Here is a 455216-nt window from a genome sequence, read left to right on the forward strand (position 1 = left end):
GTAGCCATCGTCGTCGTTTCCATAGCAGGCCGTGATATCGGCGCTCGGCTCGATCACGCGGTAATTGCTGGGGCCGGCGGTGATATCGGGGGCCTTCGCGACGAGCGGTGCTGAACAGGATGCCGAAACAGCATCCGAATTTTGGCCGGCGTGGGCGACTTCTGGTGCCACCCGCAGAAGTTCGGTGAGGGTCGGATCGGCGAACACGACGGTCGCCGCGAGTCCGGTTGCTGCGGCTACCTGGTCTTCGCTGAGGTACGCCTCAAAGTTAGTGAAGAACAGCGTGCTGTCGTCGGAGGAGTCGAGCGCCGCGCGAGTGTCATCGAGCGTCGTCGTAACCACCACGTCGACGCCCTGATCGCGCAATACTTCGGCGAGCGCCTGCGTTCCTGCTTCATAGGCACTGGTGGGGTCGAGCGGTGGGCCTTCGACTGCTGTCCCGGCGAGATTGAGACTCGCGATCGCGACGAGAACCACGAGAATCGAGCCGGCAACCCAGTAGAGGGCGCGCTTGGCTGTGGTGCCGACGCGGGGGGTGAGCACCGTTGTTTCTGTCGTGGTTGCTTGTGTGGCGCTCACAGGGTTGCCTCGGCAAGATCAGGTTTGGCCGCGCGCACGCGTGCTTCCAGCGTGCGCAGTTCGTCGTACTGTTCTCGCGTTGCTGGTTTGCGCATGTAGCGCACGAGGTCGAAGACGTCGGCACTGTGGCCTAGCTCGCGGGCGAGCTCGGGCAGCGCGCGACTAGCGCGACTGGCGAAGCCGTGACCCGTGGTGCCTGGCGTCATGCTCACGAGAGTGCGTTCCGAGAGCCCGCGGGCGATCGAACGGAACATGTCAGCGATCGCTTCAGCAAAGTCTTCGCGCGCAGCAGCTTGCTCTGCGGATGCCCGCAATTGGGCCGCCGTGCGGTAGTCGGCCTCACCGAAGATGCCCTCTTCGTGGCGGCTCTTGCGGTTGAGGCGGGGGAGTCCGTAGACCACGATTGCAGCAATAATGGCGATCGCGACAAGAGCCAGCAGCACGATCAACACAATGGTCGGGATGCCCGTTCCTTCACCGATGGTGAGGCTCGCTAGCCAATCGCTAAACGCCTTCGAGACTCGGTCGAAGAGTGTGGGGCGGGCTGCCTGATACGGAGCCTTCGAAAGCTCGTCGATCAACCAATTCGTGGCCTGCTCCGAGTCGGGATCGACCGGAACCTCGCCAGAAACCGCGCGCGCCGAGCTGGATGACAGCAAGGCGGGCACGGTGACCGAGAGCGTCGTTAGCGTCATGAAGCCGTGTAAGGAGACGCGTCAGGTGCGCGTCGAGGCGAGCTGTCGAGGGTGAGGTACGGGTCGGGCACCGAGAAGTCACCAGCGTTCCGAGCCTCGACGAAACGAGTGAGTTCCAGGTCGAACCCTTCTTTTCGCATCCGCATGTCGATGTACAACAGGGCGGGGGCTGCTGATTGGATGACGATCGTGACGGCGCTGATCACGATTGAAACGACGATCGTCACGATGTAGAGCGCGATGAAAGCGACAACGCCGGCATCTTCGTCGCCGGTTGGATTGAGGAGGCCAACGCCGAGACCGCCGATGAAGCTCAGCGGGGCGGTAACCACACTCGACACCGTGTTCACGATGACCATGATGAGCAGCAAGATGCCGAAGGTGCGCCAGAAGCTTCCCTTGACGAGCGACCATGAGCGACGAATCGCTTGGCCGAGCGGCAAGCGCTCGATCATGAGCGCACTCGGAACGAACGCGAAGAAGGTACCGAGCCAGGCTGCGAGGAAGACACTCGCGGCGATGCCGAACAGCGTCACGAGCACTCCAATGACGATGCCAGCCGTGTCACCCCACGTGAACAGCAGCACGGCAATGCCAGCGATGAGAGCGATTCCGATAATGGCGGCGGCAGCAACAAGGGCTGACCAGCCAACGAGAGCCCAAATGCGGCCCTTCGCGGCTGCCCACAGCCCGCGCAGGCGCAGTCGTTCACCGACAGCGCCGCGTGCCACCTCGAGCGAGACGATTCCCTGAAAGAGTGCGCCGCCGATCAGGGAGAGTACGACGGCAAAGAGTGCCGACAAAATTGTTCCGGCGGTGGCGCCAGCTTCGATGGCAGCGGCATCCGCATCGCTCGCGCTGAGCGTGCGTTCGACGCCGGCAAAGGTCACGACGCCCACGAGTACGAGCGAAGCGATCATGACGATGCTCATGATCAGCAGGGCGAACCCAAATGTGGGGCGGGGGTTGCGGCGCAGCACCATGAGCGATGCCGAAAGAATGGCGCCGAGTCCCAGGGGGGCCAAGGGGATAAGCCCGGGCTTGGGTGGTGGGGTCCACGAGGGAGCTGGAGCACCATACTGGGGCGCTCCCGGCGCGCCGTGAGGGGCTCCGGATGTCGTTCCCGGTGCGTACGCCGCAGACGGGGCAGGGGGTGCAAGCGGCTGGGAACCGTCGACAGGGTTACTGCTATCTGGCGATTGCCACGGACTGTTATCGCTCACGTCTCACCCTCGAATGTTGAACTGCATCTATTCAATCTCACTCATGTTTTCACACTCGACTACTCTTATGCGAAAGCTTCTCACTCTGTTAGCCCGAGAGCTAGAAAGTATCGAGGACACGTGAACCCGCGAATTCTTGTAGTCGATGACGACACTGCCCTGGCAGAAATGATCGGAATCGTTCTACGCACTGAAGGTTATGAACCATTTTTCTGCCAAGACGGCGCCCTAGCGTACGACGCCTTCAAGTCAGCAGCGCCCGATTTAGTGCTGCTTGACCTGATGCTGCCCGGAATGGACGGCATCGAAATTTGTGCCCGCATCCGTGAAGAATCTGGCGTGCCGATCATCATGCTCACGGCCAAGAGCGACACGGCGGATGTCGTGAAGGGGCTCGAGAGCGGTGCCGACGACTATGTCGTCAAACCTTTCAACCCCAAAGAGCTCGTTGCGCGGGTGCGCACCCGGTTGCGCCCAGCCAGCGACGCTGCCACCGGCACGCTGACCGTCGGCGACCTTGAGCTGGATGTCACGGGCCACGAGGTTCGCCGCGGCGACACCAAAATCAACCTGACGCCGCTCGAATTTGAGCTCCTGTTGGCGCTAGCGATGAAGCCTGAGCAGGTCTTCACTCGCGAGATGCTGTTGGAGCAAGTGTGGGGCTACCACTACAAAGCAGACACCCGGCTCGTGAATGTTCACGTGCAGCGGTTGCGCGCCAAGGTTGAAGAAGATCCTGACAACCCGAAGATCGTGATGACGGTTCGCGGGGTTGGCTACCGCGCCGGCGCCAGCGCCTAACTTTCATGCTCGAATTCGACTGGCGCGGCTGGATGCAGCGTATTGCTGCTCTGTGGCGCTCGTCGCTTCAAGTGCGCACTGTGGCGATCACAGTGTTGCTGTCGTCGGTCGTTGTCGCGGTGATCGCGGGCTATATGTCGCTCAGCGTTGGCGCGAATCTTTTTGATGCGAGTCGGGATCAGCTGACGCGCACGTCTTCGAATGCGACGCTTGCGGGTCAGCAGGTGTTCGATGCCGCTGATGAAGACCTGGGCCTTGAAGATCTCGATGACATGATGCGGGATGTTGCTGGCGTGATTGAGAGCGTCGCCTCGAGCACGGGTGGCACGAGTTACGCGATCTTGCGCACGCCTGGTCAAGACGGCCCGCGGGTTCCCGCTGACGTGCAGACTCAGGGGTTGTCGTCGGAGTCACTTATTTCTCAAGAGCTGCGCGACGTGGTGGCGGAATCCACCGAGCAGCGCACCTACTGGCAGTCGGTGGCACTCGAGCAGTCCGAAGATGGGGCCGTGCATCCTGGCCTCATCGTGGGGTCGACCCTCGACATTCGGGGCACGCAGTACGAGCTCTATCTGGTGTACGACATCCAAGACACTCAAGACACTCTCGTTGTAGTGCAGCAAACGCTTGGGCTTGGTGGATTTGCCCTCTTGGCGCTCATCGGCATTGTCACGTTCGTCGTGGTGCGCCTTGTAGTCGGGCCAGTGAAGTTGGCGGCTGAGACCAGCCAACGCCTTGCCGCCGGTGAACTTGAAGTGCGCATTCCGGTTCAGGGCAACGATGTCATCGCAACGCTGGCGCGTTCGTTCAACGGTATGGCCACGAGCATGCAGCAGCAGATCACCCGGCTGGCTGCTCTCTCGCAGGTGCAGCAACGCTTTGTGTCGGATGTCTCGCACGAGCTTCGTACGCCGCTCACGACTATCCGGCTCGCCGGCGACGTTCTCTACGACCAGCGTGAGTCGTTCCCACCCGCAACGGCCCGCACGGCTGAACTGCTTCACACTCAAGTGGAACGATTCGAGTTGCTGCTCGCCGACCTGCTCGAAATGAGTCGTTACGACGCAGGTGCCGTCGATATGGAAACCGAGCCAACCAACCTCGTGCGTCTCGTCGAAGACGCCATCGAGAGCCTCACGTCGCTGGCGGCAAGCAAGGGTTCCGAACTGCGACTTGTGGCACCCGGTGGCTACTTTGAAGCGGATGTCGACCCGCGTCGCATCCGTCGTATCCTTCAGAATCTGCTCAGTAACGCCATCGACCACGGCGATGGATTGCCGATTGTGGTGTGGATTGACAGCGACCAAGACGCGGTCGCTATTGCGGTGCGTGATTATGGCGTCGGCATGAGTCAGGGAGCCCTTGAGCGAGTGTTCGACCGCTTTTGGCGCGCCGACCCTTCGCGCCAGCGCACCACAGGCGGCACCGGTCTCGGCCTTGCCATTGCCCTTGAGGATGCTGCACTTCACGGTGGCTGGTTGGAAGTGTGGTCGGATGGGGACAACGGCTCGTGCTTCCGCTTGACCATTCCGAGAGCTCGCGGTTCTGAGTTGCGCTCGTCGCCTCTTGAACTGCCGCCGAATGATGACGTACCGAGTTTGGAGGGACCACATGCCTAAGGTCTCTCTCGCCTACCTCGCCCTTCTGGCTGCCGTTTCGGTGGCGCTCACGGGCTGTGTGGGCGTTCCGCTCTCGAGCGACGTCCAGTCGGGGCCGCTCATCGATGAACAAGACGATACTCAGTACGAAATTGTGGCATCGGGCCCTGTTGCGGGCTCAACCCAGGAGCAAATTCTTACCGACTTCATGAGCGCCGTGCGGTCGCCATCGCGTGACTATTCGGTGGCTCGCGAGTTCCTCACGAGTTCGATGAACGAGACGTGGGCTCCCGCGGCAAGCGCAACTGTCCGCGAGCGTGACAAGCTGCCGACAATCGCTCCGGCGCTCGAGGGCGATTCGCTCACCTACTCGTTCTCCGCGCAAGCAGTGATCGATGAGCGGGGGGTGTATTCCGAGCTGCGATCTCCCGTCTCGCAAACCCTCGCGTTCGAGTTCGAGCAGGTGGCTGGCGAGTGGCGGATATCTAGCGCTCCACCGGGAATCGTGCTCTCCGACCGTGGTTTCGAAGTGAGTTTCGAAGAACAGGTTTTGTACTATTTCGATCCCAGTTTCGCCTACTTGATTCCGGATGTTCGTTGGTTTGCTGTGCGGCAGTCCTCCCAATCGCGTGCCATCCAGGCGCTGTTGGCCGCAGATTCTGCCTGGGTGCAGCAGGGCGTGCTGCTGACGGCGTTCCCGCCATCCACAACGCTCGGCGCTACCAGCAGCCTGACCTCGGGGCGGGCCGTTGTCGACCTGAGTTCCGAAGCGCTCGCCGCGAATACTGTTGCTCGCGAGCGCATGCAGCAGCAATTGTCGGCCACGCTGCACACGCCCATTGTGGTGTTGACGGTCGACGGTCGCGATCTCCAGAGCACCAGCTCAGGGCAGAGTGCTGCTGTGATTGAGCCGGGTTCTGCAGGGCCGCTCGTGGTAGGAACCGGCAGCGAGTTCGGGTTCAGCACGAGCGATGGACTCAGCGAAATCAACGAACTGAGCGCATTTGTGGTCGAGGCAGGCGCGACAACCGCGGCGCTGTCGGCCGACCGGCTTTCTGTGACCTATCGGGCTGCCGACGGAGGTGCCTACTTTGCAACGGTGGGAGTCGCTCCGCGACTGATTGACGAACGGCCCGGCCTGGTTGCGCCGTCGCTTGATCCGTTCCGATTCGTGTGGTCAGCGCAAGAGGCCAGTGCGACGTCGCTCTCCACGTTCGAGGTCGACGGCACCGAGCATCCGCTGCAAACGACGCTGCCAGCGGATTCCACAATCGTGTCGCTGGATGTCTCGCGTGACGGTGCGCGACTGCTCGTGTATCTCTCCACGCCGTCTGGGCCGCAGTTGCTGGTGTACGGAATCGTGCGCCAGCAGGGAAATGTGCCCGTGCAACTCGTGGAGCCGGTATCGCTGCCGGTTCGCGCCGGGGAAGCCGTTGACGCCGCCTGGGTCGGTTCCAGTACGGTCGCGACGCTCTCGGGAACCGCTGACTCCACCGAGGTGACTGCCTACGAAATTGGTGGCCCTTCTCGTGAGCTCGGCGATGTTGACGGGGCGACGCAGCTGGTCAGCACGGGAGCGAACACTGATGGGCTGCGGGTGCTGGCTGACGGCGAAGTATGGCGGCCGCAAGGCAGCCAGGCGTGGGTGCTCGCGGGGCTCGACGCCTCCTTCATGGCGTCGCAGCAGTAACAGCTATCCACTGATCACCCGCGATCGTCGTCGTGGGGTGACGCCTCCGGGCACGCTCGACTCATGACGCCTTCCGAGCAGCCTCCCGACCAACCTTCCGGCGGTCGTGAGCCCATCGGGTGGAGTGTGCTGGTGCGCGAGGCACTGCGCGACGCTCTCGCACTCATCCTTCCCGTGGAGTGTGCCGGATGCCAACGCCCCGACCGAGCGCTGTGCGACGAATGCGCGCGCAGTCTCGTCTCGCACACGAGCATCCACTCGACACCGCAGCACCTGCGCGTGTACGCCGCGCTGAGGTACGAGGATCGTGTTCGGCGGGTTCTCCTCGCCTTCAAGAACCATCACCGCACCGACCTTGCGCGACCGCTCTCCGTTGCCCTTCTCTCGGCCCTCAGGCGCGCGCTCAGCGAGTCAACGGCGCCCGGGGGAGCATCGGGCCCTATCGAGATCATTGCGGTCCCCAGCAGCAAGACGGCGATGCGCACGCGGGGCTACCATCCCGTCGGGCTCGTGCTGAAAACCGCCGGCGTCCGCCACGCCCGGGCGCTTCGCGTCGCTCAAAAAACTCGAAGCCAGAAAATGCTGAGCGCCGAGGAGCGCGCCGTCAACGTGAAAGGGGCGTTCATTTCGGTGCGTTCGCTCGCCGGCAGCCGCGTAATCATTGTGGATGACGTGCTCACCACAGGAGCGACCCTCGACGAAGCCGCGAGAGCGATTTCAGCCGCGGGCGGAACAGTTATCGCGGCCGCAACCATGGGGTTCACTCCAAGAACGCTGGCGGTTCGTGACATTGCCAGCGGCGAGGGCTACGGTATGGAAAAGGGCGCGAAATAGAAGCTGCCTCACGGGGCAGCCGCGCATTATGGCTAGGAGGTCGCCGTGGAAATCACCGTCAACGGACGAAATGTAGGAGTCACGGATCGTTTCCGTGAGTACGCGATCGAAAAGTCTGAGAAGGTTTCTCACTTGGCCGAGAAGGCAATCGCCTTCGAAGTCAAGGTAACCCGACACCACGAAACCAAAGGTTCCAGTGGAGACGACCGCGTTGAGTTGACGTTGATTGGACCAGGTCCGCTTGTTCGAGCGGAAGCTGCTGGTTCAGATAAGTATGTTGCTTTCGATTTGGCTATGGCCAAGCTCGTCGAGCGAATCCGCCAGTCGAAGGATCGCAAAAAGATTCACCGCGGAAACCACCGCCCCACTTCGCTTCGTGAAGCGAGCGCTGGCGGTTTTGCGGTTGTTGATATCACCCCCGCAAGTCCCGACGTGATCGAAAAGGTCGCGACCGGAGCAATTCCTATTCAGGGGGAAGAGGCGGAACCAGGGGACGAGGACTACTCGCCCGTAGTTATTCGCCGCAAGGTGTTCCCGTCCAGCCACATGACGGTGGAGGAAGCTCTCGATCACATGGAATTGGTCGGCCACGACTTCTTCCTGTTCGTCGATAGCCAGACCGATCGTCCGAGTGTGGTCTACCGCCGCAAGGGCTGGGATTACGGCGTTATTGCTCTCGAAGAAGAGGCAGAAGACGCAGTTCCCAGCGGCCGCTCGCGCAAGCGCAAGGTCGCTAACGGCTAAGTACACCAAGTTTTTGGCTTGGAGTTGATACGATTACGAACCGGTAACGCGGCTGTGCGCTGATCGCACACACCGCGTTACCGTGACGTAAGCGTCTAAAAGACTGCGCTTCGTCGAGCAGTGCCAGCGTCGGACCCGTCCGACAAGAATGGGAGTATTCGGTGGCGAATGTTTTAGAACGCGCTCTTCGCGTAGGTGAGGGTCGACTTCTTCGACGCTTGAAAGGCTACGCGGCGGCCGTTAACCATCTCGAGGATGACTTCAACACCCTCACTGATGATGAGTTGAAGAACGAGACTGTAGAACTGCGCGAACGCTATGCCGGTGGAGAGTCGCTCGACGACTTGCTCCCCGAGGCTTTCGCTGCGGTCCGCGAAGCGGCAAAGCGCACTCTGGGCATGCGTCACTTCGACGTTCAGCTCATGGGTGGTGCAGCACTGCACTTGGGCAACATTGCTGAGATGAAGACCGGTGAGGGCAAGACCCTCGTGGCAACGCTCGCTGCCTACCTCAACGCCATCGCGGCGCAGGGTGTGCACGTCATCACGGTCAACGACTACTTGGCCAGCTACCAATCTGAACTTATGGGCCGCGTTTTCCGCGCCCTCGGCATGACAACTGGATGTATCGTCTCCGGTCAAGCGCCTCCTGAGCGTCGCGAACAGTACGCGGCTGACATCACGTATGGAACCAACAATGAGTTTGGCTTCGACTACCTGCGCGACAACATGGCGTGGCAGGCGAGCGACATGGTTCAGCGCGGGCACTATTTCGCTGTCGTTGACGAGGTCGACTCGATCCTCATCGACGAGGCACGTACCCCGCTCATCATCTCGGGTCCGTCGTCGGGGGAGGCGAACCGGTGGTTCACCGAGTTTGCGAACCTCTCCAAGAAGCTCATCCCTGAAGTTGACTTTGAGGTCGACGAGAAGAAGCGCACCGTTGGTGTGCTCGAGCCCGGTATCGAAAAGGTCGAGGACTACCTCGGCATCGACAACCTGTACGAATCGGCGAACACTCCGCTGATTTCGTTCTTGAACAACTCGATCAAGGCTCGTGCGCTGTTCAAGAAAGACAAGGACTACGTCGTCATGAACGGCGAAGTGCTGATCGTTGATGAGCACACCGGCCGTATTCTTCAGGGCCGTCGGTACAACGAAGGTATTCACCAGGCGATTGAGGCCAAAGAGGGCGTTGCGGTTAAGGCCGAGAACCAGACTCTTGCGACCGTCACTCTGCAGAACTACTTCCGTTTGTATAACAAGCTGTCGGGCATGACCGGTACCGCCGAGACTGAGGCGGCAGAGTTCATGTCGACCTACAAGCTTGGCGTGGTCGCTATCCCCACTAACCGTCCGATGCAGCGCATCGACCAGTCCGACCTGATTTACAAGAACGAGCAGTCCAAGTTCGAGCAGGTTGTCGCTGATATCGCGAAGCGCCACGAGCAGGGTCAGCCGGTTCTGGTGGGTACGACAAGTGTTGAGAAGAGCGAACTGCTCTCGCGCATGCTCGCCAAGAAGGGCGTCAAGCACGAGGTGCTGAACGCTAAGAACCACGCTCGCGAAGCAGCAATCGTTGCTCAAGCGGGTCGTCTCGGCTCTGTCACCGTCGCCACAAACATGGCTGGTCGAGGCACCGACGTCATGCTCGGCGGAAACGCCGAGTTCTTGGCCGTCGCTGAGATGAATGCTCGTGGCCTTAACCCCTCGGAAACTCCTGACGAGTACGAAGCCGCCTGGGATGACGTCTTCGCTGAGGTCAAGTCGGGTGTCGAAAAGGAAGCTAAGAAGGTCATCGATGTTGGTGGGCTTTACGTGCTTGGCACCGAGCGCCACGAATCTCGTCGTATCGACAACCAGCTGCGCGGTCGTTCCGGTCGTCAGGGCGACCCGGGCGAGAGCCGTTTCTACCTGTCGTTGCAAGACGACCTCATGCGCTTGTTCAACAGTGGTGCCGCTGAGGCGCTCATGGGGCGTTCGTCGGTTCCCGACGATCTCGCTATTGAGTCCAAGGTCGTCAGCCGCGCCATCCGCAGCGCGCAGTCGCAGGTTGAATCTCGTAACGCGGAGATCCGCAAGAACGTTCTCAAGTACGACGATGTTCTCAACCGTCAGCGTGAAGCAATTTACAGCGACCGCCGTCACATCCTCGAGGGCGATGATCTGAAGGACCGCGTTCAGCGCTTCCTGAAAGACGTCGTGACTGAGGTTGTTGACGTTCACACTGCCGAGGGCCACTCCGAGGAGTGGGACTTCGATGCGCTGTGGGTCGAGCTCAAGACGATGTACCCGGTCGGTATTACTGTCGACGAGGTGCTCACCGAGGGCGGTGCGCGCGGCAAACTGACGAGCGCCTTCGTTGCCAAGGAAGTTCACTCGGATGCCGTTATCGCTTACGAGCGTCGCGAACAGCAGCTGGGCGAGACCGCCATGCGCGAGCTTGAGCGTCGCGTTGTTCTCAGCGTGATCGACCGCCGCTGGCGTGATCACCTCTACGAGATGGACTACCTGAAAGACGGTATTGGTCTGCGGGCTATGGCTCAGCGTGACCCGCTCGTCGAGTACCAGCGTGAAGGTTTCGCTCTCTTCCAGAGCATGATGGGTCAGATTCGCGAAGAAACCGTTGGCTTCCTCTTCAACCTTGATGTCGAAGTCAATGGCGGCGGCGAAGCGACTACGGTTCAGGCGCGTGGTTTGGATGCCCCGGCTGCACCGGCAACTCAACTCAGCTATTCGGCGCCAAGCGCTGATGCGTCGGGTGAGGTTGAGGTTCGCAACGATCGCGGCCAGGTTGAGCGCGCGGCAACGGCTCAGGCGCAGCAGTCGAAGGTTGCTCCTCAGCAGCAGGCGCAGCCCCAGGGCAACGATCGTGGCGCGTTCGGTCAGCGTGCCGAGGGCGCTGCCCCGGAGGCTCCGTTGAACCGTTCCCAGCGCCGAGCGCAGGAGAAGCGTAAGAAGTAGTGAGATCTCACGCCGGCGATTGAACGCCGGCTGCACACAACGAATGCCCCACTCGAGTTTCGAGTGGGGCATTCGTTGTGTGCGCTGTAGGGGTGTGAAACTACAGCACGTTGATGGCGGTCGCTCGCCAGCGCTTGTCGAGGCCTTCGAGGCGCACGGCGACAGCGCGGGTGCGGGCGCGACCGCGCACGATAACGACGGCTTCGATAGCGCCATCGCGGGGCTCACACAGCCTGATTGAGCCCATGCTGAAGCTGGGGCGAGTGACGGGCTGGCCTTTGGCTCGACGGGCGCGTGCGGAGAGCACGGTGCGCTTGAGCAGATGGCGGTAGACGTCGTCGGTGACCCACCGCGCAATCTGTTCTAGGTCGCGTGCGCCGGCGAGTACTTCGATCACGCAGCGAGTGAGGTTCTCGACGAGGGGAGCGGGGTCAGGCAGCTCGGCGCTCGGAGTGGGCTGGTGGCCAAAGAACTCGTCGGGAACGAAGCGAGGCCGGATGACCTTCGACGGAAGGGTTCCAGTGCGCTGGCGCGCCTGTCGGGGTATTTCCACACTCGGTAAGGAGGCGGGAAGGGGCTCGGTACTCATGATCTCCCGGGTAAAAGGTCAAGACGGCGATGTTTACCCCCATAAGGGGGTAGACCACACTTAAGCAGGAAGTAGACCAGTTGTCTATGACCAATCTTCAATTGTGGATAACAATTTGGAGCCGAGAGCCACCGTCAGTACCGTCAACGCATGCGCTGGGACAACCTCTTTGACGACCTCGAGAGCCAGCTCGAGCGCGAAATCACCGCCGATGACCTTGAGATCGATGCAGAAGAGGAACGGTTGCGGTTGGGCCGGCTCAGCATCCGCGACCGCATTGTGGCGCTGCACACCCGCAGCACTTCCGAGTCCCCGCTGACTCTTTCGGTGCTTTTGATCACCGGCACGCGCGTGATCCTTCGCCCCGTCATCATTGGTCGAGATTGGATGTCGGCTGACCTCGTCGACGACAGCGGCCGTCCGGGTCAGTGCATCGTTCCTTTCGCGGCGTTAGCCGGCATTTCGATGGGGGCGGCTCACATCACGCCGAGCCTCGCGACCACGCCTTCCAACGGACATCCGAGTCTCTCGCAGCGGTTGAGCCTCAGTTATGTATTGCGGGATCTGTGTCGGAGACGCCGGGCTGTTTCGCTTGTACTGGTTGCGGGGGAGGTGCACGGCACGATTGACCGCGTTGGCCGTGACCATCTGGATGTTGCGGTGCACGAGCGTGGGGCGGTGCGCCGCGAGACTGCGGTATCGGAGTACCGCTTGGTGCCGTTCACGAGCGTCGTACTCGTTCGGCCGTAACTTTCGTTAGCGCGTGCGTTGCTCGCTGAAGTTAACTTCGGTGACCGTGGCGATGTCGGACTGGTTCCACAGACTCATGCGACGAGTCTCTTCGTAGAGGGCTTCAATATATGACTCGAGAACGGAATTCTCGATGCGCCATTGACCCTTGCTGCCCACTTTGATCGCGGGTAGTTCGCCGGAACGCACGAGTTCAAGAACCTCATGCGGAGAGACGCTGAGCACTTCGGCAGTGTCAGCCAGGGTGAGAAATCGCCCGAGGCCCTCTGCTGGGTTGATCGCGTTCATGCATCGATTATGCGGCCATGAAGCTGGGAATGGGGTTGATGTGGATAACTATCGCGCCACTTCCGGGCGGTAACGAACCATGGTGCCATGATCAAGACCCGACGTGGAGAGTGCGCGCTATGAGCCGTCGCTCCGGCAGAACTCAGTCCCAAGCGCGTGCGCGAGCGTTCGCTCTCGACCCGCGGTTAGCGATCGGTGTCGTGCTCGTCGTTGCCTCCGTGGCTGGTGTCGTTGCGATCGTTGCTGCGGCTGACGATTCCACTGAGGTCTACGCCGCAGCGTCGTCGTTGACGCCGGGTGATCGAGTCATGAGCTCCGATCTGGTGATCCGCAGCGTCAAGCTCAACGAAGCGACCAACCACTACATCGCTCGGGGAGAGCTGCCGGCTGAAGGCTTTATTGCGACCAGGCCAATTGAGGCAGGGGAGCTGGTGCCCACATCCTCGCTTGGCAGTCATGATGGGCTCTCGCTGACCTCGGTTGTGGTGTCCCCTCAGGGAGGCTTAGCCACCTCGGTGACCACGGGAGCGGCGGTCGACGTCTGGGCTAGCGCTGAGGCGGAAGAGGGCGGCTATGGTGCCCCAGGCGTCATTATCGCGGGAGCCGTCGTCGTGCGCTTGGTCGAGGATGATTCGCTCGTGTCGTCGGCTCAGGGGAGTGCCATTGAGTTACTGGTGCCGCGCTCGCGTGTAGCCCGCTTGCTTGAGGCGATGGCCAACGGCGATGTTCTGTCGGTCATCCCGGCGAACTTGCCCGCGGAGGGCTGAGATGACCGCGTTCGCTCTCGCAATGCCCGTGAATCTTGAGGATCAGTTCGCGTTCGAGGTAGGGCATCATGGCCACGAGATTGTGCTGCGCGCGGTGAGTGCGCCCGAGCTCGCCTCACGAGTGGCCGGCGCCCACGCTGATATCGCGCTTGTCGCGGCAGAAGCGCGGTACCTCACCGATCGACTTATTGCGTCCTGCGATCAGAGCGGGGTGCGCCTCGTCGCGATCGCCAGTAGCGAGCGTGAACAGCGTTACGCGAGCGACCTCGGGCTCTACGACATCGTGGATGCTGCCGAGGGGTGGGCGGGGCTCGACGCTCTGCTCTCTCAGTCCCCATGGGGTTCAGAGCCTCCGCCTCGCGAGCGCAGCGCGCTCGGGCAAGTGATCGCAGTGTGGGGCCCCGGCGGGGCTCCCGGCCGAACATCCATTGCTATTTCCGTTGCAGCCGAACTGGCAGCGCTCGGGTACAGCGTGGCGCTCGCCGATGTGGACACTCACGGGGCATCGGTGGCGCCGGCGCTCGGCATGCTCGATGAAGCTCCGGGCTTTGCGGCAGCTTGTCGGTTGGCAGGCACCGAGACTCTCACCACCGAAGAGCTGGGGCGTATCGGGCAGCGGTATGAGTCGCCGCTCGGGGCTTTTTGGGTACTCACGGGCATCGGGCGACCGAGCCGTTGGCCCGAGCTCTCCTCGGAGCGGGTGGGAACCACGATCGCCCAGTGCCGCCAATGGGTCGATTACACCGTGCTCGATACGAGTTCCAGTTTGGAGAATGACGAAGAAATTACCAGCGACCTTTTCGCCCCGCGTCGCAATGCTGCGGCGGTCACGGCGGTGCGTGCGGCAGATCACGTCATTGCGGTCGGCTCAGCAGATCCTGTGGGCCTGTCGCGGTTTTTGCGCGCCCATGTCGATCTTCTTGAGACCGTGACTACCCGCAGCGTGAGCGTCGTCATGAACAAGGTTCGCGTGAGCGCCAGTGGCATGAATCCGCACGGCCAGGTCACCCAAACCCTCTCGCGATTCGGAGGTATCGAGCATCCAATACTGGTTCCTCACGACCTCTCGGGCTTCGATGGGGCCGTGCTCAGTGGCAAGACTCTGGTGGATGCGGCACCGCGATCGCCAGCGCGTGCCGCGATTCGTGACCTCGTGACATCGAGACTCGTGCCCGAGGAGACAGAGTCAGTTCCCCCACGGTCATTGTTCAGCAGGATGGTGGCGCGCAGGTAACCTGTAGGGGTGTCGACTCTCAGTGATCTAGTCCAAGAGCAGGGCCATTCGAGCGAAGCAGATATCGAATGGCTGCACATGCTTGTCGGCGACTGGCAGCTTCTTGCCGATCTTGCGTTCGCGGATATCGTGCTCTGGGTGCCCAGCGACGATGACCAGTTCGTCGCTGTTGCCCACGCTCGCCCCAGCAGTTCAGCCACGCTTTTCTACCGTGACTTCGTTGGTCAGAAGATCAAACCGGAGTGGCATGCGCAGGTCACCGAGGCCTTCGAGACCGCTCGCATCGTCGATACCGCGGCCCCCGCGTGGTACGAAGAGACTCCGACCCGCGTGCGCGCGGTGCCCGTCATGCGTCGGCTCACGGCCACGGGCAATGAGACAACGGCAACGCCGATTGCCGTCATCACGCGGCACACCAATTTGGGCGACGCTCGCACTCCCTCACGTCAAGAGCTCACCTTCAACGGATGTGCGAACGACCTTTTTGCGATGATTGCGGCAGGTGACTTTCCCGATATGGGCGCTCCGGCGGCACCGCGTCGAGGCGCTCCCCGCGCATCCGATGGTCTGATCCGTTTGGATGTCGACGGTCTCGTGACATTTGCAAGCCCCAATGCGCTCTCCGCGTTCAACCGCATCGGTTTCTCTGGGGAGCTTGAGGCGGAATCGCTCGCCGAAGTAACGACCACTTTGATCGCAGGCCAGCCCGAAGTGGATGAGTCGCTTCCGCTGGTCGTGACCGGTCGAGCTCCGTGGCGTACCGACATCGAAGCGCGAGGAGTGACGGTGTCGTTGCGGACGATCCCGATTCGCGACCGCGGTGAACGCGTTGGCGCCATCGTGTTGTGCCGCGATGTGACAGAGGTTCGTCACCAAGAGCGTGAACTCATCACGAAGGATGCGACGATCCGGGAGATTCACCACCGGGTGAAGAACAACCTGCAGACGGTCGCATCACTGCTGCGCATTCAGGCGCGTCGAACCCACAGCGAAGTTGCGCGCGAAGCGCTTGGCCAAGCTATGCGCCGGGTAGCGGCAATCGCCGTGGTGCACGACACCCTGTCGGAGGGGCTCAACCAGAACGTCGACTTCGACGTCGTGTTCCACCGGGTATTGAAGCTCATCGCCGAAGTCGCATCGAGTCACAACACGACAGTGCACCCAACATCCGTGGGAAGTTTTGGAGCTCTCCCGAGCGAGTACGCGACACCGTTGGCGCTCGCGCTTACCGAGCTCGTCACCAATGCCGTCGAACACGGTCTAGCCGGTCGGGCTGATGGAACGGTCGAAATTGATGCTCGTCGCACGGCAGACAAGCTCACCGTGCAGGTGCGCGACAACGGTGTGGGGCTGGCCGAAGGGCGCGTCGGTGAAGGCCTCGGCACCCAGATTGTGCGCACGCTCATTCAGGGAGAGCTCAGCGGAACCATCGACTGGCACACGATCGTGGGCAGTGGCACGGAAGTGACGATCGACATCCCGCTGACCTGGCTGACGCGCGCCAAGTAGGGCAGAAAATCGCCGACTAAAGCGGTGCCTAGCCGAGCGAGGCGGCGGCCTACTCAGGCGCGACGAATAGCGCAGATTATAATCTGCAGAGTTGGTCGCGTCGGTAGGCCTCACGGCCTGCGGCGAAGAGTGTTGCTTAGGAAGCGCGGCGTGCGCGTGCGGCGCGACGCTTGAGAGCGCGACGCTCGTCTTCGCTGAGTCCGCCCCAGACGCCTGAGTCTTGGTTGGTTTCGAGTGCGTACTGGAGGCACATTTCAGTTACTGAGCAGCGACCGCAGACGGCTTTTGCTTTTTCAATCTGATCAACGGCCGGACCAGTGTTTCCGACCGGGAAGAATAGCTCCGGGTCAGCAGTGAGGCATGCAGCGTTATCGCGCCAGTCCATGTGTAGCTCCTTACAGTGTGTTGCGATGCTCGAGCGCACAAAAAAATTACGCCCTGATCGGCGTCGAGCTTGAGAAATTATGTGGGTCTCGCTCGCAACACTGGGAGCCAGAAATCAACCTCAACTAGAATCGCATATCGTCAAAGGCAAAGCAATGGTCTTTCAGCGATTTAACGGGGAGCGAATGGTAGACGAACTTGTCCCAGAAGAGAAAACGTCACGTCATCATCCGTATTTGATAGCGCTGGCCGTAGTCATCTTCCTTGAGAGCGCCGTACTGTTTGCCGCTCTGGCGTACTTGATCTTCGAGCTGGGAGCAGAAACTCCGCAGTCGTATCCGAGTGCAATTGCGCTGACTGTTCTGACCGCAATCGCGGCAGTGTGGGTAGCGATAATTGGTATCAATGCCCTGCGGCAACAGCCCTGGATCCGCGGCGCCGCCGTCGTCTGGCAGGTACTACAGATCTCGGTGGCGATCGGCAGTTTCCAAGGGGTGTTTGCGCGGCAAGATATCGGATGGTTGCTGCTGACTCCGGCAATCGTGGTGTTGGTGCTGCTCTTCACGAAACCGGTGCTTGCGGCAACCACCCGCCACGAGGGTTAGTCGAGCCCGAGCTTCTTGCGCAACGACGCAACGTGACCGGTCGCCTTCACGGCGTAGAGGGGGAGTGTGATGGCTCCCTGCTCATCGAGCACAAAAGTGGATCGGATGACGCCAACAACCTGCTTGCCGTACAGGTTCTTTTCGCCCCAGGCTCCATACGCCTCGTGCACCGCGTGGTCGGGGTCGCTGAGGAGGGGAAAAGTGAGTGCTTCCTGCTCGCGAAACTTCGTGAGCTTCTCGGGAGTATCGCGAGAAACGCCCAGCACGACATAGCCCTCCGACTGCAGCGAGCCGAGCTGATCACGGAAGTCACAGGCTTGCTTCGTGCATCCGGGAGTCATGGCCGCAGGATAAAAATAAAGAATCACTTTCTTGCCAGAAAAGTCGCTCAAAGACACCGAATTTCCGTCCTGATCAGGCAGTGTGAAGCTCGGTGCGGGGGTGCCGGCGGCAAGTCGTGAGGATTCAGTGGTCATTGTGCTCCTTAGTCGCTTTAACTCATGGTAACGTTGTTCCTCGGTTGCCCTGAGAGGGAAAACCAAGCCACGCACCTCTAGCTCAATTGGCAGAGCAACTGACTCTTAATCAGTGGGTTCCCGGTTCAAGTCCGGGGGGGTGCACAGCAAGAGAAGCCCCGTGATCCTAACGATCACGGGGTTTTTCGTTTAAGGCTCGCGTGCGCTCCCGCACACTTATTGCTCGCCGATTTCTGTCTGCAGTGCGCGGCTACCAAGCCCACTCGACATCGCCCGCAGCATGCTGGCTCAGAGCCCACAGGCGATCGCGTGCAGCGCTATTGCTGGCCGTTCGCGGGAGAGGAGCAGCGCGGTCATTTTTGTCGCTATGGACGGCATCCAGCGGTTCGGATCTCGTGGCGGCACGCACGTGGGCGGCGGCGAGCGATTCGAGGGTCGGAGATTCTCGAGGCTAAGGAGGGATTGGCTCACCCTGCGAAGTGGTATCGCACAATTTTGGCCAACAAACACGTCTACTGTCCACCGAATGGGGGGCGTGCTAACTTGTTGGGCACACCAGACCGGCCCGCTCCGGTCACCCCCGATGGTGACGAAGAAGGTGATACCCGAATCACTCCCCAGCGGCGCAGTTCACCCCCGTGAATGCGCTCGCACTCCCTGTCGTGAGCCAATGGCGGCTCCGATTCTGCAGTTGCGTGCGGATGCGCCGAAACGCATTCCCCCTGCAGAAAGCTGCCACACATGTTCATCAAGAAACTGCTGGCGACAGTTGCCAGCATTACCCTCATGACTGGTGCACTTCTCGGTGTATCCTCACCCGCATTTGCTGACGATGCAGTACCCGCCCACGACCCACCGGTGACCGAAACCATCACCGACACCCCTGCGGCCGCCCAAGAATCTCCGGCCCCCGCATCCTCTCTCGAACCCGCCGTGGCCGTCCAACCTCAGCCTGTGGTGGCGGTTGTGCCAGAAACCCCTGCTCCCGAGCCCTCGGCCGCGGCCCCTGTCGAGAACCCTGCGGCCGCGGAACCAGCGGCAGCAGCGGCTCGTTCCTCTCAGCCCGAACAGCAGTCCCGGCCGCAGAACAACGCAAAGGTCTGGGTGTGCAAGTTTGTGTCGAGCGACAACTCGCCGTCGGGCTACCAACTCAAATCAGGCAAACAGCCCATTCAAATGAGCATCAATGCGCTCGGCGATGACGTCAACGACACGGGCAGTTTCAATGATCGCCACCCCTCATTCGTTGTTGCAAGCGACGATGTGAGTCTGTGCTCGCGCACAGAGGTAATCGTTGATGAGGAGGTCACGTGCCCGACGTACCAGTACGGCGGAATCGTGAACGTCACGACCTCAACGAAGTTCTTCTATGGCAGCGCTCAGGTGGACTTCACTCAGACGCAGTCCACACGCCCTCTCACCGCGGGCGAATTGCGCGCCTGCGACCCTCCGTCCGCTGAGGTGTACGTGTGCCAGTTCGTGCCGAGCGAGAGTCATCCAAGCGGTTGGGTCGTGCAGGAAGGGGCACAACCTGTACTCCTAGCGGAGGGCGATCTCGGGCCGGACGTCAACGATACGGGCGACTTTGACCCGCAGGCTCCCTCGTTTATCGTGGCCAGCGACGATAGTTCGTTGTGCGCATCGAAGACGGTTGAGCGCTCCACGGAGATCATGTGTCCCACGGTGAGTTCTGACGGCTATGCGACGATCACGACCGTGCGCTCGTTCTTCTATGGCTCGATCAAGGTCAAAGAACGCACTACCGAGAACATTCGTGCGCTGACGGCACAAGAGAGCTCTCAGTGCCCACCAGTGGTTGAACCGCTCGTGGCGACCGCGCAAGCGGACTTCGCTGCGGCAACGTGCAATGCTCCGGAACGGTTGGTTCTTGGGCCAATCGTGAATGCCACCTGGGGTGAGATCACCGACCCCGAGGGCCCGAACGATTACAGCGTGACAGCAACGGCACATGCGGGGGCGCTCTTTGCTCCACCAGCAGGTCCAGGGCTGCGTGCGGTTGGAGGACTGACGACGCTCACCTTCAGCGGAATACTCAACCCACAACTCGATCCGTTCGACCCTGAGTGTGACCTCGTGACGCTGGGCCTCGTAATGCCGGCAGTGACGTTCTCGCAAGCAAGTTGTGACGTCGGGGGCAGCTACACGCTTGGTGTGGCCGCAGGGTATGACCCCGCATTGGTGACGTTCACGGTGAACGGTGTCTCTGGCATCGTGGCCGGAACGTACCCGGTAGCAGCATCCGGTTCGGTCCTCGTGACTGTCCAAGTTGTCGAGCCGAACGGTCTTGAATTCGACTGGAGTGACCCCCCTGCTTTCGAGTTCCAGACCCCGAGCAGTGACGACTGCGTGGCTCCCGAAGTTGTTACCGCACAGCTACCCACTCTTGCCTACACCGGCGGAAGCGGTAGTGCTGGCGCCTGGTGGCTGTTGCCTCTGAGCATGATTGTGCTCGGTGGCGCCGCCATCGTCGTCAGACGCCGAATGGATGCTGAGCTCCACTAATCAGCGCAGTCCTGCCCCGGCGCGAATTCGCGTCGGGGTTAGGGCAACCACGGTGTCGGATCGACGCGGGTGTCGAACACGTAGACCTCGAAGTGGAGGTGGGGGAACGTCGAGTAGCCGGTGTTTCCGACTGATCCCAGAACGGTGCCCGCTGCTACCCACTGGCCGGCAGTGACGACCTGCGAACCTTCGATCATGTGAGCGTAGAGAGTCTTGATTCCGTTGCCGTGATCGATGATGACATGTCGACCCCAGCCGCCACCGTCGGTGACGCTTTCCACGGTGCCTGGGGATGCGGCGATGATGTCGGATCCTTCGGGCGCCATGATGTCGATGCCGCCATGGAATTCGTTGCCATCCCGGTAGCCGAAGCCGTCGTTGACATCACCGTTGGCGGGGAAAAGTTCGAGGGTGCCGGTAAGGCCGGCGGCCGTGACGACGACTTGCTGCTGCACTTGTTCGACGTCGTAGCTGTCGCGCACGACAGGGGCAGGAAGCCCGGTTGCGGGCGAGGCGAAGGTTTGCACGTCGTCAACGGTTGTTGTGCTCGTCGCGGAGGCGGGCGGGGCGGCGAGAGTTGCGGCGTCCGCAAGGAACACGTCGTTGTCGTGCGTCGGGAAGACTGCCGCGGGAACTGTGCCGCCGACGAGGATCGCCCCTACGGCGAGCATGGTAATTGTTCGTTTCAACAGCGTTCCTTAGTTGGGTTCAGAAAGGTGTGGCTGCGTCGGGGAAGGCACAATCTGATTGAGCCTGCCGCTCTCGTTGGTGAGACGTGAGTTAGAGCGAGACAGAGGCTCGATTGGTGCGAACTGCAGCACACTCGCCGAAAGCGCTTCGATGCGGTTAGACAGGCGAGTAAGTCAGCAAAAATACGGGACGAACCTGAGAACGACACTCAGGGAGCAACAATTCATTGCGATCGCCCTATATCCTTTGGGTACAAACGTTCTATTTCTTCGATGGGGAGGAGCCGCATGGGCACCAGTTCGCGACCGATTATTGGTCTCACGTCGTACCTTGAACAGGCACAGACCGGTGTCTGGGATCTCCCCGCATCCTTCCTTCCGAAGATCTACTTTGAAGCGGTGACGGATGCCGGTGGCATCGCAGTCCTGCTCCCTCCTCAGCCTGTCGACGACGACATCGCCGCATCCATCGTGCAGGGGCTCGATGGTTTGATCCTCACCGGCGGCAAAGACGTCGACCCGGCGCGCTACGGCCAGGAACCGCATCCGACAACGGACGTTCCCCGCAAGGACCGCGACGCCTTTGAAGACGCGCTCGTACGCGCCGCTATTAAACAGAACGTGCCATTTCTCGGAATCTGCCGCGGGGCGCAAATTCTGAATGTTGCGCTGGGCGGCACGATCATCCAGCATCTGCCCGACGTTATTGGCTCGACGCGCTACAGCGCAGGTGGGGGAGTATTCTTGGTCAACGATGTTGCTGTTGAACCTGACACAACTCTCGCGGCTCTACTGGGTGGCGATGATTCGGTAGCGGTGAAGTCGTACCATCACCAAGCGATCGACACCCTCGCTGACGGCCTCGTCGTCACCGGGCGTGGTGACGACGGCGTGATTCAGGCAGTCGAATTGCCGAGTGTTGACTTTTGTGTCGCTGTGCAGTGGCATCCCGAAGAGGATGCCAAAGAAGACGCCCGCTTGTTCCGTGGCATTGTCGAAGCGGCAGCCCGGCATCGCGATAAGCGTTCACGGGCTTAGCACTAGCCTGACGGGCTGATGCGCGAGGCCGACGAGCTGATGCCCGACGCCTTTGCCGACGCTCAGGCGCCGCTGCGACGTCGCTAGTTTTCGAGCTCGTAGGAGTCGCTGGCTTCTTTGGCGATCGTTCCGACGGCGATTGCGACGGTGATTCCCCAGCTGATCCACATAAGGATGAGGCGCCAGTCGCGCGGGCCCTGCTTGGTGGTCTGGTAGATGCTCCAGCCGCCGGCGACTGCACTGAGGAGACTGCCGTTGAACAGGTACTTGCGCATGTTTTCCTCCGCGGGTTGGTGTTCTCCCACGCTAGCGCGTGAATCTGGTGGAGGCTACTCGGCAGCCTGTGCAGCACAGAAGATCGCCGTGGCGCTGAATTTTCACTGAGAAAGCACTCCCGATGTGACTCCTGACCGATCGGTCAGTTAGGCTCTTCGGGTGTCCAGTCAAGAACAGCTTCAACGCATCGCGCTCGCCGAGTTCTCTATTGCCGGCTATACCGGCACGTCGATCAATCGTATCGCCGAGCTCGCCGGCCTCTCCAAATCGAGCGTTCTCTACCACTTCACCTCCAAAGAGGCGCTCCTCGAAGCGGCCGTCTCGCCCGCCATCGACCGACTCGAATCTCTCGTCTCTGACCTTGAAAAGAGCGGGATGGAGCCAGAAAAAAGGCAAGCTTTTCTTGCTCAATTCGTCGATTTTCTCTTTGACTGTCGCCAAGAAGTGCACATGTTCATCAACCAGGGGCCATCGCTCGTGGGAGTTCCGGTGCTCGATCGTGCGAACGACATTGTGCGTCGGCTCGCCCAAGTCTTCGCCGCGACCGCGTCGAACCCGCACGACGCCATGCGCTTTGGGATCGCGCTCGGTGGCTCTGCGTACATGCTCTGCACGTCAGCGAACCTCTCCCTGCCCATCGAATCTGACGACGACACCCGCCAAGCCCTCATCGCGATCATGAGCGATTTACTCGCTCCCGTTCGCAACAACTAACTCAATGGCGCCGAGCCTCACCACTCGCCGCCCCTAGACCTCACTCGCGCAGTCCACAAGAACCGGAGCACCCGTGGCCACTCTTCTCTACCGACTCGGTCGATTCTCGTATCGGCATCCGTGGCGTGTGCTCGTGGTGTGGTTTCTTCTCGTAGTGGGCACTCTGGGCGGCGGAATCGCTCTCGGCGGGCAAACCGAGGAGTCGTTCGAGATTCCGGGAACTGAGTCGCAAGTTGCGCTCGACCGGCTGGAAGCCGTCTTCCCTTCGGTGGCCGGGGCATCCGCCACCGCCGTGGTTGTCGCCGAAGACGGATCGCGCATCGAGAGTTCCGAAGCCGTCATCGAACGCATTACAGCCGCCATCGATCGCATCGACGGCATAGATTCGGCCGTGAGCCCTTTCGATGAGTACGCCGGAAAAGCCATCTCGGACGACCACAGCATGGCGATCATCCGGGTGCAATTTGATGGGCCAGTTACCGACGTCACCGAAGCAACAGTTGAGGCGCTCGTGGATACCGCCGACATCGGTGAAGATTCCGGGCTGCGCGTCGAATATGGCGGGCTCGTGTTTCAAGACACCACCTTTGGCATCACCGTTACTGAAGTGGTCGGTGTCGTGTTCGCGGCTCTCGTGCTCGTGATTACCTTTGGGTCGTTGCTGGCGGCGGGGATGCCGCTGCTGAGCGCCCTGATCGGCGTTGGCATCGTGATGGGCCTCATCACGACTCTCTCCGCGTTCACGACGGTGTCGAGTTCTGCACCCCTGCTTGCCCTCATGATTGGGCTCGCCGTCGGCATCGACTACGCCCTCTTCATCGTGTCGCGCCATCGAGCCCAACTGGCGCACGGAGAAGAACCAGAGGAATCGGCCGCGATGGCCGTTGGCACCGCCGGAAGTGCGGTCGTATTTGCCGGCGTCACCGTGATTATTGCCCTGCTTGGCCTTCTCGTGGTAGGCATCCCCTTCTTGAGCGTGATGGGTATCGGTGCGGCGGTCGCGGTGTTCATCGCTATGGGAGTGGCCACAACGTTGCTGCCCGCGCTGCTGGGCTTTGCGGGCCCGCGGATGATCCCCAAGAGCGGATCGCGAGCGCAGCGTCGATTCACGGCATCCGCCGACGAAAGCAAGAGCATGGGCGCCCGCTGGGTGCGCGGCGTCACGAAATACCCATGGTTAGCGGCGATTGCCGTCGTGGCCATTTTGGGTACCCTTGCGATTCCCGCCGCCAGCCTGCAGCTGAGCCTGCCAGACGGCGGTTCGGAGCCGACCGGCTCGACTCAGCGCGAAGCCTTCGACCTTGTCACCGAAGGCTTCGGCCCCGGCTATAACGGGCCGCTCGTTGTTGCCCTCGACATCACTCAGACCATTGATATTCAGGATGACCTCGAATCGATCGCAGCAGACCTCGAGAAGCTCGACGATGTCGACTTCGTATCGCAAGGTTTTCCCGATGAGGGGCTCGACACCGCGATCATCCAAGTGACGCCATCAAGCGCGCCGGACTCCGCGGAGACCAAAGCGTTGGTGCAGACCATTCGGGATCTTGCTCCGGAGCTGGAACGTCAGTACGACATTCAGAGCTTCGTGACGGGAACCACCGCAATCGGTATCGACATCTCGAACCGACTGAGTAATGCGCTGGTCCCGTTTGGGCTCATTGTGGTCGGACTCTCGGTTGTGCTTCTCATGATGGTCTTCCGCTCCGTGTTGGTGCCGCTCAAGGCCGCCGCCGGATTCTTGCTCTCTGTCGTGGCCTCGTTCGGTGTCGTCGTCGCGGTGTTCCAGTGGGGCTGGTTCGCCGACGTGATCGGTGTTGAGAATCCCGGCCCCATCCTGAGCTTCATGCCCATCCTGCTGATGGCGGTCCTGTTTGGGCTCGCGATGGACTACGAAGTGTTCCTCGTGTCGGGAATGCGCGAGGAGTACGTGAAAACTCGCGACGCGATGGGCTCAGTTCGTCACGGTTTTGCGAGCAGCGCCCGCGTGGTCACCGCCGCCGCGCTCATCATGTTCTTCGTCTTCTTCGCCTTCGTGCCGGAAGGCAGCGGAACCATCAAGCCCATCGCCCTCGGGCTCGCTGTGGGAATCGCCTTCGATGCTTTCCTCGTGCGCATGACCCTTGTGCCCGCCCTGATGGCGCTGTTCGGCAACGCCGCGTGGTGGCTGCCCGCCTGGCTCAACAAGCTCCTTCCCGACGTGGATATCGAAGGGGAGCAGCTGCGTGAGCACCGCCACGAGCTCGAATGGGCATCCACTCAAACTGAACTCGCTATGAGCGCCGAGTACCTCGTCGCCGGTGACGACCGCCAGCGGCTCGGCCCTATCTCGCTTGCTGTGCCACGCGGTTCTCTCGTCATCGCGTCAGGAGACCGCCACGACCGGCGCATCATGGGTGCAACCCTTTCTGGCATCCTGCCGCCCCTCTCCGGAATGGTGCAGGTTGCCGGTTATCCGCTTCCCTCTCATGCCGACCAGGTGAATAAGAGGGTTGCGCTCGCCGAGGTGGCAGGGACGCCCTATAGCGAAGACGCCGCCTCTCTGGGGGCAACTCTGCGCGAGCGTCTCGAAATGACACAACGCTGGCAGGATACCCCTCGCACTGCGGCGAAAGTGCGCGACTGGATCGCGCGTGTAAACGACGTTCTTGGTGACGTCACCGCTCGTCGCACCGTTCGGGTAACTGCTGACACCAACGTCAACGCCCTACCGCAACTCGAGCGATCAGTAGCGCTCGCGGCAGTGGGGCTCTCCGAGGGCACCGAGATTGTGTTCTTCGACCGCTTCGATCAATTTGCGGAAGCAGAAGATGAAGCGGCGTTCTTGACCGCGGTAACGCGCCTTGCTGACGCGAGCACCACCCTCCTCTTCGGAACCGGCAGACCCGTTACCCTCGCCAGCTCGATTGACCGCGGAGAACGCAACGTGATCGTCGTCGACCTTTATCTGCTTGCACCGGAAGGACTCCTTCGATGAGCACCTCACAGACTCCAACAATGCCCCGCCAGCGGTGGTTGACCGTCATCGGTTTCGCCGCCGTCGCCCTGCTACCACTCGCCTTCACTGGGCTGTTCGTGGCCGCGGCGGGAGACGGAGACAACGCGATCGACAACATCCCTGTCGCTCTCGTGAACAATGACGAACTGCAAACAACGACGACCACCGATGGCGACGAACAGATTGTCTTTGCCGGTCGCCAACTGGTCACCGAGCTCACCGGTGCCGACGGTTTCGAGTGGACAATTACGAACTCTGACGACGCAAAGGATGCTCTTGCCCGTGGAGACGTCTACGCGATCCTCACCGTGCCCGCCGAGTTCTCTGAATCGATCCTGTCGCTGTCGACAGAGGACCCCACTCAGGCACAGATATCGATCCACACCGACGACTCCCACAGTTATCTCACCGGATCTGTGGCCCAGGTCGTTGGCCAATCCATGACAGATACCTTCGGTCGCGCGATTACATCGCAATACATCGATGGCATTTATGCCAGCGTCGGCGAGCTGGGGGGAGCACTTGCCGAGGCTGCTGACGGAGCAACCGAACTTTCGGATGGTGCCAGCGACTTCTCACGCGGCCTCGGCAGCTATACGGCAGGGGTCGACTCGCTCTCGTCGGGTCTCGCAGACCTCAACTATGGGGCGGGCAATCTCTCGGGTCTGACCACCGGCGTTAGCGACTACACCTCGGGTGTCTCGCAGCTCGCCTCCACCCTCGCGGCGATCAACCCCGCTATTCAGGCGCAACTCACCGACCCACAACTCAAGGGCACGCTTCAAGCCGTTGTCGACGGGCTCAACGAGGCGGCCGCAGGCGGGGGAACCCTGAGAACCCAGACCGCGGATGCCGTTGGCGGCATCCAATACGGAATCTCTCAGAGCGCTGCGGGGGCTTCCGATCTCTCTGACGGATCTGGCGCACTCACCGAGGGAGCCGAAGGCCTAGCTTCGGGTGCCGGCGACCTCGCAACCGGGTTGAGCGAGGGTGCAGCTCTCGTTCCGAGCGCCGATGAGACTACTGACACGACGACCAATGCTGATATCGCTGCCGAGCCGATCACGCTCTCTGTCACCACCGACAACGAGGTAACCGAACCGGCCCAGGCAATCGCGACCTTCTTCATCCCCTTGGGTCTGTGGTTGGGAGCGCTTGCGGTGTTCCTGGTGTTGAGCCTGCCCTCGTATCGCTCGCTGTCGTCGACGGCCCGCGACGGCCGAATCGTTGCTTCAACGCTGATTCGGGCATCCATCGTGACGGTTATTCAGGCGGTGCTGCTCGTGTTGCTTCTGCATGTGGTGGTGGGAGTCGATTGGGCTTTGGCGCCGGCAACGGCTGGCTTCGCACTTCTGATGGCGCTCTCGTTCGCTGCTTTCCACTACTTCTTGATCGCGGCGCTCGGCAAGGGAGGGCTCGTGATCTCTCTGTTCCTGCTGGCGATTCAATTGGTATCGACGGGTGGGGTGTATCCGATTGAGGCCCTGGCCGCGCCGTTCCAGGCGGTGAGCCCGTTCCTGCCGCTGACTTATGCGGTTGAGGGAATGTACTCGATTCTTTCGGGGGGAAGCGCGCAATCTGCGGTAGCGGCGGCGTTCGCGTTACTCGCTTTGGGAGTGGTCAGCGTTGCGCTGTCAGTGCTCTCGGTGAAGCGGATACGAAAATCGACCGCGACAGGAGCGATCCTGTCGGCGGCCGATTCTCGAGCGCTCTAGCGAGAGAGCAAATGCTGCATTCGCGTGGTGACTAGCTGAAGAGACCCTCACGAATGGTGTCGCGTAGCTCAACGAGCTCGGGGTAGTCCTCGAAGAAGCGAAGCTTCTGCTCGACGATGCTGTCGCCGGCAGGAAGGTCGTCAGCGAGTACCCACTCGGCGAAAACCTCGGCAGCATCTTCGCTCGGGATGGTGGCGGCGTAGTCGGTCACAAATTCTTCGGGCGTGTAGCGCTCTTCTTTGTCGTCCTCAGTTTCAGTTTCGAGGTCGTCGAGGCTGAAATCGGGCCAGAACTCGGTGTAGTACGCGAAGAGGTAGGAGTCGTCGAACGGGCATCCGTCAATTTCGGAGTAGACGGGGCAGGCGTCGACCGTGGACTCGTCCTGGGGAATCTGGTCTTCGCGCAGCGTGATCAGGTGGGCAAATTCGTGAATCATGGTGCGGTCGAGCACATCGGCATCGACTCCTCCGGTGGTGTCGAGCGCGAGATACGTTTCGCCTTCCCGAACGCCGTTGGGCTGCATCGCACCATCGGTACCGCCGGACTGCTCAACATCGATCGCCACGAACATCGTGATCTCGGGGTGGAGCTCTGCGGGGAAGAGTTCGTTGAAGCGATCCCACACGGCGGCCTGATCGGCGGGAACGTCACCCAGAATTTCGTCACCGTCAACGTCGTAGGTTCCCAGAACGAACAGGGTGTCGTCGTTGACCGCGTCGAGGTCAATCGCTGCGCTGGCGTTCTCGTCATCGGTGACGTCAGCGGTGGGCTCTGCTGCGGTGCACCCGCTGAGGGCTAAAGCGAACAGGGCGGCCGCGCTCACCAACAGGGTGGTGGGAGTCGCGCGGGCGGAAGATAGGAAGGTCACGAGGGGCCTCTTTCGATTCGGGTTATTCGCGCACAGTCTGGCGTGGGCGTACGCACCCGCGGAGCCGTGGGCAAGAAGGAGCCTAGCGGGGGCCGACATCCGGTCCGCGGCGGAACATGTCTCGGTTTTGTCACAAGAAAGAATTGGTTCGGAAACGTCATCTCCAGCCACTCTCCAAGCCTCGCTGGTAACGTAACTACATGATGGAAGCCAAGAATGATACTTCCCCGTCCGAGTACGACTTCGTTGTCGTTTCGAACCGACTTCCAGTGGATTGCACTGTTGAAGAGGATGGGTCACTGAGCTGGAAGCGTTCTCCAGGTGGTCTCGTTACGGCTCTCGAGCCGATGATGCAGAAGGCCGACGGCGCCTGGGTGGGGTGGGCTGGTCGCCCCGATCTTGAGATCGAACCGTTCCATCAAGACGGCATCCAGATCATTCCCGTGCCTCTGAGCTCCCAAGATATTGAGGAGTATTACGAGGGCTTTAGCAACGACACTCTGTGGCCGCTTTACCACGACGTGATTGCGCCACCGGCCTACCACCGCGAGTGGTGGGATGACTACGTAACGGTCAATAAGCGATTTGCGGATGCCGCAGCAGCCATCAGCGCCGAGGGTGCTGTCGTGTGGGTGCAGGACTACCAACTCCAACTCGTGCCGCGCATGCTGCGCGAGATGCGCCCCGATCTGACCATTGGTTTCTTCAATCACATCCCGTTCCCGCCCTACGGGATCTTTGCGCAGCTTCCGTGGCGTACTCAGATCATTGAGGGCATGCTCGGAGCCGACGTCGTCGGTTTTCAGCGCTCCGCTGACGCTTCGAATTTCTCTTCAGCCGTTCGCCGTCTTACGAATCATCCGACCAAGAATCCGGCGATTGAGGTCACGATTGAGGGGCAGCCGACTCGTCGCGTCGTAGCGAAAGCCTTCCCGATTTCGATTGACTCTCGCAGTTTTGAACAACTGGCGCGCGACCCCGCGATTCAGCAACGTGCTCGCGACATTCGCAAGGGGCTCGGCAACCCTAAGACGGTGATGTTCGGTGTTGACCGTCTCGACTACACCAAGGGCATCCGTCACCGTCTGAAGGCCTATGGCGAACTGTTGCGCGATGGCTCGATCGAGGTGGGCGATGTTGCGCTCATTCAAGTGGCAAGCCCGAGTCGTGAACGCGTTGAGGCCTACATGCACCTGCGCGACGAGATTGAGCTGACCGTTGGCCGCATCAACGGTGAATTCAGCACGCTGAGCCATGCACCCATCAACTATTTGCATCAGGGTTTCCCTCGCGAAGAGATGGTTGCGCTGTATCTCGCCGCAGACGTGCTGCTCGTGACGGCGCTTCGTGATGGCATGAACCTGGTGGCCAAGGAGTACGTGGCAGCCAGATTCGATAACGATGGTGTGCTCATTCTGAGCGAGTTTGCGGGAGCGTCAGAGGAGCTTCGCAAGGCACTCCTTGTTAATCCGCACGACATCGACGGTTTGAAAGACGCGATGATGAAGGCCATCACTATGCCCAAGGCTGATCGAGCACTGCGGATGCGTTCCATGCGCAAGCGTGTGCTCGAACACGATGTGGAGCGCTGGTCGAATGCGTTCTTGAAGAACTTGGCGGCGACGCGCTCTGATCGTCACCGCCGCATTGCCCCACTCGAAATGGCCGAAGAGGTCGAGTGGACCATCGAACGAAAGCGAGTGAAACGCCCGTGAACTACTCGACTGCCTCCGAAATAGAGGCGGCCATTGACCAACTCGTTTCGGCGCAAACACTCCTGATTGCTCTCGACTTTGACGGCACTTTGGCACCAGAAGTCGATGACCCGCTGGATTCACGCGCCATCCCGGCTGCCCAAGAGCAGTTGGTGCGGATGCTCGACCTCGCCGACACCCGCTTGGCTCTCGTGTCTGGTCGCGCGCTCGACAGCCTCGAGCACGTCGCGCATCTGGGCGATCGCGTGCTGTTCGGTGGCTCGCACGGGTTGGAGTACCGCCTCGACGAGGGCGACTCGCACTTGCCGATGAGCGCAGAGAACACGGCCGCTCTTGAGCGCCTTGATGCGCTTACGCACGAGTTGGCCGATAGCGCTGAGGGCGCGTGGGTGGAAATTAAGCCAGCCGGGCGGGCTCTACACGTTCGGATGACGTCGGCAGAAGACGCGGAACGGCTCACGGCCGAGTCGGTGGCGCGGGTCGAAGCAGAGATCCCGGGCCTCACCACGCGCTTCGGCAAGAACATCATCGAGTTTGCTATCCACGATGCCAACAAGGGCGATGCCATTACGCGCCTGCGGGACTACGTGGGGGCGGATGCCGTCTTCTTTGCCGGTGATGACACGACTGACGAGGATGCGCTGGTGGTTCTCGGGCCAGATGACCTCGGAGTGCGCGTCGGTGACGCGCCATCCGTCGCCAGACTGCGGGTGGCCGGAACAGCCGAAATCGCACAACTTTTGGCTGTCTTGGCAGACAAGCGTCACGCCGTGGTATCGGCGCGCGCAAACTGATGTAGCGGTACGCCCTAAACTCGAAGCATGTCTGAGAGTGATTCGATCGATATCAAACCACGTTCCCGCACAGTCACCGACGGGATTGAAGCCACTACATCGCGCGGAATGCTTCGCGCTGTCGGCATGGGTGATGCCGACTGGGATAAGCCCCAAATTGGTATTGCGAGCTCGTGGAACGAGATCACGCCGTGCAACCTCTCGCTCGACCGTCTTGCTCAGGGCGCCAAGGAAGGCGTTCATGCTGCAGGGGGATACCCACTGCAGTTCGGCACGATCAGTGTCTCTGACGGCATCTCGATGGGCCACGAGGGAATGCACTTCTCGCTCGTGAGCCGCGAGGTCATTGCTGACTCCGTTGAGGTAGTCATGGAGGCCGAGCGCCTGGATGGCTCTGTCACGCTCGCGGGTTGCGATAAGTCGCTGCCCGGAATGCTGATGGCTGCGGCACGCCTCAACCTCGCGTCTGTCTTCCTGTACGCAGGCTCGATCGCTCCGGGCTGGGTCAAGCTCAGCGACGGCACCGAAAAAGACATCACGATCATTGACTCCTTTGAGGCGGTCGGCGCCGTGAAAGCGGGCCGGATGAGCGAGGCTGACGCCAAGCGCATCGAGTGTGCCTTCGCTCCTGGCGAGGGTGCTTGTGGCGGTATGTACACCGCCAACACGATGGCGAGCGTCGCGGAAGCGCTGGGAATGAGCCTTCCCGGCTCAGCAAGCCCCGCATCCGCTGACCGTCGTCGCGACTACTTCGCGCACCGTTCGGGCGAGGCCGTCGTCAACTTGCTGCGCAAGGGCATCACCTCGCGCGACATCATGACGAAGAAGGCGTTCGAAAACGCCATCACCGTAGCCATGGCTCTCGGTGGTTCCACCAACGTTGTGCTGCACATTCTGGCGATCGCCAGCGAGGCCGAAGTTGAGCTCACGCTCGACGACTTCAACCGCATCGGTGACAAGGTTCCGCACCTTGCCGACCTCAAGCCGTTCGGCCAGTACGTCATGAACGACGTCGACCGTCACGGCGGACTTCCCGTGCTCATGAAGGCGCTCCTTGAGGAGGGCCTCCTTCACGGAGACGCTTTGACCGTGACCGGCAAGACCGTTGCCGAGAACCTCGCTGAGATGGACATTGATCCACTCGATGGCAAGGTGTTGCGCACCTTCGATAACCCGATTCACCCCACCGGTGGCCTCACGATCCTCAAGGGCTCGTTGGCTCCCGAGGGCGCTGTCGTCAAGACGGCCGGCTTCGACCTCTCAGAGTTTGAGGGTCCTGCGCGGGTCTTCGAACGCGAGCGTGAAGCTCTGGATGCTCTCACTGCCGGCACTATCGAGGCTGGCTCGGTTGTCGTCATCCGCTACGAAGGTCCCAAGGGTGGGCCGGGTATGCGCGAGATGCTCGCGATCACTGCAGCCATCAAGGGTGCTGGACTCGGTAAAGATGTACTACTCTTGACGGACGGACGATTCTCAGGCGGCACAACCGGGCTGTGCATCGGCCACATAGCTCCCGAAGCAGTAGACGCAGGTCCTATTGCCTTCGTGCGCGATGGTGATCTGATACGGGTCAATATCGCAGCTCGCTCGCTCGACTTACTTGTCGAATCCGCTGAGCTCGAAGCCCGCCGAAAAGGCTGGGCCCCTCTCCCTCCGCGTTACACGCGAGGCGTTCTTGCCAAGTATTCGAAGCTTGTGCAGTCCGCCGCTCGCGGTGCGGTCACCAGTTAGCGCCAGCTCACCATTCAACTAAAAGGATTTACACATGTCCTCTGAACCCGCACCGCGGCCGAAGAGCACGACACCGGACATCTTGACCGGTTCAGGTGCCATTCTGCGCAGTCTGGAAAAGCTGGGCGTGAAAGACGTTTTCGGCTTGCCCGGCGGCGCCATCATGCCCTTCTACGACGAACTCATGGCATCCACTGCTATCCGTCACATTTTGGTTCGCCACGAGCAGGGTGCTGGTCACGCTGCTGAGGGCTACGCCTCGTCATCCGGAAAGCTCGGTGTCTGCATTGCGACGTCGGGTCCGGGAGCCACGAACCTCGTCACGGCAATCGCGGATGCCCACATGGACTCTGTGCCAATGCTGGCGATCACCGGCCAGGTGTTCTCGACCTCGATGGGAACCGACGCGTTCCAAGAGGTTGATATCTCTGGAATCACGATGCCGATCACGAAGCACTCCTTCCTCGTCACGAAGCCGGAAGACATTCCGGCAACCATCGCGGCGGCGTACCACATTGCGACAACGGGCCGCCCTGGTCCGGTGCTCGTTGATGTCACGAAGGACTGCCAGCAGGCATCCGCCCCCTTCATTTGGCCACCCAAGGTTGACCTGCCCGGTTACCGTCCGGTCATGAAGGCGCACGGCAAGCAGGTTCAGGCTGCAGCGCAAATGCTGGCCGAGGCCGAGCGCCCCGTGTTCTATGTCGGTGGCGGCGTTGTTCGCTCCGGCGCTTCTGCAGAGCTGCTCGAGCTGGCAACCCTCGTGGGTGCGCCCATCGTGACCACCTTGATGGCTCGCGGTGCGTTCCCCGACTCCAACGAATTGAACCTCGGGATGCCGGGAATGCACGGCTCTGTGCCTGCTGTTCTCGCGATCCAAGAGTCCGACCTCCTCATCTCGCTCGGCGCTCGTTTCGACGACCGCGTCACGGGCAAGCCGAGTGAGTTTGCGCCTCTCGCGAAGGTTATTCACGTTGATATCGACCCGGCTGAGATCGGCAAGATTCGCGCGGCCGAGGTTCCTATCGTTGGCGATGCAAAAGACGTCATCATCGACCTCACGGCAGCGTTTACTGACGCGAGCGTGTCGACGAAGCCTGACTACACCGCGTGGTGGGAGCGACTCAACTCGCTTCGCAACCAGTTCCCGCTTGGGTTCACCGAACCTGACGACGGTCTGCTGTCGCCGCAATATGTGATCCAGCGCATCGGTGAAATCACCGGGCCGGAAGGCATTTTCGCCGCCGGTGTTGGCCAGCACCAAATGTGGTCTGCACAGTTCATCAAGCATGAACGCCCCAACTCGTGGCTCAACTCTGGTGGTGCCGGAACGATGGGTTACGGCGTGCCCGCTGCCATGGGCGCGAAGGTAGCGAACCCCGATCGTCCCGTGTGGGCGATTGATGGCGATGGATGCTTCCAAATGACCAATCAGGAGCTTGCCACCTGCACGATCAACAAGATTCCGATCAAGGTCGCGATCATCAACAACTCGAGCCTTGGCATGGTTCGTCAGTGGCAGACGCTGTTCTATGACGGACGCCACTCCTTCACCGACCTCAATACCGGGCACGACACGGTGATGATTCCGGACTTCGTGAAGCTGGCGGATGCCTACGGGTGCCTCGCTATCCGCGTCACGAAGAAGGAAGAAATCGATGCAGCCATCCAACTCGCGCTCGACACGAATGATCGCCCCGTGGTGATCGACTTCGTCGTCAGTCGTGACGCGATGGTGTGGCCGATGGTGCCGCAGGGCGTCGGAAACTCAAGCGTGCAATATGCCCGCGATCACGCCCCCGAGTGGGAAGAGGAGTAGAGCGATGGGTCACGTACTTTCCCTGCTGGTAGAAGACAAACCAGGTCTGCTCACTCGCGTCGCTGGGCTTTTTGCCCGTCGCGGGTTCAACATCCAGTCGCTGGCTGTTGGCTCGAGCGAAATCGAAGGACTCTCGCGCATCACCGTTGTGGTGGATGTCGACGAGCTTCCCCTCGAGCAGGTCACGAAGCAGCTCAACAAGCTCATCAACGTGATCAAGATCGTGGAACTCGACCCTGACCAGTCGGTTACGCGCGAGCACTTGCTCATCAAGGTGCGTGTAGACAACACGACGCGCTCACAAATTCTCGAAGCGGTAAACCTGTTCCGTGCCCGTGTGGTCGATGTCGCATCCGATGCGCTCATCATCGAAACCACGGGGGACTCGGGCAAAATTCAAGCATTCCTCCGAGTGCTCGAGCCCTACGGGATCAAAGAAATTGCTCAGAGCGGACTGCTGGCCATGGGCCGCGGTTCGAAGAGCATCACCGACCGAGTTTTCAAGAACTAACAGAACAACAACAAAGGAGAATCACTACTGTGACCGAGATCTTTTACGACAAAGACGCTGACCTCGCCCTCATCCAGAGCAAGAAGGTTGCCGTTATTGGTTATGGCTCGCAGGGCCACGCCCACGCGCTGAACCTGCGCGACTCAGGCGTTCAGGTCAAGATTGGCCTCAAGGAGGGCTCGAAGAGCATCCAGAAGGCAACCGACGCCGGCTTTGACGTGCTCACCAGCGCCGAAGCAGCCAAGTGGGCTGACGTTGTTGTCATCCTCGCTCCCGACCAGCACCAGCGTGGCCTCTACGCCGCCGACATCAAGGACAACCTTGTTGCGGGCGACACCCTCGTCTTCGGACACGGCTTCAACATCCGTTTCGGTTACATCGACGCTCCTGCTGACGTCGACGTCATCCTCGTTGCTCCCAAGGGACCGGGTCACACCGTTCGCCGCGAGTACGAAGCAGGCCGTGGCGTTCCCGTCATCGTTGCTGTGGAGAACGACGCCACCGGTACCGCCTGGGACATGGCCTGGTCGTACTCCAAGGCAATCGGTGGACTTCGCGCCGGTGGCATCAAGACCACATTCACCGAAGAGACTGAGACCGACCTGTTCGGTGAGCAGGCTGTTCTCTGTGGTGGAACCTCGCAGCTCGTTCAGTACGGCTTCGAAACCCTCATCGAGGCTGGCTACCAGCCGCAAATCGCCTACTTCGAGGTACTTCACGAGCTCAAGCTCATCGTTGACCTCATGTGGGAGGGCGGCATCGCTAAGCAGCGTTGGAGCGTTTCTGACACCGCTGAATACGGCGACTACGTTTCGGGCCCCCGCGTCATCGACGAGTCGGTCAAGGAAAACATGAAGGCTGTTCTCGCAGATATTCAGTCGGGTGCCTTCGCAGACCGCTTCATCAAGGACCAGGACGCTGGCGGAGCCGAGTTCCTCGCCCTGCGTGAAAAGGGCCAGAACCACCCCATCGAAGCAACTGGCAAGGAGCTTCGTGCTCTCTTCGCTTGGAAGCAGCAAGACTCCGACTACACCGACGGTTCAGCTGCACGCTAACTTTCGCTCGTCACACCACCGGCCGTTCCGCATTCGCGGGGCGGCCGTTGGTCGTTAACGCTGCGAACTGCCGATGGCGGAGTTTGTCGCCGGGACCAGCAGCGTAATTAAGCGGGCGGCAGCGTCGTGCCGTGGTCGGGCCAGCGCAGGGTCGGCTCGGCCTTGGGGGCGGGGCCGGGAGTGCCTGTTCCGACCCAGATGACGGTCGCGAGCAGCTGTTCCAAGCGAGAACCAATGAACGCGGCCGCAACGAGGGGCGCGTACAACGCACCCAAATAGGTCGACGCAAGAACGAGATCCGCGTTCTTACCCCAGACCAGCGCCAGCGCCGCGGGGGCAGCTGCGAGCAGCAACCAGAGCGGCTGAAAGAGAACACCAAGAGCGACCGCCGCGATGAGCGCCAGAATGCCCAGCGCGAGTTGAGCGACGATGAGCCAGCCGAGCACACCGCCATGGTGAACGTAGCGTTCGATGCCCACTGCAGCCCACATGACGCGGGCACGCAATTGGTGAACCCCACTATCAGCGAGGGCTACCCTGAACGTTTCATCAGCTACCCGACGGAGCGCGAGACGGTCGTCGGTGGGAGCGAGCCGGGTTTGGTGCGTGAGGTGGTCGTGCAGAATCGCGGCGAGAGTTTGCTTGCCGTAGCTAGCAATAAGCCCCCAGAGAAACGGCGGCACGGAGGCGAAGTCTGTGCTGTTGCCTTCTGTGGGTGGCAGAGCGGGGTCGTGTGCAGGCACTTCGATAACGCCGCCGCCGGGGCGAGGGTCTTGCCAACAAAACGGCTCCGCGACCTGAAAATCGCGATCCAGTCGGTAGATCAGAGGCAGGCTGCGCAGTTCATTCCCGTGGCAATCGGTGAACGGCATGCTGAACTCCTCTGTCGGACTGGCGTCTGCAGACTAGTCTGTCGGAGTGACGACGAATGTGCAGCGCAAGTTCCCCCGATCCCGCGACTTCGCCTTCGTTGGCGGCCCGCCGAAAGTGCTGCGGCTTGTCGGCGCGCTGCGGCTCATTGCGGCGGCGCTGGTTCTCGCAAGTATCGCCACCCAGGTGATCGACGAGTCGATTCACAATGACTTCGTGGCGGTGGAGTACTTCAGCTACTTCACTATCCAGTCGAGCCTGATCAACGTTGTGATTCTTGCGCTGAGCGGGCTGGTGGCTGTGCGCCGCCAAAGCGAGTCGAACCTGTTGGGCGTGCTTCGGGCATCCGTCGTCTCGTATGCGGTCGTCACCGCCGTTGTCTACAACGTGCTGCTGCGCGGGCTACCCGACGAAGGCTATGTGGGCATTCAGTGGCCCAACGAAGTCATTCACGTGTGGGTGCCGCTGTTCTTACTGCTCGACTGGTTGTTCTCGCCGTCACGCCCAGTGTTGCGGATGCGCGACGTGCGCATTGTGGTCATCTACCCGGTCGCGTGGTTGGCCTTCACGATCGTGCGCGGGTTGCTCGACGGCTGGTTTCCGTACCCCTTCTTGGAGCCCAATGGCCCCGACGGCTGGGGCGGAGTGTTCGTCTACGTGCTCGGAATCGCCGCGTTTATCATCGCGATCGCGGTGGGGCTGATTGCGATCAGTCGGGCTCGGTGGGCGCGCTGGGCGATCAGCGATCGCGTCACTGCGTCAGACCGGTAGCCCAGAGCGTTAGCTAGTGGGCCACTCGTCAACGGGGGAGTAGGCGAAGAGGTGGCGGTAGTCCGCGAGTTCAGTAATAGGTGCCGCGTCGGGAGCACGCTCGAATGGCACTTCGCAAAATTCGCCAGAGAGAGCATCGTAGTTCGTGGCCCGGTTGAGTAGCGTCGTGCCAACCTGAGCCGCAATCTTGATCGCTTCGCTCGTGACGATTGATGCGACGACGCTCACGGCGCCAGGGAAGATGCCATGCATCACGTTGGTGTCCACCGTCGCGGCTTCGGGCGGCAGCGGGTAGAGGTCGCGGAAGCCCGCGCCTCGAGCCGGCCACGAGACTCCGGCCTGGGCCCAGAACTCGCAGGCGACACCCCACACCAGCGGAATTCCGGTGATCTCGGCGGCATCCGCTGCAAGGTAGTGGGTCGCGTAGTTGTCGCTGCCGTCGACCACGAGGTCGTACTCGGCAAAAAGCTCGAGAGCGTTGTGCGGAGTCAACTTGGCATCGATCGCAATAACGGTTGTCGCGGGGCTGAGATCAGCCACCCGCTCAACAGCAGAGACAACTTTTTTGTAGCCGACATCCAATAGCCGGTGGATGTGTTGGCGGTGCAAATTGCTGAGCTCAACACGGTCATCATCAATGACGCCAACGGTGCCGACGCCGGCCGCAGCGAGCGACGGAATGACCGTGCTGCCGACGCCACCCGCGCCAATCACGAGCACGCGAGAGCGCGCCAAATTCTTTTGCGCCGTCTCGCCAAAGTGGGTTAGCGCGAGCTGGCGGCTAAACCGCTGATCCATAGTGTGATTGTTCCACCGGGAGGGTGAGATTCGGATGAGAAACCGTCGTGGGCGACTTGTTTAGCCGCGAACTGGGGGTTCTGGGAGCGTGCACTCTGCCCTGTTCGGGGTGGTTATGGGCCCGGTGCTAACCCGGATTCCACTCGGTGCAGGTGCAGGTGCAGGTGCAGGTGCAGGTGCGAGGTGCGGGTGCGAGGGCAGCGCTAGCCGAGCGGCAGCGACGACGACGGCAAGAAGTTGAGATTCACGCCGTTGCCCTGCAACACGAGGCTGCCACCAGTGGGGATGGCTGTTGTCGTAGCGGCGAGCGCAGCGAAGTAACGCGACTCGAAGTCCATGAGCGCAGCGTCGGTGCAGGCGCGTTTAGTCGAAGCGATGGGGCCAACGGTGAGGTCACTCGGTTCGCCAGTGAACGTGGCGTTGTAGTTGTTGCAGGCCGATTCGCCGGCGATTTCGATGCCGGCGATGGTGAGCGTCACGGTCACCGCCTCGTCGAGGGTCAGGGCGCCCGAGGGGTCGCTGCCGTCTGCATAGATCCAGGTGCCGTCGATGCCTTCGATGGGAATCGCGTCTCCCGGAGTTTCTTCGACTCCGAGCCCGGGACTGCTGTCGATCGGGGGTTCGTCAGAGCCGACCGGCGTTGCGGGGCCGGCGCACGCTGCTAGGGCGAGCACGCTAACAGCGAGCAGCGGGGTGAGCTTTGCGAGAACTGATTGTGTGGGCATTATTTCCTCCTACCTCAGTAGACGAAGGGCGGTGCGGTTTCGTTGGGGCAGACCCAAAACTTTTACAGCGCAGCCAGCACGACTAACACGATCAGCACCAGTTGACCGGCGAATCGTGGCCAGAACGGTAGGGCTGCTTTGCCAAAGCGATCAGGGTCTTTGGCCGCGTACGCATTGGCCGGGAACACGGCAACCAGAAACAGTACAAGCGCGATCCCGGCGATGAATCGCACCGGTTCCCACAAAAGCCCCAGACCGCCAGCGATCTCACAGAGTCCGGTGATGGTCACGAGCGCGCTGGGGGAGGGCATCCATTTCTGGCGCAGAGCTGGTGGGATCATGGCCCGCATCGTGCGCGCCGGGGCGGCCACAAAGTGGCTAACGCCCATCGCGATAAAAGCCAGCGCGAGGACAATTCGCAACGCCCACTGGGCGATCTCAACGGCATCCATGATGGCTCTATCGTCGCACTGAGTTGTCACATGGCAACGGGGGCTTCCCGTCGCCGCTAAAGTTGCAGTAGTTGTCTACTCAAGCAGCCTTCGTTGTGTTAGCGCGAAGTCCCCGCGAATTGAAGGATCAGATCTGTGGCTAAGCCGATCGTTGTGATCGCCGAAGAACTTTCCCCCGCAACAGTTGACGCCCTCGGGCCCGACTTTGAGATTCGAAACGTTGACGGCACTGACCGTGACGCGTTGAAGTCTGCGCTCTCTGACGCGCAGGCCGTTCTCATCCGTTCAGCAACCCAAATGGATGCCGATGCTCTCGCTGCCGCGCCTGGCCTGAAGGTCATCGCGCGCGCCGGTGTTGGCCTCGACAACGTGGACATCAAGGCGGCTACCGCTGCTGGTGTCATGGTTGTGAACGCCCCTACTTCCAACATCATCTCGGCTGCCGAGCTGACCGTCGGGCACATTCTGAGCCTCGCGCGTCACATTCCGGCTGCCTCCAGCGCTCTCGCGCAGGGGCAGTGGAAGCGCTCGCAGTACTCGGGTACCGAACTGTTTGAGAAGACGATCGGCATCATCGGCCTCGGCCGTATCGGTGGTCTCATCACCGAGCGAATGCAGGCCTTCGGCACCAGCATCATCGCGTATGACCCCTACGTCACGGCCGCTCGCGCGCAGCAGATGGGCGTCACGCTCGTCTCGCTCGACGAGCTGCTTGAGCGTTCGGACTTCATCACGATCCACATGCCCAAGACTCCTGAGACCACGGGCATGATCTCGACTGAGCAGTTTGCTCGCATGAAGTCGAGCGCGTACATCGTGAACGTGGCCCGTGGTGGCCTCATCGACGAAGACGCTCTCTACACGGCACTCAAGTCGCGTCGCATTGCCGGCGCCGGTCTTGACGTGTTCGTCAGCGAGCCGCCCACAGGGTCGCCGCTGTTGTCGCTCGAGAACGTCATTGTCACCCCTCACCTGGGTGCTTCGACTTCAGAAGCGCAAGAGAAGGCTGGCGTTTCGGTAGCCAAGTCGGTTCGACTTGCCCTCGGTGGCGAGCTGGTGCCTGACGCAGTGAACGTTGCTGGTGGCGTTATCGACCAGAGCGTGCGCCCCGGCATCCCGCTCATGGAAAAGCTTGGCCAGGTCTTCTCTGGTCTGTCCGACAGCCCGCTCACCAGTGTCGATATTGAGGTTCGCGGCGAGATCGTCGAATTCGATGTCAACGTACTCAAGCTTGCTGCTCTCAAGGGCATCTTCACGAACGTTGTCTCCGAGACGGTCAGCTACGTCAACGCTCCGGTTCTTGCCGAGCAGCGTGGCCTCACGGTTCGTTTGATTACGGATGTCGTGAGCTCCGAATACCGCAACCTGCTGACCATTCGTGGTTCGCTTGCTGACGGCTCGCAGGTTTCTGTTTCGGGAACCCTGGTCGGAAACAAGCAGCTCGAGAAGATCGTCGAGATCAACGGCTACGACATCGAGGTTCCGCTCGCGGATCACCTCATCGTCATGATGTACGAAGACCGCACCGGAATCGTTGCCGTCTTCGGCAAGGAATTCGGCGAGGCCAACATCAACATCGCTGGCATGCAGATCGCGCGCGAAAGCGAAGGCGGCAACGCACTCTCCGTGCTCACGGTTGACTCGCAGGCATCCGCCGATGTGCTCGCCACGGTTGCCGAGCGCATTGACGCTCGCTACGTGCACGCGATCGACATCGTCGACGCTTAGTCACTTCGTTCGCGCCCTCGTGGTGTGAGCAACACAAAAGGCGCGCCCCGACTTTCGGGACGCGCCTTTTGTGTGTGTTGAACGTGGTGGTCGTTAGATGGTTTCGTCGGGGGTTGTGGTGGTGCGGCGCTCGCTGACCGAGCCATTTGCGCCGTCTGTTCCGTTGTGCACGGTGGTAACAGAGGTGCGCTTACGCATCATTAGTACAAGCCCGATGATGAAAGTTACAGCTCCCGCGGCCATCAGGATGTAGCCGATGAGGTCAATGTTGACGCCTTCGACTTGGAAATCGAGCGCGAAAGTAAGAATCGCGCCGATCACGACAAGGACAATTCCGGTTCCAATACTCATGAGCCCAATTTTAGCGCGCCTGATCCAGCGCGCAATCAGGTTACGTTCAGGAAAGGCATAGCGAGCCCGCATCCGGCCCTCCAAAGCTGCTGCCTCGACGCCGCGAGTAGCCCCGCAGCGGTACTGTATTTACATGCCTTCTCAGATCAAGCTTGCAGTCATTCCCGGTGATGGTATTGGGCCAGAAGTTGTGGCCGAGGCCCTCAAGGTTCTGAAGGCAACCGGTGTGGATGTCGCACCCACCGAGTTTCCCTTTGGTGCGGCTCACTACCTTGAGTCGGGCACCATTCTTGAAGACTCCGACATTGCTGAGCTCGCGAAGCACGATGCGATCCTTCTGGGCGCTGTCGGGGGAGACCCGCGCGATCCTCGCCTCACGGGCGGCATCATCGAGCGCGGCCTGTTGCTGAAGCTGCGTTTTGCGCTTGATCACCACGTGAACCTCCGCCCAACCAAGATTTTCCCTGGCGTGACGTCACCGCTGGCCAACCCCGGCGAGGTCGACTTTGTTGTCGTGCGGGAGGGCACCGAGGGCCCCTACGTGGGCAATGGTGGGCGCATCCGCACCGGCACACCGCACGAGATTGCCACTGAGGTGTCGATTAATACGACGTTCGGTGTTGAGCGCGTTGTTCGGTTCGCTTTCGCGCAGGCGATGGGTCGCGACCGCAAGAAGGTCACGCTCGTGCACAAGACCAATGTGCTCGTGCACGCGGGTGGTTTGTGGCAGACGACGGTTGACCGGGTGGCGGCCGAGTTCCCCGAGGTTGACGTCGATTACATGCATGTCGACGCGGCGACGATTTACCTGGTCACAAATCCGAGTAGATTTGACGTTATCGTCACCGACAACCTTTTCGGCGACATCCTTACAGACCTCGCAGCAGCCATCAGCGGCGGCATTGGTTTGGCCGCCTCCGGCAATCTGAACCCGAGCGGGGAATTCCCCTCCATGTTCGAGCCGGTTCATGGCTCAGCGCCCGACATTGCGGGCAAACAACTCGCTGATCCCACGGCGGCAATCCTGTCGATTGCATTGCTGCTGTCACAGTTCGGCGAATCGGATGCCGCGGCCCGCGTCACTGCGGCCGTTGAAGCCGATCTCAGCACCCGTGGCGACACGGCACGGTCCACGTCTGAGATTGGCAGTGCAATTGCCGACGCTGTAGCGCAGAATTAACCCACCGCCATTATGGCTGTACGTCATTAAGGACATTTGATGAAGAATCTGCTGGCTGATCGCCCCCTCACTTTCATGGTGAAGAAGAACCAAGAACCTCGCTCGGTCGAAGAGCGCGACGCGATTCTGGCTAACCCCGGCTTCGGCGTGAACTTCACCGACCACATGGTCGACGTGTGTTGGTCAGAGATGGGCGGGTGGCACCGGCCGCGCGTGCAGCCGTATGGCCCCATCCAGCTCGACCCTTCTGCAGCGGTCTTGCACTACGGTCAAGAGATTTTCGAAGGCCTTAAGGCGTTCCGGCACGAAGATGGTTCCATTTGGTCGTTCCGCCCCGAGGCGAACGGTGCGCGCTTGCAGCGTTCCGCGCGCCGCATGGCGCTGCCCGAACTGCCTATTCCCGCCTTTATCGACTCGCTCAAGCAGCTCATCGCGGTTGATGCTGACTGGGTGCCGAGCGCTCCGGAGACGAGCCTTTACTTGCGCCCCTTCATGTTCGCGAAAGAAGCATTCCTCGGTGTGCGCGCGGCCAAGAAGGTCAACTACTACGTGATCGCGAGCCCTGCTGGCGCCTACTTCACCGGTGGCGTCGCTCCGGTGTCGATCTGGATTTCCACGAACTTCACGCGCGCAGGCAAGGGCGGTACCGGGGCGGCCAAGACGGGCGGCAACTACGCCTCGTCGCTCATCGCGCAGCAAGAAGCTGCAGATCAGGGCTGCGCCCAGGTTTTGTTCCTGGATGCCGAAGAGGGCAAGTACATCGAAGAGCTCGGTGGCATGAACGTTGTTCTCGTCAAGAAAGACGGAACCCTCGTTACGCCGCACTCCGAGTCAATTCTTGAGGGCATCACGCGTGACTCGGTGCTTCAGCTTGCCGAAGACCGCGGTCACAAGGTTGAGCGTCGCCGCGTCACTCTCGAAGAGTGGCGCGAAGGCGTTGCCTCGGGTGATATCACCGAGGTGTTCGCGTGTGGCACCGCCGCAGTGATCACGCCTATTGCTCTGCTCAAGGGTGACGGTATTGAGATTGGGTCGGCGGATGCTCCCGCCGGCGAACTGACGATGTCGCTGCGCGAAGAGCTCACCGACATCCAATATGGCCGTCGCGAAGACAAGCACGGCTGGATGATGAGGCTTGACGCATGAAGGTAGCTCGGTTCAGTGCTGGCACGGGAGCCCGCTACGGGATCATCGATGGCGACGACATTGTTGTGCTGACGGGTGACCCGATGTTCAACGGTTTCGAGACCACCGATGAGCGTTTGCCGCTCGCGGACATCAAGCTGCTGGCACCGGTTATCCCGCGCTCGAAGGTGGTGGCGTTCGGTCGCAACTATGCCGAGCACGCGAAGGAACTCGGCAACGAGGTTCCGGATGCTCCCATGATGTTCATCAAGCCGAACACGTCTGTCGTGGGCCCCGGCGATGCGATCATGTTGCCTCCGCAGTCGGACGAGGTCGCGTTCGAGGGTGAGCTTGCCGTCATCATCGGCAGCATTGCCAAGAACGTCGCTGAAGCCGATGTCGACAGTGTGATCTTCGGCTACACGATTGCCAACGACGTCACGGCTCGCGACCTGCAGAAGTCTGATGGCCAGTGGTCACGCGCCAAGGGCTTCGACACGTTCTGCCCGCTTGGGCCGGTAATTGAGACCGAGTTCGAGGTGGGCTCGCAGAGCATCCGCACCACGGTGAATGGTGACCTCAAGCAAGACGGCACCGTCGACCAGATGATTCATTCTGTTGCTGCGCAGATCGTCTACGCTTCGGCCGCATTCACGCTGTTGCCCGGTGACATTATTCTCACGGGCACGCCTGCCGGTGTTGGCCCGCTCGTGCACGGCGACACTGTCGACATCACGATCGAGGGCATTGGCACGCTGAGCAACCCGGTTCGTTCTATCGCCAAGTAGGCGCTGCCGCAGAACCGCCTGCAGAGGGCGGTTCTGCGGCTTAGAATGGTGGCAATGTCTGCTCCATTTTCTACTGCAACCGCTTCCGACGTTCGCGTTCGGTTTTGTCCGTCACCTACCGGTACGCCCCACGTTGGGCTGATCCGCACTGCCCTGTTCAACTGGGCCTATGCGCGTCACACCGGCGGCAAGATGGTGTTCCGTATTGAAGATACGGATGCCGCTCGCGACAGCGAAGAGAGCTATCTGCAGCTTCTCGACGCCATGCGCTGGTTGGGGCTTGACTGGGATGAGGGCGTGGAGACCGGTGGGCCGAACGAGCCTTACCGTCAGTCGCAGCGCACCGATATCTACCTTGAGGTCATCGAGAAGCTGAAGGCGTCCGGTCACCTCTACGAGTCATTTGCGACGGGTGAAGAGATCGAGGCCCGCAACGTGGCGAACGGTCGCGACCCCAAGCAGGGCTACGACAACTTTGAGCGCGACCTCACCGCTGAGCAGATCGCCGCATTCAAAGAAGAGGGCCGCAAGCCGGCTTTGCGTTTGCGCGTGCCCGACTCTGACCTCAGCTTCGACGACCTAGTTCGTGGCGACATCACGTTCCCCGCTGGTTCGTTCTCTGACTTCGTTGTGGTGCGCCCGAACGGTGCTCCGCTCTACACGTTCGTGAACCCGGTGGATGACGCGCTCATGGGCATCACGCACGTGCTGCGCGGTGAAGACCTGCTCTCGAGCACACCTCGCCAGATCGCCCTCTACACGGCACTCATCGAGATCGGCCTCACCGACGCCATCCCGCGCTTCGGTCACCTTCCTTACGTGATGGGTGAGGGCAACAAGAAGCTCTCCAAGCGCGACCCCGAGTCGAACCTGTTCTTGCACCGCGACCGCGGTTTCATCCCCGAGGGGCTCATCAACTACCTCTCGCTGCTGGGCTGGTCGCTTGCTCCCGACCGCGACGTGTTCTCGATCGACGAGCTCATCGCCGCCTTCGACGTAGAGAACGTGAACCCGAACCCGGCCCGTTTCGACGTGAAGAAGGCAGAGTCGCTGAATGGCGACCACATCCGTCTGCTTTCGGCGGAAGAGTTCGCCGGCCGTCTCGTGCCGTACCTCGTTGCCGCTGACGTCATTTCGGCTGAGCCGACCGAGGCTGAGCTCGCGACACTGGCTGCTGCCGCACCTCTCGTGCAGGAGCGCATGCAGTTGCTGGGCGATGCTCCCGCACTGTTGCAGTTCTTGTTCACGGCGGATGCCGATCTCACCGTCGACGCCGATGCGATGCCGAAGGCCGAAGGCCCCGAAGTTCTGGATGCCGCGATCGCCGTGCTGACTGATCTTGAGACGTGGACGCACGATGCCATCGAGGCCGCCCTGCGCGCCGAGCTCATCGAAGTGAAAGAGATGAAGCCGCGTATCGCGTTTGGCCCGTTGCGTAGTGCGATCGCTGGTCGCCGCATCAGCCCGCCGCTCTTCGAGTCGATGGAACTGTTGGGCAAGGAATCGTCACTGGTTCGCCTGAAGGCGTTGCGCGCCCAGCTATGAGTGAGCAGTTCGACTGGGATGTTGTCATTGTCGGCGGCGGACCGGCCGGACTGAGTGCTGCCCTGAATCTGGCGCGGGCACGTCGTCGCACTCTCGTGCTCGATAGCAATCGCCCCCGCAATTCGGCGACGTTCCACTCTCACGGCTTTTTGAGCCGCGATGGTATTTCTCCTCTCGAGCTTCGCAAGATGGGCCGGGAGGAGCTTGAGCAGTATCCGAACGTGTCGTTCGAGCGCACGATTGTGGAGGGTATCGAGCCTCTGGTCGCTGCTGATGGTGCGGATGCCGCTAGCGCTCCTGGGGCCGCCCCTGCGACCGTCGGCGCCGGCTTCACGGTGACGTATCGCGGGGGAGCGGTCACGACCCGCACCGTGCTGATCGCGACCGGGTTGCGCGAGGTTCTGCCGAAGTTGCCAATGCTGCGCGCGTTCTATGGCACGAGCATCCATTCGTGCATGGAGTGTGACGGTTACGAGTATGCGGATAAGCCGATTGCCTTGATCGGACACACGGATGACCTGGCGGAGCGGGCGCTGCTGCTTTCGCAGTGGAGCCGCGATCTGATTGTCTTCACGCAGGGCATTGGTCAGGTGAGTGACGCTGATGAGGCGATGCTCGCGGAGCGTGGTGTTCGCGTGGATCGTCGTGAGGTGGCGGATGTCGCGGGTGACCGTGATGGCCTGAACGGTGTTGTGCTTGCCGACGGCGAGACGATCCCGCGTGAAGCGGCATTTGTGCGCCCCGACTATGAGACGGTGCTCGACTTTGCGGCGGGCCTGCAGCTCGCACTCGACGCGGAGGGCCTGATCGTCGTGGACGCTGCCGGCCGCACCAGCACGGCGGGAGCCTATGCGATTGGTGACGCCACCCCGCCCGGCCCCCAGCAACTCATCGTGGCCGCGGGCGACGGCGCTGAGGTTGCCGCGGTTATCAACCGCGACTTGCTCTAGGGGTTACTTCGCCGCGCGACCACGGGTCAGCAGCATGGTGACGAGGCACGCCGCGAACATCACGGCGGTGACGGGGGCCCAGACGGCGCGTTCGACGGCGCTTGGCGTGATGAGATTCAGGATGACGCCCACACCCGCATAGGTGGTGGTGATCCAGGCGAGCACGGCGATGAGCCGGCGTGGAGCGAATCTCAGGGGACCGCGTTCGGTGCGAGCAAGCATTGCTGCCGCCATAACGAGAACGAGGGCGGCAGAGACGCCCGCAAAGATGCGGCCCTGAGTGGGGAGCGTGCCTTTGTTCGCCCCGCCTTGGGTGTATTCGCCGAGGGGCGCTCCGAGCACAACGGCGAGTTGGAAGAGTGCGACGAGGGTGAAGAGCACGGCAGCGATGGTGGCGCCGATGCGCGCAGCGCGGTGGATGACGTTGGTGTTCTTGTTCATCGGGTGGACTCCTTGTGGTCGGCGAGTTGGGCACGAAGTTCATCGAGCCACGTGATCTCGGCCCGCGCGTGGGCTCGTCCCGATTCGAGCGTTGCGTATTGCAGCTGAATGGCGAGAGTGGCTTTCGAGGGTTTGTGGGGTGTGCTCGATGCGAGAGCGTCGAGTGTGGTGAGAAGTTCCACGGCAGCGGAGCGACGTTGGTCGAGCAGTTCGATAACGCCAGTGGTGCCGAGTGACGCGGCGAAGAACAGCCGCAAGAGAAAAGGTTCGCGGGAGTTGTCTGGCTCAAGGGGCGAGGCCAGCCACGCCTCCAATGCTTCGCGGCCTGGTTCGAGCAGCGTGTACAGGCGGCGGTCGGGTCGGGTTGCCTGCTCGACGGTGGTGCTTTCAACAAGGCCGTTGGCTTCGGCGCGGTGGAGGGTGCGGTAGAGCTGCGACTGATCGGCTGGCCAGAAGTGTGCGGCAGTTGTCGAGAATGCTTTGCCGAGTTCATAGCCCGTCATGGGCTGAATCGCGACGAAACCGAGCACAGCGTGGAGGAGGGACATGCTCTGAATATAGGACAAGTCCTATATGGCGTCAAGGAGTGAACCACAACCCGCTCAGGATGCGCTAAAGTAGTAAATCGGTTCGGCTGCGGCTGAATCCTGTGGGGTATGGTGTAATTGGCAACACGGAAGATTCTGATTCTTTTGTTCTTGGTTCGAGTCCAGGTACCCCAGCAAAACATCTAGGGAAAAACTCCCACCCAGCCCGGCTCACGCCGGGCTTTTTCTTTGCCGGTGCCGTGCGGGCGGACTGCGGAGTGCGCCTCGCTGCTCACCCGCACTGGGGGGCGGTGATTGTCTGCGGCTCCTGCCAATATGTGAAACATGAAGAAAATTACAATTATTGCCGCTCTTGGTGCCGTTCTGGTTTTGAGCGGATGTGCGGCTGGGGCGACTGGCCCGGCGGATCTAACCGGAGATTGGAAGCAGAGCAATTCCGCCAGCACGGATGCGTACCAGCAAGCGAAAATCTCCGATGACGAAATCACGATCGAATGGGTTTCGGATGGAGGGGACACGGTCTCGACCTATTGGGTGGGAACGTTTGAAGCCCCCGTCGACGGTGGCGAACCCTACACCTGGACCTCTGAACGAAACGAAGAGGCGACTGATTCTGCGCTACTTGCGTCAACGGCAGACAGTAAGGAATTCACTTACGAAGGTGGCGTGGTCAGCTACGAAGTCTCAGCTCTCGGCACAACGACGATCGTCGATCTGAAGAAGAACTAGTTTGATCGAGTGGGTGCTCCGGCTGAGTGATGAGGCGGTCGGGGCGCTTCATGCTTTAGAACTTTCGCGCGACGCGGTCAGTTCGTTCCTATTTGCGACGCTCTGACAAAACGGTCGATAAGGCAGCATTGCGCTCCTCGAGCAGCCTCTGCATGTAGCGGCGGAGGAACAGTTTCTCGGCGAGACGCCCGAGTGGCCCGAAGGGGGCCGCGAAGGTGAGGCGGTCCTGCATGTGGGTGCGGCCGTCGATCTCTTCGAAGAGATGCTCGTGGTGGTAGGCGGCGAAAGGGCCGCGGACTTGTTCATCCGCAAACCGGTGCGGAGCATCCACGTCAAAGATTCGGATCGTCAACCGCAGCGGCAGGCCGAAGTGGCGTGCCGACCAGGTGACGACATCGCCCTCGACGAACTGGCCAGTCGCGCGACCCGCGATGACCTTTTCGCGGTGGTGCGTCATCGAATCGAGGTGCAGATTCACGCTCAGTGACAGTGCGCACACCTCAGCGATCGGGGCATCGAATACGGTATCGAGCACGATCAACTGGGTCATAAGTTGAGCATACGTTCACCAACGCGAGTCTGGAGGGTGCGGTTCTCATCGCTGGTGCCGATTCAACAGATCTCGCAGGTCGCTTCATTCTGGAAAGAAAACTATCGCGCAGCGACGTGGGGCCGAGTACGATCAGCGCAGTGATTCAGCACGACCAAGGGAGTTGAAGTGAGCAGTACGTCCCGCCTTCGTCCACCGGTCTCAACGCCAATCGGCGTCCCTGTTGTTGTCTAGAAGAGAGGCGTACCGCAGGGGAGTGCGGAAATTAGGCTTCGGGGTCGCCAGTATTTCTCTAGTGATTGGCCTGAGCGCCTGTGCTGGGGTGCCCCCGCGGTACGACAGCGTCATCGGGATGACGCTCCTCGACGCCACGCCATTGCTCCCGGGTGACCTCTACATCTACGACCTATCGACACCGCTTCTCGATGTCGAGCCCAGCTATGACGGCGGTGAGCCTGCGGGGCGTTGGGTGATCGTGGCACAGTGCCCTGACATCAACGCCGGGGCAATCGGCATAGTCCCGATCGACGACTACGCGGGTGATATCAAAACCACCGCCGAGGATCAGGGATGGAACTACACGCTGCTGGAGTGTGCTGAGTAGGCAGTGCGGGGGAGTCGTCGGCTCACGGCCTAATCGCGGCGGTTAATTTACATAGCCGGGCTATGTATAGTGGAGGAATGCCAACTTCGCTTCTCTCCCTGCTGGGCGACCTCGTATCGGTCAACCAGCGCCTCACGCGATTAGCCGCGCGCGCCACCGGCAGTTCCGAATCGCCCGCAGTGTGGCGCACCCTCAGCGTGCTCAACTCCGGCGGGCCCATGCGCCTGGGCGAACTTGCCGAACTCAGCCGCGTCGCCCAGCCGACCGCCACGAAGCTCGTCAGCAACCTCACCGAACGTGGGTGGGTCAACCGCCTCGCCGATCCGGATGACGCCCGCGCCTCCCAGATCGCCGTCACCACCGCCGGTGCGGATGCCCTCATCGCCTGGCGCGACGAACTCGCCGGAGCCATGCTCCCGCTCTTCGCCGACCTCGACACCGACGACGTGGCCGTGCTGCGCCGCGCCGTCGAAATCATCGGCCAACGAGCGGATGCCGCAGCCGACCTCGCACCGGGCGCCCCCGTCACCGCACCACCAGAAGGACAATCATGACCCGCGCCACCAGCAGCATCCTGCACCAACCGCGCGCCGTCTGGGCGGTAGCCTTCGCCTCCGTGATCGCCTTCATGGGCATCGGCCTTGTGGATCCGATCCTTCCCGCCATCGCCCAAGACCTGCAGGCGACAGCCACGGAAACCGAGATGCTCTTCACGAGCTACTTGCTCATCACGGGTCTCGCCATGTTCTTCACGAGCTGGATCTCGAGCCGCATTGGCGCCAAACGTACCCTCCTCATCGGCCTCGCCCTCGTCGTGCTGTTCGCCTTCGCCGCAGGCTTGTCGGGCAACGTCGAATGGGTTATCGGCTTCCGCGCCGGCTGGGGGCTCGGTAATGCCCTCTTCATTTCGACGGCTCTCGCGACCATCGTGGGCGCGGCATCCGGAGGCACGAGCTCGGCGATCATCCTCTACGAAGCAGCCCTCGGCCTGGGCATCGCGATCGGGCCACTCCTCGGCGGACTCCTCGGCGGCATCAGCTGGCGCGGCCCGTTCTTCGGCACCGCAACCCTCATGGCCATCGGCTTTATCGGCATCGTGACCGTCATGAAAACGGATGCTGCGCGCCCCACCCCAACGCCGCTCTCAGCGCCCTTCCGCGCCCTAGCCAACCCCGCGCTCGGAGTGCTCGCCGCCGCAGCGCTGTTCTACAACATCGCGTTCTTCGTGCTGCTCGCGTACACGCCGTTCGCCCTGGTTCCGCTCGGCTTTGGCAGTGCCATGACCCTCGGCTTCATCTTCTTCGGCTGGGGGCTCTCGCTCGCTGTCACCTCCGTGTGGGTCGCGCCGCTGCTCACGCACCGCCTGCCACGCACCCTTGTGCTCCGGCTCGTGCTGCCTCTGCTCGCTCTCGACCTCGTGGCGGCCGCGCTCTTCATCGGCTCCGGCCCCGGCCTCATCGTGTGTGTCGTCGTCGGCGGAATGCTGCTCGGCGTGCTCAACACCGTGCTCACCGAATGCGTCATGGAAGCCACCGACCTGCCACGCTCGGTGGCGTCATCCGCCTACTCCGGCGTGCGCTTCCTTGGGGGAGCCATCGCCCCACCCGCCGCCACCATTCTCGCCGCCGCTATTTCACCGGCAACCCCGTTCTACGCCGCAGCAGGCTCCGTGCTCGTCGCCACCCTCATCGTGATCCTCGGGCGCACACGCCTACGGAAAGCGGATGGCGCAGAGATCAGCATCACCGAAGAAGCCGAAGTCATCGCGGCTGGCGACCGCTAACGGTGCCAGCCGTTTCACTCACGACCTCCTCCGGGCAACGAAAAGCCGCCCACGCCCAGTAACCAGCTGGAGGGTGGGCGGCTTCTTTTCGCTCGCGAGTGTGTCGGCGACTGTTCGGGTCTAGCGTCGCCGGCTGCTCGGGTCTAGAGAGGCTTGCGGTAACGCAGCAGCTTGCCGATGAGCTTCTGCAGCACGGGGTAGAGCAACACGATGATCGTGAGAATCATCAGCGCGGCGCTCATCGGGCGGGTCAAGAACTGCGTAAGGTCCCACTCTGTCTTGATCACACTCTGCATGAAGTTCTTTTCCACAATCGGCCCAAGAACCAACCCGAGCACGACCGGGGCGAGCGGGAACTTCGCCTGTTCCAGCAGATAGCCGAGGATGCCGAAGATCAGCATGATGCCGACCTCGAGCAGGCCATTGTTGATCGAGAACGAACCCACAACACAGAACGCCACGATGATGGGCATCAGCACCGAGTTAGGCACACGAAGCAGCATTCCGCTGCCACGGATGGCGAGGTAGCCGAGCGGGATCATCAAGATATTCGCCGCAATGAATACGATGAAAATCGAGTACAACAATGGCGCTTGACTATCGAACAGCGACGGCCCCGGCTGTACGCCCTTGACGAGCAGCACACCGAGAAGAATCGCGGTGATCGTGTCTCCGGGGATGCCGAATACGAGTGTCGGAATATAGGCAGAGCCGACCCCGGCATTGTTGGCAGAACTCGCACCAACAATGGGTTGGATGTGCCCCTTACCGCTACCGAAGTTCTTGCCCTCTTTCGAGCCGTTCTTGGTAACCGCGTAGGCCACCCACGCCGCGATGTCTCCGCCAGCGCCCGGCAACGTGCCAATCGCGCTGCCGATGACATTGCCGCCGACTGCTGTCTTCTTGTAGTTCCACAGAGTGCTTGCGGCATTGCGCAGCAGACCCTTCGACTCGATCCGAACCGGGAGCGCTGCCGGGGGAGGGCTGATGACGTTGCGCAGCACCTGCGACAAGCCGAACAGGCCGATCATTGCCGGGATGAAGTTGATGCCACCCAGCAAGTCGCTGCTGCCGAACGTGAAGCGGGGGAAGCCCACCGAGATGTCCAGACCAATGGTCGACACGAAGAGCCCGATGAGCAGCGCGATGGTGCCCTTGACTTGAGAACCGCGAGAAATAATAACCGCGGCGGTCAGGCCCAGAATCGCGACCCAGAAGTACTCGTACGACGTAAAAAGCAGCGCCACCTTGGCAAGCTGTGGTGCAGCGAAAATCAGCACTAACCCACCGAAGATTCCGCCGGTCGCCGATGCCAGCAGGCCGACTCCGAGCGCGAGAGCGCCCCGGCCGTTCTGGGTCAAGCGGTAGGAATCTTCGACGTAGGCCGCACTCGCCGGTGTGCCCGGCATCCGCACCAAAGCCGACGGGATGTCACCCGCGAAGATCGCCATCACCGACATGGTGATGATCGACGCAATTGCGGGAAGCGGGTCGAGGAAGAATGCGAAGGGCACGAGAAGCGCGGCGGCCAGCGTGGCGGTGAGGCCAGGAATGGAACCAATGAAGATGCCGTAGACGCCAGCGGCGAGCACGACGAGGAGCAGTTCCCAACTCGCCACCATGCTGAGCGCCTGGGAGAGATTGTCGATCATGTTCTAACCCCAGAATCCGAGTGGAAGCGGCACGAGAAGCACCTTATTGAAGATCAACCAAACAACGAGCGTGGTGAGCACGCCGGCCGTAATGGCGACCCACCATTTCGTGCCGAGTCGGAAAATCAGGCCGACCGTCATCACACTGACGGTCGTGAGAAAGCCGAGGAAGTCAACGGCGAGAAGATAGAAGATCACCGCACCGATGATGAGCCCGGCATTGATCCACCTGCTCCAGATGACAGCTTCGCCCTTTTCTTTCACCGGCCGAACAGTCTTGCGATCTTTGAACCATCGCCCCAGAAGCAGCAGCCCCATGAGGATCATGAGCCCGCCAATAATGCCGGGGAAGAGCGAGGGGCCGAGCTCTCCGCTCGGCAGGGTGGGGTAATCGCGAACGGCGAGAAGGATGGCCGAGCCGAAAACAACTACGACCACGCCACTGGCGAGGTCGTAGCTGTTTTCGGGCTTGCCCACCGACTCCTCTACCTCCGGAGCGGTGTCGAAAGTCATCCGGTCAGTCCTGCTGCTTCCATGATGGTTCCCTTTGCCTTGTCTTCGTTGACGATGAACTCAGTAAACGCGGCTGTGTCCTTGCCGTCAACGCCGAATCCGGCAGTCGTCATGAATTCGACGTACTCGTCGCTCGCCACGATGTCAGCAACCTGGCATTCGAGTTCAGCAACGATGTCTTCGTCCATTCCAGCGGGGCCAGAAACGCCGCGCCAGGAACCCATCGAGAAGTCGATTCCGACCTCCTTGAGGGTCGGAACGTCGGGGTAGTTCGGGTCGCGCTCTTCGCCCATAATGGCGAGCGGGCGAGCTTCGCCGGCACCGATCATCGTGGCGTTCTCAGCGAGGCTGGCGAATGTAACATCAATACCGCCAGCAGCGAGCTCTTGAAGGGCGGGGGCGGAACCAGCGCTCGGTACCCAACGGATGTCGTTGACATCCATGCCGGCCTCGAGCAACATTCCGGCGCGAGCCAGGTCCCAAATTCCACCAATTGCTGTGCCAGAACCGACGATGTCGCCGGGGTTAGCGCGGGCATCATCCAGAAGGTCTTCGATCGTGTCCCACGGGGCGTCAGCGGCAACCGTGATGCCCGAGGGGTCAGAGTTGACCTGAGCGATCGGGGTGATGTCTTCATAGCTGAGGTCGGTGAGACCCTGCCAGTGCATCATGGTGATTTCCACCGTGGTCATACCGATAACGGAGCCGTCGGCGTTGCCGTTAGCGATGGCCGTGTGACCGATAACGCCACCACCGCCATCACGGTTGACGACGTTGACGGGAACTCCCAAACGGTCAGACAACTGAATTCCGACGAAGCGAGAGACGCTGTCGGTGCCTCCGCCGGCAGCCCACGGCACGATGAATTCGATCGCACCACTCGGGTACGTCGACGAAATGTCACACGCATCACCCGAACTGCCCGCAGCAGAATCAGTAGAAGTTTCGCCGGACTGCGCACAGCCACTGACGAGAAGTCCCGCGGAGACGGCTATGGCGAGTCCCGAAACCCTGACGCGACGCGAAGGCTTGTGCAAGAGCCCGCTAGAGGCGATTTTTGACATCGACATTGATATCCAACCAATCATTGTTGTTAATTCACGTTCATGCTTGTGAACGCCGAAGATACCACAGTTGGCAGGGTGCTGTCTTTAGTGCTGCAAAAACTCATCCTCAGAGAAGTGCCACAACGAGTTCACATCTGTAAACTCCGGACTATGCAACACCAGACAGCGGCGTCACCAGCCCATTCCGTCAAGTCGGCCGATCGCGCATTGGCGATCGTCGACTTGGTCGCAGCCAAGGGCTATGTGAGCTTCACCGAGATCGTTACCGCGCTCGCGCTGCCGCGATCTAGCGCCCACGGCCTGCTCAACACGCTGCACTCTGCGGGCTGGCTTGAGCACGACACCTCAACCCGGCAGTATTCGTTGGGGCTGCGTGCCTGGCATGTCGGCCAGATGTACACCGGTCACAACCAGATCGCTAACGCAGCACGGCCGGTGCTCGATGACCTAGCATCCGATCTCGGAGAAACCGTTCAGCTGCTTCGCCTCGATGGTGCAGAAAGCGCATATTTCGCTATCAGCCAGCATTCCAGTGAGGGAATGCGGTTCGGTTCGTCGGTCGGGATGAAGCTCCCCGCCCATGCAACAGCGCCAGGCACGGCGCTGTTGAGCAGCCTCGATCCCACAGAAGTGAAGCGCCGGCTTGTTGCCGCTCCTGCGCCGTTGTTGGTCAACAAGGTGGCCGTCGAGGTGCCCGTTCTTCTTGCCCGCATTGCCGAAGTGAAGGCGCGGGGCTACGCCCTGGACGATGAGGCTTACCTCGCAGGCTCCCGCAGCGTTGCTGTGCCGCTCACGAGCGCGACCGGCGGAATCACTACGGCGATCTCCATCACGATGTCGGCGACGCGCACGAGTGATCTCTGGCCGACGGATGTGCTGCGGGCGCTGGTGGCAGCAGCGCACGAAGTGCGGGTGCAGCTCGGCGCTCGCGAGCCCGAGATTGTGGTTCCGGCGCTGGGGTAGTCACGGCGCTCTCGCCCCACGACCGCACTTGAGATCTTGGTATACCAGTATACTAACTCCGGATGTCGGCCTAATGGAGGGTTTTGAGAATGCACACCAATTCAGCGAATCGCAGTGAGATCGATGAGCAAGCGGCGGCGCACCTCGCCCCGTTAAGCCCCGAAGCGACCCTCGCACTCAGTCGAGTGAGCACCGCAACGATCACCACTCAGTTGATGTCTCGTGGGCTGCGCAACACCTACCTCGAGGGGCTCGAATTCTCGAACCCCGAGCGCCAGCGTCTGCTCGGAGAAGCATTCACGATGCGGTGCATCCCCGCCAGAGAAGACATCGATGTGCCGTCGATCTTTCAGGACTACGACCATCCGCAACGGATCGGTGTCGAGTCGGTCGAACCTGGGCAAGTGCTCGTCATTGATGCTCGCGGCAAGAAGCGGGCGGCATCCATTGGGCACATTCTCGCGACGCGCCTGAAGATGCGAGGAGCAAGCGGAATCGTCAGCGACGGCTCGTTCCGCGACATGGTCGGTTTCGAAGAACTAGACCTGCCGACGTTTTCTGCCGGGGCATCGCCGACAACCAACCTGGCGCAGCACCACGTTGTGGACTTTCAGATCCCGATCGCGTGCGCTGAAGTCGCCATCTATCCGGGCGACATCATGGTGGGCGATCGCGATGGAGTGGTCTGCATCCCGCGTCACCTCGCCGAGTCTGTGGCGCACGACGCTCTCGAACAGGAAGAGCTCGAAGAATTCATCCTGTCGAAAGTTGAAGCGGGAAGCCCGCTGCGCGGAACATATCCGCCCAACGAAGAACTGCTGAAGAGCTACAGCGAACTGCTGCCCAACTAATCGTGAGTCCGCTACAGCCCGAGCTCACGCTTGGTTACACGCTCGATGGAGGCACCAATGTGTTCTTTCATCAGACGCGCTGCCGTCGTCGCATCCCCGCTGCTCGCTGCGGCGTAGATCGCCTCGTGTTCGCTCGCTTCAATCTCGCGTCGCGGCCAGTTCTCCCAGAGCACTCCAGCAACGGCCAACGCCGTGAGATCCTGCAAACGGTCGAGCGAATTGACGATGAACTCGTTCTCGCTATTGGCATACATTCCGCGATGAAAGCGACGGTTGGCGAGCGCGGTCGCCGCGTTGTCGTTGGCGGCGGCGAAAATGCGAGCGTCAGCCAGCGCCTGACCAGCGACAGTGAACTCACGACCGCTTCGCGCAGCATCCATAATGGCCCACGGTTCGAGCAAGACACGCTCTTCATAAATGTGGCGGATGTCAGTGAACCCCAGTCGTCGAACCGAAATGCGGCGGGCCTGAACATCCAGCAGTCCCGATCGCTCGAGCACAATCAGCGCTTCACGCACGGGAGTTTTCGAGACCCCCAACTGCTCAGCAATCTTTCGCTCGACAAGAACCTGACCCGGTTCCAACGCTCCAGAAACGATCGCCGACCGCAGTGCATCGATGATCTGATCCGTGCGCGTGGGAGTGTCCGCCTGGGGCGGCAGCGGGGACGGAAAAGTGGCGTCGAGCGACTGGGTCATGGAGGTCAGCCTAAACGACCACACGCTCTGCCTCGCAAATGCGACACCAGAACGGCCGCGCACTTCACACCCCACCGCCCCTCATCCTTGGGAGAATCATGCTGACAACGACCAACCCCGCAACCGGGATTACGAACGAAACCGACATTGAACAGACATCACCGGCAGGGACTGCCGCGCGGGCCGCATCCGCGCAGCTAGCGTTTGACACGGTGCGGGGGAGCACTCGTGACTGGCGGGCCGGGCTGTTGGAGGCACTCGCCGACGGTTTAGAACGTCACCGCCCAGCGCTCGTCGCCACAGCCAATGACGAAACCGGTCTCGGCGAGGCGCGGTTGAATGGTGAACTCAGTCGTTCGCAATTTCAATTTCGACTGTTTGCTGAAGCTCTTCGTGAAGGCAGCTACCTTGAGGCCACGATTGACCACGCCGGGGAAACCCCGCTAGGGGCTGCGCCTGAGCTGCGCCGGATGCTGCTGCCCATTGGGCCAGTAGCGGTCTTCGGATCGAGCAACTTTCCGTTCGCGTTCTCCGTTGTGGGCGGTGACACGGCATCGGCGCTCGCGGCGGGCAACAGCGTCGTCATCAAAGCGCACAGTTCGCATCCGCTCACCTCGCGGTTGTCGTTCAGCACGCTCGCTGACGCGGCTTCGGCCTACGGTGCTCCGGAGGGCATCCTTGGCATTGTGTATGGCACCGAGTCGGGGCGTGTTCTCGTGGCCGACCCGCACATCGCTGCCGTCGGATTCACCGGATCGCTCGGAGCAGGCGAAGCGCTGCTGGCAATCATCAGCACGCGCCCCAACCCGATTCCGTTCTACGGAGAACTCAGCAGCCTGAACCCGCTTATCGTGACGCCGGCGGCAGCAACCGAGCGCACGACGCAGATCGCTGAAGGGCTGTTCGGATCCTTCACCCTGGGGGCCGGTCAGTTCTGCACCAAGCCGGGCGTCGCCTTCGTGCCGCGGGGTGCGAGCGGAGACGCGATCCTCGAAGATCTGCGATCGCGCACCGCCGCGGCTGGTGGAATGGTGCTGCTCAACGAACGCATTTCGCATTCGCTGACCGACATCCTCGGAAGAATCACGAATGATGGTGGCGCGAACGTACTCGCGGTCGGCTCGTTGGCTGGCGCGGGCATCCTCGCGGCGCCCACGCTGCTGGAGATCGATGCTGCAGACTTCACTGAAGCAACCGCCGAGGAAGCCTTCGGGCCCGTGCTCGTTGTCGCTCGCTTCGACTCGCTTGAGCAGATCTTCCACGCCGTCGATGCCATGCCCGGTTCGCTCACCGCCACTATTCACCACGGCGATGATGAACCGGATGTCGTACGCCAACTTTCTGATCGGATTGCGCCGACAGTCGGTCGACTCGTTTTCAACGGCTTTCCTACCGGAGTGCGAGTGTCGTGGGCGCAACACCACGGCGGAAACTGGCCGTCCACAAACTCCCAACACAGCTCGGTCGGTGTCAGCGCTATCCGTCGTTTTCTCCGCCCGATCGCTTTTCAGGATGCGCCGGCAGCAGTGCTCCCCGAAGAGTTGCGGGAGGAGTTCTCCTCAATCCCGCGTCGTATTGACGGTGTGCTCATTCTTCCGGCCCGTGCCGCGACCAGCAAAAAGGTGATCGTGTAGCCTCGACTCGTTGGTATACCAAGCCTGACCATCCCCGATTTTTAGTACCTGTTTTTCATCGCTCAACCAGAAAGAGGCACCATGCAGCTCAACCTCACCGGCCGCAAAGCCCTAGTCACCGGCGCAGGACAAGGAATTGGCGCGGCAATCGCGCTCGGTCTCGCCCAAGCCGGCGCAGATGTCGTCGTCCACTACGCCAAGAGCAAGGATGCCGCTGCCGACGTCGTGGCCCAGATCGTGGCACTCGGCCGCACTTCGGTCGCGGTGCAAGGTGACCTCACCGACTCTGCCCAAGCAACATCCGTCGTGGATGCCGCTGCGCAAGCGCTTGGTGGTCTCGACATCATCGTGAACAACGCCGGAAACCTCGTCGGGCGTCACACGATCGCCGAGATGAGCGACGAGCACTGGCACCAGGTGATGGATGTCAACGCCACGAGCGGGTTCTTCGTCTCTCGCGCGGCGATCCCGTACCTGACGCAGTCGAGCGCCGGCCGCGTCATCATGATGTCGTCGCTCGCCTCCGAAAATGGTGGTGGCGCCGGTGCTGTTGCCTACGCGACGGCGAAGTCCGCCATCGTCGGCTTCACGCGAGGTCTCGCCAAGGAGCTTGCCGCGTCGAACATCACCGTCAATGCTCTCGCGCCCGGGTTCATCGGTGACACCCCGTTCCACAACAACTTCACGCCCAGCAGTGCGCAGCCGGGAATCATTGCCGGGGTGCCGTTGGGCCGCGCGGGAACAGTGGAAGACGTCGCTGGCGTCACTGCCTTCTTGGCCTCTGACCTGTCGTCGTACGTGACGGGGCAGGTTCTCGACATTAACGGCGGGTTGAACTTCCGCTAGCCAGCAATTCCGCGTCCGCTCACGAGAGCGCTACCCCTTGAGGGGGATGACCGCGATCTTGCCCTTAGCGCCCGCCACCACGAGAACGTTGCTGGCCTCGATACCGTCGAGGGCGGCAACGATTTCGGCGATGCCCGGTTCAAGCGGCGAAGCAGTCGCGCGCTGAAGAACCGTCACGCGGGCTCCGGTTGCAGCGCGCACGGCATCCACGAGTTCGGCGTTGTCGTGGGAGGCTACGAGTGTGACGCGACCGATGCGACGAACGACTTCTTCAGTGACGTTGGAGGCGCGGTCTCGTTGCCAAATCGCGAAATGGTAGGCGGCAACGAGGAGGGTGGCCGTGAGCAGCCCGAGGGCTTGACGCGAACGCTCCACGAAGCTTTCACCACTGCCACCATCGAGCAAGAACGAGAACAGCTGAAAGCCGATCACGAGCAACGTGATGAGTGCCACGAGTGCGCTGAGGCCGAAAATGATCACGAGATAGATGCGCCGACCGGGAGTCGCCACGCGCTCAGGAGCTGACGCGTGCAGCGGGCGCCAGGCTCTCCACCAGAAGACTCCACCCACGAGCAGGCCACTGAGACCACCCAATAGCAGGCTGCGGATGTTGCCCTCAATAATCGAATTGCTGGATGTTGCGAGCAACGCATTTACCGTCACGCCGACGCCAGTCGCGGCCACCGCAAGGGACACACCAGAGCTAGCGAACCCGACCGCGGAGCGGACTCCCCGAGAGCGTGCTCCGAAAATGCGAGCGTGATAAGTGAAGACAACGATGCCAACCGCGGCAGCCGAAAACGCGCTGCCGAGAGGACTCAGAGTGACCGAGAGTGGTTCTGGCACGCGCGCGAGCAGCGAGAGAATCACCCACAGCACAACGGCGGTGCCCACAACGTAGGCCGCAATCGAGGCGATGCCCGAAATGAACACCAGCAAGACGTTGGCGAAGCCGTGCGATTGCGAACGCACTCCGGCGCGGAACCAATGCCACCACCACAACAGCGCGCCGCCGGCTGCCCAGACGAGCGCTTGCAACACCAGCTGCCACAGCGGGTCTGTCACGAAAACGCTTCCCACGAACGCATCAATCGCGGCATCAATGATGCGGGCGACAGCCACCGCTAGTCCGCCAGCAAGATAAATGAGGCCCAACAGCGATGCGATTGCCGGTGCAGCACCGGCTAGGCGGGTGGGCGCTTTGAGCGGATGCCGCCACATCCAGTAGTGCCAGGCCCACACCAAACCCCACACGATCCCCACGGCAAGGCCGGAGGGTCGCCAGCCGTTGACGATCGCATCGGACGCCCAGGAGAACAACGAGATGGTTGCGACCAGGAGCGCGACCGTTGACATCACGACGAGATATACCGGCCAGAGAATGGATGCTCGATCTCGCGCCATTGCCGAATCGCGCCACGTCAACCACCACAGCCCCGCCGCGAGAGGTCCAGCGACGAGGGCGGAGGCGAGTGATGTCGCCAAGCCGTAGTTATCGAAACTCACCTCGACACGGCCAGCACTGAACAGTCGGTCGAGCAGGCCGCTGAGGCCGCTCGCCGCAATAATGACGGTCGCCGCTAGCAACCCGTAGGTGATGACTCGGCGCACAGTTTGCACGCCACCGACCGCTGGCGTCGCTGCCACTGAGGGTGGGGGAGTTGTTGTGCGTGAGGTGGTCATTCGCCGAGTCCTTGGTTGTAGCAGAGGGTGAGGTCCCACGGGGCTGACTCAATCCGCCATGAGCGGTCTTCGAGAACGAGGGTGAACACTTCTTCTGACACGTAGCCGGAGCCACCGAAATCGCCACTGCCGCGTTCCATCGACACCCGCACCACGGCGGTGTCGTCGTTGATGGTTGACGAGATGACGGTCATCCTCAGGCCTTGAAAGGTGCTCGGATCGGCCGGGTCGCAATTCTCACGCAGCTCGGCGGACAACAGGTCGCGCGCCGTCGCGAAGTCGCTATCCACAATCGCGAGCGAATAAGACTGCACAACGCCTTCGGGCGTTGCCGGATCGAGTACCGCTGGGCCGCCGCGGGTGAACACCACAACGAGCGCAATCACCACGATGGCGGCGATGACGGAAAGGATCGCGATGAGCGTGCGATCGGGGCGTGCGGCGGTTGGTTCCATGACGCCAGCATGCGCTAAAAATGCCGCTTAGTCCATGAGTTAAAGTGTTTCGGATCACGTCGCTCGGTGGTGCCCACTGCTCTGGCGATTCCGAGGGCTGCTACGTTTCATCCATGTCAGTAGCAGTCGAGTCATTTTATGTCGGCGGCGTGAAGTCGGGCGCCTTACTGCGGCGCGTGAACGCGGACCACATCACCACGCTGCTGGCATTTCAGAGTCCCGACGGGCCGCTCATCCAGCTTGAGCAAACGACGTGGTTCGCGCGATCTCCTCTGGAATGGACCAAATTCTGTTTCACTGATCATTCCGCCGGAGTCGAGACCGAGAGCACCCGCGAAAAATGGGTGGCGAGCCAAGGAAGCACGCTCACGGCTGAGTTCCGCGCAGCGATCCCCAGCTATCTTGCGCACGTGCTCCTTGCTTCCTTTCTTCAGACAGGTGCGGAGAGCCGTGACTTCAGTCAGTTCGCAGAGGGAACGCCCAACGTTGTCGTCGCTGCGCGGTTCGTTCGCGGCGCGACCGAGGAGATTCTGGTGGGAAGCAACTCAACCGCGGCGCAGAAAGTGTTACTTGAGTTAGCGGGTCACGCGACGAATACCTTCTGGGTTGATGGGCAGAGCATCCTCAAGTCGGATTGGAATGGGGCCGAGTCGTATCCGGCGCCCACCCTTGATGATGCGCTTGACGGTCTCAGCACGCCCATCGTCGAGATTGTGACCGCGTTCGCGCACGCCATCGCCGAATAGATCAGGCGGTTGGCTTGCCGCGCATCTCGAGCGCGATCTGTGAGGCGTCGAGATTCGCCAGGGCATTCTCCAGCAGGTCGGCATCGAAGATGCCGTTATCGCGTGCGTCAAGCAGAGCCGTGCGCTGAGCGTCAATGACCGCCAGTCGGTGGCGTTTCTCGTCATCGAAATCAGCGTCCAGCGGAGCGTAGGCGTTATCGCTATCAACGACAGCACCATTGACATCCAGCCGCGGCGGGATAGTGCTCGCGCTTGCTTTCAGGAGGGCAAAGAGGCGGGTTCGTTCTTCCCGTTCTCGCTCAGCGACCGCGACCTTATCGACCTTCGGTGAGATCCGTCGTACGACGGTGCCGATCGTTCCACCTTGGACGAGCAGCGACATCGCAGCCACCGCAAACGCAATCAAAATGAGGGTCGAACGCTGAGGAGTGTCAGAGGGCAACGTCTGAGCCGCAGCCACCGTGATCGCGCCGCGCATGCCAGCCCACACCACCGTGGTGCCCTCGCGCCAACCCAAGGGTTCACGCCGAAAATACTCAATATCGGCCAGCGACCGAGTGACCAGACCGGTCACGCGTTGAAGATAGCGCTCCGATCGTGCCGGATTGTGTTTACTGCCGCGCTCTGCCGCATCCTGAATGTCCTTCGGTGCATTCAGCCGCTCTTGCACCACCTGCATTCGCGACTTCATAGACTCATGTCGCTTCGCACGGCGCGCTAAGAACGCGAGAAGGGGAGCGACATACGCTGCACGCACCACGACTGTGATCACGAGAGCCCCGGCCGCGATCAGCACCGCGTTCCTTATTCCTGCATCATCGTTTTCGACATCCGTCAGAATGGCCGAAATCTGAAGGCCCATCATCAAGAAAATCGCGCCCTCAAGAACGAGCTCGATCATGCGCCAGTTCTGGGTGTCCGAAAGCCGATTCTGGGGCGAGAACAATCGTGGTGCCCGGATGCCGGTCACAATTCCTGCAACAACAGCGGCGACCAGTCCCGAGGCACCCAATAACTCGGCAGGAACCGACGCAATAAAGGGGACCGTGAACGAGATCGCCGTGTTGACGGTGGGATCGGTGATGCGTTTGCGAACAACAAGGTTCAGCCAACCAACCGCACCACCAATGACGAGGGCGATCAGTACCGAATAGGAGAAGGAGCCAACTGCACCCCAAAAGGAGAACGTGGCTGCTGTTGCCACAATCGCGGCCCGCAGCAGCGCGAGCGCAGTCGCATCGTTCAGCAAGCTTTCGCCATCGAGCATGGCAACAACCCGCTTCGAGACTGGTGTCTTCTTGATGATGGATGCCGCAACGGCATCCGTGGGGCTCACGATGGCGCCCAACGCAACACCCCACGCGAACCCGAGCCCTGGAATTACGAGCATGAAGAACACGCCAAGGATGAGCGCAGTGCCCACAACTAGCGCCACCGACAGTCCGCCGATGGCCCCAAACTCCCGCCGGAAGTTCATGGTCGGCAAGGACACCGCCGCCGAATACAGCAGCGGTGGAAGGATGCCTTGAAGAATTAGTTCAGGATCGATCTGCACCGAGTCGAATGCCGGCACGAGACTTGCTGCAACGCCAATGGCAACGAGAACGAGGGGTGAAGCGACTCCGAAACGAGGGCCGAGCAGCGTCGCAGAGGCAATCACAATGAGCGCGACCACGATCACGATAAGCAGTTCGGTCATTTGCTGAGCCTTTCAGGGAAATTTATCGAAAAGCTGATAGCCGGAGAGGACTGATGCTGTCTCAGCGCGAGGGCGAGAATGGATAGACTCGCACCGACGAGTTTGCCTAGGCGTTAGGTGGCTCTTGCACCTTGGCCAAGGAGGTCCACTATGAGAAGAAAACTACTCTCCGCCGCTGTTTGCGGTTCCACCCTATTGCTTGCACTCACCGCCTGCAGCGCTCCTGCAGATTCGGGATCGACCGCCGGTGGCGAGTTGACCGGAACCGGTACTGGCGCAGAATGCGTCATCGATTCTGCAATTCCCATTGGTGCTTCGTTTAGCCTCACCGGTGCTGCTGCACAGTACGGTGCTGGGCAGAAGAATGCACTCGAACTTGCGGTCAAGACTCTCAACGAGGTTGGCGGCGTCACGTACGACCTCACTGTCGAGGACGACGCGACCGACCCGAAGGAAGCCATCCAGGTCTTCGATAGCTTCATTAGCGCTGGCGCTAGTGTCATCATCGGCCCGACGCTGTCGAACACGGCAAAGCAAACAGACCCGATCGCGCAGGACGCTGGCGTTCCCGTGCTCGGTGTGTCTAACACTGCAGCGGGCATCACCGAAATCGGTGACTACATTTTCCGCGACTCCCTCACTGAAGATGCCGTCATCCCGCAGACCGTCAAGGCTGCTGTTGACAGTCTCGGTGTGCAGAAGGTCGTCGTCATGTACGCCAACGACGATGCGTTCACCGAATCTGGCTACCAAGCGTTCGCTGCGGCTCTCGAGAACCAAAACGTTGAGGTCGCTGAAACTCTCACCTTCTCCAAGTCTGACACTGACTTCCGCGCCCTGCTCAACAAGGCAAAGCAGTCTGATGCCGACGCGATCATCGTTTCTGGTCTCATCGATGCTGCAGTGCCGCTCGTGACCCAGGCCCGTGAAATCGGCATCGACACCCCGATCATTGGTGGAAACGGCTTCAACTCGCCCGCACTCATCGAAGGTGCTGGCGATGCTGCAGAAGGCGTCATCGTGGGAGCCGCGTGGAACTCTGCGTCAGACAACGAGCAGAACGTGAAGTTCATTGATGACTACACCGCCGCCTACAGCTCAGCTCCCGACCAGTTCGCCGCTCAGGCGTACGCCGGAATGCAGATCATCGACCAGGCAGTCCGTTCAGAATGCTCGGGCGAGCGTGACGGTATCAAGGCTGGCCTTGGCACAATCACGGATGTTCCTACCGTTCTCGGTAATGTGACTCTGAACGCGAACCGCGACGCTGAACATGACGCTCTCGTGCAGATCGTTCAGGACGGCCAGTTCGTCATTCTGAACTAGCGTCACCGCACCGCACCGCCAAATACATGCAGACTGCGTGCCGCCTTCGGGCGGCACGCAGTCACAGAGCAGGGACACCACCAATGCAACTCTTTCTGGACGGGATATTTCTCGGCTCGATCTACGCGTTATTCGCGATCGGGTTCACCCTGGTATTTGGCATTCTTGACCGGCTGAACCTGGCCCATGCGGCGGTGTTCACCGCCGGCGCCTTGGTCGGTATCGAGATCGTCACGGTCTTCGGGGTCCCGATCTGGCTGCTCATCCCCATCGTGCTGGTGGTAGGCGCGATCCTGGGCATTGCTATCGAGCGCATCGCTTTTAGGCCGCTCGCCGGTCGCCACGATGCGCACTTCGCGGGGCTCATCTCTTCGATTGCGTTCGGCGCGATCATCCTCTCTCTCTTGCAGGCGCTGTACGGGGCCGATACCCGTCGTTTTCCCGCGGATGCCTTTCCCACTACGCGCGTGGAAATCTTCGGCGCGACAGTGTCCCTGCTTCAAGTCGTCATCCTCATCATCAGCGTCTCGCTCATGGTCGTTCTCACCTGGCTCGTGGCCAAATCCAAGCTGGGTCGAGGAATGCGCACGATCGCCGAGAACCCGCACGCCGCCGCCGTGCTTGGGCTTAACGTGGGTCGCATCAGCAGCACAACCTTCGCGCTCTCGTCTGCACTCGGTGCGGTTGCCGGTGTGTTGTTCACCCTGAACGTGAATGCTGCATCCCTCGGCATCGGCCATGCCGTTGAACTCAAGGCCCTCGCGGTGATCATTGTCGGCGGAATGGGATCCCTGCCGGGAGCGCTCGTTGGTGGTCTGATCCTCGGTCTGGCCGAAGTGCTTGCCGTCAACTACATCGGCAGCTCGTGGCGAGACATGGTGGCGTTCGGTCTTCTGTTCCTCATCCTCATACTTCGACCGCAGGGCCTCTTCGGCGCTCGCAAGACGCGGGAGGTCTAATCGTGATCGCGGAATACTCGTCACTCATCACCCTGATCGCCCTCACGGCGATTCTCGCCTATAGCTTCTACGCCGTGCTCATCGCCGGCCAGTTGAGCTTGGCGCAAGTAGGGCTCGCCTCGTTGGCGGCCTTTACCTCGGCGCTTGTCGTACCCTCCGAGCCACTATTCGGCTTCATCCCGCCGCTCGTCATTGGCATCATCTTCGGCATGATTGTCGGCGCCTTCGCCGCGTTTATCTTGGGACTGCCCGTCATTCGCCTTCGTGGCGTGTTTCTTGCCATCGCCACTCTCGCCTTCGGCGAAATGGTGCGGATCTTTCTGATCAACCAGACGTGGACGAACGGTGCGCAAGGGCTTAGCTTCGCCAAGCTTGTTGGCCCCGGCGTCGCCTGGATCGCGTTGATCGTCGTCGCGTACTGGTTCTGGCGCCTGTCTGGTTCCCGCCTCGGGCGAGCGTTCGCCGCAATTCGCGAAGATGAACTGGCCGCGACCACCATGGGCATCGACGTTCCTCGGTACCGGATGGCGTCGTTTGTGATCGCCGGAGCAGTTGCGGGCCTCTATGGCGTGCTTCTCGCGCACTTCTCCCGGTTCGCGGATCCGAACGAGTTCTCCTTCACTGCTGCAGTCGATGGACTTGTCACCGCAGTCGTCGGCGGCGTCACGCTCTTCATCGGCCCCGTTCTTGGCTCCGCTTTCCTCAGTTTGCTTCCTGAAGTGCAGCGCGCGATCGGAATCGATGCCGGGTGGATTCGCCCCACGATTTCGGGTGTGCTTCTTCTTGTCGTGATTCTCTTTCTTCCCGGTGGCCTCTCGGGGCTCATCCCGGTGCGAAAATCGGCCAAGCGACTGAACGTCGATCCGTCATTCCAGCCCACGCTGCCTGCCCTGCCAGCTGTTGGTTCCGAGCTTGTCAACCTCAGTGGCCTTGGCAAGTCGTACGGCGGAGTTCACGCCGTGCAATCTGTTGACCTCACGGTGAATGCTGGAGAGGTGCTCGGACTGATCGGGCCCAACGGCGCGGGAAAGACCACCCTCGTCAACATGGTGACCGGCCTAACGCCGCCAACGACGGGAACCGGCAGCGTTCTCGGCGTTCCTCTCACCGCCAGCACGAAAGCACACCGTCTGGCGCAAGCCGGAGTGGCGCGCACCTTCCAGCAGATCAAGCTCTTCAACCGCCTCTCGGCGCTCGAAAACGTGCTCGTCGGCGGCTACCGCATCACGCAGGACACACTGTTGCGTCGGCTGTTCTTCTTGCCCTCAGCTCGCCGTCTCGAGCGTGAAGCCGTCGCGATGGCCTCCGCCCAGCTGGTCCGCGTGGGCCTCGGCGAGAAAGCCGCGAACGCCGCCGGTGACCTCTCCTATGGCGACCAACGTCGACTGGAGATCGCCCGCGCGCTCGCCTCGCATCCGTCTCTCCTCGTGCTCGATGAGCCCGCAGCGGGAATGAACCATGTCGAAGCAGCAAGCCTGTCGGAGCTCATTCGTTCGCTGGCCGCCGACGGCATCGCCGTGCTCGTCATTGAGCACAATGTGCGGATGATGCTGGCCACGTGTGACCGCATCATGGTGCTGAACTTTGGTGAGATCATCGCCTTCGGAGAGCCGAGCGAGATCGCTCGGGACCCGCGCGTGCTCGAGGCCTACCTCGGATCAGCGGGCTCCGATGAGGATGTCGAGGCGGCATCCGTGCTCGCCTCCGAAACCCTCGCCCACGTTGTCGATGACCGTGCAGCCGAGCACCCCGAGCATGACGGTGCTGCTGCGGCCGACGACGCGACTACCCCGGAGGAGAACCGATGAGCGACCCGATTCTGAGTGTCACGGGCCTGCAGGTCAACTACGGGCGCGTGGAGGCCGTGCGCGACGTGTCCTTCGAGGTGCCGGTCGGCTCGCTTGTCACGCTCGTCGGCGCCAACGGTGCAGGCAAGACTTCGGTGCTCAACGCCGTATCGGGGCTCTTGCGCCCACGCCAAGGTGTCATCACTTTCGAGGGCACAGACGTCACCAAGTGGCCGGCGCACCGCCTAGTGAAGGCGGGGCTGGTGCAGGTGCCGGAAGGTCGCGAGATCTTGGGCACCCTCACGGTTGCCGAGAACCTCACTCTGGGTGGCTGGCACCGCAGCAACAGTGCGATGCACGCAAAGGTTGCCGAAGTCTACGAGCGATTCCCCGTGTTGTTTGAGCGTCGCAAACTGCATGCTGGCGCGCTATCGGGTGGAGAGCAGCAAATGCTGGCGATTGCCCGCGCTCTGATTGCCGAACCGAAGATTCTGCTGCTCGACGAACCGTCGATGGGGCTGGCTCCGAAGATCGTCGACGAAGTGTTTACCGTGATCGAGGAGATCCGGCAGACCGGCACCACTGTCGTCCTTGTCGAACAGAACGCCCGCCGTGCCCTCGCCGCCGCCGACTACGGTTACGTCTTGGAAACCGGCGAAGTGTCGCACTCTGGCCCCGCCCATGAACTGCTCGCTGACGAGAAGGTCATCGAGGCCTACCTCGGCCTCGACTAGGGCAGACAGCGAAAGACCCGCAACACTCTCGTCGTTGAGTGACGAGGATGCTGCGGGTCTAGCCACGCAGTGGGGCGACCTGTGTGGTCGCCGTCACCGCAACTACGGCTGACTGCGGATGATCGAAATAGGCCCCGACTGATCGCTCGCTGTCGTCAGTTGGGGCGAAGCGGCATCCGTTGTCTTCGCTTCGGCATCGTCGCTGTCATCGTCGTCCCCGAGCACGTTGAGCGATTCCGTGGGTTCTCCGCGGTCGATGCTGGTGGCCAACGGAACCTCTTTGAGGAACATCAGCAGCACGGCCGAGAGCAGAACCAGCGGCACCATGTAGAGGAACACCGGTGCCAGCGAATCGTTGTAGGAGCTGACGATGATCTCGCGGAGCGCATCCGGAAGATCGCGCACAGCAGCTGGTGTCAATGAGTTGGTGTCGCCGGTGGTGCCAGCGGCACTAGCCGGAAGGCGGGTGCTCAGCAGATCGGTGAGACGAGCAACGAACAGGCTGCCGACCACTGCGGTGCCGATTGAGGCACCAATCTGGCGGAAGTAGTTGTTGGATGCCGTAGCGGTGCCGACCTGCGAGTTGGGGAACGTGTTCTGCACGATAAGCACCAGAATTTGCATGCTCATGCCGATACCGAGGCCCATCACGGCGAGGTACGAGCAGAGAATCCAGAGGGGGAGGTCGGGCGTCATAGTGGAGAGCAACGCCAAACCGGTAGCGAGAACAAAGGCGCCCGTGATCGGTAGCCACTTGTAGCGGCCGGTGCGACTAACCAGTTGGCCCGCCGTTACCGAACTCAGAAGAAGCGCACCCATCATCGGAATCATCAAGAATCCGGCCTGGGTCGCGTTTACTCCCGTCACCATCTGCAAGTACGTCGGCATGTAGGCGAGGGCACCGAACATGGCGATACCGGTAATCAGGCCGGATGCCGTCGTGAGAACAAAGTTGCGTTCCTTGAACATGCCCATGGGCATGATCGGCTCGGCGGCGGAGCGTTCCACCATCACGAAGGAGAAGGCGGCGACAACGGCGATGATGATTAGCGAGATGATGAGCAGCGAATCCCAGTCGTACTGTGTGCCACCCCAGGTTGTCGTGAGAACAACCGCTGCCGAAGCAATGGCGAGCAACACCATGCCGGCGACATCGATACTCGGCTTGCGCTTGTTGTGTGGGGGGAGTTTGAGCAGGGTGACGGCTGCGAGGATCGCTAGGGCACCGAGCGGGAGGTTCATCCAGAACGCCCAACGCCATCCGATCGACTCAGTGAACCAGCCACCGAGTAGTGGCCCGGCGACGCTCGCGAGAGCAAATACGCCGCCGATCGCTCCCATGTAGCGGCCACGCTCGCGTGCGGGAATCACATCGGCAATGATCGCCTGCGACAAAATCATGAGGCCACCGCCACCGAGTCCCTGAACGGCACGGCCGACGATCAGCCAGGTCATGTCGGGGGCGAGCCCGCCGACAACAGAGCCAATCATGAAGATGGAAATTGCTCCGATGAACAGACCCTTGCGACCAATGAGGTCACCGAGTTTTCCGTAGACGGGCATCATGATGGTCGCAGCCAGAATGTAGGCCGTCGTGACCCACAGCATGTGGTTCACGCCATCGAGCTCTCCCACAATGGTGGGGAGCGCGGTGCTGAAGATGGTTTGGTCGAGAGCTGACAGCAGCATCGTCACCATGAGACCCACGAACAGCAACAGGATGCTGCGCTTCGTAGCGGGATCGTTGAAGGTTTCGGGAGTGACGTCGGCGACGGGTGGTTCGTTGGTGGTTGTCATTGAAGTGTGTTCAGTGTTTCTCGTGTAAGTCCGATCGCGCGAAGGTACATGGAGTCGATGTCGGCGGTAGCGCCGGCAGCAATCCATTCCTTGACCGCGATTCGAACGGATGCGACGCAAGTGGCTACGGCAATTTCGGCGACGTGTTCGGGGTCGCGGGGGAGCGTAGTTTCTCGCTTATTAAGGAATTCGACAACGGCAGCAGCCATCGTGCTGTTCAGTTGCGTGAATTGGTGAATCTGTCGGCTCAACAAACGCGGGTGTTCTTGAACAAGAGCCATCCGCTGTGTTTTGAGCTGAGTTCGTGCGGCCATCGGGCCAAAGATGTGGAACATGGTGGAGACGATCGCAACGACCAAGTCATCGGTTTCTGCGCCGGCGACTCCAGCATCAATCGCGCGCTGAACTTCTCCCATGTCTTGAGTTCCGAGGATGGCATCCTCTTTGCTCTCGAAGTAGTTGAAGAAGGTGCGCGGCGAGATGTCGGCGCGGTCGCTGATCATGTCGACCGTGGCGCCATCGAGTCCTTCGGCCGTGACGATTTCAACCGCGGCAGTTTCGATGCGCAGTCGCGTTTCGATTCGTTTGCGGTCGCGGAGACCGAGGGCAGGAGTATCAGGCACGCAGCAATAATTGCAGAGACTGCAAAAATGCACAACTGCAAAAAGCTGGGAGAGTGCTTAGAGGTCCGCGCCGGCTAGAGCGTGATGGATTCGCCCGGCTGCAGAACCGTCAGTTCGCCACCGTAGCCAGCCATGGCATCCGTAATTCTGGCGGCCGAGAGGGCAAGTCCCTTGTCGGAGAGCACGGCGTCGTGGGTCTGAATCGCGCGCTTCGGGGCCAGCTCGGTCACGTAATCCATGACCTCACTGATCTTGAGCCACGGAGCGCCGGCGGGGATCGCGGCGGCCGCCACGGGCTTCGGCGGCACCGTGAAGGAGTCGCCGCCGTACCAAAACTCGCCATTCACGAGCACGCCGAGGTTGTCGATCATGGGGATCGAGGGATGGATGACGGCATGCTCGCCGCCAAAGAATTCAAGTGTCCAGGCCCCCACGGTTTCGCTCGCGCCGTCAACGACTGTGGTGGTGTTCCAGTTAGTGGCAGCGGCCGTGACACCGGCAGGGCCGAAGATGGGCGCGTCGGGATTGTTGTCGCGAATGCGCTGCAGTTGCTCGTCGGTCCAGTGGTCGGGGTGTTGGTGGGTGATCACGATGGCGGTCACGTTGTCGAGCGCGGGAAGCGGCGCGGTGAACCCGCCGGGGTCGATGACGAGGCGCTCATTCTGGTGTTCGAGAACGAGGCAGGCATGCTCATACTTGGTGACCTTCATGGTTCGAGCCTAAGCCTGTGGTGCGCTGGATGCGAGACAGTGCGACATACTGAAGTGTGGAGTCGATCAAACCCCTGCGTCTCGTTGTCGCGATCAATCCCACAGCATCGTTTGGCCGCGGCAAGAACGTGGGCCCTCGTGCTGTTGAGGCCTTGCGCGCACTCGGGCATGACGTGACCGCGCTTGAGCAACCCAATTTCGCTTTGCTGTTGAAGCGCGGGCGAAAAGCGGTCGCGAAGAAGCCGGATGCCCTACTTGTTGTTGGCGGCGACGGCATGGTCAATTTGGGCACCAATCTGGTCGCGAAAACCAAGGTTCCTTTGGGCATCATTCCGTCGGGCACCGGCAATGACATGGCTCGGGGTCTTGGCATCCCCCTGTCTGATGTGGATGCCGCTGTCGCAAGTGTTGTTCGCGGCCTTGCGAGGCCGCCGCGGGCTATTGACGCCGGCAGCGTTACCTATGTCGACGACGCCACTGGTTCGGCCGCGACCCGCTGGTTTGCGTGTGTGCTCTCCGCCGGTTTTGATGCGATCGTCAACGAGCGTGCGAACCTCATGTCGTGGCCGCGCGGTGCCAGCCGCTACACGGTCGCGCTTCTCATCGAACTGTTGCGCTTGCGCCCGATCCACTACAAGCTCACCCTCGACGACGTGGTGATTGAAACTACGGCTGCGCTTGTCAGCGTGGGCAATAATGTGTCGCTCGGTGGCGGCATGAAGGTAACGCCCGATGCGATTCTGGATGACGGCCTCGCCGATGTTCTCGTCGTTGAAGCTCTGTCGCGGTTGGCTTTCTTGCGCGTCTTCCCGCGCGTCTTCAGTGGCAAGCATCTCAGCGACCCTCGCGTGACGGTCTATCGGGCTAAGCGAATCCGTATCGAGTCCGAGGACATCATGGCGTACGCCGACGGGGAGCGCTTTGCGGCGCTGCCGATCGATATCAAGATGGTCGCCGGCGTGCTGAACGTTCTGGATCAGCGGCCGTAGCCAGTGCTTGCTGGTGTCCCGCTAGGCGGCGGGGGAGGCGGCGTCGGTAGCGATGCACGCGTAGTCAGTCATGAGCGTGCCATCGTCGGTGGAGTGCTCGGAGATGATGAATTCCTGGTCGGGGCGTGCTGCGCCATCTGCCACTGTCTCTTTGAACGCGCTGAAGGTGTCAGAGCACGCTGAGGAGACCGCGTTCTGCAAGCCGCCGGCGTCAGTGATGGCACTCTTCTCGAGTTCGCCCTTGCCGATCACAATGTGGCTGTGATCTGTGGTGCACGGGGTCACTTCTGCTTCGCTGAGGTTGCTGCCGTCAACGAAAGTAAAGCAGTCATCGACGAGTAGTTCGGTGGAGCCGATGATGGTCGGCTCGAGCACTTGGCCGCTGTCATCGCGGGGAATTTCAGGGGAGAGGAGTGAGCACCCCGTGAGTGCGGCGACAGCCGCAACGGCAATAAAAGTGGCAGTGGTGGCGCGCGTGAAGGCAGTCAAAAATGATCCTGTGATTATAAATTGGCAGAAGTGGGAAAAGTAGTGCAAAAGGTGTGGCATACTTTTCTAGTTGTTGTGAGGCCCCATCGTATAGAGGCCTAGTACGCCGCCCTCTCACGGCGGTAACGCGGGTTCGAATCCCGCTGGGGTCACAGTAGCAAAATCCCGGTCTCGTTCGTGTGAACAAGACCGGGATTTTATCGTTAACGGGACACCCAGTTCAGGGGGTCAATTCCGCCTTCATTGCGCGGTACCCGCGGTAGTGCGGACGTCAGCGTAGAGCTTGCTTTGGAGAACCGGCCCGCTGCCGCGGCCCTTGCTTCGTGATGAATTCTCGTTACGGTGGAGGGGTGCCTAACTCCAACGCAGTCGGGATGTGATGCAGATGTTTATGGGTGGAAACGGCCAGTGGGTTCGCGCCCGCAATGAAGCCGGAGCCAAACTTTTTCTTCAAGAGAAACAGCTGGAGGCCGAACGTCATGCGGCCTCTCGGGCTCGCTCCCGAGCATTCTGGAAGCGAACCCGTCGACGGGTGCGTGAATCGTGGCAACGCTGGCGAGCTAAGCGCCAATCACACTGAGCGCCAATCACGCAGAGCGCCAATCACGCAGAGCGTGCTTACTCCGCGATGAACTTGAGAATGTCGCGGCCGAGTTGCTCCTGGTAGTCGCCGTAGATGCCGTGGGGCGCTCCCGCATACACCTTGAGCGTTCCGTGCTTCACGAGCGCTGCGGCCTTGTGGGCGGCATCGTCGATGGGCACAATCTGATCGTCATCGCCGTGCGCGAGCAGGATGGGAACATCCAGAGCCTTCAGGTCTTCGGTGAAGTCGGTTTCGGAGAATGCCTTCACGCAGTCGTAGGCAGCGGCCAGATTGACGTTCATGCCCTGGCGCCAAAACTCGCGCTTAGCACCCTCTGACACGGCGGAGCCGTCGCGGTTGGCACCGAAGAATGCTTCGGTCAGGTCAATGTAGAACTGCGACGCATCCTTCAATACACCCGCACGGATGCCATCAAAGGCTTCCATGGGCAAGCCATCGGGGTTGGTGTCGCTGACCACCATCTGCGGCGGAACAGCGCCGGCAGTGATGACCTTCGCGACGCGGCCGTTGGCGTGCTGAGCGGCATAACGCACCACTTCACCGCCACCCGTTGAGTGGCCAATGACGACGAGGTTGCTGAGGTCGAGGTGCTCGACGAGCTCAGCGAGGTCGCGGGCATAGGTATCCATGTCATTGCCGGTGTAAGTCTTGGAGGAGCGACCATGTCCGCGGCGGTCGTGCGCGATAGCGCGGTAGCCGTTGTCGGCGAGCAGTTTGATTTCGACTTGCCAGGCATCCGAGGAGAGAGGCCAGCCGTGGCTCAGTAGTACCGGCTGACCGGCACCCTGATCGGTGTAGTAAATCTCGGTTCCGTCGGAGGTGGTGAAGTAGGGCATTGCGGGTTCCTTTCAAGTGGTGGGGAGAACTCTGTCTCAGGCTAGAAAGGCAATCGCTGGTGCGCGTGCCCCCACGAGTCCTAGGCAGGTACCCGCAGAGGCCCGCACCGGACTAGATTTACTAGTGCGGGAATTGGGAAAGGACCCCTCGTGGCCGATCAACAGGGTGCGCTCGGTGAGTACTTGTGCGCTCGCCGCGGAGTGCTCACGCCCGAGCAAGTAGGGCTGCCGGCTGACCCTCAGCGTCGTGTGGCCGGGCTGCGTCGTGACGAAGTCGCCGCGCTCGCGGGCATCAGCCGCGAATACTACGTTCGGCTTGAACAGGGCCGAGATAATCGCCCGTCGATGCAAGTGATCAGTGCGCTCGCGCGAGCGCTTCAACTCGACGAATTTGCTGTCCGCTACCTCGTTCGGTTGGCAACGCCTCAAGCGCCTCGACCGCAAGCAGCGGGGCCGTTGCCGGATGCCATCACCGGCCGTCTACTCGAGCAGTGGCCAGATAGCCCCGCCCTCGTTCTCGACCCTAACCGCGACATTGTCGCCAGTAATTCGCTGGCCCGGGCTCTTGTTCCCGAAAGTTTTCAGGTCGGCATGAACCTCATGCTTAATACCTTCTTGCCCGGCGCTCGCACGCGGCATCCTGATTGGCGCGGTCTCGTCTCTGATCACGTTGCAGCGCTTCGCTTCTACAGCGATCCGACAGATCCACGTCGGCAAGAGATCGTCGCTCAGCTGCTGCGTGAACAGCCCGAGTTTGCTCGTTGTTGGGCGCGCCATGATGCTCGCCCGTTTAGCGAGCGGATGTTTCGTGTGCCGATTGCGGGGGTCGGGGAAGTGGAACTCAACATCCAACTCTTCTCGCTGCCGGTGCATTTTGGCTACGAGCTGATGGTGGTATTTCCGACCCCCGGATCGCCCGCCGCCGCCGCTCTCGCGTACCTCGCGGCTCGGGGTGCTTCGCCGGGTGTGATCCCCACACGCTTCAGCGAGCCAGACGCACCAACGCGCTAGATCGCGGTGGGTGGCCCCACCGGGGCTAGGCTGCCGCGACAGTCGCGCCCTACGGTGAGCACATGAACGAAGATGTCGATCCCGTCATTGCGCGCCAACGTGCTCTGGTGAGCGCGCACCTCAGGAACTGGCGTGAAGTGCCCGCTGTGCTGCTGGATCGGCATCTTGAGGTGCTCGCCTCGAACCCGCTCGCTCGAGCGCTCTCCGCCAGTTTTGAGAGGGGCGTGAACCTCGCTCGTTTCACCTTTCTCGAGCCCACTGTCGAGCGAAGTGGGGCATCCTTCACCGCGGCGGCAACCCAGGTCGCCGGGATGCTCAACGACTCGCTCGCGCTCCATGAGGGCGATCGCGAATTTCGGGAGATAGTGGGTGAGCTCTCGGCCAAGAGCCACACGTTTTCCGAAGTGTGGGCGAAGGAGTCGATCGGAGCGCAGGTGACCGGCAATGTTGGCTTTACTGATACCCGCGTTGGCACGCTCAATCTGGGCTATAGCCTCGTGAGAATCCCCGAAGACCCCGACGACTACCTACTCGTGTTCTGCACCACCGCTGATGGCGCGCAGTCGCAACTCGATGCACTGATAGCGCTCGTTGCACACGATCCTCCGTCTCTCATTGAGAGCTGATGGGGCTCCACGCGAGGAGAGGTTAGGCGTCGGGTGATGGCTGGTCGGAACGGAAGTCGGATGCCCCGGGCCGGCGTATCGACACGAGGTACGCGATGGCGGCTGCAGCGTGAGTGTCGGGCTCGACAAGGTACGTCACAAGATATTGGCCGGGAGCGTTCGATACTTCGAGGGCTTGCCAGCGAAATTCGACCCAGCCGATGGGGTCAACGTGCACGTGGAGTGTGCCGCCCGTATGGGGTCTGGCTTCGTGCCGTGCCCAGAGTGGTCGAAAGCTTCGGTAGGTCGTCGACAAATAGCCGACCACCTCGTGCAGCCGCGGATCATGGGGGTCGCTTGAGAAACGAAGGGCGGCGAGCATCTGGTTGAGAATGGACTCCCAGCCCTCCAGCACCGCGGCGGGCTGTTCCTCGTCGATCGCGCGGGCGTACCCGCCGAAAGCGTCAATGAGCTGATTGTGCCCCGGTTGCACTTCGGGACTGAGGGCGCGCATCAACTGATTGGCGGCGAGCACATCATGGTTGCGATCAAAGAGGTACGCGGGGGTGTGCGACCAGTAGTCGAGCAATCTCAGCACCGACTCCGACAACGGATGCGAACGCATCGTTTGTGACCCCGGTCGCGCTAGTCGAAAGAAATAGTCGCGCGCATCGTCATCCAAGCGCAGCGCTCGCGCCAGCGCACTGAGCACTTGGTCGGAGGGATGCTGATCGCGGCCCTGCTCAATACGCACGTAGTAATCGGCGCTGATGCCCGCGAGTTCGGCGACCTCTTCGCGACGAAGCCCAGACACTCGTCGGCCCGCCGTAGCGGGCAGTCCAACGTCGGCGGGCTGCAGCGAATCCCGGCGCGTCCGCAGATACGTGGCGAGCGGATTCGGCTCGTGGGCCATCGGGTCTCCTCGTGCTCTCGGCAGCGTGCTCAGTGCTGAATCTAGTACACGATTCGTAACAGAAAGTAGCGAGAAGACACATGCTCGACGCGTGCCCTGATGAGGCTCAAGATAGGGCTCACACCCCATCCGGAACCCTGACTCACCAAGGAAAGCGACCATGCCACATCTCACTGCCACGCCCACTGCGATCGAGAATCGATGGGCGGATAGCGCCCGCCCCACCACACCAGAGGGCTGGCTTCAGCGCGCTCAAGAAGTGTCTGACATCCTGGCGGCAGATGCGGTTGAGCGGGATGTCGCCAACCAGCCGCCGCACGCCGAAGTGGCGCTTCTCAAGAACTCCGGGCTCGTCACGCTGCTCGGGCCGACCGAGCATGGTGGCGGTGGGCAGGCGTGGGAGACCACCTACAAGGTCATCCGCACGATTGCGCGGGGTGACGGCTCGATCGGGCAACTGCTCGGCTACCACTACCTCTGGGCGTGGGCGGCACGCCTCGTCGCCACCGACGAGCAGATCGTCGCCGTGGAGAAGCACTACACCGAGAACAACTACCTCTTCGGCGGTGCGGTGAATCCACGCGATTCCGATTTGCTCGTCACGGATGAGGGCGACGAGATCGTCTTCACCGGCAACAAGTCGTTCTCTACGGGCGGTGTCGTTTCGGATCTCACCGTGCTCGAGGGCATCCTCGAAGGAACCGACACTCATGTTTTCGCCATCGTGCCGACAGACCAGCCAGCAATCGTGTTCAACGGCGACTGGGACAATCTGGGCCAACGACTGACCGAATCCGGCTCCGTACAGATCAATGGCGTGCGCACCGGCTGGTCGTCAGCGCTGGGATTCGTAAACAAAGAGTTCCAGCCGCTCACCTACGGCACTCTCAACGTGCCCGCGATCCAGTTAGTCTTCGCAAATTTCTATCTCGGCATTGCTCAAGGAGCGATTGAAGCCGCGTCGTCATACACGCGCACCAAGAGCCGCGCCTGGCCCTATGGCGGTGACAACAAAGCGCACGCGAGCGAAGAGTGGTACATCCTCGAAGGCTATGGCGAACTGCAATCGAAGCTATGGGCGGATGAGGCCCTGCTCAATGCTGTCGGCGCCGAAATCAGTGCGGTGCTTCACGCGCCACGCACCGAGCTCACCGAACGCCGCCGTGGCGAAATCGCCGTGCGCATTGCAGCCGGGAAACTGCGCATTAGCGACGACGGCTTGGAGGTCGCAACGAAGGTGTTCGAGCTGACGGGAGCTCGGGCATCCGCCAACTCAGTCGGCCTCGATATTTTCTGGCGCAACCTTCGCACCCACAGCCTGCACGACCCGGCGCCCTACAAGAAGCGCGAAGTCGGTCAGTACGTGCTGCTCAACGAAGTGCCAGAACCGAGTTGGTACACCTAAGCAGCGTTGGGCGCTGAGAGTAGTTAGCCCTTGACTGCGGCGTCAACAGCCTCCGGCAGATTCTCGAGACGACTCGTCTCGATGTATTCGTCATTCACGAAGAAGGTGGGAGTGCTGTTGACGCCCAGCTCAACGCCGGCATCGAAGTCTGCCTCGACGCGAGCCTGAGTTGCGGGGTCGGCGACGGCGGCATCGTAGGCATCCATATCCAGCCCGATTTCGACGGCGAGCGCGCGGAAGGCATCTGTTTGCGGGGGAGTTCCGCCGGCCCAGTCACCCTGAGTCTCGAAGAGGCGCTGATACATGGCCTCGAATTCTCCCTGCTGGGCAGCAGCCTCTGCCGCGAGGGCGGCATCCATCGAGTTGAGGTGGCTGGGCAGCGGGAAGTAGCGAACGACATAGTTGATATCTCCGTCGTACACTTCGCGCAGGGCCTCAACATAGGGATAGAACTGGCCGCAGGCACCACATTCGAAGTCGAGGAATTCGACGACGGTGACCGCAGCGGGCCCGACGTTGTCGACATAATTCGAGTCGCTGGCTACAGCAGAGGCGAGTTCGGAGGAGTCCGAGCTGGTGCTTGCTGTCTCGGTATCGGCGTTCTTCGCTGTCACGTAGACAAAGACGAAGGCGGCGACGAGAGCGAGGATGCCCAGTGCAGCAAAGGTGGGCAGGAGGGCTTTCTTCACACGAGACTCCGAACAGGCTGGGATTGACGGCCAGCGCCCATTGCTGAGCGCGAATCAAGGCTATGCGAAAGTCGAGCCGCGCGGAGGCCGTTCACGATGACCACCAGTTCGGCGAGCTCATGCACGAGCACCACTCCGGCCAGGCCGAGAACGCCCGTGAGCGCCAGCGGGAAAAGACCCACGATGATCGCGAGCGACAGCACGATGTTTCCGGTCATGATGCGACGCCCGCGCCGCGCATGAAGCAGTGCAACCGGAATGAGCCTCAGGTCGCTGCCGGTGAAGGCGACATCCGCCGACTCGACCGCCGCTGCCGAGCCTGTCGCACCCATTGCAATGCCCACGTCGGCGGTGGCGAGTGCTGGCGCATCATTGATGCCGTCGCCAATCATTGCCGTGGGGGACTCCTGGGAGAGTGCAGCGATCGCATCGGCCTTGTCGGCGGGAAGTAGTTCGGCGCGCACATCGCTGATCCCAGCTTCGGCCGCAATCGTTGCCGCCGTTCTGGAGTTGTCGCCGGTGAGCATGAGGGTGCGGATGCCCGCGCTCGCCAACTGCGAGACAGCCTCCGCAGCGTCGGGCCGCAGTTCGTCGCGGATACCGAGAAGCCCGATCACGATGCCGGAGCGTTCGATGGCCATCACGGTCATGCCCTCGTCGGCGAGGCGCAGCGCTGCAGGAGAGAGCGCTGCTGGGTCCATCCACCGGGTGCTGCCGGCGCGCACAGGAACGCCGTTCAGGATGCCGGATATTCCGCGGCCGGCATCTTCCCGCACTTCGAGTGCCTCGGTGTGGTCGGGACATGCGGCCAGGACCGCGTGAGCGAGGGGGTGCGTGCTGTGCGTTTCGAGCGCAGCGGCGATGCTGAGCACCTCGTCGCGCGTCACCCCATCGACGGTTTCGACGGCAACAAAGGTTGGCTGGTTTCGCGTGAGCGTGCCGGTTTTGTCGAAAGCAACGGTGCGGATGCTGCCCATGCGTTCGAAGGCGGCGCCCGATTTCACGATGATTCCGAGCTTGCTCGCGGAGCCGATCGCCGAGATGACCGTCACAGGAACGGCGATTGCGAGGGCGCACGGCGATGCGGCCACAAGCACGACGAGCGCTCGTTCGGTCCAGAGTTCGGGGTCGCCGACGAGGAAGCCGAAACCAACAACGGCGGCGGCGACTCCCAAGACGATCGGCACCAGGGGGCGCGCGATTCGATCGGCCAGTCGGGCGCGGTCGCCCTTACGAGCATTTGCTTGCTCCACCAAGTGCACGATTGTGGTCAGGGAGTTGTCGGTGCCGTTCGCCGTGGTGCGGATGCGCAGCACACCTTCGCCATTGATGGAGCCAGCCAGCACGGCGTCGCCAGTGTCGACCGCGGCGGGAAGCGACTCGCCGGTCACCGCTGACGTATCGACGCTGCCTCGACCACTCGCGACAACGCCATCCGTTGCCACGCGTTCGCCCGCGCGCACGACGAGAAGATCACCAACGACGAGGTCGCGAGCCGCAAGAGTGAGAATGCTTCCCTCCCGTTCGACGAGAGCCGTGTCGGGAATGAGCGCGAGCAGGGCGCGCAGACCATGGCGGGCACGGTCCATCGCGCGATCCTCGAGTGCCTCGGCAATGGAAAAGAGAAAGGCGAGCGCGGCCGCTTCGCCGACGTGATCAAGCAGTACCGCCCCGATTGCCGCAATCGTCATGAGCAAGCCAACGCCGAGGGAACCGCGCAGGAGACGACGCACCGCACCCGGAACGAAAGTCGCGGCCCCCGCGAGCAGGCTGAGGCCGTAGATCGCGATAATCAGCCATCCGGTGACGCCCGCCCAGCCGGTAATGACAGCTGCCGCGAGCAGAATGCCGGACGTGGCAGGCAAGGCGAGCCCCCGGTCCTTCCACCATGGCGCGAGCGCGTCATCGGCTCCGTGCGGTGCTGGGGTGCCCGCCGAAGAGTGGGCAGAGGCGGAGGCGGAGGCGGGGCCAGCGGCGGCTAATGAGTCAGCAGCGCGCGACTTCTGCGGAGCATCCACTCCACAGCATTCTTCGCTCACGACGCGGCCACAGTCGGGGTCGCGCTCGCCGCTGCACCGTCGCAGCACAGCGGCACATCGCAGTTCTCATCGGAGCAGGGCACCCCGTCGTCGACGGCCAGCACGACGTTCACGATGGCAGTGAGCGCACGCGTGAGGTGGGCATCCGCGATCTCGTAGCGGGTCGATCGTCCCTCGGGGGTTGCGGCCACTAGTCCGCATCCGCGCAAGCACGTGAGGTGGTTGGAGACGTTGCTGCGAGTGAGTTCGAGATCGTGTGCCAATTGCACGGGGTAGCCGGGTTTCTCGAGCAGCGAGAGCAGGATGCGGGCGCGAGTGGGGTCGGCCATCGCGCGACCTAAGCGGTTCATGACATCGACACGAGAAGCAATGGTCAGCATCCACTGACCATACAGTGATCGCTGACGTTAATTCCACACGCGAAACTGTGAGTTACCGGGCCTCGCTCGGGCCAGCGTCGGCTATCATGGGGCACGCGAAGGGGAGTATCCCACCTCGTTGTACTCGTCAATACGAACCGCTCAGTAGCGGTTCCGGGGCAACGGCATCCACGTCTCTTGTGGGTGCGGGAGAGACTTTCGAGTCTTGCTACGCTTCGAAACCCTTGAACGGATTCTTTTGACTACTCTGCCTATTTGGTTTGAAGTGACGTCGATGTCAGTGCTGCTGATCATTTTGACGGCCGACCTGATCATGGCTTACAAGCGCCCCCACATTCCGAGCACTAGGGAATCGGCACTGTGGGTTGGCTTCTACGTAACGCTCGCCCTCATCTTCGCCCTCCTGATGTTCCTCCTGGGCGATGTCGAACAGGCCGGCCAGTTCATCGCCGGTTGGGTCACGGAATACAGCCTTTCGATCGACAACCTCTTTGTCTTCGTGATCATCATGGGCCGCTTCTCGGTGCCACGAAAGTATCAACAAGAGGTGTTGATGGTCGGCATCCTGATCGCCCTCGTTCTGCGCGGAATTTTCATTCTGCTCGGAGCGCAACTGATCGAAAACTTCAGCTTCATCTTCTACATCTTCGGTGCGTTCTTGCTCTACACGGCCATTCGCCAGGTCTTCGAGGACCATGACGATATGGAGCAAACCGAGAGCGGGATCATCCGCTACTTGCGCAAGCACATCAACATCTCGCCAACCTTCGACGGTGGCAAGGTGCGCACCGTTATCGACGGCAAGAAGGTCTTCACGCCGATCCTCGTGGTGTTTGTAGCGCTCGGTATCACTGACCTTGTGTTCGCGATCGATTCAATTCCGGCCATCTTTGGAATCACGACAGACCCGTTCATCGTGTTCACCGCCAACATCTTTGCTCTGATGGGGCTTCGACAGTTGTACTTCCTGCTCGGCGACCTCATCGACAAGCTGGAGTACCTCCACTACGGCATCGCTTTCGTGCTCGCGTTTATTGGTGTGAAGCTGTTCCTGCACGCCATGCACGTCAACGAGCTGCCGTTCATCAACGGGGGAGAGCCGCTGCTCTGGGCACCCGAGATCGGCACCTGGACCTCGCTCATCGTGATCCTTGCCGCGATGGCCGTTGCCGTCGTCGCGAGCCTTGCCAAGATGCGCCGCGACAAGAAGCGCGAGCTCGCAGAACTCTCGGTCGACTAAGCGGCCGTCCGCAACTGACAACGCGCGGTGGCGCCCCGTGAGCTGATGCTCGAAGGGCGCCACCGCGCGTTTCGTTTTTAGAGTGGTGCCTTAGCCGGCAGTAACGAGGCGCGACTGCGCGAGACGTTCTGCGGCGTCCAAGGTGGTGATGCTCTGGGCAGCGGCATCGCGGAAGATCGTGGTCACGGTGTCACCGATGGCTTCGACCCGCTTCGTAATGGCTTCGGCATCCGCATCCGGCTCCGAAGCCATGTCGAGGTAGATCACACCGCCACCGTTCACCACGAAGTCCGGCGCCCACAAAATGCCGCGCTCGGCAAGAGCCTCGGCGCCGTCGTGTTGGGCGAGCTGGTTGTTGGCAGCCCCGACAACCCCGCTGACGTTGAGTTCGCGGATGACGCGGGGGCTGAGCGCGCCGCCCATGCCGCACGGGATGTAGAGGTCGGCAACCACGCTGTGCGCTTCGTCAGCGTCAACCCAGTTGGCGTCGAGTTCTGCTGCGAGCAGTTTGCGGTCCAGGTTGACGTCGGTGACGGTGAGCACAGCGCCGGCTGCGGTGAGGGAGCGGGCCAAACGGCCGCCAACCTGGCCGAGGCCAGAAATGACGAGATGACGCCCGGCAAGATCGCGGGTGCCGAAAAGGGCTTCGCATGTGGCGAGGATGCTCGCGTGCACGCCTGCGGCGGTGGCATCCGCCGGTTCTCCAGCGCCGCCCTGATCGGCAGGGAGACCACACACATGTTCGGTGCGCTCGGCAACGATCGACATGAGCTCGGCGCTCGTGCCGACATCTTCGGCCGTCATATACGCGCCGTTGAGGCTCTCGATGGCGTCGCCGAGATCGAGCATGGCCTCACGCTTCTGATCCGCCGTGAGGGTGACGCCCATAGGGATATGGATGACCGACTTGCCGCCACCACGGTTGAGGCCGGCCGCAGAGTTCTTCAACGTCATTGCAGCAGAGAGGCGCAGAGCGTCAGCGACAGCATCGGTCCAGTGCGGATAGTTCCACATTCGCGCACCGCCGAGGGCTTGGCCGAGAACGGTGGAGTGGACGGCGACGGTGATGACAAGCCCGGATCGTTTTCCGGTAGAGATAAGAACGTTCTCGTGCGTGAAATCCGCATTCTCGAGAGCGGATACGGGGGCTTCTAGCGTCGTTGATGCGTGCGAAATCATGAACTTCTCCTGCGTGTGGGCCTTGTGGGCAAAACAACAAAATGGCAAGTGGTGGTAGCGCGAGGGTGGTGCGCTCTGGTCAGCATACCGCCGGGGTTCGGCGGTGTCGCCTATTCGTTGCTACCTTATGATTTGGCACATGCGTGAGCGATCGAAAACGGTCGCCACGGGCCGAGAACGTGCGCCCAGCAGCGACAGAGAGACCAGTTCATGAGCGACATTTCGTCAACGCCTCAGCCGAACGAACCAATACCTCAGTCGAGCAGACGCAGGCCCATCTGGAACCTCGTGAAGTTCTTTGTCATCCCGCTCGCGATCATCGCGATAATCGGTGTGCTGACGACGCAAAAGCATGATGGTCGGGCCGAGATCATCGAGAATGGTCTCGTGACGCAGGCCGTGCCTACCGGCAACACTGTTGATGAGTCGAGCCGCTCTGGCCGCCACACGGTGCAACTCGTCAGGCTGGAGTTCAGCTACGAGGTCGACGGCACAACCTATACCGCTCTGGGCGACATCAGCTACGAAGAAGAATCCTTCGATAAGGATGCCGCGCTCGCCGCAAATCCCACGGCCGAGGTTCACTACGTCGACGCCGACCCCGCCACGGCCATCGTGCTCGACACCGACTACCGCTAGGTGACCGCTAGTTCGCAGAATGCGGTTTGTCGCTCGGCGTAGACTAGAGAGATTGAGCCGCGCTCTTTGCGGCACGATCGTCGATTCGAAAGAGGTGCGCTATGGGCAAGACCCTGGCTGAAAAAGTGTGGGATGACCATCTGGTCGTCAAGGGTGCCGATGGCACTCCCGACCTCATTTACATCGACCTTCACCTTGTGCACGAAGTCACGAGCCCTCAAGCATTTGATGGACTTCGGATGGCCGGCCGCCCCGTTCGCCGCCCCGATCTCACGATCGCAACCGAAGACCACAACACCCCGACTCTCGCGATCCATAAGCCGATCGCCGACCTCACGAGTCGCACCCAAATTCAGACGCTGCGCAACAATGCCAAAGAGTTCGGCGTTCGACTGCACTCGCTCGGCGACATCGAGCAGGGCATCGTTCACGTGGTTGGCCCGCAGCTCGGCCTCACCATGCCCGGCATCACAGTGGTCTGTGGTGACTCTCACACGAGCACCCACGGCGCCTTCGGTGCGATGGCATTCGGTATCGGCACGAGTGAAGTCGAGCACGTGCTCGCGACTCAGACCTTGCCGCTCAAAGCTTTCAAGACGATGGCGATCACCGTGGAGGGCGAACTGCGCCCCGGCGTAACCGCGAAAGACATCATCCTTGCTGTCATCGCGCAGATCGGAACCGGCGGAGGCCAAGGCTACGTTCTCGAGTTCCGCGGCAGCGCCATCCGTTCCCTCTCCATGGAGGGTCGCATGACGATTTGCAACATGTCGATTGAGGCTGGCGCTCGCGCCGGCATGATCGCGCCAGACCAGATCACCTACGACTACCTCAAGGGCCGCCCGCACGCTCCTGAAGGTGCCGACTGGGATGTCGCCGTTGAGTACTGGAACACGCTCGCCACCGATGACGACGCCGTCTTCGATGCCGAAGTCTTCCTCGACGCCAACACGCTCGAGCCCTTTGTCACCTGGGGAACCAACCCCGGTCAGGGTGTCTCGCTCAGCGACAACGTTCCCGTGCCCGCTGACATCGCCGACCCCAACGAGCGTGCCTCCGCTGAGCGTGCCATCGAATACATGGCAATTGACGCCGGTATGGCGATGAAAGACATTGCCGTGGATGCCGTCTTCATGGGCTCCTGCACCAACAGCCGTATCGAAGATCTGCGCGCATTTGCGTCGATCATCAAGGGTCGCAAGAAGTCTGATCACGTGCGCGTCATGGTCGTTCCCGGGTCTGCCCGCGTCCGCATCGAAGCCGAAGCCGAAGGCATCGACAAGATCGTGGAAGAGTTCGGCGGCGAATGGCGCTTTGCGGGATGCTCAATGTGCCTCGGCATGAACCCCGACCAGTTGGCTCCGGGAGAGCGTTGCGCTTCCACCAGTAATCGCAACTTCGAAGGCCGCCAAGGCAAGGGAGGGCGCACTCACCTCGTGTCGCCCCTCGTCGCCGCCGCCACCGCCATCCGTGGCACGCTCTCGAGCCCGTGGGATCTAGAGAACAGCCCGCTGCCCGAACAACTCGTGTCAGCCAGCACCACCGCAGAGGAGTCGCGCTAATGGACAAGATCACGACCATCCGCGGCAACGCTGTTCCGCTCAAGCGCAGCAACGTCGACACCGACCAGATCATCCCCGCTGAGTTTCTCAAGCGAGTCACCAAAACTGGCTTCGACGACGCACTCTTTTTTGGCTGGCGCCAGGACCCTGAATTCATTCTTAACCGCGAGCCGTACAGCCACGGCAAGATTCTCATCGCAGGCTCAGACTTCGGCACCGGCTCTAGCCGGGAGCACGCCGTGTGGGCGCTTCGCGACTTTGGCTTCCAAGCCGTTCTCAGCTCGCGCTTTGGTGACATTTTCCGCGGAAACTCAGGCAAGCAGGGGCTTCTCGCCGCACAGCTCGCCGAAGAAGATATCGAGACCTTGTGGGCGCTCGTTGACGCCGACCCCGAACTCGAAATCACCGTCGATCTTGAGACCCGTTCGGTGACAGCCGGTTCAGCACAGTTCTCTTTCGAGATTGATGATTACACTAGGTGGCGTTTGCTCGAAGGGCTCGATGACATCGGTCTCACTCTGAGAAACGAATCAGATATCACGGAGTTCGAAGGGCACCGAGAAGCATGGCGCCCGACAACCTTGCCAGCGAAGTAGAGGTAACGATGAATCCATTGGCTCAAGACGCAACAGCGGCAGCCAAGCGATCCGGACTGCATTCCAACCAAATCGTCATTAATGGTGGAAAGCCTCTTCGTGGACGCATTAATGTTCGCGGCGCGAAGAATCTCGCGACAAAAGCCATGGTGGCAGCCCTTCTCGCTGACACCCCGAGTGTGCTCAAAGATGTCCCGGCCATTAGCGACGTTGGCGTTGTTACCGGAATGCTCGAGGCCTACGGCGTCACTGTCACGGAGACGGGCGACGGCGAGCTGACCCTCGACCCCAAGAACGTGCTCAAGGCACACTTCGCCAAGATTGATGCGCTCGCGGGCTCTAGCCGCATCCCGATCCTCTTCTGTGGACCGCTGCTGCACCGCCTCGGTGAAGCATTGATTCCCGACCTCGGTGGTTGCCGCATCGGTGACCGCCCTATCGACTTCCACTTGGATGCGCTGCGTGCCTTCGGTGCCGTCGTCGACAAGAGCTATGAAGGCATCCGTCTCACCGCTCCCGATGGCCTCCACGGCGCTGACATCGATCTGCCCTACCCGAGCGTGGGCGCAACCGAACAAGTGTTGCTCACCGCCGTTCTCGCCAAGGGCGTCACCGAGCTCAAGGGCGCGGCCATCGAGCCCGAGATCATGGATCTCATCGCTATCTTGCAAAAGATGGGCGCGATCATCAATGTCGAGCCCAACCGCGTTATCTTCATTGAGGGCGTCGAGAAGCTCAGCGGCTACAACCACCGCGCACTCTTCGACCGCAACGAGGCCGCAAGCTGGGCATCCGCTGCTCTGGCCACCGGCGGAGATATCTTCGTTGAGGGCGCCATGCAGCAAGAGCTCATGACCTTCTTGAACATCTTCCGCAAGGTGGGTGGCGCGTTCGATATTGCTGAAGACGGCATCCGTTTCTGGCATCCCGGTGGTGCCCTCAAGCCCGTTGTCATCGAAACTGATGTGCACCCTGGCTTTATGACGGACTGGCAGCAGCCCCTTATCGTTGCGCTCACTCAGGCTGAGGGCCGTTCCGTGGTTCACGAGACGGTGTACGAGAACCGTTTGGGCTTCACCGAGGCGCTCGTTGAGATGGGCGCGAATATCGAAGTTTTCGAAGCGGGAATTGAGTCGGTCAGCCGTCGCGTTCCTCGCCGCCCCTTGGAGCAGGCTGCCGTCATCATCGGCCCGACACCACTGCACGGTGCGGATGTTGAGATCCCTGACCTTCGCGGTGGTTTCAGCCACCTCATTGCAGCGTTGACCGCTGATGGTCAGTCGACTGTCAGCAACATCGGGATTATTGCGCGCGGCTATGAGCACTTCATCGACAAGCTTGAATCACTCGGTGCCGACTTCGTCTACGAAGGATAAGTCGCCGGTGTCATCTGGCTCTAATGGCCCCCGACGCGTCAAGTCAGAGAAGACTGCCGCGTTCCGCGTGCTCGCATTCTTGTTGCTTCCCACGATGACCGTCTTGGCGAAATTTAAGTTGCATGACTCGCACAATGTGCCCGCCGACGGAGCCTTTGTGATCTCACCCAATCACTACAGCAACATCGATCCTGTCGTGATCGGTGTTGCCATGTGGAAGGTGGGGCGGATGCCGCGCTACATGGCAAAAGCATCGCTGTTCAAAGTTCCCGTTGCTGGTTGGCTGTTGAGAAAGTCGGGCCAAGTGCCCGTCGAACGCTCCCCGCGCGGGCGCCAGAGTGGTGATCCGCTTAAGGCTGCCCGTCAGATTGCCGATCAGGGGCTTGCTGTTGTGGTGTATCCGGAAGGGTCGCTTACACGCGAGCCCGATATGTGGCCCATGCGCGGAAAGTATGGTGCTGTTCGCACGGCGCTTGAGGCTGGCATCCCGTTGATTCCGGCGGCGAGCTGGGGCGCCCAAGAAATTCTGCCGCGCTACTCGAAACGTATTAGTGTTTTTCCTCGAAAGACAGTTCACATTCGTTTCGGTGAACCTCTGGATTTGTCTGAGTACGAAGGCAGACATTTGGATTCGCGTTTGCTCGCTGAAGTAACGGAGAAACTCATGACCGCCATCACGTCGCTACTCGAAGAGATCCGGGGAGAAACTGCCCCTGCGGTGCGGTACAACCCGGCAGAGCACGGTCAGAGTGAGACCGGCCGATTCGAGAGCAAGTAACGTGCTGAGCGGAAGCGCTGGAGCGCCAGAAACCCCTCGTCGCGTCGCCGTTCTCGGCGCCGGTTCCTGGGGAACCACCTTTTCAAAGATCTTGGCCGATGGCGGCAACGATGTTGCGCTCTGGGCACGCCGCCCCGAGCTTGCCCGCGAGATCACGCAATCCAAACGCAATAGCGACTACCTTCCCGGCATCAACCTTCCGCGCTCGTTGTGGGCCAGCGACAAGCTGCATGAAGTTCTGGATGGCGCCGAGCAGGTGTACCTCTCGGTTCCGGCTCAGTCGCTGCGCGAGAACCTGCGCATCGTTCGCGAACTCATCCCTGAGAACGCCATCATCGTCTCGCTCATGAAGGGTGTCGAAAAGGGCACCGGAGCGCGGATGAGCGAAGTGATTCTGCAGGAGTTGGGGGTTGATCCGAACCGGGTCGCCGTGGCATCCGGCCCCAACCTGGCGCTGGAAATTGCCAAAGAGCAGCCGACGGCAGCGGTAATGAGTAGCGCAAGTCTCGAGACCGCTACCGCCGTTGCGGTTACGGCGCGCAACCGCTACTTCCGTTCATTCGTGAACACCGATGTCATCGGTACCGAATTCGGCGGAGTGCTCAAGAACCTCATCGCCGTGGCGATCGGCATCGTGGACGGCGTTGGCTACGGTGAAAACACCAAGGCCTCGATCATCACGCGCGGCCTCGCTGAGATGACAGATTTCTCGGTCGCCTTCGGTGCCCGACCAGAAACGTTGGCGGGGCTTGCCGGTCTTGGCGACCTCATCGCTACGTGTGAGTCATCGCTCTCGCGCAATAACACCGCCGGCCGCCTTCTCGGCCAGGGCTACAGCTTCTCTGAAGTCATCAAGCAGATGAACCAGACCGCTGAAGGCCTCTCATCGGTGGCACCCATCCTTGAGCTTGCCCTCTCCAAAGGCGTTGACATGCCCATCGCAAGCCAGGTGGCTGAAGTGTTGGCGGGAACTCTCGCCCCGCGCGATATCGCCCCACATTTGACCACTGACGACCTTCCTCAGGGGGAGTAAACGATGACGGCCCAACCCACAACAACCGTGGTTTTGCTGTTCGGTGGTCGTTCTTCGGAACACAGCATTAGCTGCGCAACCGCCGGTGGCGTTCTTTCGGCCATCGACCGCGACAAGTACACGGTCATCCCGGTCGGCATTACGCGCGAGGGTGCGTTCACCCTCCAACCTGACGACGCCGATACTTTCCGCCTCAACCCCGAGGCCATGCCGGAGGTTGTCGACAACGGCACGCGCGTGCACTGGCCGGAATCTTCCGCCTCTCGCCAGTTGACGGTCACGGATGCCGAAGGCACCACTCGTAGCCTCGGTGACGTTGATGTGGTGTTCCCTATCCTTCACGGCCCGTTCGGCGAAGACGGCACCGTGCAGGGGCTCATCGAGCTCACCGGTCTGCCGTATGTGGGCAACGGCGTGCTCGCGTCGGCGATGGGGATGAATAAGCACTTTACGAAGCTCGCGCTCGAAGCGGCTGGCGTTGCCGTGGCCCCGTGGGTGACGGTGTCGGCACAGCAGTGGCAGCGCACTCCGGATGTCTGGCGCAAGCGTGCATCCAGTCTCGGGTTTCCTGTCTTTGTGAAGCCTGCCCGCGCAGGGTCCTCGGTCGGAGTGACCAAGGTCTCGAGCACCGAAGAGTTGGATGCTGCTTTCGCGACAGCATTTGCCGAAGACTCGACAGCGCTTGTTGAACAGGCGATGACGGGCCGCGAGATTGAATGCGGCGTGCTGTCGGGCCGCGACGGTGGCGAAACTCGCGTGAGTGTCGCCGGCGAGATCGTGGTCACCGGTCGCGACTTCTACGACTTCGATGCCAAGTATCTCGACGTTTCTGCCGCCGAACTGATTTGCCCAGCACCTCTGCGGGATGGCGAACTGTGGCAAATGCAGCGCACCGCTGCGCGCGCGTTCGACTCCATCGGGGGAGCAGGCCTTGCCCGGGTCGACTTCTTCTTTGACGGCACCGAATTTGTGGTCAACGAAATCAATACCCTGCCGGGCTTCACGCCGATCTCGATGTTCCCCAAGTGCTGGGCTGCAAGCGGCATGAGTTACCCCGTGCTGATCGACGAACTCATCGAACTCGGGCTAGAAACCGTTCGCTAGGGCGAGCTATTCGGATTCGTCGTCGCCGGAATCGGCGGTGTCGTCGGGAGCGGGAGTGTCAGACAGGCCGACGCAGAAGCGGTCGGCGGGCACCTGACTTACGGCGCCGGCGAGCTGACTGAGGGCGTCGAAGCCAGAGACCTCGTCGCCATCGATATCGGGGTCACCGTCGCTATCGATGATGACCTGCACAGCAGGATCGCGGCCGTACGACGTGAATACATAGTTGGGGGCGTCGCTGTCGTCTCGCAGCCAGTCGATTCCATCTTCTGGCGCAGTGACACACGCGAGTTCCGCAGTCGGATCAGGCACAGCCACGCCACAACGCAGCAGAATGTTTGCCGGTGTGCCCCACGCTCCAGTGCCTTGGGCGTTGGTTTCGCGCTTGTCGAGCCCCGCGACAGTGTCGGGGAGGCGCACAATCACGTCGGCACAGGTGGGGTTAGCGGCGTCATCCGCCGGTTCGAGTGGAACGATTGCCGCGCATCCGCCCAGCGTTGCTAGCAAAGGAATCATCGCGAGCATGGCGATTATGGGGGTGCGGGTCGTCGTTCTCATCGCCTTCAGGCTACCGTGAGAATATGACGATTGACCGCGCGAGCGAGACCCTTGACACTCTCGGCGGCGTGGGCGAGCTTGCCGCGCTCAAGCGCATCTTTCCGCGACTGCCTTCTGCTGCGGCAGAGCTTCTCGGCCCGGGCGATGACTCTGCCGTGTTGGCAACGCCAGACAAGCGTGTCGTGATCACGACGGACATGATGATTCATGGCCCAGACTTTCGGCTTGCGTGGTCGTCTCCGTACGATCTCGGCTGGAAAGCTGCTGCCACAAATTTGTCGGATGTCGCAGCGATGGGGGCGGTTCCCACCGGTCTCGTGGTCGCAATTGCGGCGCCCAACGACACCCCCGTCTCGGCGCTTGAAGCAATCGCTGATGGTCTGCGCGAGGGCTGCGAAACGCTCGCTCCTGGAAGCGGAGTGATCGGCGGCGACCTCTCGGTCTCGACAGTGCTCACGATTGTCATCACGGCTTTCGGTGATCTCGAAGGCCGCGCCCCGGTTCTGCGTTCCGGTGCACGCGTCGGCGACGTGATCGCCGTCTCAGGCACGCTCGGTCTCGCCGCTGAGGGCCTCCGCCTCCTCTTCACCGCGGGCGTCGTTGATGGCGAACCGGATGCCGCAGCGGCCGCCGCGCTCGCGACAACGCATCCCGACGCCATCGCCGCCCAGCTCAGGCCAGCACCGCCGATCGCGGACGGCAAAGCCGCCGCTCTCGGCGGAGCCACGGCCATGCTCGACCTGAGCGACGGGCTCGCGATTGATGCTCGCCGTGTTGCCACCGCCAGTGGCGTTGGGCTTGATCTGTCATCCGAAGCGGTGGGTGGTCGGGCGCAGCTCGATGGTGGCGAAGACCATTCGTTGCTCGCGACTTTTCCCGAGTCAGCGACCTTGCCAGCAGGATTCCGCGCGATTGGTCGCGTCGTAGAGGGCGAGGGCGTGCTTCTTGATGGCGTCGCCTACACCGAACGTGGTGGTTGGGACCCCTATGCGGGCTGGGATGGCGCGGTCGGCTGATCGCCGAAGTGCCGGCAGGCTATGGCGCGGTCGGCTGAACCCAGTAGAGCGTGGTGTCGCCGTAGTCTTTGCGACGGTCGAGTTCGAGCCCAGCAGGCCATTCCGGTTCGGGGTCGCGCGAGCTGCGTTCGACGATCACGAGGGCGTCGGGGCTGAGCTGGCTGGCGAGCAGTTCGAGCGCCACGAGAAGTTCACCGTTGCCGAGTTCGTAGGGCGGGTCGATAAACACGAGATCCCACTGATCACCGGATGTCTCCAAGAAGGTGTGCACGGCGCGAGCGGCGGTGAGAATGATCGGCTTTGAGCCGCGCGGAGCTTTCGCCGCGATGAGCGTCGCGTTCTTGCGGCAGGTGGCAGCGGCGCGAGCGTTGTTCTCGACGAGAGTGACGTGGGGTGCGCCGCGCGAGGCTGATTCGAGCCCGAGCGCTCCGGTGCCGGCGTAGAGGTCGAGCACGCGGGCGCCCTCAATGGCGTCGCGGGCTTCGAGCGCGGAGAAGATGGCTTCGCGCAGGCGGTCGCTGGTGGGCCGTGTGCCCGCGCTCGGTACGGCAATGGTGAGGGAGCCGGCATACCCGGCGATTATGCGTGTCATAGCGTGTCGAGCCTAGCCGGGGTGAGCGGACGGGCGCACGGGGCTCGCGTGGTGGCGGGTGGACGAGCCCCAGGGCGGGGCAAACGCCAGTGGTCCCCGGTACTCTTCTAGGGTGACCTCGCCCCTTGATCAGAAGCTCAGCGCCGTCCTGGGCGGGCGCACCGCTACCTCGATGCAGCGCGGTCTTGGCCTGCTCACGGTCGGCGATCTGATGACCCACTATCCGCGGCGCTACGCGCGGCGAGGCGAGCTGACTGCGCTGGCTCAATTGCCGTTGGATGAGGCGGTGACGATCGTCGCCGAAGTACGAGAGGTGCGCAATCGTCCGATGCGCAACAAGCGCGGCTCGATTCTTGAGGTGTCGATCAGCGACGGCACGGGCATCCTGACCCTCACGTTCTTCAATCAGGCTTGGCGTGCGAATGAGTTGACGCCGGGGGTGCGCGGAATCTTCGCGGGCAAGGTTGGCCAATATCGTGGCACGCGCCAGCTCGCTCACCCCGACTACGAACTGTTCGACCGGGATGCTCTCGAGCTCAAGAAGCCCGAGCAGGCCAAGTCGTGGGCCGAGCAGCCGATCCCCATTTATCCGGCGACGTCGACGGTCGCGAGTTGGCAAATTCAGAAAGCCGTCGAGGTTGTCCTCGACACTCTTGGTCCGCTTGATGACCCGGTGCCGGATGCCGTGCGTCGCGAACGCGAGTTGCTTCCGTTTGCGAAAGCCCTTGAGCAGGTTCACCGTCCGAAGGTTGACTCGGACTGGCGGGCAGCTCGTGACACCCTGCGTTTTCAGGAAGCATTTGTTCTGCAATCGGCGCTTCTGCAACAGCGTCAGAAGCAGCGTGAGTCAGAGGCCATCGCGCGCACGGCCGGCCCGCTGCTCGAAGGGTTCGACGCAGCGCTACCGTTCACGCTTACGGGCGATCAGCAGACCGTGGGGGAGGAAATCTTCCACGACATGGCGCAGCCGGTGCCGATGAATCGTCTCGTGCAGGGTGAGGTGGGTTCCGGAAAAACTCTGGTCGCGCTGCGGGCGATGCTCGCGGTCGCGCAATCGGGTGGGCAATCAGCGTTGCTGGCTCCCACCGAGGTTCTGGCGCATCAGCACTTCCGTTCGATCATCCGCACGTTGGGCCCCGATCTCGCGGCCGAACTGCGCCCGACCCTCATCACTGGTCAGCTGCCGACAGCCGAGCGCAAGAAGGCGCTGCTGGCGACCGTGTCGGGGGCTTCTCGCATCGTGATCGGCACGCACGCCCTGCTCGGCGACGCGGTCACGTTTGTCGATCTCGGTCTCGTCGTCGTTGATGAGCAACATCGTTTCGGCGTCGACCAGCGTGAAGCGCTACGGCTCAAGGGCGCGAAGCCTCCGCACGTTCTCGTGCTCACGGCAACGCCCATCCCGCGCACGGTTGCGATGACAGTGTTCGGCGACCTCGATATCTCCTCGATTGCTGAGTTGCCGGCTGGCCGTCAGCCCATCAGCAGCCACGTGGTGCCCCTCGCCGAGAAACCCGGCTGGGTGTCGCGCGTCTGGCAGCGACTGGCAGAAGAACTCGCCATCGGTCGTCAGGGCTTCGTTGTATGCCCCGCCATCGACGCCAAAACTGAAGAGCCCGGCAGCGAGCCGACGCCCGCTGTCTCCGATGACCCGGATGCCGGACCGCCGCGTCCGATCGCGAACGTGACCGAGGTGCTGGCGTCGCTCCGCAGCAACGACGTTCTCGCGGGCAAGCGGATTGAGGCGCTCCACGGCAAGCTTTCGAGCGAGGAGAAAGACGAGCTCATGCGCGCCTTCGCTGCGGGCGACATCGATGTGCTCGTCGCGACGACGGTCATCGAAGTGGGTGTCGACGTACCCAACGCCTCGGTGATGGTGGTGCTCGACGCTGATCGTTTCGGCGTCTCCCAGTTGCACCAGCTGCGCGGCCGTGTTGGTCGTGGTGGGGTTCCGGGGTTGTGCCTGTTTGTCACGGCGGCCGAGGTGGAGTCGTTGGCGCGCGAACGCGTTGAGGCTGTGGCATCCACTCTCGATGGTTTCGAACTTGCCAACAAAGACCTTGAACTGCGCCGCGAAGGCGATGTGCTTGGCGGCGTGCAGTCGGGTGGGCGTTCGAGCCTCAAGCTGCTGCGAGTCGCCAACGACGGTCAACTCATCACCGAAGCGCGCGAGGCCGCTCAGGGGCTGTTGGTCGCAGACCCGACCTTGGCCGAGCATCCGGCGCTCGCCGAAGCACTCAAGCGTCGTCTTGATGAGAGTGCCGAAGCGTTCCTCGGCAAAAACTAGCGCCTCCGCTCGCAGGCACGCTTTGCTGTGTTGCGCCAGATTTCCCCGCACAGCGAACTCCCACGCGCCAATGAGCACCGAGCGGCTATCGTGGGAGCATGAGTCGGATCGCTGTTGTTCCTGGGTCGTTTGACCCTGTCACCCTTGGCCACCTCGATGTGATTGAGCGGGCAGCGAAAACCTTTGACGAAGTGCACGTTCTGGTCGTGCACAACCCGGGCAAGACCGCGCTTTTGCCGATTGCGCAACGCGTCTCCCTCATCGAACAAGCCGTTGCCGACGCTCACCTTCAGGGCAACATCGTTGTAACTAGCTGGAGTATGGGCCTCCTCGTTGACTACTGCACCGATGTGGGGGCGAGTGTCATCATCAAGGGCATCCGTTCTCAAGTGGATGTCGCGTACGAAACGCCTATGGCGATCGTCAACCGCGACCTCGCCGGCGTAGAGACGATTTTCATGCTGCCGAATCCCGCTCATGCGCACGTGTCCAGTTCGCTGGTGCGTCAGGTTGCCGCGCTTGGCGGAGACGTCGCGCCCTATGTTCCGCGTTCGGTTTCTGAGTTTTTGCAAGCGCCGCGCGACTAACACCGGCACAATGGGTTTATGACACTCACCCTCGGATACAAAGCGTCAGCAGAACAATTTGCCCCGCGTGAACTCGTAGAGATCGCAGTGGCAGCAGAAGCACACGGCATGGAGAGTGTTGCGGTTAGCGACCACTTCCAGCCGTGGCGTCACGAAGGCGGGCATGCTCCGTTCTCGCTGAGCTGGATGGCAGCGGTCGGTGAGCGCACGAGCACGATTCGTATCGGCACGAGCGTGATGACGCCGACCTTCCGTTACAACCCCGCTGTGCTCGCTCAGGCCTTCGCCACGATGGGCTGCCTCTACCCAGGGCGCATCATGCTGGGTGTGGGAACGGGCGAAGCCCTCAACGAGGTTGCCACCGGATTCCGCGGTGCTGGCGAGCAGGACTGGCCCGAGTTCAAGGAGCGCTTCGCTCGATTGCGTGAATCCGTTCGCCTCATGCGCGAACTGTGGACCTCAGACCGCGTGTCGTTCGAGGGGGAGTACTACTCCACTCACGGCGCGAGCATTTATGACCGCCCCGACCAGCCCATCCCGATCTATATCGCTGCCGGTGGGCCGATGGTCGCCCGCTATGCGGGTCGTGCCGGAGATGGCTTTATCTGCACATCGGGCAAGGGCATGGAGCTCTACAACGATGCGCTGATCCCCGGGGTCAAGGAGGGTGCAGCCAAGGTCGACCGCAAATTCGAAGACATCGACCGGATGATCGAGATCAAGCTCTCGTATGACACCGATGCCGACGTAGCCCTCGAGAACACACGTTTCTGGGCGCCACTTGCTCTCTCGAAGGAGCAGAAGCACGACATCACTGACCCCATCGAGATGGAACGCGCCGCCGATGCTCTGCCCATTGAGCAGATCGCTTCGCGCTGGATCGTCGGCAACGATCCCGACAAGATTGTTGAAGAGATTCGTCCCTATGTGGATGCTGGCCTCAACCACCTCGTCTTCCACGCGCCCGGCAACGACCAGCGCCGTTTCCTCGAGCTGTTCGAGCGCGACATTGCACCGCGATTGCGGGCGCTGTAACTCTGATTGTGCTTAACCGCGACCGCTGAGGTTCGCCATGATGCGGCCGTCACCTCCGAGGTGACGGCCGCATCATGCTTTAGCGGATGATGAACCGCGGATAGTTCTGCTCGGCGCGAGCTCTGGCGTGAGCCAGGCGCTCACGACGGAGCTGGTGTGCGGCCAGCAACTCGGCCGACGCGATCAGTCGCGCACGATGGGGCCGGCGGCTCCACGTGATGAGCGCGACGCCGAGATGCAGCGCAAGCCGGTCGATTACCCCCACGCGACGCACGGCAGCCTGTCGCGGCTGGTCATGGTGATGAGGTTCGGACGGATGGGCGTGGCGGTCTTTCGAGGCCGCCAGTAGTTCGTTCATGATGGAAAACTTTCGTGACAGAGAGAGGTTGCGGATGGCGCGTCAGAGCGCGCTGTTTCAGGTGGCGACCCAACAGCATCCTTCGGCAATCGCGAGTTGCCAGAGAAGGGAGTGGTCATCGCGGTGAGTGCTGCGCAGCCCCGTCGGGGTGCGCCGACTCGTCAGTCGAATGCAGTCTCGTGATGATCGAGTTGGGTCGTGTGCTCCGTGAGCGCCGCCACCGTCAGAACCGGTGAGCGGAGAACGCTAACCGGTTAGGCGGAGAGGGTGCCGACGGAGCCGGCAGTAATTGGGTTCTTCGTTGTTGCGAACATAAACACGGCTAGCTCCTTTCAATAGTTGGCGTTTGCTCAGTGTAGGACGGGGATCCTGTGAGGACAAGACCCGATTTAGCTGCGATGCACAGCCGTAATAATTGCGTCGGCAAGCTCGGCTGGCTTCGTGAACTGCGGCCAGTGCCCGGTGGGCAGGTCAACGAGTTCGAGGTCGTCGAGGCGGGTAACTTCGGAGGCGAAGGGCTCATCGTCGCGCATCCATGCCCGCAATTGTTCGCTCGAAAATTCGCAACAGATCACCGTCGCCGGCACGCTGAACCGCGCTGGTGTCGACAGATTCTGGGGATCGCTGGCGACCCGAGCGGGCTGCGGAATGGCAATGCGGCGAAACGTGCTTCGCAGCTCATCGGTGAGATCAACGAGATCTTCGTCATCGAACACCGACCAGTCGGGTAAGGGGATTTCGCCATCGATCGTGGGCAGATCAGTATTAATCGGCATCCCGTGGGGTAGCGGCACGGTGTCGACGTGCACGATCCGGGCGAGGCAGGTGGGGCGAGCATCCGCAACGGCGTGGGCGATGGGTCCTCCACCGCTGTGCGCCACGAGAACGATGGGCGGTGCCACCTGGCCGTGCGCCGCGTCGTCTTCGCAGTCATAGTCGCGAGTGAGGCTGTCGACCACGTCAACTACCGCAGCGACGTGATCGGCGAGTGTGATGGCGCCGCGATCAGTGTCGTCGCGGTGAAGACCGGGAAGGGTCAGCGGATGAACCGTGTGGCCAGCCTCGCGAAGCGACCGCGTAATGGGTGCCCACGAGGCTTCATCGAGCCAGAAACCTGGAATGAGAATGACGTGCATCAGCGGACTAGCGGTGCTGATGGAAAACGCGCCCAGATTCATGCCGACTCCTCAGTGAGTAGGGCGCCTATTATCCGCTCGTCGCGACCGCAATTCAATGCTCGGAAAGGTGCTGCAGCGCGACAGGGGCAATGCACGCCACAATAGACGGATGCCCGTGACAGTTTCTGCCCCTCATATCGGCTACGCCGCCATGCTCGAACGGTTCGCTCCACGTGACGTCATGGAGAGTGCGCAGTACGCCGAATCGCAAGGATTTCGTGGGGTGATGGCCGCAGACCACTACCAGCCGTGGGTTCCCCAGCAGGGGCAGGCGTCGTTCGTGTGGAACGTGCTGAGCGCTCTGGGCGAAACCACTACCGGCGATCTCGGCACGGGAGTCACCGCGCCCACGTTTCGTTGGCATCCGGCAATGGTCGCCCAAGCGTCCGCGACGCTGGCCGCGATGAATCCGGGGCGACACTGGCTCGGCCTCGGCAGCGGCGAAGCTATCAACGAGCACATCGTCGGCCAGTACTGGCCAGAAGCTCCCGAACGCATCAACCGCATGTTCGAAGCCGTCGAGATCATCAAGAAACTGTTCGCTTCGGGGCTCGGCAACAAGGACGTGCGACACGAAGGCCAGTTTTATCGCCTCGAATCGACCCGACTCTGGACAATGCCCGAGGTTGCCCCCGAAATCCTGGTCGCGACCGCAGGACCGGTCGCCGCTAAACGTGCCGGCAAAACCGTCGACGGTCTCATCACCGAAGCGGCACCCCTCGACAAAGTCGACATGCTGCTCAAACGATTCGCCGAAGGCGCACGAGAAGCCGGCCGCGCACCCGAGAGCCAGAGCCGCGTGCTGCGGCTGCACTTGAGCTGGGCCGAAACAGACGAACAGGCCATGCGCAACGCGCTCACCGAATGGCCAAACGGTGGTCTGCGGTTCGCGAAGAACGACATCCGCTCGCCCTTCGAGCTTGAGCAACTGGCGCGCATGGTGCGCCCAGAAGACTTCGAGGGGCGGATGCCCGTCAGCGCCGACCCTGACGTGCATCGCGCCTACATCCAGAGCTACCTCGATCTCGGATTCGACCGCATCTACCTCCACAATGTCGGACGCAATCAGCGCGAGTTTCTCACGGTCTTCGGGCGTGACGTGCTGCCGGCACTGCGCAAGTAGTGACTGCGCCACGAATGCCGCAGACTAGACGCGTGAGAATGAGCGCATGGGCCGTGCCCGGCATCCCCGAAATTCAGTCCGGTGACAGCCTTCTTGAGGCGATTACGACGGCTCTCGTTGCCGACTCCGATGACGTGAACTCGGGAGGCCTCGCCGACGGCGACATCCTCACCGTCACCTCCAAGATCGTGAGCAAGGCCGAAGGTCGTTCTGTCGAGGCTGCCGATCGCGAACAAGCCATCACCGACGAAACCGTGCGGATTGTGGCCTCGCGCGAGCACCCCAACGGTGTCACTCGCATTGTCGAAAACCGTTTGGGGCTCGTGATGGCGGCGGCGGGCGTTGACTCCAGTAACACCCCTGACGGCATCGTTCTCCTGCTCCCGCTCGACCCCGATGCGACCGCCCGCGAGCTCTGCGCCGGGCTCCGGGAGCGCTTTGGCGTGACCGTGGGCATTGTGATTACGGATACCGTCGGCAGGCCCTGGCGCAAGGGCCAAGCCGACATCGCGATTGGTGCGGCCGGTATCCATGTTCTCGATGATTTGCGCGGAACCGCGGATGCTTCGGGTCGCCCGCTTGCGGTCAGTGTCACGGCGCTCGCCGATGAAGTTGCCGCCGCGACAGATTTGGTCAAGGGGAAGGCCGGGGGATTGCCCGTTGCGGTCGTTCGCGGGCTAGGTCAGCACGTCGCTGATCTCGACGCTCCCGGTGCGCGATCCCTCGTGCGGTCGGGCCCCGAGGACATGTTTAGTCTGGGCACAAAAGAGGCGTGGATGGCGGGCTTCGATGAGGCTTACAACACCGTCGAAACTAAAGAAGACTAATACTCGACTGTCGGGGAGTTTGCCTCTACGATGAGCGGATGGGGAGTCTCATTTCGCTCGCGTACTTCGCGTTGCTCATCTCAGTGTTGATCGACATCATCCTGATTGATGAATCGCGCATCAAGAATCTCGGCAAGGTCACCTGGATCTTTATCGTGATTTTCATGCCCTTCATCGGCAGCATTCTCTGGTTTGCGATCGGCCGCCAGCACCAGTCCACCGCTCCGAGCTCTCTGCCCTTTGGTGCCCCCGAGCGTCGCGCACAACTGCCATCACTGGAGGTGAGCACGACCGAAGCCGAGATCGCGAAACTCGACGCTGAGATCGAATACTTTCAGCGCCAAGAAAAAATCCGTGCCCTCGAAGATGAACTGCGCAAGCGTAAGCAATTGCCGTAGTGGAAGACCGGTGTAAGACTCGACCCATGGATGCCCCTACCTCCGGGTCACTACCCGACGACGTGTTCCACGATCACTGTGACGCCATTGTGCGCAGTATTTCGACCGTGATTGATGGCAAGACAGAGGCTGTGCGCTTGGCGCTTACGGTGCTTTTGGCGGAGGGTCATCTGCTCATCGAAGACGTTCCCGGTGTCGGCAAGACCATGCTCGCGCGGGCTCTCGCGCGAACGGTAGACAGCACCGTGTCGCGCGTGCAATTTACACCAGACTTGCTGCCAGCCGACATCACGGGCGTCTCGGTCTATAACCAAAACACGCGTGAATTCGAGTTCAAGAAGGGGCCGGTATTCGCGAACATTCTCATCGGTGATGAGATCAACCGTGCCAGCCCGAAGACGCAGTCTGCGCTCCTTGAGTGCATGGCAGAGTCGAGTGTCACGGTCGACGGGACTACGTACGAACTGCAGAGCCCGTTCATCGTGGTAGCGACGCAGAATCCCATCGAGATGGAGGGCACCTATCCGCTGCCCGAAGCTCAGCGTGACCGGTTTATGGCCCGCATTTCGATGGGCTATCCGGATGCCGCAGCCGAGCTGGAGATGCTGCGCTCACGGGAGCTCAGCAGCCCCCTTGACGCGCTCACGGCCGTGGTCTCGGTTGAGCAGTTGCGCGAGCTCATCGCGACGGTGCGACGAGTATTTGTGAGTACCGCGGTCGAAGAGTATGCGGTTGCGATTGCTCAGGCGACGCGTCGTGACCCCGAGGTGCGGTTGGGTGCTAGCCCGCGGGCTACGCTCCATCTGGTGCGGGCGGCGAAGGCTCGGGCGGCGATTGATGGTCGTGACTTCGTGTTGCCTGATGACATTGATGCGCTTGCCGTGACAGTGCTGGCGCACCGCATGATTCCGGCGCGCCATGCGGCTCAGTCATCCACGGTTCTGACGGGTCATTCGATCGCTGCTGTGATTGAGCGCATCGTTGCGGAGACGCCGGTTCCGGTCAATTCGGTCGCGTCCTAGCGGACTCTCATGTCTCGCCTTCGCCCTCTTCGAGCACTCTCTGTCGCGTTGCGTGTCGTGAGGCTCACCAACCGCGGGAGTACCTTTCTCGTGCTGGGCGGGGTCGCACTTGTGGCAGGTTATGCGGCTGGTATGCCGATTCTGTTATATGCCGGATGCTTCGCTCTCGCGTTACCCCTCATGGCTGCTGTGCTGGTGCGCTCGCGGGAATCTGCGCTGTCGGTGAGCCGACAGTGTGCGTTTCCCGTTGTGGAGGCGGGAACCACGAGCCTTGTCACGGTGCGAGTCGATAATCACGCGCGCACGGGACTTCGCGGAGTGCACTGGGCCGATGGCCTGCCGTGGTCTCCGTGGGCTACAGCCAGTGGCTGGATGCCGCCGCTCTCGGCGCGAGTCGGTGGCCTCAACCAGCGCAGTGCAGCCCAGCTCTCCTATTCGCTTACTCCGCGCGATCGAGGAATTTTTGAGATTGGTCCGCTCTTGCTGCAGAGCAGCGACCCGCTCTCGCTGGCGCTCGGCTCGTGGAGTGTCGGCGCTGTCACCGAGTTGACGGTCACGCCGCGGGTCGTCACGCTGGCGCAGTCCGCGTTGCTCGCCCAGTCGGGCGATGGGGAGGCTCGTGTGCTCCAACGTCGGTCGGCCGGTGACGATGACGATGCGATGACCAGGGAGTATCGCCGTGGCGATGCGATGCGACGGGTGCACTGGCGAGCATCCGCCCGGCACGGCAGCCTGATGGTGCGCCAAGAGGAGCAGCACAGTTATCCCGAGGCTCGCATCATTGTGGATACGAGACGTGCAGGGTATCCGGATGCCAGCCGCAACGATTCGGTGCGACTCTCGAGCGGAGCCGTTACGGCAGCCGCGCGCAGCCCTCGCTTCGAGTGGGTCGTCAGCATGCTCGCCTCTGCCGCCGTGCAACTGAAGCGCGAAGGCTTTCTGGTGGAGATCATTGAGACGGGTCCCTCGCAGCTGGCGGATGCCTCAATCGTGCATCGACGGGCCGCCGACGAACACGAATTTCTGACCCGTCTCGCAACCTTCGGCCCCGTCGATAGTGCGCCGGGCTGGTGGGGTGAGCCAGTGCCCAGCACGAGCGCGGGCGGGCCGGTATTGGCTCTGGTCGCGCATCCTGAGCCGGAGACGGTGTCGTATTTGCGGCGGCAAGCCCTTCCGGGAGTTCTCGCCGTTGCGTTCGTGGTGGAATCCTCGTCGAGTTTTGGAGATTTCACGCGGTCGGGCGACCGTGCTCGCCAGCCCGCCGGTGACGAGCTGCGCGATGCCGGGTGGAAAGTAATTTCGGTGCAATCCTTCGATGACGTTGGCGATGCCTGGACCTCGTTTGTGGCGGAATCGAGGGCACACCGTGACAACAACTGAAGAGAGTCGGGCGCGCAGTGTGCGCGCTCACGAACAACGCGTGCGTACGTGGTCGCTCAGCGGCACTCTGGCTCTGGCGCTGGGAGTCGCGGCGAGCAGCCTCGGCGAAGTGCTCACGGAAGGCGCGTGGTGGTTTCCTTACGTTGGAATTGTGCTTGTCGTTCTTGCGGCGGCCGCCGTGGGCCACACGCTGATTTCACGTGCCTGGATCGGGTCGCTCATCGGCGCCGCGGTCGGCTTGGCGACACTCACCTTGTTCTTCGCAGCCACCACAGCCTTGGTGGGCATCGTGCCAACGTTCACCACTTTCGCGCGATTCGCGAACCTCATTGCGCAGGGGCAATCGTCCATGGAAGCTCAGCGCTTTCCCGCGGATGCCGATGTGAGCATCGTGTTTCTGATCTGCCTCGGCGCGCTCGCACTCTCGATCGCAATGGACGTCATCGCGTTCGTGCTGCGTAAGCCGGCGTTCACGGCGCTCCCGCTGCTCATCCTGTTGGCGGTTCCGGCTTTTGTGCGAAGCGAACTGCACGATGCTCTCAGCTTTGCGGTGACCGCTCTCGCCTATGTGGGCATCCTTCTCGTGGCGGGGGAGCGCACGACGATGCGTGCCGCCTGGCCTGTTGTGGCAAGCGCGCTCGTGTTGGCTCTCGTCGTGCCCGTGGTGCTCCCGAGTGTTGAGCCGGCTGAGCCATCTCCTGGCACTCCGGGGATCATCGCTACCGGGGTGAACCCGATCCTCAATCTGAGTAACGATCTTCGACGCGATTCCCCGCTGCTGGCGCTGACGTACACCTCGGAACGGGGAGATGAATACCTGCGGGTCGCTGCTCTGGATGAGTTCACCGACGAAACGTGGAGTCCGTCGGAGCGCGAGATTGACGACTCCAACACCGTTGAAGCGTTTGCGCCTTCGCCGGGGCTGTCGGTGGAGGTGCCTCGCACCGAGAGCGTCATGCAGATTCAGATTCAACGCTTGCGGGGAAAGCTGCTGCCCGTTCCTTACGCGACCACGAGCATTGCGGATGTCGGGCGCGGTTGGGCCTGGGAACCTGAGGGCTTAACGGTGTCGACGTCGTTCGCAAATTCCAAGGGTCAAAGCTACGAAGCCTCGTACATTACCGCTGCCCCCTCGATCGAACAGTTGGAGGCAGCGCCGACGGAGTTGCCCGCTGGTTTTGAGAAGTATGTGGCGCTGCCGGAGTCGCTGCCGGCTGTGGTGGCTGAGACAGCGCAGCAAGTGGCCGGTGACGAAGCGACCAGGTTCGACCAGGCGCTGGCGCTTCAATCGTTCTTTCGCAATGGCGACTTTGTTTACTCCGAGGAGTCGCCGGTTGCCGACGACTATGACGGTTCGGGCGCCGAGGTGCTCGCCGCATTTCTCTCTGCCAAGAGCGGCTATTGCGTGCATTTTGCGTCGGCGATGGCCGCGATGGCGCGCACCCTCGACATCCCCTCTCGCGTGGTCGTCGGCTTCACGCCCGGCCAGCGGAAGGTGGATTCCGAGACCGACGAGGTGAGTTTCGCGGTCACGACAGACAACTTGCATTCGTGGCCTGAGCTCTACTTTCCGACCGTCGGTTGGGTTCGTTTCGAACCAACGACATCCGTGGGCAGCACGCCCCGCTTTGCGCAGAGTGTGAACGATGACCCGAGCACTCCCGACGTTGACGAGTCGAAGCCTGAGCCCACTGCCAGCCCCAGCTCGAGCGCGACTCCGGGTGCGCGTCCCGACCTGCCGCGTGACGAAGTGCCCGAGACGCCCGTTCCCGGTTACGGCGAGACTTCGCCATGGTGGTGGCTCTTGCTCGCCATTCCGTTCCTGCTGGCGATCCCGGCGCTGGTGCGCGTCATTCGTCGAGCACTGCGATTGGCCGCCGTCGCGCGAGGCGATGTTGCGCTTTCCTGGCGAGAGATTTGCGACAGCGCCGCCGACTTGGGGATAGCCGTTTCCCGCACCGGGACGCCACGTCAACAGTATGAGCAGCTTGCGGCTCAACTCGGCGTCGTGCCTGTCGCGGCGAACTCCGCTGGGCCCCCGTCGGCGCCAAGTCCGGAGTGGTCGACCGGACTGTCGTCGACCTTGGCGCTCGTGCTCGCGGCAGTTGAAGCGTCGGCTTTCAGTCCGCGCCCGCAACCGGTACGTCGGGCGGCGGTGTCGAGTGTGATCACCTCGCTGCGGTCATCCGTGGGCTGGCGGGCTCGCATCATGGCGGCACTTGCTCCGCGCACGGCCTTCGACCGCTAGCCAGCGGTGCTGCGTGAGGGTGGTGTGGTCTGGGTGAGGGGCGTCCGCGCCGCTACGCGGGGCTAAACCCGATGACAGGCTTGCCGGTGACCGGATTGCGCAGGATGGATGCCGTGACGCCATACACGTCAGCGATCAGCTGTTCCGTCAGCACGGTTTCGGTCGCGCCTGCCGCCACGACGCGGCCATGGGAGAGCACGATGATGTGGTCGCAGTAGCTCGCCGCGAGGGAGAGGTCGTGCAGCGCGGCGAGTACGGTGACGCCGGTGGTGCGCAGGCTCGACAGCAGTTCGAGCACGGCGAGTTGGGCGGCGATGTCGAGGTGGTTGGTCGGTTCGTCGAGGGTCAGCAGCTGTGGTTCTTGGGCGAGGGCGCGGGCAAGCATGACGCGTTGCTTTTCGCCACCAGAGAGGCTCTGGAATTCGCGTTCGCGGAACGCGGTCATTTCCACGGTCTCGAGGCTTGCCGTCACGACGGCAGCGGATTCGGGGGAGTCGGCCTCCCACAGCGACTGGTGGGGCAGACGCCCGAGCTTCACGACCATGTCGACGGTGAGGGAGGAGTCGGTGGTGGCGTCTTGTTCTACGAACGCGGCGAGGCGCGCGCGTTGGCGACGCGGCATCCCGAGCAGGTCGGCGTTGCCGAACGTGACGGTTCCGGATGCCGGAGCCTGCACGGCGGTCAGGGCTCGCAGCAGGGTGGATTTTCCGGCACCGTTTGGCCCGACGAGAGCGCTGAGGGAGCCCCGCGCTACCGTGCAGTCGACGTTGTCGATGAGCAGGGTGCCGTCGATAGTGACGCGGATTCGTTCGGCGACAAGGCCGGTGTCGTCACTCATGTTGAGCTCTTTCGCCGGGTGAGGAGGAACGCGAAGATGGGGGCACCGATCATGGCGGTGACGATGCCGACGGGAATCTCGCGCGGGTCGAAGAGTGTGCGCGCAAGGGTGTCGGCCCAGACGAGAAAGACGGCGCCGAGGAGGGCGCTCAGGGGGAGCAGGGCGCGGTTCCCTGGCCCTACGAGTAGTCGAACGGCATGCGGCAGGATGAGCCCCACGAAGCCGATCGATCCGCTCACCGAGACCATGGCGCCGGTGACGAGGGCGGATGCCGCCAGCAGTCCCCAGCGGGTCGCGCTGACGTTCACTCCGAGCGACGCTGCCTGCACGTCGCCGAAGGCAAAGGAATCGAGCAGGCGTCCCGTAAGCATCACGGGGACTCCGATCACGATGATAGCGACCAGAGTGATTCCGACCGCAGGCCAGCGTGCTCCGCTAAGGGAGCCGAGCAGCCACGACAACACTTCACGGTAGGAGTCGCCGTCGACGCTCCAGAAGATGACAAAGCTTGTGACTGCCGAGGCAAGCGCCGAGACGGCGATGCCGGCGAGCACCGTGCGCGACGGGGTGATCGCACCGAGGGATCCCGCCAACAGCAGGGTGAGGGTCAACGCGAGTAACGCGCCTGCAAAGGCGGCAAACGGAAGTAACACGGCGGCGCCAAGCACAATCACTGACACCGCGCCGAGAGCCGCGCCCGATGACAGCCCGAGCAAATACGGGTCGGCGAGTGGGTTGCGCGTAATCGCCTGCATCACCGCACCGCTCAGCGCGAGCCCCGCACCCACCGCCGCAGCGGTGAGCACGCGAGGCAAACGCAACTGCCACACAATGCCATCCCGCAATTCTGTGAGCGGGCTCACTCCGATACCGAGGTGGCTCCCAATCGAGCGCCAGACCTCATCGAAGCGGATGTCGGCAGGGCCAATCGTCACCGCGATGGTGATCGACACGAGAAGTGCGATCCCCAGCGCGGTGCCGAAGGTGAGCGGAGAAACTTTAGCCATCGAGCTCCGCAATTTGAGCCGACAGGCTTTCGGCAGCTTCAACGCTGCGTACGCCGGCCTCGCTCGCCGCGAACGGCACCACGAGGTAACGGCCAGCCTTCACGGCGCTGAGGTTCGCGGTGGCGGGGTTGGCCTCAAGCACGTCGATCTTGCTGTCTGCGGTGTTCCAGGCGGCATCCACGAGCACAATGAAGTCGGGGTCGGCGTCAACGACGGCTTCCCAGTTGAAGGGAGCCCACGTCGAGTCGATGTCTCCCGCGATGTTGGTGAGGCCAACTGTGTCGAGCAGCAGTTGCGGTGCTCCGATGCCGGCGCCGACGTAAGGAGTGTCGGAGCCCGAGGAGAACCAGAGAGCGGTACGGGAGTCGCCATTGGCATCGATCGCGGCCAGTTGTGCCCGCTGTTCATCGACGATCTCGGTGGCATCCACGCGGAAGATCGAGGCAACCGTCTCGATGTCACTGAAGACGTTGTCGAAGCTGAGCTGTTCAGGCTGTTCTGCGCTTTGGCAGGCCGAGGGAGCCACGAAGGTGTTGATTCCGAGAGAAGTGAGGTCGGCGCGCTCGCCGGCGCCGTCAGCGCTGAACGTTGATTCCCACCCGGCAAAGACAAGGTCGGGCTCGAGATCGAGAACGGCTTCTTCGCTCGGCACGCGCTCAGCAATCGAGGTCAGGCCCGCAGCGTCGGATGCCCACTGTTCGGGCACAGGGCCGTCCTGAAACGCGGTTCCAATGATGCGATCGCCGAGGCCGAGCGCCAGAAGCATCTCGGTTGTTGACGACTTGATCGTGATGACGCGCTCGGGGGCCGAGTCGAAGGTGACATCGAAGCCACAGTTGCTGAGTTCAACCGATTGCGCGGCGGCATCGGGCGAGGTGGTTTCCGTCTCGTCAGCGGCAGCAGTGCATCCGCTCAACGCAAGAACGGAAACCCCCGCCAGTAGTGCGGTGCGAGAGAACGCGGAACGGGACAAAACGGAACGAGACAGTGCAGACATGGAGCCTTCCAAGAAACGGGTGGATGGGCGCGAGAATGCGCCACAAAGAACGAAAAGTGTTTCGAGAAGACCGGCAGCCCAATCCTGGGCAAACCAACCACGCCATACCAAGCGCACGGGTCTGTCGCACCAGTCTAGAGAGGTACAAAGCCTCCTGCCTACACCGACCCACACGGTCCGGCGTGCTCATCCGTGGGCTAGCTGACTGAGCGATTGCTGACCGGGGGCGACAGGGGAGCCGTTGCGGGGGTAGAATCGACGATCGTGTCTAGAATCAACGAGAGTCCGTATGCCGTGTTGGTGCGCGATCTCATTCACCGCCCAGGCGAGATGAGAGAGCACTCCATTCAGGTCGTCGTACCCGAAACCTTTGGTACCGCCGTTGTTGGGGTAGAAAAGGGTTCGAAACTGTCCGTCAAGGGCCGTTTTGAGTCACTCCACGACGGCATTCTGGTGGATGCTGTGGTGTCGGGCAAAGCGCAAGCAGAGTGTGTTCGTTGCCTCATTGACGTCACCCTGCCTGTCCGAGTCGAGTTTCAAGAACTTTTCGCGTATTCTGAGGACGAAGCTTTCGACTACACGGTTATCGACGAATACATCGATCTAGAACCTGTAGTGCGGGATTCGGTAGTGTTGTCACTACCGTTCCAGCCGGTCTGTCAGAAGGATTGCCTTGGCCTGTGCCCCGAGTGTGGGGTTCGGTTGCTCGATAATCCAGGACACGAACACGAAGCGCCCATCGATGCTCGCTGGGCAGCGTTGGCCGGCCTCCAAGATTTCACGCAAGACTCGCATGACCAGAACTCGCACGACGCAAACGATTCACCTGAGACCCAAGAAGAAAAGAGTTAGCCATGGCAGTACCGAAGCGCAAGATGTCGCGGGCCAGCACCCGCATGCGCCGCGCCCAGTGGAAGGCAACCCCTCCCACCCTCGTCAAGACCGTTGAAAACGGCAAGACTGTTTACAGCCTGCCGCACCGCGCCAAGGTAGTCGAAGACTCCGCTGGCACGCCCCTGTACATGGAGTACAAGGGTCGCAAGGTCGCTGACGTTTAACTAGTCTTCACATTCTCGAGTCGAAATGGCGATGACGGGCTCTGCCTCACCGGTTGAGCTCTCTGCTGTGCTCGGGGTCGCTATTGACCCCGAGTTGCTCACGCTTGCGTTGACACACCGCTCTTTCGCGTACGAAAACGGCGGAATCGCGCACAACGAGCGGCTCGAATTTCTTGGTGACTCAATTCTTGGCCAGGCAGTAACGGTCAAGCTGTATCGCGATAACCCGGAGCTTGACGAGGGAGACCTTGCCAAGCGTCGGGCTAGTCTCGTTTCTTCTGTCGCGCTCGCTGAAATTGCGCGCCTGATCGGCCTTGGCGCGTTCATTCGCCTCGGCAAGGGAGAAGAGCAGACGGGCGGCCGCGAAAAGCCGTCCATTTTGGCAGACACCGTTGAGGCAATCATCGGTGCCGCCTACCTCGACCTCGGCGAGGACGAAGCTACCGCGCTCGTCCTTCGCCTCGTCGCCCCGTTGCTTGCCGACCCTGAGCGGTTTGGCGCAGCAATGGATCCCAAGACGAGCCTTCAAGAGCTCGCCGCCCAACTAGGGCGTGGGGCTCCCGACTATCGCATCGAAGATAGCGGCCCCGATCACTCCAAGCGTTTTCACGCGAGCGTCGCTCTCGACGACGAGGTCATTGCGACCGGCATCGGCTCGAGCAAGAAGCAGGCCGAAATGGCCGCAGCGCTCGAGGCCTGGACTAGCCTCCAAGCCGCAGCGAAGTAACGGGCGTGCCCGAACTTCCCGAAGTCGAAGTTGTGCGCGCGGGGCTTGAACCAGCCGTTACCGGCGCAACGGCGGCATCCGTCACCGTCTTTGACGAGCGTTCTCTGCGCCGCCATGAGGGCCCGAGCGAAGACTTCATTGACCGTCTGACCGGTCGCACGTTCCTCACCCCTCAACGCCGGGGCAAGTTCATGTGGCTCCCGCTCGCTGACAGTGCCGAGGCAGACAGCGCTGAAACTCACGGCGAAGCGCTCGTCACGCATCTCGGTATGAGCGGGCAAGTTCTTTTGCGCGATCGGAGCACGGATGACCGGCTCACCCGCATTCGCATCGAACTTGATCATCCTGACCACGGCGCACTGCGCCTCAATTTTGTCGACCAACGTATTTTCGGCTCGATGGCGATCGACAGCATGTTGCCCACCGTTGATCAGCCCGCTTTCGCGGTGCCGAGCCAAGTGGCGCACATCGCGCGCGACCCGCTCGACCCCTTCTTCGACGACGCGAAGTTCTTGCGATCGCTGAAGGCCAAGCGCACCACGGTAAAGCGGGCGCTGCTCGATCAAACCCTCATCAGTGGCATCGGTAACATCTACGCCGACGAAGCGCTCTGGGCTGCGCGGGTGCACTACAACCAGCCCACCGAGACCCTCAGCCGCGCGAAAGCGGTGCAGTTGCTCGCTGAAGTGCGGGCGGTGTTCTCCAAGGCTCTCGCCGAAGGCGGCACAAGCTTCGACACCCAGTACCTCAACGTGAACGGCGAGTCGGGCTACTTCGCGCACTCGCTCAACGTCTACGGTCAGCAAGGTCAGGCGTGCCCGCGCTGCGGTCGCGAGGTCGTGCGTGAGCAGTTCATGAACCGAGGATCGCACTTCTGTAGGTTCTGCCAGCGCATTCGCGTGAGTCAGTCTGCGAGCTAGCGCAACTCTTTCTTCCACGCGCCGTCAGAACCGATGGGAACAAAGCCGACCGCTTCGTTCACCGAGAGCATGGGGCGATTCTCCTCCGCGTTGTAGGTGATGACCGAGGGATGGCCGGGCGCAACTCGTTGGAGATGCGCCAGATTCAACACCTTGAGCAGGTTGCCGAGGCGGTGACCGCGGTGCTCGCTCAGGACGATCGTATTGTCTTGGAGCACCGCGAGTTCCGGCTGCTCTGGCACGGTGAGCGCGGTGTAGGCCACCAATTCTGCTGAGGCTACGTGCTCAATCGCGGCGTAGACGGTCGTAACTCCACTAGCGAGCTCGCGTTCGTCATGATCGACCACTCGTTCTGCGGTCCAGATATCTTCGGGAGGCTCGAGTCCCGCACTGGGTTCGTCGGTACTCATGCGCGTGTAGAGCAACGCGAGGTCGTCGCGCCACTGTTCTGGGCACATCCCCACCCACTCGTGCACGGCATAGTCGCGGCTACACCGCGTGATGGCGTCGTCGACGAGGGAGTGCAGGCCAGGAACCGGGAGAGGGAGCCTGCTCACGCGCTCAACCTGCTCGAAGCTGTACTGCTGCGACTGCAGAAACTGAGTGCCGGCACCGTCACGAGGAACGGTGCCAAAGCCTGTGGGGGAGTCCAGTAGCGCGCCATCAGTGGGCACGCTTGAGACGTAGACGTGAACTTTGCGCTTGCCCGCATCCGCCGCAATCGTTTCAAGTTCGGTCAGCAGTCGGCTGCCGATACCGCGACGTCGATAAGCGGGATGCACGTACGCTTCGATCCACGCGGTATCCGCCTCTTCGCCGACGTTGGTGCTGTAGTCGCCACGGCCCACGATGCGGTCCTGATCGCGAGCGATTAGCATCCGCCGGTCTTCGAAGGCGCTGGGCTGCCAGGTCGCGAGAGAGACATGCGGGTCGTGCGCCAGCTCGGGGTAGTGCTGCATAATCTCGTCGGTCTCGTTGCGCAATGCGGTTGCCGCGGTGAAGTCGTCCGATCCATCGGCAGAGAGCGCGAGAGGAATCTCGAGGGTCGTGATCTCGATCTCTGACATGAGCGCACCAATCTGCGGGGGTAAGCGCTACGGAGGTAGCCGACCAGAATACGCCGCGAGTTCGCAGCGCGCTAGTGGTGCGGCCAGTGTGCCCCGAGTGTCACCGACGGCCGGGCGCGGCGCGATGCCTGCGCGGCAGAACGGCGGGACCCCGCGCATCCGGTACCGTATAGCAAGGTTCTGACCAGCAACTTGGTCAGGAATTTAGCTAACGCTGAGACCAGCAACGACCGGGCGGTGACGTGTACCTCAAAAGTTTGACCCTCAAGGGGTTCAAGTCGTTCGCTCAACCGACCACTTTTGCGTTCGAACAGGGCGTGACGTGTGTCGTCGGCCCCAATGGTTCGGGCAAGTCGAATGTGGTGGATGCTCTCGCCTGGGTCATGGGCGAGCAGGGTGCCAAAACTTTGCGCGGCGGCAAGATGGAAGACGTCATCTTTGCCGGAACCGCCACCAAGGGTCCGCTGGGTCGTGCCGAGGTCATCCTCACGATCGATAATGCGGATGGCGCGCTGCCGATTGAGTACAGCGAAGTCACCATTAGCCGCACCCTGTTCCGCAACGGCGGCAGTGAGTACGCGATCAACGGCAGCTCGTGCCGACTGCTCGACGTTCAAGAGCTCCTGAGCGACTCCGGTCTGGGCCGCGAAATGCACGTCATTGTTGGTCAAGGCCAGCTGGATGCGGTGTTGCACGCCAGCCCCGAAGACCGTCGCGGCTTTATCGAAGAAGCAGCCGGCATCCTCAAGCACCGTCGTCGCAAAGAGAAGACGCTGCGCAAGCTCGACGCGATGCAGGCGAACCTCACGCGTCTCTCCGACTTGGCGGGGGAGATCCGTCGTCAGCTCAAGCCCCTCGGTCAGCAGGCCGAGATTGCCAAAGAAGCGGCCTCGATTGCTTCGATCGTGCGGGATGCTCGCGCTCGCCTCCTCGCCGACGAGGTCGTTGAACTGCGCTCGAGCATCAACGATTTCAGCCGCAGCGAGAGCGAACGCAAAACGCAGCGCATCGTGCTGCAGGAGCAGCTCGACCAAAACAAACTGCGCGAAGCCCGACTTGAGCAAGCCCAAGTCGGTGGCGAAGTAGATGAAGCCCGCCGCGTGGCTTTCGGCCTTGAGTCGGTGCAAGAACGCTTGCGTAGCCTCTACACGCTCGCGAACCAGCGACTGTCGTTGCTCGGGCAGCAGAGCGATGCGCCCGTTTCCAGCAACAGCGTCAGTCAGACCCTCGTCGACGAAGTTAAGGCCGGCGCCGATGAGCTCGCGACCGGCGTTGCGGATGCCGAGAAGGCCGTCGCCGCAGCCGCTGCGGCAACCGCGACAGCGAAGGCCGCGCTCGACTCCCTCGACGAAGAAATCGCCGCGCAGAGTGCGCTCGTATCGCGTCACGAGTTGGAGAGCGCCGGTCTCACCGCTCGCGTTGAAGTCGCCACCTCCACTCTGACCGCAGCGCAGGGTGAACTCGTGCGTCAGCAGCAGGCGCTCGCCGAAGCCCAGTCGCGTCGAGAGGCAGCCCAGGCCGAATTTGAGGCTCTCGAAACCCAGGCCAGCAACTCGACCGTCGAAAGTGATGGCTCGCTCGACACCGCCTACGAGGCCGCCGAAGCCACAGTTTCGAGCATTCAGGCCGAGATTGAAGCCCTCCGCGAAGCCCTCCACGCCTCCGAGCGCGAGCGCGATGCCTTGGCCGCCCGCAACTCGGCGCTATCCCTCGCGGTTGACCAGAAAGACGGCTCAAGCGCTCTCGTCGCTGCCAAGCTTTCGGGCATCCGCGGTCTCGTTGCTGAACACGTGAAGATCACGCCCGGCTACGAAGCGGCCATCGCTGCCGCTCTCGGCACGCTTGCGGATGCCGTGCTTGCCGATGATCGTGATTCAGCCATTGATGCGCTTGCCGAGTCTGCTTCGCGCGATTTCGGTCGCGTCGAAGTGGTTGTCGCGAACGCTGCCAAGCGGTCGGTCTCGCTCGGAACGGCGGCCGGAACCATTCCCGCCACCGACGTCGTCACGGCCCCCGACGGAGTGCACGGTCTCCTCACCCACGTTCTCATCGCCGACGATCTTGAGGTCGCCCGCGCCGCGTATGGCTCGCTCTCGAACGCCGCCGATCTCACTTTCGTGACTCGTGACGGAGACGTGCTCACGCAGTTCGTGCTGCGCGGCGGCTCCGGTGCGAAGCGCTCTCGCCTCGAACTTGTGGCTGAGCGGGATGCCGCCGCCGACAAACTCGGCGTTGTCACGACCCAGATCGAGCGCACGAGCTTCGAACTCGACGAGAAGCGCCGCGAGCTCACCTCCGCGAAGACGGATGCTGAACAAGCCCTCGTAACCTTGCGCGAATACGACGCTCAGCTTGCCGCGCAGTCCGAGTTGCTCGGCCGCCACCGCATTCAGGCTGAAGCCGCCCAAGCCGAGTGCGACCGTCTTGCTCGCGCCGTCGATGTTGCCGAAGAAGCCGTGGCCGACGCCACCACCGAAGTGGCGCGCGCCCAGACTGCCGCCGACAAGTACCAGGCTGCTCCGCGCCCCATGCTCGACGTCTCCGAACGCGAACCGATGCTGGCCGAAGTGGATGCCGCCCGGGCTCACGAAGTCGAGTTGCGCATCCAAATGGAGACCATCCGCGAGCGAGTGCGCGCCGAGCGTGCCCGCGCCGAACAGCTCGCCGCCCAGCTGGTGCGCGAGCGCGAAGCAGCCCAAGAGCAGGCGCGACTTGCCGTTATTCGTCAACGTCAGATCGCCTCCGCGACCAAGGTCGTAGAGATGCTCCCCGCGGTGCTCGACTCGGTTGATCGTTCGCTTTCCGAAGCGCGCGTGGTGCTTGCTTCGAAGGAAGCGGCGCGCTCGGCCCAGAACGAAGAACTCTCCACTCTGCGCCGCGAAGAATCGGCATTGCGTGAACGCCTTTCGGCGGTCAGCGAGAGCGTCCACGGCCTCGAAATGCAGATCTACGAAAAGAAGCTGCATCTCTCCAGTCTCCTCGAACGCTCGGGTGAAGAACTCGGACTTGTTGAAGATGTACTTGTGGCGGAATATGGCCCTGAGGTGCCCGTTCCCGATGACCGGGTGAACGACGAAGCGGCCGAGAGCGCCGCCGTCGCCGAGCCCGATGAGAACTCCGCTGCCACGGAATCTGACGCGAGCCCCGCAACACCTGAGCCAGACGAGAACGCTGAGCCCGTGGCATCCGGCCGACCGTTTGTGCGTGCCGAACAAGAGGTTCGCCTGCAGAAGGCTGAACGCAAACTGGCACGCCTGGGCCGCGTCAACCCGCTCGCTCTCGAAGAATTCGATGCGCTCGAACAGCGTCACAAGTTCTTGACCGAGCAACTCACTGACCTCACGAACACCCGCAAAGACCTGCTGACAATCATCGACGAGCTCGATGACAAGATGCAGGTCATCTTCGCGAGCGCATTCGAAGACACCAAGAACGCGTTCAACGATGTCTTCCCGGTGCTGTTCCCCGGTGGCACCGGAAGTATCTTCCTGACGAACCCCGACGACCTGTTGACCACGGGAATCGAAGTCACGGTGAAGCCGGCCGGCAAGAAGATCGAGCGTCTCTCACTGCTGAGCGGTGGTGAGCGGTCGCTCGCCGCCGTCGCGCTTCTCATCGCCATCTTCAAGGCGCGCCCCAGCCCGTTCTACATCATGGATGAGGTTGAAGCGGCGCTCGACGACGCCAACCTTGGCCGCCTGCTGGCGATCTTCGAAGACCTGCGCCAGACCAGCCAGCTCATCGTCATTACCCACCAAAAGCGCACGATGGAAATCGCGGATGCCCTCTACGGCGTCAGCATGCGTGCCGATGGCATCAGCGCCGTCGTGGGCCAGCGCGTCGCGAAAGAGACGGCGTCAGTCGACGCGAGCTAGATCGTGAGAGTCATCGCTCGTGATGAGCGATGACTGCTAGTCGACGCGCGAGAGCGGTTCGCCATTGACGGTGTGCACACACCAGCCCGTGTGCAGCTTTTCGACCGTAGATACCGAGCCATTGAGAATGTGGTCGAAGTCACGACCGGCCAGTTGCGAAAGCGTGTAGCGGATGATCGTGCCGTGGCACACGACGATCACCTTTTTGCCGGGGTAGTCCTGAGTCACCTCGTTGAGGGCAGCGATTCCGCGCTCGACGACGTCATGGAGTGATTCGAGTCCGGGGTAGCCGCTGTGGTTGGGCCAGCGCTCGTTGATCTCAGGGGTGGTGAGGCCTTCGCCTTCGCCATAGTTGCGCTCAATAAGCAGGTCGTAGCTGCGACCGAGCTCGAGACCCAAACCGTCGGCGATGATCTGGGCAGTTTCGCGGGCACGCTGCAGGGGAGAGCTGACGATGACGTCCCACTCGGAGCCCCGCAATACCTCTACGGCCTCCCGCGCCTGCTCGCGACCGGTGTCGTTGAGGGGAATGTCGCTGGAACCTTGCATGCGTCCGGCAGCGTTCCAGTCGGTTTGGCCGTGGCGAATCAATGAGAGCATCTAAAAACCCTAGCGCGGTTAGGGAAGCAGCATGAACCTGCCTTAACCTGTAGCCATGGCAGCATCCTGGTCGCTCTCGGGCGCACTCAAATCAATGTTCGCGCGCGACACGATCGACGCGGAGGCCTGGAGTGACCTCGAAGACGCAATGATCTCGGCCGATTTCGGCCCCGACATCACTGAATCCGTTATCGACGAGCTACGGGCAAGCGTCGCGCGTTTCAAAACTGACGACCCTGCAGACCTGAAGCGGATGCTGCGCGAAACCCTCGAGGAACGTCTCGCCCGCCTCGACCCGACTCTCACCCTCAGCGCCCGCCCCGCGGTCGTGCTGGTCGTGGGCGTCAACGGCGTCGGAAAGACCACCACGATTGGCAAGTTCACCAAGTTCCTCGTCGGCCACGGCCGCACGGTGGTCGTGGGTGCGGCTGACACGTTCCGTGCTGCTGCCGTTGAGCAGTTGGCGACGTGGGCGGAGCGCGGGGGAGCCGAAATCGTGCGCCCCCAGCAGCAAGGTCAAGATCCGGCATCCGTCGCCTTCCAAACGGTCGAGCGCGCTCAGCGCGAGGGCATCGACATCGCGATCATCGACACCGCTGGTCGTTTGCAGACCAAGAGCGGTCTGATGGATGAGCTTGGCAAGATCCGTCGTGTTGTCGAAAAGCAGACGGAGATCGCTGAAGTGTTACTCGTGCTTGACGCGACAACCGGCCAAAACGGTGTCGCTCAGGCAGAAGCGTTCATTCAGCACGCTGGGGTCACCGGCCTCGTCATTACGAAACTTGACGGCTCAGCAAAGGGTGGCTTCGTGCTCGCCGTTCAGGAGCGCACCGGCATCCCGATCAAGCTCGTTGGGCAGGGCGAGGGCATCAACGACCTCACCGGTTTCACGCCCCACGTCTTCGTGCAGGGCCTCGTCGGCTAGTTGCTAGTTGCTAGTTGTCGGCCGCCCAGGTGCCGGTCGCGACGGGTAAGCGCCTTGCGCTAGTTGTTGACAGCCTTGTGAGCTGCAGACAGCTCGAGGTAGTGCGTGGCGTTCTCCCGAACGCCAGCCTTCTCCTCGTCGCTGAGTTCGCGGCGAACCTTGGCGGGCACTCCGGCGACGAGTGATCCGGGCGGGATAACGGTGCCTTCGAGCACAACAGCGCCGGCGGCGACGAGTGATCCGGTGCCGATCACTGCGCCGTTGAGCACGGTGGCGCTCATGCCGATGAGGCAGTCGTCTTCGACGGTGCAGCCGTGGAGTACGGCGCCGTGACCGACGCTCACTCCGGAGCCGACGATGGTGGGGATGCCTTCATCGCAGTGCACGGTGACGTTGTCTTGCAGGTTCGAGCCTTCGCCGATCGTGATGGCGTCGGTGTCGCCGCGCAGAACGGCGCCGTAGAAGATACCGACGCGCTCGGCCAGGGTGACATTGCCGATGAGCGTGGCGTTGGGCGCAACGAAGGCGCTGTCGGCGACGGAGGGGGTTTGTCCGGCGAGGGTCACAATGAGAGCTGTCATGTCTCTAAGCTATCGCGTGCTGCGTGCGGGCTTTGCGTCAATAGTGGACCCTCAGTGGGAGAAGCGGGAGGCGATCTCGATCAGCACGCTTTCCTTACCGACGTAGATGCCGTCGGCGCGGGGCCAGTGGCCAATCACATCGGTGAAGCCGAGGGCGTCGGCGCGACCGACAGCGTCTTCCCACGTGTCGACGCTTTCCAGACTGAACTGGGGTGCGCCATCCAAATTGAGGTAGCGATCAATGCTGCCGGATGCTCGGCCGGCCTTCTCGAGGGCGTCATCCATGCGCGCGGAGGTGTCGGCGACAATCTGCCACCACTCGTCGAGGGTGTCGGCGGTGCGGCCGAGGGTGAGCCAGCCATCGGCCAGCTCGGCGGTAAGCCGTAGGCCGCGAGGGCCTTCGGCGGCGACCACGAAGGGCAGGCGTGGGCGCTGGGCTGGTGCCCCGACCATCCGCGCGTTCACTGCGGTGAACCAGTCGCCGCTAAAGCTGATGCCGCCGCTGCCGGGGTCTTCGAAGCGCAGCAACTCGTCGAGGCCGCGCACAAACTCTTCGAAGCGGGCGTGACGTTCGCGGGGGCTGAGTTCGGCTTGACCGAGCACCGTTGAGTCGAAACCGGTGCCTCCCGAGCCAACGCCGAGCAGAAAGCGGCCAGCGCTCACGTCGTCGAGAGTTGCCAATTCTTTGGCGAAGGGAACCGGATGCCGGTAGTTGGGCGAGGCGACAAAGGTGCCGAGCCCGATGCGGTTCGTGACGCTCGCGGCTGCCGTGAGGGTTGGAACGGTGGCGTACCACTGCTCGTCGGCGAGGGACCGCCACGACAGGTGGTCGTAAATCCAGGCGTGATCGAAGCCCATTTCTTCGGCGTGAATCCAGCGATGTTGGGCTTCAGCCCAGGGCTGTTGGGGCAGTATGACGATTCCGTGTCTCACGTTCTCACCCTACTCGGAGCCCCTGTCGGCGTTGTGGAGTCGCAGCACAGCCAAAGACACCTTAAACTGGTGGCATCATGGCCACTTTTGGAAATCTCACCGACCGCCTCGCGGATACCTTCAAGAACCTGCGCGGCAAGGGCAAGCTCAGCGAGGCGGATGTCGATGGCACCGTTCGCGAGATTCGCCGTGCCCTGCTCGATGCTGACGTTGCGCTCGAGGTTGTTAAGGAGTTCACGGGTCGCGTTCGCGAACGTGCGCTTGGCCACGAAGTTTCTGGTGCGCTGAACCCGGCGCAGCAGGTGGTGCAGATCGTCAACGACGAGCTCGTTACGATTCTGGGCGGCGAGGCTCGCCGCATCGAGTTCGCGAAGAACCCGCCGACGGTCATCATGCTCGCGGGTCTGCAGGGTGCCGGTAAGACGACTCTTGCCGGAAAGCTCGCGAAGTGGCTCGCAGCTGACGGCCACACGCCGCTGTTGGTCGCCGCTGACCTCCAGCGCCCGAACGCTGTTACCCAGCTGCAGGTTGTTGCCGAGCAGGCTGGTGTCGCCGTCTTCGCTCCCGAACCGGGTAACGGCAAGGGTGACCCGGTCAAGGTTTCCAAGCAGGCCATGAAGTTTGCCAAAGACAAGCAGCACGACGTTGTGATCATTGACACCGCTGGTCGTTTGGGTGTGGATGCCGAGCTCATGAAGCAGGCAGCGAACATCCGTAAGGCTGTCGACCCTGACGAAGTGCTCTTCGTTATTGACGCAATGATCGGTCAAGACGCCGTCAAGACCGCTCGAGCCTTCCAAGAGGCCGTGGACTTCACCGGTGTTGTGCTCACCAAGCTCGATGGTGACGCTCGCGGTGGTGCAGCGCTGTCGGTTGCTTCCATCACGGGTCGTCCGATCATGTTCGCGTCGACGGGTGAAGGTCTTGGCGACTTCGAGCCGTTCCATCCCGACCGCATGGCCAGCCGCATCCTCGACCTTGGTGACATCCTCACTCTCATCGAGACGGCGCAGAAAACCTTCGACGAAGAAGAGTCGCGCAAGGTTGCCGAAAAGTTTGCGACTGACACGTTCACTCTTGATGACTTCCTGCAGCAGATGCAGCAGCTCAAGAACATGGGTTCGATCAAGAGCATGCTCGGCATGCTTCCCGGTGCGAAGGGCATGCGCGAGCAGCTCGACAACTTCGATGAGTCGGAGATCACGCGCACTGAGGCGATCATCCAGTCGATGACAAAGCAGGAGCGCACCACACCGAAGCTCCTCAATGGTTCGCGTCGCGTGCGTATTGCGCGCGGTTCGGGAACAACCGTCACTGAGGTGAACGCGCTCGTGAACCGCTTCGAGCAGGCCGCGAAGATGATGAAGACGGTCGCTAAGGGTGGCACGCCTCAGATTCCGGGAATGGGCCCGATCCCTGGTGGACACGGCGGCAAGTCGGCGAACGCCAAGAAGAACCAGAAGAAGAAGGGTTCCAAGTCGGGCAACCCCGCCAAGCGCGCTGCAGAAGAGGCAGCTCGCGCTCAGGGTGCTGTCGAAACCTCGGCACCCGCCGGCTCTGGCTTTGGTCTTGGCGGTTCGAAGCCTGCCGCTGGCGGACCGTCACCAGAAGAACTCGAAAGCCTACAAAAGTTCCTCGGACGCTAGCCGTTAGCACTTTTTGACCCTTCCGTCGCCGGTACTGCACCACTCTTCGTGGTGTGTGCGGGAGGGGATATTGTGGAGCTATGACACAGAGCCGCCCCGTTCGTATCGCCGTTCAGCTTCAACCTCAGCACGCCGAATATTCGGTCATTCGTGACCGCGTAAAAGAGCTTGAACAGCTGGGCGTTGACGTTCTCTTCAACTGGGATCACTTCTTCCCGCTCTACGGTGAGCCCGACGGGCTGCACTTTGAAGCGTGGACAGAGCTGGCATCGTGGGCAGAGATGACGAGCCGAGTTGAGTTCGGCACGCTCGTGAACTGCAATAGCTACCGCAACCCCGATCTGCAGGCCGACATGGCTCGCACCCTTGACCACATCAGTGGTGGCCGCTTCATCTTCGGCACCGGCTCTGGCTGGTTCGAGCGCGACTACCAGGAGTACGGCTACGACTTCGGCACGGCCGGCTCGCGGTTGGATGCTCTTGCTGAAGCATTGCCGCGCATCGAGTCGCGCTGGCAGAAGCTCAACCCGCCGCCCACGCGCAAGATCCCTGTTCTTATCGGTGGTGGGGGAGTGAAGAAGACTCTCAAGCTTGTCGCCAAGCACGCCGACATCTGGCACAGCTTCGCCACGGGCGAGGAGCTCGTGCACAAGCTCGAGGTGCTTGCCGGTCACTGTGAGACCGTCGGCCGCGACATCAACGAGATTGAGCTCTCGAATGAGTTGCGCGAGAAGAGCGTTGAAGATGCTGACAGTATGCGGGAGCAGGGCATCACCCTCTTCACGCTCGGTATTACAGGGCCCGATTACGACCTCACGACTACCAAGCAGTGGCTTGCGTGGCGGGACTCTCAGAACGGGTAACGGCACCTCTTTGGGGCTTTATTGGCGATCGGTTCCCCAAGCCGTCAAAACTCTGGCAGAATAGGCGGTTGAGTCCTCCGTAGCCCGACCCTCTAATCAGGCCCGGATGGAATCCACTAGAGCTTTTCTGCCGAGTGTGCCCCCACGCTCACGGCTAGCGGTTCGCCACCAATAACATTTAAATCAGGAGAATTGTGGCTGTAAAGATTCGTTTGAAGCGCATGGGCAAGATCCGTGCACCCTACTACCGCATCGTCGTTGCCGACTCGCGCAAGAAGCGCGATGGCCGTGTCATCGAAGAAATCGGAAAGTACCACCCCACCGAGGAGCCCTCGTTCATCGAGGTCGAGTCCGAGCGTGCACAGTACTGGTTGAGCGTTGGCGCGCAGCCTAGCCCGCAGGTTGAGGCAATCCTCAAGCTGACCGGCGACTGGGGCCAGTTCAAGGGTGACAAGAACGCTGTAAGCACCGTCAAGGTCAAGGAAGCTAAGGCAGAGTTCCAGGCTGACGAGAAGAAGAAGCCTGTTCTCAAGCCCAAGGCTGAGAAGGCAGAGCCTAAGGCTGAAGAAGCACCTGCTGCAGAAGCTCCCGTCGCTGACGAGGCTGCTGCTGAAGCACCTGCCGCCGACGCAGACAAGGCTTAGCAATTGCTCGCTCCCGCGCTCGAACACCTCGTTAAAGGCATCGTCGATCACCCCGAAGACGTTCAGGTCGTTGCAAAGAACACGCAACGCGGCGAACTCCTCGAGGTTCGCGTGCACCCAGAAGATCTTGGCCGCGTAATCGGCCGCTCTGGTCGCACCGCGAAAGCACTGCGAACGCTGATCACGGCTCTGGCCGATGGTCGCAAGGTTCGTGTCGACGTCGTCGACACTGACTTCTAAGCAGTGGGCGAAGTAAAGATTCCCCGAGAAGGTCGCACACAGCTGCGAGTGGGGCGTCTGACGAAGGCTCACGGGCTTAAGGGAGCCGTCAAAGTAGAGATGTACACGGATGCCCCGGAACGTCGTTTCGTTCCGGGCGCCGTGTTTTCTCTGCAAGTGCCGACAAGTTCGGCCTGGCATGGCAAGACGCTGGAGCTCATTGAGCTCAAGTGGTTCAACGCACAACCGGTCGCGTTTTTTAAGGGCGTTCCTGACCGCAGTGCTGCCGAGAAGCTCGTCAAGGCAATTCTGTGGATCGATCACGATCCCAACGAAGCGCCAGAAGAAGACGCGTGGTTCAACCACCAGCTGATTGGCCTCACTGTTATCCGTGACGGCAAAAAGGTCGGCACTCTTGCTCAGGTAGATCATTTCCCCGGGCAAGACTTGTTGACGGTCACTACCGACAACGGTGACGTCCTGGTTCCCTTCGTGAAGTCCATCGTGGCTAGCGTCGACATCGAAGCGGGCGAGATGGTGGTTACTCCACCTCCCGGACTCTTCGAAGAGATTGCGGAAGACGCATCCGAAGAGCCCACAGAAGCCGTCGCGGAAGCGGTCGAAAAAGAGACGCCGAGTGCAGCTTCTGACGAGGCTGACGCGCCCGAGTGCGACTAGTAGCGAAGGTCACCGCGTGCGCATCGACATCGTGACGATCTTCCCCGATTTCTTCGGGGTGCTCGATATTTCCCTCCTGGGCAAGGCTCGCGAGCGGGGAATCATCGAATTGGGCGTGCACGATCTGCGCGACTACACGCACGATCGTCATCGCACCGTCGACGACACTCCCTATGGTGGTGGCGCTGGCATGGTCATGCGCCCCGAACCGTGGGGAGAAGCGCTGGATGCCGTTCTCACGCCTGAAACGGTAGTGATCGTTCCCACGCCTGCCGGAGTTCCGTTCACGCAGGCTGCAGCCCGCGAACTGGCTCTCGAGAAGCATCTCGTCTTTACGTGCGGTCGCTATGAGGGCATCGATCAGCGCGTGATCGACTACGCGGCATCCACTGTTCGGGTTCGTGAGATCAGCCTCGGCGATTACGTGCTCAATGGTGGAGAAGTTGCCACGATGGCGATGATCGAGGCGATTGGTCGTCTCGTGCCCGGAGTAATTGGCAACCCCGAAAGCCTCACGGAGGAGAGCCACGAACAGGGCCTTCTCGAATACCCCAGCTACACCAAGCCATCGACGTGGCGTGAGCGTACTGTGCCTCCGGTGCTGCTCAGTGGCAACCACAAGGCAATTGCCGATTGGCGTTATGCGCAGCAGGTCGAGCGCACCAAGCGTGTTCGCCCCGATCTCTTGCCCGACGCGGAGTAGTACAACTTTCTTCGCGTCTCAGCCCCCTGTGTAAGCATGGAGCCATGACGATCAGAGTGACGCCCGGCTCCTTTTTCGCAGCGATTGCAGCAGTTGCTTTGCTGGGTGGCTGCACCGCGACTGGTGCTGATTCTTCAGACTCGTCGTCGACGGATGCCGCGACGCCAGCGCCAGCATCAACGGCAAGCTCCGAAGGTGGAGCGGGTGAATCGAGCGACTCGACTCTCACCACCCGACGGATGACGGTCGACGACGTCACGTTCGCCGATCTCACCGCGAGCCCGCTCCCGGATGGTTACGCGCAGTCTGCGGTGTCGGTGGATGCCTGGCCGTCCGTTGACGTGCTCGTCGACGCCACTGACGCCGAAGTTGTGCAGGCTCGGGGAGAGTTGGCGGCGACCCTCGGCGGAGCAGACATCGTCATCACCGCTGAGGTGGCGTCGTGCGAGCTCATCGCAGTCTGGGTGCTTCCGCAGCCCGATAGTCTGCGCGTCGGCCACGAAACCAACCCGTCTGCGGTCGGATGCTCGGCGCCGACCACCTACGACGTGCTGTTTGCTATCCCGAAGGCAGGAACTAACAGCGAGGGCAGCTGGGACTACACCAGCACGGTTGCGCCGATTCAGCTCGAGCGTCGCGTCGGCACCCAAAGTTAGAGCTGACGGCTTTCGAGAACGCTGGCGTGCGGTCTCGATGCGTTGGAGTTAAGTGCGCGCTGACTGCTGCTATTTGCGAGCGGTAAGCACGAGCGGGCCGTCTGCAGTCACGGCAACCGTGTGCTCGAAGTGAGCCGCGCGAGATCCATCGACGCTGCGCAGGGTCCAGCCATCGTCATCCGTGTAAATGTCATCGGTGCCGATCATGAGCCACGGCTCAATCGCGAACACGAGGCCCGGCTTGAGCGGCATGCCGCGGCGAGCTTTTCCATCGTTGGGGATGTGCGGGTCGCCGTGCATTTCGCGGCCAACGCCGTGCCCGCCAAAGTCCAAGTTCACTTCGTAGCCAGCACCGTAGGCGACATCACCGATCGCGGCCGAAATGCCGCCGATGCGATTGCCAACGATAGCCGCGGCGATGCCAGCATCGAGGGCGCGAGAGGTGGCATCCATGAGTTTGAGGTCTTCGTCACGGGGAGTGCCAACCGCAAAAGTGATCGCAGAGTCGGCAACCCAACCATCGACCGCAACGGCGAAGTCGAGGCTCAGGAGGTCGCCATCTTTCAGTGTGTAGTCGTGGGGGAGCCCGTGCAGGGCCGCGTCGTTGACGGAGGTGCAGATGACCTTGCCGAACGGCGAAGCACCAAACGAGGGGTGGTAGTTGATGTAGCAGCTCTCCGCGCCACGCTCGCGAATCATGCTGTGGGCAAGCGCATCGATCTCGAGCAGGTTCACGCCCACTTTGGATGCCGCTTCGGTTGCGGTAAGCACGCTGGCGACAAACTCGCCTGCCGCCTTCATCTCATTAATTTCGGCGGGGGTTCTCAACTCGATCATGCGGTAGCTGCCTCTTTCGTGTGCGGTGCCAAGAGCTGCGCAATGAACTCTCGGAGCTTGTCGATAAACGGTTCTTCACCGCGCGGGTCATACAAGAATGCACGCTCCAACAGCGAATCGGCGATTTCTACCGTCACTTCGATGTCGAAAGCGAGGGCATCCGAGGCGGGAACTTCGTAAGTGGTGACAAGAAGGTCGGTCAAGATCTCTGCCAGCGCCGTGTTGTTGCTTTTGCGATCAACGTTGAAGCGGCGGTCGATGATATTGCCGAACGACAACACTCGAAAGCCTGGCTCGGTGCGGCAAAACTCGACATAGAGGTCGATGGCGGTGTTGAGAGCCTCAAGGCCCGTTGTCGCACGCTTCGCGAGGGTTGCCGAAAGCCCGGCGCGATATTTATCGAAGTTGCGTGACGCGAGGCCACGAAGAAGCGACTGGATGTTGGGGAAGTAGCGATAGATAACGCCAACCGAGGAGCGTGACCGCTTTGCGACTTCACTCGTGGTGAGGGCATCAATGCCTATTTCGTCGAGCAGTACAGCGGCCGCATCGAGGAGGACGTTGATTCGTTCTGCGCTTCGCTGCTGCACTGGTTCGGTGCGAACGATCGCGGTGTTGGGCACGGGGGACACCAAGTCTTTCGGTTCGATGCTTCTCAGCATTCCTGATCACATCGAAGATACCCTGAGAAGCATGATGATCAGGCGTGCGTTTTATTACTGGCAGTTCATCGCGGTACTTGTCTTGCCCGTGTGGGTACTGATTGCGCGCGGAATCTACGGGTCGAGCGTGGGCTGGGACTTCGTTCTGTTTCTCATCCTGTGCCCCATCTTGGCTTTCGCGCTGCTCGCTATTGCCGGTCTCACCGTCGCCCGCAAGAGCGTTCGTGATTCGAAGAGCGTCTCGTGGATCGATGCGGGGCTGCTTACTGTGTGGCATGCCGCGATCATCATTTACGGCTTTGTGGATGCGCCGTTCCCGGCCGCACTCATCGTGATCGTCGCCATTGCAGCGTTCTGGATCGCCCTCTGGCAGCTGGTTACCGAGACGCGCAACCGTTTCACGAGCCTCGTTGAGGGCTTCGAGCGCGATGCCCAACGGCCAACCCACCCGGGGGAGAAGCTCGACAATGGTCGTGTGATCATCCTCGAACCGGATGAGAATGGTAATTTCGACTAAATCTGTGGCAGAATTGTCGATTGTGCTCGCGCACGACTCTGCCATGAGGGCGTCGTAACCGCTTGAAGCACAAACTTTCTTATCTAACTAAGTGTGTTCGACTCATGGCGGGCGCAGAGAGCGATCACTAATGCATATTCTCGATGGCGTCGACAAGGCGTCTCTCAAAGACAACATTCCTGACTTCCGTGCCGGCGATAACGTCAAGGTTCACGTAAACATCATCGAAGGTACGCGTTCGCGTATTCAGGTGTTCCAGGGCGTAGTTATCGGTCGCTCGGGCCACGGCGTTCGCGAGACCTTCACGGTCCGCAAGGTCAGCTTCCAGGTCGGCGTAGAGCGTACCTTCCCGGTTCACTCGCCCGTCATCGACCACATTGAGGTCGTATCGCGCGGACTCGTCCGTCGCGCCAAGCTGTACTACTTGCGCGATCTTCGCGGCAAGAAGGCAAAGATCAAAGAGAAGCGCGACAACTAACACAACTCGCAATTCACAAACCAACGGCTCCCGGCGGCATATGCTTGCTGGGAGCTTTGGGGTTAAATGACAAACGAAACTGTTGAAAACACGCTGCCGGGCAGCCGTGGCGGTACTCGCCATGCAGCCAAGAAGACCGGCGGGTGGAAGCTTTTCCTTCGCGACTTAGTAATCATCTTTGTCGCGGCGATTCTGATCTCTTTCCTGATCAAGACTTATCTGGTGCGGTCGTTCTATATTCCGTCGTCGTCGATGGAAAACACTCTCCAGATTGATGACCGCATTCTGGTCAATCAGCTCGAACCTGACCTCTTTGCCATTGAGCACGGCGATGTTGTCGTCTTCACCGATCCGGGTGGCTGGCTCCCTGCGATCTCTAGCGAACCGCAGAACTGGTTCGTCGGCGCCGTAGACGGCGTGCTTGCTTTCGTCGGGCTCAGCGCTCCCGACAGCAGCAACCACCTCATCAAGCGCGTCATCGGCTTGCCGGGCGACACGGTGGAATGCTGCAACGAATTCGGGCAGATTATTGTGAACGGCATCCCGTTGGAAGAGCCGTACATCAAGCTTCCCGACGCGGTCACCAAGGCCACTCAAGAAGATTTCTCTGTCACCGTTCCCGACGACTCCATCTGGGTGATGGGTGACAACCGCTACAACTCTGCTGACTCCGCCTTTCACAAAGACGATCCCACCGGCGGTTTCGTGAAGATCGATTCTGTCGTCGGCCGCGCCATGCTCATCAGCTGGCCGACCGAGCGCTGGAGCATCCTCGATAACTACTCCACGACGTTCCAGCGGGTCACGCAGAACGCCGAGTAGACGGTGGCAGTAGCAGACCCGAATAGCGACGTTGAGCTCGAGCTCTTTCGGGCGGGCGCGCTGGCAGTTATTGGCTGCGACGAGGTAGGGCGCGGCGCGATTGCGGGCCCGGTTGGTGTCGGCATGACGGCGATGACTCCGGCGCATGGTGACTGGCCGGTAGGCCTTCGCGATTCCAAGATGCTCAGTCAGAAACGTCGCGAACTCCTCGAGCCGCTCACTCTCGAGTGGGCACCGCTCTCCGCTGTTGGTTACGCGGATGCCACCGAAATCGACTCCATCGGAATCACCGCTGCCTTGGGGCTCGCTGGCAAGCGCGCGCTCATCCAATTGCACGAAGCGGGGCTCGACATCATGTCGTCCATAGTGCTGTTGGACGGCAGCACCGACTGGCTCAGCAGCGCCCTGACCGTTGCGCCGCGAGTGCACACCCGCGTCAAGGCCGACCGTGACTGCGTATCGGTGGCTGCGGCATCCGTGGTGGCCAAAGTGCAACGCGACAAGCTCATGATCGAAGCCGACGGGGAGTACCCGGGCTATGGCTGGCCGAGTAACAAAGGCTACGGTTCGGCAGCGCACTTCGAGGCTGTGCGCAGTCTTGGTGCCACCGAACTTCATCGGCACACATGGTTGCGGTAGTGCGGCCTACAATAAGGGCAGCATGGATGAAGACGAGTTTGAAGACTACGACCGTGAGGTCGAGCTTGCGCTGTATCGCGAATACCGCGATGTAGTGAGCCAGTTCCGTTTTGTAATTGAGACGGAACGGCGGTTTTACCTCGCCAACGAGGTCGATTTGGTGCGCCGCGATACGGAGCACGACTTCTACTTTGAGCTCTCGATGACCGATGTGTGGGTGTGGGATGTCTACCGTTCCGACCGCTTCGTGAAGAGCGTGCGCGTGCTGACGTTCAAGGACGTCAACATCGAAGAGCTCAGTGCCAAGGACCTCGAACTGCCGAAGGAACTCGCGCTCGACGAATAGCGCGTGTCGCTGGTTGGCCTGCTGCAGTTGTTGCGGGGTTGGGTCGGCGTCTGTTTCGTGCGGGCGTGCCGCTTAGCGCTCGGGCAGTGCTGCGGCAAGAACCTCCGCGAGATGCTTGCCCTCGGTGTTCGCGAGTTGTGATGCCTGGGTGCGGCACGAGAAGCCGTCGGCGATCAGAGTGCTGTCGGATGCCGCTTCACGCAGGGCAGGCAGGATGCCGTTCTCGGCGACCGCGACCGACACGTCGTAGTGTCCTTTCTCCATGCCAAAGTTTCCGGCCAGCCCACAGCATCCGCTGATCTCGGTGACGGTTGCTCCCGTGGCGGCGAGCAGTGCGCGATCGGCGTCGAAGCCCATGACCGCGTGCTGGTGGCAGTGTGGCTGAACGACAAAGGTGTGGTCGCTGAGGATGGGCGGTTGCCAGTTGGCTGGCCCCAGCGGTGCCGGCGCGGTGAGCAGCTCGGAGAGTGTGAAGGTCGACCGGGCGACTGCTGCCGCCGCGGGGTCGTTGGGCAGAAGCTCGGTCAGGTCTGAGCGCAACACGGCCGTGCACGACGGCTCGATGCCGATAATCGGGATGCCGCGGTCGACATAGCCGGAGAACTCGCTCACCAGGTCGGTGAGTTTCTGGCGCGCGCCCGCCAACTGCCCGGTGGTGATCCAGGTGAGGCCGCAACACACATCGCGTTCCGGAAGCAGGATCTCGTAGCCGGCCGCATCCAGCACGCGGATCGTGGCGCGGGCGATGTCGGGGGAAAAGTTGTCGGTGAAGGAGTCGGCCCAGAGGAGGACTTGGGGGCGTGGGGCTGAGTGGCGGTCCGCGGTTTCGGCGGCTGCGGTGGCGGGGGTTTCCCGTCCAGCTGTGGCGGCCTCTGCCGGGGGCGCCGCGCGCAGGGCACGAGCCTCGGAGCTCGAACGGAAGGGGTGACGGGCAAAGGCGGGGAACGTGCGCCGAGCATCCATTCCACCGGCCCAGAGGGCGATGCGGCGCACGAGCGGCACACGCAGCGCGGCGTTCGCTAGCGGGGCGATCGGCGAGATCAGACGCGCCCAGCGTGGCAGTTGGCCGAGGAGGTAATGGCTGCGCGGGCGGAGTTTGCCCTCGTAGCGGCGGTGCAACACTTCGGCTTTGAGCGTGGCCATGTCGACGCCGGCGGGGCAGTCGCTCGCGCAGGCTTTGCAGGAGAGGCAGAGGTCGAGGGCGTCGTGCACTTCTGGCGAGTTCACGCCGCCCGACACGAGAGAGCCATTGGCCATTTCTTGCAGCACGCGGGCGCGGCCGCGAGTGGAATCTTTCTCGTCGCCGGTCGCCAAGAACGACGGGCACATGACACCGTGGCTGGCCGAGTTATCGGCACGACACTTGCCGACGCCAACGCAGCGATGGCTGGCCGTTGTGAGGTCGCCGTCGTCGTCGCTAAACGCGAAACCGTTGACCTTGATGAGGGGTAGGGCGGCCGGACGGCGCAGAGCGGCATCGACCGGAGCCGGGTCGACAACGATGCCCGGGTTCATCAGATTGTTCGGATCGAAGAGTCGCTTGAACTGCCCGAACAAGTCGATTGCGGCCGGCGAGTACATGCGCGGCAGCAGTTCGCTGCGGGCGCGACCGTCGCCGTGTTCGCCCGACAGCGAGCCGCCATGGGATACCACAAGGCTGGCGGCGTCATCCACGAAAGCTCGCAAAACTGCGCCATCTGTCGCGAGAGGAATCTCGAGCCGAACATGAACGCAACCGTCGCCGAAATGGCCGTACGGCATCCCCTGGATGTTGTAGTCGGCCAGCAGGGCGTCGAAGTCGCGCAGGTACGCGCCCAGGCGTTCCGGCGGCACGGCGGCGTCTTCGAAACCGGGCCACGCTTGCGTACCGGATGCCGTGCGTCCGGCGAGCCCGGCCCCATCTTCGCGGATGCGCCACAGTTGTTTCGCGGCCACCGCATCGGTGATGACGCGGGACTCGATCGCCGCAGCATCGGCGGCGAGGTTGTTCGCGCGTTGGAGAGTCTCGGCGGGGTCGTCTCCCGTGACCTCGACGAGCAACCACCCGGCGCCGGCGGGCAGGGCGGCGACGGCGCGGGCTCCGCGGGCGCGACTGACGGCATCCACGATTCGGGCGTCGAGGCCCTCGATGGCGGTCGGGTGGTGAGCGAGTAGCGCGGGAACAGCGTCGGCGGCGGTCACCATGTCGGGGTAGCCAAGGGCGACGAGCAGCGGATGCTGGGGCTCCGCCACGAGATCGACGGTCGCCTCGAGCAGCGTCACGAGACTGCCTTCGGTTCCGACGAGACTGCGGGCCAGGTTATGGCCATGCTCCGGCAGCAGGTGTTCGAGGCTGTAGCCCGACACTTGACGGCCGAAGCGCCCGAGCTCGGTGCGGATCGTTGCGAGGTTACTGCTGACAAGGGCAGGGAGACCATCAACGATGGTCGGGTCATTAGCCGCGGTGAAGCGTCGCCCGAGGCCATCGATCACGTCAAGGCTCTTCACGTTGTCGGCCGTTTTGCCGAACTGCAGGGAATGAGCTCCGCAGGCGTTATTGCCGATCATGCCTCCGACGGTGCAGCGCGACCACGTCGAGGGATCGGGGCCGAAGCGCAGACCATGAGGCTGCGCGGCGGATTGGAGAGTGGCCAACACGGTGCCGGGCTGCACACGGGCGGTTCGGGCATCCGCGTCGATCTCAAGAACGTGGTTCAGATGGCGGGAGAAATCGAGCACGATGCCGCTGCCGATTGCGTTGCCCGCGACTGACGTGCCACCACCGCGCGAAGTAAGGGGAGTGCCGCTGTCGCGAGAGACGGAAAGCGCGGCCAGCACGTCGTCCGTGTCACGTGGGAACACGACCACTTGCGGCACAACCCGATAGTTCGAGGCATCGCTCGAGTATTCGGCACGGCGCCGCGTGGAGTCATCGACGTCGCCGCGCACCTCGGAACTCAGCGTGTGAACGAGGTCACGGTGCTCCGGCGATGGCATAGTCGGCATGCACCCATTCTGCCCCTAGAGTCATCTCATGCTCTCGATCTTTGCCGTCGTCGTCGCCGGGCTCGGCTTTGGGCTCTCGCTGATTATTGCCATCGGCGCCCAAAACGCGTTCGTGCTGCGGCAAGGGTTGCGGCGGGAACACGTCACCGCAGTGGTGCTCGTGTGCATGCTCTCCGACGTTGTGTTGATAACCGCCGGTGTTGCTGGCCTCGGGGCGCTAATCGAGCAAGCGGGTTGGCTCTTGATCGTCGCCCGCGTCGGCGGCGCACTCTTTTTACTCGTCTACGCGTTCTTGTCGCTTCGCCGGGCGGCCCGACCGCAAGCACTCACCGCAACAGCATCCGGAACGGGGATGACGCTCGCTGCCGCCCTCTCCACAGCGCTCGCGCTCACCTGGCTCAACCCGCACGTGTACATCGATACCGTGCTGCTGCTCGGCTCCATCGGCGGAACCTATGGCGACGACCGCTGGTGGTTCGCGCTCGGGGCATGCCTCGGCAGCGTGATCTGGTTCACGGCGATCGGCTACGGCAGTCGCTATCTGCGACCCCTCTTCGCTAAGCCGATGGCGTGGCGGGTGCTCGACATCCTCATTGCGGCGGTCATGGTCGTGCTGGCGGGCAGCTTGATCGCCGGGTTGTTTGCGTAGCTGCGCCCTGTGCCTGTGCGCCCGAAAACGGTTTCGTGACAATTCGTTAGATTTGCTAGGCGGATGCTCGGCTGAGTGTTAGAAATCGACTATGCGTTTTTGCGGAGTTGCTCTTGTCGGTATCGCGGTTGTGCTCGGACTTGCCGGGTGCGTGTCGGCTGAGCCCCAAGTATCGGAGTCGTCGGAGTCGTCGGAGTCGTCGGAGTCGTCGGGGGAGGCAGGCGAATCGAGGATGCCGTTGTTGAGCGCGGACCCCGGCATGCAACGATCAGGTTTCAGCGACGCCATTCTCTTTGAGCAGGTAGATGTGGGTGCCCACGAATACTCCCTCCCGCCGCTCAGCGACTCCGTTGATCAGCTCTTTCTTGCCATCGGCTGCGACCGGACATCGGAGTTCGAACTCTTCCTCGTCTCCGACGGAGAAGTTGTGGACGGAGTGCAGGCAAACGACTGTGCGAGCGAGCGCGGAACTGCGGCAATGACGAGCATTACGGAGCCGTTCGACGCTGACCCGTCCACTCTGAAGCTCAGGGTTACCGTCGACGACGGTGTGTGGTTCAGCGTCTCGGTGTTTGAAGCGGGCGGTGCGACCGGCTAGATCACTAGTCCTCCCCACCGGGGTTCGTGGCGGAGTCTTCTCCCACATCGTGCCGCGCCACGTTCTCGGTTGTGCCCAGGCGCGACTCTTGAGCCATGGCAGCAAAAGACGAACTAGGCGCGCACGGCGAGACCCTCGCGGCCGACCACCTCATCAGTTCAGGGCTCGAGATCCTTGATCGCAATTGGCGGTGCTCACAGGGCGAACTCGACATTGTGGCGCGAGAGCGCGACGAGCTCGTGTTCGTCGAGGTCAAGACTCGTTCGAGCGTGCTGTTTGGGCATCCATTTGAGTCGATCACTGCCACGAAACTTGCACGTTTGCGACGGCTCGCTGCGGCTTGGTGTGACGATCACCCCGGATCTGGTTCTTCCGTGCGCATTGATGCCGTTGCGGTAATTGTGCCCTCGCGTGGAACTGTCGAGATCGAGCACTTGAAACGCATCTCGTGATCGGCAGAACCTATGCCGTCTCCCTACTCGGCCTCGAAGGTGCGATCGTCGAGATCGAAGCAGACCTCTCCAACAACCTTCCCGGCTTCGTGCTCATCGGCTTGCCCGATACTGCGCTGGGCGAAGCAAAAGACCGCGTGCGGGCCGCAGCAACGAACTCCGGATGCGGGCTGCCGAACCGCAAAATTACCGTCAACCTGTCGCCTGCCGCGCTACCCAAACACGGCTCCGGTTTCGACCTAGGGATAGCCGTCGCGGCGCTCGCCGCCTCCGGAACTATCTCTGCAGAATCGATCGACCGGGTGCTCCATATTGGAGAACTCGGGCTCGATGGGCGCTTGCGTCCGGTGAACGGTGTGCTGCCCGCAGTGCTCGCCGCATCGCGGGCCGGATTCATGACAGTGATGGTGCCGAGCGGAAACGCTGACGAAGCATCGCTCGTGCCCGACATGCGCGTGATCGCGGTGCCCTCACTGCGGGATGCCGCCATCTGGCATGGCGGAGAATTCGAGCCTGAACCCGTTGAAGTGATCACGCGCCCGGCCCCCGAGGTGGCCCCCGATACCGGTGGCGACCTTGCCGACATGATCGGCAGTAGCGATGCGATCGACGCAATGCTCGTCGCCGCAGCGGGTGGCCACCACGTGTTCTTGCTTGGCCCTCCCGGTGCGGGCAAAACAATGCTCGCGGCTCGACTTCCTGGGCTACTGCCCGACCTCGATCCCCAAGCAGCTCTCGAAGTCTCCTCCATTCGTTCGTTGGCCGGGTTGCCGGTGGGCAGCAGTCTCACCACCCGGCCACCCCTCGAAGCGCCCCATCACACGGCGACGGCCGCGGCGCTCGTGGGAGGCGGCAGCTCGCAGATACGTCCGGGTGCTGCCGCCCGAGCCTCCGACGGAGTGCTCTTTCTCGACGAAGCACCCGAGTTTGCGCCGGCAGCGCTGGACGCGCTTCGGCAACCGCTCGAATCGGGAGTCATCAGCATCCATCGGGCGAACGCGATTGCTCACTTTCCTGGCCGCTTTCAGCTCGTGATGGCGGCCAATCCTTGCCCCTGCGGGCAGTGGGGTGCGCGCGACAGCGAATGCACCTGCCCACCCAATAGTCGGCGGCGCTACCTTGCACGCCTGTCGGGTCCGTTGCTTGACCGCATTGACATTCAATTTCGCGTCGAGCGCATCACGAGCGCTCAACTGCGGTTAGCGGGCGAGCGACCGTCTCTTTCGACGGCGGATGCCCGCGCCCGAGTCAGAGCGGCCCGTCAGCGTGCAGCCGCTCGCCTCGAGACCACGCCGTGGCGGCTCAACTCTCACGTGCCGGGCTCGTATCTACGCGGTCGCGAACTGCGGCTCGCCCCCAAGGTCACAGCAGGGCTTGACCGTGCCCTTGAACGCGGCGGCATCACGATGCGCGGGTATGACCGTGTGCTCCGCGTCGCCTGGTCACTCGCTGACCTCGCCGACGATTCCCGACCCGACGACACCCACGTTGGGCAAGCGCTCTACCTTAGAAAGGCCATGTCACAGTGAGCATGTTTGGACTCAAAGAATCAGAAGTCGCCACCCTTGTGAAGGCAGTCAGCGTTGGCGGCGGTGATGATCTCGACCGCGACGCGATCGAAGAACGCTTCGCGCGTGCAACGTGGAGTGGCCTTGCGGAACCCGGCGATCGTCTTGCTGGTTGCGCCATTCAGCAACTCGGTGCCGTGCGAGCACTCGCCGGCGTTGTCGAACGGTGGGAACCAGAACGCTTCGCTGCCGCTCTGTCAACGGGCGGTGACGCGGTGGCTGATGGCGACATGGCTCAAGCAATCGAGCGCTGGATGCCGCGGCTCAAGTCCAACACCGCGCTCATCGCTCTGCGGCAGGCCTCCCGTTTTGGCGCACGCCTGCTCACGCCCGACGACCCCCTGTGGCCGTCGCGCCTCAACGATCTCGACTGGCACGCGCCCTCGGCGCTCTGGGTTCGCGGAACCGACGAAGCTCTTGCCGGAATCGATCGCGGCATCGCTCTCGTCGGTGCTCGTGCGGCAACCGGCTATGGCGAGCACATCACGATGGAAGCCTCCGCCGGTCTCGTCGATCGCGGGTACACGATCGTGTCGGGCGCCGCCTACGGAATCGACGGCATGGCCCACCGCGCTGCTCTCGCCAGCCAAGGACTCACTGTCGCCTTTCTCGCCGGGGGAGTGGACCGTTTTTACCCGAGTGGCCACGACGCGCTCCTCGGTCGCATCGTCGAAAACGGCGTCGTGATCTCGGAGTTGCCGTGCGGCTCACCACCCACCAAGTGGAGATTCCTGCAGCGGAATCTGCAATAAATACGCAGGAGCGCGATGAGTACACTCTGGGTCACGGGCGTAAGTGGCGACGAATTGGCGTTCGCCGCGTCGCCGAATTGCATGAATTGTTTAACCCCAATGGACGCGACTGTAGGCGCTTGGTGGTGCGCCGAATGCAGAATCGTCGTGCGCCCGTTTTCCAGATAAAGGTGAGGCTATCTCGGACAGACAGTTGAAGCCGACTAGTCTCGCGTTGTGATCATTCTTAACGCTGAAAACCTCATCGAGAACTTCTGGGTTCCTTTAGCCACAACCGTTCCGGTCGTGGCGCTCGCCTACGTTATCGAAGCCAGAATTGTCGCCTCCGCATGGACCTACGAACGCCGATGGCTGGCGTTCTTTCAGGGGCTCTTGATCACCACTGGCGGATTGTTGCTGCTCACTCTTCAAGTGGGGGCATTCTGGAGCATTCTCGTTGGCGGAGGCAATGCCTATATCGCAGCTTTGGCCGCGTTGACTTTGCTCGTAGTGATGGGCGCATTGGTTGGCTATCCCATGTTGTTGATCGTTTCTGCTGCCGCGAATTATCCGGCTTCTATGGGGGCGTGGCTTTCGAGACTTCCGTTCGCCTGGGCTGAGAAGCGACGGTTGGAGAAATCGATCGAGCGCTTGGTGGGCATACGGCAGTCTGTGGAATCTGAAATCGAGTCACTTGAGGACATAATCGCGGACGAAACTCGCCAGCTTAAGATTTGGGAACCGCTTGCCCGTACTAACAAATGCATCAGTGCTGCCCGGCGCGAGGCTTATATCCGCGAGGTGGCTAAACACGTCGACAAGCGCACGACGGTGCAAACGAGACAAAAGGCGGCGGACGTCTACCGCTTGGATCTGGAGGCACAGATTACGGCTTTGGAAGAGGCTCTAGCGAAGCAGAGCGACGGATCGAGTCGAGAGAGCGCGAGTCGCGCGGCGAGGGGTCCACTGGAGGCTGCCGTTGAATTCGTGTCGAAGCATAGATAGAGGCAGTTGGGTTTGGCGCGACGCAGGGTGCCACTCGTGGTCGTCTCGTAGCGTCAAAGCGACGTGAATCCTCGTCCCAAAGTGGGGACAAACTGTGGATAACATGCCCAAACACGCCGGAAAGTCTGCTGGGGATAACTTTCTTTTTCGTAGAAAGTCGCTCACTAGAGCTTCGATTCTTGAGGACTTCACAAGTGGCAAAATCACGCCGCCACATGCCCACAGCGTCCCACAACTGCTCGCATAGACGCTCTGCGGCTTTCTGAGGGGCTTTCCCGGCGCCGGAGATTGAATTGCTTTCGGGTACGCAAAAAGGGTCTCACAGTCAAACTGAGTGGCTCTGAGACCCTTTCAAGGCGGTACTGTAGGTGCTCCAACTCAATATTCGCATCAGATACGTCGTCGAGGTGGGCGCCAATTCCTTGGACCGGAATTTCTCTCCAGCCTATCTCACACGTAACGAGACCCATGTCTCGGCTCTGTTGCGATGTCGGGCAGGTAAGGAGCAAGTATGGAAATAAGAATCGTCAACATGGTTGAGACTGACGTCTCGGGGAGAATCACTTCCCTCGGGTACTCGGTCGGCCACGTGAAAGCCATATGGTCGCCGAACTCAGCCGAGCAGGTCATGCGCGGTATCAAAGAGAAGAACATCGTTTATCTCGCAGAAGACCCTGTAACTCACGAGCTGCACCGGATCGAGGTCAAGCCGGGATTTCATGGCGAATATCTGAGTGTCGGTGCGGGGTGGCAGGGGATTACACCTCTAAACCGCCTGAAGAAGCTGAATCACAGCTAGACGGGATTTGACCCGCTGGGGCCGAAACCGCCTCAGCGGGGGCATCGCTCGTAGCGGGGAGAACCCTCCAGAATGACTCCGGAGGGTTCTCCCTTTCGCTATTGCAGCTCGTCGAGATAGTCAGCTAGCGGATCAATACCGTGTAAACGGTCGACTATCTCGGCTCGCTTAACGTCCGGAAGCACGCGCATCAGGTCGCGGTACGCCTCCGTAATTTTGCGCCGATACGGAGCGTCGACATCGAGCGCCGATTGAGCGAAGCTAACCGCCGCGTCCGCGACTGCCTTCGGCGTCCAGCCCTCGGGCGGCGTGACTGGATGCCACTCGTGGCCGAGGGTCTCGATAGTCAGAGTCGCTACTAACGCGGAAGCGTCCGGGCGTCTCATGACGCAGCCCAGCGCTTGCGAGCTGCGTCACGGCCACGAGCGCTTGCAGTCATAGCGCCGCCGTGGTTGATCGGGACGAGCCGTGCGAGGATCGCAGCGGCAGACGTGCGGGCCAGACGCGCCTCAGTCACGCCGGGGTGAACGATGCGCTGACCAGCGGACCCGGTCGCGAGCAGGCCCTCCGCGACTGCGGCCTCTTCGAGCTGGTCCGCCATGCTGTGCAGCGCGGCGGCTTGTTCGAGGGACGACAGCTCAGCTCCGGCGAGGTCCGGGCGTTGCTGTAGGACGCCAGCGAACACGTCGCGCGCGCCGGGAGTCCACGATGCCGGGAGGTCCCAGCCGTCGAGGATGTCGTTTGAGTGGGTCATTTCAATGACTCCTTCCTGATGGTTAGATAGGGGCCGATTTAGGCCGGGAAGCGCCCCAAAATTGGAGCTCATGCCGGTATAAACCGGAAGAGGCTATGCCAGTTAGGGCATGGACCCTCGGCGGGGGGGAGTGTAGGGCCACTCCCTAGCGCCGGATCATCCCGGGATGCGGCTCCGGGTCTCGCTTGATACGAGGTCGAGGCCCTCGTGCGGCTGCGCCTTCGGCTGAAGACTTACGCGCGTGATGCCAGCGGCAGAGACTCTGGAGATTCTCCATCGAGTGATCGTCGCCGCGTCGAATGTGGTCGACTTGATTAGCTCGCTCGCCGCAGCGGAAGCCGCGAGAGTCGCGAGCTTGACACTTGTACCCGTCACGCCGTAAGACGCGGAGGCGGAGCGACTGCCAGTTAGACGGCAGCCTCTCACTCCTCGCGCTGCGGCCCTTGCTCCACGCCATTAGTCGCGCCCCTCTCCGGCGTACTGAGCGCAATGGGGGAAGGTCTCGCAGGTAGGGCGCTTGACTGGCTTCGCTCCTCGCGCCGGGACGAACTCGCCGCAACGGTGGCAAGGTACGAAGTAACGAGCCGTCGTCGCGGGCGTCTCAGGTTCAGGCTCAGGCGCAAGCGCGGGTGCGGGCGCTGGAGCCTCGACAGTCTTCGGCTTCCTTGCGACGGCCTCACTGAATGCGCGGACCTCGTCGCGGACGTTCGCTTTTAGCTGCGCGAGGCGCTCAGCGGGCGTCAACTCTAGCCATTGGTTCATGGTGTGAGGCTTTCGTAGTCCAGCGGGCGTCGAGGACGCGCGGTATGTGGTGAAGTGAGCAAGCTTCTCGACACGGCGCTGCGTCTCGCGATAGCGCGCGCGGGAATTGAGAGCGGTCTTCTTCTGGTTACGGGGTGATGCGGTCATGCTTGCGTGCCTCCAAGCACGCCCAGCGGTTTATAGAGCCGCTGATTGATAGGGGTAGATGAAGAGGCCGGAGCCGACGTGAAAGCCAGCTCCGGCGCGGGGGGGATGCGTGTAAACGCGCTCTAGACGAGCGGTCCGCGATTGCCTCGCACGTCCGCAGCGATAGCGTCAGCGTCGAAGGCGATAGCGTCCTCTGTCTGCGCCTTGTGCGTAGCGAAGAGGGCCTCGGGGTCAAGGCCCAGGGCTTCAGCTTCGCGGGTAATGCGGCGCTGCGTTTGGGCGTCTGCGTCTGTGAGAGACGAGGGGAACGGATGCTCCGCTACGGCGTCGCGGACGATCTGGTCAATGTCTGCCATTAGTTGATCCTTTCGGAGTTAGGGGTAGTGGTTGCGAGGTCGACCTTCGCTTCCAAGGCGGCGAGAGCGTAAGCGAGGAGCGGCGCTCCCGTGAGTCCCATAGCGAGGCCCGCTTCGATAGAGGAGCTGGGCATTAGCGGACCTCCTCTGCGTCGCGCTCGTCGAAGGAGGCCGCGATAGCTTCACGGTGAGGGAATTGCTCCAGCATTCGCGAGAACGTGTCCTTCGCAGCCTTCACAGTCCCTAACGTGTTGCGCGCGATCCCGCGACGCGAGTAATGAAGCAATGCAGCGGGCGAACCGGCCTTCTTCCAGAGGTCCTCGCGAGCGTCCAAGGTGTCGATCAGTTCCTCGTAGAGCGCCTTTGCCTTTGCGTCAGCCGCGAGCATTGCGTCGACGAGACCCTCGCGGGCGTCAGCCGAACGAGTGAACTCGCGGACGGCGTCGTCGAACTTTGCCAGCGCGCGGAGCGCTACTGAGCCGTGGCGCTTCATAGCGGTTTCAGCGTTGCGGTTCTTGACTTCCAGCTCTTCCAGCTCCGTCGTGAACGCGCCGCGCTTGCGAGCTTCGTAGAGCGCGTGGTTCGCGGACTTCCAGACACGGCGCAGCTCGTCGCCGCGAGCGTTCTCCTTTTGCCATGCGTCGTAGAGCGGGCGAGCGCCGGACGCGTCGACGATGAACGTTGAAGGCTCGTACTGAGCGTGGAGGTAGGTAGCGCGGCCATAGCCAGTGCTAGTGATTCGGTCGTTTCGGATTGTCATTGGGTTTCCTTTCGGGTTGATTGAGCCGCTTACACGGCGGTTTTGTGGGACCGGCGCGATATGCGCCGGAAGTTAGTGGTTGCGGGCTTACTCCCGCAGCGCTTCGTTAGAAGCGGGTGCCCTTCTCGCTCACGAGCCGGTCGAAGTGCTGGAGCGCCGAGAGAGCGTCGCGCTGAGCGAACTCAGACAGACGCTCCAGTTCAGCGACACGAGCCTGAGTCGTCATAACCTGCGCGAACGGGGCGCGCTCACGCCGGAGTTGTTCGAGCTTGGCTCTCGTCGTCTTCAGCGCGGAGTAATGAGCGAACGCGACACGGTTAGCCCGTCGCCATTCGGCGTGAGCGTCCAATGCGCCGGGAGTGGCGGCGAGGTCGATATTTGTAGGTAGGTCAGTCTCGAAGAAGGCACCTGCGGGGGTGCTAGTAAGTCGAGCCATGAGGCCCTCCTTTCTCGTTAGGTGGGTAGGTTCGCGGCGCGACGAAGAGCGCCGAGAGCGGGCGTGAGGAGTACCGGGGTGACGAGGGTGACGAGGGTGTCGCGGACGCGGGAGGGCTTGCAGATATCTCTTATATGGGTATTTTTGAGACCCACGAGTATGCAAACGCACCCGCGTGCGCGTCACCCTCGACACCCTTTTGGCGTTTTCCGCGTGTTTACTGGCCAAAAGGGGTGACGCATAGGGGTGTCGCGGCTGTCACTGCGTCACCCTTTGGGGCTAGTGCGACACCCCCCGCGACACCCCCTGCGCGGCGATCAGCTAACGACGGAGCGGACGTCCGGACCGCTGACCACTCGTAACGGCAACGAGGGCTTAACCGTCGAGGTGAAGTCGTCCTCGTCTGGTGTCTCCTCCGGCGTCTCGTCTGGCGCGGGCACGATTTCCAGCTCCCGGACCGGGTCGAACTTCAGGACAATGATCCGCGCACCTTTTCGGCGTCGACGTTCGGCGCTGAGTCCAGCCGCGCGGAGCGTCTCGTGACCCTTTGTGAGCGCCGACGAGAGAGACCACGGAGTCGACGGCCAGCCAGCGCGAGGATCGTCCGGACGAAACTCCTCCAGCAAGTACAGGAGTGATTCCGCCGTCCCGGACCAACCTTTAACACCGCCACGCTTCGCGATTTTGACGAGACCAGCCGTGAGCGGATCACTCTCGGCGCGGTCAGCGAGGACGCCGCGCACGGAGCGCGTGTACGCCTCAGCGAAACCCTCGTAGTCGTCGAGGTCTAAATGCCTATCGAGCGCGTGCAGCACGAGCGCGTAGTCCGCCATTCGCGGCAGCTCGCGGACCTCGTTCGTCGCTTCGCTGAGTCGGGCCATAGCTCCCGCTACGTCGTCGAGGAGCGCGCCGAGGATCGAAGCGTGTAAACGGTCGAAGTCGGCCCATAGCTCCGCCTCACTTCGGCGCTCACTCTCCGGGACGCGGTCCAGTTCTAGGAGGACCATTCGCTCCAGAGCGTCCGGTCCTAGGCCGATAGGGAGGACGATGGATGTCGCGACGCCGGAACGACGGATCGTCGACGTCCGGAGTGTGTCGTCCGAATACAGCTCGCGGCGATCCACACCGACACCAGTCACGAGTCGACAGAGGAAGTCCGACGTTGCCGCCGAGACGCTGCCGATGTTGTCCCACGATGGGATATAGCGGCCAGCGGCGGCGGTGAAGTCGTCGCGCTCGTTCTTTCCCGGTTCACGCCCTAGAGCGTCGACCGGGTCAACGACGTTGAGGAGCATCCTCGCGCGGGTCGACTTGCCGGAGCCTTGCGCGCCGAGTGCCCAGAGGATCGGGCGCGGACGGTCGACGAAGAACGAGCCGACGAGCCAGCCCCACGCCAGCTTCCAGCGCGGGTCGTGGACCTCGAAGCCGAGAAGCTCGCGGAGGTCGTCGCGAGAGCCTCCGCTGATCGGTGCGGGGAGTGGGTTCGTCGCGGCGGTACGGCGGAACGTCGCGCGGCGTAAGTCCTCCGGCGTCTCGTGCGAGCGAGGGTCGATTAGTTCCCACTCGCCGGGGGAGACGCTGACGTAGCGTCCGGAGTCGTCGCCTAGGTCGATCTGGAACGCACCGCCGACACGAGCTGAGCGAATATGCACTTCTGAGACCGGCGCATCGTAGGCCAGGCCCTGCAATGTCTCGATAGCCGTGCCGAGCGTTTCACGCCCTACGGCGATCCCACGAGAGGCCCAGAGAGCGCGGGAGAGGTCAGGACGGAGCGAGCGAATCTCACGCGCGATCTGAGGCGCGGACGGGTCAACCGGAGTCGCGAAGAGCATTCCGTCCGGCGAACGGCGGAGCTTGTAGCGCTCCAGTGCGAACTCCACGAGCGCCGCAGCGGAGAAGCGCTCCTCGCGCTCTCGTTCGCGTTTGTTGGGGGATTGGGTTTCGGGATTCTGGGTGTTGTTGGTATCGGTCATTAGTTCTTCCAGTCAGCAAAGGGGTCGATGTCGTCAGCGCCGAGAGCGGACCACGGGACGCGCTTCGACGGGAACTTCCCGGAAGCGAGACGAGGCCCTCGTAGGTCGATTTCGTGGACCACGGGAGCGGCGGAACCGGGAAAGATTTCGAGGTAGTAGCCCTCCGCGCGGTGGTCGAGGTACGGCGTGATGGGGTCGCCGACAGCGCCGAGACCGTGAGTGCGCTTCTTGCCGGTGTCAGGGTCGACCACGTTAGTAACGCGAGAGCCATTGAAAATCGAAATGTGCTCTAGGGGGATGATGTGGGTTGTCATTTGGTAGCTCCTTACAGAGTTGGGTTGAGTTGGGCGTGAGGGACCGTCACGCGGCGGTGAAGCTTTTGGGTACGCAAAAAGACGCCACTCTCGGCGTGAGACTGGCTAGAAGTGGGTCGTGTAAACGGCCCTAGAAACGCAAAAAACGCTCCACCCTCGTATTGAGGCTGGAAGATGCGTGCGGGGTGAAAGTTTTGACCCTCCCTACTGCTGACTGATCCAGTAGGGAGGAGGCCCAATGACAACGGTTTGCGGAGTCGCGCCGCTGAGACCGAATGCGCTACGGCGCGACTCTCGCGAGAGGAGGACGACTCGCCGAAAGGGGACGAGTCGTCGCGGCTCACTACCGAGTCTCACGACAGTGTGAGGGTGCCGCCGCGCGCTCCCGAAAACGCGCGGAGGATTGGGAAAGAAAGGGAGTGTCCGCAGATGCGGAACACAAGCGTAGGAGGTCCCGTAATAGGAGACAGCCGGGAGAGTGCCACGGCATGACATAGCTCTAACTGCCTCACTAGAGGAGACCGCCGAGCGTGTACCACGCCGGGATAGGGCTAAAGAGGTCCCATAGGAGGAGACAGCCAGCGGTGCGCCCCGTTCCGGGACATAGCTAAAGAGGTCCCATAGGAGGAGACAGCCAGCGGTGCGCCCCGTTCCGGGACATAGCTAAAGAGGTCCCATAGGAGGAGACAGCCAGCGGTGCGCCCCGTTCCGGGACATAGCTAAAGAGGTCCCATAGGAGGAGACAGCCAGCGGTGCGCCCCGTTCCGGGACATAGCTAAAGAGGTCCCATAGGAGGAGACAGCCGAGCGTGACTCATTTGGGCATCGCCATAATCGCTTCCGAAGAAGGAGACCGCCGCCGACACGAATAATCGCCGGGACGCGGGCATAGACTTTTCTGCCTTCGGTTAAGGAGACAGCCGCAGGCGTGACAAAAACGCCGTTTTCGGCCCGTTTCAGTCCTCCGAGGGGGCGTGGCGAGGGCTTCGAGGGTCGGATTATAACGACAAAACCCGCAGAATCATGCGGGAGTCAGCTCGATTGTAACGAATTGCTTAAAGTTAGCTGTGAGGGCTACTCGCCGGGGCCGACGAGGTCCGGATTTAGATGCGTCGCGAGCTTGTGCCAGATGTGAATGCGGCGTCGATTGTCGCGGCCCTTTTCGACCGTGACGTCGATCAGGGCGCGAGCTGTGTCGCGCTGCTTCTCGATATCGAGCGCGGCGAACCGTTCGACGACGGCGTCGAGCATGGGGCCGAAGAAGTCCTTCGGGAGTACGGCGCGAGGCTCGTCGCCGAGGACCTCGCGTGCGACGTCCGCTAGAGAGGACGAGGAGGAGCGCTCCGCACGAGCGGCGTCGAGCTTGGCCTCGATGCTCTCTCGCTCGATACGAAGCTCCACGAGACGAGTCCGTGCATCAGCCTTCGAGAGAAGGCCCTCGTCGCGGTCCTCCGCCGTAGCTAAAGCCGCTGCGCTGTTCTTGCGAAGCGCGGCCACGAGGGGAGCGACGGAGCCGGACTCTCCAGACGCGACGAGGTCACGTCCGGAAGAGAGGAACGCCAGAGCGACCTCCTCTCGAATGCGTGAATCGAGCGACTCCTTGTTAATGAAGGCGTGCGAGGCGCTCTCGCGGCAACGGTAGCCTCCGGCGAGGTTCATCATCGTCGCGTCGCAGATAGCGCAATGCGCGAGTGAGGAGCCGAGGTAACGAACCGCTGGACCAGGCGTCGTGCGCCGTGCCTCGTCCGCGAGAATCGCGCGGACCTCCTCGGCCAGTTCAGCGGGAACAATGGGAGTGATTTGGGACGAGTCGACGGCCTCGCCGAAACGATGGACTTTGCCGCCGTAGCTGGGATTGTTCAGGATGTACCGAACGCGGCCAGCGCCCCACTGTTTTCCGGGCGCTGGGTCGACGCCCTCCTCGCGAAGCATCATCGCAATAGAGCGGATAGAGCCACCGGCTGCGACGTGCTCGAACATGCGGCGGACGTGGACAGCCTCGCTCTCGCGGGGAGTGGTTCCGTCCGGCTCGTAGCCATAGCGTCGCCGTCCGGGAGCGGGGCGTCCGCTCTCGATTCGCTGGATATTGGCTCGCTTCTGGCGTGCGCCTTTGCGTTCGATTTCTGCGCGAGCGACGCTGGCTTTGATTCGCGCGAAGAGGCGTCCGTTGTCGGTCGTGAGGTCAGCTTCGCCGTTCGCCGTGACGAGGAGGAGTCCACGCTCCTCTGCCGCGTCGATCCAGTCTTCGAGCTGGCGAGGTTGGCGGGTGAGTCGGTCGAGGTCATAACAGACGAGAGCATCGAAGGCTCCGGCCTCGAAGTCCTCGCGCATACGGTCGTAGGCGGGACGGCTGACCTTGCGCTTTGAAGCGCTAATAGCATTGTCAACGTATGGCTCGGCGATCAGGTTCCAGCCTCGCTCGGTCACAATGCGGAGGCAGTCCTCGCGCTGACGTTCGACAGCTAGGCCAGTGTCGAGGTCGTCGCGACTAATACGGAGATAGATTGCGGCTCGTACTTCGCTCATGTACTTATCGTAGATTCTTGCAGCGCAACAGATTAATCGCTGCGGCGAGCCTGGCGACGGTCGTTCTTGAGGCGGGCTGGCGTTCGGGGTCGCTCAACACGGCAGGTCATGCCGCTGCCCTTGGGCGCCCGCTCGGCGCAGTGCCCGGGCCGGTCACGAGTGCTGCCTCAGCAGGTTGCCACCGCCTCATCCGCGACTATGACGCCGTGTGCGTCACCAACCCCGACCAAATGGCCGAGCTCGCACCCCTCGAGCAAGCGCTCCTGCCGGTCGACGAGGCGACAGACTCTGCGGGCACTACAAGAACGCAGAGTGAGCATCCGGATGCTGGCAGCCCAGCCAACACCGAGACCACTCGTCTTCTCGACGCCCTCAGCGCTCGCAGCGCCCGCACCACCGATGACATTGCCGCGCGCAGCGGCCTCGCGATCTCCACGGTCCGCGCCCAGCTCGGGTTGCTCGAACTCGACGGTCGCGTCGCCGAAACGGAGCGCGGGTGGAAGCGCGCCGCGAAGAACCGCGGCTAGCGGTGCTGAGTTACGCAGTAACCGCGCAGCCCAGCACCGAGCCACCTGTCTTACTGTGCCGGCGCTACAGCTCCCGTGGATTCCGCGGGCGCACGCCCCTCAAGGATGTCGACGAGCGTTGCATTCCATTCGCTCCGGTTTTCGATGAAGGCGACGTGACCGCTGTTTTCGAAATACGTCAAAGTCGAGGTGGGAATTAGGCGGTGAGCTTCTTCGCTCCAACGAGGATCCCCAATAGCGTCGTGCCGCCCCGAGAAAATATGCACCGGAGTTTGCACCATAGGAGCACTCCACGCAGATCGTTGTCGATCAGCTGGGGCCGCTAATGGGCGGCACGTCCCGGGATGAGCGCTTGTTGGAAACTGCCTTGCGCTATCTCGACACTCAGGGTTCCGTATCCGGCGTTGCTTCGAGTCTTTCTATTCACGAAAACACCGTGCGCCAAAGGATGGAGAGACTCGATCAGTTGCTCCCCGGGTGGCGCGAAGGACCTCGGAGTCTGGACGTGCACATCGCGTTGCGCACGCATGCAGTGTTGGATGCCGGCTAAGAGGCTGTCTGCGAAAGAGAGCCGGGGTGCCGGCCGTCGCGATCACACCCGCTGGCCAGCTAAAGGTGCTGTCCGGCGAAAAATTAGCGCGGTTTGCGCCGTATGAGCGCAAGGGGTGAAAGCTGTGAATGTCGCGCACGTCGCGCAAGACTCCTGTGCAAACGTGAGAATTCTGCCACATCACTGCGTTTGAGGCAGTAATCATTAGATTTCTTTACGTTTCATGTCGGGCTTTTTAGATTGTCACTAATCCTTATCTCTGCGAGGGTAGACAGGCTTAGCCCACGGATGTGTAAAGGAAAGGCGACAAAATGAACGATCAGTTCTTCCAAATTATCGCGATGGTCATTTATTTGGCCGCAATGCTTGGGATCGGTTGGTGGGCGTACAAGCGCACCAGCAACCTTGACGACTACATGCTCGCTGGCCGCAAGCTCAGCCCCGGAGTCGCGGCGCTGAGTGCTGGAGCATCCGACATGTCAGGTTGGCTCCTTCTCGGACTCCCCGGAGCCTTCTACCTTGGTGGCCTCTTCCAGGGCTGGATCGCCATCGGCCTCACCATCGGTGCATGGCTCAACTGGAAATTTGTCGCACCGCGACTGCGTGCGTATACCGAGGTTTCCAAAAACTCGATCACACTGCCGAGCTTCTTCGAGAACCGTCTCCGCGACAAGTCACGCGTTCTGCGCGTCACTGCTGGAATCATCATCCTCGTCTTCTTCACCTTCTACGTATCCTCCGGAATGGTCGCCGGTGGCGTCTTCTTCCAGAGCGCATTCGGTTCTGAATACTGGATCGGAATGCTCGTTGTCGGTGGAGTAACCGTCCTCTACACCCTCTTCGGCGGATTCATCGGCGCAACCTACACCGACGTCGTCCAGGGCATCATGATCTTCCTCGCCCTCATCGCAGTGCCCATTGTTGGCATCACGCAGACCGGTGGAGTCGCCAACACGATCGAATCGATCCGTGCCGCGAACACCGAAATCGATATGTTCAGCCTCTTTACCGGCGGAACAGTACTCGCCGCGATCTCCGCAGCAGCGTGGGGCCTCGGTTACTTCGGCCAGCCACACATCCTCGTACGCTTCATGGCGCTTCGCTCTCCTGGAGACGCCGTAGCCGGTCGCCGCATTGGTATCAGCTGGATGATCATCTCCGTTATCGGAGCCATGGCATCCGCCCTCATCGGTGTTGCGTACTTCCAGCAGCACCCTGAGCTCACGCTTGATAATCCTGAGCGCGTGTTCCTCGAACTTGCGCAGATCTTCTTCCACCCGCTGATCGCGGGCCTTGTCCTCGCAGCAGTACTCGCCGCCGTCATGAGCACGATCTCGTCGCAGCTCATCGTGTCGTCATCGGCACTGGTTGAGGACCTCTTCAAGATCGTCGCCAAGAAGGAAGCAACACCCAAGGCTCAGGTCATCCTGGGTCGTATGGGCGTACTGATCGTCTCGGTCGTCGCGATCATTCTCGCGTGGGACCCCGACTCGTCGATCCTGAGCCTCGTCGCTTACGCGTGGGCTGGCTTCGGTGCCGCGTTCGGACCGATCGTTATCCTGTCGCTCTTCTGGCGCAAGCTGACCAGCGTCGGAGCGATTGCTGGAATGATCGCTGGCGCAGTCACCGTCGTTATCTGGGGCAACGTTCCCGTACTGACGGGCGCGATGTACGAGATCGTTCCTGGCTTCGCGCTTAACATCATCGTTGCTGTAGTAGTGAGCCTGCTCACCTTCAAGAACAGCGACAAGATCACTGAAGAGTTCGATACCACTCTCGAAAGCGTGCGTACCGGAACAGTTCAGCTGCCGATAATCCCTAAGAACAACTAGTTATCCACGTGCGCGCGTCTAGTTGAGCGCGACCGCGAAGAGATGCCCGCCCCACAGTTGTGGAGCGGGCATTTCTAGTTGAGCGACGCGGCTACTTCTCCGTCCTCGGCGCGGGGTGTTGGAAGCGCACGCTGCCCTCATTGAGCCCCACGCGGCGACAAATCGAGTACTTTTTGCACGGGTGCGGGTGCGGGTGCGAGATCGGTGCGGGATCGCTGAAGGCTGCAGTAGCGAGATGCTCTGCACGATAGGCCAAGCGCTGGTGGCGTACCGCGCCTTCGTGATCTCCTCCATCGACTCGGTGATCTTGCCTGCTGCGGGAATGCGCCCCACCACAATCTAGAAATTCACGGTGGATGACAGCCGTGCGGCTTAGGCTTGCCGTGTGATTCAACTCGGCCAGTACCCAGCACCCAGCCACGTCATCGCGCATGTCAGTGATACTCATCTGCTCGCGGGCGGTCGACCGCTCTATGGTGCGGTCAACACGATTGATCACCTCGAGCAGGCGCTGGCCCAGCTTGAGCGTTCGACGGCGCACCCTCAAGCCATTGTGTTTACGGGAGACCTCGCCGACTTGGGCGAGCCCGATGCTTACGTGCGGTTGCGCGCCATCGTCGAACCCGCGGCCAAACGAATGAACGCCGAGATCATCTGGGTCATGGGCAACCACGACGAGCGCGCCCAGTACTCGTCACTCCTTTTTGACGAAGAGTCGGATGCCCCGCAAGACCGGGTTTACATGATCGACGGGTTGCGCATCATCTCGTTCGACACCACCGTGCCCGGCTACCACCACGGCGACATTAGCGACGAACAGCTGGAATGGCTGCGCGCGGAGCTCGCCACCCCGGCCCCGCACGGCACTCTTCTTGCGGTGCATCATCCACCCATCCCAACCCCGATGTTGGAGGCGATGGGGATGCTCGAATTGCAGCGCCAAGAACGGCTTGCAGAGGTCCTCGAGGGCAGCGACGTTCGCGCGATTCTGGCAGGCCACTTGCACTATTCGACGCATTCGACGTTCGCTGGCATCCCCGTTTCAGTCGCGTCCGCAACGTGTTACACCCTCGACCTCAGCGCCCACGAACGGCTGCTTTCCGGCGTCGACTATGGGCAGTCCGTTAACGTCGTTCATATCTACGACAAGCAGACCGTGCACTCGATCATCCCGGTGGGTGACACCGCCGAGATTACCGGCCACTCGTCTGAAGCCTGGGCTCAGATCGAATCGATGACGCCCGAGCAGCGACTCGAAACTTTCTCGGCCAAGAACTCCACGTTCAATGCGGCTGAAGTGGCGGCATCCGACTAGCTCGGGCGTGATGCGCGCTTCTCGCCCGCGTCGCGCGTGCACGAAGCATCCAGTGCACCGTGAAATCATTGAGCTATGACTTTGGGCTCGACACACACCGCACCGGCATCTCGAATCGAACAAGAGCGGCGGGAGATTTCGCCCGAGTTCATTACGGACACGATCCGGGTGCTCACGAGCCACGAGTCCATCCGTAGCTTTGAAGCGACCCCGATTGCGGCGGAAGCCCTTGATGCCATTTTGGTGTCGGCCCGCAGTGCTCCTACGTCGTCCAACTTGCAGGCATTCAGCATCATCGTCGTCGAGGATGCGGAGCGTCGTGCCCGGCTAGCTCACCTGGTCGGCGACCAGCGTTACGTTGCCGAGGCGCCCGTCATGCTCATATTCTGCGCTGACGTATCGCGCTTCCATTACCTCGCCGAGCGTCAGGGGCACAGCTTTGACGCCGACAACCTCGAGATGTTCTTGACGGCATCCATCGATGCCACTCTCGCGTTAGAGAACGCACTGGTGGCGGCCGAGTCGCTCGGCCTGGGGGCTGTGCCGATTGGTTCTGTGCGCAACAACCCCACGGCCATTGCCGAAGAACTGGGCCTGCCGCAGGGAGTCTTTGCTGTTGCCGGTCTCACGCTCGGCTATCCGCGCGCGGGTGTGCGTCGGGGGAGCAAGCCCCGGTTGTCGAGTGACGCTGTCGTGCACCGTGAGCAGTATTCGGGTGCCGAAGTCGAGAAGCACGTCAGCGACTACGACGACGTCATGATTGCCAATGGCCTCTATGCCGGGCGTCAGGTCGCGAGTGGGGGCGTGCAGATTCCGGATGCGGAATACGGCTGGGCTGAGCACACTGCCCGCCGCACGAGCAAGCCCGAGGGTGTCACCGGGCCTTCAGTTGCCATGCGCGATCATCTTAAAGACGAGGTCGAAGCGCGCGGTTTTAGAATCCGCTAGCGCCCGAGGGTGCTGTTGTCGCCAGCGCGGCTTGCTCTGGCCACGAACACCATGATCACTGGTTGGGCCACTTTCATGAGGCCCCAGACGAGTGTGTAGCGCACGCTCGGCACCGACACGGCGCGACCGCGTGCTGCTGCACGCAGGGCGGAACGAACTACAAATCCAGCATCGAGCCACATCCATCGCGGCGCCATGTCGGCGCGCTCAATGCCAAGGCGAGCGTGGAATTCGGTGCGCACGAATCCGGGCGCGACTGCGCTGAATGTCACCCCACGGTGGCGGTAGTGGGCATTTGCCCAGCGGCTGAAGCTCAGCGGCCACGATTTGGCGGCGCTATAGAGACCGAGCGGTGCTCCGCCGGCAATGCTCGCGACGGTGAGCACGGTGCCGCTACCGCGACTCAGCATTCCACTGAGCACGGCATGGCTGAGGCGCAGCGGGACGGTCGCGAGAATCTCCAGCATGCGCGCTTCATCATCGATGGAGTTCGTTTCGAATTCTTGCGGCAGGCCATAGCCGGCGTTGTTCACCAGGTAGCTGATGGGAGCATCCGACGCTTGCAGTCGCTGTTCCACGAGGGCACGTTCGTCGACGTTAGTGAGGTCGGCTCTGAGCACTTCGGTCGTGACGCCGTAGCGCGAGTGCAACTCGGTCGCGACAGAGTCGAGCCTGGATCGATCGCGAGCGACTAAGACAATGTTGTACCCGGCTGCAGCTAGTTGGTGGGCAAACTCTGCCCCGAGGCCGGAGGTCGCTCCGGTGACGAGCGCAGTGCCAGCGTGGGGTTGTGGGGCCTGAGTGGTCATCCCGAAACGCTATCGTGCCGAGGCATATTGTTCGTAGCATGCAGCACGATAGAGGGGTGAGCCTGCCGCGCCGTGTTGATGAGTTCGTCGAGTACCTCTCGGCAGACCGCGGCTTCAGCGTGCACACGGTTCGGTCGTATCGCTCTGATCTCACCAACCTCGTCACATTCGCTGCCGAACGTCTGGCGACAGAGCCCGCTGACCTCGATCTCGAGCTCTTGCGAGAGTGGTTGTGGCAGTCATCCCAAGAGGGGCTCGCGAAAGCCACATTGGCGCGTCGGGCTGCTGCTTCGCGAGCCTTCAGCGCGTGGTTGGCTCAGAATAATCTCATCGAAGTGGATGTCGCGGCTCGCCTCAAGGCCCCCAAGGCCGAGCGGCACTTGCCCCGGGTTCTCAATCGCGACCAGATGTCCGAGATGTTGCAGAGCGTTGAGGCGCGGGCATCCACGGCGGATCCCGTCGCGTTGCGGGACAGGGCCATTGTCGAGCTCCTCTACGCGTCTGCGTTGCGGGTGAGCGAGCTTGTCGGGCTCAGTGCGAATGACGTGGATGATTCCCGACTAACGGTGCGCGTCATGGGTAAGGGCTCGAAGGAGCGGGTGGTGCCTTTCGGCATCCCAGCTCAGCACGCGATCGCTGATTATCTCAAGCGCGGGCGACCTCAGCTCACCGCTGAAAACGGGGGAGCTGCACCGCTATTCGTGGGTGCCCGCGGCAAGCGGGTCAGTGCGCGCACGGTGTATGAAGTGATCGCGCATTTGTTGGCGGACGTTCCTGGTTCGGGTGGGTCCGGTCCGCACACGCTGAGACATACGGCCGCAACCCACTTGTTGGATGGCGGCGCTGATTTGCGCGCTGTTCAAGAACTTTTGGGGCATGCGAGCCTCGGCACTACCCAGCTCTACACGCACGTGTCGACTGAGCGGTTGCGCGAAAGCTATCGCACGGCGCATCCGCGCGCTTAACCAACGCGCGCGCTCAACCATCACCAGCGAGCAGCGATCATCCGCGCGGTGTGCGCTGCTCGTTAGGGCAGAAGCGGCCCGTTGCTGATGTGAGTCTCTGGCTTCCACGAGGTGCGACGGGGGCCGGGCAGGTCGATCTTGGGTGGTGCAACGGCTGGCTTGGGGGCGGGAACGTCGGCGGGCTCGGGCAACTGTGCGCGATAGATGGCGACGACCTGGTCGAGGTAGCGCTCAATGACGTCTTTCTCGTCGTCATCGAAATTGTCGAGAACACTATCGATGCCCATGATCATCGGCATGAGGGTTGCCATCGCGGTTTCCACGGAGCGCGGGTTGGGGACCACAACGATGCTGCGGCGATCGGTCGGATGCTGGGCGCGCGTGACATGACCGACTCCGATAAGGCGGTCGATGACGGCGGTGACGGCAGGGGTTGAGATGTTGAGGCGCCGAGATAGTTCGGTGGGCGGCAGGGGGCCGCTCATGATCAGGTGTTCCATCGCTTCAAGGTCGGTGGCGTTCACCGAGAGTGTGCGGCCCACGTGTTGTTCGAACTCTTCACTCGTATCGAGGATGTCGCGCAACAGCTGGGTGGGGCGCCGCGCTTGAGGTCGCTCCATGGGGGGCTCGGTGGGTTGCATGGTCTTTACTTTACCGGTAGGTTTCTAACTTGTCTAATATCTAGTTAATCGAAGTACTTTTCTTCAGAAGGAGAGCGATGTCTCGCCTCAGGACGTTCATCACCGCCCGACGCACTTCGTGGATCGTATTGGTTGCCGCTTTTCTTGCGGCCGGAGCGATCTTCGCCGCGGGTTCGGGCAACGAGGAGGGCGCGCTTCCCGGCATCGGCCTGCCGGATTCCGCCGAATCTGCCCAGGCTGCGGCAGCGGCAGAGGATCTGCCCGGCGCGGATTCCACCGTGGCGCTGCTCGTCTACACCCGTGACGGCGCCGACCTCACCGACGACGACATCGCGGCGATCACGTCAGCGACAGCGTCGCTCAGCGACCTCTCTGCTGAAGGATTCGTTCCGCCAGCCTCGTTCTCCGACGACGGCACCACAGCGCTCGTCACCGTTCCGCTCGACACACTCTCCGAGGCCGGCGAACAAGCCGAGCGGGCAGACGAGATTCGCACCGAAGCCAACGCTGACCTTCCGAGCGGGCTTTCCGCTCTCCTGAGTGGTCCAGAAGGATTCGCAGTCGACATCGCCGCCGTCTTTGAAGGCGCAGACTTCACCCTTCTCATCACCACCGTGATCGTTGTCGCGGTGCTCCTGCTCGTGACGTACCGCAGCCCCTGGTTGTGGCTGGTGCCGCTCATCGTTGTTGGTACCGCTGACGGTCTTGCCGGAATCGTCGCGGCCCGGGTGGCCACGCTCGCCGGCATCCAGCTGGATGCCTCGGTCACTGGAATTCTCTCGGTACTGGTCTTCGGTGCCGGCACCAACTACGCGCTGCTCTTGATCGCTCGATACCGCGATGAATTGCGCTTGGAAGAAGACCGTCGCGAGGCGATGTCGCGGGCACTGCGCGGAGCTGGCCCCGCCATCATCGCCAGTGGCAGCACAGTGGTGCTCGCCCTCCTCACTCTCGTATTCGCGGAGCTGCAGGGCAACCGTGCGCTCGGCATCGCGTGTGCGACGGGTGTCGTTATTGCCATGATCTTCGCGCTCGTTGTCTTGCCGGCCGCTCTCGTCTTGTTCGGTCGTGGTCTCTTCTGGCCGTACATCCCCAAGTTCGGCACGGAAGGCAGCGCCGAGCGCGGTGTCTGGCACAAGCTGGGCGTTCTCGTCTCCAAGAAGCCTGTTGCCGTCGCCATCTTGGGAGCAGTCGTACTGGGCGCCCTTTCCTTGGGTGTGCCGCAGATCAAGATTGGGCTGTCGCAGACCGAGAGCTTTACGCAGGTTCCCGAAGCGGTTCAAGGTCAGGAACTCATTGCTGATGCTTTCCCCGCTGGTAGTGGTTCGCCGGCATCCGTCATCGTGAATTCTGACTACACCGAGGAAGCGGCCCAGGCTGCAGAGGGTGTTGACGGGGTCGACGCTGTACGGATCGGTGAAAGCACCGACACCATCACGCAGATCAGCGTGGTGTTGGATGACGCGGCCGAAACTGAGGGCTCGTTCGCCGCTATTGAGGCTCTCCGCGCTGAACTCTCCACGATCGATGGTGCTGATGCGCTCGTCGGCGGGTTGGATGCGCAGGCTCTCGACGTGCAGCGTGCCCAGCAGCATGACCAAGATCTGGTGATCCCGCTTATCTTGGGTCTGGTCTTCATCGTGCTGGTACTGCTCTTGCGTTCGCTCGTGGCGCCCATCCTGTTGCTGCTCACGGTGCTTGCCTCCTTCTTTGCAAGCCTCGGTGCGAGCTGGTTGCTGTTCCAGTCGGTCTTCGGATTCCCAGCGATCGATACCAATGTGGTGCTGTTTAGCTTCCTCTTCCTCGTGGCCCTCGGTGTGGATTACAACATCTTCTTGGTCACGCGGGCTCGAGAAGAAGCGGTTGAGTACGGCACACGCCAGGGAATGATTCGCGCGCTCTCCTCGACCGGTGGTGTCATCACGAGCGCGGGTATTTTGCTCGCCGCGGTGTTCGCTGTGTTGGGTGTTCTGCCGCTCATCACGCTCACGCAGATTGGAATCATCGTCTGCATTGGTGTGCTGCTCGACACGCTCCTTGTTCGCACGGTGATCGTGCCGTCGCTTGCATTCATGCTTGGCGAGAAGTTCTGGTGGCCGGGCCGCGTGATCTCGGTCGGTGCAGAAGTGCGCACCCCGAAGCGAGCCTCAGCAGAGCACGTTCGCGAACACGCTCCGTCTCACACCGAGGATCACGCTCCGAAGCACGCCGAGGGTGACCACTCGCCGAAACACAGCATCGACGCTTAGTCAACGCACAACTCGGATGCTCGCCCTAGTCGAGCCTGCAGGCGCTATGCGCTCGGGCTCGACTAGGGCTTTCGTGTCGGCAGCAGTATCGCGCGAGGGATTGCGCCGAGGTAATTCAGCGGCGACACGTATTCGCCATCGAGGCGCACGCCAAAGTGGATGCACGTGACCGAGCAGTGTCCGGGCTGCAGCTCGCCAATCACGTCTCCTTGCTGCACGGGATCGCCGCGCGAGAGCGTGGTGGTCACAGGCTCGTAGCTCGTGATGAGCCCGCCAGAGTGCCGCAATGACAGCACCGGGCGATCTACAACGACTCCGGCGAAGTGCACGACGCCCGCGGAGGGAGCTCGCACTTCAGTCGTGGTGCCAGCGCCAATGTCGATCCCACGGTGTCCCGCCGAATACGCCGTGTCAGGGGCGATATAGGGGCGGATGATCGGATGCGGTGCCTCCACGGGCCAGTCCCAGTCGGTGGGCGTGGTGGCGTTCGCACTCGCGCCGGCAACGGCCACCACGAGAAACGCAAGAATCACTGCTGAGGAGGTACGAAACATCCATTCAGCGTGCTGTTTCGGCACTCCCGATGGAGGTCTAAACGCACATCCGGGGAAACCTCTCCGCGGTGATGCTGTTGTGGGGGAGCGATGGTATGATTTTGGCAGCACCGCGTGTATTCGCGGTGACTACGCGTGCCCCGCTGCAGTACAACTACCGCAGCACACGGCCGCTATCTCCACTCAGTCCCCTCTCGTGCACCATTGCGCTGGGGGCGGAGGTATGCCCGGGCACTAGGATTCGCGCCAACCGGTCGCGAATATTAACTGAGAAGGCCATTGCCGCCACGCGCGCCAGTGAGCCAGAAAAGGAGAACGGCCATGGCCGTCGTAACCATCCGCCAGCTGCTCGACAGCGGCGTACACTTCGGACACCAGACTCGTCGTTGGAACCCGAAAATGAAGCGCTTTATTCTGACCGAGCGCTCGGGCAGCCACATCATTGACCTTCAGCAGTCGCTGGGTCACATCGACGCTGTTTATGACTACGTCAAGGAGACGGTCGCCCACGGCGGAACCATCCTCTTCGTCGGTACCAAGAAGCAGGCACAGGGAACCATCGCTGAGCAGGCACTGCGCGTAGGCCAGCCCTACGTCAACCAGCGCTGGCTCGGAGGACTCCTCACCAACTTCCAGACGGTTTCCAAGCGTCTTGCACGCATGAAGGAACTTGAAGAGGTCGACTTCGACGACACCACTCGTGGTTTCACCAAGAAGGAACTGCTCATTCAGAAGCGCGAGCTTGTGAAACTGCAGAAGAGCCTCGGTGGTATCCGTAACCTCACGAAGACCCCTTCGGCGATCTGGATCGTTGACACCAAGAAGGAGCACCTCGCTATTGACGAGGCTCACAAGCTTGGTATCCCCGTTATCGCCATCCTCGACACCAACTGCGACCCCGACGACGTTGCGTACCCGATCCCGGGTAACGACGACGCCATCCGCTCGGTTGGTCTGCTCACGCGCATCGTTGCTGACGCTGCTGCTGAGGGCCTCATCCAGCGTCACCAGAAGCCAGAAGAGGGCAAAGAAGTAGAGCCCATGGCTGCTTGGGAAGCTGAGCTTCTTGGTCAGGCTGACGCGGATGCCGCTGCAGCAAAGACCGAAGAGCCCAAGGCCGAAGAAGCCAAGGCTGAGGAAGCTAAGGCTGAAGAGCCCAAGGCTGAAGAAGCTAAGGCCGAAGAGCCCGCCAAGGCAGAGGAAAAGGCTGAAAAGGCCGCCGCTAAGCCCGCAGCAAAGAAGACCCCCGCGAAGGCTGCAGACGCAGCTGACGACAAGAAGTAAGGATTCGAACAATGGCAGACTTCAGCCTCGAAGACCTCAAGACCCTGCGCGAGCGCCTCGGCACCGGCATGGTTGAAACCAAGAACGCTCTCGTTGAGGCAGGCGGTGACCTCGAAAAGGCCACCGAACTCCTGCGTCTGCGCGGTGCCAAGAGCAACGCAAAGCGTTCTGACCGTTCCACCAGCGAAGGCCTCATCGCCGCGAAAGCCGCTGGCGGATCAACCACCATCATCGAGCTCGCCTGCGAGACCGACTTCGTTGCCAAGGGTGACAAGTTCGTTGCTCTCGGCGAGGCCGTTGCTACTGCAGTTGCTGAGTCCGGCGCGTCGACCGTGGAAGAGGGCCTCGCGGCCCCCGCTGGGTCGTCGACTGTCGAACAGCTCATCAACGATGAGGCTGCGATTCTCGGTGAGAAGTTCGAACTGCGTCGCCTGACCAAGGTCGAGGGTGACTCGTTCGAGGTCTACATGCACCGCACCAACAAGGACTTGCCTCCGCAGGTCGGCGTTGTTGTCGCATACACGGGTGACGATGCAGAGACCGCTCGCGGAATCGCGCAGCACATCTCGTTCGCTGCTCCGACCTACCTTTCGCGTGAAGACGTTCCGGCAGATGATGTCGAGAACGAGCGTCGTATCGTTGAAGAAATCAGCCGCGGAGAGGGCAAGCCTGACGCTGCTCTCCCCAAGATCGTTGAAGGTCGTCTCGGTGCGTTCTTCAAGCAGGTTGCCCTGCTTGACCAGGACTACGCTCGCGACAACAAGGTTTCGGTCGCCAAGGTTGCCGTTGACGCGGGCATCACCATCACTGGTTTTGCACGCTTCAAGGTAGGCGCCTAACACGCATATCGATGAAGGCCCGAGGCTCTATTGCCTCGGGCCTTTGTTGTGTGCCGCCGCGGATCAGGCGGCCCATCACGGTGTTTGCGGCGAATGTGCTGTGCGCCCGTGCTGAACTCTCCGCAACGCAATACCCTGTAATAGAGAACCGCTAGGGAAAGAAGACGATGACAATTCAACGCAAACGCCGAGTGCTGCTAAAACTGTCGGGAGAAGCATTCGGTGGCGGACAGTTGGGTGTTAACCCCGACGTTGTCTCGGCCCTGGCCAAAGAGATTGCTGCGGCTGCCGCTGACGTAGAGATCGCCATCGTCGTCGGTGGTGGCAACTTCTTCCGTGGTGCGGAGCTCAGCCAGCGAGGAATGGACCGCGGTCGCGCTGACTACATGGGCATGTTGGGCACCGTTATGAACGCCCTCGCCCTCCAAGACTTCCTCGAGCAAGCGGGTACCGCTACCCGCGTTCAGTCGGCCATCGCGATGACTCAGGTCGCCGAACCGTACATTCCGTTGCGCGCCGAACGCCACCTTGAGAAGGGCCGCGTCGTCATTTTCGGTGCCGGTGCAGGCTTGCCGTACTTCTCCACCGATACTGTCGCCGCTCAACGCGCTCTCGAGATTGGTGCTGAAGAAGTTCTCGTTGCTAAGAACGGTGTCGACGGCGTCTACGATTCTGACCCCCGTAGCAACCCGGATGCCCGCAAGCTTGAATCAATCAGCTTCCAGGACGCTCTCGTGCAGGGCCTCAAGGTTGTCGACTCGACCGCCTTCAGCCTGTGCATGGACAATGCGATGCCTATGCTCGTATTCGGCATGGAGCCTGCCGGCAACCTCACGCGCGCCATTGTGGGAGAGCAAATCGGCACTCGCGTGCACGGATAGCGCTCAGCGCCCCCCACACCACCCAAGCTAAACGATTTCCGAGTGCCGCACCGCAGTTGTTCACGCCTCTGCACGCTAAACTTGGATGAGACCCAGAGGAGTGCCCCGTGATCAGTGATGTTCTAGCCGAGGCTAGCGAAAAGATGAACAAGGCAGTAGAAGCTGCCAAAGATGACTTCGGCACGGTTCGTACCGGCCGCGCTAACCCGGCGTTGTTCCAGAAGGTCCTCGTGGACTACTACGGAACCCCCACACCGTTGCAGCAGCTTGCGTCCATGGTGAACCAAGAGGCTCGTACTCTCCTGATCACCCCGTTCGACAAGTCCGCGCTCAAAGACATTGAGAAGGCAATCGCAGGCGCTCACCACCTCGGTGCAAGCGTCGGAAACGATGGCAATGTCATCCGCGCCACTCTGCCGGAACTGACGGAAGACCGCCGTAAAGAGTTCGTCAAGGTAGTTCGCGACAAGGCTGAGCAGGCTCGTGTCTCGCTTCGCAACGTGCGCCGCAAGGCGAAAGACGACCTCGAGGCACTCACCGAGGTCGGCGAAGACGAGGTTGCGCGCGCCGAGAAAGAACTAGAAGCGAGCACGAAGGCTCACGTCGACACAATCGACGACGCTCTCAAGCGCAAAGAAGCTGAACTGCTCGAGGTCTAATGGTCTCCGAATTCGAAGCTCACGTTCGAGCTACAAACGACAAGATTAACGCCCGCACAGGGCGTCCTTTGGCGATGGCTCTCACCGTGGGGCTGGGGCTGGGTCTTGCGTTGTTGTTCAGCTTGATCTTTGTCAAAGAGCTGTACATGCTCTTTGCCGGCGTGCTGGTTGCCTTCACAGCATTCGAGCTCGCCAGTGCGCTTCGTTTTGCAGGCCTCAAGATTCCGCGAGTGGCAGCTGTCATCGCGGCAGTCGCGGTTGTTCCGGCGTCGTTCTATTGGCAGGCTGAAGGCCAGTGGTTTGTCACGCTCGGTGGCATTGTGTTCGTGTGGCTGTGGCGACTCGTTGAAGTAGTCGTGATGCCGAGTCACCGTGGCTCGGTGCGGTCGATCATGCGCGACCTCGGCGCCGGCGTCTTCGTGATGTTATACGTTGCTTTCTTGGCAAGTTTCACGGTGCTGCTCACTGCTCAAGACGGCGGTCAGTGGTGGACGCTTGCAATGTTGATCGTTGTCGTTGTCAGTGACATCGGGGCGTATGCGAGCGGGCTTTCGTTTGGCAAACATAAGATGGCTCCCACCATCAGCCCCGGCAAAACCTGGGAAGGGTTTGCAGGAGCAGCGCTTGCGGCGATCACTGCAGGCATTCTGCTTGCCCTCTTCATGATCGATCAGCCTTGGTGGGTTGGACTCATCTTTGGCCTCGTCATTTTGGGCACCGCAACCATGGGAGATCTAGCGGAGTCACTTATCAAACGAGACCTCGGGATCAAAGACATTAGTACGTGGCTTCCGGGCCACGGCGGCTTCTTGGATCGCGTAGATTCGTCGCTTTTGTCAGCCGCAGCGGGCTATGCACTCTTTCTTATCTTCTCGTAAGGCACAATAGAACCGTGAGCACCACATTTCCACGTAGCCGAAAGTCAAAGCTCGGGTACAACGTCGACCAGGTCGAGGACTTCCTCGAGGAGGCGCGTCGTGCCTACACCGCCGATCGCGGCGACTCGTCAGTCGTGTCGTCTCGCACCATCCGCAAGCTGGCTTTTGCCATGCAGAAGGGTGGATATTCGCCGGTACACGTCGACTCCGCGTTGGAGCGCCTTGAAGACGCATTCGCCTCTCGCGAGCGTGATCGTGCGATTGCGGAACTGGGGGAGACTGCCTGGTACGCCAACGCTCGCTCCGAAGCGCAAGAAATTCTCAACCGTCTGGCACGACGCGATGGAAAGAAATTCGCGCGCACGAGTTCTTTCACCATCGGATACTCGATCAAAGACGTTGATGCGTTTGCTCAGGAGCTTTCCGACTACTTCCAGCACGGTGCCCCGCTCACGATCGATCGCGTGCGCACGGCGGCTTTCCGCAGCGCCAAGGGTGGCTATCGCGAAGCGCAGGTCGATTACCTCATCGACTCTGTCATCGACGTCATGCTTGCCGTTCGCTAATTCCCTCTGTTTTTTCAGGTCTGTCCGTTAGCATCGTCGTACTTTGTTTATTAAATCTCATGCGGCAATCCTCCGCGCTCAGGCCAAGAGTCAGAGCGCGGATCTTTCTGGGCGGCACAAACGCGTCTCGTGGAGCTTGCCTGCTTTCGCTTCGACAGTGAGCTTGGGATTCATTGCGACGTTGATGATGGCTGCTCCGACGCCGGCGAGTACTGTTTCGGCCGCTCCGGCGCCGTTGAGCACCGTGCAGCGCGCAGAAGTGCAATCGATCACTGTTGCCGAAGGCTTTGTGAACGAAGTTTCGCGCGACAAACTCACTATCAAAGAGATTGTCGTAGAACCTGTTGTTGTCGCCGCGCCTGAAGCGCCGGCTGTTGGCACTCCTGACCCGGGCACTGCCCAAGCGATTGCGCTGTCTATGCTCACTGCCCGAGGCCTAGGCACGAGTGAGTACAACTGCCTCGTCAGCCTGTGGAACCGCGAATCTGGGTGGAACGTTTATGCCCAGAACGCGTCGAGTGGTGCCTACGGCATCCCGCAGGCGCTTCCCGGCAGCAAGATGGCTACTGCGGGTGCGGACTGGGCTACTAACCCCGCAACTCAGATTGCGTGGGGCTTGAGCTACATCGAGGGCCGTTACGGAACTCCGTGTGGCGCGTGGGCTTATTCAGAGTCCAACGGCTGGTACTAGACCGTCTCGCGTCACCGCATAAGCTTGAGCTATGCCTCGTTCTAATCGCCCCCGTGGGCGGCGTCGTCCCGACGATGACGACAACGGTGACCTCCGGCAGGCACTGTTTGGCTCGCGGCGCACCGAAATGAAGCGTGACGGCGAATGGAACGTTCAGCCTGTCTCGCCCGCTAACGCCGTAAAGAACTACACGTGCCCCGGATGCTCGCAAACGATCACTTCGGGCACTGCGCACACCGTTACGTGGCGTGCTGACGGCATCATGGGGTCCGCAGACGACCTCGCCGCCCGCCGCCACTGGCATCAGCACTGCTGGAAGATCAGATTGTGAGCCGTACCCTGTGAACGAAACTGCTGTGAACGACACTCCCGCAAGCGAACCCATTCGGGGTGCTACCGAGCTCCCAGCGGTGCGCGAGAATATCGAGCTGCACACCGACGACGGCTTCACTCTGGTGGGGGAGTTGTCGCTTCCGGAGTCAGGACACATCGCAGCGACGCTCGTCACACTTCACCCCTTGCCGACGGCCGGCGGGTTTATGGACTCCCACATCATCCGCAAAGCTGCCGCTCGACTGCCGGCACTCGCCGACATCGCTGTGCTGCGCTTCAACTTCCGTGGGGTTACGTCTCCCCGCGGAACATCAGAGGGCTCGTTCGGTGAGGGCGAGCTTGAAGCGCACGACCTTGCAGCGGCAATGGACTTCGTGCGTGAACGCGGGCTTCCCAACGTGTGGTTGCTTGGGTGGTCATTTGGCACAGAGGTCACACTCAAGTACGGCTTGCAGCATCCGATCACGGGCGCAATTTTGCTTTCGCCGCCGCTGCATCGTGCGACTGCGGATGACGTAGCCGCGTGGGCAGCAAATGAGCGTCGCTTGGTTGCGGTGATTCCCGAGCTCGATGACTACTTACGGCCTGAAGAAGCCGCGCAGCGCTTTGCCTCGGTGCCTGAACTGGAATTCGTCGCCGTCGAGGGTGGCAAGCACTTGTGGGTGGGGGAGACGCAAACCTATCGCGTGCTCACCGAGGTCGTAGCACGGCTCAACCCTGTGGTGCTGCCGCTGCCGCGCACGTGGCCGCCCGAGGCAACACCGGCCCTGTGACGCCTCGTCGTTAGAGGTCTGCTTGGCGCGGCACGACAACTTGCTGAACAATCAGCAGGATCGCTGCGGCAACGGGGATTGCGATAAGCGCCCCCAGGATGCCGAGCAGTGTTCCGCCGGCGAGAGCTGCGATCACCACGAGCGCGCCGGGAATCTTGACGGCTTTGTTCATGATGCGTGGGTTGAGCAGGTAAGCCTCAACCTGCATGTAGATCAGGTAGTAGATTCCCACGGCGATCACGCTGGGCGGGCCGTTGAACAGCAGCACGAGCAGCGTGATAACAATGGAGCCGCTGAGCGTTCCAACGAGTGGGATGAGTGACCCGACGAAGGCGATGAAGGCCAGCAGTGCTGAGTACTTCACGGGGAGCCCGAATGCCGGGAAGATCAGAGTCAGGACCAGGAACGACAGCACACCGTTGACGAGCGCGAGTGAGCCCTGACCGATGACGTAGCGACCAACTGCAGCGCTGACTTGTTCGGCGAGGTCGATGAACTTCGCGCGCTTGGTCGCAGGCACGAGTTGGTACAGGCCACCTTTGATGTTGTTGAGCGACGATACGAAGTAAATCGTGAGGATAAGCACGATGATGGCGCCGGTAATTCCGGTGGCGATACCGATGCCGACGGCGAACACTCCGCCACCGATCGTGGTGAAGTCGAGGTCTGCGATCCAGACGTTGAAGCCGTCGAGCAGATCTTGCACGTTGAGCCACGGGAACGCTGTCTCGACGCTCTCGCGAACGGTTCCATCGAAGAAGGCGGTGACGAGTCGCGGGATGGCTTCGGACGCGTTTCTGACCTGCTCGGCGATTACGGGAACGATCGCAAAAATGAGCCCGGTGAAAACCCCAAGCACGCCAGCCAGCACGGTAAGAATCGCGGTCCATCGCGGGAACTTCTTCGTCTCGAGCCACGTGACGACAGGGTCGAGGCCGAGCGCGAGGAAGAGCGCTGCCCCCACGTACGTCAGAATCGTCGCGAGCGAAATCACCGTCTGGCCGATTCCAACCGCGACAAGAACCCCTAGACCGCCGAGTAGTCCGAGGCGGAATGGATTGAGGATCTTCATTGCATGGCTCCGTTCGGCCTAACGCAACTGTGTCGGGCTGAGCGCAATTCTAGGTGCCGTGCGGGCTGTTGCTAGCTAACTTCCTCGGCTTGGTTCAGAACTCCGCGAAGGTTTTCGAAGTATCCGGCAACTGTTTCGCGTTCCGCCTTGATCTTGGCGAGGCGGTCTTCGGCCTCGCTGACGAGATCGTGGGAGCGCTTCTCGGCGTCGTCGAGCATCGCCTTGGCACGCTGTTCGGCATCCGCAACTTCGTCGGTAGCCCGACCAGAGGCGTCGGCGAGCAACGTTTTGGCTTCGGCTTGCGAGCTCTTGGTGAGCTCCTCTGCTTCGTTACGTTTGGCGTTAGCCTCACGCACAGCTTCGGCCAGTTGGGCTTGGGCTTCCTCGAGGTAGTTCTGCGTTTGAGCTGTTGCCTCTTTGTGCTGCGCCAGGAATTCCTTTTCGGCGTCATCGCGGCGTGCCGCAATTTCCTGCTCAAGTGAGATGCGGGCTGCTTCGGCCTCGCGCTCGATCGTGGTGCGGGTCTCCTCAAGCTGATGCTTGATGGTGGCGCGTGTCGACTCAACCTCGTTGGCTAGTTCTGCACGCTGGCGTGCGATGTCGCGCTCAAGGTCGGTGGTCTGCTTCTCGACATCGTGAGCGAGCGTGGACCGTGTCTCTGATGCGTAGCTTTCGAGTTCGGTGCGCTTGCTGTCGATTTCAGCATCCAGCTCTGCGTGGCGGCGTGCCATTTCTTCTTCGAGGCCTGCCGTTGCCGAGGCTATTTCTGCTTCGAGTTCGTTGCGACGAGTGCTCGTCTCGGCGTCGAACTCGGCACGAGCGGTGGTGCTCTCCTGTTCGAAGGCGGCGCGAGCGCTCGTGATTTCGGCTTCGAGACCGGCCTGCGTGGTCTCTACATCGCTTTCCAAAGCCGCGCGTGTTGTCGAGACTTCCTTGGCCAGTGCCTTCGTGGTGGAAGAAACTTCCTTGTCGAGCGCCTTCTTCTGAGCGGCGACATCGGCGGCAAGCTCTTTTCGAGTGGTCTTGACGTGAGCATCAAGCTCAGCCCGCGTCGTGGTGACCTCGTCGTCGAGGGCAGCCTTTGCGGTGGCAACCTCTGTTTCGAGTTCGGAGCGAGTGGTCGTAACCTCTTGTTCAAGTGAGGCTTGGGTCACCTTCACTTCTTGCTCGAGTGCCGTCTTGGTGCTGGAAACTTCCTGTTCGAGCGCTGCCTTGGTGCTCGTCACCTCATGTTCAAGAGCAGCCTTCGTGGTGGACACCTCGTCTTCGAGTGCCGCACGAGTTGTGGTGACGTCGCTCTCGAGTTGCTGGCGGGCTTCGCGCTCTTCGTGTTCCCACAGCTCGCGGGCCTCGGAGAGTTCGGCTTCGAGGGATGACTGCGTCGCGAGAACGGTCTTTTCAAGTTCAGCGAGCGTGTTCGCTGCTTCGGTCGCGGCGGCTGTGCGTGTGGCTTCTGCTTCCGCTTCGAGTGCAGCGTACGCGGCATCGAGCTCAGCCTGATGCTTGGCCTTGGCCGCTTTTGTTTCGTTGGCGAGCGTGGTGTGGGCCGCTTTTGTTTCGTTGGCGAGCTTGGTGTGAGCTGCCTTTGTTTCGTTGGTGAGCGTTTCGCGCGCTGTGGCTGTTTCGGCCTCGAGCTCGGCGCGTGCCGTCTCGATCTCGCGAGCAAGGTCAGTGCGTGCTTGTTCGATGTCGCGGTGGAGGTCTTCTCGCTGCTTGGTGTTTTCGGCCTCGAAGGTTGCGCGGCCGAGCTCAGCATCGCGAGCCAAGGACTCTGCTGCTTCGCGGGCTTCAGCCACTTCGCTTGCGGTGCTGGCACGCAGCTCCGTCATGGCGCGTTCGGTTTCGGCACGCAGTGCTGCAGATTCACGCTTGGCTGAAGTGCGAGCATCCGCAGCTTCTGTTGCTACAGCACCGCGAATAGTGGCGGCTTCGCGGGCAGCGTCGGCGACGAGCTGAGAGGCTTCGTCTTTCGCCCGACCGATGAGAGCATCAGCTTCGGCACGAGAGGATTTGGCGAGGGCGGCGGCTTCACTGTTTGCATCGTTGAGGATGCGTTCGGATTCAGTGGCCGTGTCGGCACGCAGCGCCGCGGTTTCGGACTGCACGGCCTTGCGCATTTTCTCGGCGTCGATGTCAGCTTGGCTGATCAGTTGAGTGGAGTGCTCTTCAGCAACGCGCAGCATGCTTTCGAGCTTGGAGCCGAGTCCGCTGTAAGTGGGGCTTCCCGATTCGTCGAGCTCAGCCTGAAGATCCTCGTTGACGGCGAGGAGTCGCTTTACCTCTTTAGTGGAGGAAGTGCGGTCTGCTTTGGCGGCTACAAGCTCACGACGAAGCTCGCCAATCAGTTTATCGACGTCGTCCCTCTTGTAACCGCGCATCTCTGTGCCGAAATCGGTATCGTTCGCGGCCAAGATTTCTCCTCGATGTCAGCGGAATGAACCCTCTGAGTTTAGTGGGGTGAGGAGGCCTCCTGTCATTCTGGTCTCATCCCCAATCTGGGGCGTTCACTGATCTCCCAGAAACTTCCCAGAAGAGTAACTAGTTCGCACGAAGACGATCGGCTATTCTTGAACGTCTTTGTTGTTGCCTACCCGCGTGGATGGGGCCCTTACCTCCAGTCCGACCGAGGTTCAGCCAGTGTGGCTAGGGCCCTCGCACGGCGAGTAATCCTGGGCAACACGAAAGGAGAGATAGTGAGATTCGTTCTCGCCATAGTTAGCTTTATGCTCGCAGCCGGACTCATCGGCTACGGCATTGCACAGCAGACCATTCTTGCGACCCCAGATCAAGTCTCGGTTTCCGCAGAAACCAGCGGCGCCGCGCCTCTCACCGTGATCAGCGGTGAAGCATTCAATACGTACTCGGGCAATCAGACGATCCGCATCGAAGGCGATCGTCGCGTCGTCGCTGCCTACGGTCGCACGACCGACGTGCTCGCGTGGGTCGGTGACGCCAGCTACAACATGGTCACTCTCGACGCCGAAACGGGAGACCTCGCCACTGAGAGCATCAGCGGCACAGAACAAGAGGTTCCCGACCCCTACACCTCTGACCTGTGGCTCGAGAGCTACGAGGCTGAGGATGAGCTCGCTCTCACCGTGAAGATTCCGAGCGATGTGTCATTCATCGTGGCCGCTGATGGCATCGAGCCCGCACCAAACGCGGTATCGATCTCGTGGCCGCTCGACAACACCACCCCCTGGGCTGGTCCGCTCATCCTCGGTGGTGCTGCCGTGTTGCTGCTCGGCCTGATCTTCTTGATGTGGGCTGTGCACCACATGCGTCGTGCTGGCGGCCCTCGTCGCAAGCCGCAAAAAATGCCCAAGGTTCCTAAAAAGGCCCGCTATAAGCCTTCTAAGCGTGGTTCCAAGGCGAGCGAAAGCACCACTTTGCGCACGAGCGTTCGCTTCGCAGTGCCGACCGTTCTGGTAAGTGTTCTCGTGTTGAGCGGATGCACGACCTCGAGCACGCCGAACTCCGCAGCCGATGAGAGCGTCCCGAGTCCTACTGCGACCTCCACCTCTGCGGCAGGAACCGCGGCAACTCCCGCGGTATCCGTGCGTCAGATTGAGAAGATCGTTGCGCAGATCAGCGCGGTCTCCCAAGAGGCCGACGAAGAGCGTGACACTGATCTCATCGAGACACGCTTCGCTGAAGCTGCGCTGGAATATCGTCTTGCGAACTACAAGATGCGCAAGGCAGACGATTCGATTGCCCTCCCGGCTGCGATTCCGGATGGCCCCGTGCAGCTGACGTTGCCGCAACAGACTGAGTCCTGGCCGCGCACGGTCTTCACGATCATCCTCGACGAGACTGATTCAACGGTCGCTCCGATTGCATTGTTCTTGGAACAGGAAACTCCTCGCGACAACTACAAGGTCAGCTACGCCATGAACCTTGAACCCTCCGTGGTGTTCCCGGATGTCGCGGCTGCCAGCGTGGGTACCTCGCGCCTACCCGCCGATAGCGGTCTTTTGCGTTCCTCACCCACCGAGGTTGCTCTCAACTATGCAGAGATTCTTGAACAGGATGTCGAAAGCGACTCCTATCTCGACTTCGAAGCTGAGGGCGACAGCCTTCGTGTGAGCGTCGGTCTTGCCGTGAAGAAAAAGGAGAAGGCCGCCCTCTCCAGCACGGCCACTCTGACCTACGGTCACGAGCTTGGTTCGGCAGATCCGATCGCGATGGCGACGATCGATGCGGGTGCAATTGTTGCCGTGCATCTTTATGAGACTAAGGTCGCAGCGCCCAAGGAAGAGGGCTCTGCTGTGACCTTTAGCGGTCAGACGAAGGCTCTCTCCGGCATCTCGATTACCGAAGAGGGAATCAAATCTACCTACGGGGATCAGTTACTCTTTTATGTCCCAGCAGCGGGCAGCGATGAGAAAATTATCCTGCTTGGCTACACCCAAGGACTTGTTGCAGCATCGGAGTTGAAATGACTAACGCCCCCCTGAATGCCGCTAGCCTTCGCGGCGCAGTGGATCTCTCATCCCTCGTTCGCCAGCACAACACGCCCGCCCCTGCGGCAGGCGAGAGTGCCGGCGCCACGACGGCGGGAGAAACGCCACAGCCCAGTGGTTTTGCCACCAGCGCGAACGACGCTTCGTTCACGCAGGTCCTTGAGCTGTCGAACACGGTTCCCGTGATCGTCGAGTTCTATGGGCAGGGCATCGAGCCAGCTCTCGAGCCCACGATCGCGCAGTACAAGGGCCGTTTCGCCCTGGTTGTGGTGGATGCCACGAGCAACCCGCAACTGGTGCAGGCTTTCCAGGTGCAAGAGGTTCCCACGGTAGCCGCGGTTATCGGTGGGCGTCCTGTGCAGCTCTTCAGCGGCATCATGCCCGAGAACGATCTCAAAGAGGTGCTCGAGCAGGTGTTGCAACTGGCAGCCGAGAACAAGGTGACCGGCACGCTGCCGGCCCCCGAAGGGTCTGACGCAGCTGAAGAAGAACCAGTGGAAGAGCCGCTGCCGCCGCTTCATCAGGAAGCGTTTGATGCCATTTCGGCTGGCGACTATCCCGCAGCGATTGCCGCGTACCAGTCAGCTATTACTCAGAACCCGCGCGATCAGCAAGCAGTCGCTGGGCTTGCTCAGGTGTCATTGTTGTTGCGCCTCGACGGGCACACGGTTGACTCTGTGCGCAGCGCAGCAGCCCAAGAGCCCCTCAACGTTGACGCTCAGTTGGCGGTTGCCGACCTCGATGTCTCTGGCGGACACCTCGGTGATGCCTTCGATCGTTTGCTCGAACTCTTTCCTTCGGCCGACGCCGACGGCAAGGGCGCTATCCGCACCCGAATGCTCGACTACTTCGAAATTGCGGGCGCTGAAGATCCTCGTGTGGCCGATGCGCGCCGCCGTTTGACACTGCTGCTCTACTAGGGCGGGGTGGCATTCGGTTCGGGCGCCCAGTTGCTGCGCGAAACACGCTAATCGCGCACGCGGCGCGACAATCGCACGCGGCGCGTCAACTCCGCACGCTGTGTGTTAGCCGCGTGCGATGGGAGCGGTAATTGCCGCAGCCGCGCGGATGAGGTCACTCGGCGCGAGTTCAATGTCACAACCGCGCGTACCGCCGCTGACAAAAACGGTGTCGAAGAGTTCAACGGTTTCGTCAATCACCGTGCGGTGCGTTATTCGCTGGCCAAGCGGACTGATTCCTCCGAGTACGTAACCAGTGCGGCGTTGCGCGACCGTGGGATCAGCCATGCTGGCCTTCTTTCCGCCCACAACGGCGGCGAGTGCTTTGAGGTCCAATTTTCCGGAGACAGGCACCACAGCTACGACCATCTCGTCATCCACCATCGTCATCAATGTCTTGAACACTTGCTCGGGGTCAACGCCGAGAACTGTGGCCGCTTCTGCACCGTATTCAGTCGTGCCCGCATCGTGCGCATAGGGGTGCGAGGTGAAGGAGATGCCGAGCGCGTCGAGTGCCACGGTTGCCGGAGTGCCGAGCGCCATTAGCGGGCTCCTGCGTTCGGGCGAGTAGAAGCGGGGTCGAAGCGAGAGTGCATGCGATCTAGAGTAATGACACACAGACATCCGGATGGATTCTGTGGGGGGAGTAGCGGAGTTACGGTGACGATCTATCTTGACCATGCGGCGACAACGCCCATGCGCCCGGCTGTGGTGCAGGCGTTTGCGCACGCATTGCCGGTCGTCGGTAACCCTTCGTCAATTCACTCCCAGGGGCAAGCGGCCAAACGTATGCTCGAAGAGGCGCGCGAGGCGGTGGCCGCGAGTGTGAGTGCAGACTCGGTTGAAATTACCTTTACTTCTGGCGGGACAGAAGCAATTAACCTCGGTATCAAGGGGCTGTACTGGGCCCGCAATTCTGGTGGCGTCCAACGCCGCCGAATCTTGGTTGCCCAGGCCGAACATCACGCCACTATCGATGCTGTGGAGTGGATGAGCGCTCACGAGGGCGCAGTACTCGACTGGATTCCCGTCGACGCTGTCGGTCGCATCGACGTGGACTATGTGCGCGAGGCGCTCGCCGACGACGTTGCTCTTATTTCGATGCTCTGGGCCAACAACGAAGTCGGTACCCTCCAGCCGGTTTCCGAAATTGCGGCGCTTGCCAAGGCCCATGGTGTTCCCGTGCACGTTGACGCGGTATCCGCGCTCGGTTACGTTCCGATCGACTTTCATGCTGCCGGTGTTGCTGCGCTCAGCGTTTCGGCACACAAAATCGGGGGACCGGTCGGCGTCGGTGCGCTCGTGATCGCTCGTTCGGCATCCGTGACTCCGCTCATTCATGGCGGAAGTCAGCAGCGCGCACGCTCCGGCACGATGGATGCTCCGGGGGCGGTTGCTTTTGCGGCAGCAGCGCGGGAGGCCACAGCCGATCTGGCAGAGCAGGCAACTCGGCTCACGGCGCTGCGCGATTCTCTCATCGCCGGAGTTCGCTCAGCAGTGCCCGAGGCTGTGCTGCGGGGCGATCCGCACGATCGGCTCCCTGGCAATGCGCACTTCACGTTCCCGGGTTGCGAGGGTGACTCTCTCTTGTTCCTATTGGATGTCGCAGGTTTCAGTGTTTCGACGGGTTCCGCTTGTCAGGCGGGGGTGCCAGAAGCGAGTCATGTTTTGCTCGCGATGGGTCTCGACGAGCCCACTGCTCGCGGTGCTTTGCGGATCTCGCTCGGAGAGTCCACGACGGCTGACGAGGTTGCTCAGTTCGTTGCGGCCTTGCCGCACGCGGTGGAGCGGGCGCGAGGTGCCGGCTATTCGGACCGCCTGACTGTGCTCGGTCGTTAGGGCCACTTTCTGCTCGTGCGGTGCCGCGCACCGTCAGCCTTGACCTTGCCATCACCTATGTGTAAGTTTTTTATTACAGGTGAAAGGATTCTTGTGAATTCTGAAGAGCTCGGAGCGTGGTTAGCCGCGGTGGCTAATCCGCAACGCATGCGCATTCTGGCCGAGCTATCGAGCGGCCAGAAGCACGTGAGCGAGCTCGCTCGTCGCGTCGGAATGTCCCGCCCCTTGCTATATATGCACCTCGCCAAGCTTGAGGAAGCGGGCTTCGTCGCCGGCCATCACGAGCTGAGCGACGACGGCAAAGCGCTGAAGCTCTTCGAGGTGGTTCCCTTTCGCGTCACCGTTACGCCGGCTTTGCTCGCGCGGGCAGTGGCGAAAACTGCGGCGACGAGTGCGGCACCCGACATCGCCGTCGACGATGCAACTCCGTCCGACAACAGCAACTCTCACGAAGGAACATAATGGAAATCTTCTATAGCCTCTGGTTTTGGATCGCGATCATTGCCGTCACGGGAATCATCGCGGGCGTGATCACCAACGCGGTCAACAAGAAGGCCGAAACCGCCAAATACGTTTCGGATGCCCAAGCGGGCGGCGATTATCGGACGCTCGCCGAGCAGACGCTCGAAGCCAATCAGGTGCTCATTCAGCGACTGGATGCCATTGAACAGCGCCTCGCTGGCGTCGAAAAGACGCTCACCGACATCCCGCAGTAAGAACTTGCCCAGCAACTCGTCTCGTACACTTGATGTATGAAGGTTTTAGCGGCGATGAGTGGCGGAGTGGACTCCGCGGTTGCTGCCGCGCGTGCAGTCGAGGCAGGGCATGAGGTTGTTGGGGTGCATTTGGCGCTGAGCCGGCAGCCAGGAACCCTGCGCACCGGTGCTCGCGGTTGCTGCACGATTGAAGATTCCATGGATGCCCAGCGGGCGGCCAACATGATTGGCATCCCGTATTACGTCTGGGACTTCTCCGAGCGCTTCAAGCTCGATGTCGTCGATGACTTCATCGCCGAGTATTCGGCCGGACGCACTCCGAACCCCTGCATGCGCTGCAACGAGCGCATCAAGTTTGCGGCGCTCCTCGAGAAGGCTGTCGCCCTAGGGTTTGACGCTGTGGCTACCGGCCATTACGCCAACATCGTTGAAGATGACAACGGCAATCGTGAGCTTCACCGCGCTGCGGCCTGGGCGAAAGACCAGTCCTACGTTCTTGGTGTGCTCACGACCGAGCAGCTCGCGCACAGCATGTTCCCGCTCGGGTCTACGCCGTCGAAGGCAGAGATTCGTGCTGAGGCCGCAGAGCGTGGTTTCTCGGTAGCGAACAAGCCTGATTCTCACGACATTTGCTTTATCCCTGATGGCAATACTCGCGGCTGGTTGGCCGACAAGGTTGGCGCAGAGCAGGGCGAAATTCTTGACCGCAATGGCGAGGTTCTCGGCAAGCACGAGGGTGCTGTCGCGTTCACGATCGGCCAGCGCAAGGGCCTCAACGTCGGTTATCCCACGGATGACGGCAAGCCCCGTTTCGTGTTGGAGATCCGTCCCAAGACCAACGAGGTTGTTGTCGGGCCCCGCGAAGCTCTTGCTCTTTCCGAAGTCGCCGGCACCAAGTTTTCGTGGGCTGGGCTTGACCCGCTCGCCTCGGGTTTCATCAGCGAACCCGGTGCAAGCTTCGAGTGCCATGTTCAAGTGCGCGCACACTCCGACCCGATGCCGGCCACCGCTCGGATTGCCCCGGCAACCGAGGGCGTCGACAACGTCGGCGATGCGAAGGGTCCCGAGCTCATCGTGCGGCCCCACGAGCCGCTCATTGGTGTCTCGCCCGGCCAGACTGCGGTTCTTTACGTTGGCACGCGAGTGCTTGGCCAGTGCACAATCGCACGCACCGTTTCTGCGGTTCCGGTCGGGGTCTAAAAGTCCTCGATTGGCCCCTCGGTCGGCTCTCCTGCGGAGTCGGCATGGTTGCACACTCAGAAGTCAGTGCCGCTGTTTACACTTGAGGCGTGGCTACTAGCACCGAGAACTCAGGTTCCTCCCACTCGTCCGACGACCAGGTCGTTGAGACAGCCGATCCGTCGCTCGCCGAGGCGCAGCACGAGGCAGAAAGCCTCACCACGCGCATCCTTGAACTACGTGATGCGTACTACGTGCGCGACGAAGTGCTGGTCGATGACGCCGAGTATGACGGTCTAATTCAGAGGCTCGAGAAACTTGAGACCCTGCATCCTGAACTTCAGGGCCAAGACAGCCCGACCCTGCGCGTTGGCGGTAAGGCAGCCACCCTCTTCGATCCCGTTGAGCACGCCGAACGCATGCTGAGTCTCGACAACGTCTTCTCGCTCGAAGAGTTCGCTGAATGGGCCGCGAAGGTGCAGCGCGATTCTGCGCGCGACGTCGACTTTTTGTGCGAGCTCAAGATCGACGGGCTGGCGATCAACTTGCGCTACATCGATGGTGTGCTCGTCAGTGCCGCCACCCGGGGCGACGGTCGCGTGGGCGAAGACGTGACGGAAAACATTGTGCGCGTGGAAGGCATTCCGCAGCGGCTGGCAGGCACCGGGCATCCGCCCATCGTTGAAGTGCGTGGAGAGGTGTTCATTCCGCTCGAGCTGTTCCGCGAGCTGAATGCCGAACAGACTCGCATCAGTGAGAAGGTTTTTGCGAACCCCCGCAACGCTGCGGCGGGGTCGCTTCGTCAAAAATCTGAAGGCAAATCTGAAGAGAAACTTGCCCACATGCGTCGGCGATTGTCGTCGTTGCGGATGCTCGTGCACGGCATCGGCGCGTGGAATGGTGAGCGTGAGGGCCACGAGCCCATTCGCACCCAGAGCGAGATCTACGGTGTTCTTTCCGGTTGGGGCCTGCCGACGAGCAAGTATTTTCGAGTAGTGCCGACGGCGGGCGAAGTAGAAGAATTCATTCGCTACTACGGCGAACACCGGGACAGCGTTGAGCATGAGATCGACGGCATTGTGATCAAGGTCGACGAGCTTGCACTTCACGACGAGCTCGGCGCTACCTCTCGTGCGCCGCGGTGGGCGATCGCCTACAAATATCCGCCCGAGCAAGTGAACACGAAGCTGCTCGACATCGTGGTGGGAGTGGGGCGCACCGGTCGCGCAACACCGTATGCGGTCATGGAGCCGGCGCTCGTTGCCGGGTCTGTCGTGCGGCAGGCAACACTGCACAATCAGGATGTCGTCAAGCGCAAGGGTGTCCTCATCGGTGACACCGTTGTGCTGCGCAAGGCGGGCGATGTGATCCCCGAGATTCTGGGCCCGGTCGAAGAACTGCGGGATGGCAGCGAGTACGCCTTTGTCATGCCCACGAATTGCCCAGAATGTGGAACACCGCTGCGGGCGATGAAAGAGGGCGATATTGACTTGCGGTGCCCGAATGCCCGCAGTTGCCCCGCTCAAGTGCGAGGTCGTATCGAACACGCCGGCAGTCGGGGCGGGCTCGATATCGAGGTGTTGGGTGAAGTAATTGCTCGTGCCCTGACCCAGCCCCGCGAACCCGAGGTTCCTCCGCTGATCAACGAGGCGGGGTTATTCGATCTCACGGTGGAAGATATCTTTCCGATTGTCGTTGCGGTGCGTGACTCCGAGACGGGGGAGGTGCTCGTCAACGATGACGGCTCCGAGCGACTCGTCACTCCGTTCCGGCGTGCACGCAAGTTCACGGGCAAAGACGCTGACCCCGAGTTCGATGCCGACGCGACCCAATTTTCTGGAACACCCGATTGGGTGCCGTCGAGCAACGCAATCAAACTCATCGCCAATCTTCAGGAAGCGAAAACCAAACCCCTCTGGCGGCTCCTAGTTAGCCTCAGCATCCGCCATGTCGGTCCGGTCGCTGCGCGTGCGCTCGCCGACTATTTCGGCTCGCTCACCGCCATCCGCGAGGCCACGCGAGAAGAACTTGCCGCCGTGGATGGCGTGGGCGGAATCATCGCTGATTCTGTGGGGGACTGGTTCGAGGTCGATTGGCACCAAGAGATCGTGCAGCGGTGGACAGATGCGGGCGTGCAGTGGTCAACTCCCGGTCATGCCGGCCCCGGAGCCGCTCAGTCCAATGACGGGATTCTTGCCGGATTGACCATTGTTGCCACGGGCAGCCTCGATGGATTCACTCGTGAAGGCGCACAAGAGGCGATCATCGCGGCGGGAGCTAAAGCGGCCTCCAGCGTGAGCAAAAAGACTGACTATGTTGCCGCCGGGCCGGGTGCCGGTTCCAAACTCACCAAGGCGGAGCAGTTGGGCATCCCCGTGCTCGACGCTGCACAATTCGCCCGTCTGCTCAAAGGTGGCCCTGAAGCTATTTAAAACTATGCAAAACGACAGTAATGCCTTTGGTTTACCCCCGAACAGGGCGCGATTGCCTTAGGATTGCCTGAACGTGTTCGTGTGCGGGGATGGCACATGGTCAATGTTCCTGAGGGGAATACCCGTCGTTGCTGATTGAAATTGCATTCGTTCTAGCTACCTCGGTCGTCGGCTTACCCGCCACCGAGGTCTCTGGCGTGCCCGAAGTGCACTTCAGCTCGATTGTCACCAGCGATGCACCGGCCCCCTTTGTGGGTCCCGTCGTCGACACCACTGGGGTGCTGAGCGGCTCGGCGGTAGGAACATCCACGTTCAGCGGTCGTACTCTGACAGCCCTCGCGAGCATTCCCACTAGCGGCATTGCGGAGTATCTTGCAGCCCGCCCGGGCGCCGTGGAACAGATCCTTTCAGCGCAGCCGCCCGCGCAAGAAGTGGCTCTCTGGTGGGGCGACCTCGCGATTGACCGCCAAGAAGCGTTAGAAGTAGCGAGCCCCCAACTCCTCGGCAACCTTGAGGGCGTGCCGTACACGATTCGCGATGTCAGCAATCGCACGGTGCTTGACGAGACAATCGCCGAGCTCAATTCGGTCGCGAATTCGGATGCCGGTCGTGCCGTGCAGCAGAGCGCACGTCAACAACTCAGCATGTTGTCCTCCATCTCGGAGGCTCTGGTCTTTGATAGTTCTAACCCCGAACGCACTCTGGTCACCTTGGATGTCACGGGGCAGGGTCGGGCTGCCATTGTGCTTGGCGACCTGAACGACGCCGACTACGTGAGTTTCTTGGTGCCGGGCATGTTCTTCACCATTGAGGGGCAGATGTCGTTTTGGGCGGATGCCGCCAACACTCTGTACACCGAGCAACAGGCGTGGCTTGAGCTCTTTGATTCTCAGTCGGTCTTCACGAGCAACGAAACGGTCGCCACCGTGGCGTGGATTGGCTACGACACCCCTAACCTCACCAATGTGGGGGCGATCGATAACGCCGTACAGGGGCGTGACACTCTGGCGAACGCCATTCTCGGTTTGCAGGCGCAACGTGGTGCCGATCAGCCCTACATCTCGGTAGTCGCACACTCGTACGGAACGACGGCGGCGATGATGGCGTTGTCGGAATATGACTTCGATATTGATGCCTTAGCAATGGTGGGTTCGCCCGGAAGCCCCGCAGAGTCCGTCGCTGATTTGAATGTGCGCGATGGCAACGTGTTTGTCGGCGAGGCCGCGTGGGATCCGATTCCCAACAGCTCCTACTTCGGGGCCGACCCAGGCACGGCAACGTTCGGCGCTCATTCTCTCGGCGTGAATGGCGGCTTCGATGTGCTGCAGAAGCAAGAACTGGCTGGCTCTGTTGGCCACAACGAGTACTTCACTCCCGGCTCTGAAGCGATGCGTAATTTTGCGTTGATGTGTATCGGTCGCGGTGACCTAGTCATTCCCGAAGACGCTTCCGGCGTAGCGCGGGCAATCGGCTCAACGGCTCACGATCAGAGCTGATTAGAGCCTTGTCGCTCCTCGCCTCGCGCTAAGCCGAATACACTTATACGGTTCCCTGTCTGTTTCCCATCTTCGGAGCTCCATGACTGACACCAATCCTGGTGCGATCACCAGCGAGGTTGTTTCGCACCTCGCCTCGCTCGCCCGTATCGCCCTCACCGCTGACGAAATCGAGAAGCTCACTGGCGAGCTCGGCGCAATTGTCGATTCTGTGGCCAAGGTCAGCGAGGTCGCTACCGACGATGTTCCCGCAACAAGCCACCCGATTCCGCTGAGCAATGTTTTCCGTGCCGATGTTCCCGGCGTCACGCTCACCACAGAGCAGGCCCTGGCCGGAGCACCCGAGCACGATGGTTCACGTTTTGCGGTTAGCGCGATTCTGGGAGAAGAGCAGTAATGGCAGATCTGAACGACCTCACCCGCATGTCGGCATCCGACTTGGCAGCAAAGCTGAGCTCGGGCGATGTGTCGTCGGTTGAAGCTACCCAGGCGCATCTCGACCGCATCGCTGCCGTCGATGACAAGGTCCACGCGTTCTTGCACGTGTCGGCGGATGCTCTGGCCAATGCCAAGCGCATCGACGAGCGTCGCGCGGCAGGGGAGTCGCTTGGCGAACTCGCCGGTGTGCCCGTTGCCGTCAAAGACGTGCTGTGCACAATCGATATGCCCACCACTGCTGGGTCCAAAATTCTTGAAGGCTGGGTTCCGCCCTACGACGCAACACCCGTTGCGAAGTTGCGTGCGGCTGGCCTGATTCCGCTCGGCAAGACCAACATGGATGAGTTCGCCATGGGCTCGTCGACCGAGCACTCGGCATATGGTCCGACTCATAACCCGTGGGATCTCGACCGGATCCCTGGTGGTTCCGGTGGTGGTTCGGCCGCGGCAGTGTCTGCGTTTGAGGCTCCGCTTGCCCTCGGTTCTGACACGGGTGGATCGATCCGCCAGCCGGCATCCGTGACGGGTTCTGTTGGCGTCAAGCCCACCTACGGCGGAGTATCGCGCTACGGCGCGATCGCGTTGGCTTCGTCGCTCGACCAGGTCGGCCCCGTCTCGCGCACCGTTCTCGATTCGGCGTTGCTTCACGATGTCATTGGTGGCTGGGACCCGCGCGACTCCACGTCGCTCAACGAGCAGTGGCCGTCGTTTGCTGCCGCCGCGCGTGCCGGTGCTGCTGCCGAAAGCCTCAAGGGCGTTCGTGTTGGTGTCATCAAGCAGCTCGACAGCCCCGGCTTCCAATCGGGCGTCTCGCAGCGCTTCCACGAAGCACTGCAGTTGCTCACTGATTTCGGTGCCGAGATCGTTGAAGTGGATGCTCCGCACTTTGAGTACGCCGTTGAGGCGTACTACCTCATCCTCCCCGCCGAGGCGTCGAGCAACCTCGCCAAGTTTGACTCGGTGCGCTTCGGCCTCCGCGTCACGCCCGAGGGTGGCGGAACCGTCGAAGACGTGATGGCAGCAACTCGCGAGGCCGGTTTCGGCGCCGAGGTCAAGCGCCGCATCATCCTCGGTACCTATGCCCTCAGCGCTGGTTACTACGACGCGTACTACGGCAGTGCACAGAAGGTTCGCACACTCATCCAGCGCGACTTCGCTGCGGCCTTCGAGAAGGCTGACGTTCTCGTCTCGCCCTCAGCGCCCACCACCGCGTTCAAGCTCGGTGAGAAGCTCGAAGACCCGATGGCGATGTACCTCAACGATGTGACGACCATTCCGGCGAACCTTGCCGGCATCCCAGGCATGGGGCTCCCGATGGGGCTCGCTCCTGAGGATGGTCTGCCGACCGGTTTCCAGATCATGGCTCCGGCTCGCGGCGATGCTCGACTCTACGAAGTTGGCGCGACACTTGAGCGCTTGCTTGAGCAGCAGTGGGGTCATACCCTGCCGAGTCAGGTTCCGTCGCTCGGCTAGTTGCCTGCGGCTTGCCGCTCGCGGTAGGCGATTTGATTCATCCGGTTTCCACAACGGATGCTGCAGAACCGGCGTGAGCCGTTGCGAGACAGATCGGCCATGAGGCCTTCGCAATCGGGGGCTTGGCAGCGTCGTAAGCGCCACATGGCGTCGGAGCGCACAACGTCGACGAGCGCAAGGCCCACTTCGGCCTGAATGCGCTCGGCGAGGGGTGCTTCGGGGTCGTTGGCGTGCAGGTGCCAATCAAAGTCGCCGTGCCGCGCTAGGAAGGGCAGCGCCTTTGCTTCGGCGAGCATCGCGTTGATTTCGACAGCGGCATCGTCGCGGGTCAACTTCCAGACCTCACGGATGCGGTCGCGAACGGCGCGCACTTCGACGACTTCGTTGTTGTCGCGGTCGATGCGCCCGCTGAACCGGAACTGCATGATGAGAGCGTGCACGTGATCGGCCGTCGAGAGCTCGTCGGCGCCCGATCTGCTCGCGAGTTTGTGCGTATTTCCGAGCAGAACGGCAAACTCGAGACTCTCCACGGTGTCAGGGGCAAAATGCAATTTGACTCCTTATTTGTTTCGAGACTAGCGTCAGCAGAAATACTCGTCAATCTCGTTCAAAGTAGTCGCCCATGAAACGCTCATCCACAACTCTCGGTTTGCTTATTGCCCTTGTTGCCGCCGCTAGTTTTGGGCTCTCCGGAGCGCTCGTAAAACCAGTCCTCGAAGCCGGGTGGAGCCCAGCCGCCGCCGTAACGCTTCGCGTGCTTATCGGTGGCGCAGTGCTCGCCCCGTTCGCGATCCTGGCGCTCAAAGGTCGCTGGATCGCCCTGTGGTACGCGCGCAGTCGCATCCTCCTGATGGCCATCATTGGCGTTTCAGGAACCCAGTTGGTCTACTTTGCGGCGATCGAACGCATCCCGGTCGGCATCGCGATTCTTCTCGAATACATGGCGCCGTTGCTGCTGGTTGCCTTTTCGTGGGTCACGTCGCGGCGCACGCCTAAGGCCGTTGTGCTCATCGGTTCCGTCGTCGCCCTCGGCGGGCTCATCCTCGTGGTCTCCCCAGAGGGTTCCGGGGCCCTTGATCCACTCGGAATCATGTTCGGCGCCTGCGCTGCTATCGGCGCCGCCGTGTATTACGTCGTTGCTGCGCGCACGAGCGAAGGCCTTCCGGCGGTGGCTCTTGCCTCGGCCGGGTTGCTCATCGGAGGCATCATTCTCGGGCTTGTCGGCCTCGTCGGCATTGTGCCGTTCGATATGCCAATGGTGGATGTCACGGTGCTGGGCATTGTGGCTCCGTGGTGGGTTCCGCTGCTCATCGTGGGTATCGTCGCGACCGGTATCGCGTATTCGACGAGCATTATGGCGAGCGAAATGCTCGGTTCCCGCCTCGCGTCTTTCGTCGGATTGCTCGAGGTCGTGACGGCAGCGATCTACGCGTGGTTGCTGATCGGCGAGAACCTGTCGATCATGCAGTTCATCGGGGGAGCACTCATTTTGGCGGGAATCGCCTTCGTTCGCTCCGAGAAATCCGAGGAGTTCAGCGACTTCACGATTGAGGCTGAAGCTATTCCGAGCGACGACGATGAACCAATTTTGGCGCCAGCATCCGCGCCGCTCGAACCGGGTACCGATACGGTGCCGCTGCGCCACGTACAATCATCGGGTGGCTAAAGCTGAATTGATGGACTACGACAAAGCACTCGAACTATTTGAGCCGACGCTCGGTTTCGAGGTGCACGTCGAGTTGAATACCCAGACCAAGATGTTCTCGGATGCTCCGAACCCGGCAGCATCCGGTGCTGAGCACGGCGAACCGAACACCATGATCACTCCGGTGGATCTCGGCTTGCCCGGCAGCTTGCCTGTCGTCAACGAAGAGGCGATCAAGTATTCGATCTCTCTCGGCCTTGCGCTCGGCTGCCAGATTGCACCGAGTTCGCGTTTTGCCCGCAAAAACTATTTCTACCCCGACCTGGCGAAGAACTACCAGATCAGCCAGTTCGATGAGCCGATCGCGTTCGAGGGTTCTGTCGACATTGAGCTCGAGAGCGGTCGCACGATCACGATTCCGATCGAGCGCGCGCACATGGAAGAAGACGCCGGCAAGCTCACGCACGTGGGTGGCGCCACTGGTCGCATCCAGGGTGCCGAGTATTCGCTCGTCGACTACAACCGTGCTGGCGTTCCCCTCGTCGAGATCGTCACGCACATGATCACGGGCACCGAAGCGGATGCTCCCGAGGTCGGCAAGGCCTACGTTTCGGCTATTCGTGACATCGTTCGTTCGCTCGGTATCTCTGAAGCCCGCATGGAGCGCGGCAACTTGCGCTGTGACGCGAACATTTCGTTGAGCCCGCGCGGCTCCGGAAAGCTCGGAACGCGCACCGAAACCAAGAACGTGAACTCGATGCGCAGCGTCGAGCGCGCGGTTCGTTACGAAATCCAGCGTCAGGCGGCCATTCTTCAGAAGGGTGGCACGATCACTCAGGAGACGCGCCACTGGCACGAAGACACCGGCGTCACGAGCGCTGGTCGCCCGAAGAGCGATGCTGATGACTACCGTTACTTCCCGGAGCCTGACCTTCTACCGGTTGAGCCGTCGCTCGCATTGATCGAAGAGCTGCGCGCGGCACTTCCTGAGCCTCCGGCAGAGCGTCGTCGTCGACTTCAGGCGGCCTGGGGCTTCACCGATCTTGAGTTCCGCGATGTTAATAACGCGGGCCTCTTCAGCGAAATCGAAGCGACTATCGAGGCTGGCACGACGGCGGCTCAGGCTCGCAAGTGGTGGACAGGCGAGATTGCTCGACTGGCCAACATCCAGAGTGCAGACCCCAGCTCGTTGATTACCCCCGCGGATGTCGCGGCGCTCGTGACCCTCATCAACGATGGTGTTCTCAACGACAGTCTGGCCCGCCAGGTTCTCGAGGGTGTCATTGCTGGCGAGGGTACACCTGCCGAGGTTGTCGAGAGTCGTGGACTCAAGCTGGTCTCGGATGACGGCCCGCTCATTGCGGCGATCGATGAGGCGCTTGCCGCTCAGCCTGATGTTCTTGCGAAGATTCGCGATGGCAAGGTTCAGGCGGCCGGCGCAGTTATCGGCGCAGTCATGAAGGCAATGAAGGGTCAGGCTGACGCCGCTCGCGTGCGTGAACTTGTCTTGGAGCGCGCTTCCGCCGAATAACGCGAGCAGCGCTTGTCGGCCGCAGGCAGTACCGTTGTGGTCATGTCTGATTCTGCTGAACTCGTTGTCGAAATCCACGTACCGCTTACCCCCGACGCCAATGCGGCCGAGGGCGAGTCGCGGTTCCCGTGGATCGAATCGCTCGTGGAATTCACGAACGAGCTCGAAGAGGGCGGCGAGATTTTCGTTGTCGAAGAGGGCGACGTGTTCAACGACGCGTACGTCATTGTGATCACGGGTGCCGACGAGTCGACGCTCACCGGTGTGGCCAATCGTGTGGCGAACCTTCCCGGCATCCCAACCGGTGTTTTTGCGGTTGTCACGGATGCCGATGCTGACGAGTTGGGGCAGGGCACGGTCGTCGAGATTTCTTAGCCGCACGCGCAGTCGCGCCCGCATTCAAACTTAGTCAAATTTGTTTGATTTGGAGCGCGGGCGGCATACACTGGAATGGCACCGCAGCCGCCAGTGTGAGCGCGTGATTATCCGCCGCACCGACGAGGAACCATCCGTTCCGTCTGCAGTAGCTTCGTACTACTGAAGAGCTCAACACCATGACACGCAACATCCCCGTGGGCGCAACAACTGGGCCCATTTCTGTACCCACGAGCATTTTTTCTGCGCACCTGCGATGGACAACGATCGGGGCGTTCGCCCTGATCTTCTTGGGCGCTTTTGAAACGCTCGCGGTTACTACGATCATGCCGACGATCAGTCGTGATCTGAATGGCCAAGCGCTCTATTCGGTCGCGTTTTCCAGCACGCTGGCAGCGAGCGTGATCGGAATGGTGCTTGCCGGTCAATGGTCTGATCGCACGGGGCCAGCCAAGCCGTTGATCGCCGCAATGGTGGTTTTCACCCTGGGGCTGCTGGCGGCAGGCTTCGCCGGAACGATGGGCATTTTCATCGCCGGCCGCTTTCTGCAGGGCCTCGGCTCCGGAGCCCTTATCGTTTCGCTCTATGTGGTTGTCGCCCGGTTGTATCCGGCGGCGCTGCATCCGAAAATCTTTGGGCTCTTCGCTTCCGCGTGGGTGTTGCCCTCGTTGATCGGCCCACCTCTTGCGGGAGTCGTTGCTGAGCAGATCAGTTGGCACTGGGTGTTCTTTGGTGTCGTGTTTCTGGTGCTGGCGGCGGCATCTGCGATTCTGCCTGCGATTCGCATTCTGATGAGTCAGCCGGTGGTGCCCGCAGAGAAGTCGTCGGGCGGCCGCGCTGTGGTGTGGGCGATCGTTGCGGCGTTGGCGGTGATGGGCATCAGCCTCGGTGGTGAACGCGACGGGGCGCTCGCGTGGCCGCTGGCCGGGGGAGCGTTCGTGATCGTCATCATTGCGCTGCGGCCATTGCTGCCGACAGGTTCGTTGAGCTTCCGGCGCGGGCTGCCCGCCACGATCGTGTTACGCGGCTTCTTCGCTGCTGCCTTCTTCTCGACCGAGGTTTATCTGCCGTACCTGCTGAACGAACGTTACGGTCTGCCCGCCTGGGCGGCCGGTCTCATCCTGACCGTCGGCGCGGTCTCGTGGGCGGTGGGCTCAGCGTTGCAGGGCCGCCTTCCGGAATCTGTTTCTCATGGGCGCGTGGTGGTCGCGGGTGCACTCTTGCTCAGCTTCGGCATCGCCACCCAGTTCATCACCGCGTATTTCATGCTCTCGTTGTGGGTCGCCGCGATCGGCTGGCTCGTCGCTGGCGCCGGAATGGGCATCACCTTTCCGCGGCTCTCGACCCTCGTGCTCAGTCATTCCAGCGCTCGAGACCAAGGTTTCAATAGTGCTGCGCTCTCGATCTCGGATGCCGCTGGTGGCGCCATTGCGATCGCCTTTAGCGGTCTCGTCTTCGCTGCCGTCGGTGGGCTCGTGGACGGGGCGGGCTTCGTAGCCGCACTCGGTTTGGCGACGGTAGTGGCAATCGCTTCGGTGCCGGTCGCGCTGCGAGTTCGCACGTAATAAATCTCTTTGTTAAGCACTGTTTCGGTCTGTTACGGCGTGCTCTCGCGACCGCCGTGGATTGCGATTACCGTCGCCGCATGACACTTCTCACGAATGAAACCACGACCATTGATCTTGCTGCCGACCGTGCAGCCCGACTCACCGCTGCCGGCGCTGCCTGGAACTCGCGAATTGCCGCCAAACCGGCCGCAGCCGAACTCACGTACGCCGTCACCGGCAAGGGGGTCGGCTCTGTCGGCACCGTACTCAAGGCAGGAAAGCATGTCTTCCACATCGACGAGCCCGAGGGACTCGCCGGGGATGATGTTGCCGCCAGCCCCGTTGAGATTGCTCTTGGCGCGCTGATCGCCTGTCAGGTAGTCGTCTTCCGTCTCTACGCTCAGGCGCTCGACATCCAAGTAGATGACATCTCGGTCAAGGCTGAGGGTGACCTCGATGTTCGCGGCCTCTTCGGAATCGACGAGAACGTGCGCAACGGCTTCGGCGCCATCCGTCTCTTCGCGACCATCACCGGTCCAGAGTCGCAGGAACGTTACGACGAGTTGCGTGACGCAGTCGACGCCCACTGCCCCGTACTCGACCTGTTCGCGAACCCCACCTCAATCACCACTCAGGTGGTCAAAGGCTAAGGGCACCCCATGATGATGCCCTCTGACATGCTCGACCGGTAGCTCAGGCTACCGGTCGAGTTTTTTAACTCCCGTGCCGGTTAAAGCCCGCACTGCCAGCCAGCACAACCGCACAATCCCGCCCCGAACGGGGTAGACCGTTTCGCGCCGCCAGCTTCAGCACGCCCCCTACGCTGGAGAGATGAGCCGCACAACCGAGCCACGTCCCTGGATTAAACGTCGCTCGAGTCAGATCGGCTTAGTCGCTTTGTCTCTCGGTATTGCTGCTGCTCTCGTCTGGACGCTGAGCCCCTGGCCCGCAGCACTGCTCATCCGGGCGATGTTCGAGGCCGATGCCTCCAAGGTTGTCGCCGAGATGGAAGGCCACGCCACCACTGTTCCCCTCACCGCGACGCTGGATGAGGTGTACGGCGATGCGGGCGCGGAAACCTCGCTCGATGTCTATTCTCCGGCTGCGTCATCCGGCCCCCTCACCACCGTCGTCTGGATTCATGGCGGCGCCTGGATCTCGGGCGACAAGTCGAACATCACCCCCTACGCCCGCAATCTGGCCGCCGAGGGATTCACTGTTGTCGCGGTGAACTACACGGTGGCGCCCGATGCGATCTACCCCACGGCGCTCACTCAGCTGAACGACGCGATGGGCTATCTCGTCGACAATGCTGTGCGCCTGCAGATCGATCCCGACAACATCGTGTTCGCGGGAGACTCTGCTGGTTCGCAGCTCAGTGCCCAACTCGCCACCGCCATCACGAACCCCAGCTATGCGACGACGCTCGGGCTCACGCCAACCCTGAGCGCTGACCAACTGAGCGGGGTCATCCTCAATTGCGGCATTTACGACGTCAGCGGCATCCCCAATGCTCCGGGGCTTGGCGGCTGGGGTTTCCGCATCGCGTTATGGGCGTATATCGGCGACAAGGACTGGTCTGATCAGCCCGGTGGCGACGAGATGTCGGTCATTGACGATGTCACTGCTGACTTTCCGAGCACGTGGATCTCTGGCGGCAACGCTGATCCGCTCACCCCGTCGCAGTCGGTGGCCTTCGCTGACGCCCTCGACACTCTCGGGGTCGACACCACACGCGTGTTTTACGCGGACAATCACTCCGCGCAGTTGCCGCACGAGTACCAGTTCCACCTTGATTTTGAGGATGCTCGCTCTGCATTCGACTCGACGGTCGCCTTTGTGAAGTCCGTCGAGCAGTAGCTCGTCTGCATCTCGCCAACGTCGCGACTGCAGACTGGCGAGTACGCTCAAAGCATGAAGCCCGAGTTCGAGTTCACGTCTGAGATCACCCCGTGGTCGTCAAAGCCCAGCGTGTACTTTGTGCAGGTGCCACCGGATGTCGGGGCCGACGTTAAAGAGATCCCGTCACCGCCGCGGGGGTTCGGTGCCGTCGCGGTAGAGGTCACTATTGGTGCAACCACGTGGACGACGTCGATCTTTCCCAACAGCAGCGTGGAAGACAGCTTCTTCCTTCCAGTGAAGGCCGCTGTGCGCCGCGCTGAGGGTCTAGAGCTCGGTGACACGGTGCAGGTGTCGATCCAGCTCATCTAACGAACTGCAGCGCGCGTGGGGGCCGCTGCAGCGCCAGAGCGCAGTTAGGCGGGCCACACGCCGATGATGATGGCCATAACCACAATCGTCACGAACTCGTGGCTCACGTTCAACACGGTGAGGCCGTTGGGGCGCCCATCGAACTGGTCATGAGTAATGAAGCGGGCCGCGGTGAATCCGCCCCACAACACGATGCTGGTCAAGACCGTGTTGAGAAAGAAGCTTCCGCCGTAAAAGTCAGAGGCGATGAACGCGGCGCCGGCAAGAATCCAAGCCGTGAAGAAACTCACGATGACGGTGACCACAATGGGTCGAACGGCATCCGCAGTGTTGCCGCTGGGGGTGACGTTGGCTGCCTTCATCCAGTAGTTGCCAAATACGCGCGGGGAATACCAGATGGTGCCGACGATCATGCTCGAGATCGTCGCCAGGATGACGGCGATGTAGTTAATTTCGGGAACCATGACAACCTCCGGTCGATAACGGTCACCGAAGCCTACTCTCCGAGCGACTAGCCGGTAATGCTCTCTTCGAACCGTTGAATCGGGTCGTACCAGCCCTGCTCGAGCACGTAGCTCTGGAACTGCTTGTCGAGGCCCAGGATGACCGCGAGACCAACCACCAACAGAATGATGCCGATCACGCGCTTGAAGACACCGTTGGGGTTGGCGAGCCAGCCGAGTTTGCGAGCGAATGCCTGACCGAGAAACGCGATCATGAGGAGCGCGACGGCGAGGCCGATGGCGTATACGACGATGTAGAGCAGTCCCTCGGCAAACGAGACAGGCAAGACGGTGGCCAAGATGAGCGCATAGGTGGGGGAGCAGCTGCTGAAGGTCGGGCCGAGCGCTGCACCGAGCATCACATCTCCGCCAAGGCCGCCGCGCGAATACGAGCGGTTCATGACAGCGTTCGCCCGGTTTTGGATGCCCGTGGCGAGCATAAAGCGCTCCCAGAGCGCAGGGAATACCAGCGTGAGGCCGAAGATGATGAGGATGCCGCCGGCAACAATCTGCCAGACCAGTTGGGGGATCCCCAACAGTGCCGTCGTGGCCTTGAGCAGCAGCGTAAAGATAATCACTGAACCGGCCAAGCTTGTCGCGATAACGACGGGCCGGAACCATTGGCGTTCGGCCACGGTCGAATCGCTACTGGTGCGCGCGATCGAGCCACCCACGATGACCGGCAACAGCGGCAGCACGCAGGGCGCAGCAACCGTCAGAACTCCCGCCACAAACGAGAGCAGAATCAGGCTAAGCATCGGGGCTTAACCGAGGGCGGTGAGAACGGCGTTCAACGAAGGGTCGGCGTACGCCACAAAGTTGTCTTGCACTTTCTCGCCGTTGGCATCGACCTCAACGAACGTGGTCTGCTGGGTAACGCCGTATTCGGCACGTAGATCCTGGTTGGTGTCGTAGTCGACCTTCACGATCGTGATTCCAGAGGGAACACCCGACGCCTTGATGTCGCCATCGGCCGAGACGCACTGGGGGCACCACGTGGCGTGGAAGAACAGGATGACGCGACCATCGGCATCCGCAATGGCCGAGGGGCTGTAGTCGACGTAGTCACCGCCGCCATCGTTCTCGATGGCAACAGCGTCGTCGGTCTCGGCGCCGGAGTCGCTTGAGCTCTCCGAACTTTGAGCTGCGCTGTCAGCGGCTGGCGACTCGCTAGAGCCGTTCGAGTTCTGGGCTGAGACGATCCAGACTGCTGCAATAACAACGACGGCAAGAGCAACAATGACCGCGACAATTCGCTTGTTCATGCCTCTAGTAACGCACGCGGCCTCAAAATACTTCCGCGGGTGGCGAAATTTCTCTGGTTATACCCAGACTTCAGCGGTGTGCGAATACAGCTTGAGATCGCCGAAAGTCAGGGCACCCGTGAATCTGGCTCGCGTATACGGGAGCAAAACCATGAGCGCTGCGCCCGCTTTGTGCTCGATTCTCACTTCAATGGCGTCGGACTTGAGCGACGCAATTCTCGTGTTCGAGACGATGGCGCTGCAGCGAGAAATGGCCGCCATCTGGCGCAGCTGAGTCACGGTTTGCGCAATCAGTTTCTCGGCATCTAGGTGCTTCTTCTTCAACGCTTCGTCAGCAGTCATTTCAAGCACCCGGCCGCTGCCATCCGTCATCAGCGCGAACGTCATGAACTCACTCGCATGGCCCAAATGGCTTCGTGCCACATTGAGCGCAGAGTCGAGAATTCGATCAACGTCAGCCTGCTGCTCGGCGTTGAGCGCGTCCCTCCACGATTTCATATTCCAAACCGTAGCGACTCTCACACCCGCTTGTCCTGCGAAGCGCCCAAATCACCCGCGTTTTGGTGTCAAGACTGATTCTCACGTTGTGCACTCGATTGCGCCGATTTTCCACGTTCGTCGCACCGCTGCGCTAACGTCGAACCATGCAAAAAGCGCAACTAACCAGTGCACAGCGGGGCCATTCTCTTGTTGCGGGAGCGGTTGCCCACGCCTTCTTCTCTGTGGGTTGGCTCATGCTCGGCTTCGTCGCCCTCGGCGGGGGACTCACCCTGCTCGTTGGTGGCACCGCAGCGGGAGTGAGCGGTCTCTTTGGCGATGTGCCGGCGGTGCGTGACGTGGTGAGCGGCGCGGGCAGTGTGATCGGCACCGTGATTATCGTGATCGGCATCGTTGCGCTTCTCTTGGTGGCGCTCGCTGCATTCGCGAGCATGTTCTTGCTCAAGCGCGGCGGCGTTCGCAAACCGTGGCAGGTCACCTTCCAGTCCCTCGGCATCGTTGCGCTGCTCGATGTCCCCCTCTTTGTGGCCTATCTCACGATCGCGGCGAATGTCACCGACTCTGCTGTTGGTGGCACTGTTCTTCTCGGCCCCGTTGTCGGTATCCTCGGCTCCGCCATTGTCGGCGCCCTGGTCTGGTGGTGGATGGCATGGTCGCGTCGTGGATCAGCGTCCACATTTGCTGGTGTCACAGCCACGGCATCCGCGACCGCCGTTCCGACTCAGCAACCACCGAGCGTCGATGGGGATACTGGCAGCAACGAAAAGTAGTCGTTCGAGTTTCAGCAGTATCGAGCAGAGAGTGCATGATGACGGCACGGATTGAAACACTGATCATCCTCGGAGCAGGCGGAGACCTCACGTCGCGCTTACTCTTGCCCGGCCTTGCGTCGTATCTGGGCGGTGGCGAAGCGCAAAAACTCACTCTCATTGGCGTGGATCGTCAAGAAATGGATGACGCGGCCTGGCAGAAGCGCGTCGCGACATCGTTTGCGGCTCAGGCTTCGCCCGCTGCTGACGCCGTGGCCAGTGCAGCGCACTACGTGCAGGCCGACGTCACTGACGCGCAACAAGTGCGCGACGTGATCGAGTCGGCTACCGGCCGTGTGGCGTTGTATTTTGCCTTGCCTCCGGCGGTCGCCCATCAGGTTGTTTCGGTGTTGGCGACCATTGATTTGCCCGAGGGAATTGTGCTTGCCCTTGAGAAGCCCTTCGGAAGCGATGAGGCCAGTGCTCGTGATCTGAACCGCGTGTTGCAGACGATCGTGCCAGAACAGCAGGTCTTCCGGGTTGACCATTTCTTGGGCAAGTCGACGGTGCTGAACCTTATCGGTTTGCGGTTTGCTAACCGTGTCTTCGAGCCGCTCTTGGCCGCACCTAATGTGGCAAAGGTCGAGCTAATTTTTGATGAGGCGCTCGCGCTCGAAGGTCGGGCTGGCTATTACGACCGCGCCGGCGCTGTGGTCGACATGATCCAAAGTCACTTGCTGTTGGTGATGGCGCTTACTGCGATGGAACCACCGGCGAGCGTGAGCTCAGAAGACTTGCGGGGGTCGATGGCTCAGGTGCTGCGAGCAACGCGCGTGCAGAGTATCGACGGCACGTGCGCTCGCCGTGCGCGCTACACCGCGGGCACGATCGGCGACCGCAGCCTTCCCTCGTACGTTGACGAGAAGGGCGTGAACCCTGATTTCGGCACGGAGACTCTGGCTGAGGTTACGTTTGAGATTGATAACTGGCGTTGGGCTGGTGTGCCGTTTGTGTTGCGCTCGGGCAAGGCCATCGGCAATGCCCGTCAAGACATCGTGATTACCTTCGCGCCGGTTCCGCACCTTCCCTACGGCCTCACGGGCAGCGAAGATCCTGCGAAGCTCACTATTTCAATCAAGCCGGCAACGCTCGAACTCGATCTCATCGTGAATGGCGCTGGCGATCCGTTCACGCTCGACCGCACGCAACTCACGACCACCCTCGGCGCCCCGGCCATGAGTGCCTACGGCGAAGTGATTGCATCTCTCGTTGAGGGGGATCCAGTGTTGTCGGTGCGCGGAGATGTCGCTGAACAGTGCTGGCGAATTGTCGCTCCCGTGCTCGAGGCATTCCGCACTAATCAGGTTCCTTTGGAGGAGTACGAGGCGGGTTCGTCCGGCCCGGGATCGTGGGAGTCAGCATGACCAGCACCGGCCGTCGTGGGGTGACCGCAACCGCGCAGGCCCGGACACGAGCGAGCGCCCGCCAGGCCTACGACTACTCGGGATCGCTTGACCCTGCACAGTTCTATCCTCGCTTCGGCCCCTTGCCGGCGGTCGTCACTGTGCTCGAGCAGTCCGGAATGTGGGATGCTGTCGGTCACACCCGACGCCTCGTGCTCTCCGATGGTGGTCACGTGGTTGAGACGATTACCAACGCGGATTCTCCCGAACTTTTTGCTTACGAACTCAGCGACTTCCAGAAGCTTTTTGGCCTGCTCGTTTCGGGGGCTCGAGCAGAATGGCGCTTCGATGACCGCTCGACCGGTTCGCGCATCCGCTGGAGCTATACCTTCTTCGCGAAGCCGGGGCGAAGCTGGATCGTGTGGCTGATCATTCGCCTGTGGTGGGGGCGTTACATGCGTCGGGTGTTGCCGCCCATTGCGCGTGAAGTGGAGCGGCTCGCGGCTAGCTAGGGAAGCGCAGTTACCGAATCGTTGCCATAAATGGCGCTGTTCACATCCTGCTTCCACCCTTCTCACAACTGGCGCAAAGATGCGCTTGTGACAATGGCTGGTATGTTCCGATCGAGATTTGCCGTTGCGTTAGCCGCAGCGCTCTACTTCGCCGCCCTGGCGAGTCTCGCTTTCGTGATCGCTCCGGGCAGTAACGGTCGCTTCTGGATCTGGACCACCGTTGCGTTTATCCCCGTTGGCATTTTCTTGGTTGGCATGTTCGGTCGTCGCCGTTGGTGGGCAGCACTAGCCTTCAGCATCGTTGCCGCAGCGTGGCTCGAAGCCGCCCAGACGGTGTGGATGCCCGTCGGCTACGCGGATGTCGTTGACATTCTGCTCGCGGCTATCGGTTCCGGGATCGGTGTTTCTTCCGCCGTGGGCATCGCGCTCTGGCGAGAGCACGCCCAACGCCCGGCAGCCGCATTCGCTCACCCCTCGACGAACCTTGCGAGCTCTCGTCGCGCCTCCGCCAGCAACGCGGCGGCACCGCTTAACCTCGATCGGTGACTGACGACCGCTATTCCCACGACGTTCTCGCTGACTTCTCGATCAAACGCGGGCCAGCAGTGCTGCCGAAGGTTCCGATCGAATCCGGGATGGTTGTCGAGGTAATCGCTGACGGTTACGTGGGTGCCCTGATGGGTTTCGCCAATGGGCTCATGGAACTCGAAGACCGTCGGGGCTCCGCTCGCGCGTTCCCTCTCGGCAGTGGTTATCTCATTGACGGTGTGCCGGTAGAGCTCGTCAAGCCCGCGCCGAAGGCTGCCGCCGCCGCCCGCAAGACAGCCTCAGGGTCGTTTGCGGCCCCTGAGCAGCGTGCCCGCACCGCGCTCGCGAGTCGCATCTATGTCGAAGGCCGCCACGATGCGGAACTCGTCGAAAAAGTGTGGGGTGATGACCTGCGCGCCGAAGGTGTCGTCGTCGAATTCTTGGGCGGCATCGACGACCTCGAGAAGATCGTCGCCGACTTTGCACCCACCTCCGACCGCAAGTTGGGAATCTTGGTCGATCACCTTGTTCCTGGCTCGAAGGAGAGTCGAATTGCGGATGCTGTGGGGCGCGGCAAGTACGGCCAGTACGCGCTCGTGGTCGGTCATCCATTCGTCGATGTCTGGCAGGCCGTGAAGCCGCAAAGCCTCGGAATCGCTGCCTGGCCTACGGTGCCGCGCACGATCGAGTGGAAGCACGGCATCTGCGAAGCATTCGGCTGGCCGCACGAAGACCAAGCCGACATTGCTCGGGCGTGGCAGTTCATCCTGTCGAAGGTAAAGAACTTCGGTGACCTCGAACCAGCACTTTTGGGGCGCGTTGAGCACCTCATCGACTTCGTCACGGTCGATCAGGACTCCTAAAGCGGCCCCGCAGCACTATCAGTCGAGCTGGGGAATCACTTCGCGGGCGAGAAAGTCGAGCTGGTCGAGATCGTGGAAGTCCATGATCTGGAAGTACACGCGAGTGAACCCGAGTGCCTGCAGCTCTGAAATCTTGTCGACGACTTCGCTGGCAGTTCCCGCGAAGCCGCCAAGACGCAGGTCGGCGGGAGTTGCGTTGGCTGCGGTAGCACGCGTCTCGATCTGAGCTTCGGTGGCGCCGATAGCAGTCGTGCCGGCAACGGAAAGCACGAGCGTGGCGGGGTCGCGGTCGAAGTGCTCGCACGCGGCACGCACGCGGTTGATGCGCTCCGTGAGCGGCGCAATGGTGGCGAAGCCAGCGTTGTACTCGGTCGCAAACTTGGCGGTGAGCGCCGGCGTACGGCTTGGACCACTGCCGCCGATGATGATCGGCAGAGGGTTCTGCACGGGCTTCGGCAGCGCGGGGGACTGGCTCAGCTGGTAGTGCTTGCCCTCATAGGAGAAGGTCTTTCCGGGTTCTGTGGCCCAGATGCCCGTGATCACGTCGAGCTGTTCTTCGAGCATGCCGAACCGCTTCGCCGGGAACGGGATGCCGTACGCAGCATGTTCGCGTTCGAACCAGCCGGTGCCGAGCCCGAGCTCCACGCGGCCGCCCGACATGTCGTCGACCTGCGCCACTTGAATCGCCAAGATTCCCGGATGCCGAAAGGTCGCCGAGGAGACGAGGGTCCCGAGTCGAATGGTCGAAGTCTCGCGCGCCAGCCCCGCAAGCGTCGTCCAGGAGTCCGTTGGACCAGGCAGCCCGCCGTTGCGGTCGTCCATCGTCACGTAGTGGTCAGAACGGAAGTAGCCGTTGAAACCGAGCTTCTCTGCGGCTTGCGCAAGAAGAAGCTGATCGGTGTAGCTGGCGCCGTTCTGAGGTTCAGTGAAGATGCGGAAGTCCATACGCCGAGCCTATTGATGATTAGACTGGGTGGCGAACACGGGAGTCCGGTGAGCCGGGCTGAGAGGGAGCTTCTCCAAGCTTCGACCGTCGAACCTGATCTGGATCATGCCAGCGCAGGGAGCAGACACTCTTGAAACCCGTGCCATTCACTAGTGAAAGGCACGAAAGTGACCACAACAGCACCATCCTCATCCACGTCTACCCCGACGAAGCCCGGATCGCGTTTTCAGTGGCGGGTGATCGACATCGTCGTGGCGAGCGTTATCGGCGTCGCAAGCGGTTTGATCTTCGTCGTCTGGAACATTGCATCCGTTCCCGCTCTGGCCCCGTTCGCTGCGCTCCTGCCCGGCCTGCAAGCGATTGGTGGCGGTTTCTGGCTCTTCGCCGGCGTGCTCACCGCACTCGTCATCCGCAAGCCGGGTGCCGCGATTTACGGAGAGATGGTCGCCGCCTCCGTGTCGGCCCTTATCGGTAACCAGTGGGGTGTACTCACGCTCGTGAGCGGCTTCACACAGGGCATTGGTGCCGAGATCGTCTTCGCTGCCTTCCTCTACGCCAACTGGCGCGTCAGCGGTGCGATTCTTGCGGGCGCCGGTGCCGGCCTCGCGATGGCTATTACTGACTTGCTGCTCTGGTACCCGGGATCAGCGCTTCCCTTCATCATCATCTACACGATCGCCGCCATCGTCGGCGGGATGCTCATTGCTGGCCTCCTGTCGTGGCTCGCGACACGCGGTATTGCCGCAACCGGAGCGCTCAACCGCTTTGGTGCTGGCCGCGAGATTGCGAAACGGGTCTGAGCCCCACCACGCCTGTTGGCGTCACCGTCGAAGGATGGGGGTGGCGCCATTCCAGCAGGCTCGCTTGGGCGGTACGCGGTCTCGATCTGCGTATTGAACCGGGCGAACGCGTGTTACTCCTCGGCGAGTCCGGGGCGGGAAAGTCAACGTTTCTGCATGCCCTCGCCGGGGTAGTCGGCGACGACGAAGGCGAAACAGAAGGTTCCCTGCTCGTTGCGGGCGAGCATCCGGCCGCCCATCGTGGGCGCACCGGTCTCGTGATTCAAGACCCCGACAGCCAGGTGATCTTGGAGCGCGTCGGAGACGACGTTGCGTTCGGTTGTGAAAACTTGGGTGTTCCGCGCGACGAAATCTGGATTCGTGTGCGTGACAGTCTCGCCTCCGTCGGCCTCGAGGTTGCTCTCGACCGCAACACCAGTGCGCTCTCGGGCGGTCAGAAGCAGCGGCTCGCGCTCGCCGGGGTGCTGGCCATGCGGCCCGGTTTGATCGTGCTCGACGAACCAACCGCCAATCTTGACCCCGCGGGGGTGACCGAGGTTCGGGATGCCGTCATCCGCGTCGCCGAGGCAACCGGCGCCACGATTGTGGTTGTCGAACACCGCGTCTCGGTGTGGAGCGATGTTGTTGATCGCGTCGTGGTGCTCGCCGCCGGCGGGGGAGTCATCGCCGATGGGGCGCCAGCCGACGTTCTCGCACGGCAGGGCAAAGAGCTCGCCGCTCGGGGAGTCTGGATCCCGCAGTTTCCGCCACCGCGCCCGGTGCGGGCAGTGCGGGGCCCGCAACACGCGCTTCTCAGCGCTCAGCAGTTGACCGTCGGCCGCGGCAAAGTAGCCCTGGGGGCTCCGCTCGACCTCCAGATCATGAGCAGCCACGCTCTGGCCATCACCGGCCCCAATGGCGCAGGCAAGTCAACGCTCGCGCTCACCCTTGGTGGGCTTTTGTCGCCCGTCAGTGGTGCTGTCGTGGCGAGCCCGGCGCTCGCGAATGGAGCGGGCGAGCAACCGATCCGCTGGAAGTCGCGTGAGCTGCTCACCCGAATCGGCACCGTGTTTCAAGATCCCGAGCACCAATTGCTGACGAGCACAGTGCGCGCAGAGCTCGAAGTGGGCCCGCGGGCATTGAAGCTCCCCGAGAGCGAAGTGGATGCTCGCGTCAACGAGTTGCTCACCCGGTTGCGCCTTGACCGGCTAGCCGACGCCAACCCGTTCACTCTCTCGGGCGGCGAGAAACGTCGCCTGAGCGTCGCCACAGCCCTCGCTACGCGCCCGCAGGTGCTCGTGCTCGACGAACCCACGTTCGGGCAAGATTCGCGCACCTGGAGCGAATTGCTCGCCCTGCTGGCACGACTCGTGGATGACGGAAGCAGCGTAATCGCCGTCAGCCACGATCTCGATTTCGTCGATGCACTCGCCGACTCAACGGTCGTGCTCGAATGATCCCTATCGCGTCGGTGAATCCCGTGGCCAAACTAGGAGCAGGGCTCCTCGTGAGCCTGTTCTTGCTCGCCACGATCGACTGGGTGTCGGCCACGACCGCGCTCGTGCTCGAGCTTGCCATCATCGCGTTCTTCGGGATTGAGCCGAAACGATTCTGGTTGCGGACTTTGCCGGTGTGGGTGGCGGCGCCGCTGACCGCTCTCACGATCCTGCTGTATGGCCGCTATGACGGCACCGTGTACTTCGAATTCTTGTTGATCAGAATCAGTGATGGTTCGATCGAGCTCGCCCTCGCGACCTTCTTGCGGGTGCTCGCGATCGGCCTGCCCGCCGTCGTGTTGTTTATCTCGATCGACCCCACCGACTTCGCTGATGGCCTCGCTCAGCGACTTCGACTGCCCGACCGCTTCGTCGTTGGCGCGTTAGCAGCCGTGCGCATGGTCGGGCTCTTTCTCGAGGATTGGCGCTCCCTCGAACTAGCCCGTCGCGCTCGTGGCGTGGCAGACCGTGGTCGCCTCCGCCGTATCGCCGGTCAGGGTTTTGCGTTACTTGTGCTCTCGATCCGTCGAGGCAGCAAACTGTCTATTGCGATGGAAGCGCGCGGCTTCGGCGGCGATACGACCCGCACGTGGGCCCGGGAGTCGCCGTGGGGGCGGGCTGAATGGCTCACGCTGCTCGTGGGTCTGCTGATCGGCATTACCGCTACAGTCGTTGCCGTGCTCACGGGAAGTTGGAATCTCATTGTTGGCTAGCGCGCAGCCGCCTGCTCCGCGCTGGCGGTGTCTTATCGACGGTCGCTCTGGTTCGGGCAAGACCGAACTTGGCCGTGCCATGGCCGCAGCCTGGCCAGAGGTTCAGCTAGTGAAACTCGACGACTTTTATCCCGGCTGGGATGGCTTGGATGCCGCTAGCGCCCTGGTTCCGCGCATCCTCACCGAGTTGCGGTGGCAAGAATGGAACTGGCTCACCAACGAGCCGGGGCCTTGGCACGAGCTCGACGGCGATCGCCCCCTCGTGCTGGAGGGAATCGGTGCCCTGAGCCGCGCATCCGCCCCTCTCGTCGACCACAGCATTTGGGTCGAGCTCGACGACGCCTCACGCAAGAAGCGGGCCCTCGACCGCGACGGAGACACCTACGCCCCACATTGGGAGCGGTGGGCACGCCACGAGCTCCGCTTTATGGCGCGCGAGAACCCCCGTGAACTGGCGGATGAGACGCTCGACGGTGTCGATATCTCACGCTGGTTCGCTGGGCGTTAGTTGGACTTGTTCCACACTTGAATGAGGTCGGTTCCGCGCGGGTTGACCGTCATCACGTCCCCTTCGCAGGTGAGCACTAGCCCGAGCATGTCATCGAAGTCGCTGCGGGGAATCGTGTACTTCAACTCTTCGACAGGCTCATCGGCGAGCACTGCCGTGGTTTCGACCGTGTAATCGGAGATGTCCCAGTCGCGGGGGATCGCGACATCCACGTTGATGAGGGCCTTGCCGACGACGGTTCCCGTGTAGGACTGGGTGATCGTCATGACTTGATCTGCCTTGGGCTCAGCGCTAATTGTGAACACGAGGTCTGACTCGATCGTGAGAGCACCAGTGCTCTCCCACGTGAGAGTTTGTCCGCCGCTAGGTTCAACAGCCTTCGCCGGAACGTCTTCAGAGGGTAGTTCTGCTAGAAGCTTTTCAGCGAGATCAGCAGTGTCGAGCGTCCACGTGTGGCCCATCGCGCACAATTCCATGGCCGTAGGCGGCTCGCTGGTATCGGCGGGTTCGATCAGTGCGCAACCAGACAGCACCAGCAGTGCGGCGGGGGCCATCAACAACGCACTCGCGCGCTTGCTCGAAATCATCAATCCTCCTGAGGTTCGTGACACTCACGAAATCCTACGCGGTCAGGACCGGATGTCGGCTCACCGACCGCTAGGCCCAGCCGAGTTCATGCAATTGCTCGTCATTGATGCCGTAATAGTGGGCGATTTCGTGCACGAGAGTGATGTGAATCTGTTCTTTCAGCTCGTCGAGCGACTCGCTCACGGCCAGCAGTGGTTCCCGAAAGAGGACGATGCGGTCGGGCAATTCGCCAAAGCCGTACTGACCGCGCTCGGTGAGGGCAACACCGTCGTACAGGCCGAGCACCGAGAGTGACCCGTCGTCGGGGCGATCTTCGGTCACAAATACGACGTTCTCGAGCCCCTCAACGATCTCGTCGGAAAGTGCATCAAGGCCTTCGACAACGAGCGTCTCGAACTGTTGGGCATCGAGATTCTCCATGAACCCAGCTTGCCAGCTTCTGCTGGGAGGAATGACAGTGCCCTTTCCGGTGAAACTCCCGTTGTGGTCTTAGCAAACCGATAGAAACTTTCTTTAGCGTCGCACTCATGCAAAGAAAAAAGTTATGGGGCGTAGTCAGCACTACCGTCGTTCTCACTCTTACACTCGCGAGCTGCTCCGTGGGTTCGACGGACACTGCGGGGAGTGCAGGCACCACCGACTTTGTGAACGTGAGTCTCACGACTGAAGCGGACTCGTTTTTCGATTCTGCTGTTGTGCACTCGATCGAAATTGACGTCGATAGCGACGAGGTCCTAGAGATGGTCGAGACGTATCTCGATTCCGGCGATAAGGAGTGGCTGGAAGCGACCGTGGTTATCGACGGCACGACCTATGAGCAGGTGGGAATCAAGCTCAAAGGAAACTCGAGCTTGCGCGGAGTAACCGCGGACACTCCCATTGAAGAACTGCCCTGGAGAATTCGTCTCGATAAGTATGTTGACGGACAAAGCATCGAGGGGGTCACTGATGTTGTGGTGCGCTCCAACAACACTGAGACCTCACTGAACGAGGCTGTTGCTCTTGAGACGTTGAGCGCGGCTGGGTTGGCGAGCGAAGAATCAGTTGCGACGCGGTTCTCCGTGAACGGTAGCGAAGAGACTCTGCTTCTCACTGTCGCGGTGCCGAACCAATCGTGGATTGAACGAAACTACGAGGCGGGATTGCTGCCCTCGGATGATGGCATCCTCTGGAAGGCAGAGAGCGAAGGCGATTACTCCTGGTTAGGTGACGACCCGGAGCTCTACACGGAGGTGTTTGATCGCGAGGCCGGAGATGATGACTACGAGCCCCTAGTCGACTTTCTCGATGTCGTAAACAACACGACAGACGAAGAGTTTGTCGATCAACTTTCCGTCGTTCTCGACGTGGAATCCTTCGCGCGATATCTCGCGGTTGAAGATCTCATTGACAACTTTGACGACATTGATGGGCCTGGCAACAACTCGTACCTGTATTACGACCCAGATTCTGGGCTCATGTCAGTCCTGGCCTGGGACCATAACTTGGCGTTCGGCACGGTAAACGAAGCCGGCGGCGGTACCGCGGGCGGCGCAGCTCCTGAAGGTGCGCTTCCTGAGGGTGCGCTTCCTGAGGGTGCGCTTCCCGAAGGCGAGCTTCCTGAAGGCGAGCTTCCGGAAGGCGAGCTCCCCGAGGGCGAGCGTCCGAGCGGCGCCGCTGAGGGTGCTGCTCCCGGAGGTTTGCCTGCCGGAGGCGGCGGGGATGCCGCAGGCGGTGGACAGGCTCAGCAGGGCAACAACATTCTGACAACACGGTTCACCGAGATTCCGGAGTTTGCTGCGATGTACGAGGATGCGCTCGAGGAGTTGCAGGCGGAGATTTTCGAGAGCGGGCAATTCGCCAGCATCGTAGAGTCGCGTTCCGAAACGCTGTCTGACGAGGCAGCTGATCTCGTCGACAGCGCAGTGCTGGAATCTGAAACGGAAGCGATACTTGCCTACTCGTCCGGTGAAGTGCAAGAAACCACGGCGGGGCAAGGCGGTGCTGAAGAAGGCACACGACCGGGCGGTCGATGATTCGCAAGCCGCTGCCGACAGGGGCCTAGTGAAAAACAAAAATGAGGCCCAACCCCTCGCGAGACATCGTGCTCGTCTCGAGGGGGTGGGCCTCATTATCTTGGGGTGAACGACGGGGCTCGAACCCGCGACTTCCGGCTCCACAAGCCAGCGCTCTACCAACTGAGCTACGCCCACCAAGGTTGTTTTTCGCCCTGCGGCGATAAGCAACTGTATAAGTGTATTACAACCGCGGAGCGAATCCAGCCACTACGTCAGCAGAAATTGCTTGAACCTGTTCTGTCGTCGGTCCTGGCTCGCCCACAAAGACCGCTTTGCGGTAGTAATCGAGCTCACGAATCGACTCGAGAATGTCGGCAAGAGCCCGATGTCCTCCGTTTTTGTCTGGGGCGTTGAAGTACACGCGCGGGAACCAACGCTTCGAGAGCTCTTTGATCGACGACACATCGACGCTGCGGTAATGCAGGTGAGTGTCGATGCGTGGCATGTACTTGGCCAAGAATGTACGGTCGGTGCCAATGGTGTTGCCGGCCATCGGGGCGGTGCGGGCGTTGGGCACGTAGCGCACGATGTATTCGTTCACGGCGAACTCGGCGTCAGCAAGAGAAACCCCGTTCGGCATCTCTTCGATGAGTCCGCTTGAGGTATGCATGTTGGTGACGAACTCACCCATGTTCGCGAGAGCAGCCTCACTGGGCTTGATGACAATCGTCATTCCCTCATCGACGGGAACGAGGTCGTAGTCGGTGATCACCACCGCAACTTCGACGAGTTCGTCGATTTCGACATCCAATCCCGTCATCTCGCAGTCGATCCAAACCAGATAATCAGCGTGTGATGCCATGAGCTGATTCTACCGCTCCTGAAATGTCACCAGCGTTCGTCCACTCTTGTCTGGTAAACCTGTGGTCATGAGCGAATCAACCCCCACTCTCGCGCACGGCGACGAGTACATCGTGTTTTTTGTCGGCGGCCCGTACAACGGCCAGAACGATACGCGTATTGCAACCGAGGAGGGATGGGATGATTATGTGACCCTGATCGCTGCAGACGCTGTAGGTTCCGAAACGCAATTGCGTTACGAATCTCCGGTAGCGAAGCAGGTCGGCGACAAAGTCCACGTGACGTATACGTGGGATCAGGCCGATAGCGACCCTCTGGAAGACCTTGACGAACGAAACGACCTCTAACAGCAGCACTTCTGAACAGCCAACGGTGCTGTTCTTTTCGTCTGCCTTTTGTGACCCGTGTGCGACGGCGCGCCGAACCCTCGACGAGGTGGCGCGCCTCGTGCCGGCGGTGACCTATGCAGAATTGGATGTCGCGCGTGAGGCAGAGCGTGCCGAGCAGGCTGGCATCACCTCTACGCCCACCATCGTGATTGTGTCTGCGCAGGGCGAAGAAGTTTTCCGTGCCCAGGGCGCCCCAACGCTCAACCAGATGTTGGTGGCGCTCGCGAAAGCCGTATAGCGGCTGATTCGCATCCTGCGATTGGTCCGCATCGTGCCACTGATCCGCATCGTGTGACTAACGCGCTATCGTTTAACGCGTATACCCCGCCCTCGTAGCTCAGGGGATAGAGCAGGAGCCTTCTAATCTCTTGGCCGCAGGTTCGAATCCTGCCGAGGGCACCGCATCGAAGGGGATGGTCCTGACGTGAACACACCGAACAAAACGGCCCCCACCACGGTCACCGTTGCCGAGTTCATCGACTCCGTGCCGACCGAACGGCGGCGTGATGAGGCGCAGACTCTTCTGGATATCTTTGGCCGTTCCTCTGGCCAGCCTGCAGTGATGTGGGGCACATCCATCATTGGGTTCGGCTCTAGTCACTATCGGTATGCCACCGGTCGTGAGGGAGATACGGCCACGATTGGTTTCTCTCCGCGCAAGGCCAAAATCTCGCTGTACACGGCTCGCAATTTTCGGGAGTTCCCGGAGCTGCTTGAGCGACTGGGAACCCATGAACTGGCGGTGGGCTGTCTTTATGTCAAGAAGTTGGCGGATGTCGATCTTGCGGTTCTCGAGGAGTTGCTGACGCGAAGCTATGAGGTCGCCCGTTTTGATTACGATGCGCTCGCCGAGGATGACTGAGGCTCCGGCGTGAACCGGCGGCGGGCTCTCTTGGCGGCCGCGGTGGCTGGTGTGGCGCTAACCACCGTCTCGGGTTGCATCGCAGGGCCGGAGCCGACGGTCGCAGTTTTCGAGGTCCCCAGTGGCGGTCAGTTCACGATCGAGCTTGTGACCCCGGAACTCGTTGAGCATGCGCAGGCACTGCTGGCGGGGGAGAACGTGGCCGCGGTGCCTCAGGGAGTCGTCGTGCGGGAATCGTCGTCGGTAAATATGCCGTGGTCGTGGCACATCGACCCTGCCACGCTTGAGTTCACCAACATCACGACCGAGGCGTGCGATGGTATTCCGCAATATGTCGAGGATGAGATTCTGACCTCAGACAGTTTTTGTCCGTGGTCTGCTCGTGTTATTGCGGTTGAGGGACCTGACGCCTAGGCCGTGTGGTGGTCCACGTTGTTAGTCGCGGTCGGGAGTGATGACGACTGTCGGAGTCGGTTCCGAGCCTGACGCGGTAGCGGAAGACGGCGGTGTGGGCGAACCCGTAGACGGTGTTGAGCTGCCTTCGGCGGCTTGACGCGACGCCCATTCTTGCTGCTTGACGACGAGCTCGTCTTCAGCTTCGCCGGTTTCGTATTTCCAGCTGGCGAGGTCTTGAGCGAAGAGCTTCTTGGCGCGGCCGGGACGGGCTTGCCAATCGATGAGGCCGTCTTGAAGCTCTGCGAGGTCTTGTTCGGCCTGGAAGCTGTAGTTGACGGAGTTCTTCTTCATGGCCGCGAGCTTGTGAGAAGCCCAGTCGGCGGCGATGTTTGCACCCTTGAGGGGGAGGAGGCGCACTCGAACTTCTGCTTCGCTCGCCTGGTAGTCGACGTGCTCTTTTTCGCCGGCGGAGAGAGTGCTCCAGGCGGCAGCGCGACGGCCCGATGAAATAAGAGCAGCGACGGCGGCAGCCTTGGCTTGGCGGTCTTGGTGGCCGATGAGGCGACGCAGCGAAGAGCGCGCGATGAGCCCGACAATGATTCCTCCGACAACAATCGCGAGGAAGGGCACTAGAGCGTTCGTAATAAACGTCCAGCCTGCATCAGAGTTGAACCAGTCGACGATGTCGTTCCACCACTCAAGAATCATGTTGGAACTGTAACCCGGCTAGCGCACGTGACCCGATAGCGACAGGCGCGTCACATCAAAACCGGAAGATATCGAGAGCATCGTCGATGGTCCAAAAGTCTCCGAGGGGCAAGAAGCGGCGTTGGCGCTGAAGCATGCGCTTGGCTTGAAAACGAAACCCTGCAGCGGATTGCCAGCGGTGAACGTAACCCAACACTTCGCCATCCTGGCGGGTAATGCGCCACAGGTCGTCGTTGAGTTGAACAGTCACGACGCTTGAGCGAATCGAGCGCGTAGGGCCAGCGAAATCGAGAGTGGTGGTCATGGGTGCTCCTGACAAATATCGAACGCGAATGTGTGTTGTTCGAATATATGTTCGAACACTGACATTCGTGCGTCAGGAGCACCTCAATGGCGAGGTTTGGCTAGCGCAAAGCCGTACCGTCGAACGCGAGTGGCTCGATGGCGGCCAGTTCTGCATCCGTTAATGCTGGGCCTTCGAGGGCGGCAAAGTTGTTCTCCAACTGCGCGACACTGCTGGCTCCGACAAGCGCAGACGTAACCTGCGGATGACGCAGCACCCAGGTCAGCGCGAGCTGAGCGAGGCTTTGCCCACGGTTCTGAGCAATCTCGTTCAGGGCCCGAACGCGTTGCAGGTAGGTGTCACCGATGGGGCCGGGCTGGAGCCAGCGCCCCTCAGACGCACGAGATCCGTCGGGGATCGTGCCATCCAAGTAGCGGTCGGTGAGCAAACCCTGCGCGAGCGGGGAGAACACGATGCTGCCGGCGCCGATTTCGTCGAGCACGGGAAAGAGTCCGCTTTCGATGTGGCGATCGAACATGTTGTAGCGCGGCTGGTGAATGGTCAGCGGGATGCCGTACTCCGCGAGTGCGGCAGCGGCGGCTACGGTCTGCTCGGGGCTGTAATTCGAGACACCAACGTAGAGCGCTTTGCCCGAGTTCACTGCGGTCGCCAATGCGCCCATCGTTTCTTCGATAGAGGTCTCGGGGTCGGGGCGGTGGTGGTAGTAGATGTCGACATAGTCGAGGCCCATGCGGTCGAGGCTTGCGTCGAGAGACGAGAGCAAATATTTGCGTGAACCCCAGTCTTGGTAGGGGCCGACTCCCATCGTGTAGCCGGCCTTGGTCGAGATGATCAGTTCATCGCGATAGGGCTCGAAGTCGTCGGCAAAGATCTCGCCGAAGTTGCGCTCGGCGGCACCGATTTCGGGGCCGTAGTTGTTGGCCAAGTCGAAGTGAGTGATGCCGAGGTCGAACGCGCGGCGCAGAATCGCTCGTTGCGTTGCGCGGGGGCGGTCATCACCGAAGTTGTTCCACAATCCCAACGAGATCGCGGGAAGTGTGAGGCCGCTGCGGCCTACGCGGTGATATTCGGCGGTGTCATATCTGGCGGGGGAGGCTTCGTAAGGCATTCGTTCAGCATATGCCCAGCGACTGAGGGAACACGGCACGCGAGGTGGGCGTTGTATAAGACATCCAGCCCAAGAAAGTAGGCTCAACTTATGCACACATTTCATCTCGCAGGCGGCTGTTTCTGGTGCCTCGATGCGGTCTACCGCACCCTTAACGGCGTCACCGACGTAGTCTCTGGATACACCGGCGGCACAGTGCCCAACCCCAGCTACGAGCTGGTGTGCACTGAGACCACCGGCCACGCAGAAGCGGTTGCCGTCACCTTTGACCCTGAGGTCATCCCCGACGAAGTCATTCTTGACGTGTACTTCACCCTCCACGACCCGCGCCAGCTCAACCGGCAGGGCAACGACGTGGGATCGTCGTACCGTTCGGCGATGTTCTACGAAGACGACGAGCAGAAAGCTCTCTTCGAGGCTGCCCGTGACCGCGCATCCGAATATTGGGATGGCGGCATCGTGACCACGATCGAGCCACTCGACACCTACTACAAGGCTGAGGACTACCACCAGGACTTCTTCGCGAAGAACCCCGGCCAGGGGTATTGCATGGCGGTTGCGTTGCCCAAGGTCAACAAAATTCGTTCATCGTTCTCGAGCTACATCAAGTAGTACTCGGCAGCGACATAATCTGTGCGCCGTCTCGCACGAAGGTCTTTATCTTCGTCGCGAGGCGGCGTACGGTCGTTAACAAGCGACAGTGGCGTCGCGTTCTTACTAATTCGAAGGAGGTTCGGAAATGACAAACCACACTCTGACCGGACAAACCTGGGTGGCATTCACGCAGGCAGGAGCAGTTGGCTCGGTGCACCGGGTAACAGACGGGTTCACCTTCAAGTTATTGAAAGACGAAGGCTATCGAGCGGTGTATCCGACTCTGGATGCCGCGAAGGCTGCCCTGCACGCGAACCTGCTTCCCGGCACGGCGTGGCCTGAGTTCCGCGAGCACTAGGCTGATCGCCCACTTCTCCTGATAGCGGGCGCGGTGTGTCCGGCATCCACAGATGCTTTCACGCACCTCGCTCGCTGTGGCGTGCTGACGAACACTGGTGTCAGACGGATGCCGGGTCGGCTTCCCGGCACGAGTGTCGGCCCGCATCTGTCTCCCACATCGGCCGCGTTGTTCGCTTCGTGGCCCAGACCTAGGAGCAGATATGTCAGACACCATTACCGTTTCGGGGCTCGTCGCGACGACCCCACGGCACATCGTCACGAGTGAAGGTTTGCCCATTACGTCATTCCGGCTCGCGTCTACGCAGCGTCGGTTTGACCGCAGCAATCAGCGGTGGATCGATGGCGAAACCAACTGGTACACGATCACCTCGTTTCGCCAGCTCGCGATCAACAGCGCTACGTCGATCGGCAAGGGCGATCGCGTCGTGCTCAGCGGGCGGCTGAAGATTCGCGAATGGGAGAACGCTGACCGCAGCGGCACCAACATTGAGATTGAAGCAGACTCGCTCGGTCACGATCTTATGTGGGGCACTGCTCAGTTTTCTCGAACCATCTCCAGTGTGAGCTCAGCGAGTCACCAGACCGAGAGCGACGATACGTTCCCCGCAGCTGAGGCTGAAACTGAAGCTGAGACTGACGCCGCTGAAGAAGGCGAGCTCATTGCGGCGGGAAGCAGCGCAGTCAAGCCCTTCTGAGCGGATCGTGCGCGCAAGCAATCTAGACTTGATGCGGCCCTGAAGTCTCGCGGCCGATGAAGGGAATGCAATGCGCGTACGACCCACTCGCCGACTCGGTGCAGTTCTTGCCCTCACCTTGGCGGCAGCAGTCGCGCTCAGCGGTTGCGTAGCGGAGACGCCCGAACCGACAGCAACCCCCACGGCATCAACGACGCCGGCTCCCGAGGCCAGCGAGACTGCCCCCATGCTGCGCCCCGGCGAGAATGCCGTAGCTAATCGTCAATTCTTTGATCAGATCAACACCGAGTACTTCGAAGCGAACGGTCGCGGAGATGGCCGCAGCATTGTTGACAACCTCATCGAAAACGGTTTCGAGAAGCAAGACATGGAAGTCACTGCAGACACCACGGCAATCGGCCTCGCCACAGACTCCATCGTGGTCTCCGTGCGCATCAAGGGAGAGTGCCTGCTTGGCCAGTTTGCTCCCGATAACTACGTCTCATCCATCGAACCGCTTTTGGGCACCGGTGGCTGTCTTGTCGGAAAGACCCGCGCAATCGACTGGTAGTCCCGAATCGGGTTCGACTCACGCCCAGCGCTCCGTAGAATGGTCACATGGCCGAATTCATTTATTCCATGGTGCGCGCGCGAAAAGCGGTCGGCGACAAGCTCATCCTTGACGACGTCACAATGTCGTTCTATCCCGGCGCGAAGATTGGTGTGGTTGGCCCTAACGGTGCCGGTAAGTCCACAATCCTCAAGATCATGGCGGGCCTCGACATCCCCAGCAACGGTGAAGCCCGCCTGAGCCCTGGGTATTCCGTCGGCATCCTCATGCAGGAGCCCGAGCTCGATGAAACCAAAACGGTTCTCGAAAACGTGCAAGAAGGCGTTGGACCGATCAAGGCCAAGGTTGACCGTCACGCGGCCATTGGCCTTGAAATGGCTGAGCCAGACGCCGACTTTGACGCGCTCATGGCTGAAATGGGTTCGCTTCAGGAAGACATCGACGCTGCTGATGCGTGGGACCTCGACTCCCAGCTTGAGCAAGCAATGGATGCCTTGCGCACCCCGCCAGGAGACTGGCCCGTCAACAAACTCTCCGGTGGAGAGAAGCGCCGTGTTGCGCTCACCAAGCTGCTCCTTCAGAAGCCCGACCTGCTGCTTCTCGATGAGCCCACTAACCACCTCGACGCCGAAAGTGTTCTCTGGCTCGAGCAGCACCTCTCCAAGTACCCGGGCGCCGTACTGGCCGTAACCCACGATAGGTACTTCCTCGACCACGTCGCCGAGTGGATTGCTGAAGTCGACCGCGGTCACCTTTACCCCTACGAGGGCAACTACTCCACCTACCTCGAGAAGAAGCAAGAACGTCTCCAGGTGCAGGGCAAGAAAGACGCCAAGCTCGCGAAGCGTCTCTCGAGCGAACTTGAGTGGGTGCGCTCCAACTCCAAGGGCCGCCAGACCAAGTCGAAGGCTCGACTCGCACGCTACGAAGAAATGGCGAACGAAGCGGAGAAGACCAGAAAGTTGGACTTCGAAGAAATCGTCATCCCGATGGGGCCACGCCTCGGCGCGCAGGTCATCGACGCCAAGAACCTCAAGAAGGGTTTCGACGAGCGCATCCTGATCGATGGGCTCAGCTTCACCCTTCCCCGCAACGGAATTGTGGGAGTCATTGGCCCGAACGGTGTCGGTAAGACCACGCTGTTCAAGACCATCGTGGGGCTTGAGCCGCTCGACTCTGGAGACCTGAAGGTCGGCGAAACAGTCGACATCTCGTACGTCGACCAGACTCGTGGCGGTATCGACCCCAACAAGACGCTGTGGGAAGTTGTTTCTGACGGCCAGGACTACATCCAGGTCGGCAAGACTGAAATTCCGTCGCGCGGGTACGTCTCGCAGTTCGGCTTCAAGGGTCCAGACCAGCAAAAGAAGGCCGGTGTGCTCTCCGGTGGTGAGCGCAACCGCTTGAACCTCGCGCTCACGCTCAAGCAGGGCGGAAACCTTCTCCTGCTTGACGAACCGACTAACGACCTGGACGTCGAGACTCTCGGAAGCCTCGAAAACGCGCTCCTCGAGTTCCCCGGCTGCGCTGTGGTGATCACTCACGATAGGTGGTTCCTCGACCGCATCGCGACCCACATCCTCGCCTACGAAGGTTCGGAAACGAATCCCGGTTACTGGCATTGGTTCGAGGGCAACTTCGACGCTTATGAAGAGAACAAGATCGAGCGTCTCGGCCCCGACGCGGCCAAGCCTCACCGCAGCGCCTACCGCAAGCTCACCCGCGACTAGCCATGAGATTGCACATCCCGCTCCCGCTGCGCTGGTCAGACGTTGACGCGTACCAACACGTCAACAATGCCGAAGTGTTTCGTCTCCTCGAAGAGGCGCGCATTCACGCATTCTGGCCAGTAGCGGGAGCGGATGCGCCCCTCACCGCCGTGCTCGATGGTCGTCCAGGCGGCGCCACGATGACGCTCATTGCGCGTCAAGAAATCGAATACCTGCTTCCGATTCCGTACATGCGCGAACCCATCGACATCCAGATGTGGATCGGGCGCGTTGGGGGAGCAAGCCTCGAAGTTTGCTACGAGATTTACACTCCCGTGGGCGTAGAGCCCCAGCAACTCTTCGTTCGAGCATCCACCACATTGGTGCTTGTTGATGCTGCAACCTCACGGCCCATGCGCATTAGCCAAGCGCAACGCGCTGTATTCAACGACTACGCCGAGGAACCGCTTCAATTCGCCAAGCGGCGCTAGTCGCACGCGTTAACTCCCGAGTGCTAGCCGTCAGACGCTAGGTGCCAAGCGCTAGCTGCCAGACGCTAGTTGCCGAGCGTCGCGTCGTCGTCGCCCTCTTCATCTCTGAACTCGGCGTCGAGGTCGGTGGGTTCGAACCATTCGGCGATAGCGTGCGCGCCACGCGCTTCGAGCAGCGGAGCCGCCAGCTGGAAGAGTTCTTTGCGGCTCTCGATACCTGAGCCCAGCGGCAGAGCTACGTCGATGCCAGCAGCCTTCGCCTCGCTCGGGCTCATTCCCACACTGCCCGCAATTACCGCGAGCCACCCGCTTGGGCCTTTGGCGCCGCGCAGGTAGTCAACAACTTTGCCGTCGAGCGACTGCGAATCAAAGCGACCCTCGCCCGTGAGAATGATGTCGGCGCTGGCGATTACCTCGCTCAGCCCGATCGCATCGGCAACCAGCTGGGCGCCGGGAACCAACTCTGCGCCGAAGAGCGCCACAAGAGGAGTGGCCATTCCGCCGCCGGCTCCCATGCCGGGCAGGGCGGAGATTCCGGCGGCAGAGAAGCCGCGTTCGGCAGCCAGCGGTGTCTCTGCCAGCACTTCGGCAAGTCTGGTGAGCCCAGCATCCAAGACAGCGACATCGGATGCCGAAGCCCCCTTCTGAGGCCCGAAGACGTGGGCTGCGCCCTGTTCTCCCACCAGCGGGTTGGTCACATCGACGGCGATGCGCCACTGCGTCTCGCGTGCGCCGGCGATGAGCCCGCTGAGGTCGATCGTTGAGAGGGAGGCTAGCGCGCCTCCTCCGGGTGCCAGTTCGTTGCCCTCGGCGTCGAGGAATCGCGCACCGAGCGCGCGGAGGATGCCCGTACCGCCGTCGGAGGTTGCTGAGCCGCCGAGAAAGAGTGTCACGTCGCGCGCGCCTTTTTCGATGAGGCGTGCGGCGATGAGGCCGACACCGTAGCTGTCGGCGCGCAAAGCCTGTAGCGGCACGTCGCTGACGTAGGGGAGTCCGTTGGACTGCGCGGCTTCGATGATCGCCCGGCGACCTTCGCTGTCGAGTCCGTAGCTGGCTTCGCGTTCGCGACCGATGGCATCCACCGTCGTCATCGTGAGCGCCGGCTGGAGCCAGGCGGCCAGTACGGCGTCGAGGGAACCTTCTCCGCCGTCAGCCATGGGGAACGTGAGCACGGTGGCTGACTCGGGAAGCATTTCGCGGGCTCCACGTTCGAGAGCCGCCGCGGCATCCGCAGCGGTCAGGCTGCCTTTGAACGAATCGGGAGCGATGACGACGACAGGATTATCAATTGCTGGCACCATTCGACCCTAGCGTGACACCGGATGGTTGCCGTGCGCACGCAAAAAGGGGCCGCCCGAAGGCGACCCCTTTTCGTGAGTTACAGCACCGAAGTACTGAAAGCTACAACAGTATTAGCTGGTGAGGCCGTCTACGTAGTCCTGGTTCGCTGCAATCCAGTCAGCAACGATGGGCTCGAAGTCGGTTCCTTCGTACTCGTTGTACATGACGTTCTCGAGCGAGTAAAGCAGCTCGGAGTCCATCTTGAAGCTCGAGATCCACTCGGTGACCTCGGGCATGTCGTCGCTCAGGGTGTCGCGTGCGAAGGAGTGAATTTCTTCAACGTCTCCGAGCGTTCCCTCGGGGTCAGCAAGGTCCTTGATGTCGAATGCATCGTAGGCCCAGTGCGGACGCCAGAGAGTGACGGCAATGTTCTCGCCGTTGTCGAGTGCAGCCTGCAGTTCAGCAAGCATGGCGGGGGTCGACGAGGTGAGAAGTTCCATGTCGTCGAGGCCGTAGGTCGGCATGGTGTTGTTCAGGACTGCTTCAGTGAGTCCTGCACCAGGCTCGATACCAACGATGCGGTTGCCGAAAGCGTCAGCGTTTGCTGCGAGCTCGTCGAGCGAATCGATGGGGGCATCAGAGTTGACTGCAACGGTCAGGCCAGCTTCGCTGTTCCATGCGCCGAGGTCTTCAATGGTGTCGCCGTACTCTTCCATCAGGCTTGCGTGAGTGATGGGGAGCCATCCGTCAAGCGCGATGTCGTAGTCACCGGTGCTGAGGCCCGAGAAGATCGGGGTAACGTCAGCGTATTCGAGCTCTACGTTGTAACCCTTTTCTTCAAGGATTGCCTTCCAGAGGTACGAAACTGCTTCGCCCTCAGGCCATCCGTTGAATACGGCAATGCTGAGATCCTTGCTCTCAACAGCGTCGCCGGACGCGGTGTCGTCTCCGCCTGCGGCGCAAGCCGACAGACCGAGGAGCGCAGCGGCTCCGATTGCAATTGCAGCACGTGTCTGCTTCTTCATTGTGTCGTCCTTTTCTGTCAACGCTAAAGCGTCGACGATGTTGACGTCGATGCATACAGGATTTTCTGCATGCGGGAAACGAGCGCGGGTTGGCGCCCGAAAATTAGCGAACGGGGGGAGTGTGTTCGGCTGGTTCGGTCGTAGCGGCCGAGCTGTCTGCGGTGGTGTCAACCACTTCAGATTCTTCGCTACGGCTACGAACCTTGAAGGACTCGATAATGAACTGGAAGTAGCCCTTGCCCGAACCGAAGGATGCCGTGAGGCGGTCCAGGAAGATGGCCAAGATAACTACAGACAGTCCAGCCTCGAAGCCGAGTGCGACATCCGCTCGGCTCAAGCTCTGGATAACGGGCTGGCCGAGGCCGCCGGCACCAACCATGGACGCGATAACGACCATGGAGAGCGAGAGCATGATGACCTGGTTGATGCCGGCCATGATTGACGGCAGAGCCAGCGGAAGCTGAATCTGTCGAAGGATGCGGCCGGGCGATGCGCCGAAAGCCTGGCCGGCTTCAACAACTTCGCTATCCACACCGCGAATTCCGAGTTCCGTAAGGCGAACACCGGGTGCAAGAGCGAAGAGCACTGTCGCGACGATTCCGGGAACGTCACCAATGCGGAACAGGATGAGCGCAGGAATCAGGTAAACGAAGGCGGGCATCGTCTGCAGGAAGTCCAAGATCGGCTTCACGATGGTCGAGACCGTTCGGTATTTAGCCGCCAGAATTCCTAACGGAACACTGATAATGATGGCGAGGAAGGCCGCGACGAGCACGAGCGCCATGGTGTCCATAGCGTTTTCCCACTGGTCAAGCGTGAGAATAAGCAGAAAACCAAGGATGCTTCCTACCGAGAACATCCAACCGCGAGCCACGAAAGCAATGACGGCGAAGATGATCAGGATGACCCAGAAGGGTGGGGAGGTGAAGAGGAAGTTCATTCCGTCGGAGATCGACGCAATGATGAACTTGATGACGTCGAAGAAGGCGCCAAAAGTCTCGGTGATGTAGTCAATACCGTTTTCGACCCACTGGCCGAGGGGAATTCTGAGGAAGTCGTTCATCGTGCGTCCTCCTTCGCGTCGGAGCTCGTATCGCTGGCGTCAAGGGCGTCGGTGATGACCGAGGTCGAGACGGTAAGAGGCGGTTCGATGGCTTGAAATTCATCGGTGTCGGTCGTGACGTTGCCGAGAGCAGCAAGCAGAGTAACGCGAGGTACGACACCCCGCAGGCGGCCACGCTCGTCGATAACGGCGAGCGGAAGAGGGCTTTCGACCGAGGGAACGAAAAGTTCCGACAGGTAGGTGTTTTCGTCCACAGCGTTGTATTCGTCGCTCAAGATCGTTGTCAGGTCGCTGACGCCCTTGCGGACGAGCTTCATCACGTCAGCATCGCGAACGACGCCCTGGAGCGTGCGGTCGCGGCTGATTACGAAAGCAGTTGAGGTCTGAAGGTCACGCATAACCTTCAGTGCTGCGCGCGGTCCGCCACTGGCGAAGACCGTCGCACGGACGGGCTCCATGACGCTGGCGGCCGTGAGAACACGCGAGCGGTCAACATCCTGAACGAACTGAGCAACATAGTCGTTGGCCGGGTCGGTGAGGATGTCTTCTGGCGTGCCGATCTGAACGATGCGGCCGTCACGCATCACTGCGATGCGATCTCCGAGGAACATTGCCTCGTTGAGATCGTGAGTGATGAAGATGATGGTTTTGCCGAGTTCGGTCTGAAGCTCGAGCAGCTGCTCTTGCATTTCGCGACGAATCAGCGGGTCGAGAGCACTGAATGCCTCGTCCATGAGGAGGATGTCGGTATCGGCAGAGAGGGCGCGGGCGAGGCCGACGCGCTGCTGCATTCCACCGGAAAGTTCGGAGGGCATCTTGGAGCCCCAGCCCTTGAGACCAACGAGGTCGATGGTCTTCTGGGCGCGAGCGAGACGTTCAGCCTTCGGCATTCCCTGAACTTCGAGGGCGTAGGCCGCGTTCTCAAGAACGGTGCGGTGCGGGAACAGGGCGAAGTGTTGGAACACCATCGAAATGTGACGGCGGCGAACCTCGCGAAGCTTGGGACCGGAAATGCCGGTGATCAGGTCGCCACCGACGGTGACGCTGCCCGATGTGGTGTCCCACAGTCCGTTAAGCATGCGGATGAGGGTGGATTTTCCGGAACCGGAAAGGCCCATGACTACGAAGATTTCACCGGGGCGAACGTCGAAGCTCGCATCGATGACCGCTGCTGTTCCTAGGTCAGTAATCTCATCGCGGGTGGCGCCATGCTGAAGCCTCTCAACGGCTTCCTGTGGACGGCGGCCGAACACCTTGTAGATGTTCTTCGCGCTAACAGCAAATTTCTCGGTCACGTTCTCCTGATTACTCGGCACCTTAAGGGCTTCGCTTCTCTCGATTACGGTCCGGGTTGAACGCAGGGCTCTGTCAATTCCAAGGTGGTTCTGCTGGGAAAAGATAGGGGAGCGCTTTCGGAGCAACTCCACTGCGAAACAACCGTACGAGCGACATCCCGGTGACGGGGTGGCGCGCGCGGCCTGATTTCGTAGCACCTTGCTTACAGGGCCCAAAAAAGGGGCACACCGCCAGCAAGGCCGATATCAACGGTAACGTTTTTTGGGTTTTTCCGCAGTTTCAGGTCCACCAGATTGGGGACATCCAGTGACGGCGACCGGGCGCGATCCGCGGCACAGTAGGGATCGAGCGGGGTCATCTTTGTTACTTGTTTGTTACCTATCGGAACTAAAAGAGCCGTCCAATTTGACGAATCGGGGCCTTCTAGCGAGGAGGGCGCACCATTCCCTCTTGCGCAACGCTCGCGATCAAACGGCCAGAGCGATCGTAGATTCGACCGAGTGAGAGGCCACGGCCACCAATGGCAGTCGGAGACTCCTGCACATAGAGGAGCCACTCATCCACTCGAGCTTCGCGATGCCACCACATGGCGTGGTCAAGACTCGCCACCTTGATTCCGGGAGTGACCCAGGCGAGGTCGTGGCGTCGCATGATTGATTCCAGAATTGAGTAGTCGCTGGCATACGCCAGCGCTGCCCGGTGCAGGTTCATGTCGTCGGGCATCGGGCCAACCGACTTGATCCACACGGCCTGATGCGCGACGCTGCCGCCATCAACGCTCATAAAGATGGGCGAGGTGACGTAGCGCATGTCAAAGGGGCGCTCAGATGCCCAATAGCGAGCGACCGGATGATCGACGCTCGCCAGTGACTCAGCGGTCGTGGGCAGCGACTCCGGGTCAGGAAGATCTGCGGGCATGTCGATCTGGTGGTCGAGCCCTTCATCGTCATCCTGGAACGAAGCGATTGCCGACAAGATCGGAACGCCCTCTTGATACGCCTGAGTGCGCCGCGTCGAGAAGGAGCGACCATCGTGAATGCGGTCAACAGAGAACGTGATCGGAAGGTTCACGTCGCCCGGGCGGAGGAAATATCCGTGCATAGAATGCACGACGCGGTCCTCAGCGAGAGTGCGCTGCGCGGCAACGAGAGCCTGCGCTAACACCTGACCGCCGAAGACGCGGCCCTGCGGCATCCACTGGCTGGGACCAGTGAAAATGTCTTCGCTTGTTCGTGCGCCGGTGTCGGTCAGATCGAGGGCAGTCAGAAGCCCAGACATAGGGTCGCTCATGCCTGTAGTTTAGAGGCCTATGACTGGATCGTTTACTTTGGTGGATTCCCTGGCGCTGGGAGATCTGCAGGTTTTCTTGGGCCGTGCCGCCCGAGTCGATGAGGGCTCTGTGCGACTCATCGGTGGCGCCGGCGTTCTCGCCGTCTATGTTTCCGTTCTTCACCCTGCCGGGCTCCTTGACCAGAGCCCCACTGTGCTTGGATTGCGCACCTTCGCTCTGTCATCAACGGATGATTTCGATGCCGTCGTTCCGGTTCGCTCCCTGCTTGGCCGCATTGAGAGCGCCGTCGAGGCTTCTGCCGCTAGCTTTTCTGAGCCTGTCGCTGTCAACTTGCCGATGAGCGTCAACACCGTCACGTGGGCTGCCATCACGCCGCCGCGTGGGGGTTGGGTTGCGATCGATTCTGTGCCGAGTGCTGTGCTTGAAGAGGCAGCACGGGCAGGCATCGAAGAAGTCGCCGCCGCCATTCCCACTGGAACCGGCGAAGCGATCGTGCACAAAGTGCGCACCGAAGTCTGGGGGCGTCCGCTAGACGAGCCCGACTATCTGCCCGCCGGTGCAGGGTTCGCAGCCGTTAGCTTGGGTTTTCTCGCCGATGATGAGGCGGCATCCGTCTATGAATCTGGAGCGTGGACGCGACTATCGACTAAGCGCGGTCACATTCTCGTGAAGCGCCGCGCCTGGTCAGTCGCGCGCTAGAGAGTTTCTACTGCCCGGCTGAACAACATGCCCATGAACACGACCGTTGTCGCAAACATGATGGCCAAGACGCCGAACGCTGCCCACATCGGCGCGAGTCCTTGACCGGTGCGATTCTTGACCACAACACAACGGCCGATGACGTAGATCAGCCAACCGAGGAAGATGAACGCCCAGTGGAAGGGGCGGTCGATGCCGCGATGATCGAGTTCGCGTCGGTCGAAGATCGCCAAGGGAATGTTGACCAGGAACATGAGCCAACCGGAGATCATCATCCACAGGTAGCCGGGATCAACGAGCAGACGTAGCTGGGCGTCGGTCGGAGTGTCGGTCGGGCGCGGGACAAGAGCGTCAAGGTCGATGGCGAACAGGCCGGGAAGTGAAATCAGCGGCAAGAGCACGAATACCCACATTTGCCAGGTGTTCGTTCCGGTATCGCTGACGTCGCTGGGGGCTGCATAGGTGTAGTTGGCGGCCGGGTTCACGACTGGTGGGGCACCAACCGTTGCTGCAGCCGGCGTCGTTGCGGCAGGAGAAACGGGCGTAATCGGAGGCACCGAATTGGTCGCTGCTGGTGGCGTCGCGGCAGGGACAGCGCCCGATTGCGCCGAGGATGTAGCTGCTGCTGCTGCTGCTGCTGCTGCGGCAGGAGCAGGAGTCGGCAACGGGGTCGCATCTTCGGGCACCGTGTTGGCGGCAGCCCAGGCGGTTCCGCTCCACCAACGGGGTGCGGCTCCTCCGGCGGGATCGCGATACCAGCCGGCAGGAGGAAGGGGAGTCGATGCGTCGTTCACCCTGCGATTCTAACGGCGGCGAGAGCCAAATCTGACACTTACTCGGTGGCGACACTCCGCCCCACCACGCTTCGGCCGGCGGCACTCCCGCTGAAAAGGCAACCGCCGAGAAACGTGCCCTCGAGCGCTCGTGCCGAGAGATCAGTCTGGATGCCGCCCAAACTCTTGCGGGTAAGAATGTTGAGCTTGACCGCAATCAGCGGTCCCGCTTTCGCATCGAGGATGCGGTGGGGCTTGGCCACCCGAATCAGTTTGTCTCCGAGGTAGTTGCGCGCCTGACGCAGCGCAGTGATTTGGGAATCCTTGGTGAACTTATTGGTGAGTTCCCGATCCCGAGCTTCGATCTCGCGGCGCACGTGTTTCGCATCGATTGCGATGTCGGGGGCGAGTTGTTGCATGCCGTCAAGAAGTTCGTCGAGGGTGTCGGCGACGATGAAGTCGGCACCGTGCTGCTTGAAGGCTTCGACCGGGGCTGCCGCACCCTTGCCGAGCCGTTGCGTGAGGAGTTCGCGCACACTTTTGCCGGTGAGATCAGGGTTCTGTTCGCTGCCGGAGAGAGCGAACTCCTTTTCGATGATGGCCTGAGTGAGTACGAACCACGAGTGGTCGTAGCCGGTCGCGTAAAGCCACACGCTCGACGGGCCGGGGAGGATGCGGATGCCATGCTTCGGCCACACCGGATCCCAGTTCTGGATGCCCTCCACGCAGTGCCACATGCGGTCGCCGTTGAGAACCCGAGCTCCCGCGCTCGCGGAGCCACTCGCGCTTCTCACCGGCAGCAAACTGAAGGTAGGCCTCCGCCCAGCGGCGCGGTCACTCGTATTCGTCTCGATCAAAACTGGCAGTGCCGAACCAGTCCTGCGTAGCGAGCTCGAGAGAGTCTTTGATGCCCAGCCGCAGCGACCAATCCGGCGAGGCCTCCGCCGACAACGATCGCGTCCAATTCGGGGGACTGCGGCATCCGTGACTCCTTCGACACTGAGCGACGCCAACGGTGGCGACTCCTGCGCTGACAGTATGCCGGTCATCCTCACAATCTGGGGCAACTTTGGCGTGGAACCTTGTGCCCCGCCCACGGGGTAGGTACCGTCAGATTAACTCCGAGCGACGAGGCTCGGATCAACCGGCGATTTACCAATCGCGGTTGTGAGGATCGCTAGAGCGCAGCACATCAGCAGGCGCGCTGGCGGATCGGAGAAACGATGAGTACCACCGTGCCCGTGAAAGCCCAGATTCCTGGAGCGAAGAAGCAAACTCCTGAGTTTGTGCAACTTCTTGACCCAGACGGAAAACGGTTAAGCGACGAACTCTATGACCCTTGGGTGTCAGACGTCACCGGTGATCAGCTCGCGAGTCTCTATGAAGACCTCATCATCGTGCGCCGTATCGATACGGAAGCAACCGCTCTGCAGCGTCAGGGCGAACTTGGCCTCTGGCCACCACTCCTCGGGCAAGAAGCTGCTCAAGTCGGCTCTGCCCGCACTCTGCGCCCCGACGACTTTGTCTTCTCCAGCTATCGCGAGAATGCGGTGGCGTACTGCCGCGGAGTGCAACTTCCTGACCTAGTGCGGGTCTGGCGCGGCACAGCAGCCTCTGGTTGGGATCCCTTCGAAGTCGGTATGGCAACGCCGGCCGTCATCATCGGGGCCCAGACGTTGCACGCCACCGGCTATGCCGTTGGCTGCACGTTCGACGGCGTCGACAGCGTTTCGGTTGCGTACTTCGGCGATGGTGCGACGAGCGAGGGGGATGTCAGCGAAGCGATGGTGTTCGCGGCCTCCTTCAACGCTCCCGTAATTTTCTTCTGCCAGAACAACCAGTGGGCGATCTCTGAGCCCGTGGGGCTTCAAGCTCAGCGGCCGATTGCCGACCGGGCTCCGGGGTTCGGGATTCCGAGCATCCGGGTCGATGGCAACGACGTGTTGGCCGTCATGGCGGCAACCCGCAGCGCCCTCGATCGTGCTCGCAATGGCGGTGGGCCCACGTTTATCGAAGCCGTGACGTATCGTCGCGGGCCGCACACGACCTCCGATGATCCGAGTCGCTATGTCGACCCGGTTGTTGCCAAGGAATGGGAAGCGAAAGATCCCATTGCGCGCGTGGAAGCCTTTTTGCGCAGCGAAGGAGTGCTGACTGACGAACTTGCGGCGTCCATTCAGGGTCGAGCAGATGCAGTGGCGGCCGAATTCCGCGCCGGATGCTTGGCGCTCGAGAATCCCGAACCGCTCAGTGTGTTCGACAACGTCTATGCAACCGAGCACTCGGGGCTGGCGCGTCAAAAGAGCCAGTACAAGGCCTACCTTGAGGGGTTTGAGAAATGACCGAACTAACTCTTGCGAAAGCTCTCGGCTCTGGGTTGCGGCGTGCGCTCAGCGACGATGACAAAGTTGTCTTGCTTGGTGAAGACATCGGAACCCTCGGTGGCGTTTTTCGCGTGACCGACGGGCTGCAGCGCGACTTCGGCAAAGACCGCGTGATCGACACCCCTCTCGCCGAAGCCGGAATTATCGGTATGGCGGTCGGCCTTGCTTTCCGTGGCTACCGCCCGGTCTGCGAGATCCAGTTCGACGGCTTCATTTACCCCGGCTTCGACCAGATCGTCGCCCAGGTCGCCAAGCTGCACTACCGCACCGCAGGCAAGGTGCGGATGCCGCTGACGATTCGTGTGCCCTATGGCGGAGGTATCGGCGCTGTCGAGCACCACTCGGAGTCGCCCGAAGCGTACTTCGCGCACACCGCCGGGTTGCGGGTTGTCACCTGTTCGACGCCGCAGGATGCCCACAGCATGCTGCGCGAAGCAATCGCGAGCGATGACCCGGTGCTGTTCTTTGAGCCCAAACGTCGCTACTGGACCAAGGGCGAGGTCGACGAAGACGCCACCGCTCTGCCCATGGGCAAAGCCCGCGTCGTGACCGAGGGAACCGACGTCACGCTCGTGACCTATGGACCCCTCGTCGCCACCGCTCTGGATGCCGCAGTTGCCGCCGCTGATGACGGCGTTTCTATCGAGGTGGTTGATCTTCGCTCGCTCTCTCCGGTCGACTTCGACACTGTTGAGGCGAGCGTGCGCAAGACGGGGCGGCTCGTGATTACCCACGAAGCTTCGGAATCGGGCGGCCTCGGTGCCGAGATCGCTGCAACACTCACGGATCGCTGTTTCTACTACTTGGAGGCAGCTCCTGTGCGCATCACGGGCTTCGATGTGCCGTATCCGGCGGCGAAGTTGGAGGACCACTTCTTGCCTGACCTTGACCGCATCCTTGACGGTGTTGACCGTGCGCTGGGTCGCGTGAATTCACTCACCGGTTGGAGTGCGTAATGGCTGTCAAAGAGTTTGCTCTGCCCGATTTGGGTGAGGGCCTCACGGAGTCTGAGATCGTCGAATGGCATGTTGCTGTCGGCGATCTCGTGACGCTCAACCAGCCCATTGCTGAGGTGGAGACCGCCAAGGCGATTGTCTCCCTGCCTTCGCCAGTCGCCGGCAAGATTTCGGCCCTGCACGCTGAGCCCGGTTCAACCGTGCAGGTGGGCACGCGTATCGTCACGTTCGAGTTGGATGGTGGCCCAGACGCCGCCTCTGACGCTGCTGGCACTCCGGCTGTCGGTGGTGCCTCGGCTGTCGCTGTCGCTGACGCTGACGCTGACGCTGACGCTGGCGCTGGAACTGACGCTGGCGCAGAGAGCGCGAAAGCGGATAGCGCAGAACAGGCGCCGGCCGCTGAGGCTGCCCCTGAGCGCAACGCCGTGCTCGTCGGGTACGGTCCCGCCGTCGAGAGCGGCAAGCGCCCTACGCGCAAGCCTCGCGCCGCGCGGGCGGCATCTGCAGCGGCAGTGGAAGCCCCTTCGGCTGTGGCTGCGGCAGAGCCCGCGCCAGCGACCGCGCCAGCACCTGAATCCGAGACCGCGCCACAGACTGCGCCTGAGCCTGCCGTGACATCCTCCGATGCCCGCACCAAGACGACTCCGCCGGTGCGCAAGCTCGCGGCTGATCGTGGCGTCGACCTGACGCAACTGACCGGCACGGGCCTCGAGGGCATCATCACGCGCGACGATGTGCTGAGTGCGGCAGAACAGTCGCCCGCTGACACGCAGTCGGGCGACGACACTGCGGCAGGAGCATCCGCACCGCAGGCGGCGAGAGCCCTTGCGGGCACACGTCCGCGCGAGACCCGCACGCCGATCAAGTCGGTGCGCAAGGCAACCGCGGCCGCGATGGTTGCGAGTGCGTTCACGGCGCCCCACGTCACCGAGTTCTTGACGATCGATGTCACGCGCACGGTGGAGCTGGTGGCAAAGCTGAAGGCGAAAGGCACCGCAGCATCCGTTCTCTCCGTTGTCGCGAAGGCGCTGTGCATCGGTGTGGCGCGTCATCCGTCGCTCAATTCGCGGTGGGATGCCGAGGCGAACGAGATTGTCGAGTTCGGTTACATCAACTTGGGTATCGCTGTCGCGACGCCCCGGGGTCTGATGGTGCCGAACCTCAAAGATGCGGATGCCATGAGCCTCGCCGAGCTCACCGGCGCGATCGGCGACTTGGCGCGCAATGCGCGAGCGAGCAAAGCAACTCCGGCATCGCTCAATGGTGGAACTATTTCGATCACCAACGTGGGCGTCTTCGGTATCGACGCGGGCACTCCCATCCTGAACCCGGGAGAAGCCGGGATTCTGGCGATGGGTGCTGTTCGCAGGATGCCGTGGGAACACCACGGCGACATCGCCCTGCGCGACGTCATGACGTTGAGCCTGTCCTTCGATCACCGTCTTGTCGACGGTGAACAGGGCGCCCGTTTCTTGACCGATGTCGGTTCGATTCTGAACGACCCCGGCACCGTTTTGACGATGGTGTGAAAGCGGCGGTGGCCGCAACAGGTAAGAATGGTCTTATGACCGAGAATCTCGACCCTGCTGCGGCCACCACTCCTTCACGCGCACCGCGCCGTTTACTGGTGGGTGTCTTTGCGCTCGCGGCATTCGTGATCGCGGCAGACCAGCTCAGCAAGTGGTGGGCTGAAACCAACCTCGGTGGCGGCATCAACATCCCCATCATTGGTGACCTGCTGTCGTTCCAGCTCGTCTACAACCCCGGCGCAGCTTTCTCTCTCGCCGAGGAATACACCTGGGTGCTCACGATTATTGCGGCGCTCGCCGTGGTGGCGATCACGTGGTACGCGTGGACGGTTCAGTCCCGCGCCTGGGCCATCGCGCTCGGCATGCTCCTCGGCGGTGCCATCACTCACCTCGGTGACCGCCTGTTCCGTGACCCTGGCTTCGCCCGCGGTCACGTCGTCGACTTCATCAACTACAACGGCTACTTCATCGGCAACATCGCCGACATTGCCCTCGTGGGCGGTGCGATCATGATCGTCATCATATCCATCATGGGAATCGCCGCCAAGCCCGAAGAGGCAACGGCATCGAGCGCGGATGCTCCGGCGGAAGCAACGACCACCGAATGACCGATCTCAGCCTGCGCATGCCCAACACGCGTCTGCGGGCAGTGCTCAACCTCGGAACGCAGCGCTCACCGGCGCTCGACCTCCCGGCAGCACTGAAAGCTCCCGAGCTCTTTGGTGATTGGGATGACGAAGCTCAGGTGAGCGATCTCTACGTCGAGTATGCCGATGGGCAACTGCACTTCGAGACAACGAGTGCGGGCAGCAATCACCATTTCCACACTCCGGCGGGTGAGCATCGCGGCTCGAGCCCGTGGTCGGCTAACGACACCCGAGTGCTCCTGCAGTGGGCAACGCAGCTTGCCAGTGCCTTTCACTCGCTGCTGCCGAAGCTGCTCGACGACATCACCCAGGCCGCGGCGTGGCACGATGCCGGGCTCGACCTCTACATTTGCGAGGTCGAAGAGCCGGTGCAGCTCGATCTGCTCGAGATCGAGGTCGAGGGAGAGCTCTTGACGCTCCCGTGGCTCGGTGCCGGCACCGTGACTCACGACCACATCGAGGGCGAGAATCATCCGATCGCGCTGCTCTGGGGTGCAGGGGAGTCAGAGCCCGACCGACCGATTGCTCAAGCGTGGACCGATCCGCGCACGGGCGAGCCGCGCTCCAAAGCTGTGCCCGGTATTGACTGGAACGTCATCGGGCTTGCCGCTGAAGAGGTCTTGCCGTGGCTTGAGGGTATTTACCTCAACCACCATGTGATTCCGGATGCCGCGGGCACCCTATTAAACGCCGTCTTGCGGCGCTTGGGCGGCCTGTCTTCAGACCGCGCCTCGTCCTAGCCCCTCGTAGCTAGTCGAAGCTGATCGACGGCTCGTCGCTGACAGACAGCGTCAGCACGGCCTTCTTGATCAGATCGTTGCCCTCGATCGAGCGTTCGAGCTCACGCAGTTGACGTGCGACTTCTTCTTCGCGGTGGTTGCCCTCAAGGTCGATGGCTGCCACGACGAACAGTTGTGACGGGCCAACGAACTCGAGGTGCAGGTAGGTGACGCGACTGATTTCGGGATGCTCGGCGAGAGCCCGCCCCGCTACAGCACGAGCAGCATCGCCCGGCGTTTGACCGACGAGGAACCGACGATTGCGGTTGATGAGAACGACCGCCACCACACCGAGAAGGAGGCCGATTGCTAGCGAACCAACGGCATCCCACACTGAATTGCCCGTGAGCTGGTGCAGCAGGATGCCGAAGAAGGCGATGGTGAGGCCGATCAGGGCGGCAGCATCTTCGGCTAGCACCGCACGAAGGGTGGTGTTGGAACTGTTGAGGGCATATTCGAGGGTGCGGCGGCCGAAGCGAGCGGCTCCCTTTTTGGCTTGGACCATCGACTGCACGAAGGAAACGCCTTCGAGCACAGCGGCGATCCCGAGCACGAGGTAGGCGATTCCGAAGTCACTGGCGGGTTCTGGGTCGATGAGTTCGGAGATTCCGTGCTGCACCGAGACGACAGCGCCCGCGGTGAACAAACCGACGGCTGCGAAGAGTGACCAGACGTAGGCCTCACGCCCGAATCCGAGTGGATGACTCGCATCGGCAGGTTTTACCGAGCGGCGTTCGGCAATGAGGAGAAAGATCTCATTGCCGGCGTCGGCCCACGAGTGTGCGGATTCGGCGAGCATCGAAGCCGAACCGGTGATCAATGCTGCGATCGATTTTGCAATTGCTACGAGAAGGTTGGCAACGAAGGCGACCACGACGGTGCGCACTTGTGCTGTTTTCTTGGGAGCGTCACTCATAGTTACACGCTAGTACCGTGGCTCCTAGCCGCGGTACGCGGGGCTGGTCGATCAGCACCGAGCGGTGCGTCAGTCTCCGACTGCACCGGTGATCCGGGTGCTGCCCCTGACTTGAAAACGAAGCGTCGCTGCACCTGGAAGCTGATGATGTAGAGCGTGACGTCAGAGAAGACCTTGGCGATGACGAGCGGAACGCCCCAGTCGACGAGTACCGAGAGCCACACGTAGCTGGAGGCGACGAGCGCGAGCGCGAGAATGACGTAGCGCAGGGCATCCCGCGCCACATGTTCGCGATTGCTGGCGTTGAACACCAGGTGGCGGTTGATGAGGAAGTTCACGGAGGCGCTCACGAGCCGGGCGCCGACCACCGACACGAGCAGCGACTGCGTGAGGGCAAAGAGGATGAAGAGGCCGATTGCGTCGATCAGGAAGGCCGCCAGAGAAGAGGAAATGTAGCGCAGCAGTGGCGCGAAGACTTTCACCGAATCAACGATCGGTCGAAAGTGCGAAGAGGCATTGTGCTGCAAGTAGACCGTCTCAATCTCGATTTCTTCGATGCGGATGCCGGCGGAGCGCGACCCGAGCAATGCATTCAGTTCATACTCGAACCGTTCGCCTTTCACGCCGAGTAGCCAGTCGAGCATTGGGGCGGGGTAGCCGCGCAGCCCGGTCTGAGTGTCGCGCACGGCAACACCGGTGGCGAATTTGAAGGCTGCGCGTGAGACGGCGTTGCCGAAGCGGCTGCGGGTGGGAACGTCGCCCGCAAAGGCGCGACCGCCGAGAACCATGGCGCCGTCGGACGCCTGCAGTTGGGCAACCACGCGCAGGATGTCTCCCACTTTGTGTTGGCCGTCGCTGTCGGCGCAGACGACGGCCTCACCGGGGTGATTTTTGCGGATAGAGCGGAAGCCGAATTTGAGGGCGTGCCCTTTGCCGCGGTTCTCGTCGTAGCCGATCACGTCGGCGCCGGCGTGCTGCACGGCAGCGAACAGGTCGGCATAGGCGGGCCCGCTGCCGTCATCCACGATGACGACGCGGAGCAGTGGGGCAGTCGCGCGCAGATCGCACACGAGCTGCAGGAGGCGGTCATCCGGTTCGAAGGAGGGGATGAGGATGATCATGATGCGGCTCCCACGTAGAGGATGTCTGAGGTTTCGCGTTCTCCGCCATTGGACGGTTGGTTGATGATGGTGCCGTTGAAGTACATGGTCGAAGAGCCGCCGCCATCGAGGTTGTAGGCGGTAGTGGCGCCGAGATCTTGCATGATGACGGCCAGGTCGGGCAGGGTCACGCCGGCGCTGTAGCCGGGGTCGCGACCATCGACGACAACGAAGACGAGATGGTTGTCGTCGATCACGCCGACCGCAGTGCGGGGCTGTTCGCCCTGGATGGAGTGATTGCCGAAGTTGGTGTCGATCTCGACGTTCTCGATACCGGCAACGACATCGCCGTCTTCAACAATTGCGGGCCCGAAGGAGAGCGTGTTCCAGACGCCGTCGGCGATCAGCTCGTCGGCAGAGGTAGTGGTTTCGTCATAGACCTCGACGCTGCCGTCGAGATAGAACGCGAGCCCATCGCGGGCCGGTTCGTCGCGGTAGGTGACACCGTTGCGGATGACGATGCCAGTGTCTCGAAAGCCGTAGTAGTCGCCGTTGATGGCGAAGATCGCATCGTGCTCAGCCGCGATGGACGAGGTGAGATCGATGATGTTCTCGCCGAAGCTGTTCTGAGCAAATGCCGACCGCAGGGTAGTGGCATCCGTCAGTTCGACATCCGCGACGTAGTAGGTGACGGTGTCGGCACCGCTGCCAGAGACAACCGTGGAGATTGTGACGTTGGCGTCGTCGGAGGTATAGCTCGTCTCGGTGAGAACGGGTTCCGTGGACGTCGTGGTCGTGGGCTCGGCGCTTGTGGTGGTGCTGTTGTCGGCTTCGTACTGCGCGACGTCAGAAATCTCGACGTGCTCGATGACAAATCGATCGAGAGCCCACGCAGCGGTGCTGCCCAGGCCGAGCACGAGCACCAGCACGGAGCCGATGACGATGTGCCGTTTTCGCAGAGGTTTCTTTTGCATGGTCTAAGGAATACGGGGAGTTGCTATCCCGGCCTCATGAAATAGCTGAGAGCTTGCAAGGAGCCGCCAGAGAGTCTGCTTTGAAGACAAAGAAGGGCCTGCGACCGATCAGTCGCAGGCCCTTCGTCCTCGGGGGAGGTGCTGGGTGGTGGTTAGTCGTCGGTGCGTGCTTCTTCGACGGCCTCGGTCTCATCATCACGGTTGGGTCGGTCTGCGACGTCGCCGCGATCGCCGTGGCCTGCGCGGGCGCCCGGGGTGCCTTCGCCGTTACCGTTACCGCCGCCGACGCGTTCGTCGCCAGAAGCTTCCCTGGCGGCTTCGCGGTCAGTTCGAATGTCAGCAAGTGCGGTGGTTACCGCGTCTTCGTCAACGTTGAGTTCGGCAGCGAGAGCCGTCGCGAACGCGGCCTGGCGGGCATCCTTGGCGGCCATCTTTTCATCGGCGGTCGCGTCTTTATCGAGGGTTGTTTCGGATGGTTCGGTTGCGTCCCGCACGGCGGTCACGGCATCAGAGACTTCAGTTTCGGTGAGTCCGAGTGCGGTCGCGAGAGTTGCAGCATCAATGTGGGCACCGCCCTGGCCGTGACCGCGAGCAGCACGGTCGCCGGTGGCGGAAGTGCCCGATTCAGAGGCGCTTGAGCTGGAGGTTGCGGTCGTGAGAGTCTCGGCCTGAGCGGGCAGGGCCACTGCGAGTCCGACGCACGATGCCAAAACTACTCCGGCCGCTCCTGCAATCATTGTCTTCTTCATGGTTGATCCTTTTCGTCATTTCCGGAATCTCCGGTGTACGAAACCAACACTGCGGGCCGGGTCTATCAAGGCACTGTGCTGGCACTGCACGCCCCGTGGGGAAGTGCTGATGTAACCCAATGAGGCGGCTATGCGTCGAGGGCGGCCAGCGCCATCCGCTCGAGCACGGCACTGGTGGCGCCGGCTCGCCCGCTGTGGGGAGTGGAGTTGATGAGCCCGAAGGTGGCGTGGGCGCGGGTGCGCAACTCGGTGGTCGCGGCATCCGGATGCAGCTGCGCAAGAACGCCAACCCACAGTTCAACGTAACTGCGCTGCAGGGCGCGCACCTCGTGTTGATCGCTGGCGGTCAGGCTGTCGAGGTCGCGATCTTGAACCCGGATGACGTCGGCATTGCCGAGCGCAAACTCCACATGAAACTGAACGAGGCTTTCGAGCGCGGCTCGGGGTGTGGCGGCGTGCTCGATCACGGTCTGGGCTCCGCGGCACAGGTTGGAGCTGGCATCCACCAGTATCGCGGCGAGCACGTCTTGTTTGCCGTCGAAGTGGCGGTACACGGCGGGGCCGCTCACGCCGGCGGCGGAGCCGAGTTCTTCGAGCGAGACGCGCGTGAAGCCGCGCTCGGCGAAGAGGCTGGCGGCGGCGTCGAGGAGGGCCTCGCGTCGGTCGGCCTTCGCTTGGCTGCGCGGAGTTGGCGTCTCGTTCATGTTCTGAGTCTAGACAGTTCGGTTAATGCTCGCTAACCTAAATTCAGTTAGTAATGACTAACCCAAGTGGCCACAAGCTGCGCTGAACGAAGGTGTTCGATGGAGAAGATTTCCTCGGCCGCTCAACCGTCCCACCCGACGTTTGCGGCTAACGAAGAGTCAATGCGCGGCCTTGTCGAGCAATTGCGCGAACGACTCGCGACGACGGCCCTCGGTGGCTCGGAGAAATCCCGCGAACGCCACGTCTCTCGCGGCAAGCTGTTGCCGCGCGATCGTGTCGATGAACTGCTCGATGAGGGCAGTCCCTTCATCGAGATCGCCCCGCTCGCCGCGAATGGAATCTACGACGACCAGGCTCCCGGGGCTGGCGTGATTGCCGGTATCGGCCTCATCCACTCTCGCCCCGTGCTCGTGATCTCCAACGATGCGACGGTCAAGGGCGGCACCTATTTTCCCCTCACGGTCAAGAAGCATTTGCGGGCGCAAGAGATTGCGTTCGAAAACAAGCTGCCGTGCGTCTACCTCGTTGACTCGGGCGGTGCCTTTCTCCCGATGCAAGACGAGGTCTTTCCCGACCGCGACCACTTCGGCCGCATCTTCTACAACCAGGCCCGGCTCTCGGCGGACGGCATCCCGCAGATCGCCTCGGTCATGGGGTCGTGCACCGCGGGTGGTGCTTACGTTCCCGCGATGAGCGACGAAACGATCATCGTGCGCAATCAGGGAACGATCTTCTTGGGTGGTCCGCCGCTCGTGAAGGCGGCCATCGGCGAGATCGTCACGGCCGAAGAGCTGGGCGGGGGAGACGTGCACGCGCGCACCTCCGGCGTCACCGACCACCTCGCCGACGACGACCGCCACGCGCTCGAAATTGTGCGGGACATCATCAAGACCATCCCGAAGCCGGCTGCTCCCGCGTGGGACGTTGTTGCCTCGCGGCCTCCCGCCGTGAACCCTGACGAGCTCTACGGCGTCGTGCCGACCGACGTGCAAAGCCCCTACGAAGTGCGCGAAGTGATCGCGCGGCTCGTCGACGGCAGCGAGTTCCACGAGTTCAAGAAGGAATACGGCACGACGCTCATCACCGGGTTTGCGACGCTGCACGGGCATCCGGTCGGCATCGTCGCCAACGCCGGAGTGCTGTTCAGCGAATCGGCACTCAAGGGCGCTCATTTCATCGAACTGTGCGATCAGCGCGGCATCCCGCTGCTATTTCTGCAGAACATTTCTGGCTTCATGGTCGGCAAGGAATATGAAGCCGGCGGCATCGCCAAGAACGGCGCCAAGATGGTGACCGCGGTCGCCACGACGCGCGTACCTAAATTCACGGTCGTCATCGGTGGCTCGTTCGGTGCCGGCAACTACTCGATGTGCGGCCGCTCGTATTCGCCACGCTTTTTGTGGATGTGGCCCAACGCCCGCATCTCGGTCATGGGTGGCCCGCAGGCTGCTGCTGTGCTCTCCACGGTGCGCCGCGATCAGCTCGGCGAAGACGCCTTCACCGACGACGACAAGGTCGCGTTCGAGAAGCCCATCCGCGAACAGTACGAACGCCAGGGCAGCCCCTACTATTCGACAGCCCGCCTCTGGGATGACGGAATCATTGACCCCAAAGACACCAGAGACGTGCTCGGCATGGCCCTCGAGATCGCCGCGGCCACCCCGCTGCCTGAGCCGGGCTTCGGCCTCTTCCGGATGTGATTGCCATGTTCTCTGCCGTTCTGGTCGCCAATCGTGGCGAAATTTCCTGTCGCATTACGCGCACCCTGCACTCGATGGGCATCCGTTCGATCGCGGTATACACCGAGCACGACCGTGACGCGAAGCACGTTCAAGTGGCGGATGCCGCGGTGCTGATAGACAGCTACCTCTCGGTCGACTCGATCGTTGCTGCCGCTCATGCCGTAGACGGCATGCAGGCCGACGCGGTTCACCCGGGCTATGGCTTCCTCTCCGAAAATGCACACTTGGCCGAGGCCTGCGCCGCTGCCGGAATCACCTTTATCGGCCCGGGCGTCGAAGCGCTCGAGATCATGGGCGACAAGATCGCGTCGAAGAAGCACGTGACCGAGCGCGGCGTCGCGGTGATCCCCGGTATCGCTGAGCCGGGAATGACGAACGACGACTTGGTAGCTGCTGCTGCCAAGGTCGGGTTCCCGCTGCTGATCAAGCCGTCTGCTGGTGGCGGTGGCAAGGGTATGACGATCGTGCGCGAGCCCGACGCCGTTGCCGCTGCGCTCGATTCTGCTCGTCGCGTGGCCAGTGCCGCGTTCGGCGATGACACCCTCTTTCTTGAGCGTCTCGTCGAGAAGCCCCGCCACATCGAGGTGCAGGTTCTGGCCGATAGCCACGGCACGATCATCCACTTGGGCGAGCGCGAATGTTCGCTGCAGCGTCGCCACCAGAAGATCATCGAAGAAGCGCCATCGCCGTTGCTTGATGAGGCAACTCGTCAACGCATCGGTGAAGCAGCCTGCGAGGTCGCGCGCAGCGTGAGCTACATCGGTGCCGGAACCGTCGAGTTCCTTGTCTCCGACAATGCGCCAGACGAGTTCTTCTTCATGGAGATGAACACGCGCCTGCAAGTGGAGCACCCGGTCACCGAAATGGTCACCGGCATCGATCTCGTGGAGTGGCAAGTGCGAATCGCTGCCGGCGAGAAGCTCACGGTGGAGACGCCAACGCTCGCCGGTCACGCGGTTGAGGCACGCATCTACTCCGAAGATCCCGCCAACGACTTCTTGCCCTCCGCAGGTCAGATCGTGCACCTGCACGAGGCCGGCGACGGAAATGCGGCCAGCGCTGGCACAATCAGCGCCGGCACAGTCAGCCCAGCCACAGCCGGCACAGCCGCGACCAGCGTGCGCGTAGACAGCTCCCTCATCCAGGGCGGCACGGTGTCGGCAAACTACGACCCGATGCTCGCGAAGGTCATCGCCCACGGCGCCACGCGCGCCGAAGCAATCCACGCCCTTGACCGCGCTCTCGCCGACACCGTCATCTTGGGCGTCACGACAAACATCGAATTCTTACGAGCCCTGCTCAACCGCGACGACGTCCGCGCCGGCGAACTAGACACAGGCCTCATCGAACGAGCTCTTACCGAGATCGAGTTCGCCGCGCCAACCCCGGCGGTGCTCGCAGCTGCGGCTCTGAGCATCCATTCCGAACGCTGGATGCCGGGCTCACCCTGGCAGCAGCCCAGCGGTTGGCGTGTGGGCCAGCATCGCCCGGCCCGCTACCGTCTCGCGTGTGCGGGGCGGGTGCACGAGGTTCTGGTTGCCGGCCCGCCCAGCGCAGCGGAAGTCACGATCGACGGCTCCACCACCCCGGCGCGCTTGACGAGCACCGGCATCGAGTGGGGTACCCAGAGCATCCGTCTCGCTATCGAAGTCGTCGACGCCACGGTGTGGATTGGGCAGGAGGGCACTTCCTGGGCTCTCACTGCGCAGTCTCGCGCCGAGTCACTCGCGGCCCACCGCGCGACGCTCGCCCGAGTGGCTGGCGTTGTTGACCCCGAGTTGCGTTCGCCCATGCCCGGCACGGTTGTGGCCGTTGCGGTGGCGAACGGAGACTCTGTGACTGCCGGTCAGACGGTGCTCACGATTGAAGCCATGAAGATGGAACACCCCGTTGTCGCGACCCTCGATGGGGTTGTCGACATCAGTTTGAAGCCTGGCGATCTGGTCACACGCGATCAGATCGTTGCCCGAATCGAATCGCCACAAGCGAGCACTGAAGGAGAAACCTCATGAGTCACGACGTTACCCGCGGCGAAATCACCCACCTCGGCCTCACCGATGAGCAGTTGAAGTTGAGCGCTGACGTGCGCGACTTTGCTGACAAGGTTGTGGCTCCGGCCGCGTATGAGTACGACACGAAGCGTGAACTGCCCTACGGCATCATCGCTCAAATGGGTGAGATGGGTCTCTTCGGTTTGCCGTTCCCCAAGGAATTTGGTGGGCAGGGTAAGGACTACGTTTCGCTGTGTCTCGCCATTGAGCAGCTTGCTCGCGTTGATCAGTCGATCGCGGTGACGCTCGAGGCCGGCATCGGTCTTGGCGCCATGCCGATCTTCAAGCACGGTAGCGAAGAGCAGAAGCAGCAGTGGGTTCCCATGCTCGCGCGCGGTGAAGCTCTCGCTGGTTTCGGTCTAACCGAAGCGGATGCCGGCTCCGATGCTGCGGGAACCAAGACCACGGCCGAGCTCGTCGATGGCGAATGGGTCATCAACGGCACGAAGCAGTTCATCACTAACTCGGGTAGCGAGATCACGAAGGTCGTGACGGTGACTGCCGTCACGGGTCGTCGGGAGAATGGCAGGCCTGAGCTGAGCGCCATCCTCGTTCCGAACGGTACGCCGGGCTTTACAGTTCACCCGCCCTACGACAAGGTCGGTTGGCACACCTCAGACACGCACCCGCTGTCGTTCGACAACGTGCGGGTTCCCGAAGAGAACCTGATGGGGGAGCGCGGCCGTGGCTTCGCGAACTTCATTGAGGCTCTGGATGAGGGTCGCGTCGCGTTCTCGGCTCTCTGCACCGGTGCTGCTCAGGGCTGCCTGGAGGAGTCGATCCGTTACGCCAACGAGCGTCACGTCTTCGGTCGTTCGATTGGGTCGAACCAGCACATTGCGTTCAAGATTGCGCGGATGCAGGCCCGAGTTCACTCGGCACGCTTGGCAACCTACGACGCAGCCCGCAAACTGGTTGCCGGAGTTCCTTTCAAGATGGAGGCGAGCTTGGCGAAAATGATCAGCAGCGAGGCGGCCATGGATAACGCTCGGGATGCCACCCAAATTTTTGGTGGCTATGGCTTCATGAACGAAAACCCTGTCGCTCGCCACTACCGTGACTCGAAGGTGCTGGAGCTCGGTGAGGGCACCACTGAGGTGCAGATGATGGTCATTGCTCGTGAGCTGGGGTTCGCGACCCTATGACCGGCAAACGTATTCAGCAGCGCGGTCTCTGGTTCGATGAGTTCGAGGAGGGCGCGGTTTATCTGCACGCGCCCGGCCGCACCGTCACCGAGGCCGACAATGTTCTCTTCACGACGATGACGATGAACACGCAGTCTCTGCATTTGGATGCTGCGTGGTCAGAGCAGCAGCCTTTCGGGCAGCGGTTGGTGAACTCGATGTTTACGCTCTCGACGATGGTGGGGGCATCCGTTGCTCAACTGACGCAGGGCACGATTGTGGCGAATCTGGGCTTCACGGAGGTCAACTTTCCGCATCCGCTCTATCACGGCGACACGATGTATTCAGAGAGTGAGGTGCTGGAGAAGCGGCTCTCGAAGTCGCGCCCCGGCCAGGGAATCATTTCGTTGCGTCACACGGCCAAGAACCAGGACGGCGTTGTGGTGGCTGTGGCAACCCGTTCGGTGATGGTCTGGACTGAGGAGGGCGCACCGTGATTTTCACTCTAGGGCCGTCGATTCTCTTTGTTCCGGGTGATCGCCCCGACCGTTATGCCAAGGCGCTTGAGCGCGCGGATGCCATCATCATTGACCTTGAGGATGCCGTAGCCAGTGTCGATAAGGCTGCTGCCCGCGCTGCCCTGATCGCTAACCCGATGGATCCGGCCCGCACGATCGTGCGACTGAATCCGGCCGGCACCGAGGATCACGATAGTGACCTCGAGGCGTTGGAGCAGACGGAGTACCGCACGGTGATGCTGTCGAAGTCGGAGTCGGTTGCTGACTTCGATGCGCTCACCGAGCTCGACGTGATTGCCCTGTGCGAGACGGCGCGGGGTGTGCTGGCGGCGACAAGTTTGGCGGCGCTGGATTGCGTGGTTGCCCTCATGTGGGGTGCCGAAGATCTGGTGGCGTCGCTCGGCGGCTCATCGTCGCGCGAAGATTCCGGCCCCTACCGCGGTGTCGCGTTGCATGCGCGCTCGTCGGTGTTGTTGGCGGCGGGAGCTTATTCGAAGGCTGTGATTGATGCGGTGCATCTCGACATCGCAGACCTTGAGGGTCTTGGTGCTGAGGCTCGGGATGCCGCTGCGCTCGGGTTCACGGCAACGGCCTGCATTCATCCCTCTCAGGTCGCTATTGTGCGCGAAAGTTATGCGCCCACGGTTGAGCAAATCGCGTCAGCACGAGCACTTCTCGCCGCTGCGGAATCGCAGCCCGGCGTCTTCAGCTTCGAGGGTCGCATGGTCGACGGGCCCATCCTGAGGCATGCGGAGTGCGTGGTGGCGCGGGCGGGGTTGCGCGAGGGGTAAAGAGTCTCATGGTTAGTCGCAAGTCTTCCGCCTGCTTGCGCGAGTGCGATGCTAAGACTGCGGTGCACAAAATCTGAAGCAGAGGCGAGAGCCCACCGAGACTCAAGCGCTCCCATTCACGTGCCAGTAGCCGAGCATGAAGCGCCTCTCGTGCGGCGGGGCGGCGTTATTTCCTTATCCTTACGCCGCGTGATGCACGCCACAGTGTGTGTTCTCGGGAGATAGCCTCCTCGGCTTCGTTTACGAACCGAGCCCAACCGACTTCGTCCCCAATTAGCGCGAGCTCCGACTTAACCCCAGCCAATTCTTGCGCTGTAATGCCATACGCTGTCGCGAGATTCTTGTGCTGTTTCGCTTGAGCCCACGCCGTTAATGCCGCTGCGACTGCGGCGAATAGCGCAAGTAGGTCGATGCTCAGGGCTCCCACGATTGTAAGGATGGCGCCGACGACTCCGAGTCCTTCTAGCAGAAGTATCGCCAGAGTCCAGCTGCGACCGGCTTTGCCGTTTGCTTCAGACTTCGAGGCGTACCAGCTCCTCTGGTCCTCAATCCGGCCGTCGCGATACGCGATCTTTCGATCCTCAAAACTTGAAGCCCTGAGATTCTTCATCGCCACGGTAATCTGCTCAGATCCAGACGACGGTTCGCTTAACTCAACTTCATGCAAGTCGTGGAGTGCATCCCGGAGACGTTCGAGAAAACGTCGGTCGCTTTCTTTATCGGGTTCACCCGCGAAGGTGCTGCCTCTAACGACATAACGCCAAGTTAGCGTTTTAACTGATTCCGCGGCCGCACGCCCTTCGTACCAAGCCTTGTCGGGTGCGGTGATGGACGAGTATGATTCAGCCGCTATAGCTATTAGGAATCCGAGTAACGCCACCCACCCACCAATCAGGTTGTAGCCGCTGGCCAGGATCACTGTGCCCCCAATGGTGGCTGCGATCATGCCAGAAAGCCTGAACCTCAGCGCTTGCAGGTATCGTGACTGCCCTCTGAGCGAAGCTGCGTTTGCTTGCTCATAGAGCGCGGGGTATCCACCAGAGGTGAGCGGGTCGAGCGTCATCCGATCGCTCCGACGACATCGGTAATTTTCCATTCATGGATAGTTGCTCGAGCGGCTGTGAGCGCGGCTGGCGTGGGGCAATTCACAGTCGAATAGAGCTTGACTCCAATCACCTTATTGCCGAGCTGGACACTCTTTTCAATTTCCCATGCAACCCAATCGCTCGCAGCTGTCGAGGGTCCAATTAGGCAAATGGTGACGGAAGCGTCTCGGATCTTTTCAGTGATCTGAGATCGGATATAGGCGGCGTTAGTGCTGTTGTAAGGAGTCTTGACCGAATAGTCAGCGAAGACAAGCGCGCTATTCCTATTTTTAGCCTGCCCGCGAAACAAGTTAACCGCATCTAGGTCTTCCGCGACAAATGAGAGAAAAACATGCTTGCCCACCAAAACTCCTTTATTCTACGAATTCAGTTCCGCTGCCGCCCCATGTTAGTGAGTCGTTCTCGACTAGCCGACGGGCCACGCCCATCAAACGATATTGAGCTCTAGTGTCTGCCGGGCGGTGCCGACACGGCTTTACTGCGATTGCGCCTCGAACAGCGTCGAAAGATCCGCGTGCCAATCGAGTAGAAGTGTGTTCCCCTCCTCCCGGTATTGCGCCGCGCGTGCCTCACAATCGAATAGCAATTTGAAGACCCCGCCTAGTTTGGAGAACCGTCCCCAGTATTCCTCCCCTGTGACCATGCGCACGGGGTATTCTCTAACTACTTCCTCTCGTGCTTCGGCCACGGCTTCGTATAACGGTCTTAGCGTTTCCAAACCTGGAGCCCAATCCGAAGCCCCTCGCAAGACAGTTGCGACGAAGGGTGCCATCTCGACCGAAAGCGAAGAATAGTTGCGAGCTAACTCTAGAAGCTCGTTGGCGAGCTTGAGTCCATCGGTTGCGTAGCCATGCCGAATCGCTAGCTCTTTTGAGGCTGGGGCGGTATTCAGCCGTTTTGAGTACACCTGCCCTATTGCCATAAGTTGAGCATTATGAACTATCGCACTACGCACAAGTTCTTGCCATTTATCCAAGCGGTTGGCGATTTCTTCCAGCGCCTCATAGAAACCGAGCTCGGGCGAATTGGGGGCGTCCTGGGCGCGACCGGAATTAACCTGCTCTTGGTCGCTCAGATCGTGGTGCAGGCCAATAATCCGGGTGGCCAATTTGTTGACACCGGATCGATAGCCCTCAGACGTTGGATCCTTTAAACGGAGTCTTGACCAATCTTCAAATTCATATGACGATGCAATTGCGACGATCTCGTCTGGGTTGGTCGATTTGAAGTCCGAAACCGGGGTGTAGGAGAGCGGGAGGAGAAGATTGTCTAGGGCGCGGCTTTTCGCTTCGCGATAAAAATTGATGAATTCATTTCGACATTCGATTTGTTGGAAGTACGTCGGGCTCAAGATCGGCACAAAAAAAGTGCTTGCTGTCAACGCGCGGTCGATGTTTGTCCGCCATTCGTCGCCCCATTGCAGAGACTTGCGATCTACGAATAGGTCGACCTCAAGCCCTGATATGACGCGGATCTCGCTGGCTAGGTGCTGAGCCAAGAGCGTGATGCGCCCGTGATCGCTCGAGTCATCGACGTGGGCGTAGCTCCAGAAGAGCGATAGATCCGTAGGCATGAGTAAACCTTATCGAAGCCGGGGGCTTGAAGCGGAAAGGTGGCGCTGACGTCAGGGATATAGTCCCAGATCCCAGATCGAGCGGGAAGTGGTCGAGCGAGAGTGCCGCCTACGAGCAGATAGTTTAGTTCTGCTTGGGGACAAATCTGCTAGCGCTCAAACGTATTGACCATGACGTGCGGGGCGGGGCCGAGGTGCGCGCAGATTCCGGCGTCGCAGAGCGACGGCGGTTTAAGGGCGCTGCGCATGTGGTGAAATCAATCGTCTCGAGCATCCGGGTTCGCTTTGAAGGGCCCGTGGCGCATGCGTAGGCCGGGGCGTGCGCGATCCGAGCTGTGCGTGCGCGGTCGCCCCGATACTGCTCCAAGACACCCGTCAGGCGTTGGATCGCACCCTCAAGGCCAGACCACTCCGGTCAGTTAACCACCTCAAATCATCGACCCCAGATCTGACCCAGTCGAAGGGTACGCGGCAGTGGTCGACTTGATTTGGCGTGCGGTGAGGCCGTTTTTCATGGAGAGAGCAATGGTGTTGGCGAGTTCGGCGTAGTCGTGGCCGAGGAGGTGGGCGCCGATGATGCGGTCGGTGCTCTTGTCGACCAGAATCTTTGTCGCTCCGGTCGTTTCACCAATGCGGTAGTTGGAGAACCATCCGCTCGTGTCAGTGAAGCGCACATCAACGTCGAGCCCGCTTTGCTTGGCCTCGTGCTCGAGCATGCCGACCCTGACGAGCTCCGGAATGGTGAACACCGCTGTGGGGATAGCGCTGTAATCCGGAGTCGCCGAATTCGGCTTCAACATGTTGGATGCAGCGATCTTCGCCTCGAACACCGCAACCGGTGTCAGCGGCATCCCTGGGGTGTCTGCAGCATCGCCAGCCGCATAAACATCCGGGTTGGTGGTGCTCTGCAGGTGCTCCGATACTTGGATGCCGCGAGGGCCGAATGCGACATTAGCGGCTTCGAGATTCAGACGACCGAGGTCTGCGGTGCGGCCAGCACCGTGCACGACGAGGTCAACATCCATCGTGGATTCCGTGCCGCCCTGTTGCGTCGTGACGCGAAAACCTTGGGCGAGCTTCTCGACGCTCGTGATGGTCGTTTCGCGGCGCACTGCGACGCCGGCGCTCTCACCACGCTTGAGCAAGAGTTCGACGAGGTCGGGGTCGAAACCCTTCAGTGGAATGCGGCCGCGGTCGATCACGACCGGGGTGCTTCCCGCGCGGGCAGCGATGTGTGCAAATTCGAACGACACGAAGCCGCCGCCAATGAACGCAATCCGTCGCGGAAGCTCGGGGAGGTTCAGGAAGCCTGTGCTGTCGATGAGGTGTTCGTGGCCGGGGAAGTCCAGCTCGCGGGGCACCGCACCGGTAGCAATCAAGAACTTGTTCGCCTGAAACTTCGTGCCGTCGATCTCGATGTGGTTGTTGTCGATGAACGTCGCGATCCCGTGCAGGGTGTCAACGCCGGCCGCCTTGAGGCTCTTCTCCATGCTCTCGGGAACCGGATCGGTGAAGCCGTGCTTGTGCTGTATGAGGTCAGCCCAGTCGACGCTGAGGTCGTCCGTGTTGATTCCTTTGCCAGCGAAGAGGCGAGCAGAATCGACGATCTCTGCAGCGCGCCGAAGGATCTTCTTGGGGTCGCAGCCACGGAGCGCGCACGTGCCGCCATAGGGGAGTGCATCCACGATTCCGACGCGCCACCCGCGCGACGCCGTCTTCTTTGCGGCGGCAATGCCGGCCATTCCGGCGCCGATGACGAGCAAGTCATAGTTGTTGTCACTCATGGCTGTTCAACTTCTCTCGCAGCTGGTCAACGGTGGGTGCGCCGGCAAAGCCAGCCGGGGTGATGTAGCGGCGGCAGGCAAGCCCGACCGGGGCATCCGGCTGGGCAAAGGGATCCACACCATCGAAGAGGATGCTCGGTGACCCGCGGAACCCCACACGCTCAGCTTCTTCGACCGTGTCGACCAGATGTCGCGACACGGTGATCTGCGGGAACTCCTGTACGAGTTCCTTGATGTGCTGATTGGCAACCTTCCAGTTGGGGCAGCCCTCGAAGTATTGCAGCGTGATTTCCATACCTTCACCGTAAACCTTGAAGTGCACTTGAAGGTCAAGCGTTAGTCTTGCCCCATGCTTATTGGAGAAGTTGCCGATCGCCTGGATGTTCCGCGCCACACGATCCGTTTTTACGAAAAGCAAGGGCTTCTGCCCGAGCCTCAGCGGCAAGGCAACGGGTATCGCGACTACGATCCCGCCGTTGTCGACCGCGTCACGTTCATCCGCAACAGCCAAGCCGCGGGGCTCACGCTGTCGGAAATCATGAGCATCCTGTCGCTGCGGGATGCCGGCGAAGCTCCCTGCACCCACGTCTCAAGCTTGCTCGAACACAAACTAGAAGGCGTGCAGGAGCGCCTGAAAGACCTGGCGGCGCTCGAAGCGGAGCTGAAGCAACTCATCCACGAGGCGCAAGCTCTCGACCCAGCCAACTGCAGCGAGGCTGAAATCTGCACCATCATCCCGCGCACCTAGAGAGAGGCAACGGCCTCAGCGGCTACAAGAGGTGTAGCTCATGTGGAGCCTGAGTGCTACTTAGCGTTGTGTAGCGATTTTTTCTCGCGGCGGTGACGTAAGTCTTGGCGAGTTTTATAGACGACGAATGCGAATATGGGGATGTTCGAGACTATTCCCTGCCATTCGCTTATCGCATAGCCGTTGAAGTGCAGCACGACGAAGAACATAAACCAGATGACAGCGAGTGCAAACCATAAGACGAGCGCCCACTGCGGCAAAGAGTCGCGACTGGACTTACTTTTGCTTTCCATGGACTTCCCTCTCTAGGGGATCAGCTCTTGCAAGCCTTGCTTAGGTTCATTATGCGGTCATCAACGCTTTTTGCGCGAGTGGCCAACGCTCCTTCGGGTCTCATTTCACGACTACTAGTGTTGGCGCGCTGACGGCCGAAGCCGCTCAGAACTCGTAAATCTCAGTGAGCTCATCCGACAGCAGCACCGTGTGCGGAAGATCGCGCAGAGCGTCGGCGTCTACTGAGATGCCTCTCAACTGAGCCGACTCTGCATACGCTTCCCATGGAAAAGTGTCGGGATTCTCGTAGTCATCATTCCGCACGAAAACGAGAACGTCCGAGATCACGTCGGCGGCGGATCTTTTCCAGGAAGGAACTTCACCACCCCCACGTCTGGAAATGGTCACCCCACGATCCATATCGAGGCGGATCATCGAATCGTCCGAGAGGCGTAAATACTGGGTCATCTTCAGGCTCATGTGTGGCCCGGTGTTCTCTGGAACAGGCTCATCGAGTTCACACATGATGACGAGACCGGTCATCGACAGTGCTGAGAGATCGAAGGGGAGGCGCTGCGGCTGCTCCCTCAGCGACACGCCAGGGTTGATTGGCGCATAGCTGCCCTGCTCATCGCTGACTGTCATGGTGAGCAGTTTAGATCTTCGCAGTCGCAGTCGCAGTCGCAGTCGCAGTCGCAGTCGCGGGCCGGAGCTGTTCGCTCTCGCGACTCCCGCTAATCCCCAAATGTGTTGACCAAGGCCGCCCGAGATTAGTGGAGTTTCGCTTACTTTTTTCGTAGGGTTGGGCACATGATGAGTTCAATCGGCGCGTTCGCAATGCTTCTCAATCTGCTCTTTGCCGCTGCGGTGATTGTCCTCTTTGTCTTGGTTGTCTGGACTCTGATCCTGTCGATCAAAGCGCTGCGGAAGTACCTCGGGCAACCGGGGCCTTCCAGCACAAATCTGCACGGAAGCGAGTGAGCGCTATACGTTCGCGCGGACACTCGGCGACTCGACGAGCACATGAGTTCTCCTACTAAGAACACCGCCGGGGTCGGCATCGTCAAACCCAGCGCGCTCGCACCCAGTGGCGGCTGGCGCTCAGGAGCCGGGCAACTGGCGTTCTGGCTTATCGCCAGTGTCGGAACGATCGTGCTCTGTGTCGCGTGGTTCTGGTACGGGTTGTCGTTCTCCGAAGAGATGACCGAGCAGTGCAAGTCGGTTGCCGCGAACTCATCCATGGCCGGGTTTGGGCTAGCCTTCGGCGCAGTCCCGCTCGTCATCATCCATGTGCTGACGCTGGTGCCCATGCTGGTGATCGGCGCGATGTACTACTCGAAACGAACTAGCGGTGTCGCGCTCGCCGTGGTGGTCGTTGTGGCCGCGAGTGGGTTTGGGATCATCGTGAACGAACTGCTCTGGGAAGGACAACTCTTCACCATGTCTGCGGCGAGTTCCGGATGCTTGTAAGAGGGAGTGAACGTGGAGTTCAGTGATTTGAGCGCCGCTGATGCGGAACTGTATCGGGCGGTCATTGAGGAAGATGGCCCGATTCGGTTAGCCGAATTAGCACAGCTGCTGCGCGCAGACGGGATGGATCTTGACCAGTTTGATGGCTCGATGGAGAGTCTTGTCCCGTTGTGGTCTTGGTTCATTGATTTTGCCCGGGCCGACTTCCCGGGTGTTCCCGATGATGCACGGTCCCGGCTGGCAATAGTTGAGGAGTCGGACCGCAGTACCTCGAGAGCGCGGTATGCGTCAGAGTTTCTAATGCATTACATCTTTAAAGTGGCGAGGGGATACCTCACCGAGGTGCGTTGGGTAGTCGAGACCAGACAGAACATGATGAGTACCCACGAAACACACGCGCAATTCACAATGGACTCAGGCAAAAGCATCCCGTTCGACCTCGGCTTGTGGTGCGAACAAACGGCGTTGGCATTGATTTTGGGTCACGCGACGGTTATCCCTCCAGACTCTCTCTTGAATCGTGCGCGGAAGAATGTATTCAATTTCGGTCTAGCTATGAATGAGCGCATCCGCAATACTCCACGCTCGGGGGTTTCGGTTCTGGAAGGTTTGGGCGAACCGGGGCCGCGTCGACCACCGCTAACTCTCGTTTCGGTCGCGGAGAGTTTTGAGCTAAACACTGCGGAAAGCAGCGACGACGAGCCGGTCGGTGACGAGCTCATCTTGGCGGCGCCGGACACTGATGTAGAGAACTTGGAAAACGCTCGTTCGCTCGACGCTGGAGCGGTTGCTAAGACGTTAACCAGTTTGGGGTTCGTCACTAGCGAGGGAGAGTCGATCACCGCGGCAGTCATCCTCGCTGAGGAGATGGCTGAGTTCATGCGTGCGGATCATGAGGTTGCCGTATTCGCGACTGCTGCGTACGGCGGCCGACTGCGGGCCGTTCATGTCGACTCGATCAACCCCACAAAAGCTCAGTGGCAAGCGGTCATGACTGCGCTGCAGACGCTCGCATCATCGCTCAACGCGAAGCTTGCGCGCGAAGATGAGTTTGATTTCTTCGAAGACGAGTAGACGGGGCGGGTAGCCGCGCGCTTACTCTTCAAACGTGTTGACCATGGCGTGCGCGGCACGGTCGAGGTATGCCCAGATTTCGGCGTCGTAGAGCGGCGGTAATTCGACCTAGGGTCGCCCTGTCGCCACGGTATCGTGCTCAGCATGAGAACCCTGCCGAAAACGGTTAGCACCGAGCACGGGCCGAGCGTCGAAGGCGCCGGGCCTGAACTTCTCGCCGAATTGCTCGCAGAATTCGAGAGAGAACTGCGCGTAGTAGGTGCGCCGACGAATCTTTTCAACCCCGGGTTGAATGCGGGCGATGTCGAACGGCAGCTTGAACCTCGGGTCCGGGCTGTCCCGCCAGAGTTACTCACCTGGTTCGAGTGGCACAACGGGGAACACCCCAGCTCGCCAGACACCGCACCACGGGTTTTTTGGAGTGGACACACCTTCTGGGATATTGCGGGAGTCATTCGCTTGCAAGATCTGGACATTGGTGAAATCGCAGGCAACGAATTGGATTGGGATCCCAACTGGCTCAGGCTAACGGGGCGTTGGGATAACGGCATCGCAATTCAGTGCACAGACGCTGAGACGTTGCCGTTGGTCAGGATGGTTGCATTCGATACGAGAACCAACCCGGCCGATACTGACACCCAGCTCGTTTCGCTCTGCACGCCAATCGCCTGGTGGATCGACGCTGTACGAAGTGGTCACTACCGCTGGAGCGACGCCGGGTGGACCCGCTACTTCGAAATGATCCCGCGTGAAAGATCGTTCACCGGCTGGGTGTGAAGCGTACTCGCTAGCTACTCCTCAAACGTGTTGACCATGGCGTGCGCGGCACGGTCGAGGTACGCCCAGATTTCGGCGTCGTAGAGCGGCGGCAATTCGAGAGTATCGAGGGCGTTGCGCATGTGGTGCAACCAGCGGTCACGGGCATCCGGGTTCACCTTGAAGGGCATGTGGCGCATGCGCAGGCGAGGGTGTCCACGTTCCTGGCTGTACGTGTTCGGGCCGCCCCAATACTGTTCCAAGAAACCTGTCAGGCGCTGGATGGCACCCTCAAGATCGGGCTGCTCCGGGTACATCGGCAGCAGCACCTCGTCTGTCGCGACGCCAACGTAGAACTCGCGCACGAGCTTCTCGAACGTGTCGCGACCGCCGATGAGCTCCCACATCGAGTCGGCCGGAGCATCCGGAGTCACCGCCGGCTTCGCAATGATGCGAATCTTCGGGCGCTTCGCGGGTTCAGCAGCATTCCCAGGTTCGGCCGCATTCACGGGCTCAGTGACGCCCGCAGGCTCAGTCACGTTCTCTGCTTCGGTCATTTCTTGGGCTTCTCCTCGCCAAAGTTCAGCGGCACCGGACGAGTGCGCGGCGGACGCGCACCACGAACACTCGCAGCACCCTCGAACCCACTCAACACGATGGAGTTCAATGCGGGAAGTTTGACACCCGCCTCATCAAGTGACTTCTTCAAACGGCTTCGCAATTCACGAGCAACATCATCCTTCGTTGCGGATGCCGTCTTCACGACAAGACGAACGACAACGGCTTCATCCGAAATAGATTCAATGCCCCAAATCTCGGGCACCTCCAAGATGCGAGTAGCCCATTTGGGAGTCTTCGACAGATCGATCGCCGTCTGCAAAATGCGCTCCTGCACGGCATCCACATCCGATTCATACGGCACAGCAAGATCGATGATCACGCGCGCCCAACCCTGCGACATATTGCCCACGCGGGTGATCTCACCGTTGCGCACAAACCACAGGGTGCCGTTGACGTCGCGCACCTGCGTGGTTCGGATGTCGACCGACTCCACCACACCCACAGCGGGCCCGAGGTCAACAATGTCGCCAACGCCCAACTGATCCTCGGCCACCATAAAGAGACCGTTCAGCACGTCTTTGACGACGTTTTGGGCGCCGAAACCGAGCCCGGCACCGGTTGCGGCCGTGATGAGCGCGAAGGCGCCTGTGGCGTTCGGCGCGAAGAGGTCGAAGAGCAAGATCATCACGATGATCACAATGACGACAGTGACGATACTGGAAAGCACGCCGCCGAGGGTGCGCGTGCGCTGAACGACTCGAACCGCAGCCAGCGGCGAGGTCAGCAGAACCTGGGTGTCGTGAATGTTCTCTTTGTGTTTGACACCGTTGACGACGCGATCAACAACGCGCTTGATGACGAACAACAGCACGAAGCGCAGCAACCACGCGCCAACAATAATCGCGAGGCCGCGCAGCAGATGCAGGCTGCCGTCAATGGCGCCTAGGGCGGCCCACAGCCCATCCCACGAGAAATCTTCCATGCTCGGAGCCTAGCGAGTGACTTCTGTGTAGTCACCGCTAGGCCCCAGCATGCCCGCCGTGAGGCGGCTGAAAGGGGTTAGGAGTTGTCGCGAGCCTGAACTACCAGTGCACGCTCAACACCCGCAAGGTTCTCCACGATGATGCGGCGCAGGGCCGGAACATCGGGGTTCGCCTCGAGCCAAGCATTCGTAGCATCCACGAGTCCCTGGTTTGCTAGCGGTGCCGGGTAGAGGCCACGAAGAACCGTCTCGGCAATCGCGTAGCTGCGGTTGTTCCACACATCGTTGATCGCCTCGAAGTACGGAGCCACAAAAGCTTCCAGCACAGCGGGGTCGTTCACGTGGGTGTAGCCCATCGTCACGTTGCGCACGATCGCGTTCGGAGCCTTGTCACTCTTCACGAGCGAATCAAACGCAGCCTGCTTGCCCGCTTCGGTCGGGATCGTTGCGCGAACCCGAGCCGCAGCCTGCTGGCCGTTTGCCGTCTTGTCCTTGGCGAGAGCCTCATCCACGTCAGCATCACCAGCCGCACCGTTGAGCACGAGGCCCTCCAGAAGCTCCCAGCTCAGGTCAGTGTCAATTTCGAGACCCTCGAGCGTGGTCGAACCGCTCAACAGGGCGCGAAGCACCGTGACGTGCTGTTCAGTGGATGCCACATTCGCGAAGTACTTCACGAACTGGAACTGAGCATCCGACCCAGCCTCAGCGCTCTGAGCGAGAGCCCAGAGCGTGTCGCCGATCTTCTCAACCGTGGCGGCACGACGCTCAGGAGCAACGTACTGCTTAGCAACCAGAACCAACTGCGCGAGCGTAGTGCGGATGGTGGTCGACTCGGTCTCCGACGCAATGTTGCCGAGAACCAGGGCAACATAATCGCTGGCCGGAGTCTCAGAATCACGAGCAGCATCCCACGCGGCACCCCACACGATGGCGCGAGCCAGCGGGTTAGTGATGTCCGAGAGGTGCTTCATAGCCACAGCAAGCGACGCGTCATCGAGACGGATCTTCGCGTAGGCGAGGTCGTCATCGTTGATCAGGATGAGGTCGGGGCGCTTCGTGCCCACGAGCTCAGGAACCTCGGTGCGCTCACCCTCAACATCGATCTCGATGCGGTGGTGGCGAACAAGCTTGCCGTCCTCCAACGAGTAGTAACCGATAGCGAGACGGTGCGGGCGAATCGTGGGGTAATCGTCGGCTGCGGTCTGAACGATTGCGAAGCTTTCGACGGTTCCGTCTTCAGCGGTCACCACATCCGGACGCAGCGTGTTCACGCCAGCGGTCTCAAGCCACAGCTTGCTCCACTCCATGAGCTCGCGGCCACTGGTCTTCTCCAGCTCAACGAGCAGATCCTTGAGCTCGGAGTTGCCGTAGGCGTGCTTCTTGAAGTACGCCGCAACGCCAGCCATGAACGCTTCGAGGCCAACCCAAGCAACGAGCTGCTTGAGAATCGAGCCACCCTTGGCGTAGGTGATGCCGTCGAAGTTGACGAGAACGTCATCGAGGTCGTTGATCGACGCGTAGACGGGGTGAGTCGACGGAAGCTGGTCCTGCTTGTAGGCCCAGCTCTTCTCCATGGCCGCGAACGTGGTCCACGCTTCGGTCCACTCGGTAGCTTCAGCGGTAGCGATGGTGGATGCCCACTCAGCGAACGATTCGTTGAGCCACAGGTCGTTCCACCACTTCATGGTCACGAGGTCGCCGAACCACATGTGAGCCAGCTCGTGCAAGATCGTGACGACGCGACGTTCCTTGATGGCGTCGGTCACCTTCGAACGGAACACGTAGGTCTCGGTGAATGTGACAGCGCCAGCGTTCTCCATGGCACCCGCGTTGAACTCGGGCACGAACAGCTGGTCGTACTTGGGGAAGGGGTACGGGTACTGGAAGTGCTTCTCGAAGTACTCGAAGCCCTGCTTGGTCTTCTCGAAAATGTAGTCAGCATCGAGGTACTCGCTCAGCGAAGCACGCGTGAAGATACCGAGGGGGATGACGCGGCCATCGCTCGAGGTGAGCTCGTCGCGAACCTCGACATACGGGCCAGCCACGATCGCGGTGATGTAGCTCGCCATGATCTGAGTGGGTGGGAACTCCCACGTGGCGTTCTCGCCATCCACGACAGGCTCAGGGGTTGGCGAGTTGCTGATCATGGCCCAGCGTGCCGGCGCGGTCACCGTGAACTGGAACGTGGCCTTGAGGTCAGGCTGCTCGAACACAGCGAACACGCGACGCGAGTCGGGCACCTCGAACTGCGAGTAGAGGTAAACCTCTTCGTCAACAGGGTCGACGAAGCGGTGCAGTCCCTCACCGGTGTTGGTGTATTCGGCATCCGCCACAACCTCAAGAACATTGTTCTCAGCAAGGTTGTCGAGCTGGATGCGCACACCATCGTTCACGGCAGCAACATCAAGAGCGGTGCCATTGAGCGTGACCGAGTGCACCGTGCGGGTGATCGAATCAATGAACGTGGATGCGCCAGCAGTGGCAGTAAAGCGAACAGTCGTGCTGCTCTTAAACGTCTCAGGACCAGTGGTGAGGTCAAGCGCAATCTCATAACTGTCTACGTTGACAATCGCTTTGCGTTCTTGCGCTTCAACTCGGGTGAGGTTCTCTCCGGGCACGTACAACTCCTTCGTCTTGGGGCGGTTTGTGACCGCACCCAACTAGCTTATGCCGCGCCCGCTGAATGTCGGCAATAGTGGATGATCGCGACCGTAGACTGGACAAATGCGCATCCATATCGCCACCGATCACGCTGGCCTCGAGTTCAGTGCCACCCTGCAGCAGCACCTCACCGATGCCGGCCACGAAGTGATCGATCACGGCCCCGTTCAGTACGACGCTCTCGACGATTACCCCGGATTCTGCATCGCCGCAGCCCGTGGTGTTGCCGCCGACCAGGCTGCCGGTGTCGAAGCGCTCGGTGTTGTCTTTGGTGGGTCGGGAAACGGTGAGCAGATCGCCGCCAACAAGGTTGTGGGCATCCGCGCCGCTCTCGTGTGGAACGACTCGACCGCCGCTCTGGCCCGCCAGCACAACGACGCCAACGTCATCTCCATCGGCGCCCGTCAGCACACCGTCGACGAAGCCACGCGCTTCATCGACCTCTTCATTGCCGAGCCCTTCTCGGGCGACGAGCGCCACGCCCGCCGCATCGCTCAGCTTGCCGAGTACGAGACGACAGGCGCCATCGCCGCGCACCCCTTCGACGACTAATGCCTGAGGGGCATTCCGTACATCGCATTGCGCGCCAGTTCGCGCTGCACTTCGTCGGCAAAACCGTCGCGGTGTCCTCACCGCAAGGTCGCTTTGCTGCGGGAGCCGAACGCATCGATGGGTTGCGGATGCTCAGCGCCAAAGCCGTCGGCAAGCAGATGTTCCTCGAATTCGAGCACGACCGTTGGCTGCGCGTGCACCTCGGGCTCTACGGAGCGTGGGATTTCGCGGGCAACTTCACCGCCGACGCGACTACCGCATCCGCTGCCGGTCGCATGGGGCAGACCAACCAGCATGGCACCGTTGTTGATGATGCTGACGCTGGGTCCGGGGCTGTCGAGATGAGCAGCGCTGCGGCTGGTGCCGGCAACTCGGTCGTGGGGGAGCACGAAGACTCGCTCGCGAGCATCGGCGCCCCGCGACGCACCCGCTTGCGGATGTCGGAGCAAGAGAAAGCGACCGACACGGTTTCAGAGTTCCCGCCCGAGCCCATCGGCGCCGTGCGCGTTCGCCTCCTGACCGACACGACGTGTGCCGACCTGCGCGGGCCAACCGCGTGCGAAGTGCTGAACCCCGACGAAGTCCAAGTCGCGCTCAACAAGCTCGGGCCCGACCCCTTGGTCGACGACAATGGCGAGGCCGAAGAACGCTTTGTGGCAACCGTTCGCAAGAAGCAGACGGCTATCGGCATCCAACTCATGGATCAGTCGATCGTCAGCGGCATCGGCAACGTCTACCGTGCCGAGATTTTGTTCCGCGCCCGCCTCGATCCGCACACACCGGGCAAGCTCATCCCCGAAGAACTGGTGCGCGAACTCTGGCGCGACTGGGCCCACCTGCTCGAAATCGGTGTGCGTACCGGCCAGATGATGACAATGGATGGGCTCACCGGCGACGACTACACGGCCGCGCTCGCGAGCCGGGATGACCGTCACTGGGTGTATCACCGCGAAGGACTGCCGTGCCGTGTGTGTGGCACGAACATCGCGATGGAACTCGCCTCGGCCCGCAAGCTGTACTGGTGCCCCAGCTGCCAAGCACTACTGGGTAGCTAAAGTGCGTCACCGCTCTAACTGCGCGTACGCTAGCTCAGAACTAGCCGCAGAAATGACAAGGGCACTACCGAGTGAAACTGACTAACGCGCGCATCGTCGGCGACGATGCCTCCGCCCTGGTCGATGTCACCCTCACCGAGGGACGCATCTCCGCTATCGAGCCCCACGCGCAGTCGGCGGATGCCGCTGGCGACGTTGCTGCGGGCCACGACGCTGCCCACGACACTGTCGATCTCGACGGCCGCTGGATCATGCCCGGCCTCTGGGACCAGCACGTGCATTCCAGCATGTGGGCGCAGCAATCGCAGCGCCTTGATCTCAGCCACACGACTTCGGCCACCGAGGTTGCCGTCACTCTCGCCACTTCGGTGCTCCCACAGTCCGACGGCATCATCGTGGGGCAAGGCTTCCGCGACGCCCTCTGGCCCGACCAGCCCACTCGCGCCCTGCTCGACTCGGCCGTTTCCGACATCGCCGTCGTGCTCGTCAGCGGCGACCTGCACTCCTGCTGGCTCAACAGCCTCGCCCTCGAACGCTTCGGTTTTTACGACCACCCGACCGGGTTCCTGCGCGAAGAAGAAGCCTTCGCTGTCGGAAGCGCGCTCAGCCGAGTGGAACCCGACATTCTTGATGGGTGGATCCGTGACGGGGCTGCGGAAGCGGCATCCCGTGGCGTCGTCGGAATCGTCGATCTCGAAATGACGTGGGAGTTCGAGAACTGGCAGCGCCGCATGCTCGAAGGATTCGATCTGTTTCGCGTGCGCGTTGGCGTTTATCCGCGCTTCCTGGAACGCGCCATCTTCGAAGGCCTCGCCACCGGGCAACAGTTGGCGCCACTGCTCGAAGTCGGGCCGTTCAAGATCATCACTGACGGTTCGCTCAACACCCGCACCGCGTACTGCGTCGAGCATTACCCGGGCGAACCACACAACAGGGGAGTGCTCAATATCCCCGCTGACGAACTCGTCGAGTGGATCCGCACCGCCAGCGGCGCCGGTTTGTCGCCCGCCGTGCACGCCATCGGCGACGACGCCAACACGCTCGCCCTCAACGCTTTTGAAATCGTCGGATGCCGTGGCCGCATCGAGCACGCCCAGTCACTTTCTGAATCGGACTTGCCTCGCTTCGCGGCTCTCGGAATCGCAGCAAGCGTGCAGCCCGAACACGCCATGGATGACCGCGATGTTGCCGACGCTCTCTGGCCCGGACGCAACCACCGCACGATCGCGCTGCGTTCCATGCTCGATGCCGGCATCGAACTTCTGATGGGATCGGATGCTCCGGTCGCCCCGCTTGACCCGTGGGCAGCGATCGCGTCGGCTGTGAGCCGCAGCCGCGATGGGCGGGAGCCGTGGTACCCCGAACAGCGCATCACCGTAGCCGAAGCTCTCAAGGCCTCAGTGCAGTCGACCATCGCCGTGGGCGAAGTGGCGGACATTGTCGTGACACGCAAAAACCCGCTCGACTGCAGCGGTGAAGAACTGCGATCGATGCGGGTTGACGCGACGATTCTGGATGGGCGCTTCACTCACAACCAGCTGTAGCTACGACGAATCGGAGGCTCAACTAGTCGCGGTGAAGCGACCGCCAGAGAAGTTACTTGGTGGCGAGGTGAGCGAAGAGGAACCAGCGGTCCTTCTCTAGCCCACGAGCGATCTCGATGGCGACGTCTTCGCTGACCTTGTCGAGCTCACCGAGCTCGTCAACGGCGGTGCGGACGGTCACGAGAGTCGCGTCGATCGCGGCGATAACCTGCGCGATGACCTCGTCGGACTGCTGGAAGCCTGCGGTCATGCTCGGAGTCGTTGCCTTGGTGCCGACGGTCTGCGTGCGAGCGTCAATCGGAAGTCCGAGAGCGACTACGCGCTCTGCTGCGGTGTCAGCCCACTCGCGGGCGTGGTCGACGATGACGTCGAGAAGTTCGTGTACTGCCTGGAAGTTGACACCGCGAACGTGCCAGTGAGCCTGCTTGCCGTCAATCGACAGGGCCGTGAGGTCGGTGACGACCGGGCCGAGGAACTGGGCAACACCCGAGGTGACATCAGGGTCTGCTGAGGTCTGCGGAACTGCTTTAATTTCGGTCATTGTGTGCTCCTTCGTTGTTCTACAGGTACAACGCTACGTCGGCGCAAAAAATTCGCAAGCAAGCTGAGGCAACGCTAACCCGCTGCAACACGCGGTTTCCAACAGTGCCGAATGGATGCCAGTCTGCAACGCCGAGCTCGCTCACGGGGGATATCCCCACTGCCGTTTTGTGTGCATCCACGCTGGGGAGTATTTCTGGTTTTCGCGATTCTGTAGGAGACGAACATCCGCCCCGCCAATGCGCGAGACTAAAGCGAGAGACTTATGACTACAGACACTGTGACGAAGCCCCGAAACCCCTATTGGCAGCTGTGGCGCACCACTCCAAAAGAGGTGCTCTATCTGATCCTCGGATTCCCGATTGCGATAACCGGATTCGGCGTGGCAATCTCGCTTGTCGCTACCGGGATCGGCACACTCGCGGTCTTTCTTATCGGGTTCTTTGTCATGATTTTGGCGTTGTATGTTGGCCGCGGCTTCGGGCTGGCCCATGTCAACCTTCTGGAATGGACTGGCCGGGCCCGGCTAGAGCGCCCGGATTGGCAAGACGACCGAGCCGCTACAGGTTTCGGCGGCTGGCTCGCTGCGACGCTTGGCAACGCCCACTACTGGCTGTACCTGCTGCACACCACAATTCTTGGCTTCATTCTCACGATCATCACGTGGACGATCTCCTTCGTGTGGCTCACCGTCGGACTTACCGGAATCTTCGCGTGGGCCCTCGATGGTGAAGTGCAGACGGGCGACCCCGACTGGTCGATCGGCGAGTGGTCCTTCGGCCTCTTCGGGGTCAACACCGCCGGTTGGAACCCTGTAGTCGCCGATAACATCGTTGCGTTCGTCATCGGCCTCATCTTCATCGCCACCCTCCCGTTCGTCACTCGCGGCCTCGTTCTGACCCAGTGGTGGCTTGCCCGCGGAACCCTCACCGCCTTCAAGTCGGATGGTCTTCGCCGCGAAGTGCAGTCCCTCGAAGAGTCGCGTGGCGCTGCCCTCTCGGCAGAAGGTCACTCGCTTCGCCGGCTGGAGCGTGACATCCACGACGGCCCGCAGCAGCGTCTCGTGCGACTGCAGATGGATCTCGCGGCTGCTGAACGCCAGCTCGACACCAATCCAGACAAGGCTCGCCAGTTGCTCACGGAAGCCCAAGCACAGTCGGCTGAAGCGCTCGAAGAACTGCGGGCTCTGTCACGCGGGTTCGCACCGCCACTTTTGCTCGACCGTGGCCTCGTTGCAGCCCTTGAATCAGTAGCCGCGCGCGCAGCCGTGCCAACGACGCTCACCTCCGAGCTTCCGACCTCGCTCGTTCTTCCAGACGAAGTCGAGCGTGCGTCGTACTTCGTTGTCGCTGAATTGCTCACCAACGTCGCCAAGCACGCTCACGCTGGCCATGCCTCCGTTCGGCTTCTCACCGAGCAATCGGATGGCCGTCCCTGGCTCCTCGTTCAGGTCACGGATGACGGCCAGGGCGGCGCCGCGGTGCTCGCCGACCACGGTCTTGCTGGCATCGAAGAACGTGTTCGCGGTGTCGGCGGACGCCTTGAGATCGAGAGCCCCACTGGTGGGCCAACGACGGTAGCGGCGCGGCTGCCTTTGCCCAAACTGAGTGCAGATCGGGCGCCCGTTGACCTCTAGTCTTAAGCGCATGAACCCTTTGCGCGTTGCTGTTGCTGATGATTCGGTACTGCTGCGCGAAGGGCTCGTGCGTGTGCTCGTCGAAGCCGGCTTCGATGTTGTCGGTGCGTTTGGGGACGCGGATGAGCTGCTCGCGAACCTCGACGACTGTGCTCCCGATCTTGTGGTGCTCGACGTGCGCATGCCGCCGACGTTTCGGGATGAGGGAGTGCGCGCCGCCATTCGCTTGCGTGAATTGCGGCCCCAGATCGGCATCCTCTTGCTCTCGCAGTATGTCGAGGTTGTGTATGCGCAAGAGCTCTTGTCGTCAGGTCGCGGCGGGGTCGGCTACCTCTTGAAGGATCGCGTTGCGTCTCTGGACGAGTTGCAGGATGCGGTGGAGCGGATTTCTGCCGGCAGCACGGTGCTCGATCCCGAGGTTGTTGCTCAACTCGTCGGTCGCCGTCAAGATCCCTTGATGTCGTTGACTCCGCGTGAGCACGAAGTCATGACGCTCGTGGCCGAGGGGCGCACGAATGCGGCCATCGCTAAGCAGCTCGTCATCGGTGTTGGCGCGGTCGAAAAGAACGTGACGGCAATTTTTCAGAAGCTGAATCTCGAAGATTCGGGCAGCGACCACCGCCGCGTTCTCGCGGTGCTCACCTGGTTGCAGCGCTAGCGTCGCCTTCTTTCTGCTTAGCGAAGTGCGCTGAATTTGGTGTTGAGCGTCTTGAGATCGCGGATGCGCCGCTCGAGCGTAATGCCGAGGAACAACACGATCGCGCCACCGACTACAGCCCACAGCCACCACGAGGTCAGCTGGTAGAAGCTGATGAGCGCGGGAGCAAAAGTGTGCGACGCGTGAATGAGAACGACAACGGTGGCAATGATGAGGGGCGCTTTGAGCTTCAGCCATGCTCCGAGCACGATGATCGTCACGCCGACGATTCCGAGAGCAACAATGCGCCACTGAGTTCCCGCGCTATCGGTGTCCACAAACGTCGCGATGAGACTGGGGGCTAGCAGCACAACGAGGCCGCCGCTAAGCCACTGCATGCTGCGCGCATCCGGATCGCTCACCATCCGCAGCCCTCCGTGGGCGAGCAGAGCCACCCCGAGAAGCACAGACACCCACTCGAGTGGCTCCACGAGCGTTCCGAAGTACCCGATCACGCCGAGGATGCTGGCGAGAATGAAGGCGAGGTAGCTCATGCGGTGGGTAAGCGGTCGCGTAGAGGCACGAGCCGCGAGCACGAGAAGAACGCTGCCGAGTGCGACCAGGCTAATGATGCGAACGGCGTCGACCGACGCGTTTCGCTGGTCTGTGCCGAGCAACGTCAGGATTTCCATCCCATAAAGCAGCACGAGGGCACTGCCGAGCAGCACTTCGCTCATGGTTGCCCACCCCGGGCGGTTCTCGTCACGAGAGAATCCACTCGCAGCGGCACCGAAGCTGGCGAGAGCCAGTAGCGCAACCGCGACCAGCAGACCGGAGTCGAGTTCAGGCAACAGACCTCTGTTTTCAGACAGCAGGATGAACGCCCGTGATGCAGTCGCGAGAATGAGCCCGGATGCGGACGCAATGATTGCGACGCCCCAGAAGTCGATGAGCTCGCTGCGTGGCTCCACGAAGGCGGCAGCCACTAAGAGAGCTCCGCAGAGCCCCGCGATGATGAGGGTGCGGAGTCCGTTGCCGTCTGCAGCATTGAGCGCGAGGGGAAGCACCGCAATGAGCAGGCCGACGAGAGCGATCGCCGGTGCCGAAGCTAGCCGCGCCCCTCTCAGCTCTGCGCGTGCAATCAGTATCGAGAGGGCGATCACGACGGCGCTGAGAGGCAGAACGTACGCTTCAAGAGCGTCGACGCGGGCCTGATCGAGTCGAAGCCACAGTGCCCACGTGCCAAAGGCCACCGCAGCCCACACCACGTGGCGGCGAAGTGATGCAGACCCGAACACTCCGTCAGTCGAAATGGCACTGAGTAGCAGCGCGACCGACACAAACAACACGATCAGCCATGGAGTGCTCTGTGGCTCGAGAACCGCACTCACCGTCGTGATTGCGGCAACCGTAAGAGCACTGATCTCACTTGCTCGACGAACAGCGCTGCGGTGATCCCGCAGTCGCAGAATCATGCTGAATGCAGCGACGAGCACTGCTGCCGTTGCGGGAGCGAGTTCGATCACGACTGCCGAGAGCTCGATCATTCTGGCAGTGCTATCGAACAGCCAGGCGGTCGCGGGGGCGAGAGCTGCCGCTGCGGCAATGTTCTCGGGCACAAACGTGTGTGCGCCTCGAGCGAAAATGGTGAAGCTCAACGCCACGACGAGGAGCGCAGCACCCAGCGTATTGATGACGGCTACATCGAGCATGAAAGGAGCGGTGACTCCTGATCCGCCGACGACGTTTGCGTTCCAGAAGTGTGCTCCGGCGAATGCGATTGCGCCGAAGCCTGTCCACCAGAGTGCTTGTGGTTCGAGCATCGCGACCTCACGCGATCGAATAATTAGTTCCCGTGCGATCATCCCGAAACCAAGGATGGCGGCGATCAGCCAGAACTCGAGGTACTGCACGACGCCCAGGGCGTAGGTCGCGAGTGCAATGAACGACGCGAGGGTGAACGCAAGGTAGGTCACGTGGGGGGTGAGAGGCGGCGTCGCGAAGCGCGCGCCCACAACGAGAAGCACCGCGCCAAGAGCGACTAAGGCAAGGACCCGGATATCGGTGAGCGGTGTCGACGAAGTAGACGGGTCAATCACGATGATGCCTTCAACCACATACAGCAGTGTCACGGCGGCGCCGAGCAGCACAGGCCCCGACCGCTGCCACAGGGTGGAGTGCGAGACACGCGCGAAACCGGCGGAGGCGAGTCCGAAACTCGCGATCGTCATGAGGGCTACAGCCCCGATGAGCCACACTTCTGCTTCGGGCAGCGCGCTCGGTGCGGCGGTCACGGAGTAGAGAACGCGCGCTGCTGTGGCGGTGATGAGTCCCGTGGCTGAGGCGACAACGGCGATTCCCCAGAAACTGAGCAACGACTCGCGCGGCGCAATGAACGACGCGGCAATCAGGAGCGCCGCACACAGGGCGGAGATGACGAGGGTGCTGGTGCCTGAGCCACTTGCGGAGTTCAGCGCGAGCGGCACAACGGCGATAAGCAGTCCAGCGAGAGCGATGAACGCTCCAGAGCGCAGGCGGGATTCGCGTAGTTCTGCTCTGGCCGTAAAGATGGCGATTGCCACCACAACCGCGGCAAGCGGCAGTACGTAGGCCTCGAGCGCCTCGACTCGGTATTGCTCAAGGCGTAGCCACAAGGCCCACGTGGCGAATGCGACCGCACCCCAGATAACGAAGCGCCGTGGCGAAGCCGAGCCTACGATTCCGTCGGCGGAGATCGATGCCAGCAGAAGGGTGATCGAGACGAGAAGCGCGATCAGCCAGTGTGTCTCGTGGGGCTGAAGAATTGCATTCGCTGTGGTGAACAGTGCAACGGTGAGCGCGCTGAGTTCAGCGATGCGTCGCACGAATGTGTGTCGGCCCCGCACACGCAGGGCCATCGTGAGCGCTCCGACGAGAACGGATGCCGTGGCCGGCGCTAACTCGATCGCTATAGCGCCGAGACCAGCGGTACGGCTCGCACTATCGAGTGCCCACACCACCGCGGGCGCGAGCGCCGCAGCGGCAACGAAGCTTTCGATCGAGCGCCCTGTCGTTGCACTCGTTGCGCTCGCAGCATTCGTAGCGCCCGTATTCGCTGATGCTCGGGCAACTAGCGCGGTGTTGTTCAGCATCGTGACGATAAGCACTGCGACGAACAGCACAGAGACGAGCAGGCTGATGGTTATGAGGCTCAGGGCGAGTGGTGCATTCGTGAAAGGGGCCCCGCTGCCTGTTGCTACCCAAAGAATGGTCCCCGCAACTGCGGTGCCGACAATCCCTATCCACCACAGAACCTGTCGTTCGAGGGCGGTCACTTCGCGGGTGCGGGGCCAGAGCGATCGCGCGCTGATGACGACGGCAAGAACGGAGACGGTCATCCACGATTCGAGCGGATGGGGATCGAGGGGAGTGAGTGCGAATTGCAGCTGTTCTCCCACGCCCGCGGCCGCGAGCAACAGCACGAGCATCGTCAAGCCCAGCATCGTCGTGCGAACTGACACAACGGTCACGAGGTAGCGGGCGGCAAAGAGCACGGCCGCTGTGCCGAGGCTGGCGAGAAGCCACGTTCCGTAGCTGGACCATCCTGAACCGAACGCAAGCGCTAGCGGTGTGAAGCCGCCCAGGGCAAGAATGATTGTGCTGAGGCGCAGTCCGGGGCGGCGGCGTTGGCTCACACCTATTGCCACGACAGCCAGTACAGCTAGCGCAAGCCACACCGCAACAGCGAGCAGCAGCGTTCCGGCCAGCGGCGCTGCTAGGGCGAGCGCGGCACCCGCGCTCGCGAGCAGCAGAGAGAGCCGACCGCGGAGTTGGCGCGTGGCCCACCACGCCAACGCCATAATCACTGGAACGCTGAGGAGGGCAAGCTGAGGCCAGCCGTTGTCGCTGATGGCGAACGGCGCGCTCGCCGCGGTAGTGCGGCGCAGGGACGTCTGAGAGAAATACTGCAGCGCTACAGAGAGCGACGCGCTCAGGGGCGCGATCAGCGCAATCGCGGTAATCGCCCACACGCCGAGCGATGCCCACAGGGTGGTACTCCGGCTTGTCGCGCCGAAGTGTCGCCCGCTCGCCTCGCTCAGCACCGCAAGAGTGGTGAGTGCAGCGGCAACGGAGAAGACCGCGATAGGGGAGTCGTTCGACAGGAGAGTCGACACTGCTGTCGCGATCGTGAGACCTGCGATCATCGCGAAAGTGTTGCGGATGATCGGATCGAAGGCCGCACGATGAGCCGCGACGCTGTGGATTGCCGCTACCGCGCCCAAGACGAGGAGCCAGATTCCCGTCGAGCGATTGCCAGCGAATTCTGACGAGACGAAAAGAGAGATGATTGCGCTGAAGAACCCGATCGAGAGCCCCAGGTAGGCGAAAACGAGCATGGTCGTGCGCTCTACTCGCCCAGAGTATTCTCCGTGCGCAGCTATGAGGTAGATGAGCGTCGCGGTGGTGAACGCCACCATGGGGAGCAGCACATTTGCCTCAGGGAACCGTCCGTCGGCCAAGCCGGCGACGACGAGGGCAGCTGCGGGCGGGAAAGCCACGAACGCCACCACATTGACGAGCCTGATTGTGCTCGCCCGATGCCACCACATGAATCCCAGCGCAGCGACGATCATCGCTGAGCCCCAGTACACGCGGCCGGCAGAGTCGCCGACGACAAGTAATTCATTCGCACGCACAGCGTAGATATCGAGCCCGACAAGCACGATCGCAAGTGCGGATAGCGCTTCAGCGGTAGCAGAGAGCCCACGCTTCTTCACCATGGTTGCCCCGACGATGCTGGCGATAGTGATGGTTGCGATGATCGCCGACCGCCAAATGAGCCCAAAGCTAATGAAGGCGTAGATAAGGAAGAAGATCGCGCCGACCGAGAGCAGCGACACTCCCACGATCAGCAGGATGACCTGGATGCCAGCGTGCGAGCGAGCAGCGGGGGCGTCGATCGTTGTCGGAGCTGTGGCTTCAGTGGTGGGTGGAACTGAAACGGGAGTCAGCATCGCGGAAGCGACCGGGGTGGGAGCAGCGATGGGCGTGGGCTGCGGGAACTGCGGATGCACCGGAGCCTCGATCGGAGCCGGCGTCTCCGGGGCCGCAACGGTGTGATCACTGGATTGCAACATGGCGGCCACGCGGGCGGCGCGTTGTGCTGCCGCAGCTTCGAGCGCAGCGTATTCGGCATCCCGAACTTCGTCACGAACGCGTTTGCGTTCGGCGGCGGTCTCGAAACGGATCTTGCCGATGAGCTCGAGCCGGGAATCGAGCAGAGCCGCGACGTCGAGTGATTCTTCGCGGAGAAGGGCGGCATCCGGGTGATTGAGATCAAGCCCACATTGTGAGCACACCGCGGAAGGCGGGAGCGTGACAAAACACGCCGGGCATCGCGAAGTATCTGTGAGGTCTAGCGGTCCACGGGGAAAAAGAACGTGACCGACGTGCTCTATAAACGAACGCGGTGCATCAACCATGTACTCGGGACTTCCTTTCGGGAGGAAGCCCCAGAGTATCGCTGACTAAAGCTTAAGAAGCGATAAGCCGCGAAAGTGTGGACTGATTGTGGTTGTAACCGTTCGCAGCCTGGATTTCGGGACGAGGCTTTTCGAGACGGTTAGTCCACGCCTTGCCGTCCCACCAGCGCAGCATGTGGCTGCCTGCGGGGTCCGGGTACCAGCCGAAGGGAGGAAGTTGGGTTGCAGTGTTAGACATCGGGGGAGTCCAAAGGTGCCCTGCCACGAGGGGCGATACGGGTGTGGCGTTCGATCCAGCCGCGGAGGATCAGTTCGGGGGTAACGGCTATCCCCAGTATAGGGGACACGCTAGAGCCCTGACAAGAGGTCACTTTCCGCGGCGAGGGTGACTTCGGAGTTCGAGTCTGCATGGGTAAGATAGAGCCGTGAATATCTTCGGTTTCGTAATCTCCTTCGTGCTCTTTGTGGGCGGCATCTACATGATGGGCGAAGCTTTCTACGTGGAGGGCCTTGAGTCGGTCGTATTCATCGGCGGCTTGCTTGTTTCCACGGCGGGCGTCTTCATTCCCATTCACGTCATGAAGCGCGTCGACAGCTAGCGCACAATGGCGAGCCTTCTTAGCCGGCTCGCTCCACTTGCGTTGACCCTGCGAGGGTCAAAACGCATGTTTAGCGATCCAGAGCGCACTCTCGCGCGGATCGCTGAGCTTCGAAAGCATCCAGTTTCGTTTGATCCACCGGCATCAATCTCCCGGCACGTAAATGTTTCGTCTCACGATGTTGGCGGCTGGCCCGTGTTTACGATTGCGCCGAAGACGCCATCGAACGCTGGTCATGTTGTCTACCTTCACGGTGGGTCGTACGTGTTCCAGATCAATCCGCTGCACTGGAAGTTCATCGCCCGCCTAGTTCGAGCAACGGGAACCACCTTTACGGTTCCGATCATGCCGCTGGCACCGGAGGGGCGCGCTGCGGTCGTAGTCGACCGCGCAGCAACGATCGTTCAGTCGATTGTCCAAGACGTCGGTGCCGAGAACGTCAGCATCATGGGGGATTCCTCGGGCGGCGGGATGACGATGGCGGTGTCAATGGAGCTGCGCGATCGCAAGCTTCCGCCGCTTCACGCGATAGTGCTCATCGCACCCTGGCTCGACATCAGCGGCACGGATCCGATGCTCGCAGAGATTGCACCGCACGACCCGTGGCTTGCTGTTCCCGGCACCCATGCGGCTGGGGCTCTCTATCGCGCCGAGCTCGACGAAAGCGATTGGCGGGTCAGTCCCATCCATGGCGATCTCAGCGGACTGGGGCCGATCACCCTTTTCACGGGCACACGCGATCTTGTGCACGCGGATGCGCTGCGCCTTCGTGAGCGCGCACAGCACGAAGGCATCGCCCTCGACTTCCACGTTGGCGAGGGCATGATCCACGATTACCCACTCTTACCGATTCCTGAAGCAGCGCACGCCCGCAGGATCGTTGAACGAGCAATCGTGTGCGGTGGCTCGACGGTGTGACGAGCTAAGACCAACACGCTACGCATCCAGCCATGGATGGCGCAGCCGGATGCTGTGCGTCAGTTAACGAACGAAGGCCACCTCAACCGAGGTGGCCTTCGTTCTGTAGTGGAGGGGATACGGAGAATCGAACTCCGGTCATCAGTTTGGAAGACTGAGGCTTTACCATTAAGCTACATCCCCACTTGGCACCCGATCATGCTGTGCACCGAGGAATACTGTACCCGAAACCTAGCAAAGTGCGAAGTCGAGATCGCTGCCCGCGTAATCTGCCCCATATTTGCTGGGTTCTGGCCCCGTAAATGCTGCAAGCGCGGCCCGAAAAACATTGATCTTGGTATCTCGTCAACATTCGGTGCGCGCTCAGGCTAGACTTGCCGAGGTCAAATTTGTACCGGCATTTCTACGTGATGCCATGACCGTAAGACAGCACGGCGCCCCGGGGCGTAGCTCAGCTTGGTAGAGCGCTCGGTTTGGGACCGAGAGGTCGCAGGTTCGAATCCTGTCGCCCCGACGAAATACACCATCGAATTACAGGAGATCCACGACGTGAAGACAACCGTTGAGAAACTGAGCCCGACCCGCGTCAAGCTCAACATCTCGGTCACCCCCGAAGAACTCAAGCCGAGCATCGATCACGCGTATGGCCACATCGCCTCGCAGATCAACATCCCCGGCTTCCGCAAGGGAAAGGTTCCGCCGCAGCTGGTAGACCAGCGTGTCGGCCGCGAAGAGATCCTGAACCACGCGGTCAGCGACGGACTTGACGGTTTCTACCGCCAGGCAGTTACCGAAGAAGAGATTCGCGTTCTCGGTCGCCCCGAGGCAGACATTGTCACGTGGCCCGAGGTCAAAGACTTCAGCGGAGACCTCGTTCTCGCTATTGAGGTAGACGTTCGCCCCGAGTTCGACATGCCCGCCTACGACGAGCTCACCCTCACGGTTGAAGAAGTCAAGGTTTCGGCAGACGACGTCAAGGACGAGCTCGACACCTTGCGTGCCCGCTTCGGCACGCTCGTCACCGTCGAACGCCCCGCCACGAAGGGCGACTTCGCTCAGCTCGACCTCGTCGCCAAGATTGGCGAGACCGAGGTTGACTCCGCAACCAGCATTTCCTACGAGCTCGGCTCGGGTGAACTGATCGAAGGCATCGACGAGGCACTTGACTCGCTCAGCGCCGGCGAATCGACCACCTTCGAGTCCGTACTGCTCGGTGGCGACCACGAGGGTGAAACCGCTGTAATCAGCGTGTCGCTTCTCACCGTCAAGGAGCGCGAGCTTCCCGAAGCAGACGACGACTTCGCTCAGATGGCTAGCGAGTTCGACACCATCAAGGAACTCAAGGCAGACCTCAAGGAGCAGATCAAGCGCTCCAAGTCGTTCGGCCAGGGTGCAGAAGCTCGTGACCAGATCGTTGACGAGCTGCTCAAGAGCGTTGAGATCCCCGTTCCCGAGAAGCTCGTTGAAGACGAAGTTCACCGTCACCTCGAGAACGAGAACCGCCTCGAAGACGACGAGCACCGCGCCGAGGTCGTTATCGCTAGCGAGAAGACCTTCCGTTCGCAGATTCTGCTCGACTCCATCGTTGAGTCCGAAGAGATCAAGGTCAGCCAAGAAGAGCTCACCTCGTACCTCGTGCAGGGCGCACAGCAGTACGGCATGGAGCCCGGCGAGTTCATCCAGATCCTGGACAAGAACGGCCAGATCCCGGCCATGGTTGCTGAGGTCGCTCGCAGCAAGGCTCTCGCAGTCGTGCTCAGCAAGGCCAAGGTCGTTGACACCAAGGGCAAGTCGGTAGACGTTTCGGCATTCACCGCCGTAGCAAACGCCGAGCCCGTTGAGGAAGCTCCCGAGGTTGCTTCAGTAGAAGCAGCAGACGACGAGTCCTAAAACACTTCGCTTAACCCTCACGGCCAACTAGTTATCTAGTTGGCCGTGAGGTCGTTAACGGGCTGTTTCGCTTGAACTACCGTGTGATGGTGTCGAGGAAGAGCTTCGCGTAACGTGCGCTATCGATCCCGAGCGCCACATCAATTCGGCGGAAAAGGGGATCTCCGGCTCCGGCCTGGTCGTGGCCGGCCGTGCGATGATCCACGACCGTTTGTCCGCGAGTGAGAGGATCAGCCAGGCTCACTCGCACCGGCAGATGTGCGGTGCTGAGTCCCTCCGGGTCGATCGCGGCGCACACCGCGCCCGCATCGCCAATATCGCCGTGTCCATCACCGGCGACGCGCACCTCACTGCCTTTTACCGTGACCAGATGCTGCAGCAGGCGCCCAGCGAGCTGCGTTCCGGGTTCGGAACTGGCGGCGAGCCGAACGATGTCCTCAGGCGGGATCGTCACGGCATAGAACACATCCAAGCCATACATGGTGATGGGGGCACCAGAGGTCAACACGATTTCGGCTGCCTCGGGATCGTGCCACGTATTGAATTCGGCAACCGCAGTGGCATTACCGACAGAGGCTGAACCTCCCATGAAGACGATCCGCTCCACGTTGTCTAACACTTCTGGGTACAGGCGCACGAGAAGCGCAATGTTGGTCATCGGCGCAAGCGGCACGAGCGTTACCGGGGTCGGGCTCGCCAATATTTCTCGACGCAGCAGTTCAACCGCGTGCAGTGGCACGACAGTGCGCGGCGACTCGGGCAAACCGAGGTCGCCAAGACCGTCAGCGCCGTGCACGTGAGCCGCTGAATGAGCCTCCGAGAGCAGCGGACGGTGAGCGCCTGCCGCAACCGGAATATCTCCCGCGCCCGCAGCATCCAAGACCGTCAGAGTGTTGCGCACCACCTGTTCGAGGCTCGCATTGCCGGCGACGCACGTGACAGCCCGCAGATTGACTCCCGGATGCCGCACCGCCAACAGGAGCGCGAGCGCGTCATCAATGCCGGTATCAACGTCGAGAATCATTTGCTGCATTCGGCAATGCTAATGGTCGCAGGGAGCCTGCCGACGCTGAGGCGACTGAGGGGAGTGGGGCGCCGTAGTGCTGCCGTGGCAAGCGCTGAGTGACGTTACTCGGCCACCAGCTCCGCTGCGTAGCCGCGCACCGAACGCTGATAGATCGGCAAATAGTTCGCCAATGCCATCAGTGCAACCGAAGCCCCCAGGGTGGGATCGCCGCGAGTGGTGAGGGCAAGGGCGAGAAATGCGGCGGTTGGCCCCGTCCACTCATCATCGGGATGCTCGTGCAACTGCTGCTCGAGCAAAGCAATCGACTCATCGACGCGATTGAGATTCCGCAGCGTACTCGCCAACTGGATGACCGCGCGTGGCCGCAGGGCGGCATCCAACCCATTGTTAAGAGCACTGCGGTACAGCGGCTCTGCCTCAGTCTCACGCCCGGCATAGTCGCGGGCGCCCGCTGCCTCGAACAACGCCTCAGCGTCGTCAAGGGCACGTTCAGCAACGAGCTCATCAATTGCTGCGACAACATCTCCCTCGGCCATAGTGGCGGCGTGGGCCCAAATATCTGCGATTCGATCGCGCCAAGTCTGCTGCATTTGGCGAGCCTACAAGCAGCCTCCGGCGACGCGGTACTTTGCCTAGGGCGAACACGCCAGAATAGCGGCGCGTACTCGGATAGATTCGTATCACGCGATAACTGAAATGGAGCGCAACAATGGCCCAACCGGCATTGGTCTCGAGCATCTTCGACCAACTCCTCAAGGACCGCATCATCTGGCTCGGCTCAGAGGTGCGCGATGCAAACGCGAACGAGATCTGCGCAAAGATCTTGCTGCTCGCCGCAGAGGATCCCAAGCGCGACATCTACCTTTACATCAACTCACCCGGTGGATCCATCACCGCGGGAATGGCGATCTACGACACGATGAAGTTCGTGCCGAACGACATCGTCACCGTCGGCATTGGCCTTGCCGCCTCGATGGGGCAGTTCCTGCTCTCCTCGGGCACCAAGGGCAAGCGCTACATCACCCCCAACGCGCGCGTGCTCCTGCACCAGCCGTCGGGTGGATTCGGTGGAACCGCTGCAGACATCCAGACTCAGGCTGGCGTCATCCTCGATATGAAGAAGCGCATGGCCGAGCTCACCGCCGAGCAAACAGGCAAGAGCGTCGAGCAGGTTCTCATCGACAACGACCGTGACAACTGGTTCACGGCCAAAGAAGCCCTCGAATATGGCTTCGTCGATCACCTCCGCGAATTCGCCTCCGACGTAGTTGGCGGCGGCGGAACTGAAGACAACGCAACCGGCAAGAAGGACTAATTATGGAGAACTTTAACCTCGGAGCACAGGCTCCCGCCGGCATTGGTCGTCCGGATGCTGACGCTCGTTACATCTTGCCGACGTTCGAAGAGCGCACGGCCTATGGCTACAAGCGTCAAGACCCATACGCGAAGCTGTTCGAAGACCGCATCATCTTCTTAGGTGTGCAGATCGACGACGCTTCCGCTGACGACGTTATGGCTCAGCTTCTCGTTCTCGAGAGCCAGGACCCTGACCGCGACATCGTCATGTACATCAACTCACCCGGTGGCTCGTTCACCGCGATGACGGCGATCTACGACACGATGCAGTACATTCGTCCGCAGATTCAGACCGTTGTTCTCGGCCAAGCTGCGTCAGCGGCTGCCGTGATCACTGCCGGTGGAACCAAGGGAAAGCGTTTGGCTCTGCCCAACGCTCGCATCCTCATCCACCAGCCCAGTGGTGGTTCTGAAGGCTCAAGCCAGGCTTCGGACATCGAGATTCAGGCTCGCGAGATTCTGCGCATGCGCGGATGGCTCGAAGAGACCCTGTCGTTCCACTCGAACCGCACCCCTGAGCAGATCAACAAGGACATCGAGCGCGACAAGATCCTGAGCGCAGCTGAGGCAATGGAGTACGGTCTCATCGACCAGGTACTCACGAGCCGCAAGACGCTTCCGGCGATCACGAGCTAGTTCTACGTTCTCAACGTTACTGAGGCCGTTACCCATTGCGGGTGGCGGCCTCAGTGCGTTAACTGCGTTACGCCAAGGCCCAATCTCGCCACACGGTATCGAGCGGCGAGAGGTGGGTTTCTCGTCCAAGCCACCGCGCAAGACCTCCCGGCTCCTCGAAATCGAGCACGACTGCATTGAGATCGATGTACGACGCGGGTGCCCGCACGCCAGCAAGCAACACAGTATCCATGACACGCTCGGCACCAAGGTGACCCCAGACGGGTGCGCTTCCATCGAAATCTTGCTGCTCAATCAACACGGGGACAGCGTTTGCCGAGACGGAGGTTCGGGTCACCACCCGACCGCCTTTTTCCCCTTCGCGCCCTAACACAAGAGTCTCCCGAATGAGCGCTACAGCGCCTTCATCCAACTCGACGTCAAGGACCCGCTCGACGCAGGCGCCGTCGGCGATGATGAACGGGAGGGTTGCCCAAGACAATTGGGCTCCAGCCTGCAGCCGGACCTGAATCGTCATGGTCGCAGACTGCCCCTCACCGTCGTACGCAACCATTCCGCCAATGTCTTCGAGGGTGAGGAGGCAACCCGCGCCGACCGTAATTTCGATCGCAACGGTGTCGCCGCCGAGCAGGAGCGCGCCCCCGGCGACCAGAGCGACATCCGCTGACTGATCCGTGCAGGAGATGAGTCGCGGTATGAGTATCCCTGCCCTTAAATCCACGCGCGCGTTTCCTGACTCGTTCGCGTTTACCGAGACTCGCGTGACTCGCGAAGCCGCATCAGACTGCACGCGAAGGCCTTAAGCTCTCACGGGATGGTCATGGTCATGGCCGTGGTCTGAACTGGGACTGTGGGTGTGAACCACAGCTTGGCCGCCCTCATCGAGGTGACTGTGCGGCGCCATCGGACCGGGGTCTTGGGGGCTGTGGGTTCCGGAGCGATAGGCGGCGAGCATCTCAAGCACCCACAGCCGTAATAGGGCAATCGAGTTGTCATCCGTTCGCGACAGGGCGATAACGGGCCGACCTTCGCGCGCGTGAGTTGCGTCAGAGACCATCGTCGCGACATCAACGCCGACGTAAGGCGCAAGATCTGTCTTGTTCACGACGAGCAGATCGGCGCGGGAAATGCCCGGGCCACCCTTGCGGGCTACATCGCCGCCGCCGGCGACATCAAGCACGAAAATTTGCGCGTCTACGAGGGCGGGAGAGAACGTCGCCGTCAAGTTGTCGCCGCCGGACTCGATGATGACAATGTCGAGGGGAGCGAAGTCGGCTTCAAGATCTTCGGCAGCCAGCAGGTTCGCCGTCACGTCATCGCGGATCGCTGTGTGCGGGCACGCTCCTGTCTCCACAGCACGGATTCTTTCGGGATCCAGTACTCCAGCAGACCGCAGGAATCGCGCATCCTCATCCGTATAGATGTCGTTGGTAATGACACCCAGTCTCAGTTCCTCACCAAGGGAACGACACAGAAGTGCGATGAGCGACGACTTTCCGGTTCCCACTGGACCGGCTATTCCCAGACGTAGTGCGCGGGAGGGCGCGTTTTTTTCAGGCACGGAACAACCTCTTCTTCATAACGGAGTGAGCCTCAGCCCACCCCTCGGCTTGCGGAGCGCCCAAGGCGGGGATCGCCTCAGGCGTAGTGATAAGTGAGAGCTGATGGACAAACGGTTCGGCTACTTCGCAGGCATTGAGCACCCAGGTAACCACTGTGGCGGGGTCGATCGGGTCGAGCTTGAGTACGGCGGATGCTGCATTCTGAACCTCTTCGTAGACGACAAGACGAACCAGGTCGGCTGGCTTCATCAGGGCGGTTGCCGCGATCGCTCCGAGCACGACGGCCCGGGGTGGCTGTCGCAGCTGAGCGCAGAATGCAATTGATGCGCTGCTCGGCCACACGGTGCGGCCGATCCTTGTGTAGCCGCGACCGAGGAGTCGGGAAGCGTCGCGCAATGCCGGGCTAGGGGTTCTCGCCGCCCAGGCCGCGATTAGAGCGTCTATCCCCGACGGCGCGGCTTCGCTGATGAAATGATGCCGTGCCACTATCGCCGTTCCGGCTTCGACGAGTGTTGTCGAGCGTGTTTTGCCGGCAAGGAACGAGGGGATGTCGTCTCGCTTGAGCACACCAAGCAAAGCAGGTTCCATTCCCGCCGAGTGAGTGTGTCCGCCGGTGGGCAGGCGCGCATCAGCGAGGAGCATCGCGAGCGTCCCCGAGTCGACCATTAGAACATCGTGTAGAGCTGAGCGAGGGGCAGGGTATCGACGGGAGCGGGCGCGACAAGTTCGTCATCGATCGAGATCGCGAAGGTATCCGGACGAATATCGATCTTCGGTAGCGTGTCATTGTTCTTCAGGTCATGCTTGGTCACTTCCCGAGTGGACTGCACGGCGACGACGGTGCGCCCAAGTCCCATCCGTTCCTCAAAGCCGTCATCAATTGCGGCCTGCGCGACGAACGAGAGTGAAAGTCGGTCGCCAATGGCATCCGCGAATGACGGTCGCATGAGCACCGGCTGCGGGGTAGGGATTGAGGCGTTGGGATCGCCGAGAGCGCCCCACGCCAAGCCGCCTCCCTTGATGACAACTTCTGGCCTAATGCCGAAGTATCGCGGATCCCACAGCACCAAGTCAGCCAACTTGCCTGGCTCGATGCTCCCTACTTCTTTATCGATTCCGTGACCGATGGCGGGGTTGATTGTGTATTTAGCGATGTAGCGCCGTGCGCGTTCGTTGTCGGCGGGGTGCGCGGCGCCGAGCGACCCGCGCCGTGCTTTCATGACGTGTGCAACCTGCCACGTACGGGAAATAACTTCGCCAATTCGGCCCATCGCCTGAGAGTCTGACGACGTGATCGACAGAGCTCCGATGTCGTGGAGGATGTCCTCCGCCGCGATCGTTGTTGCGCGAATTCTGGACTCAGCGAAAGCGAGATCCTCCGGCACCGACGCATTCAAGTGATGGCACACCATCAGCATGTCGAGGTGTTCCGCAACAGTATTTATGGTGTGGGGGAGCGTCGGGTTCGTTGATCCCGGGATGACATTGGGCAGAGACGCGATCGACAAAATATCGGGCGCGTGACCGCCGCCAGCACCTTCAACATGAAATGCGTGGATGCCGCGTCCACCGATCGCATCGATCGTGGACTGCACGTAGCCGGCTTCGTTGAGCGAATCGGAGTGCAAAGCGACCTGTAGACCGAAGGTGTCGGCTGCCTCAAGAGCCGCATTGATCGCTGCAGGTGTCGCGCCCCAATCCTCATGAATCTTGAAACCACCAGCACCGGCTAACGCCTGTTCCTTGAGCGCCTCTGGCGAGACGGTGTTTCCCTTGCCCAGCAGGAGCAGATTCACCGGCAGGCGATCCATGGCGCGGTGCATGGTTTCCAGATGCCACGCGCCGGGGGTGACAGTGGTGGCCTTTGATCCCTCGGAAGGCCCGGTGCCGCCACCGACCACGGTAGTGATTCCTGTGGCGAGCGCTTCATGAATTTGAGAAGGGGAGATGAGGTGAACGTGAGAATCAATACCGCCGGCGGTGAGGATGCGACCCTCTCCCGAGATCACGTCAGTCGAAGGGCCGATCACGAGCAGAGGATGCACGCCGTCGGCGATGTCAGGGTTTCCTGCACGGCCTAACGCGACGATTCGTCCATCTCTGATGCCGACATCCGCCCGCTGAATGCCCCACCAGTCAAGCACGATGGCATTCGTAATGACGGTGTCTAGCGCGCCTTCGGCGCGAGTGCGCACGCCTTGAGCCATAGACTCTCGAATCGATTTGCCGCCACCGAATACGGCTTCTTCTCCACCAACGGTGAGATCGCGCTCGATTTCGATCCAGAGGTCGGTGTCGCCGAGGCGTATCTGGTCGCCCGCAGTAGGACCATAGATTGCTGCGTAGCGTTGTCGGTCAATGAATACCATCGAGTTGCTCCTTGCCTGCATGCGAAAGTTGGAGGCCGGGAATGCGCCTCGCTCCCTGAATTGCGACCGCGTCGAGTTCTCGAGAGGCGCCTGGTTCGAATCGTTGCGATGTTCCCGACGGGATATCGAGCCGGAAACCGTGGGCCGCTTCGCGGTCGAAGGTGAGGGCGGCGTTCGCGTCCGGCAGGTGAAGATGAGACCCGATCTGGATAGGCCGATCTCCAGAGTTGAGGAAGACAACGCGAATACGCTCAGCCTCCGTGCGGTCGGCATTCAGTTCGATGATTCCCGGTCGAATTCTGAAGGCGCCCGGCCCTTCGGAGCGTGCACTAGCCATGATCTATCTCCCTTTTACTGGATGGGATGATGCAAGGTGACGAGCTTGCGACCGTCGGGAAAGGTTGCTTCGACTTGAACGTCGCGGATCATGTCGGCGACACCGGGCATCACTTGTGCGCGCGTGAGCACCTCCCGGCCTTCGTCCATGAGGTCGGCGACGAGTGCGCCGTCACGGGCGCGTTCGATCACCCAGCTGCTGAGCAAGGCGATGCTCTCGGGGTAATTAAGGATGACCCCGCGGTCGAGTCGCTCCCGAGCGACCATCGCCGCAACGCTGAGCAATAGTTTCTCGGTATCGGCAGGAGTGAGATGCATCAGACGCCTTCTTTCATCATCGGCTGAGGAGTAACGAATGCAGAGGTGCGATCGCTGTGTGATCGTCCGATTGCCAGCACAACAAGCCAGCCAACAAGGATGAGCCCCGCTAGTACGAAGCCAAGAGATGACACTTCGGCACCCGAGATCCAATTCAGTACACCCGCAGTTCCTCCGGATGCAGTAACCGCCGAAGCGAGCTGCACGACACCGACAACAACCGCGACGGTGACAGCAACGACAGTCATTCCGACGCTGAAGGCTCGTTGGACGCGTGAGGAGCGCGAGCCTGGTCGGTAAACGCGGCTCGCCATGAGGCCTTGAAGGGTATCCATCGCGGTCATTCCTGCTGCGAACAGAATGGGAAGCGCGAGCACAGCCCACAGCGAAGTAGACGAGAGAGCGGCTGCGCCCAACAGGACGAGAAGCCAGATCTCTGTGGCGGTATCGAGGCCGAGTCCGAACAACAGACCGACTACGTACATTCGACTTGGTCGATCCACAGCCTTATCGAAACGTCCGAGTAGCCAAGTGACGGGGCCACGAACTCCGTGACTATGGGAACGGGTGAGCGCAATAATGTTGGCAGCGGCGATGACGAGCAGGAAGACTCCTGAGATCGTGGGGCCGTAGACAGTCGTGGTGAACTGAACCGCTGAGCCGTCAGCTGCCATGGCGGTTTCCAGTGCCTGCCCGAATGCCATAAGAAGCACGCACAGGACCGTGACGATCGTCGAATGCCCCAGCGCGAACCAAAAACCGACGGTGCCGCGCGCTTCGCGGGGCGACGTCGCGAGTCGTCGGGTCGTGTTGTCGATGGCGGCGATGTGATCGGCATCAAAAGCGTGACGAACTCCCAACGCGTAGGCGGTGAGCCCGATTCCGAGAGCGACGGCCAACCCGCTCGCTGCGCCCGAGGAGTCCGCTGCTGACGGCGCGCTCGCGAGAACGAGCGCGCCGAACCCGACGACGTGGAGCGCAACGATGGCACCGAGAACGCCCCAGGGGCGGTTCATGCGTGTGGTCGTGGCAGACCGTGACGGCAGGCTCACGACTTATCCCTCGGTCTGATCGTCACTGCGACCGGAGAGTTCACTGACGAGGGTGAACAATGCCGAATGATCGAGGTCGCCGTCGCCGCGGGCTTTGAGCGAACCCATGAGCTGCGCCACCACGGCTCCGAGAGGAATAGCGACCCCCGCCTCCCGTGCCGCAGCCGTAACGATTCCCAAGTCTTTGTCGTGCAAGGTCACACGGAAGCCCGGTGCGAAGTTTCGCGAGAGCATGTTCGGAGCTTTCCGCGAGAGAACTGTGCTGCCGGCAAGACCTCCCGAAAGCACCTTCACTGCGGACTCCATGTCTACTCCGTGGGCTTCGAGGAAGACGAGAGCTTCGGCGACGAGTTCCATCGTGCCGGCCACGATGAGCTGATTTGCAGCCTTTACCGTCTGACCAGAACCTGACGGGCCCACGTGAACGATCGTTGATCCAACAGCGTCGAAGACGGTGGAAGCCTGAGCGAAAGCCTCGGCTGATCCTCCGACCATGACGGATAGTGCACCCTCCACAGCTCCCGCCTCACCACCCGAGACCGGCGCATCGAGCATATGAATCCCTGAGCTCGCTGCTTCTTCGGCCAACCGGATAGCAACATCCGGTCGAATCGTCGAAAAGTCGATGACGAGGGTGCCCTGCGGCACACGTGCGAACACGCCGCTTTCGCCGCTCAATACAGACTCGACATCGGGGGAGTCCGGCAGCATCGTCACCACAATTTCGGCGCCGGCGATCGCTTCTTCGACGCTCTGTGCGCCTGACCCGCCCTGCGCAATGAACGTGTCGACGGCGGCACGGCTGCGGTTAAACCCTGTGACGTCGTGGCCAGCGGCAACCAAGTTGGCCGCCATAGGCGCGCCCATGATGCCGAGACCGATGAATGCAATTTTTGTCATAGTGAAGAACCTCTCGTTACTGAAACTGTGATCGATGGGAAATCATTGAGATTGGCGATGCTGGCTTGAGTGTCGCCAGTGGACGGCTTGTACTCGAGCGCGACCGCCCCGGTATAGCCCTGCTCGGTCAATTCGCTGAGATAGCGGTCTAGATCGAGCGTTCCGGAGCCGGGTTCTCCTCGGCCAGGGAAGTCCGCGATTTGTACATGCGCAACGGATGAGGCGTGACTCTTGATAGCGGCTGAAACATCATCCCCGTTCGCGGCTAAGTGGAAAATATCGAGCAAAAAAGCAACGTTCGAGTGTCCGGATGCCCGGACGCGATCTACCACCGCGATAGCGTCCGCCGCGGTGCGCAGCGGATAAGGCTTGGGGCCGCTCACGGCTTCGATGAGCACTGTCGCCCCGATGGTGGCGGCAGCGTCGGCGGCAAAGCCGAGGCTCTGGATGGCGAGCTCATCCTGTGCTTCCGGAGTCGAGGTCTCGACTCGGTTTCCATAGAGCGCGTTGAACGCTCCCACGTTGAGGCGCGAACCGATGGCCGTTGCGATTTCCACGCTGTCGCGAAATTCTGCTTGGCGGTCGGGAAGAGAGAGGACACCGCAATCGGGCCCGAAAAGGTCACCAGCAAAGTAGTTGAGTCCGACAAGCTTCGCTCCGGAATCGTCAATAGCCCCGACAAACTTGTCGACGTCGCTATCAGTGGGCGAAGCAGAATCGAACGGCCACCAATATTCGATCGAATCGAAACCAGCGTTATAGGCGGCGGCCGGCCGCTGGAGGAGGGGCAACTCTTGGAACAGCAGCGAGCAATTGGCGACGTAGGTGGAACGTTGGGGGGAGTTCATGCGATGTCCTTACTTGAGTCCGGAAGAAGCGAGGCCCTGCACGAAGAAGCGCTGAGCGAAGAGGAAGAGGAGGATCAGTGGCACTGTGGCCACAGCGGCGCCCGCGAACGTCAAGCCCCAGTTGGGCAGCTCACCCGCAGATACCGACTGGGCAATGGCGACCTGAATGACCTGGTTCTGAGAACTTTGCACGACCGTCAACGGCCAGAGGAATGCGTTCCACGAGAACAAGAAGGTCACGAGGCACAGAGTTGCCAACGATGTGCGCACGTTGGGAAGGATGATCGACCAGAACACCCGGAAGTGTCCTGCGCCATCGAGTCGTGCCGCCTCATCCAACTCCATCGGGATCTCTTCGAAGGCTTGCTTCAGAAGGAAGAGCCCGAAAACGCTCGAGACCCAGGGAAGCGCGACCGCGAGGAGCGTGTCTTGCAGGTTGAGGCCAGCAATTACCCCATACATCGGCACGACAAGCGCTTCTGCTGGAAGCATGAATGTTGCGAGGATCACCGCGAAGACCACGCCGCGGCCCTTGAACGAAATTCTCGTCAACGCATAGGCAGCGAGGGTGCAGACCACCAGGGTGCCGCCCACTTGGATGAACGCGACGATGAGCGAATTGACGAGAGCGAGACCGATTCCTTTTTCGAAAAGCGCCACAAAGTTGTCGATCGTTCCGCCGACGGGAAGAAATACCTTCCACGAGAGCGGGTTAAGATCATCGAAGATCGCGGTCTGATTTTTGAATGCAGACGACACCATCCAGAGGTAGGGCAGGAGGAATGCGCCCACGATGATGGCAATCACCACAAACGAGACGCCGAAGCGAGCGATAGTCATGGGGAGTCGGCGAAGCTGATGTGGTTCCGCTATGCGTTGAGTAGTCATGGCGTCCTCCTAATAGTTCCAACGAGTGCGAAGTAACCGCATCTGGATCAAGCTGATGATGATGGCGAAAGCAAGCACGACGAGCGCCATTGCGGAGGCGTAGCCCGGCTGCTGAAGAATGAACGCCGTCTTGTAGATGTGATAAATGATGAGGTTCGTCGTGCCCTGAGGGGCGCCACCCGTCATGATGTACGCCGGCGCAAATGCTTGGAGTGCGAAGACAGTCATCACTACGACAATGAACAGGGTCGTGCGGGAGAGCAGCGGAAGAGTGATGCTGAGCGTGCGACGGAGGGGCCCGGCTCCATCCATATGTGCTGCCTCGCTGAGCTCGGCGGGAACTGCTTGCAGTCCACCGAGAAAGAGAACGGTTGCCAGGCCCACTTGTTGCCAGACGGTCATCACGATGATGGCGGGGAGTGCTTGGGTGGTGTCGGTGAGAAAACCTGCGGACGGAATTCCAACTGTCGCGAGCACCGAGTTGATCAACCCCGTCTCATTGAGCAGGAACGTCCAGAGTGTCGCGACGACAACCGACGAGGTGACAACGGGAAGAAAGATCATGGTGCGTACGAGAGCCCGAGCGGGCAGCTTGCCGTTGAGAAAAACCGCCAGTGCGAAGGACGCAGGGACGACAAGAACAAGGACACCGAGAATGAACGCGAACGTGATCAGCAGCGACTGGATTGTCTCTGCATCCGTGAAGATCCGGATGAAGTTGTCCGCACCGACGAAGGTTGCGTTGTCGGGGCTGAAAAGGCTGTAGTCGAGCACGCTGCTGCGAGCCATGACTGCCAGCGGAATGTATTGAAAGACCAGCAGAAGCAGAAGGAACGGGGTGAGGAAGGCAAGCGCAGGTAGTGCGCCCTTCCCCATCGCGCTCTTCGATCTGCGCCTGGGCGGAAGCGAAGTGCTTCCGCCCAGGTCTCTGACCGCGAGCGGCGTGGAATCGATCGGGCCAGAATGCATGACGATGTTTCCTGTTCTACTTCGAGAGGATCGGGTCGAGCTTGGCGACTGCCTGATCGAGCTCAGTCTTCGGATCCGCTCCATAAGCGATGTTCTTCAGCGCTGCAGTCACGTAGAGGTCATACGCGTCGAAGTGCGGTCCGGGAGGACGCGGTACGCCCCACTCCTGGATCTCTTCGACGGGAATGTTCAACGGTGCTTCGCTGAGCGAAGGCAGTGCTTCGGTCGTCGACACCAACACTGGAATCCGGAGGTTGTTCTCAACCCAGTCGAGGTACTGGTCACCGGTGTCCATAGCGACAACGGCCGTGGCCGCGGCCTCCGCGTTGTTCGAACGTGCGGTGACGCCGAATGTAACAGCGCCGGTGTGCACAACAGGGGTAACGAGATACGGCGTTGGGCTCACGCCGAAGTCCACTCCCGCGTTAGTAAGAGTCGTAGCGTTGGAGCTCACTTCGAGGTCGAAGCACGCCTTGCCATCGATCAGCGCATTGGGAAGACCAGTCTTCGACGTCACAGCATCCGGGCCTTCGAACAAGTTCTGGTAGAAGGTCGCACCCTCGATAGCTTCAGGCGTGTTCAGCCAGCCATCGACAGTGGTTCCGTCGTCAGAGATTGCATAGAACGTCTTGTACGCCGATGATGACTCAGGAGCAGTGGGGTCTCCCATGCTGCGCAAGAAGAGCTGATCGCGGTACGACGTTCCCGGGGTGCCGTCTCCGAGTCGTGACGGTGCGAGACCGTACACGGTCGACCCAGCAGCCTCGGTTGCCGATACCTGGCAGGTCAGCATTGCGGCTTGCGCCTCTGGCCATGTCCACGCGGTGTCAAGAGAGGTGGGAGGTGTGATGCCGGCTGCATCAGTCAGCTCCTTGTTGAAGTACAAGGAGAGAGTGTCTTGCTCGTTGCCGGGCGAGTAAACCTGGCCGTCCCACGAGTTCTCCGTCAACGTCGCTGACGTCACGTCGTCAAACCAGCCATCGGGCAGGTAATCGTCAAGGGGAAGCAAGAAGCCCTGCGATGCGTAGGACGCGGTGCTTGGAGCGTCGAATCCGACAATGTCTGGCGGGTTCGACGACGGTGCGAGCACCGCGATCTTTGCTGCCAAGTTGCCGAACGGAACTTCGTCCACGGTGAAAATGACGCATTTGTTGGCGGCTGTGTAGGCATCCAATTGCTCGTCAGTGGGGGAGTTGTTTTCTGCGCGGAGTACGGAGAGTTCGGTTACGCCGTCCTCGCAGCCTGCGATGGTGGGGGTGGAGCCGGCAGAACATCCGGCGAGAGCCATAATGGCTACCGTCCCGACCGCCGTGCTCAGTGTTGCGATGTTGCGTTTCATTGTTTTCCCTTGCTTAGGTGGAGCGAAATATTCGAAACGTGAAGAGCAGTGGTTATCGCTGGATAGAGACACACTCCTTCAGCAGTCGATAGAAGACGTCAGCGTTCGCCGTCAATGCGACGTAGGCGTTCGGTTCTTCTATGCCTCGGTGACGAACGTCGATAACAGTCCTGCCGAAGGTGCGCACTCCTGTTGTCTCGATGCCGACGTGAAGGTGGTTAAGAGGAAGGACAGCGGGGTCGAGCAGATACGCGATGCAGACGGCATCGTGAATGGGGGCGCTGTCGGGAATCGCCTGTGGCTGGCTTTCATCGTGGGCGACGATGCGCTGTTGGATACAGATCGCGGTCGCCAGACCAGCGGGGGTACTGAGAGCGTGAAGCTCGGATGCCTGTGCTCCGGTGACGAGTGCGTCGTGCGTCGCGTCGAGGGGAACCAGAACAATTCGCTTGAAGCCGGCTTTGAAAACGACGTCAGCAGCTACGGGGTCATGCCAGATGTTCGATTCTGCCGACGGCGTTGCGTTGCCGAAAGCGTGCGCGCCACCCATGATGACGATCTCGTCGACCTTCTCGATGATCGAGGGGTCGAGGGTGATCGCAGCCGCGATGTTTGTCAGTGGACCGACTGGCACCAGCGTGATGGGTTCAGTACGAGCTCGCAGCGTCTCGACTAACCACTCGACAGCGCCCTGCGTTTGAGCAACCGAGGTGGCGGGCGGGAGGTCGAGTTCCTTCGGGTGCATCTTTCCGCCGCTGTGATCGTCCGAAGGGCTGGGCTGCGGTACGCCGATAGGGCCGAATGGCTCATCGAGTCCCCGATAGACAGGGATGTCGGAGCGGTTGATGTAGTCGAGCACGCGAAGCGTGTTGTCAGTCGTATTCTCGACCGGACGATTGCCCCACACGGTGGTGCACGCAACGAGGTCGATCTCTGGCGATAGCGCTGCCATCATGATTGCAATCGCGTCGTCAGTTCCTGTGTCGACATCGAGGATGATTGACCGTGGCATGTAATGTGCTCCTTCTTGGTTGGTGATGATGAGGATCAGACCGCGAGTGCGGGGTCTGTCCGGAAGCGATCGTTCAGCATTTCTCCACGGAAGTCCTCGCGTGGGAACTCGCCGTCAGCGAAGACGACGACGCCGCCGCATACGGTCACGCTCGGCCACATCCGCAATGTCATGCCGGCGTAGGGCGAGTAATCGATGGGCGAGTGAAGATCTTCGATCCGTACGACTCGCTCACCTTCCTCGAGGATGACGAGGTCGGCATCCATACCGATTGCGACCTTGCCTTTACCTTCGAGACCGAATCTCACGGCGGCATTGCGCGAGGTGAGTTCGATGAGGCTTTCCATGCTCATGCCGTTGTCCACGACAAGGTGCGTCAAGAGCAGCGGGAGCATGAGGCCGATACCGGGCAATCCAGGCTTGGAAGTTTCCCAGTCAGTTTTTGCAGCGCTTGGCCATTCGTTGTGGTCGGATCCGAAGAAATCGATCTCGCCCGCGAGAACTGCCTCGGTAATGGCGTCGGAAAGACTGCGGTCGCGGATGGGCGGGGCAACTTTGCCCTCGGGGCCAATTGCCGACTCAGTGCTGAGCACCATGTAGTGAACACATGACTCAAGCGCCGCGCCCGGGTAACCCAATGCCTTTCTGGCTTTGATCGCTTCCAAGCTCGAGACGTGCACGATCGATACTTGGCAGCCCGCCTCTTCTGCAAGATAGAGAGCGGTCCAGGCGGCATCCCCTTCGGCGATGGTGGGGCGCGATCGCTCCCACCCTGCGAGCGAGTCGAGCCCAGCGGTGCTTTCCGTTTGCATAGCAGCGTCGACGATGTCGCCATCTTCGGCGTGCACCAGTGCTTGAGCACCGTTGGCTACGATCGCGGCGAATGCTTCTCGCATTTGCGCGTGGTTGAGGCTTCCGATTCCGCCCAGATTCTTGGCCTCTTCACCCCGGTAGGGCATGAAGATCTTGAACGTGCGCATGCCTTCTTTGGTGGCCTGCTCGATTTCTGAGACTTGGCCCATATTCATGAGGCAGCCGTGGAACATCACATTGATCTGAGACTGAGCACGCGCCGCGGCCAGCCCGTCGTGGAACGAATCGAGCAGCGACGGGGTGCCGAACTGCACGTAATTGAGCGCAGTGGTGCAGCCACCGGCAAGCGCGCCGCGCGACTCAGCGGAGAAATTGTCGTCCGGTCCAAGGCCGGGAATGTGGTTGTACTCGTCAGCGCGCTGGTTGATGTGAGCGTGGGAATCGATCGCACCGGGAATCACCCACCGACCCGCGGCATCCGTCGTTTCTGTTGCGTGGCCTAAATCTTGCACGTTGCTCGACATTGCGACGATGACGCCGCCCTTGATGCCGATGTTGTAGAGCGCGTCGTCGTCGGAACGAATTTTTGCGTTCGTGATGACGAGGTCAAGTTGCTCGGCGGGCGCGGAGGCGCTGTGATCGTGGGACATTACTGTGCCATCCATTCATTCTTCAGATAATCGGTGTCGAGGTAACGTTCGGAAAGTTGGGTGCGGTACCACTCGTCTCGCTCTGTTTCATCGAGGGCTCGGTACTCGCGCCACAGGAGTCCGATGGCTACCCCGGCGTAAAGCTGGTAGTCGAGAACATGGGCGAGCGCCTCGTGGTCGTTCAGGAGCGCGTCGGCGCTTTCAGTGGTGAGCGTTTGAGGGGCCAACGTGACGAAGTCAGCGAATGCTGCGCTCTCGACCGCTGCGAGCGAGTCAACGTGGGGTCGTCCTTCGGGGCGGGAATCGACGTACGTCACGAGATCGTCGTAAAGAGCGAGCCACTGGCTCCGTTGAGGCTCATCGAGCCAGAGCGCAGAGCTGAAGAGCATGAGGGCGTGGTGCCGGATCATCGTGTAGTCGTCCACTAGCCCGTCGAGCTGAATTTGGAGAATGTCGTTCGTGATCGACATTTGGATGCGACTGGTATCGGTCAGCAACGTGCGGTACGACGGGTTCGCGTCGAGCACCGGAGCATAAGCGATCTCGATGAGTCGGAGAAAGAATGCTGCATCAGGAAGATGCCAGATGCGGCGAACTTCTTGGCTTGAGTCCAACCACGTCAACATGAAGTTTCCGAAAGTCCAGTCGGTCTCGTCGTCGGCGAGCACACCGACGACGTCGGCGCGATGCGCAACGGGCCCCGCTAAGGAGAGCAGGTGATCAGAATGCGACTGGGCCTTCGCTACCCACGCTGGCACATCAGCCGTGACAACGGGGGCACAGGTTGGTGCGTGGTGGTGAGGCGAGGGGAGTGAGGAAAGAGCCACAGCCTTGGTTCCTTTCGAATCGCCGGATGAACGTGCGATGTGAGGTTTGTTTAGCGATCTACGCGGGTAGATTGTGGACTATACAAACAGACCGTTTCGTCAGGGTCAAGCACTAATTTTGAAAATGGACCAGTGATTACGCAGATTTAACGTCGGAGAAACATGGAAATCTGCGTGAATTCTTCCTGTACGCACGTTTATTGCCTACCCGCGTAGATATTTTTCGGGTAAAGTGATTTTTCTTTAGCCTTCCACCTTGGATTGCGACATGATCGTCTGTGCGGCGTGTGCGCCGTCGACGTGCTCCGAACGGCACAGGGGAAAGCACTGATGAATAGGGAATCGAATACACCTTGGTAACCAGAGACGATGTTGCTCGCGAAGCGGGCACCTCTACTGCCGTTGTCAGTTACGTCATGAACAACGGCCCCCGCAATGTTGCCGCGCCGACGAAACAGCGTGTGCTCGATGCGGTCGCTCGGCTCGGTTACCGCCCTAATGCCACTGCTCGCGCTTTGGCCTCAGCGTCCAGCACGGTATTAGGGCTGATCGCTTCGGACATCACCAACCCCTACTGCAGTGAGCTCGCCATCGAGGTGGAGAACTCCGCACTTGCCCGTGGCCATTCGCTGCTGCTCGGAAACGCCATGAATAGCGATGAAAGGCAAGCACGCCACCTTCGCTCGTTTATGGAGCACCAAGTGCGCGGGATTCTCTTCGTCGGAAGCACGGACGAGCGTCGTTCAAGTCATGAAGAGACGTCTAGTGTGCTTGAGGGCAACCACACACCACTCGTGTTTTTCGACCGCCCGGCAAGCGAGCTTGGAGCGACCGCGATACTGGTCGACAACCGTGGTGGAGGTTTCGCCGCCACCTCTCACCTACTCGACCACGGGTACGAATCCGTTGCGTGTTTCTCTGGCCCGGCGCACCTGTATGGAGTCAGCGACCGACTAGCCGGGTGGGGCGATGCTCTCAAGGCAAAGGGTATGAAGGTCGACGACCACGAGGTATTCGAGAGCGAATTCGATCGCTACAGCGCTTTCGCGCTCGCACGGGATATTTTTGCGCGACCCACGCGCCCGCGGGCAATCTTCGTCCATAGTGATGAGCAAGCGTTCGGAATCATGACCGCGGCGACGCAAGCGGGGCTCAGCATTCCCGAGGACCTGGCGCTCATTTCTTTCGATGGGCTCAAGGAATCGAGCATCGTCTTGCCCCGCCTCACGACCGTCCAGCAACCGTTCCACACTGCGGCCTCGCTCGGGGTGGATGTTCTTCTTGACGCAACTCCGGGGTCTCAAGAAGCGCCCCACAATCGTGTTCTTCCGCTGGACCTCACCATTCGTGAAAGTTGCGGCTGCAGATAATGGCTGGCTCGGCCCGCTAAGACTCGTCCTTCTCGTCCTTGTTGCGCTTCGCAGTAATCAAGAAGATCGCTACTCCCGCAACTAAGACCAAGGCGATTGCTCCGCCCACGAGCACGACCGTGCCGGCGTCTGCGGCAGCAGCGTCACTATCCGCTTCGTCCTGCGCTGGGTCGGTTGCATCTGCCGGGGGAGTGGACTCCTCAAGTGTTCCGCCGCCACAGGCTGGAGGCCCGCTCAGTGGGTCGGAGATCGTCTGGTCGGCATCCGGTTCCCACGTGAAGTCGATTTCGTCTGAGACGGTGTGGCCATCGGCGGAGACCAGTTGCCAGAGCATCCGGTAGTCGCCTGCTTCACCCAGGCTCGCGCCGGTCGACAGCGTTGCATCGCGGATGGTGAAGCAACCGTCACCGTAGTACCCGCCGGTCGAATCCAAGATCTGAATCGCGAACCCGCCGCCGTCACCCGCAAGGTCGAGCAGGGTGTCGTTTGTGGTGACCGAGAACTCGTCGGGGAGCACGGTGAGGGTGTCGCCCTCAAGCGGCGTGCTCTCGACGAGGTAGTTGTGCGCGTACGCGGGCGCGGCCACGAGCAGCGTGAGTGCTGCTAGCGTGGCCGCGCCGAACGCGGCGCCTCTGCGAATAGCTTGACGCATAGGGTGAACTACTTTGCGGTGGGGCGGCGGAAGGCGAAGGCTGCTACGAGACCGGCGAGGCCAGCGACGAGGCCGGCGATGCCGAGACCGCGGGCAACCGGGTCGCCGCTGCTTGCGGAATCGGCGGAGTGCATTTGCTCCTCGGTTTCGTCAGCGTCGTGGTCGCCAGTGTCGCTGTCAGCTGCAGCGTCGTGGTGGTCGACCGCCTCGTCGTTGACGTAGAGGATCGGCGCCGGCTTCTCTGCATCCTCTTCGACACCGTTCCAGCTCACGACGCTGCCATCGGTGTAGCTCTGGTCTGCTGCGAGTACGACACTTCCGACATCAGGAACCGGGCCGAGGGAGACGGGCAGCAGCAAGAGTCCGCCATCACCGAGCTCTGAGCCGGGCTGAGCGGTCCACACGATCGAGGTCACCGCCTCCGTGATCTCGCTTTCGCCGATCATGACAGGCTCGGGCAGTTCGTTGCGCACGAGTTGAGCATCCCAGCCGGCTACCGGCACGAAACGTACGCTCGTGAAGGGAGTGTCGGTAGGCAAAAACAGCTCAACCCGGTTGGTCTTTTCGGTTTCAGATTCGTTGGGAACCTTGACCGTGATGAGGGCGTAGTCGCCAGGGTCTGCCTGACCGGGATCGATCGTGACGTGGGCCATGGCGGCGAGTGGTGCTGCAATGGCGAGGGCGGCTCCCGCCGAGAGCGCGAGTGCAGCTTTAGTGAAATTCTTCATTAGTTTCTTTCTCAAAAGGGGTCGCGAAAATGCGACAAATATCGGGGATGCTGGGCGGCGTAGTGCTAAACCGCAGGCATGGTGGCTGGTGGGCCCCGATAACGCGTGATGGAGAGAACTCGTGCAACAAGCGGCGTTGCCGGCGCTGCGACAGGCACAACGCGGAACTCGAGAATGCGTGTTCCGGCGATGCTCGCGGATGCGAGAAGCCGCGACACAAAGACGCGGGCCGTTTCGAACAGCCCCCAGGAGGCAACCTCGGCGTAGCGGAACATCAGAATCGTGACCACTGCCGCCGCAAGATGCGAAAGCGACATGGTCGAGTCCGCAGTCTGGGTCGCCGAGGAGAAGTCAAACGTCATGGCTGCCATGTTGTGCGGCGCGATACCTTCCGGCGCCAGCATCGAACTAAACAGTGTGTGGTACATCGCTTGGCTCACCAGAATGGCAGCACTGAGGCGAACAATCGAGACCGTGCGCCCGGCCAAAAGGGTGCAAATGGCGACGGAGATGACGAGCGAGACGCCGATGCCGAACATCGACGGAGATGCTCCGCCAGCGACGACGTGGGAGAGAGCTGCGGCACACGTAGCAAACAGCGCAGCTAAGCCGCCGCGGAGCACGCGCGTTGCACGAGTATGCATGGGGCCCCTTCTGTTAGCTAGGTCGAACTCGTTAACCCTAGTTCGTATCCGTAGGCACATTCGCTTGGTCAGATGACGCTTGTTTCGACGCGCCGAAACGCCGCCGGTAATTGTGACGGAGACTGAACGAATATCGGGTTAGGCTCGTTATCAAGGTATTTACTCAAGGAGAGGAACCGGCATGGCCCGAATTGGGGAAAGCGCGGACCTGCTCAAGTGTTCCTTCTGCGGCAAAAGCCAAAAGCAGGTACAGCAATTGATCGCCGGTCCGGGCGTATATATCTGCGACGAGTGCGTAGATCTGTGCAACGAGATCATTGAAGAGCGTCTTGCTGAAGCTGGCGAAGAAACGTCGAGCGAGTTCGACCTGCCTAAGCCGCGTGAAATCTACGACTTCTTAGAGGAATACGTCATCGGCCAGGAGGCAGCTAAGCGCTCGCTTTCGGTGGCCGTCTATAACCATTACAAGCGTGTTCGTGCCCGCAACACCATCACTTCGGCGGATGCCGTGATTGATGACGTCGAGATCGCTAAGTCGAACATCCTGCTGATCGGTCCTACCGGTTGCGGAAAGACGTATCTCGCTCAAACTCTGGCCAAGCGCCTCAACGTGCCGTTCGCTGTAGCGGATGCCACAGCCCTCACCGAGGCCGGCTATGTCGGTGAAGATGTCGAGAACATTCTCCTCAAGCTTCTGCAGGCTGCTGACTATGACGTGAAGCGCGCGGAGACGGGCATCATCTACATCGATGAGATCGACAAGATCGCTCGCAAGGCAGAGAATCCCTCCATCACGCGCGATGTGTCAGGAGAGGGTGTGCAGCAAGCGCTGCTCAAGATTCTTGAGGGCACCGTCGCTTCTGTTCCGCCGCAGGGTGGCCGCAAGCACCCGCACCAAGAGTTCATTCAGGTGGATACCACCAACGTGCTCTTCATTGTGGCTGGCGCATTCTCTGGTCTCGAAGAAATCATCTCGAACCGCGCTGGCAAAAAGGGCATCGGCTTCGGCGCTCCATTGCACAGCAAGGGCGACGATGTGAACCTCTTCGGCGAAGTTCTGCCAGAAGACCTCCACAAGTTTGGTCTCATCCCTGAGTTCATTGGCCGGCTGCCTGTTGTGACCACGGTCACGCAGCTCGACCAAGTCGCCCTCATGGACATCCTCACCACTCCCAAGAATGCTCTCGTGCGCCAGTACCAGCGCATGTTCGAAATTGACGGCGTTGAGCTTGAGTTCGAACACGATGCCCTCGAGTCGATCGCTGATCTTGCCGTGCTGCGTCAAACGGGTGCTCGAGGCCTCCGTGCGATTCTCGAAGAAGTGCTCGGCCCGATCATGTTCGATGTGCCCTCCGACGAAACCGTCGGCCGCGTCATTGTTACTAGGGCGGCGGTGCTGGAAAATGCAGCGCCCACGATTGTGCCTCGCAAGCCGGTGCGTGCGGAGAAGTCGGCCTAACCGCAGTCCTTTACGAGCGCAGGTGACCCACTGGGTCGCCTGCGCTTTCTAGTTTTAAGGCGGATGCGGGCTGTGAACGCGCGCCCGTTGTGCCGATTTTCACCCCATCATCGCTGTAGTTTGCAGGCGTGTGGTCTCGCGCCATTGACATTTGCCCGTACTTAATTCTATGGTTTGTTTAGTCCTGAACTAAGGGGAACCAATGGCGATTCGTCCGATGGCACGTACCGATGTAAACCGGTCAGCAATCCTTGCTCACCTGGGTGCACACGGTCCGGCATCCCGTGCTGAGCTTGCTCGCACGCTGAGCCTCTCACCGGCTCTCATGACGCAACTCACCAAAGACTTGCTCCACGACGGTCTCTTGCGGGAGCTTGAGCACCAGCCGTCACAGGGCGGACGACCGGCGCGGATGCTCGGCCTCGTCTCCAGTGCGGGGCGCGCGGTTGGCGTGAAGGTGGCCTCCGATCATGTGGCTTTCGTCGAGGTCGGAATCGATGGCATCGTGCTGCGGACGGCGAGCGAACCGTTCGACGCGTCAGCCACCACGATGCTCATGACACTTGCTGGGCTGCTTCGCTCGTTCATCGCTGGCGGCTCGTCGGCACCGCTCCTCGGCATTGGCGTCGGTGTTCCCGGCTCTGTTGATTCGCAAGCCGCCGGAGTGGTGAGTTCCACCCAGCTGAAGTGGAACAACGTGCCGATCGGGGCCACGCTGCGTCGGGAGCTGGGGTTGCCAGTACTCGTCGAAAACAACGTGAACGCTCTCGCGATGGCGGAGCGTCTTTACGGTCTCGGCCGTCGTCACCGCAACTTTCTTGCCGTGACGATCGGAACGGGAATCGGCGCCGCAATCGTGATCGACGGTCTCATCGTCCGTGGCTTTGGCGGCGGCGCGGGAGAGATCGGTCATATTCCCGTGCGCGACAGCGGTCCCCGCTGCACGTGCGGAAACACCGGATGCCTCGAGACCTTTGTCTCAGAGGGCGCACTTGTCGCGACGGCGCGCAATCGCGAAATCATCGCTCCCGGAGCGGGAATTGCGGCACTTCGCGACGCGGCAGATCGCGGCAATGCCGACGCCATCGCTGTCTTCGGCGAGGCCGGGCACCTGCTTGGTCGAGCAATTGCGGGTCTCGTGCATGTTCTTGACCCTGAGATTGTGATCCTGCTGGGGGAGGGCACTGCAGACTGGGGGCACTGGTCCTATGGCTTTGAGCCGGCCTTCCGTGCTGCGCTCATGCCTGCTCGGCGCGGTGTTCCCGTTGCGGTTGAGACCTGGCAAGACGCCAGCTGGGCGCAGGGCGCTGCGACTCTCGTGCTCGCGACTCCGTTCGACGCCGAAGGCATCGCCGGCGAGCAAGGCGACCTGGTCCGTCAGCGTCTTGTGCAGCAGGCGTCTCCGCAGGAGAACTCCTGATGGTTCTGCCGACCGCCCTCCACGCGCCAACGGTGCCCCCACCGTCGCGTGCGCCACGAAGCAGGAAAAAGCCGCGCGCCAGTGCAGGCTATGTACTGACAGTGCTCGCCTTCCTGCTGCCGAGTGCCATCCCACTGACTCTCTTCGTGCTCGGACCCATGGTTGCGGCCGCCTGGATTAGCTTCACCGAGTGGAATCTCATCACTCCCATGGAATTCATCGGATGGGAGAACTATCGTTCACTCCTCGCCGACGAACGCACCGGGGAAGTCTTCCTCCACACAATCGGTTACATCGCCGGATACCTTCCCCTCGTCTACATCGGCGGATTGGCGCTAGCGCTCGCACTCAATCAAGCCCTGAAGGGTCGGTCCCTCTGGCGGGGAATCTACTTTCTGCCGGTTGTCACGAGTTGGATTGCCGTGGCCATCGTGTGGCGCTGGCTTCTCAACCCCAACAATGGTGTCGTCAACCTCGCGCTTGGCTGGTTTGGCATTGACGGCCCGGGCTGGTGGACAGACCCCGACTGGGCAATGATCTCGATCATCCTTGCCAGCTCGTGGAAAGACCTCGGCTTCGTGATGGTGATTCTGCTGGCGGGGCTGCAGACGATTAACCCTGATCTGTATGACGCCGCCAAGGTGGACGGTGCTGGCGCCTGGAGCCGATTCCGGAACGTCACGATTCCGATGCTGAGCCCCAGCACGTTCTTCGTCGTGGTGATTTCACTCATCAACGGCTTCCAAGTCTTCGACCAGGTCTATGCAATGACGGGTGGCGGACCGGGCGGATCTACGCAAGTGGTCGTTCAGCAGATTTACGACCTCACGTTCCGCTATGGCGCTGCGGGCGAAGCATCCGCCCTCTCGTGGTTGCTCTTTATCGTGATCCTCGCGGTCACTGTGATTCAAATTATTGGACAAAAGAGGTGGGTTCACTATGGCTAAATCGCCGCGCACTCGCCCCAGGATGATCGTCTTGCATGTTGTCGTCATTGCTGGCGCGATCGCGATGTTCTTCCCCTTTCTGTGGACGTTCATCACCTCAATCACTCCGGGCGCTGGATTTTCTATCGCTCCCCAGCTGTGGCCGGAAAACCCATCATTCGAGGCGTACCGAACGCTGTTCACTGAGCGTCCCTTCGGTCGCGTCGTTGCGAACAGCGTCGGGCTCGCCCTCGTGACCACGCTGGCGCAACTCTTCACGAGCGCCACCGCAGCGTATGCGTTTAGTCGACTGCCATTCCGCGGCCGCGGCGTTATCTTCGCGGTCTACCTCGCGACGATGATGATTCCGCTGCAAGTGCTCATCGTGCCGCTGTTTGCTGAGCTCAAAGCATTCGGGCTGCTCAACACGTACCTCGGTGCGCTGCTCCCGACGTTTGCGAGCGCTTTCGGAATCTTCTTGCTTCGCCAGGCGGTGAACCAGGTTCCGCGGGAACTCGACGAGGCCGCGAAGCTCGACGGCGCCGGTCACTTTCGGGTGTTCACGCAAATCATTCTCCCCAACATCCGGCCGGCTCTCGCCACCCTCACCGTGTTCGCCTTCATGAGCAGCTGGAACGCGTTTTTGTGGCCACTCGTCGTGCTGCGCTCACCCGAGTTGCAGACCCTGCCGATCGCTCTAGCGGGACTTCAAGGTCAATACACGACCGCGTGGGACGTCGTGATGGCCGGCTCGATCGTGAGCATATTGCCGATGCTCGCGCTCTACATTTTCGCCCAAAAGTACATCATTCAGGGCGTCGCAAGCTCAGGGATCAAGTAAGGCCCCGGGACACCAGAGATCCAATCATCACGTGACATCAAAGGAGATATCTAGCATGAAACGTTCACTACTTGCTGCGGGAGGAATCGTCGGCGTCTCAGCACTGCTCTTGAGTGCGTGCGCCTCCGAGCCCGCCAGCGAAGACGGCCCCGTCACCATCACGTACTCGAACTTCACCTCTGCCGGCGGAAACGAAGACAACCTGCAGACGATTGTTGATGCGTTCGAGGCGGAGAACCCCACCATCACCGTTGACATCACCACGCTTCCCTACGGTGACTACTTCACAACCTTGCAAACAGACCTCGCGGCCGGAACAGTGGCGGATGTCGTAGACACCAACTACGACTTCTTCCCACAATTGGCATCGAGCGGTTCGCTCGCCCCTCTCGAAGTGACTAACCCCGAGTCATACCGTGAGTCGCTCATCGACGCCTATGCCGTTGATGGCACGAGCTATGGACTACCCAGTTCGTTCTCCGATGTTGTGCTCTATTACAACGCTGACCTCTTCGATGCGGCCGGACTCGACTACCCGACGAGTGACTGGACCTGGGCTGACGAACAGGCAGCTGCTGACGCTCTCACCGATTCCGCTAGCGGAACCTGGGGCGACCACCAGCCTGTGTCGTTCTACGAGTTCTACAAAGTGCTCGACCAGAACGGTGCATCGTTCTTGAGTGACGACGGAACCTCCGTAGCGTTCAACACGCCCGCGGGCATCGAGGCAGCCGAGTGGCTCACCGACAAGAGCGGCACGGTGATGCCCACGATTGAAGAGGGACAGGGCACAGCAGACTTCGACACCAACCTGTTCCTTGAGGGCAAGCTCGGCATGATGCACTCCGGCATTTGGGTCTTCGGCGCCCTCGCCGACGCACCATTCACGTGGGACATTGCCGTAGAGCCCGGAAATACCCAACAGGCCAGCGCAGTGTTCTCCAACGCGGTAGGTGTGTCAGCAGCATCCGACCACATTGCCGAAGCGACGGCGTTTGCAGAGTTCTTGACGTCGTCCCAGACAATGATCGATGTCCGTCTCGACAGCGGTTGGGAACTGCCGCCGACAAGTGACGAAGACCAGCTCGCCGTCTACCTCACCAAGGACACCCCGGCTAACCGTCAGGCGGTCTTTGACTCGCTCGACTCGATTGCGCTCACCCCGCTCGTCGAGAACGGCCAGCAAGAGATGCAAGACATCGTGACCGAGGAACTGATCGAAGCACAAGCCGGGCGCAAGTCAGTCGCTGACGCTCTGGCCAGTGCTGAAGAACGCATCAACGCAGTAATCGGATAGCACGTCTCCCGAGTGAGGCTCATCCCGTTCACGCGGGGTGGGCCTCCCTCCCAGCTGGCCCAGGAGGGCACTTCATGACTTCACGCCCGGACGACGAGTCCCTCGCGTCTCTCGCAGCGCACAGCGTCGAGCTGATCTCGGCGCTGCAGCACCCCAGCGGTGCGTACCCTGCGAGCCCCACCTTTTCGGCGTACACCGGCTACTCCTGGTTCCGCGACGGCGCCTTCATCGCTGATGGAATGTCGAGCGCCAACGCGATCGATTCCGCATCACGATTCTTCGACTGGTGTGCGAGCATCCTTATCGCTCGGCGGGGCCAGATCGAGACCATCGAGCGAGCCGAGGCGGCGGGCACTCCGCTCGACAACTCCCAGATGCTTGCTACCCGTTTCACCTTCGATGGCGCCGAGGGCGACGACGACTGGTGGGACTTTCAAACCGACGGCTACGGCACATGGGTGTGGGCGGTCGTAGCCCATACTCAACGACACGATCTCGATCTCGATCGGTGGCGTGAAGGCATTGAGCTTTCCGTCCGCTATCTGCTCGCGACGTGGGAGCGCCCCTGCTTCGACTGGTGGGAAGAGTTTGAGACCGAACGTCACGTTTCAACGCTCGGCTGCGTCATTGCCGGGCTGAGTGCTGCGGCATCCACTGAGGTGCTCTCGGTCGACGTCGCCACCCGTGCCAGAGCTGCAGCGAGTGCTGCTCGCGAACTGATCGAGACGGACGGTGTTCGTGACGGCCACCTCGTCAAATGGCTGGGATCGGATGCCGTAGACGGCTCCCTTGCTGCCCTCATCTCTCCGCTGGCGGTTGTCGACGGCTCACGGACCCTTGCCAGGGTGACCGTAGCCCAGATCGATCACGACCTCACCGTTGACGGCGGTGTGCACCGCTACCTCGGCGACACGTTCTACGGCGGGGGCCAATGGCCACTACTGAGTTGCATGCTCGGCTTGGCCTTCGCAGCCGGAGGCAATACCGCACGCGCACGTAGCCAGCTGCAGTGGGCGGCGGAGACCGTGACCACAGATAATTTCCTGCCCGAGCAGGTCGACGATGACCTGCTTGACCCCAGCCGAGTCGCGGAATGGCGTGAACGCTGGGGGAGCGTGGCCACACCGCTGCTCTGGAGCCACGCGATGTACGTTCGCCTCGCCGTCGAGATTGGCGTGTACGTGCCGCCCGCACCCCCGATGGCGTCGTTAGCCACCACCGAAGCCCGTCACGGAAATGAAAGCGAGACCGACTAGTGCTGAGACATAGACCACTGGGCTCGGGGCATCCGTACTCAGTTGACACTGAGCAGCGTCACCCCGCCCTTCCGATTGCCGGCGAAGCTCTGCGCCTGGGAGTTCGTGCAACAGCGGATGTCGACGTTGTCACTCTCGAATGGGATGACGGAGAGTCGGTCACCGACTTCGCCCTCGAACGAGTGCAGCAGCGCTCGCGGGGCCAAGCCGTCGACGGCGGACACCTCGCGTCGGCGCAAGCGAAACTGGCACGAGCGAGCACCGGATTCGCTGTTGATGTTTCTGCACTCACCGCAGCGGCGCAGTATCGCTATCGGTTCGTCGGTGGCCCAACGGCGGCCCCGCGATCGCAGTCCACTCGGTGGTTCGACGTGCGAGTGGCCGGATGGCGCACTGCGCCCGATTCGATCGTCGCCGCTGACGAGGCGGTTGGTCATGTCACCGGCAGCACCACTGTTCTCGACGACGGCGAACGCATCCACCGGGTTCGGTTCGCGCTGCGGCTCGACGAGCGTGAGCACGTCTCCGGGTTCGGTGAACGTTTTGATGCCCTCGACCAGCGCGGTGCACGCCTTGATTCGGTTGTTTTCGAGCAGTACAAGTCTCAGGGTGCCGAACGCAAGACGTATCTGCCGATGCCGTTTGCTCACGTTATTGGGGGACGCGGTTGGGGTTTCCATGTGCGCACCAGCAGACGTGTGTGGTTTGACGTAGCCGACAGCGATGCCGGGATGTTGTGGATCGAATCCGAGGTTGATTCGCCCAGCGACGCATCCGACGTGCTGTCGGTTGGTGGCTATGCGGGAACTCCGGCGACGGTGCTCGATCAGTTTCTCGCTGAGGTCGGCCGTCCCGAAGTGTTGCCGAGCTGGGTTCACCGTTTGTGGGCGAGCGGCAACGAATGGAACACTCAAGCCGAGGTCATGCGTCAGATGGATGCGCATCGGGAGCACGGCATCCCGGTCGGGTCTGTGGTTATTGAGGCGTGGAGCGATGAGAGCACCTTCACGGTGTGGCGGGATGCGCAGTATGCGCCGAATGCGAACGGTGGGCCGCTGAGGCTCAACGACTTCAGTTTTCCCGCAGAAGGTGCCTGGCCTGACCCGAAAGGCATGATCGACGAGTTGCATGATCGCGATGTGCGCGTGCTGCTGTGGCAGATTCCGCTCATCAAGATGCGCCCCCATCCCGTGGGTCAAGCTCGGTTCGACGCCGAGGCAGCGCAGCGAGAGAACGTGCTGATTCAGGATGAGACGCCGCGCGGTGCGCTCAAGCCGTACCGCAATCGTGGTTGGTGGTTTCCGCTGTCGCTGATGCCTGACCTCACCGACGATCGTTCAGCTCAGTGGTGGACGGAGAAGCGTCGTTACCTCGTCGAGGATCTGGGTGTTGACGGTTTCAAAACTGACGGTGGCGAGCATGCGTGGGGTTCCGAACTTCACTATCAGGATGGCCGCCGTGGTGACGAAAAGAACAACACCTTCCCGGTGCACTACGCCCGCGCCTACGGCGATCTCCTCAAGAGTGCTGGCAAAGCGCCAGTGACGTTCTCGCGCGCCGGGTACACCGGATCACAAGCGCACGGTGCCTTCTGGGCCGGAGATGAGAACTCTACGTGGGATGCCTTCCGCTGGTCGCTGTTTGCCGGGCTCAATGCGAGCGCGTGCGGCATCCTCTATTGGGGCTGGGATCTCGCTGGTTTCAGTGGCGACGTGCCCACGGCAGAGCTCTACGTTCGTTCACTCGCTGCCGCGGCCTTCGTGCCGATTATGCAGTACCACTCGGAGTTCAATCATCACCGATCGCCGAGTCGTGACCGAACGCCCTGGAACATCGCCGAGCAATCGGGGGATGCGCGCGTTCTCGAGATGAGTCGCAGCATCGTCGAACTGCGTGAACGTCTCGTGCCGTACCTCACCGCCGAAAGTGAGTGGGCCGTTTCTGCTGGCACGAACGTCATGCGGCCGCTGTTCTTCGACTGGCCTGACGACGAGCGCCTTTGGGGGCAACCGTTGCAGTGGATGCTCGGGCGCGACATTCTCGTATCGCCCGTGACTGACGAGGGCGCCACCGATCACACGGCGACTCTTCCTCGTGGTGACTGGGTGTACGCGTTCACTGGCGAACGGGTTGAGGGTGGCAGCGTCGATACTCGCGCAGTGCCGTGGGAGCAGGTGCCTGTGTATGTGCGCGCTGAGGCCTGGGAACGACTGAAGTTTACGTTCGCGAACGAGACCTGAAGTGGTGTTCCTGAGGGCGATCGCACCGGGCAAATGCATCGCAGCCGAATTCGGGGGAAGCTGCGAAGAGATCGCCCTCAGGACACCGTGCTAGGCGACGTCTAAGACTGAGGGGGCGCGACAAGCGCGACCCGCACTATTGTGCACGACTACAGGGGGTTCGCGAAAGGTTTTCACCAATTTTTGTGGAGCGAGCACAATAAATCGTCCACACGTGCGGTTTTGGTAGGAGTTTCGGACAATACGTCCCTTGAATTCTCGCGGTTGTGGTGCAAAAAACGCGGCAGTCTCCGAAAAGGCTGCCGCGTTTCTGGCGTGACTGGGCGCCCACTTGGGGCGCCCGGCGCAGTAGCGGTGCTGCGGTGGCTAGTTCAGCCCGCGACGGTTCAACAAAGGCTGCAATTCGGCGTCACGGCCGCGGAAATCGCGGAACGCCTCGAGCGGGTTCTTAGCGCCGCCCACACCGAGGAGTCGCGAACGGAAGCGGTCGCCGTTGGCGCGGGTGAGCCCACCGTTTTCGGTGAACCACTCGACCGTGTCGGCGTCCAACACTTCACTCCAAATGTAGGAGTAGTAGCCGGCGTCATAGGCCGAGTTCGCGAAGATGTGCTGAAAGTAGGTGCTCGAGTACCGGGGTGGCACCGCGGCGTTGTCGAGGCCGACCTCAGCCAGCGCCTGCGCTTCAAACGCTGCGACATCCGTCACGTTGTCGTCGGCAGCTATGCGGTGCCAAGCCTGGTCGATGAGGGCGGCAGCGAGGTATTCGCTCGTGAGGAACCCCTCATTGAACGCGGCGCTGGCCTGAATGCGCTCCACAATCTCGCGCGGCATGGGTTCACCGGTCTCGTAGTGCTTGGCGTAGTTGTCGAGAACCTCGGGCCAGAGCATCCACATTTCGTTGACTTGGCTGGGGAACTCAACAAAGTCGCGGTAGGTGTTGGTTCCGGCAAACTTGGGGTACGTCACGCGAGCGAACAGGCCGTGCAGCGCGTGGCCAAACTCGTGGAACAGCGTGTTGACCTCGTCGTAGGTGAGGAGCGTCGTTTCGCCAGCAGCAGGCTTCGGCACATTGAGATTGTTGGTGACGATGACCGGATGCCCGAGGAGGTCCGACTGCGAGATGAGCGAGTTCATCCACGCTCCGCCGCGCTTGGAGTCGCGCGTGTAGAGATCGAGAGTGTAGAGGCCGACCTCGCTGCCATCCTCGTTCGTGACCTCGAAGACGCGCACGTCGGGGTGGTACGCCGGCAGGTCGCGACGTTCGGTGAAGGTAACGCCGTACAGCTGGGTCGCCGCAAAGAACACTCCGTCGCGCAGCACGCGCTCGGCCTCAAAGTAGGGACGCATCTGGGTGGTGTCGACGTTGTACTGCTCGGCCCGCACCTTCTCGGCATAGAACGCCCAGTCAGCTGCGGTTACCTCAGCGCCCGCAAGCTTCTCCAACGCGGCATGTTCCTCTCGCGCGTTGCGTGCCGCGGCCGGAGCGAGCTTGCCAAGCATGTCCGCGACTCGCTGAGGCGTCTGGGCGGTCTCATCGGCGGTGACCCAAGCGGCGTGGCTTTCGTAGCCAAGAAGGGCTGCACGCTGCGAACGTACCTTCGCAATCTCGAGCACGAGCGCGCGGTTGTCGAACGTGCCACCACGGATGCCGCGCGAGCGCGATGCTGCCAAAACACGGCCCCGAACGTCGGCGTTCTTCAACACCGACAGGTGTGGCTGGTTCGTGGGCAGAATGAGAGTGATGAGGTATTTGCCCGTGAGTCCACGATCGTTGGCTGCACTGGCAGCCGCAGAAATCTCTGACGGTTCAAGACCATCAAGTTCCTGGATGCTGTCAACCACGATCGCAAGATCGTTGGTGTCGGCAAGCAGGTTCTTTTCGAACTTCGTGGTGAGGGTCGATAGCCGTGAGTTGTAGTCGCGCAAGGTCGCTTTGGCATCTTCGGAGAGGCCGGCACCGGCAAGGGTGAACTCGGTGAAATAGCGCTCAACAAGGTAGCGAGCTTCGGCATCCAACTCGGTGTCGTCGAGTCCTTCATTGATGCTGCTGATGCGTTCGTAGAGCGCGCTGTTGAGGCTGATGGCGTCATTGTGCGCGGCAAGTTGAGGAGCGATGACCTCTTCGAGTGCATCCGAGGCTGCATCGCCGTCGGCGGACGTCTTGTTGAAGAACACGGTGGCGACTCGGTTGAGCAGCTGACCGCTCTTTTCAAGCGGGATCGTCGTGTTCTCGAACGTGGGCGTGTCTGGCTGCGAGGTGATCGCTTCAATCTCTGCGAGCTGCTCTGCCATGCCTTTGTCGAAGGCGGGCGCGAAGTGCTCATCTTCGATGTCGGCAAAGGGTGGCATGCCGAACGGCAGGGTGCTGGGCTCAAAGAAAGGATTGGTCATTCATCTACCCTATTCTCGGAAGATGACGAGCGAGCGATATACCCACGGCCATCACGAAAGTGTTTTGAAGTCTCACACGTGGCGCACGATCGCTAACTCGGCCGCGTACTTCGAGCCCCACCTTGAGGCGGGGCTCTCGTTGCTCGATATTGGGTGTGGGCCGGGCACGATCACTGCTGAGTTTGCGGAGCGGCTCGCTCCTGGCCGTGTTGTGGGGCTGGATGCCGCTCCCGCAGCGATCGAAAAAGCGTCGGCTTTCACTGCCGACAACCTGAGCTTCATCGTGGGTGATGCGTATGCGCTGCCGTTCGATGACAACAGTTTCGATCTCGTGCATTCGCATCAGACTCTGCAGCATTTGGGTGATCCGGTCGCGGCTCTTGTGGAGATGAAGCGGGTTGCCAAGCCGGGTGGGCTCATTGCGGTGCGTGATGTCGATTATGCGGGCACCATTTGCTTTCCCGAGTTGCCGGGGCTGAAGGTCTGGGCTGATGTGTACGACGCCGTACACCGCAGCAATGGGGGAGAGCCGAATGCGGGCCGGCGGCTGAAGTCGTGGGCTCTGCAGGCGGGATTGGCTGACGTCACGACGTCGGCATCGATCTGGAACTTTTCCGACGGAGTCGACCGGGAGTGGTGGGGCAGCATGTGGGAGGCGCGAGTGCTGGAATCGGCTTTCGCCGAGGACGCTCTGAGCAAGTCGTTGGCGACGCAGGATGTGTTGCAGCAGATCAGCAGTGCGTGGCGTGAGTGGGCTGATTCGGCTGAGGGATGGATGGCGATGCCGCACGGGGAGATCCTGGCGCGCGTTTAGCAGCCGATTCCGGTGGGGTTGGCGATGCAGTCTTGGTCGACGAGCACTGTGGTGGCGTGCCCTGCTGTGGCGGTGAGGGGCGGCGCGACGATGGTGAGGGTGCCGACGACGTTCTGCCAACTGCTGCCGGCGACACGGTATTCGGCGGCATAGGTGACGGCGAGGGTGATGGTGTAATTGCCGGGTTCTTCGAAAACGTGGCTGGTGGGCGTGGGATCAAACTCGGTGATCCGGTACTTGGCCCAGGTTTTGCCGGGGTTGCTAGTGGTTGCGGTGCTGCCGTCGCCGTAGTCCCAGTTGTAGGAGGCGGGCGTGAATCTGACTTGGGCGGTGCCGCCGAAGAGGGTGCCGTCAACAATATGGGCGGATGTCGTTGCGTAGAAGTTGGTGTCGAGTCCGACGATCATCCACTGGTTGGGTTGCATGCCTGCGGCGGGGGCTTGTGGGCGAAAGCTGGCGATGTCAGAGATCGTTATGGGGCCGGTCTCGCCGTCGGCGTCCTCGGCCGGTGGAGTCCACGGCACGCACTCGATGCGTTGGATGTCGCACCAGGCTTCCTCGACGCTGTCGAGCTCATCGTCGACGGGAATGTAGGCGACGCCGTCAGCCTCGTAGCCGGAGTCGAAGTTTCCGTCGCCTGAGCCTGTAATCTCGGTTGAACCACTGAGATCAATACTTTGATCGCCTACGTCATACGACGGGCAGCTGCCGTCATAGAACGAAAGCGCTCCGCAACCGGACTCATCCGCAAAAGCGCTTACAGCTCCTGTGAGGATCAGAGACATGCTGAATAGCGTCACGACGGACGCAGAGGCCAAATTCCTTAACACTCTCCGGCGTTCCAAACTTGGACGTCGGAGACGAGGAGTAACTGTCGCTCAGCGTCAAAATCGAATGTGACCTGCATCGTCGACTCGTCAGGTCGATCCTCTGCAACAAGGGAATTTCCGTCTTTGTCTTGAAGCGCCAAGTTCGAGAAATTCGCGCACAAGTACACAGTGATTACCTCGGCTGTGCTGCCCGTGGGGGAATACCTTTGAAGTTCGAATCCGCTGTTGAGAACGCTCCCGGTCGCGCGACCACCTTTCTCTGCGAATTCCTCTAGCCCTTTAACTGATGCTTCAAGAAACGTCCCCGCTGCAACGGTTTCTAGACGCGACGCATCTGCCCCGCCGTCCTGCAATACCTCCCCAATCACCCGCGTGTATTCCGCATAAGCCTCTTCAGCCGCAGCCAGCGCTTCTTCGTCGGTCGCGTAGGGCGCGACGAAGGTTGAGGTTGGCGCAGGTGCGGTACTCGCGTCGGAGGGCACGCAGCCACTCAACGTGGCGAGGAGGAGGGCGCCAATCGACAGTCGTAGGAGATTCGGTTGGCGCATACTACGACGCTAAACATCTGGGGCGATTGTGGTGCTCAACTATCCACAAGACCAGGTGTTGCTCGCTCCGGGCTGACGAGTGCGTAAGCACTGGCGCGGAGCGGGCAACAATCAATGTGGCTAGGAGCTAGGAGCTAGGAAGCAGCTTCTTCTACGGAAACGCTGCCATCGGCACCTTGGCGCACGGTGGTGCCATCGTCCAGTTCTGCGACCGGGCGCGATTCAAGCCAGGTGAGCGTCCAACGCCACGCGCTCGTATCGAGGTGAGCGACATCCGCTTCAACGCCGGCAATCGCTTCGCGCATTTCTGCGGAAAGACGTTCGGGCACCGCTGCGCCGACCGACCATCGTGTGCCGAGCTGCACTACACGCTCTTTTCGTACAAGATCCACGACGTGCGGTCCGCGACCTTGTCGTAGAGGCGCTTCGCGCTGTCATTCTCTTTGTTGGTGATCCAGCGGAGCTTTCCGCCACCATCTTCTGCTGCACGGGCAGCGATGTCATCGATGATCGTTCCGGCAACTCCGGCGCCACGGTGCTCAGGGTCAACGTAAAGGTCATCCATGAACCAACCCCACGAAGCAGTGAACGTGTCGGGCAGGCGACGGTAGAGACCAAAGGCACACACAAGTCCGGGATCGGGTGCGCCCTCAGGGGCTACAGCAACGACTGCGTTGAGTTGTGCTGAGTCATCCATGAGCCATTCCCAGACACCCTGAACGATGGCATCGGTGAACTCGGTTTCGTAGAAAACTCCGTAATTGACGAAGTGATCTTTCCAGACTTCGAAATCGGCTTCTTGAATATCGCGAACGGTGTACGAAGGCTTCTCTGAGTTCGTCATTTACTCAACAATACGCGGTTTTGGGGTTCGACGCCGAACTCGACGCCGAACCCTTTGCCGGACTTTAGGCCGAAGCTTCGGGTGCTGCCTCAACCAAAACGATGTCGCGAACCTCAATCTCTTCCGCTTCAACAATCGTGAGGTCGTGGATGCGGCCCACAGCCTTCAAATCGTCGATGGCGGCAGCGATCAGGGCTGGGCCCGCGAGGGTAGCCGAGGTCACTTCAGTCTTCTGCGAAGCCTTCGCGTCTGTTTTAGCGCGACGGATGCTGATGAGCGCTTGGCTAACCGCGTGGAACAGCCCGCTCGGCTCTGCTGTAACACCGAGTTCGTCGGCGGTCGGCCACGACGCGGAGTGCACTGAGGTGTCGTGCGACCAGCGCCAGACCTCTTCGGTAGCGAAGGGGAGGTAGGGCGCGAAGAGACGCAAGAACACGTCAATGGCGGTGTGCAACGCACGGTTGGCACTCGCCTGGGCTTCGGGAGTTCCGGCGCCATAGGCACGTTCCTTCACGAGCTCGAGGTAGTCGTCGCAGAAGGTCCAGAAGAACTTCTCGGTGGTTTCAAGTGCCTTGGCATGATCAAAGTTCTCCAGAGCCGTGGTGGCCTGGTCAACGACCGACGCTAGCTCGGCGAGCATTTCGAGGTCGAGCGCTTCGGTAACGACGGCAGTCGAGCCCGCAGCAACAGTGGGCGCCGGGAACGAGTAAACGAACTTCGACGCGTTCAGGACCTTGATCGCGAGTCGGCGACCGATCTTGATCTGCTTCGGGTTCTGCGGGTCAAACGCCGCGTCAGTACCGAGGCGACTGGATGCTGCCCAGTAGCGAACCGCATCCGAACCGTGGTCGTCGAGCATGCCCTTAGGTGTAACAACGTTGCCCTTCGACTTCGACATCTTTTTGCGGTCGGGGTCGACGATGAAGCCGGAGATGCCGGCGTTCTTCCACGGCACCGTTCCGTGCTCGAGTTCGGAGCGCAGCGCGGTCGAGAACAACCACGTACGAATGATGTCTTGGCCCTGACTGCGCAGCGAGTAGGGGAAGACCACGTCGAAGAGCTCGGGGTCGGTCTCCCAACCACCGGCAATCTGTGGGGTCAACGACGAGGTCGCCCAGGTGTCCATGATGTCGAGTTCGCCCTCGAAGCCACCGGGAACACCACGCTGGTCTTCCGTGTAGCCGGGAGCAGTGTCTGAGGACGGGTCGATCGGCAGCGAAGCCTCGCTCGGAACGATAGGGGCACCCTTTTCGCCGTCGGCATCGAGCTCGTACCAGACGGGGATCGGCACACCGAAGAAGCGCTGGCGCGAAATGAGCCAGTCGCCCGTGAGGCCACCAACCCAGTTGTCGTAGCGAACACGCATGTGGTCGGGGGTGAAGTTGATCTGCTTACCGGCCTCAAGAAGGCGGCTGCGCAGCTTCTCATCGCGGGCACCATTAGTGATGTACCACTGGCGCGTCGAAATGATCTCGAGAGGCTTGTCGCCCTTTTCGAAGAACTTCACCTGGTGCTGAATCGGCTTCGCGTCGCCGATCATTTCGCCAGACTCCTTGAGCAGAGCGACCATGGCGGCCTTCGCGCTGAAGACCGTCTTGCCCGCGAGTTCTGCATAGGCAGCCTGAGCGGCGTCGCCCGCGATGACATCGGGGGCGTCGGCAATGATGCGACCGTCGGCACCGATGATGGTGCGGTTCGGCAGATCGAGCTCGCGCCACCAGACAACGTCAGTGACATCACCGAAGGTGCAAATCATCGCGATTCCGGAACCCTTGTCTTGCTGAGCAAGGTGGTGGGCCAGGATCGGAACCTCAACACCGAAGATCGGCGTCGTGACCATCGTGCCGAAGAGGTGCTTGTAACGCTCGTCATCGGGGTGAGCCACGAGCGCAACACACGCCGGTAGAAGCTCGGGGCGCGTCGTCTCAATGTGGATGTCGTCGCCATCCGCCTGGTGGAAAGCAAGACGGTGGTAGGCGGCAGGCTGCTCTTTGTCTTCGAGCTCGGCCTGCGCAACAGCGGTGCGGAACGTGACATCCCACAACGTCGGAGCGAACGCCTGGTAGGCCTCGCCACGGTCAAGGTTGCGCAAGAATGCACGCTGAGCAGCACGCTGAGCGTCGTCACCGATGGTGCGGTAGGTGAGGTTCCAGTCAACGCTCAAACCAAGCTGGCGCCAGAGGTCTTCGAACTGCTTCTCGTCTTCGGCGGTCAGCGTCTCGCACAACTGAACGAAGTTGCGACGAGAAATGGGCAACTGCGCGGCAGCCTTTGTTGACTTGCCTTCGCCACCCTGCTGAGGAGGCTCGAAGCCTTCGTCATAGGGGAGCGTGGGGTCGCAGCGCACACCGTAGTAGTTCTGAACCCGACGCTCGGTGGGCAGACCATTGTCATCCCACCCCATCGGGTAGAAAATCTCCTTGCCACGCATGCGCTGGAAGCGAGTAACCAAGTCCATGTGGGTGTAGCTGAAGACGTGGCCAATGTGCAGGCTTCCGGATGCCGTCGGCGGGGGAGTGTCGACCGAGAATACGCAGTCAGAACCATCGGTGAGCGCCTTCTGGCGATCGAACCGGTAGGTGCCTTCGTTCTCCCACACGGGAGCCCATTTGTCTTCGAGACCTTCTAGGGCAGGCTTTTCGGGAACGCTCGACGACATAATTTCTCCGGTTCGATATGTGCGGCACCGAGTCAAAGAAGAGGTGCCTGAGTGTGAGGTGTAGTACCAATCGTAACGGACGGCGTCGCATGAGGTTGCGCCGCGCGAGGACGTCTAGTTCTTTGTCACTGTGACCGTTTTGTGGGTGAGGTTTCCCGCCGCATCCTCGAGCGTCACCGTGTAAATCTCAGTCTCGTTGCTGCACTGGTAGTCGAAGGTGTACTTCGCGGTGGTGGGAACCTCTTCATACGGCTCCTCCTTAGCGTTGGTGGTGCGCACCCCAAACCACGCCATGGTTGCGTTGGCGCTGCTCCAGGCAAAAGTGAGCTGACTTGTGGGGTTCGCAGCGGTGCAGTTTGCGCTGGTGGGCGCGCTGAAGGTGGCGAATGACGGACTCGCGGTTGCGGGCGGCGGAGCAGTCGTCGGCTCAGCAGTCGGCTCTGCTTCCTCCGTGGCAGAAGTGCTGGGCGTGGGAGTCTCGCTCGGTGTGGCCGAAGGGCTTTCCGTTGGCACTGGCGTGATGTCGCCGCCAGACCCGCGAGAGAACAGCAACGTCAGCATGATGACGACTGCGATCAGCAGCACCCCGCCAATGATCGACAAGATGATGAGCAGCTTGCGCGACTTGGGTTCCGGCGATGACGGAGGATCGACCGGAGGCCCGACCGGAGGCTCACCGCCACCCGGAGGTGGTGCTGCTCCCGCCGGCTCAAACCGCACCGTGGGCGCGTCACCATTCTGCGCATCGAAACGTTTGGTTGGTTGATCGTCACTCATGGCTTAGCTCCAAGATGGGGGATCATGCAAGCAGTCCAGCGTGGCTGAAGCCTAACCCCGCGCTTCGACCCTGTCGAGAGGATCTCAGCAACCGCGCAGCTCAGCGATCGTGTGGTGAGAGAGGTGCCAGCGCGGTGTCGAACGCACGGTTCACGAAGGGTTCGAGCCGTCCGCGCTGCGGACCGGCATTGGCCCACTCTTGCGCAGCCGAGACGACACATGCGATGAGAGCGTAGGCCTGCGTGCGCGCGGTCGCCGCATCCACCCCGTGGCGCTCGAGGAAGCCACTCAGTAGGCGAGCCTGCGTCGCAAAGCGGCTCATTGCTGACGCCTGCAGCTCCGTCGCGCTGCCAATCAGGTCGTACTGGGTGAGCACAAAAGGCACGTGGCGCGATTCCAGCTCGGTCAGCGAACGCAGCATCGCCTGACGGATAGCGAGCGGGGCGGATGACGCGTCGCCGGTGTCGGTCGGCTGATCAGCCAGCGCCACCCTTAGCCGCTCGGTCGCGGCATCCAGCTCGACCCAAAATACTTCGCCTTTAGCGTCGAAATAGTTGAAGAACGTATTGCGGCTCACCCCGGCACGGGTAGCGATCTGATCGACGGTGGTGCCGGTGTAGCCGCTCTCGATAAACAACTCGAAGGCAGCCTCTTGCAGGAGTTCGCGGGACGCAGCGGGTGGGCGACCACGGGTGGGAGTGCGGGGAGGTGTCACCGCATCATCCTCTCACTCGCGGGAGAGCCGCAATTAACGACCGGGTATACGGATGCTGTGGTGCGATAAAGATTTCATCCGTCGGGCCCGTCTCCACAATGCGGCCCTCGTTGATGACGGCCACCCGATCGCTCATGTGGCGAATCACCCCAAGGTCGTGAGAGATGAAGAGATAGCTGAGGTGAAGGTGGCGCTGCAGCTCGTCGAGCAGATTCAGCACGCGAGCCTGAGTGGAAACATCCAGTGACGACACCGGCTCGTCGCAGAGGATCGTCTGCGGCCCCGGCGCGAGCGCGCGAGCAATTGCCACCCGCTGGCGCTGGCCGCCCGATAAGAGCAGCGGGCGACGGTTCTTCACCGCGCGAGGCAGACCGACAGCATCGAGTAGTTCATCTGGCGTCGTCAGTGACTGGTGGTTCGCGGATGCTCCAGCGCTCAACGCATCGGTGAGGATGCGCTCGACGCTCAAGCGAGGATCGAAGGAGCTCAAGGCATCCTGATAGATCGCACCCAGCGTTGGACGCAGCGGTCGGCGCTCGCGGGCACTCAGCGACCCCCACTCCTGGCCGGCGAGCAGCACTTCGCCGCTGTCCGCTGTCTCCAGGCCAAGGGCGATGCGCGCGATGGTGGTTTTGCCGGAGCCAGACTGGCCGACAAGGCCCAGAGTGGTGCCGGAAGCGAGGGTGAGAGAAACGTTGTCGAGCGCTTGAATCGCCGCCCCGTGTGGGGTGGGATAGCGGCGAGATACTCCGCGCAGTTCGAGCGCGGGTACCGAGGAAGCGGCGGCGGTAGCCGTGGCAGCAGCTCTGGCGCTCGCGGAAGTGTTGGGGAGTGTGACGGCTTCGGCATCCGATGGCAGCGTCAGAGGAATAGCGCGCGGAACGTCAACCGGAATGGCTGCGAGCAACTGCTGGGTCGGCACTGTCGCCGGCGCTCGCAGCAAGCCCTTCGTTTCACCGGTTTCCACAATGCGGCCTTCGCTCATTACGGCCACGCGGTCGGCGACGCGAGAGACAACGGCCAAATCGTGGGTGATGAGGATCATGGCGGTGCCGTTGTTGCGCAACGACGACAGCAACTCGAGCACGCGCGCTTGCACCGTGACATCGAGAGCGGTCGTGGGTTCGTCGGCGATGATGAGGGCAGGGCCGGCCGCGATTCCGGCAGCGATGAGGGCGCGTTGGCGCAGCCCGCCCGAGAGTTCGCCGGAGCGTTGCCGGGCTCGCAGCGCAGGATCGGGAATGCCCACGGCATCGAGCAGCTCAAGCACACGAGCCTGACGTTCGCGCTGGCTGAGGGTGGTGTGTAGCCGCAGCACATCATCGATTTCGCGGCCGACCGGGCGCAGCGGGTCGAGTGACACGAGCGCATCCTGCAACACCAGCCCAATGGATGCTCCGCGAATCGTTCGCCACCGTCGAGCACCGGGTGCCGGAAGGCTTTCTCCCGCCAGACTCAATTCGCTGAAGCTCACGTGGGCTCCGGCGGGCGCAAGCCCGAGCAGGGAACGGGCTGTGACGCTCTTGCCTGATCCCGATTCTCCGACGATGGCGAGGCATTCTCCGGCGGCGACCTCGAAGCTGACATCGTCAACGGCCGGGCGGGCGGCGCGGTCGAAGTGCACGCTGAGGTTGCTCACACGCAGGAGCGGGGTGGCGGTCATCCGCGGGCCTCCTGGCGGGTGCGGGCGTTGAGGGCGCGGCCGAGCACGGTGAACGATGCGGCGGTTGCGACAATAGCCAGACCGGGGAAGACGGTGAGCCACCAGGCGACGTCGATGTAGGTGCGACCGCTCGAGAGCATCGCGCCCCATTCGGCGGCGGGCGGGGCGACGCCGAGCCCGAGAAAGCCGAGCGAGGACGCCCAGACAATCGCTTGGCCAACGCCGAGGGTGCCGAGCACAAAGATCGGCGAGAGCGCTCCGGGCAGAATGTGCTGCCACACGATGCGCGCTCGCGAATGGCCGAGAACTGTGGCGGCCTCCACGTAGCTGGCACTGCGAACGCTGCGCAGTTGGCTGCGGATGATGCGCGCATAGCCGGGCGCAGTCGAGAGGCCCACCGCCACGGTCGAGGTGACCACTCCGGGCCCGGCGATCGCGATGAAGACGAGCGCGAGTAGCAGGCCGGGAAGAGCAAACATGACCTCAACGAGGCGGGTGCTGACGAAGTCGCCGAGTCTGCTGCCGAGACCGCCCAGCAGGCCGAGAATGAGCGCAAGGCCTAGCCCGACCGCGGTGGCGGCAATTCCGATGAGCAGCGAGTTTCCGGCTCCGAAGACAACGCGCGTGTACACATCGCGACCCGACTCATCGGTGCCGAAAAAGTGGGCAGCCGATGGTGACTGGAACGCTTCGGCGGGGGCAACAGCATCCGGGTCAGCGGTCGTGATGAGCTGCGGAGCGAGAGCGGCCGTGAGAATAAGCGCAAGCACGGCCAGAGCGATGATGACGCCCGTGTTGCGAAGCCAACCGCCGCGGCCCCGGATGCCGGGAGCGCGCCGTGCAGGCTGCGAAAGTCGGCCAGCCAAGATTTCGGTCATCGTGCTGCCACCTCCGTTACGCGAGGGTCGACGATGCGGTCAACGACATCCGTTGCGATCGTGACGATGATGAAGGTCAGTGCCGAGAGCAGGGCGACGGCGGTGACGACGGGAATGTCGCGGATGGTGACGGCACTGAGGAGGGTTCTGCCGAGGCCCGGCCGCGCGAAGATTGTCTCGACGACAACGGCGCCGCTCAGGAGCGAGCCGAAGGCCCAGCCGGAGAGGGAGATGCCGGGAAGGGCTGCGTGGCGCAGCACGTGACGAAGTCGCACACCCCATTCGCTTTCGCCGCGTGCCCGCGCCGAGAGCACGAAGGGTTGTTCGTAGGCGTTGGTGAGGGATTCGCGCATCACTTGGCCGAGGAAGCCGGTGAGGGGCAGAGCAAGGGTGAGCACGGGCAGAACAAGACCGAGGGGGCCGGGGACGCTAATCGGGGGAAGCCAATGCAACGTATTGCTCAGCAGAATGATGAGCAGCGATGCCAACCAAAAATGGGGAACGGCAGCCGCCAAGAGTTCGAGCCCGGACCCCAACGCGCGCGCAACGCGACCGCGACCGCTCGTAGCCAGCGTGAGGGCAAGGGCGCCAAGCCAGGCCATTACGAGGGAGGCCAGCGTGAGCACGAGCGTTGACCAGAGTTGCGTCAGTACATAAGGAGCCACTGCCACCTTGAGCGCGTATGACGTGCCGAAGTCGGCGACCGCGAGCTTGCCCATCGCCAGAAAATACTGAACGATCAGCGGCTGGTCGAGGCCATAGTCGGTGCGAATCTGGGCCACGGCTTCGGCAGACGCTTGCGAACCCGGCCCACCCAGAATCGCATCCACCGGATCGCCCGGAATCAGACGCAGAGCAAAGAAGATGACCGTCGCAACAGCCCACAGCACAAACACACCGCCGCCAACGCGGCGCGCGATCCACCCCAGCGACCGCAATCGGGTCGCTGGGGTGGAGACACTCGCTACTGCAGGAGCGTCAGTCGAAACCGTCACAGAGGGCGTTCCTCTAGTTACTCAACCACGCATCGTAGAACGTTGGCGCTGCCACGGGAGGCAACGCCCGGAATCCCTCAACATTCGTGCTGTAGAGGTAGTGGTTCTGCTGGTCATAGAGGGGCAGAACATAGAAACCGTCAACAATGATCGACTGAGCCTCGGCGTACAGGTCTTGGCGCTCGCTGGCATCCGATGTTTCGCTGGCCGTCGTGAGGAGGGCATCGAGGGCGGGGTCACTCAGCTGGGCCAGGTTCGCGTAGTAGCCGCTCGGCGCCGGAATGATCGAATCGGAGTGGTACAGGATGCGCAGCACGTCAGCGCCGACCTTCGTGTACGGAGCGCTCACGAGGTTGTACTCGTTCGTGAACAGAGCGCCATACCAGGACGACAAATCTGTCGGCTGCAGAATGACCTCAAAACCGACGTCCTTAGCGGAAGCCTGAATCTGCTCAAACAGTGACTGCTCAGCGGGGATCGACTGGTTTGTGCTGATCGGGAACGTCAGGCTCAGGCGCTCGCCGTCTTTCGTGCGGTACCCGTCGGAGTCGATCGTGTCCCAGCCTGCCTCGTCGAGCAGGGTCTTAGCTGCCTCCGGGTCGGTGGTGAACACGTCAGGGGTCGAGGTGCCCGCGGCTTCGACGCTCGAGAGCACCGAATACGAACGCTCGGCCGTTCCAAAGAACAAGCTCTCGATTCCAGGGTTTACATCCACAGACCGGATGAAGGCTTCGCGCACCCGGATGTCGTCGAACGGTGCCTTGCCCGAGTTCAGTTCGATGCGGTTGGCGGCGCCGGGGCGCGGTGCATCGAGTTCTTCGATGGTGGCCACGTCGGCGGCGGACGAGATGTTGTTGGGCTGCGCGTTATCGATCACGTCAACGTCGCCCGACTGGAGGGCGGCATAGCGGGTGGCGGCATCCGGAATGAAGCGCCACTCAATAGCGTCGAGACGGGCCGCACCGGTGTGCTCGGCGTCAGCGGGAGCCGAGTTGTAGTCCTCGTTGCGTTCGAGGGTGATCGACTGCTGCTTGACCCAATCGGTCACGATGAAGGGTCCGGTTCCCACAGGGCTCTCACAGTTGGTGGCTTGGTCGCGTTCGAGCGCGGTAGGGGACTGGATGCTCACCCACGGCTGCGAGAACGATTCGAGTAGCGCGCTGTCTGGCGCCGACAGGGTGAAGCGCACCTGATCGGCGGCGACGGCTTCGATGCCGTCGATCTTGCCCACGGCGAGGTAGCCCGTTGAGGAAGCGGTTTCGGGGTCTTTCAAGTGCTCGATGTTCGCTTTGACGGCCTCAGCATCAAAGGGGGTGCCGTCGGTGAAGTTCACATCGTCACGCAGAGTGAAGTCCCACGTGAGGCCGTCTTCGCTCTCGATCCAGTCGGTGGCGAGCCACGGGATGATCTCGCCGTCGCTGTTCTTCGAGACGAGCGATTCGAGGTACTGGGTGCTGATGAGTCCCTGCGGGTAGTTGCCGCCGACGTGCGGGTCGAGGCAGCCGGGCTCAGCATCCCCGGTCGCGTACACGAGCGTGCCGCCGTCAACGGGCTCAGCAGCCGGTTCGCTGGCCGCTGTGCAGCCGGCAAGCAGTGCGGCGCTGGCCGCTATCGAGAGGGGGAGGAACAGGATGCGGGGCGCGTTCACGTGGATCCTTTTGTGGGGGAGGAATGCTGCTCGGGTGCGAGACACTCAATTATTGTTGAACTGAGTACATTAAGTCCAACTGGGCAAAAAACCGGGCCGGTTTGCCTGAGCAAAACCGACCCGGTTAGTGAAACTGAAGGAGCGTGCGTTAGTCCTGCTTGCGCGAGAACTTCGTGGCGATCTTCCACGTGGTGGGGATCACGGCTGCGGCAATACCGGCCTTGATGAGTCCACCGATGATGAAGGGGTAGAGACCCCACGCGAGAACCTGCTCGAGTGTTCCACCGGTCACGATGGCAAGCCACGTGAGGCCGAACGCGAAGGTGACAACCGTGCCACCGAGGAACGAGAGCGCAGCGCCGAGGAACTTCTTGTCCCAGTCGCGCTGAGCAAGCCAGCCGGTGAAGCCGGCAGCAAAGATGAAGCCGATGATGTAGCCGCCGGTGGTGCCAGCAAGAACGCTGACTCCGGAAGAAGCTTCGCTGAAGACGGGGAGTCCAACCAAGCCGAGCAGCGCATACAGCGTCATCGAGATCGCACCACGCGTCGCACCAAGCGAAGCACCAACAAGCAGTACCGCGAGTGTCTGGCCCGTGATCGGTACGGGGTACAGCGGGACAACAACCTGGGCCATTACAGCAGTCAGAGCGGCGCCGGCGGCAACGAGCGTGATGTCAGTGGCGAGGCTACGAGAAAAGACGGTGTCGGCGAGCGTGGGCCGGCCGAGGGTCAAAGTGAGAGTCGACACGCGACGCTCCTTTCCTTTGTCTGCGAACTGTGAAGAGCCCTGCCTGAATAGGCGGGTGCCTGAATAACCCTAGTCATAGATTGCGGGCATCGGTGTGCGCCTCGTGCTAACAAACCTGCTCAGATTTGTGAGATGCGTAACAATTGCGATTCTCACGCCGCCGGAGTGGCAGGCGCTGCAACGGCTGTCGCATCGCCGACTACCGGCGGAGCCAAGAACAATGTGCCCCGGATGACGCTCCCCGCAAAGGTGCGCAGCGCTACGAGTACCCAGGCTCCCACAAGAGCTACGAAGCTCACGAGTGCCGTCACCTCGAGCACCGCGGAACCGGTAGCCACGGCGAGTACGCTCAGCGCAACCACCATGTTGCCCACGGGGAAGGTGAACGACCACCACGTGAGGCTGAACGGCAAGCCGCGGCGGGCGGTGTGCACGGTCATGGCGATTGCTAGCGCCGTCCAGAGGAGCGCAAAACCTAGTGTGGGGACGCCGTAGATGAACCCGAAGAAACTGAGGGCCTCGGCGAGCTCAGCAGACACCGCGGAGGGGGCAACCGTTCCAAGAACAATTGCGGCCGTAATGGACTGGCCGAGTGGGCCAAGCACAATCCAGAGAGTCGGAACCGCTGCGGAGTTGCCGATGTTGTGTCGTGCTAGTCGTCCCCAGATCAGCGGGAGGATCACCGCGGTAGCGATCATGCTGAGCCCGAACATCGCGTAGCAGGCGATCAGCATCGTCAACCGAGCCTCGCCCTCAGGCAGGTATGGGATGAGCGGTGCTCCGGCTGCTGCCGAGACCAGGGGAGGGACCACGGGCATGATCCAGCCTCCGAACGGCGATTGATCTGTGCCGGATGACGACGTGAAGGTCAAGAACGGGACAATCACGGCGGTGGCAAGGCCAAGCACGGTGCCGATTGACCACAAGATCAGTGCGACGGTGAGCGCGGCATCCGCCCCCATGATGTCGGGGCCGAAGAGCAATGCACCTGCGCCGATGGTCAGAATCGCCAGCGGCGGCGCACCATAGAAATGAACCATTGCCGGATGCCGGTGGTGCGAAAGCGCAACCTCCCGGTGGGCGATCCAGTGCGCTGCGCTCGCGGCGATAAGCCCCAGGAGCAAGACAGTCGCGATCACCCAGACGGTGCTCGCAAACACGTGGAGTTGCGGAGCGATTAGGGGAAGCGTTGCGGCAGCGTTCGCGACGATGCCTGTGCCCATAACGGAGGCAAACCAGTTGGGGCTGATGTGGGAGATCACATCGCGGGGGCTGCTGAGGTCGCGCAACAGCACGCGGCGGCGAGGAATCTGGCTGCTCATGAGTCGTTTCTGAAAGTCGGAGGCGCGACGGGTTCGGCCCACCGGTGCAACCGCGGGTATTCGTGCCGCATTCCCGTAGCCTTGAGCCACCCCGGTGTCGCGCAGCGGTTGTGCGTGGCTACGGGGCATGCCGCGCTTCGTTCTGCAGTGGAGGAACCATGACCGAACTCGTGATCGTTGCCCTCGTGGTGTTCGCCTTCGCGATGGTGTCGCGCAAGCTTGCGCTGTCTCCCGTGACCGCGCCGATGGTCTTTACGGCTGTGGGCATCCTGTTGGGTGTTGTGGGTGCGCGGTGGTTTCAGCTCGACCTCAAGAGCGAGGTCGTCTCGATCCTCGTCGAGGCCACCCTCGTCTTAGTGCTCTTCACGGATGCGGTACGCATCGATCTGCGAGCGTTGCGCAAGCAGATCTTTCTTCCGCTGCGCTTGTTGGGTATCGGCCTGCCGCTCACGATTGTGCTCGGGGCAGTCGCCGCGGCGGCGCTCTTTGGCGAGCTCACCTTCATCGAGGCTGCTCTCATCGCCGCGATTCTGGCGCCGACGGATGCTGCGCTCGGCCAAGCGGTTGTCAGCGATAAACGGTTGCCGGTTCGCCTTCGGCAGGCCCTCAATGTAGAGAGTGGCCTGAACGACGGAATCATGGTTCCGGTTGTCACAGTCTTTCTGGCGATTGCCGCCACCGAAACGGGAGCCGCTTCGGGCGAGAGCTGGGGTCTGTTCGCGGCTCAGCAAATTGGGTTCGGGGTCATCTTCGGTGGGGTTGTCGGAGTACTTGGCGGGTGGTTGTTGAGCCGAGCGTCGAGCGCCGGATTTGTTGACGGCATTTACCGCCAGCTGGCGACCATTGCCATCGCTGTCGCGGCGTTTGCGAGCGCCGGTGTTGTTGGCGGCAATGGATTTATTGCCGCGTTCGTGGCTGGTCTCGCGTTTAGTGCGGTTGCTCGCGACCACTGCGAGGATGTTCAAGACTTCACTGAAGACGAGGGGGAGTTGCTCAGCTCGATCACGTTCTTGGTGTTCGGCGCGGTACTCGCAGCACCGATCCTCACCTCGCTCACGTGGCAGATTGCGCTCTACGTGGCGCTGTCGCTGACGGTAGTGCGCATGGTGCCCGTTCTCCTGGCGCTGGCGTGGTCGGGTACCCGCTTCGAGACGCGGCTCTTCATCGGATGGTTCGGGCCACGAGGGCTCGCCTCGATTCTGTTCGCTCTCTTAGTGTTCGATGAGCTGAGCGGCTCCGTTGCTGACACCGTGTTCTCGGTAGCGGTGTGGACAATCCTCGTCAGCGTCTTTGCCCATGGCGCGACAGCCAGCCCGTGGACGGCGCGACTTGCACGCCGCCTGAGTTCGGCTCCGGCATCCGCGGCCGAGATGAAGCATGTGCAGGAGATGCCGGCACGTCGTCGGTTCTGAGGCGCACGGTGATCCATCTAGAGCGCGCTTGTGCTAGTCCAACTAGAACAATTATGATGACGTCATGCTAGTTCGAGTGGATCCCGCGTCCGAGACGCCGCTCTTCGAGCAACTCGCGGCGAGCATCCGCCAATCTGTCATCGATAAGACCGTCACAGCAGGGGAGAGGCTCCCCAGCGCACGAGAACTAGCCAGCTCTCTCGGCGTCAACATGCACACCGTCTTACGCGCCTACCAAGAATTGCGCGACGAGGGCTTCATCGAACTCCGCCGCGGTCGTGGAGCAATCGTTGCCGCCACCGCCCAGAGCTACGATTCGCTCGCCGACGGCATCACCGCTGTTGTTGCTGAAGCGCGCGCCCACAAGGTTTCACTCGCTACTCTTACCGCCCTCATCCGAGAGGAATACCAATGACCCTTCCCGCCGAGAATGTTTCGCCCCAACTCACGCGAAACCGCCGTCTGATCATCGTGATCGGCGTGGTGATCCCGCTCGTAATCGCGCTGGCCGCTGCCTTCATCATGGCGCTGTGGATCCCTGAGCTTCCGAGCCCGGTTGCCTCGCATTGGGGAACCTCAGGCCCAGACGGATACTCCACCGTGGGCAGCGTGATTGTGTTGCCGCTACTGATGACGCTAATCTTCGCGGCGCTTGCCGCCTTCGCCAGCTGGAAGGGTGGTCCCAACGGCGGAATGCTCTGGGGGCACAAGATCATGGTGGCCGCATCCATGTTCCTGTCGATTACGCTCAGCGTCACAGCGGCGGGCTCACTTGCTGTTCAGCGAGGACTTGAGAACGCTGAGAATGCTCCTGCGATCGGGGGAATTGCCATTGCCGCATTCCCCATCGCGCTCATCATGGCCTTATTCGCCTGGCTCATGCTTCCTGCCGCCGAGTACATTCAGTCGACCCCGGTCACCGCGAAGCCCATCGCTGGTGCTGCAACGCAACGCGTGCACTTCTCCACCACGACGCGGGTTGGTCCAGGCGTCGTGATTATTGTCGGCGCTGCCCTCGCCGCTCTGGCCATTGCCCTCGCAGTGCAGGCGGTCAGCAATCCCGACGAACTCCTCTTGCCCGCTGTCATCGGACTCTTCGTGATCGCACTGTCCGTCAGCACTCTTTCGTGGCGTGTGACAATCGATCAGCGTGGGCTTAAGGTCCGCTCCGCTCTGGGCTTTCCTCGCACCACCATCGCGCCAGACCAGATCGAGTCCGTCGCCGTCGTCGACGTCAACCCGATGGGCGAGTTCGGTGGCTACGGCTGGCGTTGGGCTCCCGATGGCCGCAGCGGCATCGTTCTCTCCAAAGGTGATGCCATCGAAGTGACGCGGATGAACGGCAAAAAGTTCATCGTCACGATGCACGACGCTCAGCTGGCAGCAGAAACGCTCGCTACTATCGCCAAGAAATAGCGCTCAGCGGTCAGCTAACTCGCGTATCATTGCTGCCACACGCTATGAACCGGCTATCACCGGGGAGCGTTCGGAAGAAACCATCTCAACTTCAGCTTCGGCGGGGGAGCAGGCGGCGGTAGAACCGAACGGGTAAGCCCGTTACAGCGATATGAGTGGTGTGCCGCAGGGTGCATAAGCGGGGTGGTACCGCGGCTGAGAGGTCGTCCTCGTGCAGATTATTCGCACCTACGTACCACTGGAGCCTCATGTCGTATCCCCGCCACAGCTCAGACGATTCCGTCGCGCCGTCCCCGAAGTTTCCGGCGATCGAAGAGCAAGTGCTCTCGTACTGGAAGGCAGACGGCACTTTTCAGGCATCCATTGATCAGCGTGAAGGCGCCGATGAGTGGGTCTTCTACGACGGCCCTCCTTTTGCCAATGGCCTCCCGCACTACGGTCACCTGCTGACTGGCTACGCCAAAGACCTCTTTCCGCGCTACCAGACCATGCGCGGCAAGCAAGTGCACCGTCGCTTCGGCTGGGACACCCACGGACTCCCCGCTGAACTCGAAGCGATGCGCCAGCTCGGCATCACCGAGAAGAGCCAGATCGAAGAGATGGGCATCGACAAGTTCAATGCCGCCGCTCGCGAATCGGTGCTCAAGTACACCGGCGAATGGCAAGAGTATGTGACGCGCATGGCGCGTTGGGTCGACTTCGAGAACGACTACAAGACGCTCGACGTCAACTTCATGGAGAGCGTCATCTGGGCGTTCAAGCAGCTGCACACAAAGGACCTCGCCTACGAGGGTTTCCGAGTGCTGCCCTACTGCTGGAATGACGAAACCCCGCTTTCCAACCACGAACTGCGCATGGATGACGACGTCTACAAGATGCGTCAAGACCAGACCGTCACGGTCACGTTCCCGCTCGACGGTGTGAAGGCAGAAGCGCTGGGGCTCACCGGCGTAAAGGCTCTTGCCTGGACGACCACCCCGTGGACGCTCCCCACCAACCTTGCTCTCGCTGTCGGCCCCGACATCGACTACGCGATTCTGCCTGCCGGCCCGCTCGGTGCTGGCGACGGTTCGGAGCAGGGCTCCGCCCAGTTCATGCTTGCGGGTGACACCATCGCGGCCTACGCGAAAGAACTTGGCTACGAGACCGCTGAGGAAGCTCTTGCAGCAGTCACGCGCACCATCAAGGGTGCCGAACTCGCGGGCGTTCGCTATGACCGCCTCTGGGATTTCTATGCGGATGCCGAAACCTACGGCACCGAAAACGCGTGGCAGTTCTTGGTCGCCGACTACGTTGCCACCGGTGAAGGTACTGGCATCGTGCACCAGGCGCCCGCCTACGGTGAAGATGACCAAAATGTGTGTGCCGCTGCCGGCATCCCCGTTGTCATCTCGGTTGACGATGGTGGCAAGTTCTTGCCGTCGGTGCCGCCCGTGGAAGGCATGCAGGTGTTCGACGCCAACAAGCCGCTCACGAAGTTGCTGCGCGAGGAGGGCCGCCTGCTCAAGGTGGCCAGCTACGAGCACTCCTACCCGCACTGCTGGCGCTGCCGCAACCCGCTAATTTACAAGGCGGTGTCGAGCTGGTTCGTCAAGGTTCCGGAGTTCCGCGATCGCATGGGCGAGCTCAACCAGCAAATCAACTGGGTTCCCGAAAACGTTAAAGAGGGCCAGTTCGGCAAGTGGGTCAGTAATGCCCGCGACTGGTCGATCAGCCGCAACCGCTACTGGGGTTCGCCGATCCCGATCTGGAAGAGCGACAACCCTGACTTCCCGCGCGTGGATGTCTACGGTTCCCTGGCCGAGATCCAAGCGGACTTCGGCCGCCTGCCTCTCAACCACGAGGGCGAGCCCGACCTGCACCGCCCGTTTATCGACGAGCTGACGCGCCCGAACCCCGACGACCCGAGTGGTCAGTCGACGATGCGTCGCATCGAAGACGTGCTCGACGTGTGGTTCGATTCGGGCTCGATGCCGTTCGCTCAGGTGCACTACCCGTTTGAGAACCAAGAGTGGTTCGACACCCACAGCCCGGCCGACTTCATCGTGGAGTACATCGGTCAGACTCGCGGATGGTTCTACACTCTCCACACGCTCTCGACGGCGCTGTTCGACCGCCCGGCCTTCTCTAACGTCATCAGTCACGGCATCGTGCTGGGCAATGACGGCCAAAAGATGTCGAAGAGCCTGCGCAACTATCCGGATGTCTCCGAGGTGTTCGAGCGTGACGGTGCTGACGCGATGCGTTGGTTCCTGATGTCGAGCTCGGTGATCCGTGGCGGAAACCTCATGGTTACCGAAGAGGGCATCCGTGATGGTGTTCGCCAGATGCTGCTGCCGCTGTGGAGCACGTACTACTTCTTCACTCTCTACGCCAACGCTGCCGATAACTATGAGGCGAGCTGGCGCACCGATTCGACGCACGTTCTCGACCGCTACTTGCTCGCTAAGACGCGAGAGCTGATCGAGGATGTCACCGTTGAGCTCGACGCACTCGACAGCCCCATGGCAGCCGCAAAGCTCCGCGACTTCGCCGACGTGCTCACCAACTGGTACGTGCGTCGCAGCCGTGACCGCTTCTGGAGCGGCGACGACAAGGATGCCTTCGACACGCTCTACACCGTCCTAGAGACCGTGGCGCGCGTTGCTGCCCCGCTGCTCCCGCTCGTCTCCGAGGAGATGTGGCGCGGCCTCACGAACGGCCGCAGCGTGCACCTCACGGACTGGCCTGACGCCTCAGCATTCCCTGCTGACCACGATCTAGTTGCAACGATGGACCGTGTGCGCGAGATCGCCTCGAGCGGACTTGCTCTGCGCAAGGCGCGCAGCCTGCGCGTTCGACTGCCGCTGGCTTCGCTGACGGTCGTGAGCGACACTCCCGCAGCCCTCGCACCGTTTAGCGACATCCTTCGCGATGAGCTCAACGTCAAGGCTGTCAAGTTTGACGCTCTCGAAGAGGGTTCGTTGGAGAGCTTCGGCATCACCAAGAAGCTCACTGTCAACGCTCGGGCTCTCGGCCCGCGCGTCGGCAAGCAAGTGCAGCAGGTCATCAAGGAGGCCAAGGCCGGCAACTGGGAGACCACGGCCGACGGTGTTTCCGTCGACGGGATGCCGCTGGAAGCCGGCGAATACGAACTCCAGATGGAAGCGGCCGACGAAGCGAGCGCAATCGCGTTCCTCTCCGAGGGTGGCTTTGTGATCATTGACACCCAGCTCACTCCGGAACTCTCAGCGGAGGGCCTCGCTCGCGATGTCATCCGTGCGATTCAGGATGCCCGCAAGGCGGCAGGATTCGACGTGAGCGACCGCATCTCTCTGACGATTGGTGCGCTAGACCCCGCCGACCACGAGGCCATCGGATTCCACAGCGCCATGATTTCCTCAGAAACGCTTGCAGCGCAATCCACCGTTCAGGCCTTCGCGAATGACCTCGAAGAGGGCACACTAGAGGTGCACCGCACGCAACTCGCGGCAGGAAAATACGCCAATATCGGCGCGCTGGTGATCGACATCACCAAGATGGGAACGACCAATGTCTGACCGCGATGATGAACTCGGCAACGACGGCCAATTCGATGAAAACGGCGACCCCATTGAGGCGTCGCTGACCGACGAAGAACGCGCCGAACTCGGCCCGGAGCATCCCCTCGCCGACCTCAGCCCCTTCGCTGATGGGTTTGAGGGCACCAACATCGACGAGGATTCAGACTTCGAACTCGAAGACACTGAATACCTCTCGGATGCCAACAACGTGTTCGAAGAACTGCTTGCGCGAGTGGGGGAGCAGGCGCCTCAACCGCGTCTCGAAGCAACTCGTCGCGCCGTCGAGTTGATCGGCGACCCGCAGCGCACTTACCCCGTTATTCACATCACGGGCACCAACGGCAAGACCTCCACGAGTCGCATCATCGAGAGCATTCTGCGCGCCTACGGGCTGCGCACGGGGCTCATGACGAGTCCGCATCTTGTGCGGGTCAACGAGCGCATCGTGATTGATGGCCGGGCGATTTCTAACCGAGCGCTGGCCGAGAACTGGGCTGACATCCGCCCGTTCCTGCTCATGGTCGATGCCGAGCTGATGGCCAAGGGCGAAGAAGCGCTCACCTACTTTGAGGCGCTGACGGTGCTGGCATTCGCGAGCTTCGCGGATGCTCCTATCGACGTCGCCATTCTTGAGGTTGGCATGGGCGGCGAGTGGGATTCCACGAACGTCGCCGACGGTCAAGTTGCCGTGTTCACGCCGATTGCGCTCGATCACACGCATCGTTTGGGCACGACAATCGCGCAGATTGCGCGCACCAAGGCGGGCATCATCAAGCCGGCTGCCGCGATCGTGTCGGCTATTCAGTCGTCGGATGCCCAGATCGAGTTGGAGCGCGCGGCAGATCTTACCGAGTCCACAATTGGTGTCGAGGGCGATGCTTTCGAACTCCTCAGCAGCAATGTTGCCGTGGGTGGCCAACTTATTTCGGTGCGCGGACTCGCAGGCACCTACTCTGACCTGTTCATGCCGTTGTTCGGTGAGTTCCAGGGGCACAACGCCGCGCTCGCTATCGCTGCCGTCGAGTCGTTCTTGGGCGCTGGCAGCCAGGCGCTCGTTCACGATGTGCTCGCTGAAGGGCTCGCTACCGTCGCGTCGCCGGGGCGACTGCAGGTTATTGGTGCGGAACCCACCGTGATTGTGGATGCCGCTCACAACCCTCATGGCGCAGCGGCTCTCGCCGTGGCGCTCAAGGAATACTTCACGTTCGAAGACATCGCTTTTGTCATCGCTGTTGTCGACGACAAGGATGCTGCTGGCATCGTGGAGGCTCTTGCCCCCATTGCTAATCGCTTCTATGTGACGGCATCACAGTCGGACCGGGCCGTTCCTCCGGAGGAACTCGTTGAGACCGTTCGCGCGTTCACCGATGAGACCACCGATTTTGATTCCTTTGCTGAAGCAATGGAGTTGGCGCGCAGCTGGGCGGCAGAAAACGAACGCCGGGCTGTCGTCGTGACCGGTTCCATCACTCTTGTTGGCGAGGCTCTTGCTCTCGCTGAGGCAGAGGGTTGGAAGCCGTGACCTCCGCACCCACGGTTCGCCGAAAGCGCTCCGTCACCGAACTATTGCTGAGTATCGTGTTGGTGCTCGATGCCACGCTGATCTTCTTCGTGGCGCTCACGGCGTTCGGGCTCAAAGCCCTCGCTCCGGCCCCGGCGTTCATCGGGGGAGCAGTTCTGATCGTCGTGTTCGTCGCGCTTGCCCGGATGCTGCACCGCCCGGGGGCCCTCTGGGTCGGTTGGGCGCTGCAGGTCGGTCTCATTGCTCTTGGTTTCATCCTCACGCCGATGTTTTTCGTGGGGGCAGGTTTCGCTGGCATCTGGATCTATTGCTTCATTAAGGGCCAGCAACTCGACCGCGCCAAGGCCGAAATTCTTAACACCCAGTCCATGACCACCCCCTCTGAGGAGACACAATGAACATCGAAGAGACCCTTGTACTGATCAAGCCTGACGGCGTTGCTCGCAATTTGACCGGTGAAATCCTTCGCCGTATTGAGGCCAAGGGCTACCAGCTCGTTGACGTGCGTCTCGTGCAGGCGGATGTCGACCTTCTGTCGCAGCACTACGCGGAGCACGAAGGCAAGCCGTTCTACGAGCCGCTGCTCGACTTCATGCAGTCGGGGCCGACCGTCGCGCTGCGCATCGCGGGCAACCGTGCGATCGAGGGATTCCGTTCTCTCGCGGGCACGACCGACCCGACTACGGCAGCTCCCGGAACGATCCGTGGAGACCTCGGTCGCGACTGGGGCCTGGCTGTTCAGCAGAACCTCGTGCACGGCAGTGACTCGCCTGAGTCTGCAGCGCGTGAGCTTGCACTCTGGTTCGCCTAAATCGCTTTCCTGAACTCATATAGCGCTCACGGGCAAGCGACGGATTAGCGCGGCATTCTCAGCGGCTAAACCGTTCAGTCCACAACATAATGGCGAGGGCCTGACAACCGTCAGGCCCTCGCCATTGTTGTGTTCCCCTGGGGGAATATGTCTTACAGGTACGACAGAGCGTCGAGTCGAATCTGGGCGACAATCGCGATGATGATGTAGCCAACAATCGTGATCACAGGGACCCAGCTGTAGGCGGTGCTGGCGGCCTTGCGGAGCGAACGGGGAGCGCGAATCGCGCCTACTTTGATGTTGCGCAGTGTCACTGCCCAGAACATGGGGATCGTGACCGACCACACAACCATGCACCAGGGGCACAAAGTGCCGAGGTTGAAAATGCTCTGGTAGGCGAGCCAGAGAATGAACGCGAAGGCGCCTGCTACTCCGATGTTGAAGGTGACCCAGAACCAACTATTGAAGCGCGCTCCGGCGAGTATTGCGGCACCGACAACAACTGGCGCCATGAACGCCACCAGGCCAATGATGGGGTTGGGGAAGCCGAACAACGCGCCCTGCGCTGACTCGAGGTTGGCTGCGCACTGCACCACGATGCTGAAGTCACAACTCAACACGGCATCCGGGTTTTCGAGCACATGGAGCTTCTCTAGTGTGAGCTGGAACGACGCCCAGAGCCCCACAAGCCCAGCGAATATCAGAAAAATTGCGAGGGCAATGGGCCTGTTGCGAACCCCGGAAGCAGTCATGCTGGGATTATCGCACGTGCGTCAGGCTCACTTTCTGAGAATGCATGCGATAATGAAGCGTAGTTATTCCGAGCCGCGCTCGGAACAACACCAAGAAGTCTTCCCGGGCATAGCGACCGGACCAGTTGCGCAACGCTAGTTGTGTGAGTCGGATAGCCAGTTCCGAAGTGCTGTGAGAGAGCACAACTGCAACGCGAGCCACGGGCCCGTTGCAGGACCTGAAGAATTAGTAGCGGTTCCTGAACCATAGGTTTGGTGGGGGAATAGCGCACGAGAGAGTACCCAGTGGGTGGCGCGGTCGCCTACAAGGGCTAGGAGTACACCAGCGATGGTGAATGAAAGCAATAATTCGAAAGATGTTCCCAAGAAGAAGGGCCTTTTCGGCCGTATTCTTCCTTCGGCAAAAGCGCCGGTAGAGAAGCCAGTGGCACAGAAGCCGCCGGTCGACTCACCTGTTTCTGACGCACCGGTCGCCGCAAGCGCGCCCCGTGCAGCGAAGTCTTCTCAGCGTCCCGCTGCGAAGACGGCAAGCGAACACCTTGGTCGCGAGGTCCCAGATGCCGTCACCGGCATGAAGGCTGAAACTGCGAGCGAGCCCACGGCCGCGAACTCCGAGGCAACCGCGCCAGCTGCAGCTAAGGCAGGCGTGGACGCAGACGCAAAGACCGGTTCATCAGCTCCCGCACGCTCACGCTCACGCAAGAGCCCGGCCGCTAAGACACCGGCCGAAAAAGCGAAGACCGAGAAGGCAACGACCGCGAAGGCAGCTCGACTGACGCCGCCGTCGACGACGTCGCTGCTCTTTCAGGCACCTGATCTTCCCGATCTGCCCGAGCTTCCGGCCCGGTCGTCGCGTTCGCGCAACGACAACGGTGCTGGTTCTGACAACCGCAGCGGTGACAACCGCGACGGTCGGGACAACCGCAGCAAAGACGATAACGAGGGCCAAGACGAAGCGGGCAACGTTCGCCGTCGCTCACGTCGTCGTTCTGGTGAGGATGCTCGTCCCGGTGACGAGTCGCCCAACACCGTTGTGCGCGTTCGCCAGCCTCGCAAGCAGGCAGAGCCCAGCAATGAACCCACTCGCGTCAAGGGCTCTACTCGCCTTGAGGCGAAGAAGCAGCGCCGTCGTGATGGCCGTGATGCTGGTCGTCGTCGTCCCGTCGTAACGGAGAGCGAGTTCCTCGCGCGCCGTGAAAGCGTTGACCGCGTCATGGTGGTCCGCTCGAAGTTTGATCGCATCCAGATTGGTGTTCTCGAAGACGGCGTCTTGGTCGAACACTATGTAGCGAAGGCTCAAGACGCGAGCCTCATCGGCAACGTCTACCTCGGTCGCGTTCAGAACGTTCTGCCCAGCATGGAAGCAGCCTTTGTCGACATCGGGCGTGGCCGCAACGCTGTGCTTTACTCCGGTGAAGTCGATTGGGATGCCGCCGCTGAGAACTCTGCTGATGGCAAGCCGCAGGCTCGTCGCATTGAGCTCGCGCTCAAGCCGGGCGACCGCGTGCTCGTTCAGGTTACAAAAGACCCGGTCGGCCACAAGGGTGCCCGACTCACGAGTCAGGTTTCTTTGCCCGGTCGTTACCTCGTCTACGTTCCCAATGGTTCGATGAGCGGTATCAGCCGCAAGCTGCCCGACACGGAGCGTTCGCGTCTCAAGAAGATCCTCAAGGGTGTTCTGCCGGAGAATGTCGGTGTCATTGTGCGCACCGCCGCCGAGGGCGCGACTGAGGAACAGCTCACGCTCGACGTGAACCGTTTGACTAACCAGTGGGCTGACATCAGCGCGCAGGTTGAGAACGCTCAGAACCAGGGCCCAGCATTGCTGCACTCTGAACCTGATCTTCTGATCAAGATCATTCGCGATGTCTTCAACGAAGACTTCCACAAGCTTGTTATCGAGGGTGACGACGCTCGCAAGACTATTGAGGGCTACGTTCGTTCGGTCGCACCTGACCTGCTCGATCGTCTGCAGGCTCACGAGGGAACCGTTGACTCCTTCGAGGAGTACCGCATTTCTGAGCAGATCGAGAAGGCTCTCGACCGCAAGGTGTGGTTGCCCTCGGGCGGTTCGCTCGTCATCGACCGCACGGAAGCGATGACTGTCGTTGACGTCAACACCGGCAAGTTTGTCGGCTCCGGCGGCAACCTCGAAGAGACCGTCACCAAGAACAACGTTGAAGCAGCGGAAGAAATCGTTCGCCAGCTGCGTCTGCGTGACATCGGTGGAATCATCGTGGTCGACTTCATCGATATGGTTCTCGAGTCCAACCGTGACCTCGTCTTGCGTCGCCTCGTGGAGTGCTTGAGCCGTGACCGCACGAAGCACCAGGTTGCTGAAGTGACGTCACTCGGTCTCGTGCAGATGACGCGTAAGAAGCTTGGCCTTGGCCTGCTTGAGACGTTCAGCGAGAACTGTGAAGTGTGTGCTGGCCGCGGTGTAGTCGTTCATCACGACCCCGTCACTAAGCACCGCTCGCAGCCGACACAGAACGAGCAGGCTGGCGGTGGACGCCGTGGGCGCAACCGTGGCGGCAACAACAACTCCAGCGGTTCGAACAACAACTCTGGCAACTCGAACGGCAACAACGGCGGCAACAACGGCAACGGTGGTGGATCGCAAACACAGCAGTCCAACAACTCCGCGAAGAATACTGCTCCGGCTTCGGCTCCGAGCAATGGCACTCACGCGATCACTGAAGACGTGCGCAACGCGCTTGCTCGTGTTGCCGCGAGCACCGTCGTTCCTGTCGTCGAAAACCAGGCTAGTGAAACTCCAGCAGTGGATGCCGCGGCATCCGCTCCTGCAGCGACCGAGACAGTGGCGGCTCCCGAGCCCAAGAAGTCACGACGCAGCAAGGGCGGAAACAAGTCAGCTCAGCCCGCTCAGCGCTCGAGTGATGCTGTTGAGCCGGCCGCTGAAGCTTCTGTAGCCATTTTTGACATTCCTATCACCAAGGCCGAGAGCTCGACTCCCAAGATCAGCACGCAGGATGCGGAGCAGATTCTGGGTTCGGTTCTCGAGGCTCTTCCTGAGCCCAAACAGCCTGGTCACGGCAAGGCTCGTGGTTCACGTCGCGCCAGCAGTCAGGGCAAAACCGTCAACGCAACGCCTACCGACGACAACTAACACTGCGGCACTCGGTACTTTTCGAGTTTCAACTTTGTAAGGTTTACCCGTGAGCACCACTTTGCCAGCGAGCGTCGATGATCACCATCATCAGCATGATCATCGACCTCGCCGGTCACGAAACCGTTGGTTGTGGTTGGCCTTCGGCACGATCGGTGTCGCGGCAATCTTCGCGCTGCGAGCGTTCACTGGAGAGCTAGAGTCCGTCGGCGTCCCGGGTCTCACCGCTGATCTTCTCACCTTGGCGACGAGTGTCATCATCGAGTCGCTGCCGTTCGTTGTGCTCGGCATCCTGCTGTCAATTGTGGTGCAGACGTGGCTTCCGGATGACTTACTGATGCGGTATTTGCCGCAGCGTCCGGTGTTGCGTCGGGCCGCAATCTCCTTGTTCGGCATTGCATTGCCGGTCTGCGAGTGCGGCAATGTGCCTCTCGCCCGTGGGCTGATCCTCAAGGGCTTCTCGGTGCCCGAGTCGATGACGTTCCTGTTGGCGGCGCCGATTATCAACCCGATCACGATTGTGACGACTCATCAGGCTTTCGGCTTCGATGACGGCATCCTCGTGGGGCGAATTCTTGGTGGCCTTGCGATCGCCAACATCGTGGGTTGGCTCTTCAGCTTGCACCCGCAGCCCAACGCGATGCTCACTGGTCGTTTCGCTCAGCAGTGTGCGGTGGGTTCTCACGGGCCCCGTCAGTCGCGCACAGAAAAAAGTCTCGACATTTTCATGCGCGAGTCCAGCGTGCTCATGCCAGCGGTGTTCATCGGCTCGCTCATCGCGGGCGCCATTCAGGTTGCGGTACCGCGAGACGTCTTGGTGTCGCTCGGTAGCAATCCACTCTGGTCGATTCTCGCGATGATGGCGCTGGCGTTCGTGATCTCTGTGTGTTCCAGCGTTGATGCGTTCTTTATTTTGCCCTTTGCCAGCACCTTCATGCCCGGTTCTATCGTGACGTTCCTGGTGTTCGGACCGATCATCGACATCAAGATGCTGGCCATTATGCGCACTACCTTTACGGCCAAGGTGCTGCTGCAGCTATCGCTTGTCGTTGCCCTGATGAGTGCCTTTATCGGATTGGTGATCAACTATGTGGTCTAGCCTCCAACGCTGGTGGGGCGTCATCCTGATTCTCGTGGCCGTAAGCGCCACGGTGTGGCTTGGGGCGACTCAGCAGCTCGTTCTCTACATTCACCCCCGCTATGTGGTGTTCACGGTAGTTATGGCGGCTCTCGCGCTCGTGATGGGTGTGCTGAGCCTCGCAATCCGTCCGGCTAACACCGAAGAAGCGGTGGCTCCGCGCGGGTGGTCGCGGGTTGTTGGGGGAGTAGCGCTGCTTCTTTCTGGTGCAATCGCTCTCACGTTGGTCATTGTGCCTCCGACGACGCTGTCGAGTGCTACCGCAAGTCAGCGCGACATTGTTGGTTCCACGGTGGGCAGTGATAGTCAGAACGTGGATGAGGTCGCGAATGCCGACGATGAACTCATCGCCAGTTTCACAGTCGTCGATTGGTCGTCCTTGCTCCGTCAAACAAGCGATCCGAATTTCTATTCGAACAAGACGGCGGATGTCGTGGGCTTCATCACGGCCAGCGAAGATGATCCCGCCAACATTTTCTATCTCTCGCGCTTCACCGTCACGTGCTGCGCGGTTGACGCGCAGCCCACGGGTGTTGCCGTCTACGCCCCGGATTGGGCGAACGAGTTCGATGTTGATGCGTGGGTGGAGATCACCGGGTCCTTTGAGGTCAACCAGAGTTCGCGCAGCGATCTGCCGCTCGTCCTTGTTCCGGAGACGATGACTGTTGTGGAGCGGCCGAGTGAGCCATATCTCTATTAGTGCACGCCCTCCGGAGACGGAGCACAGCATCCACTCGTTTCGGCGAACTTTCGCCTGGACGATTGCTGTGCTGTTGGTGCTGTGCGGAATTTTTCTCGGGCTGGGGTACCTGCAGGGACCCAAGTTGTCGAGCGCTCAGGTCGATGTGGATGCGGTGGTGTCATCGTCAGATCAAACGTTGCGTCTCTTCGCGAATCAGACTCTCGCTGCTGTGGACTCTGGCGCGGTCACTGTTAGTCCGGATGTCGCGGCAACGGTGTCGAGTGAGGGCGACCTGATCTCGGTGCAGTTTGCGGAAGCGTTGGACTACGACACGGAGTACACGGTGTCGGTGGATGACGTCGTGAGTCCCTCTGGTGGGTCTGAGTCCACGCTGAGTTATTCGTTCACGACGGGGGAACCCACGCTGTACTACCTCGACCGTGGCGTGCCGAACGACGAGATCGTGCAGACCGGGATGAGTTCGCAGGAGCGCACCGTGGTGTACTCGGGAGAAGGCATCCAAGAGTTCGTGCCGGTGGGGGACGTGTTTGCGGTTACGACCGCGGCTGCTGATCGCACTGGAACCCTCACGCTCGTGAACCCCGACACGGGAGTCACCGAACAAGTGTTACTTCCCGAAGTCGGTGAAGTCGCAGATCTGGATGCGGCCCGCTCGGGTTCACTCTTAGGTTTCACGATTTCGAGTCTCGATCCGGGACCAATTCCCACGGTCTCGCACACTCTGTACACGATGGATGTTAATCGTGGCCGTGACGTCGTAGCCGTAACAGACTTGGACGGCGACCCCATGCGGGTCGTTGGCTGGCAATTTGTGCCTGGTTCGACCACGATTGTGGCGCTCACGACTGAGAGCACGCTCGTGCGGGTCGATACGGCATCGGGCTTGGTGGTGCCGCTCGGCGGTTACTTCGAGTTCGATCGGGTCTCGGCCGACGGTTCGACCGTGGTGGTCGTTGATCCGCGAGGCAGTGCGGCGGTCGCGCTCTCCGACGGTACCGAGTCGCGTTTGAACCCGTCGACAATCGATGGTGAGCAGCCTTTCTTGGGGCAAACCGATGCGGATGCTGCAGGAAACCTGGTTGCCAAGATGGTGTTGGTGGATGCCGACGGCGGCTCGTTCAGCAGTGTGCTGGCTTTCGATGACGGTGAGGCTTCGCGCATCCTGTACCAAACGGTTGATGACAAGGGTGCAATTTTGGACTTCCACGTGTCGCCAAACAACCAGTTTGTGGCGGTCGAGGTGCAACCGAACGTCTCGAACTTCGACTCTGATGAGTATGTGAAGAATCCGCGTCCGCAGAGCGTGACGACCTACCTTGTGGAGATTGCGACGGGCGCGGTGACGCGCAGTGTTGAGGGATTCGGCCTCGTGTGGCGCTAGGTTCGTCCTATGGCAGCGATTTCTGATCTCAACGAGTTGGTTGCGTCGATGGAGCCTCATCTCAACGAGGGCGTCTTCGTGTTCGCGACGGTGGGCTCGCTGGCGGAGGTCGACGAGTCTTCGATTGTGGCGCTGATGCGGGAGCCTGAGGGGCTTTCTGTCGTGATGTCCGAGGCGGATGCCGTGCGTCAGGGCATCGCGCATGAGTTCCGCTCGTCGTGGATCACACTTACGGTCACGTCCGCTCTCGAAGCTGTGGGGCTGACGGCAGCGTTTGCGCAGGCGCTTGGTGATGTTCAGATCAGCTGCAATGTCATCGCCGGACGTCACCACGACCACATCTTCGTACCCACTGATTCGACGGATGCCGCCCTTGCGGCGCTACGCGGACTGCAGGTGTCCGCTCGCTAGGCGCACCGCAAATGGCCTGGCGCGCGTCTCAGGAGCGTGCTGACTATTTCGCTGGTCGGTCGCGTTGGGCTACGCGCAGCCCGCTCGCTTCCAGCCTGCGCACGAACTCGCGCACGCCGACGGGTTCCGCTCCGAGAGTGACGAGCTGTGTCCACATGCGGGCAGGTACGTCGTAATGGTCGAGGTCGAACCCGCGACGGGGGATGCCGGCTCGGCTCGCAAACTCGTGCAATTCGTCGAGTGATACGTCGCTGACGATGTGCGCCCAGACCGTGTCGTGGGCTGGCCAAATTGGCTGGTCGATCAACACGGTCATACTGTGAGCCTAATTGACGGCGAATCGTGAGGTGGAGGTTTTGACCCAGTGCCCCTTCGCAACGTACTATGGACTCTGCTGCACCCGAGTTGTGGTTCCGATCGTCGAGATCGTGACCAATGTTGGTGTACACGTTCTCGTTTTCGTCGGGTCAAGATCATGATTGATTCAGTCGAAAGCTACTGCAGCGTGTCGTTTGACCGGGAGTGCCCACGTCGAGTATTGTTGATCCTTGGCGTGTGCTGGGCAAAGCCCGCAGAATTCGCCACAAGCTTCAGTAGTTCTAGCTATTCAATCGTTAAGTAAGGGTCAAAAGTGGTTTACGCAGTTGTGCGCGCCGGTGGGCGGCAGGAGAAGGTAGAGGTCGGCACGATTGTCGTTCTCGACCGCATCGCAGCCGACAAGAACGGCAATGTTGAGCTCGCTCCAGTTCTGTTCGTTGACGGCGACAAGATCACTCACGACGCCAAGGCGCTTGAGAAGATCAAGGTCGTTGCCGAGGTATTGAACGATGAGCGCGGTCCCAAGATCGTTATCCAGAAGTTCAAGAACAAGACCGGCTACAAGGTTCGCCAGGGTCACCGTCAAGAACTGACCCGTATCAAGATCACCAGCATCAAGTAACTGCTGACGGACGTAAAGGACTTCTAGACAGATGGCACATAAAAAGGGCGCAAGCTCCACCCGTAACGGCCGCGATTCCAACGCACAGCGCCTCGGCGTAAAGCGCTTCGGCGGCCAAGAGGTTCTCGCCGGCGAAATCATCGTTCGCCAGCGTGGCACTCACTTCCACCCCGGCGTTAATGTCGGCCGTGGCGGCGACGACACTCTGTTCGCTCTCGCACCGGGCGCTGTTCAGTTCGGCGCAAAGGGCGGCCGCAAGGTCGTCAACATCGTTTCCGCGTAACTTTCCGCGGCATTTCCACGCAGCCTGCTTGCAGGCACGCGTTACAGCGAAGAGCGAGCTTCGGCTCGCTCTCGCCATTTAAGATGGCACTACAGGCCAGTCATTAGCTCACGAGAACAGGAGGAACCATTGTGGCATCGTTCGTCGACCAGGTAACCCTTCATCTCCTAGCAGGCCATGGTGGCAATGGGTGTGTTTCGGTCAAGCGCGAGAAGTTCAAGCCTCTCGCCGGCCCCGACGGTGGCAAGGGCGGTGACGGTGGAGACATCGTTCTCGTCAGTGACCCGCAGGTAACAACACTTCTCAATTACCACCGCTCACCGCACCGCAAGTCTCAGCACGGTCAGCCCGGTCAGGGTGACCACAAGGCTGGCACCGCCGGCGCAGAGCTGCTGGTTCCTGTTCCCGTCGGCACCGTGGTCCGTGATGCTTCAGGTGAAGTTCTCATCGACATGGATGCCCCGGGAATGCGACTGATCGTTGCTCCCGGTGGTCAGGGCGGACTCGGCAACGCCGCGCTGTCATCCACGAAGCGCAAGGCTCCCGGATTCGCGCTGCTCGGCACGCCTGGCTTTGAGGGCGATATTCACCTCGAACTCAAGACTGTTGCTGATGTCGCACTCGTCGGTTATCCCTCCGCGGGAAAGTCGAGTCTGATCGCCGCCATGAGCGCGGCTAAGCCCAAGATCGCTGACTACCCCTTCACGACTCTCCACCCCAACCTCGGTGTGGTTGAGTCTGGCGAGGTCCGCTACACGATCGCTGACGTTCCCGGTCTTATTGAGGGTGCCAGCGAAGGCAAGGGGCTCGGCCTCGAGTTCCTGCGCCACGTTGAGCGCTGTACTGCTCTGTTGCACGTCCTTGACTGTGCAACGTTGGAGCCCGGTCGCGACCCCATCACTGACCTCGATGTCATTCTTGGTGAGCTTGCGGCGTATCCCGTTCCCGAGGGGCAGAAGCCTCTCCTCGAGCGCGAACAGATCATCGCCCTCAACAAGGTCGATGTTCCTGAGGGCAACGAACTTGCTGACATGGTCAAGGCTGAGCTCGAGGGCCGCGGTTACCGCGTCTTTGAAGTCTCGGCAGTCTCCCGCCACGGTCTCCGTGAACTTTCTTTCGCCTTGGCAGCACTCGTGCTCGCCGACCGTGAAGCCCGCATCTCTGAGCCGGCCAAGGAGCGCATTGTCTTGCGTCCCCGCGCCGTGAACGCGAAAGACTTCGCGGTCAAGGTCGAGGGTGGCACGTACGGCAACATCTACCGCGTGGTGGGCGATAAGCCCGAACGCTGGGTTGCGCAGACAGATTTCACCAACGAAGAAGCAGTGGGCTACCTCGCTGACCGTCTCGCACGCCTCGGCGTTGAAGACGATCTCTTCAAGGCGGGCGCCGTTCCCGGTTCTACCGTCATCATCGGTGCCGGCGGAGGCGTTGTCTTCGACTGGGAGCCGACGTTGTCGTCTGCCGCAGAATTGATTGTCGCGCCGCGTGGTACTGACCCGCGACTCGACGACAACCCCCGCGAGACCAACCGCAGCCGCCGCCGCAACTACCTTGAGCGCATGGATGCCAAGGCCGCTGCACGTGCGGAGCTTGAGGGCGAGCGCGAAGCTGGCGTGTGGCAAGACGATGAAGGTTTCGCTATTCAGCGTGACGATGAGCCGGAGGATCGTGACTAACAAGCCCACCGTGCGCGCCGAGATTCCTCGTGCGCGCCGCATAGTTGTCAAAGTCGGCTCTTCGTCGGTGAGCGGTGCCAACGTGGGCCAGATCGGTGCTCTAGTTGATGCTCTCGTGTCAGCTCATGCCACCGGTTCTGAAGTCATTCTTGTATCATCCGGCGCAATCGCCACCGGCATCCCTTTCTTGAAATTGGATGGTCGGCCGACCGATCTCGCGACCCAACAAGCCGCGGCTGCCGTGGGCCAAAACGTGCTCATCTACCGCTACCAAGAGAGCTTCGACCGCTACGGCGTTGTCGCCGCGCAAATCTTGTTGACGGCGGGGGACATGGAAAACCCCACCCACCACAGCAATGCTCAGCGCGCGCTCGAACGGTTGCTTGGGTTGAAGATCCTGCCCATCGTGAACGAGAACGACACTGTCGCAACCCACGAGATCCGCTTTGGTGACAACGATCGCCTTGCTGCGCTCGTCTCGGTGTTGGTTCGAGCAGATGTGCTCGTGTTGCTGTCGGACATTGACGCGCTGTACACGAAGCCGCCGGCTGAGCCTGGAGCTGAGCGCATAGACGTGGTGTCGTTCGCGAATGACCTCAGCGATGTCACTTTTGGCGACATCGGTGCGGCTGGAGTCGGAACCGGAGGCGCGGGAACGAAGGTTGCTGCTGCCAAGCATGCTGCGGCGGCTGGCATCCCGGTATTGCTCGCTGAAACAGGCAGCGTCGCTGCCGCTCTGGCGGGGGAGTCGATCGGGACCTGGTTCGAGGCAGACCCCGCCGCTCTGTAGCTGCCGCCATAGTTCGCGCCGTAGTCATCGCCGCGTAACGTTCGAGTGGGGTGGATGAGCGCCGCTACACTCTGATCATGGGTGATTCAGTAGCAACCGCGCTCTCTATTGACGACAAACTTCGCGCCGCACGTGCCGCATCGCGCACTCTGGCGACCGTTACTACGGTGCAGAAGAATGCCGCGCTCGAAGCCATTGCGGCCGGTGTGGTTGCTCACGCCGACCGAATTGTTGAGGCGAACGCGCGAGATCTCGAACGGGGTCGCAGCAGCGGCATGACCGTGGGGCTCCAAGACCGACTTCGGTTGACCCCGGAACGAATCGCGCAGCTCTCTGCAGCAGTGCTCGAAATCGTTGAGCTTGCTGATCCGGTCGGCACCGTTGTGCGCGGCTCAGTACTGCCCAACGGGCTCTCGGTGGCGCAAACGCGCGTGCCTTTTGGCGTCATCGGGGCGATCTACGAAGCTCGGCCCAATGTCACGATCGATATCGCTGCCCTCGCGCTCAAGAGCGGTAACGCTGTGCTCCTTCGGGGTGGCTCGGCTGCCGAAGACTCCAACCGCGTGCTCGTAGAGGTTATTCAGTCTGCGTTGTCGAGCGTCGGCATCGACCCGGCATCCGTCCAGACCGTCGACGAATTTGGTCGTGAGGGGGCTAAAGCGTTGATGCAAGCCCGTGGCTTTGTCGATGTGCTGATTCCGCGCGGAAGCGCTCAGCTGATCCAGGCCGTCGTTACTGAGTCGACAGTTCCGGTGATCGAGACCGGAGCGGGAATCGTTCACATTTTCTTGGATGAGTCTGCCGACGAGACCACCGCGGTTGAGATCGTGCACAACGCGAAAGTTCAACGCCCGAGCGTGTGCAACGCTCTCGAGACGCTGCTTGTTCACGAGCGTGCAGCCGAACGATTGATTCCCGCAGTGCTGGCGCGATTGGCCGAGGCGGGCGTCACGATTCATGCCGATGAGCGCACTCGCGAGCTGTTCCCGTCGGCAGAGATCGCCGACGTCGACGCGTGGTCGGTCGAGCACTTGAGTTTGGATGTCGCGGTGCGGGTCGTCGCCGACCTCGATGCTGCGATCGAACACATCGATACCTATTCCACGAAGCACACGGAATCGATCATCACGAATGATCTCGCGAATGCGGATCGTTTCCTTGCAGAAGTGGACTCCGCCGTGGTCATGGTCAATGCCTCCACCCGCTTTACCGACGGTGCGGAGTTTGGTTTCGGTGCCGAAGTGGGCATCTCGACCCAGAAGCTGCACGCGAGAGGCCCCATGGGGTTGCCGGAACTTACGAGTACCAAGTGGGTTGTGCGCGGCAGCGGTCAAGTCCGCGGCTAGACTGTTAGTGGTTTTGTGAATGGAGATCTGATGTCGATTTTTCTGAACGTTCTTGCGTCGAGCGAGGAGCTTGCGCCTCTCGTGCTGCCTGCTCTTGCTTTCCCGCTCATTGCAGCGGTCGTGTTGACCACCCTCGGTTTCGTCACGTGGAGCTTCCGTGATGTTGCGAACCGTCATGTGGCTAAGCCGGCGAAGGCTGGCGACGCTCACGGCGCAGGCCACTAAGGCCTTTTTGTGACCGCCGAGACGGCGCCACGGCGCGAACGCATCGGCATCATGGGTGGAACCTTCGATCCCATCCACAACGGCCACCTTGTTGCGGCCAGTGAAGCTCAGCTTCAGTTCGACCTCGATCAGGTTGTGTTTGTTCCCACGGGTAAGCCGTGGATGAAGGACACCGTAACGTCGGGGGAGCACCGCTACCTTATGACGGTCATTGCGACCGCAGCGAACCCCGGCTTCAACGTCAGCAGGGTCGACCTCGAGCGTGAAGGTGCGACCTACACGATCGACACCCTGCGCGACATGCGCAAGACCTATCCTGACGCCGACCTTTTCTTCATTACGGGCGCGGATGCCGTGGCTCAGATCATGGAATGGAAGGACGTTGACGAGGTCTGGACACTCGCCCATTTCATAGCAGTTTCACGGCCAGGACACGCCTTAACCATTAGTGGATTGCCTGAGCAGGGCGTAAGCTCGTTAGAAGTGCCGGCGCTTGCGATCTCATCTACCGATTGCCGAAACAGGGTCAGTCGGGGTTACCCGGTCTGGTATCTGGTTCCGGATGGTGTCGTTCAGTACATCGCCAAGCACCACCTATATCGGAGTATTTAATGACCACTTTTCACGATCCGCCGCCGCAGTCGCGACGTGCGGCGCGTCAGAGTGAGCGCACACACTCGTCCGACGAGCAGCCCACAGTTGAAGGATTCACCACCTTCCCGTCGCAAGCCGACGACACCGACACTTCTGACGTTAGCCACACACCTCGCAGTGCGCCCACCTCGCCGCCGGCAGCCCCGGTTTCGGCCCCTGTCGCACCGCCTGCCGCTTCTCAGCCCGCCGCAGCCGCTTCATATCTGAATGCGCCGCCGCCCGCTGTCAGCGGTCAGAACAATTCCGCTCTCGCACCGCCTGCGCCTTCTGTTCCTGCTGCGGCACCCGCAGCTTCCGCCGCTGCCGACGTGAGCCAGTTGACGCGCCGTGAGTTGCGCGAACTGCGTGCTCGCGAAGAAGCCGCCAACGACACGACTGCTGCTCCCGTCGTTTCACCGGCTCAGGCCGCGCCGACACAAGCTGCTGCTGCACCTGCTGCACCTGCTGCACCTTCTGCACCTACTCAGTCGGCGCCTGCGCCTGCTGCCTCGACTCCGCCGGTTGCTCCTACTGTTTCGGCGCCGGCTTCAGACGCGGCACCAGCTGCCGCAGCACGTCCTAGCCTTGCCGATCTCGCTGCTGCCGCATCCGCTGCTGCCGTCGCTGAGTCAAAGCCGGCCAGAACAGCCGACGAACTCTCGTTCACGCCTGATGCTCAGGTCTACATTGAGCCGCCAGCACTGGTGGACCCTCTTGCTGTTGTTCCAGAAGCGGCCGCGGCCGCTGCGGCTCCCACGGATGCGCTCAGCGCCTTCGAGTCGCTCTTGGCCAACCCCGACGGTTCAGCCAAGGGCGCGCCAACTCCCGCAGCTCCACGGTCTCCGCTCGCAGATCTTCCTGCACCCAGCGGTGCTGCCGTACCGAGCGCGAGCGTTGCGGCTGACCCCGTCACCAAGGTGATGCCGGCTGCCACGCCCGAACAAGGTGCGAAGTCTGACTCGACTGCCACGACTGCGAAGCCTGAACAGTCGACGCGTCCCACTGTTGAAGGCCTTCTCGGGTTCGACGCAGCGCCAGCGGCTACGAAGCCGCAAGCGTCGTCGACCACGACCGGTTCGACTCAGACCACATTGAGCAATGCCCGAGCAGAGTTTGATGAGCTCGCGCGCAAACGTCTTGATGGCGACATAGCGGCACCAGTGGCGACGACGAAGCCCCCCATCGCTCCCGTTGCGAAGCCCACGACTGCTCCTGCTGCTCAAGCTCCTGCCGCACAAGCTCCGGCAGCTCCCGCTGCGGCGCCAGTTATTGCAGCCTCCGGTATTTCGATCGGACACTGGTCCAGTCAAGCAAAGGCTGACGACGAGACGAACAACGCGATCGTCACGCGCACCATTGGCAGTGGAAGCAGCGCAACCAACGCTCTTGTCTTGCCAGCGATTCCGTTTGCTACCGACATCCGTGGTCCGCTGACCTCGAGTGGCGAAGCGATGCTCACCGGCTCAATCGACCTCCCGAGCACTCTCTCGGCGAGCGGTGTTTCTGACCGCTTCGACAAGGGCGACATTGACTCTCTCCTGGATCTCAACGACAGCGACATGGTGTCGACTGATTCGGCGCCCGTGCGCGCGGTCAAGGCCGTCAGCACCTTCTCCAACCAGTCCGTTACGCAGACGCAGAAACCCAAGGGCACGCGTGCTTTGACGGTACTGCTCATCTCAGCAGCGTCGATGGCTGTTGTCGTGGCTGGGCTGCTCGTGGCGGCCTTCGCCTTCAACATGTTGTAGGTTTAACTCTTTGCCTTCAGCTTTTTTCCGATTAAGGATCCTGTGACTGCTTCTCCTCGTGCCAACGAGCTACTTTCCATCGTCGCGAATGCCGCCGACGCCAAGCAGGCGACGGACATGGTTGCGCTCGACGTCACCGGTCCCATGCCGTATGCCGATATTTTCTTCCTCGCGACCGGTCGCAACGAACGTAACGTTCAGTCGATCGCCTCCGAGATCGAAGAGAAGATGATCGCCGCTGGCGCTAAGCCATTGCGTCGCGAAGGCCGTGCTGAGGGTCGCTGGATCCTGCTCGACTTCGGCCACGTCGTTGCGCACATCTTCCATGAAGAAGACCGCCTCTACTACTCGCTCGAGCGCCTCTGGAGCGACTGCCCCGTCATCCCGATCACCATCACGCCTGTGGCAACAGACGCTGATGCTGATTCGGAGTAACAAACTTCACACTTCGTAACCCAATTTGTGCGGGTTGCACCGTGCTGGTTTGCTTGTTTTAGCCGGGCAGTTCGACCCCGGGGCGACTCTCACCAGTCACCTTCTCCCACTGGGGTTTCATGATTACGCTATCTTCCGTCACCAAGACCTTTGGTGATGCCGCGAATCCAGTTCGCGCCCTCGATGACGTGAGTCTCTCCGTCGCGAGCGGCGAGATCTTCGGAGTTATCGGCCAGAGTGGTGCGGGCAAGAGCACGCTCATCCGCACGGTCAATCTTCTTGAGCGTCCCGACTCGGGAACGGTCACCGTTGCTGACCGCGAACTCACCGCGCTCAGCGACCGCGAACTGCTTCAGGCCCGTCGCGAGATCGGCATGGTCTTCCAGCAGTTCAACCTGCTCGATAGCCGCACCGTTCGCGGAAACGTTGAACTCGCTCTGGAAATTGTGGGCGTTGAGCGTCGTCAGCGCACCGCACGCACCAATGAGATCCTCGAACTTGTTGGCCTTGAGCACAAAGCTCAGCAGTACCCGGCTCAGCTCTCGGGCGGTCAGAAGCAGCGCGTCGGTATTGCCCGGGCGTTGGCATCCCGCCCCCGGGTGTTGCTCAGCGATGAAGCGACCAGCGCACTCGACCCCGAAACCACCGACTCGATCCTGCAGTTGCTGCGCAGCCTCAACAAAGAGCTCGGACTCACCATTTTGCTCATCACGCATGAGATGGATGTTGTCAAAAGCATCTGCGATTCTGCAGCGCTCATGAGCGGTGGCCGCATTCTCGAACATGGCCGTTTGGTCGATTTGCTGAGTCAACCGGGCTCGCAGCTGGCTCGTGGGCTCTTTCCGCTTGGCGAATTGCCCGAAGGAACCTCCACCGTTATCGACGTCACGTTCGTGGGCCTGTCTTCTGAGCGCCCCGTCGTGGCCCAGTTGGCTAGAACTCATCACCTCGATGTTGGTCTGCTCGGCGCTGCGATGGAAACTATCGGAGGCGCACAGTCGGGTCGCACGCGCCTTGAACTACCCGGCACCATCGAGCAGCACACTGCTGCGATTGATGACCTGCGCGCTCAGGGCCTCGTTGTTGAGATTGTGAGGAGCGGACGATGATTGATTCCACTGCTCCCGGCTTCTGGTCGCAGCTGTTCGAAACGCTCCTGAAAGCAACGGGGGAGACCCTGTACCAAGTGGGCGTCACGATGCTCATCACACTCGTGATCGGGCTGGCGCTCGGAACGCTTCTGGTCGTCACCGACCGCGGCGGCATCCTCGAGCGTCCGTTCGGCAGCATTGTTGCCGGCCGGATCATCAATGCGGTTACGCAAACTGTGGTGAACCTAGGCCGCTCGATCCCGTTCATCATCTTGATGATCGCGCTCATTCCTTTCACCCGGCTTCTTCTCGGCTCGGCGTTTGGTGTCACGGCCGCGATTGTGCCGCTGACCGTGGCGGCGATCCCGTTCTACGCCCGCATCGTCGAGATCTCGCTGCGCGAAGTAAACGAAGGGCTCGTTGAAGCGGGCCATTCGCTGGGAGCGACTCGCTGGCAGCTGGTATTGAAGGTAATCATTCCTGAGGCTGTTCCTGGCCTCATCCGTGGCTTTACAACGACAGTGGTGTCGATTGTGAACTACTCCGCCATTGTGGGCGCGATTGGTGGTGGAGGTCTGGGTGATGTTGCTATTCGCTACGGTCACCAGCGCTACAGCGTCATCCACATTGTGGCGGTCATCATCGTGTTGGTGGCGATTGTGCAGATCGTTCAAGTGGTCGGCGCGCGCCTGGCCAACCGAATGTCTCACCGCTGACGCGGTCGGCGGCTTACCCCCACGTAGTTCTCTTTTATCCCATCTGTTTGACCCTTCACCAAAGGATTAGTAATGTCACGCTCCAAATTCTTCTCACTCTCGACCGTTGCCGCCGCTGGCGTGCTCGCTCTCACTCTGGCCGGATGCTCGGCTCCCGCCGAAGAGGCCGCTCCGACTGATGGCACTCTCGGTTCATTGACCGTCGGCGCCACGGCGACACCGGCTGGCGAGATCGTTCAGTTCGTTATCGACAGCGGACAGGCTGAGGCTGCTGGCCTTGAACTCGACATCGTTGAGTTCACCGACTACACCACGCCCAACCCTGCGCTGAGCGAGGGCAGCCTCGACGTCAACCTGTTCCAGCACGCACCGTTCCTCGACCTGTACAACGAGAACACGGGTGACACCCTCGCCGTTGTTGGCCAGGTGTACCTCCCGCCGCTGGCGCTGTACTCGAAGACCGTTGACGAGCTCGCTGATCTGCCGGATGGCGCCAAGATCGCCCTGCCGAACGATGCCAGCAACGAGGGCCGTGCGCTTCTGTTGCTTGCGGAAGCCGGACTCATTGAGACCACGGATGCCCCGTCGACCGTGTCGGACATCACCGCGAACCCCAACGACTACAACTTCATCGAGATTGACGCAGCAAGCCTGCCGTCGGCTCTCGATGACCAGGACGCGGCGATCGTGAACTTCAACTACGCCGGCGCTGCTGGCCTCTCGGGTGACCTGCAGCTGGTCACCGAGGGCACCTCGAGCGTGTACTACAACGTGCTCGCCACCCGCGATGAGCTCACGAGTGACCCTCGCGTCACCACGCTCTACGAGCTGCTGACCTCGGACGAAACGAAGGCGTACATCAACGACTTCTACAACGGACTCGTTATCCCCGTTTCCTAGCCAGAGGCCAAATGCGCCTAGCGTAAGCGGCACTTCATGGTGAGAAGGGCGGCCAGCATCCATCGGGATGCTGGCCGCCCTTCACTCTTTCCCCACAATTTTCAGAGACAATTGGCTGGGAATCGCTCAGATGGTTCTGGATGCGCCAAGCGTGTAGTAATCTTGACAAGTTGCGTTTTCGAAAGAAAACAAAACAGATGGGTCCATGGCGCAGCCCGGTAGCGCACCTGCATGGCATGCAGGGGGTCAGGGGTTCGAATCCCCTTGGATCCACCATCTAGCCCCGCAATCGTAAAGATTGCGGGGCTTTTTTGTTCCCGCCCGGCGCCTGATGCAGTGCGGCAACTCCCACGGCATCCGCGCAGCCGTTAGCCTGAGCGAGAACGATCTGGAGAGCGTCGCGCGAAGTAACCGCAGCCGGCGTGCATCCATCTGAACGTTGAGACGAATGGATTACGCGCCGATGCACGAAGTTACCTGCCCTCACTGTGGCAAAGCGTTCACGATAGATGAGGCAGGCTATGCCGACATCGTGAAGCAGATTCGCGACCGCGAGTTCGAGAGTGAACTGCACGAGCGACTGGAATCGGCCGAGGCAACGAAGAAGGCCGAGATCGAGCTAGCCGAGGCGAAGGTCGCGCGCGAGTTGCAGGCGGAGGCATCGAAGAAGGATGCCGCCATTCAGGAGTTGAAGGCGCAGCTGGATGCGGGCGCTGTTGCCCAGAAGCTCGCGGTGTCTGAAGCATTGAGTGCTGTGCGGACCGAGCGCGATTCTCTCGCGAATGAGCTTGAGAAGACTCAGCGAGAGCGCCAGGCTGCGACCGATCTCGCCGAGGCCAAGCGGGTCAATGAGCTGCAGAAGGCGACAGCCGAGAAGGAAGCCGAAATTCAGTTGCTGAAGTCGAAGCTTCAGGCAGCGGGCTCGGAGCAGCAACTGGCGCTTTCTGCCGCGGTAGGCGCCGTGGAGAAGGAGCGCGACGGGCTCAAGGGCACCCTCGAGCGGGTGGAGCTGGAGAAGAAGCTCGCCGAGACGTCGATGAAAGACAAGTACGAGACCCAGATCAAGGATCGCGACGATGCGATTGAGCGACTGCGCGACATGAAAGCGCGGCTGTCGACCAAGATGATCGGTGAGACGCTCGAGATCCACTGTGAGACCACGTTCAACCAGATTCGCGCCACAGCCTTCCCGCGCGCGTACTTCGAGAAAGACAATGACGCTCGCAGTGGCAGCAAGGGCGACTACATTTTCAAAGAAGCGGACGAATCGGGCACCGAAATCGTGTCGATCATGTTCGAAATGAAGAACGAAGCCGACACGACCGCGACCAAGAAACGCAACGAAGACTTCTTGAAAGAACTCGACAAGGATCGCAACGAAAAGGGCTGTGAGTACGCGGTGCTGGTCTCGTTGCTTGAGCCCGAGAGTGAGCTCTACAACTCGGGCATCGTGGATGTCTCCCACCGCTACCCGAAGATGTACGTCGTTCGCCCTCAGTTCTTTATCCCGATCATCACGGTGCTGCGCAACGCGGCGCTCAACTCACTCACGTACAAGAACGAGCTCGCTCTGGTGAAGGCGCAGAGCATCGACGTGACGAACTTCGAGGAAGAGTTGGACTCCTTCAAGTCAGGCTTCGCGCGCAACTTTGATCTGGCATCCCGCAAGTTCCAGACCGCAATCGATGAGATCGACAAGTCGATTGATCACTTGCAGAAGACCAAGGATGCTCTGCTCGGTACCAACCGCAACCTGCGGCTTGCCAACGACAAGGCTCAAGACGTAACTATCAAGAAGCTGACCAAGGGCAACCCGACAATGGCCGAAAAGTTCGCGGATCTCGACAAGGCCGACGACGGCGCTTGAGCGAGCGGCGCTCAGCGACTAGCGAGTAGCGACGGGCGTCGTCGGCGGCGCTGACGCTGGCTTGCGCACGCGGGCCTTGAACCACGCGGTGTCGGGAATGCGAGCGAGCAAGGGCCCGGCGATGATTGTCATGAGCACGTAGGCGGTGGCGAGAGGGGCGAGCATCGGTTCGATGCCGGCACCGACCGCGAGCCCCGCGATCACGATGGAGAACTCTCCACGCGGCGTGAGAGCCAATCCGGTGCGCCAGCGACCGGGCGCCGCAATTCCGGCGCGCTTCGCGGCCCGGTAGCCCGAGAAAGCTTTTGTGCCGATGGTGAGCACGGCCAGAGCGAACGCAGGAAGCAGCACCGGGATGATGTCTGCCGGTGATGTGGAGATCCCAAAGAACACGAAGAAGACGGCAGCGAAGAGGTCGCGCAGGGGAGTGATGAGCTGGGCGGACTGATGCGCGACGGGCCCGGAGATGGCGATGCCAACGAGGAATGCACCAACCGCCGCTGAAACGTTCACTCCTTCGGCGAGGCCGGCGACGAGCATCGTAAGCCCGACAACGCCGAGCAGGAGTGCTTCCGCATTCTTGTCGGGGAGCAGCCGTGACAGGAAGCGTCCGTGGCGCAGCGCTACGTAGAGGATCGTGACGACAACAGCAACAGCGATCGCCACCGTGATGGCACCCTGCATGAGACCAGCCCCGATGACAAGAGCCGAAAGCACCGGCAGGTAGAAGGCCATGGCGAGGTCTTCCATCACCAGGATCGACAAAATTACCGGCGTCTCGCGGTTACCGAGTCGCCCAAGATCGCGTACGACTTTGGCGATAACTCCGGATGATGACACCCAGGTCACTCCGGCGAGAGCAACAACGGCGGCCGGTTCCCAGCCCAACAGAATTGCAAACAGGGCACCGGGAATAGCGTTGAAGACGCCATCCAGAATTCCCGAAAGCCGCGAGGTCTTCAGGTTCGACATGAGTTCTTCGGCTGAGTATTCAAGGCCGAGCATGGCGAGCAGCAGAATCACGCCAATTTGTGATCCGACTTCGAAGAATTCTTCGCTGGCTTGCAGCGGAAGGAGACCACCCTCACCGACGGCGAGACCGGCGAGAAGGTAAAGAGGGATCGCCGAAAACCCAAAGCGTGCGGCAACTCTGCCGAGCACACTGAGCACGAGCAGGAGAGCGCCAACCTCGATGAGTAGCTGCGTCGTCTCATGCATACGCAGCTCTTAGCTGGGGCCGTTATTGATGAGCTTGCCGAGGGCGTCGAGACCCTTGCGAGTACCGACAGCAACGATGACGTCACCAGACTCGAACACGACCTCGGGGCCGGGCGACGCGACAACATCGCTGCCACGCACGATGGCAACGATGGAGGCACTCGTGAGGGTGCGGGCTTTCATGGCGCCCATGGGGTGGCCGACGAAGCCGGAGCCATTGGGCAGCGAGATCTCTTCGGTGAAGAGCCCTTCGGCCTTCTCGCCGAGTGCAGACAGGCGGCTGAGTGTGAGCGACGACCCGAGAACTTCGGCGATGGCGGATGCTTCATCATCGCTCAACGAGATTGACGCCGCGTTCGAGTCAGGGTCATCCGCGTTGAAGAAAGCGAGATCGCGTTCTCCTGATCGCAGCGAAACTACGCTGACGCGGCATCCTGACGTGGTGATGACGTCATTACGCACACCAAAACCGGGAAGGTCAATTCGTTCGATTCTTACGCCCACGGTTCCAACTTACCAATTCACTAGTGGCCAATAGTCCAGCGAGAAGCCTACGCCTCATTACGCTGATCCCCTACTATTCGGGAGACCCTGCCCGGGGGCGGGGCGCCGGAGGTGGCGGAATCTCTTTGGCGGCGATCACTTTCGCCAATTCAATCGTCTCGAGACCGCGATTGGTCGCAACCACGCAGTGGGTGTCGTCGGCGAGATGAAAGTAGCCGAGGGAGTCAGTGGCGCGGCCATCCTCGATCAGATGACGCACGACAACCCGCGTACCGCTTGCGGTCGCCTTCAAAAACTCGGCCGGGGTCACCATGAGCTCTTGTCGTAGTCCTTCAAGAAGATGCCAAAGAGGTCTTCGCCATCCTCACCGCGCACGATGGGGTCATAGACCCGGGCCGCACCATCGACGAGGTCGAGCGGCGCATGAAAGCCCTCTTCTGCCAACCGCACCTTGGTGGGGTGGGGGCGCTCATCCGTAATCCAACCGGTGTCGACGCTCGTCATCAGAATGCCGTCGCTCTCAAACATTTCGCGCGAGCTTGTGCGGGTGAGCATGTTCACGGCTGCCTTCGCCATGTTGGTGTGCGGATGCCCCGGCCCCTTGTAACCGCGACCGAACACGCCCTCCATTGCCGACACATTCACAATGTATTTGCGTCGAGCAGTGGAGGCTGCCATCGAGGGACGCAGCATTGAGATCAGCACGAACGGCGCTGTGGTGTTCGCGAGCTGCACTTCGAGCATCTCGAGCGGGTCAACCTGGTCGACATGCTGGGTCCACGAGTTGATCGAGTCGAGGTCGGGAACGAGCCCGCCAGCATCAATCGCCGTGCCCGCAGCGAGGCGCTCCAGCGAACTCGAGCCAGCGGTCATCGCTTGCTCGGTAAGTTCTTCCGCCCGCGTCGCTGCTGCAGCCAAAATCGGGTGAGCCGACACGGACTGCGCGAGCGCCTGCGGATGCGGGTCGTTCGTGTGGCCAAAGGTCGTGAGCTCGGGCAACGGGCCATCGGGCAGCGGTGCCAGCTCGCCGTCGACGAGCGGCTGGTAGGCACCGGGGGAGCGGCGCACCGTCTGAGTCGCATTGTTGATGAGAATGTCGAGCGGACCCTGGGCCGCAACCGACTCGGCGAGCCCGATCACTTGAGCGGGATCGCGGAGGTCGATTCCGACAACACGGAGCCGGTGCAGCCAGTCTGCCGAATCGGGCAAGCTCGAAAAACGACGAACGGCATCCCGAGGAAAGCGGGTCGTGATCGTCGTGTGCGCGCCATCCCGCAGCAAACGCAGCGCGATGTACATGCCGATCTTGGCGCGGCCACCCGTGAGAAGGGCGCGCTTGCCCGTGAGATCGGTGCGGGCGTCACGCTTGGCGTGATTGAACGCCGCGCAGTCTGGGCAGAGCTGGTGGTAAAACGAGTCAACGGTCGTATAGGGCTGTTTGCAGATGTAGCAGGGGCGCGCCTTGATCAGCTCGCCCGCCGTCGGCGCTTCAGTGTTCGTCGAAATCGGGATGCCGCGAGTCTCGTCATCGATGCGGTCGGCAGCGCCCGTGGCTGTTGCCGCAATCACCTCGCGGTCGGCATCGGCGATCGCGGCGCGCTTCTCAAGACGACGCTCCTTCTTGACGGCCTTGAACATGGCGGCGGTAGCGCGGCGCACCGTCACGAAGTCGGGGTGCTCCTCGTCCATGCCGGCCATCTGGCTGAGCACCTTGAGCGTGGTTTCGAGCTCACCCGGATCCACAACGGCGGGGTCATGTTCGGGGAGATCGCTGGAATTAAGCACACCCAATTCTACCCGCGCCGGCAGCCCCGTTTGGCTCGTACGGGAGCGTACGAGCCGTATGCTGGCGGAATGATCCTCAGCGTCGTGCTCGCCCTCGCCGGCTCCGTGTTTTACGGTGTCTCAGACTTCTTCGGAGGCTTGAGCACTCGACGCTTGCAGGTGGTGCCCGCAACCACGATCATCCACGTCTTCGCCACCGTCTCTCTCCTGATTGCGATGCTCTTCGTTCCCGTGAGCTTCGAACCGGGTGCCCTGCTCTGGGGCGGGGTCTCCGGCGTGGCCGCCATCGTGGGGTTGCTCACCTTCTACGCTGCCCTCGCGGATGGCCCGATGAGCTTGGTCGCGCCATTGATCGCGGTTGTAGGCGCGGTGGTTCCGGTCGCGTTTGCGGTTATTGCTGGCGAACAACTCCCGGCGCAAGCGTGGATCGCCATAGTGCTCGCGCTCGTCAGTGCTCTGCTGGTGTCGGTCACTCGCTCAGATTCTGCTGCGCGGGTTCGCCCCCGCACCGTCGTGGTCAGCATTGTGTCCGGGGTCAGTCTCGGTGGTGCCCTCATCGCTCTTGACCATGCGCCAGAATCCGCGGGACTCGCCACCGTGGTCGTCGAGATTCTGGTGGGACTCGCCGTGATGCTTCTGCTGCTTGCCTTCACCCGGGTGAGTGCTCCGCTGCGCGGCTTCTTCGCCCAGTTCGATCACCAGCCCGAGGGCGGGCCCGTCGTGAGCGTGAGCCGGGCGCGCATTCTTGCCGCCGCCGGTGGTGTGCTCGTTGGGGCATCCAATGCGTTCATTCTTTTTGCGCTTCAGGCGGGAAGCTTGGCGGTTGTTTCAGTGCTCGTGAGCCTGTATCCGCTCGCCACGATTGTGCTCGCACGCTTCACGCTGCACGAGAAGGTCAGCCGTATTCAGCTTCTCGGAATGCTGCTCGCCCTCGTCGCTTCGGTGATGCTCGCGCTCAGCTAGCGTGCTCAGAGGGTTGCTGACCCGGCTACGGTGGAACAATGGCCTCACTTCTGGATGCGCTTCCGACGCCCTTTGACGCAGACGCAACCTATGACGCTTTCGTCGGGTGGGCATCCGATCGCGGGTTGACTCTCTATCCCGCGCAAGATGAAGCCGTCATCGAACTCGTCTCGGGCGCGAACGTGATCCTCTCAACCCCCACGGGCACGGGCAAGTCTCTCGTCGCTATTGCCGCGCACGCCATCGCGCTGGCCCAGGGCCAACGCACGTTTTACACGGCCCCGATCAAGGCGCTGGTGAGTGAGAAGTTCTTCGCGCTCGTCGAGGTCTTCGGTGCCGAAAACGTCGGCATGGTCACCGGCGATTCATCCGTCAACGCGGATGCGCCCATCATCTGTTGCACGGCAGAGATCCTCGCCAACCTTGCGCTGCGTGAAGGCGCGGATGCCCGGGTCGACCAGGTAGTGATGGATGAGTTCCATTTCTATGCCGACCCCGATCGCGGCTGGGCGTGGCAGGTGCCGCTGCTGATCTTGCCGAAGGTGCAGTTCGTGTTGATGTCGGCCACGCTCGGCGACATGCAGCCGTTGGCGGATGACCTCAGCCGCCGCACGGGCCGCGAGACGAGCCTCATCACGGGTGTGGAACGCCCCGTTCCTCTGCACTACTCGTGGGCGCTCACCCCGATTCACGAGACGGTCGAAGATCTTCTCTCGACGGGCCAAGCCCCGATCTACATTGTTCATTTCTCGCAGGCCGCTGCGTTGGAGCGTGCCCAAGCGATGACGAGCCTCAAGGTCGTGACGCGCGAGCAACGCGACGAGATCGCTGATGCCATTGGTGACTTCCGCTTCACGACGGTGTTCGGTAAGACGCTGTCACGCCTCATCCGCTCGGGCATCGGTGTGCACCACGCGGGCATGCTGCCCAAATACCGTCGCCTCGTCGAACAACTGGCTCAGCGCGGACTGCTGCGCGTCATTTGCGGAACCGACACTCTGGGTGTCGGCATCAACGTGCCCATCCGCACTGTTCTGCTCACCCAGCTCACGAAGTACGACGGAACTCGGATGCGCCAGCTCACCGCGCGCGAATTCCACCAGATCGCGGGCCGAGCGGGCCGTGCCGGCTTCGACACCGCCGGAACAGTGGTCGCTCAAGCGCCCGAACACGAATCTGACAACGCCAAGATGGTGGCCAAAGCGGGGGACGACCCCAAGAAGCTGCGCAAGCTCGTGCGTAAGAAGGCTCCCGACGGGTTCGTGACCTGGAGCGAAGCGAGCTTCAACCGCATGATCGCGGCCGAGCCAGAGCAGCTCACGAGTAACATGCGCATGAATCACGCCATGATCCTTAACGTGATCGCCCGCGGGGGAGATGTGTTCTCGAACGTGCGCACTCTCGTAGAAGACAACCACGAACCCCGCACCAAGCAACGTGAACTGGCGAAGCAGGCGCTGGCGATCTACCGCACCCTGCGCACCGCCGAGATTGTCGAAGAACACCGCGTCTCCGACACCATGATCGTGGATGGCGAAGAAGTCGAGAGCTTCGACGAACGTATTGAGATTCGACTGACCGTCGACCTGCAGGCGAACTTCGCTCTCAACCAACCCCTCTCGCCGTTTGCCGTGGCATCCTTCGACCTGCTCGACAAGGAATCACCCACGTATGCGCTGGACATGATTTCGGTACTCGAAGCAACGCTCGATAACCCGCGACCGATTCTGTCGCAGCAGCAGTTCATGGCCCGGGGTGAAGCCGTCGCGGCGATGAAGGCCGAAGGCATCGAGTATGACCAGCGCATGGAACTGCTCGAAGAAGTCACCTGGCCCAAGCCGCTCGAAGAGTTGCTCACGGCGGCGTTCGACATGTACAGCGCGAGCCAGCCCTGGATCGGCGACTTCGAACTCAGTCCCAAGACTGTCGTGCGCGACCTCTACGAACGAGCCATGACCTTCGCCGACTTTGTTGGCTTCTACGGTCTTGCGCGCAGCGAAGGTCTGGTGCTGCGCTACCTGTCCGATGCCTACCGAGCAACACGTCAAACGATTCCGGATGACGCCAAAACCGACGAACTTCTCGACCTCATCGAGTGGCTCGGCGAACTGGTGCGCCAGGTCGACTCGAGCCTCATCGACGAGTGGGAAGCCATGACAGCGGGGGTCGACTCCGCCACCAGCGGCGAGCCCGTGCTGCCGCCGACCCCGGCATCCGTTGTCACGAATGGTCGGGCCTTCCGGGTGCTCGTGCGCAACGAAATGTTCCGCCGTGTGCAGCTGGCGGCCCGCGACGATGCGGTCGCTCTCGGCGAGCTGGATGCCGCAGCCGGCTTCGATGAGGAGGCCTGGGGTCAGGCACTCGACCGCTACTTCGACGAGCACGACACCCTCTCGGTGGCGGGCGACGCGCGCGGCCCCGCCATGATCGCCATCACCGAGGAGCCGGGCCAGTGGCACGTGCGTCAGATCATTGAAGACCCCGCAGGCAACCACGACTGGGCGATTACTGCGACGGTTGACCTCGCCGAATCTGCCGTTGAGGGTATTGCTGTGGTTCGCGTGACGGGATTCACTCGCCTTGATTAGCCGCGGCTCGGCATATTCGCGCCCAGATCGGTGTTGAATTCTTCTATGCTCCGCAATCAGCGTTTCGTTCTCGTTGTCGCGATTCTCGCGTCCTTTGTAGCGTTTCTCGACGGCTCTGTCATTAACGTTGCCCTTCCGGCGATCAGTGCTGAGTTGGGCGGTGGGCTGAGCACGCAGCAGTGGGTTGTCGATGCGTATCTCATTACGCTCGGTTCGCTCATTCTGTTGGCGGGGTCACTCTCCGACGTCTTCGGCCGCATTGTGATTGTGCGCGTCGGGCTTATCGGATTTGGGGTTGCGTCGCTGTTGATCGCGGTCGCGCCGACGGCAGAATTTCTGATTGCGTTCCGTGGACTGCAAGGGGTGGCTGGAGCCTTGCTGGTTCCGAGTTCGCTGGCGCTCATCATGTCGTCGTTCCGGGGTGCTGCTCAGGCGCACGCGATTGGCCAATGGACCGCGTGGACGAGCGCCGCCTTTCTCGTCGGGCCCGTTCTCGGTGGACTCTTCGTCGACCTTCTGAGCTGGCGCCTTGTCTTCGCGATCAATGTAATCCCGATTGCCGTCACCCTCTGGATGATCGTGTTGCTCGGTCACAAAGACGAACGTAAGGCCAATACCCGCATCGATTACCTGGGTGCAGTGTTGGGAATCGTCGGTCTCGGCGGCCCCGTCTTCGCCCTCATCGAGCAAGGGAACTACGGCTGGGGGAGCCCCGTCGTGTTCGTACCTCTCGTGGTCGGCATCCTGAGCCTTGTCGCTTTCGTGTTCTGGCAGAGCAGGGCGCCGCAGCCCATGTTGCCTCTCGAGCTGTTCCGCCACCGCAATTTCAGTATGGGCAATATCGCCACGATGTTCATTTACGGTGGGCTGGCGCTCGGCGGTTTCATCGTCGTCATCTACCTGCAAGAAGTGGCGGGTTATTCGGCCACTTTTGCGGCGCTGGCCTTCTTGCCATCGTCGATCGGCATCATCCTGCTTTCTTCCTATTTTGGGCGGCTCAGTGGCCGGTATGGGCCTCGCTGGTTCATGACACTCGGGCCGCTCTTGGGTGCCAGCGGCTACATCACGTTCTTGGGGATGGGAGAGACGGTGAACTACTTCACCGAGGTCTTGCCGGGCGTGCTTCTCTTCGCCGTGGGCATGTCTATGACCGTTGCTCCACTCACGTCAGCGATCTTGGGGGCGATCTCCGCGGAACAGGCCGGCATCGGTTCTGCCGTCAACAATGCCGTGTCCCGCATCGCCGGGCTCATCACCGTCGCCCTCATCGGCGTGATCGTCGTGGGGCCGCTCGCCCCCGAAAACTTTCACCGGGTTGTCATCGTGATGGCATCGCTGCTGTTCGCCGGGGCGCTGGTGTCGTTCCTAGGCATCCGCAATGCCTCTTCGGCAGATCCTGCGATTCCGGATGCCGCTCCGCCGCTGTCCTGAGGCCGCTCTGCGGTTCAGTTGCTCTGCTGTTCGGCAGCTCAGCCGAGCGCGTTAGCTGAGCTGCGGTGCCGACAGCAATAAGAGCACCACGCTAATCAGCGCTGCGGCGATGCTGAGGCGAAACAGCATCCGCTTCATGATGTTGCGGGCGATGAGCGTCAGGCTCACGACGGCAATCGCGAGGATCGCGGCGACGCCGAGATAGCCGACGATGGTGGGTGGTGTGCCCGGTCCGAACACAATGGTGAGCGATGCGGCCACGAGGCTGACCGCAATGATGATTCCGGATGCTCGGGAGCCAAGGTAGTGCGGCAACCCCCGCACACCGGTCTCCCGATCATCCTCCAAATCCGGAAGCACGTTGCTGAAGTGCGCGGCCACGCCGAGCAGCGACCCGGCGACGATCACCCACGCCGCTGCGAGGTGCGGCGGTTGCGCGGCCAGTGTCACGATGGCGGGCAGGGCCCCGAAGCCGGTGATGTACGGCACGACGGAGGCAGCCGTCGACTTGAGTCCGAGGTTGTAGAACCAGCCGCTGGCGAGAAAGACGGCATGGGCGAGAGCGGCAAGCGGGCCAAGAGTCAACGACAGACCGACGGATGCCACTGCCGAGACGATGGCAATGGTCGCCACGAGTCGTGTCGACACTTCGCCGCTCGCGATGGGTTTGTCTGTGCGTCCGGTGCGGCGATCGCGGGCGACATCAAGCCAGTCGTTGGAGAGTCCAACGGAGATCTGGTTGAGCAGAATCATGACCGTCACTACAGCAACGCGCCAGCCGTCGAGGCCGGCACCCCACGCCAACGCGCACGCAATGAGGGTTACGGCAACGGTGGGTCCAGGGTGGGTGGACCGGGCAAGGGCGCGCAACATGAGGCAAGAGTAACGTTTGGCACGAGTCGTGATGCTTACTCACAGACATTGTGTCCTATGTTGATCCTGTGAGTGATGTTTTTGATGCTTCGGTGCTCGCCGCCAAGCTGCCAGGTACGTGGGCGATTGCGGCGACCAATTTTCCGATGTGGCTCGATGGCACCCGTCATAATCCTGAGTTCACCTATGAGCCTGCAGAGGGCGAAGAGCTCACGCTTTCCGACACGGTCAGCTACACCACCCGTTCCGGCGAAACGAAGACAATCGTGGGCACAGACCGGCTGCTGGGCGACGAATTTGTGTGGCGCGGTCAGGGCTGGCTCAAAGTGTTGACGAGCCGCTGGCAGGTAGTCGGGGCCGATGACGCTTTCGACACCGTGGTGTTGCGGTTCTCGCGGTCGAGGCTTACCCCGTCGGGGATCGACATCATTACGCGCAAAAATGTCGAGGTGCCCGATGTGCGCACGACGGTCGCCCATGCAACAGACGAGTTTGGCCTCACCGCCGAAGATTTCGCCTCCCTCACGTGGCTTTCTTAACCTCGGTTTTCTGATCCCGGGTACCATCGCAGCATGACGAGTGCGCGCCGACTTCCTGCGTTTGCGGTCGCACTTGCCGTCACCTTCGCGCTCGTCGGCTGCACGGCCACCACGCAATCTGCCGTCGTGCCAGCACCGACCTTTGTGCCGCGTGCGGATCCGGTGCAGGCCGATCCGATTGCGCAGTATGCCCGCGATCGTCTCTCCACGATGACGGTGAGGCAAAAAGTCTTGAGCATGCTCATGGTGCACATTCCGGGAGTGTCTCCGGCCGAGCGGATCAGTGCGGAGTTCGCGGATGTCGGTGGCTTCATCCTGATGGGCGACAACATCCCGAGCACGCTCAGCCAGCTCACCGCGGACACCGCAGCACTCAGTGACGAGGCTGGCTTGCCAGTATTGGTCGCCACCGACCAGGAGGGCGGCATCGTGCGTCGCGTTCCGACGGATGACGCGGCATCGGCCAATGAACTGCGCGATCGTGACCCGCAAGCCACCTTCGACGCCTTTGCCCAACGCGGCGCCCTGCTCGAGTCGGTGGGGGTGTCAGTCAACTTCGGAATCGTTGCCGATGTGGCAAGCGACCAATCAAGCTTTATCTACGAACGCTCGTTTGGCGGCACGGGGGCGGATGCCGGGGCTCGCGTCGCCGAGGCGGTGGAGGGTGAATCTCCGATTCTTTCCACTCTCAAACACTTTCCGGGTCACGGGGCAGCGGCGGGGGACTCACACTCGAGTATTCCGACGACTGCGCTGTCATTTGACGACTGGAAATCCACTCACGCGGTGCCGTTCGAAGACGGCATCGCCGCCGGCGCACCGCTCGTGATGTTTGGGCACCTTCAGTTCACCGCGGTTGACCCGGAGCCGGCCACTTTTTCGGCACGCTGGCATGACATCCTGCGCGACGATCTGGGGTTTGACGGGGTGTCAATCACCGATGACATGGGCATGCTGGAGCGCTCCGGGGTAGCGGAATATTCCGACCAGGTCACTAACGCGGTGCGCGCTATCGGGGCGGGTAACACGATGCTCCTGTATGTCGGCGCTGTTGATGCTTCCGGCATCGTGACGGCGGTGTCGCACGCTATTGACGAGGGTGAACTCGACGAAGCTGTCATCGACGAGGCTGCGCTGAAGCTACTCGAATTGCGCCGCGGCCTATCGGGCGAGACCGGTCGCTTCGTACACTGTCTCGCTGACTGCGTCACGATCGCAGGCTGACGAACGACGCTCGCCGGCTCAATTGCTAGCCGGTTGGCTTGTCGCCGACGATTTCTTCGTGCACGCGACGAACATCCTCCAGTAGTGAACCGATCAAGATCCAGTGCTGCGGATGCGGTGTCAACACCGTGAGCGGAGCGGTGAGAGTAAGCAGTTCCCGCGTCGGAGGCGCGGCTTCTCGCTCGCTCGGGGAACGGCCACGCAGCCGCAGGTCGTGGGCGGCGCGTTCGAGCTCGCCCGCGATGGAGAGCGCAACGGGGTCGGTCGCGAGGTCGGAGTCGTAGCGGTCGTGAATGGCACGCGCCATCCCGAGCGTTCGTGTCACAAGCACGGTGAGCATCGCGAAGAGCTCCCGGTCGCGGTGCAGCATCCGGTGGTGTTTGCTGCGCCGGGGATTCAACGTCAGGCTGTCTGCACCCTTGCGCAGGGCGGCGGCGGCGGCGTCGCGAAGCTCTTTGAGGTGGCGTGAGTCGGCAAGCAAAACATCAAGTTCGGCATCCGTTTTTGGTGCGCGTAGTGCGGAAGCGAGGGATTCCAGTGCAGCGGCGGTGTGCTTAGTGAGCAGTGACACCGCAGTGTGCGCGGGGCTCACGATGACAGGCGCAACAATCGCAAGGTTCACGATGAGACCGATCATGGCGCCGATGATCGTCTCGATTATGCGATCAACGGCATATTCAGCATTCTGGCCACCCAGCGCGATCACGAGCATGGCACTGATGGGAATCTGGTTGGCAGACCCCGCACTGAGTTTCAACGCCCACGCGAGCACCACTGCAAGCACGATCACCATCAGGATGACCCAGCTGGAGTCTCCGAAGAGTTGCCCAGCCCCGAGAGCGATAACGACTCCCGCGACCACACCGATGCTGCGCTCGAGGCCCTTTTCGATCGACTGCGTGACGCTGGGCTGCACCACAAGCAGCGCCGCGATCGCGGCGAAAATGGGAAGCGGTTGTTGCACGACGAAGCCCGCTACAAGCCACGCAATAATTGCTGCGACAGATGTTTTAACTACCTGCAGCAGCGGAGAACGACGTGCAATAACGAGCGTCGTTACAAACTTCACCGGGGCATCTTTGCTTCCGAAATTGCATCGGCGGCGCGCACGAGTGCCAAGTGGCTGAGTGCTTGAGGGGTGTTTCCCGCCTGGCGGTTGTTCACGGTGTCGTATTCCTCGCTGATGAGTCCGACGTCGTTCGCAAAGCCGACGAGACGATCCATGAGAGTCGTCGCATCATCCATCCGGCCGGAGGAGGCGTACTGCTCAACCAACCAGAAGGAACACGTGAGGAACGGGTTTTCGCCATCAGGCAACCCGTCGACGCCACTTTCGGTGAGGTAGCGCAACACGAGCCCATCGGAGAGCAGCTCTTCTTCAATCGCAGCGACTGTTCCCAGCATGCGGGGGTCATCAGCGGCAAGGTAGCCGACCTGGGGGAGTTGCAGTAGCGACGCATCGACTCCGGTGCCACCGTAATACTGCGTGTAGGTGCCGCGTTCGGCATCCCAGCCTTCGCGCTCGATTTCTTGGTGAATCTCTTCGCGGATCTCTTTCCACGTCTCAATGGGGCCATCGAGACCGAACTCTTCGACGGCAGTGATTGCGCAGTCCATCGCGGCCCACAGCATGACGCGAGAGTGAGTGAAGTGACGTTCTGGCCCGCGGATCTCCCAGATGCCGTTATCGGGGCGTTTCCAATTGTCTTGAACGTGAGACATGAGGGCACGCTGCAGGGGCCACGAAAAGTCGTTCTCGTGCACGCCGGAGCGTCGAGCAGCCTGAAGGGCCACCATAACTTCGCCAAAAACATCGCCTTGGAACTGGTCGAACGCGCCGTTGCCCACACGAACGGGCGACGCGCCCTCGTAGCCGGGCAGAGAGGTGAGTTCGCGCTCTTCGAGCCAACGTTCTCCCGACAGTCCGTACATAATTTGAACATCGGCGGGGTCACCAGCAATGGCGCGGAGCAACCACCGGCGCCAGTCTTCGGCCTCGGAAACATAACCGTGGTCGAGCAGAACGTGAAGAGTCAGTGCCGCGTCGCGGAGCCAGACGTAGCGGTAGTCCCAGTTGCGGGTGCCGCCGAACCACTCCGGGAGACTGGTCGTCGCCGCAGCCACGATTCCGCCGGTGTCTTCGTGGGTGAGCACGCGGAGAACCAGTAGCGATCGTTTGACGATCTCGCGATACTGTTCCGTCGGCTCGCAATGAGCCGACCAGTTAAGCCACCACTGACTTGTGGTCTCGAGCACAGAATCCACGTTGACCTCGGCGGGTGGATTGCGGTGCGCGGGGTACCACGTCATGGTCAAGTCGCGAACCTCGCCAGCGCTCACGGTGAATTCACCACGGTGCGTGTGGTCTGACGCGTGCATCTCAACGCCGCGAGCAACGATGGCATCGGGACCAGCAACGCCGATGATGGCGTGACCGCCCGATTCGGGCGCTTGGTGCAGCCACGGCAAAGCGGTGGCGTAGCCAAAGCGAATCAACAGTTCGGCGTACATCTCCACGCTGCCGCGGATTCCGCGCACGCGGCGGATGACATCGGCCCGCCGGTTGCCGTGCGGCATGAAGTCAGTGACTTCAACTTCGCCGTCTTCCGTCACCCAGTTGGTGACGAGGATGAAGGTGTTGTCTTGGTACTTGCGCGTGGTCGTGACGGTAGCGGGAGCATCCACGCTCGCCCGCGGAGCCACTAACCAGCGGCCATGGTCCTCGTTGCCAAGCAACGCTCCAAACATCGATGCGGAGTCGAATCTCGGAAAGCACAGCCAGTCAATACTGCCGTCTTTTCCGATGAGGGCAGCAGTCTGACAGTCGCCGATGAGGGCATAGTCTTCGATAGGTAACGCCATTGTTCAATCATTGCAGCGTAAAAGGCCGTGACCCTGTACATCGGTGCATCGTGCGCCAAATTTAACAAAAAATGTGACGTTAGTCGTTGATGAGACCGAGTTCACGCAGCTCAATAGCAAGGCGTGCACCGTCTGGCGCAAAACGCCACGGGATCGAGGACGTGTCTTCGTCCTCTGCCGACCGGCTACGTCCACCGGCGAGAACTGCTTCACCGGTCGAGAGCTGGCGGATGGCGACGGCGGAGACGTTGTCGGGATGACTACGAGCGAATTCGCCATAGATCTCTTCGTCATGTTGGCCATCGTCGCCTACAAGGAGCCACTTCACGTTCGGAAACTCTGCGGCTAGACGTCGCAGCTCGGCACGTTTGTGCTCAGCGCCGCTGCGGAACCAACGATCGTGGGTTGGCCCCCAGTCGGTGAGCAGCATTGCTCCGCGCGGGTAGAGATTGCGCCGAAGAAAGCGAGTGAGAGTTGGGGCCACATTCCACGCGCCGGTCGAGAGATAAATCACGGGAGCGATGGGGTTCGCGCGAGCGATCCTGTCGTACAGCACGGCCATGCCCGCTACCGGGCGTCGGGCGTGTTCGTCGAGCACGAAGGTGTTCCAGGCGGCGAGAAGCGGGCGAGGAAGCGCGGTAACCATGACGGTGTCATCGACGTCAGAGATCACGCCGAAAGTCGACTGGGGGTCCACTACGAAGATGTGGGCGGTCGCGGGCTCCGCACCAGCGGAATCAAGGGTGGCGGTCTGCCAGCCGGGGCTGAGGGTGGCACTAATTTGAGTATCAATAACGCCACCGCGGCTCGGGGTGACTTCCACTTTCGTTCCGCCGATGGTCACGGTGACGACTTCGTCATCAACGGGGATGCTGAAGAAACTGCGCCAGCCACGTACTTTCTCGGCGCGCTTCTTTGATGTCTCGGTTCCTCGAGTCAGCACTACACGGCACAGCACTCGGGCCCAGCCGGGAGCACCATAACTGCTGTACGGGATGATCGTGGTGGTGAGGCCGCGCTTGCGACCACGACGTTCGCGCCACCGGTGAAACGAATCCTCGATGCGGGCGGCTCGATGAAGGAACTCGCCCGCCGTTTTCGACGGAGTGCTGGATGTGCTGGTTCGAGCCATTACTCCAGCCTAGGGCGACTGGTGGTCATCCGGGGTGCACATGCGTTCGCTCTGGTGGCCTAACGCTGCGGCTCAGCGCGCAATTGTTCACTCAACGTTGCGGATGCGGTAACCATCGCGTCGACCAATAACCGGTCACCACGGGTGTGAGGGTCGATCCATTCGTCGATGGCGTCCTTAGCGACAATGACCGGCATCCGATCGTGGATGTCGGCAAGTGCTCCGGTTGCCGCCTGCGTCAACATTGTGGTCGTCAGATGCCAGCGCGCGGGATCACTCGGGTCGGCTGCGGGATCTTTCCACCATGAGTAGAGGCCGGCGAAGAAGAGGAGTCCTTGGGGCGGCGCTATGTAATAGGGAACAGGCTTCGGCCCGCTCTTTTGCGTTTCGAAGTATCCGATCGCGGGCAACACGGCACGTTGGTTGATTACGGCGGACCGAAAAGTAGGTTTCTCGGTCACCGTCTCGCTGCGAGCGTTGAAGGTTGGATACTTTCCGCGCAGTACGGGAGAGAACGGGGGAGTAAGCCACCACTGGGCGAGTGCGGCTCGGGGGATCACCTCTGACTCCGAATCGTCGCGGTCGCTCACCGTCTTGAGCAGGATCGGCACTTGATCGGTCGGCCGCACGATGGGGGTCGCTAGCCAGTCAGCTTGCCACTCCTCAGGTGGTCTACCGGTCGCCGAAACAAATTCGGTGATCATCTGATTCACCGTGTCGTCCATAGCAAATCGACCGCACATATATGGATTTTACGGCTCTTTGTCAGAAAAAGTGAGCTTCTACCCCACGTAGAACAATCGTTCTAAAGGTTAGGATTGATCAGACACCGAGAAGGGGGCCATTGTGTCCGCACAAACAAGCACCGTTGAAATCGTGACTGAACCAGCAGTCTCGCTACGCAACGAGCCCGTGCAAGCACGAAGCACAGCTCGTCTAACCGCACTACTTGATGCAGCTGCATCCATCGTCGACGAGGTCGGCATTGAGCGACTCACCACCGCTATGGTTGCCGAACGCGCGGGAGCGTCGATCGGTACCGTTTACCGTTACTTCCCCGACCGCATCGTTCTGCTTCAGGCTTTGGGTTCGCGCAACTTTGAGCGCGTCATGACTCGCATCACAGATGCGATTAACGACCCAGCCCACACTGACTGGCGTACAGCGCTGAGCACCGCGTTCGAGTCCGTTATTTACACGTACCGCACCGAACCGGGCTTCCGCGGATTGCGCGTAGGAGATCAACTTGACTTGCGCCCGCTGCCGAACGGCCGCACGCACAAGTCGTTGGTTGCTGAGCGCATCGTTGAAGCACTGTCGGCTCGTTTTGGCGTAGAGAACTCTGCGGCAACGCGGTTCACGCTTGAAGCGGCTCTCGAGATGAGTGATGCCCTTGTGGCGCGCGCATTCTTGATGAACCCCCAGGGCGATGACGAATTCATTACGGTGAGCACCTCGTATGTTCGAGGCTTCATTGTGGAGAACATCGGCTGGTAGTTCAGTTCGCTTTCTGCGAATTTGCCTTAGTTATGCCCAATCGGGAATGACAGCGGCGTCGAATACTGTTTAGCTAATAGTGCTGGCAAGTGTCGATCCGCGTAGAGGCGCGAGGAATGAGCCGAAATTATGATTGAATTTCGAGCAGTAACCAAGCGTTTCCCCGATGGGACAGTGGCCGTAGAAGACTTTAATCTCGTGATTCCGTCACGCAAGATTACGGTCTTCGTCGGCTCGTCCGGCAGCGGCAAGACAACGCTGCTGAGAATGATCAACCGCATGGTCGATCCCACGGACGGCGACATCGAGATCGATGGCGTCAGCATCATGAGCAAAGAACCCGTAGCTCTGCGGCGCAGCATTGGCTACGTTATGCAGAACTCCGGGCTTCTTCCGCACTTCAAAGTGATCGATAACGTCACTACGGTGCCCATGCTTAATGGCGTGCCGAAAAAGAAGGCGCGCGAGCAAGCGCTCGAACTGCTCGATACGGTTGGCCTCGGCCGCGGTTTGGCAGACCGCTACCCGAGTCAGCTTTCAGGTGGGCAACAGCAGCGCGTCGGTGTGGCGCGCGGTCTTGCCGCCGACCCCAACATCCTGCTGATGGATGAGCCCTTCGGCGCGGTTGACCCGATCGTGCGAGCGGAGTTGCAGCAAGAAACTATTCGGCTGCAGCATGAGCTCGATAAAACGATCGTGTTTGTGACGCACGACATCGACGAAGCATTCTTGCTCGGCGATCAGGTTGTCATTCTCGAAAAGGGCGCCAAGATCGCTCAAGTTGGCAGCCCCACCGAAATCATGGCAGCTCCTGCCAGCGATTTTGTGGCCAATTTCATTGGCACCGACCGCGGCAAGCGTGCGCTCACGCTCAAGAAAACCGCGAACGGCACGATTCTTGTCGACAGTGAAGGCCGCGGCGCCGGCGTTCTTGTAGGAGGGTCAGAGCTCGCGTGACCTGGATCATCAATAATCTTGATCTGATCTGGGGCCTCACGCTCGAACACGTTCGGTTGAGTATTTTGCCGATCGTTCTTGGCTTCCTCATTTCGATCCCCCTCGGGTGGCTGGCGTATCGCTTCAAGCTCACTCGGGGCATCCTGCTGACCCTCGCTGGTCTGCTCTATACGATTCCCTCGCTCGCGCTTTTCGTGATCCTTCCACCCTTCTTGGGCATCAGCTTCTTGAGCGAGCTCAACATCACGATCGCGCTCACGCTGTATGCCGTAGCGATCATGGCTCGCTCGGTGGCGGATGCTCTGGCCTCGGTTGACCCTGCAATCCGTCAATCAGCGACCGCCGTCGGGTTCGGCGGCTGGCGTCGTTTCTGGACAGTGGACTTTCCGCTCGCGGGCCCCGTCGTACTCGCCGGCCTCCGTGTCGCCGCGGTGTCGACGGTGAGTCTGGTTACCGTCGGAATCCTGATCGGTGTCGAGAGCCTCGGCTACCTCTTCACTAACGGCTTTCAGCGTCGCATTCTGGAAGAGATCTTCGCTGGCGTGGTCATGACCGTGATCGTCGCATTGCTCATTGACCGTGGGCTTGTGCTTCTTGGGCGGCTGCTCATGCCGTGGGCTTCTGTTTCGAAGAAGAAGTCGCCTGCTCCCGCACTGGAAGGAGCACCCGCGTGAACCTTCTCGCCGAAGCGCTGCAGTGGCTGTTCTCTCCTGAGCGCCTTGAGGGCAGCAACGCCATCCCGTTGCGTCTCGAAGAACACCTTTTTTACACCTCCATTTCCGTGATTATCGCGGCGCTCATTGCAGTGCCGCTCGGCTTCTACATCGGGCACACGGGCAAGGGTCGCGACTTTGCTGTCGGGCTGTCAGGAGCGGCACGAGCGCTACCGTCGTTCGGGCTCATCCTGCTTCTCGTGTTGTTGATCGGTGTGACCTCGGTCCAACTCCAGCTCGCCGCGATCACCGCGTTTGTACTGCTCGCTATTCCCTCGATTTTGGCCGGTGCCTATGCGGGAATTGAGGCGGTAGACCGTCGAGTGATCGATTCTGCTCGTGCAGTCGGCATGACGGAATGGCAGATCCTGTGGAAGGTGGAGGTTCCGCTCGGGCTCCCACTGCTGATCGGTGGGCTCCGCGCCGCAACCCTGCAGGTGGTCGCGACGGCAACTCTCGCGGCCTACGTGGGTCTCGGCGGTCTAGGGATATACATTTTCCGCGGGCTACCGCTTCAGCGCTATGACGAGATGCTGGGCAGCGCACTACTCATTGCGGCGTTAGCGCTCGTGCTCGATGGTGTTTTCGCGCTCCTCCAGCAATTCGCGATTCCCCGCGGAGTTTCGGCTGGGCGTGCTAAAGATGTCCGAACGTCGTCACCTCGACGACGTCCGGTGGCAGCAAAAGTTGCCCAAGAAAGAAGAGGATAGAAATGTTCACAGCTAAGAACAAAGGCCGGCTCGCGCTTGGCGCCGCCGCGGTCGGGGTTGCAATTGCCCTGTCAGGGTGTGCAACTAGTGATCCCCTGGACACTGGATCGAGTGATGACAACGCCTCTAGCGACACCATCGTCGTAGGATCGCAGGCTTATTACTCCAACGAAATCATTGCGGAAATCTACTCGCAGGCACTCGAAAACGCCGGCTTTGATGTGGAGCGTCAGTTCCAGATCGGTCAGCGCGACGCCTACCTTCCTGCTCTTGAAAGCGGCGAAGTAGACATCATGCCCGAGTACACGGGAAACCTTCTCCAGTTCTACAGCGCCGACACCACGGCTACCGCTTCAGACGAGGTCTATGCAGAACTCGCTGGCGCACTTCCTGAGGGTCTCACCGTTCTCGATCAGGCATCTGCCACCGATCAGGACTCCTACAACGTGACTGCTGACTTCGCCGCCGACAACTCGTTGACGACTCTTGCCGATCTCGCGGGTGTCAGTGACCTTCAGCTCGGTGGAAACGCTGAACTCGAAGAGCGTCCTTACGGTCCCGCAGGACTCCAGGACGTGTACGGCGCCACCGTCGGCTTTACGGCCACCGGTGACACCACGGTTGACGCCCTCGTAGCGGGAACGATCAATATGGCCAACGTATACAGCGCTGACCCGCGCATCCAGACGGAAGGCCTTGTCACCTTGGCCGACCCCGAGGGCCTGTTCTTGGCTTCGAACGTAGTTCCGATCGTCAATGCAGATATCGCTGACTCTGTTGCTGACGTGCTCAACGCTGTGAGCGCCAAGCTCACGCCTGAGGGCCTTGTTGCTCTCAACGTGCAGAGCACCGTTGACAAGATGTCGTCCGACGACATCGCTAGCGCATGGTTGAGCGAAAACGGTCTGAGCTAACGCAGGCTAAAAAACAACACACTGCTGGCTAGTCCAGCACCGAGGGGCGGATGCACGTGCATCCGCCCCTCGGTCGTTAACGCCTATTCGCTGTCCTGATGTTCCATGTGACGTTGTTGCGAGCGATGCAGCAGTTTTTTGGCGATCACGGTGCCGATGGCGAGAACCGCGACGATCGCGACGAAGACGTAGCCCGCGTAGTGGAGTTGATCGAGAAGCTCACGAAAACTGCCTGCCGTGAGCGCGCCGACCGAAACGTAGGCGATCGACCAGATGCTCGTCGCAGGCACGGTCCACGCCATAAAGGTGCGGTAACGCATCGTGCTCATGCCCACTGTTACGGGAATCAGCGAGTGCAGCACGGGAAGAAATCGCGAGATAAAGACGGCAATGCCACCGCGGCGTCCGAGATAACGTTCGGCCTGCACCCAGTGTTGTTCGCCAATGCGTTTACCCAGCCGCGAGTGCCGAATCTTGGGGCCGAAATAGCGTCCGAGAGCAAAACCAACGCTCTCGCCAATGAGGGCTCCCACAATCACGACGGCGATCAGGATGCTCGCCTCGAACACACTGCCTACCGCGCTGCTCGCCACTAACACGACGGTGTCGCCGGGCACCAGAAGGCCAACCAAGATCGAAGTTTCCAACATGATGGCAACGCCAGCCAGAACCGTGCGCAGGACCGGGTCGACCGACTGCACCGTGTCGAGAATGTAGCTCAGCGCATCATTGACCCACTGGCTGAAGCCACCAGCGGCAGCGATCGGCTCAGTGTTTAGGGCGAGGTCAACGAGATGCACAGATCGAGCCTAGCGAGCGAAGCCGAAAGCGAACTGGCTAAATAGGCCGAGCCAGAGCGCCAAGCCGCGTGCGCCACTGTTCGAGGCGACCAGGCTTTTCAGCCAGCTCCGGGCCATCGATCCATTTCGAGACAATACGGATGCCGTGCAGGGCATTCACCACCCACACTTCGGTGCCCTCCAGTTCTGCCGGGGTCACTGCTTCTTCGTGAGTATCGAGCCCGAGCGCCCGCGCCAAGGTGAGGACGCTGCGCGCCGTAACGCTATCGATTCGCTCGAACTCTGTCGGTGGGCCGCACAGGATCTCGCCGCGCCACCACAACACTGCGCTATAGGCACCCTCGATGACGTAGCCCTCTTCGGTGAGGAGTATCGCTTCGTCTGCTCCGTGGGCGCGGGCTCCCGCCTGCAACGCTCCCATCGCGTCGATATCGGGGCCCTTCACCGTGGGCTCAGTGCGCGGGTCATCACCCTGAAAGCTCGCAGCCGTGGCGGAACGGCGAAGTTCGGGATTCGCGCGCAAGCGCAGAAAGAACTCGGCTCCGCGGAGCTCTACACGCGGAAACCACGTGCCAGCGCGGGGGAGAGCGGCGATCGCAGCCGTGAAAAAATTGTCGGCAGTTTCTTGCTGGCTGGCGGGTACGGCATCCAGAAATCGTTGGCGGTGAAGATTGAGGGCGAGCACCGAACCTGACGTGACGAGCCACGAATCGGCAACGATCATCGGGGTTGCCGGCACCTCCTGAGGTGAGATCTCGAGGAGTTTGTCGTTCTGCCACCGATATATTGCGTCCGCACTCATAGGCTTAGGTTATGCGCTCTCGCGTCTTGACTGCTGACCTGCCGCGCTGGGTCGATCCCGCGGCGGTGTTTAGCGAACTTATGGCGCAGTGCGCTTCGGATGCTGCTGGCGCAGTCTGGCTCGACAGCGGTGCTGCGGCTCACTCTGGGCGCAGCTATCTCGCTGTGTCGAGCAGAGCCGTGCTGAGCACTGATCTCAACGAACCTGTTTTCGAGTGGATGCGGCGCGAGTTCACCATGCCGGAGGTCGATCACTCCGCCGCCCCCGCTGGCTTCCGTTTGGGCTGGATCGGGTGGCTGGGCTACGAACTGCGCGGCGAATCCCTCGGTGTGCCCATCACGACACCCGCAGCGACCCCGGATGCCGCCTGGTTGTGGGTAGACCGCGTCATCGTTTTCGATCACGGGTCTCAGTCGCTGAGCCTGCTCGCTCTCGGCGAGAGTTGGAGGGGAGAGCTCGCGCAGTGGCGCGAGCGTATCGCGGCGCTCGTAGAGGCCGCGTCGACGCGCCCCACAGCTCCAGCCGCGGCGCCGCTAGTAACCTTTGGCTCGGACCCAGCCCCGGCGCCGACTTCAGCGCCCGTGCCCATCGCCGTCTGGCGCGACTCCGACTCCGAGTATCTCGAAATGATCGCGGCCTGCCAGCGGTCGATCGTTGAGGGCGATGCCTATCAGTTGTGTCTCACGACGAGCGTGCACGTCGACCACGTGGCTGATCCGGTAGCGACGTACCTCGCTTTGAGGCAGGTAAACCCGAGCCATCACGGCGGCTTCCTGCAGGTGGGGGAGACCGCCCTGCTCAGCTCAACGCCCGAACAGTTCTTGGCAATCGATCCCACGGGGCTGATTGAGACGAAGCCCATCAAGGGCACCCGTCGCCGCCGCACCGATCCTGCGGAAGACCAGCGGCTTGCCGCCGAGCTTCTCGCGAGCGATAAAGAACGCGCCGAGAACCTCATGATCGTGGACCTCATGCGCAACGATCTCGGTCGTGTCTGCGAGGTCGGGTCCGTTACGGTGCCGACGCTGTTCGCCGTGGAAAGCTACGCCACTGTGCACCAGCTCGTCAGCACCATCCGGGGTCAATTGCGCTCTGATGTCGGTGCCGTCGACGCGATCGAGGCATCCTTCCCGGCGGGATCAATGACGGGCGCCCCCAAACATTCGGCGACCCTCATTCTCGACACTCTCGAGCGTGCTCCGCGCGGCATCTACGCCGGGGTCTTCGGGTATGTGGGGCTCGACGGTGCCGTAGACCTAGCTATGGTCATCCGCTCCATCGTCATGGATGCTGGGGGCTCAACGATCGGCGCCGGCGGAGGTATTACGGCTCTCTCGGTGCCTGACGAAGAGCTCGCCGAGGTCAAGTTGAAAGCGGCAGCACTGCTGCGAGTGCTCGGTGTTCCGGCCGGCTAAGGCCCCGTGCATCCGCTCTCGGCTGTAGTGAACGACCGGTCTACCGTGCGGCTGTGTACTGTGAGAGACGTCAACTCATAGACAATGGAATTGCCCGACACTTTTTGGCCCCCTCGAGCGCGGCCGTGAGTTGGGTAATCTTAGATCTTCCCTGTAACGAATTGAGAGTGTTTACGTGACTGAGCAGCCCAACTTTGCTGGTGCACACGACGACCGCGATGGTGCCTCGGACTACGATGTAGCCGCCATCCACGCCAAGTGGCAAGCCAAGTGGGAAGAGCTCAAGCCGTTCGCGACGAGCGACCCGGACGACAAGCGTCCGCGCAAGTATATTCTTGACATGTTCCCGTACCCCTCGGGCGACCTGCACATGGGCCACGCCGAGGCGTATGCCTTTGGTGACATCGCGGCACGCTACTGGCGTCAGCGCGGTTTCAACGTTCTGCACCCCATCGGCTGGGACTCCTTCGGTCTCCCCGCCGAGAATGCCGCCATCGAGCGCGGCATCGACCCTCGTGGCTGGACGTACGACAACATCGACCAGCAGAAGAAGAGCATGAAGCTCTATGGCGTTTCCTTTGACTGGGATCGCGTTCTGCACACGAGCGACCCCGAGTACTACAAGTGGAACCAGTGGCTGTTCCTCAAGATGTACGAAAAGGGCCTCGCGTACCGCAAGGATTCCTGGGTCAACTGGGACCCGGTAGATCAGACTGTTCTCGCGAACGAGCAGGTTCTGGCTGATGGCACGTCCGAGCGTTCCGGCGCCGTCGTTGTCAAGAAGAAGCTCACGCAGTGGTACTTGAAGATCACCGACTACGCCGACCGTCTGCTCGACGACCTCAACCAGCTTGAGGGCGCATGGCCGTCGAAGGTTCTCACGATGCAGCGCAACTGGATCGGCCGCTCGGTCGGTGCGGATGTCGACTTCGAGATCGAGGGTCGTGACGAGAAGGTCACGGTCTTCACCACGCGCCCCGACACTCTCTACGGTGTGACCTTCTTGGTCGTCGCCCCCGACGGTGACTTGGCTGCTGAACTCGTGGAGACTGCGAGCGATGACGTGAAGGCGTCATTCGCTAGCTACCTCGAGCAGACGCAGAAGCAGACGGAGATTGAGCGCAAGGATGCCGGCCGCGAGAAGACCGGTATCCCTCTCGAGCGCTTTGCCATCAACCCGGTCACGGGCGAACGCATCCCGATTTGGGCTGCCGACTACGTGCTGGCTGATTACGGTCACGGCGCGGTTATGGCAGTGCCTGCCCACGACCAGCGCGACCTTGAGTTTGCGATCAAGTTCGACCTGCCGGTGCGTGTCGTTCTCGACACGAATGCGCCGATCACTGGCCTGATTCCTGTTCTCGAGCTCGACGAAAACGGCATGGCTATCCTCCCGGATGACCTGCCGCCGTTGAACCCGCGCGAGACAGGCAAGTCGCTGCAGGGTGATGGCCGCATGATCAACTCGGGCCCTCTCGATGGTCTGAGCAAGAACAATGCGATCAAGAAGGTCGTGGAGCAGCTTGAGGCTGCTGGCACCGGTCGTGCTGCGAAGACGTACCGTTTGCGTGACTGGCTGATCAGCCGCCAGCGTTTCTGGGGAACCCCCATCCCGATCATCCACGGTTCGGATGGCGAGCTGATTCCGGTTCCCTTCGATCAGCTGCCTGTTGAACTGCCGTCGACGGAGGGTCTCGACCTGAAGCCGAAGGGCAAGTCGCCTCTCGCCGCCGCCGAAGACTGGATCAACGTTGAAGACCCGCGCGATGGCAGCCCAGCTCTTCGCGACGCTGACACGATGGACACGTTTGTCGACAGCTCGTGGTACTTCTTGCGGTTCTTGTCGCCGAACGACTCTGAGCAGGCATTCGATCCGGCAGAGGCAGAGAAGTGGGCTCCGGTCGACCAGTATGTCGGTGGCGTTGAGCACGCGATTCTGCACTTGCTGTATTCGCGCTTCATCACCAAGGTGCTCTTCGACCTCGGCTACGTCAGCTTCACTGAGCCCTTCAGCGCGCTGCTGAACCAGGGCATGGTGCTGTCTGAGGGCAAGAAGATGTCGAAGCGCAGCCGCAAGGCTGTCACGTTCTCGGGCGAAATTGCCGAGCACGGTGCCGATGCGCTTCGTTTGACGCTGGCCTTCGCTGGCCCGCCCGAGGAAAACATCAACTGGGAAGATGTGTCGCCCGCGGCGTCGCACAAGTTCCTGGCTCGCGCGTTCCGTGTGGTGCGGGATGTCACGAGTGCCCCCGAGATCGAGTGGAAGACGGGCGACCCGGCCCTGCGTCGCGCCACCCACCGCTTCCTCGCCGATGGCCCCGGTCTCGCCGAGTCACTCAAGTTCAACGTGCTCGTCGCTCGCATCATGGACCTCGTCAACGTGACGCGCAAGACGATCGACACCGGTGCCGGCGGCGGCGACGCTGCCGTGCGTGAAGCAGCCGAAGTTATCACCATCGCGCTGAGCCTCTTCGCGCCTCACACCGCAGAGGAGATGTGGGAGAAGCTCGGCTACGAGCCCACCGTTGCTCTCGCGGGCTGGCGCAAGGCCGACCCGTCGCTCCTCGTTGAGGAATCAGTGACTGCTGTTGTGCAGGTTGATGGCAAGGTTCGTGACCGCCTCGAAGTTTCGCCCAAGATTGCGGGTGCCGACCTCGAAGCTCTTGCCATGGCATCCGAAGCCGTCAAGCGCACCGTCGGCGACCGTGAGATCGTCAAGGTCATCGTGCGCGCTCCCAAGATCGTGAACATCGCCACTCGTCAACAACCAGCCGAAGGCTAAGCCAGGCTTCGAGCGGGAGAATCATGTCGAAAGTTTTCAACTTTTTCGGCCGTGTGTTCGGATTCGTAATGATCATCGGTTTCTTGGTTGGAATGCTTTGGATGTTCAGTTGGCTGACCCCATTCGGGCTCTCCGGGATTCTGAACAGCGACGAGATCCAGGATCTCGAGCGTCCGGAGAAGGAAGCGATTGAGCCGGAGTCGGAAGCACCCAGCGACGACAGCGTCGCCACACCGTGGCGGTGTAGTTGGTCTCCCACGATGAACGACGACTGGCATGATGATGTCGTGTGTCAGCGGGGCGCCGAAACGGCCCGACCGCGGCTGCTAACCGACTGGTCATACGTGACCCAAGACGACATGATGCTCGCAGCGCGTGAGTATGAAGCGGTCCTCAACGGCTGAGAGAGGTTTTTGACCTTCACAACGCTCTGTCAGAGTGTCCGCAAAATCGTCGAGATCATTGTGTGGGCGCGGAAGGTCGGGAGTATCGCGACTCGTCAACAGCCCGCCGACGGCTAAGCAAGTCCACACGTTCAACTCAGCGCGCTCCGAGCGATCGGGGCGCGTTTAGTTTGTGGGGGTGGAAGAGTTTGAGCAGGCCCGTAAAGCGCGGCTACGGGTGCGCGTTGGCGCTGTCATCGTGGTGGTGCTCGTTGCGCTCGGCTGCGCCGTGCTCGCGACTGCACTCACAGGCAGCCCCACTGCCGTAGAGATTGCGCGCGGCGAACTGGGCTCGGGTGACGACGTGTTCGTGGTGGAATCGCCCGCGCTATTTGTGCACGTTACTGGGGCGGTGGTGCGCCCGGGGCTCTTCGAGCTGGCTGAGGGATCACGCGTGATCGACGCGATCGCTGCCGCTGGGGGTTTCACCGAAGACGCGAAACAGGATCAACTCAATCTGGCGCGTGTGTTGACTGATGGAGAGCAGTTCGCCGTGCCCGCAGCTGGCGACGAGGCTGCCGCGGCCACGGCATCCGATGGACGAGTCAACCTGAATACCGCGGATGCCGCAGCCCTCGATACTCTGCCTCGTATCGGGCCCGCGATGGCCGCTCGCATTCTGGCGTGGCGTGAGGCAAACGGGCGCTTCACGAGCATCGATGATCTGCGCAACGTCGCCGGAATCGGAGACGCTACCTTCGACGGGTTGCGCGACCTGGTCACGGTATGAACCTCGATCTGCGGTTGAGCCTGCCGGTTGCCGCCGCGTGGATCGTGGCGGTCTTCTTGATCGCGGTCCCAGCGTGGTCTGTTCACGTATCAATTGCCCTATGGCTCGGAGCTGGGGTGTGTGCGGCGGCTGCGCTCGTGACCGAGCGACGACTGTTGCCCAGCCTCGTGCTGGGATGCGCCCTCGCGGCTCTGTGTTCAACATCGGTCGCGTTTCAGGCTGAGAATCGACAACCAGCGGTGCTCGCAGAGATCGCTGCACGACATTCGACCGTCATCGCGACAGCGGTGACGACCACCGCGGTGCTCGACGATGCAGAGTTCTTTCAAGCGAACATCACCGAGTTAGAGGTCGATGGAGAAATTCTAGAGCTCGATTCTCCCGCACTCATTTTCAGCGAACGGGGTGGTTTCGGCGCGAGCGAAACGGAGGTAGCTGACTCGTCCGACGGCCTCGAGCTTCCGGCCTCCGAGGGCGACAACGTGCCGTGGGGGATCGGTGTCACTTTCACTGTCACTGGCACTCTCGCCAACACCGAACCCGGCGACGGGCGCGCGGTGCTCCTCTTCGCTTCGGATGCTCCAGAGTGGCGCGCAGCTCCGAACTGGCAGTTCGATTGGGCAAACCAGCTGCGCCGCACGTTTGCCGCTGCAACGACCCAGCTTCCGGGTGGCGGTGGCGAACTCTTGGGTGGCCTCGCGATCGGCGACACCAGCGCCGTCAGCGATGATTTGGATGCCGCGATGAAGACAAGCTCGCTGAGCCACCTCACGGCTGTCTCGGGGGCAAACTGCGCGATCGTAGTCGGATTGATCATGGCGCTCGGCGGACGTGCCGGAGTGCAACGCGCACTGCGGATTGCTCTCTCGATACTCGTGTTGCTCGCGTTTGTGATCGTTGTCACGCCCGATCCGAGCGTGCTGAGGGCCGCCCTGATGGCGACATTCGTGCTGATCGCGCTCGGCAGCGGCAGGCCGATCCGGGGGATGGCCGTTCTTTCCCTCGCCACAATCGCACTCCTCGTGTTCGACCCGTGGCTTTCGCGCAACTTCGCCTTCGTGCTCTCCGTGTTCGCTACCGCTGGGCTACTGCTGTTTGCCGAACCGCTTGCGCAATTTCTGGGGCGTTGGATGCCGCGGTGGCTGTCACTGGTGATCGCCGTACCGTTGGCCGCCCAGCTGGCCTGCCAGCCCGTGCTGCTCCTGTTGCAGCCCTCGTTGCCCACCTATGGAGTTCTCGCCAACATGTTGGCGGCACCCGCAGCGCCCATCGCTACGGTGGTTGGCCTCGCGGCCTGCGTGGCGCTTTCCGTGATTCCGCTGATCGGATTAGCGCTCATGTGGATTGCGTGGCTTCCCTCCGCCTGGGTCGCGGCGGTGGCGGAGTTCTTTGCAGAAGCGCCGTGGGCCCGCATTCCCTGGTGGGACGGTTGGGTGGGCGTCGTGACGCTCAGCGTCCTGACGGCACTTCTCCTCGCGGCCCTCGTGGCCAGTGGAGTCTGGCGGGCCCACGCGCTGAGGTTGCTCGCGATCGCAACCACGTGTGCGCTTGCTGTCGTGGCGGGCTCAGCCGTGAGCGCCGCCGTGACCTGGCCGAGGGACTGGCAGTTCGCGCAGTGCGATGTCGGGCAGGGAGACGCGGTCGTCGTTCGTAGCGGCGGCACAACGGCACTTATCGACACCGGCGCTGAGCCTGAACTTCTCGAAAGTTGCTTGGAACGGTTATCAATAGACCACATTGACCTGTTGGTATTGACCCATTTCGATCACGACCATGTCGGCGGGACTGAGACAGTCGTAGGGCGGGTAGGCGCTGCCGTGGTTGGTCCGGTCAGTTCACCAGAAGACGAGGCTGTGCTGGAGGCTCTCGCGGCCGCAGGGGCAGCGGTAACGGAGGTTCACGCGGGAGACCGTGGTCAGCTCGGGGAACTGCAGTGGAGCATCTTGTGGCCGACTGCGCAACTGTCCGGCATAGAACCCGGAAATGACGCCAGCGTAGTCATCGAGTTTCGTCCGCGACCCGATTGCGTGGAGCAGTGCCTCAGCGCCGTGTTCCTCGGCGACCTTGGCGAGAGTGCTCAAGCGCGACTCACCGCGGCTCAGACATTCAGGCCAGTGGATGTCGTCAAAGTCAGCCATCATGGCTCTGGCGATCAATACCCGGCCCTCTACACCGAGCTAAAGGCCACCCTCGGACTCATCGGAGTCGGAGCGGAGAACGGCTACGGGCATCCAACCGCTGATGCCCTCGCCATGCTCGACGATGCAGGCACCGCGGTGGCGCGGAGCGATCTCAGCGGACTGGTTTTAGTGTCACCTACCAGGCGCGCTGGAGTGGTTTCTTTGTGGTCTGAACGGGGAGCAGCCGTTTCACACTAGCGATGGTCGGCGCATGGCTGCTCCAGGAATCGTGGCGGCGCACCCGCACTACTAAGCTGGAGGATGTTTTGGGGCGGCAGTGGGTGGCGCTCACACATCAAGGCTAGGAATCTGTGCGTGGGAGAAAAACGAAAAGCCAGCGAGCGCGTGTATCTCGTTCATATCGCGGCAGCAACGCTTCTTGTGTTTCTTGCCGGGGTTCTTTCCGCGATAACTGTCCCGTTTTTTGGAGGGCCAGATGAGAAAAACCACTACAACTCCGTAGTTCGCGTGGTCGACGGTGGCGGTTGGCCGCTTCCGTACACGGCTCGGGTGATGCCGGCAGTTGATCTTGCGTGGCTCGAGTCTGGTCGCGCCTTAGGAAGTGCTCCTGACTTCGATCAGGTCCCTCTTGCGCAGGACCGTTCTAACGTTCTTGCGGAACCTGATTTTGTCCTGTCGTCGGCAGAGATCGACAACATGGTCCAGCATCCTCCGGCCTACTACTTTCTTACGGCGGGCGTTGTAGCGATGACCGACCTTGATAGTTTGAGGTGGGATCAAGCTATTCTGCTGATGAGAATCTTCTCTGCTTTCCTCGTCAGTTTGTCGGTGCCAGCGATTGCAGGAACTGTTCGACTGATAACTGGCTCCCGCTCGCTAGGCGCTGTCGGGGGCTATGCATTGCTGTCGATCCCCTTCTTCACGGGTTTTGGGGGGCTTGTTTCGAACGACACGCTCTTGGTACCGACGATCAGCGGTGCGCTATACCTGCTCGTTCGAGCGTGGAAGACGAGCGCGAAACCCTATGGCCTCTTAGCCGGAGCGGGCGTCTTGTTGGGAGTGGCTCTTCTCACTAAAGGGTTCGCGCTTTTCGCGATTCCGCTGTTTGTCTGGCTTTCGTTTCTCGCCGCGTTCTCGAAGAAACCGACGAAGACACAGGGCGCCGTTGTCGCTTTGATCGCGCCATCTATTGCGGCGCTCATGGGTGGATGGTGGTGGATACGAAATCTCATACTGCTCGGATCCGTGCAGCCCAGCGTGTCGGGTAGCCTCCGAATTCCACTCGACGATCCCCTCGAGAACATCAACATGTTTAGCTACGTTGGTAACTTTTGGTTGCGATTCAACTCGCTATTTTGGGCCCGCGGTATTCGTCCAGTTGACGGAGGAAATGAGCTTCCCGCTGTGATTCTGGGGTGCGCTGGCGTGGCCTTCATGATCGCGTTTGTTGTGGTGGCGCTGTACTCGCGCAACCGGGGAATCACGCTACTGCTCTTCTTGTTTCCCGCAATTATTGTCGCGACTCTCTTCGCTAACTCCTACACCGTTTACGAGACGTATGGCGTAGCGGAAAGAGGCGTCCAAGGTCGTTACGTATTCGCGGGCATCGTGGCCTACTCAATGGTGTTCGCGGGGTTTGTCGGCATTCTGGGGAGAAAATTGTCGCTTCAGAAGAGGAATCGACTCTTCGTGTCCGTTGTCGCTGGAAGCGCAGCGATCGCCTGGGCAAACATTGCGTGGTTGTTGATTAGTGCGTGGCCGAATGGGTACTCGCCAGCATTGCCGGGGCTGGAAGCTGTGACGCACTACTTCGGCATTCCTCTGTTCGTCTATATTGCGCTGACCGGCTCGGCCCTCGCTATCCTCGTCGGCGCGTACATCGCGCATTCTTCGCTCGCGAAGCCCGACGGTTTCGCGGCGGATCTCACTGACATTCGTAGTCAATCGACTAATTCCATAGCTCAGCCGGGTTCGATTGACAGCACTGTGAGTGCAGAAGGGCACGGAAAAGCCCCGATGTAGGTGCCCGGCATTAGGCTGGGTTTGCAGTTCTAATTGAGGAGTCTTGTGGCCGCCAGAACCCCCGCCCGATCGCCGGCAAAGTCTAGAGTCGCGATCCCGCAATTGGCGTGGAACAAGGTGCGCCCAGCTCCCATTGTGCTTGTCAGCGGCACCGAAGCTTTCTTGGCCGACCGTGCCATCCGCATGCTGCGCGACACCCTCAAAGTCGAAGACCCCAGCCTCGAGGTCAACGACCTAGAGGCAGACCATTACGGTCCCGGCGAGCTCATCAGTCTCGCGAGCCCGTCACTGTTCAGTGAGCCCCGGATGATTCGGGTGACCAACGTCGAGAAGTGCACAGATGCTTTCATCACCGAAACGCTGTCCTACCTCGAAGCGCCGGCCGACGACACCTATCTAGTGCTTCGTCATGCCGGGGGAGTGCGCGGCAAGAAGCTGCTCGACGCAATCCGGGCGGGCAAAGGCGGTGGCATCGAAGTCACGTGCCTCGAGCTCAAAAAGGATGCCGAGAAATACGATTTCGCGTCCGCCGAGTTCGCAGCACAGCGTCGACGGGTTACCCCGGGAGCGCTCCGAACGCTCGTCTCCGCCTTTTCAGCTGACCTCGCGGAGCTCGCCGCAGCCTGTCAGCAGCTACTCGCCGACGACGCCGATGAAATCAACGAAGCAACAGTCGCCCGCTATTACTCGGGGCGAGTTGAAACGAGCGCGTTCAAGGTCGCCGATTCCGCGATCGCCGGGCGTTCTGGAGAAGCTCTCGTGCTTCTGCGTCACGCGCTAGCTTCAGGCGCCGACCCGGTACCCATCGTTGCCGCGTTCGCCTCGAAACTACGCACCATGGCCAAACTTTCCGGAGGATCAATGTCTTCCGGCCAGGCCGCCAAGATGTTCGGGATGGCCCCCTGGCAAGCCGATCGGGCGATGAAAGATCTGCGGGGCTGGAGCGATGCGGGGCTGGGCTCCGCCATTGAGGCAATTGCCGATACGGATGCTCAGGTGAAAGGGTTGGGGCGCGACCCTGTCTTTGCGCTGGAACGCATGATCTCTGTGGTGGCCGCGCGCGGCATCCACTAGACCGACGGAGCCGCGACACTGCGTCATCGCAGCATTGCACCGTCGCGCTTAACCACGAAAGCCCCTCACCGCGAACGATGAGGGGCTTTCGTGTGTTCGGCGTACTGCCGATCAGAGGTCTTTAGAGTGCTGCAACCTGCTTGGCCATTGCCGACTTGCGGTTGGCTGCCTGGTTCTTGTGTACGACGCCCTTGCCGGCTGCCTTGTCGAGTGACTTGGAAGCGAGCTTCAGGTTCGCGAGAGCGGCGTCTTTGTCGCCGGCCTTGATCGCTGCGCGCGTTGCGCGAATAGCGGTCTTGACTTGGCTCTTGACCTGGCGGTTGCGGTCTTGTGCCTTCTTGTTGGTACCAATGCGCTTGATCTGCGACTTAATATTTGCCACGTGTATGTGCTTTCTTGTTTGTGGATCAGAGATGGTGGGCGGCCGTGGAAGAGAATCGACGTTCTGATTCCCGGCCGCGATGCGCATACTGTTCGACGAAGAACCTTATGCATAAGCCAACAGGCAACATTACCAGCGCGGTGGAGCTATGGCAATTGCAGAGCAAACCTGCGCGGTGTGCTTGTCGGCTTGTTACAGACTACTGACCATGAGCGCCTCACGTTCTGTGCCACGCCTGAGTCCCCGAAGTGCACCGCAGCACTGCCAGTCTGTCCGGAGCCTCGGCTGCCGAGCATCCGGTCGTCCCTCCCTGTCTTTCGGGGGTTACCCCGCTACCCGGTCCGGTTCAGTTTTTCTATCGTGGAGGTATGACTTCTTCACACGCTTCTTCCACTGTCGTAGTTCCCGAATCCGCAGCAGCGGAGGCTCCCACCTTTGATGAGCGTGCCGAGCTGGCGGCTGGCCCTGATGGGGCGAGCGATGCGTCGGCCGACCCTGCAACCGAATCACAGCTTCCGTCGACGTCACCGCAGCCGGCAGCATCCACTCCCGTAGGGAAGTCGAGTGCTCGCACGATGAGCATCCTCGCCCTCAGCCTCGGTATTGCGTCGGTCTTTTTTGCGCAGACCATCGTGGTGCCTTTGGCTGCCGTGATTCTGGGCGTTTTCGGCCTGCGAGATGAACCAACCGGGCGCGGTTTCTCCATCTGGGGCATTGTCCTGGCGTGTGTAGCAACGTTCGGCTGGGTCTTTATTGTTATTGCCGGCGCCCTGATTTCCTTGCCCTTTATCCTTCTCGGCGCCGCACTTTAGGCGAATCGCAGTCCAGCCCGCACCGGTAACGGCGCGGGCTTTGGCCTGTCGCAGCGGTGGGTGCGCGCAGGATCGTCGGCTTCATGGGAGAATTGGGCGGATGTCTCCTCGCGCCTCTTACACACTTGAGCCTGCTTCGACCGATCCTGCGTTTATCCGCAACTTTTGCATCATTGCGCATATCGATCACGGCAAGTCCACCCTCGCTGACCGCATGCTGTCGGTCACGGGGGTTGTTAGCGACCGCGATATGCGGGCGCAGTACCTCGACCGCATGGATATTGAGCGTGAGCGCGGCATCACTATCAAGAGCCAGGCTGTGCGCATGCCCTGGTCCCTTACCGATGAAAACGGTAAGGAGCAGTCCTACGCGCTCAACATGATTGACACTCCCGGCCACGTTGACTTCACCTACGAGGTCTCGCGTTCGTTGGCGGCCTGTGAGGGCGCAATTCTTTTGGTGGATGCGGCCCAGGGTATCGAAGCTCAGACTCTCGCCAACCTCTACTTGGCGATGGAGAACGACCTCACGATCATCCCCGTGCTCAACAAGATCGACCTTCCGGCGGCTGATCCCGACAAGTATGCCGAAGAAATCGCAGGCCTCATCGGTTGTGACCCCTCGACCGTTCTTCGCGTCTCGGGCAAGACCGGCATGGGCGTTCCCGAGCTTCTCGACGAGGCAACGCGCCTCATTCCGGCCCCGGTCGGTGACCCATCGGCTCCTGCCCGCGCGATGATTTTCGACTCGGTGTACGACGCGTACCGCGGCGTCATCACGTATGTCCGCATGATCGACGGCAAGATGTCACCGCGCGAGAAAGTCATGATGATGTCGACGAAGTCGGCCCATGAGTTGCTTGAGATCGGGGTGAGCTCGCCCGAACCGACCCCGACGAAGGGGCTCGGCGTTGGTGAGGTTGGTTATCTCATTACCGGTGTGAAGGATGTTCGCCTGAGCAAGGTCGGCGACACGGTCACGAACTTTGCCAAGCCGTCGACGCAGCCGCTCAAGGGTTACTCCGAGCCGAAGCCGATGGTTTTCTCGGGTCTGTACCCGATCGATGGTTCCGATTACCCGGTGCTGCGTGAGGCTCTCGACAAGCTCAAACTCTCGGATGCTGCGCTGGTTTACGAACCCGAAACGTCTGTGGCGTTGGGCTTTGGTTTCCGTTGTGGGTTCCTCGGCCTGCTGCACTTGGAGATTGTGCGCGAGCGTCTTGAGCGTGAGTTCAATCTCGACATGATCGCTACGGCTCCGTCCGTTATTTACGAAGTAATGGGCGACGACAAGAAGTTCACGACTGTCACGAACCCGAGCGAGTTCCCTGGCGGCAAGATCGCGAGCGTTTCTGAGCCGATGGTGAAGGCATCCATTCTGACGCCGAAAGACTTCGTCGGAACTGTTATGGAGCTCTGCCAATCGCGTCGAGGCACCATGCAGGGCATGGAATACGTCGGCACCGATCGCGTTGAGCTGCACTACACGATGCCGCTTGGCGAGATCGTGTTCGACTTCTTCGACCACCTCAAGAGCCGCACTCAGGGCTACGCAAGCCTCGACTACGAGCCCAGTGGCGACCAGGAAGCTGACCTGGTGAAGGTAGACATTCTTCTTCAGGGCGAAGCGGTTGACGCGTTTAGCGCGATCGTGCACCGCGATAAGGCGTATGCCTACGGCGTGCTGATGACTGAGCGTTTGAAGAATTTGATTCCGCGTCAGCAGTTCGAGGTGCCGATTCAGGCCGCGATTGGTGCACGCATCATCGCCCGTGAGTCGATCCGCGCGATGCGCAAAGACGTTCTCGCCAAGTGCTACGGCGGTGACATTAGCCGTAAGCGTAAACTCCTTGAGAAGCAGAAGGAGGGCAAGAAGCGCATGAAGATGGTCGGTCGTGTCGAAGTTCCGCAGTCTGCCTTTATTGCTGCGCTTTCCGGTGAAGTCGAAGCCGGGAAAGAGAAGAAGTAGACCTATGGATGCCCGCACCTACCCCAATGCGCCCGTCACGTACGGAGCGGTAGGTGCCACGCGCGGCAGCACTTTCACGGTGCTGCCTCCCGCTGGTTTCCGTCGTGTGCAGCGAAGTGCTCGCATCGGGCATGGTGAGCAGCGCTGGGCTTTTGCTCGCGAACAGATCCTTACCTGGGGCGTAAAGCGTCGCAGCGGGTTTGGTGTCACGTTGTTGCCCCGCGATCCGCATGGCGAGCTTCGCGATCTCTCCGCTGATAGCGCGGATCACCCTTTCGTTCGTCCCGGCGACACCATTGTTCTCTCGGTAGGCCGTGGGCGGTACACAGCACACGAGCCAGTCCGCGTTGTATATGTCGTTGATGACCCCACGGTTGCTGGCTTTGCCTATGGAACCCTTGAGGGGCATCCTCTGCGTGGTGAAGAGTCGTTCATGATCGAACGTCGCGACGACAACTCGGTGTGGATGACGGTGCGTTCGTTCTCGCGGCCGGCATCCTTCAAATGGATGTTGCTCTCACCCGCTCTGCGAATCTTCCAGTACCTCGTGGTGAGCCGCTACTTGCGCGCCCTCGCTGGAGCAATTCCCGCGAAGCTGCCGGGTGAGCAGGATGGCGCTGCGCCGATAGAGCCTGCGGCGTAGCTCGCAACGCTAGCGGGCAAGTATGCCCTCTCGCACAGCGCGTGCTATTAGCCGCGCGTCGCTAGCCGGTCGATTGCCTCGAGCACATCGTCGAGGCCGTTCTCAAGGTTTTCGACAACGACGAGTGCACTGGTTTCGCGGAGGTCGGCGACGCTGTAGGCGCCGGTAGCAACCGCGATGAAGGGGATGTTCGCAGAATCCGCGGCGAGGCCATCATTCGGGGTGTCACCAACGATCACGCTGGGTTGGTCTCCGAGCACGGTGGCGACGAGCGCGGTGAGGTGATGGCGGTCGGGGGAGCGATCGCCGAAGAACGAGGTCTCCCAATTGAAGTCTTCTGCGGCATAGCCTGCAGCAAGAAGCTTGACGCGGGAATGCTGATGGCCATTGCCGGTAAGGAGCGCGTTTGCCCAGCGATGGTCGGCGGCGGCCCGAAGTGCCTGCGGCCCTCCGGCAACAGCGGAACGCACGTAGCCATTGTCGTGCAACGCCTGCGTGCGCACATCGAGCTCGGTGAGCACATCATCGAGCAGAGTGGCGGCATATCCGTTGAGAACGAGCAGATCGGTGAGGATCTGTCCTTCGGTCTTGCCGTGGGGGTTTGTGATGAGCTTCGCGGGCGCAGCACCGGTGACTCTGGTGAATGCATCGAGGTAGACGGCAGCGCCGTCGGTCGAATTGTGGATGAGCGTTCCGTCGATGTCCCACAGGATGTGCATAGTCACTCATCCATGCTCCCATGTCCGAGGTGCGACAATTGACGTGTGCCCGCATGTCATAGTGTTGGCACGCTTTCTTCACCGTGTGTTAAGGGGATTAGTTCGTGCCAGGTGCGTTGCCGATTGCTGATCCTGCCCCTCTAGACGGGGCGCTGCCCGAGAGTGTCGCTGTTGACTCTGCGAACCGCGACTGGAGTGTGTACATTCACGTGCCGTTCTGCCGGGTTCGTTGCGGGTATTGCGACTTCAACACCTATACGGGCGAGGAGCTGCGGGGAGCGAAGCGCTCGGACTATGCCACCGAGGCGATTGCTGAGATCAGGCAGGCATCCACGGTGCTGTCGGATGCGGGCGTTGCGCCCCGAAAAGCATCAACCGTTTTCTTTGGGGGTGGCACGCCAACGCTCTTGCCCGTTACTGATCTCACGCGGATGCTCGCTGCGGCCCGGGACACCTGGGGCTTCACGGATGACGTCGAAGTCACCACCGAAGCTAACCCTGACTCTGTCGACCGCGACTACCTTCTCGCTTTGAAAGAGGCCGGCTTCACGCGGGTATCCTTCGGCATGCAGTCCGCGGTGCCGCATGTGCTTGCTACTCTCGAGCGCACTCATGATCCTGAAAAAGTTCCTCACGTCGTGAAGTGGGCGCGCGACGTTGAGCTCGACGTGAGTGTCGACCTCATTTATGGCACGCCGGGGGAGTCGCTGGCTGACTGGGAGCGTTCGCTCGATCACGCGATCGCCCAAAACCCGGACCACATCTCGGCGTATGCGCTCATTATCGAAACGGGCACGAAGCTAGCCGCCCAGATCAAGCGTGGTGATGTCGCCCCCGTTGATGACGACCTGCAGGCCGACATGTATGAGCTGGCAGACGCGAAGCTGGCCGCGGCCGGTTATGACTGGTACGAGGTCAGCAACTGGGCCAAGCGTGATGCGAACCCGGCGATCAGTCACGTGAGCCGCCACAATCTCGGCTATTGGTTGGGCAACGACTGGTGGGGTGTTGGCCCGGGTGCACACAGCCACGTGGGCGGGGTGCGATGGTGGAATGTGAAGCATCCGGCAGCCTATGCCGATCGAATCGCAGCCGGTCACTCACCGGGGGCGGGTCGAGAGACGCTCGCAGATTCCAGTAAGTATCTTGAGCATGTGCTTTTGCGTGCTCGCGTTCGCAACGCTCTGACCACGGCGTCGCTCGATGCAGAAGGCCGCACGGCGGTTGCCGGTCTTATCGCGGATGAGTTGGTGGAGGCCAGAGCCGCTATCGGTGGCACTATCAACCTCACGCTTAAGGGGCGCCTGCTTGCGGATGCCGTGGTACGACGATTGCTAGCAGACGCCCCTGTTTAGAGCGACACGGTGAGTGACACTGTGTTAGAGCGCCACCGTCGAGTTACTTGATGAACTCGATGGTCAGCGGGTACTTGTAGGCCTCGCCCTTGTTAGCAGCGACGGCGGCGATGATGCTGAAAATGATGATTACGATGCCGACACCGATGATCAAGAAGAGGCCGATGAAGATCGTGGTGAGGACGACACCGATCGCGTAAGCGATCGCCATCGTGATCTGGAAGTTCAGTGCGGTGCGGGTGTGGGCCCGCACGAACGGTCCGCGGTCCTTGAGTACGAGGTACCCGATAAGAGCGGGAATGAAGCTGAAGAAGATTCCGCCGACGTGAATCAGCGTCGACCAGAGCTTCTCGTCGCTCGGACTCATCGGTTGGATCGGCGCGTACGGCGAGGTGGGTGGTGGTGTGGAATCTGACATGACTCCATTAAACCCTGCATTGGCTCAAAGCGTGCATTGGGAAATAGGAAAGCCCCGAGAGCCGAAGCTCTCGGGGCGAAACCCGATCGGTCTAGCCGATGAGGGCCATTACTGCGAAGAAGACCCTACTTGATGAGGCGAAGTGCGAAGGGGTAACGGTAGTTTGCGCCGTCCTTCGCTTTGGTGAAGCCGATGATCGAGAAGATTACCGACACGACGAAGACGATCGGGAGCAAGATAGCGCCGATGAAAACGGCTACCAAAATGTTCGAGATGATGTAGGCGATCGCGATGGTGATCTGGAAGTTCAGCGCTTCTTTGGCTTCAACGTTGGTGAAAGCACCGCGGTCTTTGAAGACCAACCAGATGATCAGTGAGGGAAGGAAGCCGATGATTCCGCCCAAGTGAGCGAACGATGCCCACTGGTTGTCTTCGGTTGCGGTCAATTGTGCGGCCGGCTGCGGTGCTGCGGGCTGCGGATTTGCGTCAGTCATGTGTTCGTGCCTTTCAGGTGAACGAGGGAACTTCCCGGGTTTCATCAAAGTGCTCGGTGTCACACCTGAGCATTTCCACAGAAAGGTAGCGCTCAAGTACAAAGACACGCTAGCGGTATGGCACGCGCGGTGCAACGGGTGTGTCGCGGAGTGTCGAGTAAGATTGGCAGTCGAACGGATTGAGTGCCAATCAGGAAAGGTGGGTGGTGGCATGGTTTCCGCCCGCGGACTTGACGTGCTTCGAGTCATCGTGCAGGACTACGTTGCTACGCGCGAGCCTGTCGGTTCCAAATCGATCGTAGAACGGCATTCCTTTGGGGTGTCAGCAGCGACGATTCGCAACGACATGGTTTTGCTCGAGGACGAAGAACTCATTACGGCGCCACACACCTCGTCGGGGCGTGTGCCCACTGACAAGGGTTATCGAATGTTTGTCGACCAATTGGCCGACTTGCGACCCCTTACGAGTGCGCAGCGCCAGGCAATTGAGTCGTTCCTTGGCCAAGCCGACGATCTGGATGACGTGCTTGCGCGGTCCGTCCGGTTGCTGTCTCAGCTGACCAACAGTGTCGCTCTCGTGCAGTATCCATCGCTTGCAACAGCCAGGGTGCGTCACGTGGAGCTTGTTCCGCTTACGGCGACTCGGATCATGACGGTGTTCATCACTGACTCCGGTCGGGTAGAACAGCGAATGATCGATCTGGCTGAGGCCCTTGACGATGTGTTCTTGGGCGAATTGAGGGCGAAACTTAACTCGGCGCTTAACGGCCAGTCCTTGCCGGCTGCCGCTGAGCGGCTGGCGAGCTTTGCCGAAGTTTTCCCCGTAGAACGCCGCCCGTTCGTCGCCCAAGTGACGTCGAGTTTGGTGGAGCAAGTGTTGGCTAACCGGGCCGACAAGCTCGTTTTGGCGGGCACAGCAAACCTTGCGCGAACCGAGCAAGACTTTACAGGCAGCATTTTTCCTGTGCTCGAGGCAATAGAAGAGCAAGTAACGTTGTTGCGCCTCTTTGGGGAGATGGAAGTAGCAAATGGATCAGTTTCTACTCGCATCGGGCGAGAGAACGCAGAATTTGGACTAGAAGAGACATCGGTCGTCACGGGAGGGTATTCCTCCTTCGGCGGCGGTGTTTCGCGGTTGGGTGTACTTGGCCCAACGCGGATGGATTATTCGAACAACATGGCAGCGGTTCGCGCGGTAGCGCGGTACCTGTCACGACTTTTGGAAGAAAACTGAGCTCGTAAGGAGCAATCGGAACTTTGGCAGATCACTACGAAGCCCTCGGCGTTGCGCGCGAAGCGACGCCAGAAGAAATCAAGAAGGCATACCGCAAGCTTGCTCGCGAGCTGCACCCTGACGTGAATCCGAGCGCGGATGCGTCGGAGCGCTTTAAGTCGGTGACGCATGCGTACGACGTATTGAGTGATCCGCAGCAGCGCCAGCAGTACGACATGGGCGGCAGCGGCGGAGGTTTCGGCGGAGCCAACTTCGGTTTCGGCGACATTTTCGAAACGTTCTTTGGTGGCGGCGGTGGCGGCCAGACCGCCGGTCCTCGTTCGCGTCGTGAGCGTGGCCAGGATGCTCTGCTGCGCATTGAGATCAGCCTCAAGGACACGATGTTCGGCGTCACGCGCGATATCGAGGTCAACACTGCTGAGCTCTGCGAGACCTGCGAGGGCAGCTGCACGGCTCCCGGAACCTCGCCGATTCGCTGCGACATCTGTCAAGGCAGCGGCCAGATTCAGCGCCAGGTGCGCAGTCTTCTTGGCAATGTCATGACGTCAAGCCCCTGTGGTACGTGCCGCGGCTATGGAAACATCATCGTGAATCCCTGCGCTACGTGTGCAGGCCAGGGCCGTGTCCGAGCTCAGCGCACGATCTCGGTGGATATTCCCGCCGGCGTCGAGACCGGTCTGCGCTTGCAGATGCCCGGTCAAGGTGAAGTTGGCCCCGCTGGTGGCCCGCACGGTGACCTGTTCTTGGAGATCAAGGTTCGCCACCACGACATTTTCAGCCGTTCAGACGATGACCTGCTTGCGACCGTTGAAGTGCAGATGATCGACGCGATCATGGGCACCACGGTCATGCTTGACGGGCTTGACGGTGAAGTTGAGGTTGGCATCAAGCCGGGAACGCAGAGTGGCGAGGTGCTCACGGTCAAGGATCGTGGAATCACCGCCCTTCGCGGTGGCGGTCGTGGTGACTTGCGATTGGGCATCCAGGTGGTTACGCCCACCAAGCTCAGCGGTGCGGAGCAGACCTTGTTCAAGCAGCTGGCTGCTGTGCGCAAGAGCAAACAACCGCACTTTGCTGAGTTCCAGCAGGGCTTGTTTGCAAAACTCCGCGACCGGTTCCTGTAGGTCGCCGTGGCTCACCTCTATATCGATGAGGAGCTCGGTGACACGAGTGTCGGCGATACCGTTTCGCTCGGCAATGCTGAGGCGCGCCATGCGGTCACCGTCTCGCGGTTGAAGGTTGGCGAAGTCATTGCCATCAGCAACGGTGCGGGTCTCGTGGTCTCCGGTCCGGTTGTCACGGCAGAACATACGCAGCTCACGATTGAGGTTGCCGAAGTGCAGCAGTCGCCTCGGCGTACCCCTGCGGTATTCCTCGCGCAGGCTCTTGCCAAGGCCGACCGTGATGAGCTCGCCGTGCAAGTGGCCACTGAGCTGGGTGTCGACGGTGTTATTCCCTGGTCGGCCGCACGCAGTATTTCGCGCTGGCAAGGCCCCAAGGTCGCCAAGGGGCGCGACCGCTGGGCAGCAATTGTGCGGGAGGCGAGCAAGCAGTCGTTGCGCACGTGGCTTCCTGACGTGCTCGATCTTGTGACGACAAAGCAGTTGGCGGCGTTTGCGTCAACGACGCGGATGCTCGTGCTCGAACCTACTGCGACAGAAACGCTCGCAGACCTCGACGTCGACGACCGTGACATCGTTCTGGTGGTGGGGCCGGAGGGTGGTGTCGCGGATCACGAGCTGGCGCTCCTTGCGGCGGCCGGTGCATCCACGATTCGACTCGGTAGTGAAGTGTTGCGCACCTCAACTGCGGGCCCGGCAGCTTTGGCGGCTTTGAACGTCAAGCTTGGCCGTTGGAGCTAGAGGTTTAGGCTAGAGACATGTCTGATTCTCCCTCGATCTTTACGAAGATCATTGCTCGCGAAATTCCCGCCGATATTGTCTTCGAGTCAGATTCGGTGATCGCTTTTCGTGACATCGCCCCGCAGGCGCCCGTGCACCTGCTCATTGTGCCGAAGACCGAAGAGTTCGCCAACGTGACAGAACTTGCTGCTGGCAACCCTGCACTTTTGGCCGACATTGTCGCGGTGGCGCAGAAGCTTGCCGACGATTACGCAGGCGGACAGTACAGACTGATTTTCAACACCGGCGAAAACGCTGGTCAAACCGTTTTCCACGTGCACGCTCATGTGCTCGGCGGAAACCTCGAGGAAGGCACCCTTGGTCACTCGTGACTCTGAGTCCGAACGTTCCACAGACCGCACAAGCGTCTCGATTGAAGTAGACGGGGTCGCCATGGTGCGACTACTTGGTCCGCAAGATCGACTCTTGCGAGTGGTGGAGAGCAAGTTCTCCGACGTTGAAATGCACGTCCGCGGCAACGAAATCACTCTGAGCGGTCCACCAGCATCGGTGGAATCCGCTCAAGAACTCGTGGATGAATTGGTCACTATGGTGCGCGGAGGACACGACTTGGGCGAGATTGAGGTCGACTCTTCGGCGAGCATCCTGCGTCAGAATCAGGGCAGCCCGAAAACGCTCCTTGGCCAAACAATCCTCACGGCACGCGGAAAGGCGATTCGCCCGAAGACGCTTGGTCAGTCGCAGTACGTCGACGCGATGGACAACAATACGATCGTATTCGGAATCGGCCCGGCCGGCACCGGAAAGACGTACTTGGCGATGGCCAAGGCCGTGCAGGCGTTGCAACGCAAAGAGGTTGACCGCATCATCCTGAGCCGACCTGCCATTGAGGCGGGGGAGCGTTTGGGATTCTTGCCCGGTTCTTTGACCGACAAGATCGACCCGTATCTGCGTCCGCTCTACGACGCGCTCAACGACATGATGGATCCCGAACTTGTGCCTAAGTTGCTGGCAGCGGGGACTGTTGAGGTTGCCCCGCTCGCCTACATGCGCGGTCGCACGCTCAACAATTCATTCGTTGTGCTCGACGAGGCCCAAAACACTACGCCGGAACAGATGAAGATGTTCCTCACGCGTCTCGGTTTCGATTCCCAGATGGTGATCACCGGCGACATCACGCAGGTCGACTTGCCCGAGGGAGCAAGCGGGCTCAAGCTCGTCTCGAACGTGCTTCGCGACATTGACGACATCCATTTTGCTGAATTGACGAGCGCTGACGTTGTGCGTCATAGCCTCGTCGGGCAAATCGTGGATGCCTACACAACCTATGACGCTGAGAAGCAGCGTGACGAATACAACCGCAAAAATCGGTCGCCGAAGCGCAGCCGCAACCACGAGGGACGCTAGCGTGTCGATTGAGATCAACAACGAGTCAGGCGTCGACGTCGACGAGCACGCCTTCCAACGCCTGTGCACCTTTGCGCTCGACCAGCTTCACGTGCACCCGGATGCCGAGCTCGGCATAGTCTTCGTCGACGAAGCCGCCATGGAGCAGCTTCACGTGCAGTGGATGGATGAACCAGGTCCCACCGACGTCTTGAGCTTCCCCATGGACGAACTGCGCCCCGGCACAGAAGACCGCCAAACACCCGCGGGGTTGCTCGGCGATATCGTCGTCTGCCCTCAGGTTGCGATTTCGCAGGCCGAGACCGCTGGTCATTCGCCGCTCGACGAAATGCTCTTGCTGACGACTCACGGTTTACTTCACCTGCTGGGCTTCGACCACGCAGAACCGGAAGAAGAGAAAGAAATGTTCGGACTTCAGCGCGAGATTCTGTCGGGGTTTGCCCTTGCAGACCGAAATAAGTAGCCGGTCATGCTGATCGGCATTTTTATCACCGTGGCGATCCTGCTGGTGTCGCTTGGTGGTTTGCTCGCGGCCGCAGACTCGGCGCTTACGGTGATGAGCCGCAGCGATCTCGTCGAACTTGCGGGGCGCAGTCGCGCCCAAAAATCCATCATGGCGATCTCGGTTGACACTGGTGCTCACATCAACGCGCTCAATTTCATGCGCATTGTTGTGGAAACCACGGCGGCAGTATTGGTCACCCTCGTCTTCGCGTCTGCGTTCGAGCAGTGGTGGCTCGTACTGCTTCTCAGCGCGCTCATCATGACCGGGGCATCGTTTGTGCTCGTCGGTTCCAGCCCCCGCAGTGTGGGACGCGCGCACTCTCGCAAGGTGCTGCAGATCTCGGCGACGTTGGTGCGCAGCATCCGCGTCATCCTTGGTCCGATCGCGGATGCGCTGGTGGCGCTCGGCAATCGAGTGACGCCTGGTCGTCCCCGCACGGCAACCTTCTCGAGTGAAGAACAACTGCTCAGCATGGTGGATGAAGCCGCCGAACACGAAGTTCTTGATCAGGATGATCGTGACCTCATCCACTCGATCTTTGAGTTCAACAGCACCGTGGTGCGTGAGGTCATGATTCCGCGCACCGACATGGTGACGGTCGAGGCCGAGGTCACGGCCAGTGCTGCCATGGGGCTCTTCCTGAGCCGTGGCGTATCGCGAGTGCCAGTGATCGGCGAAGATATCGATCAGGTAATGGGCGTGCTCTACCTGCGCGACGTTGCCCGTGTCGTCTACGAACAGCCGGCAGAAGCCGACAAACTGACGACTCAAGAACTCGCACGACCGGCACTCTTCGTGCCCGAGTCGCAACGTGCCGACAGTTTGTTGCGGCAAATGCAGCTCGAATCGAACCACTTGGCCATGGTCGTCGATGAGTATGGTGGAATCGCGGGGTTAGTCTCGTTGGAAGACCTCATCGAAGAACTTGTTGGTGACATCTCTGACGAGTACGACCGTGAAGTTGCCGAGTTCGAAGAGTTGACTGACGGAACGTTCCGCGTGAGCGCGCGACTGCCGATCGACGAGCTGGGTGACCTGTTTGGCCTCGAACTCGACGATGACGAAGTTGACTCGGTTGGTGGACTCATCATGAAAACGCTGGGGCGACTGCCGGAGAGCGGTGCTGTTGCGCACTACTCCGGGCTCGTGCTCACCGCCGAACGTACCGAGGGGCGTCGCAAACGCATCAGCACAGTGCTGGTCTCGCGAGACCCTTGGCTTGATAATCAGCAAGACCCACGCTCGAATGAACGAGAGAACGGTGAATCACAGTGACCGACGCCAGTGAATTCAGAGCAGGATTCGTGACCTTTGTAGGTCGACCCAACGTGGGAAAATCCACATTGACGAACGCGCTCGTGGGGGAGAAGGTGGCAATTACGTCATCGAAGCCGCAGACCACCCGCCGCGCCATCCGCGGGATCGTGCATCGTGAAGACGGCCAGCTCATCATCGTGGACACCCCCGGTATGCACCGTCCGCGCACGCTGCTCGGCGAGCGACTCAACTCAATCGTGCAAGACACTCTCGGCGAAGTTGACGTTATTGGCCTGTGCATTCCGGCCAACGAAAAGATCGGTCCAGGCGACCGCTACATCAACGAACAGTTGGATTCCTTCCCTCGGGCTAAGAAAGTCGCGATTGTCACGAAGATCGATGCGTCGTCGCGCCCCGGTGTTGCCGAGCAATTGAAGGCCGTAGCGGAGCTGCGTGACTGGGACGAAATCATCCCGATCTCGTCGTTCGACAGCATCCAGCTCGACATTCTCTCCACCGAGCTCGTCAAGCTCATGCCGGTCTCCAACGCTCTCTATCCGGATGACGCTGTCACCGACGAGTCGACGGAGTCGCGCGTTGCTGAGCTCATTCGTGAAGCCGCCCTCGAGGGCGTTATGGATGAACTGCCGCACTCGATTGCCGTCACTATTGACGACATGATCGAGCGCGACGACAAAGACCTTCTTGAAGTCTTCGCCAACATTTTCGTCGAGCGCGATAGCCAAAAGGGCATCATTATCGGCAAGGGTGGCGAGCGCCTTCAGGATGTTGGGGCACGCGCTCGTGCGGAGATCGAGAAGCTCGTCGGCAAGCAGATCTTCCTCTCGCTGCGAGTCAAGGTTGCCAAAGAGTGGCAGCGTGACTCGAAGCAGCTAGGGCGCCTCGGCTTCTAAGTCGCGGTTCTGTAACCAATCACTCGTAGCGGCGTGGGCAGTGCTAGTCTGAAAATGTGTTGTTCGGTCTGCTCCTCCTTAGCTGCCGCGACGAGTCCTAATAAGGCCTCCCTCGTCGCGGTGTTTGTCATTGGCTGACCAGATCCGTAACGAGTGGCCCACAAGGCTTTGAGAACAGCAGGAGCACACCATGAAGAACAATCAGTCCGCATCATCGATGCCGATCCACAAGTACCGTCCGTATCACGAGATCATCCCCGTTGATCTGCCGGACCGCACGTGGCCGTCCAAGCGCATCACCGAGGCACCCCGCTGGTGTGCCGTTGATCTGCGCGATGGTAACCAAGCTCTGATCGACCCGATGAGCCCCGAACGCAAACGCATCATGTTCGATCTGCTCGTCAAGATGGGCTACAAAGAGATTGAGGTCGGGTTCCCCTCGGCTAGCCAGACCGACTTCGATTTCGTTCGCTCGCTTATTGAGACCAACGCGATCCCGGATGACGTCACCATTCAGGTGCTGACGCAGGCTCGCGAAGAACTGATTGTGCGCACCTACGAATCAATCAAGGGCGCCAAGCAGGCAATCGTTCACCTCTACAACTCCACGAGCGTGCTGCAACGTGATGTTGTGTTCCGCAAAGACAAGCAGGGCATCATTGACATCGCCCTCAACGGCGCTCGCATCTGTAAGGCATCCGAGGCAATGGTTCCTGAGACCGACGTCTACTACGAGTACTCGCCCGAGAGCTACACCGGCACCGAGCTCGAGTTCGCCGTTGATATCTGCAACCAGGTGCTCGAAGTATTCCAGCCCACACCGGAGCGCAAGGTCATCCTGAACCTGCCCGCCACCGTCGAAATGGCTACCCCCAACGTCTACGCCGACTCCATTGAGTGGATGTCGCGCAACGTGAATCACCGTGAGAGCGTCATCATCTCGCTGCACCCGCACAACGACCGCGGAACCGGAATCGCTGCGGCAGAGCTCGGCTACATGGCCGGTGCTGACCGGATCGAGGGTTGCCTGTTCGGAAACGGGGAGCGCACCGGAAACGTCGACCTCGTCGCGCTGGGCCTCAACCTCTTCACGCAGGGCATCGACCCGCAAATCGACTTCAGCGACCTCGACGAGATTCGCCGCACCGCTGAGCACTGCAACCAGTTGAAGGTGCACGAGCGCAGCCCGTGGGCTGGCGACCTCGTCTACACGGCCTTCAGCGGATCGCACCAAGACGCCATCAAGAAGGGCTTCGAGTCGATGGCGGCTCAGGCCGAACGCGAAGGCAAGCACGTCAATGAGCTGGTCTGGGCTGTTCCGTACCTGCCGATTGACCCCAAAGATGTTGGCCGCGGTTACGAAGCCGTCGTGCGCGTGAATTCGCAGTCAGGCAAGGGCGGCGTCGCTTACTTGCTCAAGACCGACCACAATCTCGACCTGCCGCGCAAACTGCAGATCGAATTCAGCGGTGTCGTTCAGTCGAAGACCGACTCCGAGGGTGGCGAGGTCTCGAGCGAACAAATCTGGACCTCGTTCCAGGATGAATACCTGCCGGCATCCGCAGATCACGCGGACCAGAAGTGGGGGCGGTACGAACTGCTCGCTACTCGCGCGACGAGTGCCAACGATGGCGAAGTGAGCCTTGAGGCTCGCCTGCGCGTCGACGACTCTGAGATCGATGCTAGTCACGTCGGAAACGGCCCGATTGATGCATTCTTGGGCATGCTGTCCGCCCAGGGCCGAGGCATTGAAGTGAAGCTCTACGACTACGTCGAGCACACCATGAGTGCCGGAAGCAATGCGCAGGCTGCTGCCTACGTTGAGCTCGACATCAACGGCCAGCGTCTCTGGGGCGTCGGCATCGACGGGGATATCTCGCGGGCGTCGCTCAAGGCAATCGTCTCAGCGGTAAACCGTTGGGTGCGTGCGACCCAGAACGCTCCCGAATCAGAATTGGTCGCAGGCTAGGTCTGCGCTTCACGAATGCCCGGCAGCTCAGCGCTGCCGGGCATTCGTGCGTTAACGGCGGTACTGCGGATGAGCGTGGGGCAAAGGTTTGCTGGCAGGCTCACGCGAAGGCTGGTTAGCGTGACGAGCGACGGAATCTGGGCATCCCGTTGATGGTGCGCTGTTCGGGAAGGGTCCAGTTGAAGAGCACTGCGAGCACACGCACGCCCACCGTGATCCCGACGCAGATTGACGCGGCGAGAAGAACGGGAACGTCAAAGTTGCGCATGATTACCAGACTCGTTGTGCCTGATACCGCGGCCACCGCGTAGAGCGACCCCACGTGCATGAGCGCAATCGGCATTGAGAGCAGCATGTCCCGCAGAATGGAACCACCGACGGCGGAAATGACCCCCACAAAAATGGCCGGGACATCGGGTAATCCCATTGCAAGCGCTTTGGTAGTGCCGATCGCGCCAAACAAGCCAATCGTCAGGGCATCGAGCAGCGTAACGAGCGGACCCAACCGGGCGATGAGGCGTTCGAGTAGCATCCCGAAGAGAGCGGCCCCGGTCGCGACCAAGAGGTACCAGTTGGTGGAGAGCACGGCGGGCACTTCAGAAAGCACGATGTCGCGCACCATGCCGCCGCCGAAACCCGATGAAATGCCAATAATGGCGACGCCGAGGAGATCTAGACGGCGATCACGAAACTGGGCGGCAAACATCGCGCCCTGCATTGCTCCGACGCCGACCGCTAACAGCCCCGCCCACAGCGGAATCTCGAAAGTCTCGTTCACGCACCATTCGTACCACGCGCCAGGCGGGCGGCGCAGTTGTGCTCTGGGCAAGCCTGCAATCGCCGGGTGAACCGCTAGTGCCGACCCGCCGCGCTGTCACGCTGCCGACCAGCCGCGCTGCCGACCAGCCGCGCCGTCACGCTCCTGACGTGCTTCCCTCGACCCTGCTGCTGCTGCTGCGCTGCTCCCGAGCCGCCGACGTGCTCTCTCGGCCACGCACCCACTCGGCCACGCGCGCACTCGGCCACGCGCGCACTTTCGGCCCGGCCCACGTTGGAAACTCAGGAAAAGCGGGCGGGCGGAGTATGAGGAGCCCGAGTTTGTGCGCTTCGGGATTCGGAACCTTCGCCGATCTCCTGAGTTTCCGACAGGATCGACGTTCAGAGCGGCACACGCGCAGAAGCGTCAGCCCGAGGCTGCGGCGTTCTCCGCATACTGAGCGAATGTCGTGTGGCCAGCACCTGAGGGTGTGCCGAGGTGGTCGCCGCGAGCGAAAGACCGTCCGACGGGACCGGGCAGGGGCAGCGCCCACGTTGGGCGGCGGCGGCCGTGCGCGACATTCCACTGCCGCGCCAGCTCGCGGAATTCCAGCTGTTCTGGGCCTGCGAAGTCAGCGACGCGTTGGGCGGGACCAGCATCCACGAGTTCGACCAGACGCTCGGCGACTTCCTCGACAGCGACGGGCTGCATGGTGAACGCGGGCACGATCGTCACCGGAGACCATCGCTGAGCTCTCAACAGCCCGGCAACGAAACTATGAAACTGGGTGGCGCGAAGGATCGAGTAGGGAGTACCTGACGCGGCGATCAGTTGCTCGCTGAGGTGCTTGTCGCGGTAGTACGCGAACGCGTGTTTATCGACGCCGACAATCGACATGAAGATGAGGTGCTCAACAGGATGGGCAACGAGGGCATCCAGGAGATTCCGGGTGTGCTGCGAGTCGTGGGCATTCGCGCCCGAGGCAAGGTGCACGACCGTGGTGACTCCGGCGAGAGCATCCGACAGTCCGATGCCGGTGGCGAGGTCGGCGACGACGGTGTCCGGGGTGCCGCTGGCGCGGCGGCTGAGCGAGCGCACGGCATGGCCGGCGGCGCGGAGTAGCTCCACGGTTGGTCTGCCGAGGGCGCCGGTCGCGCCGGTAACGAGAATCATGAGATCGCCTCCCTGCGGCAACGGGCATGGGGTGCCGGCGATCACCGCTGTGCACAATGTACTGCGCGCAGAGCTCCGTGGGCAGGGCGCTGAGTGAAACGGCGTCTCTGCGGTCCGTCGCTCAGCAAACTTGCGACAAGCGGAGGATACTTGTGGAGTGCCAACTTATCGTGATGAAGCCGTCGTGCTGCGCACCCACAAGCTGGGGGAAGCTGACCGCATCGTCACCATGCTGTCGCGTGAGCACGGCAAGATCCGCGCGGTAGCCAAAGGGGTGCGTCGTACTGCCTCCAAGTTTGGCGCGCGGCTGGAACCCTTCATGGTCGCCGACATCCAGTGCTATATCGGTCGCAGTCTCGACATCATCCAGCAGGCTGAATCGTTGGGGTCGTATGGTTCAGAGATTACGGCCGACTATGCGAGCTATACCGCGGCGAGCGTGATGGTCGAAACGGCTGACAAAGTCACGGATGACGACGGCTCGTTGCAGCAATACCTCTTGCTGGTTGGCGCGCTGCGGTCTCTCTCGCGGCGCGAGCACAACCCGAGTCTCACTCTTGACTCGTACCTCCTGCGCAGCCTCTCGATTGCGGGCTGGGCACCGAGTTTTGTCGACTGCGCGGTGACGGGCGCTCCCGGGCCGCATTCGGTTTTTGTGGCGCAGATGGGCGGTGTGGTTGCCGACGAGGTTGCCCCGCCCGGGTCGCCACGACTCAGCCCCGACACTCTTGAGCTGCTCGGCGCGTTGCTCGCCGGCCAGTGGGATGTCGCGGAAGCCTCGGAAGAACGGTCGCGTTCCCAAGCAAGTGGCGTCGTTGCCGCGTACACCCAGTTTCATTTGGAGCGCAGTCTTCGCTCCATTCAGCATGTGGATCGGAGCGCATGAGCCGCGTAGCGAAAACTCACAAAGATGCCGTCGAGTTTCGTCCTCTTGACTGGACGGGCATCCAACCTCCGGTGATGCCGAAGGGCTCTGTTCCTGAGCACATTGCGATTGTGATGGACGGCAATGGTCGCTGGGCGAATGCTCGCGGGCTGACGCGGGTGGAAGGCCACAAGGCGGGCGAGGCGAGTCTGCTCGATGTGGTGGCTGGTGCCATCCAGATCGGGGTCAAACATGTCAGCGTGTATGCCTTCTCGACTGAAAATTGGAGTCGCTCGCCCGAAGAGGTGCGCTTTCTCATGGGTTTCAACCGCGACGTGCTGCACCGTCGCCGAGATCAGCTCAACGAGTGGGGCGTGCGCGTGCGGTGGGCAGGGCGACGCCCGCGCCTGTGGACGTCGGTCATCAAAGAGCTGCAATTTGCCGAGAAGCTTACGGAGAAGAACAGCACTCTGACGCTCACGATGTGCGTCAACTATGGCGGCCGTAACGAGATTGCGGATGCTGTGCGTTCGATTGCTGATGACGTTGCGGCGGGCAAATTGAAGCCGTCCGCCGTCTCGGAGAAGCTCATCCAGAAGCGTCTGTATCAGCCTCAATTGCCTGACGTCGACCTGTTCGTGCGGTCGTCGGGGGAGCAGCGGATGAGCAACTTCATGCCCTGGCAGAGCGCGTATGCCGAGATGGTCTTCTTGGATACGCTGTGGCCAGATTTCACGCGCGAAGATTTGTGGCGCGCAATCGAGATTTATGCTGGCCGCTCGCGCCGCTTCGGTGGCGCAGTCGATGCGCCGACGGGTGACGCTAGCTAACACCACTGCCTACTTGGAGGCACTTCTCTCTGCGATCCCTTCGGGGGAGCTGAACTGTTGGTGAGCGCTAGTCACCCCTTTTGGTCAGGGTGACTTTAAGGTGTATTCTGTGTTCAGGTCAGCATGACTCTTACCGAAGGGAGTGGCGATGCAACAGAACGAGCAAGCAATTTCGCTCGCGGTGTCCACCGTGATTTTTGCGCTGCGCCCCATTCCCGAGTCGGGGGAGAGCGCGCTGTGGATTCCATTGGTGCGTCGCACCCGCGAACCCTATGCCGGTCAGTGGGCGTTGCCCGGTGGTTGGGTCGACAACCACGAGAGCCTCGAAGACGCAGCCGCCCGCAACTTGCTTGAGACAACCGCTCTCGAGCCGGCTTACCTCGAACAGCTCTACGCCTTTGGTGATGTTGAGCGTTCGATTGGATCTCGCGCGGTGTCGATTGTCTACTGGGCGCTCGTGCGCCAAGAGGAGGCAGACCGGGCTACCGAGGGTGAGAATGTGCGCTGGTTCCCGGCAGACAACCTGCCCGAGTTGGCCTTCGATCACAACGTTATCGTCGACTACGCGCTCTGGCGCCTCCGCACCAAGATGGAATACTCGCGCATCGCCCGGGCCTTCCTGGGGGAGACTTTTACTCTGAGTGAACTGCGCATCGTGCACGAGGCTGTGTTGCAAAAGCAGCTCGATCCCGCCAATTTCCGTCGTCAGATTGAGAATTCGGGTTCACTGGTTCCCACTGATCACGTTGTCTCGGGAGGGCGTCACCGGCCTCCGAGGTTGTACCGCTATGACGAGGGCGTTGAGCTCGTTGACAATGGCCCGCTCGGCCGCTTAAAGACAGGGAGCACTCGTGTCATCCATTGATTCGACTATTCAGCGCATCACGAAGACGGGCGACGGGGAAACCTGTGCGCCTGAGCTAGCCGATGGTCCGTGGACCTTCGATCTGGGTGTTCCGAGCTATGGGCCAGGGGCTTCGATGGGCGACGTCATCCCCACGGGAGCACCTCGTCAGGGCCAGTTGCCTGTCGAATACCAGAAGGCTTCCAACGAAGACCTCCACGCTCGCATCGTCGCTGCCAAAGCGACCCTCGGCGACCGTGCTGTCATCCTTGGCCACTTCTATCAGCGCGATGAAGTTGTGCAGCACGCCGACTTCCTCGGCGACTCGTTCCAACTCGCCAACGCCGCCCAAACCGTGCCCAATGCCGAAGCCATTATTTTCTGTGGCGTGCACTTTATGGCCGAAACCGCCGACATCCTCGCTCGCTCTGATCAGGCGGTCATTCTCCCGAACCTCGCTGCCGGTTGTTCGATGGCCGACATGGCCGACATCGATTCCGTAGAGGAGTGCTGGGAACAGCTCACCGAAATTTACGGAACCGAGCCGGATGCCGATGGCCGCGTGCCGATCATCCCCGTGACGTATATGAACTCGTCTGCTGCGCTCAAGGGTTTCTGCGGTCGCAACGGTGGAATCGTCTGCACAAGCTCGAACGCCACAACCGTGCTGGAGTGGGCGTACGAGCGCGGTCAGCGCGTGCTGTTCTTCCCCGACCAGCACTTGGGTCGCAACACGGCGAAGAAGATGGGCATTTCGACCGATCTCATGCCGATGTGGAACCCGAACAAGCCTCTCGGCGGCAACGACGCTGAGACCCTTGACGAAGCGAAGGTTGTGCTCTGGCACGGCTTCTGCAGTGTGCACAAGCGCTTCAATGTTGGCCAGATCGAGCAAGCTCGCGCCGAGCACCCCGGTGTTCGCGTGATCGTGCACCCCGAGTGCCCGATGCCCGTTGTGGATGCCGCGGACGAGGCGGGGTCGACCGACTACATCCAGAAGGCTGTTGCTGCTGCGACCGAACCGACAACGTTCGCGATTGGCACCGAGATCAACATGGTCAACCGCCTCGCTGCCGAACACCCGCAACACACGATCTTCTGTCTCGACCCGGTCGTGTGCCCGTGTTCAACGATGTACCGCATTCACCCTGGCTACCTCGCGTGGGTGCTTGAGGGCCTCGTTCGCGGTGAAGTTCTCAACCAGATCACTGTTGCTGACGATGTGGCAGTACCGGCTCGTGTGGCCTTGGAGCGGATGCTCGCCGCGAAGCCACCGGTAACGACGAAAGAAGCGTAACCATGGCACGGGTCATTGTTGTCGGCACAGGTATTGCCGGTCTCATCACCGCCTACCGCGCAAGTGCTCACCACGAAGTGGTCCTCGTGACCAAGTCGGAGCTCGCGGAGAGCAACACCAAGTACGCCCAGGGCGGTATTGCTGCTGTGCTGTTCCCCGATGACACCGTGGCCAGTCACGTCTCTGACACGATGATCGCTGGCGCGGGACTGTGCGAGCGGGATGCCGTGGAAGTGTTGTGCAGCGAGGGCCCGTTGCGCGTGCAAGAACTCATCTCTCTCGGAGTGGAGTTCGACCGCATTGCCAACGGTGAGCTCGCTCGGGGACACGAAGCGGCGCACTCGTCGCGGCGCGTCATCCACGCTGGCGGAGATGCAACGGGGCTCGCCATCGAAGTCGCCCTTTTGCGGGCGGTTCGAGCGCTGGCCGTCGAGACCTATGCGTACACGTTCATGCGCGATCTGGTGACGGAGACGGATGCCGACGGCACGCCGCGCGTCACCGGTATCGACGTCATTGCTCCCGACGGCAACTCGCGCGTCATTGACGGCGACATTGTCGTTCTCGCGAGTGGTGGAGCAGGCCAGCTCTACAAGCACACCACGAACCCGTTCGTCACTACAGGTGACGGTGTTGCTGCCGCCTACCGCGCTGGTGCCGCTCTCGCCGATGTCGAATTCTTCCAGTTCCACCCGACATCGCTCGCGGTGCCCGGCAACCCGCTCGTCTCCGAGGCGGTTCGCGGCGAGGGCGCAACCCTGCTCGACGAGAATGGCAAGCGCTTCATGTTCGACGTGCACCCCGATGGTGAACTCGCCCCGCGCGATGTCGTCGCCCGCGGTATCGCTCGCGCCATGGAAAAGCAGGGCGGGCGACCGATCATGCTCGATGCCACCGCCCTCGGTTCCGAGTTTCTCGCGAAGCGATTCCCCGGCATCAGCGAGGTCTGCGAAGAGCACGGCTTCGATTGGGGCACAGCGCCGATTCCCGTGACGCCGGCTGCGCACTACTGGATGGGCGGCATCCGCACCGACATCGACGGCCGCACGAGCGTGCGCGGTCTCTATGCCGTGGGGGAGGCATCCTGCACCGGTGTGCACGGAGCCAACCGTCTCGCCTCCAACTCTCTCCTCGAATCACTCGTTTTCGCCTGGCGTGCTGCGGATGCTCTCAATGAGCCCCAGCGGGCCATCGAGGTTGACGCGCTCGAGCCGCAGTTCGAGATCACGGGCAAAGAGCCATTCACACGCGATCAGTTGCGTGAACTGATGTGGAGCCACGTTGGTCTTGAGCGGGACGCTACCCGCCTCGAAGAAGCCTCCGCGATCTTGGCGAGCTGGCACTCTGAATCCAACACGGTCGAGGGCGCCGAGAACGCGAACCTGCTCGACCTCGCACGCCTCGTCGTCGTCGCGGCGCTCCGCCGTAAGGAATCGCGCGGAGCCCACGAGCGCACCGACTACCCGGAGACCCGCGAAGAGCTCGCGTTCTCCACGCGCTGGGCGGCAGTCAACGTAGCGGGCGACTTCATCCCGGCAGAAGACCAAGCAGAAACGATCAAGCGATGAATCAGCAGCTCGTTGACAATGTCATCCTGATGGCCCTCGCCGAAGATGCGCCGTGGGGTGACATCACGAGCGATGCGTTCGTGCCCGAAGACGCCACCGCCACCGCCGTGCTCAATGCGCGTGAGGCGGGGGTCGCCAGTGGCCTCGATGTCTTCGCTCGCACCTTCCAGCTGGTGGATGCTCAGGCTGAGGTCACGCTGCAGGCCAGTGATGGCGACTCGTTCACCGCCGGCCAGCAACTCGCTTCGGTGTCCGGTAACGCCCGCGCCGTTTTGCGGGCGGAGCGCATCGCTCTCAACCTCAGCCAGCGGATGTCGGGAATCGCCACCCAGACCGCGGCATACGTCGCGCAGGTGGCGGGCACTCACGCGCGGGTTGTTGATACGCGCAAGACGACTCCGGGCCTCCGAGCTCTCGAACGCCACGCTGTGCGTTCGGGCGGCGGCCACAACCACCGCTTCAGTCTCTCGGATGCCGTGATGGCCAAAGATAATCACCTCGCAGTTCTTGCTGCCGCGGGTATCGATCTCGGCGAGGCCATCCGCCAGGCTCGTGCGCGGATCGGTCACACCACTCACCTTGAGGTCGAGGTGGATCGGCTCGACCAGGTTGAAACTGTCGTCTCGGCGGGCGTCGACACCATCATGCTCGACAACTTCTCGCTCGAAGATCTGCGTGCGGGTGTCGAGCTCGTGGCCGGCCGCGCAATCGTCGAGGCCAGCGGAGGCGTGAACCTCGACACCATTGCCGCGATTGCCGCAACCGGCGTTGATGTCATCTCGGTAGGGGCCCTCACGCACAGCGTTCGTTCGCTCGACCTGGGTCTCGACATTGCGGTGAGCGCAGCACACTAATGATTTTTCTCGACTCCGCAGCAACCACACCCGTGCGCCGTGAGGTGCTTGAAGCGATGTGGCCGCTGCTGACGGGAGACTTCGGTAACCCATCCAGCCATCACGAGCTGGGGGAGTCCGCGAAGCGGGCCCTGGATGCCGCCCGCACGAGTGTTGCCGCGTCGCTGGGGTGCCGGGCATCCGATGTCGTCTTCACGTCGGGCGGTACGGAGTCAGACAACCTCGCCATCAAGGGCCTCGCGCTGGCCGAGCCACGTGGACGCCACATCGTGACGAGTGCGATCGAGCATGAGGCTGTGCTGGAGTCTGTTGACTATCTCAAGCGCATTCACGGGTTCGAGGTCACTGTGTTGCCGGTAAACGGCCAAGGTCTTATCAACCTTGACGATGCTCGGGATGCCCTGCGCCCCGACACCACGCTCTGCACGGTCATGTACGCCAACAACGAGATCGGTGCCGTGCAGCCCATCGCCGCACTGGCCGAACTCTGCCGCACACACGGGGTGCCCCTGCACACGGACGCCGTGCAAGCCGCCGGCTGGCTGCCGCTCGACGTTGCCGGGCTGGGCGTCGCTGCCCTCAGCCTGTCGGGACACAAGCTCGGCGCGCCCAAAGGCATCGGCGTACTGATGGTCAAGGGGCGTCGCAGCCTCGAGCCCGTGTTGCACGGGGGAGGCCAGGAGCGCGGCAAGCGCTCGGGCACCGAAAACGTCGCAGGGGCTGTTGGATTCGCTCATGCCCTCGCGCTCGCCGAGACCGACCGGGCTGAGCGTGCTCGTGGCGTCGCGCGGTTGCGGGATGACTTCGTCGCCGATGTGCTGGCGCGGGTTCCCGCTGCGATCTTTACAGGGCCAGCGTTGGCTGCCACACCCACCCGTCTCCCCAACAATGCCTCATTCTGCTTCCCCGGCACCAGCGGAGAATCCCTCCTGCTCGAGCTCGGTCGCGCTGGCATCATTTGTTCAGCCGGTTCGGCGTGTGCCGTGGGCAGCGACGATGTCTCGCACGTGCTGACCGCGATCGGCATTGACGAAGCGATCGCCCAAACGGCGGTGCGGTTTAGTCTCAGTGGGGATACGACAGCCGAACAGCTCACCACGGTCGCCGCCGAGATCGAAACGGCCTACCGGGCGGTTCGCTCGCTCTCTCAGTAGCGCCTCGGCAGTACCGCACGCACCAGTTTCGTAGTTACCCCTGCGCCGGGTAGTCCTTCAGGCCCCAGACATCTCCACCCAACGCGGTCAACGTTGCAATAGTCGTCGCCACGCTCGGGATCCGCGTTGCCCCCGGCTGAATGACGTACTGAATGGTGCGCTCACTCGAGGGCTGCGGGGCATGGATGCTCACGCCCTCCGGCAGCGTCAGTGACGACAGCGCTAGCTGGGGGAGAAGCGCCACCCCCAGCCCGCGGGAGACAAAGCTCAGTACCGCGAGAGCGTTATCCGTCTCCAACCCAATCTCTGGGGCGAAACCCTCGATATTGCACAGGGCAAGCAAATGACCGCGACAGAGGGCACAGCCCGCAATCCACGCGTCGTTCGCAAGATCGGCCAGGCTCACGCTGTCGGCATTCGCTAGGGGGTGAGTGTCAGGGAGCACCAGCACCACCGGCTCCGTGAACAGTGGCACCGTCGTGTGGCCGCCATCACGCGACAAGTGCGGGTCGGCACGGTCCTCCGGGTAGGAGAATGTGATTGCGAGATCCGCTGAACCGTCCCGCAACAGCTGCAGCGCCTGCGGAGGCTCAGCCTCGACATAATTCACCGTCAAATTCGGATGCTGCTGCCGCAACTGACGAATCAACCGCGGCACGAGCGTCGACGACGCCGTCGGGAACGCTGCGATGCGCACCGTTCCGCTCGAGAGACCGGCTAACTCTGCGAGTTCGGCGCTCGCCGCATCCACCGCATTGAGTACCGTGACGGCGTGACTGGCGAGGGCGCGGCCGGCTTCGGTGAGGCGCACCCCGCGGCCCGAGCGCACTACAAGCGCGAGCCCGAGTCGCGACTGGGCGCGAGTGAGGTGTTGGCTGAGGGCGGGCTGGCTGTAGCCGAGAACGCGGGCCGCTTCGCTGATCGTGCCGTGTTCAGAAATCGCACGAACGATGCGCAGCGAGAGAAGGTCTGGCGTGGTGTCCATCGACCAAGCATAACTAAACGTGATCGTTGGTATCCCAATCATGCTCTTGTGGCATATATCCGGGCGCGGGAACATGGTGGCATGACCTCCCCAGCTCTGGCCAGCGCCATCGACAGCTTCGCGAACACCCGCGGGTACCTTTCCGCTGCCACTATGGGGCTCCCAACCTGTGCCGCCGTCACCGAGATGAAGGAGAAGCTCGGGCAGTGGGCCACCGCAACCTGCAACCCCATGAACTACGGCGACATTGTTGAACGCACTCGTGGTCACTACGCGCGCCTCGTCGGCATCGACACCAGTCGCGTTGCGATTGGTTCGCAAACCTCAGTCATGGCATCCCTCATTGCCTGCTCGCTGCCGGCAGGTTCCGAAGTGCTGGTCGTCGAATCCGACTTCACGTCAATCGTGTTCCCGTTCCTGCAGCACCGCGACCTTCAGGTGCGCGCCGTGCCTCTGGCCGAACTGGCGGATGCCATCACCGACAGCACCGCGCTCGTCGCGTTCTCGCTCATCCAATCCTGCAACGGCAAGGTCGCCGATGTCGCGGCGATCACGGCCGCTGCCAACCGCCATGGAGCTCGCACTCTCTGCGACATCACGCAGGCCGCCGGCGTTTACCCCGTGGATGCCAGCCAATTCGATGCGACCGTGTGTCACGCCTACAAGTGGTTGTGTTCGCCTCGCGGCGTCGCGTTCCTCACAATCTCCGAGGATTTCGCCGAGCACATCACGCCAGTGCAAGCCGGCTGGTACGCGGGGGAAGACGTGTGGTCCAGTGTGTACGGCACCGAGATGAACCTTGCGAAGGATGCTCGTCAGTTCGACGTGTCACCCGCGTGGCAGGCTTGGGTCGGTGCCGAGCATCCGATCGCCATGTTTGCTGACCTCGATATCGCCGAAGTCTGGGAGCACTGCACGGGGCTCGCCAACCTGCTGTGCGACGAGCTCGGAATCGAACGCCAGAATCAGGCCATCGTCACGTGGCCGGATGAATCGGGTGCCGACCTCGCCAAACTGACGGCCGCTGGCATCACCGCCTCCGGTCGCGCTGGCCGTCTTCGCGCTGCATTCCACCTCTGGAATACCGAAGAAGACGTCGCGGCGGTTATCGCTGCGCTGCGTGTCTAGCTAAACTGGATGTCCGCCGACCGTGCATCCAGCTCGGCAGACTATTGGAGTTTCTGTGGCTACGCCTAACCCCCTCGACGCCGTTATCAACCTCGCCAAGCGCCGAGGTTTTGTCTTCCAATCGGGAGAGATCTACGGTGGTTCACGCTCAGCCTGGGACTATGGCCCGCTGGGAACCGCCCTCAAAGAGAACATCAAAAAGCAGTGGTGGCAGACCTTCGTTCAAGGTCGCGAAGACGTCGTCGGGCTCGACTCGGCCGTCATCCTGCCTCGCAAGGTGTGGGAAGCATCCGGTCACGTCGAGGTCTTCTCTGACCCGCTCGTCGAATCGCTGCACACCCACAAGCGTTACCGCGCCGACCACCTTCTTGAAGCCTACGAAGAGAAGCACGGTCACCCTCCCGTCAACGGGCTTGCCGACATCCGCGACCCTGACACCGGTCAGCCCGGATCGTGGACCGAACCGCAGAACTTCTCAGGGCTCCTCAAGACCTACCTTGGCCCCGTCGACAACGAAGAGGGAATGCACTACCTGCGCCCCGAAACCGCCCAGGGTATCTTCACCAACTTCGCCAACGTCATGGGTGCTGCTCGTATGAAGCCGCCCTTCGGAATCGGCCAGGTCGGAAAGTCATTCCGTAACGAGATCACGCCCGGAAACTTCATTTTCCGTACGCGTGAGTTCGAACAGATGGAGATGGAATTCTTCGTCGAGCCCGGCACCGACGAAGAATGGCACCAAACCTGGATCGACGAATCCATGAAGTGGTACACCGACCTCGGCATCAACCCCGACAACCTGCGCTTCTACGAGCACGCTCAAGAGAAGCTCTCGCACTACTCCAAGCGAACAGTGGATGTTGAGTACCGTTTCCGCTTCGCCGGTAGCGAGTGGGGCGAGCTCATGGGCATCGCTAACCGCACCGACTTCGACCTGCGCACGCACTCCGAGGCATCCGGTTCTGACCTGTCGTACTTCGACCAGGCCAAGGACGAGCGTTGGACGCCGTACGTGATCGAGCCCGCATTCGGACTCACCCGCGCCCTCATGGCCTTCCTCATTGATGCGTACGCCGAAGACGAGGCGCCCAACGCGAAGGGTGGCGTCGACAAGCGCACCGTTCTGCGCCTCGACCGTCGCCTCTCGCCGGTAAAGGTTGCCGTTCTGCCGCTGTCGCGCAACGAGCGCCTGTCGCCGATGGCGCGTGGCGTTGCCGCTGACCTGCGCAAGTACTGGAACGTCGACTTCGACGACGCCGGTGCGATCGGTCGTCGATACCGTCGTCAAGACGAAATCGGAACCCCGTTCTGCGTCACGATCGACTTCGATTCGCTCGACGACAACGCGGTCACGATCCGTGAGCGCGACACGATGGAACAGAAGCGCATGCCGATCGAAGAGCTGCGCGGCTACCTCGCGCAGGAGCTCATCGGCTGCTAAGCCCCGCGGTTAGGCTCTCGGCGTCCGTCGCCGAGAGCCCGCACTGCACCAAGCGGACCCGGACAAGTTCCGGGTCCGCTTTTCTGTGTGCGCGGTCCCTCGCTGTGGTGGTCTCCGCTGGAACTCGACGTGCCGCCGGACCAACCGCTCTCATCCCGCGGACTCCTGTCGGAAACTCAGGAGATTCGAGTTCGCGCGTGATTCTGTTGGCGTCAGGCCCGCGGTATCCCGGGCCTCCTGTCGGAGGCGCCGACGGATCTCCTGAATTTCCAACTGGGACGTGTCATCAACATGCCCCGCGTACCCCAATAGTCAACCGATCGCCGCCTCTCATGCCATGCGGCGATAACCGCGGTGATGCTGTCGTCATGGTGGATGTACACGAACTAGTTGATGAACTTGGTGGGCTTGCGCAGAAACGTCAGCTGGTCGCGCGGGGAGCCCGTGACCGTGATCTCACCCGCGCAGTCAAGCGCGGCGAGGTCGTCAGGGCACGTCAAGGTTGGTACACAACGGGCGCGGAGACAGAGTTGCGCGTTCGAGCCGCGCGAGTAGGGGGTCGCCTCACCGGTATCTCTGCGATTGCAGACTGGGGTGGCTGGGTTGTGAAGGAGCATCCGCTGCAGGTGTCAGTGCCCAAGAACGCCTCGCGATTGCGCAGCCAGTGGAATCGGCGGCGCCCACTGGGCTGAAGAAACGGGGTGCAGTTGCACTGGGATCCGCGCTCGGTCCACGAGCGGGGAACGACGTGGCACGTGAGTATTCTCGAGGCGCTCAGACGTGTGGTGGTCGACGAGAGCCTCGAGACGGCGGTTGCTGCAGTGGACTGGGCGCTGCATACCGGGCGGATTGATGAGTTCGATTGTGAGCAGTTGATTCTCATGCTGCCGCGGTACAAGCGCGGGATACGGTCCTGGGTGGATGGGCGTTCTGAGAGCTTGCCGGAGAGTCTTGCGCGCGTTCGGCTGCAGCTTCGGGGCCATCGCGTCGAGATTCAAGTTCCTCTGGGGCCCAAGCGGATTGATCTGGTGGTGAACGGTGTCGTCGGGCTTGAGATCAATGGCAAGCAGTTTCATGCGCACACCTTCGAAGAGGATCATCTGAAGGCGATCGAGATCACTATCGCGGGATTTCACGCGATGAGTGTCAGCGCCAGAATGGTTTTCACGCAATGGGAGCTGTTTCTGACGGCGCTGGAGACGGTACTCGCCTCGCATGCGCGTGCTGACGTCGGAAATTCAGGAGATCTGACGGCTTGCGCGGTCAGACGCCCAGATTCCGCGAGACCTAGCGGCGACGATCCCAGATCTCCTGAGTTTCCGACAGCACACGCGGAGAAAGCGCGAACCCAATGACCCAGCAGCGGGGAACGCAAGAGAGAACCCGCACGTGAGGGAATATCTTGGGGCGCAACGCGTTGACCTTGAGGTGAATAATGCAGCAGCAACCGTGACCGAACCCGTACAAGTCGATATCTGGTCTGATGTTCAGTGCCCCTGGTGCTACATCGGAAAGCGACGCTTTGAAGCCGCCGTAGAAACGTCGGGCATCCCCGTCGAGATCGTGTACCACTCGTTTGAACTCGCTCCCGATACCCCGGTCGAGTATGAGGGCACCCCCATCCAGTTCTTGAGCGAGCGCAAGGGGCTCCCGATGCCGCAGGTCGAAGAGATGCTCACGCGCGTCACCGACATCGCATCGAGCGTTGGGCTCGACTATGACTACGAACACATCCACCAGACGAACACGGTGAAGGCGCACGAACTTCTGCACTTTGCGAAGGCTCACGGTCGCCAGCTTGAGATGAAAGAGCGTCTTCTTGATGCCTATTTCATCAAGACTGAGCACGTCGGCCGCATCGAAGACCTCGCTGATATTGCGGCATCTATTGGTTTCGACCGCGACGAAGTGGTGCGCGTTCTTGAGTCGAGCGAGTACCTCCCCGCGGTGAAGGCTGACATGGAACAGGCCATGCAATACGGCATCCAGGGGGTGCCATTCTTCGTGATTGATGGCAAGTATGGGGTTTCGGGCGCGCAAGAAAGTGAAACGTTCGCTAACGTACTCACACAAGTACTTACCGAAAGAGACGTCTAACCCATGGATGCCGCAACGAAGCCAATCCCGACCTTCGCCCTCCAGCAGCTCGGCGACCCGAACGCAGTAGCGTGTGAGGGCGATGCTTGTGGCATTGCCGTCGATGATCACCGCTCGCAAGCCCTCGTTAACCGCCAGATCGACGAAGGCCTCGTTTAAGAGGTTTTTCACCAACTTCCAGTGCCGCCTTACCCGCCGACGGCGCTGTCTCTGAGTTCGCTCCTCTAGAGCGCGCTCATGATCGTGGCGAGCAAATATGTGCGGCTATTGCCGTCATCAATGCGATCTTCGTTGAGGTTGTCGCTCTCTTCGAGCGCTGCTGCAGCATCCGCTTTTCCGGCCAGTGCTGAGTACATGAGCAGATAGTCGCCGAAGAGCACGTCTGACCCATCGGGCGCAGCTTCGGCGATGTTGGCACGGAGCCGATCGGGGTCGGCAGCAAGGTACCCCGAGACGGGGCTCATGGGAAGCACAAGGATGCCGAGCATTGCGCTCGGCTCGGCGCTGAACCATGTGGCGTAGTCCCGTTTGCCGCCCCAGTTGAGGGCAGCCACGGTGTGGTCGAAGCCGTCGTACACGGCTTCGGTGCGATCGAAGTTCGTCCAGTACGCGTTTGCCGAGTGGGCTTCGGCTGACAGCATCCAGCGGGCTTCGGTAGCGAGCGCGGCTTGGTCGCTGGCAGCAGCCCATAGGGCAAGGCCGTTCCAGGCGCTGACCGCTTCGGAACTCGATTCTTGGTTGTTTCCATCGGCAAATGGTGACGTTCCGCTGGCCCACGAGTGGCCGGCGTAGGCGTCAAAAACCCGGCGCTCAGGAAAGTAGCTGTTCTCGCCTTGGGCCGCAATGTCGGCAGCGAGCAGATTCATGACGGGGGCCCACTTCTCGACGAGGGCGGGGTCGGCGGCGGCGAGAACTCCGGCGGTGTAGAGAAAGTAGCCGTAGTGAAAGTGGTGGTCGTTGAACTGGTCAGAGCCGAAGGATGCTGCGAGGCCGACGAGCCCGCGAGCCTGATCGTCGTAAACGAAGCAGCGTTCGGTTCGCTCGTCACAGCCTTCGGGGTCGGTCCAGGTATCCAGGGCGCTGACAAGCTGTTCCGTGATGGTGGCGGCAATGTCATCCGCGCCGATCTGGCGGGCTACTTCGAGCATGTTGGTCAGGCGGTAGAGCCATTTGCCGCCGTAATAGGTGTCTGCTGGCGCGGGCACTGTTGATGCAACATCCACGTTCAGCTGTTGCCGCAGTCTTTCGCGGTGCTCTTCTGTGAGATTGGCGAGGTCGAGGGCACCAGCCGGCTCGATAGTGGGGACTGTCCAAGTGAGTTCGGTCGCCATGCACGCGACGAGTTCGCCATAAATACTCGGCCAGGATCCAGCATCGCAGGAGACTGACGAGTCGAGCCCGGCCCCCTGATGGGGCATGGCGGCCACGATCGTGGGGGAAGAATCCCGTGTCTCGTAGCGGATGCTGGTCGAGGCCACGGCAGCATCTACCGTGTACTGGATGCTCGTGCTCACGATGGGTGTTGCAGCCTGGATGAAGTCGGCCACAACACCGCCATCAGACACCGCGAACCACGTTGCTGCGTCGCCGGCGGCCAGAGTCAACTCGCTGCCCGCCGCATTCATCTCGCCGTCGCTGACGAGCCCGTACTGTGTGCCGTTGACCTCCGCTGTCCAAGCGCCGTCGTCGTCGCGCAGCGGCTGGCCGAGCGTCACCGCGACTGCTTCGGATGCCGTGAAGCTGACAAAGGGAGAGCCTTCAGCGATCACGGTCGTGCCGATTTCATTCCCGCCTGCCGTCTGCGAGATGGTGACGGACGCTTCGTCGTACGCGCTCACGACGTAGTCGTCAGCGCCGATGTCGGCGGAAACTGCCGGAGTAAAGCCGCCGGCGATGACATTCTCTGCGCTGACCACAGCGGGAACTCCCAACGCGAATCCACCCCCGGTTAGCTGAAACGATAGTGGCAGAGGGAAGACGGGCAACGAGTCTTCTCCGAAGACGAGCCCGGAGAACCAGCGGTTGGTGGGCGGGATGAGTCCGACTGCGAGTCGTGTGCTTCCGAGCGTGGCAACTGAACGCGTGGGGAGGGCTTCGATTAGTGGGCCGACGGTGCTGTCGGAAAAAATTGTGTCGGTACTCGACTCGGGTGCTGATGGCGCAGGCATCGCGGCCGTGCATCCGGTCAGCGCCGTTAACACTGCCGCCACCGTCATCACGAAGAAAAACCGGACGTCCCGAGCCACTCGGCTACATGCCGATCTTGCGGAGGAAGTCAGAGACACCATCGATAGCGCCCGCCAGCATGCCATCGTCGCGCAGCTGCAGCGTCGCGCTCACGGGGGTGCCTGGCTCGACGAGCCCGTTGTAGGCGCCGTCGGCAAGGGCGTCGCTCTCAACGCGAATTGTCGTTTCGGCCTGTCCGTTCACCGTCTGGACATTAATTGTGGACACGGTTCCGGCGATGCTTGCTCCATTGGGGAGAAGCAGATCGACGGGAGCTTGTTCGCCAATACGGGAGTAGTCGCGTCCGGTGAGTTCGTATTGAGCAACGACGCACAGTGATCCTGCTTTTTCGATCGTGGCGAGAACTTCCCCGGCTTGCACGAAAGAACCTGGCTTGGTCGCAACATCGCGCACGGTTCCGGAGACTGCAGCGGTGAGGGTGATCTCGCCATCTTCGGTCACGGTGTACGCGACGGTTTCAGGTTTGAGCAGTCCTTTTGCGAGGTCCGCCTGCAGCGAGGGGCTTTGCAGAGTGAACAGCACGTCGCCTTCGTTGACGCGTTGATCGACCTCGGTCACGAAGCTCTCAACGAGCGTTCCGCCGTAGTCAATGCCGACGGGATAACGTTCCGCTTCGATGGAGGCTGAAACACTCACCACCTGGGCTTGTCGTTGAGAGAAGATGACCGTCAACACCAGCACGAGGGCGAGCACTGTGATTAGGCCGAAGACGAGTTTGAGGTTGCTGCGCCAGGTCATGCTGAGGCTCCCTTCGTGGACAGTACACGGGTGGCGAGGCGGTGGGTGCGACCGAGCGAGACATGCTCTCGCGCTGCGGCTACAACGAAACTGCCCATGATGAACGTGTTGGTGACGTTCCACGCCGTGGCGAGGGTCAACACTTCGTTGTCGATGTCGCGAAAGACGGCCACGACGGAAGTCAGTAGCAGGAAGACGAAGAACAACACTTGAGGAATCATGAAGTTGAACGGTGATGACACTTTCGTGCGGTCGCCGGTTGCGCTCCACGACTGCTCTTTACCGGTGAGCACGTTGATGAGAGCGGCGAGGTAGATCGGCGCTGACACGGTTGCCAGCATGAGGGTCTCCCAGCGAAATGAGCCCATCGTGTAAAACGCGAGCACGATCTGGATGACGTAGAAACCGGCGTAGTAGAGCATCCAGGTCACGACCGTGGTCGAGAGGTTCATGGGGCGCAGGTCGAAATAGATCTCGAGCGCGGGAACCATCATCAGGAGTAGTGGTGAGATGCCCGTGAGGTAAAACGAGGCAGTGACCAAGTACTGAAGTCGCTGGTCGAGCGTGAGTTTGCGCTTGTGAGTGAGCGGGTTGTGCTTGAACAGAATCTCAAAGCCGCCGGTCGCCCAACGCAATTGCTGCTTCGTGTAGGACTCGACGGTGTCGGGCGCGTGGCCGACGGCGAGAGCGTTCGGGATGTAGATCGTGTGCCAGCCGCGCTCGTGGAGCATCAGCGAGGTCCACACATCCTCTGATTTGGAATCGGTGTACATGCCACCGACATCGTCGATGGCGGAACGACGGAAGATCACGTTGGTGCCAACACAGAACGCGGCATTGAAGCGGTTTCGGCCGGGCTGAATGAAGCGATAGAACACGGACTGCATATAGCCAGCGCCGCGTGAGATCACGTTGTGCAGGTTGCCGTACGTTTGCGGCGTTTGCACGAAGGCAACCTCGTCGCGAGAGAAAAACGGCACCGTCTCAATGAGGAATTCGGGGGAGGGCACGAAGTCGGCGTCAAAGATAGCGAAGAAGCGACCCTTGGCGAGGCTGAGTGCGTGATTCACGTTGCCGGCCTTGGCGCCGCCAGAGCTTAGCCGACGCACGTAGCGGGCTCCGAGCTCGTGGGCGAGCTCGCGCACCTCGTCGGAGTGGCCATCGTCGAGCACCCACGTGATGTGGGAGCCGCGCATCCGCATCGCCGCAGTAACGGTCTCGCGGATGACGCTCACCGGTTCGCCGTACGTTGTGATGAAGACGTCGACGGTGGCTTCGGCGCTGTGCAGGTACATCGTCCAGCGCGAGGGTGTTGAGGTTAGACCGTCGCGCAGAATGTCGCGTTCGCGAAAGAGCTTCGCTTTGGCATCGTGAAAGGCGAAGTCGCGCGGGTCTTGCGACGCGGAGAGGATTGTCCACATCGACAGCAGTGCCTGACTGATCAGAACTGTCTCGGCGAGGATGACGAGCGTGTACGGCAACCAATCACCGCGGCTCGCCGGGTTCAACAAGAACCCGGCGTAGGCGAGGATGCCAAGGGTCGCGATGAGCACCAGAATCACCAACGATGGTGATTCGGCCTTGACCGGCTCAGCAACGCGGGGCGCGGTTAGCGCGGGTGGGAGGTCGCTCGGGGGTGCGGCAAAGCGGGTAGCTAGGGTCGTCATTTGTGCTTCTTTCGGGAGAAGTCTTAATACGACGCAGCACGCCAGATTGAGCGATGACAGGGTGCCGGGCGCACGAAAGAACGAGCGCGACGGAAGGTCACAGCGGCATCGTTGGCGTGCGTGCAGGCAGGGGTCGCGACAGGGTAGATCGTGACTCCGAAGAGTGAGCAAAAGCGGGTAATGCGGGTTAGAGGCCTACGTTAGCGGGGGTGACGGATCGAAATCTACGGTGGTCTAGCAAGTTAAGACACTGGCCACATTCCCGACTTCTGTTCGTAACAAATGCTCGTTAACCGACGAAACCGCGGTTAGACCATTCGACGATTTCGGCAACGCTGGCATGTTCCGGTGCGGCTTTAGCTACTCGTGACGGAATGAGCGTAAGCGGCACAGTGGTCGGGCGCGCCGGCAGGGAAGCGTGGTGCGCTTCGGGCGCGTTGAAGCGTTTGTTGATGAGAGCGCCAAGAATGGCACCGCCTCCGAAGCCGAGCGGCAAGAGGAGCAGGTAGAGGGTCGGGTCGAGGTTCGACGCGGTTCCCACCGCCAAGATTCCTCCAACTCCAATGATTGCTCCGATGCTGAGGGCAACCCACCAGCGCTGAAGTTTCGCGTTTTCTTTGTCCCAGGCGCGTTGGGCGCGCAGTTGTTCGAGCGCTTCCTCGCGCGGTGCCGCGCTCACCCAGAGGCGGGTTTCGAAGCGGAAGACATTCGGATGCTCGTCGATGGCCATTAGTCAGTTCCTGTTTCGCTCGTAATGTCGGCGACCGTGGCCTCGAGGCCGGTGATCAGGTCATCCGTGTGAACCCATGCGGTGTAGTCGTGGTCTCCTGATCCCATCGATACTCGCTTTCCGGCGATGCGTTCGTCGGCGAACACGGGCCAGGCGGTGCTGCTGCCGAGCGGGGTGATGGTGCCGCGCGCAAATCCGGTGGCCTCAAGCGCGAGGGAGGCTTCGGGCATCCGCAACTTATTGACGCCGACGACGGCGCGCAGTTTTGGCCACGAAATCTGCCGGTCGCCGGGAACGAGGGCGAAGAGGTAGCTGCCGTCGCTGCGTTTGACGACGAGCGATTTCACGATCTCGGCCGGGGTGATTCCGAGTAACTCGGCGGCGTGTTCGAGGGAGGTCGCTGGTGCGCGTTCGACGATCTCGATCGGGATGCCGCGGCGCTCGGCGTCGTCGCGGACGCGGTCAGTTCCTGCCGTCATTCGGGGCCTCCCGGTATGTGCGGCGCTGGTTCAGGCGCGCCGTGGGACAATTGCTACGTGACTATTCTTGCCCCTGCCGACCCGCGTGTCGCGCCACAGCTCTCAATCGGGAACCTCGACCTTGATGTTCCTGTCGTTTTGGCGCCCATGGCAGGCATCACCAACACCGCTTTTCGCCGTCTCTGCCGCGAGTATGGCGCTGGTCTGTATGTCAGCGAAATGATCACGAGCCGTGCGCTGGTGGAGCGCACGCCCGAGAGCATGCGCCTGATTACGCACCATGAGTCGGAGACGACGCGCAGCATCCAGCTTTATGGTGTTGACCCGAAGACGGTGAGAGAAGCGGTCACGATGTTGGTTGCCGAGGATCGTGCTGACCACATTGACTTGAATTTCGGATGCCCCGTTCCTAAGGTCACTCGCAAGGGTGGGGGAGCGGCGCTTCCGTGGAAGATCGATTTGTTCCGCGACATCGTCGAGGGCGCGGTGAAGGCTGCCGGCGACGTTCCGCTGACGATCAAGATGCGCAAGGGCATCGATTCAGATCATTTGACTTACCTTGAGGCTGCTCGCGTTGGCGCCGGCGCCGGCGTGGCCAGCATCGCGTTGCACGCCCGCACTGCTGCGGAGTTCTACTCGGGGCACGCAGACTGGTCGGCGATCGAAAAGCTCAAGAACACCATCACCGATACCCCGATTCTCGGTAATGGCGACATTTGGAGTGCTGCCGACGCTCTCCGTATGGTCGACGAGACCGGATGCGACGGAGTCGTTGTCGGTCGCGGTTGCCTCGGTCGTCCCTGGCTGTTCGGTGACCTCGCTGCCGCCTTCCGGGGAGAGTCCCTCAAGGCAGAGCCAACACTCGGCGAAGTCGCCATTGCGTTTAAGCGTCATGCCGAACTGCTGGTGGAATTCTTCGGCGATGAAGATCGTGCGTGCCGCGACATCCGCAAGCATGTTGCCTGGTACTTCAAGGGCTATGCGGTCGGCGGAGAGTTGCGTGCGGCAATGGCGACGGTGCACGACCTGGCTCAGCTCGACGAACTGTTGGCTCAGCTCAACTGGAGCCAGCAGTACCCTGGTGCTGACGCTGAGGGCCAACGCGGTCGCGCGGGCACTCCCAAGAAGCCATCGCTTCCGCAGGGCTGGCTCGATAGCCGTGAACTGCACGAGACTCACCGAAGCGAACTCAACCAAGCAGAATTGAGCACCAGTGGCGGCTAAGGGCTACACCGAGACTGACGCCGAGCGTTGGTTTCCCGAGCAGCACTCGAGTCGTCGGAGCGATTTTGCGCGCGACCGTGCGCGGGTGCTTCACTCGAGTGCGCTGCGCCGCCTAGCCGCCAAGACTCAAGTCTTGAGCCCCACGATGGGCACCGATTTTGCCCGCAATCGCCTCACTCATTCGCTCGAGGTCGCTCAGGTGGGCCGCGAGCTCGCTGACAGTCTGGGCCTCGACCCCGACGTTGTTGACACTGCCTGCCTCTCGCACGACCTCGGGCATCCGCCCTTTGGTCACAATGGCGAGCGGGCGCTCAATGAGTGGGCAGCCGACATCGGCGGTTTCGAGGGCAATGCTCAGACGCTTCGTCTGCTGACACGCATCGAGCCCAAGGTGTTTGGCCCAGATGGCAAGAGCTACGGCCTCAATCTCACGCGCGCCAGCTTGGACGCGAGCACGAAGTACCCGTGGCCGAGCGCTCAGGGAATTCCCGACCCGAGCGGTCGCAGCAAGTATGGTTTTTTCGACGATGACACGGCCGCGTTCGAGTGGCTTCGCGCTGGTGCTCCCGACCGCCAGCGGTGTATCGAAGCCCAAGTGATGGATCTCTCTGACGACATCGCCTACTCGGTGCACGATTTCGAAGACGCCATCGTCGGTGACTTTATTGATGTCACCGCGCTCGGCGCCCGCGTCAACCACGACGACCTTGTGAAGTCGATGTTTGAGTGGATCGGCGGCGAGTTCACGCACGACGAACTCATCGCCGCGTTCGACCGTCTCGATCTTCTCGACCCGTGGCTCGATCAGTGGGATGGATCCCGTGCCGCCCACGGTCGCCTCAAGAACCTCACGAGTCAGCTCATTGGCCGCTTCGCCGGGGCCGCTGTTCAGGCCACACGCGAAGCTCACCCCACTGATGCACTCGCTCGCTTCGGCGGCAGCCTCGTGATCCCGGCTGAAATTCAGGCAGAGATTGCGGTGCTCAAGGGCATCGTCGCCGCGTTTGTGATGTCAACGAATGCGCGTCGTCCGATTTATCAACAGCAGCGGGATGTGCTCACTGAGCTGGCCGATGTTCTGCTGTGGACGGCTCCGGTGAACCTCGATTCCGGCTTCACCGCCGATTGGAATTCCGCTGAGAACGATCACCAGCGCAAGCGGGCAGTAGTAGATCAGGTGGCTAGCCTCACTGATCAGTCCGCGATTGCGTGGCATACACGTCTGGTTGGCTAGAGTCACATCCCGGTGAGCCTAGAATTGCGGTTGTGGCTGGCCTGATCAAACGAAGTGATATCGACGAGGTGCGTTCGCGCACGAACCTCGCCGACATTGTGGGCGACTACGTCACGCTCAAGAGCGCTGGTTCTGGCTCGATGAAGGGCCTCTGCCCCTTCCACGAAGAGCGCAGCCCCAGCTTCCATGTGCGACCCCAGGTCGGTTTCTATCACTGCTTCGGATGCGGTGAAGGCGGCGACGTTTACACCTTCCTGCAGCGCATGGATCACGTGTCCTTCTCCGAGGCCGTCGAGCGCTTGGCTGGGCGCCTCGGCTACGAGCTTCACTATGAGGATGGCGGCGCGGCGACCGATCACGGCAATCGCGCTCGCATTTTGGCCGCCAATCAGGCGGCATCCGATTTCTTTGTTGCGCAGCTTGCAACCCCCGAAGCGGCTCCTGGCCGCAGTTTTCTGGGCGAGCGCGGTTTCGATCAGTCGGCCGCAGAGCGCTTCGGTATCGGTTTCGCGCCGCGCGGTGGCGTGCTCATGAAGCACCTCAACACCCTCGGCTTTTCGTCGGAAGAGCTGGTCGTGGCCGGCCTCATCGGCAAGGGGGAGCGAGGCGACTATTACGATCGTTTCCGCGGCCGACTGGTGTGGCCGATCCGCGATGTCACGGGTCAGACGCTGGGTTTCGGTGCCCGCCGTCTACTGGACGACGACAAAGGCCCTAAGTACCTGAACACTCCCGAGACGCCGGTTTATCACAAGAGCCAAGTGCTCTACGGGCTCGATCTGGCCAAGAAAGATATTTCGCGCGGCAAGCAGATCGTCGTTGTCGAGGGCTATACGGATGTCATGGCCTGCCACCTTGCCGGCGTCACGACCGCTGTCGCTACCTGTGGAACCGCGTTTGGCGTCGACCACATCAAGATTGTTCGTCGCATGATCGGCGACTATGACAACGCAGATACCACCGCCACTGGCGAAGTGATCTTCACCTTCGACCCGGATGAGGCGGGCCAGAAGGCCGCAAACCGTGCGTTTGCCGAGGAACACCGCTTTGCAGCGCAGACCTTCGTTGCGGTCGCATCCGACGGTCTCGACCCGTGCGATTTGCGACTCAAGAAGGGTGACGGCGCGGTGCGTCGTCTCGTCACAACGCGCAAGCCCATGTTTGAGTTCAAGATTCGTCGCGAGTTGGCGGTGCACGATCTCGAAACGGTCGAGGGTCGCGTTGCTGCCTTGCGCGCTGCGGCTCCGGTGGTTGCCGGTATTCGTGACTCGGCGCTCGGTATTGGCTACGTCCGCAGTGTTGCGGGCTGGCTCGGCATGGAGCCCACTGAGGTTCAGGCTGCTGTCACCGAAGCGAAGCGTCACGTTGCACCGTCTGGGCCCTCGAAGGCACCGCAGCAGTCACAGTCCGCATCGTCGTCGCAGGCTCCGCCTGTGGGCTTTGGGGAGGCCCCTGCGCAACCGGGGCCGTCCATCATGAACTTGCGCGTCGATGCCATTACTCGCCTTGAGCGAGACGCTCTCATGGCGGTGCTGCAGCATCCGGATGTTGTGGGTGCCGAGCTGATTGGCAAACTGACCCAGATCTCCATCGCTGAGCCATCGCTTGCTGTGGTTCGCGATGCAATCGCCTCTCTCGCCGACCGAGCGCTCGATCCAGGGTGGGCGTCGGCGATCGCCGATGAGGTGCCGTCGTCGTTCTCCACGTTCGTGAAGCAGCTGAGTGTGGCGCCGATTCCGGAGCGTGAGGAACGAATCCCGGTGTATTGCGTTCAGGTGACGACTGACCTGATTGAGCGTGATTTCTTGAGGCAAAAGCGTGAACTTCTGGGGGTACTCCAGCGCATGGATCGCGAGAGCGATCCGGAGCGCTATGTGCAGACTCAGCGTGACCTCATGCGGATCGAAGCGGAGCGTCGTGCGCTGCGCGAAGAGTCCTAGCTGCTGCTCTTTGGTTGCGTTCGTGTAAATATCCCCCTTTCGCGGGTAAACGATCTAGTCTCGAAGGTTCCTCGTGTGTTACTACTGAGGAACTACGATGCGCGGTGCCTACAAACGCGCCGTCGCATGTTCTGCACGCAACAGGAAGAGGTAGACGGATATGACATCCGCATCCAAGAGCAGCAAGCGAGTCCTTGCTGTCATTGCCGGCTCAGCAGCGTTCGCGCTTGCTTTGACCGGTTGCCAAGCTGGAGGAGACTCCAGCGGTGGCGGTTCCGAGTCGCTTATCGTGGGCACGACTGACAAAGTCACGTTCCTCGACCCGGCTGGTTCGTACGACAACGGTTCTTTCGCCCTGATGAATCAGGTGTTCCCGTTCTTGCTCAACTCGCCGCTGGGCACCTCCGATGTTGAACCTGACATTGCAGAGTCCGCGGAGTACACGAGCGACGACGAGTACACCGTAGTGCTCAAGTCGGGCCTCACGTTTGCCAACGGCAACGACCTCACGTCCTCAGACGTAAAGTTCAGCTTTGACCGTCAGGTTGCGATTAACGACGAGAACGGTCCTTCCGTGCTCTTGGGCAACATCGACAGCGTTGAAGCCGTCGATGACACCACCGTTGTCTTCCACTTGAAGAACGGAAACGACCAGACGTTCGCGCAGATCCTGTCGAGCCCGGCCGCCCCGATTGTTGACGAGGAAGTTTTCTCGGCTGACGCAGTCACCCCCGACGAGGAAATCGTTGATGGTATGGCGTTCGCTGGCCAGTACGTCATCGAAAGCTACGACTTCAACAACATCGTGTCGTTCACGGCCAACCCTGACTACCAGGGTGTTCTTGGCGCTGCAGCGACCGACAGCATCACGCTGAAGTACTACACCGATGCTTCGAACCTGAAGCTCGATGTTCAAGAGGGCAACATTGACGTCGCACACCGCAGCCTGTCTGCAACCGACGTCGCCGACCTCGAGGGCAACGACAATGTCAACGTCATCGTTGGCCCCGGTGGCGAAATCCGCTACATCGTCTTCAACTTCGACACGCAGCCGTACGGCGCGAAGACTCCCGAGGCTGACGCCGCGAAGTCGCTCGCTGTTCGTGGTGCTGTTGCTGACCTCATCGACCGCCAGGAAATCTCTGACCAGGTTTACAAGGGCACCTACCTGCCGTTGTACTCCTACGTTCCGGACGGACTGACGGGCGCTACCGAGGTTCTCAAGGACCTCTACGGCGACGGCGACGGTGGACCGAGCGTTGAAGCAGCTCAGAAGCGTCTTGCTGATGCTGGTGTTGACACTCCAGTGAAGCTCAACCTCCAGTACAACCCTGACCACTACGGTGAGTCTTCGGGTGACGAGTACGCGTTGGTTAAGAGCCAGCTTGAGGCTGACGGAGTCTTCGAAGTCAACCTGCAGTCGACCGAGTGGGTCACGTACGCGAGTGAGCGTACGGCCGATGCTTACCCGGCTTACCAGCTGGGTTGGTTCCCGGACTACTCCGACGCTGACAACTACCTCACCCCGTTCTTCGGTGATGGTAACTTCCTCGGAAACCACTACGCGGATGCCGAAGTCAACGATCTGATCGTTGCTCAGGCAACCGAACTCGACCCCGCCACGCGTGAGGGAATGATCGAGGACATTCAGGCGAAGGTTGCAGCTCAGCTGTCGACCGTGCCGTTCCTTCAGGGAGCACAGATCGCCGTTACGGGCAAGGACGTTACCGGAGCTACGCTCGACGGTTCGTTCAAGTTCCGCTACGGCAGCTTGGCCAAGTAGGAGCAATTCGCTCTAGTTAGGCCTTGGCCTAGCGAAATGACTCAAGGGGGTGGCCCACACACAATGTGGGTCACCTCCTCGTCTTCGTTCTCTGCACGATAGGTAGGTATGTCGCAGTCCGCTCCCGCCGTGATCAATCCGGCACAGTCAGAACCGCCCACCCGGCGTTTTCGGGGGATCACAAATCCTCTCGCTCGTTTTCTTATAGTCCGTTTTCTTCTGATTTTCCCGACCGTGTTCATCCTCGTGACGATGGTGTTCTTGTTGATGCGCTCGATCGGTGATCCCATCACGGCTGCCCTAGGTGACCGTCTGACGGCAGCTCAGCTCGCTGAACGTATTAGTGCCGCAGGCTACGACCGCCCGCTCGTGGTGCAATATTTCGAGTACCTCGGGCAGGTCTTCACCGGCAACTTCGGCACCGCCATCACCGATGGTCGTCCCGTCTCCGAGTTGCTCGTGACCTACGGCAGTGCAACGCTCGAACTCGCGTTCTACGCGGTTCTGGTGGCACTGGTCGTCGGCATTCCGCTCGGTATGGTCGCGGCATACTTCCGAGACAAGTGGCCGGATGCCGTGCTGCGTGTGGCAGCGATCCTCGCCTACGCAACTCCGGTCTTCTTTGCGGGGCTGCTTCTCAAGCTCGTGTTTGCGGTGTGGCTGAAGGTGCTGCCGGTGGCAGGCCGAGCATCCACTCGCACAGAGTTGCAACTGACGTCGCTCGACAACAAGTCGGGCATCTATCTGATTGACGCGTTCCGGCTCGGTAGCCCGGCAGCAATCGGTGATGTGCTTTCGCACGCCGTGCTGCCTGGTCTTGCGCTCGGTCTCCTCACGGCCGGCATCTTCTTGCGGCTCGTGCGCACCAATGTCATCGGTTCGCTATCGATGGACTACGTGGATGCTGCGCGCTCTCGTGGCGTGAGCGAATACCGTCTCGTGCGCAAGCACGCCTACAAGCCCGCGCTTATTCCGATCATCACGGTGATCGGCTTGCAGATCGCACTCCTGTTGGGAGGCGCGGTGCTGACTGAAACCACCTTCGAGTGGAAGGGCCTCGGCTTCAAGCTCGTCGAGTATCTGGGTGCTCGTGACTTTGTAGCCGTGCAGGGCATCGTGGTGTTGCTCGCTGTGATCGTGGCACTGACCAACTTCATCGTCGACATCATTGCGGCGATTATCGACCCGAGGGTGAGGTACTAATCATGACAACGACACCCTCACGATTTGTGGCTGTGTGGCGCAAACTGCCTATTGTTCATCAGGTCCGCCAGTCGGTAGGGCTCCAGCGCGGCATGCTTGTTGCCGGGCTCATCTTGACGGGCATCTTCTTGCTGACGGCGCTCTTTGCTCCGCTGCTTGCTCCCTACGGTTTCTCGCAATTGCGCGACGACGAAGGTTCCTTTGGCGCACAGGTTCCTCCGGGTGGCCAGCACATTTTGGGTACCACCGTCGGTGGCTACGATGTGCTCTCGCGAGTGATTTGGGGTTCGCGTACCGCGCTGCTCGTGATCGTCGTAGCCGTTGCACTGTCGATCTTCGCCGGAGTACTTCTCGGTCTGGTCTCGGGTTACCTCGGCAGCTGGATCGACCGCGTTCTCGTGGTTATCTCCGACGCGGTGTATGCGTTCCCGACCCTCCTGCTCGCGATCGTTGCGGCCATTGCGATTAGCGGTGGCCAGTCGAGTTTCTGGGGTGGTGTGTTTGCGGCGGCGGTATCGATCACTGTGGTCTATATCCCGCAGTATTTCCGCGTCATCCGTGCTGAAACGGTGCGAATCAAGTCGGAGGCCTACGTCGAATCGGCGAAGGTCATCGGCTCGAGCACGCCGCGGATCATGTTCCGCCACGTGTTCCGCAATGCAACGCGCACCCTGCCCTTGATCTTCACGCTCAACAGCTCGGAGGCCATCCTGACTCTCGCGGGTCTTGGCTTCCTCGGCTTCGGTATTGAGCCATCCGCTGCGGCTGAGTGGGGTTACGACCTCAACAAGTCGATTTCGGATGTCACGAGCGGCATTTGGTGGACGTCACTGTTCCCCGGGCTTGCGATCGTTCTCGTGGTTCTCGGAATCACTCTGGTGGGGGAGTCGCTCAATGACCTCGCTGACCCCCGCTTGCGCACGCGTCGTCGTGCCGACCAGTCGGCGCCGGTTCTCGAAACCGCCGCTCTCTCGACGGTCGACCTTGAAGGCGATGCGAATTCTATTGACCCGCTGGAGGCTCGCTCATGAGCAACATTGTTGAGATCAGGAATCTCGAAGTAACGTTCGCGACCGATGGCGGAGACGTCAAAGCGGTCGATGACGTATCGCTGAGCCTTGCCCCCGGTGAGGTTCTGGCGATCGTCGGCGAGAGTGGCAGTGGCAAGAGTGTGACGGCCAAGTCTGTTCTCGGGCTGTTGCCCGAGACTGCCGTGTCACGCGGTGCCATTGTGCTCAATGGTAAAGAAGTTATTGGCATGTCCGGCAAGCGTTTGCGTGAGCTTCGCGGCGTGGACGTCGCGATGGTCTTCCAAGAGCCGTCCACAGCGCTCAATCCGGTTTTCACGGTCGGCTGGCAGATCGCGGAGGGGCTTCGCGCCCACGGCAATGTGAGCAAGCGCGCGGCGCGCACGAAAGCGATCGAGATCCTGCGCAAGGTGGGCATTCCGGAGCCGGAATCGCGGGTCGATTATTACCCGCACCAGTTCTCGGGTGGGCAAAAACAGCGTGTCGTCATCGCCATGGCGCTCGTGCTTGAGCCAGAGCTGATCGTGGCCGATGAGCCAACAACCGCTCTGGACGTCACGGTGCAGGCAGAAATCCTCGATCTGCTGCGCCGGTGCCGTGACGAGTTTGGCGCCGCGATCATCCTGATCACTCACAACATGGGCATCGTCGCCGATCTCTCCGATCGGGTTGCCGTGATGTATGAGGGCAAGCTCGTCGAGGAAGCCCCGGCCCAACAGTTGTTCGATTCTGCCAAGCACCCCTACACGCAGAAGTTGCTTGCAGCCGTTCCGCGTATTGGTTCTGGTGCTTCGCGGGCAGCGGCACGCGTGTCTGATCGTGTGGCCGCTGGCGGCGAAAAGGATGTCGAACCTGTCGTCATTGCTGCAAACCTTGAGATCGAATTCCCTGGCCGTTTCGGTCGCGCACCGTTCCGTGCCGTTGATCGCGTGAGTTTCACGATCTCACCCGGTGAGGTGCTTGGACTAGTCGGCGAGAGCGGTTCGGGCAAGACCACGATCGGTCGTGCCATTGGTGGGCTCAACAAGATCACCGGTGGTTCGTTGTCTGTTCTCGGCCACGAGATGCTGGGCTTCAAGGAACGTCAGTTCCGGCCGCTGCGCAGCGACATCGGGTTTGTCTTCCAAGACCCTGCCTCCAGCTTCAACCCGCTGCTCACGATCGCTCAGTGCGTTGCTGAGCCGCTGATCGTGCACGGTAAGGCCGAAGACCCGAATGATGCGCGCGGGCGGGTTGACGAGCTTCTCGAGGCTGTTCAGTTGCCGCGCGCTTTCGGCGACCGTTTCCCGCATGAGCTGAGCGGTGGACAGCGCCAGCGCGCCAGCCTCGCGCGTTCACTCGCGCTGCGGCCTCGGCTGCTGATCGCCGACGAACCGACGAGTGCGCTTGACGTGTCGGTTCAAGCGAAAGTGCTTGAGTTGTTCGCTGATCTTCAACGAGATCTCGGATTCGCCGCTCTGTTCATTAGTCACGATCTTGCGGTTGTCGACATGCTCTCCGATCGCATTGCGGTGCTCTACAAGGGGCAGCTGGTCGAGGAAGGCGTGGGGTCTGAGGTGCTCGGCAATCCGCAGCATCCGTACACTCAACGACTGTTGGCGTCGCTGCCCGTGCCGGATCCTCGCGAGCAGACCGAGCGCCGCGAAGCACTGAGGGCGCTGACTGCCGTAGATTATTGAGGTGACTTCTACTCAGCCCACCGTGAGCGCCCGCGACTTGTCGCTGCGTTACCCGTCACGGAACCCTGAAACGCGTTCGGTTGCCGTCAATGGGCTGAGTTTTGAGATTGCCGCTGGCGAAGTATTGACCGTCGTGGGCGAGAGCGGCTCGGGCAAGAGCACGCTCGCCAAAGCGATTGCCCTACACGCTGAGACGGGCGCCTACGGCTCGCCACTGTTCAGCGGGGGAGAGCTCACTGTGCTCGGCACCGAACTGCGCTCGGTGAGTCGGCGCAAGCGCGATCACTTGAGCTTGCGCGTGGGCTATCTGCCTCAGGATGCCGGTAATCACCTCAACAGTCGTCTCACGGTTGGCGAGAACATCGCCGAACCAATTTTCGTGCGCGATCGTCGTTTCAATCAAAGAGAAGCTGCCGAGGCTGTGGCGACCCTCATCGACACGGTGCGTTTGCCGCTCTCGGTCATGAACCGCTACCCGTACGAATTGAGCAAGGGGCAGCGTCAACGTGTTGCGATCGCCCGCGCCATGATCTTGGAACCGCAACTTCTCGTGGCCGATGACCCCACCGCTGGTATCGACGTCAACGTGCGCGCAGCCATCCTTGACCTCATCGTTGATCTGCAAGCGCAGCGCGAATTTTCGGCACTGCTGGTCACCGCTGACCTGGCCGCGGTTCGCCGGGTGGCGACGAATGTTGCCATCATGCATCGCGGCATCCTCGTCGGCACTGGAGAGTTGTCAGAAGTCCTTTCCGACCCGTGGCATCCCTACGTGAAGGGGCTCGCCAACTCACTTGTGGAGCTCGAACGTGACCAGCACTAGAGAAACAACGCCCGACATCACTCCCGTGCCTGCCTCGACCTGGTTGGTCGGCGGCTGGGGCGCTGACATGGAGTGCGAGTCCGAAGGCATCTCTGTCCTGCGCAGTAGGCCGGATGGATCGCTCGAACTCGCGCACCGCGTTGCGGACGTTCCCTCGGCATCCTTCATTGTGGTCGATGGTGACCGGGTATATTCGACGCTCGAAGGATCAGGCCAGGTCGCAGCATTCGACCGCGATGGCGAGACACTTAGCAATCCGGCGTTCACCGCCAGCGGCGGCCAGTACCCCTGCCACATCACGGTCCGTGGCTCCACGATCATTGCCGCAAACTATGGCACCGGCACGCTCGGAGTGATCGAAACCGGCACTGAGTCCACGGCGCTCGACACGCGTCAGGTCGTCGAGACTGTTGGCCTCGGTCCACGACCGCAACAGGAGGGGCCGCACGCTCACTCCTCCGTTTTTGTCGACGACAGCACGCTGTTCACTCTCGATTTGGGCGCCGACCTCATCCGCATTTTCAGCTACACCGATTTCGCGATAGAACAGATCGCCGAAGTCGCTACGCCGGCAGGGTTTGGTCCGCGCGATATCGTCGCGCGCCCCGGCAATCTGTTCTATGTGCTGGGGGAACACGGATGCGGCTTGCTCGTTGTCGAGTGGAAGAACCGTGCGCTGAAGCAACTGTGTTCCATCGCGCTGCCCGGTGCTGTGGAAGGCGACCAAGCCTCCGCAATCGCGATCTCTGCCGACGGCCGTTTCGCCTATGCCGGCGTGCGCCATAGTAACCAGATTGCGGTGATGACGATTGCTGACGATGGTCGCAGCGTTGCACCGCTCACTTCTGTGTCGTGCGAGGGGAACTGGCCGCGACACATCATCATGAGCGACGACATTCTTCACGTCTGCAACCAGTATTCGCACGAAGTGGCTAGTTTCAGAATTGATCCGAACGGTATTCCGCAGCTGATTGCCCCGCCAACCCGGGTACTTTCGCCAACATACCTCGCCAGAATCGTCTGATGGTTTTTGAACTGCGAAATCATTTGCTAAAGTAATTGAGTTGCACAGCGATCCTCGATAGCTCAATTGGCAGAGCAACGCACTGTTAATGCGTAGGTTCTTGGTTCGAGTCCAAGTCGAGGAGCTTATGAGTCCCGGCCACTAAGGTGGCCGGGACTTTGTGCGTTCCGGCCCTGGTGCATTGTGAGCGCAGGTACTCCGCGGGGAGTACCGAGACCTGCACCCGGCAGGCGATGTTCTCGCCGGGCGTGGCAACTAGCATCGAAGCATGCTCCCTTCTGCCTCACCACGCTCCCCGCGTTCGGCGAATGCAATGGTGGAGTCGCTCATGAAGGGCACCGGTTTCGGGCAACCCCGTTCGCGGCGGTCGCAACGACTGCGGCTCTGGTTGCCAGTGGCTATTTCTTTTGTTATTCAGGTGCCGCCCACGATCGCCAGCGTGTTGTGGGTCGAACCATCGTTGCTCGTGGGTATTGCTACGGTGACGCTCTCCGTTCTCGGGCCCGTGCTGCTTATCTGGGTGCGGCGCTATCCGGGGCCGATTGTCGCGATTCTCTCGGTGGCAGGAGCCGCCGACTTCCTTCTGGGCTACTCGTGGACCACTCCGCCCTACTTGGCTCTTGCCTTTGCGGTTGTTATCGCGATCTCGCATGGGGCACGCACGTGGACGTGGGTGTCGATGATTGTGGCGTGGGAGGGCACGTTGCTCGCCGCGCTGCTCGCAGGTGTTGCGCTCGAACCGCCGCGCGTCGTTGCGACAACGGTCGGACTTTTGCTCGTGCTGGGCTTCGCTGAAGCCAATCGTCGTCGTCTCGAGAACTTCGTGCAGTTTCAGAAGGCGTTCACAGATCGCCGGGAGCAAGAACTGCGGGAAGAACGAGTGCGTATCGCTCGCGAACTGCACGACGTTCTAGCTCATTCGCTCAGCCAAATCAATGTGCAGGCGGGCGTGGGGCTGCATCTCATGCACAAGCAACCCGAACAGGCTGAGGCGGCGCTGGCGAGCATCAAGAGTTCGAGCAAGGATGCGCTCGACGAGGTGCGCTCGTTGCTCGGCATGCTCCGTAACGAGGATGCCGCAGCCGGCGAGTTCGACACCGATGCGGTTCCGCCTGTGCCTGAACCTGACCTTTCACGGCTCGAGAGCCTCGCCGCCTCGGTTCGCACCCAGGGACTCACGGTCATCCTCTCGAACGACATCCCGGAGCAGACCCCAGCGGCGGTGCAACTCGCGCTGTTTCGCATTGCGCAGGAGTCGCTGACGAACGTGGTCCGCCACGCAGCGGCGACGGCGGCCACGGTTAGGTTAGTGATCGACGGAGACGACTATGTCGCTACTATTGCCGACAACGGTGTCGGTATCGATACCGACGGACACACAGCGGGGCGAGGGTTGTTGGGTATGCGCGAACGGGCCGAACTTCTCGGTGGCACACTCCGCGTGGCCGAAGCCAAGCCGCGCGGCACCGTGGTGACCGCCCGCATTCCGCGTCGTTCGGCATCCGCATGATCCGTGTTGTTGTTGCGGATGATCAGCAACTGATTCGCGCGGGCTTTCGAAGCCTGCTCAGCGCCGAAGATGACATCGAGGTCGTGGGCGAGGCTGCCACCGGAACCGACGTTATCGAGGTTGTGCGGCGCGAACGTCCCGATGTCGTGCTGATGGACATCCGGATGCCCGATGGTGACGGCCTCTGGGCAACCGAGCAAATTGCGACCATTCCCGACCTCGCTGAGACGCGCATCGTTGTCGTCACAACGTTCGAGGTCGATGAGTATGTCGCGCGGGCTATTCGCGCCGGAGCGAGCGGCTTTCTTGTGAAAGACACTGAGCCGGTCGAGCTGATCCGGGCGGTGCGTGTGGTCGCTTCCGGCGACGCCCTGCTGAGCCCTGGCGTGACAAAACGACTGCTCGAACGCTTTGCCCGCGGCTCACAAGTGGCGGTTGATGCCAGCATCCTGTCGGCGATCACCGAGCGCGAACGCGAAGTTCTTGCCCTGGTCGGGCAGGGGCTCACGAATGCCGAGATTGGCGTCAAGCTCTTTCTGAGCCCGCTGACGGCCAAAACTCATGTCTCCCGCATTATGTCTAAGCTCATGGCGCGCGACCGCGTACAACTTGTCGTCATCGCTTATGAGACCGGGCTGGTATCGCTGGGGCGGGCGGTGTGACGAGTTACGCGTCGAGCTGTTCCTCGGTGGGGAGCCACGAGAGGCCAGGCTGACCCCAGCCTTGCTTGCGGATCGCTTTCGCGGCGGCCTTGGCATCCGGTGCTTGCAGACGGTCGGCATAGAGCACGCCGTCGAGGTGATCGTATTCATGCTGAAAAATGCGGGCGAGCCAGCCCGACGCTTCGATTTCGAACGGCTGCTGCTGCAGGTCGAAGGCGCGCAGAATGACGCGGTCGGCACGCGCAAGCGGGTAGCGTTCGCCGGGGATCGAGAGGCAGCCCTCTTCGTCGGCTTCGTCAGCGTCGAGCACGGGAGTGGGGCTTTGCCAGAGTTCGGGATTGATGGCGACACCGTGCCAGTGCACGTCGTCATCATCTGTCCAGTCGTAGACAAATATGCGAAGGCCCACGCCCACCTGCGGGGCGGCCAAGCCGACGCCCGGCGCTTCTTCCATCGTCTCGATCATGTCGTTGACGAGAGTGGTGAGCTCGCTATCGAAGGCCGTTACCGGGTTCGCTGGAGTGTGGAGCACCGGATCGCCGGTGATAATGATGGGAAGAACGGCCATGTACCCAGAATATCCCGTGTGAACCGAGTACATTTGACGGGTGCCGCCGGACATCCTTGACCTCAGCGATCAGATAAGCCTGACGCCGCTGCAAGCGGTGGGCATCCCGCTAGCCCTCATCGGCGCGATCCTGTTGTCGCTGGGAGCACAGTTCCAACATCGTGGCGTTGCCCGCATGGAACAGCACCACGGTAGCGAAGCCAGCACTGGCCTCAACTTTTCCCAGATCAAGGCGCTGCTTGCCCGTCCGTCGTGGGTAATCGGCACGGCGTTCCTCGGGCTCGCCATCGTTTTTCAGCTCTCGAGCCTGTCGCTTTCCCCGCTCATGGTGGTGCAACCGCTCGGCGCCGTAGCGCTCGTTATGACAGCGATCATGAATTCCCGCATTACCAAAGTGCGTTTGGATGCCATTTCCATTCGAGCGATCGTGATGTGCGTTGTCGGCGTTGGCGTTTTCGTCGGAATCGCGGCGATGTTCGCGAAATCCACCGTTATTACGCAGCGTGAGCTCTCGATTGTGCTCATCGTGTTGGCGATCGTCTTGGCACTCTGGATCGTGCTGTTCCTGGTTTTCCGTAAGAACGCGTCACCGGTGTTTTACATCCTGGGCGCTGGCATGCTGTTTGGTTTCGTCGCGACGCTTGCGAAGGTTGTCATCGACCGGATCAAGACCATCGTCATTTCGGGGTCGGGGTTCGAGAGCACGGACTTTCTCACCATCCTGTGCATCGTCGGACTGATCGCGGCATCCCTTCTTGGTTCGTATTTTGTGCAGACGGCGTATGCATCGGGGCCGCCCGATCTCGTTGTTGCGGGGCTCACTGTCGTCGACCCCCTTGTTGCCGTAACCGTCGGCATCATCGTGTTGGGCGAAGCGGCGGATGCGCCGATGTGGGCAGTGATCGCGTTTGTGATTACGGGTGCCGTGGCCATTTTTGGCGTCTTCTCACTCTCTAAGCACCACCCGCAACTGAAGTCGTAGCATTTCGAGCAGCTCGGCTCAGCGACCCGTGGGTGCAGGCGCCGTGAGGTACGTTATTAGGTGCCGTTGACCTGACCGGGTCGTAAACAAGATGGCTCGTGACGCACAACTGTTAAGGAACTCTTCGACTGTGACTTCCGCTGTGAAACGCTCGCCCCATGAGGGCAAACCGCGACTTCGCATTCTGATCGGCGCCGACACCTTCTGGCCGCAAATTAACGGCGCGGCAACCTTCATTGCTCGATTGGCGGCTGGTCTCGCTGAGCGTGGTCATGACGTTCACATCGTGGCTCCCTCGTACTCCAATAAAAAGTTGGGCACGATGGTTGAGGAGCATGAGGGCCAGAAAATGACCCTGCACCGCCTCTATTCGTGGCGCTGGCTCGGCCACCCGTGGCTTCGGTTCATGATGCCGTGGCGGGTCAGGCAAAATTCGGCACGCATCCTTGATCAGGTGAAGCCCGATGTCATTCACTTTCAGTCGCACATTATCGTCGGTCGCGGCATGACGATCGAGGGCGAGAAGCGAGGAATTCGTCTCGTCGGCACTAATCACTTCATGCCCGAGAATTTGCTCGATCACGCCTACATCATCCCCAAGTTTTTGCGCCGAAAAGCTATTCAGGCGGGGTGGGCGGCTGCCGGGCGTTCCTTCTTGCGTGCCGCGTGGGTAACCACTCCGACCCGGCGCGCCGCCGAATATCTCGAAGCAAACACGAGCGTGCGCAACGTCGTAGCGGTGTCCTGTGGCATCAATGCCGATGGTTACAACGGCAATCTTGAGCCCAAGCCGGAGAACCTCATTGTGTTCTTAGGGCGTCTCTCCGACGAGAAGCAGATCGATAAACTCATTCGCGCTCTCGCGATTCTTGACCCTGCGCTCGACGCGAAGCTCGAGATCGTGGGCGGGGGAGAGCTCGAGGGAAAACTTCGCGCCCTCGCAACCTCGTTGGGTGTCGCGGATCGTGTCACCCTCACCGGATTTGTCGAGCAAGATCAACTGCGTGATGCGCTTCAGCGTGGTTCAGTGTTCGCGATGCCATCCATTGCTGAGTTGCAAAGCATCTCAACAATGGAAGCGATGGCTTCGGGGCTGCCCGTCGTTGCTGCCGATGCCATGGCTCTGCCTCACCTGGTTCACGATGGTGAGAACGGGTTCCTGTTCGAGCCCGGCAACGTTGAGGACCTGGCCGCAAAGCTCACCCGTGTGCTGTCGATGCCCGCGGATGAGGTTCTGAAGTTCAAGAAAGAAAGCTTGGCGATTGTGGCCGCCCACGACATCCAGCGCACCTTGGATACGTTTGAGAGCATGTATCGGGGCGAAGAAGTCTCTGCCGCTGTGTCATCGGGCAGAAAAAACGAGAGCGCCTCCTAATCGGAGACGCTCTCGTGGGAGCCACAGCAATCGGCTCGTGAGCGTAGGCGTGGAGCCTACTTCTTTGCGGGAGTGCGGTTTTCGGCCGACACCATCCAGGCGTACTGTTCGAGTGTTTCGAGGATGCCGTGCAGCAGATCCGCGCTCGTGGGGTCCTCTTCGTCAATAGGATCGTGCACTTCGCGGATAGTCGCGATGGTGCCTTCGAGGCGTTCCGTCAGCAGGTCGATGGTGTGCGTGGTGTCTACTTCACCAGCGGGAAACTCGGGGAGTGTGGTGGTAGCGGCAACGGTGTCGCTGCGGCCATCCGGTGTGGCGTGCAGTGCGCGCATCCGTTCGGCAATGGTGTCGCTGAAGCCGCGAGCGGCGTCAATGATCTCATCAAGCACGAGGTGGGTGTCGCGGAAGTTCTTACCGACGACGTTCCAGTGGGCCTGCTTGCCCTGGAGCTGAAGTTCGAGCAGTTCTACAAGAACCTGCTGAAGGCGATCCGCCAGCCCCTTGGACGCAGTGAAGCCTCGCTCAGCATTCTGCTGGCGGGTTTTGCGAGCCCCAGATTTGGCCGGACTTGTGGTCTGCGCTTTCTGTGAATCAGTCATGGTGCAACCGTACGAGCGTCGGTTTAGCACTGGCTTGGTGTTGCTTGGGAGGAAGCTGAGCGTGTGAGACTAGCTCGGGCGCGACTCGTGACTTAGGCTCGGATTTACCGTCCGATGTGAGGGAGAGCGCTGTGGCGATGAGATTTCTGTTGGTATTCGCTTGGCTCGTGCCGGCATTCATCGTCGTGCTCGGGCTCAATGCAGGCGCCACGATCTGGCATTACATGGAACCGCAGATGGGCGTAGTTCCGGATCCGGGTACCTACTACGTTGCCGTATTTACGGGACTCATAGCCCTGCTATTGAGCATCGCCGTAGCGATGGGCATCTCGATCCACGTGGGTAGTTCCCGCCCCAACGCGAACGCGAATGTTGCTTCATCCGATCGCTAGATCGGGCGCGGAGATTTCTAGTCCAGCACTGGTCTCTGCTCTGTGCTGTGGCGTGTGTTGACTCGCTGATTTTGCCGGTAACGTAGATACGCGCTCGCACTCGTGCGGGCACGGGGCGGTAGCTCAGCTGGTTAGAGCAGCGGACTCATAATCCGTCGGTCATGGGTTCAAGTCCCATCCGCCCTACATTTCGCGTTCACGCCAATCGCTTCTGACGCGCCCTCCGCCCCGGGGTGCTCACGGTGGCTCACACGAGAAGGGCCCCATCCGCTTCCGAATGAGGCCCTTTCGATCATGTCGTGTCTACTTGAGGAACGACAGAGGTTTTCCGTCGTAGTAGGCATACACGGAGTCATACTCGGCATAGATCACGCCGGCAACGTCGTTTCCGCCCTCGACTGTTGCGGCGATGAAGCACTGTTCAATCGTGGCGCCATCGGTGTCGAATTCTTTCGTGAACGACTGAGTTGTGCAGTCGTCCCAACCGATGACGGTGACGTCTTGAATCTTCTCGCTGTTGGCATCAACGGGGGAGAACCCCGTGTAATCGGCGTCGAAAGCGATCGAATCACCGGATACCTTCTGCTGCTCAACAGACAGGAACCACACGTTGTATCCCTTGAGCTGGGAAATCTGCTTGACGAGGTAATCCGTCTGCGCAGCTGTTGCTGGCTCGATGCTCACGAGACGTGCAGCGATTACTGCCGTCGCGTCATCAATTCCGGCATAGTCGTAGGATGCCCACTCACCGAGCTTCACGGTTGATCCGGGGGCTGCGACATCGCCAGAAGCGGTGCCGGTCGACTCCTCGGTGGTCTCCTCCGTTGGCTCGACTGAGGGCGCGGCAGCTTCCGGTACTTCTTCGCTGGCTGTGGCCGCGCATCCAGAGAGTGTGAGCCCGGCAATAATTGCCCAAGCGAAGGCGCTGCGTTTACGTGCTGATATCAACTGAGATCTCTTCCCCACCGCGTTGCGGTCGACGGCCCTGGCGCTCGAACGCACGCGTGCGTTTCCCCCGAGCTGCAGGGTCACATTGCAACAATGAATATTGCTTGTTTTTGAAGGTTACAAGGAAAAATCAGTTATTGCGAACTCACGAATGTGCGAACTCGCTAACGGCACGTCAGCCGTCGAGCCGCTCGGCTAGCTCGCTAATGCTCAGAACCGTTTCTGTTGGTGCGCGGAAATGGGGAGGATACAGCGAGTCTCCTCGGTTCACCCACACCGTCGAGAGTCCAGCTTCCGCGGCTCCGTGGATGTCCCACGGATGGACCGCCACGAGGTACGCCGATCCGTGAGCATGGGCGTTGGTGCGGGTGAGCGCATCCTCGTAAGCGCCACGCGCCGGCTTCCACGGCGCGTGTTCTTCCACGGACAGGGTGCCATCGACTAGATCTGACAACCCTGCTTCGCGTAATAGCCGCTCCGCGGTGCTGGCGGGGCCATTGGAGAGCGTAAAGAGTCGGTGCCCAGCAGCGTGGAGAGCGCGGATGCCGGGCGCAACGTCGTCGTGAAGCTGAACTGTGGAGAAGGCGTCGAGTACGGCATCCACAGAGCTTTCTAATGAGCCGGTGAGCGGAAGTCCGCGGAGGATGTCGCGCGCATTAGTCTGTGCGATTTCAAGAAAACGCGCCTGGCTGCCGGTTGAGGTGAGGGCGAAGCCGTCCCGCAGTACCGTGTTGAACCAGGTAGCGGACACTCCACGTCCGGCGCCGATAGCCTCGAATGCATCCCCGACGGGCGTCAGATCTGACAGCGTCTCGTTGACGTCGAAGAAGATCGTGACAGGCTTGTTTGTCATCTCACACCGGCTTTCTGTGCCCGATCGCCGCCGCGGGAATGCGGAGGCAACCTCGAGCACTGAGGCCTACGGTACGCGCAGTAGCGAGCGTTTGCCTGAGATCCAAAACACCAGAGAACCGAACGCGAGCATGACGACCACGATGAGGCCGACGTAGAAGAAGACGCTGCCGTAGCCGGTGTCGGGGTGCAGGAATGGATACGGCACCCAACCATCTGTTGCGCCCCGAACGAGAACAACGACGACCCAGACGATGGGGTAGATCAGCACGATCCAGAGGCGATTAAAGGCGATGCGGCCGCGGTCGGAGAAGAGAATCCAATCGGCCAAGGCATATATGGGCGTGATGATGTGCAGTGCCGCGTTCGCCCAGGCGACAGGAACGCCGCCGGCTGCACCGAGTGGGGCGAGCAGCGTCGCATACACGACCCCGACGATGATGATGTAGGTCGTCACCGAAGCGCGCGCGATATTCAGGGCCGGCGAAGCAACCTCGCCCCGCAGAGCGACAACCGCGATGACCGCGTACACGACCGCAAGGATGATGTTGGACTGAATGGTGAAATACCCGAACATGTTGAACGGGTTAATCACGGTGCGACCTGCTGCCTCGGCAACGGTTGCGATTACTGCGGCGGTGACGAGAGCGGCAATCGCTAAGCGCAATACGGCGACGATAACGGTGCCGTTTCGGGTTTCGGGTGTGGCGAGTTTGGTGGCGTAGGTCATAGTTCCCCTCGAACTAAAGCAAGTATGTGCATGACTATATCGGAGCGAATCGCCGGCCGCGGATCAGGCACACTGCGGGGTGAAATCAGCGTGCCGCGACGAGGTACAGCGCACTTCTCCGAGCGGATAAAAAAGCCGGTCAGGCGGTAAGTGCTTTCCTCTGAGGAATGAGCTATGGTCGAGATGATCACGCCAACTGAGACAAGGGGAAGCGGAATAATCATGGCTGGAAGATCGCCTAGAGGAAGCACCAAAAAGGAAGCCAAGCTGTCTATCAAAGACAAGCGGGCACACAAGCGGGCCAAGCTCGAGGACACCGGCTTCATCAAGCCGCGTAAGGGCCGCTAACGGCCCACCAACCGAACTCGTCAGGTTCCACACTCAAGCCGGATGAGTTCAGCGTGGCGGCGCGCAGTCGCAGGCACGGAAATCCCGTGTCCCTTCAGTGCGCCTCCGCCGCCACGCACCCTTACCCGATCGCTCGGAGTGGCTAGTTGCGCACCTTGCCGCGACCAAAGATCAGCCACAGGATTGAGCCGAAGATCGACAGGAAGAAGGCGACCAAGATCCACACGAACTTGCCGAGCACACCGTGATTGTTGCTCTTGGCGATCGAAACGACGGTGATGATGAAGATGATCAGGCCGACGATGCCAAAACTGAAGCTAATAGGTTCCATGGTCTAAATCTATCGGGCGTGGCACTATCAAGTTATGAGTTTGCTGGATGCAGCGTGGCAATCCCTTGGGGAAGATGCCGCCGCCCTCGCGTTAGTGCGCGACCAAGGCACAGCTGTGCCCCTGACAGGAGTGCTGCCCTCTGGCCGCTTCGTTCATGACGCCATGGCTACGGCGTCGTTTTCTGCGTCGCTGCTGGCAGCGCGGAGGGTCGGATGCGCGGTGCCTTCCGTCGAACTCAATCCGCTCAAAGTGGCGACTGCCGTCACGAGCGACAAACACTTTCGGCAGGATGGCGAACCGGTAGCGGCGTGGGCTGAGCTCTCTGGCTTTTGGCCCTGCAGCGACGGTTGGGTTCGCACCCACGCCAACTATCCACATCATCGCGCAGCGCTGCTGAGCGCTCTCGAACTGCCCTCCGAGACAGGCGCCGACGAGTTCATGCTCGCCCTCCACCCCATGGCCGCGGCCGACGTTGAAGAGAAAGTTGTCGCCGCCGGGGGAGTCGCGACCGTCGTGCGCACCGCAGAGGAGTGGGCCGAGCATCCGCAAGCCCAAGCGTTGGCCGGACTGCCCGTTGTCGAGCTGACCTCGCTCGGTGATACCGAATCTGCCCAGCTCACCGAGACAACCGTCGATGCCCCGCTGGCAGGCCTGCGCGTGCTCGACCTCACTCGCGTGATTGCCGGGCCCGTCGCGGCACGAACCTTGGCGCTGTGGGGCGCCGACGTTCTGCGCATCGACAGCCCGCGGCATCCCGAAATCCCGTGGCAGCACCTCGACACCGGCGCAGGCAAACGCTCAGCCCTGCTCGACCTCGACGACGACACCGACCGAGCAACGTTCGAGAAACTGCTTGAGACCGCGGATGTCGTACTCACCGCCTACCGCCCCGGTTCTTTAGATAAGTTCAGACTTTCGCCCGCGGCTCTCGCCGAGCGCCGCCCGGGAATTATCGTGGGCCGCCTCAGCGCGTGGGGAACGGCCGGACCGCTGGCCGAACGCCGCGGCTTCGACAGCATCGTGCAGGCGGCGACGGGAATCGCGTTGGCGGAGGGTGAAGGCAAGGGAACGCCGGGCGCCCTGCCGGCGCAGGCTCTGGATCATGCGGCCGGTTATCTGCTTGCTGCCGGAATCACGACGGCGGTGCGTCGCCGCATCGATGTGGGTCATTCGTGGCTCGTGGACGTGTCGCTTGCGCGACTGGCGACCGAACTCGTGCAGCAGCGTCGTCCGCGGCACGCGCCAACGGCAACCGCTGGCTTCACGCCGACGGTGACAACTCACGATGGGGTGACCAGTGCGGTGCCTGCACCGGCCTACGCGGGCGGCCCTGGACGCTTCACGGCTCCCGCTGTTGCGTGGGGTTCGAGCGAAGCAGCATGGCTCTCGTGATGTGGTGTTGTCTGCTCGCGTGATGCGCTTCTTCAGGGTGATCGATCTGTCTTTCCTGAAATAATCCCGTGTCGGCGGTGGTTGGCATGATGGACTTCAACAAGGATGGACTTATGACTGACACTGCTGCACCCACGATCACGCCCGAAGCTAAGCTCGCAACTTTTCGCGAACGTCGCGACCAGGCGGTCGTGCAGCAGAATGGCAACCTTGCGCTGACCAACACGCAGTGGGTCGACGCCGAGCAGACCATTTGGGGTGTGCCCGGCACGTGGGCTCCGCACGAGGATGGCCTCACGGTCACCGCCACCGCAGAAGACAACATTGTTGTCGACGGCACGCTTGTTGAGGGCAGCGCCGTTGTGCGCAGCAAGAGCCACGAGAACCCGAGCGCCATCGTCTTTGGCGAGACCGTCACGGGTTTCGTCATCAAGGCTCCTGAGGGCAACCACGCGCTGCGCGTCTGGGACACCAACTCGCCCGCCATTCAAGAGTTCGGCACGATTGATGCCTACGCCTACAACCCGGACTGGGTCATCAAGGCCACCTTCACGCCCAACCCCGAGGGCACAACGCTTGGTTTCGAGCACATCAAAGACAACGGTCAAGAGCGTGAGCAGCCGATTCCCGGTGACATTTCCTTCACGAAGGATGGCGTTGACTATAGCCTTGCCGCGTTCAAGTCGGGTCGCGCCCTTCAACTCGTCTTCGCGGATGCCACGAGCGGCGTTGACACCTACAGCGTTGGCCGTTTCCTCTTCGTTGCGCCCAACCCCGACGGAACGATCGTTCTCGACTTCAACCTCGCGATCCTGCCGCCCTGCGCTTTCAGCTACAACTTCAACTGCCCCATGCCTCCGAAGCAGAACCGTTTCGCGGTCGCCATTGACGCTGGCGAAAAGAACGTACTGAAGAAGGACGGCTCGCTGCTGCACGAGTAGCTGGTTTTGGGCGGTTGGGCAGGGGGATCGCACGGCCTGGCCTGGCCGCCGAACAACTACAGGCGCGGCGAGTGCGACTCCAAGAATTCAAACACTTCGGTGGTGTCAACCCCGGGATACATTCCCGTGGGCATTGCCGCGAGCAGCGAGCTGTTGAGCCGCGCGCTCGGGATCGAATGCTGCGCCCAGCGTGACGACAGGTTCTCGGGTGCGCTGCGGCAGCATCCGTCATCTGGACACGTCGACACGGCACGATTCGTCGTGTCGCGCCCACGGAACCACTTTGCTGACGCGAACGGCGTGCCCAGGCTCACCGAGAAATCACCGCGGCGACCCGACTGGATGCGCGACGTGCACCAGTAAGTTCCGCCTGGCTTGTCGGTGTACTGGTGGTACGGGCTGAAGCGGTCCTCGACGTCAAAGACTTGGCGCGCGCTCCACTGCCGGCACACGATTTGTCCCTCGATCGCGCCAAGCGCATCCGTCGGAAACGCAGCGCTGTCGTTCTCGTAGGCCTTCGAAATCGTGCCACCCTCGTGCACCTTCAAGAAGTGCACGGGAACGCCCAAATGTTCGGTCGCCAGGTTGGTGAAGCGGTGGGCCGCCGTCTCGTAGGGCACGGCAAAAGCATCCCGCAGATCCTCCACCGAGAGCTCGCGCTGCGCCTTCGCCGCAGTGAGAAACTCGACCGCTGTCTTCTCGGGCACCATAAGGGCGGCAGCGAGATAGTTTGTCTCCACTCGCTGGTAGAGAAACTCTGAATAGTCAGCGGGTTCTCGGATGCCCAACACATGCCCCGCAAGTGCCTGCAGCAGCGTCGAGCGCGGGTCTGTGCCCTCAGCCTGCGCGACGGGCAGATAGATGCGGCCGTTGCGCAAATCCGTGACGCTGCGCGTCGTCGCGGGCAGGTCGGGCACATAGTGCAGCGAAAACCCGAGGTGCGAGGCAAGGTCGGAGGCGACCCGCTGAGAGAGCGGTCCGCCCGTGTGGCCAACAGCATCCAACAGTTCACGAGCGGTTACTTCAAGTTCGCCAAAGTAGTTGTTGCGCTTGCGCATCATGCGCCGCAGTTCGGTGTTGGCGCGGCGGGCTTCCTCGGGCGTTGCCGCACGTTCGCGGTGGAGGCGCTGCAATTCGTCGTGCAATCCGAGCACGGTTTCGATTGCCTCATCGCTGAGGGTCTTGCGCACCGGCAGCTCGGGCAGCGCGAGCGAGTTGTAGAGCGGGCCACGCTGCGCGCGTTCGAGAGCGATCTCGAGGGCAGCACGCCGTGACGGCGGCTCTGGGCTCAGCAGTTCATCCACCGACACCTCAAAGAAGCGGGCGATTTTCTGCAGCTCACTAAGTTTGAGCTCTCGCTTGCCGTTCTCGATAACGGAGACCTGAGAGGCCGCACGCTCGAGCGCGGCACCGAGGTCATCGAGGGTGAGACCGCGATCGGTGCGGAGTTGACGGATGCGGCGGCCAACGGTGAGGGAATCGAACATGTCCTCATCGTCTGCCTGCGTACGCGTGCGTGGGGTCATCCGAACATCCTCCTTGATGGCCTTCTGTCGAAAAACAGAAGAATCATGATAATTCTGCAATAAATCGTGGTGAAGAACTAGTGCAGGGGCACCAGAGTCGAAGAAACGAAGTACCGATGAACCACTGACGAAGGAGCCAGCAATGACGAACAACCGCCCCGGCGACCAAAACCAGACCGCAGCCGAACTCGAAACCGAGTGGAAGACGGATGCGCGCTGGAACGGAATCGAACGCGATTTCAGCGCCGAAGACGTCATCGCCCTCCGCGGAAGTGTTCGGGAAGACCGCACGCTTGCTCGTCGCGGCGCCGAGAACCTCTGGAATCTCCTGCAGCGCGATAACACCGAATGGGTCGCCGCGCTGGGAGCGCTCACCGGCAACCAGGCCGTGCAGCAAGTGCGCGCCGGGCTCGAAGCGATCTACCTCAGCGGTTGGCAGGTTGCCGCCGACGCCAACCTCTCCGGCCAGACCTACCCCGACCAGAGCCTCTACCCGGCCAACAGCGTTCCGGCCGTTGTGCGCCGCATCAACAACGCGCTGATGCGGGCCGACCAGATCGAGACCGCCGAGGACGGCGCTCCCCGGATCGATTGGATGGCACCGATCGTTGCCGATGCGGAAGCCGGCTTTGGCGGGCCCCTGAACTCCTACGAGCTCATGTCATCCATGATCGAAGCCGGAGCGGCCGGCGTGCACTGGGAAGACCAGCTCGCGTCAGAGAAGAAGTGTGGCCACATGGGCGGAAAGGTTCTCATTCCGACCGCGCAGCACGTTCGCACTCTCAACGCGGCTCGACTCGCGGCCGATGTTGCGGGTGTCTCGAGCATCATCATTGCTCGCACCGACTCTCTTGCTGCTGACCTCATCACCAACGATGTGGATGACCGCGACAAGCCATTCTTGACGGGGGAGCGCACCAGTGACGGCTTCTACCGCACCACTCCGGGCATCGAAACGGTCCTCAGTCGCGGCCACGCCTACGCGCCCTATGCAGACCTGCTCTGGGTGGAGAGTGCGAAGCCCGATCTAGAGCTGGCGCGCACCTTTGCGGAAAGCATCCACAAGGAGTTCCCTGGCAAGAAGCTCGCCTACAACTGCTCGCCATCGTTCAACTGGAAGCGTCACCTCGACGACGACCAGATCGCGAGCTTCCAGCGCGAGTTGGCTGCTATGGGTTACGCCTTCCAGTTCATCACCCTTGCCGGGTTCCACGCCCTCAACCACTCGATGTACACCCTGGCTAGGGGCTACAGCGAGCGTCACATGAGTGCGTATGTGGAACTGCAAGAGGCAGAGTTCGCGTCTGAAGCAGACGGCTACACGGCAACGCGCCACCAGCGCGAGGTCGGAACAGGGTACTTCGATCGCATCGCGACGGCCCTCAACCCCACGAGCGAAACCCTCGCCCTCGTCGGCAGCACCGAAACGGCGCAATTTCATTAAACCGGCACCGCCACTAAGCCGGCAACACCACCCCTCGACTACACAACTTTCTAAGGACAGATAATGACTACTCGCAGAATGGAACCGATCGCTGAATCGGAGGAACGATTCGACGACATCCTCACTCCGGATGCACTGCATTTCCTTACGCGGCTGCACGACCAGTTCGCTGGTCGCCGCCATGACCGCCTCGCGGCTCGCATGGAGTCGCGCAAGCACATCACCAACGGACGCAACTTGCGCTTCTTGCCCGAAACCGCGGCGATTCGCGAGGACGACAGCTGGCGTGTTGCCGGCGCAGGTCCTGGACTCGATGACCGGCGGGTTGAGATCACCGGGCCGACCGATCGCAAGATGACCGTCAACGCCATGAACTCGGGTGCGAAGGTATGGCTTGCCGATCAGGAAGACGCGACAAGCCCGACGTGGCACAACGTCATCGGTGGGCAAATCAATTTGCACGACGCGATCCGTCGTCAGATCGACTTCACGACCCCCGAGGGCAAGAGCTACGCTCTCGGCGAGGAGACGCCCACAATCGTGATGCGACCACGTGGGTGGCACCTGGTAGAAAAGCACCTCCGGTACACCGACCGGGCAGGGTTGCGCACGCCGGCATCCGGCTCGCTCGTTGACTTCGGGCTATACATATTCCATAACGCGCACGAACTCATCGAGCGCGGCAGTGGCCCGTACTTTTACATCGCCAAAATCGAGAATCACCTTGAAGCGCGCCTGTGGGATGACGTGTTCACGTTCGCCGAAAACGCTCTGAACATTCCCCACGGCACGATTCGCGCGACGGTGCTGATCGAGACGATTCCTGCGGCGTTCGAGATGGAAGAGATCCTGTACGAGCTGCGCGAACACTGCGCTGGCCTCAATGCTGGTCGCTGGGATTACATCTTCTCGATCATCAAGAACTTCCGCGGTCGTGGGGCGAGCTTTGTGCTCCCTGACCGTTCCGCCATCACGATGACGGTGCCGTTCATGCGGGCCTATACCGAGCTGCTCGTTGCGACCTGCCACAAGCGGGGAGCACATGCCATCGGCGGCATGAGCGCGTTCATTCCGAACCGTCGAGACCCTGAAGTGACCGCTCGTGCCCTCGACGCTGTGACGCGCGACAAGCGCCGCGAGGCCACCGATGGCTTCGATGGCACCTGGGTCGCGCATCCGGATCTCATCCCCACCGCCCGCGCCGAGTTCGATGCGGTATTGGGGGAGCGCCCCAACCAGGTTGATCGCCTGCGCGACGATGTTCATGTGACGGCGGAGGACCTGCTCGACCTGCGCATCGACGGTGCAGTGACGGATGCCGGAGTGCGTTCCAACGTCTCCATTGCGCTGCGCTACATCGAGAGCTGGCTCCGCGGAGTCGGCGCCGCTGCGATCGACAACCTGATGGAGGACGCCGCGACCGCTGAGATCAGCCGCAGCCAACTCTGGCAGTGGATGCACCAGCACGTGGTGACGGCGGAGGGCACTCCCATCACACACCGCAGCATCGAGGAGGAGCTCGCCCACGTGTTCGCCACGATCGAGCGCACACCAGGCGATCGTTTCGATGAGGCCGCTGCGGTCTTCCGCGAAGTAACGCTGGAAGAGGAGTTCCCCACCTTCCTCACCCTCAGCGCCTACAGCAGCTACCTCGTAGAACAGCCCCGCGAGAACGCCGCCTGACGCGCCCATGGGCTAGCCGCGCGATACTTTCGGCTGATCAATGAGGATCACGAAAGCGCGGCTAGCCCGTGACTCGCGCGAGCAGATAAGCGGCCGCTGTCGGCGCAGCACGGCAGACTAGTCACGTGTACCTCGTGCTCGCGACTAGCGGCCGCACCCTCACCGCCACACGCGTGGATGCTGCGGGAGCGGTTGTTGGCGAACTCGCTGTCGAGAATCTGGCGGCGTTTGTCGCGCAGACGCAAGCTGCGCAGCCTGACACTCGGTGGGTGTGGCATGACACGGCGGCGTGGTATCCGTCGCTGCTCGAGGCTCGCGTGCGCGTCAATCGCTGTTTCGACCTGCGGTTGTGTCACGCCATTCTGCGCAATTCGGTGTTCACCCGGGAATCCACGCTGGCACGGGCCCGAGCCGGCAGCTGGGACGCCCTAGCTCAGGCTGGGCATGCGGCCCCCGTGGATCCGCTCAGGCCGCAACATTCAACACTGTTCGACTTCGACGATGACGCTCAGGCAGTAGCTGATGGCGAGCTCGATGTTCTGGCCGAATTTCTTCGGCAGCTCGATGCGGTAGCAACGTCGCGCGAGACCGGGCGGCTGCAACGGCTTCTTTCGGCAGAGTCGGCGGGTGCGCTCATTGCCGCCGAGATGCGATTCGCTGGGCTCCCGTGGAGTGCCCAAGCCCACGATGAAATTCTCACCGAGATGCTCGGACCGCGACCGAGCGTAGACGGCGAGCGGCCAGCAAAGCTTCAAGCGCTCGTCGACGAGATCCGCCTCAGGCTCGACTCGCCACGATTGGCGCCGGAATCTCCCGCTGAACTCCTGAGGGCGTTGAGCGTCGCAGGCATTCAGGCGACCACGACCCGGTCGTGGGAGCTCAAACAGTTGAAGCATCCGGTGATCGCACCGCTTCTCGAGTTCAAGAAGCTGCAACGTCTCATGACGGCCAATGGATGGTCGTGGCTCGACTCGTGGGTTGTCGACGGGCGCTTTCGTCCCGACTATGTTCCCGGCGGTGTCGTGACCGGCCGTTGGGCGACCAGCGGCGGTGGGGCCCTGCAGCTGCCGCATCTCATTCGCGGGGCGGTCAGGGCCGATCCGGGGTGGAAGTTTGTCGTCGCGGACGCGTCTCAGCTCGAGCCTCGCATCCTGGCGGCGATGGCCGGTGACCGCGGAATGGTCGCAGCCGGAGCATCCGGTGATCTCTACGAAGGCATCGTGGCGAGTGGAGCTGTCGACACCCGCGCCCACGCTAAACTCGCGATGCTCGGCGCAATGTATGGTGCCACCTCGGGGGAGAGCGGCCGACTGATGCCGCGGCTCGCTCGGGCCTACCCGCAGGCGATTGCTCTCGTCGAGCAGGCAGCTCGAGCCGGTGAGCGAGGCGAAGTCGTGAGCACGCAACTTGGCCGCAGTTCACCTCCGGGGAAACATGCCGCAGCGTATGACGACTCTCAGTCTCCGGCGCAACGAGCTGCCTCGCAAGAACGGGGGCGGTCGTGGGGCCGCTTTACGCGAAACTTTATCGTGCAGGGAACCGCTGCAGAGTGGGCGCTCTGCTGGATGGCGAGCATCCGTAATCGACTCAGTCAGCTTTCGGATTACGCCTGGCTTACCGACGCACCACATCTCGTGTTTTTCCTGCACGATGAGGTCGTGGTGCACGCTCCGGCCGAGCTGGCAGACAGCGTCGCCGAGCACGTGACCGCAGCGGCGGCGGATGCCGGGCGCCTCATATTTGGCGACATCCCCGTCACATTCCCGCTCACGACCGCTATCGTCGATCGCTACGATCACGCCAAATAGCGGCGCGCACGCAGCCGCGAGATTCTAGCGGGAAGCATCGTTCGGATCGGTTAGGCGATCGCCGCTTCGTTCGCCGGGGCAGCCGTCGCCGGGCGACCCCTTTTGGGCTTGGTGAGGTTCAGGGGAAACGCTTCAACGAGGCCACGTGATTGGGCGGTCGTCAGTGCCGCCTCAACGTGGTCAAGCCAGCGCAATTCGGCCTGGGCGTGGGCGAAGAGTGAATCGGTGACGAGTTGCTCAGCAAATTGGCTGGCATCTAGAGCGTCTTCCCGTACCTCAACGGTGAGCGAGAGAGCGTCGATGGCGCCCCGTGTTGCCTGACGCTGGTGCTCGATCACGGTGTGCGCGTCAACGCCGGGCAGTGTGACGGCGATAGCGAGTTTGATGGCGAGTTCATCGCGACTGACGGAGTAGCTGTCGACGGGGCTGTTGAGCCAGTGCTCGGCTTCGGCCTTCCCCGCGTCCGTAATCGTGTAGTAGGTCTGTTGCGTAGCATCAGGTCCCGAGTCAACGGGTGCGCTTGTCTTCGTCACGAGGCCATCCCGCACGAGTCGGTCGAGCGTGTTGTAAATCTGCCCAACATTGAGCGGCCAAGTTGATCCGGTTCGCCGGTCGAATTCGGAACGCAACTGATAGCCGTAGCAGGGGCCCTGCGCCAAGATTGAGAGCAAACTGTGGCGGATTGACATGCCAGACCTTCCGGGTAAGTCGATACTGAGTATGTAGTAATTGACCATAGCGACGGGGTGGATGCTCGGCCGCTACTGCCCGGTGTGTCGGTTTCTTCGAGCCGAAGTAGCGCCGCCATTGTGGTATCGGGGCCGATATTTCAGGATGGATTAACGGAGCCCAACACGGCGGATTTCCTGACAGAACGTCCACGCCCGCGCCGTATGCGCTGGATGAACTGGACTCTTCGCCGCGGATTTCGTGCAGACCGACTTGTAGCCCCATACTCATCTGCGTGAGTGATGCCCCCGTAGCCGCCGCAGCGGCCCAGCCTGTTCCTGAGTCGATCAACGATCGCGAATTCATCTTGACCTCGTCATCGGGAAGCGCCGTCTCTACGACTTCTCCTACGCGATTCCGCTATCACCAAGACGGCCAGATGGTCTGGGGTGAGTACTACGGAGACACCGTCGCTCTCGGGCGCTTCGTCGGTCGTCGCGATGGCGATGTTGTGTCGATTCGCTTTGCTCACCGCCTGGCCGCAAGCGACGACGTCGTGCTCGGAATGGCCTCAAGCACCATCCGTTGGAACGCCGACGGCAAGCTTGAGCTGTTCGAAGAGTTCGAGAAAAATGGCGAAGCTCAGGTCAGCATTTGCGTCGAGGCAGATCGCCGTGGCGCGTGGCCAGAGCTTGACCCTGCTCAGCGCAGCAGTCCTCAGCTTGACGGCACCACCTTCATCCTCGAAGAGTCGACGGCGAGTACTGTCAGCGCCGAGCCAACCCAGTTCGAGTTCGACGAGAACTCCGGCGTTGTCTGGGGTTTCTACTTCGGTGACACCGTGACGGCTGGTCGGTGCGTCGGTCGTTACCGCGACGGTGTGCTCGATGAGTTCTTCGTTCACCACGTCATCGCGAGCGACGCGACCCTGCTGGGCGACAGCAGCACGAGTCTCGGATCACGTGCCGATGGTCGCCTTGAGCTCGTCGAGGAGTTCGTGCTCGATGGCGTGCCCGGCAAGAGCGTGTGCGTTCAGGTCGTCTAGCGCGCTAGTTGTTGAGCCCCGCGCGGTTGGGGTCTGCCCGCGTAAAGCGGGTGAGGCCCAGCTGTGCTGGCTCTTGCGGCCGCTCGGGCAGGTCCGAGGGCAGCAGGTAGGGCCGTTGGAAGACCTCATCGAGTACCAGCACGGTCTCGAGTGACTTCACTTCGGGGAGCACGGAGAGAACGCCCACGATGAAGTCGTGAATCGCGCCGACCTCGTGTCCGCGAATCAACAGCATTGCGTCGTGTTCGCCCGTCGTGATGCGGCAGGACTCGATTTCGGTCATGTTGGTGATGCGGTCGCGAAAGCTCGCCCAGGTTTGCGGATGCACCGAGAGAAACACGAGCGCGCAGATGCCGAGCCCCGCTTTAGCGGGATCAATTTGGGCGCTGAAGCCGGTAATGACGCCGTCTGACATCAGCTGTTCAACGCGCGTGTACACATTGGCGCGGGAGACATTTACCTTCTCTGCGAGAGCCGACATTGATATTCGTCCGTTATAGCGGAGTTCACTCAATATCTTCAGGTTGATCTCGTCCAATTCCGACGGAGATTGTCCAGTGGTGGGTGAGCCGTTAGTGCCTTTACTGGACATATTGTGTGAAATCTCCCTCATGTTTAACTCATGGTCTGAATGATTGCGCCTTTGATTGGACAGACTAGCGGGAATTGTGCCAATCTCAAGCACAGCCGTCCAGAGGCTGTTCTATAACCACCAAGGAGTTCCCTTTGCGCACTAAGTTCCGCTACGTAGCGGCCGCATTCGGGCTAACTGCATCACTGGCACTCGCCGGTTGCGCTGCAGCAGCACCCGAAGCAAGCGACAGCATCGTTATTGACACCGCTTTCACGCTCGAGACCAGCGACCCTGGTCGCAACTACGTGCCCACCGGGTACATGGTGTCGAAGGCTCTCTACGAGACTCTCCTCGACTTCGCCGGCTCCGACGAGTCGACCCCCGTTGATGGCCTCGCCTCCTATGAGTCGAACGAAGACGCAACAGTCTTCACCTTCACGCTCAATGATGGTCGCGTCTTCTCCGACGGTTCAGCAATCACTGCTGACGACGTTGTCTTCTCGCTCAACCGCGTCGCCGGTATGACCGAGAGCAAGGCGAACTTCTTGATGAACGGCATCACCGTCACCAAGATCGACGACATGACCGTCGAGCTCAGCACGGAGACCCCGTCGCTCAAGCTCCCCGCCCTCATGACTAACCCGTCGCTCGCCATCCTGAACTCCGCTCTCGTTATTGAAAACGGTGGAACGACCGATGATTCGGATGCTGCTGAAGCATTCTTGAACGAGACGTCGGCTGGTTCCGGTCCGTACATCCTCGACACGGTCAACTTCGAGTCGCAGGTAGTGCTCACCGAGAACGAGAACTACAACGGTGATGAAGACATCGACTTCACTCGCGTTGTCATCCGTAACGTTTCTGAGGCTGCAACCCAGAAGATCAACCTTGAGGGCGATGACTCGCAGGTAGCCGTTGACCTCAGCGGTGACCAGGTCGCCAGCTTGAGCGATGGCATCAACGTGTTCTCGACTCCGTCGGCACAGACCATCTTCTTGCTGATCAACCAGAGCGAAGAAGTGGGTGGAGTTACCTCCAACCCCGACTTCGCTAACGCCGTTCGCTACGCCCTCGACTACCCGGCTCTCCTTGAGCTTGCTGGTGCAGGTTCCGAGCAGGCAACTGGCGTAATCCCGCCGTCGTTCCTCGGCGCGCTGGAGAGCGGTGTTGAGCAGGACCTCGATGCTGCAGCAGCATCGCTCGACGCATCCGGCTACGACGGTGAGAGCATCACCCTCGAGTACCCGAACGACTACCCGGTTGGTGGCGTGAGCTTCACCCCGCTCGCTGAGCGTATTCAGTCGCAGCTTGCGGATGCTGGAATAACCATCGAGCTCGCTCCGGCACCGTTCACGACTCAGATCGACAGCTACGTCAACGGAACCGAAGCTTTCAGCATCTGGTTCTGGGGCCCTGACTACGCCGACTCGGCCAACTTCCTGCCGTTCTCGGCCGGACAGAAGGTCGGACTGCGCGCTGGTTGGACTGCCGAGCAGGACAGCGACGTTGTGAACCTCGCTGCAGCAGCAGAGAACGCCACGAACTTCGACGAGCGCGAGACTGCCTTCAGCAACTTCGCTGAAGCGCTGCAGCAGCGTGGCCCGTTCGTTCCGTTGATCGTTCCTGGCTCGAACATTGCGACCGCCTCGTACATTGATGGAGTTGCCTACAACTCCACATGGACGATGGACATCGCTGAACTGCAAGCTAAGTAGAAAGAATCTCTAGCGTGGGAAATACACCCCGCGCGACTCGCAGGTACTCGGCCAGATCACCTCTGGTCGGGTACCTGCTTCGTCGCCTCGGAACCTCAGTCCTGCTCCTCTTCGGAGTCACTATCGTCACGTTCGCTCTCGCGAACCTTGTGCCGGGTGACCCCATTGCGGCAGCGCTCGGTGAAGGGGCGGCGAGCAACCCCGCCACTGTTGAGGCCTATATCAAGGAGCGCGGGCTTGATCAGCCGCTTCCTGTTCAGTACGCCAACTACATTGGTGGACTGTTCCAGGGCGACATGGGTATTTCGTTGCGTACCACCCAGCCTGTGGCCGACGACCTGGCCAAGGCCGTTCCTGCCACTGTGGAGATCGCACTGCTGGCCATCATCGTGAGCCTCGGCATCGGCGTTGCTCTCGGTTCGCTCGCGGCCTACCGCCGCGGCAAAATCAGCGACCAACTTGTTCGCGTCTTTTCGTTGATCGGCCTCAGCATCCCTACATTCTGGATGGCACTGGTCAGCTTCAATTTCTTCTTCCTCCAGTTGCGCATCGCGCCTGGTTCGGGGCGGCTCTCGCCGGCTCTGGCACCGCCGCCCACAGTGACAGGTTTCTACACGGCCGACGCTCTGCTGGCCGGCCAGTGGGTCACGTTCACTGACGCGCTTGCTCACCTCATGCTTCCGGTCTTCGTGTTGTCGCTCTTTACAATCGGCCTTCTTACGCGCTTCGTGCGAACCTCCGTTCTCGAAGTGCTGGATGCCGACTATGTTCGTGCCGGCCGCGCCAAGGGGCTCAGCGGCTCGCGCTTGCTCTTCGGCTACGTGTTGCGCGGTGCATCGCTGCCTATCCTCACTATCGTCGGTCTCGCCTTCGGAACGCTCCTGTCGGGCACGGTGCTTGTTGAGGCAGTGTTCGCCTGGCCTGGCCTCGGCAGCTACGCCTACAACTCGGCAACGAGCCTCGACCTGCCCGGTGTCATGGGTGTCGGTCTCGTCGTCGGCGTTGTCTACCTGTCCATCAACTTCGCCGTCGACCTGCTTTACGGTGTACTCGACCCGAGGGTGAGGCTCGCATGAGAACGCGTTGGCTAAAGATTCCTGCCGCGTGGATCACTCCGCTCGGTGTCATTGGCGCTGTAATCGCCATCACGTGGGTGGGCATTGCCTTCACTGCCCGGTTGTGGGTTCCGTTCGACCCGCTGTCGCAAGATTTGCCTCGACTGCAGGCTCCCGGCATCGACACCCTCATGGGCACGGATGCTCTCGGTCGCGACATCTTCTCGCGCCTCATGACCGGTGCCAGCGTCACTATCCCGCTGGCCCTCATGCTTGTGCTCATGTCGCTCGCGGTCGGAACCCTCATCGGCGCGATCGCCGGTTACTTCGGCAAGTGGGTCGACGAGTTGCTGATGCGCCTGACGGACCTCGTGATGGCGTTTCCCACGGTCATCCTTGCGATGGTCGTTGCCGCAGCCCTTGGCCCGTCGCTCTTCAATGCGGTGATCGCAGCTTTTGTTGTCTCGTGGCCGCAATATGCGCGAATGACACGGAGCATTGTGTTGGGGCTTCGAACCCAGAACTACGTCATGGCCGGGCGCCTCATGGGCTTCTCGCCATTCAAAACCTTGCGCGTCGACATCGCCCCCAACGTGGTTGGTCCGATTCTTGTTCTCGCGAGCCTCGATGTGGGAACGGCAATCCTGTTGCTCTCCGGCCTCTCGTTCTTGGGTCTCGGCGCTCAGCCACCAACGGCCGAGTGGGGCTCAATGATTTCCGCGGCCATCCAGAACTTCGATAGCTGGTGGATCGGGTTGTTCCCGGGTCTCGCCATTCTCACTGTGGTGATGGCCTTCAACTTCGTGGGCGACTCGCTGCGTGACATTTTCGATCCCACCTCCCAGGTATCGCGAGCGGGGGCACGGTCATGAGCGACATCACAACACCTCAGACTGCGGATGCCGAAGCGGCAGTCACTGCGCCGGTGCTCACGGTTGACGGCCTCACCATCGGCATCGGCTCCCGTAAGAACCTGAAGTCCATCGTTAAAGGCATCAGCCTCGCACTCACCCCCGGACGCATTCAGGGTCTCGCGGGGGAGTCGGGCTCGGGCAAGACGGTCACGTCGCTCGCGATGTTGGGCTTGTTGCCGAGCAATGCGGTTGTTGGCGGGTCTATTCGCTTGAACGACACCGAGCTCGTCGGGATGACTCATCGTCAGCTGAACGAGATTCGTGGTCGCCGCATCGCGATGATCTTCCAGGACCCTTCGTCGAGCTTGCACCCGCAGCTCACGGTTGGCGTGCAGCTGACCGATCATGTGACTCGTCACCTCAAGCTGTCGAAGAAACAGGCTCGCGCACACGCTATCGAGTTGCTCGAGCGCGTGCGGGTGCCGAACCCTGCGGAAGCCCTTGCGCGCTATCCTCACCAGTTCTCGGGTGGACAGCGTCAGAGGATCGCAATCGCGATTGCGCTGGCCTGCGACCCGATCGTGCTGTTGGCCGACGAACCTACAACGGCGCTCGACGTGACCGTTCAGGCGGGCATCCTGCACTTGCTGCGTGACTTGGCCGATGAGCGCCAACTCGCCGTGCTGTTGGTGACCCACGACTTGGGTGTCATGAGCGCCATCGCCGATGACATTGCGGTGATGCGTCACGGCGAGATTGTGGAGTCGAATGTGCGAAGCGAAATCTTCGTAAACCCGCAGCACGCGTACACGCGCGAGCTGCTTGCGTCACTTCCCGGTGCTGCTGGCTTCGAGGAGGCAAGCGAATGAGTGAATTACTTGAGGTTTCAGACCTCGTTATCGAGTACCACGGCGCGACCGTAGTGCGCGCTGTCGACGAAGTGTCGCTCACGATTGCTCCCGGCGAAGTGCTGGCACTCGTGGGGGAGAGCGGTTGCGGCAAATCGAGTCTCGCACGCGCTGTCGTAGGCATGGAACGGCCTCGTGCTGGCGCGGTGACCTACCGTGGTGCCGAGGTTCCTTTGCTTGGAGTGCGTCGTCGTCGTGCGCAGTTCACCTCGATCCAGATGGTCTTTCAAGATCCGAACTCGTCGCTTAACCCGCGTGTTCGCGTCGGTCAGCAGATTTCTGAGGGCATCCGCGCCGCCGTTGAACGTGGCGATGAAGGCTCGCAGCCCGAAGAGTGGCTCGAACGCGTCGGACTTCCCACCGAGATGGTGTCGCGCTACGCTCACGAACTGTCGGGCGGGCAACGTCAGCGCGTTGCTATCGCACGTGCGTTGGCTGCGCGCCCCGATCTCTTGGTCGCCGACGAACCGATTTCTGCTCTGGATGCGTCGAGTCAGGCATCCGTCGCTGACATGATGCGCAAGCTCGCGCTCGATGCCGGCGCTGGGTTGCTCTTCATTTCTCACGACCTCGCGATCGTGCGGCTCATTGCCGACCGCACCGTCGTGATGTATCGCGGAAAGATCGTCGAATCTGGCGTTTCGGATCTCATCTGGAATGACCCAGTGCACCCGTACACGCGAGCGCTCATCTCGGCGATCCCGGAACCGGATGGCACCGGCACGTTGCCTGCCGCTCCGGCTGCAGAGGCTCCAGAAGAGTGGCGGATGACGCTTCCTGAGGCCCTCAATCGCGCCTGATCCACGGCTGCCCGTGCTTTCGCGCGGGCCTGTTCGCGTCCAAATTCCGTAAATGTAACTACATGCTTGTGTTTTGGCGGATTCTTCGGGGATAATGTCCCCAAGCGGTTAGCCGCACAATTTAACAGCCATGTGCCGTCACAGGCACCGTTCGTGGGTCGATGGGGAAGTCGCATCCAACGGAACGGAGATATCGTGACTGCACAAAACGCTCGCGGAGTGCTCTATGTGCACTCTGCTCCTCGCGCGCTCTGCCCACACATTGAGTGGGCTGCTGGTCGCGCTCTTGAACGTGCCGTGAACTTTAACTGGGACGATCAACCCGTGCTCAGGGGTTCTCAGCGTGCTGAGTTCTACTGGGAGGGCCCCCAGGGTTCTGGCGCCACGCTCGCTTCGGCATTGCGCGGGTGGGAGCACCTCCGGTTCGAGGTCACCGAAGATCCCAGCCCAGGTTCCGACGGCGGCCGCTGGATGCACACTCCCGACCTTGGCATTTTCTTCGCGCAGACCGACAGCGTTGGCAACATGGTGATCCCCGAGGATCGTCTCCGTTACGCCATGGAAGCTGCGGGGTCCGATGCCTTCGAGTTGCACCGTGAACTCCGTCTTGCTCTCGGGCAGGCATGGGATGACGAACTTGAGTCGTTCCGTCACGCCAGTCAAGATTCTGCAGTTGTGTGGCTTCATAAGGTCGGTTGACGATGATTTCCGAACGTACGACTGTCTCTGAGGTAGTGGCTGACACACGGATTCCGCTCATCGAATGGCGCGACTGCGTGGATTTCGTGCTCGACTCCGTCGACTCGACGTTCGATGGCGAGTGCACTCTGCACGACGGGTGCCGTTCAATCCTTTAGACCTTGTCGCTGCATCCATCTGCACCTGTGTGTGACTGATGGTTCGCTGCGAGCGTGCCGTTCAGGTCGCGCCCAGCAGACTCACGGCGTAGCGTTGAGGTGTGGCCGGAAGTATTCGGGCACGGTTGCCACAACGGACCGTCCCCGGGTCCTCGGACCTTGTTCTTCCGGCTGAAACTATTTCAGGATTTGGAAGGAACATCATGTCTCGTTTTGACGGAAAAGTAGTTCTCATCAGCGGTGGTGCCCGCGGAATGGGCGAGTCCCACAGCCGCGCCATCGTCGCGGAGGGTGGCAAGGTTGTCATCACTGACGTTTTGGATGCTGAGGGTCAGACTCTCGCAGACGAACTCGGCGAGAGTGCCGTTTACGCCCACCTCGATGTCACGAACGAAGAGGAGTGGCTTGCAGCAGTGAAGCTGGCTGTCGACACCTTTGGTGGCCTCAACGTTCTGATCAACAACGCGGGTATCGCGAACTTCGGCACCCTCGACACCTATACCGCTAAGGACTGGTCGCTGATCATCGGGATCAACCTCACCGGCGCCTTCCTCGGCATCAAGTCGGCGGCACCGGAACTGGTCAAGAACGAGACCTCCTCGATCGTGAATATCTCGTCGACGGCCGGAATGCAGGGCTTCGCCGCCCTCCACGGCTACACTGCCTCCAAGTTTGGCCTTCGCGGTTTGACGAAATCAGTCGCGATGGAACTCGGCCACCAAGGTGTGCGGGTCAACTCGGTCCACCCGGGAAACATCCGGACTCCAATGACCGACGGCTTGGAGATCGACGACTCAAGCACACCGATCCCTCGTCTCGGAGAGCCAGAAGAAGTCACCAAAATGGTTCTCTTCCTGGCCAGCGACGACGCCAGTTACTCCACCGGCTCTGAGTTCATCATTGACGGTGGTGTTCTCGCCGGAGACGGTGCGGTCAACTAGCTCACGAACCTCACGGAGCGTGCGCACGCACTGACGACGCTCAACGAGAAATCGCCCGCCCGATCAATGATCGGGCGGGCGATTCTTCGTTAAGGCTCAATTCCCTAGAGCGGCCGAGCTGGCTCCGTGGCTAGACCGAGCGGAATGCGGCGACAGCGTTGTGTCCACCGAAGCCGAACGAGTTGCTGATGGCCAGCTGCGGGCCGGCGCCGAGGTCGCGAGGCGACGTGACGACATCCAGCGGGATCGCAGGGTCTTGGTTGGTGAGGTTGATCGTCGGGGGCGCTGTGCGGTGGTGGAGCGCGAGAACCGTGAAGATCGCCTCGAGTGCTCCTGTGCCGCCCAGAAGGTGGCCTGTGGCGCCCTTCGTGGCCGAGACGGGAATGTTGGGCAGGTGATCGCCGAAGATGCGCAGGAGCGCCTTGTACTCGGCAATGTCGCCGACGGGCGTGCTCGTGGCGTGAGCGTTGATGTGGGTAACGTCTTCTGGCGTTGCTCCGGCGGCGTCGAGGGCGTCGCGCACGGCGCGTGCTGCGGCGGTTCCCTCGGGGTCGGGAGCGGTGATGTGGAACGAGTCGCTTGTTACAGCGCCACCGGCGAGCTCAGCGTAAATGCGAGCGCCACGGGCGAGAGCGTGCTCCTCAGTCTCGAGAACGAGCGTCGCCGCTCCTTCGCCGAGAACGAAACCATCGCGGGAGACGTCGTAGGGGCGTGAGGCGGTAGCCGGGTCGTCATTGCGCTTCGAGAGCGCTTGCATCGACGCGAAGGCGGCGATCGGCAGAGGATGCACGACAGCTTCAGTTCCACCAGCAATGACGACATCCGCGAGTCCGGCCTGCAGGTGCGCGTAGGCGTTAGCGAGGGCCTCGGTGCTGGAAGCACAGGCGGAAACGTCAGTGCGCGCGTAGGCACGCGAGGGGATAGCCATGCTGATCGCGGCCGCAGCAGCGTTCGGCATGAGCATGGGGATAGTCATGGGCAGAACGCGACGCGGGCCCTTTTCACGCAGGGTGTCCCAGGCGTCAAGAAGCGTCCAGAGTCCGCCGATTCCGGTGGAATAGTCGACACCGATACGCTCAGGGTCGACGTCGGGGGAGCCGGCATCCGCCCAGGCTTCACGAGCCGAGATAAGGGCGAACTGGCTGGAAGGATCGAGTCGCTTGTACTCGACGCGCTCCAAAACCTCTTCTGGGCGCACTTTTGCCTGCGCCGCAAACGTTACGGGGAGAGAATACTTTTCAACCCAGTCCTGCTCGAGAGAGCGGGCTCCGGATTCGCCAGCGAGAAGGGCGTTCCACGACTCGGTCGCGGTTCCGCCGATGGGCGTGGTGGCACCGATACCGGTGACAACGATCTTTTTGGTCATTTCACGTTCCTTTTGAGTGCATGGCTCAGAAAGCCCACCAACGGCAGACTCCTGGAGTGCTGCGCGGAGGCCAACCGCAGTGAGTGCGGTTGGCCGTCCACGTCGAGCGGGTGTTACGCCTGAGCGTTGGTGATGAAGCTCACTGCGTCACCGACGGTCTTGAGGTTCTTTACCTCTTCGTCGGGGATCTTGACGTCGAACTTTTCTTCTGCGTTGACAACGATCGTCATCATCGAGATGGAGTCGATGTCGAGGTCATCGGTGAACGACTTGCCCATTTCAACGGTGTCGGTCGCAATGCCGGTCTCGTCGTTGATGAGCTCAGCCAATCCGGCCATAACTTCTTCAGTGGACAGTGCCATGTTTTTCTCCTTGGGATGTAAATTGACCGTTAGCCAGTGTAGGCCAGCAGCAGTGATTCTGAGGGGTACTACGGCAGAACGATTACTTGCGCGCCGAAGACGAGCCCGGCACCGAAACCGATTTGAAGGGCGAGGCCGCCACTCAATTCGGGGTTCTCTTCGAGCAGACGGTGAGTCGCGAGCGGAATGGATGCCGCAGACGAGTTGCCCATGTCGGCAACATCGCGAGCAATCACGACAGACTCGGGCAGCTTCAGCTGCTTTGCGAACTCGTCGATGATGCGCATGTTGGCCTGGTGGGGGATGAACGCAGCGAGGTCGTCTGCGGTGATCCCCGCGACATCCAGTGCTTCCTTCGCTACCTTTGCCATGTCCCAGACAGCCCAACGGAAGACTGTCTGACCCTCTTGGCGGAGCGTCGGCCACGCGGCTTCGCCTTCGCGGAAGTCGACGAGCGTCGCGTTCATCTTGATCGCGTCAGCCTTCGAGCCGTCTGAGCCCCAGACCGGAGCCGAGATACCGGGGGTGTCGCTCGGGCCGATAACAACAGCACCGGCGCCATCAGCCAGAAGGAACGAGATGCTGCGGTCGGTGGGATCGACAATGTCAGAGAGCTTCTCGGCGCCGATCACGAGGGCGTATTTTGCTGCGCCCGCGCGGATCAAAGCATCAGCCTGAGTGACCGCGTAGCTGAAGCCAGCGCAGGCAGCGTTCACGTCGTACGCCGCGGCAGGGTTGGCTCCCACACGATCGGCGACAACAGCGGACATCGACGGCGTCTGCAGAACGTTGCTGATCGTCGCGATAATGACAAGGTCGATCTCCGACGGGTTAACGCCAGACTTCTCAATCGCTTCGCGAGCGGCATCCGTGGCGAGATCGACCGCGAGGATGCCCGCTGACGCGCGACGGCGGGTGATCATGCCCGTGCGCTGCTGGATCCACTCATCGCTCGAGTCGATCGCTTCAACGAGCTGATTGTTGTCCACAATCAGGTCGCCGCGGGCGGCGCCATAACTGTAAATCTTGGTGAACTGTGACCCGGCGGACTGGGTGAGGGTGGGTGCGGTCATGCGTTGGCCTCCATCAGGTCAAATGCTGCGGATAAATCATCAGGTGTCTTCACAGCGACGGCCGGGATGCCCCGGAGTCCGCGCTTGGCGAGGCCAACAAGAGCGCCAGCGGGCGCAAGTTCAATAATTCCGGTGACTCCGGCATCCGCCAGGGAATTCATCGTGAGATCCCATCGAACCGGCGATGACACCTGACCAACGAGGAGATCGACGAAGTGTGAGCCGCTCTCGATGAGCGAACCGTCACGGTTGGTGTAGATCGGTAACGTCGGATCGTTTGCAGTGAGTCCCGCGGCAAACGTCTCGAGGTGAGCGACGGCCGGCTGCATGTAGCGAGTGTGGAACGCGCCGGCGACCTGAAGCGGAATAACCCGCGTGCCCTTGAGGGGTTCTTCGGACAGTTTCGCGAGAGCATCGAGGGCGCCGGCAACAACAATCTGTCCACCGCCGTTGAAGTTGGCTGGTTGAAGCCCCAGCTCGGCAAGGCTTTCGAGCAGTGCCTCTTCGTCTCCGCCGATGACGGCGGACATACCCGTGGATTCGAGGGCGGCGGCGGAAGCCATTGCCGAGCCACGCTCGACGACGAAGCGCATCGCGTCGCTTTCGGAGAGGATTCCGGATGCCGCAGCGGCGGTGATTTCTCCGACCGAATGTCCAGCGACAGCACCGATGTGCTTGCGGCGGTCGCCCGCTGTCAGCGCGCTCAACGTGAGTAGGCCAGCGGCAACGATGAGCGGCTGAGCCACTGCGGTGTCACGGATGGTGTCGGCATCCGACGTGGTTCCGTGGGCAATCAGATCGATGCCGGCGGCGTCAGAGATCGCGCCGAGCTGGTCGCGCAGAGAGGAATCTTCGAGCCATGGCTCAAGAAACCCGGGGGTCTGGGAGCCCTGTCCGGGCGCTACTACAACAATCACTTAGCTAGTCTGCCAATCTTTCGTCGGAATCGCTTGGATAACCCCACCAAAGCTTGGAGGGATCGTTGTGTGAAATCGCCAAAAGCGAGGGTGCTAGCGGGCGCGGCCCGGCTCAGGGTCAGAAATTGAGCCCACGATGAGAGCCGCCTGCAAAATCAACGCTTCGCGCGCGCCAGTGGCATCCCAGCCAATGACCTCGCTGACCCGCTTCAAGCGATAGCGCACCGTGTTCGGGTGCACAAAGAGCTCACGAGCAGTCGCTTCAAGAGAGCGCCCATTATCGAGATAACACCACAGTGTGGTGAGCAGATCGGTCGAGTGTGCCTGAAGTGGCTTGTAGATCTTGTTGATGAGGGTCGAGCGTGCCAACGGATCACCGGCGAACGCACGCTCCGGCAGCAGGTCGTTGGCGAGCGTCGGTCGAGGAGCATTGCGCCAGGACCGAGCTACCGCAAAGCCGGCAAGAGCAGCTTTTGCGCTCTTGGAGGCATCGACCAAGCTCGGCACTTCTGGCCCGAGCACAAGGTGGCCGCTCCCGAATCCCGGCTCGAGCTGTTCGGCGATGGTAATGAACGGCAGGGGCTCAGCATCTTCCGCTTTTTCAGAACGGGGGGCCGCACGACCAATTACGAGCACGAGACGACTGCCTTGCACGCCAATGAGAACATCAGCATCAAGATGACGAGCTGTTCGCCGAAGCTGATCGACGTCGAGCTGGCGGGGGGAGGTGCCGACGAGTACACACACCTCGCCGTGACCATTCCACCCCAGGGCGGCGATACGACTCGGGAGTTCGTTGTCATACTCGCCGCTCAGGATCGAGTCGACAACGAGTGCCTCGAGTCGGGCATCCCACAGTCCGCGAGCTTCCGCAGCGCGGGCGTACACATCTGCCGAGGCAAACGCGATTTCGCGGGAGTACAACAGGATCGCTTCCCGCAATACGTCGTCATCCGCTTTGACACGCGCCTCAACTACTTCAACAGCGATGCGGATGAGTTGAAGCGTTTGCTGGAGCGAAACGGAACGTAGTAGCTCGCGAGGGGCAGCACCAAACACATCCGCCGCAATCCACGGCGTCGTCGTGGGGTCTTCAAACCAGCTAATAAAACTCGTGATGCCGGCCTGAGCAACTAAACCGACAGCGGAACGCCGCCCTGGTGGCATTTCGCTATACCAGGGCAGCGTGTCCTCAAGTCGCTTCAGCGTTGCTGTCGAAAGTTCGCCCGTGATGACTCGCAACCAGGCGAGCGTCTGCGCCTTAGTTTTCTGTACCGGGGGAATGGTTGCGACCTAGCTTTCGCCGCCGGCAGAACCGGTGGTGCCTTCGTTGACGTCGTGGAGGCTGTACTTCTCAATTGCTTGAGCCGGAACAGCAGGATCCATCTCGCCGCGCTTCACGAGCATCTCCAAGGTGCGAACAACCAACGAGTGGCTGTCGATCTTGAAGAAGCGGCGTGCAGCAGCTCGCGTGTCGGAGAAGCCGAAGTCATCAGCACCCAAAGTCGCGAACTCACCGGGAACAAAAGCCCGGATCTGATCGGGGACCGCGTGCATGAAGTCGGTGACCGCAACAAACGGGCCCTTGGCGTCCGCGAGCTTAGTCGTGACGTAGGGAACGTGAGGTTCTTCGTTGGGGTAGAGGAAGTTGTGCTCTTCAGCAGCAAGTCCATCGCGACGAAGCTCGGTCCAGGACGTGACCGACCAGACGTCAGCGGCGACTCCCCAGTCCGAAGCCAGAAGCTGCTGGGCCTCGAGCGCCCACGGCACAGCGACACCGGATGCCATCAGCTGAGCCTTGGGGCCGGTGATCGTCGGCGACGACAGGTGGTAAATGCCCTTGAGCGCACCCTCGACATCGAAGTTCTCCGGCTCAGCAGGCTGAACGTGAGGCTCGTTGTACAGGGTCAGGTAATACATGACGTTGGGATCTTCGTGCTTGCCGCCGTACATCCGCTCGATACCCGCGCGCACAATGTGGCCGAGCTCGTAACCGAACGCAGCGTCATAGCTGATGACCGCAGGGTTGGTGGATGCCAACAGGATCGAGTGTCCGTCAGCGTGCTGCAGTCCCTCACCCGTCAGCGTCGTGCGACCGGCGGTGGCACCCATGATGAAACCACGGGCCATCTGGTCGCCAGCAGCCCACATGGCATCGCCGGTGCGCTGGAACCCGAACATCGAGTAGAAAACGTAGACCGGGATGAGGGGCTCACCGTTGGTGGCGTACGAGGTGCCGACGGCGGTGAACGCAGCAAATGCTCCTGCTTCGTTGATACCGACGTGCACGATCTGGCCCTGCGGGCTTTCCTTGTAGGCCAGCAATTGCTCGCGGTCTACCGAGGTGTAGTGCTGCCCGGCCGGGTTGTAGATCTTCGCCGTGGGGAAGTACGCGTCCATGCCGAACGTGCGCGCCTCATCCGGGATGATCGGCACAATGCGGTTACCGATGGACTTGTCGCGCAGGAGGTCCTTGAGGAGACGGGCGAAAGCCATGGTGGTGGCGATCTCCTGCTTGCCGGAGCCCTTTTTGACGACGTCATAGGTTTTTGCTTCGGGAAGCTCAAGCTGCGTGTACTTGGTGCGACGCTCAGGTACGTAGCCGCCAAGCTCGCGGCGGCGCTCTTGCATGTACTGAATGGCCTCATCGTCTTCACCGGGGTGATAGAACGGGGGCTGGTACGGATCTGCTTCGAGCGCGGCATCCGTAATCGGGATGTGCATTTCGTCGCGGAACTTCTTGAGGTTGTCGAGCGTGAGCTTCTTCATCTGGTGGGTCGCGTTGCGGCCCTCGAAGCTGGGACCGAGGCCGTAGCCCTTGACCGTCTTCGCGAGAATGACGGTTGGCTGGCCCTTGTGCTCACTCGCTGCCTTGAAGGCGGCGTAAACCTTGCGGTAGTCGTGACCACCACGCTTGAGGTTCCACACGTCGTCGTCCGAGAGGTGTTCAACCATCTTGAGCGTGCGGGGGTCGCGGCCGAAGAAGTTCTCGCGAACGTAGGCGCCAGACTCTGCTTTGTAGGTCTGGTAGTCGCCGTCGGGGGTTTGGTTCATGAGGTCGCGCAGCGCGCCCTCTGAGTCGTTGGCGAGCAAGTCATCCCACTCGCGGCCCCAGACAACCTTGATGACGTTCCAGCCGGCACCGCGGAAGAAGCTCTCGAGCTCCTGGATGATCTTGCCGTTACCGCGAACCGGGCCGTCGAGACGCTGGAGGTTGCAGTTGATGACGAAGTTGAGGTTGTCGAGCTTCTCGTTGGCTGCCCACTGCAGGGCTCCACGGCTTTCGACCTCGTCCATCTCGCCGTCGCCGAGGAATGCCCAGACCTGCTTGTCAGACACATCCTTGATGCCACGGTTGCTGATGTACTTGTTGTTCTGGGCCTGATAGATCGCATTGATCGGGCCAAGACCCATTGACACGGTGGGGAACTGCCAAAACTCCGGCATGAGGCGCGGGTGCGGGTAGCTCGAGATGCCATTCGGTGCCTGCGACTTCTCTTGACGGAAGCCCTTCAGCTGGTCTTCGCTCATGCGACCTTCGAGGAAGGCGCGAGCATACATACCGGGGGAGGCGTGGCCCTGGTAGAAGATTTGGTCTCCGCCAGATTCGTGGTCTGCACCACGGAAGAAGTGGTTGTGTCCTACTTCGTAGAGAGCGGCAGATGACGCGTACGTCGAGATGTGGCCGCCAACGCCAACGCCGGGGCGCTGCGCGCGGTGCACAGTGATTGCGGCATTCCAGCGAATCCACGCACGGTAACGACGCTCGAGCTTTTCGTCACCGGGGAAGTCGGGTTCATCTTCTTTTGCAATGGTGTTGATGTAGTCGGTGGTCGGAACCATCGGCACACCAAGGTGCAAGTCTTTAGAACGCTTGAGAAGGCTGAGCATGATCTCGCGACCGCGCTCGTGGCCTTGTGCTGCAACGAGGGAGTCGAGTGATTCGTTCCACTCGGCGGTCTCCTCCGGGTCCTTGTCGGTGTTGGTTACCGAGTATGGGTCCTGGTCGTTTACCGTCACCGTTGACCTCTTTCGTGTAGAGAACAGAGTCGTGCGAGTCGAGGCACTACCGGGTTACGGATGTGATGGGATCGACTACGCCCATCGATTCTAGTTGTCGAATGCGGCAAGATTCGAACCGGGCCAATTTCTCCTGTAATTGTGGGGAATTCGGACGGTTTTCTGGGGGAAGGTTTCGTATGACCATCACGCGAGGGGCAATTGCGCCCGACTTTGAGCTTCGCAATCAGCACGGACAGACAGTCAGCGGGCAGGAACTGCTTTCACGACGAGCGGTACTCGTCGTTTTCATCCCCCTCGCGTTTTCTCCCGTGTGTACCGACGAGGTAACTCAGCTCAATGAGTGGCACGACGTTGCAGCCAGCGCCGGGGTCGAAATCGTCGTGATTTCTGCGGATTCGACGGCCACTTTGCGGGCATGGTCAGAGGCTGATGGCATCCGTCTCTCGTTGCTTTCTGACTTTTGGCCTCACGGGGCGACTGCGCAAGCTTTCGGCGTATTCCTTCACGACAAAGGTTTTGCGAGCCGCACCAGTTTCCTCATCGATAAAGCCGGAATCGTGCGGGATGTTATTAGTTCCAAGCTCGGCGAACCCCGCCTATTTGCTGACTACGAACGGGCAATCGAACAGCTTTCGTCCGACCGGTAGTCACGGTTTTGTGGTGGGTGCGCAACCGGCACCAAAATCCCGTGTAACATTATCGAGCGCTGCTTCGCATTGCGTCGCTGCGGGCCTTTAGCTCAGCTGGTAGAGCGCCACGTTTACACCGTGGATGTCATCGGTTCGATCCCGGTAGGGCCCACCGCAACAGAAAACCCCCGTCACTGACGGGGGTTTTCTTCGTTTCCTGCGCACATTCGGCGCTATGCTCCCTGCACGACCCGCGGCAGTCCGGTCGATGCGGTCCCAACCTGACGAGGTGGAGCTCCATGTCGAATGACGTCTCAGATTCTGTGCTCGAGCGCGCGCACGACCATTCCCAGCGCTATCTTCAGAGCCTGGCTGCTCGCCATGTCGGTGCGCGCGCGGGGCGCGACGAGATGATGGCGGCGCTGCACGAACCACTGTCGACGCTCGGGCACGACGACCATGCCGTGATCGATCTCCTCGCTGACCAAGCGGAAACAGGGATGACCGACTGCGGCGCTCCGCGGTATTTCGGTTTCGTCATCGGCGGCGCCCACCCTGTTGCTCTTGCCGCCGATTGGCTGGTGTCGACGTGGGACCAGAATGCGGGCATCCACGCGATATCTCCTTTTGCTGCTGCCGTCGAGGAGGTCGCCGCTGAGTGGCTGCTTGACCTGTTCGGTTTGCCGGATGACGCCTCGGTCGGCTTCGTTACAGGCGGACAAATGGCGAACTTCACGTGCCTTGCGGCAGCCCGTCACAACGTGTTGAGGCGAGCCGGTTGGGATGTCGAACTCGACGGACTCGCGG

450 protein-coding genes, 11 tRNA genes, 1 pseudogene and 1 riboswitch (2 of these 463 running past the window's edge) are annotated in these 455216 nt (G+C 61.2%); of the genes and pseudogenes, 284 read left to right on the top strand and 178 right to left on the bottom strand.

The window, feature by feature from the left end:
* The 3 genes in view from I6E51_RS05225 to I6E51_RS05235 are tightly spaced (each overlapping or abutting the next) and all read right to left on the bottom strand, a layout consistent with a single transcriptional unit that may run on beyond the window.
* On the bottom strand, positions 1–579 hold the start of the coding sequence (locus I6E51_RS05225; RefSeq protein ID WP_197109620.1) for a DUF4350 domain-containing protein. It extends 621 nt beyond the left edge of the window; 579 of the gene's 1200 nt are visible here — the first part of the coding sequence; its start codon is at positions 577–579; the stop codon falls past the left edge of the window.
* Positions 576–1274 carry a DUF4129 domain-containing protein gene (locus tag I6E51_RS05230; protein WP_197109621.1) on the bottom strand — a complete coding sequence of 233 codons (699 nt, stop codon included), beginning with the start codon at positions 1272–1274 and terminating at the stop codon, positions 576–578. The genes I6E51_RS05225 and I6E51_RS05230 overlap by 4 nt, the downstream gene beginning before the upstream one ends.
* Complete coding sequence (locus I6E51_RS05235; protein WP_307783821.1) at positions 1271–2497, bottom strand: hypothetical protein; 1227 nt, start codon at positions 2495–2497, stop codon at positions 1271–1273. Before I6E51_RS05235 ends, I6E51_RS05230 begins: the two co-directional genes overlap by 4 nt.
* A 120-nt stretch (positions 2498–2617) precedes the next feature.
* On the opposite strand from I6E51_RS05235, the gene mtrA reads away from it, so the two are divergent.
* The 6 genes from mtrA to secA all read left to right on the top strand — a co-directional run bounded on the left by mtrA (position 2618) and on the right by secA (position 11127).
* The gene (gene mtrA, locus I6E51_RS05240; protein ID WP_197106170.1) at positions 2618–3298 is read left to right on the top strand and encodes an MtrAB system response regulator MtrA; all 681 of its coding nucleotides are present in this window, start codon (positions 2618–2620) and stop codon (positions 3296–3298) included.
* 5 nt (positions 3299–3303) lie between these two features.
* Positions 3304–4917 (top strand): MtrAB system histidine kinase MtrB, encoded by a 1614-nt coding sequence (mtrB, locus tag I6E51_RS05245; protein WP_197106169.1) that lies wholly within the window; start codon positions 3304–3306, stop codon positions 4915–4917.
* The gene (locus tag I6E51_RS05250) at positions 4910–6586 is read left to right on the top strand and encodes an LpqB family beta-propeller domain-containing protein (protein ID WP_197106168.1); all 1677 of its coding nucleotides are present in this window, start codon (positions 4910–4912) and stop codon (positions 6584–6586) included. Before mtrB ends, I6E51_RS05250 begins: the two co-directional genes overlap by 8 nt.
* Positions 6587–6649: 63 nt before the next feature.
* Positions 6650–7420, top strand: coding sequence for a ComF family protein (locus I6E51_RS05255; protein WP_197106167.1), 771 nt, complete (start codon positions 6650–6652; stop codon positions 7418–7420).
* Between the two features lie 45 nt (positions 7421–7465).
* Positions 7466–8164, top strand: a complete 699-nt coding sequence (gene raiA / locus I6E51_RS05260) for a ribosome-associated translation inhibitor RaiA (protein ID WP_197106166.1) — start codon at positions 7466–7468, stop codon at positions 8162–8164.
* 161 nt (positions 8165–8325) lie between these two features.
* The gene (gene secA, locus I6E51_RS05265; protein WP_197109622.1) at positions 8326–11127 is read left to right on the top strand and encodes a preprotein translocase subunit SecA; all 2802 of its coding nucleotides are present in this window, start codon (positions 8326–8328) and stop codon (positions 11125–11127) included.
* 100 nt (positions 11128–11227) lie between these two features.
* On the opposite strand, the gene I6E51_RS05270 is transcribed toward secA, so the two are convergent.
* Positions 11228–11716, bottom strand: a complete 489-nt coding sequence (locus I6E51_RS05270) for an Rv3235 family protein (protein ID WP_197109623.1) — start codon at positions 11714–11716, stop codon at positions 11228–11230.
* A gap of 150 nt (positions 11717–11866) precedes the next feature.
* Here I6E51_RS05270 and I6E51_RS05275 point away from each other — a divergent pair, with 150 nt between their 5' ends.
* Positions 11867–12466: a hypothetical protein gene (locus I6E51_RS05275; RefSeq protein ID WP_197106163.1), complete on the top strand. Its 600-nt coding sequence runs from the start codon at positions 11867–11869 to the stop codon at positions 12464–12466.
* Positions 12467–12472: 6 nt separating this feature from the next.
* Here I6E51_RS05275 and I6E51_RS05280 read toward each other — a convergent pair whose 3' ends face one another.
* Positions 12473–12754, bottom strand: a complete 282-nt coding sequence (locus tag I6E51_RS05280) for a helix-turn-helix domain-containing protein (RefSeq protein ID WP_197109624.1) — start codon at positions 12752–12754, stop codon at positions 12473–12475.
* A gap of 119 nt (positions 12755–12873) precedes the next feature.
* Between I6E51_RS05280 and I6E51_RS05285 the strand changes: the two genes are divergently transcribed.
* The 3 genes from I6E51_RS05285 to I6E51_RS05295 are packed head-to-tail and all read left to right on the top strand — an operon-like array spanning position 12874 to position 16264.
* Positions 12874–13521, top strand: a complete 648-nt coding sequence (locus I6E51_RS05285) for an SAF domain-containing protein (RefSeq protein WP_231599656.1) — start codon at positions 12874–12876, stop codon at positions 13519–13521.
* Between the two features lies 1 nt (position 13522).
* The gene (locus I6E51_RS05290) at positions 13523–14755 is read left to right on the top strand and encodes a regulator (protein WP_197109625.1); all 1233 of its coding nucleotides are present in this window, start codon (positions 13523–13525) and stop codon (positions 14753–14755) included.
* Positions 14756–14764: 9 nt separating this feature from the next.
* Positions 14765–16264, top strand: a complete 1500-nt coding sequence (locus tag I6E51_RS05295) for a sensor histidine kinase (RefSeq protein WP_197106161.1) — start codon at positions 14765–14767, stop codon at positions 16262–16264.
* Positions 16265–16400: 136 nt separating this feature from the next.
* Here I6E51_RS05295 and I6E51_RS05300 read toward each other — a convergent pair whose 3' ends face one another.
* Positions 16401–16649: a WhiB family transcriptional regulator gene (locus tag I6E51_RS05300; RefSeq protein WP_009772809.1), complete on the bottom strand. Its 249-nt coding sequence runs from the start codon at positions 16647–16649 to the stop codon at positions 16401–16403.
* A 184-nt stretch (positions 16650–16833) separates the two neighbouring features.
* On the opposite strand from I6E51_RS05300, the gene I6E51_RS05305 reads away from it, so the two are divergent.
* On the top strand, positions 16834–17253 hold the full coding sequence (locus I6E51_RS05305; protein WP_197109626.1) for a hypothetical protein: 420 nt from the start codon (positions 16834–16836) through the stop codon (positions 17251–17253).
* Here I6E51_RS05305 and bcp read toward each other — a convergent pair.
* A complete protein-coding gene (bcp, locus tag I6E51_RS05310; protein WP_197106159.1) occupies positions 17250–17729 on the bottom strand; it encodes a thioredoxin-dependent thiol peroxidase in 480 nt (159 codons plus the stop codon). The two genes, I6E51_RS05305 and bcp, sit on opposite strands and share 4 nt — an antisense overlap.
* 71 nt (positions 17730–17800) lie before the next feature.
* Between bcp and I6E51_RS05315 the strand changes: the two genes are divergently transcribed.
* Together I6E51_RS05315 and I6E51_RS05320 are read left to right on the top strand one after the other, a co-directional pair.
* Positions 17801–17873 (top strand) — tRNA-Lys (locus tag I6E51_RS05315).
* 597 nt (positions 17874–18470) lie between these two features.
* On the top strand, positions 18471–20252 hold the full coding sequence (locus I6E51_RS05320; RefSeq protein WP_197109627.1) for a hypothetical protein: 1782 nt from the start codon (positions 18471–18473) through the stop codon (positions 20250–20252).
* Positions 20253–20290: 38 nt separating this feature from the next.
* Here I6E51_RS05320 and I6E51_RS05325 read toward each other — a convergent pair whose 3' ends face one another.
* The gene (locus I6E51_RS05325; RefSeq protein ID WP_231599657.1) at positions 20291–20941 is read right to left on the bottom strand and encodes a M23 family metallopeptidase; all 651 of its coding nucleotides are present in this window, start codon (positions 20939–20941) and stop codon (positions 20291–20293) included.
* A 288-nt stretch (positions 20942–21229) separates the two neighbouring features.
* Between I6E51_RS05325 and I6E51_RS05330 the strand changes: the two genes are divergently transcribed.
* Complete coding sequence (locus I6E51_RS05330; protein WP_197109628.1) at positions 21230–21979, top strand: gamma-glutamyl-gamma-aminobutyrate hydrolase family protein; 750 nt, start codon at positions 21230–21232, stop codon at positions 21977–21979.
* Between the two features lie 83 nt (positions 21980–22062).
* Here I6E51_RS05330 and I6E51_RS05335 read toward each other — a convergent pair whose 3' ends face one another.
* Positions 22063–22254 carry a hypothetical protein gene (locus I6E51_RS05335; RefSeq protein WP_197106156.1) on the bottom strand — a complete coding sequence of 64 codons (192 nt, stop codon included), beginning with the start codon at positions 22252–22254 and terminating at the stop codon, positions 22063–22065.
* A 160-nt stretch (positions 22255–22414) separates the two neighbouring features.
* Between I6E51_RS05335 and I6E51_RS05340 the strand changes: the two genes are divergently transcribed.
* The 3 genes from I6E51_RS05340 (at position 22415) to I6E51_RS05350 (ending at position 27682) form a co-directional block, all read left to right on the top strand.
* Entirely contained in the window at positions 22415–22969 is a 555-nt protein-coding gene (locus I6E51_RS05340; protein ID WP_197106155.1) for a TetR/AcrR family transcriptional regulator, read from the top strand.
* Between the two features lie 73 nt (positions 22970–23042).
* Entirely contained in the window at positions 23043–25946 is a 2904-nt protein-coding gene (locus I6E51_RS05345; RefSeq protein ID WP_197109629.1) for an MMPL family transporter, read from the top strand.
* A gap of 20 nt (positions 25947–25966) precedes the next feature.
* Positions 25967–27682 (top strand): YhgE/Pip family protein, encoded by a 1716-nt coding sequence (locus tag I6E51_RS05350; protein ID WP_231599658.1) that lies wholly within the window; start codon positions 25967–25969, stop codon positions 27680–27682.
* 31 nt (positions 27683–27713) lie between these two features.
* On the opposite strand, the gene I6E51_RS05355 is transcribed toward I6E51_RS05350, so the two are convergent.
* Positions 27714–28550 (bottom strand): hypothetical protein, encoded by an 837-nt coding sequence (locus I6E51_RS05355; protein ID WP_197109631.1) that lies wholly within the window; start codon positions 28548–28550, stop codon positions 27714–27716.
* 200 nt (positions 28551–28750) lie between these two features.
* Between I6E51_RS05355 and otsA the strand changes: the two genes are divergently transcribed.
* Genes otsA through ilvC form a run of 6 tightly spaced genes read left to right on the top strand, consistent with a single transcriptional unit; the run spans position 28751 to position 36175 of the window.
* Positions 28751–30265: an alpha,alpha-trehalose-phosphate synthase (UDP-forming) gene (gene otsA / locus I6E51_RS05360; protein WP_197106151.1), complete on the top strand. Its 1515-nt coding sequence runs from the start codon at positions 28751–28753 to the stop codon at positions 30263–30265.
* Positions 30262–31059, top strand: a complete 798-nt coding sequence (gene otsB, locus I6E51_RS05365; RefSeq protein ID WP_307783823.1) for a trehalose-phosphatase — start codon at positions 30262–30264, stop codon at positions 31057–31059. The genes otsA and otsB overlap by 4 nt, the downstream gene beginning before the upstream one ends.
* A gap of 27 nt (positions 31060–31086) precedes the next feature.
* Entirely contained in the window at positions 31087–32790 is a 1704-nt protein-coding gene (ilvD, locus tag I6E51_RS05370) for a dihydroxy-acid dehydratase (protein ID WP_197109632.1), read from the top strand.
* 34 nt (positions 32791–32824) lie between these two features.
* Positions 32825–34609, top strand: a complete 1785-nt coding sequence (locus I6E51_RS05375) for an acetolactate synthase large subunit (RefSeq protein WP_197109633.1) — start codon at positions 32825–32827, stop codon at positions 34607–34609.
* A 4-nt stretch (positions 34610–34613) separates the two neighbouring features.
* The gene (gene ilvN, locus I6E51_RS05380) at positions 34614–35120 is read left to right on the top strand and encodes an acetolactate synthase small subunit (protein ID WP_197106147.1); all 507 of its coding nucleotides are present in this window, start codon (positions 34614–34616) and stop codon (positions 35118–35120) included.
* A gap of 29 nt (positions 35121–35149) precedes the next feature.
* Complete coding sequence (gene ilvC, locus I6E51_RS05385; protein ID WP_197106146.1) at positions 35150–36175, top strand: ketol-acid reductoisomerase; 1026 nt, start codon at positions 35150–35152, stop codon at positions 36173–36175.
* Between the two features lie 107 nt (positions 36176–36282).
* Here ilvC and I6E51_RS05390 read toward each other — a convergent pair whose 3' ends face one another.
* Entirely contained in the window at positions 36283–37047 is a 765-nt protein-coding gene (locus tag I6E51_RS05390) for a DUF1353 domain-containing protein (protein ID WP_197106145.1), read from the bottom strand.
* 46 nt (positions 37048–37093) lie between these two features.
* Here I6E51_RS05390 and I6E51_RS05395 point away from each other — a divergent pair, with 46 nt between their 5' ends.
* Positions 37094–37816 (top strand): Pr6Pr family membrane protein, encoded by a 723-nt coding sequence (locus I6E51_RS05395; RefSeq protein ID WP_197109634.1) that lies wholly within the window; start codon positions 37094–37096, stop codon positions 37814–37816.
* Between the two features lie 9 nt (positions 37817–37825).
* Here I6E51_RS05395 and I6E51_RS05400 read toward each other — a convergent pair whose 3' ends face one another.
* From I6E51_RS05400 to I6E51_RS05410, 3 genes are all read right to left on the bottom strand, one after another.
* Entirely contained in the window at positions 37826–38614 is a 789-nt protein-coding gene (locus tag I6E51_RS05400) for a HesA/MoeB/ThiF family protein (RefSeq protein ID WP_197109635.1), read from the bottom strand.
* 203 nt (positions 38615–38817) lie between these two features.
* A complete protein-coding gene (locus I6E51_RS05405) occupies positions 38818–39339 on the bottom strand; it encodes an META domain-containing protein (RefSeq protein ID WP_197109636.1) in 522 nt (173 codons plus the stop codon).
* Positions 39340–39401: 62 nt separating this feature from the next.
* A complete protein-coding gene (locus I6E51_RS05410; protein WP_197106141.1) occupies positions 39402–39791 on the bottom strand; it encodes a DoxX family membrane protein in 390 nt (129 codons plus the stop codon).
* A 135-nt stretch (positions 39792–39926) separates the two neighbouring features.
* On the opposite strand from I6E51_RS05410, the gene serA reads away from it, so the two are divergent.
* On the top strand, positions 39927–41519 hold the full coding sequence (serA, locus tag I6E51_RS05415) for a phosphoglycerate dehydrogenase (protein WP_197106140.1): 1593 nt from the start codon (positions 39927–39929) through the stop codon (positions 41517–41519).
* A 93-nt stretch (positions 41520–41612) separates the two neighbouring features.
* Here serA and I6E51_RS05420 read toward each other — a convergent pair whose 3' ends face one another.
* Positions 41613–41870 (bottom strand): DUF6458 family protein, encoded by a 258-nt coding sequence (locus tag I6E51_RS05420; RefSeq protein WP_197106139.1) that lies wholly within the window; start codon positions 41868–41870, stop codon positions 41613–41615.
* A gap of 133 nt (positions 41871–42003) precedes the next feature.
* Between I6E51_RS05420 and I6E51_RS05425 the strand changes: the two genes are divergently transcribed.
* The 5 genes from I6E51_RS05425 to I6E51_RS05445 are packed head-to-tail and all read left to right on the top strand — an operon-like array spanning position 42004 to position 47458.
* The gene (locus tag I6E51_RS05425) at positions 42004–43050 is read left to right on the top strand and encodes a 3-isopropylmalate dehydrogenase (RefSeq protein WP_197109637.1); all 1047 of its coding nucleotides are present in this window, start codon (positions 42004–42006) and stop codon (positions 43048–43050) included.
* A 39-nt stretch (positions 43051–43089) separates the two neighbouring features.
* Positions 43090–44196 (top strand): branched-chain amino acid aminotransferase, encoded by a 1107-nt coding sequence (locus I6E51_RS05430; RefSeq protein ID WP_197106137.1) that lies wholly within the window; start codon positions 43090–43092, stop codon positions 44194–44196.
* Positions 44193–44963 (top strand): fumarylacetoacetate hydrolase family protein, encoded by a 771-nt coding sequence (locus I6E51_RS05435; RefSeq protein WP_197109638.1) that lies wholly within the window; start codon positions 44193–44195, stop codon positions 44961–44963. Before I6E51_RS05430 ends, I6E51_RS05435 begins: the two co-directional genes overlap by 4 nt.
* Before the next feature lie 45 nt (positions 44964–45008).
* Positions 45009–46508 (top strand): glutamate--tRNA ligase, encoded by a 1500-nt coding sequence (gene gltX / locus I6E51_RS05440; protein ID WP_197109639.1) that lies wholly within the window; start codon positions 45009–45011, stop codon positions 46506–46508.
* Positions 46505–47458, top strand: a complete 954-nt coding sequence (locus tag I6E51_RS05445; protein ID WP_197109640.1) for an NAD(P)/FAD-dependent oxidoreductase — start codon at positions 46505–46507, stop codon at positions 47456–47458. Before gltX ends, I6E51_RS05445 begins: the two co-directional genes overlap by 4 nt.
* Positions 47459–47461: 3 nt before the next feature.
* On the opposite strand, the gene I6E51_RS05450 is transcribed toward I6E51_RS05445, so the two are convergent.
* Both I6E51_RS05450 and I6E51_RS05455 read right to left on the bottom strand, forming a co-directional pair.
* Entirely contained in the window at positions 47462–47899 is a 438-nt protein-coding gene (locus I6E51_RS05450) for a hypothetical protein (protein WP_197109641.1), read from the bottom strand.
* Positions 47896–48447 carry a PadR family transcriptional regulator gene (locus tag I6E51_RS05455; RefSeq protein ID WP_197109642.1) on the bottom strand — a complete coding sequence of 184 codons (552 nt, stop codon included), beginning with the start codon at positions 48445–48447 and terminating at the stop codon, positions 47896–47898. The genes I6E51_RS05450 and I6E51_RS05455 overlap by 4 nt, the downstream gene beginning before the upstream one ends.
* Positions 48448–48549: 102 nt before the next feature.
* Between I6E51_RS05455 and I6E51_RS05460 the strand changes: the two genes are divergently transcribed.
* Positions 48550–48621, top strand: a tRNA-Gln gene (locus I6E51_RS05460).
* A 150-nt stretch (positions 48622–48771) separates the two neighbouring features.
* Positions 48772–49176: a lipoprotein gene (locus I6E51_RS05465; RefSeq protein WP_197109643.1), complete on the top strand. Its 405-nt coding sequence runs from the start codon at positions 48772–48774 to the stop codon at positions 49174–49176.
* 88 nt (positions 49177–49264) lie between these two features.
* Here I6E51_RS05465 and I6E51_RS05470 read toward each other — a convergent pair whose 3' ends face one another.
* Positions 49265–49726, bottom strand: coding sequence for an SRPBCC family protein (locus tag I6E51_RS05470; RefSeq protein ID WP_197109644.1), 462 nt, complete (start codon positions 49724–49726; stop codon positions 49265–49267).
* 295 nt (positions 49727–50021) lie between these two features.
* Here I6E51_RS05470 and I6E51_RS05475 point away from each other — a divergent pair, with 295 nt between their 5' ends.
* The 3 genes from I6E51_RS05475 (at position 50022) to I6E51_RS05485 (ending at position 52113) form a co-directional block, all read left to right on the top strand.
* Positions 50022–50330, top strand: coding sequence for a hypothetical protein (locus I6E51_RS05475; protein ID WP_197109645.1), 309 nt, complete (start codon positions 50022–50024; stop codon positions 50328–50330).
* 77 nt (positions 50331–50407) lie between these two features.
* Positions 50408–50884, top strand: a complete 477-nt coding sequence (locus tag I6E51_RS05480) for a MarR family winged helix-turn-helix transcriptional regulator (RefSeq protein ID WP_197109646.1) — start codon at positions 50408–50410, stop codon at positions 50882–50884.
* On the top strand, positions 50881–52113 hold the full coding sequence (locus I6E51_RS05485; protein ID WP_197109647.1) for an MFS transporter: 1233 nt from the start codon (positions 50881–50883) through the stop codon (positions 52111–52113). Before I6E51_RS05480 ends, I6E51_RS05485 begins: the two co-directional genes overlap by 4 nt.
* A 143-nt stretch (positions 52114–52256) precedes the next feature.
* Here I6E51_RS05485 and I6E51_RS05490 read toward each other — a convergent pair whose 3' ends face one another.
* The 3 genes from I6E51_RS05490 to I6E51_RS05500 are packed head-to-tail and all read right to left on the bottom strand — an operon-like array spanning position 52257 to position 55348.
* Positions 52257–53765: a tripartite tricarboxylate transporter permease gene (locus tag I6E51_RS05490; protein WP_197109648.1), complete on the bottom strand. Its 1509-nt coding sequence runs from the start codon at positions 53763–53765 to the stop codon at positions 52257–52259.
* Positions 53766–53768: 3 nt separating this feature from the next.
* Complete coding sequence (locus I6E51_RS05495; RefSeq protein ID WP_197109649.1) at positions 53769–54278, bottom strand: tripartite tricarboxylate transporter TctB family protein; 510 nt, start codon at positions 54276–54278, stop codon at positions 53769–53771.
* On the bottom strand, positions 54275–55348 hold the full coding sequence (locus I6E51_RS05500) for a tripartite tricarboxylate transporter substrate binding protein (RefSeq protein ID WP_197106124.1): 1074 nt from the start codon (positions 55346–55348) through the stop codon (positions 54275–54277). The genes I6E51_RS05495 and I6E51_RS05500 overlap by 4 nt, the downstream gene beginning before the upstream one ends.
* 147 nt (positions 55349–55495) lie before the next feature.
* Here I6E51_RS05500 and I6E51_RS05505 point away from each other — a divergent pair, with 147 nt between their 5' ends.
* Positions 55496–56308 (top strand): IclR family transcriptional regulator, encoded by an 813-nt coding sequence (locus I6E51_RS05505; protein WP_197109650.1) that lies wholly within the window; start codon positions 55496–55498, stop codon positions 56306–56308.
* Between the two features lie 89 nt (positions 56309–56397).
* On the top strand, positions 56398–57159 hold the full coding sequence (locus tag I6E51_RS05510; RefSeq protein WP_197106122.1) for a ribonuclease activity regulator RraA: 762 nt from the start codon (positions 56398–56400) through the stop codon (positions 57157–57159).
* Positions 57160–57170: 11 nt separating this feature from the next.
* On the opposite strand, the gene I6E51_RS05515 is transcribed toward I6E51_RS05510, so the two are convergent.
* Positions 57171–57857: a GntR family transcriptional regulator gene (locus I6E51_RS05515; protein ID WP_197106121.1), complete on the bottom strand. Its 687-nt coding sequence runs from the start codon at positions 57855–57857 to the stop codon at positions 57171–57173.
* A gap of 98 nt (positions 57858–57955) precedes the next feature.
* Here I6E51_RS05515 and I6E51_RS05520 point away from each other — a divergent pair, with 98 nt between their 5' ends.
* Together I6E51_RS05520 and I6E51_RS05525 are read left to right on the top strand one after the other, a co-directional pair.
* Positions 57956–59491, top strand: a complete 1536-nt coding sequence (locus I6E51_RS05520; protein WP_197109651.1) for an aldehyde dehydrogenase (NADP(+)) — start codon at positions 57956–57958, stop codon at positions 59489–59491.
* Between the two features lie 81 nt (positions 59492–59572).
* Entirely contained in the window at positions 59573–60337 is a 765-nt protein-coding gene (locus tag I6E51_RS05525; protein WP_197106119.1) for an SDR family NAD(P)-dependent oxidoreductase, read from the top strand.
* Positions 60338–60367: 30 nt separating this feature from the next.
* On the opposite strand, the gene I6E51_RS05530 is transcribed toward I6E51_RS05525, so the two are convergent.
* Entirely contained in the window at positions 60368–62020 is a 1653-nt protein-coding gene (locus tag I6E51_RS05530; protein WP_197106118.1) for a DUF5671 domain-containing protein, read from the bottom strand.
* The gene (locus I6E51_RS05535; RefSeq protein ID WP_197106117.1) at positions 62017–62475 is read right to left on the bottom strand and encodes a hypothetical protein; all 459 of its coding nucleotides are present in this window, start codon (positions 62473–62475) and stop codon (positions 62017–62019) included. Before I6E51_RS05535 ends, I6E51_RS05530 begins: the two co-directional genes overlap by 4 nt.
* Positions 62476–62588: 113 nt before the next feature.
* On the opposite strand from I6E51_RS05535, the gene I6E51_RS05540 reads away from it, so the two are divergent.
* Positions 62589–63221 carry a hypothetical protein gene (locus I6E51_RS05540; RefSeq protein ID WP_197109652.1) on the top strand — a complete coding sequence of 211 codons (633 nt, stop codon included), beginning with the start codon at positions 62589–62591 and terminating at the stop codon, positions 63219–63221.
* 1 nt (position 63222) lies between these two features.
* On the opposite strand, the gene I6E51_RS05545 is transcribed toward I6E51_RS05540, so the two are convergent.
* Positions 63223–64920, bottom strand: coding sequence for a sodium:proton antiporter (locus I6E51_RS05545; RefSeq protein WP_197109653.1), 1698 nt, complete (start codon positions 64918–64920; stop codon positions 63223–63225).
* Positions 64921–65070: 150 nt separating this feature from the next.
* On the opposite strand from I6E51_RS05545, the gene I6E51_RS05550 reads away from it, so the two are divergent.
* The 4 genes from I6E51_RS05550 (at position 65071) to I6E51_RS05565 (ending at position 69726) form a co-directional block, all read left to right on the top strand.
* The gene (locus I6E51_RS05550; protein WP_197109654.1) at positions 65071–66246 is read left to right on the top strand and encodes an ABC transporter substrate-binding protein; all 1176 of its coding nucleotides are present in this window, start codon (positions 65071–65073) and stop codon (positions 66244–66246) included.
* 83 nt (positions 66247–66329) lie between these two features.
* On the top strand, positions 66330–67205 hold the full coding sequence (locus I6E51_RS05555; protein WP_197106114.1) for a branched-chain amino acid ABC transporter permease: 876 nt from the start codon (positions 66330–66332) through the stop codon (positions 67203–67205).
* A gap of 2 nt (positions 67206–67207) precedes the next feature.
* Positions 67208–69013: a branched-chain amino acid ABC transporter ATP-binding protein/permease gene (locus tag I6E51_RS05560; protein WP_307783826.1), complete on the top strand. Its 1806-nt coding sequence runs from the start codon at positions 67208–67210 to the stop codon at positions 69011–69013.
* A complete protein-coding gene (locus tag I6E51_RS05565; protein WP_197106113.1) occupies positions 69010–69726 on the top strand; it encodes an ABC transporter ATP-binding protein in 717 nt (238 codons plus the stop codon). Before I6E51_RS05560 ends, I6E51_RS05565 begins: the two co-directional genes overlap by 4 nt.
* A 102-nt stretch (positions 69727–69828) precedes the next feature.
* On the opposite strand, the gene I6E51_RS05570 is transcribed toward I6E51_RS05565, so the two are convergent.
* The 3 genes from I6E51_RS05570 to I6E51_RS05580 form a co-directional block, all read right to left on the bottom strand.
* Positions 69829–71523: an MDR family MFS transporter gene (locus I6E51_RS05570; protein ID WP_197109655.1), complete on the bottom strand. Its 1695-nt coding sequence runs from the start codon at positions 71521–71523 to the stop codon at positions 69829–69831.
* Positions 71520–72146, bottom strand: coding sequence for a TetR/AcrR family transcriptional regulator (locus I6E51_RS05575; RefSeq protein WP_197106111.1), 627 nt, complete (start codon positions 72144–72146; stop codon positions 71520–71522). Before I6E51_RS05575 ends, I6E51_RS05570 begins: the two co-directional genes overlap by 4 nt.
* A gap of 74 nt (positions 72147–72220) precedes the next feature.
* Positions 72221–72856 carry an MBL fold metallo-hydrolase gene (locus I6E51_RS05580; protein ID WP_197109656.1) on the bottom strand — a complete coding sequence of 212 codons (636 nt, stop codon included), beginning with the start codon at positions 72854–72856 and terminating at the stop codon, positions 72221–72223.
* A 56-nt stretch (positions 72857–72912) separates the two neighbouring features.
* Between I6E51_RS05580 and I6E51_RS05585 the strand changes: the two genes are divergently transcribed.
* Entirely contained in the window at positions 72913–73845 is a 933-nt protein-coding gene (locus I6E51_RS05585) for a diacylglycerol kinase family protein (protein ID WP_197109657.1), read from the top strand.
* A 21-nt stretch (positions 73846–73866) separates the two neighbouring features.
* Here the strand turns inward: I6E51_RS05585 and I6E51_RS05590 are convergent, their stop codons facing one another.
* Positions 73867–74334 (bottom strand): hypothetical protein, encoded by a 468-nt coding sequence (locus tag I6E51_RS05590; protein WP_197106108.1) that lies wholly within the window; start codon positions 74332–74334, stop codon positions 73867–73869.
* Positions 74335–74413: 79 nt separating this feature from the next.
* On the opposite strand from I6E51_RS05590, the gene I6E51_RS05595 reads away from it, so the two are divergent.
* Positions 74414–74486, top strand: a tRNA-Glu gene (locus I6E51_RS05595).
* 466 nt (positions 74487–74952) lie between these two features.
* On the opposite strand, the gene I6E51_RS05600 is transcribed toward I6E51_RS05595, so the two are convergent.
* Complete coding sequence (locus I6E51_RS05600; protein WP_197109658.1) at positions 74953–75774, bottom strand: alpha/beta fold hydrolase; 822 nt, start codon at positions 75772–75774, stop codon at positions 74953–74955.
* Positions 75775–75924: 150 nt separating this feature from the next.
* On the opposite strand from I6E51_RS05600, the gene I6E51_RS05605 reads away from it, so the two are divergent.
* Positions 75925–76785 (top strand): helix-turn-helix domain-containing protein, encoded by an 861-nt coding sequence (locus tag I6E51_RS05605; protein WP_197109659.1) that lies wholly within the window; start codon positions 75925–75927, stop codon positions 76783–76785.
* A gap of 62 nt (positions 76786–76847) precedes the next feature.
* Positions 76848–77411, top strand: a complete 564-nt coding sequence (locus I6E51_RS05610; protein WP_197109660.1) for a hypothetical protein — start codon at positions 76848–76850, stop codon at positions 77409–77411.
* A gap of 22 nt (positions 77412–77433) precedes the next feature.
* Here the strand turns inward: I6E51_RS05610 and I6E51_RS05615 are convergent, their stop codons facing one another.
* Positions 77434–78303 (bottom strand): helix-turn-helix transcriptional regulator, encoded by an 870-nt coding sequence (locus I6E51_RS05615; RefSeq protein WP_197106104.1) that lies wholly within the window; start codon positions 78301–78303, stop codon positions 77434–77436.
* 160 nt (positions 78304–78463) lie between these two features.
* Here I6E51_RS05615 and I6E51_RS05620 point away from each other — a divergent pair, with 160 nt between their 5' ends.
* Entirely contained in the window at positions 78464–79708 is a 1245-nt protein-coding gene (locus I6E51_RS05620) for an acyl-CoA dehydrogenase family protein (protein WP_231599659.1), read from the top strand.
* Between the two features lie 23 nt (positions 79709–79731).
* Here I6E51_RS05620 and I6E51_RS05625 read toward each other — a convergent pair whose 3' ends face one another.
* The 3 genes from I6E51_RS05625 to I6E51_RS05635 all read right to left on the bottom strand — a co-directional run bounded on the left by I6E51_RS05625 (position 79732) and on the right by I6E51_RS05635 (position 82816).
* Positions 79732–80397, bottom strand: coding sequence for a thioredoxin domain-containing protein (locus I6E51_RS05625; RefSeq protein WP_197109661.1), 666 nt, complete (start codon positions 80395–80397; stop codon positions 79732–79734).
* A complete protein-coding gene (locus I6E51_RS05630) occupies positions 80394–82088 on the bottom strand; it encodes a cation-translocating P-type ATPase (RefSeq protein WP_231599902.1) in 1695 nt (564 codons plus the stop codon). Before I6E51_RS05630 ends, I6E51_RS05625 begins: the two co-directional genes overlap by 4 nt.
* Before the next feature lie 344 nt (positions 82089–82432).
* Entirely contained in the window at positions 82433–82816 is a 384-nt protein-coding gene (locus I6E51_RS05635) for a helix-turn-helix transcriptional regulator (protein WP_197109663.1), read from the bottom strand.
* 232 nt (positions 82817–83048) lie between these two features.
* Between I6E51_RS05635 and I6E51_RS05640 the strand changes: the two genes are divergently transcribed.
* Positions 83049–84056: a TerC family protein gene (locus tag I6E51_RS05640; protein ID WP_197125169.1), complete on the top strand. Its 1008-nt coding sequence runs from the start codon at positions 83049–83051 to the stop codon at positions 84054–84056.
* Positions 84057–84146: 90 nt separating this feature from the next.
* On the opposite strand, the gene I6E51_RS05645 is transcribed toward I6E51_RS05640, so the two are convergent.
* Positions 84147–85235 (bottom strand): Glu/Leu/Phe/Val dehydrogenase family protein, encoded by a 1089-nt coding sequence (locus I6E51_RS05645; protein WP_197106099.1) that lies wholly within the window; start codon positions 85233–85235, stop codon positions 84147–84149.
* Positions 85236–85445: 210 nt separating this feature from the next.
* On the opposite strand from I6E51_RS05645, the gene I6E51_RS05650 reads away from it, so the two are divergent.
* From I6E51_RS05650 to I6E51_RS05680, 7 genes are all read left to right on the top strand, one after another.
* Positions 85446–85874, top strand: coding sequence for a DUF3592 domain-containing protein (locus tag I6E51_RS05650; protein ID WP_197109665.1), 429 nt, complete (start codon positions 85446–85448; stop codon positions 85872–85874).
* 101 nt (positions 85875–85975) lie between these two features.
* A complete protein-coding gene (gene leuC / locus I6E51_RS05655; protein WP_197109666.1) occupies positions 85976–87436 on the top strand; it encodes a 3-isopropylmalate dehydratase large subunit in 1461 nt (486 codons plus the stop codon).
* A complete protein-coding gene (gene leuD / locus I6E51_RS05660; protein WP_197109667.1) occupies positions 87436–88032 on the top strand; it encodes a 3-isopropylmalate dehydratase small subunit in 597 nt (198 codons plus the stop codon). Before leuC ends, leuD begins: the two co-directional genes overlap by 1 nt.
* Positions 88033–88040: 8 nt before the next feature.
* Positions 88041–89408, top strand: coding sequence for a UDP-N-acetylglucosamine 1-carboxyvinyltransferase (gene murA, locus I6E51_RS05665; protein ID WP_197107152.1), 1368 nt, complete (start codon positions 88041–88043; stop codon positions 89406–89408).
* Positions 89409–89415: 7 nt separating this feature from the next.
* Positions 89416–90186 (top strand): lysophospholipid acyltransferase family protein, encoded by a 771-nt coding sequence (locus tag I6E51_RS05670; RefSeq protein WP_307783828.1) that lies wholly within the window; start codon positions 89416–89418, stop codon positions 90184–90186.
* A gap of 1 nt (position 90187) precedes the next feature.
* Complete coding sequence (locus I6E51_RS05675; protein WP_197106094.1) at positions 90188–91219, top strand: NAD(P)H-dependent glycerol-3-phosphate dehydrogenase; 1032 nt, start codon at positions 90188–90190, stop codon at positions 91217–91219.
* 3 nt (positions 91220–91222) lie between these two features.
* Positions 91223–92323, top strand: coding sequence for a D-alanine--D-alanine ligase family protein (locus tag I6E51_RS05680; protein ID WP_197109669.1), 1101 nt, complete (start codon positions 91223–91225; stop codon positions 92321–92323).
* Positions 92324–92329: 6 nt separating this feature from the next.
* Here the strand turns inward: I6E51_RS05680 and I6E51_RS05685 are convergent, their stop codons facing one another.
* The gene (locus I6E51_RS05685) at positions 92330–92881 is read right to left on the bottom strand and encodes a DUF3515 family protein (RefSeq protein ID WP_197106092.1); all 552 of its coding nucleotides are present in this window, start codon (positions 92879–92881) and stop codon (positions 92330–92332) included.
* 23 nt (positions 92882–92904) lie between these two features.
* Here I6E51_RS05685 and thiL point away from each other — a divergent pair, with 23 nt between their 5' ends.
* The gene (gene thiL, locus I6E51_RS05690) at positions 92905–93897 is read left to right on the top strand and encodes a thiamine-phosphate kinase (protein ID WP_197109670.1); all 993 of its coding nucleotides are present in this window, start codon (positions 92905–92907) and stop codon (positions 93895–93897) included.
* A 19-nt stretch (positions 93898–93916) separates the two neighbouring features.
* Here the strand turns inward: thiL and rsmD are convergent, their stop codons facing one another.
* The gene (gene rsmD / locus I6E51_RS05695; RefSeq protein ID WP_197109671.1) at positions 93917–94489 is read right to left on the bottom strand and encodes a 16S rRNA (guanine(966)-N(2))-methyltransferase RsmD; all 573 of its coding nucleotides are present in this window, start codon (positions 94487–94489) and stop codon (positions 93917–93919) included.
* Positions 94490–94661: 172 nt separating this feature from the next.
* Between rsmD and I6E51_RS05700 the strand changes: the two genes are divergently transcribed.
* From I6E51_RS05700 to fgd, 3 genes are all read left to right on the top strand, one after another.
* On the top strand, positions 94662–96776 hold the full coding sequence (locus I6E51_RS05700) for an ATP-dependent DNA helicase RecG (RefSeq protein ID WP_231599906.1): 2115 nt from the start codon (positions 94662–94664) through the stop codon (positions 96774–96776).
* Positions 96777–96874: 98 nt separating this feature from the next.
* A complete protein-coding gene (coaD, locus tag I6E51_RS05705) occupies positions 96875–97363 on the top strand; it encodes a pantetheine-phosphate adenylyltransferase (protein WP_197106088.1) in 489 nt (162 codons plus the stop codon).
* Positions 97364–97381: 18 nt separating this feature from the next.
* Positions 97382–98398 (top strand): glucose-6-phosphate dehydrogenase (coenzyme-F420), encoded by a 1017-nt coding sequence (gene fgd, locus I6E51_RS05710; protein ID WP_197106087.1) that lies wholly within the window; start codon positions 97382–97384, stop codon positions 98396–98398.
* A 79-nt stretch (positions 98399–98477) separates the two neighbouring features.
* Here fgd and I6E51_RS05715 read toward each other — a convergent pair whose 3' ends face one another.
* Complete coding sequence (locus I6E51_RS05715; protein ID WP_197109673.1) at positions 98478–98756, bottom strand: hypothetical protein; 279 nt, start codon at positions 98754–98756, stop codon at positions 98478–98480.
* A gap of 389 nt (positions 98757–99145) precedes the next feature.
* A complete protein-coding gene (locus I6E51_RS05720; RefSeq protein WP_307783830.1) occupies positions 99146–99934 on the bottom strand; it encodes an alpha/beta hydrolase in 789 nt (262 codons plus the stop codon).
* 109 nt (positions 99935–100043) lie between these two features.
* Here I6E51_RS05720 and I6E51_RS05725 point away from each other — a divergent pair, with 109 nt between their 5' ends.
* Genes I6E51_RS05725 through I6E51_RS05750 form a run of 6 tightly spaced genes read left to right on the top strand, consistent with a single transcriptional unit; the run spans position 100044 to position 106932 of the window.
* On the top strand, positions 100044–101057 hold the full coding sequence (locus I6E51_RS05725) for a TIGR03557 family F420-dependent LLM class oxidoreductase (protein WP_197106085.1): 1014 nt from the start codon (positions 100044–100046) through the stop codon (positions 101055–101057).
* Positions 101058–101095: 38 nt separating this feature from the next.
* Positions 101096–101884 carry a coenzyme F420-0:L-glutamate ligase gene (gene cofE / locus I6E51_RS05730; RefSeq protein WP_197106084.1) on the top strand — a complete coding sequence of 263 codons (789 nt, stop codon included), beginning with the start codon at positions 101096–101098 and terminating at the stop codon, positions 101882–101884.
* Positions 101885–101922: 38 nt separating this feature from the next.
* Positions 101923–102282 carry a PLD nuclease N-terminal domain-containing protein gene (locus tag I6E51_RS05735; protein ID WP_197109674.1) on the top strand — a complete coding sequence of 120 codons (360 nt, stop codon included), beginning with the start codon at positions 101923–101925 and terminating at the stop codon, positions 102280–102282.
* Between the two features lie 26 nt (positions 102283–102308).
* The gene (locus I6E51_RS05740) at positions 102309–103304 is read left to right on the top strand and encodes a MoxR family ATPase (protein WP_197106082.1); all 996 of its coding nucleotides are present in this window, start codon (positions 102309–102311) and stop codon (positions 103302–103304) included.
* Positions 103305–103313: 9 nt separating this feature from the next.
* A complete protein-coding gene (locus I6E51_RS05745; RefSeq protein ID WP_197109675.1) occupies positions 103314–104684 on the top strand; it encodes a DUF58 domain-containing protein in 1371 nt (456 codons plus the stop codon).
* Positions 104671–106932 carry a DUF3488 and transglutaminase-like domain-containing protein gene (locus I6E51_RS05750; RefSeq protein WP_197109676.1) on the top strand — a complete coding sequence of 754 codons (2262 nt, stop codon included), beginning with the start codon at positions 104671–104673 and terminating at the stop codon, positions 106930–106932. Before I6E51_RS05745 ends, I6E51_RS05750 begins: the two co-directional genes overlap by 14 nt.
* A 52-nt stretch (positions 106933–106984) precedes the next feature.
* Here I6E51_RS05750 and I6E51_RS05755 read toward each other — a convergent pair whose 3' ends face one another.
* Genes I6E51_RS05755 through I6E51_RS05765 form a run of 3 tightly spaced genes read right to left on the bottom strand, consistent with a single transcriptional unit; the run spans position 106985 to position 109774 of the window.
* Positions 106985–107770, bottom strand: a complete 786-nt coding sequence (locus tag I6E51_RS05755) for an ABC transporter ATP-binding protein (RefSeq protein WP_197106079.1) — start codon at positions 107768–107770, stop codon at positions 106985–106987.
* Positions 107767–108777, bottom strand: a complete 1011-nt coding sequence (locus I6E51_RS05760) for a putative F420-0 ABC transporter permease subunit (RefSeq protein WP_197109677.1) — start codon at positions 108775–108777, stop codon at positions 107767–107769. The genes I6E51_RS05755 and I6E51_RS05760 overlap by 4 nt, the downstream gene beginning before the upstream one ends.
* A complete protein-coding gene (locus tag I6E51_RS05765; protein ID WP_197109678.1) occupies positions 108770–109774 on the bottom strand; it encodes a putative F420-0 ABC transporter substrate-binding protein in 1005 nt (334 codons plus the stop codon). Before I6E51_RS05765 ends, I6E51_RS05760 begins: the two co-directional genes overlap by 8 nt.
* 264 nt (positions 109775–110038) lie before the next feature.
* On the opposite strand from I6E51_RS05765, the gene I6E51_RS05770 reads away from it, so the two are divergent.
* The 4 genes from I6E51_RS05770 to mutM are packed head-to-tail and all read left to right on the top strand — an operon-like array spanning position 110039 to position 112479.
* Positions 110039–110626, top strand: coding sequence for a YceD family protein (locus tag I6E51_RS05770; RefSeq protein WP_307783833.1), 588 nt, complete (start codon positions 110039–110041; stop codon positions 110624–110626).
* Between the two features lie 2 nt (positions 110627–110628).
* The gene (rpmF, locus tag I6E51_RS05775; protein WP_009772721.1) at positions 110629–110832 is read left to right on the top strand and encodes a 50S ribosomal protein L32; all 204 of its coding nucleotides are present in this window, start codon (positions 110629–110631) and stop codon (positions 110830–110832) included.
* 25 nt (positions 110833–110857) lie between these two features.
* Positions 110858–111559, top strand: coding sequence for a ribonuclease III (gene rnc, locus I6E51_RS05780; protein WP_197106075.1), 702 nt, complete (start codon positions 110858–110860; stop codon positions 111557–111559).
* Positions 111560–111564: 5 nt separating this feature from the next.
* Complete coding sequence (gene mutM / locus I6E51_RS05785) at positions 111565–112479, top strand: bifunctional DNA-formamidopyrimidine glycosylase/DNA-(apurinic or apyrimidinic site) lyase (RefSeq protein ID WP_197109679.1); 915 nt, start codon at positions 111565–111567, stop codon at positions 112477–112479.
* On the opposite strand, the gene I6E51_RS05790 is transcribed toward mutM, so the two are convergent.
* Entirely contained in the window at positions 112476–113546 is a 1071-nt protein-coding gene (locus tag I6E51_RS05790; protein WP_197109680.1) for a GNAT family N-acetyltransferase, read from the bottom strand. The genes mutM and I6E51_RS05790 overlap by 4 nt on opposite strands.
* Before the next feature lie 242 nt (positions 113547–113788).
* Here I6E51_RS05790 and smc point away from each other — a divergent pair, with 242 nt between their 5' ends.
* Entirely contained in the window at positions 113789–117421 is a 3633-nt protein-coding gene (smc, locus tag I6E51_RS05795; RefSeq protein WP_197109681.1) for a chromosome segregation protein SMC, read from the top strand.
* Positions 117422–117457: 36 nt separating this feature from the next.
* On the opposite strand, the gene I6E51_RS05800 is transcribed toward smc, so the two are convergent.
* Positions 117458–118021: a histidine phosphatase family protein gene (locus I6E51_RS05800; protein ID WP_197109682.1), complete on the bottom strand. Its 564-nt coding sequence runs from the start codon at positions 118019–118021 to the stop codon at positions 117458–117460.
* A gap of 55 nt (positions 118022–118076) precedes the next feature.
* Between I6E51_RS05800 and ftsY the strand changes: the two genes are divergently transcribed.
* The gene (gene ftsY / locus I6E51_RS05805) at positions 118077–118946 is read left to right on the top strand and encodes a signal recognition particle-docking protein FtsY (protein ID WP_197109683.1); all 870 of its coding nucleotides are present in this window, start codon (positions 118077–118079) and stop codon (positions 118944–118946) included.
* A 59-nt stretch (positions 118947–119005) separates the two neighbouring features.
* Here the strand turns inward: ftsY and I6E51_RS05810 are convergent, their stop codons facing one another.
* Entirely contained in the window at positions 119006–119527 is a 522-nt protein-coding gene (locus tag I6E51_RS05810; RefSeq protein WP_197109684.1) for a gamma carbonic anhydrase family protein, read from the bottom strand.
* A 51-nt stretch (positions 119528–119578) separates the two neighbouring features.
* On the bottom strand, positions 119579–120460 hold the full coding sequence (locus tag I6E51_RS05815) for an LLM class flavin-dependent oxidoreductase (RefSeq protein ID WP_197109685.1): 882 nt from the start codon (positions 120458–120460) through the stop codon (positions 119579–119581).
* A 77-nt stretch (positions 120461–120537) separates the two neighbouring features.
* Between I6E51_RS05815 and ffh the strand changes: the two genes are divergently transcribed.
* From ffh to I6E51_RS05850, 7 genes are all read left to right on the top strand, one after another.
* Entirely contained in the window at positions 120538–122106 is a 1569-nt protein-coding gene (gene ffh / locus I6E51_RS05820) for a signal recognition particle protein (protein ID WP_197109686.1), read from the top strand.
* An 80-nt stretch (positions 122107–122186) separates the two neighbouring features.
* Complete coding sequence (locus tag I6E51_RS05825; protein ID WP_197109687.1) at positions 122187–122969, top strand: LLM class F420-dependent oxidoreductase; 783 nt, start codon at positions 122187–122189, stop codon at positions 122967–122969.
* Positions 122970–123163: 194 nt separating this feature from the next.
* Positions 123164–123613 (top strand): 30S ribosomal protein S16, encoded by a 450-nt coding sequence (rpsP, locus tag I6E51_RS05830; RefSeq protein ID WP_197106059.1) that lies wholly within the window; start codon positions 123164–123166, stop codon positions 123611–123613.
* Positions 123614–123616: 3 nt separating this feature from the next.
* Positions 123617–123853: an RNA-binding protein gene (locus I6E51_RS05835; RefSeq protein ID WP_010203243.1), complete on the top strand. Its 237-nt coding sequence runs from the start codon at positions 123617–123619 to the stop codon at positions 123851–123853.
* 48 nt (positions 123854–123901) lie between these two features.
* Complete coding sequence (gene rimM / locus I6E51_RS05840; protein WP_197109688.1) at positions 123902–124510, top strand: ribosome maturation factor RimM; 609 nt, start codon at positions 123902–123904, stop codon at positions 124508–124510.
* 16 nt (positions 124511–124526) lie between these two features.
* Positions 124527–125213: a tRNA (guanosine(37)-N1)-methyltransferase TrmD gene (trmD, locus tag I6E51_RS05845; RefSeq protein ID WP_197107150.1), complete on the top strand. Its 687-nt coding sequence runs from the start codon at positions 124527–124529 to the stop codon at positions 125211–125213.
* Positions 125214–125257: 44 nt separating this feature from the next.
* Entirely contained in the window at positions 125258–125869 is a 612-nt protein-coding gene (locus I6E51_RS05850; RefSeq protein WP_197109689.1) for a hypothetical protein, read from the top strand.
* A gap of 69 nt (positions 125870–125938) precedes the next feature.
* On the opposite strand, the gene map is transcribed toward I6E51_RS05850, so the two are convergent.
* Positions 125939–126706 (bottom strand): type I methionyl aminopeptidase, encoded by a 768-nt coding sequence (gene map / locus I6E51_RS05855; RefSeq protein WP_197106056.1) that lies wholly within the window; start codon positions 126704–126706, stop codon positions 125939–125941.
* Positions 126703–127368, bottom strand: coding sequence for a TetR/AcrR family transcriptional regulator (locus I6E51_RS05860; RefSeq protein ID WP_231599661.1), 666 nt, complete (start codon positions 127366–127368; stop codon positions 126703–126705). The genes map and I6E51_RS05860 overlap by 4 nt, the downstream gene beginning before the upstream one ends.
* 31 nt (positions 127369–127399) lie before the next feature.
* Between I6E51_RS05860 and I6E51_RS05865 the strand changes: the two genes are divergently transcribed.
* From I6E51_RS05865 to I6E51_RS05885, 5 genes are all read left to right on the top strand, one after another.
* Positions 127400–127885, top strand: coding sequence for an MFS transporter (locus I6E51_RS05865; protein WP_197106055.1), 486 nt, complete (start codon positions 127400–127402; stop codon positions 127883–127885).
* A gap of 130 nt (positions 127886–128015) precedes the next feature.
* Positions 128016–128363, top strand: coding sequence for a 50S ribosomal protein L19 (rplS, locus tag I6E51_RS05870; RefSeq protein WP_129071803.1), 348 nt, complete (start codon positions 128016–128018; stop codon positions 128361–128363).
* 66 nt (positions 128364–128429) lie between these two features.
* Entirely contained in the window at positions 128430–129185 is a 756-nt protein-coding gene (gene lepB / locus I6E51_RS05875; RefSeq protein ID WP_197106054.1) for a signal peptidase I, read from the top strand.
* Positions 129186–129188: 3 nt separating this feature from the next.
* Positions 129189–129824 carry a ribonuclease HII gene (locus I6E51_RS05880; RefSeq protein WP_197109690.1) on the top strand — a complete coding sequence of 212 codons (636 nt, stop codon included), beginning with the start codon at positions 129189–129191 and terminating at the stop codon, positions 129822–129824.
* A gap of 22 nt (positions 129825–129846) precedes the next feature.
* Positions 129847–130170 carry a DUF2469 domain-containing protein gene (locus I6E51_RS05885; RefSeq protein ID WP_009772690.1) on the top strand — a complete coding sequence of 108 codons (324 nt, stop codon included), beginning with the start codon at positions 129847–129849 and terminating at the stop codon, positions 130168–130170.
* Positions 130171–130242: 72 nt separating this feature from the next.
* Here the strand turns inward: I6E51_RS05885 and I6E51_RS05890 are convergent, their stop codons facing one another.
* Positions 130243–133155, bottom strand: a complete 2913-nt coding sequence (locus I6E51_RS05890; RefSeq protein ID WP_197109691.1) for an FAD-binding and (Fe-S)-binding domain-containing protein — start codon at positions 133153–133155, stop codon at positions 130243–130245.
* A 28-nt stretch (positions 133156–133183) separates the two neighbouring features.
* Between I6E51_RS05890 and I6E51_RS05895 the strand changes: the two genes are divergently transcribed.
* From I6E51_RS05895 to I6E51_RS05925, 7 genes are all read left to right on the top strand, one after another.
* On the top strand, positions 133184–133804 hold the full coding sequence (locus I6E51_RS05895; RefSeq protein ID WP_197106051.1) for a LysE/ArgO family amino acid transporter: 621 nt from the start codon (positions 133184–133186) through the stop codon (positions 133802–133804).
* Positions 133805–133895: 91 nt separating this feature from the next.
* Complete coding sequence (locus tag I6E51_RS05900; RefSeq protein WP_197109692.1) at positions 133896–134402, top strand: hypothetical protein; 507 nt, start codon at positions 133896–133898, stop codon at positions 134400–134402.
* 95 nt (positions 134403–134497) lie between these two features.
* Entirely contained in the window at positions 134498–134854 is a 357-nt protein-coding gene (locus I6E51_RS05905) for a YraN family protein (protein WP_197109693.1), read from the top strand.
* The gene (locus I6E51_RS05910; protein WP_197109694.1) at positions 134851–136383 is read left to right on the top strand and encodes a YifB family Mg chelatase-like AAA ATPase; all 1533 of its coding nucleotides are present in this window, start codon (positions 134851–134853) and stop codon (positions 136381–136383) included. The genes I6E51_RS05905 and I6E51_RS05910 overlap by 4 nt, the downstream gene beginning before the upstream one ends.
* Positions 136384–136385: 2 nt before the next feature.
* Positions 136386–137174: a DNA-processing protein DprA gene (locus I6E51_RS05915; RefSeq protein ID WP_231599914.1), complete on the top strand. Its 789-nt coding sequence runs from the start codon at positions 136386–136388 to the stop codon at positions 137172–137174.
* Positions 137175–137390: 216 nt separating this feature from the next.
* Entirely contained in the window at positions 137391–138158 is a 768-nt protein-coding gene (locus I6E51_RS05920; RefSeq protein ID WP_197109695.1) for a hypothetical protein, read from the top strand.
* A 511-nt stretch (positions 138159–138669) separates the two neighbouring features.
* Positions 138670–138957 (top strand): hypothetical protein, encoded by a 288-nt coding sequence (locus I6E51_RS05925; RefSeq protein WP_197109696.1) that lies wholly within the window; start codon positions 138670–138672, stop codon positions 138955–138957.
* Positions 138958–139055: 98 nt separating this feature from the next.
* Here I6E51_RS05925 and I6E51_RS05930 read toward each other — a convergent pair whose 3' ends face one another.
* From I6E51_RS05930 to I6E51_RS05965, 9 genes are all read right to left on the bottom strand, one after another.
* Positions 139056–139343 (bottom strand): hypothetical protein, encoded by a 288-nt coding sequence (locus tag I6E51_RS05930; RefSeq protein ID WP_197109697.1) that lies wholly within the window; start codon positions 139341–139343, stop codon positions 139056–139058.
* The gene (locus tag I6E51_RS05935) at positions 139340–139711 is read right to left on the bottom strand and encodes a hypothetical protein (RefSeq protein WP_197109698.1); all 372 of its coding nucleotides are present in this window, start codon (positions 139709–139711) and stop codon (positions 139340–139342) included. The genes I6E51_RS05930 and I6E51_RS05935 overlap by 4 nt, the downstream gene beginning before the upstream one ends.
* 1031 nt (positions 139712–140742) lie before the next feature.
* Positions 140743–140976, bottom strand: a complete 234-nt coding sequence (locus I6E51_RS05940) for a hypothetical protein (protein ID WP_197109699.1) — start codon at positions 140974–140976, stop codon at positions 140743–140745.
* Positions 140976–141110 carry a hypothetical protein gene (locus tag I6E51_RS14410; protein WP_255528583.1) on the bottom strand — a complete coding sequence of 45 codons (135 nt, stop codon included), beginning with the start codon at positions 141108–141110 and terminating at the stop codon, positions 140976–140978. Before I6E51_RS14410 ends, I6E51_RS05940 begins: the two co-directional genes overlap by 1 nt.
* Complete coding sequence (locus tag I6E51_RS05945; RefSeq protein ID WP_197109700.1) at positions 141110–141736, bottom strand: hypothetical protein; 627 nt, start codon at positions 141734–141736, stop codon at positions 141110–141112. The genes I6E51_RS14410 and I6E51_RS05945 overlap by 1 nt, the downstream gene beginning before the upstream one ends.
* 106 nt (positions 141737–141842) lie before the next feature.
* Complete coding sequence (locus tag I6E51_RS05950; protein ID WP_197109701.1) at positions 141843–142172, bottom strand: hypothetical protein; 330 nt, start codon at positions 142170–142172, stop codon at positions 141843–141845.
* Between the two features lie 317 nt (positions 142173–142489).
* The gene (locus tag I6E51_RS05955; RefSeq protein WP_197109702.1) at positions 142490–144145 is read right to left on the bottom strand and encodes a hypothetical protein; all 1656 of its coding nucleotides are present in this window, start codon (positions 144143–144145) and stop codon (positions 142490–142492) included.
* Complete coding sequence (locus I6E51_RS05960; RefSeq protein WP_197109703.1) at positions 144145–144459, bottom strand: hypothetical protein; 315 nt, start codon at positions 144457–144459, stop codon at positions 144145–144147. Before I6E51_RS05960 ends, I6E51_RS05955 begins: the two co-directional genes overlap by 1 nt.
* A 1073-nt stretch (positions 144460–145532) precedes the next feature.
* Entirely contained in the window at positions 145533–146984 is a 1452-nt protein-coding gene (locus tag I6E51_RS05965; RefSeq protein WP_197109704.1) for a recombinase family protein, read from the bottom strand.
* Positions 146985–147001: 17 nt separating this feature from the next.
* Here I6E51_RS05965 and I6E51_RS05970 point away from each other — a divergent pair, with 17 nt between their 5' ends.
* On the top strand, positions 147002–147511 hold the full coding sequence (locus I6E51_RS05970; RefSeq protein ID WP_231599662.1) for a DNA-processing protein DprA: 510 nt from the start codon (positions 147002–147004) through the stop codon (positions 147509–147511).
* Between the two features lie 50 nt (positions 147512–147561).
* Here I6E51_RS05970 and I6E51_RS05975 read toward each other — a convergent pair whose 3' ends face one another.
* Positions 147562–147792 (bottom strand): alpha/beta fold hydrolase, encoded by a 231-nt coding sequence (locus I6E51_RS05975; RefSeq protein WP_197109705.1) that lies wholly within the window; start codon positions 147790–147792, stop codon positions 147562–147564.
* A 44-nt stretch (positions 147793–147836) separates the two neighbouring features.
* Between I6E51_RS05975 and I6E51_RS14640 the strand changes: the two genes are divergently transcribed.
* The 4 genes from I6E51_RS14640 (at position 147837) to I6E51_RS05995 (ending at position 152156) form a co-directional block, all read left to right on the top strand.
* Positions 147837–148061, top strand: a complete 225-nt coding sequence (locus I6E51_RS14640; protein ID WP_197109706.1) for a helix-turn-helix domain-containing protein — start codon at positions 147837–147839, stop codon at positions 148059–148061.
* Between the two features lie 311 nt (positions 148062–148372).
* Positions 148373–149893: a sodium/proline symporter PutP gene (gene putP / locus I6E51_RS05985; RefSeq protein ID WP_197106041.1), complete on the top strand. Its 1521-nt coding sequence runs from the start codon at positions 148373–148375 to the stop codon at positions 149891–149893.
* 385 nt (positions 149894–150278) lie between these two features.
* Entirely contained in the window at positions 150279–151208 is a 930-nt protein-coding gene (locus I6E51_RS05990) for a phosphodiesterase (RefSeq protein ID WP_197109707.1), read from the top strand.
* A gap of 75 nt (positions 151209–151283) precedes the next feature.
* Positions 151284–152156 carry an NADPH-dependent oxidoreductase gene (locus I6E51_RS05995; RefSeq protein ID WP_197109708.1) on the top strand — a complete coding sequence of 291 codons (873 nt, stop codon included), beginning with the start codon at positions 151284–151286 and terminating at the stop codon, positions 152154–152156.
* Here the strand turns inward: I6E51_RS05995 and I6E51_RS06000 are convergent.
* Positions 152153–152965: an SDR family oxidoreductase gene (locus I6E51_RS06000; protein ID WP_197109709.1), complete on the bottom strand. Its 813-nt coding sequence runs from the start codon at positions 152963–152965 to the stop codon at positions 152153–152155. The genes I6E51_RS05995 and I6E51_RS06000 overlap by 4 nt on opposite strands.
* 38 nt (positions 152966–153003) lie before the next feature.
* On the opposite strand from I6E51_RS06000, the gene I6E51_RS06005 reads away from it, so the two are divergent.
* Positions 153004–153930, top strand: a complete 927-nt coding sequence (locus tag I6E51_RS06005) for a tyrosine recombinase XerC (protein WP_197109710.1) — start codon at positions 153004–153006, stop codon at positions 153928–153930.
* Positions 153931–153992: 62 nt separating this feature from the next.
* Here I6E51_RS06005 and I6E51_RS06010 read toward each other — a convergent pair whose 3' ends face one another.
* Positions 153993–154571 carry a MarR family winged helix-turn-helix transcriptional regulator gene (locus I6E51_RS06010; RefSeq protein ID WP_197106036.1) on the bottom strand — a complete coding sequence of 193 codons (579 nt, stop codon included), beginning with the start codon at positions 154569–154571 and terminating at the stop codon, positions 153993–153995.
* A gap of 77 nt (positions 154572–154648) precedes the next feature.
* Here I6E51_RS06010 and I6E51_RS06015 point away from each other — a divergent pair, with 77 nt between their 5' ends.
* Positions 154649–156820 (top strand): MMPL family transporter, encoded by a 2172-nt coding sequence (locus I6E51_RS06015; protein WP_231599663.1) that lies wholly within the window; start codon positions 154649–154651, stop codon positions 156818–156820.
* Between the two features lie 62 nt (positions 156821–156882).
* Here I6E51_RS06015 and I6E51_RS06020 read toward each other — a convergent pair whose 3' ends face one another.
* Entirely contained in the window at positions 156883–157374 is a 492-nt protein-coding gene (locus tag I6E51_RS06020; protein WP_197109711.1) for a M23 family metallopeptidase, read from the bottom strand.
* A 321-nt stretch (positions 157375–157695) separates the two neighbouring features.
* Here I6E51_RS06020 and rpsB point away from each other — a divergent pair, with 321 nt between their 5' ends.
* The 9 genes from rpsB to I6E51_RS06065 all read left to right on the top strand — a co-directional run bounded on the left by rpsB (position 157696) and on the right by I6E51_RS06065 (position 164278).
* Entirely contained in the window at positions 157696–158658 is a 963-nt protein-coding gene (rpsB, locus tag I6E51_RS06025) for a 30S ribosomal protein S2 (RefSeq protein ID WP_197106034.1), read from the top strand.
* Between the two features lie 11 nt (positions 158659–158669).
* Positions 158670–159497, top strand: coding sequence for a translation elongation factor Ts (tsf, locus tag I6E51_RS06030; RefSeq protein WP_197109712.1), 828 nt, complete (start codon positions 158670–158672; stop codon positions 159495–159497).
* Positions 159498–159664: 167 nt separating this feature from the next.
* The gene (gene pyrH, locus I6E51_RS06035) at positions 159665–160378 is read left to right on the top strand and encodes a UMP kinase (protein WP_197106032.1); all 714 of its coding nucleotides are present in this window, start codon (positions 159665–159667) and stop codon (positions 160376–160378) included.
* A gap of 107 nt (positions 160379–160485) precedes the next feature.
* On the top strand, positions 160486–161037 hold the full coding sequence (gene frr / locus I6E51_RS06040; protein ID WP_197106031.1) for a ribosome recycling factor: 552 nt from the start codon (positions 160486–160488) through the stop codon (positions 161035–161037).
* A gap of 74 nt (positions 161038–161111) precedes the next feature.
* Positions 161112–161915, top strand: a complete 804-nt coding sequence (locus tag I6E51_RS06045) for a phosphatidate cytidylyltransferase (RefSeq protein ID WP_231599664.1) — start codon at positions 161112–161114, stop codon at positions 161913–161915.
* Between the two features lie 14 nt (positions 161916–161929).
* Positions 161930–162481, top strand: coding sequence for a DivIVA domain-containing protein (locus tag I6E51_RS06050; RefSeq protein WP_197109714.1), 552 nt, complete (start codon positions 161930–161932; stop codon positions 162479–162481).
* 43 nt (positions 162482–162524) lie between these two features.
* On the top strand, positions 162525–163172 hold the full coding sequence (locus I6E51_RS06055; protein ID WP_231599665.1) for a lytic transglycosylase domain-containing protein: 648 nt from the start codon (positions 162525–162527) through the stop codon (positions 163170–163172).
* Positions 163173–163203: 31 nt separating this feature from the next.
* A complete protein-coding gene (locus tag I6E51_RS06060) occupies positions 163204–163503 on the top strand; it encodes a hypothetical protein (RefSeq protein WP_197106028.1) in 300 nt (99 codons plus the stop codon).
* Positions 163504–163513: 10 nt separating this feature from the next.
* Positions 163514–164278: an alpha/beta fold hydrolase gene (locus I6E51_RS06065; protein WP_307783838.1), complete on the top strand. Its 765-nt coding sequence runs from the start codon at positions 163514–163516 to the stop codon at positions 164276–164278.
* Between the two features lie 10 nt (positions 164279–164288).
* Here the strand turns inward: I6E51_RS06065 and I6E51_RS06070 are convergent, their stop codons facing one another.
* Both I6E51_RS06070 and I6E51_RS06075 read right to left on the bottom strand, forming a co-directional pair.
* Positions 164289–165350, bottom strand: coding sequence for an AI-2E family transporter (locus tag I6E51_RS06070; protein ID WP_197106027.1), 1062 nt, complete (start codon positions 165348–165350; stop codon positions 164289–164291).
* A 71-nt stretch (positions 165351–165421) separates the two neighbouring features.
* On the bottom strand, positions 165422–167761 hold the full coding sequence (locus I6E51_RS06075; protein WP_197109715.1) for a hypothetical protein: 2340 nt from the start codon (positions 167759–167761) through the stop codon (positions 165422–165424).
* 282 nt (positions 167762–168043) lie between these two features.
* Here I6E51_RS06075 and I6E51_RS06080 point away from each other — a divergent pair, with 282 nt between their 5' ends.
* Together I6E51_RS06080 and I6E51_RS06085 are read left to right on the top strand one after the other, a co-directional pair.
* Entirely contained in the window at positions 168044–169792 is a 1749-nt protein-coding gene (locus I6E51_RS06080) for a hypothetical protein (RefSeq protein ID WP_307783840.1), read from the top strand.
* Positions 169789–170733 (top strand): tetratricopeptide repeat protein, encoded by a 945-nt coding sequence (locus I6E51_RS06085; RefSeq protein WP_197109716.1) that lies wholly within the window; start codon positions 169789–169791, stop codon positions 170731–170733. Before I6E51_RS06080 ends, I6E51_RS06085 begins: the two co-directional genes overlap by 4 nt.
* Positions 170734–170838: 105 nt before the next feature.
* On the opposite strand, the gene ybaK is transcribed toward I6E51_RS06085, so the two are convergent.
* A complete protein-coding gene (gene ybaK, locus I6E51_RS06090; RefSeq protein ID WP_197109717.1) occupies positions 170839–171315 on the bottom strand; it encodes a Cys-tRNA(Pro) deacylase in 477 nt (158 codons plus the stop codon).
* A 117-nt stretch (positions 171316–171432) separates the two neighbouring features.
* On the opposite strand from ybaK, the gene I6E51_RS06095 reads away from it, so the two are divergent.
* From I6E51_RS06095 to gatA, 8 genes are all read left to right on the top strand, one after another.
* The gene (locus tag I6E51_RS06095) at positions 171433–172611 is read left to right on the top strand and encodes a cysteine desulfurase family protein (RefSeq protein ID WP_197109718.1); all 1179 of its coding nucleotides are present in this window, start codon (positions 171433–171435) and stop codon (positions 172609–172611) included.
* Between the two features lie 93 nt (positions 172612–172704).
* Complete coding sequence (locus I6E51_RS06100; protein ID WP_307783841.1) at positions 172705–173073, top strand: ArsR family transcriptional regulator; 369 nt, start codon at positions 172705–172707, stop codon at positions 173071–173073.
* Positions 173073–173327 carry a hypothetical protein gene (locus tag I6E51_RS06105; protein ID WP_197109719.1) on the top strand — a complete coding sequence of 85 codons (255 nt, stop codon included), beginning with the start codon at positions 173073–173075 and terminating at the stop codon, positions 173325–173327. The genes I6E51_RS06100 and I6E51_RS06105 overlap by 1 nt, the downstream gene beginning before the upstream one ends.
* A gap of 36 nt (positions 173328–173363) precedes the next feature.
* Complete coding sequence (gene mnmA / locus I6E51_RS06110; protein WP_197106020.1) at positions 173364–174527, top strand: tRNA 2-thiouridine(34) synthase MnmA; 1164 nt, start codon at positions 173364–173366, stop codon at positions 174525–174527.
* An 89-nt stretch (positions 174528–174616) separates the two neighbouring features.
* Positions 174617–176938 (top strand): NAD-dependent DNA ligase LigA, encoded by a 2322-nt coding sequence (ligA, locus tag I6E51_RS06115; RefSeq protein ID WP_197109720.1) that lies wholly within the window; start codon positions 174617–174619, stop codon positions 176936–176938.
* A 128-nt stretch (positions 176939–177066) separates the two neighbouring features.
* A complete protein-coding gene (locus I6E51_RS06120; protein ID WP_197109721.1) occupies positions 177067–178434 on the top strand; it encodes an alpha/beta hydrolase in 1368 nt (455 codons plus the stop codon).
* 82 nt (positions 178435–178516) lie between these two features.
* Positions 178517–178831, top strand: a complete 315-nt coding sequence (gene gatC / locus I6E51_RS06125) for an Asp-tRNA(Asn)/Glu-tRNA(Gln) amidotransferase subunit GatC (protein ID WP_197106017.1) — start codon at positions 178517–178519, stop codon at positions 178829–178831.
* Positions 178831–180345: an Asp-tRNA(Asn)/Glu-tRNA(Gln) amidotransferase subunit GatA gene (gene gatA / locus I6E51_RS06130; RefSeq protein ID WP_231599667.1), complete on the top strand. Its 1515-nt coding sequence runs from the start codon at positions 178831–178833 to the stop codon at positions 180343–180345. The genes gatC and gatA overlap by 1 nt, the downstream gene beginning before the upstream one ends.
* Here gatA and I6E51_RS06135 read toward each other — a convergent pair.
* Positions 180342–180896 (bottom strand): CGNR zinc finger domain-containing protein, encoded by a 555-nt coding sequence (locus I6E51_RS06135; RefSeq protein WP_197106016.1) that lies wholly within the window; start codon positions 180894–180896, stop codon positions 180342–180344. The genes gatA and I6E51_RS06135 overlap by 4 nt on opposite strands.
* 71 nt (positions 180897–180967) lie before the next feature.
* Here I6E51_RS06135 and I6E51_RS06140 point away from each other — a divergent pair, with 71 nt between their 5' ends.
* From I6E51_RS06140 to I6E51_RS06170, 7 genes are all read left to right on the top strand, one after another.
* Positions 180968–182011, top strand: coding sequence for a DMT family transporter (locus tag I6E51_RS06140; protein ID WP_197106015.1), 1044 nt, complete (start codon positions 180968–180970; stop codon positions 182009–182011).
* Complete coding sequence (gene gatB / locus I6E51_RS06145; protein ID WP_197106014.1) at positions 182004–183521, top strand: Asp-tRNA(Asn)/Glu-tRNA(Gln) amidotransferase subunit GatB; 1518 nt, start codon at positions 182004–182006, stop codon at positions 183519–183521. Before I6E51_RS06140 ends, gatB begins: the two co-directional genes overlap by 8 nt.
* 42 nt (positions 183522–183563) lie before the next feature.
* On the top strand, positions 183564–183896 hold the full coding sequence (locus I6E51_RS06150; RefSeq protein WP_231599668.1) for a glutamyl-tRNA amidotransferase: 333 nt from the start codon (positions 183564–183566) through the stop codon (positions 183894–183896).
* 179 nt (positions 183897–184075) lie between these two features.
* The gene (locus I6E51_RS06155) at positions 184076–185461 is read left to right on the top strand and encodes an MFS transporter (RefSeq protein ID WP_197109722.1); all 1386 of its coding nucleotides are present in this window, start codon (positions 184076–184078) and stop codon (positions 185459–185461) included.
* Positions 185462–185541: 80 nt separating this feature from the next.
* The gene (locus tag I6E51_RS06160; protein WP_197106011.1) at positions 185542–186093 is read left to right on the top strand and encodes an OsmC family protein; all 552 of its coding nucleotides are present in this window, start codon (positions 185542–185544) and stop codon (positions 186091–186093) included.
* 181 nt (positions 186094–186274) lie between these two features.
* Positions 186275–187303, top strand: a complete 1029-nt coding sequence (locus tag I6E51_RS06165; RefSeq protein ID WP_197106010.1) for an alpha/beta hydrolase — start codon at positions 186275–186277, stop codon at positions 187301–187303.
* Positions 187304–187357: 54 nt separating this feature from the next.
* Positions 187358–187654 (top strand): DUF1905 domain-containing protein, encoded by a 297-nt coding sequence (locus I6E51_RS06170; protein WP_197109723.1) that lies wholly within the window; start codon positions 187358–187360, stop codon positions 187652–187654.
* A 44-nt stretch (positions 187655–187698) separates the two neighbouring features.
* Here the strand turns inward: I6E51_RS06170 and I6E51_RS06175 are convergent, their stop codons facing one another.
* Genes I6E51_RS06175 through I6E51_RS06190 form a run of 4 tightly spaced genes read right to left on the bottom strand, consistent with a single transcriptional unit; the run spans position 187699 to position 189920 of the window.
* A complete protein-coding gene (locus tag I6E51_RS06175) occupies positions 187699–188118 on the bottom strand; it encodes a DUF1761 domain-containing protein (protein WP_197109724.1) in 420 nt (139 codons plus the stop codon).
* A 47-nt stretch (positions 188119–188165) separates the two neighbouring features.
* Positions 188166–188915, bottom strand: coding sequence for a cytochrome c biogenesis CcdA family protein (locus I6E51_RS06180; protein ID WP_197106007.1), 750 nt, complete (start codon positions 188913–188915; stop codon positions 188166–188168).
* A gap of 6 nt (positions 188916–188921) precedes the next feature.
* Positions 188922–189422 (bottom strand): thioredoxin family protein, encoded by a 501-nt coding sequence (locus I6E51_RS06185; protein ID WP_197109725.1) that lies wholly within the window; start codon positions 189420–189422, stop codon positions 188922–188924.
* 57 nt (positions 189423–189479) lie between these two features.
* A complete protein-coding gene (locus I6E51_RS06190; protein WP_197106005.1) occupies positions 189480–189920 on the bottom strand; it encodes a hypothetical protein in 441 nt (146 codons plus the stop codon).
* Positions 189921–190066: 146 nt separating this feature from the next.
* Here I6E51_RS06190 and I6E51_RS06195 point away from each other — a divergent pair, with 146 nt between their 5' ends.
* The 5 genes from I6E51_RS06195 to I6E51_RS06215 all read left to right on the top strand — a co-directional run bounded on the left by I6E51_RS06195 (position 190067) and on the right by I6E51_RS06215 (position 193975).
* The gene (locus I6E51_RS06195) at positions 190067–190690 is read left to right on the top strand and encodes a hypothetical protein (RefSeq protein ID WP_197109726.1); all 624 of its coding nucleotides are present in this window, start codon (positions 190067–190069) and stop codon (positions 190688–190690) included.
* A gap of 35 nt (positions 190691–190725) precedes the next feature.
* Positions 190726–192093, top strand: coding sequence for a glucose-6-phosphate dehydrogenase (locus I6E51_RS06200; protein ID WP_307783843.1), 1368 nt, complete (start codon positions 190726–190728; stop codon positions 192091–192093).
* Entirely contained in the window at positions 192090–192584 is a 495-nt protein-coding gene (locus I6E51_RS06205) for an SRPBCC family protein (RefSeq protein WP_197109727.1), read from the top strand. Before I6E51_RS06200 ends, I6E51_RS06205 begins: the two co-directional genes overlap by 4 nt.
* Before the next feature lie 102 nt (positions 192585–192686).
* Positions 192687–193130 carry a VanZ family protein gene (locus I6E51_RS06210; protein WP_197109728.1) on the top strand — a complete coding sequence of 148 codons (444 nt, stop codon included), beginning with the start codon at positions 192687–192689 and terminating at the stop codon, positions 193128–193130.
* Entirely contained in the window at positions 193127–193975 is an 849-nt protein-coding gene (locus tag I6E51_RS06215) for a DUF3097 domain-containing protein (protein ID WP_197109729.1), read from the top strand. The genes I6E51_RS06210 and I6E51_RS06215 overlap by 4 nt, the downstream gene beginning before the upstream one ends.
* 18 nt (positions 193976–193993) lie before the next feature.
* Here the strand turns inward: I6E51_RS06215 and I6E51_RS06220 are convergent, their stop codons facing one another.
* Positions 193994–194920 (bottom strand): LLM class F420-dependent oxidoreductase, encoded by a 927-nt coding sequence (locus I6E51_RS06220; protein ID WP_197109730.1) that lies wholly within the window; start codon positions 194918–194920, stop codon positions 193994–193996.
* Between the two features lie 26 nt (positions 194921–194946).
* Positions 194947–195055: riboswitch (TPP riboswitch) on the top strand.
* 33 nt (positions 195056–195088) lie between these two features.
* Between I6E51_RS06220 and I6E51_RS06225 the strand changes: the two genes are divergently transcribed.
* From I6E51_RS06225 to I6E51_RS06240, 4 genes are all read left to right on the top strand, one after another.
* Positions 195089–195721, top strand: coding sequence for an ECF transporter S component (locus I6E51_RS06225; protein WP_197109731.1), 633 nt, complete (start codon positions 195089–195091; stop codon positions 195719–195721).
* A 110-nt stretch (positions 195722–195831) separates the two neighbouring features.
* Complete coding sequence (locus tag I6E51_RS06230; protein ID WP_307783844.1) at positions 195832–197157, top strand: ABC transporter ATP-binding protein; 1326 nt, start codon at positions 195832–195834, stop codon at positions 197155–197157.
* On the top strand, positions 197154–197909 hold the full coding sequence (locus I6E51_RS06235) for an energy-coupling factor transporter transmembrane protein EcfT (protein ID WP_197105998.1): 756 nt from the start codon (positions 197154–197156) through the stop codon (positions 197907–197909). Before I6E51_RS06230 ends, I6E51_RS06235 begins: the two co-directional genes overlap by 4 nt.
* Positions 197902–198417 carry an ATP-binding protein gene (locus tag I6E51_RS06240; protein ID WP_231599669.1) on the top strand — a complete coding sequence of 172 codons (516 nt, stop codon included), beginning with the start codon at positions 197902–197904 and terminating at the stop codon, positions 198415–198417. The genes I6E51_RS06235 and I6E51_RS06240 overlap by 8 nt, the downstream gene beginning before the upstream one ends.
* On the opposite strand, the gene I6E51_RS06245 is transcribed toward I6E51_RS06240, so the two are convergent.
* Positions 198414–199028 carry a hypothetical protein gene (locus I6E51_RS06245; RefSeq protein ID WP_307783845.1) on the bottom strand — a complete coding sequence of 205 codons (615 nt, stop codon included), beginning with the start codon at positions 199026–199028 and terminating at the stop codon, positions 198414–198416. The genes I6E51_RS06240 and I6E51_RS06245 overlap by 4 nt on opposite strands.
* A 46-nt stretch (positions 199029–199074) precedes the next feature.
* Positions 199075–199425 carry a metallopeptidase family protein gene (locus tag I6E51_RS06250; protein ID WP_197105996.1) on the bottom strand — a complete coding sequence of 117 codons (351 nt, stop codon included), beginning with the start codon at positions 199423–199425 and terminating at the stop codon, positions 199075–199077.
* A 179-nt stretch (positions 199426–199604) separates the two neighbouring features.
* Here I6E51_RS06250 and I6E51_RS06255 point away from each other — a divergent pair, with 179 nt between their 5' ends.
* A complete protein-coding gene (locus I6E51_RS06255; protein WP_307783847.1) occupies positions 199605–201020 on the top strand; it encodes a CotH kinase family protein in 1416 nt (471 codons plus the stop codon).
* A 101-nt stretch (positions 201021–201121) separates the two neighbouring features.
* Here I6E51_RS06255 and I6E51_RS06260 read toward each other — a convergent pair.
* Together I6E51_RS06260 and orn are read right to left on the bottom strand one after the other, a co-directional pair.
* A tRNA-His gene (locus I6E51_RS06260) sits at positions 201122–201197 on the bottom strand.
* Between the two features lie 46 nt (positions 201198–201243).
* Entirely contained in the window at positions 201244–201864 is a 621-nt protein-coding gene (orn, locus tag I6E51_RS06265; RefSeq protein ID WP_197109733.1) for an oligoribonuclease, read from the bottom strand.
* A 67-nt stretch (positions 201865–201931) separates the two neighbouring features.
* Here orn and I6E51_RS06270 point away from each other — a divergent pair, with 67 nt between their 5' ends.
* The 5 genes from I6E51_RS06270 (at position 201932) to I6E51_RS06290 (ending at position 203528) form a co-directional block, all read left to right on the top strand.
* Complete coding sequence (locus I6E51_RS06270; RefSeq protein ID WP_197105993.1) at positions 201932–202210, top strand: oligoribonuclease; 279 nt, start codon at positions 201932–201934, stop codon at positions 202208–202210.
* A complete protein-coding gene (locus tag I6E51_RS06275) occupies positions 202188–202490 on the top strand; it encodes a co-chaperone YbbN (protein WP_197109734.1) in 303 nt (100 codons plus the stop codon). Before I6E51_RS06270 ends, I6E51_RS06275 begins: the two co-directional genes overlap by 23 nt.
* Before the next feature lie 88 nt (positions 202491–202578).
* Positions 202579–202651, top strand: a tRNA-Arg gene (locus I6E51_RS06280).
* 25 nt (positions 202652–202676) lie between these two features.
* Entirely contained in the window at positions 202677–203114 is a 438-nt protein-coding gene (locus tag I6E51_RS06285; RefSeq protein ID WP_197109735.1) for a DUF1801 domain-containing protein, read from the top strand.
* Between the two features lie 9 nt (positions 203115–203123).
* Entirely contained in the window at positions 203124–203528 is a 405-nt protein-coding gene (locus I6E51_RS06290; RefSeq protein ID WP_197109736.1) for a hypothetical protein, read from the top strand.
* A 21-nt stretch (positions 203529–203549) separates the two neighbouring features.
* Here the strand turns inward: I6E51_RS06290 and I6E51_RS06295 are convergent, their stop codons facing one another.
* The 3 genes from I6E51_RS06295 to I6E51_RS06305 all read right to left on the bottom strand — a co-directional run bounded on the left by I6E51_RS06295 (position 203550) and on the right by I6E51_RS06305 (position 205630).
* Entirely contained in the window at positions 203550–204218 is a 669-nt protein-coding gene (locus I6E51_RS06295) for a hypothetical protein (protein WP_197109737.1), read from the bottom strand.
* 55 nt (positions 204219–204273) lie between these two features.
* Entirely contained in the window at positions 204274–204522 is a 249-nt protein-coding gene (locus tag I6E51_RS06300) for a hypothetical protein (RefSeq protein ID WP_197105988.1), read from the bottom strand.
* Positions 204523–204622: 100 nt separating this feature from the next.
* Positions 204623–205630: an aldo/keto reductase gene (locus I6E51_RS06305; RefSeq protein ID WP_197109738.1), complete on the bottom strand. Its 1008-nt coding sequence runs from the start codon at positions 205628–205630 to the stop codon at positions 204623–204625.
* 90 nt (positions 205631–205720) lie between these two features.
* On the opposite strand from I6E51_RS06305, the gene msrA reads away from it, so the two are divergent.
* The 6 genes from msrA (at position 205721) to I6E51_RS06335 (ending at position 210029) form a co-directional block, all read left to right on the top strand.
* Positions 205721–206242 (top strand): peptide-methionine (S)-S-oxide reductase MsrA, encoded by a 522-nt coding sequence (gene msrA / locus I6E51_RS06310; RefSeq protein ID WP_197105986.1) that lies wholly within the window; start codon positions 205721–205723, stop codon positions 206240–206242.
* A 127-nt stretch (positions 206243–206369) separates the two neighbouring features.
* Positions 206370–206582: a methyltransferase gene (locus I6E51_RS06315; RefSeq protein ID WP_197109739.1), complete on the top strand. Its 213-nt coding sequence runs from the start codon at positions 206370–206372 to the stop codon at positions 206580–206582.
* A 202-nt stretch (positions 206583–206784) separates the two neighbouring features.
* Positions 206785–207279, top strand: coding sequence for a single-stranded DNA-binding protein (locus tag I6E51_RS06320; protein ID WP_231599670.1), 495 nt, complete (start codon positions 206785–206787; stop codon positions 207277–207279).
* 70 nt (positions 207280–207349) lie between these two features.
* A complete protein-coding gene (locus I6E51_RS06325) occupies positions 207350–207829 on the top strand; it encodes a hypothetical protein (RefSeq protein WP_197109740.1) in 480 nt (159 codons plus the stop codon).
* 47 nt (positions 207830–207876) lie between these two features.
* Positions 207877–209559: an energy-dependent translational throttle protein EttA gene (gene ettA / locus I6E51_RS06330; RefSeq protein ID WP_197105983.1), complete on the top strand. Its 1683-nt coding sequence runs from the start codon at positions 207877–207879 to the stop codon at positions 209557–209559.
* Positions 209560–209561: 2 nt separating this feature from the next.
* Positions 209562–210029, top strand: a complete 468-nt coding sequence (locus I6E51_RS06335) for a thioesterase family protein (RefSeq protein ID WP_197105982.1) — start codon at positions 209562–209564, stop codon at positions 210027–210029.
* Between the two features lie 65 nt (positions 210030–210094).
* Here I6E51_RS06335 and I6E51_RS06340 read toward each other — a convergent pair whose 3' ends face one another.
* From I6E51_RS06340 to I6E51_RS06360, 5 genes are all read right to left on the bottom strand, one after another.
* A complete protein-coding gene (locus tag I6E51_RS06340; RefSeq protein WP_307783849.1) occupies positions 210095–211327 on the bottom strand; it encodes a glycerate kinase in 1233 nt (410 codons plus the stop codon).
* A gap of 114 nt (positions 211328–211441) precedes the next feature.
* Positions 211442–212335: a glycine betaine ABC transporter substrate-binding protein gene (locus I6E51_RS06345; RefSeq protein ID WP_197105980.1), complete on the bottom strand. Its 894-nt coding sequence runs from the start codon at positions 212333–212335 to the stop codon at positions 211442–211444.
* Positions 212336–212438: 103 nt separating this feature from the next.
* On the bottom strand, positions 212439–213398 hold the full coding sequence (locus I6E51_RS06350) for a proline/glycine betaine ABC transporter permease (protein WP_197105979.1): 960 nt from the start codon (positions 213396–213398) through the stop codon (positions 212439–212441).
* On the bottom strand, positions 213395–214693 hold the full coding sequence (locus tag I6E51_RS06355) for a glycine betaine/L-proline ABC transporter ATP-binding protein (RefSeq protein WP_197105978.1): 1299 nt from the start codon (positions 214691–214693) through the stop codon (positions 213395–213397). The genes I6E51_RS06350 and I6E51_RS06355 overlap by 4 nt, the downstream gene beginning before the upstream one ends.
* Positions 214694–215117: 424 nt before the next feature.
* Positions 215118–215984 carry an acyl-CoA thioesterase II gene (locus I6E51_RS06360; protein ID WP_231599671.1) on the bottom strand — a complete coding sequence of 289 codons (867 nt, stop codon included), beginning with the start codon at positions 215982–215984 and terminating at the stop codon, positions 215118–215120.
* A gap of 19 nt (positions 215985–216003) precedes the next feature.
* On the opposite strand from I6E51_RS06360, the gene I6E51_RS06365 reads away from it, so the two are divergent.
* The gene (locus I6E51_RS06365) at positions 216004–216684 is read left to right on the top strand and encodes a hypothetical protein (protein ID WP_197105977.1); all 681 of its coding nucleotides are present in this window, start codon (positions 216004–216006) and stop codon (positions 216682–216684) included.
* On the opposite strand, the gene I6E51_RS06370 is transcribed toward I6E51_RS06365, so the two are convergent.
* Together I6E51_RS06370 and I6E51_RS06375 are read right to left on the bottom strand one after the other, a co-directional pair.
* Positions 216681–217478 carry a hypothetical protein gene (locus I6E51_RS06370; RefSeq protein WP_197109742.1) on the bottom strand — a complete coding sequence of 266 codons (798 nt, stop codon included), beginning with the start codon at positions 217476–217478 and terminating at the stop codon, positions 216681–216683. The genes I6E51_RS06365 and I6E51_RS06370 overlap by 4 nt on opposite strands.
* A gap of 38 nt (positions 217479–217516) precedes the next feature.
* Positions 217517–218375 (bottom strand): annotated as a pseudogene (locus tag I6E51_RS06375) (FAD-binding protein); the annotation flags it as partial.
* Positions 218376–218680: 305 nt separating this feature from the next.
* On the opposite strand from I6E51_RS06375, the gene pdhA reads away from it, so the two are divergent.
* From pdhA to I6E51_RS06400, 5 genes are read left to right on the top strand one after another with little or no spacing between them, the layout of a single operon-like run.
* A complete protein-coding gene (pdhA, locus tag I6E51_RS06380; protein ID WP_197105975.1) occupies positions 218681–219799 on the top strand; it encodes a pyruvate dehydrogenase (acetyl-transferring) E1 component subunit alpha in 1119 nt (372 codons plus the stop codon).
* Positions 219796–220797, top strand: coding sequence for an alpha-ketoacid dehydrogenase subunit beta (locus tag I6E51_RS06385; protein WP_197105974.1), 1002 nt, complete (start codon positions 219796–219798; stop codon positions 220795–220797). The genes pdhA and I6E51_RS06385 overlap by 4 nt, the downstream gene beginning before the upstream one ends.
* Entirely contained in the window at positions 220797–222326 is a 1530-nt protein-coding gene (locus tag I6E51_RS06390) for a dihydrolipoamide acetyltransferase family protein (protein WP_197109743.1), read from the top strand. Before I6E51_RS06385 ends, I6E51_RS06390 begins: the two co-directional genes overlap by 1 nt.
* A gap of 35 nt (positions 222327–222361) precedes the next feature.
* Positions 222362–222934 carry a signal peptidase II gene (locus tag I6E51_RS06395; protein ID WP_231599672.1) on the top strand — a complete coding sequence of 191 codons (573 nt, stop codon included), beginning with the start codon at positions 222362–222364 and terminating at the stop codon, positions 222932–222934.
* Entirely contained in the window at positions 222931–223713 is a 783-nt protein-coding gene (locus tag I6E51_RS06400; protein WP_197109744.1) for a hypothetical protein, read from the top strand. Before I6E51_RS06395 ends, I6E51_RS06400 begins: the two co-directional genes overlap by 4 nt.
* Before the next feature lie 10 nt (positions 223714–223723).
* On the opposite strand, the gene I6E51_RS06405 is transcribed toward I6E51_RS06400, so the two are convergent.
* From I6E51_RS06405 to I6E51_RS06425, 5 genes are all read right to left on the bottom strand, one after another.
* Positions 223724–224668: a cation diffusion facilitator family transporter gene (locus tag I6E51_RS06405; RefSeq protein WP_197105970.1), complete on the bottom strand. Its 945-nt coding sequence runs from the start codon at positions 224666–224668 to the stop codon at positions 223724–223726.
* Positions 224669–224670: 2 nt separating this feature from the next.
* Positions 224671–225789, bottom strand: a complete 1119-nt coding sequence (locus I6E51_RS06410) for a bifunctional glycosyltransferase family 2/GtrA family protein (RefSeq protein WP_197109745.1) — start codon at positions 225787–225789, stop codon at positions 224671–224673.
* A complete protein-coding gene (locus tag I6E51_RS06415) occupies positions 225786–226742 on the bottom strand; it encodes a phosphodiester glycosidase family protein (protein ID WP_197109746.1) in 957 nt (318 codons plus the stop codon). Before I6E51_RS06415 ends, I6E51_RS06410 begins: the two co-directional genes overlap by 4 nt.
* A gap of 152 nt (positions 226743–226894) precedes the next feature.
* The gene (locus I6E51_RS06420) at positions 226895–227491 is read right to left on the bottom strand and encodes a hypothetical protein (protein WP_197109747.1); all 597 of its coding nucleotides are present in this window, start codon (positions 227489–227491) and stop codon (positions 226895–226897) included.
* Positions 227492–227619: 128 nt separating this feature from the next.
* Positions 227620–228195: a TetR/AcrR family transcriptional regulator gene (locus I6E51_RS06425; RefSeq protein WP_197109748.1), complete on the bottom strand. Its 576-nt coding sequence runs from the start codon at positions 228193–228195 to the stop codon at positions 227620–227622.
* A 99-nt stretch (positions 228196–228294) separates the two neighbouring features.
* Between I6E51_RS06425 and I6E51_RS06430 the strand changes: the two genes are divergently transcribed.
* From I6E51_RS06430 to I6E51_RS06450, 5 genes are read left to right on the top strand one after another with little or no spacing between them, the layout of a single operon-like run.
* The gene (locus I6E51_RS06430) at positions 228295–229896 is read left to right on the top strand and encodes a carboxyl transferase domain-containing protein (RefSeq protein ID WP_197109749.1); all 1602 of its coding nucleotides are present in this window, start codon (positions 228295–228297) and stop codon (positions 229894–229896) included.
* A 5-nt stretch (positions 229897–229901) separates the two neighbouring features.
* Positions 229902–231950, top strand: coding sequence for a biotin carboxylase N-terminal domain-containing protein (locus I6E51_RS06435; RefSeq protein ID WP_231599673.1), 2049 nt, complete (start codon positions 229902–229904; stop codon positions 231948–231950).
* Positions 231947–233134: an acyl-CoA dehydrogenase family protein gene (locus I6E51_RS06440; RefSeq protein WP_197109750.1), complete on the top strand. Its 1188-nt coding sequence runs from the start codon at positions 231947–231949 to the stop codon at positions 233132–233134. The genes I6E51_RS06435 and I6E51_RS06440 overlap by 4 nt, the downstream gene beginning before the upstream one ends.
* Positions 233131–233610 (top strand): MaoC family dehydratase, encoded by a 480-nt coding sequence (locus tag I6E51_RS06445; RefSeq protein ID WP_100388689.1) that lies wholly within the window; start codon positions 233131–233133, stop codon positions 233608–233610. Before I6E51_RS06440 ends, I6E51_RS06445 begins: the two co-directional genes overlap by 4 nt.
* Positions 233607–234422: a CoA ester lyase gene (locus I6E51_RS06450; RefSeq protein ID WP_197109751.1), complete on the top strand. Its 816-nt coding sequence runs from the start codon at positions 233607–233609 to the stop codon at positions 234420–234422. Before I6E51_RS06445 ends, I6E51_RS06450 begins: the two co-directional genes overlap by 4 nt.
* Before the next feature lie 166 nt (positions 234423–234588).
* Here I6E51_RS06450 and I6E51_RS06455 read toward each other — a convergent pair whose 3' ends face one another.
* The 5 genes from I6E51_RS06455 to I6E51_RS06475 all read right to left on the bottom strand — a co-directional run bounded on the left by I6E51_RS06455 (position 234589) and on the right by I6E51_RS06475 (position 239180).
* Positions 234589–235485 carry a DUF4231 domain-containing protein gene (locus I6E51_RS06455; protein ID WP_197109752.1) on the bottom strand — a complete coding sequence of 299 codons (897 nt, stop codon included), beginning with the start codon at positions 235483–235485 and terminating at the stop codon, positions 234589–234591.
* Positions 235482–235871 (bottom strand): TIR domain-containing protein, encoded by a 390-nt coding sequence (locus tag I6E51_RS06460; protein WP_197109753.1) that lies wholly within the window; start codon positions 235869–235871, stop codon positions 235482–235484. The genes I6E51_RS06455 and I6E51_RS06460 overlap by 4 nt, the downstream gene beginning before the upstream one ends.
* Before the next feature lie 132 nt (positions 235872–236003).
* The gene (locus I6E51_RS06465) at positions 236004–237101 is read right to left on the bottom strand and encodes a toll/interleukin-1 receptor domain-containing protein (RefSeq protein WP_197109754.1); all 1098 of its coding nucleotides are present in this window, start codon (positions 237099–237101) and stop codon (positions 236004–236006) included.
* A gap of 428 nt (positions 237102–237529) precedes the next feature.
* A complete protein-coding gene (locus I6E51_RS06470; RefSeq protein WP_197109755.1) occupies positions 237530–238885 on the bottom strand; it encodes an NAD(P)/FAD-dependent oxidoreductase in 1356 nt (451 codons plus the stop codon).
* Positions 238878–239180: a thioredoxin family protein gene (locus I6E51_RS06475; protein WP_197109756.1), complete on the bottom strand. Its 303-nt coding sequence runs from the start codon at positions 239178–239180 to the stop codon at positions 238878–238880. Before I6E51_RS06475 ends, I6E51_RS06470 begins: the two co-directional genes overlap by 8 nt.
* 54 nt (positions 239181–239234) lie before the next feature.
* Here I6E51_RS06475 and I6E51_RS06480 point away from each other — a divergent pair, with 54 nt between their 5' ends.
* Complete coding sequence (locus tag I6E51_RS06480; protein ID WP_197109757.1) at positions 239235–239633, top strand: heavy metal-responsive transcriptional regulator; 399 nt, start codon at positions 239235–239237, stop codon at positions 239631–239633.
* 56 nt (positions 239634–239689) lie between these two features.
* Here I6E51_RS06480 and I6E51_RS06485 read toward each other — a convergent pair whose 3' ends face one another.
* Complete coding sequence (locus I6E51_RS06485) at positions 239690–239926, bottom strand: hypothetical protein (RefSeq protein WP_197109758.1); 237 nt, start codon at positions 239924–239926, stop codon at positions 239690–239692.
* Positions 239927–240071: 145 nt separating this feature from the next.
* On the bottom strand, positions 240072–240551 hold the full coding sequence (locus I6E51_RS06490; RefSeq protein WP_197109759.1) for a hypothetical protein: 480 nt from the start codon (positions 240549–240551) through the stop codon (positions 240072–240074).
* A 165-nt stretch (positions 240552–240716) separates the two neighbouring features.
* Here I6E51_RS06490 and I6E51_RS06495 point away from each other — a divergent pair, with 165 nt between their 5' ends.
* The 4 genes from I6E51_RS06495 to I6E51_RS06510 all read left to right on the top strand — a co-directional run bounded on the left by I6E51_RS06495 (position 240717) and on the right by I6E51_RS06510 (position 243227).
* Complete coding sequence (locus tag I6E51_RS06495) at positions 240717–240887, top strand: hypothetical protein (RefSeq protein WP_197109760.1); 171 nt, start codon at positions 240717–240719, stop codon at positions 240885–240887.
* A 42-nt stretch (positions 240888–240929) separates the two neighbouring features.
* Complete coding sequence (locus tag I6E51_RS06500; RefSeq protein ID WP_197109761.1) at positions 240930–241376, top strand: hypothetical protein; 447 nt, start codon at positions 240930–240932, stop codon at positions 241374–241376.
* Positions 241377–241388: 12 nt separating this feature from the next.
* A complete protein-coding gene (locus tag I6E51_RS06505) occupies positions 241389–242450 on the top strand; it encodes a hypothetical protein (RefSeq protein WP_197109762.1) in 1062 nt (353 codons plus the stop codon).
* A 144-nt stretch (positions 242451–242594) separates the two neighbouring features.
* Positions 242595–243227, top strand: coding sequence for a hypothetical protein (locus I6E51_RS06510; protein ID WP_197109763.1), 633 nt, complete (start codon positions 242595–242597; stop codon positions 243225–243227).
* Between the two features lie 14 nt (positions 243228–243241).
* Here I6E51_RS06510 and I6E51_RS06515 read toward each other — a convergent pair whose 3' ends face one another.
* The 3 genes from I6E51_RS06515 to pepN all read right to left on the bottom strand — a co-directional run bounded on the left by I6E51_RS06515 (position 243242) and on the right by pepN (position 247367).
* Positions 243242–243613, bottom strand: a complete 372-nt coding sequence (locus tag I6E51_RS06515; protein ID WP_040800259.1) for a globin — start codon at positions 243611–243613, stop codon at positions 243242–243244.
* 146 nt (positions 243614–243759) lie between these two features.
* Positions 243760–244749: a mechanosensitive ion channel family protein gene (locus tag I6E51_RS06520; RefSeq protein WP_197109765.1), complete on the bottom strand. Its 990-nt coding sequence runs from the start codon at positions 244747–244749 to the stop codon at positions 243760–243762.
* 77 nt (positions 244750–244826) lie between these two features.
* Positions 244827–247367 (bottom strand): aminopeptidase N, encoded by a 2541-nt coding sequence (gene pepN / locus I6E51_RS06525; RefSeq protein WP_197109766.1) that lies wholly within the window; start codon positions 247365–247367, stop codon positions 244827–244829.
* Between the two features lie 106 nt (positions 247368–247473).
* Here pepN and I6E51_RS06530 point away from each other — a divergent pair, with 106 nt between their 5' ends.
* The 3 genes from I6E51_RS06530 to I6E51_RS06540 all read left to right on the top strand — a co-directional run bounded on the left by I6E51_RS06530 (position 247474) and on the right by I6E51_RS06540 (position 250561).
* On the top strand, positions 247474–247962 hold the full coding sequence (locus tag I6E51_RS06530) for a ribose-5-phosphate isomerase (RefSeq protein WP_197105941.1): 489 nt from the start codon (positions 247474–247476) through the stop codon (positions 247960–247962).
* The gene (locus tag I6E51_RS06535) at positions 247962–249017 is read left to right on the top strand and encodes an Fpg/Nei family DNA glycosylase (protein ID WP_197109767.1); all 1056 of its coding nucleotides are present in this window, start codon (positions 247962–247964) and stop codon (positions 249015–249017) included. The genes I6E51_RS06530 and I6E51_RS06535 overlap by 1 nt, the downstream gene beginning before the upstream one ends.
* Before the next feature lie 71 nt (positions 249018–249088).
* Positions 249089–250561, top strand: a complete 1473-nt coding sequence (locus I6E51_RS06540) for an amidohydrolase (RefSeq protein ID WP_197109768.1) — start codon at positions 249089–249091, stop codon at positions 250559–250561.
* Positions 250562–250613: 52 nt separating this feature from the next.
* Here I6E51_RS06540 and I6E51_RS06545 read toward each other — a convergent pair whose 3' ends face one another.
* Complete coding sequence (locus I6E51_RS06545; protein WP_197109769.1) at positions 250614–251102, bottom strand: Dps family protein; 489 nt, start codon at positions 251100–251102, stop codon at positions 250614–250616.
* A 264-nt stretch (positions 251103–251366) separates the two neighbouring features.
* On the opposite strand from I6E51_RS06545, the gene I6E51_RS06550 reads away from it, so the two are divergent.
* Together I6E51_RS06550 and I6E51_RS06555 are read left to right on the top strand one after the other, a co-directional pair.
* Complete coding sequence (locus tag I6E51_RS06550; protein WP_197109770.1) at positions 251367–252737, top strand: sensor histidine kinase; 1371 nt, start codon at positions 251367–251369, stop codon at positions 252735–252737.
* 10 nt (positions 252738–252747) lie between these two features.
* The gene (locus tag I6E51_RS06555) at positions 252748–253395 is read left to right on the top strand and encodes a response regulator transcription factor (protein ID WP_231599675.1); all 648 of its coding nucleotides are present in this window, start codon (positions 252748–252750) and stop codon (positions 253393–253395) included.
* A gap of 17 nt (positions 253396–253412) precedes the next feature.
* On the opposite strand, the gene I6E51_RS06560 is transcribed toward I6E51_RS06555, so the two are convergent.
* Together I6E51_RS06560 and I6E51_RS06565 are read right to left on the bottom strand one after the other, a co-directional pair.
* A complete protein-coding gene (locus tag I6E51_RS06560) occupies positions 253413–258713 on the bottom strand; it encodes an SCO7613 C-terminal domain-containing membrane protein (RefSeq protein ID WP_197109771.1) in 5301 nt (1766 codons plus the stop codon).
* 175 nt (positions 258714–258888) lie between these two features.
* Complete coding sequence (locus I6E51_RS06565) at positions 258889–259074, bottom strand: DUF2510 domain-containing protein (RefSeq protein WP_197105935.1); 186 nt, start codon at positions 259072–259074, stop codon at positions 258889–258891.
* A 187-nt stretch (positions 259075–259261) separates the two neighbouring features.
* Here I6E51_RS06565 and I6E51_RS06570 point away from each other — a divergent pair, with 187 nt between their 5' ends.
* Together I6E51_RS06570 and I6E51_RS06575 are read left to right on the top strand one after the other, a co-directional pair.
* Entirely contained in the window at positions 259262–259435 is a 174-nt protein-coding gene (locus tag I6E51_RS06570) for a hypothetical protein (RefSeq protein WP_197105934.1), read from the top strand.
* A gap of 66 nt (positions 259436–259501) precedes the next feature.
* Positions 259502–260353, top strand: a complete 852-nt coding sequence (locus tag I6E51_RS06575) for an alpha/beta hydrolase fold domain-containing protein (RefSeq protein ID WP_231599676.1) — start codon at positions 259502–259504, stop codon at positions 260351–260353.
* 109 nt (positions 260354–260462) lie between these two features.
* On the opposite strand, the gene I6E51_RS06580 is transcribed toward I6E51_RS06575, so the two are convergent.
* Positions 260463–260536 (bottom strand) — tRNA-Gly (locus I6E51_RS06580).
* 257 nt (positions 260537–260793) lie between these two features.
* Between I6E51_RS06580 and I6E51_RS06585 the strand changes: the two genes are divergently transcribed.
* Together I6E51_RS06585 and tig are read left to right on the top strand one after the other, a co-directional pair.
* Positions 260794–260867 (top strand) — tRNA-Pro (locus I6E51_RS06585).
* A gap of 35 nt (positions 260868–260902) precedes the next feature.
* Positions 260903–262243: a trigger factor gene (gene tig / locus I6E51_RS06590; RefSeq protein WP_197109773.1), complete on the top strand. Its 1341-nt coding sequence runs from the start codon at positions 260903–260905 to the stop codon at positions 262241–262243.
* Between the two features lie 76 nt (positions 262244–262319).
* Here the strand turns inward: tig and I6E51_RS06595 are convergent, their stop codons facing one another.
* Together I6E51_RS06595 and I6E51_RS06600 are read right to left on the bottom strand one after the other, a co-directional pair.
* The gene (locus tag I6E51_RS06595; protein WP_231599677.1) at positions 262320–263276 is read right to left on the bottom strand and encodes a nucleoside hydrolase; all 957 of its coding nucleotides are present in this window, start codon (positions 263274–263276) and stop codon (positions 262320–262322) included.
* A 95-nt stretch (positions 263277–263371) separates the two neighbouring features.
* Positions 263372–263860, bottom strand: coding sequence for a tetratricopeptide repeat protein (locus tag I6E51_RS06600; protein ID WP_197109774.1), 489 nt, complete (start codon positions 263858–263860; stop codon positions 263372–263374).
* A 119-nt stretch (positions 263861–263979) separates the two neighbouring features.
* Here I6E51_RS06600 and I6E51_RS06605 point away from each other — a divergent pair, with 119 nt between their 5' ends.
* Entirely contained in the window at positions 263980–264585 is a 606-nt protein-coding gene (locus tag I6E51_RS06605) for an ATP-dependent Clp protease proteolytic subunit (RefSeq protein WP_197105930.1), read from the top strand.
* A gap of 2 nt (positions 264586–264587) precedes the next feature.
* Positions 264588–265262 carry an ATP-dependent Clp protease proteolytic subunit gene (locus I6E51_RS06610; protein WP_100388715.1) on the top strand — a complete coding sequence of 225 codons (675 nt, stop codon included), beginning with the start codon at positions 264588–264590 and terminating at the stop codon, positions 265260–265262.
* 67 nt (positions 265263–265329) lie between these two features.
* Here I6E51_RS06610 and I6E51_RS06615 read toward each other — a convergent pair whose 3' ends face one another.
* The 15 genes from I6E51_RS06615 to I6E51_RS06685 form a co-directional block, all read right to left on the bottom strand.
* Complete coding sequence (locus I6E51_RS06615) at positions 265330–265983, bottom strand: urease accessory protein UreD (protein WP_197109775.1); 654 nt, start codon at positions 265981–265983, stop codon at positions 265330–265332.
* Positions 265984–266061: 78 nt separating this feature from the next.
* Entirely contained in the window at positions 266062–266823 is a 762-nt protein-coding gene (gene ureG / locus I6E51_RS06620) for an urease accessory protein UreG (protein ID WP_197109776.1), read from the bottom strand.
* Positions 266816–267490 carry an urease accessory protein UreF gene (locus tag I6E51_RS06625; protein ID WP_197109777.1) on the bottom strand — a complete coding sequence of 225 codons (675 nt, stop codon included), beginning with the start codon at positions 267488–267490 and terminating at the stop codon, positions 266816–266818. The genes ureG and I6E51_RS06625 overlap by 8 nt, the downstream gene beginning before the upstream one ends.
* On the bottom strand, positions 267490–269193 hold the full coding sequence (locus tag I6E51_RS06630; protein ID WP_197109778.1) for an urease subunit alpha: 1704 nt from the start codon (positions 269191–269193) through the stop codon (positions 267490–267492). Before I6E51_RS06630 ends, I6E51_RS06625 begins: the two co-directional genes overlap by 1 nt.
* Positions 269180–269530, bottom strand: a complete 351-nt coding sequence (gene ureB, locus I6E51_RS06635; protein WP_197105925.1) for an urease subunit beta — start codon at positions 269528–269530, stop codon at positions 269180–269182. The genes I6E51_RS06630 and ureB overlap by 14 nt, the downstream gene beginning before the upstream one ends.
* 14 nt (positions 269531–269544) lie before the next feature.
* Entirely contained in the window at positions 269545–269847 is a 303-nt protein-coding gene (locus tag I6E51_RS06640; RefSeq protein WP_197105924.1) for an urease subunit gamma, read from the bottom strand.
* Positions 269847–270863 (bottom strand): HoxN/HupN/NixA family nickel/cobalt transporter, encoded by a 1017-nt coding sequence (locus I6E51_RS06645; RefSeq protein WP_197218710.1) that lies wholly within the window; start codon positions 270861–270863, stop codon positions 269847–269849. Before I6E51_RS06645 ends, I6E51_RS06640 begins: the two co-directional genes overlap by 1 nt.
* A gap of 39 nt (positions 270864–270902) precedes the next feature.
* Positions 270903–271799: a 2-hydroxy-3-oxopropionate reductase gene (locus tag I6E51_RS06650; RefSeq protein WP_197105922.1), complete on the bottom strand. Its 897-nt coding sequence runs from the start codon at positions 271797–271799 to the stop codon at positions 270903–270905.
* Positions 271796–272647: a hydroxypyruvate isomerase family protein gene (locus tag I6E51_RS06655; RefSeq protein WP_197105921.1), complete on the bottom strand. Its 852-nt coding sequence runs from the start codon at positions 272645–272647 to the stop codon at positions 271796–271798. Before I6E51_RS06655 ends, I6E51_RS06650 begins: the two co-directional genes overlap by 4 nt.
* A 9-nt stretch (positions 272648–272656) precedes the next feature.
* Positions 272657–273535 (bottom strand): carbohydrate ABC transporter permease, encoded by an 879-nt coding sequence (locus I6E51_RS06660; RefSeq protein ID WP_197105920.1) that lies wholly within the window; start codon positions 273533–273535, stop codon positions 272657–272659.
* 9 nt (positions 273536–273544) lie between these two features.
* Positions 273545–274411, bottom strand: a complete 867-nt coding sequence (locus tag I6E51_RS06665) for a carbohydrate ABC transporter permease (RefSeq protein WP_197109780.1) — start codon at positions 274409–274411, stop codon at positions 273545–273547.
* A 109-nt stretch (positions 274412–274520) separates the two neighbouring features.
* Positions 274521–275843, bottom strand: coding sequence for an ABC transporter substrate-binding protein (locus I6E51_RS06670; protein ID WP_197109781.1), 1323 nt, complete (start codon positions 275841–275843; stop codon positions 274521–274523).
* A gap of 52 nt (positions 275844–275895) precedes the next feature.
* Positions 275896–276855, bottom strand: a complete 960-nt coding sequence (locus I6E51_RS06675) for a nucleoside hydrolase (RefSeq protein WP_197105917.1) — start codon at positions 276853–276855, stop codon at positions 275896–275898.
* A 35-nt stretch (positions 276856–276890) separates the two neighbouring features.
* Entirely contained in the window at positions 276891–278333 is a 1443-nt protein-coding gene (locus I6E51_RS06680; protein WP_197109782.1) for a dihydroorotase family protein, read from the bottom strand.
* Complete coding sequence (locus tag I6E51_RS06685; RefSeq protein WP_197109783.1) at positions 278318–279145, bottom strand: hypothetical protein; 828 nt, start codon at positions 279143–279145, stop codon at positions 278318–278320. The genes I6E51_RS06680 and I6E51_RS06685 overlap by 16 nt, the downstream gene beginning before the upstream one ends.
* A 353-nt stretch (positions 279146–279498) precedes the next feature.
* On the opposite strand from I6E51_RS06685, the gene I6E51_RS06690 reads away from it, so the two are divergent.
* Positions 279499–280515, top strand: a complete 1017-nt coding sequence (locus I6E51_RS06690) for a LacI family DNA-binding transcriptional regulator (protein WP_197109784.1) — start codon at positions 279499–279501, stop codon at positions 280513–280515.
* Between the two features lie 16 nt (positions 280516–280531).
* Here the strand turns inward: I6E51_RS06690 and I6E51_RS06695 are convergent, their stop codons facing one another.
* From I6E51_RS06695 to I6E51_RS06705, 3 genes are all read right to left on the bottom strand, one after another.
* The gene (locus tag I6E51_RS06695) at positions 280532–281167 is read right to left on the bottom strand and encodes a copper resistance CopC family protein (protein WP_197109785.1); all 636 of its coding nucleotides are present in this window, start codon (positions 281165–281167) and stop codon (positions 280532–280534) included.
* An 8-nt stretch (positions 281168–281175) separates the two neighbouring features.
* Positions 281176–281895, bottom strand: coding sequence for a YcnI family protein (locus I6E51_RS06700; protein WP_197109786.1), 720 nt, complete (start codon positions 281893–281895; stop codon positions 281176–281178).
* A gap of 65 nt (positions 281896–281960) precedes the next feature.
* On the bottom strand, positions 281961–282539 hold the full coding sequence (locus I6E51_RS06705; RefSeq protein ID WP_197109787.1) for a hypothetical protein: 579 nt from the start codon (positions 282537–282539) through the stop codon (positions 281961–281963).
* Between the two features lie 181 nt (positions 282540–282720).
* Here I6E51_RS06705 and clpX point away from each other — a divergent pair, with 181 nt between their 5' ends.
* The 7 genes from clpX to I6E51_RS06740 all read left to right on the top strand — a co-directional run bounded on the left by clpX (position 282721) and on the right by I6E51_RS06740 (position 291978).
* Complete coding sequence (gene clpX, locus I6E51_RS06710) at positions 282721–283998, top strand: ATP-dependent Clp protease ATP-binding subunit ClpX (protein WP_197105910.1); 1278 nt, start codon at positions 282721–282723, stop codon at positions 283996–283998.
* A 202-nt stretch (positions 283999–284200) separates the two neighbouring features.
* Positions 284201–285418 (top strand): ROK family transcriptional regulator, encoded by a 1218-nt coding sequence (locus I6E51_RS06715; RefSeq protein WP_197105909.1) that lies wholly within the window; start codon positions 284201–284203, stop codon positions 285416–285418.
* Positions 285418–286365 carry a carbohydrate ABC transporter permease gene (locus I6E51_RS06720; protein WP_197109788.1) on the top strand — a complete coding sequence of 316 codons (948 nt, stop codon included), beginning with the start codon at positions 285418–285420 and terminating at the stop codon, positions 286363–286365. The genes I6E51_RS06715 and I6E51_RS06720 overlap by 1 nt, the downstream gene beginning before the upstream one ends.
* Positions 286358–287185 (top strand): carbohydrate ABC transporter permease, encoded by an 828-nt coding sequence (locus tag I6E51_RS06725; protein WP_197105907.1) that lies wholly within the window; start codon positions 286358–286360, stop codon positions 287183–287185. The genes I6E51_RS06720 and I6E51_RS06725 overlap by 8 nt, the downstream gene beginning before the upstream one ends.
* Before the next feature lie 55 nt (positions 287186–287240).
* Positions 287241–288482 (top strand): sugar ABC transporter substrate-binding protein, encoded by a 1242-nt coding sequence (locus tag I6E51_RS06730; protein WP_197109789.1) that lies wholly within the window; start codon positions 287241–287243, stop codon positions 288480–288482.
* A 74-nt stretch (positions 288483–288556) separates the two neighbouring features.
* Entirely contained in the window at positions 288557–289738 is a 1182-nt protein-coding gene (locus tag I6E51_RS06735; RefSeq protein WP_197109790.1) for a glycoside hydrolase family 15 protein, read from the top strand.
* Positions 289738–291978, top strand: a complete 2241-nt coding sequence (locus I6E51_RS06740) for a TIM-barrel domain-containing protein (RefSeq protein ID WP_197109791.1) — start codon at positions 289738–289740, stop codon at positions 291976–291978. The genes I6E51_RS06735 and I6E51_RS06740 overlap by 1 nt, the downstream gene beginning before the upstream one ends.
* 366 nt (positions 291979–292344) lie before the next feature.
* On the opposite strand, the gene I6E51_RS06745 is transcribed toward I6E51_RS06740, so the two are convergent.
* Complete coding sequence (locus I6E51_RS06745; RefSeq protein WP_197109792.1) at positions 292345–294369, bottom strand: M3 family metallopeptidase; 2025 nt, start codon at positions 294367–294369, stop codon at positions 292345–292347.
* A gap of 22 nt (positions 294370–294391) precedes the next feature.
* Between I6E51_RS06745 and I6E51_RS06750 the strand changes: the two genes are divergently transcribed.
* Positions 294392–295183, top strand: a complete 792-nt coding sequence (locus I6E51_RS06750) for a class I SAM-dependent methyltransferase (RefSeq protein ID WP_197109793.1) — start codon at positions 294392–294394, stop codon at positions 295181–295183.
* On the opposite strand, the gene I6E51_RS06755 is transcribed toward I6E51_RS06750, so the two are convergent.
* From I6E51_RS06755 to I6E51_RS06815, 13 genes are all read right to left on the bottom strand, one after another.
* A complete protein-coding gene (locus I6E51_RS06755; RefSeq protein WP_231599678.1) occupies positions 295180–295968 on the bottom strand; it encodes a PKD domain-containing protein in 789 nt (262 codons plus the stop codon). The two genes, I6E51_RS06750 and I6E51_RS06755, sit on opposite strands and share 4 nt — an antisense overlap.
* Positions 295969–296006: 38 nt before the next feature.
* Positions 296007–296561, bottom strand: coding sequence for a hypothetical protein (locus I6E51_RS06760; protein ID WP_197109794.1), 555 nt, complete (start codon positions 296559–296561; stop codon positions 296007–296009).
* A gap of 134 nt (positions 296562–296695) precedes the next feature.
* The gene (locus I6E51_RS06765; protein WP_197105900.1) at positions 296696–296926 is read right to left on the bottom strand and encodes a hypothetical protein; all 231 of its coding nucleotides are present in this window, start codon (positions 296924–296926) and stop codon (positions 296696–296698) included.
* Positions 296926–297405, bottom strand: a complete 480-nt coding sequence (locus tag I6E51_RS06770; RefSeq protein ID WP_197105899.1) for a GNAT family N-acetyltransferase — start codon at positions 297403–297405, stop codon at positions 296926–296928. Before I6E51_RS06770 ends, I6E51_RS06765 begins: the two co-directional genes overlap by 1 nt.
* Positions 297406–297469: 64 nt before the next feature.
* Positions 297470–300064 carry a valine--tRNA ligase gene (gene valS / locus I6E51_RS06775; RefSeq protein WP_197109795.1) on the bottom strand — a complete coding sequence of 865 codons (2595 nt, stop codon included), beginning with the start codon at positions 300062–300064 and terminating at the stop codon, positions 297470–297472.
* Between the two features lie 114 nt (positions 300065–300178).
* Positions 300179–300841: a hypothetical protein gene (locus I6E51_RS06780; RefSeq protein WP_197109796.1), complete on the bottom strand. Its 663-nt coding sequence runs from the start codon at positions 300839–300841 to the stop codon at positions 300179–300181.
* 100 nt (positions 300842–300941) lie between these two features.
* Positions 300942–301556: a TetR/AcrR family transcriptional regulator gene (locus tag I6E51_RS06785; protein WP_197109797.1), complete on the bottom strand. Its 615-nt coding sequence runs from the start codon at positions 301554–301556 to the stop codon at positions 300942–300944.
* Positions 301557–301560: 4 nt separating this feature from the next.
* Positions 301561–303219 carry an ABC transporter ATP-binding protein gene (nikE, locus tag I6E51_RS06790; RefSeq protein WP_197109798.1) on the bottom strand — a complete coding sequence of 553 codons (1659 nt, stop codon included), beginning with the start codon at positions 303217–303219 and terminating at the stop codon, positions 301561–301563.
* Positions 303216–304097: an ABC transporter permease gene (locus tag I6E51_RS06795; protein WP_197109799.1), complete on the bottom strand. Its 882-nt coding sequence runs from the start codon at positions 304095–304097 to the stop codon at positions 303216–303218. The genes nikE and I6E51_RS06795 overlap by 4 nt, the downstream gene beginning before the upstream one ends.
* Positions 304094–305092, bottom strand: coding sequence for an ABC transporter permease (locus tag I6E51_RS06800; protein WP_197109800.1), 999 nt, complete (start codon positions 305090–305092; stop codon positions 304094–304096). Before I6E51_RS06800 ends, I6E51_RS06795 begins: the two co-directional genes overlap by 4 nt.
* A gap of 13 nt (positions 305093–305105) precedes the next feature.
* Complete coding sequence (locus I6E51_RS06805; RefSeq protein ID WP_197109801.1) at positions 305106–306740, bottom strand: ABC transporter substrate-binding protein; 1635 nt, start codon at positions 306738–306740, stop codon at positions 305106–305108.
* A 148-nt stretch (positions 306741–306888) separates the two neighbouring features.
* Positions 306889–307488, bottom strand: a complete 600-nt coding sequence (locus I6E51_RS06810; RefSeq protein ID WP_197105891.1) for a biotin transporter BioY — start codon at positions 307486–307488, stop codon at positions 306889–306891.
* Between the two features lie 152 nt (positions 307489–307640).
* Positions 307641–308810 carry a TDT family transporter gene (locus tag I6E51_RS06815; protein ID WP_197109802.1) on the bottom strand — a complete coding sequence of 390 codons (1170 nt, stop codon included), beginning with the start codon at positions 308808–308810 and terminating at the stop codon, positions 307641–307643.
* A gap of 158 nt (positions 308811–308968) precedes the next feature.
* Here I6E51_RS06815 and I6E51_RS06820 point away from each other — a divergent pair, with 158 nt between their 5' ends.
* The 7 genes from I6E51_RS06820 to ndk all read left to right on the top strand — a co-directional run bounded on the left by I6E51_RS06820 (position 308969) and on the right by ndk (position 317513).
* Positions 308969–310222 (top strand): sodium:proton antiporter, encoded by a 1254-nt coding sequence (locus tag I6E51_RS06820; RefSeq protein ID WP_197109803.1) that lies wholly within the window; start codon positions 308969–308971, stop codon positions 310220–310222.
* Positions 310223–310286: 64 nt separating this feature from the next.
* The gene (locus I6E51_RS06825) at positions 310287–310637 is read left to right on the top strand and encodes a GntR family transcriptional regulator (RefSeq protein ID WP_197105889.1); all 351 of its coding nucleotides are present in this window, start codon (positions 310287–310289) and stop codon (positions 310635–310637) included.
* Complete coding sequence (locus tag I6E51_RS06830; protein ID WP_197109804.1) at positions 310634–311638, top strand: DUF1648 domain-containing protein; 1005 nt, start codon at positions 310634–310636, stop codon at positions 311636–311638. Before I6E51_RS06825 ends, I6E51_RS06830 begins: the two co-directional genes overlap by 4 nt.
* Before the next feature lie 248 nt (positions 311639–311886).
* Positions 311887–315177, top strand: a complete 3291-nt coding sequence (gene ileS, locus I6E51_RS06835) for an isoleucine--tRNA ligase (RefSeq protein ID WP_197109805.1) — start codon at positions 311887–311889, stop codon at positions 315175–315177.
* Positions 315170–316702, top strand: coding sequence for a folylpolyglutamate synthase/dihydrofolate synthase family protein (locus tag I6E51_RS06840; protein WP_197105886.1), 1533 nt, complete (start codon positions 315170–315172; stop codon positions 316700–316702). The genes ileS and I6E51_RS06840 overlap by 8 nt, the downstream gene beginning before the upstream one ends.
* Entirely contained in the window at positions 316699–317100 is a 402-nt protein-coding gene (locus tag I6E51_RS06845; protein ID WP_197109806.1) for a DUF4233 domain-containing protein, read from the top strand. Before I6E51_RS06840 ends, I6E51_RS06845 begins: the two co-directional genes overlap by 4 nt.
* The gene (gene ndk, locus I6E51_RS06850; RefSeq protein ID WP_009772535.1) at positions 317097–317513 is read left to right on the top strand and encodes a nucleoside-diphosphate kinase; all 417 of its coding nucleotides are present in this window, start codon (positions 317097–317099) and stop codon (positions 317511–317513) included. The genes I6E51_RS06845 and ndk overlap by 4 nt, the downstream gene beginning before the upstream one ends.
* A 152-nt stretch (positions 317514–317665) precedes the next feature.
* Here the strand turns inward: ndk and I6E51_RS06855 are convergent, their stop codons facing one another.
* Positions 317666–318265: a vitamin K epoxide reductase family protein gene (locus I6E51_RS06855; protein ID WP_197109807.1), complete on the bottom strand. Its 600-nt coding sequence runs from the start codon at positions 318263–318265 to the stop codon at positions 317666–317668.
* Between the two features lie 328 nt (positions 318266–318593).
* On the opposite strand from I6E51_RS06855, the gene I6E51_RS06860 reads away from it, so the two are divergent.
* The 5 genes from I6E51_RS06860 to I6E51_RS06880 are packed head-to-tail and all read left to right on the top strand — an operon-like array spanning position 318594 to position 325028.
* The gene (locus I6E51_RS06860; RefSeq protein ID WP_197109808.1) at positions 318594–321395 is read left to right on the top strand and encodes an Rne/Rng family ribonuclease; all 2802 of its coding nucleotides are present in this window, start codon (positions 318594–318596) and stop codon (positions 321393–321395) included.
* A gap of 49 nt (positions 321396–321444) precedes the next feature.
* Positions 321445–322494, top strand: a complete 1050-nt coding sequence (locus I6E51_RS06865) for a permease (protein ID WP_307783853.1) — start codon at positions 321445–321447, stop codon at positions 322492–322494.
* Entirely contained in the window at positions 322484–323233 is a 750-nt protein-coding gene (locus I6E51_RS06870) for a TIGR03943 family protein (RefSeq protein ID WP_197109809.1), read from the top strand. The genes I6E51_RS06865 and I6E51_RS06870 overlap by 11 nt, the downstream gene beginning before the upstream one ends.
* Positions 323214–324617 carry a hypothetical protein gene (locus I6E51_RS06875; protein ID WP_307783854.1) on the top strand — a complete coding sequence of 468 codons (1404 nt, stop codon included), beginning with the start codon at positions 323214–323216 and terminating at the stop codon, positions 324615–324617. The genes I6E51_RS06870 and I6E51_RS06875 overlap by 20 nt, the downstream gene beginning before the upstream one ends.
* A gap of 9 nt (positions 324618–324626) precedes the next feature.
* Complete coding sequence (locus I6E51_RS06880; protein ID WP_197109810.1) at positions 324627–325028, top strand: ACT domain-containing protein; 402 nt, start codon at positions 324627–324629, stop codon at positions 325026–325028.
* 43 nt (positions 325029–325071) lie between these two features.
* Here I6E51_RS06880 and I6E51_RS06885 read toward each other — a convergent pair whose 3' ends face one another.
* Positions 325072–325344 carry a DUF4031 domain-containing protein gene (locus tag I6E51_RS06885; RefSeq protein WP_197105880.1) on the bottom strand — a complete coding sequence of 91 codons (273 nt, stop codon included), beginning with the start codon at positions 325342–325344 and terminating at the stop codon, positions 325072–325074.
* A 315-nt stretch (positions 325345–325659) separates the two neighbouring features.
* Between I6E51_RS06885 and rplU the strand changes: the two genes are divergently transcribed.
* The 14 genes from rplU (at position 325660) to I6E51_RS06955 (ending at position 337678) form a co-directional block, all read left to right on the top strand.
* Positions 325660–325968: a 50S ribosomal protein L21 gene (gene rplU / locus I6E51_RS06890; protein WP_009772527.1), complete on the top strand. Its 309-nt coding sequence runs from the start codon at positions 325660–325662 to the stop codon at positions 325966–325968.
* Positions 325969–325999: 31 nt separating this feature from the next.
* Positions 326000–326251 (top strand): 50S ribosomal protein L27, encoded by a 252-nt coding sequence (gene rpmA / locus I6E51_RS06895; RefSeq protein ID WP_197105879.1) that lies wholly within the window; start codon positions 326000–326002, stop codon positions 326249–326251.
* A 131-nt stretch (positions 326252–326382) separates the two neighbouring features.
* Positions 326383–327927, top strand: coding sequence for a GTPase ObgE (gene obgE / locus I6E51_RS06900; RefSeq protein ID WP_197109811.1), 1545 nt, complete (start codon positions 326383–326385; stop codon positions 327925–327927).
* Positions 327920–328717 (top strand): glutamate 5-kinase, encoded by a 798-nt coding sequence (gene proB / locus I6E51_RS06905; RefSeq protein WP_307783855.1) that lies wholly within the window; start codon positions 327920–327922, stop codon positions 328715–328717. The genes obgE and proB overlap by 8 nt, the downstream gene beginning before the upstream one ends.
* A gap of 77 nt (positions 328718–328794) precedes the next feature.
* Entirely contained in the window at positions 328795–330063 is a 1269-nt protein-coding gene (locus I6E51_RS06910; protein ID WP_197109812.1) for a glutamate-5-semialdehyde dehydrogenase, read from the top strand.
* 30 nt (positions 330064–330093) lie between these two features.
* Positions 330094–330288: a hypothetical protein gene (locus I6E51_RS06915; protein WP_197105876.1), complete on the top strand. Its 195-nt coding sequence runs from the start codon at positions 330094–330096 to the stop codon at positions 330286–330288.
* Between the two features lie 9 nt (positions 330289–330297).
* Positions 330298–330900 carry a nicotinate-nucleotide adenylyltransferase gene (gene nadD / locus I6E51_RS06920; protein ID WP_197105875.1) on the top strand — a complete coding sequence of 201 codons (603 nt, stop codon included), beginning with the start codon at positions 330298–330300 and terminating at the stop codon, positions 330898–330900.
* A complete protein-coding gene (locus I6E51_RS14490; protein WP_197109813.1) occupies positions 330900–332669 on the top strand; it encodes a hypothetical protein in 1770 nt (589 codons plus the stop codon). Before nadD ends, I6E51_RS14490 begins: the two co-directional genes overlap by 1 nt.
* A 42-nt stretch (positions 332670–332711) precedes the next feature.
* Positions 332712–333104, top strand: a complete 393-nt coding sequence (gene rsfS / locus I6E51_RS06930) for a ribosome silencing factor (RefSeq protein ID WP_197105873.1) — start codon at positions 332712–332714, stop codon at positions 333102–333104.
* Between the two features lie 119 nt (positions 333105–333223).
* Positions 333224–334213, top strand: coding sequence for a methionine ABC transporter ATP-binding protein (locus tag I6E51_RS06935; protein ID WP_197105872.1), 990 nt, complete (start codon positions 333224–333226; stop codon positions 334211–334213).
* The gene (locus I6E51_RS06940; protein ID WP_197105871.1) at positions 334210–334911 is read left to right on the top strand and encodes a methionine ABC transporter permease; all 702 of its coding nucleotides are present in this window, start codon (positions 334210–334212) and stop codon (positions 334909–334911) included. The genes I6E51_RS06935 and I6E51_RS06940 overlap by 4 nt, the downstream gene beginning before the upstream one ends.
* A gap of 72 nt (positions 334912–334983) precedes the next feature.
* Positions 334984–335811 (top strand): MetQ/NlpA family ABC transporter substrate-binding protein, encoded by an 828-nt coding sequence (locus tag I6E51_RS06945; RefSeq protein WP_197105870.1) that lies wholly within the window; start codon positions 334984–334986, stop codon positions 335809–335811.
* Between the two features lie 199 nt (positions 335812–336010).
* Positions 336011–336087, top strand: a tRNA-Ala gene (locus I6E51_RS06950).
* A gap of 172 nt (positions 336088–336259) precedes the next feature.
* Positions 336260–337678 (top strand): DUF2130 domain-containing protein, encoded by a 1419-nt coding sequence (locus tag I6E51_RS06955; RefSeq protein WP_255528587.1) that lies wholly within the window; start codon positions 336260–336262, stop codon positions 337676–337678.
* 18 nt (positions 337679–337696) lie between these two features.
* Here the strand turns inward: I6E51_RS06955 and I6E51_RS06960 are convergent, their stop codons facing one another.
* From I6E51_RS06960 to I6E51_RS06975, 4 genes are all read right to left on the bottom strand, one after another.
* Entirely contained in the window at positions 337697–338896 is a 1200-nt protein-coding gene (locus I6E51_RS06960) for a cation:proton antiporter (protein ID WP_197109814.1), read from the bottom strand.
* 9 nt (positions 338897–338905) lie between these two features.
* Positions 338906–339400, bottom strand: coding sequence for a cation:proton antiporter regulatory subunit (locus I6E51_RS14415; RefSeq protein WP_197105867.1), 495 nt, complete (start codon positions 339398–339400; stop codon positions 338906–338908).
* A 73-nt stretch (positions 339401–339473) separates the two neighbouring features.
* Positions 339474–339713 carry a hypothetical protein gene (locus tag I6E51_RS06970; RefSeq protein WP_197105866.1) on the bottom strand — a complete coding sequence of 80 codons (240 nt, stop codon included), beginning with the start codon at positions 339711–339713 and terminating at the stop codon, positions 339474–339476.
* The gene (locus tag I6E51_RS06975) at positions 339707–341185 is read right to left on the bottom strand and encodes an SDR family oxidoreductase (protein WP_197109815.1); all 1479 of its coding nucleotides are present in this window, start codon (positions 341183–341185) and stop codon (positions 339707–339709) included. The genes I6E51_RS06970 and I6E51_RS06975 overlap by 7 nt, the downstream gene beginning before the upstream one ends.
* 69 nt (positions 341186–341254) lie before the next feature.
* Here I6E51_RS06975 and I6E51_RS06980 point away from each other — a divergent pair, with 69 nt between their 5' ends.
* From I6E51_RS06980 to I6E51_RS06990, 3 genes are read left to right on the top strand one after another with little or no spacing between them, the layout of a single operon-like run.
* On the top strand, positions 341255–342148 hold the full coding sequence (locus I6E51_RS06980) for an EamA family transporter (protein WP_197109816.1): 894 nt from the start codon (positions 341255–341257) through the stop codon (positions 342146–342148).
* A gap of 38 nt (positions 342149–342186) precedes the next feature.
* Positions 342187–344736 (top strand): RNA helicase, encoded by a 2550-nt coding sequence (locus I6E51_RS06985; RefSeq protein ID WP_197105863.1) that lies wholly within the window; start codon positions 342187–342189, stop codon positions 344734–344736.
* Positions 344737–344781: 45 nt separating this feature from the next.
* On the top strand, positions 344782–346167 hold the full coding sequence (locus tag I6E51_RS06990) for a DHA2 family efflux MFS transporter permease subunit (RefSeq protein WP_197109817.1): 1386 nt from the start codon (positions 344782–344784) through the stop codon (positions 346165–346167).
* Between the two features lie 51 nt (positions 346168–346218).
* Here I6E51_RS06990 and I6E51_RS06995 read toward each other — a convergent pair whose 3' ends face one another.
* The gene (locus I6E51_RS06995) at positions 346219–347040 is read right to left on the bottom strand and encodes a UbiA family prenyltransferase (protein WP_197109818.1); all 822 of its coding nucleotides are present in this window, start codon (positions 347038–347040) and stop codon (positions 346219–346221) included.
* A 68-nt stretch (positions 347041–347108) separates the two neighbouring features.
* Between I6E51_RS06995 and I6E51_RS07000 the strand changes: the two genes are divergently transcribed.
* Together I6E51_RS07000 and I6E51_RS07005 are read left to right on the top strand one after the other, a co-directional pair.
* A complete protein-coding gene (locus tag I6E51_RS07000; RefSeq protein WP_307783856.1) occupies positions 347109–347579 on the top strand; it encodes a hypothetical protein in 471 nt (156 codons plus the stop codon).
* 33 nt (positions 347580–347612) lie between these two features.
* Complete coding sequence (locus I6E51_RS07005) at positions 347613–348803, top strand: glycoside hydrolase family 3 N-terminal domain-containing protein (RefSeq protein ID WP_197109819.1); 1191 nt, start codon at positions 347613–347615, stop codon at positions 348801–348803.
* A 25-nt stretch (positions 348804–348828) separates the two neighbouring features.
* Here I6E51_RS07005 and I6E51_RS07010 read toward each other — a convergent pair whose 3' ends face one another.
* The 4 genes from I6E51_RS07010 to I6E51_RS07025 all read right to left on the bottom strand — a co-directional run bounded on the left by I6E51_RS07010 (position 348829) and on the right by I6E51_RS07025 (position 353540).
* Complete coding sequence (locus I6E51_RS07010; protein ID WP_197109820.1) at positions 348829–349872, bottom strand: FUSC family protein; 1044 nt, start codon at positions 349870–349872, stop codon at positions 348829–348831.
* Positions 349869–351665: a glycoside hydrolase family 15 protein gene (locus I6E51_RS07015; RefSeq protein ID WP_197105857.1), complete on the bottom strand. Its 1797-nt coding sequence runs from the start codon at positions 351663–351665 to the stop codon at positions 349869–349871. Before I6E51_RS07015 ends, I6E51_RS07010 begins: the two co-directional genes overlap by 4 nt.
* A gap of 79 nt (positions 351666–351744) precedes the next feature.
* Entirely contained in the window at positions 351745–352797 is a 1053-nt protein-coding gene (locus tag I6E51_RS07020; RefSeq protein ID WP_197105856.1) for an App1 family protein, read from the bottom strand.
* A 59-nt stretch (positions 352798–352856) separates the two neighbouring features.
* Positions 352857–353540 carry an SOS response-associated peptidase gene (locus tag I6E51_RS07025; RefSeq protein WP_197105855.1) on the bottom strand — a complete coding sequence of 228 codons (684 nt, stop codon included), beginning with the start codon at positions 353538–353540 and terminating at the stop codon, positions 352857–352859.
* A 103-nt stretch (positions 353541–353643) separates the two neighbouring features.
* On the opposite strand from I6E51_RS07025, the gene I6E51_RS14530 reads away from it, so the two are divergent.
* From I6E51_RS14530 to I6E51_RS07050, 5 genes are all read left to right on the top strand, one after another.
* Complete coding sequence (locus I6E51_RS14530; RefSeq protein WP_197105854.1) at positions 353644–354294, top strand: TetR/AcrR family transcriptional regulator; 651 nt, start codon at positions 353644–353646, stop codon at positions 354292–354294.
* Positions 354295–354423: 129 nt separating this feature from the next.
* Entirely contained in the window at positions 354424–355251 is an 828-nt protein-coding gene (locus I6E51_RS07035) for an ABC transporter ATP-binding protein (protein ID WP_197109821.1), read from the top strand.
* Complete coding sequence (locus I6E51_RS07040) at positions 355248–355925, top strand: ABC transporter permease (protein ID WP_197105852.1); 678 nt, start codon at positions 355248–355250, stop codon at positions 355923–355925. The genes I6E51_RS07035 and I6E51_RS07040 overlap by 4 nt, the downstream gene beginning before the upstream one ends.
* The gene (locus tag I6E51_RS07045; RefSeq protein ID WP_197105851.1) at positions 355922–356674 is read left to right on the top strand and encodes an ABC transporter permease; all 753 of its coding nucleotides are present in this window, start codon (positions 355922–355924) and stop codon (positions 356672–356674) included. The genes I6E51_RS07040 and I6E51_RS07045 overlap by 4 nt, the downstream gene beginning before the upstream one ends.
* Before the next feature lie 2 nt (positions 356675–356676).
* Positions 356677–357588 carry an ABC transporter substrate-binding protein gene (locus tag I6E51_RS07050; RefSeq protein WP_197105850.1) on the top strand — a complete coding sequence of 304 codons (912 nt, stop codon included), beginning with the start codon at positions 356677–356679 and terminating at the stop codon, positions 357586–357588.
* 83 nt (positions 357589–357671) lie between these two features.
* Here the strand turns inward: I6E51_RS07050 and I6E51_RS07055 are convergent, their stop codons facing one another.
* Together I6E51_RS07055 and I6E51_RS07060 are read right to left on the bottom strand one after the other, a co-directional pair.
* Positions 357672–358352, bottom strand: coding sequence for a DedA family protein (locus tag I6E51_RS07055; RefSeq protein WP_197107131.1), 681 nt, complete (start codon positions 358350–358352; stop codon positions 357672–357674).
* A 73-nt stretch (positions 358353–358425) separates the two neighbouring features.
* Positions 358426–359190, bottom strand: coding sequence for an aminotransferase class IV (locus tag I6E51_RS07060; protein ID WP_197109822.1), 765 nt, complete (start codon positions 359188–359190; stop codon positions 358426–358428).
* A gap of 11 nt (positions 359191–359201) precedes the next feature.
* On the opposite strand from I6E51_RS07060, the gene I6E51_RS07065 reads away from it, so the two are divergent.
* The 7 genes from I6E51_RS07065 to holA all read left to right on the top strand — a co-directional run bounded on the left by I6E51_RS07065 (position 359202) and on the right by holA (position 369797).
* On the top strand, positions 359202–360605 hold the full coding sequence (locus I6E51_RS07065) for an anthranilate synthase component I family protein (protein ID WP_197109823.1): 1404 nt from the start codon (positions 359202–359204) through the stop codon (positions 360603–360605).
* Between the two features lie 175 nt (positions 360606–360780).
* The gene (leuS, locus tag I6E51_RS07070; protein ID WP_197109824.1) at positions 360781–363387 is read left to right on the top strand and encodes a leucine--tRNA ligase; all 2607 of its coding nucleotides are present in this window, start codon (positions 360781–360783) and stop codon (positions 363385–363387) included.
* 23 nt (positions 363388–363410) lie between these two features.
* Positions 363411–363791 carry a hypothetical protein gene (locus I6E51_RS07075; RefSeq protein WP_197109825.1) on the top strand — a complete coding sequence of 127 codons (381 nt, stop codon included), beginning with the start codon at positions 363411–363413 and terminating at the stop codon, positions 363789–363791.
* Between the two features lie 178 nt (positions 363792–363969).
* A complete protein-coding gene (locus I6E51_RS07080; RefSeq protein WP_307783857.1) occupies positions 363970–364560 on the top strand; it encodes a ComEA family DNA-binding protein in 591 nt (196 codons plus the stop codon).
* Complete coding sequence (locus I6E51_RS07085) at positions 364557–366938, top strand: ComEC/Rec2 family competence protein (protein WP_197109826.1); 2382 nt, start codon at positions 364557–364559, stop codon at positions 366936–366938. Before I6E51_RS07080 ends, I6E51_RS07085 begins: the two co-directional genes overlap by 4 nt.
* Positions 366939–367055: 117 nt before the next feature.
* Positions 367056–368723 carry a DUF2142 domain-containing protein gene (locus I6E51_RS07090; RefSeq protein WP_197105844.1) on the top strand — a complete coding sequence of 556 codons (1668 nt, stop codon included), beginning with the start codon at positions 367056–367058 and terminating at the stop codon, positions 368721–368723.
* Positions 368724–368768: 45 nt separating this feature from the next.
* A complete protein-coding gene (gene holA, locus I6E51_RS07095; RefSeq protein ID WP_197109827.1) occupies positions 368769–369797 on the top strand; it encodes a DNA polymerase III subunit delta in 1029 nt (342 codons plus the stop codon).
* Positions 369798–369918: 121 nt separating this feature from the next.
* Here the strand turns inward: holA and rpsT are convergent, their stop codons facing one another.
* Positions 369919–370179 carry a 30S ribosomal protein S20 gene (rpsT, locus tag I6E51_RS07100; RefSeq protein WP_197105842.1) on the bottom strand — a complete coding sequence of 87 codons (261 nt, stop codon included), beginning with the start codon at positions 370177–370179 and terminating at the stop codon, positions 369919–369921.
* Positions 370180–370547: 368 nt separating this feature from the next.
* Between rpsT and I6E51_RS07105 the strand changes: the two genes are divergently transcribed.
* The 3 genes from I6E51_RS07105 to I6E51_RS07115 all read left to right on the top strand — a co-directional run bounded on the left by I6E51_RS07105 (position 370548) and on the right by I6E51_RS07115 (position 373603).
* Positions 370548–370991, top strand: a complete 444-nt coding sequence (locus tag I6E51_RS07105) for a DUF4190 domain-containing protein (protein ID WP_197109828.1) — start codon at positions 370548–370550, stop codon at positions 370989–370991.
* 100 nt (positions 370992–371091) lie between these two features.
* Positions 371092–372960: a translation elongation factor 4 gene (lepA, locus tag I6E51_RS07110; RefSeq protein WP_197105840.1), complete on the top strand. Its 1869-nt coding sequence runs from the start codon at positions 371092–371094 to the stop codon at positions 372958–372960.
* A gap of 4 nt (positions 372961–372964) precedes the next feature.
* A complete protein-coding gene (locus I6E51_RS07115; protein ID WP_197105839.1) occupies positions 372965–373603 on the top strand; it encodes a DUF1990 family protein in 639 nt (212 codons plus the stop codon).
* Positions 373604–373650: 47 nt separating this feature from the next.
* Here I6E51_RS07115 and I6E51_RS07120 read toward each other — a convergent pair whose 3' ends face one another.
* Positions 373651–374322, bottom strand: coding sequence for an HAD family hydrolase (locus I6E51_RS07120; protein ID WP_231599946.1), 672 nt, complete (start codon positions 374320–374322; stop codon positions 373651–373653).
* Positions 374323–374426: 104 nt separating this feature from the next.
* On the opposite strand from I6E51_RS07120, the gene hemW reads away from it, so the two are divergent.
* Complete coding sequence (hemW, locus tag I6E51_RS07125) at positions 374427–375677, top strand: radical SAM family heme chaperone HemW (protein ID WP_197109829.1); 1251 nt, start codon at positions 374427–374429, stop codon at positions 375675–375677.
* A 43-nt stretch (positions 375678–375720) separates the two neighbouring features.
* Here the strand turns inward: hemW and I6E51_RS07130 are convergent, their stop codons facing one another.
* Positions 375721–376095, bottom strand: a complete 375-nt coding sequence (locus I6E51_RS07130; protein ID WP_231599681.1) for a DUF4870 domain-containing protein — start codon at positions 376093–376095, stop codon at positions 375721–375723.
* Between the two features lie 125 nt (positions 376096–376220).
* A complete protein-coding gene (locus I6E51_RS07135; protein ID WP_197105836.1) occupies positions 376221–376589 on the bottom strand; it encodes a DUF4870 domain-containing protein in 369 nt (122 codons plus the stop codon).
* 211 nt (positions 376590–376800) lie between these two features.
* Between I6E51_RS07135 and hrcA the strand changes: the two genes are divergently transcribed.
* The 9 genes from hrcA to leuA all read left to right on the top strand — a co-directional run bounded on the left by hrcA (position 376801) and on the right by leuA (position 385737).
* The gene (gene hrcA / locus I6E51_RS07140; protein WP_197105835.1) at positions 376801–377823 is read left to right on the top strand and encodes a heat-inducible transcriptional repressor HrcA; all 1023 of its coding nucleotides are present in this window, start codon (positions 376801–376803) and stop codon (positions 377821–377823) included.
* A gap of 23 nt (positions 377824–377846) precedes the next feature.
* Positions 377847–378947: a molecular chaperone DnaJ gene (gene dnaJ, locus I6E51_RS07145; protein ID WP_197105834.1), complete on the top strand. Its 1101-nt coding sequence runs from the start codon at positions 377847–377849 to the stop codon at positions 378945–378947.
* Positions 378948–378953: 6 nt separating this feature from the next.
* On the top strand, positions 378954–379685 hold the full coding sequence (locus tag I6E51_RS07150; RefSeq protein ID WP_197109830.1) for a 16S rRNA (uracil(1498)-N(3))-methyltransferase: 732 nt from the start codon (positions 378954–378956) through the stop codon (positions 379683–379685).
* A 17-nt stretch (positions 379686–379702) separates the two neighbouring features.
* Positions 379703–380056, top strand: coding sequence for a histidine triad nucleotide-binding protein (locus tag I6E51_RS07155; RefSeq protein WP_197105832.1), 354 nt, complete (start codon positions 379703–379705; stop codon positions 380054–380056).
* A 61-nt stretch (positions 380057–380117) separates the two neighbouring features.
* The gene (locus tag I6E51_RS07160) at positions 380118–381092 is read left to right on the top strand and encodes a PhoH family protein (RefSeq protein WP_231599948.1); all 975 of its coding nucleotides are present in this window, start codon (positions 380118–380120) and stop codon (positions 381090–381092) included.
* A 1-nt stretch (position 381093) separates the two neighbouring features.
* Positions 381094–381555: an rRNA maturation RNase YbeY gene (ybeY, locus tag I6E51_RS07165; protein ID WP_197105830.1), complete on the top strand. Its 462-nt coding sequence runs from the start codon at positions 381094–381096 to the stop codon at positions 381553–381555.
* Positions 381556–381561: 6 nt separating this feature from the next.
* Entirely contained in the window at positions 381562–382872 is a 1311-nt protein-coding gene (locus tag I6E51_RS07170) for a hemolysin family protein (protein ID WP_197109831.1), read from the top strand.
* Positions 382869–383768, top strand: a complete 900-nt coding sequence (gene era / locus I6E51_RS07175; RefSeq protein WP_197105828.1) for a GTPase Era — start codon at positions 382869–382871, stop codon at positions 383766–383768. The genes I6E51_RS07170 and era overlap by 4 nt, the downstream gene beginning before the upstream one ends.
* Positions 383769–383958: 190 nt before the next feature.
* On the top strand, positions 383959–385737 hold the full coding sequence (leuA, locus tag I6E51_RS07180; RefSeq protein ID WP_197105827.1) for a 2-isopropylmalate synthase: 1779 nt from the start codon (positions 383959–383961) through the stop codon (positions 385735–385737).
* 115 nt (positions 385738–385852) lie between these two features.
* Here leuA and I6E51_RS07185 read toward each other — a convergent pair whose 3' ends face one another.
* The gene (locus tag I6E51_RS07185; protein ID WP_197109832.1) at positions 385853–386515 is read right to left on the bottom strand and encodes a trimeric intracellular cation channel family protein; all 663 of its coding nucleotides are present in this window, start codon (positions 386513–386515) and stop codon (positions 385853–385855) included.
* A gap of 405 nt (positions 386516–386920) precedes the next feature.
* Entirely contained in the window at positions 386921–387667 is a 747-nt protein-coding gene (locus tag I6E51_RS07190; protein WP_197109833.1) for an SDR family oxidoreductase, read from the bottom strand.
* Between the two features lie 157 nt (positions 387668–387824).
* On the opposite strand from I6E51_RS07190, the gene recO reads away from it, so the two are divergent.
* The 7 genes from recO to I6E51_RS07225 all read left to right on the top strand — a co-directional run bounded on the left by recO (position 387825) and on the right by I6E51_RS07225 (position 395079).
* On the top strand, positions 387825–388553 hold the full coding sequence (gene recO, locus I6E51_RS07195) for a DNA repair protein RecO (RefSeq protein WP_197105824.1): 729 nt from the start codon (positions 387825–387827) through the stop codon (positions 388551–388553).
* On the top strand, positions 388550–389362 hold the full coding sequence (locus tag I6E51_RS07200; protein WP_197109834.1) for an isoprenyl transferase: 813 nt from the start codon (positions 388550–388552) through the stop codon (positions 389360–389362). The genes recO and I6E51_RS07200 overlap by 4 nt, the downstream gene beginning before the upstream one ends.
* Positions 389363–389510: 148 nt before the next feature.
* Positions 389511–390227, top strand: a complete 717-nt coding sequence (locus I6E51_RS07205; RefSeq protein ID WP_197109835.1) for an NUDIX domain-containing protein — start codon at positions 389511–389513, stop codon at positions 390225–390227.
* Positions 390214–391503 carry a quinolinate synthase NadA gene (gene nadA, locus I6E51_RS07210; protein ID WP_197109836.1) on the top strand — a complete coding sequence of 430 codons (1290 nt, stop codon included), beginning with the start codon at positions 390214–390216 and terminating at the stop codon, positions 391501–391503. The genes I6E51_RS07205 and nadA overlap by 14 nt, the downstream gene beginning before the upstream one ends.
* Positions 391504–391505: 2 nt before the next feature.
* Positions 391506–393071, top strand: a complete 1566-nt coding sequence (gene nadB / locus I6E51_RS07215; protein ID WP_197105820.1) for an L-aspartate oxidase — start codon at positions 391506–391508, stop codon at positions 393069–393071.
* Positions 393068–393925, top strand: a complete 858-nt coding sequence (gene nadC, locus I6E51_RS07220; protein WP_197109837.1) for a carboxylating nicotinate-nucleotide diphosphorylase — start codon at positions 393068–393070, stop codon at positions 393923–393925. Before nadB ends, nadC begins: the two co-directional genes overlap by 4 nt.
* Positions 393925–395079, top strand: coding sequence for a cysteine desulfurase family protein (locus tag I6E51_RS07225; protein ID WP_197109838.1), 1155 nt, complete (start codon positions 393925–393927; stop codon positions 395077–395079). The genes nadC and I6E51_RS07225 overlap by 1 nt, the downstream gene beginning before the upstream one ends.
* 34 nt (positions 395080–395113) lie before the next feature.
* On the opposite strand, the gene I6E51_RS07230 is transcribed toward I6E51_RS07225, so the two are convergent.
* Positions 395114–396064 (bottom strand): LysR family transcriptional regulator, encoded by a 951-nt coding sequence (locus tag I6E51_RS07230; protein WP_197105817.1) that lies wholly within the window; start codon positions 396062–396064, stop codon positions 395114–395116.
* Positions 396065–396145: 81 nt separating this feature from the next.
* Between I6E51_RS07230 and I6E51_RS07235 the strand changes: the two genes are divergently transcribed.
* From I6E51_RS07235 to I6E51_RS07260, 6 genes are all read left to right on the top strand, one after another.
* The gene (locus tag I6E51_RS07235) at positions 396146–397192 is read left to right on the top strand and encodes an aminotransferase class V-fold PLP-dependent enzyme (protein WP_197109839.1); all 1047 of its coding nucleotides are present in this window, start codon (positions 396146–396148) and stop codon (positions 397190–397192) included.
* 55 nt (positions 397193–397247) lie between these two features.
* Complete coding sequence (locus tag I6E51_RS07240) at positions 397248–398633, top strand: glycine--tRNA ligase (RefSeq protein ID WP_197105815.1); 1386 nt, start codon at positions 397248–397250, stop codon at positions 398631–398633.
* Positions 398634–398965: 332 nt separating this feature from the next.
* Positions 398966–399325, top strand: coding sequence for a type IV toxin-antitoxin system AbiEi family antitoxin domain-containing protein (locus I6E51_RS07245; protein WP_197109840.1), 360 nt, complete (start codon positions 398966–398968; stop codon positions 399323–399325).
* A gap of 63 nt (positions 399326–399388) precedes the next feature.
* Positions 399389–399988 carry a hypothetical protein gene (locus I6E51_RS07250; RefSeq protein ID WP_197109841.1) on the top strand — a complete coding sequence of 200 codons (600 nt, stop codon included), beginning with the start codon at positions 399389–399391 and terminating at the stop codon, positions 399986–399988.
* Between the two features lie 94 nt (positions 399989–400082).
* Positions 400083–400730 carry a DsbA family protein gene (locus I6E51_RS07255; protein WP_197105813.1) on the top strand — a complete coding sequence of 216 codons (648 nt, stop codon included), beginning with the start codon at positions 400083–400085 and terminating at the stop codon, positions 400728–400730.
* Between the two features lie 3 nt (positions 400731–400733).
* Positions 400734–400889: a hypothetical protein gene (locus I6E51_RS07260; protein ID WP_197109842.1), complete on the top strand. Its 156-nt coding sequence runs from the start codon at positions 400734–400736 to the stop codon at positions 400887–400889.
* A 65-nt stretch (positions 400890–400954) separates the two neighbouring features.
* Here the strand turns inward: I6E51_RS07260 and I6E51_RS14535 are convergent, their stop codons facing one another.
* From I6E51_RS14535 to I6E51_RS07285, 5 genes are all read right to left on the bottom strand, one after another.
* Positions 400955–402976 carry a glycosyl hydrolase gene (locus I6E51_RS14535; RefSeq protein ID WP_197218696.1) on the bottom strand — a complete coding sequence of 674 codons (2022 nt, stop codon included), beginning with the start codon at positions 402974–402976 and terminating at the stop codon, positions 400955–400957.
* A 4-nt stretch (positions 402977–402980) separates the two neighbouring features.
* The gene (locus I6E51_RS07270; RefSeq protein WP_197109844.1) at positions 402981–403715 is read right to left on the bottom strand and encodes a biotin/lipoyl-binding protein; all 735 of its coding nucleotides are present in this window, start codon (positions 403713–403715) and stop codon (positions 402981–402983) included.
* A complete protein-coding gene (locus I6E51_RS07275; protein WP_197109845.1) occupies positions 403712–405382 on the bottom strand; it encodes a glycosyltransferase in 1671 nt (556 codons plus the stop codon). The genes I6E51_RS07270 and I6E51_RS07275 overlap by 4 nt, the downstream gene beginning before the upstream one ends.
* A 289-nt stretch (positions 405383–405671) precedes the next feature.
* Complete coding sequence (locus I6E51_RS07280) at positions 405672–406112, bottom strand: hypothetical protein (protein ID WP_197105811.1); 441 nt, start codon at positions 406110–406112, stop codon at positions 405672–405674.
* Entirely contained in the window at positions 406112–406591 is a 480-nt protein-coding gene (locus tag I6E51_RS07285; RefSeq protein WP_197109846.1) for an aminoacyl-tRNA deacylase, read from the bottom strand. The genes I6E51_RS07280 and I6E51_RS07285 overlap by 1 nt, the downstream gene beginning before the upstream one ends.
* A 57-nt stretch (positions 406592–406648) precedes the next feature.
* On the opposite strand from I6E51_RS07285, the gene dusB reads away from it, so the two are divergent.
* The 12 genes from dusB (at position 406649) to I6E51_RS07345 (ending at position 420701) form a co-directional block, all read left to right on the top strand.
* Positions 406649–407815, top strand: a complete 1167-nt coding sequence (dusB, locus tag I6E51_RS07290; RefSeq protein WP_197109847.1) for a tRNA dihydrouridine synthase DusB — start codon at positions 406649–406651, stop codon at positions 407813–407815.
* Complete coding sequence (locus tag I6E51_RS07295) at positions 407805–409049, top strand: deoxyguanosinetriphosphate triphosphohydrolase (RefSeq protein ID WP_197109848.1); 1245 nt, start codon at positions 407805–407807, stop codon at positions 409047–409049. Before dusB ends, I6E51_RS07295 begins: the two co-directional genes overlap by 11 nt.
* A gap of 32 nt (positions 409050–409081) precedes the next feature.
* Complete coding sequence (dnaG, locus tag I6E51_RS07300) at positions 409082–410989, top strand: DNA primase (protein ID WP_197109849.1); 1908 nt, start codon at positions 409082–409084, stop codon at positions 410987–410989.
* A gap of 160 nt (positions 410990–411149) precedes the next feature.
* Positions 411150–412772 carry an ABC transporter substrate-binding protein gene (locus I6E51_RS07305; protein WP_197105806.1) on the top strand — a complete coding sequence of 541 codons (1623 nt, stop codon included), beginning with the start codon at positions 411150–411152 and terminating at the stop codon, positions 412770–412772.
* Positions 412773–412880: 108 nt separating this feature from the next.
* A complete protein-coding gene (locus I6E51_RS07310; RefSeq protein WP_197109850.1) occupies positions 412881–413975 on the top strand; it encodes an ABC transporter permease in 1095 nt (364 codons plus the stop codon).
* 2 nt (positions 413976–413977) lie between these two features.
* Positions 413978–415006: an ABC transporter permease gene (locus tag I6E51_RS07315; protein ID WP_197109851.1), complete on the top strand. Its 1029-nt coding sequence runs from the start codon at positions 413978–413980 to the stop codon at positions 415004–415006.
* Positions 415003–416682 carry an ABC transporter ATP-binding protein gene (locus tag I6E51_RS07320; RefSeq protein ID WP_197109852.1) on the top strand — a complete coding sequence of 560 codons (1680 nt, stop codon included), beginning with the start codon at positions 415003–415005 and terminating at the stop codon, positions 416680–416682. The genes I6E51_RS07315 and I6E51_RS07320 overlap by 4 nt, the downstream gene beginning before the upstream one ends.
* A gap of 1 nt (position 416683) precedes the next feature.
* A complete protein-coding gene (locus I6E51_RS07325; protein WP_307783859.1) occupies positions 416684–417505 on the top strand; it encodes an ABC transporter ATP-binding protein in 822 nt (273 codons plus the stop codon).
* Positions 417492–418529 (top strand): beta-propeller fold lactonase family protein, encoded by a 1038-nt coding sequence (locus I6E51_RS07330; protein WP_197109853.1) that lies wholly within the window; start codon positions 417492–417494, stop codon positions 418527–418529. The genes I6E51_RS07325 and I6E51_RS07330 overlap by 14 nt, the downstream gene beginning before the upstream one ends.
* A 51-nt stretch (positions 418530–418580) precedes the next feature.
* Positions 418581–418653, top strand: a tRNA-Asn gene (locus I6E51_RS07335).
* 144 nt (positions 418654–418797) lie between these two features.
* Positions 418798–420039: a sensor histidine kinase gene (locus I6E51_RS07340; RefSeq protein WP_197109854.1), complete on the top strand. Its 1242-nt coding sequence runs from the start codon at positions 418798–418800 to the stop codon at positions 420037–420039.
* Complete coding sequence (locus I6E51_RS07345; protein WP_197105800.1) at positions 420036–420701, top strand: response regulator transcription factor; 666 nt, start codon at positions 420036–420038, stop codon at positions 420699–420701. The genes I6E51_RS07340 and I6E51_RS07345 overlap by 4 nt, the downstream gene beginning before the upstream one ends.
* A gap of 4 nt (positions 420702–420705) precedes the next feature.
* Here I6E51_RS07345 and def read toward each other — a convergent pair whose 3' ends face one another.
* Complete coding sequence (def, locus tag I6E51_RS07350) at positions 420706–421269, bottom strand: peptide deformylase (protein WP_197105799.1); 564 nt, start codon at positions 421267–421269, stop codon at positions 420706–420708.
* A 40-nt stretch (positions 421270–421309) separates the two neighbouring features.
* Here def and I6E51_RS07355 point away from each other — a divergent pair, with 40 nt between their 5' ends.
* Entirely contained in the window at positions 421310–422251 is a 942-nt protein-coding gene (locus I6E51_RS07355; protein WP_197105798.1) for a DMT family transporter, read from the top strand.
* A 130-nt stretch (positions 422252–422381) separates the two neighbouring features.
* Complete coding sequence (locus I6E51_RS07360) at positions 422382–423626, top strand: glycosyltransferase (protein ID WP_307783860.1); 1245 nt, start codon at positions 422382–422384, stop codon at positions 423624–423626.
* 56 nt (positions 423627–423682) lie between these two features.
* Here the strand turns inward: I6E51_RS07360 and I6E51_RS07365 are convergent, their stop codons facing one another.
* On the bottom strand, positions 423683–424225 hold the full coding sequence (locus I6E51_RS07365; RefSeq protein WP_197105796.1) for a Dps family protein: 543 nt from the start codon (positions 424223–424225) through the stop codon (positions 423683–423685).
* Positions 424226–424356: 131 nt separating this feature from the next.
* On the opposite strand from I6E51_RS07365, the gene I6E51_RS07370 reads away from it, so the two are divergent.
* Together I6E51_RS07370 and I6E51_RS07375 are read left to right on the top strand one after the other, a co-directional pair.
* Entirely contained in the window at positions 424357–424617 is a 261-nt protein-coding gene (locus I6E51_RS07370) for a hypothetical protein (protein WP_197109855.1), read from the top strand.
* A gap of 112 nt (positions 424618–424729) precedes the next feature.
* Positions 424730–424803: transfer RNA gene (locus I6E51_RS07375), tRNA-Ile, on the top strand.
* 117 nt (positions 424804–424920) lie between these two features.
* On the opposite strand, the gene I6E51_RS07380 is transcribed toward I6E51_RS07375, so the two are convergent.
* The 4 genes from I6E51_RS07380 to I6E51_RS07395 form a co-directional block, all read right to left on the bottom strand.
* Positions 424921–425565 (bottom strand): hypothetical protein, encoded by a 645-nt coding sequence (locus tag I6E51_RS07380; RefSeq protein ID WP_197109856.1) that lies wholly within the window; start codon positions 425563–425565, stop codon positions 424921–424923.
* Positions 425566–425740: 175 nt separating this feature from the next.
* Positions 425741–426418, bottom strand: a complete 678-nt coding sequence (locus I6E51_RS07385; protein ID WP_197109857.1) for a haloacid dehalogenase type II — start codon at positions 426416–426418, stop codon at positions 425741–425743.
* A gap of 66 nt (positions 426419–426484) precedes the next feature.
* Positions 426485–427147 carry a Pr6Pr family membrane protein gene (locus tag I6E51_RS07390; protein WP_197109858.1) on the bottom strand — a complete coding sequence of 221 codons (663 nt, stop codon included), beginning with the start codon at positions 427145–427147 and terminating at the stop codon, positions 426485–426487.
* 490 nt (positions 427148–427637) lie between these two features.
* Positions 427638–427826 (bottom strand): PLDc N-terminal domain-containing protein, encoded by a 189-nt coding sequence (locus tag I6E51_RS07395; RefSeq protein WP_197105791.1) that lies wholly within the window; start codon positions 427824–427826, stop codon positions 427638–427640.
* Positions 427827–427860: 34 nt separating this feature from the next.
* Here I6E51_RS07395 and I6E51_RS07400 point away from each other — a divergent pair, with 34 nt between their 5' ends.
* Positions 427861–429219 carry a CoA transferase gene (locus I6E51_RS07400; RefSeq protein WP_197109859.1) on the top strand — a complete coding sequence of 453 codons (1359 nt, stop codon included), beginning with the start codon at positions 427861–427863 and terminating at the stop codon, positions 429217–429219.
* A gap of 113 nt (positions 429220–429332) precedes the next feature.
* Positions 429333–430160 (top strand): DUF1684 domain-containing protein, encoded by an 828-nt coding sequence (locus tag I6E51_RS07405; protein ID WP_197109860.1) that lies wholly within the window; start codon positions 429333–429335, stop codon positions 430158–430160.
* Positions 430161–430216: 56 nt separating this feature from the next.
* Here I6E51_RS07405 and I6E51_RS07410 read toward each other — a convergent pair whose 3' ends face one another.
* Complete coding sequence (locus I6E51_RS07410; RefSeq protein ID WP_197109861.1) at positions 430217–431686, bottom strand: helix-turn-helix transcriptional regulator; 1470 nt, start codon at positions 431684–431686, stop codon at positions 430217–430219.
* Positions 431687–431828: 142 nt separating this feature from the next.
* Here I6E51_RS07410 and aceA point away from each other — a divergent pair, with 142 nt between their 5' ends.
* The 3 genes from aceA to I6E51_RS07425 all read left to right on the top strand — a co-directional run bounded on the left by aceA (position 431829) and on the right by I6E51_RS07425 (position 436621).
* Positions 431829–433130, top strand: a complete 1302-nt coding sequence (aceA, locus tag I6E51_RS07415; RefSeq protein WP_197109862.1) for an isocitrate lyase — start codon at positions 431829–431831, stop codon at positions 433128–433130.
* Between the two features lie 63 nt (positions 433131–433193).
* Complete coding sequence (gene aceB / locus I6E51_RS07420; RefSeq protein ID WP_231599684.1) at positions 433194–434813, top strand: malate synthase A; 1620 nt, start codon at positions 433194–433196, stop codon at positions 434811–434813.
* A 125-nt stretch (positions 434814–434938) separates the two neighbouring features.
* Complete coding sequence (locus I6E51_RS07425; protein ID WP_197109863.1) at positions 434939–436621, top strand: bifunctional 3'-5' exonuclease/DNA polymerase; 1683 nt, start codon at positions 434939–434941, stop codon at positions 436619–436621.
* Between the two features lie 50 nt (positions 436622–436671).
* Here the strand turns inward: I6E51_RS07425 and I6E51_RS07430 are convergent, their stop codons facing one another.
* Complete coding sequence (locus tag I6E51_RS07430; RefSeq protein WP_197109864.1) at positions 436672–437310, bottom strand: PadR family transcriptional regulator; 639 nt, start codon at positions 437308–437310, stop codon at positions 436672–436674.
* 275 nt (positions 437311–437585) lie between these two features.
* On the opposite strand from I6E51_RS07430, the gene I6E51_RS07435 reads away from it, so the two are divergent.
* A complete protein-coding gene (locus I6E51_RS07435; protein ID WP_307783861.1) occupies positions 437586–438335 on the top strand; it encodes a hypothetical protein in 750 nt (249 codons plus the stop codon).
* Between the two features lie 4 nt (positions 438336–438339).
* Here the strand turns inward: I6E51_RS07435 and I6E51_RS07440 are convergent, their stop codons facing one another.
* Positions 438340–438948, bottom strand: coding sequence for an Lrp/AsnC family transcriptional regulator (locus tag I6E51_RS07440; RefSeq protein WP_307783862.1), 609 nt, complete (start codon positions 438946–438948; stop codon positions 438340–438342).
* A 113-nt stretch (positions 438949–439061) separates the two neighbouring features.
* Here I6E51_RS07440 and I6E51_RS07445 point away from each other — a divergent pair, with 113 nt between their 5' ends.
* From I6E51_RS07445 to I6E51_RS07480, 8 genes are all read left to right on the top strand, one after another.
* Positions 439062–440624, top strand: a complete 1563-nt coding sequence (locus I6E51_RS07445; protein WP_197105783.1) for an ABC transporter substrate-binding protein — start codon at positions 439062–439064, stop codon at positions 440622–440624.
* Between the two features lie 14 nt (positions 440625–440638).
* Positions 440639–441700: an ABC transporter permease gene (locus I6E51_RS07450; protein WP_197105782.1), complete on the top strand. Its 1062-nt coding sequence runs from the start codon at positions 440639–440641 to the stop codon at positions 441698–441700.
* Positions 441697–442551 (top strand): ABC transporter permease, encoded by an 855-nt coding sequence (locus I6E51_RS07455; protein ID WP_197105781.1) that lies wholly within the window; start codon positions 441697–441699, stop codon positions 442549–442551. The genes I6E51_RS07450 and I6E51_RS07455 overlap by 4 nt, the downstream gene beginning before the upstream one ends.
* Positions 442548–443402, top strand: a complete 855-nt coding sequence (locus I6E51_RS07460; RefSeq protein ID WP_197109865.1) for an ABC transporter ATP-binding protein — start codon at positions 442548–442550, stop codon at positions 443400–443402. Before I6E51_RS07455 ends, I6E51_RS07460 begins: the two co-directional genes overlap by 4 nt.
* A complete protein-coding gene (locus I6E51_RS07465; protein WP_197105779.1) occupies positions 443399–444241 on the top strand; it encodes an ABC transporter ATP-binding protein in 843 nt (280 codons plus the stop codon). The genes I6E51_RS07460 and I6E51_RS07465 overlap by 4 nt, the downstream gene beginning before the upstream one ends.
* Positions 444242–444436: 195 nt before the next feature.
* Positions 444437–444940, top strand: a complete 504-nt coding sequence (locus tag I6E51_RS07470; protein ID WP_197105778.1) for a DUF3145 domain-containing protein — start codon at positions 444437–444439, stop codon at positions 444938–444940.
* Positions 444941–444942: 2 nt separating this feature from the next.
* Entirely contained in the window at positions 444943–445098 is a 156-nt protein-coding gene (locus I6E51_RS07475; RefSeq protein WP_197109866.1) for a hypothetical protein, read from the top strand.
* A 203-nt stretch (positions 445099–445301) separates the two neighbouring features.
* Positions 445302–446039, top strand: a complete 738-nt coding sequence (locus I6E51_RS07480; protein WP_197105777.1) for an SDR family oxidoreductase — start codon at positions 445302–445304, stop codon at positions 446037–446039.
* A 130-nt stretch (positions 446040–446169) separates the two neighbouring features.
* On the opposite strand, the gene I6E51_RS07485 is transcribed toward I6E51_RS07480, so the two are convergent.
* The 6 genes from I6E51_RS07485 to aceE form a co-directional block, all read right to left on the bottom strand.
* Positions 446170–447405 (bottom strand): beta-ketoacyl synthase, encoded by a 1236-nt coding sequence (locus I6E51_RS07485; protein WP_197105776.1) that lies wholly within the window; start codon positions 447403–447405, stop codon positions 446170–446172.
* Positions 447406–447518: 113 nt separating this feature from the next.
* Positions 447519–447767 (bottom strand): acyl carrier protein, encoded by a 249-nt coding sequence (locus tag I6E51_RS07490; RefSeq protein ID WP_010202791.1) that lies wholly within the window; start codon positions 447765–447767, stop codon positions 447519–447521.
* A 68-nt stretch (positions 447768–447835) separates the two neighbouring features.
* Positions 447836–448840, bottom strand: a complete 1005-nt coding sequence (locus tag I6E51_RS07495; RefSeq protein WP_197105775.1) for a beta-ketoacyl-ACP synthase III — start codon at positions 448838–448840, stop codon at positions 447836–447838.
* The gene (locus I6E51_RS07500) at positions 448837–449757 is read right to left on the bottom strand and encodes an ACP S-malonyltransferase (RefSeq protein ID WP_197109867.1); all 921 of its coding nucleotides are present in this window, start codon (positions 449755–449757) and stop codon (positions 448837–448839) included. Before I6E51_RS07500 ends, I6E51_RS07495 begins: the two co-directional genes overlap by 4 nt.
* 93 nt (positions 449758–449850) lie before the next feature.
* Positions 449851–450999 (bottom strand): CdaR family transcriptional regulator, encoded by a 1149-nt coding sequence (locus tag I6E51_RS07505; RefSeq protein ID WP_231599685.1) that lies wholly within the window; start codon positions 450997–450999, stop codon positions 449851–449853.
* A 51-nt stretch (positions 451000–451050) separates the two neighbouring features.
* Positions 451051–453777 carry a pyruvate dehydrogenase (acetyl-transferring), homodimeric type gene (gene aceE, locus I6E51_RS07510; protein ID WP_197105773.1) on the bottom strand — a complete coding sequence of 909 codons (2727 nt, stop codon included), beginning with the start codon at positions 453775–453777 and terminating at the stop codon, positions 451051–451053.
* A 179-nt stretch (positions 453778–453956) separates the two neighbouring features.
* Between aceE and I6E51_RS07515 the strand changes: the two genes are divergently transcribed.
* From I6E51_RS07515 to I6E51_RS07525, 3 genes are all read left to right on the top strand, one after another.
* Positions 453957–454427 (top strand): redoxin domain-containing protein, encoded by a 471-nt coding sequence (locus I6E51_RS07515; RefSeq protein ID WP_197105772.1) that lies wholly within the window; start codon positions 453957–453959, stop codon positions 454425–454427.
* A gap of 81 nt (positions 454428–454508) precedes the next feature.
* Positions 454509–454581: transfer RNA gene (locus tag I6E51_RS07520), tRNA-Val, on the top strand.
* 127 nt (positions 454582–454708) lie between these two features.
* Positions 454709–455216 carry the 5' portion of an aminotransferase class V-fold PLP-dependent enzyme gene (locus I6E51_RS07525; RefSeq protein ID WP_197109868.1) on the top strand. It continues 896 nt past the right edge of the window, so only the first 508 of its 1404 coding nucleotides appear in the window; it begins with the start codon at positions 454709–454711; the stop codon falls past the right edge of the window.

The sequence above is a fragment of the Salinibacterium sp. NSLL17 genome (assembly GCF_015864935.1).
Lineage (GTDB): Bacteria > Actinomycetota > Actinomycetes > Actinomycetales > Microbacteriaceae > Rhodoglobus.

What these genes read in the sequence shown, in the direction of transcription:
- I6E51_RS07410 (WP_197109861.1), bottom strand. Translation starts at nt 431,686, where the DNA reads ATGACCCCACGCACGCGTACGCAGGCAGACGATGAGGACATGTTCGAT.
- I6E51_RS06020 (WP_197109711.1), bottom strand. Translation starts at nt 157,374, where the DNA reads ATGTTTCGTACCTCCTCAGCAGTGATTCTTGCGTTTCTCGTGGTGGCC.
- I6E51_RS06820 (WP_197109803.1), top strand. Translation starts at nt 308,969, where the DNA reads ATGACCGAACTCGTGATCGTTGCCCTCGTGGTGTTCGCCTTCGCGATG.
- I6E51_RS06605 (WP_197105930.1), top strand. Translation starts at nt 263,980, where the DNA reads ATGGCCCAACCGGCATTGGTCTCGAGCATCTTCGACCAACTCCTCAAG.
- I6E51_RS06795 (WP_197109799.1), bottom strand. Translation starts at nt 304,097, where the DNA reads ATGACCGAAATCTTGGCTGGCCGACTTTCGCAGCCTGCACGGCGCGCT.
- I6E51_RS06645 (WP_197218710.1), bottom strand. Translation starts at nt 270,863, where the DNA reads ATGAACCGCCCCTGGGGCGTTCTCGGTGCCATCGTTGCGCTCCACGTC.
- I6E51_RS07170 (WP_197109831.1), top strand. Translation starts at nt 381,562, where the DNA reads ATGCTGATCGGCATTTTTATCACCGTGGCGATCCTGCTGGTGTCGCTT.
- I6E51_RS06860 (WP_197109808.1), top strand. Translation starts at nt 318,594, where the DNA reads ATGGTGAATGAAAGCAATAATTCGAAAGATGTTCCCAAGAAGAAGGGC.
- I6E51_RS05650 (WP_197109665.1), top strand. Translation starts at nt 85,446, where the DNA reads ATGAGCGACATTTCGTCAACGCCTCAGCCGAACGAACCAATACCTCAG.
- I6E51_RS07440 (WP_307783862.1), bottom strand. Translation starts at nt 438,948, where the DNA reads ATGAGGGAGATTTCACACAATATGTCCAGTAAAGGCACTAACGGCTCA.
- hrcA (WP_197105835.1), top strand. Translation starts at nt 376,801, where the DNA reads ATGGTTTCCGCCCGCGGACTTGACGTGCTTCGAGTCATCGTGCAGGAC.
- I6E51_RS07200 (WP_197109834.1), top strand. Translation starts at nt 388,550, where the DNA reads ATGAGCCGCGTAGCGAAAACTCACAAAGATGCCGTCGAGTTTCGTCCT.
- I6E51_RS05915 (WP_231599914.1), top strand. Translation starts at nt 136,386, where the DNA reads ATGTTTGGACTCAAAGAATCAGAAGTCGCCACCCTTGTGAAGGCAGTC.
- I6E51_RS06980 (WP_197109816.1), top strand. Translation starts at nt 341,255, where the DNA reads ATGATCCTCAGCGTCGTGCTCGCCCTCGCCGGCTCCGTGTTTTACGGT.
- I6E51_RS07130 (WP_231599681.1), bottom strand. Translation starts at nt 376,095, where the DNA reads ATGTCAGATTCCACACCACCACCCACCTCGCCGTACGCGCCGATCCAA.
- I6E51_RS06250 (WP_197105996.1), bottom strand. Translation starts at nt 199,425, where the DNA reads ATGGAGAATCTCGATGCCCAACAGTTCGAGACGCTCGTTGTCGAAGGC.
- I6E51_RS05860 (WP_231599661.1), bottom strand. Translation starts at nt 127,368, where the DNA reads ATGCTGAGAAGCATCGAACCGAAAGACTTGGTGTCCCCCGTGCCCAAC.
- I6E51_RS06750 (WP_197109793.1), top strand. Translation starts at nt 294,392, where the DNA reads ATGACGAGCGAGCGATATACCCACGGCCATCACGAAAGTGTTTTGAAG.
- I6E51_RS06220 (WP_197109730.1), bottom strand. Translation starts at nt 194,920, where the DNA reads ATGGACTTCCGCATCTTCACTGAACCTCAGAACGGCGCCAGCTACACC.
- leuC (WP_197109666.1), top strand. Translation starts at nt 85,976, where the DNA reads ATGGGCAAGACCCTGGCTGAAAAAGTGTGGGATGACCATCTGGTCGTC.
- I6E51_RS06885 (WP_197105880.1), bottom strand. Translation starts at nt 325,344, where the DNA reads ATGACCGTGTTGATCGACCAGCCAATTTGGCCAGCCCACGACACGGTC.
- I6E51_RS06440 (WP_197109750.1), top strand. Translation starts at nt 231,947, where the DNA reads ATGAGTCACGACGTTACCCGCGGCGAAATCACCCACCTCGGCCTCACC.
- I6E51_RS05890 (WP_197109691.1), bottom strand. Translation starts at nt 133,155, where the DNA reads ATGCCGACTATGCCATCGCCGGAGCACCGTGACCTCGTTCACACGCTG.
- I6E51_RS05275 (WP_197106163.1), top strand. Translation starts at nt 11,867, where the DNA reads ATGCGCTGGGACAACCTCTTTGACGACCTCGAGAGCCAGCTCGAGCGC.
- I6E51_RS05720 (WP_307783830.1), bottom strand. Translation starts at nt 99,934, where the DNA reads ATGAATCTGGGCGCGTTTTCCATCAGCACCGCTAGTCCGCTGATGCAC.
- I6E51_RS07060 (WP_197109822.1), bottom strand. Translation starts at nt 359,190, where the DNA reads ATGAGTGCGGACGCAATATATCGGTGGCAGAACGACAAACTCCTCGAG.
- I6E51_RS06495 (WP_197109760.1), top strand. Translation starts at nt 240,717, where the DNA reads ATGATGAGTTCAATCGGCGCGTTCGCAATGCTTCTCAATCTGCTCTTT.
- I6E51_RS06165 (WP_197106010.1), top strand. Translation starts at nt 186,275, where the DNA reads ATGAGCCGCACAACCGAGCCACGTCCCTGGATTAAACGTCGCTCGAGT.
- I6E51_RS05800 (WP_197109682.1), bottom strand. Translation starts at nt 118,021, where the DNA reads ATGCTCTCATTGATTCGCCACGGCCAAACCGACTGGAACGCTGCCGGA.
- I6E51_RS06190 (WP_197106005.1), bottom strand. Translation starts at nt 189,920, where the DNA reads ATGAAATCGTGGAGGGACGCGCTCAACGCCGAGCAGCAGGCTGACGTT.
- I6E51_RS05895 (WP_197106051.1), top strand. Translation starts at nt 133,184, where the DNA reads ATGCTCTCGATCTTTGCCGTCGTCGTCGCCGGGCTCGGCTTTGGGCTC.
- I6E51_RS06530 (WP_197105941.1), top strand. Translation starts at nt 247,474, where the DNA reads ATGCGCATCCATATCGCCACCGATCACGCTGGCCTCGAGTTCAGTGCC.
- I6E51_RS07025 (WP_197105855.1), bottom strand. Translation starts at nt 353,540, where the DNA reads ATGTGCGGTCGATTTGCTATGGACGACACGGTGAATCAGATGATCACC.
- I6E51_RS14490 (WP_197109813.1), top strand. Translation starts at nt 330,900, where the DNA reads ATGACCACTTTTCACGATCCGCCGCCGCAGTCGCGACGTGCGGCGCGT.
- I6E51_RS07365 (WP_197105796.1), bottom strand. Translation starts at nt 424,225, where the DNA reads ATGACTGATTCACAGAAAGCGCAGACCACAAGTCCGGCCAAATCTGGG.
- I6E51_RS06745 (WP_197109792.1), bottom strand. Translation starts at nt 294,369, where the DNA reads ATGACCAATCCTTTCTTTGAGCCCAGCACCCTGCCGTTCGGCATGCCA.
- msrA (WP_197105986.1), top strand. Translation starts at nt 205,721, where the DNA reads ATGCACACATTTCATCTCGCAGGCGGCTGTTTCTGGTGCCTCGATGCG.
- I6E51_RS07105 (WP_197109828.1), top strand. Translation starts at nt 370,548, where the DNA reads ATGACTTCTTCACACGCTTCTTCCACTGTCGTAGTTCCCGAATCCGCA.
- I6E51_RS05445 (WP_197109640.1), top strand. Translation starts at nt 46,505, where the DNA reads ATGAGTGAGCAGTTCGACTGGGATGTTGTCATTGTCGGCGGCGGACCG.
- I6E51_RS05320 (WP_197109627.1), top strand. Translation starts at nt 18,471, where the DNA reads ATGTTCATCAAGAAACTGCTGGCGACAGTTGCCAGCATTACCCTCATG.
- I6E51_RS06650 (WP_197105922.1), bottom strand. Translation starts at nt 271,799, where the DNA reads ATGACAAAAATTGCATTCATCGGTCTCGGCATCATGGGCGCGCCTATG.
- I6E51_RS06305 (WP_197109738.1), bottom strand. Translation starts at nt 205,630, where the DNA reads ATGCCTTACGAAGCCTCCCCCGCCAGATATGACACCGCCGAATATCAC.
- I6E51_RS07345 (WP_197105800.1), top strand. Translation starts at nt 420,036, where the DNA reads ATGATCCGTGTTGTTGTTGCGGATGATCAGCAACTGATTCGCGCGGGC.
- I6E51_RS07475 (WP_197109866.1), top strand. Translation starts at nt 444,943, where the DNA reads ATGATTTCCGAACGTACGACTGTCTCTGAGGTAGTGGCTGACACACGG.
- I6E51_RS06770 (WP_197105899.1), bottom strand. Translation starts at nt 297,405, where the DNA reads ATGACGAACTCAGAGAAGCCTTCGTACACCGTTCGCGATATTCAAGAA.
- I6E51_RS06300 (WP_197105988.1), bottom strand. Translation starts at nt 204,522, where the DNA reads ATGACCACCACTCTCGATTTCGCTGGCCCTACGCGCTCGATTCGCTCA.
- I6E51_RS05390 (WP_197106145.1), bottom strand. Translation starts at nt 37,047, where the DNA reads ATGCCGTTCACCGATTGCCACGGGAATGAACTGCGCAGCCTGCCTCTG.
- I6E51_RS05740 (WP_197106082.1), top strand. Translation starts at nt 102,309, where the DNA reads ATGGATGCCCCTACCTCCGGGTCACTACCCGACGACGTGTTCCACGAT.
- I6E51_RS06490 (WP_197109759.1), bottom strand. Translation starts at nt 240,551, where the DNA reads ATGACAGTCAGCGATGAGCAGGGCAGCTATGCGCCAATCAACCCTGGC.
- I6E51_RS05375 (WP_197109633.1), top strand. Translation starts at nt 32,825, where the DNA reads ATGTCCTCTGAACCCGCACCGCGGCCGAAGAGCACGACACCGGACATC.
- I6E51_RS05975 (WP_197109705.1), bottom strand. Translation starts at nt 147,792, where the DNA reads ATGGTGCAAACTCCGGTGCATATTTTCTCGGGGCGGCACGACGCTATT.
- rnc (WP_197106075.1), top strand. Translation starts at nt 110,858, where the DNA reads ATGGCGATGACGGGCTCTGCCTCACCGGTTGAGCTCTCTGCTGTGCTC.
- I6E51_RS05305 (WP_197109626.1), top strand. Translation starts at nt 16,834, where the DNA reads ATGGTAGACGAACTTGTCCCAGAAGAGAAAACGTCACGTCATCATCCG.
- I6E51_RS05965 (WP_197109704.1), bottom strand. Translation starts at nt 146,984, where the DNA reads ATGAGCGAAGTACGAGCCGCAATCTATCTCCGTATTAGTCGCGACGAC.
- I6E51_RS05550 (WP_197109654.1), top strand. Translation starts at nt 65,071, where the DNA reads ATGAGAAGAAAACTACTCTCCGCCGCTGTTTGCGGTTCCACCCTATTG.
- I6E51_RS06425 (WP_197109748.1), bottom strand. Translation starts at nt 228,195, where the DNA reads ATGAACGAGACGCCAACTCCGCGCAGCCAAGCGAAGGCCGACCGACGC.
- I6E51_RS05645 (WP_197106099.1), bottom strand. Translation starts at nt 85,235, where the DNA reads ATGATTTCGCACGCATCAACGACGCTAGAAGCCCCCGTATCCGCTCTC.
- I6E51_RS07075 (WP_197109825.1), top strand. Translation starts at nt 363,411, where the DNA reads ATGTCGAAAGTTTTCAACTTTTTCGGCCGTGTGTTCGGATTCGTAATG.
- I6E51_RS07490 (WP_010202791.1), bottom strand. Translation starts at nt 447,767, where the DNA reads ATGGCACTGTCCACTGAAGAAGTTATGGCCGGATTGGCTGAGCTCATC.
- I6E51_RS07020 (WP_197105856.1), bottom strand. Translation starts at nt 352,797, where the DNA reads ATGGCTCGAACCAGCACATCCAGCACTCCGTCGAAAACGGCGGGCGAG.
- I6E51_RS05230 (WP_197109621.1), bottom strand. Translation starts at nt 1,274, where the DNA reads ATGACGCTAACGACGCTCTCGGTCACCGTGCCCGCCTTGCTGTCATCC.
- I6E51_RS06455 (WP_197109752.1), bottom strand. Translation starts at nt 235,485, where the DNA reads ATGACGCTCGACCCGCTCACCTCTGGTGGATACCCCGCGCTCTATGAG.
- I6E51_RS06420 (WP_197109747.1), bottom strand. Translation starts at nt 227,491, where the DNA reads ATGAAGAAGACAATGATTGCAGGAGCGGCCGGAGTAGTTTTGGCATCG.
- I6E51_RS07135 (WP_197105836.1), bottom strand. Translation starts at nt 376,589, where the DNA reads ATGACTGACGCAAATCCGCAGCCCGCAGCACCGCAGCCGGCCGCACAA.
- I6E51_RS06185 (WP_197109725.1), bottom strand. Translation starts at nt 189,422, where the DNA reads ATGAACAAGCGAATTGTCGCGGTCATTGTTGCTCTTGCCGTCGTTGTT.
- I6E51_RS07235 (WP_197109839.1), top strand. Translation starts at nt 396,146, where the DNA reads ATGACCTCCCCAGCTCTGGCCAGCGCCATCGACAGCTTCGCGAACACC.
- I6E51_RS07205 (WP_197109835.1), top strand. Translation starts at nt 389,511, where the DNA reads ATGCAACAGAACGAGCAAGCAATTTCGCTCGCGGTGTCCACCGTGATT.
- I6E51_RS06725 (WP_197105907.1), top strand. Translation starts at nt 286,358, where the DNA reads ATGGCTAAATCGCCGCGCACTCGCCCCAGGATGATCGTCTTGCATGTT.
- I6E51_RS07065 (WP_197109823.1), top strand. Translation starts at nt 359,202, where the DNA reads ATGCGCTCTCGCGTCTTGACTGCTGACCTGCCGCGCTGGGTCGATCCC.
- I6E51_RS07275 (WP_197109845.1), bottom strand. Translation starts at nt 405,382, where the DNA reads ATGACGACCCTAGCTACCCGCTTTGCCGCACCCCCGAGCGACCTCCCA.
- I6E51_RS06070 (WP_197106027.1), bottom strand. Translation starts at nt 165,350, where the DNA reads ATGAAGATCCTCAATCCATTCCGCCTCGGACTACTCGGCGGTCTAGGG.
- I6E51_RS05510 (WP_197106122.1), top strand. Translation starts at nt 56,398, where the DNA reads ATGCACACCAATTCAGCGAATCGCAGTGAGATCGATGAGCAAGCGGCG.
- I6E51_RS05700 (WP_231599906.1), top strand. Translation starts at nt 94,662, where the DNA reads ATGCAGCGCGGTCTTGGCCTGCTCACGGTCGGCGATCTGATGACCCAC.
- I6E51_RS06235 (WP_197105998.1), top strand. Translation starts at nt 197,154, where the DNA reads ATGATCCCTATCGCGTCGGTGAATCCCGTGGCCAAACTAGGAGCAGGG.
- ureB (WP_197105925.1), bottom strand. Translation starts at nt 269,530, where the DNA reads ATGGCTAGTGCACGCTCCGAAGGGCCGGGCGCCTTCAGAATTCGACCG.
- I6E51_RS07495 (WP_197105775.1), bottom strand. Translation starts at nt 448,840, where the DNA reads ATGACCGCACCCACCCTCACCCAGTCCGCCGGGTCACAGTTCACCAAG.
- I6E51_RS05850 (WP_197109689.1), top strand. Translation starts at nt 125,258, where the DNA reads ATGACGATCAGAGTGACGCCCGGCTCCTTTTTCGCAGCGATTGCAGCA.
- I6E51_RS06880 (WP_197109810.1), top strand. Translation starts at nt 324,627, where the DNA reads ATGGCAGCGATTTCTGATCTCAACGAGTTGGTTGCGTCGATGGAGCCT.
- I6E51_RS05520 (WP_197109651.1), top strand. Translation starts at nt 57,956, where the DNA reads ATGCTGACAACGACCAACCCCGCAACCGGGATTACGAACGAAACCGAC.
- I6E51_RS07230 (WP_197105817.1), bottom strand. Translation starts at nt 396,064, where the DNA reads ATGGACACCACGCCAGACCTTCTCTCGCTGCGCATCGTTCGTGCGATT.
- I6E51_RS06695 (WP_197109785.1), bottom strand. Translation starts at nt 281,167, where the DNA reads ATGCGTCAAGCTATTCGCAGAGGCGCCGCGTTCGGCGCGGCCACGCTA.
- I6E51_RS06170 (WP_197109723.1), top strand. Translation starts at nt 187,358, where the DNA reads ATGAAGCCCGAGTTCGAGTTCACGTCTGAGATCACCCCGTGGTCGTCA.
- I6E51_RS06535 (WP_197109767.1), top strand. Translation starts at nt 247,962, where the DNA reads ATGCCTGAGGGGCATTCCGTACATCGCATTGCGCGCCAGTTCGCGCTG.
- clpX (WP_197105910.1), top strand. Translation starts at nt 282,721, where the DNA reads ATGGCCCGAATTGGGGAAAGCGCGGACCTGCTCAAGTGTTCCTTCTGC.
- I6E51_RS05930 (WP_197109697.1), bottom strand. Translation starts at nt 139,343, where the DNA reads ATGAGACGCCCGGACGCTTCCGCGTTAGTAGCGACTCTGACTATCGAG.
- I6E51_RS06350 (WP_197105979.1), bottom strand. Translation starts at nt 213,398, where the DNA reads ATGAACGACTTCCTCAGAATTCCCCTCGGCCAGTGGGTCGAAAACGGT.
- I6E51_RS06825 (WP_197105889.1), top strand. Translation starts at nt 310,287, where the DNA reads ATGCTAGTTCGAGTGGATCCCGCGTCCGAGACGCCGCTCTTCGAGCAA.
- I6E51_RS05285 (WP_231599656.1), top strand. Translation starts at nt 12,874, where the DNA reads ATGAGCCGTCGCTCCGGCAGAACTCAGTCCCAAGCGCGTGCGCGAGCG.
- I6E51_RS07190 (WP_197109833.1), bottom strand. Translation starts at nt 387,667, where the DNA reads ATGATTCTCGTTACCGGCGCGACCGGCGCCCTCGGCAGACCAACCGTG.
- murA (WP_197107152.1), top strand. Translation starts at nt 88,041, where the DNA reads ATGAATCCATTGGCTCAAGACGCAACAGCGGCAGCCAAGCGATCCGGA.
- I6E51_RS06640 (WP_197105924.1), bottom strand. Translation starts at nt 269,847, where the DNA reads ATGCATCTCACTCCTGCCGATACCGAGAAACTATTGCTCAGCGTTGCG.
- I6E51_RS06465 (WP_197109754.1), bottom strand. Translation starts at nt 237,101, where the DNA reads ATGCCTACGGATCTATCGCTCTTCTGGAGCTACGCCCACGTCGATGAC.
- I6E51_RS06855 (WP_197109807.1), bottom strand. Translation starts at nt 318,265, where the DNA reads ATGACTGCTTCCGGGGTTCGCAACAGGCCCATTGCCCTCGCAATTTTT.
- I6E51_RS05565 (WP_197106113.1), top strand. Translation starts at nt 69,010, where the DNA reads ATGAGCGACCCGATTCTGAGTGTCACGGGCCTGCAGGTCAACTACGGG.
- I6E51_RS05900 (WP_197109692.1), top strand. Translation starts at nt 133,896, where the DNA reads ATGCGTTTTTGCGGAGTTGCTCTTGTCGGTATCGCGGTTGTGCTCGGA.
- I6E51_RS06205 (WP_197109727.1), top strand. Translation starts at nt 192,090, where the DNA reads ATGACCAGCACCGGCCGTCGTGGGGTGACCGCAACCGCGCAGGCCCGG.
- I6E51_RS06315 (WP_197109739.1), top strand. Translation starts at nt 206,370, where the DNA reads ATGACAAACCACACTCTGACCGGACAAACCTGGGTGGCATTCACGCAG.
- I6E51_RS06670 (WP_197109781.1), bottom strand. Translation starts at nt 275,843, where the DNA reads ATGAAACGCAACATCGCAACACTGAGCACGGCGGTCGGGACGGTAGCC.
- pyrH (WP_197106032.1), top strand. Translation starts at nt 159,665, where the DNA reads ATGACAATTCAACGCAAACGCCGAGTGCTGCTAAAACTGTCGGGAGAA.
- I6E51_RS05330 (WP_197109628.1), top strand. Translation starts at nt 21,230, where the DNA reads ATGGGCACCAGTTCGCGACCGATTATTGGTCTCACGTCGTACCTTGAA.
- gltX (WP_197109639.1), top strand. Translation starts at nt 45,009, where the DNA reads ATGGTGGCAATGTCTGCTCCATTTTCTACTGCAACCGCTTCCGACGTT.
- I6E51_RS06000 (WP_197109709.1), bottom strand. Translation starts at nt 152,965, where the DNA reads ATGACCACTCAGGCCCCACAACCCCACGCTGGCACTGCGCTCGTCACC.
- I6E51_RS06175 (WP_197109724.1), bottom strand. Translation starts at nt 188,118, where the DNA reads ATGGTTCCCGAAATTAACTACATCGCCGTCATCCTGGCGACGATCTCG.
- I6E51_RS05610 (WP_197109660.1), top strand. Translation starts at nt 76,848, where the DNA reads ATGAACGAAGATGTCGATCCCGTCATTGCGCGCCAACGTGCTCTGGTG.
- I6E51_RS06815 (WP_197109802.1), bottom strand. Translation starts at nt 308,810, where the DNA reads ATGAGCAGCCAGATTCCTCGCCGCCGCGTGCTGTTGCGCGACCTCAGC.
- I6E51_RS06780 (WP_197109796.1), bottom strand. Translation starts at nt 300,841, where the DNA reads ATGAGTGACGATCAACCAACCAAACGTTTCGATGCGCAGAATGGTGAC.
- I6E51_RS06430 (WP_197109749.1), top strand. Translation starts at nt 228,295, where the DNA reads ATGGAGAAGATTTCCTCGGCCGCTCAACCGTCCCACCCGACGTTTGCG.
- I6E51_RS06360 (WP_231599671.1), bottom strand. Translation starts at nt 215,984, where the DNA reads ATGAGCGACCCTATGTCTGGGCTTCTGACTGCCCTCGATCTGACCGAC.
- I6E51_RS06700 (WP_197109786.1), bottom strand. Translation starts at nt 281,895, where the DNA reads ATGAAGAATTTCACTAAAGCTGCACTCGCGCTCTCGGCGGGAGCCGCC.
- I6E51_RS05490 (WP_197109648.1), bottom strand. Translation starts at nt 53,765, where the DNA reads ATGATCGACAATCTCTCCCAGGCGCTCAGCATGGTGGCGAGTTGGGAA.
- ilvN (WP_197106147.1), top strand. Translation starts at nt 34,614, where the DNA reads ATGGGTCACGTACTTTCCCTGCTGGTAGAAGACAAACCAGGTCTGCTC.
- I6E51_RS07405 (WP_197109860.1), top strand. Translation starts at nt 429,333, where the DNA reads ATGACTGACACTGCTGCACCCACGATCACGCCCGAAGCTAAGCTCGCA.
- leuD (WP_197109667.1), top strand. Translation starts at nt 87,436, where the DNA reads ATGGACAAGATCACGACCATCCGCGGCAACGCTGTTCCGCTCAAGCGC.
- I6E51_RS06085 (WP_197109716.1), top strand. Translation starts at nt 169,789, where the DNA reads ATGACTAACGCCCCCCTGAATGCCGCTAGCCTTCGCGGCGCAGTGGAT.
- I6E51_RS07305 (WP_197105806.1), top strand. Translation starts at nt 411,150, where the DNA reads ATGACATCCGCATCCAAGAGCAGCAAGCGAGTCCTTGCTGTCATTGCC.
- I6E51_RS06515 (WP_040800259.1), bottom strand. Translation starts at nt 243,613, where the DNA reads ATGTGGGAGCTCATCGGCGGTCGCGACACGTTCGAGAAGCTCGTGCGC.
- I6E51_RS06405 (WP_197105970.1), bottom strand. Translation starts at nt 224,668, where the DNA reads ATGAGTGACGCTCCCAAGAAAACAGCACAAGTGCGCACCGTCGTGGTC.
- I6E51_RS05280 (WP_197109624.1), bottom strand. Translation starts at nt 12,754, where the DNA reads ATGAACGCGATCAACCCAGCAGAGGGCCTCGGGCGATTTCTCACCCTG.
- I6E51_RS07115 (WP_197105839.1), top strand. Translation starts at nt 372,965, where the DNA reads ATGGATGCCCGCACCTACCCCAATGCGCCCGTCACGTACGGAGCGGTA.
- I6E51_RS05995 (WP_197109708.1), top strand. Translation starts at nt 151,284, where the DNA reads ATGACTTTGGGCTCGACACACACCGCACCGGCATCTCGAATCGAACAA.
- I6E51_RS07485 (WP_197105776.1), bottom strand. Translation starts at nt 447,405, where the DNA reads ATGACCAAAAAGATCGTTGTCACCGGTATCGGTGCCACCACGCCCATC.
- I6E51_RS05950 (WP_197109701.1), bottom strand. Translation starts at nt 142,172, where the DNA reads ATGGCTCGACTTACTAGCACCCCCGCAGGTGCCTTCTTCGAGACTGAC.
- I6E51_RS07270 (WP_197109844.1), bottom strand. Translation starts at nt 403,715, where the DNA reads ATGACCTGGCGCAGCAACCTCAAACTCGTCTTCGGCCTAATCACAGTG.
- I6E51_RS07400 (WP_197109859.1), top strand. Translation starts at nt 427,861, where the DNA reads ATGAGTTTGCTGGATGCAGCGTGGCAATCCCTTGGGGAAGATGCCGCC.
- I6E51_RS05410 (WP_197106141.1), bottom strand. Translation starts at nt 39,791, where the DNA reads ATGGATGCCGTTGAGATCGCCCAGTGGGCGTTGCGAATTGTCCTCGCG.
- I6E51_RS06910 (WP_197109812.1), top strand. Translation starts at nt 328,795, where the DNA reads ATGGGTGATTCAGTAGCAACCGCGCTCTCTATTGACGACAAACTTCGC.
- I6E51_RS05420 (WP_197106139.1), bottom strand. Translation starts at nt 41,870, where the DNA reads ATGAGTATTGGAACCGGAATTGTCCTTGTCGTGATCGGCGCGATTCTT.
- I6E51_RS05485 (WP_197109647.1), top strand. Translation starts at nt 50,881, where the DNA reads ATGACCCGCGCCACCAGCAGCATCCTGCACCAACCGCGCGCCGTCTGG.
- I6E51_RS06345 (WP_197105980.1), bottom strand. Translation starts at nt 212,335, where the DNA reads ATGAAGAAGCAGACACGTGCTGCAATTGCAATCGGAGCCGCTGCGCTC.
- I6E51_RS05940 (WP_197109699.1), bottom strand. Translation starts at nt 140,976, where the DNA reads ATGGCAGACATTGACCAGATCGTCCGCGACGCCGTAGCGGAGCATCCG.
- I6E51_RS06180 (WP_197106007.1), bottom strand. Translation starts at nt 188,915, where the DNA reads ATGCTTAGCCTGATTCTGCTCTCGTTTGTGGCGGGAGTTCTGACGGTT.
- I6E51_RS07395 (WP_197105791.1), bottom strand. Translation starts at nt 427,826, where the DNA reads ATGGAACCTATTAGCTTCAGTTTTGGCATCGTCGGCCTGATCATCTTC.
- I6E51_RS07430 (WP_197109864.1), bottom strand. Translation starts at nt 437,310, where the DNA reads ATGTCAATCCGCCACAGTTTGCTCTCAATCTTGGCGCAGGGCCCCTGC.
- I6E51_RS06715 (WP_197105909.1), top strand. Translation starts at nt 284,201, where the DNA reads ATGGCGATTCGTCCGATGGCACGTACCGATGTAAACCGGTCAGCAATC.
- I6E51_RS06995 (WP_197109818.1), bottom strand. Translation starts at nt 347,040, where the DNA reads ATGTTGCGCGCCCTTGCCCGGTCCACCCACCCTGGACCCACCGTTGCC.
- I6E51_RS05620 (WP_231599659.1), top strand. Translation starts at nt 78,464, where the DNA reads ATGCCACATCTCACTGCCACGCCCACTGCGATCGAGAATCGATGGGCG.
- I6E51_RS06550 (WP_197109770.1), top strand. Translation starts at nt 251,367, where the DNA reads ATGACTACAGACACTGTGACGAAGCCCCGAAACCCCTATTGGCAGCTG.
- pdhA (WP_197105975.1), top strand. Translation starts at nt 218,681, where the DNA reads ATGAGTACCACCGTGCCCGTGAAAGCCCAGATTCCTGGAGCGAAGAAG.
- thiL (WP_197109670.1), top strand. Translation starts at nt 92,905, where the DNA reads ATGACGATTGACCGCGCGAGCGAGACCCTTGACACTCTCGGCGGCGTG.
- I6E51_RS06660 (WP_197105920.1), bottom strand. Translation starts at nt 273,535, where the DNA reads ATGACTACTCAACGCATAGCGGAACCACATCAGCTTCGCCGACTCCCC.
- I6E51_RS06005 (WP_197109710.1), top strand. Translation starts at nt 153,004, where the DNA reads ATGCAGCACGATAGAGGGGTGAGCCTGCCGCGCCGTGTTGATGAGTTC.
- I6E51_RS06150 (WP_231599668.1), top strand. Translation starts at nt 183,564, where the DNA reads ATGTCTGATTCTGCTGAACTCGTTGTCGAAATCCACGTACCGCTTACC.
- I6E51_RS06990 (WP_197109817.1), top strand. Translation starts at nt 344,782, where the DNA reads ATGCTCCGCAATCAGCGTTTCGTTCTCGTTGTCGCGATTCTCGCGTCC.
- I6E51_RS05570 (WP_197109655.1), bottom strand. Translation starts at nt 71,523, where the DNA reads ATGACAACCACCAACGAACCACCCGTCGCCGACGTCACTCCCGAAACC.
- I6E51_RS06840 (WP_197105886.1), top strand. Translation starts at nt 315,170, where the DNA reads ATGTCTGACCGCGATGATGAACTCGGCAACGACGGCCAATTCGATGAA.
- I6E51_RS06625 (WP_197109777.1), bottom strand. Translation starts at nt 267,490, where the DNA reads ATGGTCGACTCGGGGACGCTCGCGATGCTCCTCGCTGATGCGCGCCTG.
- I6E51_RS06915 (WP_197105876.1), top strand. Translation starts at nt 330,094, where the DNA reads ATGTCGATTTTTCTGAACGTTCTTGCGTCGAGCGAGGAGCTTGCGCCT.
- I6E51_RS06735 (WP_197109790.1), top strand. Translation starts at nt 288,557, where the DNA reads ATGACTTCACGCCCGGACGACGAGTCCCTCGCGTCTCTCGCAGCGCAC.
- nadB (WP_197105820.1), top strand. Translation starts at nt 391,506, where the DNA reads ATGGCACGGGTCATTGTTGTCGGCACAGGTATTGCCGGTCTCATCACC.
- I6E51_RS07515 (WP_197105772.1), top strand. Translation starts at nt 453,957, where the DNA reads ATGACCATCACGCGAGGGGCAATTGCGCCCGACTTTGAGCTTCGCAAT.
- I6E51_RS06335 (WP_197105982.1), top strand. Translation starts at nt 209,562, where the DNA reads ATGAGATTGCACATCCCGCTCCCGCTGCGCTGGTCAGACGTTGACGCG.
- I6E51_RS05545 (WP_197109653.1), bottom strand. Translation starts at nt 64,920, where the DNA reads ATGACCGAACTGCTTATCGTGATCGTGGTCGCGCTCATTGTGATTGCC.
- def (WP_197105799.1), bottom strand. Translation starts at nt 421,269, where the DNA reads ATGGCCGTTCTTCCCATCATTATCACCGGCGATCCGGTGCTCCACACT.
- otsA (WP_197106151.1), top strand. Translation starts at nt 28,751, where the DNA reads ATGATGGAAGCCAAGAATGATACTTCCCCGTCCGAGTACGACTTCGTT.
- I6E51_RS06160 (WP_197106011.1), top strand. Translation starts at nt 185,542, where the DNA reads ATGACACTTCTCACGAATGAAACCACGACCATTGATCTTGCTGCCGAC.
- I6E51_RS05865 (WP_197106055.1), top strand. Translation starts at nt 127,400, where the DNA reads ATGATGATCAGGCGTGCGTTTTATTACTGGCAGTTCATCGCGGTACTT.
- I6E51_RS06630 (WP_197109778.1), bottom strand. Translation starts at nt 269,193, where the DNA reads ATGGTATTCATTGACCGACAACGCTACGCAGCAATCTATGGTCCTACT.
- I6E51_RS05540 (WP_197109652.1), top strand. Translation starts at nt 62,589, where the DNA reads ATGTCAGTAGCAGTCGAGTCATTTTATGTCGGCGGCGTGAAGTCGGGC.
- I6E51_RS05465 (WP_197109643.1), top strand. Translation starts at nt 48,772, where the DNA reads ATGAAGAAAATTACAATTATTGCCGCTCTTGGTGCCGTTCTGGTTTTG.
- I6E51_RS07120 (WP_231599946.1), bottom strand. Translation starts at nt 374,322, where the DNA reads ATGCACATCCTGTGGGACATCGACGGAACGCTCATCCACAATTCGACC.
- I6E51_RS05400 (WP_197109635.1), bottom strand. Translation starts at nt 38,614, where the DNA reads ATGGATCAGCGGTTTAGCCGCCAGCTCGCGCTAACCCACTTTGGCGAG.
- I6E51_RS05505 (WP_197109650.1), top strand. Translation starts at nt 55,496, where the DNA reads ATGCAACACCAGACAGCGGCGTCACCAGCCCATTCCGTCAAGTCGGCC.
- I6E51_RS07340 (WP_197109854.1), top strand. Translation starts at nt 418,798, where the DNA reads ATGCTCCCTTCTGCCTCACCACGCTCCCCGCGTTCGGCGAATGCAATG.
- I6E51_RS05555 (WP_197106114.1), top strand. Translation starts at nt 66,330, where the DNA reads ATGCAACTCTTTCTGGACGGGATATTTCTCGGCTCGATCTACGCGTTA.
- I6E51_RS07015 (WP_197105857.1), bottom strand. Translation starts at nt 351,665, where the DNA reads ATGGCGTTACCTATCGAAGACTATGCCCTCATCGGCGACTGTCAGACT.
- I6E51_RS07320 (WP_197109852.1), top strand. Translation starts at nt 415,003, where the DNA reads ATGAGCAACATTGTTGAGATCAGGAATCTCGAAGTAACGTTCGCGACC.
- I6E51_RS05250 (WP_197106168.1), top strand. Translation starts at nt 4,910, where the DNA reads ATGCCTAAGGTCTCTCTCGCCTACCTCGCCCTTCTGGCTGCCGTTTCG.
- lepB (WP_197106054.1), top strand. Translation starts at nt 128,430, where the DNA reads ATGACAAACGAAACTGTTGAAAACACGCTGCCGGGCAGCCGTGGCGGT.
- I6E51_RS07160 (WP_231599948.1), top strand. Translation starts at nt 380,118, where the DNA reads ATGGTGCGACTACTTGGTCCGCAAGATCGACTCTTGCGAGTGGTGGAG.
- I6E51_RS06960 (WP_197109814.1), bottom strand. Translation starts at nt 338,896, where the DNA reads ATGCATGAGACGACGCAGCTACTCATCGAGGTTGGCGCTCTCCTGCTC.
- I6E51_RS05300 (WP_009772809.1), bottom strand. Translation starts at nt 16,649, where the DNA reads ATGGACTGGCGCGATAACGCTGCATGCCTCACTGCTGACCCGGAGCTA.
- I6E51_RS06755 (WP_231599678.1), bottom strand. Translation starts at nt 295,968, where the DNA reads ATGTCTCTGATCCTCACAGGAGCTGTAAGCGCTTTTGCGGATGAGTCC.
- I6E51_RS06705 (WP_197109787.1), bottom strand. Translation starts at nt 282,539, where the DNA reads ATGCATACTCGTGCAACGCGCGTGCTCCGCGGCGGCTTAGCTGCGCTG.
- fgd (WP_197106087.1), top strand. Translation starts at nt 97,382, where the DNA reads ATGACACTCACCCTCGGATACAAAGCGTCAGCAGAACAATTTGCCCCG.
- I6E51_RS05715 (WP_197109673.1), bottom strand. Translation starts at nt 98,756, where the DNA reads ATGAACGAACTACTGGCGGCCTCGAAAGACCGCCACGCCCATCCGTCC.
- ftsY (WP_197109683.1), top strand. Translation starts at nt 118,077, where the DNA reads ATGGCAGCATCCTGGTCGCTCTCGGGCGCACTCAAATCAATGTTCGCG.
- I6E51_RS05335 (WP_197106156.1), bottom strand. Translation starts at nt 22,254, where the DNA reads ATGCGCAAGTACCTGTTCAACGGCAGTCTCCTCAGTGCAGTCGCCGGC.
- I6E51_RS07455 (WP_197105781.1), top strand. Translation starts at nt 441,697, where the DNA reads ATGAGAACGCGTTGGCTAAAGATTCCTGCCGCGTGGATCACTCCGCTC.
- I6E51_RS05825 (WP_197109687.1), top strand. Translation starts at nt 122,187, where the DNA reads ATGACACAGAGCCGCCCCGTTCGTATCGCCGTTCAGCTTCAACCTCAG.
- I6E51_RS07315 (WP_197109851.1), top strand. Translation starts at nt 413,978, where the DNA reads ATGACAACGACACCCTCACGATTTGTGGCTGTGTGGCGCAAACTGCCT.
- I6E51_RS05525 (WP_197106119.1), top strand. Translation starts at nt 59,573, where the DNA reads ATGCAGCTCAACCTCACCGGCCGCAAAGCCCTAGTCACCGGCGCAGGA.
- rpsB (WP_197106034.1), top strand. Translation starts at nt 157,696, where the DNA reads ATGGCCGTCGTAACCATCCGCCAGCTGCTCGACAGCGGCGTACACTTC.
- map (WP_197106056.1), bottom strand. Translation starts at nt 126,706, where the DNA reads ATGATCGAGTTGAGAACCCCCGCCGAAATTAATGAGATGAAGGCGGCA.
- I6E51_RS06320 (WP_231599670.1), top strand. Translation starts at nt 206,785, where the DNA reads ATGTCAGACACCATTACCGTTTCGGGGCTCGTCGCGACGACCCCACGG.
- valS (WP_197109795.1), bottom strand. Translation starts at nt 300,064, where the DNA reads ATGTCGTCGAGCGTTCCCGAAAAGCCTGCCCTAGAAGGTCTCGAAGAC.
- I6E51_RS06445 (WP_100388689.1), top strand. Translation starts at nt 233,131, where the DNA reads ATGACCGGCAAACGTATTCAGCAGCGCGGTCTCTGGTTCGATGAGTTC.
- lepA (WP_197105840.1), top strand. Translation starts at nt 371,092, where the DNA reads ATGTCTCCTCGCGCCTCTTACACACTTGAGCCTGCTTCGACCGATCCT.
- ndk (WP_009772535.1), top strand. Translation starts at nt 317,097, where the DNA reads ATGAACATCGAAGAGACCCTTGTACTGATCAAGCCTGACGGCGTTGCT.
- I6E51_RS06200 (WP_307783843.1), top strand. Translation starts at nt 190,726, where the DNA reads ATGATGACGGCACGGATTGAAACACTGATCATCCTCGGAGCAGGCGGA.
- I6E51_RS06595 (WP_231599677.1), bottom strand. Translation starts at nt 263,276, where the DNA reads ATGCAGCAAATGATTCTCGACGTTGATACCGGCATTGATGACGCGCTC.
- I6E51_RS06295 (WP_197109737.1), bottom strand. Translation starts at nt 204,218, where the DNA reads ATGATTCTTGAGTGGTGGAACGACATCGTCGACTGGTTCAACTCTGAT.
- gatC (WP_197106017.1), top strand. Translation starts at nt 178,517, where the DNA reads ATGACTGACACCAATCCTGGTGCGATCACCAGCGAGGTTGTTTCGCAC.
- ffh (WP_197109686.1), top strand. Translation starts at nt 120,538, where the DNA reads ATGGCCACTTTTGGAAATCTCACCGACCGCCTCGCGGATACCTTCAAG.
- I6E51_RS06395 (WP_231599672.1), top strand. Translation starts at nt 222,362, where the DNA reads ATGACCGAGAATCTCGACCCTGCTGCGGCCACCACTCCTTCACGCGCA.
- I6E51_RS06655 (WP_197105921.1), bottom strand. Translation starts at nt 272,647, where the DNA reads ATGAACTCCCCCCAACGTTCCACCTACGTCGCCAATTGCTCGCTGCTG.
- rpmF (WP_009772721.1), top strand. Translation starts at nt 110,629, where the DNA reads ATGGCAGTACCGAAGCGCAAGATGTCGCGGGCCAGCACCCGCATGCGC.
- I6E51_RS06475 (WP_197109756.1), bottom strand. Translation starts at nt 239,180, where the DNA reads ATGGAAATCACGCTGCAATACTTCGAGGGCTGCCCCAACTGGAAGGTT.
- I6E51_RS06575 (WP_231599676.1), top strand. Translation starts at nt 259,502, where the DNA reads ATGTTTAGCGATCCAGAGCGCACTCTCGCGCGGATCGCTGAGCTTCGA.
- I6E51_RS05685 (WP_197106092.1), bottom strand. Translation starts at nt 92,881, where the DNA reads ATGAGAACGACGACCCGCACCCCCATAATCGCCATGCTCGCGATGATT.
- I6E51_RS06955 (WP_255528587.1), top strand. Translation starts at nt 336,260, where the DNA reads ATGGATTACGCGCCGATGCACGAAGTTACCTGCCCTCACTGTGGCAAA.
- I6E51_RS05580 (WP_197109656.1), bottom strand. Translation starts at nt 72,856, where the DNA reads ATGAAGGTCACCAAGTATGAGCATGCCTGCCTCGTTCTCGAACACCAG.
- I6E51_RS05500 (WP_197106124.1), bottom strand. Translation starts at nt 55,348, where the DNA reads ATGTCGATGTCAAAAATCGCCTCTAGCGGGCTCTTGCACAAGCCTTCG.
- putP (WP_197106041.1), top strand. Translation starts at nt 148,373, where the DNA reads ATGAACGATCAGTTCTTCCAAATTATCGCGATGGTCATTTATTTGGCC.
- I6E51_RS06010 (WP_197106036.1), bottom strand. Translation starts at nt 154,571, where the DNA reads ATGCAACCCACCGAGCCCCCCATGGAGCGACCTCAAGCGCGGCGCCCC.
- I6E51_RS05430 (WP_197106137.1), top strand. Translation starts at nt 43,090, where the DNA reads ATGAAGAATCTGCTGGCTGATCGCCCCCTCACTTTCATGGTGAAGAAG.
- I6E51_RS07225 (WP_197109838.1), top strand. Translation starts at nt 393,925, where the DNA reads ATGATTTTTCTCGACTCCGCAGCAACCACACCCGTGCGCCGTGAGGTG.
- orn (WP_197109733.1), bottom strand. Translation starts at nt 201,864, where the DNA reads ATGGCATCACACGCTGATTATCTGGTTTGGATCGACTGCGAGATGACG.
- I6E51_RS05955 (WP_197109702.1), bottom strand. Translation starts at nt 144,145, where the DNA reads ATGACCGATACCAACAACACCCAGAATCCCGAAACCCAATCCCCCAAC.
- I6E51_RS07310 (WP_197109850.1), top strand. Translation starts at nt 412,881, where the DNA reads ATGTCGCAGTCCGCTCCCGCCGTGATCAATCCGGCACAGTCAGAACCG.
- I6E51_RS06555 (WP_231599675.1), top strand. Translation starts at nt 252,748, where the DNA reads ATGAACCCTTTGCGCGTTGCTGTTGCTGATGATTCGGTACTGCTGCGC.
- I6E51_RS05495 (WP_197109649.1), bottom strand. Translation starts at nt 54,278, where the DNA reads ATGACTTTCGACACCGCTCCGGAGGTAGAGGAGTCGGTGGGCAAGCCC.
- I6E51_RS06500 (WP_197109761.1), top strand. Translation starts at nt 240,930, where the DNA reads ATGAGTTCTCCTACTAAGAACACCGCCGGGGTCGGCATCGTCAAACCC.
- aceA (WP_197109862.1), top strand. Translation starts at nt 431,829, where the DNA reads ATGACGAACAACCGCCCCGGCGACCAAAACCAGACCGCAGCCGAACTC.
- I6E51_RS05725 (WP_197106085.1), top strand. Translation starts at nt 100,044, where the DNA reads ATGCCCGTGACAGTTTCTGCCCCTCATATCGGCTACGCCGCCATGCTC.
- I6E51_RS06045 (WP_231599664.1), top strand. Translation starts at nt 161,112, where the DNA reads ATGGCTCTCACCGTGGGGCTGGGGCTGGGTCTTGCGTTGTTGTTCAGC.
- coaD (WP_197106088.1), top strand. Translation starts at nt 96,875, where the DNA reads ATGAGTCGGATCGCTGTTGTTCCTGGGTCGTTTGACCCTGTCACCCTT.
- I6E51_RS06565 (WP_197105935.1), bottom strand. Translation starts at nt 259,074, where the DNA reads ATGTCTAACACTGCAACCCAACTTCCTCCCTTCGGCTGGTACCCGGAC.
- I6E51_RS07005 (WP_197109819.1), top strand. Translation starts at nt 347,613, where the DNA reads ATGACGAGTGCGCGCCGACTTCCTGCGTTTGCGGTCGCACTTGCCGTC.
- aceB (WP_231599684.1), top strand. Translation starts at nt 433,194, where the DNA reads ATGACTACTCGCAGAATGGAACCGATCGCTGAATCGGAGGAACGATTC.
- I6E51_RS05615 (WP_197106104.1), bottom strand. Translation starts at nt 78,303, where the DNA reads ATGGCCCACGAGCCGAATCCGCTCGCCACGTATCTGCGGACGCGCCGG.
- I6E51_RS06400 (WP_197109744.1), top strand. Translation starts at nt 222,931, where the DNA reads ATGACCGATCTCAGCCTGCGCATGCCCAACACGCGTCTGCGGGCAGTG.
- I6E51_RS06720 (WP_197109788.1), top strand. Translation starts at nt 285,418, where the DNA reads ATGGTTCTGCCGACCGCCCTCCACGCGCCAACGGTGCCCCCACCGTCG.
- mnmA (WP_197106020.1), top strand. Translation starts at nt 173,364, where the DNA reads ATGAAGGTTTTAGCGGCGATGAGTGGCGGAGTGGACTCCGCGGTTGCT.
- I6E51_RS06730 (WP_197109789.1), top strand. Translation starts at nt 287,241, where the DNA reads ATGAAACGTTCACTACTTGCTGCGGGAGGAATCGTCGGCGTCTCAGCA.
- I6E51_RS05760 (WP_197109677.1), bottom strand. Translation starts at nt 108,777, where the DNA reads ATGGCTAAAGTTTCTCCGCTCACCTTCGGCACCGCGCTGGGGATCGCA.
- I6E51_RS05255 (WP_197106167.1), top strand. Translation starts at nt 6,650, where the DNA reads ATGACGCCTTCCGAGCAGCCTCCCGACCAACCTTCCGGCGGTCGTGAG.
- I6E51_RS07280 (WP_197105811.1), bottom strand. Translation starts at nt 406,112, where the DNA reads ATGGCCATCGACGAGCATCCGAATGTCTTCCGCTTCGAAACCCGCCTC.
- I6E51_RS05450 (WP_197109641.1), bottom strand. Translation starts at nt 47,899, where the DNA reads ATGAACAAGAACACCAACGTCATCCACCGCGCTGCGCGCATCGGCGCC.
- I6E51_RS14410 (WP_255528583.1), bottom strand. Translation starts at nt 141,110, where the DNA reads ATGCCCAGCTCCTCTATCGAAGCGGGCCTCGCTATGGGACTCACGGGA.
- rsmD (WP_197109671.1), bottom strand. Translation starts at nt 94,489, where the DNA reads ATGACACGCATAATCGCCGGGTATGCCGGCTCCCTCACCATTGCCGTA.
- I6E51_RS06415 (WP_197109746.1), bottom strand. Translation starts at nt 226,742, where the DNA reads ATGCAAAAGAAACCTCTGCGAAAACGGCACATCGTCATCGGCTCCGTG.
- I6E51_RS05270 (WP_197109623.1), bottom strand. Translation starts at nt 11,716, where the DNA reads ATGAGTACCGAGCCCCTTCCCGCCTCCTTACCGAGTGTGGAAATACCC.
- I6E51_RS06365 (WP_197105977.1), top strand. Translation starts at nt 216,004, where the DNA reads ATGACTGGATCGTTTACTTTGGTGGATTCCCTGGCGCTGGGAGATCTG.
- nadC (WP_197109837.1), top strand. Translation starts at nt 393,068, where the DNA reads ATGAATCAGCAGCTCGTTGACAATGTCATCCTGATGGCCCTCGCCGAA.
- I6E51_RS07465 (WP_197105779.1), top strand. Translation starts at nt 443,399, where the DNA reads ATGAGTGAATTACTTGAGGTTTCAGACCTCGTTATCGAGTACCACGGC.
- I6E51_RS06410 (WP_197109745.1), bottom strand. Translation starts at nt 225,789, where the DNA reads ATGATCATCCTCATCCCCTCCTTCGAACCGGATGACCGCCTCCTGCAG.
- I6E51_RS05935 (WP_197109698.1), bottom strand. Translation starts at nt 139,711, where the DNA reads ATGACCCACTCAAACGACATCCTCGACGGCTGGGACCTCCCGGCATCG.
- cofE (WP_197106084.1), top strand. Translation starts at nt 101,096, where the DNA reads ATGAGCGCATGGGCCGTGCCCGGCATCCCCGAAATTCAGTCCGGTGAC.
- I6E51_RS06520 (WP_197109765.1), bottom strand. Translation starts at nt 244,749, where the DNA reads ATGGAAGATTTCTCGTGGGATGGGCTGTGGGCCGCCCTAGGCGCCATT.
- I6E51_RS06140 (WP_197106015.1), top strand. Translation starts at nt 180,968, where the DNA reads ATGAAACGCTCATCCACAACTCTCGGTTTGCTTATTGCCCTTGTTGCC.
- rplS (WP_129071803.1), top strand. Translation starts at nt 128,016, where the DNA reads ATGCATATTCTCGATGGCGTCGACAAGGCGTCTCTCAAAGACAACATT.
- I6E51_RS14640 (WP_197109706.1), top strand. Translation starts at nt 147,837, where the DNA reads ATGGGCGGCACGTCCCGGGATGAGCGCTTGTTGGAAACTGCCTTGCGC.
- ettA (WP_197105983.1), top strand. Translation starts at nt 207,877, where the DNA reads ATGGCCGAATTCATTTATTCCATGGTGCGCGCGCGAAAAGCGGTCGGC.
- I6E51_RS05480 (WP_197109646.1), top strand. Translation starts at nt 50,408, where the DNA reads ATGCCAACTTCGCTTCTCTCCCTGCTGGGCGACCTCGTATCGGTCAAC.
- I6E51_RS06470 (WP_197109755.1), bottom strand. Translation starts at nt 238,885, where the DNA reads ATGAGTGACAACAACTATGACTTGCTCGTCATCGGCGCCGGAATGGCC.
- I6E51_RS06480 (WP_197109757.1), top strand. Translation starts at nt 239,235, where the DNA reads ATGCTTATTGGAGAAGTTGCCGATCGCCTGGATGTTCCGCGCCACACG.
- I6E51_RS07285 (WP_197109846.1), bottom strand. Translation starts at nt 406,591, where the DNA reads ATGACGGCAGGAACTGACCGCGTCCGCGACGACGCCGAGCGCCGCGGC.
- I6E51_RS06940 (WP_197105871.1), top strand. Translation starts at nt 334,210, where the DNA reads ATGATTGATTCCACTGCTCCCGGCTTCTGGTCGCAGCTGTTCGAAACG.
- I6E51_RS05455 (WP_197109642.1), bottom strand. Translation starts at nt 48,447, where the DNA reads ATGTCCCTCCTCCACGCTGTGCTCGGTTTCGTCGCGATTCAGCCCATG.
- rpmA (WP_197105879.1), top strand. Translation starts at nt 326,000, where the DNA reads ATGGCACATAAAAAGGGCGCAAGCTCCACCCGTAACGGCCGCGATTCC.
- I6E51_RS06830 (WP_197109804.1), top strand. Translation starts at nt 310,634, where the DNA reads ATGACCCTTCCCGCCGAGAATGTTTCGCCCCAACTCACGCGAAACCGC.
- I6E51_RS07385 (WP_197109857.1), bottom strand. Translation starts at nt 426,418, where the DNA reads ATGACAAACAAGCCTGTCACGATCTTCTTCGACGTCAACGAGACGCTG.
- I6E51_RS05735 (WP_197109674.1), top strand. Translation starts at nt 101,923, where the DNA reads ATGGGGAGTCTCATTTCGCTCGCGTACTTCGCGTTGCTCATCTCAGTG.
- I6E51_RS06060 (WP_197106028.1), top strand. Translation starts at nt 163,204, where the DNA reads ATGCCTCGTTCTAATCGCCCCCGTGGGCGGCGTCGTCCCGACGATGAC.
- I6E51_RS06985 (WP_197105863.1), top strand. Translation starts at nt 342,187, where the DNA reads ATGGCCTCACTTCTGGATGCGCTTCCGACGCCCTTTGACGCAGACGCA.
- ilvD (WP_197109632.1), top strand. Translation starts at nt 31,087, where the DNA reads ATGTCTGAGAGTGATTCGATCGATATCAAACCACGTTCCCGCACAGTC.
- I6E51_RS07035 (WP_197109821.1), top strand. Translation starts at nt 354,424, where the DNA reads ATGATTGAATTTCGAGCAGTAACCAAGCGTTTCCCCGATGGGACAGTG.
- I6E51_RS05435 (WP_197109638.1), top strand. Translation starts at nt 44,193, where the DNA reads ATGAAGGTAGCTCGGTTCAGTGCTGGCACGGGAGCCCGCTACGGGATC.
- I6E51_RS06945 (WP_197105870.1), top strand. Translation starts at nt 334,984, where the DNA reads ATGTCACGCTCCAAATTCTTCTCACTCTCGACCGTTGCCGCCGCTGGC.
- I6E51_RS06970 (WP_197105866.1), bottom strand. Translation starts at nt 339,713, where the DNA reads ATGGTGACCCCGGCCGAGTTTTTGAAGGCGACCGCAAGCGGTACGCGG.
- I6E51_RS06195 (WP_197109726.1), top strand. Translation starts at nt 190,067, where the DNA reads ATGCAAAAAGCGCAACTAACCAGTGCACAGCGGGGCCATTCTCTTGTT.
- I6E51_RS05425 (WP_197109637.1), top strand. Translation starts at nt 42,004, where the DNA reads ATGCCTTCTCAGATCAAGCTTGCAGTCATTCCCGGTGATGGTATTGGG.
- nikE (WP_197109798.1), bottom strand. Translation starts at nt 303,219, where the DNA reads ATGACCGCCACCCCGCTCCTGCGTGTGAGCAACCTCAGCGTGCACTTC.
- I6E51_RS05405 (WP_197109636.1), bottom strand. Translation starts at nt 39,339, where the DNA reads ATGCCCACACAATCAGTTCTCGCAAAGCTCACCCCGCTGCTCGCTGTT.
- I6E51_RS06015 (WP_231599663.1), top strand. Translation starts at nt 154,649, where the DNA reads ATGTCTCGCCTCAGGACGTTCATCACCGCCCGACGCACTTCGTGGATC.
- I6E51_RS05515 (WP_197106121.1), bottom strand. Translation starts at nt 57,857, where the DNA reads ATGACCCAGTCGCTCGACGCCACTTTTCCGTCCCCGCTGCCGCCCCAG.
- I6E51_RS05630 (WP_231599902.1), bottom strand. Translation starts at nt 82,088, where the DNA reads ATGACGATTGCGGCAATCGGGGCGGTACTGCTTGATCACGTCGGCGAA.
- I6E51_RS06610 (WP_100388715.1), top strand. Translation starts at nt 264,588, where the DNA reads ATGGAGAACTTTAACCTCGGAGCACAGGCTCCCGCCGGCATTGGTCGT.
- I6E51_RS06270 (WP_197105993.1), top strand. Translation starts at nt 201,932, where the DNA reads ATGAGCGAATCAACCCCCACTCTCGCGCACGGCGACGAGTACATCGTG.
- I6E51_RS06675 (WP_197105917.1), bottom strand. Translation starts at nt 276,855, where the DNA reads ATGCCACGGTCAATCATCCTCGATGTCGACACAGGAACTGACGACGCG.
- I6E51_RS06390 (WP_197109743.1), top strand. Translation starts at nt 220,797, where the DNA reads ATGGCTGTCAAAGAGTTTGCTCTGCCCGATTTGGGTGAGGGCCTCACG.
- I6E51_RS05530 (WP_197106118.1), bottom strand. Translation starts at nt 62,020, where the DNA reads ATGACCACCTCACGCACAACAACTCCCCCACCCTCAGTGGCAGCGACG.
- I6E51_RS06325 (WP_197109740.1), top strand. Translation starts at nt 207,350, where the DNA reads ATGCGCGTACGACCCACTCGCCGACTCGGTGCAGTTCTTGCCCTCACC.
- I6E51_RS05755 (WP_197106079.1), bottom strand. Translation starts at nt 107,770, where the DNA reads ATGAGTGACGACACCGGCCTTGTCGCCGAACGAATCCGCGTCACTATC.
- I6E51_RS07155 (WP_197105832.1), top strand. Translation starts at nt 379,703, where the DNA reads ATGTCTGATTCTCCCTCGATCTTTACGAAGATCATTGCTCGCGAAATT.
- tsf (WP_197109712.1), top strand. Translation starts at nt 158,670, where the DNA reads ATGGCAGACTTCAGCCTCGAAGACCTCAAGACCCTGCGCGAGCGCCTC.
- I6E51_RS06680 (WP_197109782.1), bottom strand. Translation starts at nt 278,333, where the DNA reads ATGGATGGCACAGTAATGTCCCACGATCACAGCGCCTCCGCGCCCGCC.
- I6E51_RS06600 (WP_197109774.1), bottom strand. Translation starts at nt 263,860, where the DNA reads ATGCAGCAGACTTGGCGCGATCGAATCGCAGATATTTGGGCCCACGCC.
- I6E51_RS06760 (WP_197109794.1), bottom strand. Translation starts at nt 296,561, where the DNA reads ATGCGCCAACCGAATCTCCTACGACTGTCGATTGGCGCCCTCCTCCTC.
- I6E51_RS05810 (WP_197109684.1), bottom strand. Translation starts at nt 119,527, where the DNA reads ATGACAGCTCTCATTGTGACCCTCGCCGGACAAACCCCCTCCGTCGCC.
- gatA (WP_231599667.1), top strand. Translation starts at nt 178,831, where the DNA reads ATGGCAGATCTGAACGACCTCACCCGCATGTCGGCATCCGACTTGGCA.
- I6E51_RS05680 (WP_197109669.1), top strand. Translation starts at nt 91,223, where the DNA reads ATGACGGCCCAACCCACAACAACCGTGGTTTTGCTGTTCGGTGGTCGT.
- I6E51_RS07245 (WP_197109840.1), top strand. Translation starts at nt 398,966, where the DNA reads ATGCCATGCGGCGATAACCGCGGTGATGCTGTCGTCATGGTGGATGTA.
- I6E51_RS07390 (WP_197109858.1), bottom strand. Translation starts at nt 427,147, where the DNA reads ATGACCTACGCCACCAAACTCGCCACACCCGAAACCCGAAACGGCACC.
- I6E51_RS07460 (WP_197109865.1), top strand. Translation starts at nt 442,548, where the DNA reads ATGAGCGACATCACAACACCTCAGACTGCGGATGCCGAAGCGGCAGTC.
- I6E51_RS06935 (WP_197105872.1), top strand. Translation starts at nt 333,224, where the DNA reads ATGATTACGCTATCTTCCGTCACCAAGACCTTTGGTGATGCCGCGAAT.
- I6E51_RS05350 (WP_231599658.1), top strand. Translation starts at nt 25,967, where the DNA reads ATGCCCCGCCAGCGGTGGTTGACCGTCATCGGTTTCGCCGCCGTCGCC.
- I6E51_RS07050 (WP_197105850.1), top strand. Translation starts at nt 356,677, where the DNA reads ATGTTCACAGCTAAGAACAAAGGCCGGCTCGCGCTTGGCGCCGCCGCG.
- mtrB (WP_197106169.1), top strand. Translation starts at nt 3,304, where the DNA reads ATGCTCGAATTCGACTGGCGCGGCTGGATGCAGCGTATTGCTGCTCTG.
- I6E51_RS06385 (WP_197105974.1), top strand. Translation starts at nt 219,796, where the DNA reads ATGACCGAACTAACTCTTGCGAAAGCTCTCGGCTCTGGGTTGCGGCGT.
- I6E51_RS05885 (WP_009772690.1), top strand. Translation starts at nt 129,847, where the DNA reads ATGGATGAAGACGAGTTTGAAGACTACGACCGTGAGGTCGAGCTTGCG.
- I6E51_RS05960 (WP_197109703.1), bottom strand. Translation starts at nt 144,459, where the DNA reads ATGACAACCCACATCATCCCCCTAGAGCACATTTCGATTTTCAATGGC.
- ileS (WP_197109805.1), top strand. Translation starts at nt 311,887, where the DNA reads ATGTCGTATCCCCGCCACAGCTCAGACGATTCCGTCGCGCCGTCCCCG.
- I6E51_RS05290 (WP_197109625.1), top strand. Translation starts at nt 13,523, where the DNA reads ATGACCGCGTTCGCTCTCGCAATGCCCGTGAATCTTGAGGATCAGTTC.
- I6E51_RS05790 (WP_197109680.1), bottom strand. Translation starts at nt 113,546, where the DNA reads ATGTCAGAGATCGAGATCACGACCCTCGAGATTCCTCTCGCGCTCTCT.
- I6E51_RS06485 (WP_197109758.1), bottom strand. Translation starts at nt 239,926, where the DNA reads ATGGAAAGCAAAAGTAAGTCCAGTCGCGACTCTTTGCCGCAGTGGGCG.
- I6E51_RS06665 (WP_197109780.1), bottom strand. Translation starts at nt 274,411, where the DNA reads ATGGGGAAGGGCGCACTACCTGCGCTTGCCTTCCTCACCCCGTTCCTT.
- I6E51_RS07260 (WP_197109842.1), top strand. Translation starts at nt 400,734, where the DNA reads ATGGATGCCGCAACGAAGCCAATCCCGACCTTCGCCCTCCAGCAGCTC.
- ybaK (WP_197109717.1), bottom strand. Translation starts at nt 171,315, where the DNA reads ATGGCGCTCGGCACTCCGGCAACCGTGGCACTCGACGCGCTCGGCATC.
- I6E51_RS07480 (WP_197105777.1), top strand. Translation starts at nt 445,302, where the DNA reads ATGTCTCGTTTTGACGGAAAAGTAGTTCTCATCAGCGGTGGTGCCCGC.
- I6E51_RS06210 (WP_197109728.1), top strand. Translation starts at nt 192,687, where the DNA reads ATGTTCCGATCGAGATTTGCCGTTGCGTTAGCCGCAGCGCTCTACTTC.
- I6E51_RS06155 (WP_197109722.1), top strand. Translation starts at nt 184,076, where the DNA reads ATGACACGCAACATCCCCGTGGGCGCAACAACTGGGCCCATTTCTGTA.
- I6E51_RS06510 (WP_197109763.1), top strand. Translation starts at nt 242,595, where the DNA reads ATGAGAACCCTGCCGAAAACGGTTAGCACCGAGCACGGGCCGAGCGTC.
- I6E51_RS06870 (WP_197109809.1), top strand. Translation starts at nt 322,484, where the DNA reads ATGTGGTCTAGCCTCCAACGCTGGTGGGGCGTCATCCTGATTCTCGTG.
- I6E51_RS05600 (WP_197109658.1), bottom strand. Translation starts at nt 75,774, where the DNA reads ATGCCCTACTTCACCACCTCCGACGGAACCGAGATTTACTACACCGAT.
- I6E51_RS05745 (WP_197109675.1), top strand. Translation starts at nt 103,314, where the DNA reads ATGTCTCGCCTTCGCCCTCTTCGAGCACTCTCTGTCGCGTTGCGTGTC.
- I6E51_RS05765 (WP_197109678.1), bottom strand. Translation starts at nt 109,774, where the DNA reads ATGTCTGCACTGTCTCGTTCCGTTTTGTCCCGTTCCGCGTTCTCTCGC.
- I6E51_RS06545 (WP_197109769.1), bottom strand. Translation starts at nt 251,102, where the DNA reads ATGACCGAAATTAAAGCAGTTCCGCAGACCTCAGCAGACCCTGATGTC.
- I6E51_RS06435 (WP_231599673.1), top strand. Translation starts at nt 229,902, where the DNA reads ATGTTCTCTGCCGTTCTGGTCGCCAATCGTGGCGAAATTTCCTGTCGC.
- I6E51_RS05945 (WP_197109700.1), bottom strand. Translation starts at nt 141,736, where the DNA reads ATGACAATCCGAAACGACCGAATCACTAGCACTGGCTATGGCCGCGCT.
- leuA (WP_197105827.1), top strand. Translation starts at nt 383,959, where the DNA reads ATGAAGAACAATCAGTCCGCATCATCGATGCCGATCCACAAGTACCGT.
- I6E51_RS06105 (WP_197109719.1), top strand. Translation starts at nt 173,073, where the DNA reads ATGGAAATCTTCTATAGCCTCTGGTTTTGGATCGCGATCATTGCCGTC.
- I6E51_RS05470 (WP_197109644.1), bottom strand. Translation starts at nt 49,726, where the DNA reads ATGACCCAGTTGATCGTGCTCGATACCGTATTCGATGCCCCGATCGCT.
- I6E51_RS05535 (WP_197106117.1), bottom strand. Translation starts at nt 62,475, where the DNA reads ATGGAACCAACCGCCGCACGCCCCGATCGCACGCTCATCGCGATCCTT.
- I6E51_RS07085 (WP_197109826.1), top strand. Translation starts at nt 364,557, where the DNA reads ATGAACCTCGATCTGCGGTTGAGCCTGCCGGTTGCCGCCGCGTGGATC.
- I6E51_RS05925 (WP_197109696.1), top strand. Translation starts at nt 138,670, where the DNA reads ATGGAAATAAGAATCGTCAACATGGTTGAGACTGACGTCTCGGGGAGA.
- I6E51_RS05905 (WP_197109693.1), top strand. Translation starts at nt 134,498, where the DNA reads ATGGCAGCAAAAGACGAACTAGGCGCGCACGGCGAGACCCTCGCGGCC.
- I6E51_RS05635 (WP_197109663.1), bottom strand. Translation starts at nt 82,816, where the DNA reads ATGCTGACCATTGCTTCTCGTGTCGATGTCATGAACCGCTTAGGTCGC.
- bcp (WP_197106159.1), bottom strand. Translation starts at nt 17,729, where the DNA reads ATGACCACTGAATCCTCACGACTTGCCGCCGGCACCCCCGCACCGAGC.